This window comes from Saccharopolyspora sp. MMCC62, from assembly GCF_057736575.1.
In genome coordinates this window covers 1-421,934 of sequence record NZ_JBYKCM010000006.1, presented here as the reverse complement: position 1 = coordinate 421,934, position 421,934 = coordinate 1, and the positions used below count along the sequence as shown (strand labels likewise).

The 421,934-nt window shown below is 73.3% G+C and carries 365 protein-coding genes, 1 tRNA gene and 7 pseudogenes; 186 read left to right on the top strand and 187 right to left on the bottom strand.

Annotation, left to right across the window (positions count from 1 at the left end; translation table 11 throughout):
* Nucleotides 1–201: 201 nt before the first annotated feature.
* A complete protein-coding gene (locus tag AC29IT_RS17365) occupies nt 202–1,299 on the bottom strand; it encodes an MBL fold metallo-hydrolase (RefSeq protein WP_488219419.1) in 1,098 nt (365 codons plus the stop codon).
* The gene (locus AC29IT_RS17360) at nt 1,296–2,138 is read right to left on the bottom strand and encodes an SDR family oxidoreductase (RefSeq protein WP_358435754.1); all 843 of its coding nucleotides are present in this window, start codon (nt 2,136–2,138) and stop codon (nt 1,296–1,298) included. The genes AC29IT_RS17365 and AC29IT_RS17360 overlap by 4 nt, the downstream gene beginning before the upstream one ends.
* Before the next feature lie 85 nt (nt 2,139–2,223).
* Between AC29IT_RS17360 and AC29IT_RS17355 the strand changes: the two genes are divergently transcribed.
* From AC29IT_RS17355 to AC29IT_RS17305, 11 genes are all read left to right on the top strand, one after another.
* Complete coding sequence (locus AC29IT_RS17355) at nt 2,224–2,856, top strand: TetR/AcrR family transcriptional regulator (RefSeq protein ID WP_488219418.1); 633 nt, start codon at nt 2,224–2,226, stop codon at nt 2,854–2,856.
* A 277-nt stretch (nt 2,857–3,133) separates the two neighbouring features.
* A complete protein-coding gene (locus AC29IT_RS17350) occupies nt 3,134–4,429 on the top strand; it encodes an MFS transporter (protein WP_488219417.1) in 1,296 nt (431 codons plus the stop codon).
* Entirely contained in the window at nt 4,426–4,806 is a 381-nt protein-coding gene (locus AC29IT_RS17345; protein WP_488219416.1) for an L-rhamnose mutarotase, read from the top strand. Before AC29IT_RS17350 ends, AC29IT_RS17345 begins: the two co-directional genes overlap by 4 nt.
* The gene (rhaI, locus tag AC29IT_RS17340; protein ID WP_488219415.1) at nt 4,803–5,972 is read left to right on the top strand and encodes an L-rhamnose isomerase; all 1,170 of its coding nucleotides are present in this window, start codon (nt 4,803–4,805) and stop codon (nt 5,970–5,972) included. Before AC29IT_RS17345 ends, rhaI begins: the two co-directional genes overlap by 4 nt.
* Nucleotides 5,973–5,992: 20 nt before the next feature.
* The gene (locus tag AC29IT_RS17335) at nt 5,993–8,029 is read left to right on the top strand and encodes a bifunctional aldolase/short-chain dehydrogenase (RefSeq protein WP_488219414.1); all 2,037 of its coding nucleotides are present in this window, start codon (nt 5,993–5,995) and stop codon (nt 8,027–8,029) included.
* A complete protein-coding gene (locus AC29IT_RS17330) occupies nt 8,026–9,426 on the top strand; it encodes a rhamnulokinase (protein ID WP_488219413.1) in 1,401 nt (466 codons plus the stop codon). The genes AC29IT_RS17335 and AC29IT_RS17330 overlap by 4 nt, the downstream gene beginning before the upstream one ends.
* A 442-nt stretch (nt 9,427–9,868) precedes the next feature.
* Nucleotides 9,869–10,462 carry a LysE family translocator gene (locus tag AC29IT_RS17325; RefSeq protein ID WP_488219412.1) on the top strand — a complete coding sequence of 198 codons (594 nt, stop codon included), beginning with the start codon at nt 9,869–9,871 and terminating at the stop codon, nt 10,460–10,462.
* A 96-nt stretch (nt 10,463–10,558) separates the two neighbouring features.
* Complete coding sequence (locus tag AC29IT_RS17320) at nt 10,559–10,834, top strand: acyl carrier protein (protein ID WP_358435732.1); 276 nt, start codon at nt 10,559–10,561, stop codon at nt 10,832–10,834.
* A gap of 124 nt (nt 10,835–10,958) precedes the next feature.
* Entirely contained in the window at nt 10,959–12,359 is a 1,401-nt protein-coding gene (locus AC29IT_RS17315) for a TrpB-like pyridoxal phosphate-dependent enzyme (RefSeq protein WP_358435729.1), read from the top strand.
* A complete protein-coding gene (locus AC29IT_RS17310; RefSeq protein WP_488219411.1) occupies nt 12,337–14,385 on the top strand; it encodes an FAD/NAD(P)-binding protein in 2,049 nt (682 codons plus the stop codon). The genes AC29IT_RS17315 and AC29IT_RS17310 overlap by 23 nt, the downstream gene beginning before the upstream one ends.
* 19 nt (nt 14,386–14,404) lie before the next feature.
* Nucleotides 14,405–16,054 carry an AMP-binding protein gene (locus AC29IT_RS17305; protein WP_488219410.1) on the top strand — a complete coding sequence of 550 codons (1,650 nt, stop codon included), beginning with the start codon at nt 14,405–14,407 and terminating at the stop codon, nt 16,052–16,054.
* 3 nt (nt 16,055–16,057) lie between these two features.
* On the opposite strand, the gene AC29IT_RS17300 is transcribed toward AC29IT_RS17305, so the two are convergent.
* The 8 genes from AC29IT_RS17300 to AC29IT_RS17265 all read right to left on the bottom strand — a co-directional run bounded on the left by AC29IT_RS17300 (nt 16,058) and on the right by AC29IT_RS17265 (nt 24,510).
* Nucleotides 16,058–16,723 (bottom strand): GntR family transcriptional regulator, encoded by a 666-nt coding sequence (locus tag AC29IT_RS17300; RefSeq protein WP_358435720.1) that lies wholly within the window; start codon nt 16,721–16,723, stop codon nt 16,058–16,060.
* Nucleotides 16,724–16,765: 42 nt separating this feature from the next.
* A complete protein-coding gene (locus AC29IT_RS17295; protein ID WP_488219409.1) occupies nt 16,766–18,121 on the bottom strand; it encodes an MFS transporter in 1,356 nt (451 codons plus the stop codon).
* Between the two features lie 44 nt (nt 18,122–18,165).
* Nucleotides 18,166–19,173: a VOC family protein gene (locus AC29IT_RS17290; RefSeq protein WP_358435714.1), complete on the bottom strand. Its 1,008-nt coding sequence runs from the start codon at nt 19,171–19,173 to the stop codon at nt 18,166–18,168.
* A gap of 21 nt (nt 19,174–19,194) precedes the next feature.
* Nucleotides 19,195–20,580 (bottom strand): MFS transporter, encoded by a 1,386-nt coding sequence (locus AC29IT_RS17285; protein ID WP_358435712.1) that lies wholly within the window; start codon nt 20,578–20,580, stop codon nt 19,195–19,197.
* A gap of 46 nt (nt 20,581–20,626) precedes the next feature.
* On the bottom strand, nt 20,627–21,541 hold the full coding sequence (locus AC29IT_RS17280; RefSeq protein ID WP_488219408.1) for an amidohydrolase family protein: 915 nt from the start codon (nt 21,539–21,541) through the stop codon (nt 20,627–20,629).
* A gap of 68 nt (nt 21,542–21,609) precedes the next feature.
* Nucleotides 21,610–22,293 (bottom strand): 4-carboxy-4-hydroxy-2-oxoadipate aldolase/oxaloacetate decarboxylase, encoded by a 684-nt coding sequence (gene ligK, locus AC29IT_RS17275; protein WP_488219407.1) that lies wholly within the window; start codon nt 22,291–22,293, stop codon nt 21,610–21,612.
* A 16-nt stretch (nt 22,294–22,309) separates the two neighbouring features.
* A complete protein-coding gene (locus AC29IT_RS17270; RefSeq protein ID WP_488219406.1) occupies nt 22,310–23,335 on the bottom strand; it encodes an amidohydrolase family protein in 1,026 nt (341 codons plus the stop codon).
* The gene (locus tag AC29IT_RS17265) at nt 23,332–24,510 is read right to left on the bottom strand and encodes a 4-oxalomesaconate tautomerase (RefSeq protein ID WP_488219405.1); all 1,179 of its coding nucleotides are present in this window, start codon (nt 24,508–24,510) and stop codon (nt 23,332–23,334) included. Before AC29IT_RS17265 ends, AC29IT_RS17270 begins: the two co-directional genes overlap by 4 nt.
* A 253-nt stretch (nt 24,511–24,763) precedes the next feature.
* Here AC29IT_RS17265 and AC29IT_RS17260 point away from each other — a divergent pair, with 253 nt between their 5' ends.
* The gene (locus AC29IT_RS17260) at nt 24,764–26,287 is read left to right on the top strand and encodes a sugar porter family MFS transporter (protein ID WP_488219404.1); all 1,524 of its coding nucleotides are present in this window, start codon (nt 24,764–24,766) and stop codon (nt 26,285–26,287) included.
* Between the two features lie 15 nt (nt 26,288–26,302).
* Here the strand turns inward: AC29IT_RS17260 and AC29IT_RS17255 are convergent, their stop codons facing one another.
* Entirely contained in the window at nt 26,303–26,869 is a 567-nt protein-coding gene (locus AC29IT_RS17255; RefSeq protein ID WP_488219403.1) for a TetR/AcrR family transcriptional regulator, read from the bottom strand.
* Nucleotides 26,870–27,035: 166 nt separating this feature from the next.
* Here AC29IT_RS17255 and AC29IT_RS17250 point away from each other — a divergent pair, with 166 nt between their 5' ends.
* On the top strand, nt 27,036–27,983 hold the full coding sequence (locus AC29IT_RS17250) for a TIGR03564 family F420-dependent LLM class oxidoreductase (protein ID WP_488219402.1): 948 nt from the start codon (nt 27,036–27,038) through the stop codon (nt 27,981–27,983).
* A gap of 68 nt (nt 27,984–28,051) precedes the next feature.
* A complete protein-coding gene (locus AC29IT_RS17245; RefSeq protein ID WP_488219401.1) occupies nt 28,052–28,699 on the top strand; it encodes an MBL fold metallo-hydrolase in 648 nt (215 codons plus the stop codon).
* A gap of 10 nt (nt 28,700–28,709) precedes the next feature.
* Here the strand turns inward: AC29IT_RS17245 and AC29IT_RS17240 are convergent, their stop codons facing one another.
* Nucleotides 28,710–29,633: a sugar-binding transcriptional regulator gene (locus tag AC29IT_RS17240; protein WP_358435689.1), complete on the bottom strand. Its 924-nt coding sequence runs from the start codon at nt 29,631–29,633 to the stop codon at nt 28,710–28,712.
* Nucleotides 29,634–30,207: 574 nt separating this feature from the next.
* Between AC29IT_RS17240 and AC29IT_RS17235 the strand changes: the two genes are divergently transcribed.
* The 4 genes from AC29IT_RS17235 to AC29IT_RS17220 all read left to right on the top strand — a co-directional run bounded on the left by AC29IT_RS17235 (nt 30,208) and on the right by AC29IT_RS17220 (nt 35,452).
* The gene (locus AC29IT_RS17235; RefSeq protein ID WP_358435686.1) at nt 30,208–31,299 is read left to right on the top strand and encodes an alcohol dehydrogenase catalytic domain-containing protein; all 1,092 of its coding nucleotides are present in this window, start codon (nt 30,208–30,210) and stop codon (nt 31,297–31,299) included.
* Between the two features lie 14 nt (nt 31,300–31,313).
* Complete coding sequence (locus AC29IT_RS17230; protein WP_358435683.1) at nt 31,314–32,627, top strand: RbtT/DalT/CsbX family MFS transporter; 1,314 nt, start codon at nt 31,314–31,316, stop codon at nt 32,625–32,627.
* 377 nt (nt 32,628–33,004) lie between these two features.
* On the top strand, nt 33,005–34,237 hold the full coding sequence (locus AC29IT_RS17225) for an MFS transporter (RefSeq protein WP_358435680.1): 1,233 nt from the start codon (nt 33,005–33,007) through the stop codon (nt 34,235–34,237).
* A 339-nt stretch (nt 34,238–34,576) separates the two neighbouring features.
* The gene (locus AC29IT_RS17220) at nt 34,577–35,452 is read left to right on the top strand and encodes a crotonase/enoyl-CoA hydratase family protein (RefSeq protein ID WP_488219400.1); all 876 of its coding nucleotides are present in this window, start codon (nt 34,577–34,579) and stop codon (nt 35,450–35,452) included.
* Between the two features lie 6 nt (nt 35,453–35,458).
* Here the strand turns inward: AC29IT_RS17220 and AC29IT_RS17215 are convergent, their stop codons facing one another.
* Genes AC29IT_RS17215 through AC29IT_RS17195 form a run of 5 tightly spaced genes read right to left on the bottom strand, consistent with a single transcriptional unit; the run spans nt 35,459 to nt 40,019 of the window.
* The gene (locus tag AC29IT_RS17215; protein ID WP_358435674.1) at nt 35,459–35,962 is read right to left on the bottom strand and encodes a hypothetical protein; all 504 of its coding nucleotides are present in this window, start codon (nt 35,960–35,962) and stop codon (nt 35,459–35,461) included.
* Nucleotides 35,963–35,999: 37 nt separating this feature from the next.
* Nucleotides 36,000–36,458, bottom strand: a complete 459-nt coding sequence (locus tag AC29IT_RS17210) for an alcohol dehydrogenase catalytic domain-containing protein (protein ID WP_488219399.1) — start codon at nt 36,456–36,458, stop codon at nt 36,000–36,002.
* 47 nt (nt 36,459–36,505) lie between these two features.
* Nucleotides 36,506–38,164, bottom strand: coding sequence for an amidohydrolase (locus AC29IT_RS17205; protein ID WP_488219398.1), 1,659 nt, complete (start codon nt 38,162–38,164; stop codon nt 36,506–36,508).
* Nucleotides 38,161–39,480, bottom strand: coding sequence for an MFS transporter (locus AC29IT_RS17200; protein ID WP_488219397.1), 1,320 nt, complete (start codon nt 39,478–39,480; stop codon nt 38,161–38,163). Before AC29IT_RS17200 ends, AC29IT_RS17205 begins: the two co-directional genes overlap by 4 nt.
* Nucleotides 39,481–39,494: 14 nt before the next feature.
* Complete coding sequence (locus tag AC29IT_RS17195; RefSeq protein ID WP_488219396.1) at nt 39,495–40,019, bottom strand: DUF5943 domain-containing protein; 525 nt, start codon at nt 40,017–40,019, stop codon at nt 39,495–39,497.
* Nucleotides 40,020–40,085: 66 nt separating this feature from the next.
* On the opposite strand from AC29IT_RS17195, the gene AC29IT_RS17190 reads away from it, so the two are divergent.
* The gene (locus AC29IT_RS17190) at nt 40,086–40,841 is read left to right on the top strand and encodes a GntR family transcriptional regulator (RefSeq protein WP_358435662.1); all 756 of its coding nucleotides are present in this window, start codon (nt 40,086–40,088) and stop codon (nt 40,839–40,841) included.
* Nucleotides 40,842–40,951: 110 nt separating this feature from the next.
* The gene (locus AC29IT_RS17185; protein WP_488219395.1) at nt 40,952–43,294 is read left to right on the top strand and encodes a penicillin acylase family protein; all 2,343 of its coding nucleotides are present in this window, start codon (nt 40,952–40,954) and stop codon (nt 43,292–43,294) included.
* Between the two features lie 16 nt (nt 43,295–43,310).
* Here AC29IT_RS17185 and AC29IT_RS17180 read toward each other — a convergent pair whose 3' ends face one another.
* On the bottom strand, nt 43,311–43,880 hold the full coding sequence (locus AC29IT_RS17180) for an RNA polymerase sigma factor (protein WP_488219394.1): 570 nt from the start codon (nt 43,878–43,880) through the stop codon (nt 43,311–43,313).
* Between the two features lie 5 nt (nt 43,881–43,885).
* Nucleotides 43,886–45,130, bottom strand: a complete 1,245-nt coding sequence (locus AC29IT_RS17175) for a phthiocerol/phthiodiolone dimycocerosyl transferase family protein (protein WP_488219393.1) — start codon at nt 45,128–45,130, stop codon at nt 43,886–43,888.
* A gap of 653 nt (nt 45,131–45,783) precedes the next feature.
* Between AC29IT_RS17175 and AC29IT_RS17170 the strand changes: the two genes are divergently transcribed.
* A complete protein-coding gene (locus AC29IT_RS17170; protein WP_488219392.1) occupies nt 45,784–54,318 on the top strand; it encodes an amino acid adenylation domain-containing protein in 8,535 nt (2,844 codons plus the stop codon).
* Nucleotides 54,311–58,048 (top strand): type I polyketide synthase, encoded by a 3,738-nt coding sequence (locus AC29IT_RS17165; protein ID WP_488219391.1) that lies wholly within the window; start codon nt 54,311–54,313, stop codon nt 58,046–58,048. Before AC29IT_RS17170 ends, AC29IT_RS17165 begins: the two co-directional genes overlap by 8 nt.
* A 168-nt stretch (nt 58,049–58,216) precedes the next feature.
* Here the strand turns inward: AC29IT_RS17165 and AC29IT_RS17160 are convergent, their stop codons facing one another.
* Nucleotides 58,217–59,692 carry a class I adenylate-forming enzyme family protein gene (locus AC29IT_RS17160; RefSeq protein ID WP_488219390.1) on the bottom strand — a complete coding sequence of 492 codons (1,476 nt, stop codon included), beginning with the start codon at nt 59,690–59,692 and terminating at the stop codon, nt 58,217–58,219.
* Nucleotides 59,692–59,937, bottom strand: a complete 246-nt coding sequence (locus AC29IT_RS17155) for an acyl carrier protein (protein ID WP_488219389.1) — start codon at nt 59,935–59,937, stop codon at nt 59,692–59,694. Before AC29IT_RS17155 ends, AC29IT_RS17160 begins: the two co-directional genes overlap by 1 nt.
* A 225-nt stretch (nt 59,938–60,162) precedes the next feature.
* Between AC29IT_RS17155 and paaA (AC29IT_RS17150) the strand changes: the two genes are divergently transcribed.
* From paaA (AC29IT_RS17150) to kynU, 9 genes are all read left to right on the top strand, one after another.
* Nucleotides 60,163–61,164 (top strand): 1,2-phenylacetyl-CoA epoxidase subunit PaaA, encoded by a 1,002-nt coding sequence (paaA, locus tag AC29IT_RS17150; protein WP_488219425.1) that lies wholly within the window; start codon nt 60,163–60,165, stop codon nt 61,162–61,164.
* Entirely contained in the window at nt 61,161–61,454 is a 294-nt protein-coding gene (gene paaB / locus AC29IT_RS17145; protein WP_488219388.1) for a 1,2-phenylacetyl-CoA epoxidase subunit PaaB, read from the top strand. The genes paaA (AC29IT_RS17150) and paaB (AC29IT_RS17145) overlap by 4 nt, the downstream gene beginning before the upstream one ends.
* Nucleotides 61,447–62,259, top strand: coding sequence for a 1,2-phenylacetyl-CoA epoxidase subunit PaaC (gene paaC, locus AC29IT_RS17140; RefSeq protein ID WP_488219387.1), 813 nt, complete (start codon nt 61,447–61,449; stop codon nt 62,257–62,259). Before paaB (AC29IT_RS17145) ends, paaC (AC29IT_RS17140) begins: the two co-directional genes overlap by 8 nt.
* On the top strand, nt 62,256–62,750 hold the full coding sequence (gene paaD / locus AC29IT_RS17135; RefSeq protein WP_488219386.1) for a 1,2-phenylacetyl-CoA epoxidase subunit PaaD: 495 nt from the start codon (nt 62,256–62,258) through the stop codon (nt 62,748–62,750). Before paaC (AC29IT_RS17140) ends, paaD (AC29IT_RS17135) begins: the two co-directional genes overlap by 4 nt.
* 9 nt (nt 62,751–62,759) lie before the next feature.
* Nucleotides 62,760–63,821 (top strand): flavin reductase family protein, encoded by a 1,062-nt coding sequence (locus tag AC29IT_RS17130; RefSeq protein ID WP_488219385.1) that lies wholly within the window; start codon nt 62,760–62,762, stop codon nt 63,819–63,821.
* Between the two features lie 35 nt (nt 63,822–63,856).
* Nucleotides 63,857–64,624: an SDR family oxidoreductase gene (locus AC29IT_RS17125; protein WP_488219384.1), complete on the top strand. Its 768-nt coding sequence runs from the start codon at nt 63,857–63,859 to the stop codon at nt 64,622–64,624.
* Nucleotides 64,625–64,653: 29 nt separating this feature from the next.
* The gene (locus AC29IT_RS17120) at nt 64,654–65,481 is read left to right on the top strand and encodes a tryptophan 2,3-dioxygenase (protein ID WP_488219383.1); all 828 of its coding nucleotides are present in this window, start codon (nt 64,654–64,656) and stop codon (nt 65,479–65,481) included.
* On the top strand, nt 65,471–66,265 hold the full coding sequence (locus AC29IT_RS17115) for an alpha/beta hydrolase family protein (protein ID WP_488219382.1): 795 nt from the start codon (nt 65,471–65,473) through the stop codon (nt 66,263–66,265). The genes AC29IT_RS17120 and AC29IT_RS17115 overlap by 11 nt, the downstream gene beginning before the upstream one ends.
* Before the next feature lie 147 nt (nt 66,266–66,412).
* Nucleotides 66,413–67,663: a kynureninase gene (kynU, locus tag AC29IT_RS17110; protein ID WP_488219381.1), complete on the top strand. Its 1,251-nt coding sequence runs from the start codon at nt 66,413–66,415 to the stop codon at nt 67,661–67,663.
* A 117-nt stretch (nt 67,664–67,780) separates the two neighbouring features.
* On the opposite strand, the gene paaE is transcribed toward kynU, so the two are convergent.
* Genes paaE through paaZ form a run of 6 tightly spaced genes read right to left on the bottom strand, consistent with a single transcriptional unit; the run spans nt 67,781 to nt 73,548 of the window.
* Nucleotides 67,781–68,863, bottom strand: a complete 1,083-nt coding sequence (paaE, locus tag AC29IT_RS17105) for a 1,2-phenylacetyl-CoA epoxidase subunit PaaE (RefSeq protein ID WP_358435655.1) — start codon at nt 68,861–68,863, stop codon at nt 67,781–67,783.
* Nucleotide 68,864: 1 nt separating this feature from the next.
* A complete protein-coding gene (gene paaD, locus AC29IT_RS17100; protein WP_358435652.1) occupies nt 68,865–69,371 on the bottom strand; it encodes a 1,2-phenylacetyl-CoA epoxidase subunit PaaD in 507 nt (168 codons plus the stop codon).
* Nucleotides 69,365–70,246 carry a 1,2-phenylacetyl-CoA epoxidase subunit PaaC gene (gene paaC / locus AC29IT_RS17095; protein ID WP_358435649.1) on the bottom strand — a complete coding sequence of 294 codons (882 nt, stop codon included), beginning with the start codon at nt 70,244–70,246 and terminating at the stop codon, nt 69,365–69,367. The genes paaD (AC29IT_RS17100) and paaC (AC29IT_RS17095) overlap by 7 nt, the downstream gene beginning before the upstream one ends.
* Before the next feature lie 7 nt (nt 70,247–70,253).
* On the bottom strand, nt 70,254–70,562 hold the full coding sequence (gene paaB / locus AC29IT_RS17090; protein WP_358435646.1) for a 1,2-phenylacetyl-CoA epoxidase subunit PaaB: 309 nt from the start codon (nt 70,560–70,562) through the stop codon (nt 70,254–70,256).
* Nucleotides 70,559–71,509 carry a 1,2-phenylacetyl-CoA epoxidase subunit PaaA gene (paaA, locus tag AC29IT_RS17085; RefSeq protein WP_488219380.1) on the bottom strand — a complete coding sequence of 317 codons (951 nt, stop codon included), beginning with the start codon at nt 71,507–71,509 and terminating at the stop codon, nt 70,559–70,561. The genes paaB (AC29IT_RS17090) and paaA (AC29IT_RS17085) overlap by 4 nt, the downstream gene beginning before the upstream one ends.
* Nucleotides 71,506–73,548 (bottom strand): phenylacetic acid degradation bifunctional protein PaaZ, encoded by a 2,043-nt coding sequence (gene paaZ, locus AC29IT_RS17080; protein WP_488219379.1) that lies wholly within the window; start codon nt 73,546–73,548, stop codon nt 71,506–71,508. The genes paaA (AC29IT_RS17085) and paaZ overlap by 4 nt, the downstream gene beginning before the upstream one ends.
* A gap of 215 nt (nt 73,549–73,763) precedes the next feature.
* Here paaZ and AC29IT_RS17075 point away from each other — a divergent pair, with 215 nt between their 5' ends.
* On the top strand, nt 73,764–74,669 hold the full coding sequence (locus AC29IT_RS17075; RefSeq protein ID WP_358447186.1) for an IS5 family transposase: 906 nt from the start codon (nt 73,764–73,766) through the stop codon (nt 74,667–74,669).
* Nucleotides 74,670–74,676: 7 nt separating this feature from the next.
* Here the strand turns inward: AC29IT_RS17075 and AC29IT_RS17070 are convergent, their stop codons facing one another.
* Nucleotides 74,677–75,540 (bottom strand): 3-hydroxyacyl-CoA dehydrogenase family protein, encoded by an 864-nt coding sequence (locus AC29IT_RS17070; protein ID WP_358435637.1) that lies wholly within the window; start codon nt 75,538–75,540, stop codon nt 74,677–74,679.
* Nucleotides 75,541–75,790: 250 nt separating this feature from the next.
* On the opposite strand from AC29IT_RS17070, the gene paaK reads away from it, so the two are divergent.
* From paaK to AC29IT_RS17055, 3 genes are all read left to right on the top strand, one after another.
* Nucleotides 75,791–77,200: a phenylacetate--CoA ligase PaaK gene (paaK, locus tag AC29IT_RS17065; protein WP_358435634.1), complete on the top strand. Its 1,410-nt coding sequence runs from the start codon at nt 75,791–75,793 to the stop codon at nt 77,198–77,200.
* Between the two features lie 144 nt (nt 77,201–77,344).
* Entirely contained in the window at nt 77,345–78,586 is a 1,242-nt protein-coding gene (locus AC29IT_RS17060) for an ATP-grasp domain-containing protein (protein WP_358435631.1), read from the top strand.
* Between the two features lie 39 nt (nt 78,587–78,625).
* A complete protein-coding gene (locus tag AC29IT_RS17055) occupies nt 78,626–80,668 on the top strand; it encodes a hypothetical protein (protein ID WP_488219378.1) in 2,043 nt (680 codons plus the stop codon).
* Here AC29IT_RS17055 and AC29IT_RS17050 read toward each other — a convergent pair whose 3' ends face one another.
* Complete coding sequence (locus tag AC29IT_RS17050; protein WP_358435626.1) at nt 80,669–80,932, bottom strand: hypothetical protein; 264 nt, start codon at nt 80,930–80,932, stop codon at nt 80,669–80,671.
* Between the two features lie 407 nt (nt 80,933–81,339).
* Between AC29IT_RS17050 and AC29IT_RS17045 the strand changes: the two genes are divergently transcribed.
* Complete coding sequence (locus AC29IT_RS17045; protein ID WP_488219377.1) at nt 81,340–82,092, top strand: dienelactone hydrolase family protein; 753 nt, start codon at nt 81,340–81,342, stop codon at nt 82,090–82,092.
* Nucleotides 82,093–82,781: 689 nt separating this feature from the next.
* Here AC29IT_RS17045 and AC29IT_RS17040 read toward each other — a convergent pair.
* Nucleotides 82,782–82,867: transfer RNA gene (locus AC29IT_RS17040), tRNA-Leu, on the bottom strand.
* Nucleotides 82,868–82,998: 131 nt separating this feature from the next.
* Between AC29IT_RS17040 and AC29IT_RS17035 the strand changes: the two genes are divergently transcribed.
* A complete protein-coding gene (locus AC29IT_RS17035; RefSeq protein WP_488219424.1) occupies nt 82,999–84,339 on the top strand; it encodes a M20/M25/M40 family metallo-hydrolase in 1,341 nt (446 codons plus the stop codon).
* A 137-nt stretch (nt 84,340–84,476) separates the two neighbouring features.
* Here AC29IT_RS17035 and AC29IT_RS17030 read toward each other — a convergent pair whose 3' ends face one another.
* On the bottom strand, nt 84,477–85,433 hold the full coding sequence (locus AC29IT_RS17030; RefSeq protein WP_488219376.1) for an SDR family NAD(P)-dependent oxidoreductase: 957 nt from the start codon (nt 85,431–85,433) through the stop codon (nt 84,477–84,479).
* A gap of 23 nt (nt 85,434–85,456) precedes the next feature.
* Between AC29IT_RS17030 and AC29IT_RS17025 the strand changes: the two genes are divergently transcribed.
* The 5 genes from AC29IT_RS17025 (at nt 85,457) to AC29IT_RS17005 (ending at nt 88,802) form a co-directional block, all read left to right on the top strand.
* The gene (locus AC29IT_RS17025) at nt 85,457–85,594 is read left to right on the top strand and encodes a hypothetical protein (protein ID WP_488219375.1); all 138 of its coding nucleotides are present in this window, start codon (nt 85,457–85,459) and stop codon (nt 85,592–85,594) included.
* A gap of 32 nt (nt 85,595–85,626) precedes the next feature.
* Complete coding sequence (locus AC29IT_RS17020) at nt 85,627–86,223, top strand: TetR/AcrR family transcriptional regulator (RefSeq protein ID WP_488219374.1); 597 nt, start codon at nt 85,627–85,629, stop codon at nt 86,221–86,223.
* Between the two features lie 440 nt (nt 86,224–86,663).
* On the top strand, nt 86,664–86,936 hold the full coding sequence (locus AC29IT_RS17015) for a DUF4231 domain-containing protein (protein WP_488219373.1): 273 nt from the start codon (nt 86,664–86,666) through the stop codon (nt 86,934–86,936).
* 155 nt (nt 86,937–87,091) lie between these two features.
* Nucleotides 87,092–87,382: a hypothetical protein gene (locus AC29IT_RS17010; protein WP_488219372.1), complete on the top strand. Its 291-nt coding sequence runs from the start codon at nt 87,092–87,094 to the stop codon at nt 87,380–87,382.
* 124 nt (nt 87,383–87,506) lie between these two features.
* Nucleotides 87,507–88,802 carry a helix-turn-helix transcriptional regulator gene (locus AC29IT_RS17005; protein ID WP_488219371.1) on the top strand — a complete coding sequence of 432 codons (1,296 nt, stop codon included), beginning with the start codon at nt 87,507–87,509 and terminating at the stop codon, nt 88,800–88,802.
* 547 nt (nt 88,803–89,349) lie between these two features.
* Here the strand turns inward: AC29IT_RS17005 and AC29IT_RS17000 are convergent.
* Genes AC29IT_RS17000 through AC29IT_RS16960 form a run of 9 tightly spaced genes read right to left on the bottom strand, consistent with a single transcriptional unit; the run spans nt 89,350 to nt 98,081 of the window.
* Nucleotides 89,350–90,285, bottom strand: a complete 936-nt coding sequence (locus AC29IT_RS17000; RefSeq protein WP_488219423.1) for an NADP-dependent oxidoreductase — start codon at nt 90,283–90,285, stop codon at nt 89,350–89,352.
* 8 nt (nt 90,286–90,293) lie between these two features.
* Nucleotides 90,294–90,710 carry a nuclear transport factor 2 family protein gene (locus AC29IT_RS16995; protein WP_488219370.1) on the bottom strand — a complete coding sequence of 139 codons (417 nt, stop codon included), beginning with the start codon at nt 90,708–90,710 and terminating at the stop codon, nt 90,294–90,296.
* A gap of 46 nt (nt 90,711–90,756) precedes the next feature.
* A complete protein-coding gene (locus AC29IT_RS16990) occupies nt 90,757–91,788 on the bottom strand; it encodes a methyltransferase (RefSeq protein WP_488219369.1) in 1,032 nt (343 codons plus the stop codon).
* A 1-nt stretch (nt 91,789) separates the two neighbouring features.
* A complete protein-coding gene (locus tag AC29IT_RS16985; protein WP_488219368.1) occupies nt 91,790–92,899 on the bottom strand; it encodes an acyl-CoA dehydrogenase family protein in 1,110 nt (369 codons plus the stop codon).
* Nucleotides 92,900–92,919: 20 nt separating this feature from the next.
* A complete protein-coding gene (locus AC29IT_RS16980; RefSeq protein ID WP_488219367.1) occupies nt 92,920–94,803 on the bottom strand; it encodes a flavin-containing monooxygenase in 1,884 nt (627 codons plus the stop codon).
* 35 nt (nt 94,804–94,838) lie between these two features.
* On the bottom strand, nt 94,839–95,312 hold the full coding sequence (locus AC29IT_RS16975) for a flavin reductase family protein (RefSeq protein ID WP_488219366.1): 474 nt from the start codon (nt 95,310–95,312) through the stop codon (nt 94,839–94,841).
* Nucleotides 95,313–95,326: 14 nt separating this feature from the next.
* On the bottom strand, nt 95,327–95,575 hold the full coding sequence (locus AC29IT_RS16970) for an acyl carrier protein (protein ID WP_358443006.1): 249 nt from the start codon (nt 95,573–95,575) through the stop codon (nt 95,327–95,329).
* Between the two features lie 2 nt (nt 95,576–95,577).
* The gene (locus tag AC29IT_RS16965) at nt 95,578–96,813 is read right to left on the bottom strand and encodes a ketosynthase chain-length factor (protein WP_488219365.1); all 1,236 of its coding nucleotides are present in this window, start codon (nt 96,811–96,813) and stop codon (nt 95,578–95,580) included.
* 5 nt (nt 96,814–96,818) lie between these two features.
* On the bottom strand, nt 96,819–98,081 hold the full coding sequence (locus AC29IT_RS16960) for a beta-ketoacyl-[acyl-carrier-protein] synthase family protein (RefSeq protein ID WP_488219364.1): 1,263 nt from the start codon (nt 98,079–98,081) through the stop codon (nt 96,819–96,821).
* 265 nt (nt 98,082–98,346) lie between these two features.
* On the opposite strand from AC29IT_RS16960, the gene AC29IT_RS16955 reads away from it, so the two are divergent.
* Together AC29IT_RS16955 and AC29IT_RS16950 are read left to right on the top strand one after the other, a co-directional pair.
* Complete coding sequence (locus AC29IT_RS16955; RefSeq protein WP_488219363.1) at nt 98,347–99,489, top strand: acyl-CoA dehydrogenase family protein; 1,143 nt, start codon at nt 98,347–98,349, stop codon at nt 99,487–99,489.
* A 2-nt stretch (nt 99,490–99,491) separates the two neighbouring features.
* A complete protein-coding gene (locus AC29IT_RS16950; protein WP_488219362.1) occupies nt 99,492–99,902 on the top strand; it encodes a lipocalin-like domain-containing protein in 411 nt (136 codons plus the stop codon).
* Nucleotides 99,903–100,217: 315 nt separating this feature from the next.
* On the opposite strand, the gene AC29IT_RS16945 is transcribed toward AC29IT_RS16950, so the two are convergent.
* Nucleotides 100,218–100,796: a flavodoxin family protein gene (locus tag AC29IT_RS16945; RefSeq protein ID WP_488219361.1), complete on the bottom strand. Its 579-nt coding sequence runs from the start codon at nt 100,794–100,796 to the stop codon at nt 100,218–100,220.
* Between the two features lie 450 nt (nt 100,797–101,246).
* Here AC29IT_RS16945 and AC29IT_RS16940 point away from each other — a divergent pair, with 450 nt between their 5' ends.
* Nucleotides 101,247–102,041 (top strand): AfsR/SARP family transcriptional regulator, encoded by a 795-nt coding sequence (locus tag AC29IT_RS16940; RefSeq protein WP_488219360.1) that lies wholly within the window; start codon nt 101,247–101,249, stop codon nt 102,039–102,041.
* A gap of 32 nt (nt 102,042–102,073) precedes the next feature.
* On the opposite strand, the gene AC29IT_RS16935 is transcribed toward AC29IT_RS16940, so the two are convergent.
* A complete protein-coding gene (locus AC29IT_RS16935; protein ID WP_488219359.1) occupies nt 102,074–102,820 on the bottom strand; it encodes a cyclase family protein in 747 nt (248 codons plus the stop codon).
* Between the two features lie 444 nt (nt 102,821–103,264).
* Between AC29IT_RS16935 and AC29IT_RS16930 the strand changes: the two genes are divergently transcribed.
* Both AC29IT_RS16930 and AC29IT_RS16925 read left to right on the top strand, forming a co-directional pair.
* A complete protein-coding gene (locus AC29IT_RS16930) occupies nt 103,265–104,857 on the top strand; it encodes an FAD-binding oxidoreductase (RefSeq protein WP_488219358.1) in 1,593 nt (530 codons plus the stop codon).
* 140 nt (nt 104,858–104,997) lie between these two features.
* Nucleotides 104,998–105,918 (top strand): aromatase/cyclase, encoded by a 921-nt coding sequence (locus AC29IT_RS16925; RefSeq protein ID WP_488219357.1) that lies wholly within the window; start codon nt 104,998–105,000, stop codon nt 105,916–105,918.
* Between the two features lie 188 nt (nt 105,919–106,106).
* On the opposite strand, the gene AC29IT_RS16920 is transcribed toward AC29IT_RS16925, so the two are convergent.
* Nucleotides 106,107–106,541, bottom strand: a complete 435-nt coding sequence (locus AC29IT_RS16920) for a nuclear transport factor 2 family protein (RefSeq protein ID WP_488219356.1) — start codon at nt 106,539–106,541, stop codon at nt 106,107–106,109.
* A gap of 155 nt (nt 106,542–106,696) precedes the next feature.
* Between AC29IT_RS16920 and fabG the strand changes: the two genes are divergently transcribed.
* On the top strand, nt 106,697–107,479 hold the full coding sequence (fabG, locus tag AC29IT_RS16915) for a 3-oxoacyl-ACP reductase FabG (RefSeq protein ID WP_358443037.1): 783 nt from the start codon (nt 106,697–106,699) through the stop codon (nt 107,477–107,479).
* An 84-nt stretch (nt 107,480–107,563) separates the two neighbouring features.
* Nucleotides 107,564–108,331, top strand: a complete 768-nt coding sequence (locus tag AC29IT_RS16910) for an SDR family oxidoreductase (protein ID WP_358443039.1) — start codon at nt 107,564–107,566, stop codon at nt 108,329–108,331.
* Nucleotides 108,332–108,343: 12 nt separating this feature from the next.
* Here AC29IT_RS16910 and AC29IT_RS16905 read toward each other — a convergent pair whose 3' ends face one another.
* Nucleotides 108,344–108,793 carry a hypothetical protein gene (locus tag AC29IT_RS16905; RefSeq protein WP_488219355.1) on the bottom strand — a complete coding sequence of 150 codons (450 nt, stop codon included), beginning with the start codon at nt 108,791–108,793 and terminating at the stop codon, nt 108,344–108,346.
* On the opposite strand from AC29IT_RS16905, the gene AC29IT_RS16900 reads away from it, so the two are divergent.
* The 11 genes from AC29IT_RS16900 (at nt 108,687) to AC29IT_RS16850 (ending at nt 121,968) form a co-directional block, all read left to right on the top strand.
* Entirely contained in the window at nt 108,687–108,905 is a 219-nt protein-coding gene (locus AC29IT_RS16900; protein ID WP_488219422.1) for a GntR family transcriptional regulator, read from the top strand. The genes AC29IT_RS16905 and AC29IT_RS16900 overlap by 107 nt on opposite strands.
* 33 nt (nt 108,906–108,938) lie before the next feature.
* Complete coding sequence (locus AC29IT_RS16895) at nt 108,939–109,706, top strand: SDR family NAD(P)-dependent oxidoreductase (protein ID WP_488219354.1); 768 nt, start codon at nt 108,939–108,941, stop codon at nt 109,704–109,706.
* Nucleotides 109,706–110,113 (top strand): RidA family protein, encoded by a 408-nt coding sequence (locus AC29IT_RS16890; protein WP_488219353.1) that lies wholly within the window; start codon nt 109,706–109,708, stop codon nt 110,111–110,113. The genes AC29IT_RS16895 and AC29IT_RS16890 overlap by 1 nt, the downstream gene beginning before the upstream one ends.
* A 30-nt stretch (nt 110,114–110,143) precedes the next feature.
* Entirely contained in the window at nt 110,144–111,760 is a 1,617-nt protein-coding gene (locus AC29IT_RS16885; protein WP_488219352.1) for an AMP-binding protein, read from the top strand.
* 10 nt (nt 111,761–111,770) lie between these two features.
* Nucleotides 111,771–114,146 (top strand): bifunctional salicylyl-CoA 5-hydroxylase/oxidoreductase, encoded by a 2,376-nt coding sequence (locus AC29IT_RS16880; RefSeq protein ID WP_488219351.1) that lies wholly within the window; start codon nt 111,771–111,773, stop codon nt 114,144–114,146.
* A gap of 147 nt (nt 114,147–114,293) precedes the next feature.
* Nucleotides 114,294–115,250, top strand: a complete 957-nt coding sequence (locus AC29IT_RS16875; protein WP_488219350.1) for an enoyl-CoA hydratase/isomerase family protein — start codon at nt 114,294–114,296, stop codon at nt 115,248–115,250.
* Between the two features lie 11 nt (nt 115,251–115,261).
* On the top strand, nt 115,262–116,446 hold the full coding sequence (locus AC29IT_RS16870) for an acyl-CoA dehydrogenase family protein (protein ID WP_488219349.1): 1,185 nt from the start codon (nt 115,262–115,264) through the stop codon (nt 116,444–116,446).
* Nucleotides 116,443–117,318 (top strand): acyl-CoA dehydrogenase family protein, encoded by an 876-nt coding sequence (locus AC29IT_RS16865; protein ID WP_488219348.1) that lies wholly within the window; start codon nt 116,443–116,445, stop codon nt 117,316–117,318. Before AC29IT_RS16870 ends, AC29IT_RS16865 begins: the two co-directional genes overlap by 4 nt.
* Nucleotides 117,319–117,427: 109 nt before the next feature.
* Nucleotides 117,428–118,444 carry a ketol-acid reductoisomerase gene (ilvC, locus tag AC29IT_RS16860; protein ID WP_488219347.1) on the top strand — a complete coding sequence of 339 codons (1,017 nt, stop codon included), beginning with the start codon at nt 117,428–117,430 and terminating at the stop codon, nt 118,442–118,444.
* 45 nt (nt 118,445–118,489) lie between these two features.
* Nucleotides 118,490–120,757 carry an anthranilate synthase component I gene (locus AC29IT_RS16855; protein WP_488219346.1) on the top strand — a complete coding sequence of 756 codons (2,268 nt, stop codon included), beginning with the start codon at nt 118,490–118,492 and terminating at the stop codon, nt 120,755–120,757.
* Nucleotides 120,754–121,968, top strand: a complete 1,215-nt coding sequence (locus AC29IT_RS16850; RefSeq protein ID WP_488219345.1) for a 3-deoxy-7-phosphoheptulonate synthase — start codon at nt 120,754–120,756, stop codon at nt 121,966–121,968. Before AC29IT_RS16855 ends, AC29IT_RS16850 begins: the two co-directional genes overlap by 4 nt.
* A gap of 10 nt (nt 121,969–121,978) precedes the next feature.
* Here AC29IT_RS16850 and AC29IT_RS16845 read toward each other — a convergent pair whose 3' ends face one another.
* Nucleotides 121,979–123,115 (bottom strand): bile acid:sodium symporter family protein, encoded by a 1,137-nt coding sequence (locus tag AC29IT_RS16845; RefSeq protein ID WP_488219344.1) that lies wholly within the window; start codon nt 123,113–123,115, stop codon nt 121,979–121,981.
* 54 nt (nt 123,116–123,169) lie between these two features.
* Between AC29IT_RS16845 and AC29IT_RS16840 the strand changes: the two genes are divergently transcribed.
* Nucleotides 123,170–124,630, top strand: coding sequence for an MFS transporter (locus AC29IT_RS16840; protein WP_488219343.1), 1,461 nt, complete (start codon nt 123,170–123,172; stop codon nt 124,628–124,630).
* A gap of 11 nt (nt 124,631–124,641) precedes the next feature.
* Here AC29IT_RS16840 and AC29IT_RS16835 read toward each other — a convergent pair whose 3' ends face one another.
* Together AC29IT_RS16835 and AC29IT_RS16830 are read right to left on the bottom strand one after the other, a co-directional pair.
* On the bottom strand, nt 124,642–125,436 hold the full coding sequence (locus tag AC29IT_RS16835; protein ID WP_488219342.1) for a FadR/GntR family transcriptional regulator: 795 nt from the start codon (nt 125,434–125,436) through the stop codon (nt 124,642–124,644).
* Between the two features lie 159 nt (nt 125,437–125,595).
* Nucleotides 125,596–126,108, bottom strand: a complete 513-nt coding sequence (locus AC29IT_RS16830; protein WP_488219341.1) for an Lrp/AsnC family transcriptional regulator — start codon at nt 126,106–126,108, stop codon at nt 125,596–125,598.
* Between the two features lie 406 nt (nt 126,109–126,514).
* Here AC29IT_RS16830 and AC29IT_RS16825 point away from each other — a divergent pair, with 406 nt between their 5' ends.
* Nucleotides 126,515–127,045 (top strand): Lrp/AsnC family transcriptional regulator, encoded by a 531-nt coding sequence (locus AC29IT_RS16825; RefSeq protein ID WP_488219340.1) that lies wholly within the window; start codon nt 126,515–126,517, stop codon nt 127,043–127,045.
* Nucleotides 127,046–127,160: 115 nt separating this feature from the next.
* Nucleotides 127,161–129,029: a dihydroxy-acid dehydratase gene (gene ilvD / locus AC29IT_RS16820; protein WP_488219339.1), complete on the top strand. Its 1,869-nt coding sequence runs from the start codon at nt 127,161–127,163 to the stop codon at nt 129,027–129,029.
* A 261-nt stretch (nt 129,030–129,290) separates the two neighbouring features.
* On the opposite strand, the gene AC29IT_RS16815 is transcribed toward ilvD, so the two are convergent.
* Nucleotides 129,291–130,232 (bottom strand): helix-turn-helix transcriptional regulator, encoded by a 942-nt coding sequence (locus tag AC29IT_RS16815; protein WP_358444406.1) that lies wholly within the window; start codon nt 130,230–130,232, stop codon nt 129,291–129,293.
* A gap of 162 nt (nt 130,233–130,394) precedes the next feature.
* On the opposite strand from AC29IT_RS16815, the gene AC29IT_RS16810 reads away from it, so the two are divergent.
* From AC29IT_RS16810 to AC29IT_RS16790, 5 genes are all read left to right on the top strand, one after another.
* Entirely contained in the window at nt 130,395–131,636 is a 1,242-nt protein-coding gene (locus AC29IT_RS16810; RefSeq protein ID WP_488219338.1) for an MFS transporter, read from the top strand.
* A 46-nt stretch (nt 131,637–131,682) separates the two neighbouring features.
* Nucleotides 131,683–132,705: a zinc-dependent alcohol dehydrogenase family protein gene (locus AC29IT_RS16805; RefSeq protein ID WP_358444412.1), complete on the top strand. Its 1,023-nt coding sequence runs from the start codon at nt 131,683–131,685 to the stop codon at nt 132,703–132,705.
* A 33-nt stretch (nt 132,706–132,738) separates the two neighbouring features.
* Nucleotides 132,739–133,155, top strand: coding sequence for a (R)-mandelonitrile lyase (locus tag AC29IT_RS16800; RefSeq protein WP_358444414.1), 417 nt, complete (start codon nt 132,739–132,741; stop codon nt 133,153–133,155).
* 708 nt (nt 133,156–133,863) lie between these two features.
* Nucleotides 133,864–134,667, top strand: a complete 804-nt coding sequence (locus AC29IT_RS16795) for an SDR family oxidoreductase (RefSeq protein WP_488219337.1) — start codon at nt 133,864–133,866, stop codon at nt 134,665–134,667.
* Nucleotides 134,668–134,936: 269 nt separating this feature from the next.
* Nucleotides 134,937–135,824 (top strand): helix-turn-helix transcriptional regulator, encoded by an 888-nt coding sequence (locus AC29IT_RS16790; protein ID WP_488219336.1) that lies wholly within the window; start codon nt 134,937–134,939, stop codon nt 135,822–135,824.
* A 203-nt stretch (nt 135,825–136,027) separates the two neighbouring features.
* Here the strand turns inward: AC29IT_RS16790 and AC29IT_RS16785 are convergent, their stop codons facing one another.
* Nucleotides 136,028–136,936: a LysR family transcriptional regulator gene (locus AC29IT_RS16785; protein WP_488219335.1), complete on the bottom strand. Its 909-nt coding sequence runs from the start codon at nt 136,934–136,936 to the stop codon at nt 136,028–136,030.
* A gap of 190 nt (nt 136,937–137,126) precedes the next feature.
* On the opposite strand from AC29IT_RS16785, the gene AC29IT_RS16780 reads away from it, so the two are divergent.
* A complete protein-coding gene (locus tag AC29IT_RS16780; RefSeq protein ID WP_488219334.1) occupies nt 137,127–138,311 on the top strand; it encodes an FAD-dependent oxidoreductase in 1,185 nt (394 codons plus the stop codon).
* A gap of 150 nt (nt 138,312–138,461) precedes the next feature.
* On the opposite strand, the gene AC29IT_RS16775 is transcribed toward AC29IT_RS16780, so the two are convergent.
* The gene (locus tag AC29IT_RS16775; RefSeq protein WP_488219333.1) at nt 138,462–138,815 is read right to left on the bottom strand and encodes a winged helix-turn-helix transcriptional regulator; all 354 of its coding nucleotides are present in this window, start codon (nt 138,813–138,815) and stop codon (nt 138,462–138,464) included.
* A 118-nt stretch (nt 138,816–138,933) separates the two neighbouring features.
* Here AC29IT_RS16775 and AC29IT_RS16770 point away from each other — a divergent pair, with 118 nt between their 5' ends.
* Nucleotides 138,934–139,632, top strand: a complete 699-nt coding sequence (locus AC29IT_RS16770) for an alpha/beta fold hydrolase (RefSeq protein ID WP_488219332.1) — start codon at nt 138,934–138,936, stop codon at nt 139,630–139,632.
* Nucleotides 139,633–139,986: 354 nt separating this feature from the next.
* On the top strand, nt 139,987–140,277 hold the full coding sequence (locus tag AC29IT_RS16765; RefSeq protein ID WP_488219331.1) for a hypothetical protein: 291 nt from the start codon (nt 139,987–139,989) through the stop codon (nt 140,275–140,277).
* Nucleotides 140,278–140,387: 110 nt separating this feature from the next.
* Here AC29IT_RS16765 and AC29IT_RS16760 read toward each other — a convergent pair whose 3' ends face one another.
* On the bottom strand, nt 140,388–140,876 hold the full coding sequence (locus AC29IT_RS16760) for a YbaK/EbsC family protein (RefSeq protein WP_488219330.1): 489 nt from the start codon (nt 140,874–140,876) through the stop codon (nt 140,388–140,390).
* 125 nt (nt 140,877–141,001) lie between these two features.
* Here AC29IT_RS16760 and AC29IT_RS16755 point away from each other — a divergent pair, with 125 nt between their 5' ends.
* From AC29IT_RS16755 to AC29IT_RS16745, 3 genes are all read left to right on the top strand, one after another.
* On the top strand, nt 141,002–141,562 hold the full coding sequence (locus AC29IT_RS16755) for a helix-turn-helix domain-containing protein (protein ID WP_488219329.1): 561 nt from the start codon (nt 141,002–141,004) through the stop codon (nt 141,560–141,562).
* A 92-nt stretch (nt 141,563–141,654) separates the two neighbouring features.
* Complete coding sequence (locus AC29IT_RS16750) at nt 141,655–142,527, top strand: helix-turn-helix domain-containing protein (RefSeq protein ID WP_488219328.1); 873 nt, start codon at nt 141,655–141,657, stop codon at nt 142,525–142,527.
* Between the two features lie 401 nt (nt 142,528–142,928).
* Entirely contained in the window at nt 142,929–143,816 is an 888-nt protein-coding gene (locus AC29IT_RS16745; protein ID WP_488219327.1) for an NmrA family NAD(P)-binding protein, read from the top strand.
* A gap of 51 nt (nt 143,817–143,867) precedes the next feature.
* Here AC29IT_RS16745 and AC29IT_RS16740 read toward each other — a convergent pair whose 3' ends face one another.
* From AC29IT_RS16740 to AC29IT_RS16730, 3 genes are all read right to left on the bottom strand, one after another.
* The gene (locus AC29IT_RS16740; RefSeq protein ID WP_488219421.1) at nt 143,868–144,359 is read right to left on the bottom strand and encodes an RNA polymerase sigma factor; all 492 of its coding nucleotides are present in this window, start codon (nt 144,357–144,359) and stop codon (nt 143,868–143,870) included.
* 276 nt (nt 144,360–144,635) lie between these two features.
* Entirely contained in the window at nt 144,636–145,673 is a 1,038-nt protein-coding gene (locus AC29IT_RS16735; RefSeq protein ID WP_488219326.1) for an MBL fold metallo-hydrolase, read from the bottom strand.
* Between the two features lie 198 nt (nt 145,674–145,871).
* Nucleotides 145,872–146,459 (bottom strand): TetR/AcrR family transcriptional regulator, encoded by a 588-nt coding sequence (locus AC29IT_RS16730; RefSeq protein ID WP_488219325.1) that lies wholly within the window; start codon nt 146,457–146,459, stop codon nt 145,872–145,874.
* 88 nt (nt 146,460–146,547) lie between these two features.
* Between AC29IT_RS16730 and AC29IT_RS16725 the strand changes: the two genes are divergently transcribed.
* From AC29IT_RS16725 to AC29IT_RS16710, 4 genes are all read left to right on the top strand, one after another.
* Nucleotides 146,548–147,504 carry an NADP-dependent oxidoreductase gene (locus AC29IT_RS16725; protein ID WP_358444460.1) on the top strand — a complete coding sequence of 319 codons (957 nt, stop codon included), beginning with the start codon at nt 146,548–146,550 and terminating at the stop codon, nt 147,502–147,504.
* A 613-nt stretch (nt 147,505–148,117) separates the two neighbouring features.
* Nucleotides 148,118–148,906, top strand: coding sequence for a DUF1932 domain-containing protein (locus AC29IT_RS16720; RefSeq protein ID WP_488219324.1), 789 nt, complete (start codon nt 148,118–148,120; stop codon nt 148,904–148,906).
* Nucleotides 148,907–149,310: 404 nt separating this feature from the next.
* A complete protein-coding gene (locus AC29IT_RS16715) occupies nt 149,311–150,864 on the top strand; it encodes a GMC family oxidoreductase (protein WP_358444466.1) in 1,554 nt (517 codons plus the stop codon).
* Between the two features lie 126 nt (nt 150,865–150,990).
* The gene (locus AC29IT_RS16710) at nt 150,991–152,499 is read left to right on the top strand and encodes an aldehyde dehydrogenase family protein (RefSeq protein ID WP_358444469.1); all 1,509 of its coding nucleotides are present in this window, start codon (nt 150,991–150,993) and stop codon (nt 152,497–152,499) included.
* 32 nt (nt 152,500–152,531) lie between these two features.
* On the opposite strand, the gene AC29IT_RS16705 is transcribed toward AC29IT_RS16710, so the two are convergent.
* Nucleotides 152,532–153,752, bottom strand: a complete 1,221-nt coding sequence (locus AC29IT_RS16705; protein WP_488219323.1) for a PucR family transcriptional regulator — start codon at nt 153,750–153,752, stop codon at nt 152,532–152,534.
* 137 nt (nt 153,753–153,889) lie between these two features.
* Here AC29IT_RS16705 and AC29IT_RS16700 point away from each other — a divergent pair, with 137 nt between their 5' ends.
* Nucleotides 153,890–155,383 (top strand): long-chain-fatty-acid--CoA ligase, encoded by a 1,494-nt coding sequence (locus tag AC29IT_RS16700; protein WP_488219322.1) that lies wholly within the window; start codon nt 153,890–153,892, stop codon nt 155,381–155,383.
* Nucleotides 155,384–155,410: 27 nt separating this feature from the next.
* Here AC29IT_RS16700 and AC29IT_RS16695 read toward each other — a convergent pair whose 3' ends face one another.
* A complete protein-coding gene (locus AC29IT_RS16695; RefSeq protein WP_488219426.1) occupies nt 155,411–155,551 on the bottom strand; it encodes a hypothetical protein in 141 nt (46 codons plus the stop codon).
* On the opposite strand from AC29IT_RS16695, the gene AC29IT_RS16690 reads away from it, so the two are divergent.
* Together AC29IT_RS16690 and AC29IT_RS16685 are read left to right on the top strand one after the other, a co-directional pair.
* A complete protein-coding gene (locus tag AC29IT_RS16690; protein ID WP_488219321.1) occupies nt 155,502–155,753 on the top strand; it encodes a helix-turn-helix domain-containing protein in 252 nt (83 codons plus the stop codon). The genes AC29IT_RS16695 and AC29IT_RS16690 overlap by 50 nt on opposite strands.
* Nucleotides 155,754–155,953: 200 nt before the next feature.
* The gene (locus AC29IT_RS16685) at nt 155,954–156,367 is read left to right on the top strand and encodes an STAS domain-containing protein (RefSeq protein WP_488219320.1); all 414 of its coding nucleotides are present in this window, start codon (nt 155,954–155,956) and stop codon (nt 156,365–156,367) included.
* A 71-nt stretch (nt 156,368–156,438) separates the two neighbouring features.
* On the opposite strand, the gene AC29IT_RS16680 is transcribed toward AC29IT_RS16685, so the two are convergent.
* The 7 genes from AC29IT_RS16680 to AC29IT_RS16650 all read right to left on the bottom strand — a co-directional run bounded on the left by AC29IT_RS16680 (nt 156,439) and on the right by AC29IT_RS16650 (nt 163,450).
* The gene (locus AC29IT_RS16680) at nt 156,439–157,578 is read right to left on the bottom strand and encodes a M20 family metallopeptidase (RefSeq protein WP_488219319.1); all 1,140 of its coding nucleotides are present in this window, start codon (nt 157,576–157,578) and stop codon (nt 156,439–156,441) included.
* A complete protein-coding gene (locus AC29IT_RS16675; protein WP_488219318.1) occupies nt 157,575–158,600 on the bottom strand; it encodes a ketopantoate reductase family protein in 1,026 nt (341 codons plus the stop codon). Before AC29IT_RS16675 ends, AC29IT_RS16680 begins: the two co-directional genes overlap by 4 nt.
* A complete protein-coding gene (locus tag AC29IT_RS16670) occupies nt 158,597–159,364 on the bottom strand; it encodes an SDR family NAD(P)-dependent oxidoreductase (protein WP_488219317.1) in 768 nt (255 codons plus the stop codon). Before AC29IT_RS16670 ends, AC29IT_RS16675 begins: the two co-directional genes overlap by 4 nt.
* A complete protein-coding gene (locus AC29IT_RS16665) occupies nt 159,364–160,656 on the bottom strand; it encodes an MFS transporter (RefSeq protein WP_488219316.1) in 1,293 nt (430 codons plus the stop codon). The genes AC29IT_RS16670 and AC29IT_RS16665 overlap by 1 nt, the downstream gene beginning before the upstream one ends.
* Nucleotides 160,653–161,579, bottom strand: a complete 927-nt coding sequence (locus AC29IT_RS16660; protein WP_488219315.1) for a polysaccharide deacetylase family protein — start codon at nt 161,577–161,579, stop codon at nt 160,653–160,655. Before AC29IT_RS16660 ends, AC29IT_RS16665 begins: the two co-directional genes overlap by 4 nt.
* Before the next feature lie 10 nt (nt 161,580–161,589).
* Nucleotides 161,590–162,606, bottom strand: coding sequence for an Lrp/AsnC family transcriptional regulator (locus AC29IT_RS16655; protein WP_488219314.1), 1,017 nt, complete (start codon nt 162,604–162,606; stop codon nt 161,590–161,592).
* Between the two features lie 265 nt (nt 162,607–162,871).
* Complete coding sequence (locus AC29IT_RS16650; RefSeq protein ID WP_488219313.1) at nt 162,872–163,450, bottom strand: TetR/AcrR family transcriptional regulator; 579 nt, start codon at nt 163,448–163,450, stop codon at nt 162,872–162,874.
* On the opposite strand from AC29IT_RS16650, the pseudogene AC29IT_RS16645 reads away from it, so the two are divergent.
* The 4 genes and pseudogenes from AC29IT_RS16645 to AC29IT_RS16630 form a co-directional block, all read left to right on the top strand.
* Nucleotides 163,344–163,733 (top strand): annotated as a pseudogene (locus AC29IT_RS16645) (hypothetical protein); the annotation flags it as partial. The gene AC29IT_RS16650 and the pseudogene AC29IT_RS16645 sit on opposite strands and share 107 nt — an antisense overlap.
* A 181-nt stretch (nt 163,734–163,914) precedes the next feature.
* Nucleotides 163,915–164,319: pseudogene (locus AC29IT_RS16640) on the top strand (aldo/keto reductase); the annotation flags it as partial.
* Nucleotides 164,320–164,458: 139 nt separating this feature from the next.
* Nucleotides 164,459–165,460 (top strand): proline racemase family protein, encoded by a 1,002-nt coding sequence (locus tag AC29IT_RS16635; protein ID WP_488219312.1) that lies wholly within the window; start codon nt 164,459–164,461, stop codon nt 165,458–165,460.
* 552 nt (nt 165,461–166,012) lie between these two features.
* Nucleotides 166,013–167,191 carry a cytochrome P450 gene (locus AC29IT_RS16630; protein ID WP_488219311.1) on the top strand — a complete coding sequence of 393 codons (1,179 nt, stop codon included), beginning with the start codon at nt 166,013–166,015 and terminating at the stop codon, nt 167,189–167,191.
* Between the two features lie 41 nt (nt 167,192–167,232).
* Here the strand turns inward: AC29IT_RS16630 and AC29IT_RS16625 are convergent, their stop codons facing one another.
* Genes AC29IT_RS16625 through AC29IT_RS16605 form a run of 5 tightly spaced genes read right to left on the bottom strand, consistent with a single transcriptional unit; the run spans nt 167,233 to nt 182,136 of the window.
* Complete coding sequence (locus tag AC29IT_RS16625) at nt 167,233–168,477, bottom strand: cytochrome P450 (protein WP_358441732.1); 1,245 nt, start codon at nt 168,475–168,477, stop codon at nt 167,233–167,235.
* Nucleotides 168,474–169,529 (bottom strand): zinc-binding dehydrogenase, encoded by a 1,056-nt coding sequence (locus AC29IT_RS16620; RefSeq protein ID WP_488219310.1) that lies wholly within the window; start codon nt 169,527–169,529, stop codon nt 168,474–168,476. The genes AC29IT_RS16625 and AC29IT_RS16620 overlap by 4 nt, the downstream gene beginning before the upstream one ends.
* Before the next feature lies 1 nt (nt 169,530).
* Entirely contained in the window at nt 169,531–171,234 is a 1,704-nt protein-coding gene (locus tag AC29IT_RS16615; RefSeq protein WP_488219309.1) for a phytoene desaturase family protein, read from the bottom strand.
* The gene (locus AC29IT_RS16610) at nt 171,231–172,895 is read right to left on the bottom strand and encodes a phytoene desaturase family protein (protein WP_488219308.1); all 1,665 of its coding nucleotides are present in this window, start codon (nt 172,893–172,895) and stop codon (nt 171,231–171,233) included. The genes AC29IT_RS16615 and AC29IT_RS16610 overlap by 4 nt, the downstream gene beginning before the upstream one ends.
* A complete protein-coding gene (locus AC29IT_RS16605; RefSeq protein ID WP_488219307.1) occupies nt 172,885–182,136 on the bottom strand; it encodes an amino acid adenylation domain-containing protein in 9,252 nt (3,083 codons plus the stop codon). The genes AC29IT_RS16610 and AC29IT_RS16605 overlap by 11 nt, the downstream gene beginning before the upstream one ends.
* 662 nt (nt 182,137–182,798) lie before the next feature.
* Between AC29IT_RS16605 and AC29IT_RS16600 the strand changes: the two genes are divergently transcribed.
* Nucleotides 182,799–183,530 carry a lysophospholipid acyltransferase family protein gene (locus AC29IT_RS16600; RefSeq protein ID WP_358441743.1) on the top strand — a complete coding sequence of 244 codons (732 nt, stop codon included), beginning with the start codon at nt 182,799–182,801 and terminating at the stop codon, nt 183,528–183,530.
* A gap of 4 nt (nt 183,531–183,534) precedes the next feature.
* Here AC29IT_RS16600 and AC29IT_RS16595 read toward each other — a convergent pair whose 3' ends face one another.
* Nucleotides 183,535–184,203: a P-loop NTPase family protein gene (locus tag AC29IT_RS16595; protein ID WP_358441746.1), complete on the bottom strand. Its 669-nt coding sequence runs from the start codon at nt 184,201–184,203 to the stop codon at nt 183,535–183,537.
* A gap of 98 nt (nt 184,204–184,301) precedes the next feature.
* On the opposite strand from AC29IT_RS16595, the gene AC29IT_RS16590 reads away from it, so the two are divergent.
* Nucleotides 184,302–184,871: a DUF4232 domain-containing protein gene (locus tag AC29IT_RS16590; RefSeq protein ID WP_358441748.1), complete on the top strand. Its 570-nt coding sequence runs from the start codon at nt 184,302–184,304 to the stop codon at nt 184,869–184,871.
* Between the two features lie 400 nt (nt 184,872–185,271).
* Here the strand turns inward: AC29IT_RS16590 and AC29IT_RS16585 are convergent, their stop codons facing one another.
* Nucleotides 185,272–186,561: a glycoside hydrolase family 5 protein gene (locus tag AC29IT_RS16585; protein WP_358441751.1), complete on the bottom strand. Its 1,290-nt coding sequence runs from the start codon at nt 186,559–186,561 to the stop codon at nt 185,272–185,274.
* A 173-nt stretch (nt 186,562–186,734) separates the two neighbouring features.
* On the opposite strand from AC29IT_RS16585, the gene AC29IT_RS16580 reads away from it, so the two are divergent.
* A complete protein-coding gene (locus tag AC29IT_RS16580) occupies nt 186,735–187,457 on the top strand; it encodes a FadR/GntR family transcriptional regulator (protein WP_488219306.1) in 723 nt (240 codons plus the stop codon).
* 302 nt (nt 187,458–187,759) lie between these two features.
* Complete coding sequence (locus AC29IT_RS16575; RefSeq protein WP_358441757.1) at nt 187,760–188,917, top strand: CynX/NimT family MFS transporter; 1,158 nt, start codon at nt 187,760–187,762, stop codon at nt 188,915–188,917.
* A 112-nt stretch (nt 188,918–189,029) separates the two neighbouring features.
* Here the strand turns inward: AC29IT_RS16575 and AC29IT_RS16570 are convergent, their stop codons facing one another.
* Nucleotides 189,030–189,404, bottom strand: coding sequence for an MmcQ/YjbR family DNA-binding protein (locus AC29IT_RS16570; protein WP_358441760.1), 375 nt, complete (start codon nt 189,402–189,404; stop codon nt 189,030–189,032).
* A 207-nt stretch (nt 189,405–189,611) separates the two neighbouring features.
* Between AC29IT_RS16570 and AC29IT_RS16565 the strand changes: the two genes are divergently transcribed.
* Nucleotides 189,612–190,793: a family 43 glycosylhydrolase gene (locus tag AC29IT_RS16565; RefSeq protein ID WP_358441763.1), complete on the top strand. Its 1,182-nt coding sequence runs from the start codon at nt 189,612–189,614 to the stop codon at nt 190,791–190,793.
* A 10-nt stretch (nt 190,794–190,803) separates the two neighbouring features.
* On the opposite strand, the gene AC29IT_RS16560 is transcribed toward AC29IT_RS16565, so the two are convergent.
* From AC29IT_RS16560 to AC29IT_RS16545, 4 genes are all read right to left on the bottom strand, one after another.
* Nucleotides 190,804–191,538 carry an SDR family NAD(P)-dependent oxidoreductase gene (locus AC29IT_RS16560; RefSeq protein ID WP_488219305.1) on the bottom strand — a complete coding sequence of 245 codons (735 nt, stop codon included), beginning with the start codon at nt 191,536–191,538 and terminating at the stop codon, nt 190,804–190,806.
* Complete coding sequence (locus AC29IT_RS16555; protein ID WP_358441769.1) at nt 191,535–192,269, bottom strand: SDR family NAD(P)-dependent oxidoreductase; 735 nt, start codon at nt 192,267–192,269, stop codon at nt 191,535–191,537. Before AC29IT_RS16555 ends, AC29IT_RS16560 begins: the two co-directional genes overlap by 4 nt.
* Before the next feature lie 182 nt (nt 192,270–192,451).
* Nucleotides 192,452–193,555 carry a mandelate racemase/muconate lactonizing enzyme family protein gene (locus tag AC29IT_RS16550; protein WP_488219304.1) on the bottom strand — a complete coding sequence of 368 codons (1,104 nt, stop codon included), beginning with the start codon at nt 193,553–193,555 and terminating at the stop codon, nt 192,452–192,454.
* 27 nt (nt 193,556–193,582) lie between these two features.
* Nucleotides 193,583–194,134 (bottom strand): TetR/AcrR family transcriptional regulator, encoded by a 552-nt coding sequence (locus AC29IT_RS16545; RefSeq protein ID WP_488219303.1) that lies wholly within the window; start codon nt 194,132–194,134, stop codon nt 193,583–193,585.
* A gap of 948 nt (nt 194,135–195,082) precedes the next feature.
* On the opposite strand from AC29IT_RS16545, the gene AC29IT_RS16540 reads away from it, so the two are divergent.
* A complete protein-coding gene (locus AC29IT_RS16540) occupies nt 195,083–196,537 on the top strand; it encodes a DHA2 family efflux MFS transporter permease subunit (RefSeq protein WP_488219302.1) in 1,455 nt (484 codons plus the stop codon).
* A gap of 50 nt (nt 196,538–196,587) precedes the next feature.
* Nucleotides 196,588–197,361 carry an ABC transporter permease gene (locus tag AC29IT_RS16535; RefSeq protein ID WP_488219301.1) on the top strand — a complete coding sequence of 258 codons (774 nt, stop codon included), beginning with the start codon at nt 196,588–196,590 and terminating at the stop codon, nt 197,359–197,361.
* Here AC29IT_RS16535 and AC29IT_RS16530 read toward each other — a convergent pair.
* The 3 genes from AC29IT_RS16530 to AC29IT_RS16520 are packed head-to-tail and all read right to left on the bottom strand — an operon-like array spanning nt 197,348 to nt 202,233.
* Nucleotides 197,348–200,485 (bottom strand): arabinosyltransferase domain-containing protein, encoded by a 3,138-nt coding sequence (locus AC29IT_RS16530; RefSeq protein ID WP_488219300.1) that lies wholly within the window; start codon nt 200,483–200,485, stop codon nt 197,348–197,350. The genes AC29IT_RS16535 and AC29IT_RS16530 overlap by 14 nt on opposite strands.
* The gene (locus tag AC29IT_RS16525) at nt 200,482–200,973 is read right to left on the bottom strand and encodes a hypothetical protein (protein ID WP_358441784.1); all 492 of its coding nucleotides are present in this window, start codon (nt 200,971–200,973) and stop codon (nt 200,482–200,484) included. Before AC29IT_RS16525 ends, AC29IT_RS16530 begins: the two co-directional genes overlap by 4 nt.
* A gap of 12 nt (nt 200,974–200,985) precedes the next feature.
* Nucleotides 200,986–202,233 (bottom strand): molybdopterin-dependent oxidoreductase, encoded by a 1,248-nt coding sequence (locus AC29IT_RS16520; RefSeq protein WP_488219299.1) that lies wholly within the window; start codon nt 202,231–202,233, stop codon nt 200,986–200,988.
* A 205-nt stretch (nt 202,234–202,438) separates the two neighbouring features.
* Between AC29IT_RS16520 and AC29IT_RS16515 the strand changes: the two genes are divergently transcribed.
* From AC29IT_RS16515 to AC29IT_RS16500, 4 genes are read left to right on the top strand one after another with little or no spacing between them, the layout of a single operon-like run.
* The gene (locus AC29IT_RS16515) at nt 202,439–203,101 is read left to right on the top strand and encodes a glycosyltransferase family 2 protein (RefSeq protein WP_358441789.1); all 663 of its coding nucleotides are present in this window, start codon (nt 202,439–202,441) and stop codon (nt 203,099–203,101) included.
* Entirely contained in the window at nt 203,098–203,778 is a 681-nt protein-coding gene (locus tag AC29IT_RS16510; protein WP_488219298.1) for a TIGR04282 family arsenosugar biosynthesis glycosyltransferase, read from the top strand. Before AC29IT_RS16515 ends, AC29IT_RS16510 begins: the two co-directional genes overlap by 4 nt.
* Nucleotides 203,775–204,386, top strand: a complete 612-nt coding sequence (locus tag AC29IT_RS16505; protein WP_358441795.1) for a methyltransferase domain-containing protein — start codon at nt 203,775–203,777, stop codon at nt 204,384–204,386. The genes AC29IT_RS16510 and AC29IT_RS16505 overlap by 4 nt, the downstream gene beginning before the upstream one ends.
* Nucleotides 204,387–204,437: 51 nt before the next feature.
* Nucleotides 204,438–205,481: an NAD-dependent epimerase/dehydratase family protein gene (locus AC29IT_RS16500; protein WP_488219297.1), complete on the top strand. Its 1,044-nt coding sequence runs from the start codon at nt 204,438–204,440 to the stop codon at nt 205,479–205,481.
* A gap of 267 nt (nt 205,482–205,748) precedes the next feature.
* Here AC29IT_RS16500 and AC29IT_RS16495 read toward each other — a convergent pair whose 3' ends face one another.
* Nucleotides 205,749–207,212 (bottom strand): PucR family transcriptional regulator ligand-binding domain-containing protein, encoded by a 1,464-nt coding sequence (locus AC29IT_RS16495; RefSeq protein WP_488219296.1) that lies wholly within the window; start codon nt 207,210–207,212, stop codon nt 205,749–205,751.
* A 99-nt stretch (nt 207,213–207,311) separates the two neighbouring features.
* Between AC29IT_RS16495 and gabT the strand changes: the two genes are divergently transcribed.
* The 4 genes from gabT to AC29IT_RS16475 all read left to right on the top strand — a co-directional run bounded on the left by gabT (nt 207,312) and on the right by AC29IT_RS16475 (nt 212,349).
* Nucleotides 207,312–208,673 (top strand): 4-aminobutyrate--2-oxoglutarate transaminase, encoded by a 1,362-nt coding sequence (gabT, locus tag AC29IT_RS16490; RefSeq protein WP_488219295.1) that lies wholly within the window; start codon nt 207,312–207,314, stop codon nt 208,671–208,673.
* Nucleotides 208,674–208,704: 31 nt separating this feature from the next.
* On the top strand, nt 208,705–210,135 hold the full coding sequence (locus AC29IT_RS16485) for an NAD-dependent succinate-semialdehyde dehydrogenase (RefSeq protein ID WP_488219294.1): 1,431 nt from the start codon (nt 208,705–208,707) through the stop codon (nt 210,133–210,135).
* 111 nt (nt 210,136–210,246) lie between these two features.
* Nucleotides 210,247–211,032 (top strand): IclR family transcriptional regulator, encoded by a 786-nt coding sequence (locus AC29IT_RS16480; RefSeq protein ID WP_488219293.1) that lies wholly within the window; start codon nt 210,247–210,249, stop codon nt 211,030–211,032.
* Between the two features lie 117 nt (nt 211,033–211,149).
* Nucleotides 211,150–212,349 carry an MFS transporter gene (locus AC29IT_RS16475; protein ID WP_488219292.1) on the top strand — a complete coding sequence of 400 codons (1,200 nt, stop codon included), beginning with the start codon at nt 211,150–211,152 and terminating at the stop codon, nt 212,347–212,349.
* Between the two features lie 135 nt (nt 212,350–212,484).
* On the opposite strand, the gene AC29IT_RS16470 is transcribed toward AC29IT_RS16475, so the two are convergent.
* Together AC29IT_RS16470 and AC29IT_RS16465 are read right to left on the bottom strand one after the other, a co-directional pair.
* Complete coding sequence (locus AC29IT_RS16470) at nt 212,485–213,399, bottom strand: dihydrodipicolinate synthase family protein (protein WP_488219291.1); 915 nt, start codon at nt 213,397–213,399, stop codon at nt 212,485–212,487.
* Nucleotides 213,396–214,205 carry an aldolase gene (locus AC29IT_RS16465; protein WP_488219290.1) on the bottom strand — a complete coding sequence of 270 codons (810 nt, stop codon included), beginning with the start codon at nt 214,203–214,205 and terminating at the stop codon, nt 213,396–213,398. Before AC29IT_RS16465 ends, AC29IT_RS16470 begins: the two co-directional genes overlap by 4 nt.
* A 101-nt stretch (nt 214,206–214,306) precedes the next feature.
* On the opposite strand from AC29IT_RS16465, the gene AC29IT_RS16460 reads away from it, so the two are divergent.
* Nucleotides 214,307–214,855, top strand: coding sequence for a helix-turn-helix domain-containing protein (locus AC29IT_RS16460; protein WP_488219289.1), 549 nt, complete (start codon nt 214,307–214,309; stop codon nt 214,853–214,855).
* On the opposite strand, the gene AC29IT_RS16455 is transcribed toward AC29IT_RS16460, so the two are convergent.
* Entirely contained in the window at nt 214,852–215,007 is a 156-nt protein-coding gene (locus tag AC29IT_RS16455) for a hypothetical protein (protein WP_488219288.1), read from the bottom strand. The genes AC29IT_RS16460 and AC29IT_RS16455 overlap by 4 nt on opposite strands.
* A gap of 718 nt (nt 215,008–215,725) precedes the next feature.
* Nucleotides 215,726–217,234, bottom strand: coding sequence for an aminobutyraldehyde dehydrogenase (locus tag AC29IT_RS16450; protein ID WP_488219287.1), 1,509 nt, complete (start codon nt 217,232–217,234; stop codon nt 215,726–215,728).
* 98 nt (nt 217,235–217,332) lie between these two features.
* On the opposite strand from AC29IT_RS16450, the gene AC29IT_RS16445 reads away from it, so the two are divergent.
* Nucleotides 217,333–218,355, top strand: a complete 1,023-nt coding sequence (locus AC29IT_RS16445) for an EamA family transporter (protein ID WP_488219286.1) — start codon at nt 217,333–217,335, stop codon at nt 218,353–218,355.
* Here the strand turns inward: AC29IT_RS16445 and AC29IT_RS16440 are convergent.
* Entirely contained in the window at nt 218,240–218,920 is a 681-nt protein-coding gene (locus AC29IT_RS16440; RefSeq protein WP_358441827.1) for a GntR family transcriptional regulator, read from the bottom strand. The genes AC29IT_RS16445 and AC29IT_RS16440 overlap by 116 nt on opposite strands.
* Before the next feature lie 649 nt (nt 218,921–219,569).
* Between AC29IT_RS16440 and AC29IT_RS16435 the strand changes: the two genes are divergently transcribed.
* From AC29IT_RS16435 to AC29IT_RS16425, 3 genes are read left to right on the top strand one after another with little or no spacing between them, the layout of a single operon-like run.
* Complete coding sequence (locus tag AC29IT_RS16435) at nt 219,570–220,955, top strand: protoporphyrinogen/coproporphyrinogen oxidase (protein ID WP_488219285.1); 1,386 nt, start codon at nt 219,570–219,572, stop codon at nt 220,953–220,955.
* A 52-nt stretch (nt 220,956–221,007) separates the two neighbouring features.
* Nucleotides 221,008–221,901 (top strand): dihydrodipicolinate synthase family protein, encoded by an 894-nt coding sequence (locus tag AC29IT_RS16430; RefSeq protein ID WP_488219284.1) that lies wholly within the window; start codon nt 221,008–221,010, stop codon nt 221,899–221,901.
* Nucleotide 221,902: 1 nt separating this feature from the next.
* A complete protein-coding gene (locus AC29IT_RS16425) occupies nt 221,903–223,411 on the top strand; it encodes an alanine/glycine:cation symporter family protein (protein ID WP_488219283.1) in 1,509 nt (502 codons plus the stop codon).
* A gap of 158 nt (nt 223,412–223,569) precedes the next feature.
* Here the strand turns inward: AC29IT_RS16425 and AC29IT_RS16420 are convergent, their stop codons facing one another.
* Both AC29IT_RS16420 and AC29IT_RS16415 read right to left on the bottom strand, forming a co-directional pair.
* The gene (locus AC29IT_RS16420) at nt 223,570–224,334 is read right to left on the bottom strand and encodes a phosphotransferase (RefSeq protein WP_488219282.1); all 765 of its coding nucleotides are present in this window, start codon (nt 224,332–224,334) and stop codon (nt 223,570–223,572) included.
* A gap of 320 nt (nt 224,335–224,654) precedes the next feature.
* Entirely contained in the window at nt 224,655–225,506 is an 852-nt protein-coding gene (locus AC29IT_RS16415) for an alpha/beta fold hydrolase (protein ID WP_488219281.1), read from the bottom strand.
* Nucleotides 225,507–225,638: 132 nt separating this feature from the next.
* On the opposite strand from AC29IT_RS16415, the gene AC29IT_RS16410 reads away from it, so the two are divergent.
* Nucleotides 225,639–226,247: a TetR/AcrR family transcriptional regulator gene (locus AC29IT_RS16410; RefSeq protein ID WP_488219280.1), complete on the top strand. Its 609-nt coding sequence runs from the start codon at nt 225,639–225,641 to the stop codon at nt 226,245–226,247.
* Between the two features lie 301 nt (nt 226,248–226,548).
* Nucleotides 226,549–227,283, top strand: coding sequence for an SDR family NAD(P)-dependent oxidoreductase (locus tag AC29IT_RS16405; RefSeq protein WP_488219279.1), 735 nt, complete (start codon nt 226,549–226,551; stop codon nt 227,281–227,283).
* 71 nt (nt 227,284–227,354) lie between these two features.
* Here the strand turns inward: AC29IT_RS16405 and AC29IT_RS16400 are convergent.
* A pseudogene (locus tag AC29IT_RS16400) lies at nt 227,355–227,447 on the bottom strand (AraC family transcriptional regulator); the annotation flags it as partial.
* Between the two features lie 235 nt (nt 227,448–227,682).
* Nucleotides 227,683–227,892: pseudogene (locus tag AC29IT_RS16395) on the bottom strand (AraC family transcriptional regulator N-terminal domain-containing protein); the annotation flags it as partial.
* A gap of 8 nt (nt 227,893–227,900) precedes the next feature.
* Between AC29IT_RS16395 and AC29IT_RS16390 the strand changes: the two are divergent.
* Entirely contained in the window at nt 227,901–228,842 is a 942-nt protein-coding gene (locus AC29IT_RS16390; RefSeq protein ID WP_488219278.1) for an alpha/beta hydrolase, read from the top strand.
* Between the two features lie 22 nt (nt 228,843–228,864).
* Here the strand turns inward: AC29IT_RS16390 and AC29IT_RS16385 are convergent, their stop codons facing one another.
* The 4 genes from AC29IT_RS16385 to AC29IT_RS16370 all read right to left on the bottom strand — a co-directional run bounded on the left by AC29IT_RS16385 (nt 228,865) and on the right by AC29IT_RS16370 (nt 230,202).
* Complete coding sequence (locus tag AC29IT_RS16385; protein ID WP_488219277.1) at nt 228,865–229,074, bottom strand: hypothetical protein; 210 nt, start codon at nt 229,072–229,074, stop codon at nt 228,865–228,867.
* Nucleotides 229,075–229,144: 70 nt separating this feature from the next.
* A complete protein-coding gene (locus tag AC29IT_RS16380; protein ID WP_488219276.1) occupies nt 229,145–229,315 on the bottom strand; it encodes a hypothetical protein in 171 nt (56 codons plus the stop codon).
* Nucleotides 229,315–229,674, bottom strand: a complete 360-nt coding sequence (locus AC29IT_RS16375; RefSeq protein WP_488219275.1) for an STAS domain-containing protein — start codon at nt 229,672–229,674, stop codon at nt 229,315–229,317. Before AC29IT_RS16375 ends, AC29IT_RS16380 begins: the two co-directional genes overlap by 1 nt.
* A gap of 324 nt (nt 229,675–229,998) precedes the next feature.
* A complete protein-coding gene (locus AC29IT_RS16370; protein WP_358443355.1) occupies nt 229,999–230,202 on the bottom strand; it encodes a cold-shock protein in 204 nt (67 codons plus the stop codon).
* A gap of 404 nt (nt 230,203–230,606) precedes the next feature.
* On the opposite strand from AC29IT_RS16370, the gene AC29IT_RS16365 reads away from it, so the two are divergent.
* The 4 genes from AC29IT_RS16365 to AC29IT_RS16350 all read left to right on the top strand — a co-directional run bounded on the left by AC29IT_RS16365 (nt 230,607) and on the right by AC29IT_RS16350 (nt 235,208).
* A complete protein-coding gene (locus AC29IT_RS16365) occupies nt 230,607–231,512 on the top strand; it encodes a polyphosphate polymerase domain-containing protein (RefSeq protein WP_358443353.1) in 906 nt (301 codons plus the stop codon).
* On the top strand, nt 231,509–232,195 hold the full coding sequence (locus AC29IT_RS16360; RefSeq protein WP_488219274.1) for a DUF4956 domain-containing protein: 687 nt from the start codon (nt 231,509–231,511) through the stop codon (nt 232,193–232,195). Before AC29IT_RS16365 ends, AC29IT_RS16360 begins: the two co-directional genes overlap by 4 nt.
* 1 nt (nt 232,196) lies before the next feature.
* Complete coding sequence (locus tag AC29IT_RS16355; protein ID WP_488219273.1) at nt 232,197–233,933, top strand: CotH kinase family protein; 1,737 nt, start codon at nt 232,197–232,199, stop codon at nt 233,931–233,933.
* A gap of 240 nt (nt 233,934–234,173) precedes the next feature.
* Complete coding sequence (locus AC29IT_RS16350; protein ID WP_488219272.1) at nt 234,174–235,208, top strand: C40 family peptidase; 1,035 nt, start codon at nt 234,174–234,176, stop codon at nt 235,206–235,208.
* Nucleotides 235,209–235,304: 96 nt separating this feature from the next.
* Here the strand turns inward: AC29IT_RS16350 and AC29IT_RS16345 are convergent, their stop codons facing one another.
* Nucleotides 235,305–236,222, bottom strand: coding sequence for a LysR family transcriptional regulator (locus tag AC29IT_RS16345; protein ID WP_488219271.1), 918 nt, complete (start codon nt 236,220–236,222; stop codon nt 235,305–235,307).
* Between the two features lie 260 nt (nt 236,223–236,482).
* Here AC29IT_RS16345 and AC29IT_RS16340 point away from each other — a divergent pair, with 260 nt between their 5' ends.
* Together AC29IT_RS16340 and AC29IT_RS16335 are read left to right on the top strand one after the other, a co-directional pair.
* The gene (locus AC29IT_RS16340) at nt 236,483–237,691 is read left to right on the top strand and encodes a molybdopterin molybdotransferase MoeA (RefSeq protein WP_488219270.1); all 1,209 of its coding nucleotides are present in this window, start codon (nt 236,483–236,485) and stop codon (nt 237,689–237,691) included.
* Between the two features lie 508 nt (nt 237,692–238,199).
* Nucleotides 238,200–238,757 carry a snapalysin family zinc-dependent metalloprotease gene (locus AC29IT_RS16335; RefSeq protein ID WP_488219269.1) on the top strand — a complete coding sequence of 186 codons (558 nt, stop codon included), beginning with the start codon at nt 238,200–238,202 and terminating at the stop codon, nt 238,755–238,757.
* A 90-nt stretch (nt 238,758–238,847) separates the two neighbouring features.
* Here the strand turns inward: AC29IT_RS16335 and AC29IT_RS16330 are convergent, their stop codons facing one another.
* Entirely contained in the window at nt 238,848–239,819 is a 972-nt protein-coding gene (locus tag AC29IT_RS16330; protein ID WP_488219268.1) for an asparaginase, read from the bottom strand.
* A gap of 132 nt (nt 239,820–239,951) precedes the next feature.
* On the opposite strand from AC29IT_RS16330, the gene AC29IT_RS16325 reads away from it, so the two are divergent.
* Nucleotides 239,952–240,593, top strand: coding sequence for a helix-turn-helix transcriptional regulator (locus AC29IT_RS16325; protein ID WP_488219267.1), 642 nt, complete (start codon nt 239,952–239,954; stop codon nt 240,591–240,593).
* A 2-nt stretch (nt 240,594–240,595) separates the two neighbouring features.
* Nucleotides 240,596–241,726 carry a threonine synthase gene (locus tag AC29IT_RS16320; RefSeq protein WP_488219266.1) on the top strand — a complete coding sequence of 377 codons (1,131 nt, stop codon included), beginning with the start codon at nt 240,596–240,598 and terminating at the stop codon, nt 241,724–241,726.
* 193 nt (nt 241,727–241,919) lie between these two features.
* Here the strand turns inward: AC29IT_RS16320 and AC29IT_RS16315 are convergent, their stop codons facing one another.
* From AC29IT_RS16315 to AC29IT_RS16235, 17 genes are all read right to left on the bottom strand, one after another.
* Nucleotides 241,920–248,462, bottom strand: a complete 6,543-nt coding sequence (locus tag AC29IT_RS16315; protein WP_488219265.1) for an amino acid adenylation domain-containing protein — start codon at nt 248,460–248,462, stop codon at nt 241,920–241,922.
* A 17-nt stretch (nt 248,463–248,479) separates the two neighbouring features.
* Nucleotides 248,480–249,652, bottom strand: a complete 1,173-nt coding sequence (locus AC29IT_RS16310) for a cytochrome P450 (protein ID WP_488219264.1) — start codon at nt 249,650–249,652, stop codon at nt 248,480–248,482.
* Nucleotides 249,649–251,262: a (2,3-dihydroxybenzoyl)adenylate synthase gene (locus AC29IT_RS16305; protein ID WP_488219263.1), complete on the bottom strand. Its 1,614-nt coding sequence runs from the start codon at nt 251,260–251,262 to the stop codon at nt 249,649–249,651. The genes AC29IT_RS16310 and AC29IT_RS16305 overlap by 4 nt, the downstream gene beginning before the upstream one ends.
* A gap of 22 nt (nt 251,263–251,284) precedes the next feature.
* On the bottom strand, nt 251,285–252,532 hold the full coding sequence (locus tag AC29IT_RS16300) for a cytochrome P450 family protein (RefSeq protein WP_488219262.1): 1,248 nt from the start codon (nt 252,530–252,532) through the stop codon (nt 251,285–251,287).
* Complete coding sequence (gene asnB / locus AC29IT_RS16295; protein WP_488219261.1) at nt 252,529–254,370, bottom strand: asparagine synthase (glutamine-hydrolyzing); 1,842 nt, start codon at nt 254,368–254,370, stop codon at nt 252,529–252,531. Before asnB (AC29IT_RS16295) ends, AC29IT_RS16300 begins: the two co-directional genes overlap by 4 nt.
* A gap of 27 nt (nt 254,371–254,397) precedes the next feature.
* Nucleotides 254,398–257,109, bottom strand: a complete 2,712-nt coding sequence (locus tag AC29IT_RS16290) for a methyltransferase (protein ID WP_488219260.1) — start codon at nt 257,107–257,109, stop codon at nt 254,398–254,400.
* Nucleotides 257,106–258,137, bottom strand: coding sequence for a saccharopine dehydrogenase family protein (locus AC29IT_RS16285; RefSeq protein ID WP_488219259.1), 1,032 nt, complete (start codon nt 258,135–258,137; stop codon nt 257,106–257,108). Before AC29IT_RS16285 ends, AC29IT_RS16290 begins: the two co-directional genes overlap by 4 nt.
* Nucleotides 258,134–259,879 (bottom strand): ABC transporter ATP-binding protein, encoded by a 1,746-nt coding sequence (locus tag AC29IT_RS16280; protein WP_488219258.1) that lies wholly within the window; start codon nt 259,877–259,879, stop codon nt 258,134–258,136. Before AC29IT_RS16280 ends, AC29IT_RS16285 begins: the two co-directional genes overlap by 4 nt.
* Nucleotides 259,876–261,660, bottom strand: coding sequence for an ABC transporter ATP-binding protein (locus tag AC29IT_RS16275; protein ID WP_488219257.1), 1,785 nt, complete (start codon nt 261,658–261,660; stop codon nt 259,876–259,878). Before AC29IT_RS16275 ends, AC29IT_RS16280 begins: the two co-directional genes overlap by 4 nt.
* On the bottom strand, nt 261,657–267,128 hold the full coding sequence (locus AC29IT_RS16270) for a non-ribosomal peptide synthetase (protein ID WP_488219256.1): 5,472 nt from the start codon (nt 267,126–267,128) through the stop codon (nt 261,657–261,659). Before AC29IT_RS16270 ends, AC29IT_RS16275 begins: the two co-directional genes overlap by 4 nt.
* Nucleotides 267,118–269,052: an ABC transporter ATP-binding protein gene (locus AC29IT_RS16265; RefSeq protein ID WP_488219255.1), complete on the bottom strand. Its 1,935-nt coding sequence runs from the start codon at nt 269,050–269,052 to the stop codon at nt 267,118–267,120. The genes AC29IT_RS16270 and AC29IT_RS16265 overlap by 11 nt, the downstream gene beginning before the upstream one ends.
* Entirely contained in the window at nt 269,049–269,849 is an 801-nt protein-coding gene (locus AC29IT_RS16260) for an ABC transporter permease (protein ID WP_488219254.1), read from the bottom strand. The genes AC29IT_RS16265 and AC29IT_RS16260 overlap by 4 nt, the downstream gene beginning before the upstream one ends.
* Complete coding sequence (locus tag AC29IT_RS16255) at nt 269,849–270,835, bottom strand: ABC transporter permease (RefSeq protein ID WP_488219253.1); 987 nt, start codon at nt 270,833–270,835, stop codon at nt 269,849–269,851. Before AC29IT_RS16255 ends, AC29IT_RS16260 begins: the two co-directional genes overlap by 1 nt.
* Nucleotides 270,835–272,382, bottom strand: coding sequence for an ABC transporter substrate-binding protein (locus AC29IT_RS16250; protein ID WP_488219252.1), 1,548 nt, complete (start codon nt 272,380–272,382; stop codon nt 270,835–270,837). Before AC29IT_RS16250 ends, AC29IT_RS16255 begins: the two co-directional genes overlap by 1 nt.
* A 108-nt stretch (nt 272,383–272,490) precedes the next feature.
* A complete protein-coding gene (locus AC29IT_RS16245) occupies nt 272,491–273,189 on the bottom strand; it encodes a VOC family protein (RefSeq protein WP_488219251.1) in 699 nt (232 codons plus the stop codon).
* Nucleotides 273,186–274,283, bottom strand: coding sequence for a Gfo/Idh/MocA family oxidoreductase (locus tag AC29IT_RS16240; RefSeq protein ID WP_488219250.1), 1,098 nt, complete (start codon nt 274,281–274,283; stop codon nt 273,186–273,188). Before AC29IT_RS16240 ends, AC29IT_RS16245 begins: the two co-directional genes overlap by 4 nt.
* Entirely contained in the window at nt 274,280–275,599 is a 1,320-nt protein-coding gene (locus AC29IT_RS16235) for a salicylate synthase (RefSeq protein ID WP_488219249.1), read from the bottom strand. The genes AC29IT_RS16240 and AC29IT_RS16235 overlap by 4 nt, the downstream gene beginning before the upstream one ends.
* Nucleotides 275,600–276,197: 598 nt before the next feature.
* Here AC29IT_RS16235 and AC29IT_RS16230 point away from each other — a divergent pair.
* Complete coding sequence (locus tag AC29IT_RS16230; protein WP_488219248.1) at nt 276,198–277,622, top strand: L-lactate permease; 1,425 nt, start codon at nt 276,198–276,200, stop codon at nt 277,620–277,622.
* A gap of 253 nt (nt 277,623–277,875) precedes the next feature.
* Here AC29IT_RS16230 and AC29IT_RS16225 read toward each other — a convergent pair whose 3' ends face one another.
* Both AC29IT_RS16225 and AC29IT_RS16220 read right to left on the bottom strand, forming a co-directional pair.
* A complete protein-coding gene (locus AC29IT_RS16225; protein ID WP_358443318.1) occupies nt 277,876–278,682 on the bottom strand; it encodes a cytochrome c biogenesis CcdA family protein in 807 nt (268 codons plus the stop codon).
* A 5-nt stretch (nt 278,683–278,687) separates the two neighbouring features.
* On the bottom strand, nt 278,688–279,425 hold the full coding sequence (locus AC29IT_RS16220) for a DsbA family protein (protein ID WP_488219247.1): 738 nt from the start codon (nt 279,423–279,425) through the stop codon (nt 278,688–278,690).
* Nucleotides 279,426–279,512: 87 nt separating this feature from the next.
* On the opposite strand from AC29IT_RS16220, the gene AC29IT_RS16215 reads away from it, so the two are divergent.
* On the top strand, nt 279,513–280,157 hold the full coding sequence (locus AC29IT_RS16215; protein ID WP_488219246.1) for a GntR family transcriptional regulator: 645 nt from the start codon (nt 279,513–279,515) through the stop codon (nt 280,155–280,157).
* Between the two features lie 38 nt (nt 280,158–280,195).
* On the top strand, nt 280,196–281,332 hold the full coding sequence (locus AC29IT_RS16210; protein WP_488219245.1) for a MalY/PatB family protein: 1,137 nt from the start codon (nt 280,196–280,198) through the stop codon (nt 281,330–281,332).
* Nucleotides 281,333–281,382: 50 nt separating this feature from the next.
* On the opposite strand, the gene AC29IT_RS16205 is transcribed toward AC29IT_RS16210, so the two are convergent.
* A complete protein-coding gene (locus tag AC29IT_RS16205; protein WP_488219244.1) occupies nt 281,383–281,817 on the bottom strand; it encodes a GNAT family N-acetyltransferase in 435 nt (144 codons plus the stop codon).
* Nucleotides 281,818–281,949: 132 nt separating this feature from the next.
* Between AC29IT_RS16205 and AC29IT_RS16200 the strand changes: the two genes are divergently transcribed.
* On the top strand, nt 281,950–283,161 hold the full coding sequence (locus AC29IT_RS16200) for an MFS transporter (RefSeq protein WP_488219243.1): 1,212 nt from the start codon (nt 281,950–281,952) through the stop codon (nt 283,159–283,161).
* 21 nt (nt 283,162–283,182) lie between these two features.
* On the top strand, nt 283,183–283,362 hold the full coding sequence (locus tag AC29IT_RS16195; protein ID WP_488219242.1) for a hypothetical protein: 180 nt from the start codon (nt 283,183–283,185) through the stop codon (nt 283,360–283,362).
* 69 nt (nt 283,363–283,431) lie between these two features.
* On the opposite strand, the gene AC29IT_RS16190 is transcribed toward AC29IT_RS16195, so the two are convergent.
* The 14 genes and pseudogenes from AC29IT_RS16190 to AC29IT_RS16125 form a co-directional block, all read right to left on the bottom strand.
* On the bottom strand, nt 283,432–284,613 hold the full coding sequence (locus AC29IT_RS16190) for a zinc-dependent alcohol dehydrogenase (protein WP_488219241.1): 1,182 nt from the start codon (nt 284,611–284,613) through the stop codon (nt 283,432–283,434).
* Nucleotides 284,614–284,835: 222 nt separating this feature from the next.
* A complete protein-coding gene (locus tag AC29IT_RS16185) occupies nt 284,836–286,332 on the bottom strand; it encodes an MFS transporter (RefSeq protein ID WP_488219240.1) in 1,497 nt (498 codons plus the stop codon).
* A 616-nt stretch (nt 286,333–286,948) separates the two neighbouring features.
* The gene (locus tag AC29IT_RS16180) at nt 286,949–289,345 is read right to left on the bottom strand and encodes an aminobutyraldehyde dehydrogenase (RefSeq protein WP_488219239.1); all 2,397 of its coding nucleotides are present in this window, start codon (nt 289,343–289,345) and stop codon (nt 286,949–286,951) included.
* A gap of 77 nt (nt 289,346–289,422) precedes the next feature.
* The gene (locus AC29IT_RS16175; protein WP_488219238.1) at nt 289,423–290,526 is read right to left on the bottom strand and encodes a mandelate racemase/muconate lactonizing enzyme family protein; all 1,104 of its coding nucleotides are present in this window, start codon (nt 290,524–290,526) and stop codon (nt 289,423–289,425) included.
* A 135-nt stretch (nt 290,527–290,661) separates the two neighbouring features.
* Complete coding sequence (gene ribA / locus AC29IT_RS16170; protein WP_488219237.1) at nt 290,662–291,861, bottom strand: GTP cyclohydrolase II; 1,200 nt, start codon at nt 291,859–291,861, stop codon at nt 290,662–290,664.
* A gap of 268 nt (nt 291,862–292,129) precedes the next feature.
* Nucleotides 292,130–293,455 carry an MFS transporter gene (locus AC29IT_RS16165; protein ID WP_488219236.1) on the bottom strand — a complete coding sequence of 442 codons (1,326 nt, stop codon included), beginning with the start codon at nt 293,453–293,455 and terminating at the stop codon, nt 292,130–292,132.
* A gap of 266 nt (nt 293,456–293,721) precedes the next feature.
* Nucleotides 293,722–294,744 (bottom strand): adenosine deaminase, encoded by a 1,023-nt coding sequence (gene add / locus AC29IT_RS16160; protein ID WP_488219235.1) that lies wholly within the window; start codon nt 294,742–294,744, stop codon nt 293,722–293,724.
* A 48-nt stretch (nt 294,745–294,792) separates the two neighbouring features.
* Entirely contained in the window at nt 294,793–295,353 is a 561-nt protein-coding gene (locus tag AC29IT_RS16155; RefSeq protein ID WP_488219234.1) for a TetR/AcrR family transcriptional regulator, read from the bottom strand.
* Between the two features lie 67 nt (nt 295,354–295,420).
* Nucleotides 295,421–295,933, bottom strand: a complete 513-nt coding sequence (locus AC29IT_RS16150; protein ID WP_488219233.1) for a hypothetical protein — start codon at nt 295,931–295,933, stop codon at nt 295,421–295,423.
* A 113-nt stretch (nt 295,934–296,046) separates the two neighbouring features.
* Nucleotides 296,047–297,171: a mandelate racemase/muconate lactonizing enzyme family protein gene (locus tag AC29IT_RS16145; protein ID WP_488219232.1), complete on the bottom strand. Its 1,125-nt coding sequence runs from the start codon at nt 297,169–297,171 to the stop codon at nt 296,047–296,049.
* Nucleotides 297,172–297,201: 30 nt separating this feature from the next.
* The gene (locus tag AC29IT_RS16140) at nt 297,202–297,402 is read right to left on the bottom strand and encodes a zinc-binding dehydrogenase (RefSeq protein WP_488219231.1); all 201 of its coding nucleotides are present in this window, start codon (nt 297,400–297,402) and stop codon (nt 297,202–297,204) included.
* Between the two features lie 53 nt (nt 297,403–297,455).
* Nucleotides 297,456–297,629 (bottom strand): annotated as a pseudogene (locus AC29IT_RS16135) (zinc-binding dehydrogenase); the annotation flags it as partial.
* A 206-nt stretch (nt 297,630–297,835) separates the two neighbouring features.
* The gene (locus tag AC29IT_RS16130; protein WP_488219230.1) at nt 297,836–298,003 is read right to left on the bottom strand and encodes a hypothetical protein; all 168 of its coding nucleotides are present in this window, start codon (nt 298,001–298,003) and stop codon (nt 297,836–297,838) included.
* Nucleotides 298,004–298,117: 114 nt separating this feature from the next.
* Entirely contained in the window at nt 298,118–299,593 is a 1,476-nt protein-coding gene (locus tag AC29IT_RS16125; RefSeq protein ID WP_488219229.1) for an aldehyde dehydrogenase (NADP(+)), read from the bottom strand.
* A 751-nt stretch (nt 299,594–300,344) separates the two neighbouring features.
* Here AC29IT_RS16125 and AC29IT_RS16120 point away from each other — a divergent pair.
* Nucleotides 300,345–301,772 (top strand): MFS transporter, encoded by a 1,428-nt coding sequence (locus AC29IT_RS16120; protein WP_488219228.1) that lies wholly within the window; start codon nt 300,345–300,347, stop codon nt 301,770–301,772.
* Between the two features lie 3 nt (nt 301,773–301,775).
* Here AC29IT_RS16120 and AC29IT_RS16115 read toward each other — a convergent pair whose 3' ends face one another.
* The gene (locus AC29IT_RS16115; protein ID WP_488219227.1) at nt 301,776–302,282 is read right to left on the bottom strand and encodes a CGNR zinc finger domain-containing protein; all 507 of its coding nucleotides are present in this window, start codon (nt 302,280–302,282) and stop codon (nt 301,776–301,778) included.
* A 96-nt stretch (nt 302,283–302,378) separates the two neighbouring features.
* Between AC29IT_RS16115 and AC29IT_RS16110 the strand changes: the two genes are divergently transcribed.
* The 3 genes from AC29IT_RS16110 (at nt 302,379) to AC29IT_RS16100 (ending at nt 305,234) form a co-directional block, all read left to right on the top strand.
* Nucleotides 302,379–303,257 (top strand): alpha/beta fold hydrolase, encoded by an 879-nt coding sequence (locus tag AC29IT_RS16110; protein WP_488219226.1) that lies wholly within the window; start codon nt 302,379–302,381, stop codon nt 303,255–303,257.
* Between the two features lie 232 nt (nt 303,258–303,489).
* Nucleotides 303,490–304,050: a GNAT family N-acetyltransferase gene (locus tag AC29IT_RS16105; protein ID WP_488219225.1), complete on the top strand. Its 561-nt coding sequence runs from the start codon at nt 303,490–303,492 to the stop codon at nt 304,048–304,050.
* Nucleotides 304,051–304,226: 176 nt separating this feature from the next.
* Complete coding sequence (locus tag AC29IT_RS16100; protein WP_488219224.1) at nt 304,227–305,234, top strand: 1-aminocyclopropane-1-carboxylate deaminase; 1,008 nt, start codon at nt 304,227–304,229, stop codon at nt 305,232–305,234.
* Nucleotides 305,235–305,439: 205 nt separating this feature from the next.
* Here the strand turns inward: AC29IT_RS16100 and AC29IT_RS16095 are convergent, their stop codons facing one another.
* Nucleotides 305,440–306,333, bottom strand: coding sequence for a LysR family transcriptional regulator (locus AC29IT_RS16095; protein ID WP_358442855.1), 894 nt, complete (start codon nt 306,331–306,333; stop codon nt 305,440–305,442).
* 59 nt (nt 306,334–306,392) lie between these two features.
* On the opposite strand from AC29IT_RS16095, the gene AC29IT_RS16090 reads away from it, so the two are divergent.
* Nucleotides 306,393–307,577 carry a YbfB/YjiJ family MFS transporter gene (locus AC29IT_RS16090; protein ID WP_488219223.1) on the top strand — a complete coding sequence of 395 codons (1,185 nt, stop codon included), beginning with the start codon at nt 306,393–306,395 and terminating at the stop codon, nt 307,575–307,577.
* A gap of 42 nt (nt 307,578–307,619) precedes the next feature.
* Here the strand turns inward: AC29IT_RS16090 and map are convergent, their stop codons facing one another.
* Nucleotides 307,620–308,405, bottom strand: a complete 786-nt coding sequence (gene map, locus AC29IT_RS16085; RefSeq protein WP_488219222.1) for a type I methionyl aminopeptidase — start codon at nt 308,403–308,405, stop codon at nt 307,620–307,622.
* Nucleotides 308,406–308,490: 85 nt separating this feature from the next.
* Between map and AC29IT_RS16080 the strand changes: the two genes are divergently transcribed.
* From AC29IT_RS16080 to AC29IT_RS16045, 8 genes are all read left to right on the top strand, one after another.
* On the top strand, nt 308,491–308,760 hold the full coding sequence (locus AC29IT_RS16080; protein WP_358442848.1) for a helix-turn-helix transcriptional regulator: 270 nt from the start codon (nt 308,491–308,493) through the stop codon (nt 308,758–308,760).
* Between the two features lie 142 nt (nt 308,761–308,902).
* Nucleotides 308,903–310,699: a Na+/H+ antiporter NhaA gene (gene nhaA, locus AC29IT_RS16075; protein WP_488219420.1), complete on the top strand. Its 1,797-nt coding sequence runs from the start codon at nt 308,903–308,905 to the stop codon at nt 310,697–310,699.
* A 250-nt stretch (nt 310,700–310,949) separates the two neighbouring features.
* Nucleotides 310,950–311,858 (top strand): LysR family transcriptional regulator, encoded by a 909-nt coding sequence (locus AC29IT_RS16070; RefSeq protein WP_488219221.1) that lies wholly within the window; start codon nt 310,950–310,952, stop codon nt 311,856–311,858.
* Nucleotides 311,859–312,035: 177 nt separating this feature from the next.
* Complete coding sequence (locus AC29IT_RS16065; protein WP_488219220.1) at nt 312,036–313,394, top strand: MFS transporter; 1,359 nt, start codon at nt 312,036–312,038, stop codon at nt 313,392–313,394.
* A gap of 111 nt (nt 313,395–313,505) precedes the next feature.
* Entirely contained in the window at nt 313,506–314,786 is a 1,281-nt protein-coding gene (locus AC29IT_RS16060) for a flavin-containing monooxygenase (RefSeq protein ID WP_358442837.1), read from the top strand.
* Complete coding sequence (locus AC29IT_RS16055) at nt 314,786–315,232, top strand: RidA family protein (RefSeq protein WP_488219219.1); 447 nt, start codon at nt 314,786–314,788, stop codon at nt 315,230–315,232. The genes AC29IT_RS16060 and AC29IT_RS16055 overlap by 1 nt, the downstream gene beginning before the upstream one ends.
* Nucleotides 315,229–315,897 carry a DUF1028 domain-containing protein gene (locus tag AC29IT_RS16050; RefSeq protein ID WP_488219218.1) on the top strand — a complete coding sequence of 223 codons (669 nt, stop codon included), beginning with the start codon at nt 315,229–315,231 and terminating at the stop codon, nt 315,895–315,897. Before AC29IT_RS16055 ends, AC29IT_RS16050 begins: the two co-directional genes overlap by 4 nt.
* On the top strand, nt 315,897–317,024 hold the full coding sequence (locus AC29IT_RS16045) for a M20 family metallopeptidase (RefSeq protein ID WP_358442830.1): 1,128 nt from the start codon (nt 315,897–315,899) through the stop codon (nt 317,022–317,024). The genes AC29IT_RS16050 and AC29IT_RS16045 overlap by 1 nt, the downstream gene beginning before the upstream one ends.
* Before the next feature lie 70 nt (nt 317,025–317,094).
* Here AC29IT_RS16045 and AC29IT_RS16040 read toward each other — a convergent pair whose 3' ends face one another.
* Nucleotides 317,095–317,325, bottom strand: coding sequence for a hypothetical protein (locus AC29IT_RS16040; RefSeq protein WP_358442827.1), 231 nt, complete (start codon nt 317,323–317,325; stop codon nt 317,095–317,097).
* Nucleotides 317,326–317,685: 360 nt separating this feature from the next.
* On the opposite strand from AC29IT_RS16040, the gene AC29IT_RS16035 reads away from it, so the two are divergent.
* A complete protein-coding gene (locus AC29IT_RS16035) occupies nt 317,686–318,438 on the top strand; it encodes an HAD family acid phosphatase (RefSeq protein ID WP_488219217.1) in 753 nt (250 codons plus the stop codon).
* A 283-nt stretch (nt 318,439–318,721) separates the two neighbouring features.
* Here the strand turns inward: AC29IT_RS16035 and AC29IT_RS16030 are convergent, their stop codons facing one another.
* The gene (locus AC29IT_RS16030; protein ID WP_488219216.1) at nt 318,722–319,627 is read right to left on the bottom strand and encodes a DedA family protein; all 906 of its coding nucleotides are present in this window, start codon (nt 319,625–319,627) and stop codon (nt 318,722–318,724) included.
* A gap of 247 nt (nt 319,628–319,874) precedes the next feature.
* Between AC29IT_RS16030 and AC29IT_RS16025 the strand changes: the two genes are divergently transcribed.
* Nucleotides 319,875–320,774, top strand: a complete 900-nt coding sequence (locus AC29IT_RS16025) for an alpha/beta fold hydrolase (RefSeq protein ID WP_488219215.1) — start codon at nt 319,875–319,877, stop codon at nt 320,772–320,774.
* A 7-nt stretch (nt 320,775–320,781) separates the two neighbouring features.
* Here AC29IT_RS16025 and AC29IT_RS16020 read toward each other — a convergent pair whose 3' ends face one another.
* Together AC29IT_RS16020 and AC29IT_RS16015 are read right to left on the bottom strand one after the other, a co-directional pair.
* A complete protein-coding gene (locus AC29IT_RS16020; protein WP_488219214.1) occupies nt 320,782–322,074 on the bottom strand; it encodes an MFS transporter in 1,293 nt (430 codons plus the stop codon).
* The gene (locus AC29IT_RS16015; RefSeq protein ID WP_488219213.1) at nt 322,071–323,333 is read right to left on the bottom strand and encodes a lyase family protein; all 1,263 of its coding nucleotides are present in this window, start codon (nt 323,331–323,333) and stop codon (nt 322,071–322,073) included. The genes AC29IT_RS16020 and AC29IT_RS16015 overlap by 4 nt, the downstream gene beginning before the upstream one ends.
* A 186-nt stretch (nt 323,334–323,519) precedes the next feature.
* On the opposite strand from AC29IT_RS16015, the gene AC29IT_RS16010 reads away from it, so the two are divergent.
* On the top strand, nt 323,520–324,281 hold the full coding sequence (locus AC29IT_RS16010; RefSeq protein WP_488219212.1) for an IclR family transcriptional regulator: 762 nt from the start codon (nt 323,520–323,522) through the stop codon (nt 324,279–324,281).
* A 299-nt stretch (nt 324,282–324,580) separates the two neighbouring features.
* Here AC29IT_RS16010 and AC29IT_RS16005 read toward each other — a convergent pair whose 3' ends face one another.
* Together AC29IT_RS16005 and AC29IT_RS16000 are read right to left on the bottom strand one after the other, a co-directional pair.
* Nucleotides 324,581–325,165, bottom strand: coding sequence for a TetR/AcrR family transcriptional regulator (locus AC29IT_RS16005; RefSeq protein ID WP_488219211.1), 585 nt, complete (start codon nt 325,163–325,165; stop codon nt 324,581–324,583).
* Nucleotides 325,166–325,222: 57 nt separating this feature from the next.
* Complete coding sequence (locus tag AC29IT_RS16000) at nt 325,223–326,353, bottom strand: FAD-dependent oxidoreductase (protein ID WP_488219210.1); 1,131 nt, start codon at nt 326,351–326,353, stop codon at nt 325,223–325,225.
* Between the two features lie 80 nt (nt 326,354–326,433).
* Between AC29IT_RS16000 and AC29IT_RS15995 the strand changes: the two genes are divergently transcribed.
* On the top strand, nt 326,434–327,117 hold the full coding sequence (locus AC29IT_RS15995) for a TetR/AcrR family transcriptional regulator (protein WP_488219209.1): 684 nt from the start codon (nt 326,434–326,436) through the stop codon (nt 327,115–327,117).
* Between the two features lie 9 nt (nt 327,118–327,126).
* Here the strand turns inward: AC29IT_RS15995 and AC29IT_RS15990 are convergent, their stop codons facing one another.
* A complete protein-coding gene (locus tag AC29IT_RS15990) occupies nt 327,127–328,569 on the bottom strand; it encodes a CoA transferase (RefSeq protein ID WP_488219208.1) in 1,443 nt (480 codons plus the stop codon).
* 86 nt (nt 328,570–328,655) lie between these two features.
* On the opposite strand from AC29IT_RS15990, the gene AC29IT_RS15985 reads away from it, so the two are divergent.
* Entirely contained in the window at nt 328,656–329,390 is a 735-nt protein-coding gene (locus tag AC29IT_RS15985; RefSeq protein ID WP_358442799.1) for a helix-turn-helix domain-containing protein, read from the top strand.
* Nucleotides 329,391–329,629: 239 nt separating this feature from the next.
* The gene (locus AC29IT_RS15980; RefSeq protein WP_488219207.1) at nt 329,630–330,082 is read left to right on the top strand and encodes a hypothetical protein; all 453 of its coding nucleotides are present in this window, start codon (nt 329,630–329,632) and stop codon (nt 330,080–330,082) included.
* Here the strand turns inward: AC29IT_RS15980 and AC29IT_RS15975 are convergent.
* Both AC29IT_RS15975 and AC29IT_RS15970 read right to left on the bottom strand, forming a co-directional pair.
* Nucleotides 330,051–331,079 carry an amidohydrolase family protein gene (locus AC29IT_RS15975; RefSeq protein WP_488219206.1) on the bottom strand — a complete coding sequence of 343 codons (1,029 nt, stop codon included), beginning with the start codon at nt 331,077–331,079 and terminating at the stop codon, nt 330,051–330,053. The genes AC29IT_RS15980 and AC29IT_RS15975 overlap by 32 nt on opposite strands.
* The gene (locus AC29IT_RS15970; protein ID WP_358442793.1) at nt 331,076–331,786 is read right to left on the bottom strand and encodes an SDR family NAD(P)-dependent oxidoreductase; all 711 of its coding nucleotides are present in this window, start codon (nt 331,784–331,786) and stop codon (nt 331,076–331,078) included. Before AC29IT_RS15970 ends, AC29IT_RS15975 begins: the two co-directional genes overlap by 4 nt.
* Before the next feature lie 67 nt (nt 331,787–331,853).
* Between AC29IT_RS15970 and AC29IT_RS15965 the strand changes: the two genes are divergently transcribed.
* The gene (locus AC29IT_RS15965) at nt 331,854–332,900 is read left to right on the top strand and encodes an Lrp/AsnC family transcriptional regulator (RefSeq protein WP_488219205.1); all 1,047 of its coding nucleotides are present in this window, start codon (nt 331,854–331,856) and stop codon (nt 332,898–332,900) included.
* Between the two features lie 51 nt (nt 332,901–332,951).
* On the opposite strand, the gene AC29IT_RS15960 is transcribed toward AC29IT_RS15965, so the two are convergent.
* The 5 genes from AC29IT_RS15960 to AC29IT_RS15940 all read right to left on the bottom strand — a co-directional run bounded on the left by AC29IT_RS15960 (nt 332,952) and on the right by AC29IT_RS15940 (nt 338,256).
* On the bottom strand, nt 332,952–333,785 hold the full coding sequence (locus AC29IT_RS15960; RefSeq protein WP_488219204.1) for a class II fructose-bisphosphate aldolase: 834 nt from the start codon (nt 333,783–333,785) through the stop codon (nt 332,952–332,954).
* The gene (locus tag AC29IT_RS15955) at nt 333,779–335,233 is read right to left on the bottom strand and encodes a four-carbon acid sugar kinase family protein (protein WP_488219203.1); all 1,455 of its coding nucleotides are present in this window, start codon (nt 335,231–335,233) and stop codon (nt 333,779–333,781) included. Before AC29IT_RS15955 ends, AC29IT_RS15960 begins: the two co-directional genes overlap by 7 nt.
* Before the next feature lies 1 nt (nt 335,234).
* Nucleotides 335,235–336,332 (bottom strand): isocitrate/isopropylmalate dehydrogenase family protein, encoded by a 1,098-nt coding sequence (locus AC29IT_RS15950; protein ID WP_488219202.1) that lies wholly within the window; start codon nt 336,330–336,332, stop codon nt 335,235–335,237.
* A gap of 34 nt (nt 336,333–336,366) precedes the next feature.
* Complete coding sequence (locus tag AC29IT_RS15945) at nt 336,367–337,752, bottom strand: GntP family permease (protein ID WP_358442779.1); 1,386 nt, start codon at nt 337,750–337,752, stop codon at nt 336,367–336,369.
* An 81-nt stretch (nt 337,753–337,833) separates the two neighbouring features.
* A complete protein-coding gene (locus tag AC29IT_RS15940; protein WP_358442776.1) occupies nt 337,834–338,256 on the bottom strand; it encodes a VOC family protein in 423 nt (140 codons plus the stop codon).
* 153 nt (nt 338,257–338,409) lie between these two features.
* On the opposite strand from AC29IT_RS15940, the gene AC29IT_RS15935 reads away from it, so the two are divergent.
* The 5 genes from AC29IT_RS15935 (at nt 338,410) to AC29IT_RS15915 (ending at nt 342,310) form a co-directional block, all read left to right on the top strand.
* The gene (locus AC29IT_RS15935; RefSeq protein ID WP_488219201.1) at nt 338,410–339,111 is read left to right on the top strand and encodes a FadR/GntR family transcriptional regulator; all 702 of its coding nucleotides are present in this window, start codon (nt 338,410–338,412) and stop codon (nt 339,109–339,111) included.
* A gap of 29 nt (nt 339,112–339,140) precedes the next feature.
* Nucleotides 339,141–339,818 (top strand): GNAT family N-acetyltransferase, encoded by a 678-nt coding sequence (locus AC29IT_RS15930; protein ID WP_358442771.1) that lies wholly within the window; start codon nt 339,141–339,143, stop codon nt 339,816–339,818.
* 86 nt (nt 339,819–339,904) lie between these two features.
* A complete protein-coding gene (locus AC29IT_RS15925) occupies nt 339,905–340,198 on the top strand; it encodes a hypothetical protein (protein WP_358442768.1) in 294 nt (97 codons plus the stop codon).
* Nucleotides 340,188–341,444 carry a cupin domain-containing protein gene (locus AC29IT_RS15920; RefSeq protein ID WP_358442765.1) on the top strand — a complete coding sequence of 419 codons (1,257 nt, stop codon included), beginning with the start codon at nt 340,188–340,190 and terminating at the stop codon, nt 341,442–341,444. Before AC29IT_RS15925 ends, AC29IT_RS15920 begins: the two co-directional genes overlap by 11 nt.
* Nucleotides 341,441–342,310 (top strand): sucrase ferredoxin, encoded by an 870-nt coding sequence (locus AC29IT_RS15915; RefSeq protein ID WP_488219200.1) that lies wholly within the window; start codon nt 341,441–341,443, stop codon nt 342,308–342,310. Before AC29IT_RS15920 ends, AC29IT_RS15915 begins: the two co-directional genes overlap by 4 nt.
* 211 nt (nt 342,311–342,521) lie before the next feature.
* On the opposite strand, the gene AC29IT_RS15910 is transcribed toward AC29IT_RS15915, so the two are convergent.
* The gene (locus AC29IT_RS15910; RefSeq protein ID WP_488219199.1) at nt 342,522–343,577 is read right to left on the bottom strand and encodes a sensor histidine kinase; all 1,056 of its coding nucleotides are present in this window, start codon (nt 343,575–343,577) and stop codon (nt 342,522–342,524) included.
* 10 nt (nt 343,578–343,587) lie between these two features.
* On the bottom strand, nt 343,588–344,265 hold the full coding sequence (locus AC29IT_RS15905; RefSeq protein ID WP_488219198.1) for a response regulator transcription factor: 678 nt from the start codon (nt 344,263–344,265) through the stop codon (nt 343,588–343,590).
* 85 nt (nt 344,266–344,350) lie between these two features.
* Here AC29IT_RS15905 and AC29IT_RS15900 point away from each other — a divergent pair.
* Nucleotides 344,351–344,716, top strand: a pseudogene (locus tag AC29IT_RS15900) (M15 family metallopeptidase domain-containing protein); the annotation flags it as partial.
* Nucleotides 344,717–344,960: 244 nt separating this feature from the next.
* Here AC29IT_RS15900 and AC29IT_RS15895 read toward each other — a convergent pair.
* The gene (locus AC29IT_RS15895; protein WP_488219197.1) at nt 344,961–345,431 is read right to left on the bottom strand and encodes an MBL fold metallo-hydrolase; all 471 of its coding nucleotides are present in this window, start codon (nt 345,429–345,431) and stop codon (nt 344,961–344,963) included.
* 20 nt (nt 345,432–345,451) lie between these two features.
* Here AC29IT_RS15895 and AC29IT_RS15890 point away from each other — a divergent pair, with 20 nt between their 5' ends.
* Entirely contained in the window at nt 345,452–345,706 is a 255-nt protein-coding gene (locus tag AC29IT_RS15890) for a hypothetical protein (RefSeq protein WP_488219196.1), read from the top strand.
* Nucleotides 345,707–345,726: 20 nt separating this feature from the next.
* Here the strand turns inward: AC29IT_RS15890 and AC29IT_RS15885 are convergent.
* Nucleotides 345,727–345,795: pseudogene (locus AC29IT_RS15885) on the bottom strand (hypothetical protein); the annotation flags it as partial.
* Nucleotides 345,796–346,383: 588 nt separating this feature from the next.
* Between AC29IT_RS15885 and AC29IT_RS15880 the strand changes: the two are divergent.
* Nucleotides 346,384–347,670: an MFS transporter gene (locus tag AC29IT_RS15880; RefSeq protein ID WP_488219195.1), complete on the top strand. Its 1,287-nt coding sequence runs from the start codon at nt 346,384–346,386 to the stop codon at nt 347,668–347,670.
* Between the two features lie 3 nt (nt 347,671–347,673).
* Here the strand turns inward: AC29IT_RS15880 and AC29IT_RS15875 are convergent, their stop codons facing one another.
* Together AC29IT_RS15875 and AC29IT_RS15870 are read right to left on the bottom strand one after the other, a co-directional pair.
* Nucleotides 347,674–348,330, bottom strand: a complete 657-nt coding sequence (locus AC29IT_RS15875) for an NAD(P)-dependent oxidoreductase (protein WP_488219194.1) — start codon at nt 348,328–348,330, stop codon at nt 347,674–347,676.
* A 257-nt stretch (nt 348,331–348,587) separates the two neighbouring features.
* Nucleotides 348,588–349,754: a mandelate racemase/muconate lactonizing enzyme family protein gene (locus tag AC29IT_RS15870; RefSeq protein WP_488219193.1), complete on the bottom strand. Its 1,167-nt coding sequence runs from the start codon at nt 349,752–349,754 to the stop codon at nt 348,588–348,590.
* Nucleotides 349,755–350,063: 309 nt separating this feature from the next.
* On the opposite strand from AC29IT_RS15870, the gene AC29IT_RS15865 reads away from it, so the two are divergent.
* From AC29IT_RS15865 to AC29IT_RS15850, 4 genes are all read left to right on the top strand, one after another.
* A complete protein-coding gene (locus tag AC29IT_RS15865; protein ID WP_488219192.1) occupies nt 350,064–350,819 on the top strand; it encodes an RraA family protein in 756 nt (251 codons plus the stop codon).
* A complete protein-coding gene (locus tag AC29IT_RS15860; protein WP_358434330.1) occupies nt 350,816–351,316 on the top strand; it encodes a nuclear transport factor 2 family protein in 501 nt (166 codons plus the stop codon). The genes AC29IT_RS15865 and AC29IT_RS15860 overlap by 4 nt, the downstream gene beginning before the upstream one ends.
* Entirely contained in the window at nt 351,313–352,848 is a 1,536-nt protein-coding gene (locus tag AC29IT_RS15855; RefSeq protein WP_488219191.1) for an aldehyde dehydrogenase (NADP(+)), read from the top strand. The genes AC29IT_RS15860 and AC29IT_RS15855 overlap by 4 nt, the downstream gene beginning before the upstream one ends.
* Nucleotides 352,849–352,930: 82 nt before the next feature.
* Nucleotides 352,931–353,752, top strand: a complete 822-nt coding sequence (locus AC29IT_RS15850) for a fumarylacetoacetate hydrolase family protein (RefSeq protein WP_488219190.1) — start codon at nt 352,931–352,933, stop codon at nt 353,750–353,752.
* On the opposite strand, the gene AC29IT_RS15845 is transcribed toward AC29IT_RS15850, so the two are convergent.
* On the bottom strand, nt 353,731–354,540 hold the full coding sequence (locus AC29IT_RS15845) for an IclR family transcriptional regulator (protein ID WP_358434322.1): 810 nt from the start codon (nt 354,538–354,540) through the stop codon (nt 353,731–353,733). The two genes, AC29IT_RS15850 and AC29IT_RS15845, sit on opposite strands and share 22 nt — an antisense overlap.
* Before the next feature lie 429 nt (nt 354,541–354,969).
* Between AC29IT_RS15845 and AC29IT_RS15840 the strand changes: the two genes are divergently transcribed.
* The 3 genes from AC29IT_RS15840 to AC29IT_RS15830 all read left to right on the top strand — a co-directional run bounded on the left by AC29IT_RS15840 (nt 354,970) and on the right by AC29IT_RS15830 (nt 358,290).
* On the top strand, nt 354,970–356,292 hold the full coding sequence (locus AC29IT_RS15840; RefSeq protein WP_488219189.1) for an MFS transporter: 1,323 nt from the start codon (nt 354,970–354,972) through the stop codon (nt 356,290–356,292).
* A gap of 56 nt (nt 356,293–356,348) precedes the next feature.
* Nucleotides 356,349–357,527 (top strand): L-talarate/galactarate dehydratase, encoded by a 1,179-nt coding sequence (locus tag AC29IT_RS15835; RefSeq protein WP_488219188.1) that lies wholly within the window; start codon nt 356,349–356,351, stop codon nt 357,525–357,527.
* 241 nt (nt 357,528–357,768) lie between these two features.
* On the top strand, nt 357,769–358,290 hold the full coding sequence (locus tag AC29IT_RS15830; RefSeq protein WP_358434313.1) for a molybdopterin-binding protein: 522 nt from the start codon (nt 357,769–357,771) through the stop codon (nt 358,288–358,290).
* Between the two features lie 185 nt (nt 358,291–358,475).
* On the opposite strand, the gene AC29IT_RS15825 is transcribed toward AC29IT_RS15830, so the two are convergent.
* The 5 genes from AC29IT_RS15825 to AC29IT_RS15805 form a co-directional block, all read right to left on the bottom strand.
* Nucleotides 358,476–359,492: a 3,4-dihydroxy-2-butanone-4-phosphate synthase gene (locus AC29IT_RS15825; RefSeq protein ID WP_488219187.1), complete on the bottom strand. Its 1,017-nt coding sequence runs from the start codon at nt 359,490–359,492 to the stop codon at nt 358,476–358,478.
* A gap of 107 nt (nt 359,493–359,599) precedes the next feature.
* Nucleotides 359,600–361,027: a purine-cytosine permease family protein gene (locus tag AC29IT_RS15820; protein ID WP_358434308.1), complete on the bottom strand. Its 1,428-nt coding sequence runs from the start codon at nt 361,025–361,027 to the stop codon at nt 359,600–359,602.
* Between the two features lie 79 nt (nt 361,028–361,106).
* Nucleotides 361,107–361,616 carry a flavin reductase family protein gene (locus AC29IT_RS15815; protein WP_358434305.1) on the bottom strand — a complete coding sequence of 170 codons (510 nt, stop codon included), beginning with the start codon at nt 361,614–361,616 and terminating at the stop codon, nt 361,107–361,109.
* Nucleotides 361,613–362,053: an ester cyclase gene (locus AC29IT_RS15810; protein ID WP_358434302.1), complete on the bottom strand. Its 441-nt coding sequence runs from the start codon at nt 362,051–362,053 to the stop codon at nt 361,613–361,615. The genes AC29IT_RS15815 and AC29IT_RS15810 overlap by 4 nt, the downstream gene beginning before the upstream one ends.
* Nucleotides 362,054–362,082: 29 nt before the next feature.
* Nucleotides 362,083–362,661 (bottom strand): hypothetical protein, encoded by a 579-nt coding sequence (locus tag AC29IT_RS15805; RefSeq protein ID WP_488219186.1) that lies wholly within the window; start codon nt 362,659–362,661, stop codon nt 362,083–362,085.
* Nucleotides 362,662–362,859: 198 nt separating this feature from the next.
* Here AC29IT_RS15805 and AC29IT_RS15800 point away from each other — a divergent pair, with 198 nt between their 5' ends.
* The 6 genes from AC29IT_RS15800 (at nt 362,860) to AC29IT_RS15775 (ending at nt 368,220) form a co-directional block, all read left to right on the top strand.
* On the top strand, nt 362,860–363,549 hold the full coding sequence (locus AC29IT_RS15800) for a GntR family transcriptional regulator (protein WP_358434296.1): 690 nt from the start codon (nt 362,860–362,862) through the stop codon (nt 363,547–363,549).
* 167 nt (nt 363,550–363,716) lie between these two features.
* Nucleotides 363,717–364,847: an LLM class flavin-dependent oxidoreductase gene (locus AC29IT_RS15795; RefSeq protein ID WP_358434293.1), complete on the top strand. Its 1,131-nt coding sequence runs from the start codon at nt 363,717–363,719 to the stop codon at nt 364,845–364,847.
* A complete protein-coding gene (locus tag AC29IT_RS15790) occupies nt 364,844–365,446 on the top strand; it encodes an amino acid synthesis family protein (RefSeq protein ID WP_488219185.1) in 603 nt (200 codons plus the stop codon). Before AC29IT_RS15795 ends, AC29IT_RS15790 begins: the two co-directional genes overlap by 4 nt.
* Nucleotides 365,443–365,994, top strand: a complete 552-nt coding sequence (locus AC29IT_RS15785) for an amino acid synthesis family protein (RefSeq protein ID WP_358434289.1) — start codon at nt 365,443–365,445, stop codon at nt 365,992–365,994. The genes AC29IT_RS15790 and AC29IT_RS15785 overlap by 4 nt, the downstream gene beginning before the upstream one ends.
* Nucleotides 365,991–366,728: an alpha/beta fold hydrolase gene (locus AC29IT_RS15780; protein ID WP_488219184.1), complete on the top strand. Its 738-nt coding sequence runs from the start codon at nt 365,991–365,993 to the stop codon at nt 366,726–366,728. Before AC29IT_RS15785 ends, AC29IT_RS15780 begins: the two co-directional genes overlap by 4 nt.
* A gap of 1 nt (nt 366,729) precedes the next feature.
* Complete coding sequence (locus AC29IT_RS15775; protein ID WP_358434283.1) at nt 366,730–368,220, top strand: aldehyde dehydrogenase; 1,491 nt, start codon at nt 366,730–366,732, stop codon at nt 368,218–368,220.
* A 50-nt stretch (nt 368,221–368,270) separates the two neighbouring features.
* Here the strand turns inward: AC29IT_RS15775 and AC29IT_RS15770 are convergent, their stop codons facing one another.
* From AC29IT_RS15770 to AC29IT_RS15735, 8 genes are all read right to left on the bottom strand, one after another.
* Complete coding sequence (locus tag AC29IT_RS15770) at nt 368,271–369,614, bottom strand: class-II fumarase/aspartase family protein (RefSeq protein WP_488219183.1); 1,344 nt, start codon at nt 369,612–369,614, stop codon at nt 368,271–368,273.
* A complete protein-coding gene (locus tag AC29IT_RS15765; protein ID WP_488219182.1) occupies nt 369,611–370,975 on the bottom strand; it encodes a cation:dicarboxylate symporter family transporter in 1,365 nt (454 codons plus the stop codon). Before AC29IT_RS15765 ends, AC29IT_RS15770 begins: the two co-directional genes overlap by 4 nt.
* An 86-nt stretch (nt 370,976–371,061) precedes the next feature.
* Nucleotides 371,062–371,787, bottom strand: a complete 726-nt coding sequence (locus AC29IT_RS15760) for a GntR family transcriptional regulator (protein ID WP_488219181.1) — start codon at nt 371,785–371,787, stop codon at nt 371,062–371,064.
* A 105-nt stretch (nt 371,788–371,892) separates the two neighbouring features.
* The gene (locus AC29IT_RS15755; RefSeq protein ID WP_488219180.1) at nt 371,893–372,246 is read right to left on the bottom strand and encodes a thioesterase family protein; all 354 of its coding nucleotides are present in this window, start codon (nt 372,244–372,246) and stop codon (nt 371,893–371,895) included.
* A gap of 83 nt (nt 372,247–372,329) precedes the next feature.
* The gene (locus AC29IT_RS15750; RefSeq protein WP_488219179.1) at nt 372,330–372,533 is read right to left on the bottom strand and encodes a GMC oxidoreductase; all 204 of its coding nucleotides are present in this window, start codon (nt 372,531–372,533) and stop codon (nt 372,330–372,332) included.
* Nucleotides 372,527–372,724, bottom strand: coding sequence for a hypothetical protein (locus tag AC29IT_RS15745; RefSeq protein WP_488219178.1), 198 nt, complete (start codon nt 372,722–372,724; stop codon nt 372,527–372,529). The genes AC29IT_RS15750 and AC29IT_RS15745 overlap by 7 nt, the downstream gene beginning before the upstream one ends.
* A 323-nt stretch (nt 372,725–373,047) precedes the next feature.
* On the bottom strand, nt 373,048–374,448 hold the full coding sequence (locus AC29IT_RS15740) for a phenylacetate--CoA ligase family protein (protein ID WP_488219177.1): 1,401 nt from the start codon (nt 374,446–374,448) through the stop codon (nt 373,048–373,050).
* Nucleotides 374,445–376,163 (bottom strand): thiamine pyrophosphate-binding protein, encoded by a 1,719-nt coding sequence (locus AC29IT_RS15735; RefSeq protein ID WP_488219176.1) that lies wholly within the window; start codon nt 376,161–376,163, stop codon nt 374,445–374,447. Before AC29IT_RS15735 ends, AC29IT_RS15740 begins: the two co-directional genes overlap by 4 nt.
* Before the next feature lie 172 nt (nt 376,164–376,335).
* Between AC29IT_RS15735 and AC29IT_RS15730 the strand changes: the two genes are divergently transcribed.
* Nucleotides 376,336–377,028 (top strand): GntR family transcriptional regulator, encoded by a 693-nt coding sequence (locus AC29IT_RS15730; protein ID WP_358434254.1) that lies wholly within the window; start codon nt 376,336–376,338, stop codon nt 377,026–377,028.
* A 124-nt stretch (nt 377,029–377,152) separates the two neighbouring features.
* Here AC29IT_RS15730 and AC29IT_RS15725 read toward each other — a convergent pair whose 3' ends face one another.
* Complete coding sequence (locus AC29IT_RS15725) at nt 377,153–378,961, bottom strand: glycoside hydrolase family 15 protein (RefSeq protein WP_488219175.1); 1,809 nt, start codon at nt 378,959–378,961, stop codon at nt 377,153–377,155.
* The gene (locus tag AC29IT_RS15720) at nt 378,958–380,394 is read right to left on the bottom strand and encodes a glucose-6-phosphate dehydrogenase (RefSeq protein WP_488219174.1); all 1,437 of its coding nucleotides are present in this window, start codon (nt 380,392–380,394) and stop codon (nt 378,958–378,960) included. The genes AC29IT_RS15725 and AC29IT_RS15720 overlap by 4 nt, the downstream gene beginning before the upstream one ends.
* A gap of 220 nt (nt 380,395–380,614) precedes the next feature.
* Here AC29IT_RS15720 and AC29IT_RS15715 point away from each other — a divergent pair, with 220 nt between their 5' ends.
* Nucleotides 380,615–380,869, top strand: coding sequence for a hypothetical protein (locus AC29IT_RS15715; protein ID WP_358434243.1), 255 nt, complete (start codon nt 380,615–380,617; stop codon nt 380,867–380,869).
* Between the two features lie 12 nt (nt 380,870–380,881).
* Here AC29IT_RS15715 and AC29IT_RS15710 read toward each other — a convergent pair whose 3' ends face one another.
* A complete protein-coding gene (locus AC29IT_RS15710) occupies nt 380,882–381,460 on the bottom strand; it encodes a TetR/AcrR family transcriptional regulator (RefSeq protein WP_488219173.1) in 579 nt (192 codons plus the stop codon).
* Nucleotides 381,461–381,542: 82 nt separating this feature from the next.
* Here AC29IT_RS15710 and AC29IT_RS15705 point away from each other — a divergent pair, with 82 nt between their 5' ends.
* Nucleotides 381,543–382,424: an SDR family oxidoreductase gene (locus tag AC29IT_RS15705; protein WP_488219172.1), complete on the top strand. Its 882-nt coding sequence runs from the start codon at nt 381,543–381,545 to the stop codon at nt 382,422–382,424.
* 24 nt (nt 382,425–382,448) lie between these two features.
* On the opposite strand, the gene AC29IT_RS15700 is transcribed toward AC29IT_RS15705, so the two are convergent.
* Nucleotides 382,449–383,057 carry a TetR/AcrR family transcriptional regulator gene (locus tag AC29IT_RS15700; protein WP_488219171.1) on the bottom strand — a complete coding sequence of 203 codons (609 nt, stop codon included), beginning with the start codon at nt 383,055–383,057 and terminating at the stop codon, nt 382,449–382,451.
* Nucleotides 383,058–383,180: 123 nt separating this feature from the next.
* Here AC29IT_RS15700 and AC29IT_RS15695 point away from each other — a divergent pair, with 123 nt between their 5' ends.
* The gene (locus AC29IT_RS15695) at nt 383,181–383,969 is read left to right on the top strand and encodes an SDR family NAD(P)-dependent oxidoreductase (protein ID WP_358434232.1); all 789 of its coding nucleotides are present in this window, start codon (nt 383,181–383,183) and stop codon (nt 383,967–383,969) included.
* Nucleotides 383,970–384,156: 187 nt separating this feature from the next.
* Here the strand turns inward: AC29IT_RS15695 and AC29IT_RS15690 are convergent, their stop codons facing one another.
* Nucleotides 384,157–385,053, bottom strand: a complete 897-nt coding sequence (locus AC29IT_RS15690) for a DMT family transporter (RefSeq protein ID WP_488219170.1) — start codon at nt 385,051–385,053, stop codon at nt 384,157–384,159.
* Between the two features lie 55 nt (nt 385,054–385,108).
* Between AC29IT_RS15690 and AC29IT_RS15685 the strand changes: the two genes are divergently transcribed.
* On the top strand, nt 385,109–385,660 hold the full coding sequence (locus AC29IT_RS15685) for a helix-turn-helix domain-containing protein (RefSeq protein ID WP_358434226.1): 552 nt from the start codon (nt 385,109–385,111) through the stop codon (nt 385,658–385,660).
* Between the two features lie 51 nt (nt 385,661–385,711).
* Here the strand turns inward: AC29IT_RS15685 and AC29IT_RS15680 are convergent, their stop codons facing one another.
* The 5 genes from AC29IT_RS15680 to AC29IT_RS15660 all read right to left on the bottom strand — a co-directional run bounded on the left by AC29IT_RS15680 (nt 385,712) and on the right by AC29IT_RS15660 (nt 391,930).
* Complete coding sequence (locus AC29IT_RS15680; RefSeq protein WP_488219169.1) at nt 385,712–386,932, bottom strand: DUF418 domain-containing protein; 1,221 nt, start codon at nt 386,930–386,932, stop codon at nt 385,712–385,714.
* Between the two features lie 130 nt (nt 386,933–387,062).
* Nucleotides 387,063–388,892, bottom strand: coding sequence for an asparagine synthase (glutamine-hydrolyzing) (asnB, locus tag AC29IT_RS15675; RefSeq protein WP_488219168.1), 1,830 nt, complete (start codon nt 388,890–388,892; stop codon nt 387,063–387,065).
* A 237-nt stretch (nt 388,893–389,129) separates the two neighbouring features.
* On the bottom strand, nt 389,130–389,999 hold the full coding sequence (locus AC29IT_RS15670) for a GntR family transcriptional regulator (RefSeq protein ID WP_488219167.1): 870 nt from the start codon (nt 389,997–389,999) through the stop codon (nt 389,130–389,132).
* Nucleotides 390,000–390,137: 138 nt separating this feature from the next.
* Nucleotides 390,138–390,554 (bottom strand): cupin domain-containing protein, encoded by a 417-nt coding sequence (locus tag AC29IT_RS15665; RefSeq protein ID WP_488219166.1) that lies wholly within the window; start codon nt 390,552–390,554, stop codon nt 390,138–390,140.
* The gene (locus AC29IT_RS15660) at nt 390,554–391,930 is read right to left on the bottom strand and encodes an NAD-dependent succinate-semialdehyde dehydrogenase (protein WP_488219165.1); all 1,377 of its coding nucleotides are present in this window, start codon (nt 391,928–391,930) and stop codon (nt 390,554–390,556) included. The genes AC29IT_RS15665 and AC29IT_RS15660 overlap by 1 nt, the downstream gene beginning before the upstream one ends.
* Before the next feature lie 305 nt (nt 391,931–392,235).
* Between AC29IT_RS15660 and AC29IT_RS15655 the strand changes: the two genes are divergently transcribed.
* From AC29IT_RS15655 to AC29IT_RS15635, 5 genes are all read left to right on the top strand, one after another.
* Nucleotides 392,236–393,330, top strand: a complete 1,095-nt coding sequence (locus tag AC29IT_RS15655; RefSeq protein WP_358446298.1) for an isocitrate/isopropylmalate dehydrogenase family protein — start codon at nt 392,236–392,238, stop codon at nt 393,328–393,330.
* Complete coding sequence (locus tag AC29IT_RS15650) at nt 393,327–393,953, top strand: aspartate/glutamate racemase family protein (RefSeq protein WP_488219164.1); 627 nt, start codon at nt 393,327–393,329, stop codon at nt 393,951–393,953. Before AC29IT_RS15655 ends, AC29IT_RS15650 begins: the two co-directional genes overlap by 4 nt.
* A gap of 211 nt (nt 393,954–394,164) precedes the next feature.
* On the top strand, nt 394,165–395,457 hold the full coding sequence (locus AC29IT_RS15645) for a CitMHS family transporter (RefSeq protein WP_488219163.1): 1,293 nt from the start codon (nt 394,165–394,167) through the stop codon (nt 395,455–395,457).
* 144 nt (nt 395,458–395,601) lie between these two features.
* Entirely contained in the window at nt 395,602–396,426 is an 825-nt protein-coding gene (locus tag AC29IT_RS15640) for an SDR family oxidoreductase (protein ID WP_488219162.1), read from the top strand.
* A gap of 17 nt (nt 396,427–396,443) precedes the next feature.
* Complete coding sequence (locus AC29IT_RS15635; RefSeq protein WP_488219161.1) at nt 396,444–397,355, top strand: LysR family transcriptional regulator; 912 nt, start codon at nt 396,444–396,446, stop codon at nt 397,353–397,355.
* 48 nt (nt 397,356–397,403) lie between these two features.
* Here the strand turns inward: AC29IT_RS15635 and AC29IT_RS15630 are convergent, their stop codons facing one another.
* The 3 genes from AC29IT_RS15630 to AC29IT_RS15620 form a co-directional block, all read right to left on the bottom strand.
* Nucleotides 397,404–398,891, bottom strand: coding sequence for a SulP family inorganic anion transporter (locus AC29IT_RS15630; protein WP_488219160.1), 1,488 nt, complete (start codon nt 398,889–398,891; stop codon nt 397,404–397,406).
* 152 nt (nt 398,892–399,043) lie between these two features.
* Nucleotides 399,044–399,415, bottom strand: a complete 372-nt coding sequence (locus AC29IT_RS15625; RefSeq protein WP_358446280.1) for a MerR family transcriptional regulator — start codon at nt 399,413–399,415, stop codon at nt 399,044–399,046.
* Between the two features lie 61 nt (nt 399,416–399,476).
* Entirely contained in the window at nt 399,477–400,217 is a 741-nt protein-coding gene (locus AC29IT_RS15620; RefSeq protein WP_488219159.1) for an SDR family oxidoreductase, read from the bottom strand.
* A 227-nt stretch (nt 400,218–400,444) separates the two neighbouring features.
* Between AC29IT_RS15620 and AC29IT_RS15615 the strand changes: the two genes are divergently transcribed.
* Both AC29IT_RS15615 and AC29IT_RS15610 read left to right on the top strand, forming a co-directional pair.
* Nucleotides 400,445–400,876, top strand: a complete 432-nt coding sequence (locus tag AC29IT_RS15615; RefSeq protein ID WP_488219158.1) for a hypothetical protein — start codon at nt 400,445–400,447, stop codon at nt 400,874–400,876.
* Nucleotides 400,877–400,908: 32 nt separating this feature from the next.
* On the top strand, nt 400,909–401,493 hold the full coding sequence (locus AC29IT_RS15610) for a nuclear transport factor 2 family protein (RefSeq protein WP_488219157.1): 585 nt from the start codon (nt 400,909–400,911) through the stop codon (nt 401,491–401,493).
* Between the two features lie 230 nt (nt 401,494–401,723).
* On the opposite strand, the gene AC29IT_RS15605 is transcribed toward AC29IT_RS15610, so the two are convergent.
* On the bottom strand, nt 401,724–402,551 hold the full coding sequence (locus AC29IT_RS15605; protein WP_488219156.1) for a helix-turn-helix domain-containing protein: 828 nt from the start codon (nt 402,549–402,551) through the stop codon (nt 401,724–401,726).
* 101 nt (nt 402,552–402,652) lie between these two features.
* Here AC29IT_RS15605 and AC29IT_RS15600 point away from each other — a divergent pair, with 101 nt between their 5' ends.
* Nucleotides 402,653–403,483 carry an SDR family oxidoreductase gene (locus tag AC29IT_RS15600; RefSeq protein WP_488219155.1) on the top strand — a complete coding sequence of 277 codons (831 nt, stop codon included), beginning with the start codon at nt 402,653–402,655 and terminating at the stop codon, nt 403,481–403,483.
* A gap of 114 nt (nt 403,484–403,597) precedes the next feature.
* Nucleotides 403,598–404,257 (top strand): class I SAM-dependent methyltransferase, encoded by a 660-nt coding sequence (locus tag AC29IT_RS15595; RefSeq protein WP_488219154.1) that lies wholly within the window; start codon nt 403,598–403,600, stop codon nt 404,255–404,257.
* A gap of 7 nt (nt 404,258–404,264) precedes the next feature.
* On the opposite strand, the gene AC29IT_RS15590 is transcribed toward AC29IT_RS15595, so the two are convergent.
* The gene (locus AC29IT_RS15590) at nt 404,265–405,644 is read right to left on the bottom strand and encodes a methyltransferase (protein WP_488219153.1); all 1,380 of its coding nucleotides are present in this window, start codon (nt 405,642–405,644) and stop codon (nt 404,265–404,267) included.
* A 24-nt stretch (nt 405,645–405,668) separates the two neighbouring features.
* Between AC29IT_RS15590 and AC29IT_RS15585 the strand changes: the two genes are divergently transcribed.
* From AC29IT_RS15585 to AC29IT_RS15570, 4 genes are all read left to right on the top strand, one after another.
* On the top strand, nt 405,669–405,869 hold the full coding sequence (locus tag AC29IT_RS15585) for a hypothetical protein (protein WP_488219152.1): 201 nt from the start codon (nt 405,669–405,671) through the stop codon (nt 405,867–405,869).
* 239 nt (nt 405,870–406,108) lie between these two features.
* Nucleotides 406,109–406,678 carry a nitroreductase family protein gene (locus AC29IT_RS15580; RefSeq protein ID WP_488219151.1) on the top strand — a complete coding sequence of 190 codons (570 nt, stop codon included), beginning with the start codon at nt 406,109–406,111 and terminating at the stop codon, nt 406,676–406,678.
* The gene (locus AC29IT_RS15575; protein WP_488219150.1) at nt 406,665–406,976 is read left to right on the top strand and encodes a DUF6092 family protein; all 312 of its coding nucleotides are present in this window, start codon (nt 406,665–406,667) and stop codon (nt 406,974–406,976) included. The genes AC29IT_RS15580 and AC29IT_RS15575 overlap by 14 nt, the downstream gene beginning before the upstream one ends.
* On the top strand, nt 406,973–407,701 hold the full coding sequence (locus AC29IT_RS15570) for a tRNA-dependent cyclodipeptide synthase (RefSeq protein WP_358446012.1): 729 nt from the start codon (nt 406,973–406,975) through the stop codon (nt 407,699–407,701). The genes AC29IT_RS15575 and AC29IT_RS15570 overlap by 4 nt, the downstream gene beginning before the upstream one ends.
* Before the next feature lie 7 nt (nt 407,702–407,708).
* On the opposite strand, the gene AC29IT_RS15565 is transcribed toward AC29IT_RS15570, so the two are convergent.
* From AC29IT_RS15565 to AC29IT_RS15545, 5 genes are all read right to left on the bottom strand, one after another.
* Nucleotides 407,709–408,716, bottom strand: coding sequence for an iron-siderophore ABC transporter substrate-binding protein (locus AC29IT_RS15565; protein ID WP_488219149.1), 1,008 nt, complete (start codon nt 408,714–408,716; stop codon nt 407,709–407,711).
* Nucleotides 408,717–408,769: 53 nt separating this feature from the next.
* Nucleotides 408,770–409,093: an SCO4225 family membrane protein gene (locus AC29IT_RS15560; protein WP_358446006.1), complete on the bottom strand. Its 324-nt coding sequence runs from the start codon at nt 409,091–409,093 to the stop codon at nt 408,770–408,772.
* Between the two features lie 131 nt (nt 409,094–409,224).
* Entirely contained in the window at nt 409,225–410,043 is an 819-nt protein-coding gene (locus AC29IT_RS15555; protein ID WP_358446003.1) for a siderophore-interacting protein, read from the bottom strand.
* A 101-nt stretch (nt 410,044–410,144) separates the two neighbouring features.
* Nucleotides 410,145–412,073 (bottom strand): arabinofuranosyltransferase, encoded by a 1,929-nt coding sequence (locus tag AC29IT_RS15550; RefSeq protein ID WP_488219148.1) that lies wholly within the window; start codon nt 412,071–412,073, stop codon nt 410,145–410,147.
* Nucleotides 412,074–412,149: 76 nt separating this feature from the next.
* Nucleotides 412,150–412,785, bottom strand: a complete 636-nt coding sequence (locus AC29IT_RS15545) for a TetR/AcrR family transcriptional regulator (protein ID WP_488219147.1) — start codon at nt 412,783–412,785, stop codon at nt 412,150–412,152.
* Nucleotides 412,786–413,171: 386 nt separating this feature from the next.
* Here AC29IT_RS15545 and AC29IT_RS15540 point away from each other — a divergent pair, with 386 nt between their 5' ends.
* The 4 genes from AC29IT_RS15540 to AC29IT_RS15525 all read left to right on the top strand — a co-directional run bounded on the left by AC29IT_RS15540 (nt 413,172) and on the right by AC29IT_RS15525 (nt 418,330).
* Nucleotides 413,172–414,494 (top strand): carboxypeptidase regulatory-like domain-containing protein, encoded by a 1,323-nt coding sequence (locus AC29IT_RS15540; protein WP_488219146.1) that lies wholly within the window; start codon nt 413,172–413,174, stop codon nt 414,492–414,494.
* 285 nt (nt 414,495–414,779) lie between these two features.
* Nucleotides 414,780–415,649: a HalD/BesD family halogenase gene (locus AC29IT_RS15535; RefSeq protein WP_488219145.1), complete on the top strand. Its 870-nt coding sequence runs from the start codon at nt 414,780–414,782 to the stop codon at nt 415,647–415,649.
* A 25-nt stretch (nt 415,650–415,674) separates the two neighbouring features.
* Complete coding sequence (locus AC29IT_RS15530; RefSeq protein WP_488219144.1) at nt 415,675–416,481, top strand: class I SAM-dependent methyltransferase; 807 nt, start codon at nt 415,675–415,677, stop codon at nt 416,479–416,481.
* Between the two features lie 43 nt (nt 416,482–416,524).
* Complete coding sequence (locus tag AC29IT_RS15525) at nt 416,525–418,330, top strand: choline/carnitine O-acyltransferase (protein ID WP_488219143.1); 1,806 nt, start codon at nt 416,525–416,527, stop codon at nt 418,328–418,330.
* A gap of 265 nt (nt 418,331–418,595) precedes the next feature.
* On the opposite strand, the gene dapA is transcribed toward AC29IT_RS15525, so the two are convergent.
* Nucleotides 418,596–419,450, bottom strand: coding sequence for a 4-hydroxy-tetrahydrodipicolinate synthase (gene dapA / locus AC29IT_RS15520; protein WP_488219142.1), 855 nt, complete (start codon nt 419,448–419,450; stop codon nt 418,596–418,598).
* A 299-nt stretch (nt 419,451–419,749) separates the two neighbouring features.
* Nucleotides 419,750–420,178 (bottom strand): DUF5313 family protein, encoded by a 429-nt coding sequence (locus AC29IT_RS15515; RefSeq protein WP_488219141.1) that lies wholly within the window; start codon nt 420,176–420,178, stop codon nt 419,750–419,752.
* A 116-nt stretch (nt 420,179–420,294) separates the two neighbouring features.
* Here AC29IT_RS15515 and AC29IT_RS15510 point away from each other — a divergent pair, with 116 nt between their 5' ends.
* The gene (locus AC29IT_RS15510) at nt 420,295–420,777 is read left to right on the top strand and encodes a MarR family winged helix-turn-helix transcriptional regulator (protein ID WP_488219140.1); all 483 of its coding nucleotides are present in this window, start codon (nt 420,295–420,297) and stop codon (nt 420,775–420,777) included.
* A gap of 63 nt (nt 420,778–420,840) precedes the next feature.
* Nucleotides 420,841–421,824: an adenosine deaminase gene (locus AC29IT_RS15505; RefSeq protein WP_488219139.1), complete on the top strand. Its 984-nt coding sequence runs from the start codon at nt 420,841–420,843 to the stop codon at nt 421,822–421,824.
* The last annotated feature ends 110 nt before the right edge of the window (nt 421,825–421,934 follow it).

Sequence of the window (421,934 nt, the reverse complement as noted above, 5' to 3'; positions counted from 1 at the left end):
CGCCGTTCACCCGCTCCGGCCGCGCCCCCCCGGCCCCCGGCCGGGCGGGCCCCCCCGGGGGCCGCGGGGGGGGGGCCGGCCCCCCCCCCGGCGATCACGCCCGAGTCGAGCCCCCCCGGGGGGTGGGGGGGGGCCCCCCGCGGGGGCGGCCCGGGGGGGGCGGGGGGCCCCCCCCCCACTCCGGGCGGACTCGGGGGCGGCTCAGGCCCGCCGCCGGGAGATCTCGCCGTAGTCGAGCCCGCCGTGGGTGAAGGTGGGCACGACCGGCCACTGCCGCTTCCAGTCGGCGCACTCCGAGGACGGGATGATCTGCAGCCAGCGCGGGTCGCGGGGCGAGCGCGAGGCCATCGTCTTCTCCTTGACCATCGAGTCGTACTGGTCGAGCGAGTCCTCCAGCGTGTTGGCGTTGAGCACCACTTCCCGGTTGAAGAACCGGGCCTGCTGCTTCACCCCCGGGATCTTGGAGAGCTCGGGCTGCCAGCTGTCGGCGGCCATCCCGTTCTCGGAGGACACCCACACCCCGTCGGGCGTGTTGACCACCAGCGAGTGGTTGCCGTCGGTGTGCCCTGGCGTCCACAGCAGGCTGACACCGACGCCGAGCTCCACGTCGCCGTCGAGCACTTCGAGGCGTTCGGCGGGCACGCCGTCCATGCCGCCGTCGACGTACCACGCCCACTGCATGGGGTGCGGGGATTCGAGGGTGGCGAGCTCCTTGCGGTGCACCAGCAGCTTCCCGCCGGGGAACAGCGGCGCGCGGGGCTCCCGCTCACCGGGGATGACCCGATCGCTGCCCATGATCATGCGCACGTCCTGGACGTGCAGGTGGTCGAAGCTGACGTAGTCCACGTCGGAGTTGCGCAGCCCCAGCCGCGGCAGCACCTCGTCGGGATCGTTGTAGTACTTGGCGAAGACCTTGTCGGAGAGGAAGTCGCCCGCGATCCGCTGCAACTTCGCGTAGAACGGCGCTTCGACCGACCCGGCCGCCACCGTCGGCTCCCACACCAGGGTCTTGAGCTCCCCGTCGAAGCCCTCGAACTGGATCACGAACATCCGGTTGATGATGGAGATCATCGGGTTGAGGGACAGGTTGTAGCCCTGGAACGCGTACCGCGACGGGTACGGGGCGGCGGCGATGTCGATGCTGCGGATCGCCCGGATCGTGCCCTGGGAGAGGAACCGCTCCCGGTAGCGGCCGGCCGCCTCGCGCACCGCTTCGAGGCGGTCACCGCGGGGCCAGACGTCGTGCACGCCCTCGAACTCGGGGATCGGGCGGACGGTGGGCGTGGCGGTCGCCGTCATCGGGTCTCCTCGTCGGTTTCGGTGAGCGCGCGGTTCTGGTACGCGCTGCGGGTGGTGTCCCCGGCGACCGCGGCGACCTGGTCCGGCACCAGGACGCGCTGCAACCGGTAGCGGGCGGGGTCGGGCAGGACGCGGGCGAGCCAGGTCGCGAAGCCCAACCGGCGCGGGACGCTGAGCTCGAACCGGGGCCGCCGGACGACGCGGAGCACGGCTCGGCCGACCTCGGCGGGGGCGAGCCTGCGCACCGGGCCGGTGGCGGTGCCCGCGGCGAGCTCGGTGTCGACGACGCCGGGCAGCACGAGCGAGAGCCGCACGCCGCTGCCGTGCAGCTCGGCGCGCACCGCGTCCAGGTAGCCGTGGACGGCGTGCTTGGTCGCGGCGTAGGTCGCTTCGCCCGGTGGCGCGAACTTGGAGGCCCCGGAGGCGATGGTGACGATCTGCCCGCGCCCGCGCTCGCGCATCCGCGGGGCGGCGAGCCGGACGCCGCGGATGACGCCGTGCACGTTCACCTCCAGCTGGCGGCGCACGGCGTTCTCCGGTTCCGCGTCGAAGGGGCCGACCCACATCACGCCCGCGTTGTTGACGAGCACGTCGATCGGCCCCCACCGGTCGGCGACCGCGTCGAGGAAGGCCGCGAACGAGCCGGTGTCGGTGACGTCGACGGGGAACGCGGCGAGGCTGCCGGGCAGTTCGGCGGCGGTGCTCTCGGCGGCCGCCAGGTCGCGGTCCCCGATGGCGACGCGGGCACCCGCCGCGGCCAGCGTCCGCGCGATCTCGCGGCCGATGCCGCGGGCGCCGCCGGTGACCGCGATGACCATGCCGTCCGGCGCTCTCCGCACGTCCCCACCTCGCAAGTTGATCTGACACGACGTCGTGTCAGATGACTAAGGTAGCGGACGTCCTCCTCGCCGCGGAAGGGGCGCGATGACGAACCAGCCGAACCCGAGGGGCCGCCGCTACGCCGGTCTCGACCCGGCCGAGCGCGCGCGGCACCGGCGCGCCACCCTGCTCGACGCCGCCCAAGAGTTGTTCGGCGACCGCGGCTACCAGGCGACCTCGGTCAAGCAGCTGTGCGCGCACGCCGGGCTCACCGAGCGGTACTTCTACGAGTCCTTCCGCGATCGGGAGGCCGCGCTCGTCGCGGTGTACGACAAGCTCGTCGACGGGCTGCGCCGGACGACGCTGGCGGCGGTGGCCGACCACGAGGGCTCCGCCGACATGGCGCGGCGCGGGCTGGACGCCTTCGTCGGGTTCCTGGTGGCCGACCAGCGGCGCGCGCGGATCGTGCTGGTCGAAGTGGTCGGGGTGTCGGCGGAGCTGGAGGCGCGGCGGCACGCGGTGCTCACCGAGTTCGCCGAGCTGCTGGCCGAGATGTGGCTGGGCGACGTCGAACCGGGCGCGCAGCGGCGGCTGACGACGATCGCGCTCGTCGGCGCGGTCAACCACCTGCTGGTCGACTGGCTGCTCAGCGGGCGGACCCGACGGCCGGAGGAACTGGTGCGGGCGTGCGCCTCGCTGTTCGCGGGAGCCAGGGACCGGCTCCTCGCGGAGGGCTGATCGACTCCTGCCACCGGCCGAGTATTTAATCGTTACACACGCGTGGTTCGCCGAGCTGCACCCGGACGGCCGAGCCCGCTGATCGATCCGGCCGCGGCCGAACGTGTTCCGCATGACCGATCGCGACGCTACGGCCGATCGACCGGCGCCCGAACGGGCCTTGCCCCCGCACCGCATCGGCTCCTATCGTGCACGCCATCGATTGAAACGTTTTATGCATCCCGGGTGCCGCTCGGCACTCGAACCTGCGCATCAACGCCGATGGACAGGAGGGCCGATGGTCCGATTCGGGAGCAAGACCACGACCGGGTGGCGCGCGACCATCGCCGTGGCCATGTCGAACTACATCGAGGCCGGTTCGATCATCGCGATCGCCACCAGCCTCGGGCTCTGGCAGGACCGGTTCGGGCTGGACGACCTGGCCGTCGGACTGCTCGCCGCGCTCAGCGCGAACGCGTTCGGCGCCGCCGCCGGTGCCGCCATCGGCGGGCCGCTGTGCGACCGCTACGGGCGGAAGTTCATCTACACCTACGACCTGCTGCTCTACATGCTCGGCGTGCTCATCGCGGTGTTCGCCACCTCCTTCGGGATGCTGCTGACCGCGTTCGTGCTCACCGGCATCGCCGTCGGCGCCGGGGTCACCGCCTCCTGGACCTACATCGCCGAAGAGGCGCCGCCCGAGCGGCGCGCCGCGCACGTCGGCGCCGCGCAGCTCGCCTGGTCGATCGGGCCGACGCTCGGCTACCTGCTCGCCGTCGTCGTCGCCCCGCTCGGACTGCTCGGCAGCCGGTTGATCTTCCTGCACCTGTTCGCGGTCGCCGCCGTCACCTGGTGGGTGCGGCGCGGCCTCGCCGAATCGTCGCTGTGGCGCAGCCGCAACGCCGAACCCGAGCGGGTCACCTTCGCGGACAGCCTGCGCGGGCTGTTCACCAGGAGGACGAACCTGCTGGCGATGCTGTTCCTGTTCGGCGTGTACGCGCTGTGGAACGGCGTCGCCGGGCAGGCCGGGATCTTCCAGCCCCGGATGTACGAGGCCGTCGGGCTCACCTCCGCCACCGAGCAGTACCTGCTGCAGGTGCTGGTGTGGGGCTGCACCAGCGCCGCCACCTACTTCGGGTTCATGCTGCTCGCCGACCGGATCAGCCGCCGGTGGCTGTACTGCGCCGGCGCCGCGCTGGGCGTGCTCGCCTGGGCCGCGCTGATCTACGCGCCCGCGAGCACCCCCACCCTGCTGTTCTTCGCCGTCGGCTGGGGCGTGTCCTCCGGCATCGGGGCGCAGGCGTTCTACGGGCTGTGGGCGAGCGAGCTGTTCGCGACCCGCTACCGGGCCAGCGCGCAGGGCGTGCTGTTCCTCGCCGCCCGGGTGCTGGTCGGGCTGCTCAGCGTCGGATTTCCCGCGCTGCTCACCCAGATCGGGTTGCGCGGGCTCGGCACCCTCATCCTCGGGCTGCTGCTCGGCTCGCTGCTGATCGGCACCATCTGGGCACCGCGCACCCAGGGCAAGAGCCTGGAGCAGATCGAGCGGGAGCGGTACGGCTCCGGGACCACCGGCGGAGCGGTGGTGGCGCCGTGACCCGCGTCTGCTTCCAGCTGCAGGTCGACCCGGACCGGCTCGACGAGTACCGGCGGCGGCACGCCGCGGTGCGGCCGGAGATGCTGCGCGAACTCGAAGCCTCCGGGCGGCGGAACTACTCGCTGTTCCTGCGGCCCGACGGGCTGCTGATCGGCTACTACGAGACCGACTCGGTCGCCGACTCCGACGCGCACCTCGCCGCCTCCCCCGTCGCCGCCTCCCCCGTCGCCGCCCGCTGGGAGCGGTACATGGCCGACCTGTTCGTCGGCGACGGCGGCCGCGCCGACCAGAACACCACCGCGCTGCCCGAGGTCTTCCACCTGGCGGACCAGCTCGCCCGGCACGAACTCGCACGGCACGAAGGAGCACAGCCATGACCACCACGTTCCAGGAGATCACCCCCACCCTGGAGCGGCAGGCGATCGAACTGCCGAGCTGGGCGTTCGGCAACTCCGGCACCCGGTTCAAGGTGTTCGGCACCCCCGGCACGCCGCGCACCCCGCAGGAGAAGATCGCCGACGCCGCCACGGTGCACGAGTTCACCGGCCTCGCCCCCGCCGTCGCGCTGCACGTCCCGTGGGACGCGGTGGACGACTTCGCCGCGCTCGGCGCGCACGCCGAACGGCTCGGGGTGCGGCTGGGCACCGTCAACTCGAACACGTTCCAGGACGCCGACTACAAGTTCGGCAGCCTCACCCACGCCGACGCGGCGGTGCGGCGCAAGGCCGTCGACCACCACTTCCGCTGCATCGAGATCATGCACGAGACCGGGTCCACCGACCTGAAGATCTGGCTCGCCGACGGCACCAACTACCCCGGGCAGGGTTCGCTGCGGGACCGGCAGGACCGGCTCGCCGACTCGCTGGCCGAGATCTACGCGCGGCTCGGCGAGCACCAGCGGCTGGTGCTGGAGTACAAGTTCTTCGAACCGGCCTTCTACCACACCGACGTCCCCGACTGGGGAACCTCGTTCGTGCAGGTCAGCGCGCTCGGTGACCGGGCCTTCACCTGCCTGGACACCGGGCACCACGCGCCGGGCACCAACATCGAGTTCATCGTGATGCAGCTGCTGCGGCTCGGGAAGCTCGGCTCGTTCGACTTCAACTCGCGGTTCTACGCCGACGACGACCTCATCGTCGGCGCCGCCGACCCGTTCCAGCTGTTCCGCATCCTGCACGAGGTGATCGCCGGTGGCGGGCTGGACGAGGGCTCGCCGGTGCGGTTCATGCTCGACCAGTGCCACAACGTGGAGGAGAAGATCCCCGGCCAGATCCGCTCGGTGCTCAACGTGCAGGAGATGACCGCCCGCGCGCTGCTCGTGGACCGCGCGGCGCTGGCGAAGGCGCAGCAGGACCACGACGTGCTCGGCGCCAACGAGGTGCTGATGGACGCCTTCCACACCGACGTCCGCCCGGCGCTGGCCGAGTGGCGCGCGGCCCGCGGACTGCCCGCCGACCCGATGCGCGCCTACGCCGAATCCGGCCACCAGCGGCTGCTCGCCGAACAGCGCACCGGCGGCGCGCAGGCCGGGTGGGGCGCCTGATGCCCCGAGGAGAGGAGACCATGCCGAACCGCACCGTCGACGACCTGATCGCCCGCAGCAACCGGTTGGGCGCCGACCCGCGCAACACCAACTACGCGGGCGGCAACACCTCCGCCAAGGGCCGGGACGTCGACCCGGTCACCGGGCAGGAGGTGGACCTGATGTGGGTGAAGGGCTCCGGCGGCGACCTGGGCACCCTCACCGAGCAGGGGCTGGCGGTGCTGCGGCTCGACCGGTTGCGCGCGCTGTCCGCTGTCTACCCCGGACCGGACCGGGAGGACGAGATGGTCGCCGCGTTCGACCACGTGCTGCACGGCAAGGGCGGGGCCGCGCCGTCCATCGACACCGCGATGCACGGCCTCGTCGACGCCTGCCACGTCGACCACCTGCACCCGGACAGCGGCATCGCGATCGCCACCGCCGCCGACGGTCCGGCGCTGACCGAGGAGATCTTCGGCGACCGGGTGGTGTGGGTGCCGTGGCGGCGGCCCGGCTGGCAGCTCGGCGAGGACATCGCCGAGATCAGGCGCACCCACCCGCGCGCCATCGGCACCGTCCTCGGCGGGCACGGGATCACCGCGTGGGGCGCGACCGCGCAGGAGTGCGAGCTGAACTCGCGGTGGATCATCGACACCGCCGCCGAGCACATCGCCGAGCACGGCAGGCCGGACCCGTTCGGCGCCGCCCTCGACGGGTACGCACCGCTGCCCGCCGCGGAACGCCGGGCCAAGGCCGCCGCGCTCGCCCCCGTGCTGCGCGGGCTGGTGAGCACCGACCGGCGGCAGGTCGGGCGCTTCACCGACGGGCCCGAAGTGCTGGAATTCCTGTCCCGCGCGGAACATCCGCGGCTGGCGGCGCTCGGCACCAGCTGCCCGGACCACTTCCTGCGCACCAAGGTGGCGCCGCTGGTGCTGGACCTGCCCGCGACCGCGACCGTGGAGGAATCCGCGGCGCGGCTGCGGGAGCTGCACGAGCGGTACCGCGCGGACTACGCGGCCTACTACCGGCGGCACGCCACCCCGGACTCGCCGCCGATGCGCGGCGCCGACCCGGCGATCGTGCTCGTGCCCGGCGTCGGCATGTTCAGCTACGGCACCGACGCCCAGACCGCCCGGGTGGCGGGCGAGTTCTACGTGAACGCGATCAACGTGATGCGCGGGGCGGAGGCGTTGTCCACCTACTCGCCCATCGCGGAGGCGGAGAAGTTCCGCATCGAGTACTGGGAGCTGGAGGAGGCGAAGCTGCGGCGCAGGCCCGCGCCGAAACCGCTCGCCACGAAGGTCGCGCTGGTCACCGGTGCGGCCTCCGGCATCGGCAAGGCCACCGCCGCCCGCCTCGCCCGCGACGGCGCCACCGTGGTGCTCGCCGACCTCGACGCCGCGAAGGCCCGGGAGGCCGCGGCCGAACTCGGGTCCGCCGACGTGGCGATCGGCGTCGGCGCCGACGTCACCGACGAGGACGCGGTGCGCGCCGCCGTGGACGCCGCGGTGCTCGCGTTCGGCGGGCTCGACGTGGTCGTCAACAACGCGGGCCTGTCGCTGTCGAAACCGCTGCTGGAGACCACCGCCGCCGACTGGGACCTGCAGCACGACGTGATGGCGAAGGGCTCGTTCCTGGTCAGCAAGGCGGCCGCGCGGGTGTTGATCGAGCAGGGCCTCGGCGGCGACGTCGTCTACGTCGTGTCGAAGAACGGGGTGTTCGCCGGGCCGAACAACATCGCCTACTCCGCGACCAAGGCGGACCAGGCGCACCAGGTGCGGTTGCTGGCGGCCGAGCTCGGCGGGCACGGCGTCCGCGTCAACGGCGTCAACCCGGACGGGGTGGTGCGCGGCAGCGGGATCTTCGCCGGCGGCTGGGGCGCGCAGCGGGCGAAGGTGTACGGGGTCGCCGAGGAGGACCTGGGCGAGTTCTACGCCCAGCGCACCCTGCTCAAGCGGGAGGTGCTGCCCGAGCACGTGGCGAACGCGGTGTTCGCGCTGCTCGGCGGCGACCTCGCCCACACCACCGGCCTGCACGTGCCGGTGGACGCCGGGGTCGCGGCGGCGTTCCTGCGATGAGCGGGACCGTCGCCGCCGTCGACCTCGGCGCCACCAGCGGGCGGGTCGTACTCGGGCACGCCGGGCCGGGCGAGCTGCGGATGCGCGAGCTCGCCCGGTTCCCGAACGCGCCGGTGCGGGTGCGCGGGTCGCTGCACTGGAACGTGCTGGAGCTGTACCGCCAGGTGTCCGCCGGGCTGGACCGGGCGGTGCGCGAAGCGGACCCGGTGAGCGTCGGCATCGACTCGTGGGCGGTGGACTACGCGCTGCTGCGCGGCGGCCGGGTGCTCGGGATGCCGCACCACTACCGGGACGAGCGCGGCGCCGCCGCCGTGCCCGACGTGCACGCGGTGATCGGCCCCGCGGAGCTCTACGAGGTCAACGGGTTGCAGCACCTGCCGTTCAACACGGTGTTCCAGCTGGCCGCGGACCGGCGCAGCGGGCTGCTGCCGATCGCCGAGCGGATGCTGCTGCTGCCGGATCTGCTGGGGTACTGGCTGACCGGCGAGCAGGTCGCCGAGCGCACCAACGCCTCCACCACCGGGCTGCTGGACGTGCGCACCGGCGAGTGGTCGGACGCGCTGCTCGCGCGCCTCGGCCACGACCGCGGGCTGCTGCCGCCGCTGGTGTCGCCGGGTGCGCGGATCGGCGAGCTCGACGACGGGCTCCCGGTCACCGCGGTCGGTTCGCACGACACCGCCTCCGCGGTCGTGGCCGTCCCGGCCCGCGACGAGTCGTTCGCCTACATCTCGTGCGGGACCTGGTCGCTGGTCGGGGTGGAGCTGGAGCGCCCGCTGCTGTCCGAGGCGGGGCGGGCCGCGAACTTCACCAACGAGCTCGGCGTGGACGGGCGCATCCGGTACCTGCACAACGTGATGGGCCTGTGGCTGCTGAGCGAATGCGTCGCCGAATGGGAGCGCACCGGCCCGGCCGTCGATCTGCCGGTGCTGCTGGCGGCGGCCGCCGAAGTGCCGGCCGGTTCGGTCGCCGAGTTCGACGCGGACGATCCGCGATTCCTCGCGCCCGGCGACATGTCCGCGCGGATCGCCGCCTGGCTGGCCGAGCACGACCGGCCGGTGCCGGGCGGCCGCGCCGAGTTCACCCGCTGCATCCTGGAGAGCCTCGCCACGGCCTACGCGGACTCCGTGGCAAGGCTGGAGATCCTCACCGGACGTGCACTGTCCACAGTGCACATCGTGGGCGGCGGGGCGCGGAACGAGCTGCTGTGCCGGTTGACCGCCGAGCGCACCGGCCGCCCGGTCGTCGCCGGACCGGTCGAGGCCACCGCCCTCGGCAACGTCCTCGTGCAGGCCCGCGCCGCCGGACTGCTCACCGGCGGCCTCGACTCCCTCCGCGCGCTGGTCCGCTCCACCTGCGCACCCCGCACCTACCGCCCCGGCGAGCTCGCGGCGCGGTGATCCGCGAACCGTCCACTTCGGACAGCGACACGGCGGGTCAGCGGGGCGGCGAGGCGCGGGGCACGCCGCGCGCGTTCCCGCGTTCCCGCATTCCCGCGGACACCGGACACCGGACACCGGACACCGGACACCGGACACCGGGACCGTGCCACCCCTCCACGCACATCCCGCATGATGCGAACAATCGTTGCAAAACAAGCCGATTCCACCGCAGAAATGCATCCCCCGCTCCCCCGCCATTCGAAACACGCGAATGCGCACGAAAAGATGACTCCATCCGGTGGAAGCACTTCCGGGCCGCTGGACGAGCCGCCGAGCCGTCGGTAGCTTCATCCACATCGCGGCACCGCACGAGTTCCACCTCGAATGCGGGCCGCCCACGGGGGAACGATTGGGGATCCGCACCTTGCTGAGTTCGGCATTTCTCGCCACCATCATCGTGATGATCATGGCTCCCGGCCCGTCGTTCGTGGTGCTGGTGGACACCACGGTCCAACGCGGCAGGGTCGGTGGATTGTTCGCGGTGGCGGGGAGCACCACCGGCCTGACCTGCTGGGCCGCGACCTCGGTGCTCGGACTCGTGGCGCTGCTGCGCGCGTCCGACCAGGTCTTCTTCGGATTCACGCTGCTCGGCGCCGGCTACCTGTGCTGGCTGGGCATCAGCACCCTGCGCGGGGCCTGGCGCGACAGGGGGATGCCGATGGGCGCCGACCTGGTCCCGGACGGCCGGACCGCTCCGTCCCACTGGGGCTGCTACCGGACCGGGGCGATGACCAGCCTCGCCAACCCGAAGATGGCGGCCGTCTACCTGGCGCTGTTCCCGCAGTTCCTGCCGCCGGGCGGGGGAACCGCCACGCAGGTCACCACGCTCGCCGGCGTGCAGATCGCGTTGAGCACGCTCTGGTACCTGATCGTCGTCGCGGGCATCGGAGCGATCCGCGCCCGGCTGACCCGGCCGCGCTGGCGATCGGGCATGGCGGTGGCCAGCGGTTCGGTGCTCATCGTCCTCGGGCTGCACACCTTGACCCTCGCCTGACGGGCGATCACCCCCGAAGAACGCCGCGCGCTCGGCGCGCCCACCTGCCCGCGCGCCCTCGTTGCCGACTCAGCACGCGCACTGGAGGAAACACGCATGAACGCCGCCGAAAACGACGTCCGAATCAAACAGATCATGATCGAATCCTTGCGAATCGATCGCTCTCCGCACGAACTCACGAATGATCTCGTCCTCGACTCGGACGCGATCCGAATGGATTCCCTCAACCTGCTCGAACTCATCGTGCGAATCGAGCGAGAACTCGGCGGAGAAGTGTCCGACCGAGCGGTATTCGAAGCGAATCTGCGGACCGTCGGCGATCTCATCGACCTGGTCCGGATCGAGATCCTCGCGCCCGCCGCCACCTGCTGACAGGTCGCGGCACCGAAATTCCGACACACCACCCCGGGCAACTTCCCGCGCGTGGTCGGCCGATGCACGTGTGCAGGCCGTCGCACGCCGCGCAGCGCTGCCCGCACGCGGAACGGAGACCGCCATGCCCGAGGAACCCGCCGACCACGACGCGGTGCCCACCCACTGGTACAACGTGCTGTCCGACCTGGCGGACGTCGAGGACGCGGCGCGGTTGCGGCGCGCCCGGCCGGACTCGCACGTCCACCGCCCCACCGGCGGCATCGCGCCCCAGATCCCGCTCTCCATGTACCGGCAGAGCGTCGGCGACGACCGGTTCGTGCCGATCCCGGCCGAGGTGCGCGAGACCTACCGCCGCTGGCGTCCGACACCGCTGCGGCGGGCCCGGCGGCTCGAGCGGTTCCTCGGCACTCCCGCCCGCATCTACTACAAGTACGAGGGGGCCAGCCCGACCGGCAGCCACAAGCTCAACACCGCGCTCGCCCAGGCCCACTACTACAAGCAGGCCGGGATCACCCACCTGACGACCGGGACCGGCGCCGGCCAGTGGGGATCGGCGCTCGCGCTGGCCTGCCAGAGCTACGGGATCCAGTGCACCGTGTACATGGTCCGGTGCAGCTACGAGCAGAAGCCGTACCGGCGGGTGCTGATGGAACTCGCCGGTGCCGAGGTCATCGCGAGCCCGAGCACCACCACCGAGGCGGGCCGCGCCGCCGTGCGGCGCGATCCGGACACCGACGGCAGCCTGTCGATCGCCAACGCCGAGGCGTTCGAGCACGCCAGCACCACCGCGGGCCGCGGGTTCTCGGTGGGCAGCGGGGAGAACCACGTGCTGCTGCACCAGACGGTCATCGGGCAGGAGGCGCTGACCCAGTTGGGCGCGCTCGGCGAATTCCCGGACGTGGTGATCGGCTCGGTCGGCGCCGGGAGCAACTTCTCCGGCCTCGCCTTCCCGTTCCACGGGGAGCGGGTCCGGACCGGCCGCGACGTCCGGCTGCTGGCGGTCGAACCCGAGGCGTGCCCCAAGCTCACCAAGGGGCACTACGCCTGGGACTACAACGACTTCACGGGCATCACGCCCATGACCAAGATGTACACGCTCGGCCACCTGTTCGTCTCACCCGGCATCCACGCGGGCGGGTTGCGCTACCACGGTGCGGCGCCGCTGGTGAGCGCGATGCGCCACCAAGGCCTGATCGACGCCGTGGCCTACCCGCAGGGAGCGGTGTTCGAAGCGGGGACGGCTTTCGCCGAGCACGAGTGGATCGTGCCCGCCCCGGAATCCGCGCACGCCGTCCGCGCGGCGATCGACGAGGCGCTCGATGCCAAGGAGCAGCGCCGGGAGAGGGTGGTCCTGTTCAACCTCAGCGGGCACGGCCTGCTCGACCTCTCGGCCTACGACCAGCACCTCAGCGGCCGGATGCACGACATGGCGGCGACCGACGAGCAGATCGCCCGCTCGCTCACCGTGCTCCCGCGGATCGACGAGGAACGACCGGCCCATGCGCACCGCGCGCACGGCTGAGCGGGCGCGGGCGAACCCGGTCCGCCCGCGCACCCTGCTCGACGAGCCGGATGCCGTCCCGTCGGCCGCCGAGCCCGGCGCCGAACCGACACCGCTCCCGCCGCGACCGGCGGTCGCCATCGTCGGGCTCGGCCCCCGCGGGCTGTCGGTGTTCGAGCGCCTGATCGTGCACCTGCGCTCGCGCTCCGACCTCCCGATGCGGGTGCACCTCATCGAGGACGCGCACCTCGGCGGAGGGCGGATCTGGCAGCCCGATCAAGAGCGGTGGTTCCTGATGAACACCGTGGTCGGCGAGCTGACCCTGTTCTCCGGCGCGGCGGGACCCGGCCCGTGCCGGGCGGGCGCCGGCCGGTCGTTCCTGGAGTGGCTGCGGCACCAGGACGATCCCGAACTGGCCGCGCTCGGGCCGGACGACTACGCACCTCGCTACGCGTACGGCCGCTACCTGGGCCACGTCCACCGCTCGGTGCTGGCCAGCGCCCCGCCCTCGGTCGAGGTCGTCGAGCACCGCGGGCGCGTGGTGGCGCTGCACCGGGACGATCCGGGCTACCGCCTCGAAGTCCGGATCGACGGTGCGGTGCGGGAGCTCGACTTCGACGCGGTCGTCCTCGCCACCGGCCACGGCCGCTCCGAACCCACCGGAGCGGAACGGCGGCTGGCGGAGTTCGCCGCCCGGTCGCCGGGATTGCGCTACATCCGCGGGGACAACCCGGGAGAGCTGGGCCTGGACTCGATCCCGCCCGGGGCGCAGGTCGGGCTGATGGGTCTCGGCCTGTCGTTCTACGACGTCCTGCTGTCGCTGACCATCGGGCGCGGCGGCCGGTTCCACCGGGAGGACGGCGAACTCGGGTACCGGCCGAGCTCGCGCGAGCCGGTGGTGGTGGCGGGTTCCCGCAGCGGCATGCCGATCGCCGCGCGAGCGGTGAACCAGAAGTCCGGGCGCGGCCCGTTCCAGCCGAAGTTCCTGCACCACGAGGCGATCAACGAGCTGCGGATGCGGGCGTGCGGCAGGCACGGGCGCGCCGATCTGGACTTCGACCGGGACGTGCTGCCGCTGCTGGTGGCCGAGATCAACCACGTGTACTACGCGACGCACGCCCGCGGCCGCTTCGGCACCACCGCCGCGCTCCGGCTGTCCGCGGACCTGTGCGCCGCGGGTGCGGCCGTCCAGCGGTGGCCGGGGATCGCGGCCGCGCACGGGCTGGGCGACATCGCACCGCTCGACCCGGACCGGCTCGCCCGGCCGTTCGCCACGACGACCTACACCGGCCCGGAGGAGTTCCGCGCGGCGGTCCGGGCTGCGGTGCAGGCGGATCGGGCGGAAGCGGCGCTCGGCAACGTGGACAGCCCGCTGAAGGCGGCGACCGACGTGTTCCGGGACGCCCGCGAGCTCATCCGCGCCGTGGTCGAGTTCGGTGGGCTGCGTCCGGAGTCCTACCGCGATTCCTTCCTCGGGCGCTTCTTCCCGGCGCTGGCGCTGCTGTCCACCGGACCGCCGGGCATCCGGGCCGAGCAGTTCCTGGCCCTGCTGGACGCGGGCGTCCTCGCCGTGGTCGGCCCCGGTGCGACGTTCCTCCCCGACCCGGAGCAGGGCAGGTTCGTCGTCGGGTCGCCGCAGGTGCCCGGATCGCAGCGGGCGGTCTCGGTGCTCATCGACGCGAAGATCCCCAAGCCGGACCTGCGCCGGAACGCGGACCCGCTGTTCCGGCGACTGGTCGCCGACGGCATCGCCACCGGGTTCGCCACCGGCGCGGGAACGACCGCGCACGACACGGGAGGCATCGCGATCACCGCCGCGGAATACCGGGTCATCGCAGGCGACGGCGAACCGAACCGGGCGCTCTACGCCGTCGGGATTCCGACGGAGGGACCGCGGTGGTTCACCCAGATCGGCAACGGCCGCCCGGGTGCTCCGACCGCGTTCGAGCGCGACGCGGAGGTGGTCGCCGTCAGCCTGCTGCGCCGCCTCGGCGCCCTTCCCACCGGACGCCGAACACCGGCGCCCGCCGATCGCCCTGCCAACTGACGTCACGGGAGTGAACACTGTGGACGGAACGAACGCCTTCGGCGATTTCCGCGCGGCCAGGGACGTCCTGCTGAAGCACCGGCTCGACCACGATGCGGCCGTCCGCGAGTTCCGCTGGCCGCGGTTCAGCACGTTCAACTGGGCGCTCGACTGGTTCGACCGGATCGCGCGGGGGAACGACCGCGAGGCGTTGCGGATCGTGGCCCCCGGTGCGGACCAGGTCCGCAGCTACCAGGAGCTGGCGCGCAGATCGGACGAGGTCGCCTCGTGGTTGCGTGCTCGGGGCGTCGGCCCCGGCGAACCGGTGCTGGTGCTGCTGGACAACCGGGCGGAGCTGTGGGAGCTGCTGCTCGCGCTCATGAAGCTGCGGGCGGTGATCGTGCCGACGTTCACCACGATCGGGCGGGACGAGCTGGCGAGCCGGATGCACCGGGCCTCGGTCCGGCACGTGGTCGCGGAGTCGGGTATCGCGGCCGGCTGGGGATCGCTCCCCGAGCCGCAGGTGCGGGTGTCCGTCGGCGGGCCGGTGCCGGGCTGGTCCGATTTCGACGACTCGGACGGACCCGGCGCGTTCGAACCGGACGGGCCGACGGCGCCGGACGAACCGCTGTTCCACTACTTCACCTCCGGCACCACCGCGCGCCCCAAACTGGTCGTGCACAGCCACACCAGCTACGCGGTCGGACACCTGGCGAGCATGTACTGGAACGGGCTGCAGCCGGGCGACGTCCACCTCAACGTCGCGCCTCCCGGTTGGGCGAAGCACCCGTGGAGCTCGTTGTTCGCACCGTGGAACGCCGAAGCGAGCCTGGTGTCCCTACCCGGTGCCAGCAGCGCGCACCGGATCCTCGACGCGCTGGAGCGCACCGGGGCGACGAGCTTCTGCGCGTCGCCGAGCACGTGGCGCGCGCTGCTCCGGGCCGGTGCGGCCGATCGGACCGTCCGGCTGCGGGAGGCGGTGAGCGTCGGCGAACCGCTCACCCGCGAGATCGTCGACCAGGTCCGGGAAGCCTGGGGAGTCCGGGTGCGGAACGGGTACGGGCAATCCGAGGTCACCGCCATCGCCGGGGTCGCTCCGGGGCTCGATGGCGATCCCACCGAGCTGGGCAGGCCGTTGCCCGGCTACGACTTGGTGCTGTGCGAGCCGGGATCGGAACGCCCCGGGCGGGAAGGGGAGCTCTGCGTGGATCTGACCGCGAACCCGGTCGGGATGATGCGCGGTTACCTCGACGGGCCGACGCCCGGCGGTGCCGCCGCGATGTACCGGACCGGTGACCTCGCGCGCTGGGACGGGTCGGGCGGGCTGCTCTTCCTGGGCAGGCTCAAGGACGTGCGCCACGGCGCGGACGGTTCCCGCATCAGCCCGCCCGAACTGGAGGCCGTGCTGCTGGAGCATCCCGCGGTGAGCGAGACGGCGGTGCTGGTGCTGGACGAACCCGGCCGGGAACCGGTGCTGAAGGCGTTCGTCGTGCCTGCCGAGTGCTGGAACGCCACGTCGGTCACCGCCGAGGCGCTGTCCGCGCACACCCGCGGCAGGCCGACGCCCGGGATCGACGTGGTGGAGTTCGTCGACGACCTGCCCCGGACCGAATCGGGCAAGACCCATCGCGACGCGCTCCGCGCCTACTCGCGCCCCGCCCTGCTGGAGTTCCGCAGGAGCGCGGAGTGAGGCTCACAGCGCGGTGATCCGCGTCCCGTCCACCTCGGGCAGCGCCTCGATGACGCTGCCCAGGTGGGCGCGCATCGCCTGCTCGGCGGCCGCCGGATCACCGGCGCAGATGGCGTCGACGATCGCCAGGTGCTGCGGCAGCGAGACGCTCGGGCGGCCGGGGTGCAGGGCCAGCCGGAACTGGTGGCGCACGTTCTGCCCGCGCAGCCTGCTGAGCACCTCGTGCGCGGTCCGCTGACCGCTGACCCGCAGCACCAGGGAGTGCAGCCGCTTGTTCAGCTCGGAGTAGCTCCACACGTCGCCGCCGGCGACCGCGGTCCGCATCTGCTCGGCGATCTCGCGCAGTTCGGCCTTGTCCGCGTCGGTGGCCCGGTCGGCGGCGCGCGCCGCGCACAGGCCTTCGACGGCCATCCGCACCTCGGTGATCTCGATGGCCTCGTCGAGGGAGACCGCGCGCACCCGGGCGCCGCGGTTCTGCACGCGTTCCACGAGGCCTTCGGTGGCCAGCTGCACGAGCGCGTTGCGCACCGCACCGCGGCCCGCGTCGAACCGTTCGGAGAGCTCGGCCTCCACCAGCCGCTGGTCGGGCGCGAAGTCGCCGCGGGTGATCGCGTCGCGGATCGCGTCGACCACCGCCGACCGCCCGGACTCGCGCTTCGCTGTCGTCACTGCCCTACCCCGCACAATTGTGAACAATGTTGTCCACCGATTCTAACCACCGGCCTCGGACGCCTGCCCCGAGGAGCTCCGGGAGCGGACCCGGATGGTCGAGCTCGCCAGGGCCATCATCACGGCGCCGAACAGGCCGGTCACCGCGAACGCGGTGAATCCGAGGTCGGCGCGGCCCGCGGCGAGCAGCGCGCCGCCGAGCCACGGCCCGAACACCGCGCCGAACCGGCCCATCCCGGCGACCCAGCCCAGCGCGGTGTCCCGATCGCCCGCGTCGTGGTGCGCACCGACGGCCGCGTAGACCATGCTCTGCCCGCTGAACAGCAGCAGCCCGGCGACGAACACCACCGCGTAGAGCACCGCCACCGGCAGGTGCACGCCCAGCACGTACACGAACACCGCGGTCAGCGCGAACCAGACGACCACGATCCGCCGCGCCCCGACCAGGTCGGCGAGGCGGCCCGCCACCAGCATGCCGACGATGCCGCCGACGTTGAGCGCGGTGGAGAACAGCAGCGCGTCACCGGTCTCGTAGCCGAGATCGCCCATGATCTTCGGCAGCCACTGCCCCACCCCGTACACGAGCATCAGCCCGGCGAACGAGGTGAGCCAGAACAGCAGCGTCACCGGCCACCGCCCGCCGCTGAACAGCGCCCGCAGGCCCGCCCAGCGGTCCGGCCGCTCGGGCGCGGGCGCGGCGGGGGCGATCCCGTGCCGCGCCGAGACCGCGGCCGCCGCTTCCGGCCTGCCCCGCGCGGCCAGGATCGCCGGGGACTCCGGCAGCAGCCGGACCGCCACCGGCAGCAGCACCACCGCGGGCACCGCGCCGGCGACGAACACCCAGCGCCACCCGGCGGTGTCGACCAGCACCAGCGCGATGAGCGGCGCGAGCGCCCCTCCAGCCTGGTGCGCGGTCATGATCACCCCGGTGGCCAGCGCCCGGCGGCTCCCCGGCCAGAACTCCATGCCGTAGGCGATGGCGATCGGCAGCAGCGCGCCGAGCCCGAACCCGCACAGCAGCCGGCAGAACCCGAACACGGCGGCGCTGCCCGCCAGCCCGGAACCGAGGGTGGCCAGGGTGAACAGCGCCACCGAGGCGAACACCGCCGGGCGGCGGCCGACCCAGCGGGTGGCGGTACCGGACAGGATCGTGCCGATGAGCATGCCGAAGGTGGTGGCGCTGCCGATCTCGCCCGCGGTGGCGTCGGTGAGCCCGAGGTGCCCGGCACCGATCATCTCGGGCAGCACCGAGCCGTAGACGAAGGTGTCGATGCCGTCGAGCAGCACCAGCGCCCAGCACAGCGCGATGACGATCGCGCGGCGCCGGGCGGTCGGGTCGGTCGCGCCGGGCGGGTCGGACGGGCCGGTCGGGTCGGTCGGGGGTGTGGTCCGGTTCATGGCGGGCTCCTCGTTGAGCTGTGCGCTGCCGAACGAACGACCGGTCAGTCGACCGGCGGAGTGCCGTGGGTGTGGAAGGACTCGATGGTCTGCAGGCCCCAGGCCTGCCCCTTCGCTCGTTCCCGCTCGGTCCAGGTGATCAGCGGCCAGTCGGGGGCGAGCACCAGGCGGGTGAGCGGGTTGCACAGCTCGACGCGGTTGCCGCCGGGCTCGTAGACGTAGAGGAAGAAGGTCTGCTGGATGGCGTGCTTGTGCGGCCCGGTCTCGATGAACACGCCGGTGTCGACGGCGAGGTCGGCGGCGCGCAGCACGTCCTCGCGAGTGTCGGTGGCGAAGGCGATGTGGTGCAGCCGGCCCGAGGAGCCGGTGCGGTCCTTGGTGTGCACCAGGTCGTAGGACTTCTGGGTGAAGGTCTGCCAGCGGGCGGCGATCTCGCCGTCGTCCAGCCGGATCTGCTCGGTCGGGCGGGCACCGAGCACGTCGACGAGGAAGCCGCTGGCCTGCGCGACGTCGGCGGCGAGGTAGTTGACGTGGTCGAGCCTGCGGACTCCGACGCCACGACCGGGTTTGGCCTGCGGCTGGTTCTTCAGCGCCGGGGCGAGTTCCGCGGGCGCTTCGTACCAGGACGTCTCGTGGTAGAGCGCGATCTCGTGCCCGTCCGGGTCGACCGTGGTCCACAGCGGACCGATCCCGGGTTCGTCGCGCACCCAGCGCCCGCTGCCGCCCGCGGCCTGCACGGCGGTCTTGCGGCGGTCCAGCGCCTCGGCCGAGGAGCAGCGCAGCGCGGTGCGCCCGACGCCGGGCCGGTCGCGGCGGGTCACCACCAGGCTGTGGTGCTCGTAGTCGTCCCAGGTGCGCAGGTAGGTGTGGTCCCCGTCCTGCGCGGTGGCGGTGAGCCCGAGGAACTCGGTGCAGAAGGCGACCGTGTCCGCGGGGCACGGGGTGAACAGCTGCACGTGCCCGAGGTGGGCGATGTCGCCGAGCGGCGGCCGGGTGGGCGTGTCGGCGGCCATCCGCTCGAGGGTGGTGAGGTGCTCCGGTACGGGGTGCATGCGGCCTCTCCTCCGAAGGGTTCAGCGACCGGCGGCGGGTTCCGGTTCCGCCGACTCGGCTCGCAGCCGGATCTTGCGGGTGGCAGGGCCGAACAGCGCCAGCGCGAGCGCGCCCACCACCCAGGTTCCTGCGATGAAGTAGAAGACGGTCCGGTACCCGTACCCGCTGTAGAGCGCGGCGATGATCAGCGGCCCGAACGCGTTGGACAGCCGTCCGAGCCCGTAGGAGACCGAGGTGCCCAGCGAGCGGCCCGCCGTGTCGTAGAGCTCCGGCGAGTAGGCGTAGGCCAGCGAGGTGTAGCCGCGTTCGAACAGGTTCACCAGGAAGCCGAACACCACGACCAGCACCGGCAGGAACGTCAACCCGTACAGCAGCCCGGAACCGGCGATGATCAGGCCGAACACCACCAGCGCCCACTTCCGCTCGACCCGGTCGGTGACCTGCGCGGCGAGGAAGGACCCGAGCGGTGCGCCGACGGTGGTGAGCGCGACGAAGAAGATGGAGTCCTCCACGCTGACGCCCTCGGCGGCCAGCAGGGTCGGCGCCCACGAGGAGAAGCCGAAGAACCCGATGGTCTGGGTGATCCACAGCACCGACAGCAGCAGGGTCGGGAACAGGAACCGGCGCTGCTTGAGCAGGCGCAGCCCCGGTTTCGCGGCGGGCGCGACCGCGACCGGTTCGACGGCGGCGGGCAGGGCGCCGTGCTCGGCCGACGCCGCGTCCTCCAGGCCCCGCAGCACCGCGTCGGCCTCCTCGTGGCGGCCGCGGGTTTCCAGCCACTGCGGGGATTCGACGAGCCTGCGCAGGAAGAACAGGAACAGCACGCCCAGCGCGCCCCACAGGTACACCAGCCGCCAGGTCTGCTCCCCCATCGGCACGACCAGCGCGGCGATCAGGTTGGTGACCGGGGTGCCGCAGATGCCGATCATGATCACGTAGGCCTGGAACTTGCCGCGCTTCGCCCGCGGGAACAGCTCGTTGAGGTACACGACCGCGACGACGGTCATCGCGGCGAGCCCGGCGCTGGTCAGCACGCGGAACACGCCCATCGAGGCGATGTCCCAGGCGAACACCGTCGCCAGCGACCACACCGAGAACCACACCGTGGTCAGCGTCAGCGTCCGCTTCCGGCCCAGCCGGTCGGCCATCCCGCCGGCCACGACCGAGCCGAGGAACATGCCGACGAACGACAGCGAGGTCACGTAGGCGATGTGGCCGACGTCGGCGCCCCACTGCTCGCGGACCTTCGGCGCGGTGATGGCGAAGGTGTTGATGTCGGCGAACTCGAAGAAGTACGCGAACGCCAGCGCGGCGATCGTGGTCCGGTGGAATCGGGAGATCGGCAACCGGTCGAGCCGGTTCGCCGCGTTCGCGGACCGTTCGTCGCCGTTGACGGGGTGCTGCACTGCGGTCTCCTCGGGGCGGGACCGGGCTTCGTCGCCCGGCCGTGGATCAGGCCTGCTCGTCCGGCCAGTAGAGGCGCATCGGGTTGTCCACCAGCAGCGCCTGCCGCTGCTGCGGGGTGACCGCGATGTGCGGGACGTGGTCGAGCAGCAGCCCGTCGTCGGGCATGTGGTCGGTGAGGTTCGGGTGCGGCCAGTCGGTGCCCCACAGGACGCGGTCCGGGAAGGCCTCGACGGCGCGGCGTGCGAAGGGCACCACGTCGGCGTAGGCGTTGCGCTCGCCGTCGAGCGCGGGCGGGCCGGTGCGGGACAGGCGTTCCGGACAGGAGACCTTGACCCACGCGCGGTGGCGGTCCGCGAAGTCCAGGAACCGGCCGAACTCCGGGCCGTCCGGGTCCTGCTCGACGTCGGGCCGGCCCAGGTGGTCGATCACGATCGGCACCGGCAGGCCTGCCGCGAGCTCGTCGACGTCGGGCAGGTCGCGGGCTTCGAAGTAGAGCACCACGTGCCAGCCCAGCGGCGCGATCTTCTCGGCGATGGCGCGCAGCGTCCGGGTGGGCGCGGTGTCGACCAGCCGCTTGACGAAGTTGAACCGCACCCCGCGGACGCCGGCCTCGTGCAACCGGTCCAGCTCCGCCGGGGTGATGTCACCGTCCACTGAGGACACCCCGCGGGCCCGGCCGCCGGAGGCCCGCAGCGCGTCGACCAGCGCGCTGTTGTCGGTGCCGTGGCAGGTGGCCTGCACGATCACGTTGCGGGCCAGGCCGAGGTGGTCGCGCAGCGCGAACAGCTGCTCCTTGCCCGCGTCGACCGGGGTGTACTTGCGCTCGGCGGCGAACGGGAACCGCGCGGCGGGACCGAACACGTGGCAGTGCGCGTCGACCGAGCCCGCGGGCGGGGTGAACGCCGGGGCGCTCGGTTCCGGGTGCCAGGGCAGCCACCCCGGGGTGACTTCGGTGCTCATGGGTTCTCCTCCTGCCGCCGGGGCGGCGTGCGTCGGTGCACGGGACCGCCGGTTCGCGTTCCGGGAGCTCAGTCCCGGTAGGTCAGTCCCATGGCCGCCAGCTTCGGGCGCATGTCGTAGAGGTCCAAGCCGAGCTCTCCCTCCTGGAACCGCGCGCGCTTGCCCGCCTCACCGGCCTCCCGCTTCGCGGCGGCCGCCGCCACCTCCGGCGCCTTCGCCGCGGGCACCACGACCACGCCGTCGGTGTCCGCCACGATGACGTCGCCCGGTTCGACCAGCGCGTTGGCCACCACGACGGGCACGTTCACCGAGCCGAGGGTCGCCTTGACGGTGCCCTTCGCGTTGATGGCGCGGGAGAACACCGGGAAGTCCATGGCGCGCAGCTCGTCCACGTCGCGGCAGCCGCCGTCGATGACGAGCCCCCGCGCACCGCGGGCGCGCAGCGAGGTGGCGAGCAGTTCGCCGAAGAACCCGTCCTCGCACTCGGTGGTGCACCCGGCGACCAGCACGTCGCCCTCCTGCACCTGCTCGGCGGCGACGTGCAGCATCCAGTTGTCCCCGGGCTGCAGCAGCGCGGTGACCGCGGTGCCGCAGACCTTCGCCCCCTCGTAGACGGGGCGGATGTAGGGGCGCAGCAGGCCGACCCGGCCCAGCGCCTCGTGCACCGTGGCGACGCCGAACTCCGCGAGGGCTTCGACGGCGTCGCGATCGGCGCGCTGGACGGTCCGGTGGACGATTCCCAATTCGTGCACGGTGCTCCTTCGGGGTTCAGCGGCCTTGCGCGGTCAGGCGCGCGTCCAGCCGGGGGTAGGCGCGGCGGGCGTTGCGCTCCTCGATCGCGGCGAGGGAATCGGTGGGGAGCCCGGCCTTCTCGACGTAGCGGCGGGTGTCGTCGAAGTGGTGCCCGGTGCGGGGATCGACGCCGCGCACCGCGCCGACCATCTCCGAGGCGAACAGCACCGACTCGTGCGGGATCACGTCCAGCAGCAGGTCGATGCCCGGCTGGTGGTAGACGCAGGTGTCGAAGAAGACGTTGCCCAGCAACGATTCCTCCGGTTCCGGCTTGCCCAGCGCCTGCGCGAGCCCGCGGAACCGGCCCCAGTGGTAGGGCACCGCACCGCCACCGTGCGGGATCACCAGGCGCAGCTCGGGGAAGTCGGCGAACAGGTCGCCCTGCAGCAGCTGCATGAACGCGGTGGTGTCGGCGTTGAGGTAGTGCGCGCCGGTGGTGTGGAACGCCGCGTTGCAGCTGGTGGACACGTGCACCATGGCGGGCACGTCCAGCTCGACGAGCTTCTCCCACACCGGGTACCAGTGCCGGTCGGTCAGCGGCGGCGCGGTCCAGTGCCCGCCGGAGGGGTCGGGGTTGATGTTCACCGCGACCGCGCCCAGCTCGCGCACCACCCGCTCCAGCTCGGGCAGGGTCGTCGCCGGATCCACCCCGGGCGACTGCGGCAGCATCGCGCCGGGCGCGAACCGCTCCGGGTAGAGCTCCGAGACCCGGTGGCACAGGTCGTTGCAGATGCGCGCCCACGCCGCGGAGGTCGCGAAGTCCCCGACGTGGTGCGCCATGAACGAGGCGCGCGGCGAGAACACGGTGACGTCGATGCCGCGCTCGTCCATCTGCCGCAGCTGGTGGGCTTCGAGGGATTCGCGGATCTCGTCGTCGCCGATGACCGGGCCGGCCGGGTCGGGCCGCAGCGCCGGATCGGCCAGCCCGGCGACCTGCGCGTCGCGCCAGCGGCCCAGCGGCTCGGGGGCGGTGGTGTAGTGGCCGTGCACGTCGATGATCACGCGGAACGCTCCTCGGCAGCGGGATTCCAGAGGGCGGCGGGCACGAGGACCTCGCCGGACATCAGCAGGCGGGCGGTGCGCAGCAACCCGGATCGCAGCACCCGCCCCGGTTCGGCGGGGTCGAGCCCGAGGGCGACGCTGAACTCGCCGGACGGGTGCTCCACCGAGACGGTCGGTTCGGTGCCGCGGACCTCGGCGGCGACCTCGCGGGCGACGCTGCCCTCCAGCACGCACGCGGTGGCGGCGGTGACCGCGGCCAGCACGCCGATGGAGCGGTGCGCGACCCGCGGGATGAGGCTGCGGGTGGACAGGTCGCCGCCGTGCCGGGGCGGTGCGACCAGCGTCATCTTCGGGTAGTTCTTCGCCTCGACGTCGCCGAGCCCCATCGCGCGGCCGCAGACCAGCCGCAGCGCCTCGACCTTCGCCTTGAGCTCCGCGTCGCCGTCGATCTCGGCGGGGTCCTCGTAGCCGGTCGCGCCGAGCCGGTCCGCGCGGACGACCACCAGCGGCTGCCCGTTGTCGATCAACGTCACGTCCACCGCGCCGAGGCCGGGGACGTCGACGGTGTCGCGCGGGTTCCCGGTCGGCAGCAGCGATCCGGCGACCGAGCCCGCGGTGTCCAGGAACCCGATCTCGACGGGGGCGGCGGTGCCCGGGACGCCGTCGATGCGCGCCTCGCCCGCGTACTCGACGTGCCTGGTCCCGTCCGGTCCGGCGGGGGTGCGGACGGTGATCTCGGCGACCATGCCGGTGTTGCGGGTGAGCACGCGGGCGGTGGTGCGGTCGGCGTCCGGGACGACCATGCCGGTCTCGACGGCGAACGGGAGCACTGCGGCGAGCATGTTCCCGCAGTTCGCGGTCGTGTCGACGCTGCTCCCACCCGGCTGCACCTGGCCGAAGGTCCACTCCACGTCGACGCCGGGCCGGTCGCCCGGGCGCACGATCCCGATCTTGCTGGTGAGCGGGTGCGCTCCCCCGATGCCGTCGATCTGCCGGTCATCGGGCGAGCCGAGCGCGGCCAGCAGCACGGCGTCGCGGGTGGGGACGTCGGCGGGCAGCGCCCGCTCGTCGAAGAACGGGCCGCGCGAGGTGCCGCCCCGCAGGAACAGGCACGGGATCGCGGTCTGCGCACCGCGGCGGTGCGAGCGCGCGGCCGGGCCGGCGTCGGCGGGCATGGCATTCCTCCTCCGGGGCGCCGCGAGTGCGGCGCCCGCCGTGGTCATGCCGAGGAATCTAAACTATGAACACGATTGTTAACAATCCCTTCGACAAAATCGGGCGTCGATCCGGGCTCCCGCCACCGGGCGCCCGACGAGGCCGCCGGCCCGGCCCGCGCTCCGGCACCAGCGCGCTTCCAGCGCTGCGACCAGCGGCGGGGCGCCATAGCATCGCACCGCCACGGCCCTCCAGCGCCTGCGAGGAGTGCGGATGCCCGAACACCACGGCGACTCCGACGAACCGGAGCTCGCGGGCTTCGACCACGAGCCGGAACTGTCGGCGGCGGAGCGGGAACTGCGGGGCGTGCCCACCGAGACCCCGTCCGGCGACCCGATCCGGAACGTGTACTACGTGGCCTTCGTCGCCGCGCTGGGCGGGCTGCTGTACGGCTACGACACCGGGGTCATCTCCGGCACCCTGATGCAGATCACCCAGGACTTCGGGATCACCGAGTCCTACCGGCTGTTCGGCGCCACCCTCCCCAGCCACACCATCCAGGAGATGATCACCGCCTCGATCCTGGTGGGCGCGGTGATCGGCGCGCTCGGCGCGGGATCGTTCGCCAGCAGGTTCGGCCGCCGGTCGACGATCATCACCGTCGCGGTGATCTTCGGCGGCGGCGTGGTGCTGGCCGGGCTCTCCCCCGAACCGCTCACGCTGATCGGCAGCAGGCTGCTGCTGGGCCTGGCGGTCGGCGGCTGCACCCAGACCATTCCCACCTACATCGCCGAGCTGTCCCCGCCGGAGCGGCGCGGCGGGTTCGTGACCTTCTTCAACGTCGCCATCGGCATCGGCATCCTCGCCGCGGCGCTGGTCAACGTGGTGTTCCGCGAGGTCGCCTGGCACTGGAAGATCATGATCGCGGTCGTGCCCGCGGTCCTGCTGATCCTCGGCATGCTGCGAGCCCCGGAGAGCCCGCGCTGGCTGGTGCACCGCGACCACACCGGCGCGGCGCGGATGGTGCTGCGGTGGGTCCGGCCCGACGGCGCCACCGCCGACCGCGAGGTGCGGGAGATCGAGCACGTGCTGCAGCGGGAGAACGAGGCCCGCGGCGGCCCGTGGTCGGCGCTCGGCGAGAAGTGGCTGCGCCCGGCACTGGTCGCGGGCCTGGCGGTGGCGATCTTCACCCAGATCACCGGGCTGGAGATGATGATCTACTACACGCCGGTCATCCTCACCATGGTCGGCTTCTCGTCGGGGTTCTCGCTGTGGGCCAACGTCGGAGTCGGGATCGTGTACGTGGTGATGACGCTGGTCGGCAAGCTGGTCGTCGACCGGATCGGCCGCCGCAGCCTGATGCTGGCCATGCTGCCCGGGTCGGCGATCTCCATCGCGCTGTTCGGCCTGCTGTTCCTGGTGTCCGGACAGCGGCCGAACCCGTGGCTCGCGCTGGTGCTGCTGCTGGCGTTCATGTTCTTCCAGGCCGGCGGCATCCAAGTGGTGGGCTGGCTGATCGGCTCGGAGATCTACCCGCTGCGGATCCGGCCCGCCGCGACCGGACTGCACGCCGCGGCGCTGTGGGGCTCGAACCTGCTGGTCACCTCGACCGCGCTCACGCTCGTCAACGCGCTCACCCTGGGCGGGGCGATGCTGGTCTACGCCGCGCTGAACGTGCTCGCCTGGGTCGTCGTGCTGTTCCGCGTGCCCGAGACGAAGGGGCGGTCGCTGGAGACCATCGAGCGCAGCCTCAACCGCGGCACCTTCCTGCCCGAACCGGTGCGGCAGAGGTCCTGACGCAGCCGCGCGGTTTCACCAGGTGCTCGCCGCGGCGCGCAGCTCCCCGAAAACCGAGCGAAGGTGGTGGCCGAGCCCACGCCGCTGCGGGTCGGCCAGCCAGTCCGCCGACGCGAGCTGGTAGGCGGACACGGCAGCCGAGGCGGTCAGCTCGGCGGCGGGCCCGGCGGACCCCCTGCCCCGGAGCGCTCCGGCCAGCGCGGCGCAGAAGGCCGCCATCTTGGCCAGCTCGCGCTCCTGCAGCTCGGCCCGGGAGTCGATGATCCGCCTGCGCTGCTGCGCCGTCTCGCGCCGCTGGTCGAACCAGTCGGTGGTCTCCAGCAGGGCGTCGACGACGACGTCCAGCGCGGACCGGTCCGAGGGTGCCGCGCCGATCGCCTCGACGAGCCCGGCGAGGAACCCGTCCTGGGACGGGAAGAGCACTTCGCGCTTGTCGGCGAAGTGGTTGTAGAAGGTGCGTTCGGTCAGCCCGGCGCGTTCGGCGATCTCGGCGACGGTGGCGCGCTCGTAGCCGCGCTCGGCGAACAGCTCGATCGCGGCGGCTTGCAATCGTTCCTGCGCTCGTCCCGGCCACCTGCCCATGTCCGCAGCCTAGTCGATTGCAGGGACTGCAATCGACGCTGTAGGCTCATTTCAGTCTCTGCAATCACCTGGTCGGTCCCACCGGCCCCGGGCGGGCGGCGGCGCCCACCGAGCGCCCGTCCGCGCAGTCCGGCGGGCGATCCGACCGAGCTCAAGGAGCCGCGACATGACCACCGCAGCAGGCCGGACCGGGGTGTTCTTCGGCGGAACGTCCGCCGCCGAACCCGGCATGGCGAACCTCGTCGACCGCGCCGGAGAACTGGCGCACGAGGCGGCCGCGGCGGGCGTGCGCACGATGTGGTTCGGGCAGGGCCTCGACTACGACGCGATCCAGCTCGCGGCGCTCGTGGGCCAGGCCGAACCCCGCATCCACGTCGGCACCGCCGTCGTGCCGATGTACCCGCGCCACCCCCTGCTCGTCGCGGCGGCGGCGAAGACCGCGCAGGCCGCCACCGGCGGACGCTTCCGGCTCGGCCTCGGACTCGGCGCGCGCACCGCGCTGGAACCGGTGTTCGGCCTGCCGTACCCGCCGCAGATCCGGCACCTGCGCGAACACCTCGCCGCCCTCCGGCCGCTGCTCGACGGCGACGATTCCCCCTTCGACGGGGAGACCCTCGTGTCCCGGCCGATCACTCCGACGTCCGTGGCCGGAGCCGCACCGCGGATCCCGGTCCTGGTGGCCGCGATGGGACCGCGGGCGCTCGCCGCCGCCGGTGAGCTCGCCGACGGCACGATGCCGTTCCTCGCCGGACCGCGAACCCTCGCCGAACGGATCGTCCCCGCCATCACCGCGGCCGCCGCGGCGGCGGGACGACCGGCCCCGCGGATCGTGGCCGGCGTGCCCGCGGTGGTGACCGACGACGTGGCCGCCGCCCGCGCCCGCGCGGCGGAGGTGCTCGGCTTCTACGACGGCATTCCCTCCTACCGGCAGGTCATCGCGGCCGAGGGGAGGGCGAGCGCGGCCGACCTCCTGCTCGCCGGGGACGAGGACGCCGTCGCCGCCGGGCTGCGCCGCTACCTCGACGCCGGGGCCACCGAACTGATGCTCACCCACACCGACCTGCTGGACGCGGAGTCCCGCGCCCGGGCCTGGGCGCTCGCCGGACGGCTGTGAACCGCGGCGACGCCCGCGACCGACCACCCCGCCCTCCCGGGCCTCCCACGACGAAAGGAAGAACGACCATGCCGACCCTCGACTCCCCCATCGCCGGGCTGCGGGCCACCAGCACCGCGCGACTGCCGTTCCAGCACAACGTGCTGCTGCGCTCGTTCCTGCTGGAACGGCCCGCGGGCACCGTGGCCGTGTACAACTCGCCCGGGCTCACCGCGGACGCGGCGGCCATCGCCGAGCACGGCGGAGCCGACCGGCTGCTGATCAACCACGAGCACGAGGGCATGTACGGCGACCCCGGCCTCGACGTGCCGGTGTTCGTCCACGAGCGCGACCGCGCCGCGACCGCCCGGCAGATGCGCGTCACCGGCACCTTCGGCGAGCGGCGGATGCTCGCCGACGACATCGAGGCGATCCCCGTCCCGGGGCACACCGCAGGCACCACCTGCTACCTCTGGGACAGCGGGGACCACCGCTTCCTGTTCACCGGCGACTTCATCTGGATCGAGGACGGGGAGTGGAAGGCCGTGGTGCTGGACCGGGGACTGCGCCAGGACTACCTGGCCAGCCTCGCCCTGGTCCGCGAGCTGGACTTCGACGTGCTGGTGCCGTGGGGCGTCACCGAAGGCGACGGCTGCGTCGCCCGGACGGACCGGTCGGACGCGCGGCAGCGGATCGACGCGATCATCGCGCGGGTCGAGGCGGGCGGCACCCGCTAGCGCCCGGCGCTCATCCGAGCGTCAGCAGCTCCTCGGCGGCGGTGGCGTCGGTGACGAGGCCGTGGATCAGGCCGGAGCGGATCGCGGCCAACATCGCCTTGATCTTCGTGGCACCACCGCCGACGGCGATCACCTCCGGAACCTGGCGCAGCAGGTCCGCCGGGATCGCGATGCACCGGTCCTCCAGCCCGGCGACCACGCCGCCCTGCACGTTGAGCAGCGTTCCGCACACCTCGGCCTGCACGCCCTTGGCGAGCAGCGCCCGCCGCTCCTCCACCGGCAGCGAGTCGTGCATCTTCGAATCCGGCGGATCCCAGCTGCCGACGCCGACGACCGCGCGGGTCACCGTCCGGTGCAGCTCCAGCGCCCGGGCGATGCCGGGCTGGCTGCGCAGCCCGCGGGCCGTGGTGGTGTCGGCGACGACGAACGGCGCGTAGATCGGGCTGGCCGGGCCGCCGTTGACCGCGGACACCTGCCGCACCAGCTCGACGGTGTTCTCCGAGACCGACCCCGCGACCCCGGTCAGCTGGACCACCGGGCAGGTCGCCAGCCGGGTCAGCGACTCGGGGATCGAACCGAGCGTGCGGCCCCAGGCGACGCCGAGGCAGTCGTCCTCGGTCACCACGTCGCCGAGCAGGTCGGCGGCGACCTTGCCGAGCTGCCGCCTGCGCGTGGCCGGGTCGTCGGCGGTCACCACCGCCAGCGCTCGTTTGAGCCCGAAGTGGCGGCGCAGCCGGTCCGAGAGCCCGGCGTCCACGCCGGACGGGAGCTCGACGGTGATCCGCACGATCCCCTCCGCGTGCGCGGCTTCGAGCAGCCGTGCGACTTGGAACCGCGACAGCGCGAGATCCTCCGCGATCTGCGATTTCGTCCGCTTCTCGAAGTAGTGCTTCGTCGCGACGAGCGCGGCCAGCATCTGGCGCTCGGGACCCACCTGGTCTCCCCACTGGCGCAGTGGCCGCTCATTTGAGCGGCCGGTGTTGACTTTTGAGCGGGACGGGCTCGAAGGTAGCACCTCGTCGACATCGGGGTCCGACGCGCGAGGAGAGCAGTGCACGGCAACGCGACAGGACCGGCTCACCGGAGCCGGACCGGGCGGCAGGGACGAACCACCGCCTCCGGTCGACGCTGCCCGGCCCCTCGCAGCGAGCTCGACCCGGCCTACGAGCGCTCGGCTGATCGGCGCCTCGCCGGCCCGGCACGGCCGGGTCATCCCCGTACCCCGCTGCCCCGCACCGGCCCACCGGGCGGGGCGGCGACGACGAGCCTGCGGAACCGACCGGCTCGGGACGGCGCCGGAGGAGCGGACTCCGCGCCGAGTCCGCCCGTCCGGCCCGCCCCGGCCGCGCCGGTCTCCGCTCCCCCGTTGGCCCACGGCCCGCTGGGCGCGCGCGGTGGCGGAGTGCACCTCGCCCCCGCGTGCAGCAGCCTGCCCCTGGCAACGGAGCTGATCCGCCCCCTCCGGCGGGCGGATCGATGAACGAGAAGTGGAACCACTGGAGGCAAAGGTGCCGAACCCCATTCCCAGCCGGATGTCGGCTGTCGTCGTCCACGGCCCGGAGGACTACCGCCTGGAAGAGGTGGACGTCCCCGCACCGGCCGCGGGCGAATTGTTGATCGAAGTGGAAGCGGTCGGCGTCTGCGCGAGCGACCTGAAGTGCTACCACGGCGCCGCGAAGTTCTGGGGCGACGAGAACCGCCCCGCCTGGGCGCAGAAGGGGATCATCCCCGGCCACGAGTTCGTCGGCACCGTCGTGTCCGGTGATCAGGAGGCGCTGCAGCACCACAAGGTCGAGGTCGGCGACCGGATCGCCTGCGAGCAGATCGTGCCCTGCGAGGAGTGCCGGTACTGCCGCCGCGGCGAGTACTGGATGTGCGGGCCGCACGACATGTTCGGCTTCCGCAATTACCACGGCGCCATGGCCCAGTACACGCTGGTGCCGAAGAAGGCCCGCGCGCACAAGGTCTCGCACGACCTGAAGCCGGAGCACGCCGCCTACGCCGAACCGCTGTCCTGCGCGCTGCACGCGGTGGAGCGCGCCGACATCAAGTTCGGCGACGTGGTCGTCGTCGCGGGCTGCGGCCCCATCGGCCTCGGCCTCATCTCCGGTGCGCGGCAGAAGAACCCGATGACGCTGGTCGCGCTCGACCTCGACGACGACAAGCTCGAACTGGGCCGCCGCTGCGGCGCCGACGTCACGTTCAACCCGCTGAAGGACGACGTGGTCGCCAAGGTCGCCGAGCTGACCGAGGGCTACGGTGCCGACGTCTACTTGGAGGGCACCGGCGCCACCCCGGCGGTCGGGCAGGGGCTGAACCTGCTGCGCAAGCTCGGGACCTACGTGGAGTACTCGGTGTTCGGCTCGGACGTGACGGTCGACTGGTCGATCATCTCCGACGACAAGGAGCTCAACGTCCTCGGCGCGCACCTCGGGCCGAACTGCTGGCCCGCGGCGATCAAGCTGCTGGAGCAGGGCAAGATCCCGGTCGACGAGATCTGCACCCACCAGGTCGGATTGAGCGAATTCCAGCAGGCCCTCGACCTGGTCGCCGACACCTCGGGTGCGTCGGTCAAGGTCTCGATCCTGCCCAACGCGTGAAGGGCGGGACTGACATGACCACCACCGAGACCACCGGCGCGCGGCGCGAGACCTTCCTCGACCGGGTCGGCATCCCGCACTCGCTGCGCTGGGGATTCTTCGCCGTGCTCGTCTTCATGACCGGCAACGGCACCGAGACCAACTTCATCTCGCCGCACATCGAGACCGTGCTCGACAGCCCCGCCACCACGGTCAGCACGATCATCTCCATGTACGGCGTGTCCGTGCTGGTGGGCAGCTACCTGTCCGGCGTGCTGGCCGACCTGTGGGGGCCGCGCCGCGTGATGCAGCTCGGCGCCGCCGTGTGGGTGGTGTTCGAGGCGCTGTTCCTGGTCGCGCTCGGCACCGGCAGCATGCCGCTGGTGTTCCTGACCTACTTCCTGCGCGGGTTCGGCTATCCGCTGTTCGCGTTCGCTTTCCTGGTGTGGGTCAACGTGGTCACGCCGGTGGAGCGCAACGGCAAGGCCGTCGGCTGGTTCTACGTGATGTTCACCGGTGGCCTGCCGACGCTGGGGTCGCTCTACGCGCTGGGCATGATCCCCGTCTTCGGCGGCGGCACCGGCGGTGAGACCGGGGCGATGATCGCCTCCATCGCCCTCGTGGTGATCGGCTTCCTGATCGCGCAGTTCGCGGTGCACGAACCGCACGGTGACCGCCGCGTCGCCGCCGCGGAGCTGTCCACCGGCGAGGTGCTGACCGCGGGCCTGCGGCTCACCGCGCGGCGGCCGAAGATCCTGATGGGCTTCCTGGTGCGGCTGATCAACACCGCGCCGCAGTACGGCATGTTCATCATCCTGCCGACGGTCATCGCCGACGAGCTCGGCTGGGGCCAGTCGCGCTGGCTGGTCATGACCACGCTGGTCTACGCGTCGAACATCCTGCTCAACGCCGTGTTCGGCGCCATCGGCGACAAGTGGGGCTGGCGGCGCACCGTGCAGTGGTTCGGCGTCTTCGGCTCCGCGCTCGGCCTGCTCGCCTGGTGGTACGTGGCGCACCTGGTCCCCGCCGGTTCGGCGTGGGGCTTCTGGGCCGCGACCGCCGCGGGCTGCGTGTTCGGCGCGCTGCTCGCCGGGTTCGTGCCGATGGGCGCGATCATGCCCGCGCTCGCCCCCGAGCAGAAGGGCGCCGCGATGGCCATGTACACGACCGCGGCCGGCGGTGCGGCGTTCCTCGGTGCGGCCGTCCCGGCCGTCGTGCTCGCCATCGGGCTCGGCAACGCCGGCGTGGTGTGGGCGTTCGTCCTGCTCTACGTGGCCGCGTTCATCATGGTCGGCTACCTGAAGGTGCCGGAGGACGAGAACCGGCGGGCGGTGGCCGCGAGCCACTGACCGATCCCGCTCGACCGACGCAGGTCCGCCCGTGCTGCACGGGCGGACCTGCTCGTGTTCGGGGGTCGTGCTGGGCGACTCACGCTCGGCGGCCCGCGCTCAGCGGCCCACGCCCAGCGGCCCACGCCCAGCGGCCCACGCCCAGCGGCCCGCGCCCAGCGGCTCACGCTCGGCGGTTCGCTCTGGCGGATCGTGCTGGGCGGCCGCTCCGGCAGCTCGCACCGGCGGCTCGCGCTGGACGGCTCGTCTTCGGCGGCGGCAGCGCCTCGGCACCGTCCACATCGGCCGGACGGGTGTCCGGGATCACGCGCGGCGACGGGAGTTCGGGCGGGGATTCCGCTTGACCATGCCGCGACGGCCGGGGATGTGCTGGGCGCATGCCGCTCACCGCCGCCACCTACCTCGCTTCGCACCTGCTGAGCCTGCTCGGCAACGGGATCGCCGCGGTCGCGCTGCCGCTGATCGTGCTGCAGACGACCGGGAGCCCGCTGGGCACCGCGGTGCTCGCGGGCGCGACCGCCGTCCCGGCCGTGCTCGTCGGACTGCTCGGCGGGGTGGTGGTCGACCGGATCAACCGGCGCACCGCCTCCGCGGTCGCCGACCTCGTCTCCGCGGTCTCGGTCGCCGCGCTGCCGCTGGTCGACCTGGGGTGGGGCCTGAACCTGACCTGGTTCGTGGTGCTGGGCATCGTCGGCTCGTTCGGGGACGTGCCGGGCACGACGGCGCGGGAAGTGCTCGCGCCGGTGGTGGCCAGGCACGCCGGGATCGACATGGCCCGGCTGATCGGGCTGCGCCAGGCCGCGAGCTCCGCGGCCCTGGTGATCGGCCCGGCCGCGGCGGGCCTGCTGCTCGCCGCCTTCGACCCCACCTCGGTGCTGTGGATCACCGCGGGCACGTCCGCGCTGGCGGCGCTGCTGACGCGGACGTTGCCGCGCCACCTCGGCGAGGTCGAGGGCACCGCGGCGCCGCGCCGATCGGTGCTGCGCGAGCTGGGCGAAGGGTTCGCGGTGGTGGGGCGCAGCCGGTTCCTGCTCGGCACGTCCGGGCTCGTCGTCGGCCTGGCCGTGGCGCTCGGCGGGCTGCAGGGCATGGTGCTGCCGCTGTACTTCGACCTGATCGCCCGGCCCGACCTGCTCGGGCTCGTGCTCACCGCGCTCGCCGCCGGGATGCTGGGCGGTGCGGCGCTCTACAGCGGCGTCGGCGGCCGGTGGTCGACGCGGACGTGGCTGGCGGCCGGATTCGCCGGGACCACCGCGGGATTCCTGCTGATGGCGTCGCTGCTCTCCCCCGCCGTGGTGTTCGCCGGAGCCGCCGCGCTCGGCCTCGGCAACTCGGTGGTCGGCGCGGTCACCGGGGTGCTGCAGGTCGAGCGGACCAGCAGCGCGGTGCGCGGCCGGGTGCTGAGCTTCAAGACCACGCTGCTCACGATCGCCGCGCCCGCGGGCATCGGGTTGGCCGGGGTCGTCGCGGAGTTCGGGTCGCCGGTCCTCGCCGGGTTCAGCGTCGCCGCCGTGTGGGTCCTGGTGCTGCTCGCGGTGCTGGGCAGCCGCGCCTTGGCCGAGCAGGTACCCACCGCCCCGGTGGCCGAGCCTGTCGTTGCCCAGGGCTGACTTGCTGTCTCTCCACTTCTGTTGCGGTGGCGGAACCTCAGCGGTTCCCCCGCTGCCCGCTTTCTCGGTGTGGCCGCGATTTCTCCTGCACCAAGCCCGTGCACAGCGAAATCGCCGTCCTCGCGAGGGGACCGCTGAGAACCCGCTGGTGGTCCGTTTGGTGGTCGGCGGCGCAGCGGCTCCGCCGCTGACAGGACCCGCCGGGCAGGGCCGGAGACCCGCAGTGCGGCCGCGGGTGCACCGGCCGGCTGGAGCGTGTGGTGGGCTGGCGGTCGCCGCCCGCTGCCCAGCCGCGGGCGGCGAGGCGATCACACCGGCGTGACCAGGAGGAACCGAACCATGCAGACCATCCGCCACGACGTCACCGACGGCGTCCTCGTCGTCACGCTGGACCGCCCGGACCAGCTCAACGCGTTCACCGTCACGATGGCCGACGAGCTGGAGGACACCTTCGTCCGGGCGAACGCCGACGACTCGGTGCGCGCGGTCGTCGTCACCGGCGCCGGTCGCGCCTTCTGCGCGGGCATGGACCTCAGCGCCGAGGGCAACGTGTTCGGCCTCGACGAGTCGAAGGAGCCGACGCTCGCGGACCTGGCGGACCTGTCCGATCCGGAGCTGCACCGCGTCCGCGACACCGGCGGCCGCGTCACGCTCGCCGTGCACGACTGCGCCAAGCCCGTCATCGCCGCCATCAACGGTGCGGCCGTCGGCATCGGTGCGACCATGACGCTGGCGATGGACGCCCGGCTGATGTCGAGCCGCGCCCGCTTCGGCCTCGTGTTCGGGCGGCTCGGGATCGTGCCGGAGGCCGCGTCCTCCTGGTTCCTGCCGCGCATCGTCGGGCTTCCCCGGGCGCTGGACCTGGCCTACCGGGCGGACATCCTCGACGCGGCGGCCGCCGCGGAAGCGGGCCTCGCGAACAGCGTGCACGAACCGGAGGCGCTGCTCGACGAGGCGCTGCGGCTCGCCGACGCCTGGACCCGGGACCGCTCCCCCGTCGCGACCGCGCTGACCCGCCAGCTGATGCGCCGCGGCAGCGCCGCCCCGCACCCGCGCGACGCGCACCGGGTCGACTCGCTCGCGATGTTCTACACGAGCACCGGCGACGGCGCCGAAGGCGTCGCCGCGTTCCGGGAGAAGCGCACGCCCGACTTCCAGGGCAAGGCCTCCGACCTCCCCGCCTTCTACGCGGAATGGCTCGACGAGCAGCGGTGATCCGGGTCAGCCGTTCCGGACGAGACCGCGTTCGTCGTGGGTGACGGCGGGCCAGGGGCGGCGGGAGCGGTCCAGGGCGCGGCCGAGCACGTCGAGGACGTCGTCCAGTTCCGCGTCCACGTCCTCCTGGTCCACCGCCAGATCCGGTTCGGCGGTGCGCCGGAGGAACGCGGGCAGGTCCCGGAGGCGGTCCCGCAGCCAGGCGATCGGGTCGGCGGTGAGCTCGGCGTCGAAGACCCGGTCGCCGGGCTCGCCGTCCTCGACGCGCGGGTGCCAGTGGATGCGGTCGGCGCGGCCGGGGCCGGACTCCAGCAGGTCGAGGCGGCAGAACGCGGGCCGCACCGTCCACGGGTCGGAGGCGTAGATGCTGCCCTCGCGGTGCTCGTCGACCGCGCGGAACTCGATGCGCACCCCGCGTTCCCGCACGTCCGGTCCGGTCTCGGCGGGGTCGCGGAAGTCGACCTCCTCCGCGGTGATCGCCAGTGGTCCGAACTTCCAGGCCGTGAGCATCCCGGTTCCTCCTCTCGTGGTGCCGCGGCGGATCGTCCTACGGACGTGCGCCGTCGTGTCGCAGCACGACCTTGCCGCACGAGTCCGGTTCGGCCAACCGCGCGGCGGCGCGCTCGGCCTCGTCGAAGCCGAAGGCCGAGTCGACGACGGCGTGCAGCCTCGGCAGGCCCGCCGCACGCACCAGGTCGTCCGCGTCCGGCACCGGCAGCGCCGACCGGTGGTCGACGGCGACCAGTTCGGCGCACGCCCCACCGGTCTGCGCCATCACCGGCTGCCCGACGTCGACGCCGCGCACCTGGGCACCGACGGCGACGACGTGACCGGCCATCTCGAAACCCACCCGGTCCGCGGGCACCCGCCAGTCCGCGCTGTCCGGCACGTAGTCGCCGCGGCGCATCAGCAGGTCCGCCCGGTTCAGCCCGGCCGCCACCACCCGGACCAGCAGATCCGCCGGTCCGATCACCGGTTCCGGGCCGTCGGTGAGCTGCCACTGCACCGGTTCTCCCGCGCTGACCACCATTCGCACCACGCCGGTATCACGCGCTAGGCGCGGTGCAGGACGCCGGAGCGGGCGGTCCCCCAGATCGGGATGTCGCGCAGTTCCCGCGGATCCACCTCGTAGGGGTCCTCGTCGAGGACGGCGAAGTCGGCGTGCTTGCCGGGTTCGAGGCTCCCCGCGGTGCGTTCCATGCCCAGCACGTGCGCGGCGTCCACGGTGATCGCCCGCAGCGCCCGGTCGACGCCGATGCGCTCCCCGGGGGCGAGCACGGTCTCGCCGTCCGCGCCGAGCCGGTTCACCGCGACCCACGCGGCGGTCAGCGGGTGCATCGGCACGGCGACCAGCGCGAAGTCCGAGTGCAGGGCGAAGGTGACGCCTTCGCGTTCCAGCGAACCGAGGCGGCCGACGGCTTCGGAGCGGTCCGGCCCGTAGCCCTCGTGGCTGTGCACGTGGCTGCGGTAGTGCACGAAGTAGCAGTTGACGCTGGCCTGCGCCCCGAGCGCCTTCACCCGGCGCGCCTGGTCCGGCGTGCTGATGCAGTAGTGCTCCAGGGTGAACCGGTGGTCGAAGCGGGGCCGCCGCTCCTGCAGCTTCGCCAGCGCGTCGAGCGCGGCGTCGATGCTCTCGTCCCCGTTGGCGTGGCAGTGGATCGGGATGCCCGCCTCCCAGAACGGCAGCATCCGCTCGTGCAGCACGTCCCACGGCACGTCGTTGCGCACCCCGTTGCTCAGGTCGAGGTAGCCGGGGAAGCGGACCCGCAGCGACATGGCCGGGAACGAGCCGTCGGCGAGGAACTTGACGCCGCGGAAGAACAACGTCTCGCTGTTGCGCTCGTGCAGCCGCGCCAGGTGCTGCGCCGCGCCGGGGCCGTGCTCGTCGTGCAGCGTCATCTCGGAGGACACCAGGCCCATCCGCAGCGGGGTCGCCGGATCGTTGAACGCGGCGTCGTGGATGCGCCACTCGTGCTCGGGGTCGGTGAGGCCGAACAGCAGTTCCGCGGTGGTGGTGACGCCGGAGCGCACCGCGATCGCGGCCATGTCCCGCAGGCCCCGCTCGCCGGTGTCGGCGACGAGGTCGGCGGCCGAGCGCCCCACGGCGGCCTTGTGCGCGGCGAATTCGATGAACTGCCCGTTGAGCCTGCCGTCGGGGTAGCGCATCACGCCGTGGACGGTGCTGTCCTCGGTGACGCGGGTGGTGCGCAGTGCGGCGCTGTTGGCGTAGAGGTAGTGCGGGGCGAGGGAGATGATGAACACCGGCCGCCCCGGCACGACCTGGTCGAGTTCGTCGCGGTGCAGGTGCCCGCCCTGCACCGCCGGGTCGAAGCCCCAGGCGACGAGCGCCTCGCCCGCGGGGGTGCGGGCGTCGAGCGCGCGCAGCTCCGCCAGCACGCTGTCCCGGGTCGGATGTCCGGGGTTGGTGCCGCACGGGCCGGGCGACTCGATCGGTCCGAGGTACGGGACGCCGAGGTATCCGGAGGACATCGCGAAGTGGGTGTGCGGGTCGATGAACCCGGGCATGATCACCTTGTCCCGCAGGCTGTCGTCCACTTCGTAACCGTGCCGGTCCAGCCACGGCTTCATGGATTCGATGCTGCCGGTGGAGAGCACGCGCCCGTCCAGCACGGCGACCGCAGGCGCGGTGGGACGGCCGGGGTCCATGGTCAGCACGCGCTTGGCGGGGAAAACCGTGATCTTCGCGGTCATGAGGTGCACGCTCCTCTGCTGGACGCGGGGTCGGTCTCGGACAGCGGTCGGCGGGAGGTCTCCGGCAGGGTCCACGCGGCGACGAGCGCGATGAGCGACGCGCCCACCAGGTAGTAGGCCGGGGCGAGCGGGTCGCCGGTGACCTCGATCAGGAAGGTCGCGATGAACGGCGCGGTGCCGCCGAACACGGCGTAGGCGAGGTTGTAGGTCAGCGCCGAGGCGGTGTACCGCACCCGGGTGGGGAACAGTTCGACGAGCAGCACCGCGGTCACCACGTTGCAGGACACGACGCCCAGCGCCAGCAGCAGCTGCCCGCCGATCGCGGGCACCACCCCGGCACCGCCCGCGAGCAGGAACGCGGGCACCGCCCCGACCACGAGCAGCCCGGCGGCGGCGGCCATGGTGGTCTTGCGCCCGAACCGGTCGGAGAGGCGGCCGACGACGGGGCACAGCGCCGCGGCGAACAGCAGCGCGACCACGTTGGACAGCAGGGTGGTGTGCGCGTCGTGCCCGGTGAGGACCTTCAGGTAGGTCGTCATGTAGGTGGTGAACATGTAGAACGACAGCGCTGTGGTGCAGATGAACAGCCCGAGTTCGAGCATCGTCCGCCCGTGCGAGCGCAGCGCCTCCCGGACCGGTGCGGGGGCGACCTCGTCCTGCTCGGCGACGTGCTGGAAGTCCGGCGTCTCCGCCAGCTTCTGCCGGATGTAGAAGCCGCAGACGCCGAGCGGGGCGGCGATGAGGAACGGCAACCGCCAGCCCCACTCGGTCATCGCGGCCGCGCCGAGCGCCCCGCTGCAGGCGAAGGACACCACGGCGGCCAGGCCGAACGCCGCGAACGTGCTCACCGGCAGGAAGCTGGAGTACCAGGCGCGGCGTTCCCGGCGGCAGTGCTCCAGCACGAACGCGCAGGCCCCCGCGTACTCGCCGCCGCTGGAGAAGCCCTGCACGCATCGGATGAGCACGAGCAGGATCGGCGCGGCCACCCCGATCGCGGCGTAGGACGGCAGGACGCCGAGCGCGACGGTGGCACCGCCCATGAGCAGGATCGTGATCGCCAGCACCCGCTTGCGGCCGACGCGGTCGCCGAGCGCTCCGAAGTACGCGCCGCCGAGGGGCCGCAGCGCGAACGCGACCGCGAACGCGGCGAACGTCTTGAGCAACCCGGCCGTGGCGTCGCCGCTGGGGAAGAAGTTGGTCGCGATCTCGGTGGCCAGGAACCCGTAGAGCGCGAAGTCGAACCATTCGACGAAGTTCCCGATGGAGGCCGCGCGGATGACCTTGCGCAGTTCCGTCGCTTCGTGGTCTTTCGTCATGACACCTACCGGGGTCAGTCGCTGCGGAAGAGGCATTCGTCGGCGGCGATCCCGCACCGGATCTCGCGCACGGTCACGGGTTGCGGGCGGCCGGAGGCGTGCTGCAGCGCGCCTTCCAGCCACGCTTCGAACAGGTAGCAGGCTCGGTCCACGGAGCGGACCGAACCGGCGACGGGCAGCAGGGCGGAGTGCTCGACGCGCACGCACAGCTTGCCGCGCACGGGGTCGAGCAGGTCGATCGCGAAGCGGCCCCAGCCGCGGCGGGTGAGCTGGTCCAGGTAGTGCTCGACGGTCGCGGTCCCGGACAGCCCGAGCCGCGCCGATTCGTGCTCGCACCAGTGCCGCGCCGAGCGCCTGCCCGCGTCCCGGTACAGCTGACCGGCCTCGTCGCGGCCGACCCGGGCTTCCACCGCGTCGAGGTTGTTCACCAGCAGGTGCTGGGGCACCAGCACCATCGGCAGTCCCCCGACCTCCCACCGCCCGGACACCGGGTCGATCTCGACCGGAACCGGTGGTTCGAACTCGCCGTGGTTCTGCATGCAGAGATAATACAAAGACTCCTCCGCAGGTCAAGGGTCGTCGATCGATGTGCCAGGATGGTCGACATGGGACGGCGGCAGCGGACGCAGATGGAGCGCGCGTACTCGGAGGTCAAGGCTCGGTACATGACGCTGCGCCTCACCCCCGGCGAGTGGATCGACGACGTGGCGCTCAGCCAGGAGCTCGGCCTGAGCCGCACGCCGATGCGCGAAGCGCTCTTCCTCATCGCCTCCGAAGGGCTCATCCGCGCCCAGCCCGGCGGCGGGTTCACCGTGCGGCCGCTGGACCTCGCCGGCATCAGCGGCCTGTTCGAGGCGCACATCGTCACCGCGAAGGCGATCGCGCGGCTGGTCGCCAACCGCGCCACCCCGGCCGAGATCGCCGAGCTCCGCGCCGCGGGCGCGGCCGTCGACGACGCCATCGGGCGCCGGGACGCACCGGACATCGCCGCGGCCAACGCCGCGCTGCACCACCTCGAAGCGCGCATCGCCCGCAACGAGTACCTCTCGGCGCTGGCCGCGCGCATCCACGACGAGGGTCAGCGGCTGGGCTACCTGGCGTTCGGCGGCGCCGAGGACTGGAACGCCCGCCGCCTCGACGACCACTTCGAACGGGTCAGCCACGACCACTCCGCGCTCATCGACGCCTACGAGGCGCGGGACCCCGACGTCGCGGAAACCGTTGCAGTGGCCCACGTCCGGCTGTTCCGGGAACGAATCCTCACCTACATCGCCGCCAGCGGCGCCGACGACGTGGACCTCTCCGGCGATCTGCTGGCCTCGGTCCGGCTCGGCACCGCCGACGTGCGCGACGCCCGCTAGCCGAACCGGCGGTGCCCGACCGGCCGGACGGGCGCACTTCTCCACCCGCGCGGACATCCGTCGTGCTGCTCTACTCGTCGGGACATCGGCGACGAGGCTGGAGGCGACGCGTGGCAGCGCAGGGGCAGGAACAGGGGCACGACCGGACGGCGTACTCGATCCCGGGCCTGACCGGGCCGGTGGAGATCGTCATCGATCGCTGGGGCGTTCCGCACATCTACGCCGACGACACCTACGACGCGTTCCGCGCGCAGGGGTTCAACGCGGCGCGGGACCGGCTGTGGCAGATCGACTTCTGGCGGCGCCGCGGGCTGGGGCGGCTCGCCGAGGTCTTCGGACCGGAGCACGTGGAGCGGGACCGCGCGGCCCGGTTGTTCCTGTACCGCGGGGACATGCGGCGGGAATGGATCTCCTACGGCTCCGACACCAAGCGCGCCGTGACCGCGTTCGTCGAGGGCATCAACGCGTTCGTCGAGCTCACCCGGCACGACCCCGAGCTGCTGCCGGTCGAGTTCCGCGAACTGGGGTACGCACCCGCGCGGTGGGAACCCGAGGACGTCCCCCGGATCCGCAGCCACGGCCTCTTCCAGAACCTGCGCGAGGAGGTGGCGCGCGCCAGGACGCTGCGGGACCTGCCGCCGGAGGTGGAGGAGCTGCGGCGACGCCGCGAACCGGCCCGGGACCTGACGATCCCGGAGGGGCTCGACCTCGACCTCATCCCGGACGACGTGCTGGCGGTGTACGACCTGGCCACCACCCCACCCGTCTTCGGGCCGCCCGACCCGGCGAACCCGCTTCCGCCGGAAGGCAGCAACAACTGGGTCCTCGCCGGGTCCCGGACCCGCTCCGGGCGGCCGCTGCTGGCGAACGATCCGCACCGCGCCGCCGCATCGCTGCCCGGGCTGCGCTACCTCACCCACCTGTCCGCCCCCGGGTTCGACGTGATCGGCGGCGGCGAACCGGCGCTGCCGGGCGTGTCCATCGGGCACAACGGGCGGATCGCGTTCGGCCTCACCATCTTCGCGATCGACCAAGAGGACCTGTACGTCTACGAGACCGCGCCCGACGACCCGCACTCCTACCGGTACCAGGACCGCTGGGAACCGATGCGGCGGCTCATCGAGACGATCGCGGTGCACGGCGGCGAACCCGTCGAGGTGGAGCTGCTGTTCACCCGGCACGGACCGGTCATCCACCAGGACCCGGCTCGCCGCACCGCGTTCGCGGTGCGCGCCGCCTGGCTGGAGCCCGGGATGGCGCCGTACCTCGGCAGCATGGACTACATGCGGGCCCGCGACCACGACGAGTTCCTCGCCGCGATGAACCGCTGGGGCGCGCCGGCGGAGAACCAGGTCTACGCGGACACGAACGGCACCATCGCCTGGAAGGCGGGTGGCATGGCACCGGTCCGGCCGAACTGGGACGGCACGCTGCCGGTGCCCGGCGACGGCCGGTACGAGTGGGACGGCTTCTACGACGCCGACCAGCTGCCCGGCGTGGTGAACCCGGAGCAGGACTACCTGGTGACCGCGAACGAGTGCAACCTGCCCGCCGACTTCCCGCCAGACCGGCACCTGAGCTACGACTGGTCATCCCCGGCCCGGCGGCACCGCCTCGACGAGGTGCTGCCCCGCACCACCGACGCGACCCCGGCGGACATGGTGGTGCTGCAGAACGACTTCTCCAGCGTGCCCGCCCGGCGCATCCTCGCCGTGCTGCGGCGGCTGGACGTCCCGGCGGGCACCGACGGGCTGGCCCTGCTGCGGGACTGGGACGGCGAGCTGGCCGCGGATTCGGTGGCGGCCACCCTGTTCGAGGTCTGGTATCGGCGGCACCTGCGCCCCGCGCTGCTGACCCGGGCCGTGCGGCGGCACGTGGGCGCCGACGCCGCGGCGGAGGTGGCGCGCCGCATCTCCCCCTTCGAGGACGTGTCCACCGACTCCCGGATCGACCTGGAACTGCTGGAGGAACCGGGCGACCGGCTGGGTCCCGACCCGGACGGCTTCCTCGCCGACACCGCGGCGCACACCCTCCCCGCCGCGATCGCCGAGCTCGAAGCGCTGCTCGGCCCGGACCGGTCGGCGTGGCGGTGGGGACGACTGCACGTGGCCCGCGCCCGCCACCCGCTCGCGGCGCTGCTGCCCGGGGTGCCCGCGGACCGGCTCACCGCGGGACCGGAACCGCGCGGCGGCAGCGGCGACACCGTGGGGGCCACCGCGTACGGGCCGGACTTCGTGCAGAACTCCGGGGCGACGTTCCGGATCGTCGTCGACGTCGGGGACTGGGACTCCTCGCTGGCGATGAACGCGCCGGGCCAGTCCGGGCGGCTGGACGATCCGCACGCGACCGACCTGTTCGGGCCGTGGAGCCGCGGCGAAGCGTTCCCGCTGCTCTACAGCCGCGAGCAGGTCGAGGCGGCCGCCGAGCGGACCATCCGGCTCGACCCCGCGTAGCCCCGGAGCGCGCCGATCACCCGCGCGGCCCGGAGGGCCGGCGGCCGAGCGGCCCGGCACCGCGGTCCGAAGTGGACGGTTGCCAGGCCTCGCGGAAGCTGTGGCGGGCCCGGTGCAGCCGGGAGCGGACGGTGCCGACCGGCAGGGACAGCGCTTCGGCCATCTCCGCCTCGTTGAAACCGCACACGCGCAGCGCCAGGACTTCGCGGTGCGGTTTCGCGAGCCGTTCGAGGACGTCGTTGATGTCCACGCGGTCCAACGGGTTCGCCTCGTGCCGCACCTCCACGAGGGTCGAGGTGGTGCCGTCGCCGAAGCGCTTCACCGTGCGGACGGCTTCGCGGACGGTGACCGAGCGGACCCAGCCGTAGAAGGCCGCGGGCTCGCGCAACGTCGCGAGCCCGCGGAAGATCGCCAGCAGCGCCTCCTGCGCCGCGTCGGAGCTGTGGTGGCGGGCCACCGACGAGCACACCCGGGAGACGTAGGGCGTGATGTGGGTGAGCAGTTCGTTCATCGCCCGCCGCTCCCCCGCCTGGGCGCGGGGCAGCAGGGCGGTGACGGTGGACGGGTCCACCCGTGCGGTGCGCATCGCGATCACTCGCTCCTCCCGGACGCGGTCGGAGCGCCGCCGAACCCGGCCGGTGCGCGGGTGGCGAAGGACAGCAGCGCGGAGCGGACGTCGTCGCGGAACCCGCGCACGAACCGCGGCGTGAAGCAGGCGGTGTGGTGCGGCAGCTCGACCGACAGCCTGCCGTCGAACGCGACGACGCAGGCCATCAGCGGGCTGCGCCCGGCCTCCGGGAAGTAGTGCTCGCGAGCGGGCAGCAGCCGGACGTCGGTGACCTCGGCGTCGGCGGGCAACCGCGGCCCTGGCACGACGCCCATGTTGGTGGCGATCACCGTTGCCCGCTGCAGGGCCGGGTTCGCGGGGACGTGCGGGGTGATCCGCAGGTCCCGGAAGTGGTCGCCGCGGCCGATCGCCGCCCGCAGGTGCCCGCTCAACTCGCGCGCGACGGCGACCGGGTCCGGGTCGGCGTCGACGGGCAGCGCGTGCAGGTGGGTGGTCACCGCGGCGGCCAGCACCTCGGGCGAAACCGGCGGGGACAGCCGCGGACGCAGGTCGATCGGCGACAGGCAGCCGAGGACGCGCGAACCGCCGCCGCCGAGGCGGGCGCGGGCCGCGGTCAGCAGCGCCGCCCCGACCAGGCCGTGCACGGTGACGCCGAGACCGCGGGCGGCCGAGCGCAGCCGGGCGGTCTCCACCGCGTCCAGCCGCAGCCGCCGCACCTCGATCCGGCGCTCGGCCGGGTCCGCCGGATCGGCGTCGTAGGCCACCAGTTCGGCCGGGTGGTCCCGGGTCTCGGCGAGCCGGCGCCGCAGGTACCCGGCGGTCTCGGCCGGATCGGCGGGCGGCAGCAGCTCGCTGATCGGCACCGGGACGGGGCGCGGGACCACCGGCCGCCCGGACCCTTCGACGAGCGCGCGGTAGCGGTCCCAGATGGTGTTCTGCAGGGCGATGGCGCTGTGCCCGTCGGTGATCACGTGGTCCACCGACAGGGCGAACAGGTGCCGTCGCCCGCCCGGATCACCGGCGAGGACCGCGCGCACCAGCGGGCCGCCCACCGGAAGCGGGGTGTTCAGCTCGGCCGGGTGCGCCGCGTCCACATCGGAGCGCAGTGCCAGCCGCGGCAGCGCGTCCGCGCCGAGCGGTTCGAGTACGTGACCCGCCGGACCCGCGGCGATCCGGGTGCGCAGGACCGGGTGCTCGGCGACCACCGACTCGAACGCGGCGGCCAGCGCGGCCGAATCGAGCCGCCCCCGCACCGCGCAGAAGAGCACGGCTCTGCTCCGCTGACCGACGTACAACGTTTCCACGGGACACAGCGCGCGTCGCATCGTCCTGCCCTTCCGGATGCTCCCGCACCATTCCGGAGAACGGCCGGTGCTCCTTCGCACACGTGATTCTGCGGCGTGCCGAAATGGTGGCGGTCGAATCGAATCGATTTCGCCGGGCCGCAGCGCGAACAAGGTCAACACACGGAACGCTAGTGTTTTCCCCAAGATCGACTTTTCGGCCGTTCGCCCGCACCTCGCGGAACGCGCTCACCAGAACGTCCGACACTGCGCCGAAATGCGGAGAAGACCGCCGAACAGGCGTCCGCCCGCGCCGCGGGCGACCGACCGAACCCCGGGGAGTTGGCCGATTCGGCGGACCGGTTCGGAATGCGATCGGACTCGCTCCGCGCAAACGGATCAATCGGCACGAGCTAGTTCTTCCACTAGTTCGCCGACGCCTCCGCGACGGTTCGCCGTTGACCATTCCGCGAGATTTCGGGCAGGGTCGTTCCGCAGCGGACCGGCGCGGCGCGGTCTCGCGATTCCCGTTACCGGCGCGCCCGTTCTCCGACGCGACCCGACGTCCGCCGCGGGTGCCGAACCCGCGCCGCCGCCGCTTTCCACGTGCAAGCCGCTCGCCGCCGAGGGTTGGTGCCATGCCAGTTCACCAGAACGACCGTCGACCGCTGTCCGGGGCGCAGGAGGGGCTCTGGTTCGCCCACCGGCTCGTGCCCGGCAGCGCCGCCTACAACACCGGTGAGCACGTGGAGATCCACGGCCCCGTCGACGCCGAGCTGTTCGAGGCGGCGCTGCGGCGCACCGTGGCCGAGGCCGACACGTTCGCGCTGCGCTTCCCGGACACCGCCGACGGGCCGCGGTGCGAGCCGACCGCGGACGCGGACTGGCCGCTGCACCGCGTCGACGTCAGCGACCACGCCGACCCGGTGGCCGCGGCCGAGGAGTGGATCGCCCGCGACCTGGCGACCCCGGTGGACGTCGAATCCGGGCCGCTGTTCTCGCACGCGCTGCTGGAGTTGGCGCCCGAACACCACATCTGGTTCCTGCGCGCGCACCACCTGCTGCTGGACGGGTACGGCTACAAGCTCGTCGCGCGCCGCCTCGCCGATGTGTACTCGGCGCTGGCGGCCGGGCGAGAACCGGCGCCCGCCGGGTTCGAGCCGGTCGAGCGGTTGCGGGCCGAGGAGGCGGCGTACCTGGGTTCCGACCGGTTCGCGCGCGACCGGGCGCACTGGGCGGAACGGCTCGCCGGGCTGCCCGAGCCGGTGCGGCTCACCGACCGGGCCGCCCCGCCGGTCGCGCCGTTCCTGCGCCGCACCACCGAGTTCTCCGCCGCGGAGGCCGAGGAGCTGTCCGCTGCGGCGGCACGGCTGGGCGTGGCGCGCACCGACCTGCTGGTCACCGCGGTGGCCGCGCACCTGCACCGGATGACCGGCGGCGCGGACCTGGTGCTCGGGATGGCGACGATGAGTCGGTCGGGCAGTGCGGCGCTGCGCACCCCGGGCACCGCCTCGGACGTGCTGCCGCTGCGGGTGGCGGTCGCGCCGGAGCTGCCGCTGGGCAAGTTGGCGGGGGCGGTCGCCGACGAGCTGCGGGGGTTGCGCAGGCACCAGCAGTACCGCGGCGAGCTGCTGCGGCGGGACCTGGGACTGCTCGGCGGCGGCAGGCGGCTGCACGGGCCGGTGGTGAACATCGTGCCGTTCACCGCGGACCTGGAGTTCGCGGGCAGCCCGTCCACCTCGCACCACCTCTCCGGCGGCGCGGTGGAGGACCTGCAGATCTCGGTGCGCCCCGGGGAATCGGGCGGGTTGTGGCTGGCGTTCGACGCGAACCCCGCGGTGTACGACGCGGCCGAGCTGGAGTCGCACCTGCGGCGGTTCCTGCTGGTGCTGCGGCAGCTCACCGAGGCGGACCCCGAGTCGCCCGTCGCGGACCTGGACCTGCTGCTGCCCGGCGAACTCCCGGCGGACACCGCCGCGCCGGAGCACTCGGTGACCACCACGCTCGCGGCCTGCTTCGAAGCGCAGGTGGCGCGGACACCGCAGCGCACGGCCGTGTCCGACGCGTCCTCGTCGCTGACGTACGCGGAACTCGACGCGGCCGCCAACCGGCTCGCGCGGCTGCTCGTCGAGCGCGGCGCGGGCCCCGGCCGGTCCGTGGCCGTGGCATTGCCGCGCGGAACCCGGCTGGTCACCGCACTGCTCGCGGCGTTGAAGACCGGCGCCGCCTACCTGCCGCTGGACGTGCGGCATCCCGCGGAACGGCTGCGGGTGGTGCTGGCGGACGTCGACCCCGCCGTCGTCGTCACCGACGGCGCGCACACCGGGCTGCTGCCGGACGTTCCGGCCGTGGCGCTGGGCGAGGCGGACGTCGAACGCGACCTGGCGGGGCGCGCGGACGCTGTGCTCGACGACGCGGAGCGGACCGGGCCGACGGGTCCGGACGACATCGCCTACGTCATCCACACCTCGGGTTCCACCGGACGCCCCAAGGGCGTGCCGGTGCCGAACGCCAACGTGATCCGGTTGTTCGAGGCCGCCGCCGAGCACTTCGACTTCGGGCCCGCGGACGTGTGGACGCTGTTCCACTCGTGCGCCTTCGACTTCGCGGTGTGGGAACTGTGGGGTGCACTGCTGCACGGCGGGCGCCTGGTGGTGGTGCCGCACGAGGTCAGCCGGTCGCCGCGGGAGTTCCTGCGGCTGCTGCGCGCCGAGCGGGTGACGGTGCTCAACCAGACGCCGTCGGCGTTCGAGCAGCTGGCGCAGGCCGACGCCACCGAAGAGTCCACTTCGGACCTGTCGTTGCGGTACGTGATCTTCGGCGGGGAGGCGCTGCGGCCGGAGCGGCTGCGCGGCTGGGCCGACCGGCACGGGCTGGACTTCCCCGCGCTGGTCAACATGTACGGGATCACCGAGACCACCGTGCACGTCACCCACCACCGGCTCACCCGCGCCGACCTGGACGATCCGCGCCGGGCCGGGATCATCGGGCGGCCGCTGGCGGACCTGCGGGTGCACGTCCTGGACGCCGCGGGACGACCGGTGCCGCCGGGCGTGCTCGGCGAGGTGCACGTGTCCGGCCCCGGGGTGGCGCCCGGCTACCTGAACCGGCCGGAGCTGACCGAGCAGCGGTTCCCGCCCGACCCGTTCGGCCGGCCCGGTTCGCGGATGTATCGCACCGGCGATCTGGCCCGGCGCCGTGCCGACGGCCTGTTGCAGTACGGCGGGCGCGCCGACGAGCAGGTGAAGATCCGCGGGTTCCGCGTCGAACCCGGCGAGGTGGCGGCCGCGCTCGCCGAGCACCCGTCCGTCGCGCACGCGGCGGTGGTGGCCCGCACCGCGGTGGACGGCGCGGCGCAGCTCGTCGGCTACGCGGTGCCGGGCGAGGGCGCGCGGCCCGAGCCCGCCGAGCTGCGGGCGCATCTGGCGGCGCGGCTGCCCGAGCACCTGGTGCCCGCCGGGTGCGTGCTGCTCGCCGAGCTGCCGCTGACCGCCAACGGCAAGCTCGACACCGCGGCGTTGCCCGCGCCCGACTTCGCCGCCGCAGCAGGAGGAACACGTCCGTCCACTTCGGACGAAGAAGTGGTGTGCGCGCTGTACGAGGAGGTGTTGGGCCTGCCCGGCGGCACCGTCGGCGTGGACGACGACTTCTTCGCCCTCGGCGGGCATTCGCTGCTGGCGACCCGGCTGCTCGGGCGGCTGCTGGCCGAGACGGGCGCGGAGGTGCCGATCTCGGCGCTGTTCGACTCCCCCCGCCCGGCCGCGCTGGCCGAGCTCGCGCGGGCGGGCGGTGCGCGACCGCCCGCCTGGACCGCGGGGCAGCGCCCGGACCGGGTGCCGCTGTCGTTCGCCCAGGAACGCATGTGGTTCCTGGACCGGCTCGGCGAGGCGTCGGCGACGTACCACATCCCGCTGGTGGTTCCGCTGCGCCACGAACTGGACGAGGACGCGCTGCGGGCCGCGCTCGGCGACGTCGCGGACCGGCACGAGAGCCTGCGCACCGTCTTCGCCCCCGACGGCGACGGGGTGCACCAGCGGGTGCTGCCGCCCGGGGAACTGCGGCCCGGGCTGCGGATCGTGGACTGCCCGGCCGCGGAGGTCGACGCGCACGTGGCCGCCGCGCTGCGCCGCCGCTTCGACCTCACCGCGGACAGCGCGCTGCGGGCGGCCGTGTTCGGCACCGGGCACGAGCGCACGCTGCTGCTGGTGCTGCACCACAGCGCGGGGGACGGCTGGTCGCTGCGGCCGCTCGCCGACGACCTCGGCGCCGCCTACCGGTCCCGGGTCGCGGGCGGCGCACCGGACCTGGCGCCGTTGCCGGTGCAGTACGCGGACTACGCGTGCCGGCAGCGGCAGGCGCTGGCTCCCGGCGGCCCGGGCCGGGTGGAGCGGCTGGTGGAGTTCTGGCGCGCGGCGCTGGACGGCGCCCCCGCCGAGAGCGTCCCGCCCGCCGACCGGCCCCGTCCTGCCACCGCTACCGGTCCGGGTCAGGGCGCGGCGGTGACCGAGGCGGTGAACGCCGAGCTGCACCGGGAGCTGCGGCGGCTGGCCGATTCGGCGGGCTGCAGCCTGTTCGTGGTGCTGCACGCCGCGGTGAGCGCGCTGCTGACCCGCTGGGGCGCGGGCGAGGACGTGCTGCTCGGCACCCCGGTGGCGGGCCGCGGCGACCCCGCGCTGGACGAGCTGATCGGCCTCGTGGCGAACACCGTGGTGCTGCGCGCCGACACCTCCGGCGACCCGTCGTTCCGCGAGTTGCTCGGCCGGGCCCGCGAGTTCGACCTGGCCGCGCTGGACCACCGGGACCTGCCGTTCGACCGGCTGGTGGAGGAGTTGAACCCGCCGCGGCACCCCGCGCGGCACCCGCTGTTCCAGGTGATGCTGGCGCTGCAGAACAACGAGCGCGCCGTCCTCGACCTCGGCGGCGATCGGGTGCCGTTGCGGCCGACCGCCACCGGCACCGCCAAGTTCGACCTGTTCGTCGACGTGCTGGAGCAGGCGGCGGGCGGCCTCGAACTGCACGTCGAGTACGCGACCGCCCGCTACGACCCGGCCACGGCCGCGGAGTTCGCCGCGGAGTTGCGCGCCCTGCTGGCCGCGGTGTGCGCCGCCCCGGACGCGCTGCTCAGCGCCCTGCCCGGCCGCCCCCGACCGGCCTGCCCCGCCGAGGCTGCCGACGCGGAGCACGCGCGGCGCCGGGCCGCGGAGGTGCCCGGGATTCGGGACGCGGTCGCGCTGCCCGCGGCGGACGGTGAGCCGGTGGTGTACGTGGTACCGGACCGGGCCGGGGCCGCCGAGCAGGTGGAGCGGCAGCTGACCGGAGCGGCGGTGCGGGTCGTCGCGGTCAACGATCTGCCCCGCACCGCCACCGGCGCGCTGGACGCCGACGCGCTGCGCGCCCTGCCGGTGGTCGACGCCCGGGCCGCGCGGGACTGGCGGGAGCGGCTCGCGCGCGTGCCCGGCGTCCGCGACGCGCAGGTGCGGCTGGAGGAGGTCCCTGCGGAACTGGAGCGCCGCCACGCGGGGCTCGCCCGCTCCGCCGCACCGGACCGCTCCCCCGCGATCGGCGGGGACGTGCCCGCGCTGTCCGAAGGCAGCGTCCAGCCGGAGCCGTCGGTGCCCGGCTGGGCGGCGGCGCTGCGCCGCGCCGCCGCCGGCTCCGCGGCCGGGATCGTGCACGTGCGCCCGGACGGCAGCGAGACCACCCAGAGCTACGCGGAACTCGCCGAGGAGGCGTCCCGGGTGCTGGCGGGCCTGCGCCGCGCCGGGCTGCAACCGGGTGATCAGGTGATCCTGCAGTGCGACGACAGCGCCGACTTCGTCGCCGTGCTGTGGGGCTGCATCCTCGGTGGCTTCACCGCCGTGCCGCTGACCGTTCCCGGTTCGTACGCGGTCGGTTCGGCGGCGCGGGCGAAGCTCTCCGGCATCTGGCGGCTGCTGGGCAGGCCGCTGGTGGTGGCCTCACCGGACAACGCGGCCGGGGTGCGGGACCTGGCGGCGCGGGAGCGGTGGACGGGCCTGCGGCTGAGCACGGCCGCGGAGCTGCGCGCGCACACCGCCGACCACGACTGGTACCGGGCCGCCCCGGACGACCTGCTCCTGCTGCTGATGACCTCCGGCAGCACCGGCCTGCCCAAGGCGGTCCGGCAGACCCACCGCAGCGTCCTCGCCCGTTCCGCGGCGACCGAGGTGGTGAACTCGCTCGGTGCCGCGGACGTCTCGCTGAACTGGATTCCGCTGGACCACGTGACCGGGGTGGTGATGTTCCACCTGCGCGACGTCTACCTCGCCTGCACGCAGGTGCACGCCCCCACCTCCTGGGTGTTGGCGGATCCGGCGCGCTGGATGGACCTCGCCGACCGGCACCGCGCCACCGTCACCTGGGCGCCGAACTTCGCGTTCGGGCTGCTCGCCGAGCACGCCGCCGAGTTCGCGGACCGCGACTGGGACCTGTCCCCGATGCGCCTGGTGATGAACGCGGGCGAGGTGGTGGTGGCCGCCGCGGCCCGCCGGTTCCTGCGCGCGCTGCGCCCGTTCGGGCTGCCGCAGCACGTGATGCACCCCGGCTGGGGGATGTCCGAGACCTGCTCGGTGGTCACCGACCACGCGCTGCCCGGCGAGCCGCCGGGGTACGACGAGTCGTTCGTCAGCTGCGGCCCGCCCTACCCCGGTTTCGCCATGCGGATCACGGACGAGCGGGGCGAGCTGCTCACCGAGGGCGAGGTCGGCAGGCTCCAGGTGCGGGGCGCCTCGGTGACCGAGGGCTACCACGACGACGCGGCGGCGAACGCCGGCTCGTTCACCGCCGACGGCTGGTTCGACACCGGCGACCTGGCGTTCCTGCGCGCCGGCGAGCTGCACATCAGCGGCCGCGCCAAGGACGTCATCATCGTCAACGGCGTCAACCACCACAGCCACGAGATCGAGGCGTGCGTCGAAGAACTCCCCTCCGTGGTGCGGAGTTTCACCGCGGCGTGCGCCGTCCGCTCCGACCCGGCGGCGGGCACCGACGAGCTGGCGCTGTTCCTGCACCTGGCTCCGGGGCAGGACGCGGCGGTGGCGCTGCGCGAGATCGGCGGCAAGGTCACCCGCGAGATCGGCGTGAGCCCCGCCTTCCTGGTCCCGGTGCCGCAGGACGCGATCCCGAAGACGGAGATCGGCAAGATCCAGCGCACCAAGCTGCGCGCCGCGTTCGAGGCGGGCGAGTTCGACGCGGTGGTGCGCGAGACCCAGCTGCTGCTGGGCACCGGCGACACGCTGCCGGACTGGTTCCTGCGGCCGGTGTGGCGGCGGGCCGAGGTGCTGCACCACCGGGAACGTCCGGCGGGGCACCACACCCTGGTGCTCGCGGGACCGGGCGCGGAAACCGCCGCCGACCGGGTGGCCGAGCGGCTGCGCGGCGGAGGCGGGCTGTGCACGGTCGTCTCGGACGGGGCGGCGTACGAGCGCGTCGACGCCGCCCGCTACCGGATCCGGCCCACCGACGAGCGGGACCACGCGGCGCTGCTGGCGCGGCTGGCCGCGGACGGGCGGGAGGTCGACGACGTGGTGCTGCTCGCCGCGCCGGGCGCCGAGACCCCGCACGGCGAAGCCCGGTGCAGCGAGGATCCGTGCGGCGACGGCGCCGAGCGGCTGCTGGCGTTCGCCCGGGCCCTGGCCGAGCGCCCGCCGCTGACCCTGCTGCTCGTCACGGCCGGCGCGCAGGCCGTGGCGGACGACGAGCTGCCCGCGCTGGAGCACGCCGCGACGGGCGGACTGCTCAAGTCGCTGCGCGCGGAACTGCCGTGGTTGCGCGGCGTGCACCTGGACCTCGCGCCCGGTGCCGAGCTCGCCGAGCACGTGGTGGCCGAGCTCGCCGCGCCGCCGGCCGACGCCGAGGTCGCGATCCGCGGCGGGCACCGGTACGCCCGCGGGCTGGTACCGCTGCCCGAAGCGCCCGCGACCGCACCACCGGACGAGGGGTTCCAGCTGGTCAGCGGCGGGCTCGGCGGTGTCGGCGGCGAGCTCGCCGCGCACCTGCTCGCCACCCCGGGCACCCGGCTGCTGCTGCTCGGCCGCACCGCGCCGACGGCACCGTCCCGCGCGGAGGCGTTGCGGCGGCTGCAGCGGCTCGGCGAGGTGCGCTACGAGACGGCGGACGTCACCGACGTCGCGCAGGTCCGGGCCGCGGTGCGGCGGGCCGCCGAGGCGTGGCGGGTGCCGCTGACCTCGGTGCTGCACCTGGCGGGCGCCTTCGACCAGCGACCCGCGCGGGAACTGCCCACCGCGGACTGGCGTGCGGCGCTGGCGGCGAAGGTGCACGGCGCCTGGGTGCTGCACCGGGTCGCCGCCGAGCACCCGGTGCGCTCGTTCACCACCTTCTCCTCCGTCAACGGGCACTTCGGCGGTGCGATGAGCTCCGCGTACTCGGCGGCCAACGCGTTCCTGGACGCGCTGGCGGTGCACCGGCGCCGCAGCGGGCTGCCGGGGCAGAGCCTGGCGTGGAGCACGTGGCGCGACCGCGGCATGAGCAGCGGGTACGGGCACACCGAGCTGACCGAGGCGCGCGGTTACCGGGCGCTGGACCCGTCCGCGGCGCTGCGGTCGTTCGACCTGGCCCGCGCCACCGGCGAGCCGCACGTGCTGATCGGCGCGGACCGCACGGCGCCGTGGGTGCGCAGCCACGTGCTCGCGCCGGTGCGACAGCTGCGGCGGCTCGCGGGACGGGTGGCGCTGGCGGACGGCACCGACCTGGGCGCACTGCACGAGGCGGCGGAGCCGGACCGGGACGACCGGGTGCTGCGCTCGGCGGGCACCGCCGAGCCCGGTGCGGAAGCCGACACCGGGGCGCAAGCCGACACCGGGGAGCTCCGCCGGTTGGAGGGCGAGCTGGCGGCGCTGTGGTGCGGCGTCGTCGGGCGCGACCGGGTGGGACGCGACGAGAACTTCTTCGACCTGGGCGGGAACTCGCTGCTGCTGGTCACCGCCCAGTCCGCGATCAACGCGGCGCTGGGCTGCGAGCTGACCGTGGTGGAGCTGTTCGCGCACCCCACGGTGCGCGACCTCGCCCGCCACCTGGCCGAGCGGGGCACCACCGAGGCCACCCCCGAACCCGCCGCGGCCGGACGGGACCGCGCGGCGGAACGAGCACGGCGGCGCACCGCCCGCCGGGAGCGGAAGGACCGAGGACGTGGCTGACGCGCAGCACGAGGACGCCCCCGCCGTCGCGGTGATCGGCATGGCCGCCCGGATGCCGGGCGCGGCGGACGTGGACGCGTTCTGGTCCGCGCTGGCCGCCGGACGCGACGCGGTGCGCCCGATCACCGAGGAGGAGTTCCGCGCCGCGGGTGGCGATCCGGCCGACCTGGCCGATCCGGCACTGGTCCGCATGGTGTCCACTGTGGATGGCATGGATCTGTTCGACGCCGGGTTCTTCGGCTGCAGCCCGGCGGAGGCAGCCGTCGTCGACCCGCAGCAGCGGCTGCTGCTGGAGACCGCCTACCACGCGCTGGAGGACGCGGGCCGCAGCGGCGGGACCGCGGGCGGCGCGACCGGCGTGTACGCGGGCAGCGGGGACAGCCGCTACTACCCGGCGCACGTGTTCCCCCGGTTCGCCGGCGAGCCCGGGTCGATGGAGCAGATGCACGCGGCGACCGCGAACTCGCTGGGCACGCTCGCCACCCGGATCTCCTACGAGCTCGGGCTGACCGGGCCGAGCGTCTCCGTGCAGACGGCGTGCTCGACCGCGCTCGTCGCCGTGCACACCGCCTGCCAGGACCTGGTCGAGTTCCGCTGCGACACGGCGCTGGCCGGTGCGGTGTCGCTGAACCCGTCGGCGCTGCTGGGCACCCGGCACGTGCCCGGCGGACCGTTCTCGCCGGACGGGCGCTGCCGCGCGTTCGCCGCCGACGCGGCGGGCACCGCCTCCGGCGACGGGGTGGGCGCGGTGGTGCTCAAGCGGCTGGAGGACGCCCTCGCCGACGGCGACCGCATCCGCGCGGTGGTGCGCGGCAGCGCGGTGAACAACGACGGCCGCCGCAAGGTCGGGTTCACCGCGCCCAGCGCCGCCGGGCAGACCGAGGTGGTCCTCGCCGCGCTGGCCGAAGCCGGGGTCGACGCGGACACCATCGGGCTGGTCGAGGCGCACGGCACCGCCACCCGGCTCGGCGATCCGATCGAGGTAGCGGCGCTCACCGACGCGTTCCGACGGAGCACCGTCCGGCGCGGTTTCTGCGCGCTCGGCTCGGTCAAGACGAACATCGGGCACCTGGGTGCGGCGGCCGGGATCGCCGGGTTCATCAAGGCGGTGCTGGCGCTGGAGCACCGGCTGATCCCGCCGAACCTGCACTTCACCGAACCCAACCCGCTGATCGACTTCGCGTCCGGGCCGTTCCGGGTGCCGACCGAACCGGCGGACTGGCCGGCGCAGGAGCACCCGCGGCGGGCCGGGGTGAGCGCGTTCGGCATCGGCGGCACCAACGCGCACGTCGTGCTGGAGGAAGCACCCCCGGCGCCGCCGGAACCACCGCGAGCACCGGAGAGCGGTGCCCGGCAGGTGTTGGTGCTGTCGGCGCGGACGGCGGGCGCGGTGCGTGGCCAGGCGGCGGCGTTGGCCCGGCACCTCGAAGCGCGGCCCGAGCTGCGGCTGGACGACGTCGCGCACTCGCTGCGCGCGGACCGACCCGCCCTCCCGCACCGGGCCGCGATCAGCGCCACCTCCACCGCGGAGGCCGTCGCCGCGCTGCGCGCCACCGGACCGGCGCCCGGCCCCGTTCCGGAGGAGCCCCCGCGAGTGGCGTTCCTGTTCCCCGGCGGCGGGACGCAGCACGTCGGCATGGGCCGCGAGCTGCACCGCGACGACGAGGTCGACCGGGACGCGGTGGACCGCTGCGCCGCGATCCTGCGCCCGGCGATCGGATCGGACATCCGCACGGCGCTGTTCGAGCACGCCGAACCGGGCAGCCCGGAGGCGATGCTCGCGCTGGTGGTCACCGAGTACGCCCTGGCCACGACCTTGTCGGCGGCGGGTGTGCGGCCGGACGCGCTGATCGGGCACTCGCTCGGCGAGTACACCGCGGCCTGCCTCGCCGGCGTCCTCGACCTGGACGAGATGCTGCCGGTGGTCGCCGAACGGCTGCGGCTCATCGTCGCCTCCGGGGGCGCCACGGTCGGCGTGGCCTGTTCGGCGGCGCAGCTGCGGCCGCTGCTGGGCGACGGGCTGTCGCTGGCCGCGATCAACGGGCCCGACGCCTGCGCGGTCGCCGGGGACGTCGCGGCGGTGGACCGGCTGGAGGTGGAGCTGTCCCGCCGCGAGCTGCCGTTCCGGCGGCTGCGGGTGGCCGGTGCCGCGCACTCGCACCTGCTGGACCCGGTGCTGGACACCTTCGCCGGGCACCTGCGCACGCTCACCCTGCGCCCGCCGGAGATCCCGTACGTCACCAACGTCACCGGCGGCTGGGCCACCGGCGAGCAGGTGACCGGCGTGCGGCACTGGCTGGACCACTTCCGCGGGACGGTGCGCTTCGCCGACGGCATCGAGGCGCTGTGCGCCGACACGCCGCCGGTCCTCGTCGAGATCGGCCCGGGTGACGGGCTCGGCAGGCTGGCGCAGAGCCGGTTCCCGGACGCGGTGGCAGTGCCGACGATGCGGCACGCGAAGGCCGCGCGGCCGGACGGGCTCGTGTTCGCCGAGGCGCTGGGCAGGTTGTGGAGCGCCGGGGTCGACGGCGCGCTGCCGGAGGTCGGCGGCGAGCCGCGCCGGGCCCCGCTGCCCGGTTACGCGTTCGACCGCGCGCGGCACTGGATCGACGCGCCCGGCGCCGCACCCCGCCCCGGAAGTCCACAAGAGACGGACGGGACGGGCGGCCTCGCGCCGCGCCCGCACCTGACCACCCCGCACGTCGCGCCCCGCACCGACCGCGAAGCGGCCGTGGCCGGGGTGTGGGAGGCGGCGCTCGGCATCGGCGGCATCGGCGTGCACGACAACTTCTTCGACCTAGGCGGGGATTCGATGCGCGCGGTGCTGCTGGCCGGGCGGCTGCGCCGCGACGGGGTGCTGGACGTGCCCGCCTCGGCGCTGCTGGCCGCGCCGACCGTGGCCGGGACGCTGGCCGCAGCCGACCGGGGCACCACCGGCGCGGCGCTGGGACCGCTGCTACCGCTGCGGGCCGAGGGCTCGGCCGTGCCGTTGTGCTGCGTGCACCCGGGCGCCGGGGTGTCCTGGCGCTACAGCGGGCTGCTGCCCCACCTCGGGGCCGAGCAGCCGGTGTTCGGCATCCAGGCGTTCGGCCTCGACGGCACCCGGCCGCCCGCAGCCGACGCCGCCGCCATGGTGCGGTCCTACGCGGACCTGGTGCGGGAGGTGCGGCCGCACGGCCCGCACCGGCTGCTCGGCTGGTCCTACGGCGGGTTCGTGGCGCACGCGGTGGCGTGCGCGCTGCAGGAGGCGGGCGAGGAGGTCGAGCTGCTCGCCCTGCTCGACGCGCCGCTGCCGTCCGCGATGCCGCGCACCCCGGACGGCGTCGAACGGCAGGTGGTCGACCTGCTGACCCGCCTGGCCGGGCTCCCGGAACCGGTTCCGGACGTGGCCGCGGTCCTCGACCGGCTCGGGGAGTTCGCGGACGGGGACGCGCCGGTGACGCGGGCCGAGGCCGGCTCGATCGCCACCGTGCTGCGCAACAGCCTCCGCATCGCGCCGCAGTTCCAGCCCGGCGTGTTCCGCGGCGACGTGCTGTTCTTCAGCGCCACCGCGGACACCCCCGGCTCGGTCGAGGACTTCGCGGCGGCGGGCGGGAAGGCCGCGGGCTGGCGGCCGCACGTCGCCGGACGTCTCGCGGAGCACGCCGTGGACTGCGACCACTACGCGATGACCGAGCCCGAGCCGATCGCGCACATCGGGAAGGTCCTCGCCGACGTCCTCCGCCGGTGACACCGGCGACCACGGCACCGGCGACACGGGCGGCGGGAGCGCAGGGCGGCGGGAGCGCAGGGCGGCGGTAGCGGAAGCAGCGGTAGCGCGGGCAGCGGTGGCGCAGGACCCGCCGGTGACGCGGGCGAGCGCCCGGCGGGTGGGCCGCCGGGCGCTCGGGTTCGGGCCTCAGGCCTGGAGCTGCTTCTTCAGGATCTTGCCCGCCGGGTTCCGCGGCACCTGCTCGATGAACTCGATGCGGCGCGGCCGCTTGTACGGCGCCAGGTTCTCCGCCAGGTGCGCGAGCAGTTCGCCCGCGGTGGCGCCCTCGGCGACGACGTGCGCGACCGGCACCTCCCCGTAGTCCTCGTCCGGCACGCCCACCACCGCCGCGTCCCGCACCGCCGGGTGCGCCAGCAGGGCGCGCTCGACCTCCGAGGGGTAGACGTTCTGGCCCGCGCGGATGATGAGGTCCTTGCTCCGGTCGACCAGGTGGATCCGCCCGTCCTCGTCCAGGAAACCCAGGTCGCCGGTGACGATCCAGCCGTCGAGGGTCACTTCCCGGGTCGCCTCGGGGTCGTTCCAGTAGCCCTGCATGACGCCCGGCCCGCGGACCACGATCTCGCCGATCCGCCCCGTCGGCACCTCGCGGCCCTCGGTGTCGACGGCGCGCGCGGACATGCCGGTGATCACCCGTCCGCACGGGATGCGGGTGGTCACGTCGCCGGGTGCGGGGTGCTCGTCCGGGCCGAGGGTGACGAACGGGCCGCCGACCTCGGTCATGCCGTACACCTGCCGGAATCCGCAGCCGAGGCGCTGCACGGCCTCGGCGTACACGTCGACGGGCATCGGGGCCGCGCCGTAGAGGACTTCGCGCAGGGAGGACAGGTCCGCGCGGTGCGAGGCCTTCGCGTGCAGCATGAACCGCAGCATCTGCGGTACCAGCCACACGTGCGTCGCCCGGTGCTCCGCCACGGCGGCGAGCGCCTTCTGCGGCGTGAAACCGGGCAGCAGCACCAGGGTCGCGCCCGCTGCCAGGTAGGTCAGCGAGACGACCATGCTGCCGTGGTACAGCGGGCAGCAGTTGACCAGCACGATGTCCTCGGTCGGCCGCGCCTGCACCAGCCAGCCGAGCGCGATGGCGCGGAACGAGCCCGCGTCGACGGTGACGCCCTTGGCCCGACCGGTGGTCGCCGAGGTGTGCAGCACCGCCGCCGGATCGGTGTCGGCGATGTCGGGCAGCGCGATCGGCTCCGCACCGCGGCCGAGTTCGGCGAACCCGGCCGCGTCCACCGCGATCCGGATCCGCACCGAGTCCGGCAGCGCGGCGTGCCGCTCCAGCAGGTCGGTCTCGCCGAGCACGGCGACGGCGCCCACCCGCTCGACGATCGCGGCCACCTCCGGTGCGGCGAGGCTGTGGTTGAGCGGCACGAACAGCGCACCGAGCCGGGCGAGCGCGAAGTAGCTCTCCACCACCTCGATCCGGTCCTGGGAGAGCACCACCACGCGGTCGCCGCGCGCGATGCCGCGCGCGGCGAGCCCGCGGGCGAGCTCCGCCACGCGGTCGTGGAACCGGGACCAGGTCACGCTCCGGTGCTCGTCGACCAGGGCGGTGCGGTTCGGGAAGCACTGGCGGTTGCGCTCCACCAGCTGGGTCAGCCACATCACGCACCGCCGGCGGGGCGTGCGGCGTGCTCGTCGAGGAAGTGCTGGTAGTCGGCGATGGTGCGCAGCCGTTCGGCGTGCTCGGCGGTGATCTCCACGCCGGTGCGCTCCTCGATGAGCAGGACCAGGCGCACCAGGTCACCGGAGTCGATGCCGCTGGCGGCGAGGTCCACGTCGTCCCCGACGGCATCGGCGTACTCGGCGGTGCCGGTGAGTTCGACGAGCAACGTCCTGATGGTGCTCATGGCGCTTCTCCTTCGTCGTCGACGATCTCCCGTGGAAGAGGTGCTCCGGCCGCCGCGCACTCCCCCGAGATCACGTGGCGTGCATCACATGCCGAGTCGGCGGTCCGCGGGATGGTGCGCGCCGCGCCGCACCTCTTCTCCGGTGAACGGCCCGACCACGTAACGGCCTGACCACGTCGAGCCGCGAACCACGTCGAGGGAGTGATGCGGGTGCACCAGCAACAGGTGGCGGAGCAGGCATCCCGAGGACCGGCGGAGAAACCGGCGTCCGAAGCGGAACTCACCGCGCGCTTCGAGGCTCGGCTGGCCGCCGGCCAGGTGGTCGAACCGCGGGACCCGACCCCGGACGGCTACCGCCGGATGCTGCTGCGCCAGATCGCCCAGCACGCCCACTCCGAGATCATCGGGATGCAGCCGGAAGGTGCCTGGCTGACCCGCGCGCCCTCGCTGCACCGGAAATCGGTGCTCATCGCGAAGGTGCAGGACGAGGCGGGGCACGGCCTGTACCTGTACTCGGCGGCCGAAACCCTCGGCGCGGACCGCGACGAGCTGCTCGACGCCCTGCACCGCGGACAGCAGCGGTTCGCCGCGACCTTCAACCACCCGGCGCTGACCTGGGCGGACACCGGGGCGATCGCCTGGCTGACCGACGGCGCCGCGGTGCTCAACCAGGCCCCGCTGTGCCACACCTCCTACGGCCCGTACGCCCGCGCGATGCGTCGCGTCTGCCAAGAGGAGACCTTCCACGTGCGGCAGGGCTACGACCAGCTCCGCGCGCTGTGCGGCGGAACCCCGCGGCAGCGGGAGATGGCGCAGGACGCGGTGAACCGGTGGTGGCTTCCCGCGGTGGCGCTCATGTTCGGCCCGCCGGACACCGTCGCCGGCGGTGCCGATGCGCGCACCGCGGCGATGGGGGCGGCGGTGTCGCGCCGCGCCATGGCCTGGGGGATCAAGCGGCACACCAACGACGAGCTGCGGCAGCGCTTCGTCGACCAGGTCGTGCCGCAGGCGGCCGCGCTCGGCCTGGCGCTGCCCGACCCGGCGATCCGCTGGAACGCCGAGCGCGGCCACTACGACTTCGGGCCGATCACCTGGGAGGTGTACCGGAACGCCCTCGGGGACGACACCCATTCCGCCCGGCGGCGGATCGCGCACCGGATCGCCGCCCACGAGGATGGGGCGTGGGTGCGGGAGGCCGTCGCCGCGCACGCCGAGGCCGGATCATGAGCGGCCTGCGGCTGCCCTCCTGGGAGGTGTTCCTGCGGCCCCGCCGGGGATTGGCGCACCAGCACGTCGGATCGGTCCTCGCCGCCGACCCGGAGATCGCGCTCGCGCACGCCCGCGACCTGCACGCCCGGCGGGGCGAGCCGCTGTCGCTGTGGGTGGTGCGGTCGGACTCGGTGCACGCGGTCTCCCCCGAGGAGCACGACCCGTTCTTCGGCGCCGCCGAGCACAAGCCGTTCCGGCGACCCGAGCAGTACCCGTCACCGGCGGAGGAGGCCGCGGATCATGGATGAGCCGATCGCGGTGGCGGAGCAGACCGACCCGACCGTGCAGGCCGACCCGCCTGTGCAGGCCGACCTGGCCGAGCTGGTCCTGCGCCTCGGCGACGACGCGCTGGTGCTCGGCCAGCGGCTGTGCGAGTGGATCACGCGGGCGCCGACGATCGAGGAGGACCTGGCGCTGTCCAACATCGCCCTCGACCTCGTCGGCCACGCCCGCGCGCTGCTGACCCGCGGCGGACGGCTGGACGGCACCGGGCGCTCCGAGGACGACTTCGCGTTCACCCGAACCGAGCGGGAGTTCCGCAACGCGCTGCTCGTCGAGCTGCCGCGCGGCGATTTCGCGGTGACCGTGGCCCGGCAGCTGGTCTACGCGCACTGCGCGGCACCGCTGTACGCGACGCTGGCCGGGTCCGCGGACCCGGAGCTCGCCGCGTTCGCCGCCCGCGCCGCGACCGAGGTCGCCTTCCACCGCAGGCACGCCGACGGCTGGGTGGTGCGGCTCGGCCGCGGCACCGCGGAGAGCGCCCGCCGGATGCAGGCGGGCCTGGACCTGGTCTGGCCGTACGCGCCCGAACTGTTCGAGGAGGACGCGGTGCTGCGGCGGCTCGTGGCGGCCCGGCTGGTCCCGCCGCTGGACGAGGTGCGCGCCGAGTGGGACACCGGCACCGCCGACGTGGTGGCCCGCGCCGGGCTCACCGTGCCCACCCCCGGCTGGCAGGCGCGCGGGGGCCGGGCCGGGTTGCACTCGGAGGCGTTCGGCCCGCTCCTGGCCGAGCTGCAGTCGGTGCACCGGCAACACCCGGGAGGCCGCTGGTGACCGCCGCACGGCTCGACGCCGACCGGGTGCGCGCGGCGGTGGAGGCGCTGCCCGACCCGGAACTGCCGGTGATCACGCTCGGCGAACTGGGCGTGATCGGCGCGGTCCGCACTGCCGCCGACGGGGTCGCGGAGGTCGAGTTCACCCCCACCTTCCTGGGCTGCCCGGCACTGCCCGCCATCACCGCCGCCATCGCGGACGTGCTGCGCGCGTGCGGCCACCCGGACGGCCGGGTGCGGCAGGTGCTGGCGCCGCCGTGGTCCCCCGAGCGGATCACGCCGTCCGGGCGCGCCGCGCTCGCCGCGCACGGCATCGCCCCGCCCGCCGGGGCGGGTGCGCCGCAACCGATCCACCTGGGCGCCGGTGCACCCTGCCCGCACTGCGGATCGCCGGACACCCGGCTGCACAGCGCCTTCGGCCCGACCCGCTGCCAGTCGCTGCTGCGGTGCACCGGCTGCCAGGAGATCTTCCCGTGCATCACGGCGATGTGAGGTGACCGCATGAACGCAGCACCCGCCCCGGGCCTGTTCCGGCTGCCGGTGGCGCGGCTGGAGCGCCTGCCCGCCGGTGCCGTCGCGATCACGCTGCAGGTGCCCGCCGAGCTGGCGGCGACCTTCGCGCACCGGCCGGGCCAGCACGTGGTGGTGCGGCACGGCGCACTGCGCCGCAGCTATTCGGTATCGCCGCCACCGGGTGCCCCGGACGCGCTGCGGCTCGTCGTCGAACCGGTGCGCCCGGACGGGTTCGGCGCGTTCGCCCGCGACCGACTCGCCGTGGGCGACCTGCTCGAACTGTCCCCGCCGACCGGCCGGTTCGGGCTGGTGGAGGCCCCGGACGCGCACCACGTGCTGATCGCGGGCGGTTCGGGGATCACCCCGCTCGCCGCGATGGCGGCCGCGGCGCTGCGCGGCGCACCCGACTGCCGGGTCTCGCTGGTGCACGCGGTGCGCACCGCCGCGGACGCACTGCTGGCCGACGAGCTGGCCCTGCTCAAGGACGAGTTCACGGACCGCTTCGACGTGCTGCACGTGCTGTCCCGCGAACGCGCGGCGAGCGAGCTGCGCACCGGACGCCTCGATCCGGGCAAGCTGCACCGGGCGCTGTCCGCCGTGGACGCCCGGCCCGGTCCCGGCGCGCACTTCGCGCTCTGCGGTCCCCCCGGCCTGGTCGAGTCGGTCCGCGCGGCGCTCGTCGGGTGGGGCGCCGCCGCCGACTCCGTGCGCTGCGAAGCGTTCACCGGCGCGGCACCGCCCGCACCGGAACCGGCGGCCCGGCCCGAACCGGTGCGGCGGATCACCGCGGTGCTCGGCGGGCGCACCAGCGTCCTCACCATGCGCCCGCGGGACGCGGTGGTCCTCGACGCGCTGCTGCGCCACCGGCCCGAAGCACCGCACTCCTGCCGCGAAGGGATCTGCGGCAGCTGCCGGGCGAAGGTCGTCACCGGCGCGGTCACCACCGGGACGCAGCACGCGCTCGACGCGGGCGACCTCGCCGACGGCTACACGCTCGCCTGCCGCGCCCGCCCGAGCAGCGACGACCTCACCCTCGACTTCGACGCCTGACCCCGGGTCCGAGGTCGCCACGGAAGGAGCGGACCATGACCACCCCACGCCACCACGGCCGCACCGCGCTGGTCACCGGCGGCAGCCGCGGCATCGGCAAGAGCATCGGCGCGCGGCTCGCCCGGGAGGGCGCCCTGGTCGCCGTGCACTACGGCCACGACCACGAGGCCGCCGCGAAGGCGGTGCAGGAGATCACCGCCGACGGCGGGCGGGCCTTCCCGGTGCACGCCGAACTCGGCGTCCCCGGCGACGCGGACGAGCTGTGGCGCGCCTTCGACCGCGGGCTGGCCGAGCAGGGCGCCGAACCCGGGCTGGACGTGCTCGTCAACAACGCGGGCATCACGCTGCCCCGCAGGACCGCCGACGTCACCGAAGACGACTACGACCGGATCTTCGCGATCAACACCCGCGCACCGTTCTTCATCGTGCAGCGCGGGCTGGGGCGGCTGCGCGACGGCGGCCGGATCGTGAACATCTCCTCGGTCACCACCAGGATCGCGTTCCCGCCGATCATCGCCTACACGATGACGAAGGGGGCGCTGGACACCCTGACCCTGGCGCTGGCCGCGGAGCTCGGGCCGCGCGGGATCACGGTGAACGCGGTCGCACCCGGCTTCACCGACACCGACATCAACCCCACGCTCGCGGATCCGGAGGTGCGGCGCGGCTACGCAGCCAGGTCGGTGTTCGACCGGCTCGGCACGCCCGCCGACATCGCGGACGTGGTGTCCTTCGTCGCCGGTGACGAGGCCCGCTGGATCACCGGGCAGTGGCTCGACGCCAGCGGCGGCGTGCAGCTCTGAACCGACCGCCACCTCCCCCAGGAGTTGTGATGAACGAACGCACGACCACCGTCGCGGCCGAGCCCGCCCGGCTCTCCCCCGGCGCGAGCCCCTACGACGAGTACGTCCACGCCTCGGTGCTGAACTCGCTGCAGCAGCCGCTGACCGAGGCGCCCGACGAGATGGGCTTCCTCGTCACCACCCAGGTGATGGAGCTGTGGTTCACGCTGATCGTGCACGAGTGGCGGGCCGCCCGGGACGCGTTCGCCGCGGACGACCTGCCCGCGGCCACCGAGGCGCTGGTGCGCAGCCGCCGCGCCCTGCGGGCGCTGGTGTCCTCGTGGGCGCCGATCGCCGCGCTGACCCCCGTGCAGTTCAACGGTTTCCGCGCCGCGTTCGGCACCGCGTCCGGGTACCAGTCGGCGATGCACCGGCACCTGGAGTTCCTGCTCGGCCAGAAGTCCGCGGCCCTGCTGCGCGGGCACTCGGACACCGTCCACGAAGGACTCGCCGCGGCATTCGCGGAACCGTCGCTGTACGACGAGGTGCTGCACTTCCTGCACCGACGCGGCCACCCGATCCCCGCCCGGGTCCTCACCCGCGACGTCACCGCCACCCACGAGTCCGATCCGGCCGTCGTCGAGGTGTGGCGGCGCATCTACGCGGGCCCGCAGCACGATCCGCTGCTCGCGCTGGCCGAACTGCTCACCGACGTGGCCGAGCAGGTCGACCGGTGGCGGTTCGACCACGCGATGGTGGTGCGCCGCGCCATGGGGTCCAAGCCCGGCAGCGCCGGTTCGTCCGGGCTCGCCTACCTGGAGCGGCGCGCCCGGCTCGTCGCGTTCCCCGAGGTCTGGGAGGCCCGCGGTGCCGTCTAGGCCGATCTCCGCGCACGCCGCCGAAGAGGAACGGCGGGTGCTGGGCCTGCGCCCGGTGCTCGCGCCGAGCCGCGGCAGGTACGGCGAGCACCCGCAGCACTCCTACGACGCGTGGCCCGGCGACGGGCCGCTGGTGGTGCTGCTGCACGGCGGGTACTGGCGCTACGACCGGCTGCACCTGACGCCGTTCGCCGCGTTCCTGGCCCGGCAGGGCTTCTCCGTGCTGCTGCCCGGTTTCCGCCGTTCCGGTGGAGCCGGGGGCTACCCGGAGACCTTCGACGACGTGGCGCGGCTCGTGGACGTGCTGCCCGCCGGGCGGCCGTACGTGCTGGCCGGGCACTGCTCGGGCGGGCACCTGGCGCTGTGGGCCGCCGCCCGGGGCCTGCTGCCCGCGGACTCGCCGTGGCGCACCACGCGGCTGCCGGACGCGGTGCTGGCGCTCGCCCCGATCACCGACCTCGAGGCGACCCGGCGCGCGGACCTCAGCGACGGGGCCGCACGCCAACTCCTCGGCGGCACCGGGGAGTTCGAGGCGCGGCTGCCGCTGGTGGATCCGTTGACGCTGCTCCGGGGCGCCGGATCGACCGGGGTGCGCACCGTCCTGCTGCACGGTGCCGCCGACGAGGAGGTGCCGCCGCAGCAGTTCGCGGACTACGCGGCCGCGCACCACGACCTGGAGACCGCGGTGCTGCCCGGTACCGGCCACTACGCCCTCATCGAACCCGACACCGCCGCGGCCCACCACGTCGCCCGCACGCTCCGGGACCTCACCGCACGTCGGTGAACGTGCGCGCGGGTCGTGCCGTCCGCTTGTCAGCGGGAAGCCGCTGGGCCACGGTCCAGGTGGGCGACCGGCACCGCGGCCGAGGTTCCGCCACGCACCCCGCCCCGCGACGGGACGGGACGGCACACCGAACGAGACGAGACGCGCATGACGACCGCACCACCGGCGCTGGCCGACCTCGCCGCCGAACTGGACGCCGCCGATCCGCTGGCGGGCGTCCGGGACCGCTTCCTGCTGCCGGAGGGGCTCGTCTACCTCGACGGCAACTCGCTCGGCCCGCTCCCGGCCGCGGTGCCGCCGGTCGTCACCGACGTGCTGCACCGGCAGTGGGGCACCGGACTGATCCGGTCGTGGAACGACCACGGCTGGTGGGACGCGCCGCTGCGCGTCGGCGACGCCGTCGGCGGGCTCATCGGCGCGGCACCCGGGCAAACCCTGGTCGGTGATTCCACCAGCGTGCAGCTGTTCACGGCGCTCAGCGCCGCGGCCCGGCTGCGCCCCGGCCGCGAGCTGCTCGTCACCGATCCCGGCCACTTCCCCACCGACCGGTACCTCGCCGACTCCGCAGCGGAGCTGCACGGGCTGCAGGTGCGGCACGTCCGCCCAGCGGACCTCGACGGTTTCCTCGCCGTGGAGGGCGAACGGGTGGCCGTGGTCAGCTACTCGCCGGTGGACTACCGCACCGGCGAGTTGCACGACATGGCGGCCGCGACCCGCGCCGCGCACCGGGCGGGCGCGCTGGTGCTGTGGGACCTGTGCCACGCGGCCGGGGCCATGCCGGTCCGGCTCGACGAGCTCGGAGCCGATTTCGCCGTGGGCTGCGGCTACAAGTTCCTCTCCGGCGGTCCGGGCGCACCGGCGTTCCTCTACGCGGCCCGGCGGCACCACGACGCCTGGCGGACCCCGCTGCACGGGTGGACCGGGCACGCCGACCCGTTCGGGCTCCAGCAGGACTACGCCCCGGCACCGGGCATCGCCCGCGCCCGCATCGGCACCCCGCCGATCCTGGGGCTGCTGGGCCTGGAGGCCGCGCTGACCGCGTTCGACGGCGTCGACCTCGACCAGGTTCGGGCGAAGAGCCTGTCGCTGACCGGTTTCCTCCTGCGCTGCACCGGAGAACTGCTGGCTCCGCTGGGCTTCGAGCCGGTCACCCCGGCCGATCCGGCGCGCCGCGCCAGCCAGGTCTCACTGCGCCACCCGCACGCCTACGGGCTGGTGCGGGCGTTGGCGGAGCAGGACGTGCTCGCCGACATGCGCGCCCCGGACCTGCTGCGCTTCGGCGTCAACGCGCTCTACACCTCGCACCGCGATCTGCTGACCGCCGCGACCCTGCTGGCCCGCGTCGCCTCCACCGGCGCCTACGACCCGGCCCCGCCGGAGGCGGGCACGGTCACCTGACGGCTCGGCGACGCGGGGGCGGCGAGCCGCGCTGAGTCCCCCGCACCGTCCGCCCCCGCACCGTCCGCGGAGCCGCCGCAGCGGACCGGCCGGGACTCCCCGCCGGAACCGCGCCGATCACGCGTCGTAGTCGACGGTGACCTCGTCGGAGCAGGGCAGGGTCTGGCAGGTGAGCACGAACCCGGCGTCCACTTCGGACTGTTCGAGGGCGAAGTTGCGCCGCATGTCGACCTCGCCGCCGGTGACGAGCGCGCGGCAAGTACCGCACACACCGCCCTTGCAGGCGAACGGCAGGTCGGGCCGGGACCGCTGCGCACCGTCCAAGATGGACGTGTCGCGGGGCGTGGACATCGAGGTGGCCCGGCCGTCGAGCACGACGGTGACCTCGCTGGCCGCGCCGTCCACCGCCGCGTCGGGGTGCCGCACCGGTGCGGGCGGGGCGTCGTCGACGAAGAACAGCTCCAGGTGGATGCGGTCCTCGGCGACCCCGGCGCCCGTCAGGTGGTCGCGGGCGGCGGTCACCAGTTCGAACGGCCCGCACAGCCACCAGTGGTCCACCGCGCCGAGGTCCCCGAGCAGCGGGCCGAGCGCGGCGAGCTTCTCCGGGTCGAGCCTGCCGGTGAACAGCTCGGCCTCGCGCGGTTCCCGGGACAGCACGTGGACGAGTTCCAGCCGCGCCGGGTGGCGGTCCTTCAGGTCGGCGATGTCGTCGGCGAACATCACCGTGTCGGTGCGGCGGTTGCCGTACAGCAGGGTCACCGTGGCGCCGGGTTCGCGCAGCACCGTCGCGGCGATCGACAGCATCGGCGTGATGCCGGAGCCCGCGGCGATGAGCACGTGCCTGCCGGGCACGTCGGGTTCGGGGGTGAAGTTCCCCGTGGGCGTGCCGACCTCGACCTCGTCGCCGGGGCGCAGGTCGCGCACCAGCCAGGTGGAGAACAGCCCGTCCGGGACCTCCCGCACCCCGATCCGCGGTGCGGAGCCCTCCGGGGAGCAGATCGAGTAGGAGCGGCGTTCTTCGCGGCCGTCGACGGTGCGCCGCAGCGTCAACGACTGGCCGGCGCGGAACGCGTAGCTGCCGGCGAGCTCGTCCGGCACCTCGAAGGTCACCGCCACGGCGTCGTCGCACAGCCGGGAGACGTCGGCGACGCGCAGCGGGTGGAACTCACCGCGCAGCCGGGACGCAACGGGGGTGCTCACGTCAGATCTCCTTCACGTGCTCGAACGGCTCAGCGCAGGAGCGGCAGCGGCGCAGCGCCTTGCACGCGGTCGCGGCGAACCGGGACACCTCGACGGTGTCGGGCGAACCGCACTGCGGGCAGGTCACCCGCCGCACGGTGGGGCCGAGGGTCAGCGGGATCGGCCCGGCCGTCGGCGACGGTCCGGTGCCGGGCGGCGCGATGCCCGCTTCGGCGAGCTTGCGGCGCCCGTCCGCGCTGATCCAGTCGCTGCTCCAGGCGGGCGTGAGCGCGGTGCGGATCTCCACGTCGTCGTACCCGGCGGCGCGCAGCGCGTGGTCGAGGTCGTCGCGCATGGTGTCCATCGCCGGGCAGCCCGAGTAGGTGGGCGTGATCGTGACGACGACCCGGCCACCGGACTCGGAGACCTCGCGCAGCACGCCGAGGTCGGCGAGGGTGAGCATCGGCAGCTCCGGGTCCACCACCGTCGCGGCGACGGCGCGCGCGTCCTGTCGCAGGCCGGTCACCACGTCGCCCCCGGCATCGCGCGGGCCACGCTCTGCAGCTCGGCCAGCAGGAATCCCATCGACTCGGTGTGCACGCCGTCGCGGCCGGTCCGGTGCGAAACCCCGGCGATCGGTGCCGCGTCCGGCTCGGCCAGCGTCGCGGCGGCGAACACCTGCGCCAGCACCGCGTCGAACTCGGCGCGCAGGCCCGCGGGGTCGACGCCGATGCCGTCCGCGGCGAGCGCCGCCTCCACCGGGTGGGTGGTGAACAGCTCCGCCACGTACGGCCACACCGCCGCGAAGCCCGCCGTGACGCGCTCGTGGGAGTGCTCGGTGCCGTCGCCGAGCCGAACCACCCACTGCGCGGCGTAGTCGCGGTGGTAGGTGACCTCCTTGACGCCCTTGTCGGCGATCGCGGCCAGCACCGGGTCGCGGGAGCCGGTGAGCCGCTGCAGCAGCGCGAGCCGCCAGGTGGCGAACACCAGCAGCCGGGCGACCAGTTCGCCGAAGTCACCGCGTTCCAGCTCGGCGAGCCGGACGTTGCGGAACTCGTGCTCGGCGCGGGAGAACGCGTAGTCGTCCTCCCCGCGGTCCCGGCCTTCCGCCTTCCCGGCGCGGGCGAGCAGCAGCCGCGCCTGGCCCAGCAGGTCGAGGCCGATGTTCGCGATCGCCACCTCGTCCTCCAACTCGGGCGCCCGGGTGCACCACTCCTGCAGCCGGTGCGAGAAGACCAGCGCGTCGTCGCCGAGCATCAGGCAGTACGCGGCGAGCTCGGCGCCGTCGACGCCGGCCGGGACGGTGGTGTCCACTCCGGACAGCGGGTCCTCGAATCCGGTGCCGAACGCCCAGCGGGCGTCGCCCTCTTCGGTGAGGGCTTCGTAGGCGTTGTCGAAGGACATCGGGGCCTCACATGTGCGGAACGGACTCGGGGATGTCGTAGAACGTCGGGTGCCGGTACACCTTGTCGCCGCTGGGCGCGAAGAACGGGTCCTTCTCGTCGGGCGAGGAAGCGGCGATCGCCGCGGCGCGCACCACCCAGATGGACACGCCTTCGTTGCGGCGGGTGTAGAGGTCGCGGGCGTGGTGCAGCGCCATCTGGTCGTCGGCGGCGTGCAACGAGCCGACGTGCACGTGGTTCAGCCCGCGCTTGCCGCGGACGAACACCTCGTACAGCGGCCAGTCGTGCCGGGCTCCACCGGAGTTCGAGTCGCTCATGCGGTCCCCTCCTCGTGCTTCTTCGCCGCGTGCGCGGCCGCGGCTTCGCGGACCCAGGCGCCGTCCTCGTGGGCGCGGCGGCGGCGGGCGATGCGCTGGGCGTTGCACGGGCCGTTGCCCCGGAGCACGTTCTTGAACTCGGCCCAGTCGACGGCACCGAAGTCGTAGTGCCCGCGGTCGGCGTTCCACGCCAGGTCCGGGTCCGGGAAGGTGACGCCGAGGGCGTCGGCCTGCGGCACGGACATGTCGACGAAGCGCTGCCGCAGCTCGTCGTTGGTGTGCCGCTTGACCTTCCAGGCCATCGACTGCTCGGTGTTCGGCGAGTCCGCATCCGGCGGGCCGAACATCATCAGCGACGGCCACCACCAGCGGTCGACGGCCTCCTGCACCATCTCCCGCTGCTGCGCGGTGCCGCGCATCATCGTCATGAGCAGCTCGTAGCCCTGCCGCTGGTGGAAGGACTCCTCCTTGCAGATCCGCACCATCGCCCGCGCGTACGGGCCGTAGGAGCTGCGGCACAGCGGCACCTGGTTGCAGATGGCGGCGCCGTCGACGAGCCAGCCGATCACCCCGACGTCGGCGAAGGTCAGCGTCGGGTAGTTGAAGATCGACGAGTACTTCTGGCGGCCGGAGATGAGCTTCTCGGTCAGGTCCGCCCGGTCCACGCCGAGGGTCTCCGCCGCCGAGTACAGGTACAGCCCGTGCCCGGCCTCGTCCTGCACCTTCGCCAGCAGGATCGCCTTGCGCCGCAACGAGGGCGCGCGCGTGATCCAGTTGCCCTCCGGCTGCATGCCGATGATCTCGGAGTGGGCGTGCTGGGCGATCTGGCGGACCATCGTCTTGCGGTAGCCCTCGGGCGACCAGTCGCGCGGCTCGATCCGCTGGTCGCGCTCGATGGTGCGCTCGAAGTGGGCTTCGAGCTCGGTCTCGGGGAGCGTGGCGGTCATCGGTCCTCCTTCGCGACGAGGGTGAGCACGTCGTACTTCGCGACCGAGTCGCCGTCCTGGTTGGTGACGTCGGCGTCCCACCGGACCTCGCCGTAGTCCTGGTCCACGCGCGGGGTGATCTGCTTGGCCGTCAACGTCACGGTCAGCGCGTCGTCCACCTGCACCGGCGTCAGGAAGCGCAGGTTCTCCAGCCCGTAGTTCGCCAGGACCGGACCGGGTTCCGGGGAGACGAACAGGCCCGCGGCGAAGGACACGACCAGGTAGCCGTGCGCGACGATGCCGCCGAACAGCGGGTTCGCCGCGGCCGCTTCCGGGTCGGTGTGGGCGTAGAAGGTGTCGCCGGTGAACTCGGCGAAGTGGTCGATGTCGGCGCGGGTGACGGTGCGCGGCCCGGCGACGACGGTGTCGCCGATCTCCAGCTGTGCCAACGACTTCCGGAACGGGTGCACCTCGGCTTCTCGGCGAGGGGCGCCCTCGACCCAGCGGCCGGTGACGCCGCTGAGCGCGGCGGGCGAGCCCTGCACGGCGGTGCGTTGCATGTGGTGCAGCACGCCGCGGACGCCACCCATCTCCTCACCACCACCTGCGCGTCCGGGGCCGCCGTGCACGAGCTGCGGCATCGGCGAGCCGTGCCCGGTGGACTCCTGCGCGTCCGCGGCGTCGAGCACCAGCAGCCGCCCGTGGAACGGTGCGACGCCGAGCACGACCTCGCGCACGAAGTCCGGGTCGGCGGACACGACGGAGCCGACGAGGCTGCCGCCGCCGCGGGCCGCCAGCTCGACGACCTGCTCTGCGGAGGTGTAGGGCAGCAGGGTCGAGACCGGTCCGAACGCCTCGACCTCGTGCGGTTCGGGCCGTTCCGGGTCCGCGCGCAGCAACACCGGGGACAGGAACGCGCCGGTCTCGGCGTCCGCGCCGGTGACCTCGACGTGCTCGGGGTCGCCGTAGACGACCGATCCCGCGGCGAGCAGCGCCTTCAGCGAGCGGCGGACCTCCTCGCGCTGCTCCAGGCTCGCCAGCGCGCCCATCCGGACCCCGTCGGCGTCCGGGGCGCCGACGGTGACCTTCGCGAGCCGGGCGGACGCGGCCGCGGCGACGTCGTCGAGGAGCTCGGCCGGGACGAACGCGCGGCGGATCGCGGTGCACTTCTGCCCGGCCTTGACCGTCATCTCGGTGGTGAGCTGCTTGACGAACAGGTCGAACTCCGCGGTGCCCGGGACCGCGTCGGGCCCGAGGATCGAGCAGTTCAGCGAGTCGGCCTCGGCGTTGAACCGCACCGAGTTCCGCACCACGGCCGGGTGCGCGCGCAGCTTCTGCGCCGTGGCGGCCGAGCCGGTGAACGACACCAGGTCCTGCGCGGTCACGTGGTCCAGCAGGTCTCCGGCGCCGCCCGCGACGAACTGCAGCGAGCCTTCCGGCAGGATGCCGGATTCGACGATCAGCTCGACCAGCCGGGCCGTCAGGTAGGCGGTCTGGCTGGCGGGCTTGACCAGGCTGGGCACCCCGGCGAGGAACGCGGGGGCGAGCTTCTCCAGCGGTCCCCAGACGGGGAAGTTGAAGGCGTTGATCTGCACGGCGACGCCGCGCAGCGGAGTGGCGATGTGCTGCGCGAGGAATGTGCCGCCCTTGCTCAGCGGCTCGACGGCGCCGTCGACGTAGACGGTGTCGTTGGGCAGTTCGCGCTTGCCCTTCGACCCGTAGGCGAACAGCACGCCGATGCCGCCGTCGACGTCGAACTTCGAGTCGCCGAGCGTGGCGCCGGTCTTCGCGGACAGCGCGTAGAGCCCCTCGCGGTGCTCGCGCAGGTGCGAGGCGAGCGCCTTGAGCAGCGCGGCGCGCTGGTGGAAGGTCAGCCGCCGCAGCGCGGGACCGCCGACGTCGCGGCCGTACCGCAGCGCGGCGGCGAAGTCGATCCCGGCCGAGGAGATCCGCGCGACCTCGTCCCCGGTCGCGGCGTCGTGCAGCGGCGCGCCCCCGTCCGCCGCCGTGTGCCACTCCCCGGAGACGTAGCTGCGCAACAGCTCTGTCGCGTGACCCATCAACCCTCCCCAACCATTAACCGACCGAACGTTCGGGAACTAATGCTAACGCGCCCGCCGGACCGGGGGAAGCGCGAACGCCGAAGTTCGCGCGCCGCCGGTCCGGCGACCGGCTAGGAGCTGTTTAGGAACCTGGGGCCCGCTGGTGGAACGCAGTGAGGTCTCCGGTAGATGGATCAACGACCAAGAAGATCGACATCTATCCGGAGACCTCGGTGGGAAGCGTATCGGTTGGCGCGCGTCAGGATCTGACGGATCGGCAATGGGCGATGTTGCGGCGTGTGTTGCCGCCTCGGCCGGTGGTGGGGCGTCGTCCGAAGTGGACTCGGCGGCAGTTGCTCAATGGGGTCCGGTGGCGGGTGCGGGTCGGTGCTCCGTGGCGGGACGTACCGGAACGCTATGGGCATTGGCAGTCGATCTACCAGTTGTTTCGTCGCTGGCAGCGTGCGGGCGTGTGGCCCTGGATTCTCTCGGTGCTGCGGGCGTGGGCGGATCAGGCAGGGTTGATCGATTGGCAGGTGTCGGTGGATTCCACGATCAACCGGGCTCACCAGCACGCCGCCGGAGCTCGCCGTCGGCCTGATGAGCAGGTCGAACCTCCCGGTGATGAACCGGCCGATCACGCCCTGGGGCGGTCCCGTGGTGGGTTCACCACGAAGATCCACCTGGCCTGTGAACAAGACCGCAAGCCACTATCGATACTGATCACTGCTGGTCAACGCGCCGATAATCCTCAGATGGCCGCTGTGCTGGACGCGATTCGGGTGACACGTACCCGCGGACGCCCGCGTACTCGCCCGGAGAGGGTACTGGCGGACAAGGCCTACTCCTCCCGCGCGAACCGTTCCTACCTGCGTCAACGCAAGATCATGGCAACGATCCCGATCCCGAAAGACCAAGCCGCCCACCGCCGCGCCCGAGGCCCGGCCGGAGGCCGGCCCCCCGCTTTCGACTCCAAGACCTATCGCCGGCGCCACGCCGTGGAGTGCGGGATCAACCGGCTCAAACACCACCGCGCCGTGGCCAGCCGATACGACAAACTCGCCGTCCGCTACGAAGCCACCGTGCACATCGCCACCATCAACATCTGGCTCCGCGACCTCACCAAAACCAATTCCTAAACAGCTCCTAGTCCCAGTTGTGGAAACCGCGCCCCGTCTTGCGCCCCAGCTCACCCGCCGCGACCTTGTCGCGCAGCAGTCGCGGTGGCGCGAACCGCTCCCCCAACGCGCCGCGCAGGTGCTCGGCGATGGCGAGCCGGACGTCGAGGCCGACCAGGTCGGTCGAGCGCAGCGGTCCCATCGGGTGCCGGTAGCCCAGTTCCATCGCGGCGTCGATCGCCGCCGCGTCCGCGACGCCCTCCTCCAGCATCCGGACCGCCTCCAGCCCCAGCAGCACGCCCAGCCTGCTGGTGGCGAACCCGGGCGAGTCGCGCACGACCACGTCGGCCTTCCCCAGCCCCCGGACCCACTCGCGCACCTGCTGCACCACCTCGCCTGCGGTGTCCGGCGCGTGCACCACTTCGACCAGCTTCGACGCGGGCACGGGGTTGAAGAAGTGCATGCCGAGGAACCGGGACGGGACGCGCAGCGCGGCGCCGAGTTCGGTGATCGGCAGCGAACTGGTGTTGCTGGCCAGCACGGTGCGCTCGCCGAGGACGGCCTCGGCCGCGGCCAGCACGCCGACCTTCAGGTCCGCCAGCTCCGGCACCGCCTCCACGACCAGGTCCGCGTCCGCCGGGAGCCGATCGATGCCGTCGACGACGGACACGCGCACCAGGACCGCCTCCGGGTCCTCGGCGAGCTTGCCGCGCTCGGCGGCCTTGGCCAGCCCGTCGGCCAGCCGCGCGCGGGCGGCTTCGGCGGCCGCCGCACCGTTCTCGACGACCGAGACCCGGGCGCCGCCGGTAGCGAAGACCTGGGCGATGCCCGCTCCCATCCGGCCACCGCCGATCACCCCGACCTCGCGGGGAGCTCCCTGGACGTCCTGCACGACCACCTCCGTTCCCGGAACCGGGCGGACCGGTCCCGCTCCTGCGACCTCGCGGCGGGCGCCGCGAACCCGTTGCGCCGCGCGGACTTCCGCGCTCGTGCTCCCTTGACATCCGGCGCCCGCGCCGCTTTTACTGAGCTCACATTACTTACCGTCCATTCGGTCGGTTTTCAAGGCCGCGGCGCCGCGGACCCCCACCTCGGCGGGACGTGCGGCCCGCTTCGCGAGACCTCGGCAGCCAAGGGATTCCATGACCACCACGCCCGGCAGGACCACCGCACCCCGCCCCGCGACCGCCGATTCCGGCGCCGACCGCTCCGGTGCCGCCCCGCGCTCCGGTGCCGTGCCGCGTCTCGGTCCCGCACCGCGTCTCGCCGACCTCACCCCCGACGAGCGCCTGAGCGTCGACGAACTGCGCGCCCGGCAGCTGGACCGGCTGCGGTGGACGCTGCGGCACGCCTACGAGAACGTGCCGTTCTACCGCCGCAGGTTCGACGAAGCGGACGTGCACCCGGACGACTGCCGGGAACTCGCCGACCTGGCGAAGTTCCCGTGCACCACCAAGCAGGACCTGCGGGACGAGTACCCGTTCGGCATGTTCGCCGTGCCGCAGGACCGCGTGCGCCGCCTGCACGCCTCCTCCGGCACCACCGGGAAGCCGACCGTGGTCGGCTACACCGAGCAGGACCTCGACACCTGGGCGACGGTGCTGGCCCGCTCGATCTTCGCCGCGGGAGGGCGGCCGGGGCACAAGGTGCACAACTCCTACGGCTACGGCCTGTTCACCGGCGGGCTCGGCGCGCACTACGGCGCCGAGAAGCTCGGCTGCACGGTGATCCCCGCCTCCGGCGGCATGACGGCGCGCCAGGTGCAGCTCATCACCGACTTCCAGCCCGAGGTCATCATGGTGACCTCCTCGTACATGCTGACGCTGCTCGACGAGTTCGAGCGCCAGGGCATCGATCCCCGCACCAGCTCGCCGCGCATCGGCATCTTCGGCGCCGAACCGTGGACCGAGCAGATGCGCCGCGAGATCGAGGAGCGGATGGACCTCGACGCCGTCGACATCTACGGGCTCTCCGAGATCATGGGGCCCGGCGTGGCGCAGGAGTGCGTGGAGAGCAAGGACGGCCTGCACGTCTGGGAGGACCACTTCTACCCGGAGGTCGTCGACCCGATCGACGGCGACGTGCTGCCCGACGGCGACACCGGCGAGCTGCTGTTCACCTCGCTGACCAAGCAGGCCATGCCGGTCATCCGCTACCGCACCCGCGACCTCACCGCGCTGCGCCCGGGCACCGCGCGCCCGTCGTTCCGCCGGATGGACCGGATCGCCGGCCGCAGCGACGACATGATCATCCTGCGCGGGGTGAACGTGTTCCCGACCCAGATCGAGGAGATCGTGCTCGACGTCGACGGCCTGTCCCCGCACTTCCAGCTCCAGCTGACCCGCCACGACCGGATGGACCGGCTGACGGTGCGCGTCGAGGGCCTGGACGGCATCGACGCCGACCAGCGCGCCGCGGCCGCCCGGGAGATCGGGGCGCGGGTCAAGGACGGCGTCGGGATCTCCGTCGGCGTCGAGATCCTCGAACCGGATTCGCTGGAGCGCTCGGTGGGGAAGCTGCGCCGCGTGATCGACCGCCGCGAGCCGCGGTAGCACCGCGGACTGCACCGAACGCCGCACTTCGCTCCGCCGGACGGACCCGCACGGGGGCACGTTCGCCGGTTCGGCGCCGCGAGATTCACGACTACCGTTGTTCCACGTCGGGAAACTCGACGAGCCCAGATGGAGGGACGGTCCATGCCGAAGCCCGAATCTGCCACCAAGGACCCGGACAAGGGGTATGTCGCGCTCCTCGGCTGGAGCCTGAACGCGGTGGAAGCCCTCGACCGGTTCGACCGGAGGTACGTGGTCGTCGCCCCGGACTGGGCGGAGGAGTACTGCGCCGAGCACGACATCCCCTACCTGCGCTGGAACTTCGAGCGGCTCAACGACCGCTCGATGGAGATCGCGGAGCTGTTGCAGGACCGCGGCGTCGACGTGGCGATCCCGCTGTTCGAGGAGACCGTGGAGTGGGCCGGGGCGATCAACTCGGTGCTGCTGGACAACCCGCGGCTGCTGGGCCAGGCGATGTTGTTGCGGGACAAGGCGTTGATGAAGCGGCGCGCCCAGCTCGGCGGCATCCGGGTGGGGATCTTCGAGGAGGCGCACGACCGGGACGACGTGATCAGATTCCTCAAGCGGGTCAACCAGACGCTGCTCAAGCTCGACGGCGACCCGAACGATCCGATCCACATCAAGGCCTTCGACAAGGCCGGTTGCCTCGGGCACCGGGTCATCCGCACCCCGGACGAGATCGACGCGATCCCGGACGAGGAGTTCCCCGTCCTGATGGAATCGCACCTGGACGGCTGGGAGTTCGCCGTCGAGGCGTGGATCCACAACGGGAAGATCATGTTCCTGAACATCTCCGAGTACGTCACGCTCGGGTACTCCGTGTTCGTCCCGGCGACGCCCGCGCTGGAGCGGTTCCGGCCGCAGATCACCGAGCAGGTCGAGAAGCTGATCAAGGCCTTCGACATCGAGTTCGGCTTCGTGCACCCCGAGTACTTCGTCACCAGCGACGGCGAAATGTACTTCGGCGAGGTCGCCTACCGGCCACCGGGGTTCCGGGTCTTCGAGCTGCTGGAGCGGGCCTACGGGTTCAACGCCTACCAGGGGCTGGCGCTGGCGTTCGACCCGAAGACCACCGAGGAGGAGATCAGCGATTTCTTCCCGCGCGAGGTCGTGGACGCCACCGGCGTGGCCGGGTGCTTCGGGGTGTACCCGCGGCGCCGCGTCGTCAGCGAACTCCAACTGCCGGAGGAGACCGAGGACGACGACTACTATGAGTCCCACGATCTGACGGCCCCACCGGAGGAGACCGTGACCAAGCGGACCGCGTTCGGCAACCACTGGGGCCTGGTGTACTTCTTCGGGGACGACCCGCACCGGATGCGCGACCTGTTGAAGCAGCAGGAAGAACTCGACTTCTACGTCTGAGGTCTCCGCGCACGCGGGAGGCCTCGCAGGGAGAGACCCGTGGAACCGACCGCCGACGCCGCAGGTGCGCCGACGACGCTGGACCGGCGCGTCGGTTCGCTCGACGACGCCGTCCGCGCCCTGTCCGAGACCCGTGCCTTCGGCAAACCGGCGAAGCTGCGCCGGGTGCTGGAAGCGCTGCGGCGGGTCCTGCGGCAACCGGGCGGTGCGGCGGCGGTCCAGGCCCGCGCGCAGGCGCTCGACGAGGCCGGGTTGTTCGACGGCACCGACTGGTCCTCGCCCGAGATCCTCATCCCGGCGCTGGCCGGGCCGGGACTGCGCTGCGAGAACGCGGACACGCTGGTGCTGGAGGCGACCAGCGAGCTGCGGCTGCTCGCCGTCGCGCGCGGCGAGTACGCCCACCCGTCGTTCTCCGCCGACGACGCGCACCAGTTCCTCTCCCAGGTGCTGGCGATGAACCTGGACCTGCTGTTCACCCCGCCCAACGAGGCGGAGCGCACCCGGCAGGGGCGGAACGCGCAGCTGATCCGCGACCTGTTCCAGTACCTCGCCGACGGCATCGGCTACGACAGCGTGCTGGGCGAACTGGTCGACGAGATCTGGCGCATCCTGCGCCAGCGGCCCATCCAGGTCGAGCAGGTGCAGTCGCTGATCACCCGGATCTCCATCTACCGCAGCGATCCCGACGTCGACTTCGGCGCCACCTCCGCGCAGGGCCTGGACCGGCTGATCACCAGCCTGTTCGGCACCACCGAGGCGTGCCGGGACGATCCCGGGGTCGAGGTGTTCCGGGAACGGCTGGAGGCGATGGACACCAGCGCCCTGCAGTACGAGGCCAGCGGGTTCGCGCGGGCCATGCACGACACCGGGCTGGTCTCGCCGTACCACGCCGAACTGCTGCGGTTCCTGCTGCGCGGCAGCGACTACCTGGTCCCGGAGGCGCTGGGGCTCTCCGACATCGGCCGCACCTGCCTGCTGCGCTACCGCGACCTGGTGCACCGGCTGATCGAGGACGCCGTGCACCCGCAGACGGCGCAGTGCGTCTACGGGCTCGCGCTGCTGCTGGACCGCGGCGTGCTGCACGAGGCGCCGGTGGAGCCCGCGCTGTGGCGGCAGCTGTCCCTGGAGCTCTCCCCCGTCGCCCGGGACCGCCTGACCGCCGTCTTCGGCGACCAGCCGGGTCCGGTGGCGCGGCTGACCGCCGGGGTGATCTCGATGCTGGGCCAGCCGCTCGGCGTCGGGCAGGGCGACAACCCGACCTGCCAGTCCGCCCGCGCGCTGTCGATGTGGGCGTACAACGACCCCGACTACCTGCTGCAGCTGGTCGTGTGGGCGGCGCGGGACGACGAGATCACCATGCACTTCGAGGGCAGCCCGGTGTCGTCGCGGGACAGCGCGGGCGGAGTCGCCAAGACGCTGCCGGTCGACCTGGACCCGGTGTCACTGGTCGTGGTGCCGCACCTGGACCGGATCTACGCCGAGATGGGCCGCCGCTGCGCCGACCGCCCCGGCGACCCGCACCGCTGGGTCAACCCCGAGTTCCACGGCTGGTGGGCGGCCCGCGGGTTCTGGATCAACGTGGACGTGGCGACCGGGAACCTGGTGGACCTGGACGAGTTCCTGCGCCGCTTCCACGCCGGCTACCACCCGGGCTACAACGGCGGACGGCCGCTGATCCACCCGCAGCCCGCCGGGATCGCCGTCACCGACAGCGCGGCCCGCTACATCGGCTGGCACGCCATCACCATCCTGCGCGTCGCACCGGATCCGCAGGACGTCGTGCGGGTGTACTTCTTCAACCCCAACAACGACAGCGGGCAGGACTGGGGCGACGGGGTCGTCGTGTCCACCACCGGGCACGGCGAGCGGTTCGGGGAGGCATCGCTGCCGTTCGACCAGTTCGCCTCCCGCGTCTACATCTTCCACGTGGACCCGCTCGAACGCGGCGAACCGGAGCGCGTCCCCGCCGAGGACGTCCAGCGGATCATCGGCTACGTCGAGCGCAGCTGGGGCCGCGACCGGCTGCGGCCCGGCGCGCTGCAGGCCTCCGAAGGACCGCACCACGAGTCCACAGTGGACTGACTAGCCCGCGTCGGCCTCCGGATAGCCCTTCCGCTCGGTCCACAGCTCCGGGCGCTTGCGGCCCGCGAACTCGTGCACGTACCCGCACCGAGCGCAGATCAGACCCGTGGCCGACCGGTTCGCCCACGCGAGATCGAGGAACTCGGCACCACCGGTGTTCATCTTGATCTGCCGGGACCAGAACAACGCGTACTCGCACACCACGCAGCGGAAAGGGCGTCGCAGCACGGTGGCGAGCTTCGGACCGGAGTTGATCGCACCCATGCGCCGATGTTGCCAGCCCTCGACCCCGAACAGGGACGAAATGCCCCGAACGGATCCCCCCGACACCCCGACGAACCAATCCGGCCGTCGGGTGCGTTCCCCCTGATCTCGCAACGACGAGTCGGCCTGTCGACGGCATCCTGTCCCGGAACAGCGGCCGACCGCGGTACCGGTCGTCGTGATCGCCCGATCGATGAGCCGCTGGCGCCTGCGGCGGCCGGACACCCGAAAACCCGTTGGTGGAACCGCGGCGTCCACTGCTACGTTTCCGGCGCCGTGGCGAGAGGTCGAGGAGGTGGTACCCGTGCAGGCGACATCGACGTGGGTGCTCCCCTCCGGGTTCACGGCCGGGCGATAGCAGGTCGCCCGGGAGCGCCGTTTCCTACGCACTCCCGAGAGGCACGACCATGCACTTCACCTCCGAGCAGCTCCTCGACGACGGCGTCCGCGAACGCGAGTTCGCCCTCGGCGAGGTCCCCGGCATCCTGTGGACCTCCAGGCCGGCGCCGGCGCCGTTGATCCTGCTCAGCCCGCCTCCGGTCGGACTACGCACGGCGTACCCCCGCCTGGTGGCCCGGGCCCGGCACGCGGCGGCGGACGGCTTCGCCACCGCCACCATCGAACTCCCCGGACGCGGCGACCGGCCCCGTTCGCCCGCCGCCGAACAGGCCCTCGCCGACCTGCGCCGCGCGGTGGACGCCGCCGAGCCGATCTCCGACGAGATCATCGATGCCCTCATCCTCCCCCTCGTCGACCAAGCGGTCCCCGAATGTCAGGCCGCCCTGGACGCCCTCCTGGCACTGCCCGAGATCGGCGGCCCGGTCGGCTATTCGGGAGGAGTGATCTCCATCGGAACCCGGCTGGCGGTGGTCGAGCCGCGCATCTCCGCCGCCGTGCTGTTCGCCGGGAGCTTCATCCCCCGCGTCATGTTCGAGGAGGCCCACCGAGTCACCATCCCGCTGCACGTCCTCCTGCAGTGGGACGACGAGGGGAACGACCGCCGGGCGGCCCTGGACCTGTTCGACGCCTTCAGCTCCACCGAGAAGACGTTGCACGCCAACACGGGAGGGCACACCGGCGTCCCGTACTTCGCGGACGACGCCGCAGGCCGGTTCTTCGCCCGGCACCTGAACCGGGACCGCGCCGGCGGCGAACGGTAGCCGGTCCCGCCCCGGGCACCCGACCGCCCGAGGCAGCCCCTCCGCGGTGCGGGGCTCCTGCCCGACCGGATGCTGGTACGTGTTCGTGGTCATCTTCTCACCGAACGGCGTCGTGAGGTCGTTTTCGAGCGCATCGGCCGAGCGGGAGTGCGCCTGCGCCCGCCGGCCCGGCTGCGCGTTCCCGCTCGCGGTGTGCGGCGACCGAACGGAAGTGCCGCGGTGATCGGGGTTTCTGCCCGGTCTCGGTTCCGCGCAGAGCGACCGGTGATACGCCGGGGAGCGCCGCTCCGGACTTCCGGAGCTCACCCCGCATACCTGCCGCGCACTGCGTGCCACACCGGTCGAACCGACAGGGGCAAAGACCCTGCACGGGGCTGAGGGAGGTGACCAGCTTGACTGATGAAATCGGCTCGCATCCGCTGGCCGTGCTTGACGATCCGCTCGGCGTCGAGGTCGCGGACACAAGCCGAACGAGCATCCGCACGAGCCGAGCTGGACGGCGCGCCGGACGCTGACCGACGGGGAGATCTACGCGGTGATCGATGTGCTCGGGGACGTGGGGCCGCCTTGGCGGACGGCAAGCCGGAGACCCTGAGCAAGGTCTACAACAGCCTGCAACTCCGCTTAAAGCACGAACCACACGCGCGAGTCGTAGAAGCTACGATCTCGCCACGTGTGGTTAGTGCGCGTGTCCGAGGGGGGACTTGAACCCCCACGCCCATTAATAGGGCACTAGCACCTCAAGCTAGCGCGTCTGCCATTCCGCCACTCGGACGCCTCAGCGCCGCCTGTGTTCCTCGGCGGCTCCGTTCTGTTGTGACACTAGATTAGCTGATCGATTTCAGGGCTTGGGACCCACCCCCCTGTAGGGGTTCGGAGTGATAGAAAGGCCTGGTGAACGAGCATATGGAGACCGCTGCGGACGATCATGGGGCGGGCCTGCGGCTGGCCGAGGACGAGGTCGTCGAGCTGGCGAGCGAGCTGATCCGGATCGATACGACGAACACGGGCGATCCGGCGACGCTCGCGGGTGAGCGGGTGGCCGCCGAGTACGTCGCGGGGAAGCTGGCGGAGGTCGGGTACGAGACGACCTACGTGGAGTCGGGTGATCACCCGGGCCGCGGGAACGTGATCGCGCGGCTGCCGGGGTCGGGCTCGGATCGGGGTGGACTGCTGGTGCACGGGCACTTGGACGTGGTGCCCGCGGACGCCTCGGAGTGGTCGGTGCACCCGTTCTCGGGCGCGGTGCAGGACGGCTACGTGTGGGGCCGCGGCGCGGTGGACATGAAGGACATGCTGGCGATGAGCCTGGCCGTCGCGCGCCGGTTCAAGCGGGACGGGATCACGCCGAAGCGGGACATCGTGTTCGCGTTCCTCGCGGACGAGGAGGCCGGTGGGCTGCAGGGCGCGCAGTGGCTGGCGGATCACCGCCCGGAGCTGTTCGAGGGCTGCACCGAGGCGATCAGCGAGGTCGGCGGCTATTCGGTGACCTTCCAGGACGGGGTGCGCGCCTACCTGGTGCAGACCGCGGAGAAGGGCATCCGCTGGCTCAAGCTGCGGACGCGCGCGCGGGCCGGGCACGGGTCGATGGTGCACGACGACAACGCGGTCACCCAGCTCGCCGAGGCCGTCGCGAAGCTGGGGCGGCACCGGTTCCCGCTGGTGCTGAACGACTCGGTGCGCGAGTTCCTCGACGGCGTCACCGAGCTCACGGGCTGGGACTTCCCGGCCGACGACCTGGACGGGTCGGTGGCGAAGCTGGGCAACCTGTCGCGGATCGTGGGGGCGACGCTGCGCGACACAGCGAACCCGACGATGCTCACCGCCGGGTACAAGCACAACGTGATCCCGTCGGTCGCGGAGGCCGCCGTGGACTGCCGGATCCTGCCGGGGCGCGAAGAGGCGTTCGACCGGGAGCTCGCCGAACTGCTCGGCCCGGACGTCGAGCGGGAATGGGTGGGGCTGCCGCCGGTCGAGACCAAGTTCGAAGGCCGCTTGGTCGACAAGATGAGCAGCTCGCTGATCGCCGAGGACCCGGCGGCGAAGACGTTGCCGTACATGATGTCCGGCGGCACGGATGCGAAGTCCTTCAGCAGGCTCGGCATGAACTGCTACGGCTTCGCGCCGCTGCGGCTGCCCGCCGAACTCGATTTCAGCGCCCTGTTCCACGGTGTCGACGAACGCGTTCCGGTGGAGGCGCTGCGGTTCGGCGTCCGCGTCCTCGACCGGTTCCTGCAGGAAGCGTGAGGGCCTGCCGCCGCGGAGCACTCCGGTGGCCGCGGCGGCCTGGCCGGCGGTCGATGCGGGCGCGGGATCAGTGCTGCGCGCTCGTCGTGGCCCACCCGCGGTCCGGTGGGGCTGCACCGGCGTCCGCAGGGGCGACGTCACGCGCGGATCGGCGGCTCGGGATCGGGGGCGACGCCGGTGCCGGCGGCGGTGAACTCCCACAGCTCGCGGGCTAGCTCCGGATCGCGGGCGGCCGCCGAGCGGCGGGCGGGCCCGGCTGGGCCGCGCGTCTCGAACCGCCCGGTGGGGCCCACGTAGTCGCCGCCGCGCACCGGTCCGGTCGCCGCGCGGAGCTGGGGCGCGATCCCGGCGGCGACCGGTTGGGAGAGGAGCCGGTCCGGGAGCACGAGCAGGCGAGCCCGCCAGGTGCCGCCGCGGCTGAGGCTGTTGTTCAGCAGCTCGGACGCCGTCAGCCCGGGGTGGGCGGCGACGGACAGCACCGGGTCCCCGGTCAGCCGCAACAGCCGGTCGAGCTCCGCGGCGAACAGCAGGTTCGCGAGCTTCGACGCCCCGTAGGCGAGCGTGGGCGAGTAGCGCCGGCGATCCCAGTGCGGATCGGTGAGATCGAGTCCGCCGGTGCGGTGCCCGAGGCTCGACGTCGTCACCACCCGGGAGGGCAGCTCGGGGCTCCCCGCAGCCCGCAACGCCGGCATCAGCAACCAGGTGAGCGCGGCCGGGCCGAGGTGGTTGGTCCCGATCTGCAGCTCGAACCCGTCCCGAGTCCGGTCGTGCGGGCCCAGCGACACGGCGGCGTTGTTGATCAACACGTCCACCCGGTCGCCGGTCCGGTCCCGGACGTCAGCGGCGGCGGTGCGGACCGAAGCGAGATCGGCCAGGTCGAGCAGGACGGCTTCGGCCGAGCCGCGGCCCTGGAGTCCGTCCCGCACCTGGTCGACGGCCGCCGCGCCGCGTTCGGCGTCGCGGACGGTCATCAGGACGCGGGCACCGGCCCTGGCCAGGGCGCCGGACAGGGCGAGGCCGAGGCCGGACGTCGTGCCGGTGACGACGATGGTGCGCCCCGCGAGGTCGGGGAGCGGTTCGTGCGGCGGTGCCATGGGAGTCGATGCCTCCTGTAGGGATGAGCCTGCTGCGCGAGCGGGTCGGTGTGGTGCCGCGAAGTGCGGGCCGCGCCGACGCCGTCGTTGCCGGATCCGACGTTGCCGACGGGAAGGCTCGCTCGCGGCGCGCGGGCATCGTCGGCGGACAACTGATGTGACAGTGTCACATGAACAACCGTTCCCCATTCAGATGACGCTGTCAAGTAAGGTCGTCCTCGTGACACGGGCCCAGGCTGCTGCAGCGACTCGGCGCACTCTCATCCGCGCCGCGTCCGAACTCCTCGACGAGGGAGGGCCCGACGCGGTGACCCTCCGCGCGGTGGGCGCCAGCGCCGGCGTCTCGCGCGGTGCGCCCTACGGGCACTTCACCAACAAGGAACACCTGCTGACCGAGCTCGCCATCGGAGCCTGGAACTCCCTGGCCGACGAAGTGGAAGCGCTGCGGGGAGATCCGGGCTTCGAACCGGGCGCGCGACTCGAACGAGCCCTGCTGGCGCTCATCGACGTCGCCCGCCGGACACCGCACCGGTACGCGCTGATGTTCAGCACGTCGGCCGGCACCCCGGTGGCCGCCGAAGCGGCGAGCCGCCTGGAGAACGAGTTCCTCGCCCTGGTCGCCGACATCGTCGGCGAACCGGACGCGCGCCGCTACGGTGCGCTGCTGATGTCGAGCGCGCACGGCATCGCCGGCATGGAACTCAGCGGACATCTGGCGAAGGACGGCTGGCACGTCGGCGTGGAACAGCTGGTGAGCATGCTGATCGACGGGATCCGCCCCGGGGTCTGATCCGCCCACCACCCGTCCGCGACCGTCGATCACCGCATCAGCAGCATCCCGCTGCCACTCACACGACGACACCGGATCCTGGTGCTCCCCCGTCGACGTACGACCATGAAACGCGAAACACATTCCGCCCGCTGAGCGAGCAGCGCTGCCTCGACGCTTGCGTGGTCGCGCATTGACCCAACCCGCCGAGACGTCCTGCCGACCCGATACTCACACGCCCCGCTCCCCTCGCGATACACCCCACCAACGAGACACAACGTCGGACGAGCATTGACGCACCCAGCCGAACGATCACCGGAACGGCCCATCGCTGGTTTCGGTGCCGGACGGTGTGCCCGTGCCCGCAACCCGCCGAGCCCGGGCATCGAGCTGCGCAGGACGCTCGGGTTCCAGTTGCGACGGACACGGCACCTGCTGATCATTGAGAGCCCGCACGATTCATGCCATCCAAGCCCATTCGAATCGGATTCACCGGCATCGCCGCGATCTGCACCGCGCTGCTGTTCGTCAGTACTCTCGCCATCCGTGTTGCGATACTCCACGGCAAGCCCAACGAAATCCGGCATTCGAGACGGGCGCTCGCCGAATCGGTCAGAAAGCCCGCCTGGCGCTTCGCCGTGTGCGGCGCCCCATTTGCGCGGGAACTCCCCCGGAACAGGCCGAACTTCGGTTCCTCGAGCGGCTTTCAGCATTGGGCACCGACCTCGCGGTAGTGCGGATCCGCCCCAGCCGTGCGGCGGCGATCGCCGAGCGGGTGCGCGAGCTGCGCGCGGGTCGCTGGTCCCGGCCGAGTCAGTGCCCCGCTGCTCCAGCATGCGAGTGCTCGGTCAGGAGGCTGCCGGGACCGGCCTCGCACGCACGGGAAGTCGTGGCCGACGGACACGACGAAGGGCGCTCGCCGTCGCGTGGTTCCGTGCCGTGTTCGCGAGCCGGCTACTCGGCGCACCCGGCCGACCTCCGGGGACACGGGTTCGCGCTGCTCAACACCACCACGATGTCCATCGCAGGCATCGGCCCGCTGGTCGTCGGCGTGTTCGCGGATCTCTTCCCGGTCGTCCGCACGAACGCGCTGATCGGGATGAGCAGTGTGCGCACCACGCTTCTCGCGCACGACGCGGTCCACCTACGCGCGTCCGACTGGAGCCACGGTTGTTCTTGATGTGGGCAGGCATCCGCAGTCGTCCGCTTGGACAGAAGGCGTCGTTCAGCACTACCCGTTGGAGTAGCGAACGCTACCCGAACGGGGACTCGGCAGTCCGCTCCGATTCCATAAACTCGGAGACATGGCACACGAGGACTGGGGGCGGGTGCTGCACGCGCTGGAACTCGCCAAGAGCTTGGCCGGTGCACCACTCGAGGAGATCCTGCCGACGCTGTCGCACGGGATAGCCGAGCTCGTCGAGCACCAGGCGCTGATCATGCTCACCGGTGACTGCCCGAAATCCGCCACCTGGAACTGCGGGGACCGGGAGCTCGCGGAGACGGCGACCAGCGCGGAACTCGCCGCACTGGCGACCCGGGTGGACGTGGCGCGGCCGTGGTGCGGCACCGCAGTGGTCGCCGGCGAGGAGCGCCCCGTTCTCGCGGTCGCCTCCGCACCCGAAGGTTCGGCGGGGGCGCTGCTGACCGTGCTCACCACTGGCGGCCGACCCGATGCGGCGGTGCGCGAGCTCGTCCAGCGACTGTGGGACCTGGCCACCGCGCGGATCATCGAACTGCTGCCCGCGGCCGTACCGGTGGACGTCACCGGACCGTGGCTCGCCAACAGCGAGCGCGCCCGTGTGCTCACGAACCTCACCGAGGCGCACGCCGCCACGCTCACGACCGTGCTCGGCGCACTGCGCTCCCGCACCCTCGACGATGCCGGTGCCCGACGCTCCGCGACGGACATCGCCGTGTCCGCGCTGGTGGAGCTGCGCGCGAACAACGCCGACGAGCAGGCTCCTCCGGAGGAGTCCACCGCGGAGGCGTTCGACCGGATGACCGAGATGCTGGGACTGCTGTCCCGGTACGGCAACATCGCGCTGGAGTTCCGGCCGCCGGAACGCGGTGATCGGCTGCTGCCGCCGGAGATCGCGCGCGCAGCCCGCACCACCGCGCGCGGCACCGTGCTCACCATGCTGGAGCAGGGCGATGTGGGACGGATCCGAGTCAGCTGGGAGGTGGACGACACCGAGCTGCGCACCAGCATCCGGGACGACGGCCCCGGCACGCTGGCCGCGGAGACCCTCGCCGTGCACCGGCTGACCGATCGCGTGGCCGCGCTGCACGGGACGCTGCACGTGGATTCGGTGCCCCAGTGGGGGACGATCGTCACGACCCGGCTGCCTCTCGCCGCCCCGGACGCCCCGCGCAACGACGCGCTGGGCGAGCTCAAACCGCGCGAACTCGAAGTGCTGCGGCAGCTCGCGCTGGGCAGGCGCAACCGTGCGATCGCCGAACAGCTGCACGTCAGCGAGCACACCGTGAAGTTCCACGTCGCGAAGATCTTCCGCAAGCTCGGCGTCAGCACCCGCGGAGAAGCCGCCGCGCTCGCCCGCGCCTCCGGAGTCCCGATCCCCACCGCCGTGGCGACCTAGGAACCTGTCATCGCGGCCTGAGCGATGGCTCGCTCAGCGGAACCTCACGGCCTGCCTCGCTGCTTCTGCGTAGTAGTCGGGCAGCGGAACCTCAGCGGCTTCCTCGCTGCGGGATCGATCTCTCGAGTGGGTCCGCCACACGTGACATCGCTGCCCTCGCGAGGAAGCCGCTGAGAACCCGCTGCGGGCCCGGTGTCTCGGGCGGTCGTCGGCTCAGCGGCTGCGCCGCTGACAGGAAACCGACCCCGCCGGACAGGTTCGGAAACGGGCGATCTGGCGGCTTCCTCGCCGCGGCGTACCGGTGACCTCGCACGCCCACGGCGAAACCGACGTCGTTCCCGAGGAACCCGCGGCGGACCTGCCGGTGCGCGGGTCGCCCGAGCTGCTCGACGGCTCCGCCGCTGGCAGGACACCCGGTCGAAGATCATTCTGCACGAGCTCGTCAGCTCCGCTGCTGCGGTTCCCGGTCCGCGCGCGGGAGCGGTCCAGCACTCCACGCGCGGTCCGGGAACCGGACGGCTCGCGCATGCTCGAAACGCCGAAGCGCTCAGTCCATCACCAGCACGATCTTGCCCGCGCCGGAACCGGCGTCGATCAGCCCGTGCGCCCGTGCGACATCGTGCAGCGGCACCGTCTCCGCCACGTGCACTCGCAACCGGCCGGCGTCGACCTCGTCCGCCAGCGCGGCGAGGCCGGCGTGGTCGGGTTCCGCGGTGAGCACGGAGCAGCGCAGTCCCCACTCCGCGGCACGCGCGAACAACCGCTCATCCCCCATCCCGACGAGTGTGATCAGCAGGCCGCCGGGGCGGAGGACGTCGAGCGAGCGCAGCGCGGTGGCACCGCCGACGGTGTCGAGCACGACGTCCACCGGCGCCACCACCGAACCGAAGTCCACGGCCCGGTAGTCGATCACCTCGTCGGCACCGATTCCGCGGACGAACTCGTGCTTGCCGAGGCTCGCGGTCGTGACCACCTCGGCCCCGCGGGATTTCGCGAGCTGGACGGCCACATGGCCCACCCCGCCACCGCCTCCGTGCACCAGCACCCGGTCCCCCGCACCGACCCCGGCGGTGTCCACCAGCGCCTGCCAGGCCGTCAGGCCCGCGAGCGGCAGCGCAGCCGCCCGCACGTGGTCGAGTCCGGCGGGTTTGCGGGCGAGGTGCCGGGAGGGCACCGAGACGAACTCCGCGTAGCCGTTGGCCGGGTGCGGGATGCACGGCATCCCGAACACCTCGTCGCCCACCGAGAACCTGGTCACCCCGGGCGCCACTTGCACGACCTCGCCGGACACGTCCCAGCCGAGCGTGAACGGCGGTTCGCCCAGCCAGCGCAGGAAACCCGAACGCAGGAGCGCGTCGACCGGGTTCACCCCGGCCGCCCGCACCCGCACCACCACCTCGTTGACCACGGGGTGCGGCCGGTCGCCGCGCACGACCTCCAGCACCTCCGGACCGCCGAGGGACCGCTGGGTCACCATCCACATGGTGGCGCTCACGACACCTCCGCGATCAGCTCGGCGGCGGTGCCGTCGGAGGGCAGGCCCTGCGCCACGTCCCAGTGCTCGGCGAGCCGGCCGTTCTCGACCCGCCAGATGTCCACCACCAGCGCGCTCGGGGTGTCCGGGAACGCCCGCACGACGCCGCAGGTCCACACGAAGTCGCCTTCGGCGATCGAACGCAGCACGGTCAGCGTGAAGTCCGGCAGCGGAACGCCGACCTGTTCGCGGAAGGTCTCGATCGTGCGTTCCCGGCCCGTGCCGACACCGGTGTGGTGGTTCGCGAAGTCCTCGGTCAGCATCGGCCGAGCGCGGTCGAAGTCCTTCTCGTTGTAGAAGATGCGGATGTATTCGAGGACCAGCCGCCGGTTCGCGGACGCGACGGTGTCAGTCACCTGATCAGATGAACTCATCGATTCTCCTCGCCTTTCGGATCATTGGAAGCCCGTGCGGTGGCCGTCATTCCTTGATCCCGACGACGATCGAATCCGGCCCGATCAGGTGCTGCGACCAAGATCGACTGAAACCGGCCGCACGCAGCCATTCCTGGCATTCCGCCGTGGTGTACCCGAATCCCCCATCGGTTACCGCCATCATGTTCAGGCTCATCATCAACGCGAACACGTTCTCCGACCGGCCGTCGTCGATCATCGAATCGTACAGGATCACCGCACCACCGGGCCGGAGCGCGCGCCAGGACTTCTCCAGCAGCAATCGCTTCCCCGCGAGGTCCCAATTGTGCAGCACGTGCCCCATCGTGATCACGTCCGCGGACGGGAATTCGTCCTGGAAGAAGTCACCGCCGACGAATCTCAGCCGTTCGGAGAGACCGGCCTCCGCCACGTAGTCGTCGAACACCGGCCGCACCGCGGGCAGGTCGAAACCGATCCCGTCCAGGTGCGGGTTCGCCAGCAGGATCTGCACCGCCATGTCGCCCTGCGCCGTGCCCAGGTCTGCCACCGTGCGATAGCCGCTCCAGTCGAAGCGAGCGGCGAGCTGGCGGTTCGCGGCGTGGCTGACGCCGGTCATCGACGCCAGGAACTGCGCGAGGCGTTCCGGGTCCGCGTACAACGCCCCGAAGGTGTCCGCGCCGGGCTGCTCGGTCTTCGACTCGTCCTGCGCGCGACCGGTGCGCAGCGCATCCGCGAGACCACCCCAGATGCCGTACAACCTGGAGTTCGCCATCTCCAGCAGGCCGCCCATCTCCCGGTACGCGGGTTTGGCCCGGTCCAGGTAAGCGTCCGCATCCGGCGCGTTGCGGTAGCGGCCGTCCGAACGTTCCAGGAACCCCATCGCGACGAGCGCGTCGAAGAAGTCCCGCGCGCCCCGCTGGTCGACGCCCAACCGCGTCCGCAACTCCTCGCCGTCGGCCGGTCCGCGCGCGAGCTCGGTGAAGACCCCGAGCTCGACGGCGGCCAGCAGAGTTCTCGACTCCTGGAAACCCATGCCCACCCGCATGATGCGGTGCGGCGACGGTGCGGAAACGTTCATCTCACTCCCTCGTTCCTGCGGAATCCAGATCCGCTCGGTCACCTGCCAGCGAACGCACGTAGTTCTGCGCCGCCGGTTCGAACTGAAGCGCCCGGTGCGTGGCCACCGAGTTGACGTCGCGCCAGAGGCGCTGCAACGGAGCGCCGGCGAGCTGGCCGCCGGTGCCCGCCGCCAGGAACATCCGATTCACCGCGCCCGTCAGCACTTCGATCGCGAACGCGCTGTCCCGGGAATTGCGCGCGACCTCGGCCGCGGTGAGCGAGCCGGTGTCGGCGACCGCTGCGGCACGCCGCAACAACAGCTCGACGGAGTCGATCTCGGCGGCCGAGCGGGCGAGCGCGGCATCGCGACCCGTCTGCGATCCGGCAGCGCCGCGGCCCGAGTGCCGTTCGGTGAGTGCGCGCAGCGCCCCGCGCGCGGCTCCGAGGGCGGGCGCGACGAACGTCAACCCGTTCACCGCGCCCAGCGGCACCGGGCCGCTGAACAGCTCGGCGAGGTCGCGCATCCGCGACGCGGGAACCGCCACGTCCGCCAGCACCGCCGTGTGGCTGCCGGTGGCGCACATCCCGGCGCTCTGCCAGGTCCGCTCGACCCGGAGGTGAGCGGCCGGGACCGCCACCAGCTTCAGCTCCGGTTCACCGCCCGGGCCCTCCAGCGCGGCGCACAGCACCGCCCAGTCCGCGAACTCGACGGCGCTGAGGTACGGCCACCGCCCGGAGACCCGCACTCCGTCCCCGTCCGCGGCGGCCTTCCCGCACGGGATGGTGGAAGCCACCACCACGGCGTCGGGACCCGTCGCCCACACCTCGTGCCGCACCTCCTGGGGAAAGGGTTCGAGGAACCGCGTCGTGGCGGCGAACAGCGAAGCGCACCAGGCCGAGGCGGCGCACTCCGCGCCGATCAGCGCGACCGCGTCGAGCAGTTCGCCGAACCCGCCGCCACGGCCGCCGAACTCGGTCGGAACGCAATGCCGCATGAAGCCGGCCTCGGCCATCCCCGTGATCACATCCGCGTCGATCCCGCAGGCGATCTCCATCCCCGCGGCACGTTCGGCGACCAGTTCCGCGACCGCCCGCGAACGTTCCGGCAGTGTTCGGGCGACTTCTCGCATGACACCTCTCCTCCGGTGCTTCACAGGAATTCGTAATCGCTCGGATCGGCCCGGCGGGTGAGCCGCCAGTATTCGAGCGCGGAGAACGGCCAATTCGTCGCGGACCGGCCGTTCTCGTTGTACCAGCCACCGACCGCGGAGAATCCCCAGGCGCGCTCCCGGTTTCCCGCATCCACTCGATCGTTGAACCGATCATGCACCTCGCGCCGCACCCGCATCGACCGCTTCCCATCCGTGAGCAGCAACCGGATGGCGTCGATGATGTGCGCGGCCGCACATTCGGAGAAGTACACGATGCTGCCGCCCTGGCCGACGAGGTTCGTGTTCGGCCCGTACATGCAGAACAGGTTGGGGAATTCGGGCATCGCGATGCCGAGGTAGGCGCGGGCATCGCGGGCGGGCATTTCAGCACCGCCCCGCCCGAGGACCCGCATCGGGGCGAGGAAGCCGGATGCCTGGAACCCCGTCGCGTAGACGATCAGATCCAGGTCGTGCCGGCGCCCGCCCGCGACGATCCCGCGCGGCTCGACCCGTTCGACCGGATCGGTCACCAGCCGCACGTCGTCCCGCCGCAGCGCGGTCAGCCAGCGGCCGTCGTCGCGCAGCACCCGCTTCGCTCCGACCGGATAGCGCGGCACCACCGCGTCGAGCAGTTCCGGTTCCCCGGCCAGCTGGTCCCGCAAGTACTGCGACAAGGAGGCGCGCAGCCGTTCGTTGGGACCGGACACCGCGCGTTCGGTCGGCGGGTGGTCCGGGTCGACCACCCAGCCTTCCAGGATTCCCCGCAGCCCTGGGGCGAACAGCCAGAACCGGTACCACCGCGCGTAGTACGGCAGGTTCTCGAACAGCCACCGGGCACCGTCCCGGATCGGGCTGCGGTAGTTCGGCGTCGGTCGCAACCACGGCGGGTTCCGCTGGAACACCGCGACCTCCGCCGCGGTGCCCGCGATCTCCGGCACGATCTGGAACGCGCTCGCACCGGTACCGACCACGCCGACCCGCTTGCCGGCGACGTCGATGCCCTGTTCCCAGCGGGCGGAGTGCACGCTGGTGCCCGCGAAGCCGTCCCGCCCAGGAATGTCCGGCACGTGGGGTCGGTTGAGCTGCCCGACCGCGCTGATCACCGCGTGGTGCCGCGCCGTTCCGCCTTCGCGCAGTTGCACTCGCCACTCGTGTTCGGCTTCGTCCCAGCGCAACTCGGTGACCTCGGTGCCGAACCGGATCCGCCCGGCCACGCCGGTGCTCGCGGCGAACTCGCGCAGGTAGTCCTGCACCACCTCGCGGCGGCAGAAGTGCTCCGGCCAGTCCGAGCGGGGCGCGAACGAATAGTTGTAGAGGTGGCTCGCCACGTCGGTGCGGCAGCCCGGGTAGGTGTTGTGCGCCCACGTCCCGCCGAGCTCGGTCGCGCTCTCGTAGATCACGAACGGGATGTCCGCCTGAGCCAGCCGGTAGCCGGCCAGCAGGCCGCTGAACCCGGCGCCGATCACGGCGACGTGGAATTCCCGCTCCGGTGCGAGCCGCGGCGCGGTCCAGTCCGGAGACCGCGGATCGGCGCCCGGCGCGATGATCTCCTCGGCCAGCAGCGGCAGCAGTTCGTCGACGTCGCCACCCAGCGCCCAGCCCGCGATCTCCCGCAGCAGCGGGAAATCCGGTGGGTCGGGCCAACGCCAGCCGCCCTCCGACCGCAGCCGGGTGAGCTGGTCGAACGCCACCTCCCGAGCCGCCTCCTGCTGCGCCGCGGACAGGCCGCCCTGTTCGGAGAACAGCCAGCCCGGCGCGAGCGCCGCGGGCTCCAGCACGGACGGATCGCCGGTGAGGTGCGCGAGCGTCATCATCAACGCGGGGACGTCGGCCTCCGCCAGGTGCGCGGACAGCTCCTCGTCGGAAACGGGTGGGCCGGACAACGTGCCGTCACCTCCAGGTCCAGGATTCGGGCGGGTCATATCGTGCGCAGCGCGGAGAAACCACGGTCGTAGTAGACGACCGGCACACCGTCGTGCAGGAGTTCGTGACCGACCACGGCTCCGACGAGGATCAGGTGGTCCCCCGCGTCGTGGCTGCGCTCCAACCGGCATTCGACCGCCGCCAGTGCACCGTCGAGCACCACTCCCCCGTGTTCGGAACGCACGAAGCCGCCCGCGGCGAACTTCCGCGCCCCGCTGGTGGCGAACCTCCGCGCCACCTCGACGTGCTGGTCGCGCAACACGCTCACCGCGAAGTCGCGGGTGCGGGCGAACACCGGGAAGGACTTCGCGGATTTCGCCACGCACACCAGCACCAGCGGTGGTTCCAGCGAGACCGGGCAGAACGAGCTCACCGTCATCCCGTGGGGCTGCCCGGTCTCGTCGCGCGTGGTGAGGATCGCGACGCCGCTGGCATAGCGGGCGAGCACGTCCTTGAGTTCGTCGGACATCCACGCGTCCTCGGTCAGCTCGACGCGGGTGCGCGGTTGACCGCGTCCAGCAGGTCGTCGGGAGTTCGCAGTCCCGCGACGTCGTCGTCGCTGAGCCGCACCCCGTACTCGGCGGCGATGCGCGCCGCGGTCTCCATCAGGGCCAACGAGTCGTACCCGAGCTCGTCGAAGCCCCGGCCCCGCATGTCGCCGGAGAGTTCCCCGTCGTTCTCGCCCGCGCACTCGGCCAGCACTCGGCGCAGGTCGTCGATGGTCATCCGCATGATCAGCTCCTTGGTAGGTCGGACGGTCGGCCGGGTGCCGCGCGCACCACGACGGCGGCGTTGAAACCCCACTTGCCCCTGGCGAGCACGAGGGCGGTCCGGATCGGCCCGTGCCTCGGTTCGCCGCGGACCAGGTCGATGGCGTAGTCGGCGGGCGGCTGCACGGCGGTCGCGGTCGGCGGCACCACGCCTTCCGCGATGGACATCAAGGCGGTGGCCACGTCGACCGGGCCCGCACCGGAGTACAGCCGTCCGATCAACGCCTTCGGCGCGGTCACCGGAACTTCGAACGGTCCGAACAGTTCGGCGATGGCGGCGGCCTCCGCGCGGTCCAGCTCCGGTGTCCCGGCCGCGTCGGCGAAGACGACGTCGACCTGCTCGGGTTCCACGCCGGCGTCCGCGAGCGCCAGCTCCGCTGCCCGCCGCAACCCTGGCGGGCGCGGCACTCCGGGCGGCGGGTCGAAGGTGCACCCGTGCCCGGCGATCTCGCCGTAGATCCGCGGCGCGCCGCGGCGCAGCGCGGTCTCGGCGGATTCGAAGACGAGCACAGCCCCGCCCTCTCCCGGCACGCAACCGTTCGCCGTAGCGCTGAACGGCGCGTAGGCGTGCTCCGGGGATGTCGAGGGCGACAGCCGCCCGCCCGCGATCTGGGAAGCCCAGCCCCACGGATCGAACGCCGAATCGACCCCGCCGGTGAGCACCAGTGGCGTGCCGCGCAGGACCGCGCGCCGCGCGTGCCCGATCGCGTCGAGGCCACCGGCCTGTTCGGCGACCACCGCGCTGCCCGGACCGCGCAGTCCGTGCCGGATCGAGATCTGGCCGGTGTTCACCGCGTAGAACCAGGCGAACGACTCGTAGACGCTCACCGCGGCAGGACCGTCCGACCACAGCTTCTTGAACTCCCGGTGGGTGAACTCGAAGCCGCCCGCCGCGTTGGCGGTGATCACGCCCATCTCGTAGTCGGCGTAGTCGTCCCGTGCCAGCTCGGCGCCGCCCAACGCCCAGTCCGCGGCGACCAGCGCGTAGCGGGTGGAGACGTCGGTCTGCGGCAGCAGTCGCCCCGGCAGGTGTTCGGCCGGATCGAACTCGTCGATCTGCCCCGCCAGCCGTATCGGGTAACCGGACGTGTCGAACCTGGTGAGCTCGCCGATCCCGGTCCGCCCGTTCAACGTCGCGCGCCAATGCTCTTCCAACCCGATCCCGTTCGGCGCGAGCAGGCCGATGCCGGTGACGTACACCCCGTTCACCTCGCGGCCCCCGGCCTGCGCAGCAGCATCGCGCTCTGGAACCCGCCGAACCCGCTGCCCACGGTCAGCACCTCGCGCAGCCGCACTTCCCTGGGCAGCAGCGGAACGTAGTCGAGGTCGCAGTCCGGATCCGGGTCGTACAGGTTCGCCGTCGGCGGGATGATGTCGCGCTCGATCGCCAGCGCGCACGCCGCGATCTCGATGGACCCGATGGCGCCGAGCGAGTGGCCGACCATCGACTTGATGGAACTGATCGGCACCTTCCGCGCGTGCTCCCCGAGGCTGCGCTTGTAGGCGGCGGTTTCGTGCCGGTCGTTCTGCTTCGTGCCGGAACCGTGCGCGTTCACGTAGCCGATGTCCTCCGGAGCGATGCGGGCCTCGTCCATCGCGACCCGGATCGCCTCCGCCATCTCCCGCCCGTCGCTCTTGAGCCCGGTCATGTGGAATGCGTTGCACCGCGCGGCATAACCGGAGATCTCGGCGTACACATGGGCACCGCGGCGCTCGGCGTGGTCGAAGTCCTCCAGCACGAACATGGCCGCGCCTTCGGCGAGCACGAACCCGTTGCGGGAGCCGTCGAAGGGCCGGGAGGCGCCTTCCGGTTCGTCGTTGCGCGGGGTGGTCGCCTTGATCGCGTCGAAGCAGGCGACGACGATCGGGGTGATCGGAGCGTCGGCCGCTCCGGCGAGCACCACGTCGGCGTCGCCCTCGCGGATCACCCGGGCGCCGTGACCGACGGCGTCGATACCGGAGGTGCAGCCGTTGGACAGCATGGTCACCGGTCCCTCCGCTGCGACGGTCCACGCCACCTCGGCCGGCAGCACGCTCGGTACCAGGTAGTCGAACATGTGCGGGCTCACGCTCATCGGATCGACCAGCCAGTTCCGCCCGCCGTCGGAGAGCACCAGGTACTCCTGCTCCAGGCTGGTCGCCGCAGCGACCGCGCTGCCCACCGACACCCCGACGCGGCCGGGATCGACGTCGCCCGGCACGAAACCGCCGTCGGCGGCGGCTTCCCGCGCGCACACCACCGCCAGCTGCGTGGCCCGGTCCATCCGGCGCACCTCACGCGGCGACAATCCTTCCGCCACCGGGTCGAACCCGGTTTCGGCCGCCACTTGAGACCGGAAGGGCGCCGGGTCGAACAGGCTGATCCGCCGGGTCGCGGTCCGGCCCGCGGTCAGCAGTTCCCAGAACTTCGTCACTCCCGTTCCGCCGGGAGCGCGGATGCCGATGCCGGTGATCGCGACCCGTCTCACCGGACACCGCCCGGCATCCGCCGGAACTCTGCGTGGCTCATCCGGAGGGCTCCTCTCCGATGTGGGAACGGGCGCTGCGGCCCGGTGCGGCAGGCGCCGCTGGGACGTGTCGAGCGTCGGCTCGCCGGTTCGAGGCTCGCTCGAACTCCGCTCGCGGCGGAGCCGTTCCAGCGACGGTCGAGCGAACTTCGAACCGGTGCGGCGATCGTGGCCGCCCGGCCCGCCCGGCCGGGCGGCTGTTTCGACGAGTGGGGAGCGAAACCGGATGGAGCACACGCGCACCGCCTTCATCACCGCCGCACAGCAGGTCGGTGCGGCCGCCGCGGCGGCCGCGCCGCGTGCCGAGCGGGACCGGCGGCTGGATCCCGAGGTCGTGCGCGGGCTGGTCGCAGCCGGCTTCGCCCGGCACTTCGTCCCGGCGTCCTGCGGCGGCGATGAGGGCACGTTCCTGGAGCTGAACCGGGCGGTCGCAGCCGTCGGCTCGGGCTGCACCGCCACCGCCTGGTGCGCGTCGCTGACCTCGCACGTCGGCCGGATGGCCGCGCACCTCCCGGCAGCGGGCAGGCACGAACTCTGGGCGGACGGCCCGGACGCGTTCCTGGTCGCCGCGCTCACTCCGGGCGGCCGCGCCGAGCCGGTGGCCGGCGGCTACCGGTTGTCCGGACGGTGGCCGTTCATCAGCGCGATCGACTACGCGGACTGGGCGTTGCTGGCGGCGCTGGTCGACGAGGACGGCGGCGAGCACCCCCGGGTGTTCGCGGTACCGCGCGCCGCACTGCGGATCGAGGACACCTGGCACAACGTCGGGATGGCCGCGACCGGCAGCCACACCGTCGTCGTCGCGGAAGCGCTGATCCCCGCGGCGCGCACCGTCACCAGAGCGGATCTGTTCGCCGGGCGAGCGGATTCGAACGCGCCGTGCCACCGGATACCGATGCAGGCGACGACGATGATGTTCGCGACACCGGTGCTGGGCGCTGCCCAGGGCGCGCTGGCGGCGTGGCTCCAGCACGTCACGCCGAAGATCCGCGCAGCGGCCGAGAACCCGGTGGCACCGCTGCCGGGAATGCCGTCGTTCCACCGCGTCGGCTACGACGTGGAGCTGGCCGAGTGCACGGCCCGCACGGACGCGGCCGAACTGCTGCTGGAGCGCGCCGCTTCGACCGCGGACCTCGGGCCGGAGATCACCGAGTTGCAGACGATGCGCAGCTGGCGGGACTGCGCGGTGGCGACCGCGGACCTGGTTCGCGTGGTGGACGGGCTGTTCCAGCGGTGCGGCACGTCCGGACAGTCCACCGCCCACCCGGTGCAGCGGTTCTGGCGGGACGTGAACTCGGTGGCGAGCCACCAGGGATTGCGGACCGAGGCCGCCGCGACCGCGTACTCCTATCGGCTGCTGGGGATCTGACCGTGGCCGCGATCGATCCACGCGACCTGATCGGCACGTGGTCGCTGGAGTCGTTCCACGTCGTGGGTTCCGACGGCGCGCCGGCCGACGGGCCGCTCGGCCCGGAACCGCGCGGATTACTGATCTACGGCGCGGACCGGCACGTCTCGGTGAGCATGATGTCCACCGCTGAACCCGTTGCCGCGCAAGGTGATCCGCGCACCCGCTTCATGGGCTACGCGGGCAGGTGGTGGCTGGCAGGGCTCCAGGTGCACCACTGGATCGCGGTCGGCTCGCACCGCTACCTGATCGGCAGCACCCAGGTGCGGGAGCTGTCGTTCGCGGGGGAACTGCTGGTGTTGTCCGGTTCGGCCGCCGACGCCGGCGGCCCTGCCGGGCGCGGCGTGCTGCACTGGCGGCCGGCTGCAGGCTGACGCACGTGCGGCGGGCCGTCACCGGTGATCCCGGCGAGGGCCCGCCGCACGACGCCGCCGAGGAGTCCTCGCGGACGGCTCTTGTTCAGTGCCTCGTCAGCGGCCGGAGCCGCTGAGCAGCGACCAGCTCATCGCCGGCAGGTCCTCAGCCACTTCCTCGCGAGGCCGGCATCTTCCCTCATCCCGGAGCCGCTCGGAAAAGTGCCGGCACACCCGGACAGGGTCGCCGCGAGGTACCCGCCGAGTTACCGCTGCGCGCCCCGCCCGCAGGCCGTTCCGAACGGACGCCGCAACCGGATTCCGCATCCCGAGGCGTCACGCCGCCTGTTCGGCGCGCTTGAGCAACAGGGTGTGCTCGGCGACGCGCTGGCCCAAGTGTGCCCCGGTCAGCAGGTCGGCCTTGTTCATCAGCTCCGGGCCGTCGTTCGCAGGGCACCGGCCCATCGCACCGAGCCAGCCGCCGAGCCGGTTCAGGTCGCTGTCGTCCGAACCGGGCAGCAGGTCCAGGTTCACCCAGTGCATGCCGTGCTGCGCCGCGAGGACCGTGAAGTAGTGCAGAGTGTGCAGCTTGTCCCCGCTCATCCCGCTGGACACGGTGAATCCGGCGGCGACCTTGTCCTTCCACGCCTGCCCGTACCAACGGCCGCTGCTGTCGTGGGCGAAGGCGTGGAACGCGGGACTCGCCGAACCCATGTAGGTCGGTGAGCCGAACACGATCGCGTCCGCGCCGTCCAGCCGAGCCCAGTCCTGCTCGCTCAGCGCGTCCAGCGGCAGCAGCTCGACACCGGCCCCTGGCACGGAGGCGGCACCGTCCCGGACCGCCTCGGCCATCCTGGCCGTGTGCCCGTATCCGCTGTGGAAAGCGATGACGACGGAAACGGAAATGTCGGACATGAATATTCCTTCCGGATGCACTATCGAGTCACGACCGCCGGCGGATGCGCCGACAACCGATTTCAACCCCCATGACCAGTTTCACGACATCACCGCACACCCGGCACTAACCGTTCGAACAATTTCCACTACCCGAAGGAGGAGCGAATCGCCGCAGTTACCGAACCGACTTCACCCGGACACAGCAAAACGACCACATTGTGCCGTGATGTTAATCACAGTCACTTTGGTGGCAGGCGATCTTCATGTCCGGATACTCTCCGTTAAGTCGATACCTGGGGCACTAACCTCGACGGACCACTTCATCATGCACGACGTCCACGGTAACCGTTAGACCCGAATCGACGGCAGGGAGCCACGAGCAGCCCTGCCTCTCACCGCGCCGAAACTCCCGACGATGCGGGAATCCGACGCGCACAGCACCGGGGGAGCACGACCGCTGGGGGAAAAATGGAGTTCAACCTGCTCGGACGATTCGAGATGGTGGCTGATGACGGGCGTTCCTACCTTCTGACCCGATCCAAGATAAGCCAGTTGCTCGGGGTGCTGCTGGCGCACAACGGCGAGACGGTCAGCACCGACACGCTGATAGCCGAGATCTGGGGGGAAAAGGTCCCGCGAAGCGCGCTGACCACGTTGCAAACCTACGTCTACCACGCGCGCAAGATGTTCACGAGCATGGGAATCGATTCGAACCTGCTCATCACCAGGCCGTGCGGATACACCATCCAAGCCGCCCCGGACGCGATCGATCTCAACCGGTTCGAACTGCACGTGCAGCAGGCCAGGAAAGCGCTGGAGGACGCTCGTCCGGACCAGGCCTTGGAATTCGTCGAGCAGGCGTTCCGGCTCTGGCGCGGTCCGATGCTGGCCGGAATGATGACCGGTGCCGTGCTGGATGCGGCGATCACCTACCTCGACGAGTTGCGGTTCTCCGCGACCGAATTGCACATCGAGGCCGGGCAGCGGCTCGGGAGGCACCAGGAGCTCGTCCCGCAACTGCGCATGCTCGTCGCGCAGAACCCGTTGAACGAAAGCCTGCACGCGCAACTCATCAAAGCGCTGCACAAGTGCGGCCGGCGCGCGGAGGCGCTGCAGAGCTACCGCAGGCTGTGGCAGGTCCTCGACACCGAGCTCGGCGTCGAACCCGCGCCCGAACTCCAACGACTGCAGCACGAACTGCTCGACCTCGGCGCCGCGCGCCGAGGTGCGCGGCGCGGCGGCACCCCGGTGTCCCCGCAATGAGGCCCGGCGTGCCACGGATGCGCCGCGCACGCTCACCCGAGCAAGGCGACGACCCGCGTCCAGCCCGCGCCGGCGCCCGCGATCGCGACTGGGAAGCAGGCCACCGAAAAGCCGGTCGGGGCGGGCAGCTCGCCCAGGTCGGCGAGCTTCTCCAACTGCGCGTACTCGTGCTCGCGGCCGTACAGGTGCGCGGGCCAGAGCCAGCCGTTGTCCCCGGTGCGGCGGTAATCGGCGATCATCGAGCGCATCGGCCGGTCCACACCCCACGCGTCGATGCCGATCACCCGGACACCGCGCTCCACCAGGTAAGCGGTCGCGGCGCCGGTGAGACCGGGGTACTCGGTCAGGTACTCCGGTGTACCCCACAGGGCGTCCGCGCCGGTCCACAGCAACACGATGTCACCGGCTTGGAGCCGATGACCGCACGCCGACAGCGCTTCGCGGACCTGCTCGACGGTGATCCCGTCGCCTGGGGGGACGTGCCGCAGGTCGAGGCGCACGCCCGGCCCGAAGCACCACTCCAGCGGGACCTGGTCGATGCTCTTCGCCGGTGCACCGCCGCTGACCGGCCCGTAGTGCAGCGGGGCGTCCATGTGCGTTCCGGTGTGCGTGGTCAGGGTGACGGTCTCGTTGGAGATCGCGAGCCCGTCCGGGAAGTCGCTCGCGGCGAGTCCGAGCACCGCGGCCGCGTCCGCGTGCCCGAGAGGTTCGATCCGCACCGGGGTGGCTTCGCTAGGGCAGTTCCGCGTGCGGACGCTGAGATCGACGAGTCTGGTCATCCGGGCAACCTCCTGGCCGGGGCGGGGTGCGCGCTGCAACGGGGACCGGCCGAGCGCCGAGCGCGGCACCGGGGAGCGTGGTTCCGCCATGGCGGGTCCGCTCGTCCGTTGTTCTGCGCGGGCAGTGTCCGGTAGCACGTTCGCAGATCGCTCGAGAACCGCACGGGAGCCGCGGCGGCGCAGCGCGGTTCACCGTGGCGCGACCGGGTGCGGCACCCGAGCCCGGCGCGTTCGGCTCCGCCCGGCCCGAGGACCGTCCGGTGCCGCGGTCGGACCGCGCACCGGACTCCGGAACGGCGCGGGAACACGCGCCGCTCCGCGAGGAACCGAGACCATCCACTTCGGACACTTCGGCGGTGGCTCCGGATCCGGGGACTCGGTTGCTCATGACGTGCGGCGCACTTCGCCGCGCATGTCCAGTGGTCCGCGACGCGGACCTGAAAGATGGAGGGGTTCACCATGGTCTTCCTGGGGGAAGAAGCCGATCGCCGCTCGGCCGACGGCGGTCGTCCGCCGCACCGGGCGGGATTCGGCCCGACGACGGTCGGTCCGGACGACCCGCGGTACGCGGAACTCGTCGTCGGGTTCAACCGGCGCTGGCACGCACGGCCGGATTCGGTGCGACTGGTCGGCAGCACCGAGCAGGTCGAGGACGCGGTGCGCGAAGCGGTGCGCACCGGCAAGCGCCTTTCAGTGCGCAGCGGGGGGCACTCCTACGCCGACTTCGTCTACAACGCGGAGACAGAGCTGATCATCGACCTGTCGTTGATGCGGGAGATCGGCTACGACCCGCGACGGCGGGCGTTCGCCGTGCAGAGCGGGGCTCAGCTCGGTGAGATCTACGAGGTCTTGTTCCGCGGCTGGGGTGTGACGCTGCCCGGCGGGGTGTGCCCGACGGTGGGCATCGCCGGGCACGCCACCGGTGGCGGGCACGGGTTGCTGTCCCGGCAGCACGGGTACGTGTGCGACCAGATCGAAGCGGTGGAAGTCGTCGTGACCGACGGGTGCACGGTGCGCACGGTCGTCGCTTCGCGCTCGGACTCCGGCGCGCTCGGCGATCTGTGGTGGGCGTGCACCGGTGGTGGCGGCGGGAGCTTCGGCATCATCACCAAGTTCTGGTTCCGCAAGCCGGACGCCACCGGCTCCGATCCGGGAGAACAGCTGCCCCGGCCGCCGCGCGAAGTGCTGATCAGCACCGTGTTCGCCGGGTGGGATCAGCTCGACCGGACCGGGTTCGCGAACCTGCTGCGCAACCAGTGCCAGTGGTACGTCGACCACAGCGAACCGGGTGATCCCGGCGAGGCGTTGTGCGGTCTGCTGTTCGCGCAGCACGTCTCCAGCGGGGCCATCGGCATGCTCACGCAGGTCGACGCGACGGTCCCGAACGCGGACGAGCTGCTGGACGAGTACCTCTCGGCGGTCACCGCGGGAACCGGCATCGAGGGCCCGTTCCCGCGACGCCGGCTGCCTTGGATGGCCTCCACCGAAACCCTCGACACCAGCAACCCGACCGTCATGACGAACGCGACGCTGCGCGGCTCGACCAAGCACGCCTTCCTGCGCAAGCCGTTCACCGACGAGCAGCTCGACGTGATCTACGAGTCGCTGACGCGCCCGGACTACGCCAACGCGACGCCGGGCAGCTCGATGTTGCAGCTCGGGGCGATGGCGGGCGGCCGGATGAACGAGCCCGCGCCCGGTGACACCGCCCTGGTGCAACGCCGTTCCGCGTTGGTCGCGATCTTCGAGAGCTTCTGGGTCGACGAGGCGCAGGACGACCGGCATCTGGGCTGGGTGCGCGAGTTCTACCACCGGACGTTCGCCGCGACCGGCGGGTATCCGGTACCGGGCGAACGCTACGAGGGCTGCAACATCAACGCGCCCGATCCGGACGTGCTCGACCCGGCGTTCAACCGCACCGGGCTGCCTTGGCACTCGTTCTACTTCGGCGGGAATTACCCGCGGTTGCAGCGGATCAAGGCGCGCTGGGACCCGGCCGACGTGTTCCGGCACTCCATGTCGGTGCGCACCTGCTGAGGGTCCCGCCGCGGCGCTCCGCGGCCGGCGAGGCACACCGGTGGGGTCCGGGCCGCCCGATCCGGACCCCACCGTTCTTCTAGACCGCACCGCGAACCTGGGGCGCACATCGAATTCCCGTCTTCGCAGAGGAGTCGAGCGTGCGCCCCAAGAACGTTCACGACACCGAGCACACCCGCATCGTCGACGCGCCGCCGCGGGTGCTCTACGAACTGCTCGCGGATGTCACCGCGTGGCCCGCCCTCTTCGGCCCCAGCGTGCACGTGCGGCATCGGGAACGCTCCGAACGCTCGGAACGCTTCGAGATCTGGGCGATGGTGAACGAGAAGGTCGCGAGCTGGACCTCGCGGCGGGAACTCGACCCGGACGAGTTGCGGATCGCGTTCGCGCAGGAACGCAGCAGCGCGCCGGTGCGCACGATGAGCGGTGAGTGGTCGCTGCGAGAGCTGCCCGGAGGCCGGACCGAGGTGTCGTTGCGGCACACCTTCACCGCGGTCGACGACTCGCCGGAAGCGGTGCGGACGATCACCGCCGCGTTGCGCCGGAACAGCCCTCGGGAACTGTCCGACCTGGCGCGGGTCGCCGAACTCGGGCTACCGGTGGCCGACGTCGTGCTGTCGTTCACCGACGACGTGGAACTGCCCGTGCCGGTGGACCGGGCGTACGAGTTCATCGCGCGAGCCGACCGGTGGGCCGAACTGCTGCCGCACGTCCGCAGCGTGCGGTTGGGCGAGGACGAGCCCGGCATCCAGGACCTCCGGATGGAGACCGAGACCGGTGACGGTGCGCGGCACGAGACGCGCTCGGTGCGGGTGTGCGAACCGGCCGAGTGGATCGCGTACAAGCAGCTCCGCCCGCCGATGATGTTGACCGGCCACAGCGGGCTGTGGAGCTTCGAGCCGGTCGCGGCCGGCACGTTGCTGACCTCGCGGCACACGATCGTGCTGGGGCCGGCCGCCGTCGTGGACGGCTCGTCGGCCGCCGAGGCCGGCCGGCGGCTCAGGGTTGCGCTGCGGCGCAACAGCCGTACGACGATGGCGGCCATCGCGGAGCGGCCCTGAGGAGTTCGGCACGAGCCCGTGCTCTCCTGATCATCGCGTTGTCGGCGATGCCGCCGAGCAGCGACCGAGCGTGAGCAGGCCGACCACCGGCGGGTTCGCAGCGGCTTCCTCGCGAGGACGGCGACTTCTCGGCGGCACAGCGGGGAAGCCGCACAGGTCCTGCTACCTGGCCCGCTACGCGCACCCGCTCACTCGAAGCGCAGTCGGTCCTGGCGGACGTGACGCGACTTGTTGAGCAGTCCTCCATCGGTGCGCACCAGCAGGTCGGACACCGTGCAGCTCGGGCCGAGTCGCGGCGCGGTGGCGCCGGGCCGCGTGTCGACCACGTAGGCGTAGAACCGGGCGCCGAGTTCTCCCCTGCCGAGCTCGTCGAGCACGATCATGTCGAACCAGTGCCTGCGGATCATCGGGTCGTCGTCGAAGCGGCGGTGGAAGCGCTGCAACTCGTCGACGATCTGCGCCCGTCCGTGAGCCGTCTGTCCAGGGGTGTGGCTGAACTCCCCGGCGGGGATGAAAGTCGCGGCGAACGCGGCAAAATCGCGCTCATCCATGAACTGCATCTGGCGGGCGTAGAAGTGCTGCACTTCCGCGTAGGTCTCGGCGGTCGGCTGGTCGATCGGCATGGTTTCTCCTCCGGTACGCGGTATCGCGCCGACACTGCCGTCCGCTGATCGCGCCTGGCTCGAATCCGGGACGGGCCGCGCTGGATCGAGGACTGTTCGACCGGTCTTCGAGCGGACCCGGCGACCATCCCGGAAACCGCTCGAAGGGGGAGCCGATGTCACCGAGCCGTCCGATAGCGATCGTCACGGGCGCGACCAGCGGGATGGGCCTGGCCATCACCGAGCACCTGGCCGCCGATGGGTGCCGGGTGTTCCTCTGCGCCCGCGCCGCCGACGAGGTCGCGGCAACCGTCGAGAAGCTTCGCGACGCCGGCCTCGAAGTCGACGGCACCACGTGCGACGTATCGAATCCCGAGCAGGTGCACCGGTTCGTCACCGCGGCGACCGAGCGGTTCGGCGAGATCGACGTGCTCGTGAACAACGCCGGACGCAGCGGCGGCGGCACCACGGCCGAGATCTCCGACGAACTGTGGTTCGACGTGATCGCCACCAACCTGCACAGCGTGTTCTTGATGACGAAGGCGGTGCTCACCACCGGCGGGATGCGCGACAAGACGTGGGGACGGGTCATCAACATCGCCTCCACCGGCGGCAAGCAGGGGGTCGTGCACGCGGCGCCGTACTCCGCCTCGAAGCACGGCGTGGTCGGGTTCAGCAAGGCGCTCGGCTTGGAACTGGCGGCCACCGGGGTCACGGTGAATGCCGTGTGCCCCGGTTTCGTGGAGACGCCGATGGCCGCACGGGTGCGCGAGCACTACGCGGGGATCTGGGGCGTGTCGACCGATGAGGCGTTCGAGCGCATCACCACGAGGGTGCCGATGCGCCGGTACGTCGAACCGGACGAGGTCGCGGCCATGGTCCAGTACCTGGTCAGCGACCGCGCGGCGGCGGTCACCGCACAGGCGTTGAATGTGTGCGGCGGGCTCGGCAACTACTAGTGCTCCGGGAGGTCGTCCCGCAGCGAGGAAGCCGCCGAGGTCCGACCCTGACCCGCCTCGCAGGCCATTCTGAAAGGACTCCCCATGGAATCGGCGGTCGACAACGGCGAGATCGCGCTCATCACCGGCGCCAACAAGGGAATCGGGCGGCAGATCGCGCACCGCTTGGCGCGAGCGGGCATGACGGTGTTCCTCGGTGCCCGGGACGCCGAGCGAGGCGAACGGGCCGCCGCGGAGCTGCGCGAGGACGGCTCCGACGTGCGGTTCGTGCAGTTGGACGTGACCGACCAGGCGCAGGTGAACGCGGCGGCCGAGCACGTCGGCGAGGCGGCCGGGCGGCTCGACGTGCTGGTCAACAATGCCGGAGTCGTGTCGGAGTGGGGCGTACCGGTCACCGGGATCACGGCCGAGCAGATGCGCCGGACCTTCGAGGTGAACGTCTTCGGCGTGGTCGCGGTGACCCAGGCGTGCCTGCCGCTGCTGAGCCGCTCCGCGGCAGGGCGCGTGGTGAACCTGTCCAGCCCGCTCGGTTCGCTGGCGCTCCTCAGCGACTCGCAGAACCCGATCTCCACCCGGGGGCTACTGACCTACAGCTCGTCCAAGGCCGCGTTGAACGCGATCACCCTGGTGTACGCGAACGCGTTGCGGGACAGCGGCATCCGGGTGAACTCGGTCAACCCCGGGCTGGTCGCGACCGATCTGAACGCGCCATCGCCGTTCAGCCGGGGCGTGCTCACTCCGGAGCAGGGCGCCGAAGTCCCCGTCCGGCTGGCGCTGTCCCGCGACAGCGGCCCTACCGGGGAGTTCCGCGGCGACATGTCGGGATCGGCCGACGAGCACATCCCCTGGTGACACCACTGATCGTCACGATCTTTCGATCGTCGCCGTGGCAGCGCTGAGGTTCCGCCACCCGAGCACTACGCGGCAGAAGCAGCGAGGCAGGCAGTCAGAGGCTCCGGCGATGTGGCGCATGCCCTGCTGCAGGATCGTGGTGTGGTTGAACAGCAGCATGGTGGTCGCACCCGCGTCGAGGGCACGTAGAGTCCACAGTGGATCGTTGCTGCCGACGCGGACCAGTGCGGCGATGCCGGCTGCGCCCGCCGCCCGGAGGCGGTGTTCCAGTTCCGAGCTGCCGGCGAGGCCGTGTTCGGTGTCGACGAGGACGAAGTCGAACCCCAGGTGACCGGCCGGCGAACTGCCGGGATACCTGCTCTCCGGGGATCTGACTCCGGGACAGCGCATCCCGCCTGAGCGGGCGCTCGCCGAAGCGCTGAACGTGGGCCGCGCCGGCGCTGAAGAGGACTGGTTGCTCACCTACGTCCGAGACGAGCAAGCGGACCAGCAGCGCGGCCGCATCGTCGTCAACGCCGACGACCGCGAAGGTGGACCGACGGCGATGGATCACTTGCTCCCGACCGGAGACTAGACATGAACTATTGACCAGTTTTACCTTCAAATCATGACCAATCGGCTAGAGCCACGAACCTGCCTCGTCTCGGGGGCGGGGCGCGGGATCGGGGCTGCGGTGGCGCGGCGGCTCGGTGCCGCGGGGAACCGGGTCGCCTTGGCCGCCCGCACCGCCTCGGAGCTGGAGGCGGTCGCCGCCGAGCTGCCGGGGCCGACCCTCACCCTGCCGCTGGACCTGACCTCCCCGGATGCCGCGGAAACCGCGTGCACCGCGGTCGAATCCCGGTGGGGGCACGTCGAGGTCCTGGTGCTCGCGGCCGGAGCCGGGACGTCCGCCCCGTTGGCGTCGACCACTGATGAGCAGTGGGAGCAGATGCTCGCGCTGAACCTGACGGCCCCGTTCCGCCTGCTGCGCCGGGCTACCCCGCCCATGGCCGACGCGGGGTGGGGCCGGGTGGTGTCGATCGCCTCGGTGGCCGCCCGGCGCGGCGAGCGCTACGTCAGCGCCTACTCCGCCAGCAAGCACGGGGTGCTGGGGCTGGTGCGCAGCGCGGCGGCGGAGCTGGCCGGGACGGGCGTCACCGTCAACGCCGTGTGCCCCGGGTACGTGGACACGCCCATGACCGACGCCACGGTGGCCGCGATCAGCGCCCGCACCGGCCGCGACCTCGCGTCTGCCCGAGCGGTCCTGGCCGCCAAGCAACCGATCGGCCGGCTCATCACCGCCGAGGAGGTCGCCGACGTCGTGGCCGTCTGCGTCGCCAGCGGTGCGATCAACGGCCAGGGCATCGTCGTCGACGGCGGCGGGGTGCACTCGTGATGGACCGCGTGAATCCCCCCGAGCTGGCCCGGCCCTCCGGGTTCAGCCACGCCGTCGTCGCCGAGGGCCGGATGGTGCTGCTGGCCGGGCAGACCGGGACCGACGCCGAGGGGCGCATCGCCGACCCCGGTGTCCTCGACCAGTTCGACCGCGCGCTGGCCAACCTGGTGGCGGCGCTGCGCGCCGCGGGCGGCACCCCGGACGACCTCGCCCAACTGACGATCTACCTGGTCGACGTCGAGGCCTACCGGGCCGCAGGCCGCGAACTGGGAGCGGTCTGGCGGCGGCACGTCGGCGCGCACTACCCGGCGACCGCGGCGATCGGGGTGACCCGGTTGTGGGATCGCGCGGCCCTGGTCGAACTGCAAGGCATCGCCGTGCTCGACGCCGAGCCGCGGAACCCCTAGTCACCTGCGAGCGAGGAGGACCTGGCCGTGGTGCCGACGTCGTCCCTCAACCCGTCCGCGCACATCGACACCTTCTGCCGGGACCGGCTGCCCGCCGAGGAGGACTGGCCGGAGCTGCTGTTCGAGCTGCCGGAACTGCACTACCCCGCGCGGCTGAACGCGGGCTCGGAGCTGATCGACGCCACGATCGCGCGGTACGGGCCGGACCGCCCGGCCCTGCTCGCCCCGGAGCCGAACCACGTCTCGTGGACCTACGGCGAGCTGCGGGACCGCGCCACCGGCGTGGCCGCCGCGCTGACCCGGGAGCTCGGCGTCGTGCCGGGGAACCGCGTGGTCCTGCACGGGCCGAACACCCCGTGGCTCGCGGCCGCCTGGCTCGGCGTGCTCAAAGCGGGGGCGGTCGCCGTCACGACGGCGGCGATGCTCCGGCCCGGCGAACTCGCCACCATCGGCGGGCTGACCTGCCCGGCGGTGGCCCTGTGCGACCACCGCTTCGCGGCTGCGCTGGCGTCCGCGGGCATCACCGGGATGCCGATCGTGCCGTTCGGCGGTGACGGCCCCGACGACCTCGCGGTGCGCGCGGCCCGGCAGGGCCCGTTCGACGACGTGCCGACCTCGGCCGACGACGTCGCGCTGCTGGCCTGCACGTCCGGCACGACCGGCGAGCCGAAGGTCACGATGCACTTCCACCGCGACCTGCTCGCGATCGCGGACACCTTCGCCCGCCACGTCGTGGCGCTCCGCCCGGACGACCTGGTGACCGGGACGCCGCCGTACGCCTTCACGTTCGGGCTGGGCGGGCTGCTGGTCTTCCCGCTCCGGGCCGGTGCCGCGGCGCTGCTGCTCGAACGCGCCACGTCCGAGGAGCTCGCCGAGCACGTGGCCGCGCACCGCGCCACGGCGCTGTTCACCGCCCCCACCGCCTACCGCGCGCTCGCCGGCGACGGCCGGCCCGAGCGGCTGGCGAGCCTGCGCCGCTGCGTGTCGGCCGGTGAGCCGCTGCCCGCGTCGGTGTGGCACGGCTTCCACGCGGCCACCGGGATCCGCCTCATCGACGGGATCGGATCGACCGAGATGCTGCACGTGTTCATCTCGGCCGCCGACGCGGACAGCAGGCCCGGGACCACCGGCCGGGCGGTTCCCGGGTACCGGGTCGACGTCGTCGACGACCTCGGCCGCAGCGTGCCCGACGGCGTGCCGGGTCATCTCGTGGTGCGGGGGCCGACCGGCTGCCGCTACCTCGGCGGGCGCAGGCAGCGGGAGTACGTCGTGCACGGCTGGAACCGCACCGGCGACATCTACGTCCGCGATGCCGACGGCCGGTACCGGTTCCAGGCCCGTTCCGACGACATGATCATCACCGCCGGGTACAACGTGGCCGGGCCGGAGGTGGAGCAGGCGCTCCAGCAGCACCCCTCGGTCGCCGACTGCGCGGTCGTCGGCGCCCCGGACGCGGAACGCGGCCACGTCGTCACCGCCCACGTCGTGCTCCGGCCGGGGGACACGGCCACCGCAGCCGAGCTGCAGGCGTTCGTGAAGAACCTGATCGCCCCGTACAAGTACCCCCGCCGCATCCACTTCGTCGACGCGCTGCCGCGCAGCAGCACCGGGAAGCTGCAGCGGTCCGCGCTCCGCGAGGCGGTCTGAGGTGGCGGGCATGCGGATCGCGATCGCGGGCGGCGGCCCGGGCGGCCTCTACCTGGCCGCCCTGCTGGCGCAGCTCGGCCCGCACGACATCACGGTGTGGGAGCAGAACGCCGCGGACGACACGTTCGGCTTCGGCGTCGTGCTCTCCGACGAGACCCTCGGCGGGATCGAGCAGGCGGATCCGGCCGTGTTCGCCGCCATGTCGGAGCGGATGGCGCGCTGGGACGACATCGACGTGCACCACCGGGGGACCGTGTCCACGTCGGGCGGGCACGGGTTCGCCGCGATCGGCCGCCGGGAGCTGCTGGGGGTGCTCCAGCGCCGCTGCGCGGAGCTCGGGATCACCGTGCACTACCGCACCCGGTGCCCGGACGTCGCGGTGCTGCAGGCCGAGCACGACCTGGTGGTCGCGGCCGACGGGGTGAACTCGGCGGTCCGGGCGGCGCGCGCCGGGGACTTCGGCGCGCGCATCGCCACCGGGCGCAGCCGGTACATGTGGCTCGGCACCGACCGGGTCTTCCCCGCGTTCACCTTCGACGTCGCGGAGACCCCCTGCGGTGTCGTGCAGCTGCACGGCTACCCCTACTCGGACCGCGCCTCGACGATCGTGGCGGAGACCTCGGAACCGGTCTGGCAGCGCCTCTTCCACGACCGCTGCGCCCGCGATCCGGAGCCCGGCGAGAGCGACCTGGCGTCGATCGAGCTCGTCGGGGAGCTGTTCGCGGACCTGCTCGGCGGCGCAGCGCTGCTGGCGAACGCCTCGCGCTGGTCGCGGTTCCGGACCCTGCGCACCGACCGCTGGCGCGCGGGCAACCTGGTGTTGCTCGGCGACGCCGCGCACACCGCGCACTTCTCCATCGGGTCGGGCACGAAGCTGGCGATGGAGGACGCGCTCGCGCTGGCGGCGTGCCTGCACGAGCAACCGGACGTCGGGACCGCGCTCGCCGCGTACGAGGCGGAGCGGCGGCCCGTGGTCGCCTCCACCCAGCGCGCGGCGGCGGCGAGCCAGGCCTGGTTCGAGGACATCGACCGCTACGTCGGCCAGGACCGGGAGCAGTTCGCGTTCAACCTGCTCACCCGCAGCCGCCGCGTCACCCACGACAACCTGCGCACGCGGGACGCGGCCTTCATCGAGAGCGCCGAGCGCTGGTTCTGCGGCGCCGGAGCCGATCCCGTCCCGCCGATGTTCACTCCGGTCCGGATCGGTGGTCTCGCGCTGCCGAACCGGGTCGTCGTCTCGGCGATGGACGTCTACTCGGCCCGCGACGGGGTGCCGTCGGACTTCCACCTCGTGCACCTGGGTGGCAAGGCGCTCGGCGGTGCGGGACTGGTGATGACCGAGATGGTGTGCGTCTCGCCGACCGGGCGGATCACGCCGGGGTGCACCGGCCTGTGGAACGCCGAGCAGGAGGCCGCGTGGCGCCGGGTGGTCGACTTCGTCCACTCCTCGACCCGAGCCCGGATCGGTGTCCAATTGGGACACTCGGGGCGCAAGGGCTCCACCCGGTTGATGTGGGAGGGGATCGACGAGCCGCTCGACACCGGCGGGTGGCCGGTGGTGGGGCCGTCGGCGATCCCGTACTCCGCGGCGAACGCGGTGCCGCACGAGCTGACGACGGATGAGCTGCGCGGCATCCGGGACGAGTTCGCCGCCTCCGCCCGCGCCGCCGCCCGCTGCGGGTTCGACCTGCTGGAGCTGCACGTCGCGCACGGCTACCTGCTGTCGTCGTTCGTCTCCCCGCTGTCGAACCGGCGCACCGACCGCTACGGCGGCGACCTGGCCGGGCGGTTGCGCTACCCGCTGGAGGTCTTCGACGCCGTCCGCGAGGCGTGGCCGGCGGAGCGGCCGATGTCGGTGCGGATCTCGGCGACGGACTGGTATCCGGGCGGCGTCGACGCGGACGCCTCGGTCGAGATCGCCCGCGCGTTCGCCGAGCGCGGTGCCGACGCCATCGACGTGTCGACCGGCCAGGTGGTGCGCGAGGAGACCCCCGAGTTCGGCCGGAGCTACCAGACCCCGTTCGCCGACCGGATCCGCAACTCCGTCGGCCGGCCGCACGGCGGGCCCGCGGTGATCGCGGTGGGGGCGATCTCCAGCTGGGACGACGTCAACTCGATCCTGCTGGCCGGGCGCGCCGACCTGTGCGCCCTGGGCAGACCGCACCTGCACGACCCGCACTGGACGCTGCACGCCGCAGCGGAGCAGGACTACGCGGGTCCCGCCGCGGTGTGGCCGGACCCGTTCGCGGCGGGTTCGCGGCCGCCGCGGACGGGGCGCACCGACGGGCCGCCTCCGCGGCTGGACCTCGTCCGGCACGGCCCGGTCCGCACCCGCCACGCCAGGTGGAACCCCACCGGATCCCCGCACGGGCCCGGCGCGGGATGACGGACGCCCCGGGAGAGCGGCCGGATCACGCGACCGGACCAGTCAAACGGCTTGCCGACGCGCTTATCGTGAATACAATTGAACACTGATATCGACATTTTTTGGTCACACGCTCACAACTGTCCGGTCTGGCCGAGGGGTTGCTAGATGGCGCGCGTACCGCAGCAGGATCGACCCGCCGAGGCGAGCACGATCACCTACACCCGGCGCGAGGGGCAGGCGATCATCGCGATCGACCGCCCGAAAGCCCTCAACAGCCTCAACTTCCTCGCCTTCCAGGAGATCCAGGACGCGCTGCGGGTGGCCGAGCGGGACGACTCGGTGGCGGTCATCGTGATCACCGGCGCCGGGAGCAAGGCGTTCTGCGCGGGTGCCGACCTGCACGAGCACTGGGAGCTGTGCCGCCGCCCGCGCGACTACGTCCCGTGGGTGCGCGAGTTCATCGCCATGCAGACGTCCATCGTCCGCTGCAGCAAGCCGACGATCGCCCGGCTCAACGGACTGGTGGTCGGGGCCGGGAACGAGCTCGCCCTCGCCTGCGACCTCGCGATCGCCTGCGACGAGGTCGTGATCCGGGAGGTGGGCCCCCTCGTCGGCAGCGTCTCCGGCATCGGCGTCACGCAGTGGCTGCCGCTGATGATCGGCGACCGGCGCGCCCGCGAGGTCGTCCTGCTCTCCGAAGACCTCCCGGCCGAGACGGCGCGGGACTGGGGATTGATCAACAAGGTCGTGCCCGCCGCGGAGCTGGACGCCGCCGTCGACGCCGCGGCGCGGCGGCTCACCGACACCTTCCCGGAGTCGCTCCGGTTCACCCGCGCCCTGGTCAACCAGGCCAAGGAGGCGGCGTGGGCCGCGAGCGCGGCGCTCGCGGGCGAATGGCTGGCGATCCACAGCGGCTCCGTCGAGACCCGCCGGGGCATGGGGTCGTTCCTCGACAAGCGCCCCGCAGACCGCACGGGGCTGCGGGAGCGCGCGGCCCGGGACGAGTCGCCGGAGTTCCCGCACGGCCCGCCGGTGGGATCGTGCCCCGGCTGCGGAACCGCGGACCTGCCCGCGACGTTCCGGTGGTGCGGGGCGTGCGGCGCGGAACTGGCCGCGAGGTGAGGGCGGCGACGATGGGCCACACCGCCGACGAGGGACTCACCTCGGTGCTGATCGACGACGCCGTCCGCGCGGAGTTCCGGGGACGGCTGCGCGCATGGCTGCCGGAGAACCTGCCCCGCACCCCGGAACCGGACGGCGTCGAGGACCGGTTCTGGTGGCGCCACGCCTGGCACCGGACGCTGCACCGCGGTGGGTGGATCGGGGTCGACCTGCCCGCCGAACTCGGCGGGCGCGGGCTCGACGCGCTGCACCGGGCCGTCCTGATCGACGAGCTGACCGCGGCCGACGCCCCGCCGATCGCGAACTGGGTCGGGGTCGAGCTCGTGGCACCCACGCTGGTGGCCTGCGGCAGCGCGGAGCAGCGGGCCGAGCACGTTCCCGCGATCCTGGACGGCGGATCCGTGTGGTGCCAGGCCTTCTCGGAGCCGGAAGCCGGTTCGGACCTGGCCGCGGTGACCACCCGGGCCACGCCGGACGGCGACGGTTTCGTGCTGCGCGGGCGCAAGCGCTGGAGCAGCTGGTCGCGGTTCGCCGACCAGGTGCTGGTGCTGGCCCGCACCGGCAGCACCGAGGCCCGGCACAAGGCCCTCTCGTGCTTCATCGTGCCGCTCGCGCGCCCCGGGGTGAGCGTGCGGCCCGTCCCGATGCTCTACGGCGACGCCGAGGAATCCGACATCGTGCTCGACGACGTCCGCGTCGGAGCGGACGCCCTGGTCGGGGAGCTCGACCGCGGCTGGTCCGTGCTGATGACGAGCCTGTCCCTGGCCAGGGGGCTCTCCACCCTGACGCGGGTCGGCGCGCTGCGCCGAGCGCTGGCCCGCCTGATCTCCGAACGCATCGAGGCCTGCGGATCGGCCGCGGACCTGCCACCGACCGAGGTGATGGCCTTGACCGACTTCCACGCCAGGGCCGAGGCCCTGCGCGGCCTCGCCTACCGGAAGGTGGCCGACCTGGCGGCCGACGGGGTGCCGGGCCCGGTCGCCTCGACCGAGAAGCTGCTCTGGGGCGAGCTGTCCCGGCAGGTCGCCGAGCACGCGGTGCTGCTGGGCGGGCTCGACGCGCTGGCGCCCTCCGGCGGGATGGCCACCGGGTGGTTGCTGGAGCTCTACCGGGGCATCGGCAACGCCATCGAGGGCGGCACCAGCGAGATCCAGCGGACCACGATCGCCCGCCACGTCCTGGGACTTCCCGCATGAGGGCGGAACGCACCACGACATCGTCCGAAGTGGACAATCCAGGGGCATCCGATGTGGACCGCGATGTGCTGACCGAACTCGCGCTCGGCTGCCTCTCCGCGGAATGCGAGGGGACGGCGGGATGGCCCGCCGGGGCGGCCGTCACGGGCTGGATCCGGGCGCGGCTCGCCCCGGACTCCCCGCCCGGCACCGTCGTCGCCGGGTCCGGCGGGCGGTTCGACGTCGTCGCGGTCTCCCCGCCGGACGTGCTGCTCGAACGCCGGGAACCCGGCGCCGAATGGGTGCTGCGCCCGACCGGATCCGCCGAGGGCACCGAGCTCACCGATCCCGCGGTGCGCCGGTGGCGGGGCACCGCGGAACCGGACGCACCCGCCGTGCCGGTCCGCCTGCCCGCGGACGTGGCCGAGCGGCTCGCGGTCGTCGAGGACATCGCCGTGGCCGCCGCCCTGGTGGGGGTCGCGGACCGCGCGCTCGGCCTCGCCGCCGCGTACGCCCGGGAGCGCACCCAGTTCGGGCGCCCGATCGCGTCCTTCCAGTCGGTCGCCCACCAGCTGGCCGACATGTACTGCGCCGTCGAGCTGGCCCGATCCGGGGTGCTGCTCGCGGCGGCCACCGGCACCGCGACCGACGCGCGGCTGTCGCGCGGGCTCGCGGCCACGACCGCGCCCGACGTCGCGATCTCCGCGGTGCACCTGCACGGCGCGATCGGGCTGACCGGCGAGGCCGCGGTGCACGGCCCGCTGCGCCGGGCGCTCGTCCTGCGCGCGCTGTCCCCGCACCCCGACCACCTCCTCGACGCGCTGCGCGGCGACCTGCAGGACCTCGCCGACCGCAGCCGCCCGACGACCTCGATCCCGGAGGTCCCGGCGTGATGGCCGAATTCGCGGGCCACCGGCCCGCCCTCCCCCGTCCGGACGCGACCCGCGCGCGCCGGGAACACCTGCCCCGCACGACGTCGAACCCCCCGAGGACGGTGGCGCGATGACCCGGCCGACGAACGACGCGGCGACCGTGCACTACGCGGACGAGGAGCGCGTTCCCCTGCTGCCCGACCGCCGCGTCGCGGTGCTGGGCTACGGCTCGCAGGGCCGCGCGCACGCGCACAACCTCCGCGACTCCGGGATCGCGGTGCAGGTCGGGCTGCGGCCGGATTCGGCGTCGGTGGCCACCGCCCGCGACGAGGGCTTCACCGTGACCGACACCGCATCGGCGGCCCGGTGGGCGGACGTGATCGTCGTGCTGGTGCCGGACACCCTGGCACCCGCGGTGTTCACCGAATCGGTGCGGCCGAACCTGGACCCCGGCGACGCGCTCGTGTTCGCCCACGGGTTCGCCGTGCACCACGGCCTGATCACCGCACCGGGCGAGGTCGACGTGGTGATGGTGGCCCCGAAGGCGCCCGGCCGGGACGTGCGGGAGAGCTTCGAGCGCGGCCGCGGCTGCCCGGCGCTGGTCGCCGTGGCGCAGGACGCCACCGGCTCGGGGTTCTCCCTCGCCCTGGACTACGCCGACGCGCTGGGCGCGACCCGGGCCGGAGCGCTGGAGACGACCTTCGCCGAGGAGACCGAGACCGACCTGTTCGGCGAGCAGGCGGTGCTGGTCGGCGGCGTCACCGAGCTGATCAAGACCGCCTTCGAGGTGCTGGTCGACGCCGGGTACCAACCGGAATCGGCGTACTTCGAATGCCTGCACGAGCTCAAGCTGACCGTCGACCTGATCCAGCGGCACGGCCTGGCCGCCATGACCGACCACATCTCCGACACCGCGGAGTACGGCGGGTACAGCCGGGGGCCGCGGGTGATCGACGCGCACGTCCGCTCCTCGATGGAGGCCGTGCTCGCCGACATCAGGTCCGGCGGGTTCGCCGCGGAGTGGGTGGCCGAGGACCAGGGCGGTCGCCCGCACTTCCGGACGGCGCGGTCCACCGCCGGGGCGCACGCGATCGAGGCGGTGGGAGCACCGCTGCGCCGGATGACCGGCGGCTCGGCCACCTCCTGAGCCGCTCGACGACACGTTCCTCACCTTCTGATCTGTGGAGTGGTCATGCGCGTGGACTTCGCTTGGATCGACCGGGCGCTGGAGGAGGGCGCGCACAGCGCCACCCGGTACCGGACGGCGGGTGGTCTCGACGTCGAGCGGCGCGCTCGCCCGTTGCCCGGGCCGAACGCCGCGTCGAGGTCGCTGAGCCGCGTCGCCGCCGCGTTGGATTCCGCGCCGGGTGCCCTGTTCCACGGGTCGGTGACCCAACCGGGGCGCTACTCGCCGTGGACCCGCGCCACGCAGCGGGTGGCGCTGGCCTTCGAGGCCCGGGGGCGTGCGTTCCGCGTGCTCGCCCTCGACCCGGGTGCGGGCCCGCTGCTGGAGCTGGCCACCACCGCGCTGGTGGCGGACCCGCAGGTGCGTGGACTCGCGGTGCTGCCCGACGGATCCGGACTGCACGGCGCCGTCGCCCCCGCCGGTACCGGCTTCGCCGAGGAGGAGCGCACCCGGCAACCGTCGACGGTCGGCGTGCTGCGCACGCTCACCCGGGCCCTCGCCCATCCCGATGAGCCGGTGCTGGGCTGGTACGGGGCTTTCGGCTACGACCTGATGCTCGGGTTCGACCCCATCACCCGGAGCCACCGCCGTCCGGCGGGCTACCGGGACATCGTCGCGTTCCTGCCCGCCTCGGTGATCGTGGCCGATCCCGAGCGCGAGCTGGCGGTCGAGGTCGACTACGCCTTCTCCGGTCCGACCGGGACCTCCGCGCCGGTCGCGACCGTCGACCTCGCCGGTACTCGCCGGGCCCCCGACCCGCCCGCGCTGGCCGATCCCGGGCACTACCGGGCGGGGGTGCGCGCGGCGCTGTCGAAGTTCCACGCGGGCGACGCCTTCGAGACGGTGCTGAGCCAGACCCTGACCGCCGACCGCGGCGGCGAGTCCGCGAGCGTGGTCTTCGAGCGGCTCACCGCCGCGAACCCCAGCCCGTACGGCTTCCTCATCAACCTGGGTCGCGGCGAGTCGCTCGTCGGTGCCTCACCGGAGATGTACGTGCGGGTCGCCGACGGCGTCGTGGAGACCTGCCCCATCTCCGGCACCATCGCGCGGGGCGCGTCCGCGATCGAGGAATCCCGGAACGTGGCCGCGCTGCTGGGCTCCGAGAAGGAGGCCGCCGAGCTGACGATGTGCACCGACGTCGACCGCAACGACAAGAGCCGCGTCGCGGTCCCCGGCTCGGTGCGGATCGTCGGCCGGCGCCAGATCGAGCTCTACTCCCGGCTGATCCACACCGTGGACCACGTCAAGGGCGATCTCGAACGCGGTTACGACGCGTGGGACGCCTTCCTCAGCCACATGTGGGCCGCCACGGTGAGCGGTGCGCCGAAGCGGGCCGCCGCCGAGTTCATCGAGCGCTGGGAGACCTCGGCTCGGCGCTGGTACGGCGGCGCGGTCGGCTACGCCACTGCGGACGGAGCGATGGACACGGCGCTGACCCTCCGGACGGCGCGCTTGACGGACACGACGACCGAGGTGCGCGCGGGAGCGACGCTGCTCATCGGCAGCGACCCCGACGCCGAGGAGGCCGAGACGCGCCTCAAGGCCTCCGCCGTGCTGGACGCGCTGCGCGGCCGGGCGGCCCCTCCCCCGCGCACCGAGCGGCCGGTCGGTCCGCACGGCGGGACCAGGGTCACCGCACGAGGTCCGCGCATCGCGCTCGTCGACCACGAGGACTCCTTCGTGCACACGCTCGCGGGCTACCTGCGGCAGAACGGCTGCGAGGTCGTCACGCGGAGGTGGTCCTCGCTGACCGGGTTCGACGAGGGCACGGATCTCGTGGTGCTCTCCCCCGGGCCGGACCGACCGGCGGCGTTCCGCATGAGCGGCACGATCGACGCCGCGCTCGCGGCAGGAGCCGGCGTGTTCGGCGTCTGCCTCGGGATGCAGGGCGTCGTCGAGCACTTCGGCGGGCACCTGCGCGTGCTCCCCGATCCGGTCCACGGCCGCGCGTCGGAGATTCGCGCGGTCGGCGGCGGCGGCGCGCTGCTGCGCGGACTGCCCGCGCGGTTCACCGCCGGGCGCTACCACTCGCTCTACGTCGCCTCGCACGAGGTACCGCCACCGCTGCGGGTCACCGCCGCGACCGACGACGGCGTCGCCATGGCCGTCGAGCACCCCGCGCTCCCGGTCGCCGGGGTCCAGTTCCACCCCGAATCCCTGCTGTCGCTCGACGGCGAGGTGGGGCACCGCGTCATCGCGAACCTCATCGACGGCTGCCGAACCGGTTCGGCAGCAGGCAGGCGCACCGCCGCGGCCCAGGTCGGGCCGGCATGATCCACAGTCGTACGGCCGAGGCCCAGCACACCCCGTGGACGCCCGACTCCTGGCGTTCGCGCGTCGCGCAGCAGCAGCCCGCGTGGGATCCCGTCGAGCTGGAACGGGCCGTGGCGGAACTGCGCAGCCTGCCCGCCCTGGTGCAGCCCGGCGAGATCTCGAACCTGCGCCGAGAGCTGGCCGACGCGGCGCGCGGCGATGCGTTCGTCGTCCAGGCGGGCGACTGCGCCGAGTCCTTCGAGGACGCGACCACCGAGCACATCACGAGTCGAGGCCGGCTCATCGCCCGGCTCGCACGCGGCTTCGCGGAGATCTCCGGTCGGCCCGCCGTCGCGATCGGACGCATCGCCGGGCAGTACGCGAAGCCGCGCAGCGCACCGACCGAACTCGTGGACGGCCGGGCGCTCCCGGTGTTCCGCGGGCACATGGTCAACGGTGCCGCACCCACGGCCTCAGCGCGGCGCGCGGACGCCGCGCGGCTCCTGCAGGGCTACTACCGGTCGGCGACCACGCTCAACCTGCTCCGCACCCTGCACGCGCACCCGGCCGGGCAGCTGTGGGTCAGCCGCGAGTGCCTGCTGCTCCCCTACGACCGGGCGACCTTGCGCAACGATCCCGCCAGCGAGCAGTGGTTCCTGTCCAGCACCCACTTCCCGTGGATCGGCGAGCGGACCCGCGACCTCGGTGGAGCTCACGTCGAGCTGCTGAGCGGGGTGGCGAATCCGCTGGGGGTCAAGGTGGGACCCGCGGTCACGCCGACGGAGCTCGTGGCCCTCTGCGCCCGGCTCGATCCGGAGCGGGCACCGGGCCGCCTGACCCTGATCACCCGGTTCGGCGCGAACGCCGTCCGCCGCGTCCTGCCCGAGCTCGTCGCGGCCGTGTCCGCGGCCGGGCATCCGGTGGTCTGGATGTGCGATCCCATGCACGGCAACACGATCCGGCTCCCCTCGGGGATCAAGACCCGCCGGGTCACCGATCTGCTGGCCGAGCTCGACGGCTGGTTCGACGTGCTCGCCGAGGCGGGGGCGCACCCGGGTGGGCTGCACCTGGAATGCACGCCCGACGACGTCCGGGAGTGCGTGGACGAGGACACGTCCGAAGTGGGCGGTGCTCAGCCGCTGTGCGATCCCCGCCTCGACGCCGACCAGGCCTCGGCCCTGGTGCGCGCCGCGGCTCAGGGCCTCCGGCGCGGTGCCCGGCCGGTGCCCTGAGCCGGCGGCGTCACCGCTCGTCGCTCGCGATCCGGCTCTGCTCGTCCCCGGCGACCGCAACGGGCCGCCGGGCCCAGAAGGTGGCGACCAGTGAACCGGAGATGTTGTGCCACACCGAGAAGATCGCCCCGGGCAACGCCGCGACCGGCGAGAAGTACGTCGACGCCAGGCTCGCCGCCAGGCCCGAGTTCTGCATCCCGACCTCCAACGCGATCGCCCGCCGCGCCGCCTCATCGATCCCGACCACCCTGGCCGCCACATAACCCAGCGCCACACCCAGCAGGTTGTGCAGCACCACCGCCAGCACCACGATCGGACCGACGCTCAACAGCTTGTCCGCACTGCCCGACACCACCGCGACCACCACACCCGTGATCCCGACCACCGAGATCAACGGCAGCACCGGCAACGCCTTCGCCACCACCGGCCCCGCGACCCGGCGCAGGACGAAACCGAGGATCACCGGCACCAGCACGATCTGCAGGATCTCCACGATCAACGCCCCCGGATCCACCGGCAGATAACTCCCCGCCAACCACAGCACCAGGAACGGCGTCACCACCGGCGCGACCAGAGTGGACACGCTGCTCATCGCCACCGACAGCGCCGTGTCCCCCTTCGCCAAGAAGACCATCACGTTCGACGAAGTACCACTGGGAGCGCAGCCCACCAGAATCACCCCGACCGCGAGCTCGGGGCTCAGCGGGAGAAGCAGGGTCAGCAGCCACGCGAGCAGCGGCATGATCACGAAGTGCGCCACCACCCCGATCGCGAACGCCACCGGACGACGTGCCACATAAGCGAAATCCCGCGGCTCCAACGTCATGCCCATCCCCAGCATGATCACCGCCAGCAACCACGGCACCACCGAGGTCCACCCCGCGAACAAGCTCGGGAAGACCAGCGCGACCGCACCGGCCACCAGCACGATCAACGGGAACCAACGACCGACCAGCTGACTGAATGCTGCTATGCGCGAGAGCATCGTTCCTCCACGCCAGGCGGCCCCGGCAACGCTGCCGGTACGACGGTCGATACCGCGTGGCCGAGCGAAGTTACCGCACGCGGGCCGACGCCTTCCAGACCTTCGTGGCACGATCGCGGAACAATCTCGCTCTTTCCCTTGGGCCGGAAGGGTTTCGCCCACGGTCGGCCCGGTTCTCCGCGCCGTTGCTCGGATTTCAGATCGACGAAGGTGGTGATGTCCGTGGACACCGGGGCTGAATCCTCCGGCGACGGCCGCGGGAGTCCGGAAGCGACGGACGAACGCGGCGCACCGCGCCGCTGGCTGATCATGGCGGTGCTGAGCGCGGTGGCGTTCATGGCCCAGCTGGACTTCTTCATCGTCAACGTAGCCGTGGACGGCATCGGGCGGTCCTTCGGCGGGGCGTCGACGGCGGCGATGTCCTGGGTGCTGTCGGCCTACGCCATCGTCTTCGCCGCGCTGCTGGTGCCCGCGGGTCGGCTGGCGGACCTGCACGGCCGGAAGCGGATGCTGCTGGCCGGGGTCGCGGTGTTCACCACCGGTTCCGCGCTGGCTTCGTTCGCGCCCACGTTGCCGGTGCTGGTGGCCGCCAGGGCCGTGCAGGCGGTCGGTGCGGCGATGAGCGTGCCGCCGTCGCTGGGCCTGCTCTACCCCAGCTTCCCGCCGCGCCAGCACGCTCTGGTCGTCGGGTTGTGGGCCGGTGTGGCCGGTGTGGCCGCCATGGCCGGGCCGCCGCTCGGGGGGCTGCTCGCCAGCCTGGACTGGCGGTGGATCTTCCTCATCAACCTCCCGATCGGCGCCCTCACGCTCGTCGGCGGCGTCCGGCTGCTGCCGGAGGTCCGGGAACCGGCCGGTCGCCCCCTGCCGGACGTGGTGTCCACCGCGACCCTGTTCGCCGCGGTGAGCTCGCTGGTCCTGGCCACCACCCAGGGTCCGCAGTGGGGCTGGGGCAGCCCGTGGACGATCGGGCTGTTCGCCGCGGCGGCGGTGCTCGCCGCGGTCACGGTGCGGCGCGGCTTCACCGCGGCGGCACCGGTCGTCGAACCCGCGCTGTTCCGCGACCGGGAGTTCACCGCCGCCGTGTTCGCGCTGTTCAGCCTGTTCGCGGGATTCGCCGTCTACCTGTTCGGCGGAGCGCTGTTCCTCCAGCAGGTGTGGCACTTCAGCGTGCTGGAGGCCGGGATCGGCATCGCCGCGGCTCCGATCGTCTCGGTCGGCTTCGCGATGAACGCGGGCCCCCTCCGTCGCAGGTTCGGCCGCGTGCTGCCCGCCGCCGTCGGCACCCTCACGATGTCCGCGGCGGCGGGGTACTGGCTGCTGACCGTCACCGACGTCCCCGCCTACTGGTCGGCGATGTTCCCCGGCCTGGTGCTGATGGGCGTCTCGGGCGGCCTCTCCCAGGCGCCCCTGTTCGCCGCCGCCGGTGCGCTCGCGCCCGACCGCGCCACGACCGGCAGCGCGGTGCTGAACATGAGCCGCCAGATCGGCAGTGCGGTCGGAGTGGCCCTGCTGGTGGCGATCGTGGCTTCCGAGCCGTCGGCCCGGACCTTCGGCCACGCGTGGATCCTGCAGCTGGCGCTGGGAGTCCTGGCCTCGGTCAGCGTCCTGCTGCCGCACCGGCGCGGCGCCGCCGACGGCGCGCACCGGCCCACCACCTCGCGGGCACCGGAGAGGTGACCGCGCGTCCACTACACCGCCGTCGGGGGTGCGTTCGAGGTGGCCGCCGCCACGAACGCCTCCAGCGCGCTCAGCGTGCGCTCGTCGTCGCCGTCCACCAGCGGCAGGTAGTAGTCGACGATGTCCCGCCGGGCGCACGACGAGGCCAGGTCCGGGTCCCCGAGCCGGATCGCGTCGACGATGGCGCCGTGCCTGCGGACGAAGTCGTGCTTGACGACGGCACCGCCCTTCACAGTGGCGTCGCCGATCAGCCCGGCCATCGCCGCTCGCACGGCGCTGGTCGACAGCTCCAGCAGCCGGTTGCCCGAGGCGCGGGCGACCGAGACGTGGAACTCGACGTCCGCGGCGATGTACTCCTCGTTCGTGCCGCTCTCGACGGTCGTCTCGACGGCCCGCTGGGCCCGGACGATGCCGTCGATCTGGGCCTCGTCGCGGCGCTGCGCGGCGAGGTGGCAGGCGGTCGTCTCGACCAGCATCCGAAACCCGATCAGGTCGCCGAGCGAGAGCTGGGAGTACCGCACCAGGTCGAGCAGCGAACGCTCCAGGTTGGCGCCGTCGGGCATCCGGACGATGGCGCCGCCGGTGGGATCGTTCGGGCGCAGGACCACGACTCCCGCGCTCTCCAGCGTGCGCATCGCCTCGCGGACGGTCGGCCGGCTCACGCCCATCTGGGCGCACAGCTCGCGTTCCGACGGCAGGCGGTCGCCGGGCTGGAGCTGCCCCTGGAGGATCTTCTCCTCGATCTGCGCCTTGACCGCCTCGTGCGCGCGCGTCCGGGCGACCGGTGCGAACTTCGGGGTGGGCACCTTCGCACTCCACTCGTCGAGTCGGTTGCGTGACAGCAGCTTCTCCGCGTTCGCCGACCCGCGAAGCGGCGCCGACGTGCGCAGCATAGACAGGTCGACCTGCGCGGATGCCCCGGCCCCGCAGGTGCACCGCCCGGGCGGGCCGCCCGGTCCGCGCCGTCACCGGATCGTCTGGGTCAACCGCGGCAGCGCCGACGGTCCGCCGGTCGTGCCGGTCGTCGCCCCCTGCCGACCGTGCGCCACCGGAACCAGCGCGATGTCGGCCGGGTGCCCGAGCAGCGCGTCACCGCACGCGGCGAAGCAGGACTCGGCCGCCTCGATCATGTAGTCCCAACCGGAGGACAAGGCGTGCACGCGCTGCACCCCCGCGAGACCGCTCAGCTCGCCCGCGGTGGGACGTCCGTCCCCGGTGAACCGCACGAAGGCGAGCACGCAGCCCTCGGCGGCGGCGCGGGCGCTGATCCGCGCGTGGTAGCCGCGCACCACCCCCGAGCGCTCCAGCCGCCGCAGCCGCACGCGCACCTGGGCCCGGGACAGGCCGACCCGGCTCGCCAGGTCGTCCGCATCGGCGCAGGCGTTCGACCGGAGCAGGCTGATGAGCATCCTGTCGGCGACGTCGACCTCGGGTCGGGGTGACGTCTCGGTTTCCGGACAGCCGGTCCACTGGTCCATCTCTGCCTCCGTCTCGGCACCGAAGAGCTGGTGGCTCCGGTGGTTCTCGCCCGACGGCGGAGCTCGGCGGTCGGCCGGAGTCCGTCGTCGGTGCGCGGAAGACCTGGTCGGCCGGTCCGCCGCAGCAGGGAGCGGGCGCAGTGCGACAGCCGGGCGGACGCGCTCGTCCCTCCGGCCGCACCTCACGGGTTCTCGCTCCAGCACTTACCGGCGGTGGCCCCGGTCACTGGATCTGGGTGACATCAGCATGCTGGTCAGTCCAGTAATCCATGTCAATCGTGCAAGTCGTGCGATCTAGGGGCGCACGGCAGTGCGAACAGCACCGCGACCACGCGGAACAGACGTACGATGTGCGCGCCGAAACATCGTCAAGTGTCATCCGACACCGGCAGCGGAGGAGCGTTCGATGACGGAGAAGGTGCGCGCGGCCCCGGTCGACCACCAGGCGGCGGCAGGACCGGTCGTCCTCGACGAGCTGGACCGATCGGTCCTGGAGTTGTTGCGCGCGGACGCGCGGATGTCCGTGCGGGCGATCGCCCGGGAGCTGAACCGTTCGCCGGGAGCCGTGGGCGAGCGGATCGCACGGCTGGAGGCGGCGGAGGTCATCACCGGCTACCACGCGCAGGTGGACCTGGCCCGGCTCGGGTACATGCACACGCTGGTGGTGGTGCGCACCAACGACGACCAGCACAGCGACAGCTGCGCGGAGGCGCTGTCCCACCTGGACGAGGTGCACACGGTCTGGGTGGTGACGGGATCGTGGGACCTGGTCGTCGAGTGCTACGTCCGGGACGCGTTCCACCTGCGGGAGCTCCTGCAGGGCACGTTGCGCGGCGTCGAGGGCGTGGTCCACACCGAGGCCATGATCGTGCTGGACAGCGTCGGCGCCGCGGGCCGGCAGGAGGACGAGGACGAGCTCGACCGGCCGGTCGGCTGATCCCGCAGCTCCGTTCACCGGCATGACGATCATACGTTCAGCATGATCCCACATCGATAATCAAATGGTGTTTCCAGCAGGTCAATTATGACCAATTGACTGCTACGCTGGCGGGATGGGAGCACTTCGATCAGCGACGATCACCGGTGTCCGATCCATGTCCGGAGCGCGGTCCCTGCTGATGGCGGCCGGGGTGGCGCGGCGTGACCTCGGCAAGCCGATCGTGGCCGTCGCCAACAGCTACACGCAGTTCGTGCCGGGGCACGTGCACCTGAACCAGGTGGCCGAGGTCGTCGCCGAGGCGGTGGTCGAGCACGGCGGCGTGCCGCGCGAGTTCAGCACGATCGCCGTCGACGACGGCATCGCCAACGGCCACCTCGGAATGCTGTACTCCCTGCCCAGCCGCGAGCTGATCGCCGACTCCGTCGAGTACATGACGAACGCGCACTGCGCCGACGCGCTGGTGTGCATCTCCAACTGCGACAAGATCACGCCGGGGATGCTGATGGCGGCCCTGCGGCTGAACATCCCGACCGTGTTCGTCTCCGGCGGCCCGATGGAAGCCGGCCGCGCACCGGCCTCGATCCCCGAACGACTGCGCACCCAGGACCTCGATCTGATCAGCGCGTTCTCCGCCTCAGCCGACCAGCGGCTGTCCGACGAGGAACTGGCGGCGGTCGAGGACAGCGCCTGCCCCACCTGCGGGTCCTGCTCGGGCATGTTCACCGCGAACTCGATGAACTGCCTGGTCGAGGCGATGGGCCTGGGCCTGCCCGGCAACGGCACGCTGCTGGCCACGCACACCGACCGGCGCGCCCTCTGCGCCGACGCGGGCCGCACCGCGATGGAGCTGGTCCGGCGCTGCTACGACCACGACGACGAGACCGCGCTGCCGCGCTCGATCGCCTCCCGGGCCGGCTTCCGCAACGCGATGGCCCTCGACCTCGCGATGGGCGGGTCCACCAACACGATCCTGCACATCCTGGCCGCCGCCCGCGAAGCCCGCGTCGACTTCGCGCTGGCGGACATCGACGAGCTGTCCCGCTCGGTGCCCAACCTGTGCAAGGTCGCGCCGAGCAGCCACTACCACGTGCAGGACGTGCACCGGGCGGGCGGAATCCAGGCCATCCTCGCCGAACTGGACGGGGCCGGGCTGATCGACCGGTCGCTGCCGACCATCAGCGGCGCCACGGTGGGCGAGCAGCTCGACGCGTGGAACGTCCGGTCGGCCGCGGCCGCGCCGGACAAGGCCCGGTTCTTCCGCGCCGCTCCGGGCGGAGTGCGCACGATCTCCCCGTTCAGCTCGACGCAGCGGTACCCGGACCTCGACACCGACCGGGAGAACGGCTGCATCCGCTCGCCCGAGCACGCCTACTCGCCCGACGGCGGGCTGGCGGTGCTGTCCGGGAACCTGGCGCTCGACGGCTGCGTGGTCAAGACCGCCGGGGTCGCCGACTCGATGCTGCGGTTCACCGGCCCGGCGAAGGTGTTCGAGAGCCAGGAGGAGTGCACCGAGGGCATCCTCGGCGACCGGGTCGAACCCGGCGACGTCCTCGTGGTCCGGTACGAGGGCCCGCGCGGCGGCCCCGGGATGCAGGAGATGCTGCAACCCACGTCATTCCTCAAAGGACGCGGCCTGGACACCTCCTGCGCCTTGATCACCGACGGCCGGTTCTCCGGGGGCTCCGCCGGGCTCTCGATCGGGCACGTCTCCCCGGAAGCGGCCGCGGGCGGGGTGATCGGCCTCGTGCGCGACGGCGACCCGATCACCATCGACATCCCGGGGCGGGCGATCTCCGTCGACGTGCCCGATGCCGAGCTCGCCCGGCGGCGCGGTGCGGTGCGCGAGCGGCCGGGCGGTTTCCGGCCGGCCGCGCGGGTCCGGCCCATCAGCGAGGCGCTGCGGGTGTACGCGGCGCTCGCCACCTCCGCGTCGACGGGCGCGGTGCGAGACCTGGACGAGGCGTTCGCCGAACTCCCCTGACGGTCCCTGCGGGTGCAGCGGTGGAACCGGGCGGTCCCGGCGAACGCGGCGCACCCGCAACGCGGTCGCCGGACCGGACTCGTCCCCGCGGCCGGAGGACCGCCAGCCCCGTCCGCGGTGCGCCGCCGACTCCGGCGATCGGCGGAGCCGTGCCGAACCGAGCACCTCACCGGGGCGCGGTTCCGGTGAACCGCCCGCGAGGCCACGACGACGACCTCCCCCGCCCCGACGCCGCGGACCCGACGGCCGCGCGGAGGACCGTCAGCGTTCACCGCGCGAGGGCGGGGAGCCGACCTGCCCGGAAGCGGGCTCGTCGCCCGCGGCCGCCGTGCCGGTGAGCCGCGTGGCGGCCCAGGTGGCGAGCAGGGTCATGGCGTCGGCCGACGGCGTGCCGGGCTCCGGGCTGTAGGCGGTGAGGACCAGACCGGGGTCGGCGGGCAGCGGCATCGTCTCGTAGGTGACCGTCACGTCACCCACGACGGGGTGGTGGAAGTCCTTGCTGCCGGTGTGGTGCAGGCGCACGTTGTGCTTCGCCCACCGGGTGCGGAACTCGTCGCTGCGCGTGGACAGCTCACCGACGAGGTCCGAGATGCCGCGGTCGTAGGGGTCCCGGCCCGCGTCGGTGCGCAGCAGGTTCACCGCGCTGTCGGCCATGAGCTCCCAGTCGGGGTAGAACTGCCGGGCCGCCGGGTCCAGGAAGCAGAAGCGGACGAAGTTCACCGGCCTGCTCGGATCGGGGTGCAGCGGATCCGGGTAGAGCGGCGAGTAGAACGCGTAGGCGAGCCGGTTGGCGCACACCAGGTCCTGGCGGGCGTTGCGCACGAACGCGGGCACCGCCATGGCGTCGAGCACGCGCTGCACCATCGGCCGAACGGTCCTCGCGCGGCGGGGACGCGACCGCTGCGGCCCGGTGATCACGCTGCGGTGCAGGTCGAACAGGTGGGAGCGTTCGGCCTCGTCGAGCTGCAGGGCGCGGGCGACGGCATCGAGCACGCCCTCCGAGACGGTGTTGACCTTGCCCCGCTCGATCTGCGTGTAGTAGTCGACCGAGAGTCCCGCCAGGGTCGCGACCTCCTGCCGCCGCAGCCCGGGGACGCGGCGCTTGGTCGCGTCGTACACGGGCAGGCCGACCTGGTCCGGGGTGATCCGCGCGCGCCGCGACGCGAGGAACGCGCCGATCTCCACCTGGTTCTCCTTGCTCACGGCATCGACGCTACGACCCCCGGTGCGGTGGTGCCAGGTGCTGCGAGGGGGGTGCTGGCGGCACCCCCCTGGACTTCGCCTCCCACCTCGGCTCCGCCCGGCGTTGCATGGGTGTCGAGCGCCGGGGAGGGCCCGGCGACGAGCCACCGGGAGGACGGGGCGTTGAACGATCCGCACGGCGGCACCACCGGCCGCACGCGGTTGCCCGGGCTGGTCCACGTGATCGCCGCGGGCATCTTCTTGATGGGCACCACCGAGTTCATACTCGCGGGCCTGCTGCCGGAGGCCGCGGCCGACCTCGGGGTGGACATCGCCCGGGCCGGGTCGCTGATCACGGCGTTCGCGGCCGGGATGATCATCGGCCCGCCGGTGATGGCGCTGGCGACGCTGCGGCTGCCGCAGCGGGCGACGCTGGTGCTGGCGCTGCTGGTGTTCGCCGCGGGTCACGTCGTGGCGGCGCTGAGCGGTTCGTTCGCCGTGGTGACCACCGCTCGGGTGATCACCGCGCTCGCGACCGGGACGTTCTGGGCCGTCGGCGCGGTGGTGGCCACCGGGGCCGCCGGTCCCGGCGCGAGCGCGCGCGCGTTGGCGGTCATGTCGGGCGGCCTGAGCCTGGCCGTCGTAGCCGGTGTGCCGCTCGGGACCGCCGCCGGTCGGCTCACCGGATGGCGAGGACCGTTCTGGTTGCTGGCGGCGCTGGCCCTGCTGGCCGCCGCGGCGGTGCTGCGGTCCACGCCCGCCGCCGCGCGCGAACGCGCCGGCGACGCGGACCGTCCCGCACCGGTGCGCGCGGAGCTGTCCGCGGTGCGCCCGTGGCGCACGTGGGTGGTGCTGGGCGCGATCGTGCTCGCCCAGGCCGGATTCCTCGGTGCCTACAGCTACATCAGCCCGCTGCTGACCGGCCGCGCGGGTGTCCCCGCCGCTTGGGTGCCGGTGGTGCTGGCCGGGTTCGGGGTCGGTGCGCTGGCGGGCACGGCGCTCGGCGGCAGGCTCGGTGACCGGCGTCCGCTGGCCACCGTGGCCGGGGCGGTGGCGCTGACCGCGGCCGAGCTGGCGGTCCTGGCTCTCGCTCCGGCGCACCCGGTGGTCGTGGTCGTGCTGGTGGTGCTGCTCGGCGCGTCCGGGCTCGGGGCGAACCCGGTCCTGATCGCGCAGGTGCTGCGGCACGCCGGGCAGGGATCGGCGCTCGCCTCCTCGATGGCGACGGCCGCGTTCAACCTCGGTACCGCTGCCGGTTCCGCCGTGGCCGGGGCGACGCTGTCGAGCGCGTGGTGGCTGGCGGGCCCGGCCGCGCTCGGCGCGGTGGTGACCGGGTCGGCGCTGCTGCCGATCGGACTGCTCGCCACAGCCCGGGCGCCACGCAGGCGCAGCGGCGAAGTCCGCACCCCGGCGCCGGTCGGCTGAACCCACGGCGACGGCGTTCCCAGGAAGCACGAGGAGGAGAAGGACCATGCGTGGTGTCGTACTGCACGCCCCCGGCGATGTGCGGGTGGAGGACCGGGAGGACCCGGTGCTCATGCACCCGACCGACGCGATCATCCGCCCCTCGGCGGTGTGCGTGTGCGGTTCGGACCTGTGGCCGTACCGAGGGATCGAGGAGGTCAGCGGCCCGACGCCGATGGGCCACGAGTACGTCGGCGTCGTCGACGAGGTCGGCAGCGCGGTCAACACGATCCGGCCGGGCCAGTTCGTGGTCGGTTCGTTCTTCGCCTCCGACGGCACCTGCGAGATCTGCCGGTCCGGCTACCAGCCCTCCTGCGCGCAGCGCGTCGCGATGGGGGCGATCGGAACCCAGGCCGAACGGGTGCGGATCCCGCTCGCCGACGGCACCCTCGTGGCCACCCCCGAACACCCGCCCGCGGACCTGGTCCCGGGGCTGCTGGCCGCCTCCGACGTGCTCGGCACCGGCTGGTTCGGGGCCGTCGCGGCCGAGGCCGGGCCCGGCAAGACCGTCGCCGTCGTCGGGGACGGTGCCGTGGGGCTGCTCGCGGTCCTGGCCGCCCGGCGGCTCGGCGCCGAACGCGTCATCGCGATGAGCCGCCACCCCTCCCGCCAGGAACTCGCCCGCGAATTCGGCGCCACCGACGTCGTCGAAGAACGCGGCGACGACGGCGTCGCGCGGATCGCGGAGCTCACCGGTGGGCTCGGCGCGCACAGCGTCGTCGAAGCCGTCGGCACCCAGGAATCGATGATGCAGGCCATCCGCTCCACCCGGCCCGGCGGGCACGTGGGCTACGTCGGCGTCGCCCACGACGTCGCGCTGCCCGGCCACGAACTGTTCTTCTCCCACGTCCACCTGCACGGCGGACCGGCCCCGGTGCGGCGGTACCTGCCCCGTCTGGTCGACCTCGTCTGGCGGCGCGAGATCGACCCCGGCAAGGTGTTCGACCTGACGCTGCCGCTGGAGCAGGCCGCAGCGGGCTACCAGGCCATGGATCGACGCAGCGCCGTCAAAACCCTCCTCACCCCCTGAGCACCAGCACCGACGAACGGAAGCGAGCGCGCAGTGCAGATCACCCGCAGCAGCAGCCTCGACACCCAGAAAGGCCCCGCCGACTGGTTCACCGGCGACGTCTACATCGACCCGGTCGCCGCGCCCGCAGGCAGCTCCACCTTCGCCGCCGCGGCCGTGCACTTCACCCCCGGAGCCCACACCGCCTGGCACACCCACCCCCACGGCCAGACCGTCTTCGTCACCGAAGGAGTGGGGCGGTGCCAACGCGAGGGAGGACCGGTGGAAACCATTCGCGCCGGCGACCGGGTCTTCTTCGAACCCGGCGAGAACCACTGGCACGGCGCCGCCCCCAACCGGTTCATGGTCCACATCGCCATCCAGCAGAACGACGACGCGGGGAACCCCGTCACGTGGGGCAGGCACGTCACCTCCGCCGAGTACGAGGTCGCACCCGAAGAACCGGCCTGACCACCTGCGACCGGCCCGCGGGCCCGGGGAGTCACCGCTGACCCCGGCCTGCGGCGCCACCGGCCGGGTACCACCGAGCGGCGCGGGCGGTGCGGCCGTCGCCGACGCCCATCGGCAGGCTCGGTGGCCCGGAGCAGATCGCGCACCCCGCCCGCTGCTCGTGCAGCCCGGGCGGGGTTTCGCGGTCGGTGCCGCCCTTCGGGGCGGCTCGATCTTCAGCGCGCCGATGACGGCGGCGGTCGGCAATCCCGTTTCGTAGCCGCATTTTCGGGCCCGGCTCCCGAATTCTCCCCACCCGGCCCGCAACCGACGGTTCAGAGCACCAGCGGTCTCGGGCCCGAACCGCGCACGGGCTCATCGCCGTATTCCCGCGACCGGCAAGCGCAGATCCTCGATCCGCATCTCCGTCCCGCGGAGCTCGATCGGCGGACCATCGCGGCAGCGCGAGTCGGTGCACCGGGCGAAGGGGGTTCTCGTGGTACCTGCGCCGGCAGGCTCTCCCCGGCGCCCGGAATCCTTGCCAACCTGGTCGAGCCGGGCCGGGGACGGCCCAGCGGGAGGAGCCCACGACGGCCACCCGCGAGCCCGTCCCGGTCGCCGCGAGCACGAGCCCGGCGGCACTCCGCGGACGCGCGGCGGCTCGATCCGGTTGCAGCGGACGCGCGTCCGCGTCCACGCAGGACTCCACGACGGGAAGAACGAAAACCCATGGCGGAAGACCAGTTCACCGCGCACGCGGACCTCTTCGACCTGAGCGGGAAGCACGCGCTCGTCACCGGTGGCACCAGGGGCATCGGGATGATGGTGGCGCGCGGCCTCCTGCAGGCGGGCGCCCGCGTCGTCATCAGCTCGCGCAAGGCGGACGCGTGCGCTGAGGCGCAGCACCGGCTGTCCGAGTTCGGCGACGTTCGCGCGATCCCCGCCGACCTGTCCAGGCACGACGAATGCCGGCGCCTCGCCGATCTCGTCGAAGCCGACTCGGGACGCCTGGACGTCCTCGTCAACAACGCGGGAGCGATGTGGCGCGAGCCGCTGGAGACGTTCCCGGACGAGGCGTGGGACGCCGTGCTCGACCTCAACCTCAAAGCGCCGTTCTGGCTGGTGCAGGCGCTGCTCCCCGCACTCCGCCGGGCGGGCACCGGTGGTGATCCCGCGCGGATCATCAACATCGGCAGCATCGCCGCCATCCACGTCGCCGGGTCGCCCAACTACTCGTACGCCGGCAGCAAAGCGGCACTCCACCAGCTCACCCGGGTGCTCGCCAGAGAACTGGGCCCGCAGCACGTCACGGTGAACGCGGTAGCGCCGGGGCCGTTCCCGTCGCAGATGATGGCGTCCACGCTGGAGGCCATCGGCGACGAGATCGCCGCGAAGGCCCCGCTGCGCAGGCTCGGCCACGACGACGACATGGCCGGTACCGCCGTGTTCCTCGCCAGCCGGGCCGGGTCCTACCTCACGGGCGCCGTCATCCCGGTCGACGGCGGCATCGCCACGACCGCATCGGGCACCTAGCCGTCGGCGCGGGACAGCGGGAGGCGGGACCTCGGGCGCACGTCCGCGGTCCCGCGGTCCCGCGGGAGCACCCGTACCCGATCCGCGTCCGTGCGGGGCTTGGGCCACGGGCACTCGCCGCCGCCCTGCGGTCCACCTCGGGCGGCGAGATCGCCTGCTTCCCTGCTTCGGGGCCGGACAGCCCACCGGCCGTCGCCAGCCGCGACGCCGTGCGTGCGGGGTACTGGCAGCACCTCCCTCCGCCCGCGGGCAGGGCCTAGGGTGAAGCGGTGACCACGCTCGACCTGCGCACCGAGATCAAGGAGTTCCTGAGCTCGCGCCGTGCGCGGATCACGCCCGAACGGGCCGGGCTGCCCGCCTACGGCGGCCACCGCCGGGTCGCGGGTCTGCGCCGCGAAGAGGTGGCGCTGCTGGCCGGGGTGTCGGTCGACTACTACGTGCGCCTGGAACGCGGCAGCCTCGCCGGAACCTCCGACGGGGTGCTCGACGGGTTGGCCGCCGCCTTGCAACTCGACGAGGCCGAGCGGGATCACCTGTTCCACCTCGCGCGGCGGTCCAGGGTTCGCGGCGGCCCGAGCCGCCGGCGACCCGCCGCGACGGTGCGTCCGGCGCTGCACCAGGTGCTCGCCGCCATCACCGGTGCGCCCGCCTGGATCTGCAACGGCCGCTACGACGTGCTGGCCGCGAACCGGCAGGCCCGCGCGCTGTACGCGCCGGTGTTCGCCGACACCCGACGACCGGCGAACACGGCGCGGTTCGTGTACCTCGACCCCGTGGCGGCGGAGTTCTTCGTCGACTACGACCGGGTCGCGCGCGATGTGGCCGCGAAGCTCCGCATGGAATCCGGCCGCAACCCGCACGACGAGGAACTGGTCGGCCTGGTCGGTGAGCTCTCGACGCGCAGCGAGCTCTTCCGGCAGCGGTGGGCGTCGCAGGACGTCCGGCTGCACCGGTCCGGGCGCAAGCGCCTGCACCACCCGGTGGTGGGCCGGCTCGACCTGGACGTCGAGTCCGCGGAGCTGTCCGCCGAACCCGGCCTGCTCCTGAACGTCTACACCGCGCCCGAAGGCACGCCGACCGCGGACGGCCTGGCCCTGCTGGCGTCGTGGGCGGCAGGCCGGGAGGGGCTGGCGACCGGGATCAGCGCGCTCGGCTGAGGTGCCGGCCGGTCGGTGCTGCCCGATCGGCGAGCGCTCCGGGCTCTGGCCCGGATCGTCCTGCTGCGCACCGAAGATCGGGTGGGTACGACCAGGGACGAACCCCGGCCGGTAGCGCCGGCGCACCTGCACCGACCGCACGTCGCCGCAGCGCGCGGAGGACCGAACACCCGGCCGGGCACGCCGCGAAGAACGCCCCGGACTCACCGGTCGACGGCCCGCCCGGCTTCGGCGGCCACGTGCCGCAGCCAGCTGTGCGCGGGGTCGCGTTCGTGCATCGGATGCCACCACAAGGACTCGACCAGGTAGCCGAGCTCGAAGGGCAGGTCGACGACGCTGACGTCCGCGGTCGATTGCAGGCGGGCGATCCGCTCCGGCACCAGGCCGAGCCGATCGGTGCCCGCGACGAGGTGCGGGACGGACAGGAAGTTCTCGGTGATGACCGCGACGTCGAGCCGCGACCCACCGGCGAGCAGGCTGGGCATGGGAGACAACGCGGAGAACGGCGGCTGGTAGGCCACCACCCAGGTCCGCTCGGCGAAGTCCGCCGCCACGGCGTCCGCGGCAGTGCCGGACGAGGCCACGCACACCCACCGGTCCCGGTAGAGGTGCGTGGAGGGGAAGTTCACCAGCACGCCCTGCGGCAGCACGATCCCGTCGACCGTGCGCAGGTGCTCGGAGGCCCGCTGGACGAGGTGGGTGGTGCTGTGCTGGAACTTCAGCCGCACGTGCGGCGCGCGCTCGCGGACGAGGTCGGCCAGGGCGCGGCCGAAGATCGGCAGGTGGCAGTCCGCGACCACCAGGGTGAACTCGTGGTCGGATCGTTCCGGGTCGAATTCGGGCCGGGTCTGGAAGACCCGGTCGGTCCACATCAATGCCTGCGTCGTGTGCTCGGCGAGCCGTTCCCCCAGCGCGGTCAACTCGTAGGCGTTGCCCGTCCTGGCGAGCAACTCGTCGCCGAAGTGGCGCCGCAGCCGGGCCAGCGCGGTGCTCAACGTCGGCTGGCTCAGCCCGAGCCGTTGCGCCGCCCTGGTGACGCTGCGCTCCTGCAGCAGCGCGTCCAGGGAGACGAGCAGGTTCAGATCCAGCCCCATCGCACCTCGCCCGGTCATCGGCGTTCCCGATGACCAACATAGGCGATCTCGGCTTCCCCGATGGTCCCGGCTGCCGCAGGATGACGGACATCAGCGCGGATGTCGTTGTCCGGCAAGGAGATTCGGCCACCGGCTCGCACCCGTTCCGCGCCGAACGCCGAGGAGGAAGTCCGTGTCGCCGTGTCACGTCCTGATCGCCGGAGGCGGAATGGGAGGGCTCTGCCTGGCGCAGGGACTGCGTCGGCGCGGGATCAGCTGCGCGGTGTACGAGAGCGCGCCCGGCATCGTGCGGTCCGGCTACCGGCTGCACATGAACGCAGCGGGTGGCGGCGCGCTGCGGCAGTGCCTGCCGGACCACCTCTACGAGCTCTACGTGCAGACCTCGCGCGCGAAGCCCCGCCGCGAACGCCTCGTCCTGCTGGACCACCGGGCACGCGAGCTGGGGACCCGCCCGCACATCGGCCCGGCCAACGACCCGGAACGCCCGCACACGGCGGTCGACCGGCGCGCCCTGCGCCAGATCATGAGCGTCGGGCTGGACGACGTCCTCCACTTCGGACGCACCGTCACCGGCTTCGAGGACGACGGGGAACGCGTGCGGCTGCTGTTCACCGACGGTTCCTCGGCCACCGGCGACGTCCTCGTCGCGGCGGACGGCATCCGCTCGGCGGTCCGCAGGCAGCTGCTCCCGCACGTGGCGACCGTCGACACCGGCGCGCGCGGTGTGGCATCGCGAGCGCCGCTCACGGACGAACTGGTCGCCGCGCTGCCCGAGGCGCTGTTCGACGGCTTCGCCATCGCGACGGGACCGGACGGGACCACGTTCGCCTACGGCGCCTACCAACCGCGCCGACCGGTCGCCGAAGCGGCGGCCGAGCTGGCACCCGGCGCCGACATCGACCCGGTCGAGCCGTACCTGATGGTCAACTTCGGCCTGCCGCGAAACGGCCCGCTCGCAACGGAGGTCCCGGACCTGTGGCGCGCCACCCCGGAACGGCTCCACGCCGCGATGCGCACCGCGGTGACCGGCTGGCACCCGGCGCTCGCCGAGCTCGTCGAGCACGTCGACCCGGAAACCCTGCTCCGGCAATCCCTGCGCCACCTGGAACCGGCCGAACCCTGGGCGACCGGCAGGGTGACGCTGCTCGGCGACGCCATCCACGCCATGCCCCCGACCTTCGGCGCCGGGGCCAACAGCGCCCTGCGCGACGCCGCGGCGCTGGCGAACGCACTGCAGCGAGCCGCCCAGGACGACTCCGACCTGCTCGCGGAGATCGCCGCCTACGAGGCGGACCTGCGCGCCGAGGTCTTCCCCGTCCTCCGCGCCTCCGCCGACCCGCGTTCCACCAGCAGCGACTTCCTGCCCGACGACCTGCCGGTCGCCCACCGGTGAGCCACCGGCGGCCGTCGACCGCACCGCGTCCCGCCGTCCGGCACACCCCTCCCCGACGCCCCTGCCCCGCCCCCGCGACCTGCCGCGGGCGTGACCGACCGGCGCGCACCCCGGTCGGCGACCCTCCGGCCAGGTGCGGTGGGTGCCGCTTCAGGGGCCGGGGACTTCGCGGGTGTCGTACGCGGTGCGGGCGGCGTCGATGTGCGGGAGGTTCGCGATGCTCCACTCGAGCAGCGGTGCGGTGGCCTCGCGCAAGGTCCGGCCCATCGTGGTCAGCTCGTAGCTGACGTGCGGCGGCATGACGTTGCGGACGGTGCGCGTCAGGATTCCGTCGCGTTCGAGGTCGCGCAGCGTCACGGTGAGCATGCGCTGGCTGATGCCGTCGACGGCCCGCTTGAGCTCGGTGAAGCGCAGCGGCCCGTCCTCGAGCATCCGCACGATCAGCAGCGCCCACTTGTCGCCGACGATGCCGAGGACTTCGCGGGTCCGGCACGGGTCCTGCACGGTTACCTCCTGAGAACCGGGGCACTGAAAAGTGCCGCATTGCCCGGTGCGCGTCGTGGGGATGACGATGTTCTCGGTTACTGAACAATACCGAGGCACGAGGAGGAACCGCAGCACCATGACCACATTTCTGCTGGTGCACGGCGCCTGGCACAGCGGGCGGAGCTGGGACCGGGTGGTCCCGCTGCTGGAGTCGGCCGGGCACCGGGTGCTCGCGCCGTCGCTGACCGGTTACGGCGACAAGGTGCACCTGCTGGGCCCCGAGGTCGGGCTCGGCACCCACGTCGACGACGTCGCCGACCTGATCGAAGGCGAGGACCTCGACGACATCGTGCTCGTCGGGCACAGCTACGCCGGGATGGTCGTCTCGGGTGTCGCCCACCGCGTCCCGAAGCGGATCGCGCACCTGGTGTTCCTCGACGCGATGGTCCCCGAGGACGGCGAGACCGCGGTCGACGTCCAACCGGTCACCGAGCAGCTCATCGACGTCGCCGTGGACGGCTGGCGGGTTCCGCCGATGCCGGAGCAGCCGCCGCCGCTCGGCCTGTTCGGAGTCACCGATCCCGACGACGTCGCCTGGTTGCGCTCGATGCTGTCGGACCAGCCGGTGCGGTGCTTGCAGGAGCCGGTCCGGATGGACGACCCCTCCGCCCGCGCGATCCCGCGCACGCACATCCACTGCGTCGGCGGGCGACCGGCGGGCATCACCCGGCGTCCCGTCCCGGCCGGCGAGCGGGTGCGGGAACTGCCGACCGGCCACGACTGCATGATCACCACGCCCGCCGAGCTCGCCGCGCTGCTGCTGGAGGTGGCGTAGTCGGCGCCGCGGGGTGCCCCTCGTTTCGGAGAACGGGCCCGCGTCGGCCGCGGGCACTCCCGGCAGGCCGACCGTCCACAGCGGACACTGCGGGCGCAGCGGACTCCTGCATCGCACGCTACCGATGCCGGACCCACCGCTGCGCGCACCCGCACCGCGCAGTTCCCCGGCGGCGAGTTCGCGGGCGAGCACGCAGGACACCTGCTCGTCACCCGATGCCCCGCAGTGGCCGGAACCGGCGACGGCGGAAAACCCGATTCCACCCAGCACTTCGACGTGAATCGGACTCCACGTTCGGTTTTTCCGCCGACCGCTCCCACCCTTTTCGGAGCAATGAGATCCCGCATTATCGCCGTGTCCAGTGGGGTCACGACGCGGCCGTTGCGGTTGCTCGCCCGCCGCCAGGCGGAGCGGGTGGACCGGCTGCTGACCGAGTCCGAGGGCTGGTGGCGCTCGGTGCACCCGTCGTCGCGGTGGTTCGCGCAGCGGTACCACGCCCTCGCCCGCGACTCGTTGCACTCGATCCGCCGACGCGACTACCAGATCCTGTTCCCCGTCCCCCGGACGCAGGCGTGGTGGATTCGCACGAGAGCACTGGGCGGGACCGGGCTCGCTTACGCCCGCACCCGCATCCGCAGATCTTGATCGAAGTGGCGCACCGGCCCCGCCGTCCCGGTCCGGCGGCCGCGCAACCGCCGGATCCCGACCCGGTTCGGGTGCGGCCGCCGGTCCGCGCGGGCGTCCGGCGGCGGGGGTCAGTTCGTCGCGACTTGCACCGTGCGGCCGCCGGTGAGCGCGCTGAGCTGGTCCGGGGTCAGCGGTACGACCGTGTTCGGGGTTCCTGCGGCGGCCCAGACGGTCTCGTGCTCGGCCAGCGCCTCGTCGAGCACCGTGCGCACCGGTGCCGGATGTCCCACCGGAGCGACCCCGCCGATGGCCTGGCCGGTGACGGCGCGGACCTGCTTCGCGGTGGCCATCTCGACGGTCGTCGCGCCGAGCTGATCGGCGAGGACGCCCGGGTCCACGCGGTGGCGCCCGCTGGTCATCACCAGCAACGGCTCCTCGTCGGCCTGGAACAGCAGGCTGCTGGCGATCGCGCCGACCTCGCAGCCGAGCGCCGCGGCCGCTTCGGCGGCGGTGCGGGTGGAGTCGGGCAGCTCGCGCACGCGTGCGGTCAGGCCCGCGTCGATCAGGTGCTGCTGCACGATGCGGCTGCGCTCCGGCAGGTGCTCGACGTCGGTCATGGTGGTGCCCTTCCTCGCTCGGCGGCGCGGTGCGCGCGCGGTGTCGACGCCGCCCCCGCCGACCGGCTGCTCACTTCCACCGAGTGTCTATCACAGCAGTCACCATGCCTGACATAATGGTCAGCATGAGTGAGGTGGGAAAGCCGCTCGCGGAGAACCTGCGCAGGTTGCGCCGTCGGCGCGGCCTGTCCGTCGTGGAGCTGGCGCGCCGGGCGGACATGTCGAGGGCGACGCTGACCCAGCTCGAGGCCGGTGGCGGGAACCCCACCCTGGACACGCTCTACGCGCTGGCCACGGCCCTCGACACGGGTCTGGCCGGGCTGATCACCGAACCGGAGGCGATCACGCCGCCGCGGGTCGTCCCCCGCGGCGAGGGGACGCGCGTGGTGGGCGAGTCCGTCGAAGCCTGGCTGCTGCACACCACCGCCGACCGGGGGTCCTCGACGGAGATCTACGACTTCCAGCTGCACAGCGCGGCCGCGCAGCACTCGCCCGGCCACCCGCGCGGGACGCACGAACACCTGCACCTGCACTCCGGCCGCATCCGCCTCGGTCCCGTCGCCGCCACCGCCGAGATCGGCCCCGGCGACTTCGCGACCTTCGACGCCGGCCGGGACCACCTGTACCAACGCATCGGGAACCAACGAGTGCGCGGCCTGCTGGTCATCACCCGCACCCAGCCGTGAGCCGACCGACCCGGCGGGGACGGGCGCGGCGGGCGCCGGAGTGGGTGTCGGGCTCCTACCCGTGCTCCCGGTGAGCTGCCTACGGTGGGCTCATGGAGTCAGCGGTGGCGAAGGCGCTGGTCAGCCCGGTGGGCGAGTTCCTCCGGGCTCGGCGCAGGCAGGTGCGTCCGGAGCAGCACGGCCTCGTGCCGGGCGGCGGCCGGCAGGTGGCGGGGTTGCGGCGGGACGAGGTCGCGCTGCTCGCGGGGATCAGCACCGACTACTACACGCGGTTGGAGCAGGGCCGGGAACGGCATCCGTCGGCCAGGGTGGTGGACGCGCTGTCGGAGGCCCTGCTGCTGGACCGCGCCTCCGCGCGGTACCTGCGGGAGATCACGGCGAGCGGAGCCGTCGGAACCGGTGCCCGACCGGACGCGGACGGGATCGGCGCGGCCCGGCTCGGGGCGGTCCGGTCGTTGCTCGACTCGGTGGCCGTTCCCGCGATCGTGGTGAACAGACGGCTCGACGTCATCGCCGCCAACCCGCTGGGCGAGGTGCTGCACGAGGGGTTGGAGCACCGGGGGAACTACGCGCGCATGGTGTTCCTGTCTCCAGGGGCACAGGAGTTCTTCACCGACTGGCCCGAGCTGGCGGTCTGCGTGGTCGCGGCGCTGCGCGCCAGTGCCGGGCCCGCCGCGGACTCGGTCCGGTTGGAACACCTGGTGGGCGAGCTCGCCGTGCGCAGCGAGGTGTTCGGCACCGCGTGGGCACGGCACGACGTGCACGAGAAGTCCTTCGACCGCAAGCGGTTCCGGCACCCGCTGGTCGGCCCGGTCGAGTTCGACCAGCACGTGCTGGAACTCCCCGGCAGCGACGGGCACCGGATCTGGGCGTACCACCCCGCCGACCGCGCCACCGAGGAAGCGCTGCTGAGCTTCGCGTCGTTCGCCACCTTGTCGGACCCCGCACCGGCCGACCGGGGGTAGGCCGCAGGGTGCTCTCCCGGAGCACCCCTGTTCGACGCCGGGACACCGCCGCGCCACCGCGCCGCGGGGGAAGGCGCGCCCGGGGCGGCGTGGTCTTCCGGGCGCCGACCGGTCGCGGTCTGCTGACCGGGCCCGCCGACCGGGACCGTCGCGGCGCTCGGCTCGCCGCCGCGCACGATCCGCGACTCGGCCGGAACTTCCCGCGCCGCGGCCGGATTCCGCCGCGGATCGCGGCGCCACGACACCGCTCGCTCCCACCCGACACGCCTGCCGGGGCGGTGCTCCCCCGCACCTGTCCGGAGGAGAACCGCACGGCGGTCGCGCGGCGGATCTCGCCGACCGCACCGCCCGCACCACGTCCGCGGGCGGAAACCACCACCGATAGGGGAAGAACCGTGCACGTGATCACCGGAGCCGGCGGTCGCACCGGCCGCGCGGCCGCATCGCACCTGCTCGCCCACGGCCACGCCGTGCGCGTCGTCGGCCGCGACCCGAGCAGGCTCGCCGACCTGACCGGCCGCGGCGCCGAGCCCCGGCGGGCCGACCAGTCCGATCCGGCCGCGATGGCCGCCGCACTGCACGGCGCGGAGGCCGCCTACCTCGTCCTGCAGCCCAACTACCTGCCGGATCACCCGGACTTCGCCGCGTTCCAGGACCGGGCGGCGGCCGCGCTCGCCGAGGCCGTCGCGGAATCCGGGGTGCCCCGCGTCGTCGCGCTCAGCAGCTGGGGAGCGCAGCACGCGAGCGGGACCGGGCCGGTCGCGGGCCTGCACCGGTTCGAGGAACGCCTCTCGGCCGTTCCCGGTGTGCACCTCACGTTCCTGCGCGCCGGCTACTACCTGGAGAACTTCCTCGACCACGTCGACTCCGTGCGGACCCACCGCACGATCACCGCACCGTTCGACCCCGACGTCCCGCTGCCGATGATCACCACGAGCGACGTCGGCTTGGCCGCGGCCGAGGAGCTGCTGCGGCCCCGCCCGGGCACCCCGATCGTCCGGGAACTGCACGGCGCGCGGGACGTGACCATGCACGAAGTCGCCCGGGCGATCGCCACCGCGATCGGACATCCCGTGACCTACGAGCGCTGCACGACGCAGGCCTTCGACGAGCGGCTGCGCTCGGCGGGGGTGTCGGACAGCGTGCGCGCGATGATGACCGAGGTCCCGCACGCCGTGAACACCGGTCACCTGCGCGCGGTCCAGCGCCGGACGGCGGACACGACCACCCCGACGTCGCTGGAGGACTTCATCGAAGCCGAGTTCCTGCCCGCGCTCGGCGCGCGCTGACCGGCCGCGGCGGGTCCGCGCACCGGTCGGCCCGGTGGCGGCCCGCCGGGTTCACCCGAGCAGTGCCCGGCGCAGCCGGCCGCGGGCTCGGAGCAGGCGGGACTTCATCGCGGCGCGGGTGAGTCCGAGCTCGGCGGCGGTGTCGTCGCCGGACCGGTCCAGGACGTCGCGCAGCAGCAGGATCTCCCGGTCCTGCACCGGCAATCCGGCCAGCGCGGCGGCCAGGTCGCCGTGCCGCCCGAGCACGACGTCCTCCACCGCGCGGTCCCCGACCGGTCGACGTTCGGCCGGGGCCGCCCGAAGGGTGCGGCGGGCGAGCCGCAGGCATTCGCGGCCGACCACCCGCGCCAGCCAAGCACCCAGCGCCGTGGCGGTGCGCAGTGCGCCGAGGCGCCGGTACAGGATGAGCAGTGCTTCCTGCGCGGCGTCCTCGGCGTCTTCCCGCGTGGCGCAACGACTTCGAGCCATCCGCTGGACCACCGGGTCGGCACGAGCGATCACCTCCGCCAACGCCCCCGGATCCCCCCGCCGCGCGGCGTCCACGACCTCACCGGACAACGCCGAGAGCGCCGGAGGCCCCGACACCCACCGATCACCCACCACTTCGCCACCTCCGAAATTCGACTCCGCACCGCCTCTCAGCGGCGAAGCCGCCGACCACCTGAGCATCCGGCACCGCCGCGGGTTCTCAGCTTTCTCCGCGCGATGACAGCGCTTTCTCCTGTGGCCGAGCCACCGGTGAAAACGATCCCGCAGCGAGGAGAACGCTGAGCTTGCGCCACCCGCGTCGCTACGCAGAACGAGCCGAGCCCCGAGGAATCAAGCAGCCCGGAGCACGCAGGTGCTGCTGCTGGGGATCCACGCGTCGGGGAGAGCGGCGGCGAGCGCGTGGTTCGCGCGCCAGCCGGTGCAGTGCGCGGGCAGCAGCACGTCGGGGCGCAGCCGCACCAGTTCCGCCACGGTCGGGGCGATGACCGGTTCGAACGCGGGTCCGCTCAGGTGCAGGCCGCCGATCAGGGCGTGCACGTCGTCGACCGCGGTGAGCCGCCGGGCGTGCCGCAGGATGTTGACCGCGCCCGCATGGCCGCATCCGGTCAGCACCACGAGCCCTCGGCCGCGGAGGTGCACCACCAGCGCTTGGTCGTCGACGACCTGCGGATCGTGGGTCCACGCCTCCCCCGTCCACCGCTGGTGCGCGGCGGGCATGCCGCGTTCGTACTCGGTGGTGCGGTCGACCTCGCCGGTCACCAGGATCATGCCCTCCACCAGCAGCGACGGGTCGCGCCGCTCGACGATGGCGACGCCTTCGCGCTCCAGCGCGCGCCGGCTCAGCCGCGGGAGGTCGACCAGCCCGTCCAGGCGCCGCGGTGTCCACGCTTCGGGGTGCAGCAGCACCGGCAGGTCGCCGCGGCGGCGTTCGAGGACGCCGAGCAGGCCGCCGGTGTGGTCGTGGTGGCCGTGGCTGAGCACCACCGCCTGCACGCCGCCGAGATCCGCTTCGAGCCGGTCGGCGTTGCACACCACGCCGTCCGGCGAGATCCCCGCGTCGAACAGCACGGTCGACTCGTGCCCGCCCCGGCGCACCGCGACCAGCGCGGAGAAGCCGTGCTCCGCCCTGAGCCCGACCGGGCTCTCCACCTCTTCGAAGGACGGGACCGGAACGGGGCCGGTGGTCACCGCGGCCCGCCGGACCACCGGGCTCTCCGGCAGCAGCGCGTCGAAGCTGTTGTCCATCAGCACGGTGATCCGCACTTCGTCGACCGGTTCGAGCCGGATCGGGTCGACCGCGGTTCCCGCGCACTCGCGGGGCCTGATCCGGTGGACCTCCGCCGCACCGGCGGACGTGGCATCGCACATGGTGGTTCCCTCCGCGTTCTCGTCGCTCCACTTCCGGAGCCGCCTACGAGAGGCGCGGGGCACCGCCGCAGGATTCACCCGCGGAACGTGTCCCTGATCACGTGATGGGCGATTCGGCCGCGCCAACCCGCCGCCGTCCACAGTGGATCGCCGATCACCGGGCGGCGCCGAGACCCCTCCTCGGGCCGGGGCGGCGCCTCACCCGGCCGCCGGTTCGGCGTGGACCCGGATCCCGTCCATCAGGAGGTCCAGCAGACGGGCCGCCCTCTCCTCGTTCCCGGGCGAGCGGGAGACGGTGAAGATCCCGATGAGCGCGGCGGCGATGTCCTCGGCCGGGACGTCGCTCCGGAGTTCCCCGCTCGCACGACCGGCTTCGAGGATGTCGTCGATGGCCGCGAGCAGTTCGGCCCGGGTGCGGGCATGGGCGATCTCGCCCGACTCGACCATCGTGTGCAGGGTGCCGAGCATCCCGTTCTTGGTCGCGATCCACTCCCCGAACAGGTCCATCCAACTCCGCAGCGCCGCGGGTGGGTCGAGCCGGGCGCGGAGTTCGCGGGCGCCGGTGGTGAGCCGCGCGACCTGGTCGGCGTAGACCGCTTCGACGAGCGATTCGCGGGTGGGGAAGTGCCGGTAGAGCGTCGCGATGCCGACTCCGGCCTCGGCGGCGATCGCCCGCATCGACGGCTCGTTCGCCGCCGAGGCGAACAAGCGGGTCGCCACGTCCAGCAGCTGCTGCCGGTTGCGGGCCGCATCCGCCCGCGGTGCGCGGTTCTCTGCATCAACCAAAACGGAACACGCTCCACTTGTGTTAGGGTCGCCGCTAACCGAAGCGTAGTCCGTTTGTGCGGCGACGCGAACCACCAGGGAGACGAGCGTGGCAGAACCGAGCACCACTCCGGCGGACACGAGCCGCGCGGTCCAGCTCGAATCGTTCGGCGGGCCGGAGAACCTGCGCGTCCGCCGGACACCGGCGCCGCAGGCCGGACCGGGCCGGATCCGCGTGCGGGTGACCGCCGCCGGCCTGAACCCGATGGACTGGTTCATGACCTCCGACGCCGACACCGCCGCGCGATTCGGCCTGAGCCTGCCGTGCGGTTTCGGCACCGACTTCGCCGGAACCGTGGATCAGGTCGGCGCCGGCGTGCGCGGTTTCGCGGTCGGAGACCGGGTGTTCGGCGGCGCCCTGTCCCGCTCGATCGCCGACCACGTCGTCGTGGACGAAGCGGGGACCATCGCGGTGGGCGGCGAAGCCCACCGCACCCCCGACGGCGTCGACGACCGCACCGCCGCCACCCTCGCCATCGCGGGCCGCACCGCGGCCGCGGCGCTGGCCGTCGTCGAGCCCGGGCCGGGCGACGCGGTGCTCATCGGCGGAGCCGGTGGCGGGGTGGGCGTGTTCGCCGTCCAGCTCGCCCGCCGAGCGGGCGCACGGGTGATCGGAACGGGGTCGGCGACCTCGGCCGATGCGCTGCGCGCCCTGGGCGCCGAGCCGGTCGCCTACGGCGACGGCCTGGCCGACCGGGTCCGCGCGCTCGCCCCCGACGGCATCACCGCGGCCGTCGACCTGCACGGGACGGACACGGCGCACGTCGCGCGCGAACTCGGCGTGCCCGACGCGCGCATCACCACCATCGCCGCCCAGCTCGACGGGATCACGCCCGCGAACGGTGCCGCCGCACCCCGCGGCGCCCTCGACGAGATCGCCGAACTCGTCGCGGCGGAGGAGCTGCGGGTGCCGATCGCGGCGCACTTCCCGGTCGAGCAGGTCCGCGCCGCGGTCGAACTCCAGGCAGGACGCCACGTGCACGGCAAGGTCGTCGTCGACCTCTGACCCTGCGGCCCCGCCGCTCGGCGGCGGGACCGGCCTCGCCGACCGGCGGGGAGCACGAGGGCCGAACCCGGCCGCGCCGTCGTGGTTCTCCACGACGAGCGCAGGACGCGCACCGACCGCCCCGTCCACGCACAGCCCCGGAACCGCCCGCCGTCGAGGCCCCACCGCGCAGTTCGGGGACCGAGTTCGGCAAGCCGCGCCCGGCGTGCCGACTCGCGCGGGTCGCCGAGCTCGGCCGCGACCAGCACGGCGGCGGTGCGGGTTTCCCGGGACGGCCGCGGGCTCGGCCTCGGCGAGCACCGCCGGCGCATCGCTGCGAGCCCACGGCATCCCGGCCACGACCACGGCACGATCGGCACCGCGGGCGAGTTCGGCCGCCCGGTCCGGTTCCGGGTTCCGGGTCCGCAGGAGCGCGGCGGCGAGGGCGATCGCCGTCCGACTCGCGATCGCCGGGTCGGCGACCTCCCCACCACGACCGCGCCGCGGCACGCCACGGCGAACGGTTCACCGGCTTCCGCCGCCCCTCCTCGATTCGCACCGAGATTGTCACCAATCTTGTGCGCAGTCTACGGTGGCGGCTGGGAAGTTCCGCATCTCCACCGGAGGGGCAGCCATGACCGGGAACGATCGTCGTCCGACCATCGCGGTGCTGGGACTCGGCGAGGCGGGCGGCGCGTTCGCCCGCGATCTGCTCGTCGCGGGGGCCGCGGTGCGCGGCTACGACCCGGCGGTGGCCGCTCCGGACGGGGTCGTCGAGACCACCTCGGAAGCCGAAGCCGCCACCGGCGCGGACCTGGTGCTGAGCGCGAACAGCAGTGCGGCGGCGCGGGAAGCGCTGCGCGCGGGCGCCGGCGCCGTCGCACCGCACGCGGCGTGGGCCGACCTGAACACCGCTTCGCCCGCCACCAAGCGCGAGCTCGACTCTCTCGCCGAGCACCACGGCGTCGCCTTCGCCGACGTGGCGATCATGGCTCCCGTTCTCGGCACGGGGCTGCGCACCCCGATGCTCGCCTGCGGCCGCGCCGCGCGGCAGGTCGCGGACGTGCTCAACCCGCTCGGCGCCCAGGTGGCGGTCGCGGAGGGAGGCGCCGGGCTGGCCGCGACGCAGAAGCTCCTGCGCAGCGTCTTCTTCAAGGGCATGTCGGCCGCCGTCGTCGAAGCGCTGGAAGCCGCGCGCGCCGCGGGGCACGAGCAGTGGCTCCGCGAGAACATCGTGGCCGAACTCACGGCAGCAGGAGAATCCACAATGGACAGGATGGTGCGCGGGACGCACCGGCACGCGGTCCGCCGCACCGCCGAGATGGCGGCCGCGGCGGAGATGCTCACCGAGCTCGGCGTGGAACCCGCGGTCGCCACCGCCAGCCGGGACCTGCTGGCCCGCATCGCCCACCAGCGCGGCTAGGCAGCAGGCGGCGGGAAGCGGGCGGCAGGTAGCAGACGGCAGGTAGCGAGCCCCGCGGGCGACGGCGCGCCGACCGGACGACGGACCGACCGGAGTCGGTCTCGCCGCACCCCGCCGACGACGCGCGCAACCCGCCCGAGGGACGCCGCCGAGCCGACACCGCGACCACGAGCACCGGCACGGGCACGGGCACGGGCACGGGCACGGGCACCGACCACGCCACGGCGCACTCGCCCAACCCGCTCGATCTCCCGCAAAACGGTCGATCCGGCCCGTTCCACCCGGCTTGTGGCCTGGCTACAGGCCGATCGGCGCAACTCTGGAGGCTGACCCAAAGTCCTGGCGCTGTGCCCGTAGTCACACTCGTCCCCGAGCAGATCGACTCAACGGGGAGCGAGGAAGCCATGTACGACTACATCGTTGTCGGAGCCGGTTCGGCGGGGTGCGCGCTGGCCGCCCGGTTGACCGAGGACCCCGATGTGACGGTGGCGCTGGTCGAAGCGGGAGCGGCGGACACGGCCGACGAGATCCACATCCCGGCGGCGTTCAGCTCGCTGTTCAAGAGCCGGTGGGACTGGGACCTGGACACCGAGCCGGAACCGGAGCTCAACGGGCGCCGCGCCTACCTGCCGCGCGGCAAGATGCTCGGCGGTTCCAGCTCGATGAACGCGATGATCTACATCCGCGGCAACCGCGCCGACTACGACCAGTGGGCGGCCGACGGGGCCACCGGCTGGAGCTACGACGAGGTCCTCCCCTACTTCAAGAAGGCCGAGGGCAACGCCCGCGGCGGCGACGAGTACCACGGCGCAGACGGCCCGCTCACCGTGTCCGAGAGCCGGTCGATGAACCCGCTGTGCGACGCCTGGGTCGACGCGGCCGTCGAGGCGGGCTACGCGCACAACGAGGACTTCAACGGCCCCGATCAGCTCGGCGTCGGCCGCTTCCAGGTCACCCAGCGCGGCGGCATGCGGTGCAGCACCGCCGTCGCCTACCTGCACCCGGCCGCGGAGCGCCCCAACCTGACCGTGATCACCGGAGCGCTGAGCCGCAAGGTGCTCTTCGAGGGTTCCCGGGCCGTCGGCGTGGAGATCAGCCGCGACGGCCGGGTGGAGGAGCTGCGCGCGGCGCGCGAGGTGATCCTCAGCGCGGGCGCCTACGGTTCGGCGCAGCTGCTGCTGCTCTCCGGAGTCGGCCCGGCCGCGCAGCTGGCGGCCTTCGGCATCCCGCTGCTCGCCGACCTCCCCGTCGGGGAGCGCTTGCAGGACCACTACATGGTGATGCTGAACTACCTCACCGACCGCGAGACGCTGATGACCGCGGCGAGCCCGGAGAACGCGGCGCTGTTGCAGTCCGAAGGCCGCGGGCCGCTCACCTCGAACATCGGCGAGGCGGGCGGGTTCTTCGAGACCCGCGAGGGGCTGGCCGGGCCGGACGTGCAGTTCCACTCGACGCCGTGCTTCTTCGCGGAGGAGGGCCTCGGCGCCCAGACCGCGCAGGGCCTCGCCGCCGGGCCGTGCGTGCTGAAGCCGACCAGCACCGGCAGCCTCACCCTCCGCTCGCCGGACCCCGAGGTCGCGCCGCGCATCCAGCACAACTACCTGTCCACCGAGGAAGACCGGGCCGCCATCGTCGCCGGGCTGCGCACCGCGCTGCGCATCGCCGAGCAGGCGCCGATGAAGGAGGTCATCACCGGCGACCACGTGGTCCCGGAGGGCTCGTCCGACGAGGAGCTGCTCGACTTCGCCCGCCGCGTGGGCCAGACCCTCTACCACCCCACCTCGACCTGCGGAATCGGCCACGTCGTCGACCACGAGCTGAAGGTCCTCGGCGTCGACGGGCTGCGCGTCGCCGACGCCTCGGTGATGCCGACGGTCGTCCGCGGCAACACCAACGCCCCCACGATCATGATCGCCGAAAAGGCCGCGGACCTGGTCAAGCAGTCCGCAGGCGACTGATCCGCAGGCCGCCGGTCGCCAGTCCACAGGACGCAGGTCCACAGGACGCAAGCCGCCAATCCACAGGCCGCTGAACCACAGGCAGGCCGCCGAACCACCAGCACCACGATCCACCAGGAGACCAGCATGACCGAAGCACCGACCTACCGGATGTTCATCGACGGGGCCTGGGTCGATGCGCCGGAGACGTACGAGATCACCTCGCCCGCCACCGACGAGATCACCGCCCGCGTCGCCTTCGGCGGGGTGGAGCACGCGGACGCCGCCGTCGCCGCGGCCAAGGCCGCCCACGAAGAGGGCACCTGGCGCCGGATGACCCCGGAACAGCGGGCCGACGTCCTCGACCGCATCGCCGACAGCATGGAGGCCAAGGCCGACCTGCTCAGCGAGCTGGCGACCGGCGAGAACGGCGTCACCATCCGCACCGCCGGCGCGTTCCACATCGGACTCGGCATCGCGAACCTGCGGGTTTTCGCCGCGATGGCACGAGGATTCGAACCCGAGCAGGCCAACCCGATGTCCCCGGAGACCGAGGACTCCCGCTCGGTGATCCGCCGCGAGCCCATCGGGGTGTGCGCGGGGATCGTGCCGTTCAACTTCCCGCTGGTGCTCGCCGGCTGGAAGCTGGGCCCGGCGCTGGCCGCGGGCAACACCTTCGTGCTCAAGTGCGACGAGAACACCCCGCTGACCCTGCTGGAGCTGGCGAAGTCCGCCGAGGAGGCCGGGCTGCCGCGGGGCGTGCTCAACGTGATCACCGGGCCCGGGGAGACCGTCGGCGACCGGCTGGCGGGGCACCCGGACGTGCGCAAGATCGGCTTCACCGGGTCCACCGAGGTCGGCAAGCTCGTGCAGCGCAAGGCCGCGGAGAACCTCAAGAAGGTCACCCTGGAGCTGGGCGGCAAGGGCCCGAACATCCTGCTCGACGACGCCGACCTGGATCTCGCCATCGATGGGTCGCTGTTCGCGTTCCTGATGTACTCCGGGCAGGTCTGCGAGTCCGGCACCCGGCTGCTGGTGCCCGAGTCCCGCAAGGCGGAGATCGTCGAACGGCTGGTCCGCCGGGTGCAGGACGTGCGGATCGGCGATCCGCTCGACCCGGGCACCGACATGGGCCCGGTCGCCTCGCACGACCAGAAGAAGCGGGTGGAGCGGTACGTGGGCATCGCCGCCGAGGAGGGCGCCACCATCGCCTACCGCGGCGAGCTGCCCGACGCGGCGCCGTTCGACCGCGGCGCGTGGGTGGCGCCGATCATCTACACCGACGTCACCAACGACATGCGCATCGCCCGCGAAGAGGTCTTCGGGCCGGTGTTGGTCGTGATCGGCTACTCCGACGACGCGGACGCGGTGCGCATCGCCAACGACAGCGAGTACGGCCTGTCCGCGGGTGTGTGGGGTTCGCCGGAGCGCGCCGCGCGAGTCGCCGACCAGCTGGAAGCCGGCACGGTGTGGATCAACGACTGGCACGCCGGGTTCCCGATGAACCCGTTCGGCGGCTACAAGCAGAGCGGCATCGGCCGCGAGCTCGGCCCCGACGCCCTCGCCGAGTACACCCAGGTCAAGGCGATCCAGGAGGCCAAGGACAGCGACTGGTCCAAGCGCGGCTACGCGCTGGTCCTGCCGCCGCCCGCCTGATCACCCCCGGCGGCGCGGCTGCCCGCCCCGGTCTACTCGGCCGGGCCCAGCAGCCGCGCCGCCACCAGCAGGTCCTGGAAGTCCGCGAAGCTGCGCAGCTCGCAACCGGTGCGTTCGGAGATCCGCTCCAAGCGGTAGTACACCGTGTTCACGTGCACGTGCAGCCGTTCCGCGGCGGCCTTCGCGTTGAGGTCGCACGCCGCGTACAGCCGGATCGTCTCGATCAGCGCGCCCGACTGGGCCCGGTCCTCCTCGATGAACGAGCGCATCGACGGCGTGATCAGCCGCCGCGCGGTGGCGTCGTCGAGCAGCAGCAGGTAGTCCAGCGGGGACAGCTCCGCGAGCCGCCGCACGCCCGGTTCACCGGCCAGGCTCTTCCGGGCCAGCACCGCTTCGTGGCGCGCGGCAGGAACCTCGGCGAGCCCGTCGTGGACGGTGCTGACGCCGACGCCGAGGTGGATGCCGCGGCCCTGCAGGCTGCGGTGCGCGCGCTCCAGGCCCTTGGTGAGGTCGGCACCGTCCCCGTGCACCGGCGTGATCCCCACGACGTGGTCCTGCCGCAGCACCGCGAGCCCCTGCCGGCCGGTGCCGATCGAGGTCCGCACCGTCGTGACCACCTCGCGCAGGCTCTGGTCGGGGCGCAGCGCGGTGCTGGGCTTCGCGACGACCACCACGACCGACGAGGCCGCCGCCAGCCCGCACGCCGCGGCCAGGTCCGCCTTCGGGCCGGGCGTGAGTTCGCGCGCGGCGAGCAGGTCCTCCACCAGGTCCCGGCGGAGCAGGTCGTCGTCGGCCAGCTCCATCTGCTGGGCGACCATGTAGGTCTCGGCCGCCACCGAACTGCCCACCTCGATCACGTTCATCACGTGGATCGCCAGGTCCAGCGCCGCCAACCGGGTGTCGGGATCCTCCTTCGCCGCGGCCACGATGGCCTCCCACAGCGTCTCCTGCCCGATCCGGAAGCCCTGCATGAAGTCCGCGAGCGCGACCCCCTGCCGCACCCGGTGCCGGGCCTGCTCCACGGAGCTGCGGAAGTCGTCGCGACCGGCGCGGCGCCCGGAGCGCATCGTGCGCAGCACGGCGTCGAACACCGACCGGGTGTGGGCGCGCAGGTCCGGCCGCAGGCTCTCGTCCCGGCTGGCCGAGTAGGCGGGCACCTCGTCCCAGGTGCGCGCCACCGAACGATCGATCGTGGCCTCCAGGTCCACCGTCACACGATCAACGATGCGGCCGATCAGCGGTGCAGCTTCCATCTTTCGCACGCTACCGCCTCGTTGTCGTCGGACCACAAACACGTCCGGCCGCGACTGGACGCCGTCCCGGTGATTCGGCAGGTCGGCGGCGAGATAGTGATGCCTACCTCGGACCCCACCACAGGAGGCAGGCCACCATGAACCTCGCCCAACGCCTGCTCGACACGGCGCGCGCGCACGGAGACCGCGACGCGGTGCGCCTCGACGGCACCGTGCTGACCTACGAGCGGCTCCTGGCCGAGGCCGCCGGGGTGGCGCGCTGGTTGACCGAGAACGGGCTCCGGCCCGGCGACCGGGTGGGCCTGATCCTGCCGAACGTGCCCTCCTACCCGGTGCACCTGTTCGGCACCCTGCTCGCCGGCGGCGTCGTCGTGCCGATGAACCCGCTGCTCAAGTCCGGGGAGATCGAGTACTACCTGGCGGACTCGGGCGCCCGGTTCCTGTTCGCCGCGCCGGACGCCGCCGACGAGGCGCGAGCCGGGGCCGCCGGGACCGGCGCCGAGGTGTTCGTCGTCGACCTGCGCGGGACCGACCTCGAAGGCGTGCCGGAGATCGTCGAGCGGGCCGCCGACGACACCGCGGTCCTGCTCTACACCTCCGGCACCACCGGCAAGCCGAAGGGCGCCGAACTGACCCACGCGAACATCGACGGCAACGCCGCGGTGACCCGCGAGACGCTCATCGAGATCGGGCCGGACGACGTAGTGATGGGCTGCCTGCCGCTGTTCCACGTCTTCGGGCTCACCTGCGGTCTCGTCGCGGCGGTGCAGGCCGGTGCGTGCCTGACGCTGATCCCGCGCTTCGACGGCGCCAAGGCGCTCCAGGTGATCGAGCGGGACCGGGTCACCGTCTTCGAGGGGGTGCCCACGATGTACTCGGCGATGCTGCACGCCGCGGGCGGCGCCGACCTCACCACCGTCCGCGCCTGCATCTGCGGCGGGGCACCGCTGCCCGTCGAGGTGCTGCGCGCCTTCGAGGAGACCTTCGGCTGCGTCATCCTGGAGGGCTACGGCCTGTCCGAGAGCTCCCCGGTGGCGTGCTTCAACCACCCGCACCTCGAGCGCAAGCCCGGTTCGATCGGTGTGCCGGTGCGGGACGTGGAGCTGCGCGTCATCGACGACGGCGGGCGCGGCGTCCCGGACGGCGAGGTCGGCGAGATCGTGATCAAGGGCCCGAACGTGATGAAGGGCTACTGGGGCCGCCCGGAGGCCACCGCGGAGACGATCATCGGCGGCTGGCTGCGCACCGGGGACCTCGCGGTCCGCGACGAGGACGGCTACTTCACCATCGTCGACCGCAAGAAGGACATGATCATCCGCGGTGGTTACAACGTGTACCCGCGGGAGATCGAGGAGGTCATCTACGAGCACCCGGCCGTGGCCGAGGCCGCGGTCGTCGGGGTGCCGCACCCGGAGCTCGGCGAAGAGGTGGTCGCCGCGATCGCGCTCCGGCCGGGCGCGATGGCCACCGCGGACGAGATCCGCGAGTTCGTGAAGGCCCGCGTCGCCGCGTACAAGTACCCGCGCCAGGTCTGGGTCACCGCGGAGCTGCCGAAGGGTCCGACCGGCAAGCTGCTGCGCCGCGAGGTCCGCTGGGCGCAGTCCGCGGCGGCCCCCGCAGGCTCGGCGTGACGCGGACTCCCCGCCCAGCCGCGCGGATCAGCCGTGCACCGCGGGAACGGCCGCGGCGATCCGCCGCTGGATCGTGAGGAGCTCGGTCTCCCGGCACTCCTCGTCGAAGACCATCCCGGTGCCGTGGGCCGCCAGCCCGGACCGCCGTCCCGGACGAACGCGACCCACGCGGCGTAGGCGGTGTCCGCCAAGTGCTGCGGGGGGTTCGTCCCGTGCGTCCGCGGCGGCGACATCGCTGCACCTGCACGTCGACACCGTCGAGCAGCGACTGGACCGGATCACCGGGCTGCTCGGCGATTCCTGGCGGAAACCCGAGCGGACGCTGGAAATCCACCTCGAGCTCCGGCTCCGCAAGGTCCTCCCGACCTGACCGATCGCGCGGGTACGCCGCGGGGTGGATCGGCGCGGTGGTTAGGATGCCGTTGGTTGAGCAGTCAGCCACCCAGGATCAGGAACGGTGCCGGTTCGGCGTCGCTGATCCGTTTGCGATGCAGAACTCCGCCGAGGGATCCGCATCGCGGGGCGGAGGCTGCGCGCTGACCGGGGCGAGACCACAGTGGAGCGCGCAGCATGAGCACCCCGGACCCCACCGAGAACGCGACCGAGGCCGACCGGCGACCGGAACCGGTGTCGCCGCGGTTCCGCGTGCGGGTCTCGCACCCCGACGACGAGTCGATCGTGGTCGAACCCGCGGGGGAGATCGACGACGAGACCGTCGAACACCTCGGAGAGGTCCTGTGGCCGCGCCTGTCGGCCCAGGTCCGGATCATCGTCGCGAACCTCGGCGACGTCGGCTTCCTGAGCGTGGCGGGGCTCGACCTGCTGCGGCGGGCCCACCTGCACGCGCGGACCCGCGGCGTCGAACTCCGCCTGGTGAGCACCCGGCGCGAGGTGACGCACGCGCTGGAGGTGGCCGGGCTCGACACCGCGATGCGGTGCTACCCCACCGTCGCGCAAGCGCTCGCGCGGTCCGACGCGGGCTGAGCGGGCGCCCCGACCACCCGCGAACGTCCACCCGACGGGCTCCGGCCCGGGTGGACGTTCGCGAGGCCGGATCAGCGTCCGGCGAGCTCCGAGAGCAGCGCGGCGGCGAGGGCGGAGCGTTCGAGCAGGCCGCTGATCGTGGCGTGCTCGGTGCGGGCGTGCGCGCCGCCGCCGATGGCGCCGAGGCCGTCGAGGACCGGGATTCCGGCGGCCAGCACGAAGTTCCCGTCGCTGGCGCCGCCGACCGAGACCTCCCGCAGGTCCACGCCCAGCGGTTCCGCGCAGGCGCGGGCCAGCGCGAAGAGCTCGCCGACTTCGGCGGTGCGGGTGAACACGGGGCGGTTCCAATCGCCGGTCACCGCCAGCCGCACCTTCGGGTTCACCGGCCGGAGGTCCGCGAGCAGCGCGCCGATGCGGCGGCGTTCCGCTTCGCTGCTCACCCGCACGTCGATCCGGGCGGTGGCGCGGCCCGCGGTCACGTTGGCGCCGGTGCCGCCGTCGATCAGGCCGACGTTCACCGAGGTGCCGACGTCGAGGTCGGTCCAGCCGTGCAGGAGCAGCACCTGGTGGGCCAGTTCCTGGATCGCGCTGGCGCCCGCGGTCGGGTCGAGCCCGGCGTGCGCCTCCTCGCCGGTGGCGGTGACGGTGAACAGGCCGACGCCCTTGCGCGCGGTCTTGAGCGCGCCGTCCGCGCTGGCCTCGAAGACCAGAGCGGGCCGGGCCCGCTCGGCTTCGGCGACGATGACCTCGGAGGACGCGAGGCTGCCGGTCTCCTCGTCGCCGTTGAGCACCAGCGTGAACGCGGGCCGCGGCAGCCCGAGCTCGTCGAGGGCCCGCACCGCCCACACGGCCTGCACCAGCCCCGCCTTCATGTCGAACACGCCGGGCCCGGTCATCCGATCGCCGTCGACCTGGAACGGCCAGTCGGCGAGGGTGCCGGTGGGCCACACCGTGTCGTAGTGCGCGAGCAGCAGCACCGGTGCGCCGGTGCCCGCGTAGTGCCGGACCAGGACGTCGCCGGTGGTCTCCCTCGGCAGCCATTCGTCCGAAGTGGACGGACCCAGCCTGCGGTCGAGCCAGTCGCGCACCCAGTGCAGGCAGGTGTCCAGCGCGGCCAGGTCGTCGCTGGAGCTCTCGTGCCCGACGTACTCGGCGAGGTCGGCGACCATCTCGTCGCGGTGCGCGGCCAGCCAGGCCGCCACCGCGGTCACGCCCGGCTCCGCACGAGGCCGCCGAGTTCGGCGATCCGGTGCTCGGACATGGAATCCGGGTCCGCTTCGAGCTCGCGGAGCATCCCCAGCAGCGCCCGCAGCAACGGCGCTCCCACGCCGGCGCGCTCGGCCTCCGCCAGCACGGTGGCGTAGTGCGTGGTGACCTCGACGGCGCGGTGCCGCACCGCGAGGTCGCGCCAGATGCCGCTGCGGTTCTTCGACTGGGTGCGCAGCCACGCGGTGAGCCGTTCGACCGCGGCGGCCCGTTCCGCCGGATCGGCGCCGCGGGCGAACGCGTCCGGTTCGAACGCGTCGAACGGTTCGAGCCGCACGTCGAGGGCTTCCGCCACGTCGAACACCTCCTCGGTCAGCGCGCCCATCGTCGCCGGGTGCCGGTCGATCAGGTCGGCCATCGCATCGTCGGCGAGCGCGGTCGCGGCGAGCATCGCGCCGAAACCGGCCTTGGCCCACAGGAAACCTTCGACGTTGTCGCTGACCTGCGCGGGGCCCCAGGCGCTCAGGTCGCGGGCGAGCTCCCGCACCCGTTCGGACACCGGCAGCCCGCCTGGCTCGCCCAGCACGAGCGCGCCCGCCCCGCCGTCCGCGATCACGCCGGGCGCAGTGCTGTCGGCGAAGATGTTGACGAACGCGGCGATGGTGCGCGGCCAGCCGATCCGCTCGGCGAGCACCGGTTCGTTGAACCCGTTCTGCACCGAGACCACGTACCCGTCGGCGGCGAGCCGCGGGGCGATCCAGTCGGCCGCCGCCGCGGTGGCCTGGGCCTTGACGGCCAGCAGGACGCGGTCGAGGGGGCCGGTGAACTCCTCGGGGGTGGTGGCGCGCACGGGGACCGCGTCGCCGCCGCCGGGGCGGTCGAGCCGGAGCCCGTGGTCCTGGATGGCGGCCACGTGCTCGGCATCGGCGTCGATCACGGTCACCGGGTGTCCGGCGCGCACCAGGTGGTAGGCGAGAGTTCCGCCGATCGCACCGCCGCCGAGCACCGCGTAGGCGGTGTGGGTCATCGCCCGCGTCCTTCCTGTTCGAGGTCCCGCGGCGACCACAGCCGCGGGAGGTGCGCCGCGCCGGCGTTGGAGCCGCCGTCGACGCGCACGATCTCGCCGGTGATCCACGAGGATTCGGGGCCGGCCAGCCAGCGCACCGCGCGCGCGACGTCCGCGGGCTCGCCGGGCCGTCCGAGCGGGTTCACCGACACGGCCGCCGCGTAGTCCTCGGCGACCGGATTGCACTCGCTGCCGACCGCGACGAAACCGGGGCTGACGGCGTTGACCCGGATGCCGTGCGGGCCGAGTTCGAGCGCCGCGGCGCGGGTCGCCATCTCCAGCGCCGCCTTCGAGCTGGCGTAGGCGCCGCCGCCCGGCCGGGACCGCAGGGCCGCGCCGGAGGAGATGTTCACGACCGCCCCGCCGCGTCCCGCCGTGATCGCCAGGTTCGCGAACGCCGTGGTGGCCAGCACCGGGGCGCGCACGTTCAGCGCGAACACCCGGTCCCACCGCTCGGCATCCACGTCGAGCATGTCCAGCGAGGGGTAGATCCCGGCCGCGTTGACCAGCACGTCCACCGGCGCCCGGCGCCACGCGTGCTCCAGGACCTGCTGCGGCGCCCCGGGTTCGGCGAGGTCGGCGGTCACCGGGGAGCCCGGCGCGGTGGCCAGCCGATCCCGGTCGATGTCGACGGCGGTGACCGCGCAGTCCGCGCGGGCGGCGAAGTCGGCCGCGATCGCGCGCCCGATGCCGCTGGCGGCACCCGTCACGAGCACGTGGGTCATCAGGCGAACTCCTGGTCCTTGGTCTCCGGCATGGTCAGGTAGATGACGAGCGAGATCAGCGCCGCCCCGGACACGTACAGCCACAGCAGGTCGGAGTGGCCGATGTCGTCGAGCCAGGTCGTGATGTACGGCGCGGTGCCGCCGAACAGGGCCACCGACAGCGCGTACGGCAGCGCGATCCCGGTCGCCCGGACCTCCGGCGGGAACTGCTCGGCCATGATCACCGCGCAGTTCGCCGAATAGCCCAGCACCAGCAGCATCCCGGTGAGCTGCACGGCGAACACACTCCAGAAGTTGTTCTGCAGCAGCTGCAGCAGCGGCCACGACAGCACCACGAACCCGCCGGCGAACGCGGCCAGCGTGGGCTTGCGCCCGACCTTGTCGGAGAGCAGGCCGACGAACGGCAGCAGCACCACGAACACGACCAGGCTCAACGTCTGCGACAGCAGCGCCTGCGAGAGCGGGATCCCGGTGACCAGGTTCGCGTAGGTCGGCAGGTAGTTGACCCAGATGTAGTAGGTCAGCGTCCCGGCGATGGTGATGCCCGCGACGCGCAGCGCGGCGACCGGGTGGTCGACGAACATGGTGCGCAGCGGGTTCGTCTTCGTCCGCCCGCTGGAGGCGGCCGTGGTGAACGAATCGGTGTCCTCCACCGAGGTCCGCAGCCACAGCCCCACCAGGCCGAGCAGCCCGCCGAGGACGAACGCGACGCGCCAGCCCCAGCCGTGCAGCGCCTCGTCGCTGAGCGCCGAGGTGGCGACGGTGCCGATCAGGGAGGCGATCAGCACACCTCCGGCGACCGAAACCTGCTGCCAGGACCCGGCGAACGCGCGCCGCCCGGTGCCCGCGGATTCCACCAGGAACGCCGCGGAGGAACCGAACTCGCCGCCCGCCGCGAAGCCCTGCAGCAGCCGGGCGAGCAGCAGCACCACCGGTGCCAGCAGGCCGACGGTCGCGTACGTCGGGGTGAGCGCGATGAGGAACGACGCCCCCGCCATCAGCCCGATGGTGAGCGCCAAGCCCTTCTTCCGGCCCTGCCGGTCGGCGTAGGCGCCGAGCACGGCGGCGCCGACGGGCCGCATCACGAAGCCGATCGCGAACACCGCGAGCGTGGACAGCAGGGCCACGGTCTCGTCGCCCGCGGGGAAGAACTCCACCGCGATGATCTTCGCGAAGACCGAGTACAGCGCCCAGTCGACCCATTCGACGGTGTTGCCGATGGTGCCCGCGACGATCGCCTTGCGCCGGGCCGTGGGGGTCTTCGAGGTGGTGACCGCTGTGGAACCGATCATGGTGTCACTCCGGTGGAATCGAGCCGCCGGGCTTCGGCGCGGGCGGTGGCCGCGAGTTCGGCGTGGGTGGCGAACCAGACGTCGCGGTGCGCCTTGACGTGGTCGAGCAGTTCCCGCAGCACGACCATCCGCGAGCGGTGGCCGATGACGTGCGGGTGCATGGTGAGCTGGAAGACGCCGCCGCTGCGGTAGGCCGCGTCGAACTCGTCGATCCAGATCTCCAGGACGTCGCGCGGGCGCGTGTGCGGGCGCACCGATCCGTAGCGGTCCATGGTGAAGTACGGGGCGTCGTCCCGGATCCAGTCGACCGGGATCTCCACGAGCCCGGTGGGCTCGCCGTTCGCCACGATCTCGTAGGGCTCGTCGTCGGCCATCAGCGACGAGTCGTACTCGAACCCGAGCTCGCGGATGACGTCCAACGTGGACTCGCTGAAGTCCCAGGACGGGGTGCGGACTCCGACGGGCCGGACGCCGGTGAGCTCGGCGAGGGCGTCGAGCGCCCGGACGTTCAGCGCCTTCTCGTCCTCCTTGCCCAGCAAGGTGTTCCGCTCGTGGATCCAGCCGTGCACCCCGATCTCGTGCCCGCCCGCCACGTAGTCCTTCGCTTCGCCGGGGTGCAGCAGCGCGGACACGCCGGGCATGAAGAACGTCGCCGGGGCGCCGAAGTCGGCCAGCAGTTCCAGGACGCGGCCGGCGCCGACCCGCGACCCGTACTCGCCCTGGGCGAGCCGGCCGGGGCTGGTCTCCGCGTCGCGCAGCGGAATCGTCTCGTGGTCCGAGTCGAAGGACAGCGCCACCGCGGCGCGCGCACCGCCGGGCCACTCCGGCGGGACGAGGCGCCGTCCGGCGCGCACCGCCTCGACGTGGCCGCGCCACGTCTGCTCCGGCCACTGCCAGGCTGCGGCAGGTTCGGTCGAGGACACGGTTCCTCCCTCACGTTCGGTCTGGTTCGAAGCCGCCCACCGGGGTCCAGGCGCGTTTGAGCGTGGCCAGGTGCAGCGTGATGTCCGAGGCGTGCAGGCCGGGCAGGGTGCCGATGACCTCGGTGGTGTAGCCGAACAGGTCCGCCTTGGCGGGCAGCACCATCTGCCCCACCAGGTTGAACCGGCCGGTCGCCGCGGCGAGGAACTTCGTCCCCGGATGCTCGGCGAGCCGCCGCCCGGCCTCGTCGAGCCGCCCGGGGTGGATCGAGAGCCACAGCATGAACTCCACGCCGTAGCCGAGGACTTCGGGTTCGACCAGCGTGCGGAACTGGACGCTGTACGAGCTCAGCAACCGGTCGAGGGCCCGGGACGCGCTGGACTCGCTGCAGCCGAGGCGCCGCGCGATCACGCTCACCGGCAGCCGCCCGTCGGCGGCCAGCTGCTCGGCGACCGCGCGTTCCAGCTCGCTCAGCTCCCGTGCCGGTTTCCCCCACTCCGCCCGCTCGTAGGCCGGGACCCGCGACCGCCGGAGGTCGTCGACCGCCTCGTCCGGCAGCAGGCCGGTGTCCCAGGCGGGCGCGGTGGTGAACGTGCGGATCACCGCGACGCTCTCGGTGCCCGCGATGAGCCCGGCCCCGGGCAGGTCGGTGAACAGCAACCGGAGCAGTTCGTCGTTGTCGTGGGCGACAAAGTCGACGATCAGGTCGGCGGTGCCGGTGACCACCGCCAGGAACCGGGCGTCCGGGTGGGTGGCCAGCTGTTCCGCCAGTTCCCACCCCTTGCCCGGTTTCGCCTGGATCCGCACCAGCATGGAGGAACCCGCCGCGGTGCGGTCCAGGTCGACGACGCCGACGACCCGCACCAGCCCGCGTTCGTGCAGCGCGGCGAACCGGCGCTGCACGGTGGTCTCGCTCGCCCCGGCCCAGCGCGCGATGGCGCTCCACGATGCGCGGCCGCTGAGCTGGAGCGCCGCGATGATGCGGCGATCCACCTCGTCGACCGGTTCGACGTGCTGCCCGGGATTCATGCGGCGGAACGCTAGACAGCGAGCCGCACCCGGTCAACGCGGGAATCCTGCACCGACATCGATGGCGGCGGACCATGCTCCCGATATCCGCGGCCGATCCAGCGGAAACCCGCAGACCGGTCGGCCCGGACGGCGCGCCGCGTCCGCGCCGGATCCCACCACAAGATCGACAACTTCGTGCGGGATCGCTCGTTCCCCGACCGGACGACGACCGCCCGCGCGCCTGAATCCGCTGCGCGCGCCTCGATTCCCCGGCGGCGGCCGATCACTCCGACCGGGTGCCGGGTGGGCCCGTGCGGAGGCCGTCGAGGAGCAGGTCCAGCTGGCGGCCGGCCTGGGCCCGGTCGTCGGCGGCGAGGAAGATGCCGACCAGGGTGGCGACGACGTCCGCGGCGGGCACGTCGTCGCGCAGCGCGCCCGTCCGCGTGCCCGCGGTGAGCAGGGTGGCCACGGCGGCGACGAGCGCGTCCTTCGCCGCACCGGACGGGACGGCGCCGGTCGAGACCGCCGGGGCCCGGGCCGCGGCGATGCCCCGCTTGGCGGCGACGAACTCGGCGTAGTGGTCCATCCAGGACCGCAGCGCGACGACCGGGTCCCGGGAGGCCGCCAGTTCGTCGGCGCGGGCGCACAGCCGCGCGCGCTGGTCGGCGTACACGGCTTCGACCAGCGCTTCGCGGGTCGGGAAGTTCCGGTAGACCGTGCCCACGCCCAGTCCGGCTTCGCGGGCGAGCGCCTCGATGGAGGGCAGCCTGCCGTCGTCGAACGCGGCCCGTGCCGCGTCGAGCAGCCGGTCCCGGTTGCGCCGCGCGTCGGCCCGGGCCGGTGATCGCTCTCCTCTCGCCACTAGCGGAACCCCTTCCGGTCGGTTTACGTTGCGGAAGGCCTTCCGCTCAGGGGGAAGCTACCCGCACCCGAGGAGATCGCCGATGCCCGCCACGCCCCGCCCGCACCCCGGCGGGCTCGCCGAGCTCAACGGGCGGCCCGTCGCCCGCATCGGGTACGGCGCGATGCGGCTCGAGCACGGTGCCGACGAGGCGGCCCGCGCCGTGCTGCGCCGGGCGGTGGCACTCGGGGTCGACCACGTCGACACCGCCGAGTTCCACGCCGCTGGCCTGGTGAACGAGCGCATCCGCACCGCGCTGCACCCCTACCCCGAGCACCTGGTGCTGGTCAGCAAGATCGGCGCCACCAGCGACCCGGCCGGGCGGTACGGGCCCCGCGCAGCACCCGGCGGTACTGCGCGCCGAAGTGGCGGCCGACCCGCGGTCGCTGCGCCTCGACCGCCTGGAGGTCGTCAACTCCTCCCCGATGGGCCGCGCGCCGGGGATCCCATCGGAACAGGTGGTCGGCTTCGACGATCAGCCGGCCGAGCTGATGGCCCTGCGCGACGGCGGGAAGATCGGCGGTGTCGGGCTCGGCCACGTCGACGCCGACGACCTGCGCCAGGCGCTGCCCGCGGGCGTGGCGTGCGTGCAGAACGGCTACAGCCCCGTCGACCGCGCCGCGGAACCGGTCCTGCGGCTCTGCCACGAGCACGACGTCGCGCGGGTGCCGTGCTTCCCGCTCGGCTCGGGGTTCGCCGGCCTCCCCGAGGTCGCCGACCGGCCCGCGGTCGCCGACCGGCCCGCGGTCCGCGAGGTCGCGGCCCGGCTGGGCGCGACTCCCGCGCAGGTCGGGCCGGCGTGGGTGCTCACCCGCAGCCTGCGCGCGATGCTCATCCCCGGTACCCGCGACCTCGCCCACCTGGCGGAGAACCTCGCGGCCGGCGACCTGGTCTCGGGACCCCGAGTCGCTGCTCGCGCCGGAGCGGTAGCGGGAACCGATCGGAACCACGAGGAAGGTGCTCTGCAGGATGCGCAGCAACCGGACCATCCAGACCGTCGAAGCCCACGCCGAAGGATGGCCCGCGCGGGTCGTCACCGGCGGCATCGGCACCATCCCCGGCGCCACCATGCTGGAACGCCGCACCCGCTTCGCCGAACGTTCCGACCACGTCCGCCGCCTGCTGATGAACGAACCCCGCGGGCACGCCGCCATGAGCGGCGCGATCCTGCAACCGCCCACCCGGCCGGACGCGGACCACGGGGTGCTGCACATCGAAACCTCGGGGTATCCGGCGATGTGCGGTGCGGGCACGATCGGCGTGGCCACCGTCCTCGTCGAGACGGGCATGGTCGAGGTGACCGAACCGATCACCACGATCCGCCTGGACACCCCCGCGGGCCTCGTGGTCGCGGAGGTGGCCGTCGTCGACGGGGTCGCCGAGCGCGTGACCCTGACCAACGTGCCCTCGTTCGCCGTCGGCCTGGACCGCTCGATCACCGTCCCCGGCTTCGGCGAGGTCCGCTACGACCTCGGCTACGGCGGCAACTTCTACGCCTTCGTCGAGGCCGCGGCGCTCGGCATCGACTTCGACCGCGCGAACGCGACCCGGTTCGTCGAAGCCGGCTCGGCGATCATGGCCTCGATCGACGAGCAGGACCCGCCCGCGCACCCCGAGAACCCGGAGATCTCCGGACTCCACCACGTCTCGCTGCAAGCACCCGGCTCCACCGCGGTCCGCTCCCGGCACGCCCTCGTGATCCACCCCGGCATGATCGACCGCTCCCCCGGCGGCACCGCCACCAGCGCGCGGATGGCCGTGCTGCACGCGCGCGGCGAACTGGCACCGCACACCGACTTCGTCAACGAATCCTTGCTGGGCACCGAATTCACCGGCCGCCTCATCGGCGAAGGGACCCTGGGCGACCGCACCACCGTCATCCCCGCCATCAGCGGACGCGCCTGGCTGACCGCCACCGCCCACTACCTCCTCGACCCGCGCGACCCGTTCCCGGCCGGATTCGAGTTCTGAGCCGGAGGCGGGAACCGGCGCCGCGGTGGTGCTCATGAGCACTCCGCGATTCACCGCACCGGGTGGTGGATCGGCGCAGGCGGGATCCGGTGCCGGAACCGGTGGTCCGCACCGGACCGGCACCGCAGGCAGCAGGCGCGTCCCGCTGCCGAGTCCGCGCACCACACTCGGCAGCGACTCCGGGCACCCGCTCGCCCGATCTCCCGCCGGGCGAGGTCTTCCCCGCCCTCCCGCCAGGTGGCGGGTGAGGGGCCCGCCGCGACGCACCAGGCCGGGCGGGGCGGGGTGAATCGGACGTCATGCTCCGGGCGGGCGTCCCCGCTCGGGCCGGGCCGGGCCCACGACGGTCGCCACCACCTCGCGGACCAGCCGGCCGCGCTGCCCGAGCGCGATCACCGCCGGGACCCGTTCCGGAAACCCGAGCAGCCGGTAAATCGTTGCGCTGAAAGGGTTTCGACGGTTCCACGGACGGGTGGAGTTCCCTGACTTCGCACCGGTGTCCCGGAAGCATGGACATCGTCTCCCTCCCCCGACCTCGACGAGGAGTCCGCCATGACGAGCGCGCCGGTGCGCCATCCCACGACCCGCAGCCACCCGTTCGACCCGCACGACGGGCTGCGAGAGCTGCGCGCCGGGCGGCCGCTGGCCCGGTTGCACCACTCCGACGGGAGGCTCGGCTGGCTGGTGACCAGTCACGACCTCGCCCGCGAGGTGCTCGTCGACCACCGGTTCAGCTCCAGCCTCGACGTGATGCGCGGCCCGGCGGACGCCGAGGACACCTTCGACGAGGTGCCGCCCGGCTTGTTCAGCGTGCTGCCCGCCGACGAGCACGCCTGGTACCGGCGCAAACTGGCGGCCGCGTTCGCCCCGCGCCGGGTGCTGCGGCTGGAACCGCTGGTCGCGGACGTCGTCGAGCGGCGCCTCGACGCGCTGGAGCGCGCGGGCGGACCCGTCGACCTGGTGGAGGTCTTCGCGAGCCCGGTCGCCTTCGAGGTGATCGGCACGCTGCTCGGGGTACGGCTCGACCGCGGCTCGGTGCGCGCGGCCACCGAAGCGATGCTGGCGCTGGAGAACGACGCCGAGAGCACCGGCCGGGCGTGGGGCACGCTGTGGACCGAGCTGCTGGAGCAGGTGCGCGCCAAGCGCGCCGCACCCGGCGACGACCTGGTGAGCGCGCTGCTCACCGACGAAGCGCTGTCCGACGAGGAGATCGCGACGATGAGCTCGATGCTCATCACCGGCGGCGACGACACGACGGCGAACATGCTCGGCCTCGGCACCTACGCCCTGCTCGCCCACCCCGACCAGCTCGCGGCGCTGCGCGCGGACCCGGCGGTGATCGACACCGCGGTGGAGGAACTGCTGCGGTACCTGACGATCAACCAGTTCGGCACCACCCGCACCGCGATGCAGGACGTCGAGCTGCGCGGCCACACCATCCGGGAGGGCGAACCGGTCACCGTGTCGCTGTCCGCGGCCAACCGCGACCCGGAGCGGTTCCCGGACCCCGACCGGCTCGACCTCGGCCGGTCCGCGGTCGGGCACCTCGCGTTCGGGCACGGCATCCACCACTGCCTGGGCGCGCAACTGGCCAGGGTGGAGCTGCGGCTCGGCTTTTCCGGGCTGCTGCGGCGTTTTCCCGGCCTGCGGCTGGCGGTGCCCGCCGCCGAAGTCCCGCTGCGCGCGGCCTCGGTCAACTACGGCGTGCACCGCCTGCCGGTGACCTGGTGATCAGGGGCGAGCCTGCCGCCCGCCCCTGATCCGGCGGGCGGTCAGGCCCCGTCCCAGGTGACCGGCAAGCGCAGCGGGCCGCGGGTGAACAGGCCGCGCTTCCACTCCACGTCCTGTTCGGACGTGGCGAACCGCAAGCCCGGCAGGCGCCGCAGCAGGGTGCGCAATGCGATCTGCAGCTCCAGCCTCGCCAGCTGCGATCCGACGCAGAAGTGCGCGCCGTGGCCGAAACCGAGGTGCGACGCCTCCTTCCGCGTCACGTCCAGCACGTCGGGGTCGTGGAACACCGACTCGTCCCGGTTCGCCGAGACCAGGCTCACCAGCACCGGTTCACCCGCGCGCACGAGCACCCCGCCCACCTCGACGTCCTCGGTGGCGTAGCGCGGGAACGCCGCCATCGAGAACAGCGGGACGTACCGCAGCAGCTCCTCCACGGTCGGCGCCACGAGCTCCGGGTCGGCGATCAGCCGGGACACCAGCTCCGGCCGGGTCAGCAGGGCGTACATGAAGCTGGCGATCTGCGAGGCCGTCGTCTCGTGCCCGCCGACGAGGATCGCCACCGCCAACGACAGCAGCTCGTCGTCGTTGAGCCGCCCGTCCACGTCGCGGGCGGTGACGAGGACGCTCATCAGGTCGTCCTTCGGCTCCGCACGCCGCTGCACGATGAGCTCCGCGACGTACTCCCGCAGCCGCGTCGCATAGGTCCGGATCTGCTCCGGGGTGAGGCTGCCGACGGACATGAAGGCGTCCGACCAGGTCTGGAAGTCGTGCCGGTCCGCGTAGGGCACGCCCAGCAGCTCGCAGATCACGCCCGCGGGCAGCGGGCGCGCGAAGTCCTCCGCGAGGTCGGCTGTGCCACCCTGCTCCAGCATCCGGTCGACGAGCCCGTCGGCGAGGAGCTGCACGCTCGGGCGCAGCTTCTCGATGGCGCGCACCGTGAACGCGTGGCTGAGGATCTTGCGGATGCGGGTGTGCTCCGGCGGGTCCAGGTACTGCACGCTGCGGATGTGGCGGCCGATCGCGCCCTTCGGACGGGTGCTGGGTTCGTCCCGGTCGAACGCCTCGGCCCGGCTGAACCGGGGATCGCCGAGCACGAACTTCACGTCCGCGTAACGGGTCGCCAGCCAGGCCGGTTCGCCGTAGGCCAGCTGCACCCGGGACACCGGGTCGTCGCGCCGCAGCTCCGCGTACGACGGGTGCACGCCCAGCCGCTCCGGCTGGTCGAACGGGTAGCTCCGCGGGGCCTCGGCCGAGCCGGGTCGCGGGGTGTCCTCCACGCTGCTCACAGTTCCACCAGCACCTTTCCCCGATTGGCCGCGCTGCCGCGGTAGAGGCTGTCGTAGGCGTCCGGGATCGCGTCGATCCCGTGGTACACGGTCTGGTCGTGGCGGAGCCGCCCGGCGCGGACCAGCGGTCCGAGGTCGGCCCGCAGCGCGGCCCAGTTCTCCTCGGTGTGCCACTCCAGCGAGTAGACGCCGCGGATCGTGGCGCGCGGGTACATCACCAGCGGCAGCAGCCGCGGCCCGTGCTCCTCGCCGCCGACCTGGTGCGCCCACTGCCAGCAGATCGCGACCCGGCTGCCGACGGTGAGCAGGGTGAACGCGGCGTCGGTGATCGAGCCGCCGAGGTTGTCGAAGTACCGATCGATGCCGTTCGGCGCCGCGGCGGCCAACTCGGTGCGGATCTGCTCGGCAGGGGTGCCGTGCCGGTAGACGACCACCTCGTCGAAGCCGAGCCCCCGCAGGTACGGCACCTTCTCCGGCGAGGTGGTCGTGCCCACCACCCGGGCGCCGGCGAGCTTGGCGAGCTGGCCGACGAGCGAGCCGACCCCGCCCGAAGCGCCGCTGACGAGCACCGTGTCGTCCGGCCGCACGTCGAGGAACTTCGTCACCGTTCCCCACGCGGCCATGCCGGGCCCGCCGAACACGCCCAGCGCGCTGGACAGCGGCAGCGCCTCGTCGTGGTGCGCCGGGTCGAGCTCGCGGTAGGGCGGGACCTCCAGCGGGAACCGGCTCCGGAAGAGCGTGCCGCCCGCACCGGTGCTGACGACGTGGCTGCGCCAGCCTCCCCAGCCCTGCACCAGGGTGCCCGGCCCGAACCGGGCGCGCGGCCCGGCCTCCAGCACTTCCAGCACCGAGTCACCGCCCGCGGGCTCGCCGAGCGGCAGGTTCAAGGTGATCCCGTGCAGGTAGGGGTCGAGGGACACGTACCGGACGCGCAGCAGCATCTCCTCGGGGCCGAGCCGGACGTCGACGTCCTCGACGACCTTCTCGTACATCCGGTCCACCGCGGGCACGCCTTCCGCGTGCTCGCTGATGACCCATTTCTCGATCTTCACCTCAGGCTCCTCGTTTCGGGGCCGGCTCGGCCGCCACGGCCTGCCGGGGTGCGTCCGGCCCGACCGGGATGAGCCGGTGGGTGGGCGGCGGTGCGGATTCGTCGACGTGCGCGGTGAACTCCTTGCCGTCGTCGCGGCAGACGAAGTGCATGACCTGCCTGCCCGCGCCGACGGCCCGGATGAGGCCGCCGGTCGTGGCCCACACCCCGGACAGGTAGAAGTTCGCCAGCCCGGGCAGGCGCGGCCCGTGCTTCTTGATCTCCACTTCCATGTCCTCGCCGCCGTCCACGAACGGCTGCCAGCCGAGGACGGTGCCGTCGTAGTTGCCGGTGTAGCGGACCTGGGTGAGCGGGGTGGAGATGTCCCTGGTGACCACGGCGTCCCGCAGCCCGGGGTGGCAGGTGTCGAGGTAGTCGACCAGCGCGTCCTTCACCTGCCGCTTCGCCGCGTAGTACGCGGTGCCGCGACGCACCGAGAGGGTATGCACCTCGGCGCCGTGCCGGACCCGGCTGCGCTGCTCCGGACCGGTGCTGAGCTCCCGCCACGGCTCGATGTCGCAGAAGTAGGTGGCGTACACGACGGCTCCGCCCGGCGGCGCGAGCTCCGGGTAGTGCGTGCTGCGGAACTGCACGTTGATGCTCGGGTGGCGCAGCCCGATCAGCTTCGACGCCACGTCCTCGTCGAGCAGGTGCGTGGTGCACGGGTCGCCGTCGGGGAACGGCCGGTCCAGCCCGAGGAACAGCGCGAAGTAGCCGGGGAAGATCATGCCGGGTTCGTCGATGGTCTTCCCGTAGAGCCGCCGGTGCGTGTCGGTGAGGTAGCGGCCGCCGAGCAGCTTCATCGCGGTGGTGTGCCCGTCGCAGGCCGACACGACGATGTCGGCGCGGTGCTCGCTGCCGTCGCTGAGCCGCACCCCGACGGCGCGGTCGTCCTCCACCAGCACCTCGGTCACCTTGGCGTTGTAGGTGATCTGCCCGCCGAGCCGCTGGTAGCGCCGTTCGATGGAGTCCGACAGCCCCTGCGACCCGCCCTCCGGCACGCCCGCCGCGCGGTTCGCGTGCGAGGCGAGCTGGAAGTAGAACGGCAGCACCGGGAACGCCGGGTGCTTCTCGTAGAGGACGAAGTTGAACGCCTCGCGCAGCAGCGGATCCCGGAACTTCGCCGAGTAGTCCGTCATCAGCGTGCTGATCGAGGTGCGGATGACGTTGACGTACGGCAGGAACGAGGCGAGCATCCGCCAGCGCTCGAACCGGCCCATCAGCCCGACCGGCTTGAGGAACGGGTAGACGGTGATCGCCTTCCGGAACTTGCGCAGCCCGTTGCAGAAGTGCCGGATCAGCCGCGCGTCCGCGGGCGACAGCTCGGTGAGGTGCGCCTGCAGCCGGTCCGGATCGGAGTAGAAGTACACCGATCGCCCGTCCCGCCCGCGCACCACGTTGAACACGTCGAAGTGCCGCATCTCCTTGCCCTGCAGGGCACCGAGCTCCAGCCAGATCTGGTGCATCTCGTTGCCCGGCCCGTTGCCGAGCAGCCAGCTCACGCAGATGTCGAAGGTGAAGTCGCCCTTGTCCCACGCGGTGCAGCAGCCGCCGGGGATCTCGTGCATCTCGAAGATCCGGGAGCGGTAGCCGTTCATCTGCGCGTAGCAACCGGTGGACAGCCCGCCCAGGCCACCACCGATGATGATCATCGTCTCGCGGTTCACCGCTGTCCCCTCCCGTCGTGCCGAGCCGGCTTCCGGTCCAGCAGCGGCAGTTCGCCGAGCATCCCGGGGTCCCACGGCTCCTGCTGCTGATCGCTCTCCCACGCGCGGAACGGCACTCCGAGCTCCTGGCAGAGGAACTGCGCGGCGTGCCTGCCCGAGGAGGCCGCCCGGATCAGACCACCGCCGCCGACCCACTGCCCTGCCATCGAGAACCCGCGCAGGCCGGGCAACCGCATCCGGTCCCGGTCGACCAGCTGCGCCAGCAGGTCGTCGGCCGCCCCGAAGGACTTCCAGGCGAGGATGCTGCCCGCGAAGTTGCCGGTGTAGCGGTGCTGGGTGACGGGCGTGGCCACGTCGACCGACTCGACGCGCTCGTCGAGGCCCGGGTACTGGCGCTCCAGGAAGGAGCGGACGAAGGTGGCGACCCGCTCCTTGCGCGCCCGGTACTCCCGTCGGTTCGACCGGCGCAGCTCCCGCCAGGAGCCGAAGTCGGTGAAGAACGTGCAGTGCAGCAAGGACTTACCCGGCGGGGCGCAGCCCGCCCAGTACTTCGACCGCAACTGCACCACGATGCTGCGCTGCGCCACCCCGGGCAGCGCCGCGCAGTCCTGTTCGGACAGCAGGTAGGTGGTGCTGTGCGGGGTGTCGGGCGGGAGCTCCCCGTCCACGCCGACGAACGCCGACAGAACTCCCGGGTACACCTCCTCGGGCCGGTGCAGCAGATCCTCGTAGAGCCGGTCGACCACGGGACCGGTGTAGCGGCCCGCCAGCATCCGGTAGATCGTCGTCGCCCCGTCGCAGGCCGACACGACGTGGTCGGCGTGGTGCCGGGTCCCGTCGCGCAGCTGCACCCCCACCGCACGGCCGTCCTCGACCAGGATCCGCTCCACCCTGGCCCGGTAGCGGATGTCCCCGCCGAGGTCGAGGTAGCGCCGCTCGACCGAGCGCGCCAGCCCGAGCGACCCGCCCTCGGGGAACCCCGCGTTGCCGTGGTGGGCCGCGGCCATGTTGAGCAGGTACGGCAGCAGCGGGAAACGACCGTGGTCCTGGAAGAAGATGAACGGGAACGCCTGCCGCAGCAGCGGATCCCGCAGCCCGCCGGTGAAGCTCGGCATGTCGGCGGTCGCGGTGCGCCGGTACAGCGATGCGGCGGGCAGCATCCGGGCCAGGGCCGCCAGCTTCTGCCGCCGCGTCTGCAACGGCCCCGGGACCAGGAAGGGGAAGTCCGCCGCGGCCAGGAACCGGCGCAGGTCCCGGCAGAAGGAGCGGATCGGCCGGGAGTCCGCCGGCGAGACCTCCAGCAGGTGCCGCTCCAACCGGTCCGGATCGTTGTAGAAGGTCACCTCCCTGCCGTCGGTGCCGACGACCCGGTTGAACATCTCGAAGTTGGTGATGCTCTTGCCGTCCAGCGCGCCGAGCTCCCGCCACACCCGGTGGGCCTCGTTGCCGGCCGCGGTGCCGGGCAGCCACTCGATGCAGTAGTCGAAGATGTAGCCGTCCCGGCCCCACGCGGTGCAGCAGCCGCCGGGCAGCACGTGCTTCTCGAAGACCTGCGTGCGCAGGCCGCTCATCCGCGCGTAGCAGGCGGTGGCCAGCCCGGCGATGCCGCCGCCGATGACGATGACGCTGGGGGCCCGGTCGGCGGAGTGCTCAGGCGACATCGGCGGCACCCCCGGCCAGCACCTCGCGCACCAGATCCGCGTTCGCGCCCACGTGCTCCCGGTCGAGCATGTCCGCGTGCGCACCGGAGCCGCGCAGCACCTCGGCTCCGCGCCGCGAGCGGTCCTGCCAGCCGCCCTCCTCCCCGGTGAGGTGGATCGGGAGGTTGTACGGGTCGCTGAGCACCGTGATCGGCGCGTCGAGCACCGCGGTGTTCGGAGTGCGGCCGCAGAACTCCAGGTACTCCCGGGCCTGGTCGCGCGTCTCCGCCGCGACCACGTCGGTCCCGGTGTGCCTGCGCAGGTGTTCGGCGAGTTCCCGTTCGAACTCCGCGAGCTGCTCGTCGCCGACGTCGAACGGCTCCGCGATGCGGTAGGAGTCGACGATGATCACCCGGGTGACCCGCCTGCCCCGCCGCTCCAGCTCGACCGCGACCTCGAACGCCAGGTTCCCGCCCAGCGAGTAGCCGAGCAGCCGGCAGGCGCCCTCCGGCTGGAACGCCTCGACCAGGTCCGCGTAGCGGGCGATCTTGTCCGCACCGGTGAGGTAGTTGAACCCGATCAGCTCGTGCTCGTCGAGCCGCCCGGCGAGCTGGCGGTACACCAGCCCGTGCCCGCCGACCGGCGGGAAGCAGCACAGCGCTTCGCCGCGGCCCTCGTTGAACCGCACGTAGGGCTGCGATCCCGGCAGCCGCCCGGTGATCACGTGCTCGACGGTCTTGGCCATGCCGTGCAGCGTGGTGGTCTTGAACAACTCGCCCACCGCGACGGTGATGTCGAACTCGGCCTGCACGTGGTGGATCAGCTCGATCAGCTTGATGGAACTGCCGCCCAGCTCGAAGAAGTCGTCGTGCAGCCCGACCCGGTCGAGGCCGAGCAGGGCCCGCCAGTGCGCGGCCATCCGCTCCTCGAACAGCGTCGTGGTGGGCTCGTGGTCGCGGGTCCGCACCGCCGCGGGCGCGGGCAGCTCGTCCAGGTCCACCTTCCCGCTCACCGTCAGCGGCAGCTCCGGGAGCTCCACCAGGTGCGCCGGGATCATGAAGGTGGGCAGGTGCTCGGCCAGGTGGCGGCGCAGGCCGCGCCGGTCCAGCTCCGCGCCGTCCACCGGCACGCAGTAGGCGCACAGCGCCGTCTCCCCGCCGGAGTCGGGGCGCGCCACCACCACGACCCGCTTGAGCTGCGGCCAGGCGGCCAGGTGCGCTTCGACCTCGCCGAGTTCGATCCGGTGCCCGCGCACCTTGATCTGCGAGTCGGCCCGTCCGAGCAGGTGCAGCACGCCGTCCGCGTCCCAGCGGGCCAGGTCGCCGGTCCGGTAGCAGCGCACCGGTTCGCCGTGCGGGGAGATCGTGCGGAACCGCTCGGCGGTCTGCGCGGGATCGCCCCGGTAGCCGGTGGCGACCGCGTCCCCGCCGATCCACAGCTCCCCGGTCACGCCCGCCGGCACCGGGCGTTCGTGCTCGTCCAGCAGGTAGCAGGCGGTGTTCGGCAGCGGGGTGCCGATCGGGACCGGCTGCCCCGGTTCCAGGCCTTCGGCGGAACCCTCGAAGCAGGTGCTGTCCACAGTGGCCTCGGTGACCCCGTAGGAGCTGATCACCCGGGTGCCCGGCCCGCACAGCTCGCGCAGCCGCCGGTACTCCTCGACCTTCCACACGTCGGAGCCGACGACCAGCACCCGCAGGAAGTCCAGCCGCGCGCCCCGGGTTTCGCAGTGCTCCAGCAGACCCCGCACCACCGCGGGCACGAACTCGGCGCAGTCCACCCGTTCCCGCACCATCGTCCGGTGCAGCAGCGCGGTGTTGAACAGCAGTTCCCGGTCGACGAGCACCAGGGTGCCGCCGGAGCACAGCGCTCGCACCAGGTCCCCGGTGAACACGTCGAAGGCGGGGCTGGCGAGTTGCAGGTGCACCCGCACGTCGCCGTCGAGCCCGTACTCGCGCTGCCAGGACGCCTGCGCGGACGCGAGGTTGCGATGCCCGACCTGCACGGCCTTCGGCACCCCGGTCGAACCGGAGGTGTAGCAGACGTAGGCCGGTGTCTCCGGTCCGACGCGCACCTCGGCCGGGGCGGGAGCGCCGACGGCCTCCGCGGCGAGCTCCGCCGGGGTCAGCACCTCCGCCGTCGTCCCGAGCACCGCTCGCACCGGCTCGTCGCCCAGCACCAGCGCCGCTTCGGAGTGCCGCACGACGAGCGCGAGCCGGTCCGCCGGGTGCCCCGGGTCCAGCGGTAGGTAGGCGGCACCGGCCCGCAGCACGCCCAGCACCGAGGCGATCAGCTCCGGGCTCTTCCCCTGGCACAGTGCCACGACGGAACCCTCCCCGATGCCGCGCGCCCGCAGGCCGCGCGCCAGCCGCTCGGACAGCTCGTCCAGCTCTCCGTAGCTCAGCAGGCGACCGGTTTCGGGGTGCGAGACGGCGACCGCACCGGGGTGCGCGCGGGCCCTCGCCACGATCAGCTCGTGCACCGGGGCGTCGAGCTCGGGCGAGCGGCCCGCGCCGCTCCACTCGCCGAGGATGCGGTCCTGCTCGGCAGCACCGAGCATCGGCAGCTCCCCGATGCGCCCCGCGCCCGGTGCCGCGGTGAGCGCGTCGAGCAGCGCGGTGTAGTGCCCGGCCATCCGCCGCACCGTCGCGGGCAGGAACAGGTCGGTGTTGTACTTGAACACGCAGTGGAAGCGCTGGTCGGCCTCGTCCTCGTACACCGACAGCGTCAGGTCGAACTGGCCCTCCTCCTCGGGGAGTTCGACGTAGTCGAGCCGGTAGCCGTACTGCTCGGCCGAGACCTTGTGGTGCAGCAGGATGAACATCACCTGGAACACCGCCGACCGGCTCGGGTCGTGCTGCAACCCGAGCTGCTCGACCAGCAGCACGAACGGGTACTCCTGGTTGTCCAGCCCGCCCAGCACGGTGGCGCGGACTCGGTCGAGCAGCTCGGCCACCGTCGGATCGCCGCCGAGGTGCGCGTGCAGCGGCAGCGGGTTGACGAAGTAGCCGTACACCGAACCGAATTCGGGCGCGGTGCGGCCGGTGACCGGACTGCCGACGATGAGGTCGTCCTGCCCCGAATACCGGTGCAGCAGCAGGTAGTAGGCGCTGAGCAGCACCACGAACGGCGTGACGTTGTGCGCCCGCGCCAGTTCGTGCACCCGGGCGCTCTGCGCGGCGTCCAGGGTGAAGAACTCCGAGGCGCCGTTGTGCGTCTGCACCAGCGGGCGCGGTTTGTCGGTCGGCAGGTTCAGCACCTCGACCCGTTCCGGCAGGTGCGCGCGCCAGTGGTCCAGCATCCGCCGCGCGTCCGGACCGGCGAGGAACTCGTTCTGCCGGTTGAGGAAGTCCAGGTAGGTCGCGCCCACCGGGGCCAGCCGGGCGGGTTCGCCGCGCCGCAGCCCTTCGTACAGGGCGAGCAGTTCCTCGATGAAGGTGAACGTGGAGATCGCGTCCGAGATGATGTGGTGCACGGCCTTCACCAGCACCCAGCGGTCGGGTGCGCGCTGGAACAGGCGGAACCGGATCAGCGGGTCGCGTTCGAGGTCGTAGGGCTCGCGGTAGGCCTCGACGATCCTGCGGTGCACCTCGTCCCAGTCCAGGCCGCGGACGTCGACGACCGCGAAGTCCGGCACCGCTTCCGGCGCGATCACCTGCACGGGTTCACCGCGGTGCAGCAGGAAGTTGGCGCGCAGGCTCGGGTGCCGGTCCACCAGGGTGGCGAACGCCCGCTCCAGCAGGTCCGGCTCCAGTTCGGTGCGAACCTCGACGGCGCCGCCGATGTTGTAGGCGAACCCGTCGGGGTGCAGCTGCTTGAGGAACCAGAGTGCCTTCTGGTTCTGGGTGAGCGGGAAGCGGTGCTCGTCGCGGATCACCTCCACCGCCACCGCTTCCCGGTCCTCGCCCGCGGTCGCGGCGAGCTCCTCGTGGACCTGCTCGACGAGCTCGCGCACCGGGGTGTTGCCGAGCAGCGCGACGACCGGCAGCGCGACGCCGAGCTCCGCCTGGATCTGCGCGCGCAGCTCCATCGCGAGCATCGAGTCGAGGCCGAGCGCGGTGAGCCCGTCCTGCTCGGCCACCGACTCCGGCGGCACCTGCAGCACGCCGGCCACCAGCGCGGTGAAGCGTTCGGTCAGCAGCTCGCGGCGCCGCCCGGGTTCGGCGGTGCGGAACACGTCGAGGAAACCCGCCGTCTCGGCCGGTCCGGCGGTGTCGGCGGCGGCCGCGAGCTCGGCGACCAGCGGCGGCGCCACCGGGTACCAGGCGAGGAAGGTGGGCCAGTCGACGACGGTGGCGACGACCAGCTGCGCCTGCCGCTCGCCCAGGACGCGTTCCAGCACGGCCATCCCGCCCTCGGGGGTCAGCGAGCTCATGCCGCGCGCGTTCCGGTAGTGCTCGACGAGCCCCTGCTCCTCGATCATGCCGGTGGCCCAGGGACCCCAGTCGATGCTGAGCGCGGGCAGCCCGAGCGCGCGCCGGTGGTGCGCCAGCGCGTCGAGGAACGCGTTGCCCGCCGCGTAGTTCGTCTGGCCCGCGGTGGTGAGCAGCGAGGCGATCGAGGCGAACAGCACGAAGTGCTCCAGCGGCTCATCCCGCAGGTGCCGGTGCAGCAGCTGCGCGCCGATGACCTTCGGGTCGTGCACCGCGCGGTAGGCCTCCCGGTCCAGGTCGGCCACGAGCGCGTCGCGCAGGTTCCCGGCGAGGTGGAAGGCGCCGCGGATCGGCTGCGGTTCGCGACGGCGGTGTTCGGCGAGCCACTCGCCCAGCGCGGTCTCGTCGGTGATGTCGAGGCGCACGACGTCGGGCTGCGCGCCGAGCGCTTCCAATTCGCGGACGAAGCGGATGCGGCCACCCGCCGCGGAGTCCGGGGCGACCGTCCGCCAGTCGGCGCGTTCCGGCACTCCGGAGCGGCTGATCAGCACCAGCCGCCGTGCGCCGCGCTTGACCAGGGTGCGGCACAGCAGCCGACCGAGGGCGCCGAACGCGCCGGTGACCAGGTAGGTGCCGTCCGGCCGCAGTGCGATCGGCAGCGGTGTCGAGAGGTCTTGCGCGGGGCGCAGCCGTGCGGTGCGGAACTCGGTGCCGCGCACCGCGATCTCGTCCTCGGCGGGGGCGGCGACGGCGCGCAGCACGTCGGCGGCGTCGGTCTCGACGTCGGGGCGGCCCGGATCGAGGTCGACCAGCTTTCCGCGGTTGCGCACCGCTTCCTGCTGGCGCAGCACCCGGCCGATGCCCCACGCCGGGGCGCCCAGCGGGGCGGGCACGTCGCCGGGCACGACGGCCTGCGCGCCCCGGGTCACCACGTGCAGCTGCGCCGCGCAACGCCGTTGCTGCAGCACGTCGGCGAGCGCGATGAGCGAGTAGCCGCCGAGGTCGGCCTGCGCGTCGAACTCCGCGCGGCCCAGCGGCTCCATCCCGGGCAGGTCCAGGTTCCACAGGTGCAGCACGTGGTCGGGGGCGTCGCCGCCGAGCTCGTCGAACAGCCGCCGCAGGTCGTCGCGGTCGCCGGGCCGCACCTCGGATTCCGCCCGGCCGGTCCGGTAGCGCGTTCCGGGCCGCACCAGGTGGTAGCTGCCGCCGCCCGCGGTGACCCGGGCGCCGAGCGCCGCGCCGACGCCGCTGCGGTCGGCGAACACCAGCCAGCGGCCGCCCGCGTCGTCCGCCGCGTCCAGGGGAAGCGGCTGCCACACCGGTTCGGCCAGCCAGTTGTCGATGGTCCGGCGGGCCAGCGAACCGGTCCGTTCCACGTCGCCCGCCCGGAAACCGTCGATGTGACCCAGCGGGGCGCCCTCGTCGGTGAACAGCGCGAGGCGGCCGATGAGGTCGCCGCCCTCGCGCGCGGTGATCCGCGCGTGCACCCAGATCGGCCGGTCCCCGACCGGGTCGAGCCGCAGCTCCGCCAGCGACAGCGGCAACCGGATGCCGCCGCTCCCACCGCCGTCGCGCAGCACCTCGGGCACCAGCAGGGTCTGGAAGCAGGCGTCCAGCAGCACGGGGTGCGCGTGGTGCGCGGCGGCGTCGGCCGCCTGCTCGGTGGGCACGATCCGGGCCAGCGCTTCGTCCTCGCCGAGCCACACCTGCTCGATCGCCCGGAACGCGGGCCCGTACTGGTAGCCGGCCGCGTCCAGCGCCGCGTAGCAGGACTCCCGGTCCAGGTGGCGCCGGTCGGGTCCGCGCAGCGCGGCCCAGTCCGGCACCTCGCCGACTCCGCCGCCGAAGCCGCCGCCGGTTCCCGCGGAGCCGCTCGCGTGCACCGTGCGCCGGTCCTCGCCGCCGGACGTCGCGATGGTGAACCGGGCGTCCTCCCCGGACAGCGCGAGCTGCACCTTGCCGACCTCCCCGTCGGCGAGGAACAGCGCGCGGCGGAACTCCAGGTCGCGCAGCAGCACGCGGTCGTCGCCGGTGAGGGCGCGGACGGCCTGCGCGGCCATCTCCGCGTACCCGGCGGCGGGGAACACGACGGTCCCCTGGATGCGGTGGTCGTCGAGGTACGGCAGCCGTTCGAGGTCGAGCGCGAGTTCCCAGCCGGGCTCGGCGGTGGCCAGCCTGCGACCGAGCAGCGGGTGGTCGACCCGCCCGAGCCGGATCTGCGCGACCGGCTCGGGTTCGGTCCAGTAGCGGTCCCGCGCCCACGGGTACGGGGGCAGCGCGACGACCCGGCCGGCCGGGTGCAGCCGGGACCAATCGACGTCGATGCCGCGGGTGTGCAGCGCGGCGAGCGAGGTGAGCGCGCATTCGACCTCGTCCTCGCGGCGCCGGATCGACGGCAGCGCGACGCCGTCGACCTCGTGGTGCGCCAGGCATTCCCGGATCGGGTGGGACAGCACGGGGTGCGGGCCGATCTCCAGGAAGGTGCGGTGGCCCGCGGCGATCAGCCGGTCGACGGCGGCGCGGAAGCGGACCGGTTCGCGGACGTTGCGCCACCAGTACTCGGCGTCCAGTTCGGAACCGCGCGCCCGGTGCTCCGCCGCGGTCAGCTCCAGCGGGATCCGCGCCTCCTGCGGCCGGATGTCGGCCAGCGCGGCCAGCAGCTCGTCCTCGATCGGGTCCATCCGCGGGCTGTGGTACGGCACCTCGACGTCGAGCATCCGGGCGAAGACGTGCTCGGCCTCCAGTTCGGCGGCGAGCGCGCGCAGCGCGTCGGCGTCGCCGGCCAGCGTGCTGGCGGCCGGGCCGTTCACGGCGGCCACCGAGATGCGGTCGCCGCGATCGCGGATCCGGTCGAGCGCGGCGGCCTCGTCCAGCGCGACGGCGAGCATCGTGCCGGTGCCGGTGAGCCGCTGCTGCAACCGGCTGCGGTGGAGCGCGATGGTGGTGGCGTCGCGCAGCGAGTACACGCCCGCTTCGTGGAAGGCGGCGATCTCACCGGTGCTGTGCCCGACGATCGCGTCCGGGTGCACTCCCCGGTGCCGCCACAGCGCGGCCAGCCCGACCTGCACGGCGAAGTTCGCGGGCTGCGCCAGCCAGGTGTCGTCCATCCGCGATTCCGCCGCGGGCGCGCGGAGTTCGTCGATGAGCGACCACCCGGCGAGCTCCCGGATCTCCGCGTGGCAGCGCTCCACGGCCTCCCGGTACACCGGTTCGGCGTCGAACAGCTCCCGTCCCATCGCCCACCACTGCGGGCCCATGCCGCTGAACGCCCACACCAGTCCGCCGGTGTCCCGGCGGCGGTCGGCGACGACCCGGGGTTCGGCGTCGCCGCGCAGGTGCGCGTCCAGCCGCGCGCGCAGCGCGTCGGCCGAGGTGTACACGACGCAGAGCCGGGCCTCGTGGTGCTGGCGGCGGCGGGCGAGGGTGTAGCCGAGGTCGCGCAGCCCGGGCTCGTCGACCTCGTCCAGCCCGGCGCGGATGGCCTGGACCCGCCGCCACAGCGATTCCTCGTCGCGCGCGCTGATCGGCAGCACGTTCGGGCCGGCGGGGACGTCGTCGACCGGTTGCGGCGCGGGGGCCTCTTCGACGAGGACGTGCGCGTTGGTGCCGCCGAAGCCGAAGGAGTTGACCCCGGCGCGGGCCGGCCCGTCGTGCGCGGGCCAGTCGGTCAGCCGCTGCGGAATCCGGTACGGCTGCGCGGCCGGGTCGATACCCGGGTTGAGCGTGTTCAGGTTGATGTGCGGCGGGATCCGGCGCTCGCGCACCGACAGCGCGACCTTGATCAGCCCGGCGACTCCGGCGGCGGCCTCGGTGTGCCCGATGTTCGTCTTCACCGAACCGACGTAGCGTTCGTCGCCGTCCCGGTGGCCGTGCGCGAGGGCTCGCCCGAGCGCGTTCGCCTCGATGGGGTCGCCGACGGGGGTGGAGGTGCCGTGCGCCTCCACGTACTGCAGGTCGCCGGGCAGCAGGCCTGCCTCGGCGCAGACCCGTTCGACGAGTTCCGCCTGCCGGTCCCCGTCCGGCACGGTGATGCCGCCGGTGCGGCCGTCCTGGTTCACGCCCGAACCGGTGACGAGCGCGTAGATCGGGTCGCCGTCCCGTTCGGCGTCGGCGAGCCGCTTGAGCACCACGGCCGCGACGCCCTCGGAGCGCACGTAGCCGTCGGCGGCGGCGTCGAAGGTGCGGGACAGCCCTTCGGGGGACAGGAAGCCGCCGCGGGTCTCGCTGATCGTGTACTGCGGGGCCAGCTGGAGGGAGGTGCCGCCGACCACCGCGAGCTCGCTCTCCCCGCTGCGCAGGCTGTTGCAGGCGAGGTGCACGGACACCAGTGAGGAGCTGCACGCGGTGTCGATCGAGACGCTGGGCCCGCGGAAGTCGAAGCAGTGCGAGATGCGGTTCGACACCATCGTCATCATCGTGCCGGTCGCGGTGTGCGCGGCGAGGGTGGTGAAGTCCAGGTCCCCGAATTGGAGGATCTTGTAGTCGAGGGTGAAGGCGCCGATGAAGACGCCGACGTCGGTGCCCGCGAGGTCGGCCGGGCGCTGGCCGCCGTCCTCCAGCGCCTCCCAGGTCACCTCCAGCAGCTTCCGCTGCTGCGGGTCCATGTGCGCGGCTTCACGCGGGCTGATGCCGAAGAACGCCGGGTCGAACTCGTCGAATCCGTCGATGTAGCCGCCGCGACCGCCGACCAGGCGGCCGGCCTTCGCCGGATCGCCGCTGCGCAGCGTGCCGATGTCGTAGCGGTCGTGCGGCGTGGGGGTGAGGCAGTCCCTGCCTTCGGCCAGGTTGCGCCAGAACGCGCTCGGGGTGCCCGCACCGCCGGGTAAGCGGCAGCCGATCCCGATGATCGCGATCTTGCCCTGGTGCGGCGGGGTGGTGGATTCGGTGCCCATCTGATCCTCGGTGTCCTCGCGACCATCGACGTCAATTCGGAAAAGTGGCACCCGCCGGGGAGATCTGCACCGGCGCCGCCGAACCGAGGCTAGAAAGCGAAAAAGGCACTATCCACCCGTTGGCCACGCCGTTACCCGACCGGGTAGTTTTTTTCTCCGACGGGGGTTCCCGATCGAATGATCTTCTTCGGCATCCGGGCGAATTCCACCTGACCTGAAGACATCTCGGGTCGATCCGAACGCGCCCCCTCGTCCGATTTCCGTTGTGATGCAGGGAGATCCGACTCCCCACCGAGGGCCCATCCCGCTCGAACCCGCCCCGATCCGATGTGCACGCGCGCCGACTCCACTCCCGACCCCCGATTCACATCCCGCTATTCCAATTGGAAACCATCAACTCAAGACGATCTCACGCAAAGAGAGACAAGAACGACCATCGGATTGCCCCCTACCGACGAAAGATCGCGCACTCCACCCGCGCGAAGAAATCCGACTCGGTGCTCTCCGGCGAAAGACGTTGCACGACCAGACCTGCGATGGATCGCCGAGGTGTGCTCCGCGCCCGGGCGACGCGCGGGATGCGCGACCGCGCCCCCGCCCCCGGATGTGACGGCGGCCGCACGCGGGCGCGCCCCGAACCTACGCGTGCGTAGCCTGACGCGATGGCCGAGATCGTGTACCCGCCGGTGGTGCTGGCGGCGAAGACCATGTTCCGCGTGCTGGACAACCGCCTGCGCGTGACGGGAACCGAGCACATCCCGCGCACCGGTGGTGCGGTGATCGCCTGCAACCACGTCAGCTACCTGGACTTCATCTTCTGCGGTCTGGGCGCGCAGCCTTCCTCGCGGCTGGTGCGGTTCATGGCCAAGAAGGAGATCTTCGACCACCGGATCGCCGGTCCGCTGATGCGCGGCATGCACCACATCCCGGTGGACCGGTCCGCGGGCCGGGCCTCCTACGACGAGGCGGTCGCGCGGCTGCGCGCCGGCGAGGTCGTGGGCGTGTTCCCGGAGGCGACCATCAGCCGCTCGTTCACGGTGAAGCCGATCAAGTCCGGCGCGGTGCGGATGGCCGCCGACGCGGGCGTGCCGGTCGTGCCGATGGCGCTGTGGGGCACCCAGCGGCTGTGGACGAAGAGCAGGCCGCGCACGCTCACCAAGCGGCACGTCCCGATCCACATCCACGCGGGCGAACCGTTCCACCCGGGCTCGGACGACGACCCCGACGTGCTGAGCGAGGCGCTGCGCGCCCGCATGTCCACGATCCTCGACGACCTCCAGGCGGGCTATCCGGCCCGGCCCGAGGGCGAGGACGACCGCTGGTGGCTCCCGGCGCACCTCGGCGGCACCGCCCCCACCCCGGAGGAAGCGGCCGCGCTCGACGACGACCGGTGACGCGTCAGCGCAGGTCGACGTCGCCGAGCCGGTCGAGGACGTCGGCGCGCAGGTCGTCCAGCGGGCGTTCGCCGGACAGCCGCAGGACGGGCTGGTGCAGCCCGGCCAGCCAGGCCTCGTCCGCGCTGCGACGGCCGGGCACGTCCGTGTCGTCGTACTCGCCCGCCCAGGACAGGAAGTCGTGGTGCGCGGCCTCCAGGCCGCCGCCCGCGTCGACGGCGGCGCCGTAGCGGACGACGTCGCGCCGCCGCAGCCGTTCGAGGCGGACGTCGGTGCGGGCGGTGAGGAACACGACGGCGTCCGCTTCGGCGATCACCTCGTCGCCCCACCCCCGCAGCGTGCCCGACAGGACCCACGAGGGCCGGGGCACGAACATCGATCGCATCAGCGCGACGCGGGCCGCCACCGGACGCTTGTCGGTGTACGGCGGCGAAGTGGGCAGCCACAGGTAGTCGTCGACGTCCGCGTGCGGCACCGCCCAGGCGACGGCCAGCGCACGCCCCAGGGTCGTGCTGCCGACACCGGTCGCCCCCGTCACCAGCACTCGTCGTCCCGGCATCCGCTCGCCCTCCGCTCCCCGACCGGGGCTCTCCGGTCGGCGCACCACGGTAGCCGGGCCGAGATCGGCGGCGCGGCCCGCGCCCGCGACGACGGCGCACGGCTCGTCGATCACCCGGGCTCGTCGATCACCCGGGGCAACCCGGTGCACCCCCGGACGTCCTACCAGCAGCGGGCGGGAGCACCGGGCTCCCGCGAGGAGAGGAGCACGACATGCTGCGGACCACCCTGGGGGCGCTGGCGCTGGCGGGCACGGCGCTGACGATGACGGCGTGCGGAGCCGGAGCTCAAGCGGGCCAGTCGGCGCTGGGCGCCCAGTCCGCCGCCGGGAGCGATGCCGTGCGCACCGCGTCGATCGACACCCCGCGTTGCGGCACCGGTGATCTGGACGCCAGGTTCGGCGGGGTCCTCGACGACGGCTCCGGGCAGCTGCGCATCCAGCTGGAGTACACGAACACCTCCGACCACGAGTGCGTCCTGCGCGGTGCGCCGGGCGTCGACCTCGTCGGGCCGGACGACCCGGTGCACGGGCCCACCTATTCGGTGCCGCGGGTGGACGACGGGGATCCCGGGTACCTGCTGACGGCAGGCGAGCGGGGCATCGCGGAGCTGACGGTGCTCCCGGACCACAGCCCCGAGGCGTGGCGGCCGACCGAGCTGGTCACCATTCCGCCGGGCCAGGAGGACCCGCTGCGGATCCCGTGGTCGCACGACTTCGGCGTGGTGCGCCAGGACGGCGCCACCCACCCGGGCACCTACGTGCACGAGTTCAAGCCGTTCTGATCGGGCGAGCGGGCCGGTGCCGCCAGTAGCGACCCGGCCCGTTCCCCTCCCGCGAGGGGACTCGCGCAGTCCATTGCGGACGAAGGAACGGCCGAGCGATCCACTGCGGACTGATGACCCGGCCGGCCCAGCGCGGGGCGGCGCAAAGCCCACCCGGACCACCGGCACCTACCCGACGGGTTCCCGGACCTGCGCCCCGGATCCTGGTCTCGTCAGCGGCGCAGCCGCTGAGCAGCGGCCACCCGAGCACCCGGCACCGCAGCGGGTTCTCAGCTGGTTCCTCGCGAGGACAGCGATTTCTCCTGTGGCGGAGCCACCGGTGAAATCGATCCCGCCGCGAGGGACCGGCTGAGGTTCCGCCACCGGCGCCCCCGAGCAACAGGAGCGGAAACACGAGACCTCAGCCGTCGGTCAGGTGGTGCCAGGCTTCTGCTCTCCAGTCCCCGTCGTCGACGGAGATCCGGTTCCCGTCCTGGTCCCACTGCACCAGTCCCCACCCGTCGGATTCGCCGCCCTCCTGCCAGCCGACCAGCGGCCAGTAGGCGAAGTTCGCGTGCTCGTCCACCATGAAGTCGGTGAAGTTCGCGAACCACTCGCGCGCCTTGGCGTCCTGCTCGCCGCGGCCGATGCCGAACTCGCTGATCCACAGCGGTGCGGTGTAGGGCTTGCCGTCCTCGGTGACGAAGAACGCCTGCCTGCGCAGCACGTCGTAGAGCTCCTCGCGCGACATGTCCTGGTAGCGCGGGTCGTGCGTCTCGCCGGTGCCGGTGGCGCCGCTGTGGTTCGGGCCGGTGTAGCCGTAGAAGTGCGCCGAGTAGACGAGCTTGCCGGGCTTCGCCAGCTCGTGCGACAGCTCGCGCACCGGTTCCAGCGTGGGCCGCTCGTGCGGCAGGCCGTCGACGGGCAGCCCGGTCCAGTTGATGCCTTCGATGATGATGAGCAGGTTCGGATTGGCCTCGTCGAGGATGCGGTCCCCGGCGCGCTGCGAGGCGGCGAACCAGTCGTGCTCGTCGCCGAGGCCCCAGTTCGGGTCGTCGAAGACGTCGCGGCGCACCTCGTTGTAGAGGTCGGCGCCGACCACCCGCTCGTTGTCCGCGTAGCGCGCGGCCATGAACGCCCAGTCGTCCTCCCACTCCTGGTCGCTCTGGCTGCTGTTCCAGCGCTCGTTGCCGTCGACGCCGCAGCACCAGCGGGAGGTGTTGGTGTGGTTGTTGAGGATCACGGCGAGCCCGCCGTCGGTGAGCGCCTGCACGGCCGCGTCGTAGATCTCCAGCCGCGTCTTGCCGCGCAGCTCCGGGTTCGCGGCGACCGCGTCGTCGGGCACGGTGGCCGCGTCGTCGATCATGTCGTTGGAGAACGGCAGCCGGATGCTGTTGATGCCGAGTTCGTGGAAGCTGCCGACGATGTCGTCCATCGACGCCCGGTCCAGGCCGAGCGGGATGCCGTGCGAGTCCTCGCCGTCGTGGTGGTTGGCGGGATCGCCGATGTCCCCGCTGCCGTTCCAGGTTCCGCTGGCGCCGTGCCAGTTCCCGGACTTCAGCTGGAAGTCGTTGCCATCCGCGTCGACGATGCGGCTGCCCTCGGTGTGCAGCGGCCCCGTCCAGGAGGCGTCGTCCCGTTCGGACGCGGCTGAGGTGGCGGGTGCCAGCAGCGACGCTGCCAGCACGGCGATGAGCACTCTGGTGATCACGCGAGCATCTCCACTGGTCGACTCCCCGAAAGTCGGTCGATCCGAAGATCGACGGCGGCCGACTCATCCTCGCAGCGATCACCGCGCCCGGATGATCTGGGAAATCCACGGTTTTCCCGTTCGCGGTGGCGCCGCGGACGAGCCGGCCGGGGCAGATGTCATACAGTTGCGGCATGTCCTTCCGCCCCGCCTCGCGCCACGTTCCGATGTCGGTGCAGATCGGTGACCAGGTGCGGAAGCGGATCACCTCGGGCGAGTGGCCGGTCGGCACGCGGCTGCCGGGCGAGCACGACCTGGTGGCGGCGTTCGGCGCCAGCCGCGCCACGGTGCGCGAGGCGCTGCGCGGCCTGGTGCACGCCGGGCTGCTCGAAGCGCGCCCCGGGGACGGCACCTACGTGCGGTCCGCCAGCGAGCTCGACGCGGCGCTGCGGCGGCAGATCTCGCCGCGCACCGTCGATTCCGTGTTCGAGGTCCGCGAGGCCCTGGAGATCTACGCCGCGCGGATGGCCGCGGCCCGCGCCACCGACGACGAGATCGGGGAGCTGGCGGGACTGCTCGCCGCCCGGGACGAGGCGACCGACCTGAAGACCCGGCTGGAGCGCGACATCCGGTTCCACGACGCCCTGGTGGCCGCATCGGGCAACCCGCTGCTGCTGGACGTGTACCGCGGGTTGGACCGGGCTTCGACGTACTCCCCCGGTGAGCTGTCCGAGCGCGCGCGCCGCCGGTTCCTCGTCGGCGAGTGGGAGGACGAGGACGAGCACCACGCGCTGATGACCGCGCTGCAGCAGCGGAATCCGGACGCCGCGGCCGAGGCGGCGACCCGTCTGCTGCAGCACGCGCGGGAGGCCTTCGTGCGCGCGGAGAACGACGCGGACACCGCGCATCCCGGGTGACGCACGTCAACTTGGCACCCCGGTACAGATGTCATACATTTGCCGGTGACCGTCGCTCGGCCATCCGAGCGGGGAACACCGCTGGACGCCGGGCGCTCCCGCCCGTGCCCACCGGCCGGACGTGCAGGCCCGCGCGACCGCGCGAGGACCACCGATCCGGTCCCACCCGCGACGATCACGCGCACCGCTCGCGCCCGCACCGAGATCCACGCTCCACGAAAGCTGCCGACGTGAACCCCACCAGCACGGCCGAACACGCATCGAACACCACCGGATCGCACCGTCCACTGAGGACCGGACTGGTGCTGGTGGGCATCCTGCTGACCGGGGCGAACCTGCGCGCCGGCCTCACCGTCGTCGGCCCGCTCGTCGGGGACGTCCGCGCCGACCTGGGCCTGTCGTCCGCGGTGGCGTCCGCGCTGGTGAGCCTGCCGCTGCTGTGCTTCGCGCTGTTCTCCCCCATCGCCCCGCCGCTGGCGGCCCGGCTCGGCCTCGAACGCACCCTCGGTGGCGCGCTGGCGGTCCTGGCCGTCGGCATCGTCGTCCGCTCCGCACCGTGGCTCCCCGCGCTGTGGATCGGCACGCTCGCCCTCGGCTTCGCCATCGCGCTCATCAACGTGCTGCTGCCCGCGCTGATCAAGCGCGACTTCCCGCAGGACGGCGGGCGGGTCACCGGGGCCTACTCGGCGACGCAGTCCGCGTTCGCGGCGCTCGCGTCCGGCGTCGCCGTGCCGCTCGCCGGGGTCTCGGACTCCGGTTGGCGCGTCTCGTTCGGGATCTGGGCGGGCCTCGCGCTGATCGGCTTCGCCGTGTTCAGCCCGCAGCTGCGCCGCGCCACCCGGCCCCGGCACGACGTCGCCGCGGCCGTCGACCCGCACCCCGAGCAGTACCGCTCGCCGTGGAAGTCCGGACTCGCCTGGATGATCACCGTGTCGATGGGCACCCAGAGCGCGCTGTACTACTGCATCATCACCTGGTGGCCGGAGATCGAGGCCGCGCACGGCACCGCACCCGCGACCGCGGGCCTGCACCTGAGCGTCCTGCAGTTCTTCGGCATCGCGGGGAACCTCGCCACCGCGGCCATCATCCACCGGTGGGCCCGCGACCAGCGCGGCCTGATCGCCGGACTCGTGCTGATCAACGTCGTCGGCCTCGGCGGCATGGTGCTCGTCCCGGCGCTGGCGCTGGTCTGGAGCATCCTGCTCGGCCTCAGCGGCGGCGGCATGATCGTGTTCTCCCTGTCGGTGTTCGGCCTCCGCACCCGCCACCACGGGCAGGCCGCGGCGCTGTCCGGCATGGCGCAGTCCTTCGGCTACCTGCTGGCGGCGTTCGGCCCCACCGCGCTCGGCACCGTGCACGACCTCAGCGGCAGCTGGACCGCACCGCTGCTGGTCCTCCTCGGCCTCCAGGCCGTGCAGCTGATCACCGCCTGGGCCGCAGCGAGCCCCCGCCACCTCTGATCACCGGGACGACCGGCCGACCGGTCCGGTCGAGCGGGCCGTCCACCCGGTGAGAACGCGGATCGGCGATGCGCGCGATCCGGCGCAGGACGTGGCAGGGCGCGGCGACCGCTCACCCCTGGCGGAGCTTCAGCCAGTCGAGTTCTTGCTGTTCCCGCTTGGGCAGGCCCGCGACGACGAGGTCGTAGGAGTCCTCGATCATGTCGCGGACGTGGTGGTCCGGGACGGTGGCGTTGACGACGACCGTGTTCCAGTGGCGCTTGTTCAGGTGGTAGCCGGGCAGCACGGCGTCCGGATGGCTGGTGCGCAGGTACACCGCCAGGTCCGGTTCGCACTTGAGGCTCACCCGCAGCGGGTCGGCGTCGAGGCGGCTGATCGCGAAGAGCTTCCCGGCGACCTTGAACACGCTGTTGCTCTCGTCGAACGGGAACTCCTCCCGCGCACCGGGCATCGCCAGGCACGCGGACTTCAGCTCGTGGGGCGTCACGACCTCCACCGTAGGCGCGAGCACCGACAGCGCGACCCGTCCGCCCGGCCGCGGCTCACCGGAGCACGGTTCCCGCGGCCCGCCGGGTGCCCCGGCCTCGACCCGCCACCGCACCGGTAGGAGCAGCGCGGGGCGCACCCGCCGGAACCACTTGCGCCGCGGCGGTAACGTCGATCTCGGGGAGTGCCACCGAGCGCGGGAGGATCGATGTCCGAGCAGGTCCGGGAACATCCGCCGAACTGGCCGGAGCCGCAGCACTACGGGACCGCGGACGTGCGGGAGGACCTGTGGCCGCGGGACGACAACTCCCGGGTGCTGGACCTGGAGCTGCGCCCCCGGGACGAGGAGCTCGGGCGGGTGTGGATCCGGGACACCTACGTCAACCACTTCGTCGTCGACGGGCGTTCGATCTACGTCGCCACCGGCACCACGCGGGCTCCGGAGCTCACCGGTGCGGGACCGTGGAACGACGGGATCTTCGCGTGGACCGCGGAATCGCTGGACGGGCCGTGGGAACTCGTCGACACCACGGGAATCCGGCCGGACGCGGAGCGCGGCAAGCTGTGGTCGCCGGAGTTCGCCGCCGAGAACGCGCCGGGCCGCACCGTCGTCGCCCCGTGGCAGGAGTACCACGGCGGGGAGGACCGGCGCGGCGACGTGTGGGCTCCGGAACTGCACTTCTTCCGCGGGACCTGGTACGTCGTCGCGTGCATGGGCGACCACTCGCGCAAGGTCGGCTCGTTCCTGCTCAAGAGCGAAGGCGGCCTCGCCGGTCCGTACCGGGTGGCCGAGGGGAACCTGGTGAAGCCGTTCGGCGACCTGGTGGGCGACGCACCGGACGGCGTCGATCCTTCGGTGTACCACCACATCGACGGCGGCCTGCACACCGAAGGCGACCGGGCGTGGCTGGTGCTGCACAACCACCTGTACTCGGAGTTCCGGGACGACATGGAGGACCTCGTGCACACCACGGACCTCCCGCGGTTCCGGCAGCGGCCCTACGATCCGGAGCCGTACCTCGAAGGCGCCTACGTGCACCGGCACGAAGGCAAGTACTACCTGGTGCACGCCGCCTGGAACCGGGACGCGGGCGACGGGCGCCACGCCTACGACTCCGGCGGCGACCGGTACCAGTACGACGCGATCATCGCGGTCGCGGACTCCTTCGCGGGCCCGTACTCGAAGCGCTGGACCGCCGGTGTCGGCGCCGGGCACAACAACCTGTTCACCGATGCCGACGGGCGGCTGTGGGCGACGTTCTTCCGCAACCCGGCCGCGGGCTACTGGGCCGACGAGTCCCGGGTCGGCGACGCCGCGGTGGCCGGTGTGGTGCGGATGGAGTGGACCGGGCCGGACGGCGAACGGATCTACGCGCGCCGCCGGGGGTGACCGGGCCGGGTCACGGCAGGCTCAGCTTCGCCATCCGCCCACCGTCCACCGCGTACACGTTGCCGGTGATGAAACCGGCTTCGTCCGCGGCGAGGAACGCGACGAGCGCGGCGACCTCGGTCGGATCGCCGGTGCGGCCGACCGGGTGGATGCGCCCGATGTTCCGGCGGAACGCTGCGGGATCCGCGGTGGCCGCGATGAATTCCAGGTTGAGGTCGGTGTCGATCCAGCCCGGCGCGACCGCGTTGCACCGGATGCCCTCCGGGCCGTGGTCGACGGCGACGGCGCGGGTCAGCCCGTGCAGCCCGGCCTTCGTCGCGCAGTAAGCGGCGTGCCCGGGGTTCGCGCCGAGGCCCTCGATGGAGCCGACGTTGACGATGTTCCCGCGCGTCGCCCGCAAGTGCGGCAGCGCTGCGCGGATCAGCAGGAACGGGGCCGTCAGGTTCACGGTGAGGGTGCGCTGCCAGTCGTCGAGCGACATCGCCTCCACCGCCGCTTCCTGCATCATCCCCGCGTTGTTCACCAGGACGTCCAGCCGCCCGGCGCGGTCCACGACGTCGCCGACGATCCGGGCCGGGGCGTCGGGGTCGGCGAGGTCCGAGGGGATCGCGTGGAACTCGTCGTCCGCGCCGCGTTGCGCGGTGAACACGGTGGCGCCCTCGTCGCGCAGGCGCCGGGCGATCGCCCGGCCGATGCCCGCGCGCCCGCCCGTGACCAGTGCGACCTTGCCGTCGAAGCGCTTCATGCGACCGCCTTCCCGCCGTTGATCTCCACCAGTGCGCCGCACATGTAGCGGGCCTCCTCCGAAGCCAGGAACAGGGCCACGTCCACGATGTCGGCCGGTTCCGCGATGCGCCCGAGCGGCACCGTCCGCCCCAGCTCGGCCACCGCCGTGTCCGGGTCGAAACCGCGCTTCGCGAAGCCGCTGCGCAGCATCGGGGTGTTGACCTCGTTCGGGCAGACCGCGTTCACCCGGATTCCCTGCTCCGCGTGGTCCATGCCCATGCACTGGGTGAGCGAGGCGATCGCCGCCTTCGTCATGCAGTACAGCGCGTGGTTCCGCCCCGGCGCCTTCCCGCCCCAGCAGGACGAGACGTTGACGATCGCGCCGCCGCCACCGGCCGCCAGCAGGGGGATCGCGGACCGGCAGATGCGGAACGGGGCCTCCACGTTCACCCCGACCGACAGCGCCCAGTCGGCGTCGGAGGTCTCCGTGACCGGGCCGCGGCTGATCACGCCCGCGTTGTTCACCAGCACGTCCAGCCCGCCCAGCGCTTCCCGTGCGGCGGGCGCGAGTCCGTCCGCGTAGGCCGGGTCCAGCAGATCACCGGGCAGGTGCGCCTCCGCCTCGATCCCGCGCACGTCCCGGTCCGCCACCGCGACCCGCGCGCCTTCCGCGCGCAACCGCTCCACCAGCACGGCGCCGATGCCACCGGCCGCACCGGTCACGAGCGCCTTCCGTCCGGAGAACCTCATGTCCCACTCCTAGTGATTCGCCGCCTCAGCGGCGGACCTCGTCCTCGTTCCGATCAGCGGCGGAACCGCTGAGCACACCACCACGACACCGGCGCCACCGCCGGCCGCTTCCGCGCGAGGGCCGCGATTTCTCCGGTGGAGCCCGTGGAATCGACCCACCCCGGGCTACCGGAGCGGGCGGTTCAGAAGCTCGCGACCGGGTCGCCGAACAGGTCCCGGTCCGGCGTGACGCCGAGCCCGGGTCCTTCCGGCAGCGCGATGTGCCCGCCCTCGATGCGGATGCCGCCCGCGGGGTCGTAGTGCCCCTCGATGTAGGGGGCCGCGATCCACGCGCCCTCGTTCAGGTCCGGCCGGACGGTGGCGCCCAGCTGCACGCAGGCGGCGGCGATCACGTCACCGCCCCACGCGTCGTCGCTGGTGTGCGGCAGGTGCCGCGCCGCGCACAGGTCGCGGAACGCGCGCATCGGCGCGAGCCCGCCGATGCGGGTCACCTTCATGCCGAAACCGTCCACCAGCCCGGTCCCGGCCGCGGAGATCACCGCGTTCAGGCTGACGCCGGACTCGTCCAGGTAGATCGGGTGCTGCACCTGCGGCCGGATGCGCGCGACCTCGTCGACCGTGTCGCAGGGTTGTTCCAGCACGAGGGGGATGTCGGCGCACTCGCGGCTGAGCCGCAGCACGTCGCGCGTGTTCCAGCCGCGGTTGCCGTCCGCGGCCAGGCGCACGCCCGAACCGCGGACGACCTCCCAGACCTTGCGCACCGCCTCGATGTCGACGTCGACGGGACGGCCACCGAGCTTCACCTGCAACCGCGGATAGCCTTCGGCGACCCGTTCCGCCGCGATCCGCGCGACCTCGTCCGGTTCGCCCACGCCCGCCGAGTAGTAGGTGGGCACCCGCTGCACCGCTCCGCCGCCGAGGAGTTCGGCGACGCGCACGCCGAGCCGCTTCCCGATCAGGTCGTGCGCGGCGATGTCGATCGCCGCCTTCGCGTAGTGGTGCCCGTTGAGCAGCCCGTCCATCGTGCGGTGCAGCGCCACCGGCCACGGTTCCGCGCCGATCAGCCCGGGCGCCAGCTGGATCAGCGCGGCGCGGGCGCCACCGGCGTGCGCTTCGGCGTAGGTCGGCCCGACCGGGCAGGTCTCGCCCCACCCCTCGGTGCCGTCTTCGGCGACGAGACGCACCAGCGTGGTCTCCAGCGACCACACGGTGCCGCTGGCCATGACCCGCGGCGGGTTCCGCACCGGCAGGTCGTGGGTGTAGACGTGCACTTCGCGAATCTTCACGCGGGACTCCGATCCGGTTCGGCGGTGCTAGCGGACGTCCTCGGTCGCCAGCGCGGCCCGGGCGGCGCGCAGCGCGGCGGCGCAGGCGCGTTCCCGACCCTGCAACCGGGCGGACTGCGTCATGCCCTCGTGCAGCAGGAACAGGGTTTCGGCCAGGTGGGCGGTGTCGTGGTCCGGTGCGATGTGCTCCAGGCGGATCCGGAACTCGTCGGCGAGCTTCTCCTTGTGCTCCCGGACGGCCGCGGCGATCGGCGCGCTGTCCGGGTGTTCGGCGAGCGCGTTCATGAACAGGCATCCGGTGTTCGCGACCTCGGCGAGCCAGTCGCCGAGCCGGACCAGCAGGTGCAGCACGTGGTCGACGCCGGTGTCCGGTCCGCCGTCGAGCCAGTCGAAGTACACCCGGTCCCGGTGCTCCAGCGCGCCGACGATCATCGCCTCGCGGCTGGGGAAGTACTTGTAGAGGGTCCGGAGCGAGACGTCGGCCTCCGCGCGCAGGGCTTCCACCCCCTGCTCGGCGAAGCCGTTCTCGGCGAAGCTGCGCTCCAGCTCGCCCGCGATCCGCTGCCTGGTACCGGTCATGGGCCGATGGTAGAAGGATCGCTCTACCGATGTAAAGCGATCGTTCTACCCGATGTCGGAGCCGCGATTCCCCGGCGCCGAAACCGGGTGGTCCCCCGTTCGAGGTGGACGCGTTCCGCTGCACGCAGCGCACCCGCCCGCGACGCTCCGACGAGGCCGGGCCGCCGGAGGAGGTGCCGCGCACCCGCCGGATCCGAGTGCGCCTTCTCGCCCCGCGCGGTGGTGTGCGAACGCCTCGCGCCGACCGGGCCGACCGACCCGTTCGACGCCGAGTTCCGCATCGGCGAACGGATCGCGGTCCGCGGCGGCGACGGCTCCGGCACATCGCACCTCCTGCGGGCGCCTGCCCGCGGCGTTCGGACGGGAAGCGGTCGCCCCGGTCGAGCACCCCGGTGGCGCGCGGCTCGGCGCGAGCGCGGCGCCGGGATGCTCGCCCAGACCCGCGAGCACCCCGAGTTCCGCGGCCGGACGCTGCGGGAAGCACCGCGAACGGGAGATCCCGCGCGGCGGCGGAACTCCGGCGATCGCACCCGGCCGAACGGAGCTCGGCGATCTGGGTGAGATCGGGGAGATCCTGGTGCTGACGGGGGAATCGCGCGCACCGACCGGTGCACCCCGCCGCTGCCCCGAACAGTCGACCCCGCTCGGCGGAATCTCTGCACAGGCCGCGGCGAAGTGCGTATCGTTCCGGTTCCGGGGGCGCTGCCGGTGGCGCTCCGCGGCGCGAGGGAGGCGGAGTGCGATGCCCGGTCCGCGAGTTCCCGCCGACCCGGACGTGCGCCCGCCGCCCCGCTCGACCGCCGATGTGCTCGCCCGCGTCCGCGACGGACTCCCCTGACACCACCGAGTTCGCGCGCCCCTCGAACCCGACGGCCCGCAGCGGCCGGTGCCGGTCCAGACGTCCAGCGACAGGAGGCTCGGTTGGTCCCCCGGAGGAATCCCGCGGCGGTGGAGCGGTTGCCGGACGGGGCGCTGCTCGGGCTGGCGCTGCTGGTCGGTTCGGCGTTCGTGATGGTGCTGAACGAGACCGTGATGTCCGTGGCGCTGCGGTCGCTGGTCGTGGACCTGCGCGTCGACATCGCGACGGCGCAGTGGCTCTCCAGCGGTTTCCTGCTCACGATGGCCGTGGTGGTGCCCACCACCGGATACCTGCTGCAGCGCTGCACCGTCCGCCAGGCGTTCGGCGCGGCGATGGGCCTGTTCAGCGCCGGGACCGCGCTGTGCGGCGGGGCCCCCGGGTTCGCGCTGCTGCTCGCGGGCCGCATCGTGCAGGCGTCCGGGACGGCGATCATGGTGCCACTGCTGATGACGAGCATCCTCGCGATCGTGCCCGCCGGACGCCGCGGGCAGGTGATGGGCACGACGTCGATCGTGCTCGCGGTGGCGCCCGCCGTCGGTCCCGCCGCGGCCGGGGTGGTGCTGTCGGCGCTGGGGTGGCGGTGGATGTTCTGGCTGGTGCTGCCGATCGGACTGCTGGCGCTGGTGGCGGGGTTGCGGCGGCTGGACATCGCGAACAGCACGTCGCGGGCCCGGCTGGACGTGCCGTCGGTGCTGCTGGCGGCGGTCGCGTTCGCCACGCTCGTGTACGGGCTGACGGTCTCCGCCGAGACCGATCCGTCCACATCGGACTCCGATGTCGCGGGGAGCGGCCCTGCCTGGCCGTGGATCGTGCTCGGCGCGGTGCTGGTCGCGGTGTTCGTGGTGCGCCAGGTCCGGTTGCAGCGCACGGGAAAGGCGCTGCTGGACCTGCGGCCGTGCGCGGTGCGGGACTACTCGGTGCCGCTGGTGCTCAGCGTCGCCGGGTACATGGCGCTGTTCAGCGCCGTGATCCTGCTGCCGTTCTACGTGCAGGTGGTGCTCGGCCGCGATTCGCTCGTCGCCGGGCTCGTCGTGCTGCCAGGCGGGGTGGTGATGGGGTTGCTCGGGCCGCCGGTGGGCCGCGCCTACGACCGGTTCGGGGTGCGAGCGCTGGTGGTGCCGGCCTCGGTGCTGCTGTGCCTGAGCCTGTGGGCGTTCGCGACGCTCGGCGGGAGCAGCCCGATCTGGCTGGTGGTGCTGCTGCACGTGCTGATGTCGATCGGGCTGGCGTTGAACTTCACGCCGCTGGTGACCGACGCGCTCGGTGCGCTCCCCCGGTCGCTGCACTCGCACGGCAGCGCGATCCTGACGACCTGTCAGCAGCTGGCCGCGGCGGCGGGCACGGCGCTGTTCGTGACGGTGATGACGTTGTGGTCGGCCCGGCCCGGCGCACCGGACGAGGCCGGGATCCGGGCGGCCTTCGTCGTCGCCGCCGCCATATCGACGCTCGTCCTGGCGGGCACCGCGCTGCTCCGCTCCCGGCGGCCCGCGGACGCGCCCGACCGCACCTCCGACGAGAGCGGCGCACCCGATCGCACCGGCTAGACCCGGCTGGTGACGCGGGGTCGCTCCGCCAGGTGGATACGCTCGCGGGCATGCTGCCGACCTCCGGATCGGGTTCGATCCCGGTCACCCCGGCGCTGGGTGCCGCGGTCGTCCTGCTGCTCGGGACCGCGGCGGCGGTGGTCGCGGTCGGCGGGTACGGCCGCTGGTGGCCGGTGCTGGCGGCGGGCGCCCGGGGCGCGGTGCAACTGCTGCTGGTGTCGTCGATCATCGCGCAGGTCGTCGGCTCGCCGGTCCTGGTGGCCCCGTTCATCACCGCGATGTTCGCGATCGCCGTCCGCACCGCCGGTCGCCGCGTCACCACCGGCCCCGGCTGGTGGGTGCCGATCGCGGCCGGGGTGGGTCCGGTGGTGGCGGTGCTGCTGATCGACGAAGCGCTTCCGCCCACCGGGCTGGTCCTCGTCCCGCTGGTCGGCCGGCTCATCGGCGGCGCGCTCACCGCGACCTCGCTGGCCGGGCGGCGACTGCTCGACGAGCTGCACCAGCGCCGGGACGAGGTGGAGGCGGCGCTGTCGCTGGGCCTGACCGACCGCGAGGCGCGGCTGGAGATCGCGCGGCCGGTCGCCGGTGGGGCGCTGGTCCCGGCGCTCGACCAGACCCGCACCCCCGGGACCGTGACGCTGCCCGGCGCGTTCGTCGGGATGCTGCTGGGCGGTGCCACTCCGGTCGAAGCCGGGGCCGTGCAGCTGTTCGTGCTGATCGGCCTGCTCGCGGTGGAGTCGATCGCCGTCCTGCTCACCCTGCACCTGGTGGCGCTCGGCCTGCTCCGCGGTGCCGCACGCGCTCCGGGGCTCACTCGGCGCTGAGCGGCCCGGGAACGCGGAACCCCTCCCCCTGCCAACCCCAGCGGAGCTCCCAGGTGGTGCGGGTGTCGTAGGCGTCGCGGGCGATCGGGTACGACACCGTGGCGACCTGCCCCCAGTCCCGGTAGCGCGGATCGTGCGGACCGAGCGGTTCGGTGGGGATCGGGGTGCGGCGGCCGACCTCGTCCACCCCGGCGAAAACGCCCCCGATGTCCCGGTTGTACGCGGCGGTGCCGTCGAACCCGAGCGACTCCGGCGGGTTCAGCAGCGCGGTCGGCGCCTGCGCCAGCCCGCCGCCGACGCGCGGCACGTCCCGCAGGCACGGTGCCACCCAGGTCATCGACCAGTCCACGTACACGTCCGGCCGCCCGGCGAGCAGGGCGCGCAGCGGGACCACGTCCAGCACCCGCGGCCCGGTCACCGCGAGCCAGCCGTCCCGGTCGGTGGTGCCGTCCGCGGCGACGACGCGGACCCGGTCGGCGCCGGGCGGCACTTGGTCGGCGACGAGCGTCCGCCACTCGGGGTGCACCTGCGGGCGCTGCTCGATCTGCCGGTCGGCCGGGTAGATCGGGCGCGCGTCCCGTTCGTCACCGGAATCGTCGAGGACGCGGGTGCCGAGCGGCCGGGGCGGGCCGTCGGCGGTGGACCGGGCGAACTCCAGGGCGAGCCGGTTGCCGTCCCCGGTGCGCCCGGCCGCGGACACGGCGATCCGCTGGTCCGGACCGAGCTCCGGGGCGGCGAACCATCCGCTGCGCAGCGAACCGGTGCTGATCGCCCCGCCGGTCCGGCTGCCCCACCGCTGCGGTCCGGTGCCCGCGGGCGGAGGGCTGCCGCCGCCGTCGGTGAAGCCGGTGAGCTCGTCGTCGCCCTCCGCGCGCGCCAGCACGCCGCCCGGCGCATCCGCGTTGATCACGACGTCGTCGACGATGCCGCAGCCACCGCCGGAGAGCTCGCCCAGGAGCTGCCCGCCGACCGAATAGCCGCCCGCCCGCGCGATCGGCGCCGCCGCGAACGACACCAGCAGCACCAGCACGCCCGCTCCGGCCGCCGCGGTCGCCACGACCGCGGGCATCCGGGCCAGCATCCGGCGCGCCGCGTCCCGACCACCGAACCGGGGCAGCAGCGCGCACCCCAGCAGCACGGCGACCAGCAGCACCCACGGCAGCGGTCCGTTCAACGGCCGCAGCGGCAGCTCGTCGCGCGGCACCCCGAAGTGCGAGTACAGGAAGTAGGTGTTGGTGCCGGCGAACGCCAGGCAGGCGGCCGCGATCGCGCCGACGGTGCCGACACCGCCCAGCAGCAGCACCTCGCGGCGCGCCGACCACTCCCGCGCGCACGCGCCGAGCAGCACGACCCCCGCGGTGAGCGCGATCGCGCCGAACCCGGCGAGGGCGCCGAAGTAGTGCGTCCACTTCGACGGCGTCAGCCACAGCAGCGCCAACCCGATGCCGAGGCAGCCCAGCGGCAGCGGCACCAGCCGCATCCCCGGCAGCCGGCGGGCTCCGCGCACCACCAGCAGCGTCGCGCACCCCGCCACCGCGATCGTGAGCAGCACCGGCAGCCGCCGCGCCAGCCCGCCTTGGTAATCGCCGAAGCCGAGCAGGTACTGGTAGCGGCGGATCTCCTGGAACCAGCCGACGTCCGGGCCGTAGAACCGGTGCAGCGCGGTGGCCTGCTGCGCGCCGAACCAGGACTGGTCGGCGAACATCGCCACCAGCGCCACCGAGGCGAGGCAGCCGCCCAGCACGCACCACCCCCACGGCGGTTCACCCCGGGCCCGCAGCCCGCGCAGGATGCGCGGCGCCAGCAGCAGCACCGGAGCCACCGCGGTCACCCCCACCGGGTTGACGGCGACGGTGAGCCCGCCGGCGAGCGCGCCGAGCCCGAGCAGCAGCACGCTCGCCCCGCCCGGCCCGGCGGTGGCGCGCAGCACGCAGGTGAGCACCGCGGTGGTGCCGAGCGCGATGAACGGTTCCGGGCGCACCCCGAGGTCGAACGGCAGCCACCACACCAGCAGCGCCACCGCCAGCAGCGCCCGGGTGCCGAGGTGGCGCGCGTGCTCGGGCAGCACCACCGGCAGCACGCCGCGGCTGAGCAGCAGCCAGGTGAGCAGTCCGGCGAGCACGCTCGGCACCCGCAGCAGCAGCGGCGGGGCGTGCAGGGCCACCAGCGGGCTGATCAGGTTCAGCACCAGGGTGAACGGTGCTTCGGAGGAGTTCTCCCACCGGTAGTAGTTGGTGAAGTCGCCGGTGCGCAGCGCGTTGCGCACGATGCCCTCGGTGAACGAGTCATCGGGGCTGAGCGGGCCGAGCACGAGCCAGACCGCGAACACCACGAGCAGGCCGAGGTCGATCAGCAGGAGCGAGCGGCGGGCCGGACGTCCGGGACCACCACCCGTCCTATTTCCGACCACAGTGGACTCATCCACTGCGGAACCGTCATCCGATCCGCCGCCGGGCGAACCGGATCCGCCGCGCCGTCGATCCCCCACCACGAGCAGCACCAGCGACGTGAGCATCGCCGCGACCGCCACCCCGATCAGCGCGATCTTCGCCGCGCTCGGCGTGCTCTGGAACCAGTCCGCGGTCCGCGCGGTCACCCGCATCCCGTCCGCCGCCGCCGGGTCCAGATCGGTGGCGAAGGCGAACACCTCGCGGACCTGCGCATCCGGCAGGTCGATGGTCCGCGGCCCGAGGCGCAGCGTGCTGCCGTGCGCGCCGGCATCGAGGGACAGCCCGCAGTCGCCCGCGGCGACCGGGCCGCGGTGCACCTGCTCGCCACCGACGAGCACCAGCACCGATCCGTCCACCGCGGACACCGCGAAGCCCTCGGTCGGCTTGCCGGGCAGCGCGCTGCTCACCAGCGTGGTGGCGGTCCCGCGGGCGAGCCCGGCCCGCACCGCCGAGCACGGCACCTCGACCCGCACGTGCTCCGGCCGGTACGGCACGAAGAACGCGGTGGTGGACTCGACGGGCCGCCCGGCCTGCGGCCAGGTCACCGTGGTGCGCTCGGTGGCGACCGGCGCGAACGGGAGCGCGAGCGCGGCGAGCACGCCGAGCCCCCCGACGAGCAGGGCGATCTTGGTGAGCGCGGGAACCCGGCGCTCCTCTCCCCCGGTGGTGTTCACGACGTCCTTCCTGCGAGGTCCGGTGCCTTCCCCGGTTCGGAGCCGCCGCGCCCGCGGACGGCCCGCGACAGCACCCGCACGATCCACCAGCCGATGCTGAGGCCGAACAGGACGGCCGTCACCAGCAGCCAGTTGCCCAGGTACGGCTCCTGGTCCTGACCGGTCGCCGCCGCGTGATCGGCGGCGCCGAGCCCGAGGATCCCGGGGAAGAACACCAGGAACAGGAGTCCGCTGCCCAGCGCGGGCAGCCGAACGTGGTTCACCGCGGCCGGGTGCGCGCGCCGGAACACCCCGGTCAGCGCCCGGTCGCCGAGGGCGTACAGCGGCAGCAGCACCGCGTCGTGAGCGACGGCGGCGGCGACGAACCACAGCAGCACGGCCGGCAGCTCCGGCTCGTCGCGCAGCAGCCGGAACGCGTACCAGGTGAGCGCGAAACTCCCCAGCAGCACCAGGAACCGGAACGGATCGGTGCCGAGCAGTCGGGTCACGCGGCGCACGGTTCACCTCCTCCGGAACGAGATCGAAGCGACCCACTTGGTGTTGTGCACCCCGGGCAGCGCGGGCACGATCACCCGCGCCGGGAAGCCGTGGTCCGCGCTCAGGTCCACCCCGTTGACGCGCAGCGCGAGCAGCGCGTCCGGATCGAGCACCTGCCCCGGGTGCAGGGTCGCGGCGGCGAACGCACCCCCGGTCTCCAGGGACCGCACGTGCGCCGAGGCGGGGTCGGGCACCCCGGCGAGGCGGGCGAGCTCGGCCAGCGGCACCCCCGTCCAGCGCTGGGTGGTCGACCAGCCCTCGACGCAGGCGATGGGCAGCTCGGCGGTGCGCTGCGGCAGCGCGAGCAGGCGGGCTCGGTCCAGCTCCACCGGTTCGGCACCGCCGAGCAGCCGCAGCCGCCACTCCGGGCCGGTGCTCGCGGCGGAGATGCCCGCGGCCGCGGCGGTCCGGTTCACCTGGAACCCGTTCGGTCCCGGGGCGTCCCGGTAGCGCGGGGACAGCAGCGCGGTCCGCCGCGCCCCGTCGAAGGTCTGCCCGGCGGTGAGCAGCCCGATCAGCGCGGCGCCCCCGGCAACGGTGGCCAGGAAACCGCGCCTGCTCAGGGTGGCCGCCGCGGGCCGCACCGCTGCCAGGTCGTCCTCCCCGCCGCGGCGGCGCAGCGCCCGCACCGCGGCGGGCAGCTTCAGCGCGACGTGCACGGCGAAGGAACCGATGAACACCCACGCGCCCCAGTAGTGCGCGGTGTAGAAGCTGAACGGGAACGCGTAGTAGTACTGCACGTTCAGCACGCCGGTCACCAGCTCGAACAGCACGCTGCCCACCAGCAGCAGCAACGACAGCCGTTCCAGCGCCTTCGCCGGCGAGGTCACCGGCGGCCAGGCGAACAGCTTCGGGATCACCGACCACAGCTTCGCCAGCACCACCGGCACGAGCACCAGCCCGAGCAGCACGTGCACGCCCTGGTTCAACCGGAACAGCCACGACGGCCGGGTCGGCCAATCGAACAGCGGCAGCCGCAACCACCCGGTCTCCGCGGGCATCGCCTGCCCGAACCGGGGACCGTAGGCCGCGTAGGACAGCAACCCGGTGAGGACGACGATCGGCAGCGCGACGAGCAGCACCATCCCGAGCACCGAGGTCAGCCAGGTGCTGCGCAGCGGGCTGCGCCACACCCGGGAGCGCCCGAAACCGGGCGGCCGGACCCGCTCCCACCTGCTCGACCCGTCGTCGAGCCGTCGTCCGAAGTGCACTGCACGACCCCTCACCACGTCTGCCGCGGCGCCACGAGGAGGGAGGTCACACCGGTTCCGCCGAAAAAAGTGGAACCGGGACCAATCCGTTCGCCGGGTGGCACCGAATACCTACGGGAAGCGATGCGCAGTGGGAAGTCCGTGCTGGGACTTCGCCAACGTAACACGTCCCCCGGACCGGGGGACCGCAGTCGAGGACGGTGGAATGACGGTCAGCGTCGATGTGATCCTGCCGTGCCGGGACGAGGAGGCCGCGCTCCCCGGAGTGCTCGCCGGCCTGCCCGCCGCGCACGGCTACCGAGCGCTCGTGGTGGACAACGGCTCCACCGACGCCACCGCGGCGGTCGCCGCCGAGCACGGCGCGACCGTGATCTCCGAAGCGCGGCCCGGGTACGGGGCCGCCGTGCACGCGGGGCTGGAGCACTCCGGAGCCGAGGTCGTCGTCTTCGTGGATGCCGACGGTTCGATGCGCCTGGACGCGCTCCCCCGGCTGGTGGACCTGCTGGTGGGCGGGGACGCGGACCTGGTGGTGGGCCGCCGGGTCGCGGCCGAGCGCGGCGCGTTCCCGTGGCACGCGCGGCTCGGCAACGCGGCGCTCGCCGGGATGCTGCGCAGGCAGGGCCTGCCGGTGCGCGATCTGGCGCCGCTGCGGGTGGCCTGGCGGGATCGGCTGCTGGAGCTGGGCGTCACCGACCGCGGCTTCGGCTATCCGCTGGAGCTGCTGGTCCGCGCCGCCCGCTCCGGCTGGCGGGTGGAGGAGGTTCCGGTCGACTACTACCCGCGCGCCGCCGGGACCCGCTCGAAGGTGACCGGTTCGGTGCGCGGCACCGCGCGGGCGGTGCGCGACATGGCGCGGGTGCTGCGATGAGCCGCGGTGTGCTGCTCGTCGTCGCGAAGGCGCCGGTGCCGCGGCGGGCGAAGACCCGGCTCACCCCACCTGCCTCGGCGGAGCAGGCGGCGGCGATCGCGGCGGCCGGGCTGCTGGACACCCTCGACGCGGCCGCCGGGACGGGCCTGCCGACGGTGGTCGCCTGGACCGGGGAGACCGCCGCGGCCGCCCGGCTCGACGAGGTCCGGGCCGCGCTGGAACGGGTGCAGGTCGTCGAGCAGCGCGGCGACGGGTTCGCCGAGCGGCTCGTCGCCGCGCACGCCGACACCGGGGCGCTGCACCCGGGCGAGCCGATCCTGCAGATCGGGATGGACACCCCGCAGCTCACGCCGCGGCTGCTCACCCGGTCCCTCGACCGGCTGCGCGGCGATGCGCCGCCGGACGCGGTGCTCGGCGCGGCCGAGGACGGCGGCTGGTGGGCGCTGGGGGTGCGCCGGGCCGAGCACGCGGCGGCGCTGCGGGACGTGCCGATGTCCACCGCCGAGACCGGGGCGCGCACGCTGGCGGCGCTGCGGGGCCGCGGGCTGCGCGTCGAACCGCTGCCCGCGATGTCCGATGTGGACACCATGTCCGATGCCACCTCGGTCGCCGCCACCATTCCCGCGTCCCGGTTCGCCGCGGCCGTCGCCGCCGTGCCGGTGGAGCGCGGGCGGTGACCGCCGTGTTCGACGCGGTGTACGGCGCCGACACCTGCTGGCTGGAGATGGACCCGGGACCACCCGAACTGCTGCACCCGCGCCGGTGGTCGGACGAACCGGAAGCGGCCGACGAGCTGGTGCTGCGCCGATGTCGCGGCGCGACGCTGGACGTCGGCTGCGGACCCGGCCGGATGACCGGCGGGCTGGTGCGGCACGGGCGCACCGCGCTGGGCGTCGACGTCTCCGCCGACGCGGTGTGCCGGACCATGCTGCGCGGTGCGCACGCCTTCCACGGCGACGTGTTCGGCCCGCTGCCCGGCGAAGGCCGCTGGGAGCACGTGCTGCTGCTCGACGGGAACCTCGGCATCGGCGGCGATCCGCGCGCCCTGCTGCGCCGCGCCACCGAACTGATCACCGCCACCGGCAGCGTGCTCGTCGACGCGCACCCGCCCGGGGTGGGGCTGTGCGCGGGACGCGCCCGGTTGCCCGGCGGCAGCTGGTTCCCGTGGGCCCGGGTCGGTGCGGACGCGTTACCCGAACTCGCGGCTGCCGCGCGGCTGCGGGTGCGGTGGCGCGCCCGCCACGGACGGCGCAGGCTCGCCGAACTCGTGCGGGCCGAGCGCTAGTGGACTTCCGGGTGCGCCCGGAGAACAGGAACGTGGAGAGGAGAACCGAACATGCGGGTACTGGTCACGGGTGGCGCCGGCTTCATCGGATCGCACGTCGCCGACCGGCTGCGCGCCGACGGGCACGAGGTGCTGCTGGTCGACGCGCTGCTCCCGCAGGCGCACCGGACGCGCGCCATCCCCGACTACCTCAACGGGCACGGGCTGACCGTCGCGGACCTGCGCGACCCGGACATCGCCGACCACGTGGTGCGCGGAGTGGACGCGGTGTGCCACCACGCGGCGATGGTGGGGCTGGAAACGGGACTGGCCGACATGCCGGAGTACGTGGCGCACAACGAGCTCGCCACCGCCCACCTGCTCGCGGCGATGGCCGAGCACGGGGTGCGCAGGCTGGTGCTGGCGAGCTCGATGGTCGTCTACGGCGAGGGCCGCTACCGCTGCGGCCGGCACGACGTGGTGCAGCCCGGCCCGCGGCGGGAGGCCGACCTGGACGCCGGGATGTTCGAGCCGCGATGTCCGCGGTGCGACGAGGCGCTGGTGCGCGGCACCGTGCCGGAGGACGCGCCGCTGGATCCGCGCAGCACCTACGCGGCCACCAAGCTCGCGCAGGAGCACCTCGCCGCGCTGTGGGCGCGGGACACCGGTTCGTCTGCGATCGCGTTGCGCTACCACAACGTCTACGGGCCGCGGATGCCGCGGAACACCCCGTACGCCGGGGTCGCCTCGCTGTTCCGCTCCAGCCTCGCCCGCGGCGAAGCGCCGGTGGTGTTCGAGGACGGCGCGCAGACCCGCGACTTCGTGCACGTCGGCGACGTGGCCGCGGCGAACGCGCTGGCCGCCGGGCAGGACCGGACCGGGTTCCGCGCCTACAACGTGTGCTCCGGTGATCCGCACACCATCGGGGAGATGGCGACCGCGCTCGCCGCCGCCGACGGCGGGCCGGAACCGCGGGTCAGCGGGCGCTACCGGCTCGGCGACGTGCGGCACATCGTCGCCGACCCGGTCCGGGCCGCGGAGGAGCTCGGGTTCACCGCGGAGATCCCGTTCGGCGTGGGCATGAAGGAGTTCGCCACCACCCCGCTGCGCGCCTGACCGGCCCGCCCCGTCGAGCGAACAGGCCGCCCCGCACCGCCCAGCTGTGAACCTGCCCGGCGGGTCGTGTCCGTGCCTTGTCAGCGGCGAAGCCGCTGAGCAGCGACCACGCACGCAGCCGGACCACCCGCGGGTTCTCAGCGGTTCCCCCGCGAGGACAGCGATTTCTCCTGTGGCGGAGCCACCGGTGAAATCGATCCCGCAGCGGGGGAACCGCTGAGGTTCCGCCACCCCAGTGCTCCGCAAACCGACTGGCAAGACGGAAGATCACGGTTCGCGGGCGATGAGGACCGCTATCCACAGGTCGGCGCGCCCGGCGGCGGTGTCCACGTCGCGGCCGGTGAGCTCCTCGACGCGGGCGATCCGCTTGCGCAGCGTGTTGCGGTGGATCCCGAGCTCATCGGCCGCGGGCTGCCAGTGGCCCAGGTGCGCCAGGTAGGTGTGCAGGGTCCGCAGCAGCTCCGGTTCCCCGGCGAGGTCGCCCAGGATCGACGCGGCCAGCGCGCGGGCCGCGTGCTCGGGCAGCCCGGCCCGGACGCTGCCGCGGAACCGCTCGTCCCAGTCGACGACCGCCGCGTCGCGGTCCGCGGCCGCCAGGGCGGTGCGCGCGGCGGCGTCGCTGGTGCCCGTGTCGGCGACCGGGACGGCCGGGCCGATGCCGATCCGGGCGCGCAGGTCGGCGAGCAGCTCCGCGACCTCGCGGGCCGCGCCGTCCGCCACCAGCAGCGCGATGTGCCCGCCGGACGGGGCCGTGGTCAGCACCTCCGGGTGCTCGCGGGCCAGCCGGGCGCGCACCCCGGCGGGAACCCGGTCGGCGCGCAGCACCCGCACGGTCCGCGGCGGCACCGGAGCACCGTCGAGCAGCGCCGCGACCCCGGCGCCCGCGTCGACCGCCCCGGCCAGCACCAGCGCCGCCGCCTGGTCCCGCAGCCGGAGTTCGGCGTCCGCGGCGGCTCGGGACCGTTCGGCGTCGAGGGTCAGCAGCGCGACCGTGGACACCAGCACCGCGCGCAGCACCGCGTCCAGCGGTCCCGGGGCCAGCAGCACCAGGAACGGTCCGTCGACGCCCGCGCCGAGCGGCTGCACCACGGTCGTGCCCTCCGCGCCGGTCTCGGTGACGGCACCGGCGCCGCCGCCGGAGCGCAGCGTCTCCAGCGCGCGCCGCGCCGCGTCCGGCAGCCGGAACCGGGCCGGGACCAGCGGAGTCCCGGCGGCGTCGACGAGTCCGGCGCTGCCCCGCGCGGCCCGGCCGAGCACGCCGAGCACCCGCGCCGGGCCGTCCCGGCGGGAGATCACCCTGGTCAGCTCCTGCTGCACGCGCAGCGCGGACACGGTGGACTCGCGCTCCTGATCGGCCAGCAGCCCGGCGACGGCCTTGCTCACCGCGATGAACGGCGTCGCCTCCGGGACGACGACGAGGCCGAGCCCCGCCGCGCGCGCCGCGGCGACCAGCGCCCGCGGCACCTCGGCGTGCGAGAGGCCGGTGCCGAAGCCGAGCGCCGCCACCCCGGCGCGGTCGATCCGCCGCACGTAGGCCGTCCAGTCCTGGCGCACCAGCCCGGTGGTCAGCAGCAGCTCGCCGCCCTCCAGGTACCGGTCCGGGTCGGCGAGCTCGCTGGTCGTCACCCACCGGAGCGGGCGCGCGGTGGCCGGTTCGACGATCACGCGCAGCGCCAGCTCCGGGATCGCGACCACGTCGTCCAGGCTCAGCACGGTGGCAGTGTTGCACACCCGCAGGCACCTGGATGTCGGCTCTGCACACTCAACAGGGCGCGCCGTCCGGCCTAGCGTCGGAGAGGTCCCGTCCCCTCCGCCGCGAAGGAGCCTCGCATGACCGCATCCGCCCCGTCCCCCGAGCTGATCGGCGGTCCCGGCCTCCCCCAGCGGCGCGAGCTCCGCACCGAGGTCCCCGGCCCGCTGTCCCGCGAGCTCGCCGCGCGCCGCAGCGCCGCCGTCTCCGCCGGGGTCGCGTCGACGCTGCCGGTGTACGCGGCCGCGGCGGGTGGCGGCGTGCTGGTCGACGTGGACGGCAACTCGTTCGTCGACCTGGGTTCCGGCATCGCGGTCACCACCGTCGGCAACTCGGCGCCGAAGGTGGTCGCGGCCGCGTCGGACCAGCTGGCCCGGTTCACCCACACCTGCGCGATGATCACCCCGTACGAGAGCTACGTGCGGCTGGCCGAGGAACTCGCCGCGATCACCCCGGGCGACCACGAGAAGCGCACCGCGCTGTTCAACACCGGCTCCGAGGCCGTCGAGAACGCGGTGAAGATCGCCCGCTGCGCCACCGGCCGCACCGGAATCGCGGTCGTGGACCACGCCTACCACGGGCGCACCAACCTGACGATGGCGCTGACCGCGAAGAACAAGCCGTACAAGGACGGCTTCGGCCCGTTCGCGGCCGACGTGCACCGCGCCCCCACCTCGTACCCGTTCCGGGACGAGGCCGAGCTGTCCGGGCCCGACGCCGCGAAGCGCACCACCGACTACCTGGAGCGCACCGCGGGGGCCGAGCGGCTCGCGGCGCTGGTGATCGAGCCGATCCAGGGCGAGGGCGGGTTCATCGTGCCCGCACCCGGTTTCCTGGCCGAGCTGGCCCGCTGGTGCCGCGCGAACGGGATCGTGTTCGTCGCCGACGAGGTGCAGACCGGGGTCGCGCGGACCGGTTCCTGGTTCGCCACCGACCACGAGGACGTCGTGCCGGACCTGATCACCACCGCGAAGGGCCTCGGCGGCGGGCTGCCGATCGCCGCGGTCACCGGCCGGGCGGAGCTGATGGACGCGGTGCCCGCGGGCGGGCTCGGCGGCACCTACGGCGGCAACCCGGTGGCCTGCGCCGCCGCCTCGGCCGCGCTGGAGACGATCCGCGAGGACGGGCTCATCGCCCGGGCCGCCGCGATCGGCGAGCAGGCGACCGAGCGGTTGCGCGCGCTCGCCGCCGCCGACCCGCGCGTCGGGGACGTCCGCGGCCGCGGCGCGATGGTCGCCGTCGAGTTCGTGCGCCCGGGCGGCACCGAACCGGACGCGGCGCTGGCGAAGGCCGTCGCCGACCACTGCCACCGCGCAGGCGTGCTCGTGCTGACCTGCGGTTCGTTCGGCAACGTGATCCGGCTGCTGCCGCCGCTGACCATCCCGGACGAGCTGCTGCACGACGGGTTGGACGTCCTCGCCGACGCCCTCGCGCAGGCCTGATCCCCCACCCCTTCTCCCCGAGGAGTTCCGCATGCCCCTCTTCCAGCCGTCCCCGCTGCTCATCGGCGGCGAGCCCGCCGCGACCGCGGACGAGTTCGCGGTGCACGACCCGGCGACCGGGGTGGAGATCGCCCGGGTGCCCGACGCGGACGAGTCGCACGCCGCGGCCGCCGCGGACACCGCCGCCGGGGCGCTGCCCGCCTGGTCGGCGACACCGCCGCGACGGCGTTCCGAGGTGCTCGCGAAGACCCGCGAGCTGATGATCGCCCGCACCGACGAGCTCGCCGAGCTGATCAGCCGCGAGTCCGGCAAGGCCGCCGCGGACGCCCGCGCGGAGGTGTCCTACGCGGCGGAGTTCTTCCGGTGGTTCGCCGAGGAGGCCGTCCGTCCCGAAGGCCGCTTCGAAACCTCCCCGGACGGCCGCTCCACCACGGTCGTCACCGCGCAGCCCGTCGGCGTCGCGCTGCTGATCACCCCGTGGAACTTCCCGGCGGCCATGGTCACCCGCAAGGTGGCGCCCGCACTGGCGGCGGGCTGCACCGCGGTGCTCAAACCTGCCGCGGAGACCCCGCTGACCGCGCTGGCGATCCGCGACCTGCTGGTCGAGGCGGGCGCCCCGCAGGACGTGCTGACGGTGCTGACGAGCACCCGGGCCGATGCCATCACCCGGGTGCTGCTGGCGCACGACGCGGTCCGCAAGCTGTCCTTCACCGGTTCGACCGGGGTGGGGCGGCATCTGCTGGGCCTCGCCGCCGGGCGCGTGGTGAACAGCTCGATGGAGCTGGGCGGCAACGCCCCGTTCGTGGTGTGCGCGGACGCCGACGTCGACGCCGCGGTGGAGGGCGCGCTGATCGCGAAGCTGCGCAACGCGGGCCAGGCGTGCACGGCCGCCAACCGGTTCCTGGTGCACGAGGACGTCGCCGACGAGTTCGCCGAGGCCTTCGCCGCGGCCGTCGCGCGGCTGCGGGTCGGCCCGGCCGCCGAGCCGGGCACCGACATCGGCCCGCTGATCGACGACCGCGCGGTGCGCCGCGTCGCCGGGCTCGTCGCCGACGCGGTGGAGCGCGGGGCGCGGGTCGTGCGCGAGCCGGTCGCCGTGCCGGACACCGGTTCGTTCTCCGCACCGGTGGTGCTGGCGGGGGTGCCGGACGACGCCGCCGTGCTGCACGAGGAGATCTTCGGCCCGGTCGCGCCGATCCGGACCTGGTCCGACGACGACGAGCTGGTGGCGGTGGCGAACGCGACCGAGTACGGACTCGCCGGCTACGTCTACGCCGGGAACACCGCGCGGGCGTTGGAGATCGGCCGCCGCTTGCAGTGCGGCATGGTCGGGGTCAACCGCGGCGTCGTCTCGGACCCGTCGACGCCGTTCGGCGGGATGAAGCAGAGCGGCCTGGGCCGCGAGGGCGCGCAGGAGGGCATCCGGGCCTTCCAGGAGACCCAGTTCCTCAGCGTCGGCTGAGCCGACCGCACTCCGGTCCGCCGCGCGTGCTCCCGGCGCGCGGCGGACCGGTCGTTGCTCCTGAAGCAACGCAGGTTGCTTCGATCGCTCCGGATGGTGAGGATCGGGGGCATGAGCGGTGAGAACGCGTCGGCGGTGCACCGGGCGGTGGCGATCCTGCAGGCGCTGGGCGAACCGGCGGCAGACGAGGCGGGCGGGCTCGGCGTCGTCGAGATCGCCCGCCGCGTCGGCAAGGAGAAGTCCCAGGTGTCCCGGGCGCTGCGCGCGCTCGAAGAGACGGGGATGGTCGACCGCGACCCGGAGACGCTCGGCTATCGGCTCGGGTGGCGGGTGTTCACGATGGCCGACCAGGCCGGGCACCAGCGGCTGCTCGCCGAAGCGCCGCCGGTGCTGCGACGGCTCCGGACCACCACGAACGAACGCGTCTACCTGACGGTGCTGTCCGGCGATGCCGCGCTCACCGTGCTGTCCGAGACACCGGCCCGGACCGTGCAGACCACCGATTGGGTCGGGCAGCGCAGTTCGCTGCACTGCACCGCCACCGGCCGGGCGCTGCTGCTGGACCACCGGGACGACGAGCTGGAGGCCGCGTTCGCCGACGTCGCCTTCGGCGCGGACGGGCCGCGGGCGCCGCGCGACGTCACCGAAGCCATCGCCCGGCTGCGCGAGGCGCGCGAGCGCGGATACGCGGTCTCCCGCGACGAGTTCGAGGAGGGCCTCGTCGCGGCAGCCGCCCCGGTGCGCGACTTCCGCGGGCGGATCATCGCCGCGGTGAACGTGTCCGCGCCTACCTTCCGCCTCGCCCGGAACCTCGACCGCGCCGGACGGCTGGTGCGCGGCGCGGCCGACCGGATCTCGCAGGCCGTCACCGGGGCACCACCGGGCGACCGGGCCTGATCGGCGGCCGGATCCCGGCCCCACCTGCCCCTGACACACCAACCCGCGGAGCGCACCCCGCTCCGCCGATGCGGCGCGCCCGGATGCGGCGCGCCGCCCGAACGGGAGCGAATTCGCGTGCCACTGCGCCGAAAACCCGTCCTGCCCGACACGATCGCGCGGCACCGCGGCGCGCTCGCCCTGTCCGCGGAGCACGGGGTCACCGACTTCTACCAGGGCGTGGTGCCCGCGCTGGTGCCGCTGCTGGTCGCGGAGCGCGGCTACGACTACGCCCACGCCGGTGGCGTCGTGCTCGCCGCGACGCTGGTGTCCTCGTTGGCGCAGCCGCTGTTCGGGGTCCTGGCGGATCGCGGACCGGCGCCGGGCCGGGTCCGGGCGGTGGGGTTGCTGCTCGCCGCAGCCGGGATCGGCGCGGTCGGTTCGACCACCTCGTACGCGGCGACCTGCGCCGCGCTGGTGCTCTCCGGGATCGGCGTCGCCGCCTACCACCCGGAGGCGGCGAAGGCCGTGCACCGCACCGGAACCGGCGATCGGGGCATGGGGTGGTTCACCTTCGGCGGTCTGGCCGGTTACGCGGCGGGCCCGGTCGCGGCCGGGGCGGTGCTGCTGCCGTTCGGGCTGGTGGCCACGCCGCTGCTGGCGGTGCCCGCGGTCATCGCGGTCATCGCCGGCCGGTTCCGCGGCCGTTCCCCCGAACCGGGCGACGACGACTCGGACGCGCCGGTGGCGGGGACCAACCGGTGGCGGGAGTTCGGCTGGCTGACGGTGATCATCGTGCTGCGGTCGGTGCTGTTCTCCGGGGTGAGCACGTTCCTGGTGCTGTCGGTCGCGGATCGCCTCGGTGCGGCGCCGAGCACCGCCTCGCTGGCCCTGGTCCTGTTCTCCGCCGCCGGGGCGGTGTCCACCTTGGCCGGCGGCGGACTGGTCGAGCGGTTCGGGCGGCTCACCGTGCTGCGGGTGAGCCACCTGACCGGTCTGCTGCTGCTCGGCTGCCTGATCACCGCGCCCGCGGTGCCGATCGCGCTGGTGGCCGCGGCCGCGCTCGGGGCGGCGGTGAACCTGCCGCTGCCGGTGCACACCACCCTCGGGCAGCACTACCTGCCGCGGAACCTCGGGATCGCCGGGGCCGTCACCCTCGGCATCTCGGTCAGCAGCGGCGGGGCGGCGGTGCCCGCTCTGGGCGCGTTCGCCAACGTCCACGGCACCACCGCGGCGCTGGCCGTGCTGCTGCCGCTGCCCGCCCTCGCGACCGCGTTGACCGCGTTCCTCCGCGACCCCGCCGAGCAGGCCGAGCAGGCCGAGCAGGCCGAGCTTTGACGGGACGCGGTGCGACGGAACCGTCCTATGAGGACTTCATGCGCTCGGCCGACTCGCACCGCAGGGGCCACGAGGTACACCGCCGAGCACCGGTACCGGGCCGGGGTGCGCGGGGGCCGCACCCCGCCCCGGTGCTCAGCTCGCGGCGGAGACGTCGGCCGCGGTGATGCCCAGGTCGGACAGCAGGGTGCGGAGCTGTTCGGCGCCCGCCGCGTCGAGCGGTTGCAGCGGTAGCCGCGGCACCCCGGCGTCCACACCGAGCTCGGCGAGCCCGGCCTTGACCGCGGTGGGCAGCCCGCGGGCGAGGATGAACTCCAGCAGCGGCAACAACGTCCCGGAGAGCTCCCGCGCCCGCCCGAGGTCCCCGTCGGCGACCGCGTCGTGCAGGTCCAGGACGTGCCGCGGGCACAGCGCGGGCGCCGCCGTGCACCAACCGGTCGCCCCGGCGGCCAGCGCGAGGAACGCGAGCGGGTTGGACCCGTTGAAGAACGGGACCTCGCCGCCGCCGAGCCGCGCGATGCGCTGCATGCGGGTGATGTCGCCGCTGGACTCCTTGATGGCCACGACGTTCGGGATCGTCTCGACCAGGTCGACGAGGAATTCCGGGGACAGGTCGATCCCGCTGGTCGCCGGGTTGTTGTAGACCATGATCGGCAGGTCGGTGCTCGCGCCGACCGCGGCGATGTGGGCGCGGACTTCGTCGGGGGCGAGCTTCCAGTAGGACATCGGCAGCACCATCACCATGTCGGCGCCGAGCCGCGCCGCGATGCGGGCCCGCTCGGTGGTGGCGGCCGTGGTGAGCGCGGAGACGCCCACGACGGTCGGCACCCGCCCGGCGGTGGCGTCGATGCTGGTGGCGGCCACGTCGGCCCATTCGGAGTCGCTGAGGTAGGCGCTCTCCCCGGTGCTGCCCAGCGGTGCGATGGCGTGCGCCCCGTCGCGGACGAGCCGGTCGACGAGGACGGCCAGCTGCTGGTGGTCGACCTCGTAGGTCGCGGGCCGGAACGGGGTGACCGGGTAGGCGACGATGCCGTGCACGGTGCTGCTCACGCGGAGGTCTCCTTCGAGTCGATGGCGTCGGGGTGGTTCCGCAGCGCGCGGCGCGCGTAGTAGGCGAAGTTGGCCTGGCTGCGCTTCGGGGTGAGGGTCCAGTCGTGGGCCTCGCGGGCCAGCGATTCGGGCAGTTCGCGGATCTCGCCCGCGGCCATCGCCAGCAGCTGCAGTCGGGCGGCGCGCTCGATGAGCACGGCCAGCGAGCAGGCTTCTTCGACGCTGGAGGCGGCGACGACCTGCCCGTGGTGCGCGAGCAGGATCGCCCGCTTGTCCCCCAGCGCGCCGGAGATGATCTCGCCCTCTTCGTCGCCGACCGGGACTCCCGGCCAGTCGCCGAGGAACGCGCAGTCGTCGTACAGCGGCGCGAGGTCCATCTGGGACACCTGCAACGGCACTTCGAGCATGGACAGCGCGGCGATGTGCAGCGGGTGGGTGTGCACGATGCAGCGCACGTCGGGGCGGGCCCGGTAGATCCAGGCGTGGAAGCGGTTCGCCGGGTTCGGCATGCCTTCGCCGTCGAGGACGGTGAGCTGCTCGTCGACGTGCACCAGGTTGTCGGCGGTGACCTCGTCGAAGCCGAGTCCGAGGCGCTGGGTCCAGAAGGTGCCGTCGTCCTCGCGGGCGGTGATCTGCCCCGCGAGGCCGGAGTCGTGCCCGGCGTCGTAGAGCACGCGGCAGGTGACCGCGACCTTCTCCTTGAGGCTGAGCGTCGAGGTGCTGATGTGGCGCTGCATGTCGCGCAGCGAATTGCGCATGTGGGCCTGCTTGTCCGCCGAAGCGGACGGGTCGGTGCTGTCGAGCATCGCGGGCTCCTCTCCTGAGCTCGCCGACACCATATGACACGAAGTTTCCTACAGGCAACTTGTGTCGTGTGCGAAACTGGTGGCACGCGAAGGAGGTCCCGGTGGGAGTGGCAGTGGTCCGCATGCTGCGGCGCGAGCGCGGCTGGACGCTCGAAGCCCTGGCCGAACAGGCCGGGATGACGAAGTCGTACCTCTCGAAGGTCGAACGCGGGCACAGCACGCCCTCGATCGCGGTGGCGATGCAGCTCGCCGCGGCGCTCGACGTCGACGTGGCCGCGCTGTTCGGCTCCCCCGACGACCAGGCCGTGCTGGAGATCAGCCGCGCCGAGGCGCGCGGCGGCGCCGCGCGGCACACCCCGCCGGACAGCTCGCCCTACGCCGGGCTGGCGACGCGGATGGCGGGCAAGCAGATGATGCCGTTCGTGCTGCACCCGACGACGACCTCGGCGCAGTGCACCTTCCGCGAGCACGACGGCGACGAGTTCGTGCTGGTGCTGCGCGGACGCGTCGAACTCCGCTTCCCGAACCGGACCGAGGTGCTCGGCACCGGCGACTCGGCGTACTTCCGCGGCGGCCAGCCGCACTACTTCCGCGCGGTCGACGACGAACCGGCCGAACTCCTCGCCGTCATCGCGGGCGGTCCCGGTTAGGCGTCCCGGAAACCCCGCAGCGCCGCGCGCACCGCGTCGGTGAGCTCGGCCCGGGCTCGATGCGCCTGGCCGGTGTCGCTGTGGAGCACGTCCAGGTGCAACCCGGTGCCGGTGCGGAGCAGCCAGAGCAGGATGCCGCCGATCTCGCTCACCCCGTGGTAGACGAGGACGTCGCCCGTCCCGTGCCGCTCGGCGTCGGGAACCCGCCGGATCCGCGTCCGGTCCTCAGTGGACCATCCGAAGCGGGCCGCGAATCGTGCTCTCCCAAGTGGTTTCGGCGGATCGGCGTGATCGGTGCGCGCGTGTGCCCGACCGCCTCGCGCGCGGGCACCCCGTCCGGCACGGCGCGGCAGGCCAGGGCGGTCCCGGTTCGGCCCGCACCACCGCGGCAGGGGAACCCGACCCGCTCCGGCCCGGCGCGTTCGTGGCTTCGCGCAGCGCCCGGCCGAAGTGCGCCGGGTCCGGCGGCATGCGGAAGTCACGTCGGCGCACCCACCGGCTCTCCCGCCCGGCCGGCGGGGGTTCCTCCCCCAGCAGGTACCAGGTCTACTCGGGCGCCGGATCGCGCAGCCCGCGCCCCCGGACGGCGGCCGCAGCAGGCCGGGGTGTCCGCCGCACCTCGACGTCCTCCCGGTCGGTCGTCCCGGCCCCGGCCGGTTCCCGCGCGAGCGTCCCCGCGGGAACCGGCACCGGGCCGCGTCGATCAGGTGCGGCCGCGTCCGGGCCGCCGCCGATCGGCCGCGGGGCGGCGCGGGGCGGGCAGTCGCGGCGGCACGCACCACCGCGCGCGCTCCGCACCGCCCGGCTCCGCGGTGGTCGCGGTCGGCGGGAACACCGAGCCGCCGCGAGACCGCTCCCCCGGTCGCTCGCTCATCGCGCGTGGTTGAGCTGGATGTGCTTGGTCCGGGAGAAGTCCTGGAGCGCGTAGATCGACAGGTCGCGCCCGTAGCCGGAACCCTTGAACCCGCCCCACGGCACCTCGCTGGCGAGCACGAGGTGGCTGTTCACCCACACCGTGCCGAAGTCCAGGCGGCGCGGGACGTCGAGGGACCGCGCGGCGTTCGTCGTCCACACCGAGGCGGCCAGCCCGTACACGACGTCGTTCGCCCTGGACACGGCTTCCTCCTCGTCCTCGAAGGTCTCGACCGTGATGACCGGGCCGAAGATCTCCTCGCGGGCGGCCTCGGTCCCCGGCGCGACGTCGACGAGGACGGTGGGCGCCAGGAAGAAACCGGGCCCGTCCAGCGCGCGGCCGCCCACGACGGCGCGGGCGCCCTCGGCCTCGGCACGTTCGACGAAGCCCTGCACGCGGTCGAGCTGGGCCTGCGAGATCAGCGGCCCGACCTCGATGTCGTCCCCGGCGCCGGGTTCGCCGACGGGGATCTCCCGGACCTGGGCGGCGAGCAGCTCGACGAACCGGTCGGCGACGCTCCGGTGCACGAGCACACGGGTGCCCGCGCCGCACTCCTGCCCGGAGTTCCAGTACCCGGCGGTACGCAGCGCTTCGGCGGCGGCGTCGAGGTCCGCGTCCTCGAAGATCACCACGGGCGCCTTGCCGCCGAGCTCCAGGTGCACCCGCTTGACCGAGTCCGCCGCGGCCGTCGCGACGGCCCGGCCGCTGCCGACGCTGCCGGTGACGGCGACGAGGTCGACCTGCGGGTGCTCGGCCAGCGCGGCGCCGACGACGGAACCCAGACCCAGCACGACGTTGAACGCTCCGGCGGGCAGCAGGTCGCGCACGACGTCGGCGAGCAGCAGCAGGGTCAGCGGCGTCTGCTCGGCGGGCTTGATGATCACGGTGTCGCCGACGCCGAGGATCGGCGCGATCTTCCAGGCGGCCATCAGCAGCGGGTAGTTCCACGGCACGATCGCGCCGACCACGCCGACCGGTTCGCGCAGCAGGATCGAGGTGTGGTCGCGCACGTACTCGGCGGCCCCGGCCTCGGTGAAGGCACGTGCGGCGCCCGCGGCGAAGCGGAAGACGTCGACGGCGCCCTGCACGTCATCGGCGGCGACGGCGCCGGGCTTGCCGGTGTCGAGGGATTCCAGCCGGGCGAAGTCGTCGGCGCGCTGCTCGATGCGGTTCGCGATCTCCAGCAGGAGGTCGGCGCGCTCGCGCGGAGTGGTCCGCCCCCATTCGGCGAACGCGGCGCGCGCGGCGGTGGCCGCCCGGTCCACGTCGGCGCGGGTGCCGCTGGGCACGTCGGCGACGGTCTCGCCGGTGGACGGGTCGATCAGGGCGATCGTCTCCGCCGCGGTGGTCTCGAAGGCGCCGTCGATGAAGTGCCCGAGCGGCGGGAGGGAATCGCGGGCGGGGAGGCCGTCGCCCGCGCGGCGCACCACCGCGGCGTCGTTGTCGTGGGTGCTGGTCCGGGACATGGGAAGTCCTTTCGTCTCGGCGTGATCCGTCGCTAACCTAAGATGTGATCACAGATCACATACTCCCTTCCAGGGTCGGCTTCGCGCAAGGAGGCAGCGTGGAACGCAACGGATCCGCCGAACGCGTCCGGGGGACCGCGGCGTCGCTCGGCGCATCGGTGCTCTTCGGCGGGATCTTCCTCGCCTCCGGGCTCGTCGACGCCTCGGCGGAGGCGGTGTTCGGCTGGCGCGTCATCCTGACCGCGGCGTTCTACCTCGGCCTGCTCGCGACGCGCCGCGGCCGGGCGCACGCGGCGGCGTTCCTCGACGTCCTCCGCTCGCGGTGGTGGCGGCCGCTCGCGTTCGCCGGGCTCGCCGCACTCATCGCGATGCAGCTGTGGCTGTTCGCGTGGGCGCCGGTGCACCAGCACGCGCTGGACGCCTCGCTCGGGTTCCTGCTGCTGCCGATCGTGCTCGTCATCGTCGGCAGGCTCGTCTTCGCGGCGGCGGTCAGCCGGGCGCAGTGGATCGCGGTCGGGATCGCCGCGGCCGCGGTCGCGATCCGGATCGGCACCACGATGGCGCTGTCCTGGGTGACGTTCGCGGTCGCGGTCGGGTACGCGGTGTACTTCACCTCCCGCAAGCGCGCCGGGCTCGACGGGCCCGCCGCGTTCGGCGGCGAGGTGCTGCTCGGCACGCCGCTCGCGATCACCCTCGTCCTCGTCGCCCCCGGGGCGAGCACCCCGGGCGGGCAGGCCGCAGTGCTCGCGGCCGGACTGGCCGGGGCGATCGCGATGAGCGCCTACCTGGCCGCGTCCGGACTGCTGCCGATGCCGCTGTTCGGACTGCTGAGCTACGTGGAACCGGTGCTGCTGTTCGCCGCCGCGCTCCTGCTCGGCGAACGGCTGGACCCGGCGTCGATCGGCGTCTACGGGCTGCTGGCCGTGGCGCTCGCACTGCTCGCCGCCGACGGCTTCCGCCGCAGGCGGCCGAACCGCACCGGTCTCCCGCGGGACACCGTGGCCGTCAGCCGGAGCGCTGCGCGGCCAGCAACGCCTCGATCCGACCGGTCGCGTCCCGCAGCGACTCGTCCGAGGCCGTGGCGGCGGCCTCGGCGTCCTGCGACTCGGCAGCGGCGATGAGCCGTTCCTGGTACAGCCACAGGGAATCGTCGGCCGCGGTCTCGACCGTGCCCTGCGCGCCGACGATCTTGTAGGGGCGGCACTGCCGCCACAGGTTGCGGATCAGCTGCACCAGCACCGGGTTGCCGGACGCCACGTACAACGTCTCCAGCACGGCCTCGTCGTGATCGAGGCTCTCCACGACGCGCCGCTCGCGGAGGCTGACGAGCATCCGCTCGTACTCGGCGCGCATGGTGGCCAGCCCGGCCGCGTCGATGCGCTCGGCACCGGCGCGCGCCGCGGCCACCTCCAGCACCCGGCGCGTCTCGTACACGTGGATGAGCTCCTCCAAGGACAGCCCGCGGACCACGGCGCCCTTGTGCGGTTCGCGCTCGACGAGCCCGGCCTCCTCCAGCCGCCGGATGGCCTCCCGCACGGGCATCACGCTGGTGCCGACCTCCGCGGCGACGTCCCGGATGCGCAGCCGCGCGCCGGCGGCGAACTCGCCGTTCAAGATCCCGTCGTGCAGGAAGTCGTAGACCTGGTCGGTCAGCAGGGTCGGCTCGATGCGTCGGGAGGTGGCCACGGAGCCCAGGTTAGTGGCGCCGATCGCCGAAGCGTGCACCGACTTCTGGCGCGTCGTGGCCGGGTGGCGGAACCTCGGTGGACCTTCGCCGCGGGATAGTCCCCACCGTCGGCTCCGGCGACGATGCCGCCCTGCGGAGGAACCGCCGAGAACCCTGGCCGGATGGTCGGGCTGCGCGCGCGGTCGTCGGCTCAGCGGCCTCGCCGCGGGCCGGGGTGCGAGCCGAGCCGCCGCGCGGGTGCAGGCCCCCGCCGCGCGGCCGCAGGGCCTCCCCGCCGCGGCGGTGCAGGGCCTCCCCGCCGCGCCCAGTCAAGTTCATACCCCCCGAAAGGGTTGATTTGATTTGTGATCACAGATTACATTCTCGGACCAGTGGCGCCCATCACCGTTCCGGGCCTGATCGCAGCGGCAGTGCGCCCCACCCGACCGTCCGGCACCGCCCGGACGAGTCCGTCCCAACGGAGGGAGGCGTCGTGGACAGGTCATGGCCACGTCCGGTGCCACACCCGCGCCTCCCCCGCTCCCCGCTCAGGACGCGCGCAGCCGCGACCTCCGCGCCACCCGGACCACCGGCGCGCCCCCGCCGCCGGGGCGCGCCACCACCGCCGCTCGGCGGCACCCACCTCGCGGACCACGAATGGAGTGACAGATGAAGGACGCGATCGTCATCGGAGCCGGCCTCGCCGGCCTGTCGGCGGCCTGGCGGCTCCGGCACTGGGACGCGGTGGTCCTCGAAGCCGACGAGCGCGTCGGCGGCCGCATCCGCTCGGAACGCCGCGGCCGCTACTGGCTCAACTGGGGCGGGCACGTCTTCGCCGGCGCCGACTCCTCGACCGACGCCCTGCTCAACGAGGTCGGCGTCGCCGCGATGGCCGTCCCCGGCTCGCTGCAAGCGCTGGCCATGAACGGGAAGTTCCTCCGGAAGGGCCACATCGCGACCTACCCGTTCCGCATCCCGATGCCCACCGCCGCGCGGATCGGCACCATGCGCGCCGGGCTCAAGGTCGTCGCCGAGGTGGCCAAGTACACCGGGGTGGTGCGCAAGCGCCCCGGCGAATCCGGGGCCGCGCGCCAACAGCGGATCTACGACTTCGCCAACGACCGCTCGTTCCAGGACTTCGTCGGGCACCTGCCCGAGGACGCGGCGGCGCTGTTCCGGACGACGGTCACCCGCTCCGCCGGGGACATGGACCAGATCTCGGCCGGGGCGGGCATCGGCTACTTCAGCCTGGTGCTCGGCTTCGGACAGGGCCTCAGCCGCGGCATCGCCGGCGGACCGTCCACCCTCACCGAAACGATCGCGGCCGCGCTCGGCGACCGCGTGCGGCTCGGCGCCGCCGTGCAGGAGGTCGTGCGCAAGCCCGGTTCGGTCGTGGTGCGCTACCGCCAGGACGGAGTGGACCGCGAGGTCGAGGCGCGCACCGTCGTGCTCGCCACCACCGCCGACGTCTCGCACCGCATCGGCGTGGATCTGCCCGACGAGCTGCGCGACGCGCTGGGCCGCATCGAGTACGGGCCGCACGTCAGCTCCGCGTTCCTCACCGACGAGACCTCGGCCCGCCCGTGGGATGACATCTACGCCATCGCCGCGCCGAAGCGGTCGTTCGCGATCGCGCTGAACCAGGCGAACCTGGTGCGCGGCACCGAATCCGCGCGCCAGCCCGGCGGGAGCTTCATGACCTTCTCCCCCGCCTCGCTCGGCCGGGCGCTGCTGGACAAGACCGACGACGAGGTGGTGCGCACTCACCTGGCCGACCTGGACCAGATCCTCGGGCACGGCTTCGCCGACTCCGTCGTGGAGGCCGAAGCGGCGCGGTGGGCGGTCGCCTCGCCGTACTCGTTCCCCGGCCGCGCGAAGCTGCAGTCCACCCTCATCCGCGGCGCCGATCGCGTCCACCTGGCCGGTGACTACCTCGGCACGCTCTACACCGAGAGCGCCATCACCTCCGGTTTCTCGGCCGCGCAGGAAGCCGCGAGCTTCCTCGCCACCGAACGCCAGACCCACCGGGCCGCTCCCGCGCCCGCCGCCGTCTGACCCCGCCACACCCTCGCAGCAGAGAAGTCGCAGCAGAGAAGGAGAACCACCCGTGACGAACAACCTCAACGGCGTGCTCACCGCGCTGGTCACCCCGTTCGACGGGGACGAATCGATCGACCTACCGGTGCTGAAGAAGGTCGTCGACCGCTCCATCGAGTCCGGTGTGGACGGTGTCGTGGCCGCGGGCTCCACCGCCGAGGTCGGCGCGCTGAGCCCGGACGAGCGGCTCCGCCTCGTCGACACCGTCGTCGAGCACACCGCGGGGCGCGTCCCGGTAGTCGCGCAGACCGGCGCCACCAGCACCGCCGAAGCCATCCGGCTCTCCCGGGCCGCCGAGCGCAGCGGCGCGGACGTGCTGATGCTCGTCACCCCGTTCTACGAGCCGATCAGCCTCGACGAGACCGTGGCCTACCTCAAGGACGTCGCCGCCTCGGTCGAACTGCCGATCATGCTCTACAACATCCCGGCCGCGACCGGCGTCAACCTCGACCCGGAGACCGTGCGCGGGCTCGCCGAGAGCACCGGCAACATCCGCTACATCAAGGACTCCAGCGCGAACTGGGAGCAGGCGCTGCAGCTGATCCACCACCACGGCGACGTGATCGGTACCTTCATCGGCTGGGACGTCTACATCTACAGCGCCCTCGTGGAAGGCGCCGCAGGCGTGATGGCCGGGGCGGCGAACGTGGTCCCGGAGGAGATCGTGGCGGTCCGCCGCAGCATCGCCGACGGCGACCTGTCCGGTGCGCTCGCGCAGTGGAAGGCGCTGTACCCGGTCATCGACTCGCTCATCTCGGCGCCGTTCATCCCCGCGGTGAAGGCGGGCACCGGGCTGCGCGGTCTCGACGTCGGCTCCCCGCGGCGCCCCACCGCGCCGCTGGACGCGGCGAGCACGGCCCGCGTCGAGGAAGCGCTGGCCGCGATCCGGGGGGAGGCGCGGTGATATGGGCCTGTCCTCCCTCGCGGACGAACTCGCGGCGGTAGCCGACGCTATCTGGACGCCGATGGCCTACCTCGCCATCGGGTTGGGCGTGCTGTTCACGATCGGCACGAAAGCGGTGCAGTTCCGGCGCATCCCGGACATGCTGCGCCAGTTGCGGGACACGCCGGGCGAATCCGGCGGGCTGTCCTCGTTCCAGGCGCTGGTGCTCGCGCTCGGCAGCCGCGTCGGCGTCGGCAGCATCGCCGGGGTCGCGACCGCGATCGGCGGTGGCGGGCCGGGCGCGCTGCTGTGGATGGCGATCACCGGGCTGGTCGGCTGCACCGTCGGCTACGCCGAGGCCGCCTTGGCGCAGGTGTTCAAGCGCCAGGTGCAGGACGAGGATCGGCAGCGGGCCGGTGAGGACATCGGGGGCATGCCGTACTACATCAAGCACGGCCTGCGCATCCCGTTCCTCGGCGGGCTCGTCGCCGTCCTCGGCCTCGTCGGGTACGGGTTCGTCTTCCCCGGGTTCCAGGTGAGCACCATCGCCTCCAGCGCGAAGCTCGCGTTCGGGTTGCCGTCGTGGATCCCGGCGCTGATCATCACCGGGCTGATCGCGGTGATCATCTTCGGCGGGACCACCCGCATCGTGAAGGTGACGCAGCTGCTCGTGCCGGTCCTGGCGGTCGGCTACCTGGTGCTGGCCCTCGCGGTCATCGGCACGAACGTCGAGAACGTGCCCGCGGCGGTGTCGCTCATCGTGCGGTCGGCGTTCGGTCTGGAGCCGATGCTGGCCGGGCTCACCGGCGCGGCGGTGGCGTGGGGCGTGCGGCGGGCGGTGTTCGCCTCGGCGAACGGGCTCGGCGAGGCGACCTTCGCGGCCGCAGCGGCGCGCACCTCGCACCCCGGCAAGCAGGGGCTGGTGCAGAGCTTCAGCATCTACATCGACGTGCTGCTGATCTGCATGGCGACCGGGCTGATGATGGTGGTGTCCGGGAAGTACAACGTCTCGGACCACTCCGGCGGGTTCTTCATCGAGAACGTGCCCGGCCTGGACGCGGGCCCGAACTGGGTGCAGGCCGCCATCGACACGCTGGTGCCCGGTTGGGGCGCGGGATTCGTCGCCGTCGCGGTGCTGCTGTTCGGGTTCACCTGCCTGCTGCTGTACTTCTACGTCGCGAACTCCAACCTGCTGTTCCTGCTGGACGGCCGGAAGGGTCCGGTGTGGACGATGGTGCTGCGGCTGGGCACGGTCGCGGTGGTCTTCACCGGTTCGGTGCTCGACGCCGACCTGGTGTGGGCGGCGGGCGACATCGGGCTCGGGCTGATCGCCTGGGTGAACCTGCTGTGCCTGGTGCTGCTGTACCCGGTGGTGCACAAGATCTGCCGCGACTACGACCGGCAGCGCAAGCTCGGCATCGACCCGGTCTTCGACCCGGTGGCGCTGGGCATCGAGGGAGCGGACTTCTGGCATCCGGACCCGTCCCCCGCACCGGCGGGCCGCGTCGCGGAACGGCCTACCGCCGACTGACCGGTCGGGGCTGGGCGAGGGCCGGGGTGCCGGGGTGCGGAACCACGCCGGCACCCCGGCCCTGCTCATGTCCGCCCCACGGCACGGTCGCCACTCGTACGCCGCGAACGGGATGCGCCGCGGCCCGGGCCGGTTCCGGCGAAGCGCGGATTCCGGGCTCAGTCCAGGATCGCGGTGGCGGTCAGGTGGTCGATGTCGTGGCGGTAGATCTCGGTGTCGCCGCGGTCCAGCACGGCCTGCTGCGCCGGATCCCCCGCCCGGGCCGAGCCGACGATGAACTCGACGAGGTCCTGCAACCTGGTGATGGCGATGCGCAGCACGTCGGCCGGGGTGATCTCGGGCAGGCCGTAGGCGTCGCAGAACAGCGCGAGCCGCCGCCGCTGCTCGGCGACGCCCGGGTGGCCGACGTCCGGGTTCCGCGGTCCGGTGAGCGGGACGAACCGGTACGCCGTGTAGCCGAGGTCCCACACCCGCGGTCCGGGCGACGCCGTGTCGAAATCGATCACGCCGGTGATCCGGCCGTCCTCGAACAGCAGGTTGTACGGGCAGAAGTCGTTGTGGCACAGCACTTCCCGCGGCTCGTGCGGAGGCCACTGCCACACCGCGCCGGCCGGGGGCTCGAAGTCCACCGTGGCGTCGTGGTACTCGCGCAGCAGGCCCGCCACCTCGCGCAGGGTGTGGTCGGAGAGCACCGAGGCGGCCAGCGGGTAGGTCGCGACCGCACCGGACAGGAAACCGAGCACCTCCCGGCCCCGCTCATCGCGTCCCAGCGGTTCCGGCGCGCGGGTGAACCCGCGCCGCCGCAGGTGGGCGAGCAGCGCGTGCACGGCGGGGGTCCACGGACCGGCGGTGCGCCGCACCGTGTTCCCGACCCGCGTCACCGCCGTCATGTTCCCCCCGGCGAGGACCTCTTCTTCCGCCATCCGCTCCCCTTCCCGACGGCCCCGAGTACAGCAGTTCGCCGATCGGGTGATCGTGCTCGGGGGTCTCCCGGCACCACGTCCGCAGCGGCACGTCTTCCGGAAACACCGCCCCGAAGGGCGCGTCGTCCGGCACCGCCCCGAAGGGCGCGTCGTCGAGGACCGTCGTCCGAGGTGCGGCGCCGCTCCGGGCGCGACGCGTTCCGAACGGGTGGGCGCCGCGCCCGGATCCGAGTGCGCGCGGCGGGCACATGGCGTCGCCGCTCCTCGACCGGGCGGTGCGGCACCACCGCGACGCCCCGGCTCGTTCGCCGCTTCGCGGATCAGCCCGCGAGGCGCCGGATTTCGTCGACGACGACGTCGGGTTCCGCGAGCGGAACGCAGTGGCCGGAGCGCTGCGCGACCACGTGCCTGCCCTGCGGGGACTGCGCCGTCCGGTGCGCGTGGCTCGCGTTCGCGTCGGCCCGCGCCGCCGCGTTCATGCCGCCCCCGGCGCGGCCGCCGGAGATCACCGTGCCCGGGAGGTCGCCGAGCTCCGGTGGCGCCTCCCGGAAGGCGAGGAGCTCGTCGAGGAACGTCCGCGACCGCTCGGCCTGGGTGCGCACCAGCCGCGGGGTGCACCCGTCCCGCAGCACGGCGCGGCGGGCGTCCGGTGGCAGCGGCCGGCACAGCGGCCCGAGCAGGCGCGCGCGGGCCGGCAGCAGGTGGGTCCGGATCACCCACTTCTCGGCGCGCCGGAATCCGGGGGTGAACAGCGCTTCGGACGCCTCGTCGGCCGGGTCGACCAGGACGATCCCGGCGCTGCGGTCCGGCCGGTCGGCCGCGGCCCGGCGGACGAGCGGCCCGCCGGCGCTGTGCCCGACCAGCACGAACGGCCCCGGCCCGAGGTCGTCGAGCACCGATCTGCGGCCGTCGGCCATCCGCCGCAGCGTCCGGGACACCGGGTCGGGCGCGCTGGCTCCCAGGCCGCTGCGGTCGTAGACCACGGCCCGCGCGAACTCGGCGACCGCAGGTTGCCCCAGCGCCCACGAGCGCCCGCCCGCCGCCGCGCCCGCTTCGGGCACCACCGTCGGCGCGCCGGGCGGCCCGGGCAGTTCCCTGCCGTGCAAGGTGCGCCCGTCCGGCATCGCGAACGGCCGCACCGCGCCCTGCACGTGCTCTCCACGATCTCCCATGGCGAGGCGAGGCTCACCACACCTCGGCGAACTCGGGAACGCACCGCCCTGATCGCCACCTCGCGTTCCGACGGCGGTGGAACGGGACCGCACGTGCCGGATCGTCCGGGCGCGCGGCGGTAGCCTGGGCCGGTGGAGACCGAACAGCGCCGTCCGGCGGGCAGGCCGCGGGGGTTCGACGCCGACGAGGCCCTCGAACGCGCCCTGCTGGTGTTCTGGGAGCAGGGCTACGAGGGCGCCAGCCTCGCCAACCTGACCGGCGCGATGGGCATCTCCACCACCAGCATGTACGCCGCGTTCGGCAACAAGGAGGAGCTGTTCCGCAAGGCCCTGCAGCGCTACCTCGAAGGCCCGAGCGCCTACGCGAGCCGCGCGCTGGAGGAGCCGACGGCGTTCGAGGTCGCCACCGCGCTGCTGGCCGGGGCCGTCCGGACCACCACGCTCCCCGAGCACCCGCACGGGTGCCTCACCGTGCAGGCCGCCCTGGCCACCGGCGAGTCCGGGCGCGGAGCGCGGGACCTCCTGCGGAACTGGCGGCGGGACAGCCACACCTGCCTCCGGGAGCGCTTCGAGCGGGCCATCGACGAGGGCGATCTGCCCGCCGGGACGGATGCGGGCCTGCTCGCCCGGCTGGTGAGCACCGTGTCGGCCGGCATCGCCGTGCAGGCGGCGAGCGGGGTCGGGCGCGAGGAGCTCCAGGAGCTGGCGGACGCGGCGCTGCGCAACTGGCCGTTGTGCTGAGCGGTTCCCGAGCAGAGCCGGGATCGTCCGCACCGGTGGCTCCGGCGGGCGACACCGCCGTCCGCACCAGGAGAACGCCGAGAACCCGCGGGTGATCGGGCGGTCCACGCGCTGACGGGAAGACGACACGAGCTCGCGTGCCGGTCCACGACCGGGCCGTGACGTCGTTTCGCCGACGGCGCGGGAAATTCCCCATCGGGGCGACGTGTTCAGCACATCGCCGATTCTGCATCGACCGTTTCAGAACGTGCTAGCGTCTCGTTCTGCATCGATCGCTACAGAACTGGAAGCGGGTTCGACCATGGGACTGCTCGAAGGCAAGACCGCCGTCGTCACCGGCGGCAGCACCGGCATCGGCCTGGCCGCCGCCCAGCGCCTCGCCGCGGAGGGCGCGCACGTCTTCATCACCGGACGTCGCGAGGAAGAGCTGGCGAAGGCCGTCGCCACCGTCGGCGACGCGACCGGCGTGCGCGGCGACGTCAGCGTCGCCGCCGACGTGGACCACCTCTACGAACAGGTGCGCGCCCGCGGCGCGGGCCTGGACGTGCTGTTCGCCAACGCGGGCATCAACCACCTCGCGCGGCTGCTGGAGCTCACCGAGGAGGACCACGACCGGATCTTCGACATCAACGTCAAGGGCACCTTCCTCACCGTGCAGAAGGCCGTTCCGCTGCTCAACGACGGCGCCTCGGTGATCCTCACCGGCTCGACCGCGGGCAGGCGCGCCGTGCCGGGCATGGGCGCGTACGGGGCGTCGAAGGCCGCGGTGCGCTCGTACGCGCGGACCTGGGCCAACGAGCTGAGCGGCCGGGGCATCCGGGTCAACGCGGTATCCCCGGGGCCGGTCGACACCGCGATGTTCGAGCAGGTCTTCGGCACCCACGAGGAACGCTCCTCGGTCGCGGCGCACCTGCCCGCCGGGCGGGCCGGCCTCCCCGAGGAACCCGCCGCCGCGGTGGCGTTCCTCGCCTCGCCGCAGAGCAGCTTCGTCCACGGCGCCGACATCCTCGTCGACGGCGGTGAACTCGTCGCCTGAGCCGCACGGCCCCGGGAACCGCCGGGCCGCCCCCGCGCACCGGAGCGCGCCGTGTCCCGGATCGGCGCCACCCCGAACATCCGCTTGTAGTCGCGGCTGAACCGGGATGCGCTCGCGTACCCGACGGCGACCGCGATGCGCGCCAACGTGTCCGCGTCGGCCACGACGAGACGTCGTGGCCTCGTGCAACCGCACCTGCTCGTGGAACTGGACCGGGGTCGCCCCGGTCGCGGCCTTGACGTGGCGGTGGAAGGTCGTCGCGCTCATCCCCGCCCGTTCCGCGAGCCGCGCCACGCCCACCGGGGCGTCGACGTGCTCGCGCAGCCAGGTGGTGCAGTGCCCGATGCGGCCGAGCACGCTGTCCGCCCTGGCCAGCCGCAGCAGCGCTCCCCCGCCGGGCCCGCTCGACATCCGGTGGAGCAGTTCCCGGCGCACCCCGCCCGCGAGGAACTTCGCGTCCGCCGGATCGTCGGCGAGCCGCAGCAACCGCAGCAGCGGATCGGGCACCTCGGGCCCCACCGGGTGCACCGACACCGCGCCGTCGTCCTCGTCCCGAGAGGACCGGCCGGGAGCGGGATACTCCCCGCAGTTCTCCTGGTCCTCCCCCACCGGAGCCGATGACGATCGCACAACAGTCCACTTCGGACGAACTCGACGCCGTGCTCGACCGGCTGGCGCACGGGCTCGCGCACCCGATCCGCTCTCCCCTGCTGCACGACCCGGGCGAAGCGGGACTCGCCTACGAGGAGCTGTCCTTCCCATCGCAGGACGGGACGCCGCTCGAAGCGTGGTACGTGCCGCGCGAGGGCTCGGACCGGCTGATCGTCTGCATGCACCCGCGTTCGTTCAGCCGCGCCGGTTTCCCCGCGCACCTCGAACCGTGGCGGTCGGCGTTCGGCACCGGGCTCGGCAACGACTTCGACGTGAACTTCGTGCCCAACTACCGGATCCTGCACGACAACGGGTACCACGTGCTGGCGTTCGACTTCCGCAACTTCGGGCTCAGCGCCGCGGCGAACGGCGGGTTCCCGTCGAACTTCCGGTTCGAGGCCAGGGACGTCCTCGGGGCGCCGGCCCACGTCCGCTCGCACCCCGAGCTCGCCGGGATGAAGCTCGGCCTGTTCGCCGCGTGCCTGGGCGCGGACAGCACCTTCCGGGCGATCTCCGCGGAGCCGCGGGCGTTCGACGGGGTGCGCTGCCTGGTGGCGCCACTGCTGCTGTCACCGCGCGCCATCCTGGAGCGGCAGCTGGAGCGCGCCGGGCTCGCCGAGCACGCCGACGAGGTCGACCGGCGCCAGCAGCTGCACACCAGCATCCGGCTCGCCGACGGTTCGCCCGCGCGGTTCGCGCCGGACGTGCTGCTGCCGACGCTGACCTACGGGATGCACGACGACGCGCTGGTGGACCGGTCCGACCTGCAGCGGATCTTCGACCGGATCGGGGCAGCGGACAAATCGCTGTTCTGGATCCACGGCACCACCCGGCGCTGGGACGGCTACGCGCACTTCCAGCGGCACCCGGAAAGCGTCCTCGAATGGCTCGACGCCCGCATGGAATAGCGGGGCGCCCGAAGCCGATCCGTCAGCCGCCGAACGGGGTGTCCAGGTCGTCCGCGTTCTCCCGGCTCGTCCGCGGGCGGGGCGGCTCCGGGTCGGCGGGAGCCCGCTCGGGCGCGAGGAAGACGACGGGAGCCACCGGAGCCGGGCAGGGCTCGGTCCGGTGCGGTTGCTGCGCCGCCGCGCGGGGGTCGGTGTGGAAGGCGACCTCGGCGGGCCGTGCCGGAGTGCTCATGTGCAGGCCTTTCGTACTAGGTGTGTGCGCCCGCGGCGGTGTGCGGCGGGCGGTGGACTTGCGGGTGCGGTCAGCCGGTGACGAGCACGCGGCCGCCGCCGACGGCGGCGAGCTGGCGCCGCGCGCTGGCGACCGCTTCGGATTCGGTGCCGATGATCCGCGCGGTGTGCTGGCCCTCGGCGTCGGTGATCTGCCAGGCGTCCTCGGACAACGTCGGTGCGACGTAGCGGATTCGGCGCATCAGGTCACCACCTCCGCGGGGCGGCGTCCGGACTTCCGCTGCCGCGGCACCGCACCGCCGGGTGGGAGGAGCTCGATCCCGGCGGCGTGCAGCGCGGCCCGCACGCGCGGCGCCGCACCGGTGACGCGAAGCCGGAGTCCTCTGTGGACCGCGTAGGCGTCGGCGGCGGCGAGCAGGTCCGCGCCCGCCGAATCGATGTCGCCTGCCGCCGCGAGGTCCACGACGGTCTCCGGTGGCGCGGTCAGCAGGTGGGACCAGAGCCGCTCGGCCAGCGCCGTCACCTCGGCTCCGGCGAGGTCGCCGCGCACGGTGAACGGGGTGGGTTTGTTCGTGATCAAGTGGGGGGTGATCGCCCGCATGGGATCTCCAGTAGTGGGACGGGTGCGGCACGGCGCGGACGCTGGGCGTCGCTGCTGCGGGCCGCGGGGAAGGACGTGGGTCGGGAACGCACCGCGCTGGGCGGGATTCGACTCGACCGGTGGTGGGAGAACCGGTGCGCGACGAGCGGCGGGAGGATGATCGCGCCCTGCGAGGGGCGGCGTCCTCACCGCGGTGCGGTCGTCGCGACTCCCGGCCCGTCCGGCACGCCTCGGCCGCGGGGCGGCGGGCAGGTGCCGGACGGGGAGGTACCGCGGTCCCGGCTCGGCGCGGAGCGCACGAGCCGGGGACGGGTCAACGCGAGATCAGAGCGCGCGGACGAGCTCGGCCTGCGGGCCCTTGGGGCCCTGGGTGACGTCGTACGAGACGGCCTGGTTCTCCTCGAGGCTGCGGAAGCCCGCGCCGTCGATGGCCGAGTAGTGCACGAACACGTCCGGGCCGCCCGCGTCGGGGGCGATGAAGCCGAAGCCCTTTTCAGCGTTGAACCACTTCACGGTGCCCTGAGCCATGTGCATCTCCATTCAGAAGGGGAAGTTCCACGGGTCGCACAGGGATGGCGACCCGGGGCCGGGTGATCTCAGACGGCGGCTTCACTCCAGCTGAACCAAAGACAGCAGCTCGCCCGCATCAACAATCCTGCGAGCGTGCGCGAACACGAACCCAGAAACAACGACCACCTTGAACGTTACACGTCGCGGACGACCTTGGCCACCGCGACACCCCGCTAGCGGCCGAGCGGCAGCCGCGCGCGTCCCCGCGTCCCGCGATACCCGGCCGCGACGCGGGACGACGCAGTCCGATGTGGACGGACATGTCGCACCGGCCGGGCGGCTCCCGGGCACCGCGCGCACTCCCAGCGTTCTCACAGGAAGTTTCCCGGGAGTTCACGGACTGTTCGGATACGTTCCCGATCATGATCTTCCCGAGACGGGGGCGAGCGCGCACCTCGGCGCGCCGACCCCGCGCCGAACCCGGCGGAACGCGGCCGGACCCGGTGTCCGACACCCGCGAGGTCGGCAGCCGGTTCCGCGCACCGAGCAAGCTGCACGCGTTCAACCGCTACGAGCTCAAGTACCTGGTGCCCGCCACCCAGGTCGCCGAGGTCCGCGCCGAGCTCGCCGCCCGCATGGACGTGGACCACCACTCCGGACCGGGCGGGTACGACGTGTGGAGCCTGTACTACGACACCCAGCGGTTGCGCTTCTACCACGAGAAGATCGAGGGCCTGAAGTTCCGCCGCAAGCTGCGCATCCGCCGCTACGGGGCCCCGTCCGCGGACGCCCCCGTCTCGGTGGAGATCAAGCAGCGGGTGAACCGGGTGACGCAGAAGCGCCGCGTCATGCTGCCCTACGAGGCGGCGCGCCGGCTCTGCGACCAGCGGGAACGGGTCGAGCACCCGGGCGCCGACCAGGTCTTCGTGGACGAGGTCCTCGACCTGATCACCCGGCTCGACCTGCGTCCGGTCGCGATGACCGGGTACCGGCGCGAAGCCTACGCCGGTGTCGACGCCGACCTGGGCCTGCGCGTGACGATGGACCACCGGATCCGCGGGCGCGACCGCGACTTCGACCTCAACGCCGAGACCGAGAACCGCTACATCCTCAGCCCGCACTTCGCGGTGCTGGAGGTGAAGGCCAACGAACGCGCGCCGTACTGGATCACCGACCTGGCCGCCCGCCACGGCCTGCAGATCCAGCGGATCTCCAAGTACTGCCAATCGATCGAGGCGCACGGACTGGCGCCGCGCTCGATCTTCCACCTGCCCGAAGCGGACGTCGACGCCGAACGCCCGCAGACAGAACGCGAGCTCCTCCCATGAACCTCGACTTCGGATTCACCGACCTGTCCGGCACGTTCAGCGTGCTCGACGTGGCCATCGCGCTGCTGCTGTCGTTCGCGTGCAGCCTCGTGGTCGCCTGGACCTACCGGGCCACCCACCGCAACATCTCCTACAGCCAGAGCTACGTGCACACCCTGATCGTGCTCGGCATGATCATCTCGTTGATCATGCTGGTGGTGGGGTCCAACATCGCCCGGGCGTTCGCGCTGGTCGGCGCGCTGTCGGTGGTGCGGTTCCGGAACGCCATCAAGGAGACCCGCGACGTCGGGTTCATCTTCCTGGTGATGGGCATCGGGATGGCCTGCGGCACCCGCTTCTACACGCTCGCCATCATCGCCACGGTGCTGGTCTGCGCGGTGGTCCTGCTGATGCACCGGCTCAACTGGTTCGCGCTGGACGTGCAGCGCCAGGTGGTCAAGGTGCAGGTCCCGGCCGACGGGGACGACCACGGCCCGGCGATCGACGACGTGCTCATCCGGTTCACCGACGAGTACGAGCTGATCAGCACCGAGACCATCCGCGGCGGGGCGCTGTTGGAGCTGGCCTACACCGCGCGGCTGAAGAAGAACGTCAAGCCCGGCGCGGTCATCGAGGCACTGCGCGAGGTCACCGCCGGGCAGAAGGCGACCGTCCTGACCGGGTACGACCAGACGGACATGTGAGATGACCGGCATCCAGGACGGGCGTGATCCCGACGAGCCGCCGAAGGCCCGGCGCAGGCTGAAGCACCGCATCCCGGTGCGGCTGCGCCACTACTGGAAGATCCCCGCCAGCCTGCTCGCCGTCGTCGCCGCGCTGCTGCTCGTCTTCGGGGACGAGCGGGTCCGGCCGCTGTTCGTGGCGGAACCCGTCGTGCAGGAGAGCATCACCCAGGACATCGCCGGGACCGGCGACCTGTTCGACGGCGGGGACCACCGCATCGAGGTCCGGTTCGACCAGGCCGAGTACGCCGACATGATGCGCACCTTCCGCGAGGAGGGCGAGAAGCAGTTCATCCGCGCCGACATCACCATCGACGGAACCGCGGTGGAGGACGTGGGGCTGCGGCTCAAGGGCAACTCGACCCTGATGAGCCTGCGCGGGCAGGACGGGAGGGGCCCCGGCGGCATGCCCGGCGGCGGCCCGGACGGGGCGGACCCGCGAGGTGGCGGGCAAGATCCCGCCGACGGGGCCGATGCGCCCGCGGACGACACGGGGACGGCCGCCGACGGTGCTGCAACTCCCGGCGACGGCGCGGACACTCCGGCCGACGGCGCGGAAACTCCCGCCGACCGGGACGACGCACCCGCCGACGATGCCGGGGGGCGGCAGCAGAACCGCCGCGGTGGCCCGTCCATGGCATCGCTGTCCGAAGACGAGCCCGGGAAGCTCCCGTGGCTCATCAGCTTCGAGGAGTTCGCCGAAGGACGCGCCTACCAGGGCCACAGCGAGATCACGCTGCGTCCGGAGGCGGGTGGCACCGCGACCGCCGTCAACGAGGCCCTCGCCCTGGAGCTGACCGCGGCCGCCGGGGAGACGACGCAGCCGTACACGCTCACCTCGGTCAGCGTCAACGGCGGCGCGGCCGTGCCGCGGCTGCTGCTCGACCCGCCCGACGCGGCGTGGGCCGAGCAGCACGGCGACGGCGTGCTCTACAAGGCGCGGGCGGGCGGCTCGTTCGAGTACCTGGGCGACGATCCCACCGACTACGAGGAGGCGTTCAAGCAGATCAACAGCGAGGGCAACTACGACCTGCAGCCGGTGCTGGACCTGCTCTCGTTCGTCGACGAGGCGGACGATGAGGAGTTCGCGGCGGAACTCGACGAGCACGTGGACACCGCGTCCTTCGCCCGCTACCTCGCGCTCCAGAACCTGCTCGCCAACGGTGACGCCATGGACGGGCCCGGGAACAACTACTACCTGTGGTACGACACCGAGCAGGAGCGGTTCACCGTGTTGTCCTGGGACCTCAACCTGTCGTTCAGCGGCATGGGGATGGGGCCCGGCGGAGGCGGGCCGGGCGCGCGGCCCGGCGGTCCCGATCAGCAGGGCGGTCCCGATCAGCAGGGCGGTCCCGATCAGCAGGACGGTCCCGGCGAGCAGGGCGGCATGCCCGGCGGGCCGGACGGCGAACGACCCGGCGGCAGTGGTGGCGGCAAGGCTCGCGGCAGCGGCGCGCTCAAGGAGCGCTTCCTCGCCGACGAGCGGTTCCGCGCCGACTACGAGGCGGCGTACGCGGACCTGCACCGGGAGCTGATCGCCGACGGCACCGCCGCCGAGCTGCTGGAGCGCATCACCGCGAGGGCGGAAGGCGTCGGAGACGCGGCGGCCCGCACCGCGCACGACACCATCGCCCAGCAGATCGCCGCCACCGGCCCGACGCCGAGCGAGGACGTCGGCATCGGCGGCCCGGGGAGGTAACCGGCGCCCGGACCGGAGCGGCGCACGTCGCCCGGTCCGGGCCCTCACCTGCGGCGTGCACGGATCGGAACCATCGGTGCACGCCGCGTGGCGCACCCGCTTGCCGATCACCCCGGCCCCCGGTGCGTAGCCTGTCCCGCGGTTTCGCGGTGATCGGCTCCGCGGACCGGTTCGGACGGCTCGTGCAGCTGCGCCTCGAACGGTCGGGGCCCACGAGGCGGTGGCAGCAGGAGGAGTGTCGTGGGTTCATCCCGGTTGAAGCGTTCCAGGAACGCCGCGCTGGCGGCCACCGTCGTCGCCACCGCCGTCGGCCTGTCGTCCGTCCCGGCGACCGCGGAACCGGCGGGCACCGCGACGGATGCGCAGAAGCAGCTCAAGGAACTGGGCCGCCAGGCCGAAGAGCTCACCGAGGTCTACAAGAAGGCGCAGGACGACCACACCAAGCGCCAGGACGAGCTGGCCCGCGCCAACGCCGACGCCGAACAGGCCGCGCGCACCACCGCCGACGCGCAGGCCGAAGAGGAGCGGTTCCGCGGCCAGGTCGACCAGTTCGTGCACGCCTCCTACCAGGGCGCCCGGATGAGCAAGCTGTCCGCGCTGCTCGTCAGCGAATCACCCGACGAGTTCCTCGACCGCTCCTCCGCGCTGGACGTGCTCGCGCACGACAACGACGACGCCGTCACCAAGCTCGCCGACGCGACCGCCCAAGCGCAGCGCGGCGAACAGCAAGCCCGGTCCGCGCACGAGCGCGCGACCCGGGCCGAAGCCGACGCGGCACGGCTCGAAGGCGAGATCGCGGGCAAGAAGGAGGAGATGGACGCCCAGATCGCCAAGGTCAAGGAGCAGTACGAGAGCCTCAGCGAGCAGGAGCAGGACTCGCTGTCCGGCGGCGGCAGCAAGATGGGCTCGCTGATCGGCTCCGGCGCCGCGATCAAGGCGGTCAACGCGGCGCTCAGCAAGCAGGGCTCCCCGTACGTGTTCGGCGCGAAGGGCCCGAGCCAGTTCGACTGCTCCGGCCTCGTGCAGTGGTCGTTCAAGCAGGCGGGGGTGTCGTTGCCGAGCTCCACCCAGTCGCAGATCTCCGAGGGCAAGAAGGTCTCGCAGAGCGAGATGAAGCCCGGGGACGTGATCTTCTTCTACAGCTCCGGCAGCCACGACGGCATCTACCTCGGCAACGGCAAGATGGTCCACGCCCCGACCGAGGGACAGACCGTGACCGTCGAAGAGGTCAAGTACATGGGAGAGATCAACTCGGTCCGCCGCTTCGCGGGATGATCTCCGTTCCCCTGTTGCGGAGGGGCTGGTGCCGGTCGATCAGGTGGTCGCTGCTCAGCGGCTGCGCCGCTGACAGGAACATGAGTGGGCTCGCGGTCAGGTCGTGCCCAGGTGACCGAAGGCCTTGTCGGCCGCTGCTCGTTCGGCGGTCCGGCGGACGGCTCGGGTCAGCACCGAGCCCGGTTCGACCGCGCTGGCGACCAGGGCGATCGACGCCGTCGGGGCCGGATCGGACAGCCGCAGCACCCGCGATCCGGCGGGCGGGTGCAGGGTGTGCAGCCAGGACTCGGGAACGATCGTCGCCCAGCGGCCGGTGCCGACGTGCGCGATCAGCGTGACCAGCGAGTCCGATTCCAGCCGCGGCGCCACCACCAGCTCGCGCGCGGAGATCGCCTCGTCGATGAGCTGGCGGCCGCGCATCCCCTCGTCCAGCAGGCACATCGGCAGTTGCAGCGCCTCCGGCCAGCTGATCGAGTCGGACTGCCCGCTGATCAGTTCGCCGCTGGCCAGCAGCACGTGCCGTTCCTCGTAGAGCGGGGTGACCGCGAGATCGGCCAGGTCCTGCTCCTTCGGGTGGATGATCCCGGCGTCCAGCTCGAACCGGCGGATGCGTTCGAGGATGTCCGCCGAACGCAGGTCCGTCTCCAGCCGCACCCTCGCCAGCGGATGCTCGGTGCAGAACGGGTCGGTGATCAGCGCGACCGTGCTCGCCGCGGCCGGGATCACGCCCAGCCGCAACGTGCCGGTCAAGCCGGTCTGGAGCGCCGCGGCCTCGTGCTTCAGCGCGTCGTGCTCGGCCAGGACGCGGCGCGCCCACAGCACCAGCCGCTCCCCCTCCGGCGTGAGTCCCTCGTACTGGTGGCCGCGCCGCACCAGCGGCACCTTCAGCTCGTGCTCCAGCTTGCGGATCGCCTCGGACAGCGCGGGTTGGGACACGTAGCAGGCGTTGGCGGCGCGGGCGAAGTGCCCCTCCCTGGCGAGCACCACGAAGTACTCGAGCTGTCGGAACAACATGTCCCCATTCGACCACGGCGGGTGGCCGAACGGTGCCGCCGCTCCGCGGTGGGCCGGCCGGGTTCGCGGGCGCGGTCCCGGCACCGCACCGCCAGGTGAAAACGATCACGATGTGCACCCGGGGTCGGCACCACCAGCGTCGATAACGACCACCTATCGACCGTTCGGCAACTCCGCTTGGACCCGCGGCGCGTTCCGGCGAACCCTGGTGCCCGAACCGCGGCGCCGCCCGCGCCACCGACCAGGAGCAGCCGAGGACGATGCCGGAGCACGACGACGCGACCGACGTCCCCTGGACCCGAGCCCGCGCCCTCGCCCGCGGCGCCGGGCGGCCGCTGCCGCGGCTGAGCCGGGAACTCCCCGACGCGCTCGGCCACACCCTCGCCGAACCGCTGACCGCGCTCACCGACCTGCCGCCGTTCGACAGCTCCGCGATGGACGGGTGGGCCGTGTCCGGACCCGGCCCGTGGCGGCTGCGCGCCGGGCAGGCGCTCGCCGGGACCGAACCCGAACCGCTGGCCGACGGGGTCGCGGTCGGCATCGCCACCGGCGCGCAGCTGCCGCCCGGGCGGGCCGCGGTGCTGCGCCGCGAGCACGGGCGGGTGGAGAGCGCCACCGGCCTGCTCGTCGACCGGACCGCGACGCTGCCCGAGCCGGGGCGCGACGTCCGCAAGCGCGGGCAGGAATGCCAGGTCGGCGAACCGCTGCTGCCCGCGGGCAGCACCGTCACCCCCGCGGTGCTGGGGCTGGCGGCGGCCGCCGGGTACGACCGGCTCGTCGTGCACCGCGCGCCGACGGTGGAGCTGCTGGTCCTCGGCGATGAACTCCTCGATTCCGGGGCACCCCGCGGCGGCCGGGTGCGGGACGCGCTGAGCCCGATGCTCGCGCCGTGGCTGCGCTGCGGCGCCGAGGTGATCGGGCGGCGCCGCATCCCCGACAGCGCCGAACCGCTGCACGAGGCCCTCCGCGACTCCACCGCCGACGTCGTGATCACCACCGGCAGCACCGCCGCCGGGCCCGTCGACTTCCTGCACGCGACGCTCGCCGAGCTCGGTGCCCGGCTGCTGGTGGACTCCGTGGCCGTGCGGCCGGGACATCCCATGCTGCTGGCCGAACTCCCCGACGGCGCCGACGGCCGGGCCCGGCGGCTGGTCGGCCTGCCCGGCAACCCGCTGGCCGCCGTCGCGGGCGCCGTCACGCTGGCGGCACCGCTGCTGGGGGCGCTCGCCGGTCGGTCCGATCCCGAGCTGCAGCAGGCCACCGCGGCCGACGACCTGCGCGGGCACCCGCGCAACACCAGCCTGGTGCCGGTGCAGCTGCGCGGGCGCACCGCGGCGCCGCTGCCGTTCGGCGGCCCGGCGATGCTGCGCGGCCTGGCCCTCGCCGACGGCCTCGCCGCCGTCCCGCCGGGCGGACTCCGCACCGGCGATGCGGTGCAGATCGTCGAACTCCCCCAGCCCTGGGCCTGATCGCGTCCACATCGGACCGCGTCGCCCGCTGCGGGTCCCCCACCGGCTGCCGAGCCGCCCGCCGAACCACGATCACGGGTCGGCACCGCCACTCGCCGATCAGGACGCGACGTGGGACGGACTCCCGGCGCCTCCGCGCCCCGAACGGCGGCTGACCGGCAGCGGAATCGCGTGTGCGGACCGCCGCCGGAGGCACGGGGCTGCTCGTCGCGGTCGCGGTGACCGGTGCGGTGCACCGGAAACGCAGGCATGTTCCCGCGCCCGCCCTGGTGCGCGCGGGCGCGCCGGACCGGCGCCCTCCCCCACCCGGGCAGATCAGGACGCCGGTCCGCCGCGCGGCCGACCCCGCTGCGCACCGCACGGGCCCGGCGCGATCGGGTCGTGCTCCTGCCGCGGGATGCGCGATCGGCCGGCCGGATCTGGCGGTTAGCCGCCACTGTCCGAATCGGCGGGCGGTGCGCGCTTAGCCTCCGTCCTGCGTGCAACTCGCCGAGCAGGAGGAGCAGACATGCCCAGGTACTCGATGACCGCCGCACTCTCCGGTGCCGCGACCGCGTTGCTGCTGGTCGCGGGCGCGCCGCTGGCCGGAGCGGACACCGGCGCGGCCGCCGAGCCGCACGTCGTCACCTACGACGCCAGCGGGGCCGCGGAATTCCAGCAGGCCATCGACGAGGCCACCGCGACGTGGAACGACCAGGTCAGCAACGTCAAGTTCGAGAAGGCCACCGACGGGCAGGCCGACCTCACGGTCCTCGCGGACGACGACTGGCCGCGCGCCCAGGTGGACGGGCTCGGCTCGGGCACCGTGTGGATGGGCCGCCAGGCCGTCGACGAGGGCCACTTCGTGCCGCGCATCGCGACCCACGAGCTCGGACACATCCTCGGGCTGCCCGACGACCGCACCGGTGTCTGCGAGGACCTGATGTCCGGGCACAGCGCCGGAACCGAGTGCAAGAGCACGCTGCCCAACGCCGAGGAGAAGGCCGAGGTCGAGTCGAACTTCGAGCAGGGCGCGTCGATCGAACCCCGCCTCTACAGCGAGGCCCCGGCCCTCGCCGGGCGCTGATCTCACCACCCGACCGCCTGCGGCGCGAACCGTCCCCGTCGGGGAGGTTCGCGCCGCGGTGCGTCCAGGCGAACCATCCACAATGGATGATCACCCCGCGAGCGGGGTGAGTTCTCCGGCCAGGTCGGTGTGCAGCCAAGCGGGGAGATCCGCGGCGGGGATGCGCTGGCTGAGCAGGAAGCAGAGCTTGGCGTAGACAGCCTCGAAGGTCATGTCGGCCGCACCGATCGCCCCGGCGTCCAGCAGCGCGCGTCCGGCGGCGTACCGGTCCAGGTCGATCCGGGACCGCTGCGACTGGCTGAGCACGACGACGGGCGTGCCACCGGAGCTCAGCTCCTCGATCACCTGGGTGAAGCCCGGCTCGCCGCTCGGGCCCACCCCCAGCCCGTAGCCGCGGAGGAGCACCGCGTCCGGCGCGGGGCTGGTCAGGTGCCGGAACCGCTCGGCGGTCATGCCGGGCACCACGGTGACCACGGCGATGTCCTGCCGCCGGTAGGGGGCGAGCGCGCCGAGCGCCGGTGCGGGCCGTTCGGCGACGGGCGCCGGGTGCGGGCTGGTGAACCCGTGCCGGTCCAGCGCGGAGCTCTTCGTCGCGCGAGGACCGGCGATGAGCTCCCCGTCGAAGAACACCGCGAGCGTCCGGCCGACCGCCCCGCTCGTCACCGCCTCCACCGCGCCGCGGACGTTGTCCGCCGCATCCGACCCGGGCAGGGCGAACGGCACCTGGGCTCCGGTGAACACGACGGGTTTCCCGAACCCGGCCAGCGCGTAGGAGACGGCGGCCGCGGAGTGCGCGAGGGTGTCGGTGCCGTGCAGCACGACGAACGCGTCGTGCTCGTCGCGGTGCGCGCGGAGGTGGTCGACGATGCGCTGCCAGTCGTCCGGCGTGGCGTCGGACGAGTCGATCAGCTGCTCGAACGCGTGGAACCCGACGGTGACGTCCGGCCGGTCCCGCAGCAGCGCGGCGACCTCCGATTCGACGTCGGCACCGGGCTCGAGGCCGCGCGGCGAGTCGATCATGCCGATCGTCCCGCCGGTGTACAGGAACAGCATCCGGTGCATCTGACGTCCTTCGCGGGGTTTCTCGGCCGATCGGTCGTCCGGACGCTACCCCAGCTGGACTCGTGGTCCAATTCTGGACAATGTGATCCAAGTCGTGCGACCGTTCCCGCAGCGGCGACACCGGAGGGAACCGTGACCGACGACGCGGCGCACGACGCCGACGAGCACCTCATCCGCGAGGCGGAGGTGATCGCCACCGCGCTCGGCCGGATGTTCCCCGGGCTGTGCGAAGTGGTGCTGCACGACCTGCGCGACCCGTCGCACGCCATCCGGGTCGTCGAGAACGACCTGTCCGGCCGCGAAGTCGGGGACTCGGCCACCGAGCTCGGGCTGCGGCGCATCGGCGACCCGGACCACCCGCGCGTGATCCAGAACTACCCGAACCGGTTCCCGGACGGGCGCCCCGCGAAGAGCACCTCGATCGGCATCAAGAACGCCGCGGGTCGCTACATCGCCGCGCTGTGCCTGAACCTGGACGTCTCAGTGCTCTCCCCGGTGACGCTGGCGCTGTCCAACCTGATCGCCACGGACGCCGACGAGCACCGGGCACCGCTGGAGAACCTGCGCGACCGCGGCACCCGCGACCTGCGCGAGATCGTCGAACGCACCGCGGCGGACCGGGCCGCCACGCCACGGACCCTGCCGAAGGAGGCGAAGAAGGAGCTGGTGCGCCGGTTGCGCGCGGACGGCCACTTCGCCTCGCACGACGCCGCGCAGACCATCGCCGACCTGCTCGGGGTGTCCCGGGCGACCGTCTACAACTACGCGAGGTGACCGTGACCGACGAACCCGGCCTCATCGACCGCGCCGGGCGCCGCTACCCGCTCGGGGAACCGCGCTGGCGCGGCGACGACGGGTCGCCGCTGCTGGTGGAGCCGCTGCCGGGCATCGGGCGGGAGCGGATCGACACCGGCGTCGCCTCGCAGTGGCGCTACGCGGCCGCGCTCGCCCAACCGGACGTGCCGCCGGTGAGCCTCGGCGAAGGGCGGACTCCGCTGCTGCCGCGGCGGTTCGCGGGCCTGGACGTCGCGGTGAAGGTCGAGGCGCACAACCCGACGGCGAGCTTCAAGGACCGCGGCGTCTCGGTCCTGATCAGCACGGTGCGGGCGCAGGGCGTGCGCGCGGTGCTGGAGGACTCCAGCGGCAACGGCGGTTCCTCGATCGCCGCCTACTGCGCGGCCGCGGGCATCGACGCGCGCATCCTCGCACCGGAGTCGACCTCGCCGGCCAAGGTGCTGCAGAGCCGCGTCCACGGCGCGACCGTCGAGCTCGTCCCGGGCAGCAGGCAGCGCACCGCGGACGAGGCGGTGCGCCGCTCCGCGGAGCGGTTCTACGCGAGCCACAACTGGCATCCCGCCTTCCTGGACGGCGTCAAGCTGATCGCCTACGAGATCTGGGAGGACCTCGGGTTCCGCGCGCCCACCGCGGTCGTCGTCCCGGCAGGCGCGGGCAGCCTGGTGCTGGGTTGCGCCGCGGGGTTCGCCGAGCTGCGGCGCGCGGGGCAGATCGACCGGGTGCCGCGGCTGCTGGTCTCCCAGCCGGAGCACTGCAGCCCGCTGGTGCGCGCCTTCGCCGCCGGAGCGGAGGCCGTCGAGGACGCCGACTGGCCCGCCACGATCGCCGAGGGCACCGCGATCGCCCGGCCGGTCCGCGACCGGGAGGTGCTGCGCGCGCTCCGGGACAGCGGCGGGTCGGCCACCGCCGTTCCGGAGCGGGAACTGCGCTCGGCGACCCTCGAACTCGCCGGGACCGGGCTCTACGCCGAACCGACCAGCGCCCAGGTGGTGCCCGCCGTCGCGCGGTTCGCCCGGGACGGGCTGCTGGGGCCGGCGGACACCGTCGTCGCGGTGCTCACGGGTTCCGGACTCAAGGCGAGCGCCGCGATGTCCCGGCTGCTGGCGGACTAGCTCGGCGGGGCCGGCTCGGCGGGCCGGCTCGGGGATTAGCCCGACGGGCCGGCTCGGCAGGCCGCGACGGCGTTCGCGGGCGGCGAGCACAGCTCGAACATGTCAGTCCACTTAGGACTAAGAGCGGCGGGTTCACCGCTTTCGCAACCGGAACGGGGCCGCGCGCGCGTGCGCGGGCCCCGCTCCGGCGCGGTCAGATCGCTCCTTCCACGACCTCCTCGGCACCCAACTCCGCGACGTGCTCGGCGAGCGAGCGGACCGTGGGGGTGATGAACAGCTGCGCCAGCTCCAGTTCCACGTCCAGGTCGCGGCGGGCCAGCTCGATGAACCGGATCGCCTGCACGCTGTCCCCGCCGAGGCCGAAGAAGTTGGCGTCCCTGCTGGTGACCGGGGTGCGCAGCAGCTCGCTCCAGGCCGCGGCGACGGCTTCCTCCACCGGGCCCTCCGGTGCTCCGGCGAGGTCGTCGTCGACGGCCGCGAGCTCGGCGATCCGGGTGCGGTCCAGCTTGCCGTTCGCCGTCATCGGCACCGCGTCCAGCAGCAGCACCTGGTCCGGCAGCATGTGCACCGGCAGCCGCTCGGCGCACCAGGCCCGGATCTCCGCCGGGTCCGGCACCGCCTCGCCGGGCAGCACCGCGACGACGACGCGCCGGGACGCGCCGCCGCCCGCGGTGGCCGCGACGGCGCGGGACACGGCCGGGTGCTCGGCCACCACGGATTCGACCTCGCCGAGTTCCACCCGGTAGCCGCGGACCTTCACCTGGTCGTCGCGGCGCCCCAGGAACTCCAGCAGCCCTCCGGGCCGGTAGCGGCCGAGGTCCCCGGTGCGGTACCAGCGCCACTCCCCGTCGTCGAGGAACTTCGCCGCGGTGAGCTCCGGGGCGCCGCGGTAGCCGCGCGCGACGCCGGTGCCGCCGATCCACAGCTCGCCGGGCACCCACTCCGGCCGGTCCCGCCCGAGCTCGTCGACGACGCGGAACCGCTGGTTGCGCAACGGGAATCCGTACGGGATCGACCGCCACGCCGGATCCACTTCGGACACTTCGAAGGCGTTGGACCAGATGGCGGCCTCGGTGGCGCCGCCGAGCGCGATCGGCTCGGCCGCCGGTACCGCGGCGCGCAGCCGGCCGGGCAGGTCGAGTCCCACCCAGTCCCCGGACAGCAGCGCGAGCCGCAGCGCGGCGGGCACCGGAGCACCGCCGTCGACGGCGTCGAGCAGCACGTCCAGCAGCATCGGCACCGAGTTCCACACCGTCACCCCGTACCGGGCCGCCGATTCGGCCCAGCGCCGCGGCGCGCGGCGCTCGTCCTCGGCGACGGCCACCACCGCTCCCCCGGCGCCGAGCAGCCCGAACAGGTCGAACACCGACAGGTCGAACTCGAGCGCCGACACGGCCAGCACCCGATCCCGCGCCCCGATCCCGAAGCGCTCGACCACGTCCTCCACGGTGTTCGCCGCCGCCCGGTGGCTGATCTCCACGCCTTTCGGTTCCCCGGTCGAGCCGGAGGTGAAGATGACGTAGGCGAGCGCGTCCGGGGACACCTCGACCGGTACCGCGGCCGGGCGGGACGCGGCTTCGGCGACGGTGGCGGTGGGCACCGGCAGGTCCGCGCCGTCCTCGACGAGCGCGAGCGCCACGCCCGCGGAGCCGAGGATGCGGTCGCGGCGCACCGCGGGCTGGTCCACGCCGATCGGCACGTAGTGCGCGCCCGCGGCGAGCACGCCCAGCGCCGCAGCGATCTGGTCGGCGCCCTTGGGCAGCGCGATCGCCACCGCCGCGCCGGGTTCGATCCCGCGCTCCCGCAGCAGCGCGGCGATCCGCAGCGCGCGCCCGGCCAGTGCACCGCGGGACAGCTCGCCGTCGTCGCCGAGCACGGCCACCGCGCCCGGGTCTTCGGCGGCGCGGCGGAAGAACGGGGCGTGCAGCAGGGAGTCCCGTTCGGGCGCCGCGGTGTCGTTGACCAGGTCCCGCGCCGCGCGCTGCGTCGCGGGCAGCAGGTCGGGGACCGGCTTCCGCCATGACTGCCGCACCAAGTGCGCCAGCAGCCGCAGGTAGGCGGCGAACATCTCGTCCAGGACGCCCGCCGGGAACAGCTCCGCCACCGCGTCCCAGTTCAGGTCCACGCAGGTGCCGTCGGGCGTGCTGCGCTCGACGACCTGGTGGTCCAGCCAGACCTGCGGGGTCTGGGTGATGCCCCAGACCTGCTCGCCGAACGGCGCCCCGGGTTCGGTGCCCGCGGACACGCCCAGCGCGCTGGTGAACACCACGGGCATCGTGACCTCGGCCGCGCCGGTGCGCTTCGCCAGCTCGCGCAGCACCTGGACGGCCGAGACGCTGCGGTGGTCCAGCGCCTGCCACAGCTCGCCCTGCACCCGGCGGGTGCGGTCCAGCCAGCTGTCGGCGGCCTCCGGCCGGCAGGCGACCAGCAGCAGCGAGGTGAAGTCGCCGAAGACCCGCTGCACGTCGGGGTGCACTTCGCGGCGGTCGAACAGGGTGAGGTTCAGCGTCAGGTCGGGCCGGGCGCTCCACTGCCCGAGCACTTCGGCGAACGCGGTGAGCAGCACCGCCGACGGGGTGACGCCGTGCTCGGCGGACCGCGCGGCGAGCACCGCCCAGTCCGCGGCGTCGATCGTCGCCGCGCGCCGGGTGAACCGGGGCCGCACGACCTGCGCGGGGTCCACCGCCAGCGGGAGCTCCGGCGCGGGCGGCAGCTCCGGGGCGGCGCGCGCCCAGTGCTCGCGGGCCGCGGCGAGCTCCGCCGGGTCCGGGTCGGCGCCGAGCACGTAGTCCCGGAACGACAGGCCGACCGGGGGCAGTTCCGCGTCGAGGTCCGCGTACAGCGCGGCCAGCTCGGCGTAGAAGTGCAGGATGCTCAGCGCGTCCAGCACCAGGTTGTCCATCCCGATCGCCAGCCGGGTGCGGTCCCCGGCGCGGCAGGCGGCGATGCCGAACAGCGGCCAGTGCGCGGAGTCGAAGACGTGGTGCGACCAGGTGTCCCGGAGCGCGGCGAACGCCGCCTCCGGGTCGTCCCCCGCGTCGGTGACGGCGATGCGGAACCGGCCGACCGACGGGAGCACGCGCTGCTCGCCGCGCTCGTCGAACACGGCGCGCAGCATCTCGTGCCGGGCGATGAGCCGGTTCGCGGCCTCCTCCAGCCGGGGGACGTCCAGGTCGGGGACGTCGTACTCGCGGTAGAAGTGGCAGCCGACACCGCCGAGGGTGAAGCCGTCCGCGCGGCCCAGCCAGTACGCGAGCTGCACGTCGGTGGGCGGGAACGGTGCGAAGCGGGCCGCGGGATCGGTGCGCACGGCAGGTGCGGATTCGGCGCGTTCTCCCGCCGGCACACCGCTGTCGCCCGCCGTGATCGCGGATTCTCCGCCCACCGCGGCGGATTCCGCTCGGCCCGCCGCGTTCCTCCCCACCGCGGCGGCGAAATCGGCGAGCACCGGGCTCGCGAACAGCGCCCCGAGCCCGGCGGCGCCGAACCCGTCGGCGCGCAGCCGCGCCACGAGCCGGGTCGCCAGCAGCGAGTCCCCGCCGAGGGCGAAGAAATCCTGCTCGCGGCCGATCTCCGCGACGTCGAGCACGTCCCGCCAGGCCGCGGCCACGGCCTCCTCCACCGCCCCCCGCGGCGGGTCGATCGACTCCGGAGCCGCGGTGTCCCGCTCGGCGACGGCGGTGGCGATCGCGGTCCGGTCCAGCTTGCCGTTGGCGGTGAGCGGGAACGCGGGCAGCACCACCAGCAGGTCGGGCCGCATGTGCGCGGGCAGCCGTTCGGCCAACGCCTCCCGCACCCGCTCCGGGTCGGCGGTGCCGGTGACCGCGGCGCCGAGCCTGCCGCCGGTGAGCACCGCGACCGCGCCGGTCACGCCGTCCGCGGCGGTCAGCGCCGCCTCGACCTCGCCGAGTTCGACGCGGTGCCCGCGGATCTTGACCTGGTGGTCGGCGCGGCCGAGGAACTCGATGCCGCCGTCCGGCGCGTACCTGGCCCGGTCCCCGGTGCGGTACCAGCGGATTCCGGCGTGCTCGACGAACCGGTCGGCGGTGCGTTCCGGGTCGTTCCGGTAACCGCGCGCGACGCCTGCCCCGCCGATCCACAGCTCGCCCAGCACCCGGTCCGGGCAGTCGCGGCCGAGCGCGTCGACGATGCGGCAGCGGACGCCGCGCAGCGGACGGCCGTAGCGGACGCAGCTCCAGCCGTCCGGGACCGCGCCGCCGGCGACCTCCTGGACCGTGGAGTGGATCGCGGTCTCGGTGGTCCCGCCCAGCCCGGCGAACCGGCAGCCGGGGGCGCGGTCGGCCAGCCGCCCCGGCAGGTCGGTGCCGACCCGGTCGCCGCCGAGCAGCACCGCGCGCAGCGGCAGCGGCCGCTCGTCGCAGGCGGTCAGCAGCATGTCCAGCAGCGTCGGCACGCAGTTGAGCACCGTGACGCCGTGGCGATGCACCGACTCCAGCCAGCTCGCCGCGTCGCGCTGCGCGTCCTGCTCCACGCACACCACGGTGCCCCCGGTGTTCAGCGGCGCGAAGACGTCGAACACGGACAGGTCGAACTCGAAGCGGGACACCGCGAGGGTGCGGTCGCGTTCGTCGAGGCCGAACCGCTGCACCAGGTCGTCGATGGTGTTCATCGCGGCGGCGTGCGCGACCTCCACGCCCTTCGGCTCACCGGTGGAGCCGGAGGTGTAGAGCACGTACGCCAGGTCGTGCGGTGCGGTCGCGACGGGCGCGGGCAGCGGTGCCGCGCCGTGCACCGGGAAGTCCGCGTCGACCACGAGCCGGGCCCCGGCCGCGGCGAGCACCCGTTCCCGGCGCGCGGGCGGGTCGTCCACCGGCAGCGGCAGGTAGGCGGCGCCGGTGGCGAGGACACCGAGCGCGGCGACGACCTGCTCCGGACCCTTCGGCAGCGAGATCGCGACCAGTTCACCCGGCCCGGCCCCGCGGGCGCGCAACGCGCCCGCGAGGGTCAGCGCCCGCCCGGCCAGGTCGCCGTAGCTCAGCTCCCCGCCGCGGCCCCAGCGCAGCGCGACCGCGCCCGGGTCCTCGTGGGCACGCCGGAAGAACCCGGTGTGCAGGTGGCGCGGTTCCGGTGCGTCCCCGCCCGGTGCGCGGACGACGAGCTGCGCGTCCGGAGCGAGCCCCGGCGGCGGGGCGGTCCACGCCGCGTCGTCCGCGAGCAGCCGGTCCAGCAGGGCGGAGTAGGCGGTGAACATGGCGTCCAGCACGCCGGGGGCGAACGCGTGCTCACGGGCGTCCCAGTTGACCAGCAGGCCGCCGTCCAGTTCGGTGACCTGCGCGTCCAGCCACACCTGCGGGCCCTGCGAGATGATCCAGGACGCCTCGCCGAACGCGCGGCGCACCGCGTCGGGGAACAGCGGGCCCAGGCCGAGCGCGCTGGTGTAGACGACGGGCGCGAGCTGCTGCTCGCCGCGGGCGCGGGACAGGTCGCGCAGCACGTCGACGCCGGAGTGCCCGGCGTGCGCGGCGTCGGCGTGGAACCGCTCCTGCACCCGCGCGGCCCGCTCGGCGAAGGTGCCGGGCACGGCGCCGTCCCACTCCAGCAGCACCGAGGAGGTGAAGTCGCCGACCAGCCCGGTCACGTCGGCGTGCAGCGGTTCGCGGTCGAACAGCGGCAGGTTCAGCAGGAAGCGAGGTTGCGCGCTCCACGCGGTGAGGGTTTCGGCGAACACGGCGGCCAGGGCCATCGCGGGCGTCAACCCGTGGCCGCGGGCCGCGGTCTCCCAGCGGGCCACTTCGTCGGGGGTGAGCAGCCGGTGGCGGCGGACCACGACGGTGGCGTCGTCGGCGGAGTCGCCCGCGGCGGGCAGTTCGGGCTGGCCGGGCAGTTCCGGCAGCCTGGCCCGCCAGTGCTCCCGGTCGGCGGCGGCGTCGGCGGCGCTGCGGCGGGCGGCCCGGTCGGCGAGGTAGCGCGGGTAGCCGTACGCCAGCGGTTCGGGTTCGCCCTCGCCGAGGTAGTGCCGGGCGAGGTCGGCGAGCAGCACCCGCAGGCTCAGCGCGTCGGCGGCGATCATGTCGAGGTTGACGTGCACCCGGGTGCGCCCGCCGGGCAGCAGCGACAGCCGCACGTCGAACACCTCGCCCGCGGTGATGTCGAGCCTGCGGTGCGAGAGTTCGGCGCGGATCAGCCCCAGTTCCGCTTCGGCGTCCGAAGTGGACAGCGAGCGGAGGTCGTGGGTGGTGAGCCCGGGCCACGGGCTGGTCGGCAGGATCTGCTGGGTGCCGTCGTCGAGGATCCGCACCCGCAGCATGCCGTGCCTGCGCAGCACGGCGCGCACCGCGTCCTCCAGCCGGCGCGGGTCGACGCCCCTGCCGTCGAACTCGTCGTAGAAGTGCGCGGCGACGCCGCCGAGGCGCTGGCCCGGCTGCCTGCCGATCCAGTAGGCGTGCTGCATCAGCGCCAGCGGGAACGGTTCCGATCCGTCCACATCGGCCGAAGCAGGAACCTCCCCGGCGCCGGGAGAATCCACTTCGGACGGCGAGGTGCCGCCGTCCAGCAGCGCGTGCCAGGCCGCCAAGGTCGGTTCGGCCGCCAGATCGCCGAAGGACGCGGCGAACCCGCGGCGGCGCAGGCCCGCGGCCAGCTGCATCATCGCGATCGAGTCCAGGCCGAGCGCGATCAGGTTCTCGTCGGCGGAGATCCCGTCGGCGGGCAGGTCCAGCAGGTCCGCCACCTCGGCGCGGAACGCCGCGAAATCGGTCGGGTCGTGTGCGGGCACGGTCGTGGCCCCTTTCCTCACCAGGTCACCGGCAACGTCTGCGGGCCGCGGAAGAACAGCCCGGTCTTCCAGCGCACCTCGCCCGCCGGGCGGAGCCGGGGCAGCCGCTCCGCCAGCGCCAGCACGCTCTCCTGCAGTTCGATCCGCGCCAGGGCGGCGCCGACGCAGTGGTGCACGCCGTGCCCGAACGCCAGGTGCCCGCGGGAATCGCGGTCCGGGTCGAGCACGTCGGGTTCCGGGTAGCGCCCGGGATCGCGGTCGGCGGCACCGATCGCCACCAGCACCGGTTCCCCGGCGCGCACCACCTGGCCGCCGACCGCCACGTCCTCGCGGGCGTAGCGCGGCATCGCCGCGGCGGCGGCCATCGGCACGTACCGCAGCAGTTCCTCCACCCATGCGGCGGCACGTCGTTGCCGGTCCGGCCCGGTGGCCAGGTCGGCGAGCGCGCCGGGCCGCTGCAGCAGCAGGTGCGCGAAGTTCGCCAGCTGCGAGGCGGTGGTCTCGTAGCCGCCGACGAGCAGCGCGATGCACAGCTGCTCCAGCTCCAGGTCGGAGAGCCGGTCCTGCTCGTCGCGCGCTTCGACGAGCGCCGACATCAGGTCGTCGGCGGGCCGTGCGCGGCGGGCCGCGATCAGCTCGGCCGTGTAGGCCCGCAGCGCCCCGGTGCGTTCGACGATCTGCTCCGGCGGCAGCCCGTTGGTGGACAGCACCGCGTCGCTCCACACCTGGAAGCGGTCCCGGTCCCGCGCCGGGACGCCGAGCAGCTCGCAGATGACGGCGATCGGCACCGGCAGCGCCAGCTCGTCGACGAGGTCGGCAGGTGCCGCCATCGCATCGATGCGCTGGTGCAGCAACTCCCGGATCCACGGGCGCAGCCGTTCGGCGCGGCGCGCGGTGAACGCCTTCGCGACGAGGGTCCGCACCCGGGTGTGCTCCGGCGGGTCCATGGTCACGATGCCGACCGGGTTGTGCGGGGTCGTCCGCGGTGAGTCCCGCTCCTGCGCCATGGCGCGGCTGAACCGCGGGTCGGCGAACACGAACCGGGCTTCGTCGTGGCGGGTCACCAGCCAGGCGGGTTCGCCGAACGGCAGCTGCACCCGGACCGGCCCCGGCGTGCGCTGGGCGTGCCGGTAGGCGGGGGCGAGCCCGAGGCCCTCGGCCGCGTTGAACGGGTAGGTCTCGACGCTCACGACCGCACCTGCCCGTCCGCCAGCGCCCGCCGGTCGACCTTGCCGAGCCCGGTGCGCGGGAAGGACTCCAGCACGCGCACCCGGTCCGGCAGCTTGAACGCGGCCACGCCGAGCCGCTGCAGGTGCTCGACCAGGTCGCGCCGGGTGGGTGGTGTGCCGGCGGCGAGCACGTACGCGCAGCTGCGCTCCCCCATCACCACGTCGGGGAAGCCGACGAGCGCCACGTCGTGCACGGCCGGGTGGGACAGCAGGTGGTTCTCCACCTCTTCGACGGGGATCTTGTCGCCGCCGCGGTTGATCACCTCCTTGCTGCGTCCCGCCACGACGAGGTGCCCGGTGGGCCGCCGCCGCACCAGGTCGCCGGTGCGGAAGAAGCCGTCGGCGGTGAACGAGCGGCGGTTGTGCGCCTCGGCGCGGAAGTAGCCGCGCAGCGTGTACGGGCCGCGCACCAGCAGCTCGCCGACCTCGCCGTCGGCGACCGGGTTCCCGTCCTGGTCGCACACCAGCACCTCGTCATCGGCGGCCAGCGGCCTGCCCTGGGTGCCGACGACCAGCTCGTCCGGGTCGTCGAGGCGGGTGAAGTTGAGCAGGCCCTCGGCCATGCCGTACACCTGCTGCAGCGCGCAGCCCAGCACCGGCCGCACCCGGCGCGCGGGGTCGTCCTTGAGCCGCGACCCACCGGCCTGCAGCAGCCGCAGGCTGGACAGGTCCGGCCGGAACAGCTCGGCCGCGTCCAGCCACACCAGCACCAGCGGCGGCACCAGCGCCACCACCGTCACCCGCTCCCGCTCGATCAGCGGGAAGGCGGTCTCCGGATCACCGCCGGGGCTGAGCACCACGGTCGCGCCCACCGCGAACGCGCCGATGATCCCGGGGCAGGCGAGGGCGAAGTTGTGCGCGGCGGGCAGCGCCGCCAGGTACACCGACTCCGCGCCCAGCCCGGACACCTCGGCGCTGGCGACGGCGTTGTAGGCGTAGTCGTCGTGGGTGCGCGGGATCAGCTTCGGCAGCCCGGTGGTGCCGCCGGACAGCAGCAGCACGGCGACGTCCTCCGGCGCGGCGTCGTCGGCGAGGTCGCCGGGTCCGGCGGCGGTGAGCGCGTCGAACGGGGTGAACCGGCCCGGGTCGCCGCCGACGACGAACACGTGCCGCACCGACGGGGCGCCCGCGGTGACGGCCTCGGCGAGCGGGCGGTGGTCGAACCCGCCGTGCTCGGCGGGGATCGCGTAGGCGACGGCGCCCGCGAGCTCGGCCAGGTGCACCAGTTCGGTCTCCCGGTGCGGGGGCAGCGCGAGCACCGGTACCGCACCGGCGCGGGCGCAGCCGAACAGCAGCGCGGCGAACTCGGCGATGTTCGGCAGGTGCACCAGGACGCGGTCGCCCGGTGCGACGCCGTGCGCGCGGAGCCCGGCGGCGACCCGGTCGGCGGTGCCGTCGAGCTCCCGGTAGCTCCAGCGCCGGTCGCCGTCCACGAGCGCGGTGTGCTCCGGCGCGCGTCGCGCCGAGGCGCGCAGCAGGCCGCCGAGGGTGCGCCCGGTCCAGTAGCCGGCGTCGCGGTAGCGGGCGGCGAACTCGGCGGGCCAGCCGGTGGTTCCTTCGAGCGGGGCCATGATCTGTCTTCCTCCAGCGGGGTCAGCGCAGCAGCAGCGGCAGGGTTTCCAGGCCGTGCATGGCGGTGCTGAACCGCCAGCGCAGCTCCTCCTCGGGCACGGCGAGCGCGATGTCGGCGAACCGCGCCAGCAACCGGCCGAAGGCGATCTCGCCTTCCAGCCGGGCCAACGGGGCGCCGAGGCAGTAGTGGATGCCGTGGCCGAACGCCAGGTGCCCGCCCGGTTTGCGGGTGACGTCGAGGCGGTCCGGGTCGGCGAAGCGGGGTTCGCGGTTCGCCGACAGCCAGGAGGCCATCACGAAGTGCCCGGCGGGGATCCGCACGCCGCCGAGCTCCACCGGTTCGGTGGCGTAGCGCGGCGAGGACAGGTTGTTCGGCGTCTCGTAGCGCAGGAACTCCTCCACCGCCCCGCCGAGCAGGTCCGGCCGGGAGCGCAGCAGCGCCAGCTGGTCCGGGTGGCGCAGCAGCGCCAGCATCCCGCTGCTGATCAAGTTCACCGTGGTCTCGAAACCGCCGGTCAGCAGCACCACCGCGGTGGAGATCAGCTCGTCCCGGGACAGCCGGTCGCCGTCCTCGCTGACGTGCACCAGGCGGGACAGCAGGTCCTCGCCGGGGTCGGCGCGCTTGGCCTCGACGAGGTCGCCGAGGTAACCGGCCATCAGCTTGGACGCGGCCCCGACCTCCGCCGGTGTGGCCGCGGCGACCATGGTGCGGGACCACTCGGTGAACCGCTCCCGGTCGGCGAACGGGATGCCGAGCAGCTCGCAGATCACCCGGATCGGCAGCGGGTAGGCGTAGTCGGCGAGCAGCTCCGCCTCGCCAGCGGTGGCCATCGCGTCCAGCAGCTCGTCGGTGATCTCCTCGATGCGCGGTCGCAGCGGGGCCACCGAGCGGGTGGTGAACACCGCGGAGACGAGCTTGCGCAGCCGGGTGTGGTCCGGCGGGTCCAGGTTGAGCAGGTTCTGCGCGAGTTCCGGGGCGAACAGGCTCTCCGCGTCCTCCCCCGCGCCCGCCGCGGCCAGCCGCATCCGTTCGAGCCGGTCGTAGACGTGGTGGCTGCTCAGCCGCGGATCGGTCATGGCGGCGCGGGCCTCGGCGTGGCCGGTGATCAGCCACACCGGGAAGCCGCCGGGCAGCACGACGAACCGCACGGGCGTCGTCGCGCGCAGCCGGGCGGTCACTTCGTGGGAGCGCTGCACGAAGTCCTCGTCCAGCACGAGCGGTTCCAGGACATCGGTCATGGCGGTCCTCCCGCGTTCGGTGGTGGTCATGCGAGTTCCAGTTCGGGCCGGTACAGGTCGGCCCAGTGGTAGAAGTCGAGGGCGCGTTCGAGCCCGGTTCGGACTTCCCCGGTGACGGTGGCCGGGTCCCGGTCGGCGGTGCCGCGCAGCCAGTCGCGGTCGAAGACCTCGAACACCGCGTGGTCCCGGTCGGCGAGCACCTCGCGGGTCTGCCGCTGCAGCTCCACCGCGTACCGGGTGTCCTGAGTGGACGGGTAGGGGCTCTTCACCCGCTGCACCACGGATTCCGGCAGCAGGTCGGCGACCGCGCCGCGCAGCAGGCCCTTCTCCCGGCCGTCGTGGGTCTTCAGCGCCCACGGCGCGTTGTAGACGTACTCGACGAGGCGGTGGTCGGCGAACGGGACGCGGACCTCCAGGCCCACGGCCATCGACATCCGGTCCTTGCGGTCCAGCATCGCCCGCACCAGCCGGGTGATGTGCAGGTGACTGCTGGTGCGCATCCGGCGTTCGGCGGCGTCCTCGTGGCCGAGGTGCTCGACGCGGGCGACGGCGTCCGCGTACTGGTCGGCGACGTAGCCGCCGATGTCCAGCGCCTGCCGCAGTTCCGGGCGCAGCGGGCCGGTGCGGTCGGCGGTGTAGGTGTTCTGGAACGCCAGCCACGGGAAGGTGTCGGCGTCGCGCGCGGCCGGGTGGTGGAACCAGACGTAGCCGCCGAACAGCTCGTCGGCGAACTCGCCGGAGAGCGCGACGGTGGACTCCTCGCGGATCGCCTGGAACAGCAGGTACATCGAGCTGTCGATGTCGCCGAGCCCGATCGGCATGTCCCGCGCGGCCACCACCGCCCGCCGCAGCTCGGGGGTGCCGAGCAGCGTCGAGTCGAGCACCACGTCCCGGTGCCGGGAACCGACGTGCGCGCTGACGTCCCGGATGAACGGGGAGTCCGGGGTCTCGCGGAACTCGTCGGGCCGGAAGTTCTCCTCGTAGCCCGCGAAGTCCACCGAGTAGGAGCGCACCGCCCGTCCCTGCCCGGCCAGGTGCCGGGCGGCGAGCGCGGTGATCGCGCTGGAGTCGAGGCCGCCGGACAGCAGCACGCACTGCGGCACGTCCGAGACCAGCTGGCGGGGCACCACGTCGCCGAGCAGCTCGCGCACCCGCGCGACCGTGGTCTCCGCGTCGTCGGTGTGCGGCGCGGTCTCCAGCCGCCAGTAGGTGCGCTGCCGCATCCCGTCGCGGTCGACGGTGAGCACCGTGCCCGGTTCGACCTCGTGCAGGTCCTTCCACAGCGACCAGCCGGGTGCCTTGGTGAACCCGACGAGCTCGCGCAGGCAGCCGGTGTCGACGCGGCGCGGGAACGCCGGATTCGCCAGCACCGCCTTGGGTTCGGAGCCGAACAGCACGCCGTCGCGGGTGCGGTGGTAGTACAGCGGTTTCACGCCCATCCGGTCCCGCACCAGCACCAGGCGCTGGTGCCTGCCGTCCCAGATGGCGAAGGCGTACATGCCGTTGAGGCGGTCGGCGACGGCCTCGCCCCACTCCAGGTAGCCGCGCAGCACCACTTCGGTGTCGCTCGCGGTGGCGAACCGGTGGCCGCGGCCTTCGAGCTCGTCGCGCAGCTCGGTGAAGTCGTAGGTCTCGCCGGAGTACACCAGCACCACCGGCCCGCCCGGGGTCTCCACCCGCATCGGCTGGCGCCCGCCGGGCAGGTCGATGACGGCGAGCCTGCGGTGTCCGAGGGCGACGGGTCGGTCCACCCACACGTCGCCGTCGTCGGGTCCGCGGTCGGTGAGGGTCCGGGTCATGGTCTCCACGACCTCGCGGTGCGCCCGCAGGTCGTCGTCGAACGCGACCCAGCCGGTGATGCCGCACATGGGTTTCTTCCTTTCGCAGCGGTGTTTTCAGGCGCGGGCGAGGAACACGCGGTGACCCAGCGGTTCCAGCACGTGCCCGGGTGGCGGGAGGTCCGGTTCCCGGTGCAGCCCGGCGCCGTCGAGGACGGCGTGCCACTGCGGCAGCGACAGGAACGTGCTCCCGGACCCGGCGCGGTCGTCGTGCGCGTCGGCCATGAGCAGGCCTTGCGAGGCCATCACCCAGGGCTCCTCGGCGGTCGGTTCGGTGAGCACCAGCAGCCCGCCGGGGACGAGCAGCTCGCGCAGCCGGCGCACCGAGGCGTCGGTGTCGGTGGCCGCGTTCAACGCCCCGGCGCCGAGGACGAGGTCGAAGGGTTCTTCGGTGAAGTCCTGCGCCTCCGGGTCGGTGTCGAGGTCGAACAGCCCGTAGCGCACCGCGGTGCCGAACCGCTGCCGCGCCTGGTCGAGGAAGAACCGGGACACGTCGGTGAACAGGTAGTCCACCCGCGCACCGCCGAGCGCGCCCAGCACCACCTCGGTGGTGGCGCCGGTGCCCGCGCCGACCTCCAGCACCCGCAGCGGGCGGGCGGCGCGGCGGGCGGCTCCGGCGACGAGCGCGGCGACGGCGCGCTGCTGGTAGCGGGCGGTGATGCTCTCCCGGTACAGCGAGCGGGCCAGGTCGGTGCGGCCTTCCGGGAACAGCAGCAGCACCGCCTGCTCGCGGCCGGTGAGCAGCGCGGGCAGTGCTTCGGCGCTGCCGCGCGCGTAGTCGACGGTCTCGGCGGCGCCGAACGCGGCCAGCCAGCGCTCCCGCGCCCGCCGCCAGCAGTCGTCGATCCGCACGAGCTCCGCGTGTCCGGGCACGGGCGCGTACTCGCCGTTCCGTTGCCGCAGGAGGCCTTCCCGCGCCAGTGCGGCCAGCCAGCGGCGCACCAGCCCGCGGTGCCGCGGGGCGACCGCGGCGGCGTCGAGGATCCGTTCCGCCGCCGTGAACTCCCCTCCTGCGGCGGGCCATCCGGCGCGGACCAGGGCGGCGAGCATGGAGCGCAGCGCCGCCGCGTCGACGAGCCGGAGCGCGTCGAGCGCGGCGTCCTGGTCGAGCCCGGCGATCTCGGCGTCGGCGGCGGCCGCCACCTCCGCCGCGAGGTCCCCGTCCGGTCGCGGAGCCGCGACTCCGCGCAGCTGCACGTCCAGCTCCGCCCAGGCGGCCGCGTCGGCCGCGGTGGGTTCGGCGCCGGTGAGCACCACGCGGCGCAGCGCGGACAGGTCCGTCATCAGCGCCGCGGGCAGCTCCGGCAGGGCGCGCGCCTGCCCGGCGGGCAGCACGGCGGTGGTCACCTCGGCGCGTTCCAGCCAGGCCAGCAGCCGGGCGGGGGTTCCCATCGGGTCGCCGAGCACGGCGGTGCCGCCCGCGGCCCACACCGCGGCCGCGCCGTCGCCGGTGAGCATCCCGGTGCGCCCCGGTTCCGGACCGAGCGCGGCGGCGAGACCGGTGCCCGCGTCGAGCGTGGCGAGGAAGCCGCGCAGCCGCTCGTCCCGTTCGGGTTCGCCGTCCAGGGCCGCCCGCACCTGGTCGGCGGTCCGGGTCGCGGTGCCGGTCTCCAGCACCACGCGGTCGCCGAGCCCGGTGAGCAGGTCGGTGGCGGCGGTGTCGGCGGGGCGCACCGCGTGGAACAGCAGCTGCCCGGCGGCGGCCCACGGCGAGGCGGGTTCCGGGTGCACGGCCCGCAGCTCGAACCCGGCGGCGCGCAGCTCGGCGCGCCACCCCGCGTCGTCCAGGAACACCTCGCCGGTCGCGGCCCGCCGGTCGGTGTGCCGGGCCGCACCATCCGAAGTGGACAGCAGGAATTCCATCGAGGTGAGCATCGCGCGGTTGTCCCGCACCGACTCGGTGCAGACCAGCTCCCCGCCCGGCGCCAGCAGCGCCCGGATGCGGGCCAGGGTCTCGCCGAGGTGGCGGGCGTTGTGCAGCACGTTGCCCGCCAGCACCAGGTCGGCGGCACCGGCCGCGAAGCCCTGCGCGGCGAAGTCCGCGTCCACGTCGAGCAGTTCCGCCGCCAGCCCGAGCCGCTGCGCGACGGGCGCGAACAGCCGGGAGACGTCGGTGAACCGGTGCTCGACCGGCACCCCGGCGGCCCGCACCGCGCGCTGCACGGCCTCGGTGGTGCCGCCGCCTCCGGCACCGAGCTCGACCACGCGCAGCGGGGTGTCCCGGCCCGCGGCGGCTGCGACCACCAGTTCGGCGCAGGCCTCGTTGAGGTGGTCGGTGAAGGCGTTGCGCTGGTACGCGGTGAGCGCGCCGAGCACGTCGTCGCCGTCGAACAGCAGGTCCTGCGCGCGCACCTCGTCGCGCAGCAGTTCCGGGAGCCGGTCCAGCGCGGCGCGGTGGAATCGCGCCATGCCGTCCGGAAAGCCGAGTTCCCGGTAGTCCGCGGCGAGCCCGTCGACGTCCACTTCGGACGGTTCGGCGAGCCGGTACCGGCCCTGCTCCGACCCGAGCAGCCCGGCCTCGCCGAGCGCGACGAGCCAACGCCGCAGCAGCCACTCGTGGCGGGGTGCGACGAGCAGCGCACGGCGGAGCCGGGCTTCGGTCACGGGCCGGGCGTCGGTCACGGGCCGGGATTCGGTCGCTTGCCGGACTTCGGCCACGAGCCCGGAGTCGGTCGCGGGCTCGGCTCCCACCGCGTCCCGCAGCACCCGCAGCATCGCGGCCAGGCTGGTCCGCTCGACGCGCCGCAGCGCGTCCAGGGGCACGTTCACAGCACACCTTCCTCGTCGTCGTCCGCGGGCCACGTCACCTGCGCGGACAACCGGCCGAGCACCGCGCGGGCGTCGAGCACGTCCGCGGCGTAGTGCCGCCCGGGCGGCACGGCTCCGGCGAGCACCGCGGCGACGGCGGCCGCCGCCACTTCCCCGCTGAGCTCGGCGTTGCCCGCCCCGTGCAGCACGGCGGTGCGGGAATCGAGCGCACCCCCGCGTTCCCCGTCGGCGCGGACGGTCATCGTCACGAAGCGGGCGCGCCCGGCCAGGTCGAGCAGGCTGGCCCTGCGCAGCGCGGCGACCGCCTCGGCCGCATCCATCCCGCGCACCCGGTCGAACACGGCGGGCACCTGCTCGCCGCACAGCACGGTGCGCCAGTCGCCGCGCTCCAGGTCCAGCGCGGCGGCGAGCCGCTCGTCCTCGGTGCTGAGCTGGGTGAGCACGGTGACCCGGCCCGGGAAGTGCGGCAGCTCGACGTCGGTGCGCCGCGCCTCGCCGGTGCGGCGCACCCCGCGGCGCCAGCCCGCCGACGGCCGGGTCAGCCCCTCGGCGACGCCGTGCAGGTAGTCCGCCGCGGCGACCTCGGTGAACCGGTCGAGCAGTCCGAAGTGGACTTCGAGCGTGCGGACCCGGTCGAACTCGGCGGCCACCGCGCGCGGGAACAGCCCGGTCAAGCCCGGCCGCAACCCGGCCGAGAGCACGGCGACGCGCGGCGCGGCGGGGTCGAGGCGAGCGTGCAGCGCCTCGTCCCCGGCCACGTCCACGTAGTCCGCCCCGGCGCGGTGCGCCGCGACCGCCAGCACATCGCCGATCTCCCGCGACGGCCCCGCGCAGTTGAGCAGCACGTCCAGCCCGGTACAGAAGTCATCCACAGTGGACTCCGATCGGAAGTCCACCACGCGCTCGTCCGGCCCGGCGGGCGCGCTCCGCCCGCCGATCCGCACCGCGCACCCGCGGCCGCGCAGGGCCCGCACCGCGTGCGAACCGACGTCCCCGCGACCGCCGACGATGCCGACGAGCGGGCTCACCGGTCCTGCTCCGCGGACACCAGGCGCCAGCCGCGGCTGCGGGTGCGCCGGTTCCAGAACTCCGCGTACCGGCCGTCCGCGGCCAGCAGCTCCTGGTGCGTGCCGCGTTCGGCGATGCGGCCGTCGTCGAGCACCAGGATCTGGTCCGCGGCCACCACGGTCGGCAGCTTGTGCGCGATCACCACCAGCGTGGAGGTGCGCATCAGGCTGCGCAGCGCGTCCTGCACGTAGCGCTCGTTCTCCGGGTCCAGGGCGGCGGTCGCCTCGTCCAGCAGCACGATCGGCGCGCCCTTGAGCACGGCCCGCGCCACCGACACCCGCTGGCGCTCGCCACCGGAGAGCGAGGCGCCGCCTTCGCCGACCGGGGTGGCCCAGCCCTGCGGCAACCGGTCGACGATCTCGTGCACGCCGGCCAGCCGCGCGGCCTCGCGCAGCTCCGCTTCGGTGGCGGCGGGCCTGCCGATGCGGATGTTCGCTTCGAGGGTGTCGTCGAACAGGTACACGTCCTGCATCACCAGCGACACCTGCTCGGCCAGTCCGGCGGTGCCGAGCTCCCGCACGTCCGCGCCACCGACCCGGACCGTCCCGGCGTCCACGTCGAAGAACCGCATGATCAACCGGGTGATGGTGGTCTTGCCGGAACCCGAGGCACCGACCACCGCGGTCATGGTGCGGGCGGGAACCCGCAGCGACACGTCCCGCAGCACCGGGTTCGCCGGGTCGTAGCCGAAGCGGACGGCGTCGAACTCGATCTCCCCGCGCCGGGTGACCTCGGCGGCCGCCGCCGGTTCGGCCAGCGGCCGCTCGTCGAAGATCTCCGCGAGCCGCCGCAGGTCGTTGCCCGCCATCCGCACCATGCCGCTGAGCCCGGCGACCTCGGTGAGCGGGCCGACGAACCGCGCGGCCAGCGCCAGCAGCGCCACCAGCGTGACCGGCTCGATCGCCGACTCCAGCACCAGCGCCACCCCGACCGCGACGAGCGCGGCGAAGGACAGCTGCACGGCGAGGCCGGCGGCCAGCAGCCGCGGCATCGTCTCGGTGAGCATCCGGCCCGCGGCGCGCCCGCGGCCGTCGATGGCCTCCTCCAGCGGCGCGTAGCCCTCGGCACCGCGGCCGAACGCGCGCAGCGTCTGCTGGTTGCGGGCGAACTCCACCACCCGGTTCCCGGCGAGCGCGTCGGCGGCGTCGCGCTGCTGCTCGGACCGCCCGATCCAATGCGCCGACCAGCGGTGCACCAGGTACAGCAGCGGCGCGGCCAGCACCATCACCAGGCCGAGGCGCCAGTCGAGCACCAGCATCGCCACCGCCACCGTCGCGGGCGTGACGACACCGCTCACCACCGGGGTGAGCAGGTGCGCGAACACGTTGGTGACCATGAACGTGCCACCGGTGGCGCTGCGGGAGAGCCTGCCGACCTTCTCCGAGCTGAACCAGCCCAGCGGCAGCGAGGCCACATGATCGCCGAGGCGGCGGTGCAGCGTGCCGAGGGTGACCAGCGCCAGCCGGAAACCCTGCATGGCCTGCTGGTAGCGGGCGACGCAGGTCGCCAGCACGGCGACCGCCAGCACGCCCAGCCAGCGCCACGCGGCACCGGTGTCCCCGCCGAGCACGGCGCCCAGCACCGGCACCAGGAAGGCCATCGCCAGGCCTTCCAGCACCGCGTACGCGACCAGCCAGGCCAGGTAGGAGCGCAGCGCACCGCGGTGCTGCGGCCCCAGGATCGTCGCCAGGTGCCTGATCATCGTGCGGCTCCTTCCCCGCCGGTCGCCCCGGCGGTGCTGTCGGTGGTCGGCTCGTGCTCGGCCCACATGCGCGCGTAGCGGCCGTCCGCGGCGAGCAGTTCCGCGTGCGTCCCCTGCTCGGCGACGCGGCCGCGTTCGACGACGACGATCCGGTCGACGTCGGTGATGGTGGACAGCCGGTGCGCGATGACCAGGACGGTGCGGCCGCGCGCGACGGCGGACAGCGCCTCCTGGATCTCGGCCTCGGATTCGGGGTCCGCGTAGGCGGTGGCCTCGTCCAGCACCAGCACCGGGGTGTCGGCGAGCAGCGCGCGGGCGATGGAGACGCGCTGCGCCTCTCCGCCGGAGAGCACCGCGTCCTCGCCGATCACCGACTCGTAGCCGCGGGGCAGCCGGGTGATGCGCTCGTGGATGCGGGCGGCCTCGGCCGCGGCGACCAGTTCCCGCTCGGTCGCGTCCGGCCTGCCGAGCCGCAGGTTGTCGGCGACGGTGCCGTGCAGGAGTTGCACGTCCTGCAGCACGAACCCGACGTGCCGGTACAGCTCGGCGGGCGCGATCTCGCGGACGTCGACGCCGCCGAGCCGGATCGCGCCGCCGGTGACGTCGTAGAACCGCGGCAGCAGCTTCGCCAGCGTCGACTTGCCCGCGCCCGACGGCCCGACGAGCGCGGTGACCGTGCCGGGCCGGCAGGTGAGGTCCACGCCGCGCAGCACCGGTTCGTCCGCCGCGTAGCCGAACTCCACCGCGTCGAACTCGACGAGGTTCCCCTGCGGGCTGCGCGGTTCCGCGGCGACCGGCAACGCCGGGACCGCCAGCAGACCGGCGAGGCGTTCGGCGGCGGCGACGGCCTTGCGCTGCGCGGTGAAGCCCTGGTTGAGGGTGAGCAGCGTCGAGGGCAGCACCACGGCCACCAGCACTTCGGCGAGTACGTCGATCGGCGTCACCCAGCCGCGCTGCACGAACCAGGTGCCGCCCGCCACGCCGACCAGCGCGATCACCGGCACCGACAGCGCCATCGAGGTCAGCGCCTCCAGCCGCAGCACCGGGCGGACCCACCCGGCGTAGCGCTCGCCGAACTCGTCGACCGCGCGCCGGTAGCCGGCGTGCGCCCTGCCGGTCTGGCCGAACGACTTGACGACGGCGATGCCGTGCACGAACTCCGCGATGGCGGCGCTGACCCGGGCGAACCCGGAGTCCATCTCGCGCATCTTGTCCGCGAACCCGCGCATCATGAACCCGTAGGCCACGAAGTAGATCGGCAGCGTCGCCAGCGCCAGCAGCGCCAGCCGCCAGTCCACCCACAGCAGGTAGGCCAGCCCGCCCAGCGGCAGCACCACCGCCCCGGCCAGCTCCACGTCGTGGTGCGCGATCAGGTGGTGCAGGTCGTCGACGTCGTCCTGCGCGGCCTTGCGCACCCGGCCGGAGTTCGTCTCCGAGTACCAGCCGAGCCCGACCTCGCCGAGCTTGCGGACCAGCCTGCGGCGCAGCTGGGCCTGCAACCGGCCGTCGGCCAGGTGCGTGATCCACAGCGCGGCGCCGGTGCAGCTCCAGCCGAGCACCGTGCCGACCGCGATGATCACCGCGGTCCAGGCGACCCGGGTGGCGTCCAGCGGTCCGGGCGCCAGCAGCGTGCGGCCGAGTTCGGCGATCCCGACGAACGGGGCGAGCGTGGTCAGCGCGCCGATCCCGCCGAGCAGCACGCCGAGCCGCGTCATCGGCGCGATCGGGCGCCGCAGCTCGGCGAGCGCCGAGGTCCCCTTCTCTTCGACGGCTGTGGTCATGCCTGCTCTCCCTGCTCCTCGTGGTCCGCGCGCAGCGGTTCGGCCAACCGGTCCGCGACGACGTGCACGTGCGGCGGTTCGATGACGCTGAAGTGGTCGCCGGGCACGTCGGTGACCGCGAACCCGCCGAGGCAGGTGCGTTCCCAGAACGGCGCGGCGAGGTGCCCGACCCCGGCGGTGAGCCCGAAGGTCTGCTGCTGGTCGGCCCGCAGGAACCGCATGTCCCCGGCGTAGGGCTCCGGGTCGAAGCGGGCGGCGATCATGCTGTGCCTGCACACCCGGAACAGCGTCGGCACCATCTCCGGTTCGACCGGCACCCCGGCGTTCTCCGCGGCGGCGCGCGCGTACTCGGCGAGCCGGTCCCGCTGGTCGAGCCGGGAACGGCGGCCGGCCGCGTCGGCGACCGAGGCGAGTCCGGGGTCGTCGCGCAGCGCGGCGATCGCCCCGGCCGGGACCTTCCCGGAGCACTGCTCCATGAGGGTCTGCACGGCGCGGTGCACGTCCGCGGCGTCCACCTCGGGCCCGAACACGGACGCGACCGGGTCCAGCCCCAGGTTCGGCACGAAGATCGACTCGAAGGCGAGTTCCTCGTCGGTCTCGATGAACATCGGGATGCTGTCGACCAGCGTCAGGTCCACGACCTCCAGGCCGCGCTCGGCCAGCCGCCGCGCCACCTCGGTGGCCAGCAGCCCGCCCAGGCAGTAGCCGACGAGCTGGAACCGGGTGTGTCCCTCGTCGGCGAGCCGCCGGGCGTAGTCGTCGGCGACGCGGGAGATGAGGTCCTCGGCGGGGATCGCGCAGTAGTCGTCCCAGTCGGCGACCGCGAGCCCCACCACGGGCCCGAGCCGCTGCTCCGCGAGCGCGGCACCGAGGTGCTGGAAGTAGTCCATCGTGCCGAGCGCCGCGTGGAACAGCACCCGCACCGGCCCGTCGCCGTCCTGCGGCCCGAACGGCACCAGCAGCGAGTTGCCGCGGGTTCCCCGCACCGGCGCCACCGCCGGCTCCCGCCCCACCCGCAGCGCCGCGAGCAGCGCGGTCACGGTGGGCTCGTTGAGCATCTGGCGCAGCAGCGTGTCGTAGGCGAACTCCGCGGCCTCCGGGACCTCCTCGCGCAACCGGCCCGCGACGCGCGCCAGGATCAGCGAGTCCGCGCCGCGCTGGTAGAAGTTCTCGTCCGGCCCGATCCGCTGCACGCCCAGCGCGGAGGCCCACAGGGCGCACAGCCGCGCCCCGAGTTCATCCCCACCGTCCACTTCGGACACCGCTGTGGCGCCGACGGGTTCGGCGGGCCGCCACCCGGCCAGCGCCGCCCGGTCGATCTTCCCGTTGCGGGTGACCGGCAGTGCGTCCACCAGCTGCAGGTGCGCGGGCACCATGTGCGCGGGCAGTCGCTCGCGCAGGAACCGCTCCAGCGCCACCGGGTGCGGAGCCGCGCGATCGCCCTTCACCCGCGCGGCGAACAGGTGCATCCCCTGCGCGGCCATCGGGTGGTCGTCCGCGGGCAGGCACAGCACTTCCTCGGCACCGGCCTCGGCGAGCAGTGCGCGCCAGCGGTCCCGGTCCAGCAGGGTGCTCGCGCCGCGCTCCCGGTCGCCGTCCGCGGGATCCATCATGAATCCCTGGGTGAGCAGGATCTGCGGGTGCTCGCCGGTGGGTTCGGTGCACACCAGCCAGCCGCCGGGGGCGAGCAGTTCCACGGCGGTGCGGACCGCGGCGGCCACGTCCCGGGCGCTGTTGAGCATCCCGGCGCACAGCACCACGTCCGCGGAGTTCGGCGCCGCGCCCTGCGCCCGCAGGTCGCCGTCCACGTCGAGCAGCCCGAACCGCAGACCGGGGACGCCGGCGAACTCCTCCTGCGCGGCGGGCAGGAAGAACGGGGTGACGTCGGTGAACAGGTAGTCCACCTCGAACCCGTCGAGCAGCGGCAGCACCGCCGCGGTGGTGGCGCCGGTGCCCGCGCCGAGTTCGAGCACCCGCAATGGTTCCGGGCCGTCGTGCCCGGCGGCGATGCGGTGCAGCACGGCGGCCGCACCGTGGTTGGCGTAGCGCATCGCCGGGTCGTCCCGGTACACCGCGCGCGCCGGTTCGTCGCGGCCCTGCGGGAACAGCAGCTCGAACGGGTTCTGCTCGTCGTCCAGCAGCGCGTGCAGCGTGCCGACGTGGTCGCGCTGGTAGCGCACGAAGCCCGGGGTGCACAGGCCGCGCTCGCAGTGCCGTTCCACCTGCCGCCAGGCGCGTTCCACGTCCTCGCCGGAGACGTCGTCGACGATCCGCAGCAGCCCGTCCCGCTCGGCGAGCTCACCGCCGTCGAGGAGGCAGCGCAGCCAGCGGCGCACCAGCCAGCGATGCCGCTCGTGCGGCCGGGCGGCGTCGACCACCGCGTCCTCGTCGCGCGGCGCGGCGAAGGCGCCGCGGGCGCGCAGTGCGTGCAGCATGGACAGCCGGGCGGCGCGGTGCAGGTCGTGCAGGTAGTGCTCCACCTCCGCCGCGGTGATGCCCGCGACCTGCCGGTCGGCGAACTTGGCCGCGGCCGCGCGCAGCCGTTCGCGGCCGCGCTCGTCCCGGTCGGGCTCGGCGATGCGGGCCGGTTCGGCGAAGCCGAGCAGCGCGCGCTCCGCGCCCGCACCCGCGACGACGGCGGCGGCCGCGCCGATCTCGGGGTGGGCCAGCAGCGCGGCCTCCACCTCGCCGAGTTCGACGCGGTGGCCGCGCAGCTTCACCTGGTCGTCGCGCCTGCCGAGGAACTCGACCTCCCCGCCGGGCAGGTAGCGGCCGAGGTCACCGGTGCGGTAGAGCCGCTGCCCGTCCGCAGGGTGTTCGACGAAGCGGTCCGCGGTGAGCTCCGCGTCCCCGAGGTAGCCGAGCGCGAGTCCGGCACCGGTGATGCACAACTCCCCCTGCGTCCACACAGGACAGTCCCGCCAGTCCGCGTCGAGCACCCGGAAACCCTGGTTCCGCAACGGTGTTCCGTACGGGATGCTCGTCCAGGACGGCTCCACCCGGTCGATCGGGTGGTGGATGGACCAGATCGCCGCCTCGGTCGCGCCACCCAGCGAGACCAGCTCGGTGCCCGGGGCGAACCGGGCCAGCTGCTCCGGCAGCGTCACCGGGATCCAGTCGCCGGACAGCAGGCCCAGCCGCAGGCTCGGCAGCACCGCGGGCTCGGAATCGAGGTAGTTCACCAGCATCTGCAACTGCGCGGGCACCGAGTTCCACAGCGTCACGCCGTGCTCGGCCACCAGTTCCGCCCAGTGCGAGGGGTCGGCGCCGCGCTCCGGATCGGGCAGCACCAGTTCCCCGCCCGCGGCGAGCACCCCGAACACGTCGTACACGGACAGGTCGAAGCCGAGCCGCGCCAGCCCCAGCACCCGGTCCCGGGCGGTGACGCCGAACCGCTCGGTGATGTCGTCGACGGTGTTCCGCGCGGCGCGGTGGCTGAGCACCACGCCCTTCGGCGCCCCGGTGGAACCGGACGTGTAGATCACGTAGGCCGGGTCGTCGGGTGCGGTGCCGGGCCGCGGCGGTGCGGTGGCGGCGGGTTCGATCCGATCCAGCTCGATGGACACCAAGCCATCCGGCAGGTCGTCGGTGCGGGACTGCACGAGCACCCGCCGCACCCCGGCGTCGGCGAGCACCCGGTCCCGGCGCACCCGCGGCTGGTTCGCGTCGATCGGCAGGTAGCAGCCGCCGGCCAGCAGCACGCCCAGCACGCCCACCACCTGCTCGGGACCGCGGTCCACCAGCACCGCGACACGCTCTCCCGGGCCGATCCCGTCCAGCCGCCGCGCCACCGCGGTCGCGAGCCCGGCGAGCTCGCCGTACCGCAGTACCCCGCCCGGGTGGCGCACCGCGATCGCGTCCGGCTCGCGGGCCGCCCGGTCCAGGACCCCGTCCTGCAGCAGGCCGTCCGGCAGCGGACCCGCGGTGTCGTTGGCCCGGATGCGCTCGGCCCGCTGCCACTCGGGCAACCCGACCGGTTCCGGCCGGTCCCAGGTGGCCGGGTCGGTCGCCAGCGCGCGCAGCAGCTCTTCGAACGCGGCGAACATGTCCGGGACGAGCCCGGCGGGGAAGATGCCGCGACGGACGTCCCAGTCCACCACCAGTTCCCCGGACCCGTCGTTGACCTGGCAGTCCAGGAACACCTGCGGGGTCTGCGTGATGCCCTCGCCGAGCACCCGGCCCGCCCCGGACCCGCCGCTGGGCCCGAGACCGAGCGCGCTGGTGAACACCACCGGCATCAGCGCCGCCTCCTGGCCCCGGGTGCGGGCCAGGTCGCGGATCACCTCCACGCCGGAGTGCAACCGGTGGTCCAGGTCGGTGAACAGCCGCGCCCCGAGCCGTTCGGCGCGCTCCCCCAGCGAGGTCCCGGACATCCCGTCCACGTCCAGCAGGCTCACCGAGGTGAAGTCGCCGACGAGCCGGTCCACCTGCGGGTGCAGCGGCAGCCGGTTCAGCAGCGTCAGGTTGAGGGTGAAGCGGCGCCGCGCGCTCCACCGGTCCAGCACCGAGGCGTAGGCCGCGAGCACCGCGTTCGCCGCGGTCAGCCCGCGAGCGCCCGCCCGCGCGCGCAACTCGCTCCAGTCCTGTTCGGACAGCCGGAACCGGTGCCGGTCGAAGCGGACCTCACCGGTGTCACCCCCGGTGCGCACCGGCAGTTCGGGTGCGGGCGGCAGTTCGTCCACCAAGGACTTCCAGTACTCGCGATCGCGCCGGTACCGGGCGGTGTCGCGCAGCCCGCGCTCGGCGAGCAGGTAGTCCCGGAAGGTGATCTCCAGTTCCGGCAGCTCGGCCGCGCGGCCCGCCAGCACCAGGTCCAGCTCATCCAGCAGCACCCCGGCGCTGCCCCAGTCCGCGATGAGCGAATCCAGCGAGAAGTGCAGCAGGTCGCCCTCGTCGGTGCGGGTCAGCCGCAGCTCGAACAGCGGCCACACCTCGGTGTCGTAGCGCCGGTGTCCCAGGTCCTCCCGCACCGCGGCCAGGTGCGCGGCCACCGCGTCCCCGGTGGCGCCGCGCAGGTCGGTGCAGGCCACCTCGCAGCGCGGCACCTCCGGCAGCACCTGCTGGTAGCCGTCCGCGGACACCGTGGCGCGCAGCATGTCGTGCCGCGCGATCAGCAGGTTCCACGCCGCGACGACCGCGGCGGGCTCCAGGCTCGGGTAGCCGACCTCCAGGTAGCCGTGGCAGGCGACGCCGCCGTAGCCGAAGGAATCGCGCCTGCCCAGCAGGTAGGCGGTCTGCACGTCGGTGAGCGGGAACGGCTCCCCCCGCGAGCCCGGGTCGGCGCGCACCTGACCCGCGTCCTGCTCGCGGTCCAGCAGCGCGAGGACCGCGTCCTTGTGCGCGCGCAGGGCCGCGCGGTGCTGCTCGGTGAGCGCTCCCTTCGGGGCGCGGAACCGGATCTGACCGTCCTCGCTCCACAACCGGACACCCCTGTCCTGGAGCTCGGAGATGATCTCGTCAGCGTTCATGGGTGTGGCACTCCTCGCCGGGCACGGGGCCGGTCGGGTCGGGGGTGGTCTGATCAGGGGTCGTCGGTTCAGGAGCGTTCTGATCAGGGGCGTTCTGATCAGGAACGTCCCGGTCGGAAGCGTTCGGCTCAGGAACGTCCTGGCCGGAAGCGTTCGGCTCCGGGGCGTGCTGGTCGGAGGTGTTCCGGCCGGGGTCGATCGGATCGGGCTCGTGCTGGGCGGCGACGGAACCGGCCGAGTCGGTGCCGCTCGGTCGAGGGCCACTCGGTCGGTCACTCGGCCGAGGGCTGCTCGACCCGGAAGAGCTCGCCCCGGTTCCAGGCCGCCGGGCCAGCAACCGCAGCGCGGCGGCCGTCGGATCCGGGCCCAGCAGCTCGGCGGCGGCACCGGACGCGGCGATGCGCCCGCCGGCGAGCACCAGCACCCGATCGGCGCGCCGCGCCGCGATCTCCGGGTCGTGGGTGATGAGCACGACGCCGAGCCGCAGCCGCTCCCGCAACTCGTCCAGCAGGTCGAGCACCTCGTCGCGCGTGCCGGCGTCGAGCGCCGAGGTCACCTCGTCGCAGACCAGCACCTGCGGACGTCCCGCCAGCGCGCGGGCCAGCGCGACCCGCTGCCGCTGCCCGCCGGAGAGCTCGCCGGGGAGCCGGTCGGCCAGGTCCCGGTCGGCCAGGTCGACGGGCAGCCGGACCGCGTCGAGCAGCCGCCGGACCTCCGCGGTCCGCTCCGCCGCGTCCCGCATGGAGCGCAGCAGCCGCAGCGGCCGGTCCAGCGCGGTGCGCACGTCCTGACGCGGGTGCAGCGCGTCGGCCGGGTGCTGCGCGACCAGCGCGAGCCCGGCCCGGCCGAGCCGGTCGCGCCGCCGCACGTCCGGGTGCAGCGGTGCGCCGCGCAACAGCAGTTCTCCGCCGCCCGCCGGGTGCAGGCCGGCGAGCCTGCGGGCGAGGGTGCTCTTGCCCGCGCCCGAGATGCCGAGCACCGCGACGCACTCGGACTCGTGCACGTCCAGGTCGAGTTCGGTGAAGACCTCGCGCGCACCGTGACGTGCGGACAGCCCGCGCACCTGGAGCAGGTCGGCGCCCTCGGCGGGCAGATCAGCGCCCACGGATGTCAGGTCGGCCGCGGGGGCCGGGTGGCACGACGGCTCGCCCCGGTCCCGACCGGACCCGTCCGGTGCTCGGGCGCCCGGGTTCCGCGCCGCGGCCGGCCGGTGCCGCACCCCGTCGAACCGGTCCGCCGCGAGCCCGGGACCCGCGGGGCCGGTCTCGACGACCTCGCCGTCCGCGACCGCCACGATCCGGTCCACCTGGGACCGCAGCGCCGCCACGTCGTGGCTGATCCACAGCAGCGCCACCCCGTCCGCGCGGCAGCGGGCGAGCTCGGCGGCCACCTCGCGGCGGGCCGACACGTCCAGCGCCGTGGTCGGTTCGTCCAGCACCAGCAGCCGGGGCCGCCGCGCCAGCGCGGCCGCCAGCACGACGCGCTGCTGCTGCCCGCCGGAGAGCTGGTGCGGGTACCGCGCGGCGAGTTCGGCGTCCAGGCCGACCCGGTCGAGCAGTGCGGCGACGTGCTCGGTGCGGTGCCGCCGCGGCACCCGGCCGGTGATGGTCAGCAGCGTGCCGCGCACCGTCGCGTACGGGTTCAGCGCGGCCCCCGGGTCCTGCCCGACGTAGCCGACGAGCCCGCCGCGCAGCCCCGGCTCCGGTGCGGGCAACACGTCCCGCCCGGCGACGAGGCCGCGGCCGCCGTCGTGGCGCAGCCCGGGCCGCAGCGCACCCAGCAGCGCCAGCGCCATCGTGGTCTTGCCGGAACCGGAGGCCCCGACCAGCCCGACGGCCTCACCGTCCATGATGGACAGATCGACGCCGCGGAGCACCGGGGCTCCGTCCGCGGAGACGCGCAACCCGCGCAGTTCGGCGATCACGCGATCACGCTCCTGGCCCGCCGGGCGACGCCGTCGGCGGTGAAGTGGGTGCCGACGGCCAGCAGCGCGATGCCCAGCACCGGTGCCAGCAGCGCCCACGGTTGCAACGACACGCCGGGCAGCGCCTCCACGATCAGCAGGCCCCAGTCCGAATCCGCCCCGCTCACCCCGAGGAATCCGGCCGCGGCGGCCAGGTACACGGCGGAGACGAAGCGCAGCACCGCATCCGCCAGCAGCGGACCGGTGACCAGCGGCAGCACCTCGCGGCCCAGCAGCCAGCCCCAGCCCTCGCCGCGGGCGATCGCGGCCTCCAGGTGACCGCGCCCGAGCACCTGGTCGGCGGCGGCGCGCGCCACCCGCGCGGTCAGCGGGGCGCCGGTGAGCACCACCGCCAGCACGAGCCCGGCGCGGCCGGGCAGCGCGGTGAGCACCAGCAGCAGCACCAGGATCGGCGGCACCGCGGCCAGCACGTCCAGCGGTCGCAGCACGAGCGCCGCCGCCCAGCGACGCGACCCGGCGGCCAGCGAGGCGAACAGCCCGGCCGACGCCCCCACCGCCGATCCGCACAGCGCGGCCACCGCACTGGTCAGCAGCAGCGGCCTGCCGCCGTGCAGCATCCGGGACAGCACGTCGCGACCCAGGTGATCGGTGCCGAGTAGCCCGATCGAGCCGGGTGCGGCGAACGGCGGCCCGATCGGCCTGCTCGGCGAGTGCGGGGCGAGTTCCGGGCCGAGCAGCACCAGCAACAGCACCGCCGCGAACAGCACCCAGCCCAGCCGGATCGAGAGCGCGCGCATCACCGCACCGCCCTCGTCCGCAGCCGCGGTGTCAGCAGCACCACGGCGAAGTCGGCCAGCACCAGCGCCAGCAACATCGCCGCGCCCAGCAGCAGCACCAGCGCCTGCACCACCGGCAGGTCCCCGGTCTGCACCGAGGAGACCAGCAGCTGCCCGATTCCCGGGTAGCCGACGATGTTCTCCACCAGCACCGCACCGCCGACGGAACCGACGGCGGTGACCAGCCACACCTGCACCGCCACCGGCAGCACCGCCGGCACCACGGCGCGGCGCAGCACCACCGGGCCGCGAACTCCGCTCAACCGCAGGAATTCCACCTGCGGGGAGTCCACTGCGGACACCGCGGCACCGCGAATCACCCGCGTCGCGTAGGCCAGCCCGGCCAGCAGCAGACCGAGCACCGGCAGCACCAGCATCTCGGGCCGCAGCAGCGGATTCGTCCCGGCGGGCACGAGCGACACGGCGGGCAGCCAACGCAGCGTCACCGCGAACACCACGACGAGCCCGCCGGTCACCGCGAACTCCGGCACCGACACGAGCAGCAGCGCTCCGGTGGAGATCACCCGGTCCGCCGCGCGCCCGCGCCGCCACGCGGCGAGCACGCCCAGCACCAGCGAGCACGGCACCAGCAGCACCCAGGCCAACCCGGCCAGCAGCACCGAGTTCCCCACCCGGTCCGCGAGCAGCGCGCCGACGGGGCGCCCGGTCGCGGACCTCCCGAGGTCGCCGTGCGGCAACCCGGCGAGCCACTCGCCGTAGCGCACCAGCACCGGCCGGTCCAGCCCGAGGTGCGCGCGCAGCCGCGCGATCCGCTCGGGGGTCGAGGTCGCGCCCAGCCGGGCCGTGACCGGATCGCCCGGCAGCAGGTCGACGCCGACGAACACGGCGAACGACAGCAGCACCAGCAGCAGCACGCTGATCGCGAGGCGACGCGGCAGCGCGCGCCACCCGGCGCCGAGCTCGGTTCTCGTTCCCGCAGCGTCCATCAGGCCAGCCCGGCCTTCCCGAAGTACGGGTACTTCGCCTGGTCCCGGATCTCCAGTCCCGCGACCTCGCGGCGGGCCATGCCGAGCACGTCGGCCAACCCCCACACCACGGTGTTGCCGCGGTCGAACATCACGGCCTGCACGTCCTGCCAGGCGCGGACCCGGTCCGGTTCCGCGGTGCTCGCCATCGCGCGTTCCAGCGCCGCCGCGAGTTCCGGGTCGGGCAACGACAGCGACGGGATCCCGCCGAGGCGCCCGTACGCCACGGCCAGCGGGTAGGTGCCGAGCGCGAAGGTCACCGAGTCGGCGGCGGCGATCGCGGAGCTCTCGAAGAACTCGGCGAGCCCGACCAGCTGGGCCTGCGCGTCGAGCCCGATCTCCTGCAGCTGCTGGACGAACAGCTCGGTGGCGGCGTTGTAGCCGTTCTCGTACTCGGCGGAGCGGGCCACCACCCGCGCACCCTCCGCACCCGCCTCCCGCACGAGCGCGCGGGCCCGCCGCACGTCCCGCGGCAGCGGGGGCCGGTCGTCGAAGTACGCGCTGCCCGCGCCGAACAGGTCGTTGCCGGGCACGCCGAAGCCGAGCAGCGCCGTGTCCACCAGCGCCTGCCGGTCGATGCCGAGGCGGACGGCTTCGCGCACCCGCGGGTCGTCGAACGGCGCCTTGGTCGCATTGAGCACGAACGCGTAGCCGGTGCGCTGCCGCGGCCCCGCGGTGCGGATCTCCAGCTCGGGGCTCGGCGCGCCGGTGCGGGCCTGCACGAACGGGACGTCGCCCGCGTAGTCGGCCTGCCCGGCGGCCACCGCGTTCACCTTCGCCTGCTGGTCGGGCAGGCTCAGCAGCACGAGTTCGTCCAGCGGCGCGGGGCCGTCCCAGTGGTCGTCGAAGCGGACGAGCCGGGTCTGCCTGCCGGGTTCGAACTCGGCGACGCGGAACGGACCGGTACCGATGGCCTGGTCGAACGACGCCCCGGCGCGCACGATCTTCGCGGGGAACGCGGCGAGCAGCAGCGCCGGATCGCCGATCGGCGTCGAGGTCGGCACCCGCACCGAGAGCCGGTCCAGCGCCCGGGCGCCCGCCACGTCGAAGTAGCTGCCGAGCTCGCTCGGGTACGGCCGGTCCGGCGAGGTCATGTAGCGGAGGCTGTGCACCACGTCCGCGGCGCTGAACGGGGCACCGTCGTGCCAGCGCACCCCGTCGCGCAGCCGGAGGGTGAACGAGCGCGCGTCGGCGGCGACCTCCACGCCGAGCGCGAGCGCGGGTTCGGCGGTGCCGTCGTGCAGCGCGAACAGCGTGTCGTAGACGGCGCCGCTGCGGACCAGGTCGACCGGAGCGCCCCCGGCGAACGGGTCGAGGCTCTCCGCGGCACCCGCTCCGCCGAACGCGGCGCGCAGCGCTCCCCCGCGGCGCGGCACCCGGCCGGTGTCCTCCGCGACGGGTCCGCCGCCGACGGCACCGCTCGCGCAGCCGCCGAGCACCGCACCGGTCCCGGCCGCGCCCAGCGCGATCCCGGCGAGCCGGAACAACTCGCGGCGAGAGCGGATCATGGCGTGCCTCCTGCTTTCCCGGTCCGGCGCACCACCGGATCGACATCGATGATCGTTTTCATCTGGTTCGGATGCGAGTCCCACCGGAGGGCGGGAGGGGGTGTGCGGCTAGTCGCCGCCGGGGGCCGCGCGCAGCACGGCGCCGCGGGTGAGCGCCGGGTCCACGTCGTGGTCCAGCCCGGCGATCTCGACGGCCAGCACCTCGGTGACCGGCGCTTCCCGCACTCGGAACCCGGGGGCGTCGCCGAGGATCGCGCGGAACGCGGGCAGGTCCTGCGCGCGCACGCCCACCTCGACGGTGCGCAGCGCGGTGGCCCCGTTCGGGTGCGCCACGGCGGGCGGGTGCTGCGGCGGGTCGTAGGGCGTGACCAAGAACGGCAGCCGGTCGTGGCGCGGGTAGGCGAAGGAGAACTCGGTGCGCGCCCCGTCCGGGCGCCGCCGCTTCCAGCGCACCGCCCGGCCGCTGGGCACCCCGGCCCGGGCGAGCGCGGCGAGCCGGGCGGCGAAGCCCTCGGCCGGGGTCAGCACGGCGACGTCGCAGAAGCCTTCGCCCTGGCGGGCCCAGCGCACCATGCGCTTCCCGGCGCCGCGGCCGAAGAACAGCTCCAGCGGCAGCCGGAACCACCGCGCGCCGCGCGGCGTGGTGAGCAGTTCGAGGATCGGCCCGTCCGGGAACCACACGTGCGCGTGCAGCGCCCGTTCCTCCGCGGTGGCGAAGTCGACCTGGAACCCGGCGGCGCGGAAGTCGGCGACCGCGGCCGGGAGGTCGGCGACGCGCAGCAGCACGTGACTACATCGGGCGCTCATCGGACCAGCTCCCGCCGGTCGACGACGGGTGGCTCCGGGGGCCGGACGACCTCGGGCATCCCGAGCTTCGCGGTCAGGTCGGCCCAGGCCTGCGAGACCGACAGCGCCCACTGCCCGGCAGTGGCGCGGCGGGCGGGCCGGTCGATGTCCGCGCGCAGCCGCAGCAGCGAGGTCCGCACCGCACCGGGCCACAGCTGCGCGAACACGTCGTGGAAGGTGCCGGGCGCCTCCTGCAGCACAGAGGTGCTGGGCACCGCGAGCCGTTCGGTGCCGGGACCGGCGAGCACGAGCCTGCCGGTCTCGTCGCGCGGCGAGTGCAGCCGCGGGTTCCACAGCACCGGCCCGTGCGTGTCGGCCAGCTCCAGCACGCCGGCGTCGGTGCCGACCGAGATCCGGTGCAGCAGGTGCGAGTGGTTGTCCGGGTCGTCCGGGTGCACCTGGTTCTGCACCCGCAGCGTCACCGGCAGGCCGCCGACGACGGCGTGCAGCGCGCGGAACGGCTGGGCTTCCACCGCGAGCGCCGCGAGCCGTTCCGGCACCGGGTCGCAGTCGCCGAACGCCCACGGCCGAAGGGTTCCGGCTATCCGCCCGAGCACGTCGAGCAGCGGGTAGAGCACCTGGCTGTTGCAGGCGGCGTCGACGAACCGCAGCGGGTGCTCGGCGCGCAGCCGCCGGACCGCGTCCAGGAAGACCCGCACCGGCGCGATGTCGTGGTAGAGCGTGTTCACCGCGTACGCGGCTCCGCCGTCGCGGGCGGCGCGCAGGTTCTCGGCGAGTTCGGCGGCGTGCACCGGGTGCTCCTGCAGCACGTGGGTGCCGCGGCGCAGGAACGCCCGCGCCAGGTCCGAGCCCGCCCCGCCGGTGGCGCCGGAGCGCACCACGACGCACACCACGTCCACGTCGGCGGGCACCTGATCGGGGTCCACGTAGGACGGAACGTCGAGCTCCGCGGCGAGCGCGCGGGAGAAAGCACCGCCCTGGGAAAGGATTCCGGCGAGTTCGAACGATTCCGGGTCCGAGCGCACCGCGTCCAGGTAGATCCGCCCGAACGCGGTGCCCGCGACGACGACGCGCAGCGGACGCGCCCCGGTCACGGGGTCACCGCCGGTTCCGCGGCGGGCACCAGGTGGCGGCAGACGCTGCGCAGCTTCTCGCGGGTCTCCTCCAGTTCCCGGTCCGGGTCGGAGTCGGCGACCACGCCCGCACCGGCGCGCAGCCAGGTGCGGCCGTCCTTGCGGTAGACGCTGCGCAGCACCAGCGCCGCGTCCAGCTCGGCCCCGTCCACGGCGACGACCGCGCCGCTGTAGAGGCCGCGCTCCTCGCGCTCCAGCCGCCGGATCAGCGCACCGGCGGGTCCCTTGGGGATGCCGGAGGCGGTGACGGCGGGGAACAGCGCGGCCAGCGCATCCCACCCGTCGGCGTCGGCGCGCAGCACGCCGCTGAGCTCGGAGGCCAGGTGCTGCACGCTGCCGCGTTCCTCGACGTGCATGAACTCGGCGACGCGCACCGATCCGGCTTCGCACACCCCGCCGAGCTCCTCGGCGGCGAGCCGCACCGAGATCGCGTGCTCGTAGACCTCCTTGGCGTCCCGGTAGAGCTCGGCGCGCAGCGCACCGTCCACTTCGGAATCTCCGGCCAGCGCGCGGGTTCCGGCCAGCGGCTGGGTGGTGACGACGCCGTCGGCACCGACCTTCGCCACGATCTCCGGGCTGTAACCGGCGGCTTCCCAGCCGCCGAGGCGGAGCAGGAAGGAGCGCGCCGGGGTGTTCGCGCGGCGCCCGGCGAGGTAGGTGGCGGCGAGGTCGATCTCGCCGGGGACCGGGACCGGGCGGGACAGGATCACCTTGTCCAGCCGTCCCGCGCGGATCTCGGCGACGGCCTCGCGGACTCCGTCGCGGTACTCCGCGGCGCCGTGTTCGAGCAGGTCGGCGGCGGCCGGTTCGTGCGCGGCGACGGCCGGGGCGCGCAGCCGTCGTTCGAGCCGGTCGAGCTCGGCGGTGTCGGCGGCGCGCAGCAGCGCGGTCCCGTCGTCGACGAGGACTTCCCGCTCGGGCACCAGGAACCAGGCGAGCACGTCCTCGGCGGCGACCGCGTCGCGGTGTGCCTGGGACAGCTCGAAGCTCACCCAGCCGCAGGCCCGCGGCCCGCCGAGCGAGCGCAGCGCGGCTCCGGCCGCGGCGAGCGGGTGCGTGCGCACCGGGAACTCGGTGCGCCGCGCGCCGTGCACGAGGGTCGCACCGGTCGCCCGGACCTGGACTTCGGCTCGCCGTCCTTCGGCCCACCGGATCGCACCGCCGTGCTCGTAGAGCACGTGCTGCTCGGCGGACTCCGCGCAGAGCCCGGCCGCTGCGGCGAGCGCGTCGCCGTCGAACCGGATGCGGCGCTCCACCGCACCGCCAACGGAGGTCATCTGATCGTCTCCCACTTTCCCGCGCTTGATCGCGATCGCGCACGGCCCCAGGTGCGGGCAGCACCGATCGGCGCCACCCGGCTTCGTGAATCCACGGCGGACGGATCACGGTCCGTCACGCCACCCCAGTAAACTTTGGTTAGGCTAACCTGAGTTGATCGCCGCCGCAACGAGGACCGGCTCCCTCGCCGGACCGTGCGCGACCACCATCTAAGACCTTGTTGAAAATGATTGTCAATGCAGCCAAGGCTGAGTCTTGCAGCACACGGGCCCGTAGCCCGATCGGACCAGCGCTCGTTCGGGCGGCCGCAGCAACGCGCGGGTGACGCACCTCTCGGACGCGGGCCGCCCCCACGGCCGACGCCCGCGCGATCACCTGGAGTCGTCGATCCACCGAAGCTCGCCAGGTCCGCGACTCACTAGCCCACAGTGGACAATGCGGGCGAAATCGGTGCCAGTGCGGGGAAAACGGTGGCACCGGATGCCACCTCCGCACCGGACATCGGTAGTTTCCGCGGCGAGGGCCGGTTCGCGGCTCTCGCGCGACGACCGGTAGCCCGCCCGGTCCGCCCCGACGCCGACCCGCCCCGGACGTGCCATGACAACGGTCCCGCTGCTCACCGCCGCCGCGCCCATCCTCGTCGTGCTGCTGTTGCCGGCGGTGCGCGTCCCATCGCTGTGGGCCGCGGCCGCGGGCCTCGTCACCGCCGCCCTCGCCGCGCTGCTGGAGTTCCCGCCGGACGCGGCAGGGATCGCCGCCGCGCGGGGCATGGCGCCCACCGTCGTCGAAGTCGCCGTGATCCTGCTCGGCGGCGTCGGGCTCGCCGAGGCCATGCGCCGCGGCGGTGCGCAGGACCGGATCGCCGACTGGCTGGACGGCGCCGAACGGGGCGCGGACCGCACGGCGACCCTGCTGCTGCTGGTGTTCGGGCTGACGCCGTTCATGGAGTCCGTCACCGGGTTCGGCCTCGGCGTGGTGATCACCGCACCGCTGCTGGTCCGGCTCGGGCTGTCGCCGGTCAAGGCGGTGGTGTCCGCGCTGCTCGGGATGGTGCTGGTGCCGTGGGGTTCGCTCGGGCCCGGCACCCTGATCGCCGCGCGGCTGGGCGGGGTGGACTCCGGGGAGCTCGGGTTGTGGTCGGCGCTGCTGACGCTGCCCGTCCTGGTGGTGAGCGCGGGCGCCGTGCTCGCCCTCGACGTCGGACGCCCGGCACCGCGGCAGCTGGTGCTGACCTCGACGGTCGTGCTCGTGGAGTGGGTGGCGCTGATCGCGGCGAACCTGGTGCTGTTCCCACCGGCCGGAGTGCTGGCCGCGGCCGCGGTGATCGCGGGGCTGCTCGCGCGGACCCGGCTCGCGAACGGGCCGCTCCCGGCGGTGGACCGGGCACTCGGGCTGGCGCTGCTGCCGTACTGCGTGCTGGTCGGCGGGATCTTCGCCGCCACCGCGGTCCTGGCGCTGCTGGGCGCGGGCGGTCCGGCCGCGGTGGTGGTGGCGAATCCGGCGGTGTGGCTGGTGATCGCCGCTACCGTGGCCGTCGGCTCGCTCGACGTCCCGGCGGCGGACCGGTGGCGGGTGCTCCGCACCGCCGTGCGCCGGTGGGTGCCGATCGCCGGCAACGCCGTGCTGTTCATGGTGCTCGGCATCGTCATGGCCACCACCGGGATGGCCGAGCACCTCGCCGCGGCGGCCGCGCACGCCGGGTACGGGTTCGTCGCGGCGATCCCCGCGATCGGGGCGTTCGGCGGTTACCTCACCGGGTCCAACACCGGCGCGGCGGCGATGTTCTCGGCCGCGACCGCGACCGCATCGGCCGGGCTCGGTGCGACGCCGCTGATCGCGGTGGCGGGCCAGAACGTGGCCGGTTCGTTCGCGATCATCGCGTCACCGCCGCGGATCGCGCTCGCCACCGCCGTCGCGCTGCCGCCGGGAGAACGGCTGCCCGGCACCGCCCACGGCGTCCTCGCCGGGGCCGCCGCGACATCCGCGGTCCTGCTCGGCCTCCTCGTCCTCGCCCTCGCCTGACTCCCCCCGCAGATCCACTCCGATGCAGGATGGAACGGCCGACTGCCCAGGAAGCCACATGTCGGTTTCCTGTCAGCGGCGAAGCCGCTGAGCCGACGACCACCTGAGACACCGGCACCGCCGCGGGTTCTCAGCGGGATTCTCGCGAGGACAGCGCCTTCTCCTGTGGCGGAGCCACCGGTGCGAACGATCCCGCAGCGAGAATCCCGCTGAGGTTCCGCCACCCGCCCACCGAGCAACAGAAGTGGAACCGTCAGCCAGTCCGGTTCCTGTGGTGCAGCAGGAGCCAGGCTGTTCCTGCTGCGACCAGCACGACGAGCACCACCGCCCAGTCCGGCACGGTCCCGGACAACTCCAGGACCCGGCCTTCGAGCCGAGCCTGGTCGGAGGCGCCTAACACGCCGCCGACGCTCGTCGTTCCGCGCGTGACCAGCATCAGCACCCCGACGGCCGCGGTCAGCAGCCCGCCGATCACCCCGGTCCAGGTGTTCTCCCAGCGCCCGATCCGCACCGGCCGCGGACGCACCAGGCCGCGCACGAACGGCAACCGGTCCCACAGCAGGCTCAGCACCAGCAGCGGCAGCGCCATCCCGGCCGCGAACACCAGCAGCACGATCCCGCCGCGCAGCGCGTTCCCGGACACCGCCGCGAAGGTCAGCACCGCCCCGAGCAGCGGACCGGCGCACACCCCGGCCAGCCCGTAGATCGTGCCGAGCGCGTACACCGACGCCGTCGAGGTGCCGGCCGAGCGCTGCGTCCTGCTCAGCATCGGCAGCGGCACGTCCAGCAGCATCAGCACCCCGAGCACGATCACCACGACCGCCGCCGTGCCGACGAAGGCCTCCCGGTGCTCGTTCACGAACGCGCCGAGCGTCCCGGCCAGGACGCCCAGCGGCACCAGCGTCGTGATCAGCCCGAGGTAGAACACCCCGGTGCGAGCGACCAGCGCGCCGGGCGCGGTGAAGGCGTAGGAGAAGAAGGCGGGCAGCAACATCACCGAGCACGGGCTCAGCAGGGTCAGCACCCCGCCGACGAACGCGCCGAGCAGTCCCAGTTCCACGCGCCCTACTTCCCGCCGGCGAGCGCGGAGTCCACGAACTCGCGGAAGTTCTCGATCGGCTGCGCGCCGGACAGCGCCGAGTTCCCGATGGCGAAGAACGGCACGCTGTTCACGCCGAGGCGCTGCGCGTCGCCGGTGCTCTGCTGCACCGCGTCCAGCAGCCGCGGGTCGTCGAGGTCGGCGGTGAACTTCGCGAGGTCGGGCACGCCGATCTCCTTCGCGAACCCGATCAGCCGATCCCGTGGGAGGTCGGGGTGGCCGGATTCGGGCGCGACGCGGTACACGGCGCCGAGGTACTCGGGGAACATGGCCTGGTTCCCGGCGGCGCGGGCGGCGACGGCGGCGGTGGCCGACTTCTCGCCGAAGAAGGAGACGTCGCGGATCTCGATGCGCAGCTTCCCCGAGTCCACGTACTCGCGGACCAGCGCGGGCAGCGTGTCCCGGTTGAACACGGCGCAGTACGGGCAGCGCAGGTCGGTCCACTCGACCAGCACCACGGGCGCGTCGGCGGCACCGAGCGCCATCGGGTCGTCCGGGTCCCGCGTCTCGACGCCCGCGGCCGCCTGCTGCGGCGGGGATGCCGCGCCGCCATCGGCGTTCGGCGCGGGCTGCGCGGTGGAGAGCTGGGCGACCACCACCACGAGCAGGAACGCGGACAGGGCCGCGAGGACGACGTTGGCGATCTTGGACCGGCGGTACTTCGCCGCTAGATCATCCGGGCTGTCGGCGGATCGATTCGTCACTCGCACTAGGATACATGTTGCATCCCAACGGCCCGCGGGCCTGCTTGGGAGGATGGGGGCTCGGGGGCGACGACGAGAGGCGGCACGATGGCCAGGACCACGCTCGACGAGGGCTCCGCGAACGAGCGCTCCTACCGGCACGTCCGGCAGGGCATCCTCACCGGGCGCTTCCCCGGCGGCACGATGCTCAGCGAGGCGACGCTCGCCGCCGAACTGGAAGTGAGCCGCACGCCGGTGCGGGCCGCGCTGGTCCGACTCCAGGAGGAGGGCTGGCTGACGATCTACCCGAAGCGCGGCGCCCTCGTGCAGACCCTCAGCGACCGCGCCGTCGCCGAACTCGCCGAGGCCAAGGCGATGCTCGAATCGGGCGCGGTCCGCGCCGCCCGGCCGCGCGCGCTGGCGGCGCTCGCCACCGAGATGCGCCCGGAACTGGTGCGGCAGCAGGAAGTCCTCGACGCCGGGGACCTGACGGCGTTCGTGGAGCTGAGCATCGCGTTCCACCGCTCGTTCGTCGCGGCCGCGGGCAACGAGGTGGTCTTGGAGCTCTACGACCGGCTCGCCGACCGGCAGCGCTTCCTGCTGTTCAGCTACGGGCGGCGGCTGCTGGACCGCGCCGCCGGGATCGTCGCCGAGCACGGGCTGCTGCTGGACGCCGCCGCGGCCGGGGACGGCGACGTGTTCGCCACGACCCTGCGCGAACACCTCACCAACAGCTACGGCGACGCGTCGTGAGTTCTTCCCGCCGCGCGACCGAGAACCGAGGAGGGCGCATGACCGAAGCCGATCCGATGTGGACGCTCCGCCGCCGCAGCAGCGAGAAGTGGCGCACGCACGACCCGGACGTGCTGCCGATGTTCGTCGCCGAGATGGACTTCCCGCTCGCGCCGCCGATCAAGTCGGCGCTGCTGGCCGCGGTGGAGGCGGGCGACACCGGCTACGTCGACCCGCAGGACACCCGCGCCGCGGCGGCGTTCGCGTCCTACGCGGCCGACACCTGGGGCTGGTCGCCCGCGCCGGAGCGGATGCGCTGCACCACCGACGTCAGCGTCGTCATCGTCGAATCGTTGCGGCGCCTCATCTCCCCCGGCGACGGCGTGATCATCAACCCGCCGATCTACCCGCCGTTCTTCGACCTGGTGCCGGAGGCGGGCGGCACGGTGGTGGAGGTGCCGCTGCGCGACGACGGCGAGCGCCACGAGCTCGACCTCGCGGGCATCGACCGGGCGCTGGCCGCGGGGGCGCGGGCCGTGCTGCTGTGCAACCCGCACAACCCGGTCGGGCTGGTGCACTCGCGCGCGGCGCTCGTCGAGCTCTCCCGCATCGTCGACCGCCACGGCGCGGTGGTGGTGAGCGACGAGATCCACGCGCCGCTGACCCACCACGGCCACGAGTTCACGCCCTACCTGACCGTCTCGGCGGAAGCCCGCGAGCACGGCATCGCCGCCGAGTCCGGCAGCAAGGCGTTCAACCTCGCCGGGCTCAAGGCGGCGCTGTTCGTCGCCGAGTCCGAGCGGATGACCGGACTGCTCCGCGACCTGCCGGAGGAGGTGACCTTCCGGGCCGGCCTGCTCGGGCTGATGGCGACGCGCGAGGGCTTCACCCGCGCGCGGGGCTGGCTGGACGACACGATCACCGCCGTCGAGCGCAACTTCACGCTGCTGGACGAGCAGCTCGCGGTGAAGCTGCCCGGAGCCCGGCTGCGCAGGCCCGCGGCGAGCTACCTGGCGTGGCTGGACCTGCGGGAGCTCGGCTGGGGCGACGATCCGGCGGCGCACGCCCTGGAGCACGCCCGGGTCGCGCTCTCCAGCGGACCGGCGTTCGGCTCGCCGGGAGCCGGCTTCGCCCGCATGAACCTGGCCTGCGCCCCGGAGACCGTCGTCGAGGCCGTGGACCGGCTCGCCCGCTGAACCCGCCGGGGACGGGCAGATTGTCCACTTAGGATCATCGGCTCGGCCGGTCAGAGCTCGCGCTGGAACCAGTGCTCGTCGCGGAAGTCGCCGGGCGCGACCTGCAACGCCGCCGGGAAGCGGCCGACCTCGACCCAGCCCCGGCGGCGGTAGAACTCGGGCAGGTGGGTGCCGCCGCGGGTGGCGAGCACGAGCTGGCGGAACCCGAGCCCGCTCGCGTGCTCGACCGCGCGGGCCAGCAGGCGGCGTCCGGTCCCGCCGCGCTGCCGTTCGGGGTGCACCATCAGCTTCCGCACCTCGGCGCGGTGCCGGAACACCCGTCCTTCCTTCCCGCGGATCAGCACCATCCCGACCAGCAGTCCCCCGTCGCGTTCGACGAGCAGTTCCTGGCGTCCGGATTCGACGTCGCGCAGTTCCTCGGCCGCCGCGTCCGCGATGAGCTCGGCGGGTGGGAGTTCCGATGCCCCCGGGGATGAACATCTCACGGTGGAGTCCCGGGTCCGCCTCGCGTGGTGCAATGCAGGGACGGTCTCCGCCCGGAGGTCGTCGCCGATCCCGAGGACCAGCGAAGTTCCATGTCGTCACGCGCCGAACGTTCCGTCCTGAGCGATCCCGCCATGCCGCACCTGCTGCTGGTGGTGTTCTGCTGCTTCGCCGGGTTCGCCCTGCTGGTGCCGGTGTCGCCGGTGTGGGCGCTGCGCGGCGGGGCGGACGAGTTCGGATCCGGGCTGGTCACCGCGGTGCTGATGGCGGCGACGGTGCTCTCCCAGCTCTGCGTCCGGGCGGTGCTGCGGCGGATCGGCTGGACGTGGACGCTCGCCCTCGGTGCGCTCCTGCTCGGGCTGCCAGCCCCGTTGCAGGCGTTGAGCGATCAGCTGCCCGCGGTGCTGGGCACCACCGCGCTGCGCGGGCTCGGGTTCGGCATCCTCACCGTCTGCGGGTCCACGGCCGTGTCCGTGCTGGCCCCGCGCGGGAAGCAGGGCGCGGCGATCGGCTTGTACGGGCTCGCGATCGCCGTTCCGCAGGTGCTGCTCACGCCCGCCGCTCCCTGTCTGGTCAGCGCGATCGGGCTGCCCGCCGTCCTCGCCTGCGGTGCGCTGCCCGTGCTGGCGCTGCCGTGGACGCGCGGGCTGGGGCGTGCGGTCGCGGCGCGCGTCGACGAGCCCGCCCGGTCCGGCGAACCCGACGAGCCCGCGGGCGCGGTGCTGCGGCGCATCGCGCTCCCGCTGGTCCTGCTCCTGGTGGTCACCTCCAGCGGCGGCGCCGTGCTCACCTTCGCGCCCCAGTTCACCCCGACGCCCGCGCTGGCCACCGCCGCGCTGCTCGCCACCACCGCCACCGCTGCGGTCGCGCGCTGGGTCTGCGGGGTGCTGGTGGACCGGTACCCGCCGCGGCCGATCAACGTCGCGCTGCTGCTGAGCGGGAGCGCCGGGCTGCTGCTGACCGCCTCGGCCGTCGGGCCCGCACCCGGCACCGCCGCGCTGCTCGCGGGAATGCTGCTGCTCGGCGTCGCCTACGGCGGGCTGCAGAGCGTCACCCTGGTGCAGGCGTTCGACCGGGCCGGAACCGCGAACCGGCACGTCACGTCCGTGGCGTGGAACATCGGCTTCGATTCCGGCACCGGACTGGGTTCCCTGCTGATCGGCGTCGCCGCGGGGGCTGCCACCTTCGCCACCGGGTTCGCCGGCTTCTCCGCCGCCCTCGCCCTCGCCGCCGTCGCGGCGCTGGTCCTCGGGGGCCGGGCCGTGCGGCCGTCACCGGAGACCGTGGACGCGTCCCGTCGAGCGCCCGGCTCGGACGAGGCGCGGGATTCCGACCTCCAGCGGTGACGCGGACGAACGGGAGCAGGCATGTTCAGGGTGTTGTACGCGCGGGAGAACGGCGGGGTGGAGCGCGTGTTCGCGGATTCGCTGCCGGACCGGCGGACCGCCGACCACGTCGCGGTGCAGCTGTTCGCCGAAGGCCTCGTCGCCGCCTCCTGGGTGGAGGACCAGCGCGACGCCGTCGGCCAGGCCCTCCCGCACTGGTGAGGCGTCACCGCCGCGTCGAGTCGCGCCCGATGAGGTCGACGCGGCGCGCAACCCGATCCGGACCCGCGGCTACGGTTCCAGCACGATCTTGATGGCGTCGTCCTGCTTCTTCTGGAACAGCTCGTAGGCGTGCGGGGCCTCCTCCAGCGGCAGGTCGTGGGTCGCCAGGTCGTGCACGCCGAGCGGATCGGACTCGTCGCCGACCAGCGGCAGCAGGTCGTCGATCCACCGCTTCACGTGCGCCTGCCCCATCTTCACCGCAACGCCCTTGTCAAACAGCGTCAGCATCGGCACCGGATCGGCCATGCCACCGTAGACACCGCTGAGCGAGATCGTGCCCGCGCGGCACACCGCGTCCATGCACTGGTGCAGGACGCCGAGGCGGTCCACCCCGGCCTTCTCCATCATCGGCCCGCCGATCCCGCTCGGCAGCGCACTGGCGATCTTCTGCGCGAGCTCCCCGACCGGTGAGCCGTGCGCCTCCATCCCGACGGCGTCGATCACCGAGTCGGTGCCGCGCCCGTCGGTCAGCTCCCGGATGCGGTCCGCCGGGGAGTCCACTTCGGACGCGTCGATGGTCTCGATCTCGCGGCGTCGCGCCATGTCCAGCCGTTCCGGGACCAGGTCGACGCCGATCGGGCGGAACCCGCGGTGCGCGGCGATGCGGCAGCACAGCTGGCCGATCGGGCCGAGCCCGAACACCGCGACGCTGCCCTCCGGCGGGACGTCGGCGTACTCGACGGCCTGCCACGCGGTCGGCAGCACGTCCGAGAGGTACAGGAACTGCACGTCCGGCGGCCCCTCGGGCACCTTGATCGGGCCGAACTGCGCCTGCGGCACCCGCATCAGCTCGGCCTGCCCGCCGGGAACGCTGCCGTAGAGCTCGCTGTAGCCGAACAGCGGCGCACCGGTGCCCTGGTCGCGGACCTGGGTGGTCTCGCACTGCGCGTACCAGCCGCGCGAGCACATCCAGCAGTGCCCGCAGGAGATGTTGAACGGCACCACCACCCGGTCTCCGGGCCGGATGTGGTCCACCGCCGAGCCGACCTCCTCCACGACGCCCATCGGCTCGTGGCCGAGGACGTCGCCGGGGGTCATGAACGGGGTGAGCACTTCGTAGAGGTGCAGGTCCGAGCCGCAGATCGCGGTGCTGGTGATGCGCACGACCGCGTCGGTCGGCTCCTCCAACCGCGGGTCGGGAACGTCCCGCACCTCGACCTGCCGGGGTCCTTGCCAGGTCAACGCCTTCACACGACCACCTCCGCGCACCGGGGACGACGCCCCCCGCCTACCCGGCGGCGGCCGCGGTCAATCAGCGCCCGGACCGTCGCGGTCCCCGACCGATCGGGCGACCGGACCGACAACACGCCCGGGCGGTCAGGGCTCCCTGGCCGTCGGCACGCCCGGCTCGTCAGCACGCCCCGGCCGCGCCGGCCCGCCGCCGCGGATCGGCGACGGCGGAACGGGCACGGCTCAGGTGCGCTCTTCGACCGGTGGGAGGGGGGCCAGGAGCATCGTGGAGGTGTCCAGGCGGTCGTTCTCGTCCTGGCCGTCGACCAGGTCGCGGGCCTCCGCGCCGCTGGCCACGACCGGGACCGAACCCAGCAGCGGGCGCGCGGCGGACTCCCGCATGAACAGCACCGCGACGAGCGCGATGGCGGAGAAGAACATGACGTAGAACGCGGGCGCGTAGGTGTTGCCGGTGATCTCCACCAGCAGCTGGGAGACCAGCGGTACCGTGCCGCCGAACAGCGAGGTCGCCGTGTTCTGCGTGAACCCGACGGCGCAGTACCGGGACGCGGTCGGGTACAGCTCGGCCATCACGGCCGCGTTCATGCACAGGAACAGCGTGGACGGGATCATCACGAGCCCCAGCGCGACGTACAGCGCCCACGGCGCCCCGACCCGCATCAGCGCGAACGCGGGCAGCAGCAGCACGAGGTTCCCGACGGCCGCCATCACGTACACCGGCCGCCGCCCCAGCTTGTCCGACATCCGCCCGAACACCGGCAGCAGCACGGCTTGCAGCAGCAGGATGGCGACGGTGGCGATCGCGGTGTGCGTGGTGGCGATGCCGACCTCGACTTCGAGGTAGGTGGGCATGTAGCTGGTCAGCGTGTACGAGGACGCACCGTCCGCGCCGATCAGCGCGAGGCCGACCACGACCTGCGGCCAGTAGAACTTGAACACCCCGGGCAGCTTGTGCCGCGTGAACAGCGGGTCGGCCGCCTGCTCCGCCGTCGTCGCCCGGGCGGCCTCGAAGCTGGGCGATTCCTCGATGCGGCTGCGCAGCAGCAGCGCGACGGCGCCGAGCACGAATGCCAGCAGGAACGGGATGCGCCAGCCGCCGTTGACCATCGCGTCCGGGCCCCAGAAGTGGGTGGTGATGCCGGAGGTCACGGCGACCACGCCGGCGCCCGCGGCGAAACCGAGCTGCGAACCGCTGTTGAGCAGCGAGGTCCAGAACCCGCGCGTCCGGTCCGGCGAGAACTCGGCGACGTAGGTCAGCGCACCGGAGTACTCGCCACCGGTGGAGAACCCCTGCGCGATGCGCAGCAGGTAGAGCAGCACCACGGCCCAGGCACCGATCTGCCCGGGGCCCGGCAGCAGGCCGATCAGCGTGGTGGCGACGGCCATGAGCGCGATGGTGAAGAACATGACCTTGCGGCGGCCGATCCGGTCCCCGAGCGGCCCGAGGATCATCCCGCCGAGCGGGCGGACGAGGAACGACACCGCGAACCCGAGCAGCGTCACCAGCAGCCCGAGCCGTTCGTCCATCCCGGCGGTGAACACCTGGGTCAGCGTGACGGCGAGGTAGCCGTAGACCCCGATGTCGTACCACTCGATGAAGTTGCCCACGCCGGCGCCGAGCTGCGCGCGGATGAGCGCGGGCCGGTCGACGACGATGCAGTCCTCTTCTCTGATCCTGCGGGTGCCCGCGGACGGGCGGCTCCTGCTCGGTTCGGACATCGTTGTCCCTCTCCGGCGGTCGGCGTGGTTCGGGGTGGCACGGCTCGGAATGCGGCCGACCGTCAGGTGGACGGCCGCGGCGGCGAGCCGTCCTCGAAGGACAACACCTTCCACCTGTGTTCATATTTCGAACGCAGCGACCAAAAACTTGGCAGAGTCACGCGGACGAGTCAAGGCTTTCACCGAACGGCGGTGCACATCGGAGGGAGAACCCCGGTAAGCCCGCCGCGGGACCGGACAGCACGTCCCACAGGTGAACTCCGAATCCCGAAACCCGTTGCCACATCAGGACAATCCCGGCACCACCGCCTCTGGAGCAGCCCCGTTCGCCCACGTGGCGGTACCCCGGGGCACGCCGAAACCCCGTAACCACCGGCGATTCGCCCACCACCCCGAACGACACCCAGCACAAGGCATTCGCCTTCGCCCTATCAGCGGCAAAGCCGCTGAGCAGCGACCACCAGAGCAACCGGCACCGCCGCGGGTTCTCAGCGCTTTCCTCGCGAGGACAGCGATTTCTCCTGTGGAGGAGCCACCGGTGAAATCGATCCCGCAGCGAGGAAAGCGCTGAGGTTCCGCCACCCCACCCCCGGATCAAAGAATCCAGGCGGGCATTTCACCGGGAGTGGTTGTGCATGACGTGCTTGGTCCTGGCGTAGTCCTCCAACGCGTACAGCGACAGGTCCCGCCCGTACCCCGATCCCTTGAACCCGCCCCACGGCACCTCGTTGGCGAGCGCCAGGTGCGAGTTCACCCAGACCGTGCCCGCGTCGAGCCGCGCGGGCACGTCGTGCGAGCGGCGCGCGTTCTCGGTCCACACGGAGGCGGCGAGGCCGTAGGGCACGTCGTTGGCGCGCCGGATCGCCTCTCCTTCCTCGCGGAACGTCTCGACGGTGACGACGGGCCCGAAGACCTCTTCGCGAGCGATCTCGGCGCCTTCGGGCACGTCGACGAGCACGGTGGGGGCGATGTAGTAGCCGGGCCCGTCGAGCGCTCTGCCGCCGAGCGCGGCGCGCGCACCGTCCCGCTGCGCGCGTTCCAGGTACCCGCGAACCCGGTCGAAGTGCGCCCGGGACACCAGCGGACCGATCTCCGCACCGTCCACTGTGGGCTCTCCGGTGACGAGCGTGCCCGCTTCGCGGACGAGGTGGTCGACGAGTTCCGCCGCGACCGACTCGTGCACGAGCACTCGGCAGGCCGCGCCGCACTCCTGCCCGGAGTTCCAGAACGAGGCGGTGCGCAGCGTCTCGGCGACGGCGGCCAGGTCGGCGTCCGCGAACACCAGGACCGGTGCCTTGCCGCCGAGTTCCAGGTGCACCCGCTTGAGGCTCTCGGCGGCGGCGCGCGCCACGGCCCGCCCGCTGGGCACCGATCCGGTCAGCGCCACCAGGTCCACGTCGGGGTGCGCGGCGAGCCGCGCGCCGACCACGTCGCCGCGGCCGGTGACGATGTTGAGCACGCCGGGTGGCAGCAGGTCCGCCACGAGTTCGGCGAACTTCACCGTCGTCACCGGGGTGATCTCGGAGGGTTTGAGCACGCAGGTGTTGCCCGCGGCGAGGATCGGCGTGAGCTTCCACGCGGCCATCATCAGCGGGTAGTTCCACGGCGTCACGACGCCGACGACGCCGACGGGTTCGCGCAGCACCAGCGACAGGTGGTCGTCGAGGTATTCGCCCGCCGACATCGAGGTGGTGGCCCGCACCGCCCCGGCCATGAACCGGAAGGTGTCGACGGTGCCCGCGATGTCGTCGTGGGCGACCGCGAGGGGTTTGCCCGTGTTGGCGGATTCCAGCCGTGCCAGCAGATCCCCGTTGGCCTCGACCCGGTCGGCGATGGCGTGCAGCACGTCGGAGCGGTCCTTCGGAACCCGCCGCGCCCAGGAGCCGCGCGCCGCGACGGCTTCGGCCACGGCCCGGTCCACGTCCTCGGTGGTGCCGTCCGGGGTGCGGCAGAGGACCTGTTCGGTGCAGGGATCGATGACGTCGAGCAGCCGCGTCGAGGTGGAGTCCGCGTAGCCGCCCGCGATGAAGTGGCGCGCCGGGGGCAGTTCGGCCGCCGCGGCGAGCGGGCGCGCGTCGGTGGACCGGCGGACCGCCGCGGGCTCCGGTGCGCCGTGTCCGGCCGAGGCTTCGCCGCGCGCCGCAGCGGCTTGCGCGGTGACGCGCCGCGCGGTGTCCGGCGGCAGGTCCAGCAGCGGGCTGCGCGGGCTGCCGACCCGCAGGCCCGCCGCGTTCAGCACGGCCTTCACGGCGGGGATGAACGGCACCGTCATCAGCGAGTCCATCAGCGGGTGCAGCCGCGCCCATTCGGCGCGGGCGCGGTCGAGCTCCCCCGCCCGCAGCGCGCGGTGCACGGAGACGAGTTCCGCGGGCACGAGGTTCGCGCTGCCCGCCACCACACCGGCGGCGCCCTCGGTGAGCGCGGCGAGGATCAGCGTGTCCCAGCCGCCGAAGGTGGTGATCACCTCCCCGTGGTGGTGGACGAACTGCCGCAGCCGGGACATGTCGGCGTTGGTGTCCTTGATGTAGCGGATGTTGTCGACCTCGCGGGCCAGCCGCCCGACGACGTCCGGGGACAGGTCGACGCCGGTGATCGCGGGCAGGTTGTAGAGCATCACGGGGATGTCGACGGAGGCGGCGACGGTGCGCAGGTACTGCTCGGTCTCCGCTTCGGTGAGCGGTTCGTAGTACGGGGTCACCAGCATCACGACCGAGGCCCCGCACCGCTGGGCGTGCTGCGAGAGCCGGATGGCCTGCTCGGTGCTGACGGCGCCGGTCTGGGCGACGACGGGCACGCGCCCGGCGGCGCGGGCGACGACGGTCTCCACGACCAGGCGCCGCTCGTCCTCGTCGAGCGCGGCGAACTCGCCGGTGGAGCCGCAGGCGACGAGGCCGTCGACGCCGCCGTCGATGCTGCGGTCGACCACGCGGCCGAGGGCGGCCACGTCGACTTCGCCGCCGGAGGTGAACGGGGTCGGCAGGGCGGTGAGAACTCCACTCAGTTGCGGCGACATTCCGGAACCCTTCCTGTTGCGTGCGTTCGATGCCCGGCTCGCCTCCCCGGGCGGCCGGTTGCGCGTGGAGCGGTCCTTCAGCAGGAGGCGACCGGGTCGCCGAAGCGGCCGTCCGCGGGTTCGACGCCGAGCCCGGGCCCGCGCGGCACCGCGATGTGGCCTGCGTCGATGCGGACGCCGTGCTCGTCGTCGTAGTGCCCGTCGATGCCGTCGGCGGCGATCCACACGCCGTCCAGCAGTTCCGGGCGGGTGGTCGCGCCGACGTGGGCGCAGGCGGCGGCGATGATGTCGCCGCCCCACGAGTCGTCGCAGGTGTGCGGGAGGTTCCGCGCCGCGCAGACGTCGCGCACCGCGCGCATCGGGTGCAGCCCGCCGACCCGGGTGATCTTCACGCCGAAGCCGTCGACCAGGCCGGTTCCCGCGGCGCCGACCACCACGTCCAGCCCGGTGCTGCTCTCGTCCGCGTACAGCGGGTGGGCGAGCAGCGGGCGGATCGCGCGGAGTTCGTCGAGGGTGTCGCAGGGCTGTTCCAGCACGAACGGGACGTCCGCGCACTCCCGGCTCAGCAGCAGCGCGTCCCGGGTGCCGAGGCTGCGGTTGCCGTCGACGGCGAGCCGCACGCCGGTTCCGCGCAGCACCTCGCCGACCTTGCGGACGGCGGCCACGTCCTCGTCGACCGGCCTGCCGCCGATCTTGACCTGCAACCGCGGGTAGCCTTCGGCGCGCTTCTCCGCGGCGAGGCGGGCGGTGTCGTCCGGCGGCCCGACGCCGAGCGCGGCGTAGGACGGCACCCGATCGACGAGCGCACCGCCGAGCAGGTCGGACACGCTGACGCCGAGGTGCTTGCCGAGGAGGTCGTGCGCGGCGATGTCGACGGCCGCCTTCGCGTAGCGGTGCCCGTGCAGTAGCCCGTCCATCCGCCGGTGCAGCGGGACCGGCCGCACGTCGGCGCCGAGCAGTCCCGGCCCCATCTCGCGGAGCGCCGCGACCGCACCGGCCGCGTGGGCCTCGGCGTACAGCGGCCCGATGGGGCAGGTCTCGCCCCAGCCGACCAGCCCGTTGTCGGCGACCAGCCGGACCAGCGTGCTGGTCAGGAACCGGACTTCGGAGTGGCCCATCTTGTAGGCACCGCCGCGGACCGGGAGGCCGTGCTGGTGGACGTGGACTTCCGCGATCTTCACCGTGTTCCTCCGAACGTGCGCGCGGGTTCGCCCGCGGACTTCGTGCCGAATTCCCCCGTCTGCCGGGGAGCCGGGGAGAGCACCGGCGGCCGCCCGAGGTTCCGCTCCCGCGGCGCGGGACTTCCGGGAGCGGGTTCAGGCGTGCAGCAGGTGTCCCATGCGGGCGCGCTTGGTGGCGAGGTAGCCGGCGTTGTGCGGGTTCTCCGGTGCTTCGAGGGGAATCCGCTCGGCGACGGTGATGCCGTGGTCGGCGAGGGCCCGGACCTTGTCGGGGTTGTTCGTCATCAGCCGCACCGAGCCCGCGCCGAGGTCGTGCAGGATGCGCGCGGCGTCGGCGTGGTCGCGGCCGTCGACGGGCAGCCCGAGCGCCACGTTCGCTTCGACGGTGTCCAGCCCGCGCTGCTGCTGGAGCTCGTAGGCCCGCAGCTTGCGCCCGAGCCCGATGCCGCGTCCTTCGTGCCCGCGCAGGTAGATCAGCGCGCCGCGGCCCTCTTCGGCGATGGCGCTCATCGCCATCCGGAACTGGCTGCCGCAGTCGCAGCGCAGCGATCCGGCGAGGTCGCCGGTGAGGCATTCGCTGTGCAGCCGCACCAGCGGCGCTCCCGCGTCGAACGGGTCGCCCATCGTCAGCGCGAGGTGTTCGACGTCGCCCGCACCGCGGTAGGTGGTGGCCTGGAAGGTGCCGAGCTCGGTGGGGATCTCGGCACGCCCGGTCCGCGCGGTCGCCGGACCGGAGGTGCGCGCGTGCTCGACGAGTTGGGCGATCGTCACCATCGGGATGCCGTGCCGCGCCGCGAAGTCGTCGAGCGCGGGGCGGCGCATCATGTCGCGCCGGTCGGGGGTGACGATCTCGCAGAGCAGCGCGGCGCCGCTCGCCCCGGCCAGGCGGCACAGCTCCACGCCGGCTTCGGTGTGCCCGGCGCGTTCCCGCACGCCGCCCGCCTTGGCCCGCAGCGGCAGCACGTGCCCGGGGCGGGCGAGGTCCTGCGGCGCGGTCCGCGGATCGGCGAGGGCGCGGATGGTGGCGGCGCGGTCCCCCGCGCTGATGCCGGTGCCGGTCCCGTGCTTGAGGTCGACGCTGACGAGGAACGCGGTGCCGTGGCTCTCGGTGTTGGCGGTGACCATCAGGTCGAGTCCGAGGTCGCGGGACCGGTCCTCGTCGACGGCGACGCACAGGAATCCGGACGTGTGCTCCAAGAAGAAGGCGACGTCGTCGGTGGTCGCGTGCTCGGCGGCCATGATCAGATCGCCCTCGTCCTCGCGGTCCTCGTCGTCGACGACGAGGACCATGCCGCCGCGGGCGAGTGCGGTGCGGGCTTCGGCGAGCTCGGACATCGGTTCTCCTCGGCACGGGGTGGTTCATCGGTCCGCCTGCGATCGCCGTCCTTCCGCCATGCTCAACACCGGGACGAATGCGTTCACATAGTGACCGTTGCGTTCAAACCAGAGTGGCAGCGACCTCCGCCGCCGTCAAGCGCCCCGCCCGAACCCGATTCGGCCGACTCAACCGAATTACCGCGGAATTCGCCCACATCGACCCTTGACGAGCAGTCCGAGTCACCGCACAATGAGCCCGGTTCGTTCATATTCTGAACAGGTCAGATCAGCTGGCGCCGAACTCGCGATCGCGCGTCTCCGGCGTGCGGTGGATCAGCACCAGGCTCACCGCGTACGCGGCCGCCAGCAGCAGCGCGATGCTCCACGGCGACCCGGTGACCGACAGCAGCAGGGCCGCGACCAGCGGCGTCGGGCTCCCGCCGACCATGTTGGTCAGCGTGTACACCGCGGCGTGCCCCGAGAAGCGCAGCGAGGTCGGGAACGGCTCGGCGAACAGCACCGCCAGCACGCCGAACTCGACGTAGTCGGACACCAGCGTCACCGCGTTCGCCAGCAGCATCAGCGGCCACGACTTGGTGTCGAGCAACGGGAAGTACACCAGCGTGCCGACCAGGCTCAACGCCGCGAACGAGTACAGCACCGGCTTGCGGCCGAACCGGTCGGCCAGCCAGCCGCCGAGCGGGACCGCCGCCACCCCGAGCAGGTTCGTCACCAGCACCAGCGCGAACCCGGTGCCGCTGGGCAGCCCCAGCGCGCCGTGCAGGTACTCCAGCGAGTACGTCGTCACCAGGTAGCTGCACGCGATGTTCGGCACCCACAGGAAGGTCAGCCGCACGATCACCCGCGGATGGCTGCGGAACACGGTGCGCACCGGGCTGGCGCTCGTCCCGCCGCGCGCCGCCGCGTTCTCGAACACCGGGGACTCGTCCATGCCGCGCCGCACGAAGTAGCCGCCGACGGCCAGCGCGCAGCCGAGGAAGAACGGGAGGCGCCAACCCCAGGCCAGGAACGCCTCCTCGCCGAGCAGCGCGGTCATCGCCAGCAGCACCACCGACACCAGGACCTGCCCGAGCGGCGAGCCGAGGTTCACCAGCGAGCCGAACAGCGCCCGCCGCCGCGCCGGGGCGTGCTCGAGCGCCATCACCTGCGCCGCGGTGCCCTCGCCGCCGAGGCTGAACCCCTGCACGCAGCGCAGCGCGACCAGCAGGAACGGCGCCACCGGGCCCCAGCTCGCGTAGCCGGGCAGCGCGCCGATGCCCAGCGAGGCGAGCCCCATCAGCACGAGCGACAGCACCATGGTGCGCCTGCGGCCGATCCGGTCGCCGAGGCTCGCGAACACGGCGGCGCCGAGCGGGCGGATCGCCATCCCGACGCCGAAGGAGGCGAACGAGACGAGCACTCCCGTCGCCGGGCTCAGCGCGGGGAAGAACACCGCGGGGAACACCAGCGCCGAGGCCGCGCTGTAGAGGCCGAAGTCGAACCACTCAAGGGTGGTGCCGATGCTCGTGCCGAACAGGACGACGCCGAGCCGCCGCTTCCGCGCGGGCCCCGCCGCCGACCCGCGCACGGGGAGCTCTGCTGGTTCGATCACGGTTCTCCTCCCGACCACCCCGGAGCGACCGTGCTCCGATCAGCAGGACATGATCCCGCTGAACGACATGGGGCTCTTGGAGAGGGAACTGTGCCACTCTTCAGGACGTTTCCGCAAACATCGGTTCACAATAAGGATATTTCGGGACGAATCTGCACTGGACGGCGTCCGCGAAGGCCGATCGGACGTCGAAGATCGCTTCAAACCCAACGGCTCAAGTCCCATTCACTAGGACTGTTGAACCGGTGCGAACCCGGCGCCGCCGCTCAGCTCCCCGCGGCGGGGAACGCCGCCGCGCACCGGTCGACCTCGGCCACGTGCGCGGCGATCCGCGCCGGATCGTCGAAGGACGCGCGGAAGCCGTTCCGGGCGAGCTCGGCCAGCGCAGCGCGGCCCAGCCCGAGGTGGGCGCGCACCGCCTCGTAGTTGTCGTTGAGGTAGCCGCCGAAGTACGGCGGGTCGTCCGAGTTGACGGTGACCAGCAGCCCCGCCTCGACCAGGGCGCGCAGCGGGTGCGCCGCCATCGAGGGCACCACCTGCAACGCGACGTTCGACAACGGGCAGACGGTCAGCGGCACCGCCGCATCGCGCAGCCGCGCCACCAGCTCCGGGTCGTCGATGGCGGCGACGCCGTGGTCGATGCGGTCCGGCCTGCACACGTCGAGGGCTTCGCGGACGTACTCCGCGGGCCCGTCCTCGCCCGCGTGGATCGTGGTGCGGTAGCCGCGGGCGCGAGCCGTCGCGTAGTAGTCGGCGAACTCGGCCGGCGGGTTGCCGCGCTCGGCCGCGCCGAGGCCGATGCCCAGCACCCGTTCGCCCCAGGGCCGGATCAGGTCCAGGACTTCCAGCGCGGCACCCTGCGTGCGGTGCCGCTGGCTGGTGACGAGCAGCGCGCCGTCGATGCCGTGCTCGGCCCGGGCGTCGTCGATCGCGGCCAGCACCGGGTCCAGCTGGTCGGCGATCGGCACGCCAGCGTCCAGGAAGGTCTGCACGCCGAGGAACATCTCGGCGCGGCGCACCCCGTCGGCGGCGGCGCGGGTCAGGTAGGCGTGCGCGAGGTCGTAGAAGTCCTGGCCGGTGCGCAGCACCGACGCCGCCCGGAACAGCAGGGCGAGGAAGTGCTCCAGGCCGGTGAACTCGTAGGCGGCGCGCACCTGCTCGACGTCCGGCCAGGGCAGGTCGACGCCGTTGCGAGCGGCGATCGCGAACAGCAGCTCCGGCTCCAGCGTCCCTTCCAGGTGGACGTGCAGCTCGGCCTTCGGCAGCGCCGGGATGAACGGGTCCGTCATGGCACGACTCCTCAAAAGTGAACTGAACGATTCACTTCTAGTCGTACCTTATCCGAGCAGCCCGCCGACGGCGAGGACGTGCGCCGCGTCCACCCGGGACCGCGGCTCCCCGCAGATCAGCTGCAGCTGCAGCCCGCGCCACAGCGCGACCACCGCGACCGCGGTCGCCTCCGGATCCGCGACCTCCGGCGCGTCCCGCAACGCCTCGGCGACCACCGCGGTCCACCGGTCGCGGACCTCCGCCAGGAACCGGGCGTACTTCTCGGGCAGGTCGACGGCCATGCCGAAGCGTGCGAAGAACAACCGGAGGTGCGGCAGGCGATCGGGATCGGCCAGGTGCGCCCAGGCGGCCGCGAGCCGGTCCGCGGTCCCACCCGGCCCGCACAACAGCTCCGCGAGCCGGTCGAGCAGCACCGTGCCGCCGAGGATCTCGTCGATCGCCGCGCCGAGCAGCTCGTCCAGCGAACCGAAGTGGTAGAGCAGCATGCGGTTGTTCGAACCGATCCCCCGGGCCAGCTCGCTCAACGACAGCCCGATCACCCCGCGCGCCAGCACGAACTCGCGCGTCAGGCCCAGAAGCCGCGCCCGCTCACCAGAACCACTCGCCACCGCGCGATCGTAACCACGCCGGGGTCCGGCGGCGGCCGATGATCGGCCCGCGCACCGGCGGGTCCGCTCACGGCCCGAGCCGCCAGGTCGCGCAGCCGCTCGTCGCCCGCAGCACGCGGACCGGGCCCTCGACCTCGGTCTCCCACAGCTGCACCAGGTGTTCCTCGACCGGCTCGAACGCGACGCCGTCGTAGCCCACGTCCCGGCCGGTGGCGTGCACGCGGGCACGGCACCGCGGATCTCCGATCGGGAGCGGCGTGCGCAGCTCGGACGGGGGATCCGCCAGCAGCAGGCCCACCCGCAGCTCGCCCGGCGACACGCGCAGCGGAACCTCCACCACGTCCTCCCAGCCGGGTTCGAGTGGCGGGGCGCCGTCCCAGAGCTCCACCGCCAGGGCGATCGATCCGGTGTGGATTCCCGTGCACAGCGCCAGCAACCCGGGCTCCGCAGCCGCGAGCCCGGCGCCCTCGCGCCAGGACGGACGCCGCACGTCCTCGAGGTCGGTGCGCGCGTCGAACAGGAAGTACTGGTGGTGGGACACCTCTGCCACGCCCGAGATCCGCAGCGTCCGCTCCGGCACGGCATCCCTCCCCCTGCTCCGAACCCGAGGGTCCCACGACGCACCGACAGCTCCGCCGGACCGGCACATCCACCGGCCCGGGCGCCGCACCGGCGGACCCGCGGCTTCCGGGCTCAGCCGCCCCAGGTCTCGATCGGCGCGCCGAGGACGTCGTGGTCGACCTCGACGCCGAGGCCCGGTGCGGTGCTGGGCAGCACTCCCTCGCCGGTGATCCGGGCGCCCGAGTCCGCGGTGCGCCGGGTGACCATGTCCGCGCAGTTGAGCACGCAGCGCAGCAGCTTCGGCGGCACGGTGGCGCCCAGGTGCAGGATCGCGGCGAACGCGATGGCCGAGCCGACGGTGTCCTGCACGCTCGTGGTGAGCCCGGCCGCGCGGCAGAGGTCCCGGTGGCGCCGCCCCGGAGTCAGGCCGCCCGCCTTGGAGATCTTCAGGCCGATCCCGTCCGCGACGTCCGCCGCGACGAGGTGCGCGAGGTCCCCGTCGGCCTGGGCGAGTTCGTCGACCACGATCGGGACCGGACACCGGCCGCGCAGCGACGCCGTCTCCCGCCACGTCGCGCAGGGCGCTTCCAAGGTGAAGTCCAGGCCTTCCGGGAGCAGCCGGAGCATCCGCAGCGCCGTCTCCGGCAGCAGCCCGCAGTTCGCGTCCACCGTGAAGTACTCGCCCGGCCGCCGGTCGGCCAGGCAGGCGGCGATGCGTTCGGCGTCCAGCGCGGGCCCGCCTTCGCCGTCCAGCGCGCCGATCTTGATCGAGTGGCCGCGGTAGCCGCGCGCCCGGTGGTCGGCGACCCGCCGCCGCATCTCCTCCGGTTCCCCCGCGTGGATCGAGGAGATCATCGGCATCGGGACGTCCCACGAGCCGCCGAGCAGTGCGCACACCGGCAGGCCGACCGACTTCCCGAACGCGTCCCAGCACGCCACGTCCAGCGGCGTCTTCGCGTGCGGGTGCCCGACGAGCACGTCGTCCATGACGTCGCCGATCCGGTCCACCGCCCGCGGGTCACGTCCCAGCAGTGCGGGCGCCAGCTCGGCGACGCCCGCGCGAACACCGGCGGCGTGCGCGGCGACGTAGGTGGAGCCGAACGGGGTGCTCTCACCCCAGCCCTCGGTGCCGTCGTCGCAGGTGATCCGCACGATCGAGGCGTCGAAGGACTCGTAGGTCCGCCCGCCGGAGAGGGCGTAGACACCGCCCGAGTACGGCAGGTCCACCTGGTAGAGGTCGATTTTGGTGATCCGCATCTTCCACCTTTCTCTTGAGCAGACGTCGGGTCAGGCCGGCGGCACGAGCACCAGCTTCCCGACGTGGTCCTTCGCGGCGAAGTCCCGCTGCGCGCGGGCGATCTCCGCCAGCGGGTAGGTGCCGGCGACCACCGGCCGCACCTCGCCGCGCTCGACGTAGCCGACGAGGTTCGCGAAGACCTCGTCCTCCTGGAACGTGCAGCCGAGCACCGAGAGGTCCTTGCGGTACACCGTGCGCAGGTCGACCTCGGTGTGCGGCCGCCGATCGCCCCGGAGATCGCGCAGCGCCCGCCGGGGCGCAGCACCTCCGGCAGCGACGGGAAAGCGGGTCCGCCCACCAGGTCGAGCACCACGTCGACCGAGGACGCGCCGAGCGCCTCGACGAGGTCCGCACCGCAGTCGACGACCTCGTCGGCGCCCTGGGCGCGGACGGCGTCGGCCTTCGCCGCCCCGCACACCGCGATCACCTCGGCCCCGCGCCGCTTCGCGACCTGCACGGCGGCGAGCCCCACTCCGCCGGACGCACCGTCGACGACGTGCCCGCGGACGTCCGCGCACTGGATGCGCGGGAAGCGGAGCGCGGCACCCGACCAGGAGGCGTCCGCGCCGTCGAGCCCGGCGAAGCCCGCCGCCGCACCGGCACCGGTCGCAGCGTCCACGGACTTCACCAGCCGATCCGGGTGTTGACGTCCGTGTTGTTCACGCCCGCAGCCGCCACCCGGATCAGCACCTCGCCCGAGCCGGGCCGGGGCACCGGGACGTCGGTGCGGTGGTCGAGCACGTCCACCCCGCCGTGGCCGGTCAGGTGCACTGCGGTCGTCGTCGGCAGCACGATCCACTCCTGCTCAGGTGGCCCGAACGGGAGCGGGCACGTCCCGCTCCCGCCGCGAACCGGTGTGCTCCCGTTCCGCGCGGCCCCTGCCCGCGCTCGCACCGGTCGTTCCGATCAGCCCGCGCGCGGGACTCCGAGCGGGTTCGCGGCCCGCAACAGCGGTGGCAGCAGGGAATCGGGGGCGTTCTGGAAGGCGACCGGGCGCAGGAACCGGTCGATCGCCGCGGTGCCCACCGAGGTGTGCGCGGGCGCGGTCGTCGCCGGGTACGGGCCGCCGTGCTGCTGCGCGGCCGTCACCGCCACCCCGGTCGGCCACTGGTCGAACACGACGCGCCCGGCGCGTGCGGCGACGAGCTCGACGATCGGCAGCAGCCGGTCCCGTTCGGCGGGTCCGGGGTCGCCGGAGGTCTGGACGGTGGCGGTGAGGCTCCCGTCGATCGCGGCGAGCACCTGCCGCAGCTCCTCGTCCGAGGCGTACTCGGCGATCACGGCGGTCGGCCCGAACGTCTCCTCCAGCAGTACCGCGTCCCGGTCGAGCAGGTTCGACGCGGCACCGGCGTGCAGCAGCGAGGGCGCGAACGCGGGGACCCCGGACTCGGTGCGCTGCTCGTCGCCGCGCAGCAGCACCTCGACTCCGTCGAGCGCGGTCACCTCGTCGAGCCGCTGCCGGTAGCCGTCGGCGATCTTGCCGGTGAGGACCCGCGCCGCCGGAACCTCCGCGGCCAGCTCCGCGATGCGGGCGGGCAGCGCCGAACCCGCCGGCACCAGCAGGATTCCCGGCTTGGTGCAGAACTGGCCCGCGCCGAGCGTGAACGAGCCGGTGAAGCCGGTGGCGATGTCCGCGCCGCGCTCCCGCTCGGCTTCCTCGGTGACGACGACGGGGTTGATGCTGCCGAGCTCGCCGAAGAACGGGATGGGTTTCGGCCTGGCCGCGGCGACGTCGAACAGCGCGCGGCCGCCCGCGACCGAACCGGTGAACGCGGCCGCCTCGATCCGCGGGTCCTCCAGCGCGCGCCTGCCGTCCGCGACTCCGGTGATCATCGCGAAGGTGCCGTCCGGTGCTCCCGCCGCGTCGAGGGCGGCGCGCACGATCTCCGCGGTGCGCAGCGAGGTCTCCGGGTGGCCGGGGTGCGCCTTGAGCACCACCGGGCAGCCCGCTGCGAGCGCGGACGCGGTGTCCCCGCCGGCGACCGAGAACGCGAACGGGAAGTTGCTCGCCGCGAACACCAGCACCGGCCCGATCGGCAGCAGCACCCGCCGCAGGTCCGGGCGGGCCCCGAGCACGAAGTCCGGGTCCGGTTCGTCGACCTGGACCCGCAGGTAGGAGCCGTCGCGCAGCAGGTCGGCGAACATCCGCAGCTGCACCGTGGTGCGGGTGACCTCGCCGGTGAGCCGACCTTCCGCCAAGCCGGTCTCCGCGATCGCGATGGGCACCAGCGCCGGGCTCGCGGCGTCGAGCGCGTCGGCGACGGCGGTGAGCGCGTCCGCGCGCTCGGCGGGGGTGCGTCGCGCCCATTCGGGGGCCGCGGCGGCGGCGGCCGCGAGCGTGCGGTCGAGGTCCTGCTCGACCGCGCTGTCCGTGGTGCTCACTGGAGGGTGGTCCTCTCGTTCGGGGCGCGTCGGTGGCCGCCGCGGATGCGCGCGGCCGTCCGGGACGCGAGATCGGGCTCGGCGGACGGCGGCAGCTCGCCGGAAGTCACCACTGCGTGCACACATTGGATGATTAGTTCACATTGTGGTCGTCGTGCAGGCCAGTTTGGTGGCCGCCTGCTCGACGTGTCAACACTCCGCCGGAGCACCGCTTTCCTTGGCATGACCGCACAACGACGGCGCACCTGCGAGTCGTGGACGCCCGCGAGGAACCCCGTACCGCCGCCTAAGTGAACATCTGGACCGCTATCCGGACGTCGTTCCGGCTCCAGGTGGAGCCGTCTCGGACGTGGACCCGCGAACCAGGCGGCACCAGTGCCGACCCCGCTCCCGCTCCACCGAGACCGCGCGCGGCCGCACCATCCCCGAATTTCCCGATCCCCAGCGCGGCAGAGCCGGTGTCGACTACCTTTCGCGCGAACGACCACCCCCTCGAAAGAACCGCTTCATTCACGCGCGGAAACACGCGAAACGGTCCCGCGGACAACGAATCGACCCTTTCCTCATCGAATCCCGGAGGAGCCCGTCTCCGAAATCCGGCAACTCCGCGCGCACCGCCCGTACCACACCCCGAAACACCGCCAGGAACCAGTACTACCTGGTCAAACATTCCAGCCGGAGCACTCCTTGCCATCGCAAGGACAAGTTTTCGCGAGCCGCACTCACCGAATGAGAATCGCGCTGAGATTCCATGAATTACGCCGGACGATCTCAGCGGCTCGGCGAAGTAGATCCACTCCGCCGGGCGATCCCGCGCACTGATTCACCTGGGTTAGCCTCCGAACTCCGCAGCGCGCGTTGGCGAATGAAAGCAGCGGAATCCCCGGTCCCGGAGGAGGTCGACGGTGCCCATCGACGAATTCGAAATTCCCCCGGCGGTCTTCGGACCGCACGACACGTTCGGCGCCGGACGATGAGCGGCCCCGGACAGGAGCCCCCCGCCGGGCGGCCGAGCACCGGCGCGGTCATAGCGGGCTTCACGCTCATAGTGGCTCTCGGAGTGGCGGTCGCCTCGCTGGGAGCATCCTTGCCGTTCCTGCGGGAGCACTACGGCATCGGAGTCGCCGCCAGCGGCTTCGCGGTCGTCGCGTTCAACGTCGGCGCCCTGCTGTCCACGCTGGTGTGCGGCCTGGCCGACCGGCGGCTGCCCCCGAAGCCCACCGTGTTCGTCCTGCTGGCGCTGTTCGCGACCGGCCTCGGCAGTGCGGGGGCGGCACCGACCTGGACGCTGTTCGTCACCGCGATCACCGTCGCCGGGCTCGGCTACGGAGGCCTCGCGCTGTACCTCAACACCGCGTTCGCGAGCGCGTTCGGACGGCACAACGTGCTGATGATCAACCTGTTGCAGGCGGCGTTCGGCATCGGCGCGATCATCGGCCCGATCGCCACGGCGGCCACCGCGCCGGTCGACGTCCGGTGGACGCTGACCGCGATGGCGGTGGTGACGGTGCTGTGCTGGACGGCGGCCGGGTGCTGCGCGGCGGAGCGGCGCGTACCGGCGGCGGAGGGCGCCGGGTGGAGCTCGCTCCGGATGGTCCTGGTGGTCTCGGCACCGTTCATCATCGCCGGGATCTTCTACAACGGGTTGGAGACCTCGGTCGGCGCGTGGGCGAGCACCCACCTGACCTGGTCCGGGATGGACCCGGGCGATGCGGCGCGGTCCACCGCGCTGTTCTGGGCGGGGCTGACCGCGGGCCGGGTGATCATCCCGCTGGCGGCGAAGAACCTCGGTCCCGCCACGCTGATCCGCATCTCGCTGGCCATCGCGGTCGCGGTGTTCTCGCTCTCGGCGTGGGGCGCGGCGCCGGTGCTGTGCTACGCGGTGGCGGGGTTCGCGCTCGGGCCGGTGCTGCCCACGACGCTGGCCTGGCTGAGCACCGCCACCCATCGCGCCCAGCTGGCGAACTCGATCCTGCTGACCGGGTGCATGGCCGCGAACGTCACGCACCCGTGGCTGGTGGGGATCACGGCGGATCCGGCGAAACCGTGGACGATTCCGGCCGTGCTGACCGGATTCGCGGCCCTCGGGCTGGTCGCCGCGCTCTCCACGACGGTGTTCCGGCCGAAGACCGCGGCCGACGAGAAGGTCGACCAGCACGCGACGACCACCCGGTCGTGACTGTCAGTCCGATGTGGACTGCCGGGTCCGCTCGTAGTGCCGCCGGGCCTTCATCCGGTTGCCGCAGGTGGCCATCGAGCACCAGCGGGCCTTGTTGGCCTTGCTGCGGTCGAGCAGGAACAACCGGCACTCGTCGTTGCCGCAGGGCCGCAGCCGGCCCGGCAGGTGCTCGGCGACCCACGCCCACCCCAGCACGGCGCGGGCCGGGAGCAGCGCCTCGGCGGCGGCGGTGAGTTCCCAGCTCACGCCGTCGTCGCCGAGCGCCGGCCGCCGGTGCACCCCGTCCAGCGCACCGGCGAGCACCGCGACGGGCCGCCTCCCGAGCACCACGGCGGTGAGCCCGTCGCGGACCTGCCGCAAGGCGCGGAGTTCCGCGGTGGTGCCAGTGCCGCCGTGCGCGACGGCCCAGGCTCGGGCGGTCTCGTCGGTGGCGAGTTCGTCCCGCTCGGCGCCGTCGAGCACCGGCCTGCTGTTGAGCAGCGCCAGCAGCAGTTCCACGTCGTCGACCATCACACCAACCTAACCGCATCGTCGCCTGTTGACAGGTTAGCAGGACACGGCCTAGCGTTCGCGTCTAACCAGTTGAACCCAGTTGATGAGGTTACGATGCCCGCAGTGCACCACCGGACCGCGACCGTCGACGGCCACCAGGTCTTCTACCGCGAAGCCGGCTCGCCCGAGCACCCGACCGTGCTGCTGCTGCACGGCTACCCGACCAGCTCGCACATGTTCCGCGGGCTCATCCCCGCGCTCGCCGACCGCTACCACGTGCTCGCGCCCGACCACCTCGGCTTCGGCCGGTCCGACGCGCCGCCCGCCGACGAGTTCGACTACGGCTTCGACCCGCTCACCACGATCACCGAGCAGCTGCTGGACCAGCTGGGGGTGCGGGAGTGCGCGATCCTCGTGCAGGACTACGGCGCACCCGTCGGCTGGCGGCTCGCCCTCCGCCACCCCGAGCGGATCACCGCGATCATCAGCCAGAACGGCAACGCTTACGAAGCCGGCTTCGTCCCCGAGTTCTGGGCGCCGATCTGGGACTACGCCGCCGATCCCGGTCCCGCGAACGAGCAGGCCGTCCGCGGTGCCCTCACCGTCGACGCGATCCGCTGGCAGTACCTGCACGGCGTGCCGGACCCGACCCTGGTCAGCCCGGACACCTGGACCCACGACCACGCCCTGGTCTCGCGCCCCGGGAACGATGCCGTGCAGCTGCGCCTGTTCCGCGACTACCCGAGCAACGTGGCGCTCTACCCGCGGGTGCACGAGTACTTCCGGGCGAGCCGGGTGCCGCTGCTGGCGGTGTGGGGCGCGAACGACGAGATCTTCGGCCCGGACGGCGCCCGTGCCTTCACCGACGACCTGCCCGACGCCGAGGTACACCTGCTCGACGCGGGCCACTTCGCCCTCGAAAGCCACCTCGACACCGCCACCGACCTCATCCGCGATTTCCTCGCCCGGAACCTGCCGCAGCACAGCCGGTGACGAGCTCGACCACGAACGATGCCGTGCCGCAGGACGGAGCGACCGGCCACGCCCGAGATGTCCCGCGCCGGTCAGCGATCGTCCCGCGTGAGCGGGCGATACCTCCCGTTCTCGACCTCGTGCGCCCGGAACTTCGGTACGGGTTCGGCCGCCGAGTGGAGTCGCCCTCGGCGGCGATCGCCGTGTCGGGAAATGCGGTGCGCTCGCGGCGGAATCGCGGGAAGGTGCGGGGGTGGCCGTACTGGAGTTCCCGAACCCCGTGCTCACCGACGGCACCGTGACGTTGCGGCCGTGGCGCGCAGCCGATGTGCCGCAACGGTTCGCCGCCTTCTCCGATCCGCTGTGCCTGCGCTACTCCTGGCCCCACCCGGAGCCGTTCACCGCGCAGCACCTGCGGGACCGGGCGGCCGCGGACGAGCAGGCGCGGTTAAGCGGGGACAGGCCGGCGTTCGCCGTGGTCGATCCGCACGATCTCGGCACGGTCCTCGGGGGCGCTGCGCTCTACAACGTGGACCTGGAGCAGCTGCGCGCCCGAATCGGGTACTGGCTCGGCGCGGACTCGCGCGGACGCGGTGCGGCCACGGGGACCGTTCGCCTGCTGGCGACGTGGAGCTTCCACGACCTCGGCCTCGCCCGCTTGGAGCTGACCTGCGAGCCGACCAACTCGGCGTCCCGGCGGGTGGCCGAACGGTGCGGGTTCGCGTTCGAAGGGGTGCTGCGCTCGCACCAGCGGTTCCGGCACGGGCGGCGCGACACCGCCGTGTTCGGGCTGCTGCCGGGCGAGTTGCGGTGAGTGGCGCGGCGGCGGTGTGATCCGCGGCGCGTCCGGAGGCGATCGGTGCTGGTCGGAGCGCCGCGGGTGGGCGCTGCGGTCCCGGTTCGCGGGACGGGGGTGGCGCTGGGACGGAGCACCCCGCACGATCTGGCGGGCGATCACCGCCCACGGGCGATCGAGATCTAGGAGACGTCATGCCGCTGGCCGATTTCCCCCGCTACCCGCTGCTGTTCGGGCCCAGCCCGATCCACCCGCTCGACCGGCTCACCGCGCACCTCGGCGGGGCCCGGATCTGGGCGAAGCGGGAGGACTGCAACTCCGGGCTCGCCTACGGCGGCAACAAGACCCGCAAGCTGGAGTACATCGTCCCGGACGCGCTCGCCGCGGGCGCCGACACTCTCGTGTCCATCGGCGGCTACCAGTCCAACCACACCCGCCAGGTCGCCGCGGTCGCCGCGAAGCTCGGGCTCAAGGCTCGGCTCGTGCAGGAGAAGTGGGTGGACTGGCCGGACGCGGTCAACGACAAGGTCGGCAACATCCTGCTGTCCCGGATCATGGGCGCCGACGTGCGGCTGGACCCCGCCGGATTCGACATCGGCATCCGCGAGTCCTGGGAAGAGGCGATGGACGAGGTGCGGGCCGCGGGCGGCACCCCCTACGGCATCCCGGCCGGAGCGTCGGAGCACCGGCTCGGCGGGCTCGGCTTCGCGGGCTGGGCCGACGAGGTCGCGCAGCAGGAGGAGCAGCTCGGGGTCTTCTTCGACACCATCGTCGTCTGCACCGTCACCGGTTCCACCCACGCGGGCATGATCGCCGGGTTCGCCGGGCAGGACCGGCCGCGCCGCGTCATCGGCATCGACGCCTCCGCCACCCTGGCCAAGACCCGCGCGCAGGTCGAGCGGATCGCCCGGAACACCGCTGAGCTGGTCGGTCTCGGCCGCGAGCTGCGCGAGGACGAGATCACCGTGCTCGAGGGCTGGGCGGGTGATCGCTACGGCATCCCGGTGCAGTCGACGCTCGACGCGATCCGGCTCAGCGGCAGCCTCGAAGGCATGATCATCGACCCGGTGTACGAGGGGAAGTCCATGGCCGGGCTGATCGACCTGGTGCGGGACGGGGAGATCGGGCGCGACTCCCAGGTCCTCTACGCCCACCTCGGCGGCCAGCCCGCCCTCAACGCCTACGCGGGCGCCTTCGCCTGAGCACCGCGGGTGAACGGCCCACCCGACCGCCGGGAACGGGCCGTTCCCCTGCGGCGCGCGGCGGTGGCGGACGCCGCCCGGTCGGCGGCGGCCGGACTCCGCTTGATCGGTGATCCGGCGGTGGCGGACGCCGCCCCGGTCGCCGATCGCGGCACGCGGAACGGTCGGCACGGCAGGAGATCCCGGTCAATCCACAGTGGACGAATCAGGGACCGGCGACCGCGGTGGCCGCGTCGAGGAACCGGCGCACCAGCTCGCTCGGGCGTCCCGGGTGCACCAGGTGCACCGCGCTCGGCGGCGCTCCGGTGAGCGGGACGAACCGCACCGCCGGGTGGTGGGTGCGGCGGCGCGCGACGTCCGGCACCACGCCGATGCCGCGGTCCGCGGCGACCGATTCGAGCCACTCGTCGAAGTTCTCGGTCTCCACGACGCGTTCCGGCCCGCGCCCGGACGGGAAGGACCACGGTCCGGTGGTGCCACTGCGGACGTTCACGACCAGCGGCCAGGACGGCACCTCCGACCAGTCCAGCCCGCCGCTGGGCAGGGCGCCGCGCTCCGCGCAGGCGGCCACCCGCTCCTCGTCGAAGAGGTGCACGGCCCGCGAACCCGGCGGGGCGTCCCGCGGCTCGCCGCGCACGACGGCGACGTCCACCGCTCCCCCGCCGAGCTCCCGCAGCGGATCGTCGCAGCGCACCAGCCGGACCGAGGCGCCGGTGGACCGCTCGAAGCGGGTCATCGCGCGCTGCGCCCACGGATCGGGCAGCAGCCAGCTGAAGCCGAGCCGGACCGTGCGGCCCGCGCGCACCGCCGCCACCCCGCGCCCCAGCGCGGCCAGCACCTCCTCGGCGTGGCCGAGGAACTCGCGGCCCGCGGCGGTCGGCCCGATCTGCCCGGCGGAGCGGTCGATCAGCTCCACCCCGAGCACCTTCTCCAGCTGCGCGACGGTGCGGCTCAACGCGGGCTGGGTGATCAGCAGGTCGTCGGCGGCCCGGGAGAACGAGCCGCGCCGCGCCACCGCGACGAACGCCCGCAGGTGCCGCAGCTCCACGTCCACCCGCACCGCACCCCGCTCCCACCTCGCGCCATGCCCGGCAGGCATGCAACCAGCCGGATCGGCATTTCACAAGGAGATCGGGGCCGCTTAGCGTCGAGCGCACCATGAACCCCGACACCTCCGAGAACCTCGACACCTCCGAACGCACCGGCTCCCCGCGGCCCGTCGTCCTGGCCGCGGCAGCGGCGCTGGCCGCGGCGATGGGAGTCGGCCGGTTCGCCTTCACCCCGATCCTGCCGCTGATGCAGGCGCAGGCGGGCATGTCCGCCGGGCTCGGCGCCTCGCTGGCCACCGCCAACTACGTCGGTTACCTCGCCGGTGCGCTGGTCGGGATCGCCGCGCCCGGGCTGGTGCGCTCGACCGCGGTGCTGCGCGGGTCGCTGCTCGCGCTGGTGGCGAGCCTGGCGCTGATGCCGGTGCTGACCGGCGCCGCGGCCTGGTCGGTGCTGCGGCTGGTGGCGGGCGCGGCCAGCGCGCTGATCTTCATGGTCGCGGTCAGCGCGGCGCTGTCCCGGCTGGACGGGCACGCGCAGCACTGGACGGGCTGGGTGTTCGGCGGCGTCGGCGGCGGGATCGCCGCGTCCGGCCTGCTGGTGCTGGCGCTGCGCACGGCGGGCGGCTGGCGGGAGGCGTGGTGGGCGTGCGCGGTGCTCGCGGCGGTGCTCACCGCGCTCGCGTGGCGGCTGGTCCCCGAAGCCCGACCGGAGGCGGCGGCCACCGCGCCCGCCCCCGCCCGCGCGCACCGGTGGTTCGGGCCGCTGCTGGCCGGATACGCGCTGGAAGGCGTCGGGTACATCATCGCCGGGACGTTCCTGGTCGCGGCGATCGAGCACACCGCGCCGGGCGCGCTCGGCAGCGGCGCCTGGGTGCTGGTCGGGCTGGCCGCGCTGCCCTCGTGCGCGGTGTGGGCCCGGCTGTCGCTGCGGTGGAGCCGACCTGCGCTGCTGCTCGCCGCGCTGCTGGTGCAGGCCGTCGGGATCGCGTTGCCCGCGCTGCTCGGCGGGGCCGTTCCGGCGCTGGTGTCGGCGGTGCTGTTCGGCGCCACGTTCATGGGGATCAGCAACCTCTCGCTCGCCATCGGGCGGGACCTGCTGGTGCCGCGCGCGGTGGCGATGCTGACCGCCGGGTACAGCGCGGGCCAGATCCTCGGGCCGCTGCTGGCCGCCCCGCTGCTGGACGGCGGGTACGACCGGGTGCTGCTGCTGGCCGGGGCGATCGTGCTCGCGGCGGCGGTCGCGGCCGCGGCGGTCCGCATCCGCTACCCGCACCCCGCGGTCGCGACCCGGTGAACGGCCCGCGGCGCGGGCCGGCGGGCCGTTCGGCCGGAACGCTCAGGCCGCGGCGAGTTCCGCTTCGCGGCGGGTGAGCACCTTCGGGCCGTCCTCGGTGATGGCGACGGTGTGCTCGGAGTGCGCGGTGCGCGAACCGTCGGCGGAGCGGATCGTCCAGCCGTCCTCGTCGTAGCTGATCTGGTCGGTGGTGCGGGCGAACCACGGTTCCAGCGCGAGCGTCAGCCCGGCCTGCAGCTTCAGCCCGCGCCCGGCCCGGCCGCGGTTGGAGACGTGCAGTTCCTCGTGCATGGTGCGGCCGATGCCGTGCCCACCGAACTCGGTGTTCACCGGGTAGCCGTAGTCGCAGGCGACCGCGTAGATCGCCGCCGAGATGTCGCCGATGCGGTTGCCCGGGCGCGCCGCCTCGATCGCCGCTTCCAGGGCCTCTTCGGTGGCCCGGATGATCCGCTGGTCCTCCGGGGCGGGCGTGCCGACGATGACGGTGCGCGCGGAGTCCGCGGCCCAGCCGTCGATCTTGACGGCGAGGTCGGCGGTGAGCACGTCGCCGTCGCGCAGCACGTAGTCGTGCGGTTTCCCGTGCAGCACCGCGTCGTTGACCGCCAGGCAGATCACGTTGCGGAACGGCCCCTTGCCGAAGGACGGGGCGTAGTCCCAGTAGCAGGATTCCGCGCCGCGCTTCTCGATCATGGCGCGCGCGTGGTGCTCCAGGTCCATCAGGTTGACGCCCACGTCGGCGATCCGGCCGATCTCGGAGAGCACTTCGGCCACGAAGCGGCCGGTCACGTGCATGCGTTCGATCTCCGCGGGCGTCTTGATCTCGATCACGGGTACCTCATCACGGGTGGTCGGTATAGTTATACCGGAACGCTAGCACTGGACGGTATAGTAATACCAACCCTATCCTGGGTGCATGGTCCGCCAACCGCTCACACCCCAGCAGATTGAAGCAGGCAGGCGCCTCGGGTCCCTGCTGCGCCAGGCGCGAGCCGACCGGGATCCGGTGGAGGTCGCGCACGCGGCGGGCATCTCCCCGGAGACCCTGCGCAAGATCGAGACCGGGCGGCTGCCCTCCCCCGGCTTCGGGACGATCATCTGCCTCGGCGAGGCCCTCGCCCTGCCGGTGGAGGAACTGGCCGCCACCTGGCGCGGCACCGACCAGCCCCTGGAAGCCGCCGGCTAGCCCGGCGCTCTCCCGCCCCCTCCGGAAGAGCCGGGGCCGGTGCGGACATCGGGCCACCACCCGCGCCACCGCCTTATGCTGCCCGCGACGGCGCCGGGCGCACCGGTGCGGAGGGGAACCACCGGGACGGTGCACGTTGACGATGCCGCGCTTCTACCGGCAGCGGCGTGCGCTGCTGCGGGCCCTGGACAGCGAGCCGCTGGCCGCTGCCGCGCTCGCCGCCGCCACCCTCGTCGCCCTGGTGTGGGCGAACCTCGGCAGCGGCTACGACGACTTCTGGTCCACCGAGGCCGAGGTGCGGATCGGCGGGCTGGGCCTGTCGATGTCCGCATCGGACTGGGTGGACGACGCCGTGATGGCGGTGTTCTTCTTCTCCGTCGGGCTGGACGTGCGGCGCGAGTTCACCCTCGGCGAGCTGCGCGACCGCAGGCGGGCGGTGCTGCCGGTGTGCGCGGCGCTCGGCGGGCTGGTCGTGCCGGTGGTGCTGTTCCTCTGGCTCAACGCCGGGTCGGCGGCCGCGCACGCGTGGGGCGTGGTGATCTCCACCGACACCGCGTTCGCGCTGGGCATGCTCGCGCTGGTCGGCCCGCGGAAGGCGCCGCGGCTGCGGGTCTTCCTGCTCACGCTCGCCGTCGTGGACGACATCGGCGCGCTGGGCGTGATCGCGCTGTTCTACACCGACGACCTCTCCCCCGGCTGGCTCGCGGTGGCCGCCGCCGGGCTGGTGCTGATCTGGCTGCTGCAGCGCTCCCGGATCTGGCGGGTGATGCCGTACCTGGTCGTCGGAGCCGGGGTGTGGCTGGCGGTGCACCTGTCCGGGGTGCACCCGACGCTCGCCGGGGTGCTGATCGCGCTGCTGATGCCCGTCTACCCGACGCGGCTGGAGGACGTGGACACCGCCTCCAAGGTGGTGCACCAGTTCCGGCAGGCCCCGGCGGCCCGGGTGGCCCGGCTCGCGCGGTGGAGCATCGACCGATCGGTGCCGATGAACCAGCGGCTCACCGACCTGCTGCAGAGCTACGTCAACTTCCTCGTCGTGCCGCTGTTCGCGCTGTCCAACGCGGGCGTCCCGCTGTCCGGGGAGGCGCTGTCGGCGGCTCTGAGCTCGCGGCTGACCTGGGGCGTGGTCGCCGGGCTGGTGCTCGGGAAGTTCCTCGGCATCGCGGGCACCTCCACGCTGGTGCGGCGGCTGGTGCCGGGCACCCGCGCGCCGGGCCTGGACGTGCCGCGGCTGGCCGGGGTCGGCGCGCTGTCCGGGATGGGCTTCACGATCTCGCTGCTGGTGGTGGACCTGGCGCTGTCCGACCCGGCGCTGCGGGACCAGGCGCGGGTCGGCGTGCTGCTCGCGTCCGCGCTCGCGCTGGGGCTGTCCTGGGCGGTGTTCGCCGCGGGCAACCGGCTGCGGCCACTGCCCGCGCCCGCCGGGCGCACCCTGCAGCGGGAGGTCGATCCCGAACGCGACCACATCCGAGGCCCGGTCGGCGCGCGGACCACGGTCGTCGTCTACGCCGCGCTGGACCACCGCTACCGGACCCGCACCTTCGAGGTGGAGAACGAGGTGCGGCACCTGCTCGGCGACGAATTCCGGCTGGTGTTCCGGCACCACGTCACCGCGCAGCCCGACTTCGTGCGGGCGCTGGCGATCGAGGCCGCGGGCGCGCAGGACCGGTTCTGGGAGATGCACGACGCGATCTCCGAGCAGCGCGACGAACCGGACGCCCGGTTGCTGCGCGGATTCGCGCGCGACCTCGGCCTGGACGTGGAGCGGTTCGTCCGCGACGTGCGCACCTACGCCCACCTGGGCCGCATCGAGGACGACAACCTCGACGCCGACGCCGCCTCGCTGCCGGACCAGGCCGTGTTCTACGTCGACGGGCGCAGGCTCGAAGGACCGGCGAACTCGTGGAACATCACCCGCACCGCCCGGCTCGCCCGGTGACCCGACCGAGGAGGTCGCGAGCCGACCCGCCCGGCGAATCATGCCGTCTTCCTGTCAGCGGCGAAGCCGCTGAGCGCCGACCACCAGAGCAACGAGACCACCCGCGGGTTCTCAGCTGGTTCCTCGCGAGGACAGCGTTTTCGCCTGTGGCGGAGCCACAGGCGAAAACGATCCCGCAGCGAGGAAGCAGCTGAGGTTCCGCCACCCCAGCACCACGCAGCAAGAGTTCGAAGGCAAAGGAAGGCCCGGTATGACCACGCCCGTCGGGTTCACGCTCGTGCAGCTGCGCTACTTCGTCACCGCGGCCGAGCACGGCTCGATGACCGCCGCCGCCGACGAGCTGCGCATCGCGCAGTCGGCGGTCTCCTCCGCGGTCGCCAACCTGGAGCACGAGCTGCGGCTGCAGCTGTTCATCCGGCACCGGGCGCGCGGCCTCACCCTCACCTCCGCCGGGGAACGGCTGCTGCAGCAGGCCCGCGACCTGCTGACCCGCGCCCGCGACGTCGAGGCGGAAGCCCGCGGCAGCGGCGGGGCCCTCACCGGGCCGGTGGCGATCGGCTGCTTCGTGACGCTCGCGCCGTACTACCTGCCCGCCCTGTTCGCGGCCTGCGGCGAGCACTACCCGGACGTCGAGCTGACCGTGGTGGAGGACGAGGCCGAGCACCTGCACCAGGCGCTGCGCACCGGGCGCATCGACTTCGCGCTCACCTACGGGCTGGGCACGCCCACCGATGCCGACCTGCGGCGGGAGACGATCGACCTGGCGCCGGCGCACGTGATCGTCCCGGCCGGGCACCGGCTCGCCGACCGGGAGGCGGTGGACCTCGCGGAGCTGGCGGCCGATCCGATGGTGCTGCTGGACCTGCCCTACAGCCGCGACTACTTCCGCGAAGTGGTGGCGTCCTCGGGGACCGCGCCGGACGTGCGGTACCGGAGCCGGAGCTACGAGACGGTGCGCTCCCTCGTCGCGCAGGGCCTCGGGTACTCGATCCTCAACCAGCGGCCGCGGACCGCGCAGACCTACGGCGGCGGCGAGGTCGTCGCACTCGACCTGCTCGGCGAGCGCCCGCCGCTGGAAGTGACGATCACCTCGGTCGACGGCGTGCGGCAGACCGCGCGCGCTCGCGCCGTCATGGACCTGTTGCGGGACGCGCGCTAGCGACCGCGGCCGGAAACGCGCCCGCAACGGCGCCGGAATCCCCCCGAGATCATCAGTTCTTCAGCTCACGCGCAGCGAAAACATCTATTGGACGAATCCTCGCCCCCGGCGTCAGTCTGGTCCGCACCGCGCCGCCCGACCAGCGCGGCTCCCCCACCCCGACGCCTGGAGGCGCGCATGGCGACCTCGCACCACAGCCCCGCCGCTCCGGACGCCCCGAGCCCCGCCGGACTGCGCCGCAGCGTCGCCGCAGGCGCCGTCGGCGTGTTCGTGCACTGGTTCGACTGGGCCGCCTACGCCTACCTCGCCGACACCGTCGCGACCGTGTTCTTCCCCGCGGAGAACAGCACCACCGGGCTGCTGGCCGTGTTCGGCGTGTTCGCGGTGTCCTTCGGGATCCGCCCGCTCGGCGCCGCCGTGTTCGGGCCGCTGGGCGACCGGATCGGGCGGAAGCGGACGCTGTCGCTGGTGATCTTCCTGATGTCCGGGGCGACGCTGGCGATCGGCCTGCTGCCCGGGTACGCGTCGATCGGGATCGCCGCGCCGGTGCTGCTGGTGGCGCTGCGCCTGGTGCAGGGCTTCGCCGCCGGTGGCGAGTTCGGCAGCGCGGCCAGCTTCCTCGCCGAGACCGCGCCGCGCCGCCGCCGCGGGTTCGGGGTCGGCTGGCTGGAAGTCGGTTCGCTGCTGGGATTCCTCGCCGGTTCGTTCGCGTTCCTGCTGCTGTCGGTCGGCTTGGACGCGGCGCAGCTCACCGAGTGGGGCTGGCGCATCCCGTTCCTCGTCTCCGCACCGCTGGGCATCATCGGCTTCATCATCCGGAACAAGATCGAGGACACCCCGGAGTACCGGGCGCTGGAGGCCGCCGACACCGTGCCGCGCAGCCCCGCCCGCGAACTGCTGCGCACCCACCGCCGCGAACTGCTGCAGGCGGCCGGGCTGATGACGGCGATGCACGTGCCGTTCTACGTGGTGCTGACCTACCTGGTCACCTACGAGACCGATCACCTCGGGCACTCGGCGGGCAGCGCCGGGCTGCTGTCCACCGCGATCTCGCTGCTGGGGCTGGTGCTGGTGCCGCTGTTCGGCGGGCTCTCGGACCGGGTGGGGCGCAAACCGGTGTTCATCGGGGCGACCGGCGGGCTGCTCGTGGTGGCCACGCCCGCGTTCCTGCTGATGCGGACCGGGATCGTCGGGACGTGGATCGCGGGGCTGCTGCTGGGCGCGTGCCTCGCGGCGATCCTCGGCACCTACGCGGTGTGGTCCGCGGAGATCTTCCCGACGCGCACCCGGCAGAGCGGCCTGTCCATCGGCTACAACGTCACCGCCGCGCTGTTCGCCGGGACGGTGCCGTACGTGCTGACGGTGCTCATCTCCGCGACCGGCAGCACGCTGGTGCCGGGCCCGTACATGATGATCTTCGCGGTGGGCGGGCTGGTCGCCGCCCTGACGTTGCGGGAGACCGCCGGGACCGCGCTGCTGCGCGCCGAGGACCTCTCCCCCGCCGCCGATCCGGACGCCGAACCCGCCCGCATCTGACGAACCGATCCGGCGCAGCTGCAACATCTGTTGGACAGAACTCACGGCGTCTTCGAGGATTTCCCCGTGGCAGCGGGAAGAACTCGCGACTGCCGGTCGAAGGAGGTCGCAATGTCGAGGGAACGGACCGAGGTGGTGGTCGTCGGCGCCGGCCAAGCGGGCGTGGCGATGAGCGAGCACCTCGGCGAGCACGGCGTGCCGCACGTCGTGCTGGAACGGCACCGCATCGCCGAGCGGTGGCGCACCGAGCGGTGGGACTCGCTGGTCGCCAACGGGCCCGCGTGGCACGACCGGTTCCCCGGCATGGAGTTCGCCGGGATCGGCCCGGACGAGTTCGCCACCAAGGACCAGGTGGCCGACTACTTCGCCGACTACGCCGCGAAGATCGGCGCACCGGTGCGGTGCGGGGTCGAGGTGACCTCGGTGCGCAAGAACGCCGGTGGGCCCGGATTCCGGGTCGAGACCTCGGACGGTTCGATCGACGCCCGGTTCGTGGTGTCCGCGACCGGCCCGTTCCAGCGGCCGGTGATCCCGCCCGTGATCCCCGCCGACGCCGGGCCGGTGCAGCTGCACTCCAGCGGCTACCGGAACCCGGAGCAGCTGCCGGCGGGCGCCGTGCTCGTGGTGGGGTCCGGTTCCTCGGGCGTCCAGATCGCCGACGAGCTGCGCCGGTCCGGGCGCCGCGTGCTGCTGTCCGCCGGTCCGCACGACCGGCCGCCGCGCCGCTACCGGGGCCGGGACTTCTGCTGGTGGCTGGGCGTGCTCGGGCTGTGGGACGCGGACACGCCGCCGCAGGGCGCGGCGCACGTGACCATCGCGGTCAGCGGCGCGCGGGGCGGGCACACCGTGGACTTCCGGGCGCTGGCCCGCACCGGCATCGAACTCGTCGGCCGGACCGAGTCCTACGTGGACGGTGCCGTGCGCTTCGCGCCGGACCTGGCCGCGAACATCGAGCACGGCGACGCCCAGCACCTCGCGCTGCTGCGCGCCGCCGACGAGCACGTCGAGCGCAACGGGCTCGACCTGCCCCCGGAACCCGAGGCGCACGTGCTCGGGCCGCTGCCCGCCGCCGCCACGGACCCGCGCCGCGAGCTGGACCTCTCCGAGGTCGGCTCCGTCGTGTGGGCCACCGGGTTCGCCGCCGATCACGACTGGCTGCAGGTCGACGCGTTCGACGAGCACGGGCGGCCCGACCAGCGGCGCGGCGTGTCCGCGGAACCCGGCATCTACTTCCTCGGCCTGCCGTGGCTGTCGCGGCGCGGGTCGAGCTTCATCTGGGGCGTGTGGCACGACGCCCGCTACGTCGCCGACCACATCGCCACCCAGCGCGGCTACCTCGCGCAGCACGCCGCCGCGCTCACCGCCGACCACGACAGCCGAAGGAGCCGATGATGACCACGAATCCGCCGATCGTCGCGGGCGGCCACACCCGGATCAGGCCGTTCAACACCCGGGACACCTACCCGGAGCAGGACCTGGACAACGACCTGTGCCAGGCCGTCGTCGCCGGGGACACCGTGTACGTGCGCGGGCAGATCGGTCAGGACCTGGACACCAGCGAGTCCGTCGGCATCGGCGACGCCGCAGCCCAGGCGGAGCGGGCGATGGCCAACATCGCGCTGCTGCTCGACGAAGCCGGGGCCCGGGTGGAGCACCTGGTGAAGCTGACGATCTACCTGGTCGACCCGCGCTACCGGGAGGCGGTGTACCGCACCGTCGGGCGCTGGACCCGCGGCGTGCACCCCATCTCCACCGGTGTCGTGGTCTCCGCGCTGGCCCGGCCGGAATGGCTCGTCGAGATCGACGCGATCGCCGTGCTCCCGGGAGGTGCGCGATGACGTTCTCCGTGCTCGGCACCGACGGCCGCGGCGCGGTCGGGATCGCCGTGACCTCCTCCAGCCCCGCCGTCGCGGCCCGCTGCATCCACCTGCGCGCCGGAGTGGGCGGCGCTTCTTCGCAGAACGTGACCGATCCGCGGCTGGGCCCGGCACTGCTGGACGCGCTGGAGTCCGGGGCCGGGGCGCAGGCCGCGCTGGACTCGGTGGTGCGCGGGCGCGAGCTGGTCGAACACCGGCAGCTCACCGTGCTGGAACCGGGTGGTGGCGGTGCCGCGCACTCCGGGGCCGCGTCGCTGGGCGTGCACCGGCACCGCGTCGAACCGGGCGTGGTGGCGGCCGGGAACATGCTGGCGGCGCCCGAGGTCGTGGACGCCGTGGCCGAGTCGTTCACCGGTGCCACCGGCGAGCTGGAGCAGCGGCTGCTGACCGCGCTCGAAGCGGGCCTGGCCGCCGGCGGCGAGGCCGGTCCGGTGCGCTCGGCGGGGCTGTCGGTGGTCCGCGAGGTGTCGTGGCGCGAGACCGACCTGCGCATCGACTGGAGCGACACGCCGATCGCGGATCTCCGCGCCCTGCTGGAGATCTGGCTGCCGCAGCGCGACGACTACGTGACCCGCGCGCTCGACCCGACGGCCGCGCCGTCCTACGGCGTGCCGGGGGACGAGTGATGACCGGCGCGAAGCAGGCGGCCGCGGGCCGGGTCGCCGCGGACGCCGACCGGCTGATCCGGCTCTCCGAGCAGCTGCACGCCCACCCGGAGACGGCGTGGCAGGAGCACCGGTCGGCGCGCTGGGTCGCCGAATCCCTGTCCGAAGCCGGATTCGACGTCACACCGGGCTACCTCGGGCTGGAGACCGCGTTCCTGGCGACGTTCGGCAGCGGCCCGTTCCGGCTCGGCCTGTGCGCCGAGTACGACGCGCTGCCCGGGCTCGGCCACGCCTGCGGGCACAACCTGATCGCCGCGATCACCGTCGGGGCGGCGCGGGCGCTGGCCCCGCTGGCGGATTCGGCCGGGCTGACCATCGAGGTGTACGGCACGCCCGCCGAAGAAGGCGGCGGCGGCAAGATCGAGATGCTGGAACGCGGCGCGTTCGCCGGGCTGGACCTGGCGATGATGGCGCACCCCGCGCCGGTGGACGTCGTGGCGGCGGAACCGTTCGCGGTCTCCCACTCGCACGTGTCCTACCAGGGGAAGTCCGCGCACGCGGCGGCCTACCCGGAGCAGGGCGTCAACGCCGCCGACGCGTTCACCGTCGCCCAGGTCGCGATCGGCCTGCTGCGCCAGCAGCTGCCGCACACGGTGCGGGTGCACGGCGTCCTGACCAACGGCGGCGAGGCACCGAACGCGATCCCGGCGCGCACCGAGGGCCGCTGGTACGTGCGGGCGGAGAGCCTCGCCGAACTCGCCGACACCGAGGAGAAGGTGCGGCGCTGCTTCGAAGCGGGCGCGCACGCCACCGGCGCCGCGCTGGAGATCGTGCCGGAGAGCAAGCCCTACGCGGAGTTCCGCACCTGCCGCCCCGCCCTGGACGCGTACGCGCGCAACGCCGAGCGCCTCGGCCGTGGCAGCGACCCGGATCCGGTGGCGCGGCGGATGAACCGCGCATCCACCGACATGGGCAACGTGTCGCAGGTGGTCCCGGCGATCCACCCGTACGTCGGGATCGGTTCGCTGCCCGCGCTGAACCACCAGCCCGAGTTCGCCGCGCACTGCGTCGGCGGCGACGCGGAGCGGGCGCTGCTGGACGCGGCCACCGCGCTGGCCTGGACGGCGCTGGACGTGGCCGGGAGTTGAACCGGGCGTCCCGTTCGGCCGCGCGGCCGAACGGGACGGTCACCGGGCCCGCGTCACGCGGACCGCCGGATCAGAGCTGGTAGGCCCACAGCTCGTACACGTTCGCACCGGCGTTGTGCCGGCACTGGTGCGGGAGTGCGGTGCCGCCGCCCCCGCCGTGCGCGTCCGCCCAGGCCTTCTCGCAGGCGGCGGCCGTGTTGTACCACTTGCCGGTGTAGACGTAGCCCTCCGCGGCAGCGGGGGCGGCGGTGGCCAGCAGCAGTCCGAGGCCGAGCGCGGCACCGGTCGCGAGCTTCTTCACTCGTGTTCCTTCCGTTGGTGGGCATGACGGCGCGGCGGCCGGGATCCGGCTGCCTGCGCGGAATGCGGATGGGGTGCGGCGGTGTCGTCGCCCCCCAGTCGCGCGACCTGATCGGCCGCGCGGAGCCCCGGTTCGTCCACCGGGGCGACCTCCGCACCACCAGTCGACCGCACGCGGGGAGCGGATCTCCGCGAGACCGCCGCCGAAAGCGAGCAGTCGAGGGAAACCCCTCCCGTGCGGTGGGAAATCCGCAGCTCGTCGGGGGCGACCCGCCGTCGGGAACGCGTCATGTCCCGTGTCCGGCGGCGCCGTGCTGCTAGGTTCCGCGCATCTCGACCGCGATCTCCAGGGAGCGACACGATGGTCCACCGCCTGACCGGACTCGCCAAGCTCGGTGCCGCCGCCGCGATCGGCGCCACCCTCGCCAGCGGCGTCACCGCCCTCGCCGCGGACTCGTCCGGCGTCGAACCGGCCAACCTCGGGCGGGCGAAGCTCGCCGTGCAGGACTACTACGGCGACCGGGTGGACGTCGACGGGAAGCACCACGCCACCGAAGGCAGCGCCTGGGACCGGCAGCTCGACGCGGCCGTCGCCGACGCCGAGGCCCACCTGCGGCAGCGGCTCGCCGAGGGCGTGCCGAACCCGGCGATCGTGCTCGACATCGACGACACCTCGGAACTGACCTACGGGTGGGAGGCCGACAACGACTTCGGCTTCGACGAGGAGAAGCAGCGCGAGGCCATCGACGACGCCGAGTTCGAACCGATCCGGCAGACCCGGGAACTCGCCGACTGGGCCGCGGCGCGCGGCGTGCGGGTCTACTTCCTCACCGGGCGCGGCGACGACCTGGAGAAGGCCTCGCTGCGCAACCTCGCCGACGAGGGGTTCCCGGAACCCGCCGGGTCGTTCTTCAAACCGACCACCGAGGCGCCCGACCACCTGCCGTGCGGGCTGGACTGCAGCACCGTGGAGTACAAGTCCGCCACCCGCGCGCACATCGAATCGCTCGGCAACACGATCGTGCTGAACCTCGGCGACCAGGACAGCGACCTGCAGGGCGGCCACGCCGAAAAGCCCGTCAAACTCCCGAACCCGATGTACTACCTGCCCTGATCAGCAGCTCGGATTCCTGTTGCCCGGGGGTGAGTCGGCGCCCTCGAACTCGCCCGGCGGGCTTCGTCGATCGCTCGTCGGCGGCGGAGCCGCGGAGCTGCCGACCACCAGGGCATCCGGATCGCCCGCGGATTCTCAGCGGTTCCCTCGCGAGGACGGGCCGTGCACGTGCCCGGTGCACGAGAAACCGATCCCGCAGCGAGGGAACCGCCGAGGTTCCGCTATCCCAGTGCTACCCGGCAGAAGCAGCGAGACGGGCAGCCAGCAGCGGAGGGCCCGCAATTCAAGCGGCCTGGCGCTTCTTCTCCTTCTGCTCCTTGCTCGCCTTGCGCCCGGCCTGGACCGAGACCCAGACGACCAGGGCCAGCGTGAGGTAGAGCGCGTAGTCGTCGATCATCAGCACGAAGTCCACGGCGTGCTGCCCGATCCCGTAGCCGAGCCCGGCGACGAGGCCCGCCATCAGCCCGGCACCGATCGCGTCGAAGATCAGGAACCGGACGAGGCCCATCCCGCTGACGCCGGCGACCGCGAACACCGCGGGCGCGGGGATGCCGGGCAGCGCCGCGGCGATGATGACCAGCGGCATCGCCCAGCTCGGCCAGGACCGGACGCGGGCGACGAACCGCTTGCCGAACTCGCCCGGCGCCCACATCTGGATGATCTTCTCGCCCCAGCGGCGCCCGGCGAGCCAGAACAACCAGTCGAACTTGACCATGCCGAACACGCCCGCCGCGACGACCAGCCACAGGTCCAGCTCACCGATGCGGGCGAACGCGGCGCCCGCGCCGATCGCGGAGAGGCTGCCGGTGACCGCGCTCAACCCCAGCGGGTGCGAGGCCAGCAGGAACGGGCGGAACGGCATCGAGGCCATCATCAGCAGCACGACGCCGAAGGTGGCGAACACGAGGAACTTGTCGCCGCGGGACATCGGGTGCTCCCACGGCATCGCGTCGCGCCACTGCTGCTGGGCTTCGGCGAGCTCTTCCGGCGTGTAGTCCCTGCTGCGCCAGCGGAACCGTTTCTTCGCGGCGGGCGCGTCGACCTGGTCCTCCGCGGTCGTGCCGGTCTCGGCGGTCGTGGCGGTGGTGCCGGTCGTGGCGGTGGTGCCGGTCGTGGCGGTGGTGCCGGTCGCGGCGGTCGGGTCCCCGTTCGGCCCGGGCTGCGCGCCCTCGTGGTCGATGCCCGTCATGTCTCTCCCTCTGGATGGCTTGCCCCCTCGACGAGAAGAGGAGGTCGTCTGCCGTGCGGCCCCGGGTGGCTCCCGGGTCCGTCGCGAATCGGCGAACCGACCAGCGCGCCTCGTCGGAGAGCAGTGTCCAACCATGCCGCAGCGGCAGGGAAAGCCTCCTGGCCCGAGGTGTGTCCGCGATCACCCCGAGCCGGGGGTGCGCGGTGCCGCCTGGCAGCATCGGCGGCGGACTACGGGAGGTTCGGACGTGGACGAGGCACCGGCCCCGCTGGGGGCGCGCTATCCGGTCCCGGCCGGGGAGATGCTGCTGCACCGCTCCGGCAGCGGCGGCCCGCCCGCGGTGTTCCTGGCCGGTGGCGGGATGTCCGGGCTGCACGGCCTGCGCCTGCACCAGCAGGTCGCCGAGTTCACCACGAGCGTGCTGGTGGACCGCCTCGGCCTCGGCTGGAGCGATCCGGTGGAGCTGCCGCGCAGCGGCACCCGCGTCACCGACGACCTGCGCGCGCTGCTGCGGGCGGCGGACGTGCCGGGGCCGCGCGTGCTGGTCGGGCACTCGCTGGGCGGGCTGTACGCGCGGCTGTACGCGAAGCGGTTCCCGGACGAGGTGGCCGGATTGGTGCTGCTCGACCCGACGCACGAGGAGATCGTGCAGCGCCTGCCCACCGAGGCCGCGCAACGGCTCCTGGCATGGACCACCGACGTCGAGCTGCCCGCCGACCGGCTGACCGCGATGCGGGACGCATACCGGGCCGCGGTCGGCCGGGCGCTCGCCGACTGGCCCGCCGAGGTCCGGGAACCGCTGCTGGCCCGGGGGTTCGGCCCGGCCGCGCACCTCCGGTCGTTGCGCGAATCGATGAACCTGCCCGAGCTGTTCCGGGAGGTCCGGGAAGCCGGTCCCGATCCGGATCTGCCGCTGGTGCTGGTCTCGGCGATGGGGTCCGACGCGTTCGCCGACGAGCTGTCCCCGCCGGAGGCCCGCGCCTCCGCCGCCGAAGCGGCCCGCGCCAAGCACGAGCTCTACGCCGACTTCACCGCCGCGCTCCCCCGCGCCGAGCTCCGCCGCCTGGACGACGTCGGCCACTCCGGTCTCGTCTGGTCCCGGCCGGACGCCGCGGCGCACGCGGTCCGCGACGTCCTGGCGCGCTGATCCGGTGTCAGTCGAGGACCTCGGTGCCGGTTTCCGGGGCCCACAGCCAGCAGATCGCGGCACCGAGGAACAGGACCACGACGCAGCCGCCGAGCGCGACGTCCATGCCGTAGGCGTCGGCGACCAGCGGCAGCAGGAACGTGCTCGCCGCGGAGCCGATGCGGCTGGCGGCGACGGCGAGCCCCACCCCGGACGCGCGCAGATCGGTCGGGAACAGCTCCGGCGGGTACACGAACTCCAGGTTCACCGCGGCGGCCAGCACGAACGCGAACGCGGTGAACAGCACCACCGAGGTGGCCGGCCCACCGGAGAACAGCGTCAACCCGGCCAGCAGCACGCCGCCGAGCACGAACGACCCGATCAGGAACAGCCGCCGCGAGATCCGGTCGATGAGGGCGAGCCCGACGACGGCTCCGGCGAGCAGGAACCCGTTGTACAGCGCGCCCGCGCCGAGTTCCCCGGTGACGCCGAACGCGGCCATCACCTGCGGCGAGAAGGTGCCGAGGGCGAAGAACGGCACGACCTGGCACACGTAGAACACGGCGCCGACGGTGGTGCGCCGCCGGTGGGCCGGGCCGAACAGGGCGCGCAGGCCGCGGCGGCCGGTGCTCGGCGGGGCGGTCGGCGGCAGCACGTCCGGGCCGAGGTGGCGGCGCACGGCGGCCGCGGCCGCGGCTTCCCGCCCGTGCCGGACCAGCCACAGCGGTGATTCGGGGATCCCGAACCGGAACCCGGCGACGAGCAGCGCGGGCACGGCGCTGACCACCAGCATGGAGCGCCAGGCGTCCGGGCCGAGCCCGGTGAGCAGGAATCCGGCCAGGTAGGCGAACACGTACCCGGCGGCCCAGGCGACGGCGAGCAGGCTCATCAGCCTGCCGCGGTACCGCACCGGCGCGTGCTCGGTCACCAGCGACTTGCTGACCACGTAGTCGGCGCCCAGCACGACCCCCAGCAGCAACCGCAGCACCAGCAGCTGGCCGGGCGTCTGCACGAAGAACTGCACCAGCGACAGCACCGCGAACACCGGCATGTTCCAGGCGAAGATCCCGCGCCGCCCGATGCGGTCGGCGATCGGGCCGACGAGGACGGCGCCGGCGAACAGGCCGACCAGCGTCGCCGCGCCCAGCAGTCCCTTCCACAGGGCGGTGAGTCCGAGCGACTCCCCGGCGGCGGCGATGACGATCCCGATGATGCCGAGGATGAACCCGTCGCTGAACTGCCCGCCGGTGCCGGACACGGCCACCCGGAGGTGGAAGCGGGTCAGCGGCGCGTCTTCGTAGGCGCAGGTGGTGGTGCTCATGCGTCACCTCCGCCGTCGCGGAGCCGACCGGTGGCGGTCTCGTAGCCTTCGGCGGCGGACAGCTCGACCCAGCGGTCCAGCGCGCCGGTCAGGTTCCGCTCCCGGTGCGGGCCGTCCCAGGCCAGACCGTCGACGCAGCGGCGGGCGAAGGTGGTGGCGGCGGCGGTGAGGTCGTCGAAGGTGCCGGTGAGCGCGTCGAGCACCACCGGCTCCATCACGTTGAGCTCCAGTTCCCCCGCGGCGACGGCGCATTCGACCGCGTGCCCGTGGCCGCGCACCCGGTAGCTGAGCTGCATCACGTATTCGGGGACCACCGGGTTGACCTTGGCGGGCATGATCGACGATCCGGCCTGCACGGCCGGGATGGTGAGGTCGCCGAACCCGCCGCGCGGGCCGGAGGACAGCAGCCGGATGTCGGCGGCGATCTTCGCGGTGGTGAGGGCCGCGCGGGTCCCGGCCGCGGCGATCTCGGCGTACGGGTCGAAGTGCGCGAGCGCGTCGAAGCGGTCCGCGGCGGCGGTGATCGGGCGTCCGGTGAGCTCGGCGAGTTCCGCGGCGCACCGCTGGCCGAACCCGTCGGGGGCGCCGATGCCGGTGCCGACCGCGGTGGCCCCGATCGGCACGGCGTGCAGGCCCGCGGCGGAGTTCTCCAGCCCGGTCGCGACGCGGTCGACGGCGGCCGCGTGGGCGCGGTGGGTGTCCCCGGCGGTGAGGCGCACCGCGTCCTGCAAGCAGGTGCGGCCGAGGTGCGGGGTCTCGTCGAACTCGGCGGCCTTGCGCCGGAACGCGGCGGCGAGTTCGCGCAGCGCAGCGACGGGTTCCGCGACCAGTTCCAGGATGGTCAGCGCCATCGCCGTCGGATAGGTGTCGTTGGTGGACTGCGAGGCGTTGACGTGGTCGTTCGGGTGCACCGGCAGCCCGGCGATCGCGCTCGCCCTGGCCGCGATCACCTCGTTGGCGTTCATGTTCGCGGTGGTCCCGCCGCCGCCGTGCACCAGCGGGGTCGGGAACTGGTCGGCGTGCTCCCCCGCGATGATCTCCTGGCAGGCGGTGCCGATGGCCGCGCACCGGGCCTCGTCGAGCACGCCCGCGGCGAGGTTGGCGCGGGCGGCGGCGAGCTTGACCCGCGCGTAGTGGCGCACGAACGGCGCCAGGTCGCCGAAGGTGCGGCCGAGCGGCGGGAAGTTGCGCACTCCCAGCTCGGTCTGGGGCCCGTAGAGCCGGTCCCCGGTGGTGGTGGTTCCCGCGTCGGCGGTCATCGGCCGTCTCACTCTCCTCGTCGAGGGCGAACTGGTCGCTCGCAGCGCGGTCACGCTAAGCCCGGCCACCCGAACGGTCCATCGATGTTGCTGTCCCGACAACGACTGCGAGCAGCTGTACTGGTACTTCGCCGAGAACCGCGGTCACGGTGTTGTCGCTGCCACAACAGGTGGCAGACTCCGGGGATGGACACCGGAGCGGAACGCGTCGCCGCCCTGCTGCTCGCCTTCGGCGCGGGCGGGGCCGGGAACGACCACGGCGTGAGCGATCTCGCACGCGCCGTCGGACGGGAACGCAGCCAGGTCTCCCGGATGCTGAAATCGCTGGAGCGCGGCGGGCTCGTCGAGCAGGATCCGCAGACGAGGCGCTACCGGTTGGGCTGGACGCTGCTGGTGCTCGCCTCCAGCGCCGGGGACGCCGCGCTGCTGCGCGCCGCCCGGCCCGCGCTGCGCGGCATCGTCGCGCGCACCGGCGAGGTGGCGCTGCTGTCCGTGCAGCGCGGCAACCGGTCGTTCACCGTGCTGCGCGAGGAGTCGAACCAGTCGCTGCGCGCCGGTGGCTGGGTGGGGCGGAGCTCCCCGATGCACTGCACCGCTTCCGGGCGGGCGCTGCTGTTCGACTCCGACGACGACCTCGTCGACGCGCTCACCGAGCAGGACCTGCGGACGCCGATCTCCGGCACCGCCGCGCCCCGCGATCTCCCGGAACTCCTGGAGCGGCTGCGGGCCGAACGCGAGAGCGGGTACGCGGTGGCCGGCGAGGAGGTCGAGATCGGCCTCACCTCGGTGGGCGTTCCGGTGCGGGACCACTCGGGAGCGCTGGTCGCGGCCGTCAACATCTCCGGCCCCACCTCGCGGCTCGTCGGCCGGATCCAGGACTCGGTGCACCGCCTCCGCACCGCGGCCACGACGATCGAAACCGCCCTGTCCCGCCCCTACCGCCCTTGACCCCGGCAGCGAGCAGGCGGCACGACCTAGGTCCTCCCGCCACCGACGAGCGAAAGAACCCGACGGCGAACAGGAACTTGGCCCCGCGTGCGGCGGCCCGTGTCCTTTTCCTGTCAGCGGCGCAGCCGCTGAGCAGCGACCACCAAAGCAACTCGCACCGCCGCGGGTTCTCAGCGGTTTCCTCGCGAGGACAGCGTTTTCTCCTGTGGCGGAGCCACCGGTGAAAACGATCCCGCAGCGAGGAAACCGCTGAGGTTCCGCCACCCACTCCCCCGCCAAAACGAGCAGGACAAGCCCTCTCAGCAGTCCAAGACTGCTCGGATCATTCCTGCTAGTTGCTCTGCTGCTTCGGTGGTGTCGTAGTCGGGGGCGTGCAGGCGTTCGGTGAGGATGGCGTCGATGGCACCGCCGAGCGCGATGGCGGCGGTGCGGGCGTCGACAGCGGTGCCGCGGGCGCGGGCGGCCGCGGCGACGATGCCCGCGAGCGGGGTCCAGCGTTCGCGCGGGGTGCGTTCGGCGCCGCCGATGCCGTCCGCTTCGACGACCAGCCGCGCGTGCCGCGGGTGGTCCCGCAGGTGGCCGAGGGTGGCGCGGACGTAGGCGGCCGGTCCGTCGGCCGCGCCCGCAGCGTCCACGGCAGCGGCGACCTCGCGGTCGAGGGCGGCGAGCACGGTCTCGTGCGCGGCTCGCACCAGGGCGTCCTTGGCGGTGAAGTGGTACAGCACGGCGGCTTTGGTGATGCCGGCGGCCGCTGCGATGCCGGCCAGGGAGGTGCCCTGGTGGCCGTTCGCCGCGATGAGGTCGATCGTCACGTCGATCAGCTGCTCGCGCCGGACCCGCTCGGTCGGCGTCGGTTCGCGGTCCGGGTCCCGCTTGGTCACCACGCCGCGAAGGTTACCGGCCGGTCCCGCTCACCCGACCGTCCGGTTAGGACGGTGCGGTCATTCCTGCCCTGCTGCGGCGAAGAAGGCGACCATGGCGTGCGGCGCGTCGGGGCCGAACATGAGCCGGTAGGCCTCGGCTCCGTCGGCGGCCGCTTCGGCGCCGCGGGCGAACATGGCCCGCTCGTGCTCGGCGAGCGCGGTCTCGACGTCGCCGGGGTGCGCGGCGAGGGCCGCGCCGAGTTCGGCCCCGTCGAGCATCGCCAGGTTCGCGCCCTCCCCGTTCGGGGCGGCGAGGTGCGCGGCGTCGCCGAGCAGCGTCACACCGGGCACCCGCTCCCACCGGTGCCCGATCGGCAGTTCGTGCAGCGGCCGCAGCACGGGCGCGGTGTCGGATTCGGTGATGAGCGCGGTGAGTTCCGGCGCCCAGCCGGGGAATTCGGCGGCGATGCGCGCCGCGGCCGCGTCGGCGTCGGTGAAGTCGATGGCGGCGAACCAGTCGCGCGGGTGCTCCAGCGCCACGTAGGTGTGCAAGGTGTCGCCCTTCTCCCGGTGGGCTTGGACGCCCTTGCCGGGCGCGAGCGCCAGCATCGCTCCGCCGCCGACGGCCTTGGCGGCCGCCGGGTGCCGGGTGTCGGCGTCGTAGAGGTAGGTCTCGACGAAGGACCGGCCGGTGTAGCGGGGTTCGGCGCCGGACAGCAGCGGCCGCACCTTCGACCAGGCGCCGTCCGCGCCGACCAGCAGGTCGGTGGTCAGGCCGCCGCCGTCGGCGAACTCGACCTCGTGGCGGCCGTCGCCGAGGGCGCGGGTGGCGGTGACCTTGCTCCCCCAGCGGACGGTGCCCACCGGGAGCGAGTCGAGCAGCAGCCGCCGCAGTTCGCCGCGCTGCACTTCGGGCCGCCCCCCGGTGCCGTCGTCGGGTTCGTCGAGCAGCACCGCGCCGTCCTGGGCGAGCAGCCGCATGGCCTGGCGCCCGGGCAGCACGAGCTCCCGGAACCGGTCGAGCAGTCCGGCGGCGGCGAGCGCGGGCTGGCCGTTGTGCTCGTGGATGTCGAGCATGCCGCCCTGCGGCCGCGAGTCCGGGGACGGTTCGGCTTCGCAGACGACGGCGGGGATGTCGTGGACGTGCAGCACGCGGGCGAGCACGAGGCCGCCGAGTCCTGCTCCGATGATCGTGACGGGGTGGCGCATGGCGGTTCCTCCGGACTCTCGAACGCTCTGGAATGCCATTCCAATATGGAGCGGCATTCCAGATGTGTCAAGATGGCGGCATGGCCACACGGGAACAGCGGTCGCAGCGGCGCACCGACGGGCTCACCAGGGAACGCATCGTCGAGACCGCCGTCACGCTGCTGGACTCCGCCGGTGAGCGCGGGCTGACGTTCAAGGCCCTGACCGAGCGCCTCGCCACCGGACCCGGCGCGATCTACTGGCACGTGCCGAACAAGGACGCGCTGCTCGCCGCCGCCACCGAGGCGGTCGTCACCACCGCTCTCGCCACCGGCACCACCGCGGCCACGCCACGGGAGCAGGTGCGGGAGGTCTCGCTCGGGCTGTTCGACGCGATCGACGAGCACCCGTGGCTCGCCGCGCAGCTGACCGCGGAGCTCTCCCGGAATCCGCGCGGAGCCGTCACCCCGCGGATCTACGACAGCTTCGGCAGGCGGGTCCGCGCGCTCGGCGTCCCCGAATCCGGCTGGTTCACCGCCACCTCGGCACTGGTGCACTACGTGCTCGGCGCGGCCGGGCAGAACGCGGCGAACGCGGTGGCCGCCGACCACGAGGTGGACCGGGACGAGTTCCTCGATTCGGTGTCGAGCTCGTGGGAGGCGCTGGACCCGGACCACTTCCCGTTCGCGCGGGCGGTCGCCGACCAGCTGCGCGGCCACGACGACCGGCGGCAGTTCCTCGACGGCCTGGACTTCGTGCTCACCGGCATCACCGCCGGTCGGTGACCCGGACGATCAGGCCGTGAAGGCGGGCGCCGCGGTGCCGAGCAGCGTCGCGGGACCGGCTTGCGGCGTCGGGTGCGCGGAGAAGCCGAGCGGGCTCGCGGGCTCCACCGAGGTGCCCAGCGGCCCGGTGCGGGTGCTCAGCCCGATCGCGGGCTCCGGCAGCGGCAGCGCGGCGACGTCCGCGGCGTCGAACCGGCCCAGCTCCCGCACCCAGGTGCACACCCGGGCGAGGTTCACCCGCACCCGCCACGAACCGCCCTCGACGGCCCGGCGGCGCACCGCGGCCACGGTGCCCGCCGCCGCCAGGTAGGCGGCGAGGTAGTCGTTGAGCAGGTGCGTCGGCGGCAGCGCGGGCGCACCGCTCGGGCCCCGCCCGGCGGCGAGGTCCCGGACCGCGCCCTCGTCCAGCGCGAAACCGGTGGCGGCGCACGCCAGCTGGTCGAACCCGCCGCGCGCGGCCCACGGCCCGTCCGGGCCCCAGCAGTGCACCTCGGTGGCGACGATCCCCGGATGCCGTTCGGCGAGCTCCGCCGCACCGAAACCGCGGCGCTCCAGTCCCCGGTAGGCCGAGACGAACACGTCCGATTCGCCGGCCAGCGCGTCGAACGCGGCGGCCTGGCCGGGATCGCGCAGGTCCAGGTACGCGTTGCGCTTCCCGCCGCCGGTGAGCGCCAGCATCCCGATCGAGTCGCCCCGGTCCGGCCGGGAGGTGTGCAGCACCTCCGCGCCGAACGTGGCCAGCAACCGCGCGGCGACCGGCCCGGCGATCACGTGGGTGTCGTCCAGCACCCGCAGCCCGGCCAGCGGGGACCAGTCCGCGGTGTCCCGGCGCGGCGGCAGCGGGCGCGGCTCGGCGTCGGCGATGCGGGTCACCTCCACCACGGGCCGACCCGCCAGGTGCGCGCCGACCGGGTGGGCGCGCCACTCCTGCTCGGTGCGGACGGCGGCCGCGACCCCGCCCGCGCGGACGACGGCTCCCTCCAGTTCGAGCGCGCTCCACCGCCGGGTCGCGGCGGTGATCGCGGCCGCGGTCGGCGGGCAGTCCAGCACCGCGCACACCGCCTCGCGCAGGTGCGGGTAGGTGGAGAGCAGGAACGTCCAGCCGTTCCGCGCCGGGTAGAAGTCGTTCAGCCCGAGCAGTCCCGGGTCGTCGCTGAGCAGGTGCGGCCGCACCCCGTTGACGGTCGCCAGGAACGGCGCGCGCAGCTGGTCGAACGCGCCGGCCGCGGTCGTGGTGACCTGCTGCGGCGGCGCGCCGCGGTCCTCGTCGGCGGCGGCCACCTCTCGCCCGAACGCCACGATCGCGGCCGCGGCGGAATCGGCGAGCCGGTGCACCGAGGGGCCGATCGGGTCGGAGCCGGTGATCGAGGTGATGGAGGCGGTGCGCGGCTCGCCACCCGCCAAGGTCCGCGCCAGGTCGTCCGCGATCGCGGTGGGCTGCATCCAGGTCATGGTCCGAGGATGCGGTCCGCGGGCCGACGCGGCGGCGGACTGCGGATATCCGGAGCGGGTGCGGATATCCGGATACCCTTAGCCGCGTGCCGGACGCCCATGCGCACCGCGGCGTGGAGCGCGTGGACCGGGTCCTGGACCTGGTCGCGCGCTCGACCGAGCCGCCGACGCTCACCGAGATCTCCCGGTCCCTCGGCCTGCCCCGCAGCACCGCGGCCGACGTGCTGCGCGAGCTGCGCGCCCGCGGGTACCTGCGTCTGGTCGGCCGCGGCCACGTGCTGGGCAGGCGGTTGCAGGTGCTGGGGCTGCTCGCCGGGTCGGGGCCACCGTCGCCCGTCGAGCACGACCGGCTGGAGGAGCTGAGCCGCCTCGCTCGCGCCCCGGTGGCGTCGGCGGTGCTGGTGGGCGGCGAGGTGCTCTACCTGGACCACGCCGGTCCGCGCGCGCCCGCGCGGCTGCAGGCCGTCGCCGACGAGCACCGGCCGCGCCCCGCGCTGCGCACCGCGGCCGGACGGCTGCTGCTGGCGTTCGCCGGGGACGCCGAGCGCGCGTCGGTGCTGCGCGCGGTGGCCGCGGACGACCCGGAGGCGGTGGCCGCGTTCGAGCGGGAACGCCCGGCGATCGAGCGCGCCCGGCTGGCCCGCAGCGACGGCCTGGCCGATCCGTCGATCCGCGCGATCGCGGTGCCGGTGGTCGAGGACCGGCAGGTGACCGCGGCGCTCGTGCTGTTCGGTCCCCGCCCGCGCACGCCCGGCGCGCCCGCCCCGTCCGCGCAGCTCGCCCTGGAACGCGCCGCCGCCCGGGTCGCCGCCGCGCTCTGACCGACCGTTTGCCGATGCCCCGCCACGGGCAGTCGGGAGGTGGCGGTCGCGCCTGCGGCTCCGCACTCGTCAGCACCGGAACAGTTGACCCGCGCGGGGCACCGGCACCGCCGCGGGTTCGGGATGGTCGTCCTCGCGCGGACGGCGGTTCCACTGCGGGGGGCCCGCCGCAGAGGTCGATACCGCGGCGGGAACGCCCCGCCAGCACGAATCCACGGCCACGGCAGGAGGTTCCGGTGGTGCACCAGCTGGTTCGCGGCGCGTTGGCCGGAGCGGCCGGGACGACCGCGTTGAACACGACGACCTACCTGGACATGGCGGTGCGCGCCCGGCCGAGCAGCAGCAGCCCGGAGCGGACGGTGCAGGAGGCCGAGCACCACCTGGGCGCGTTGCCCGGCGGTGAGTCGGCGGTGCGCAATCGCCGCTCCGGGATCGGCGCGCTGCTCGGCATCGGCGCCGGACTGGGGGTGGGCGCCGCCTACGGCTGGGCTCGGGCGATCTGGCCGCGCGCGCCGCTGCCGCTGATGGCGGTCGCCGTGGGCCTCGCGGCGAACGCGGGCAGCACCGCGCCGATGGCGGTGCTCGGCGTGACCGACCCGCGCGAGTGGACCGCGCAGAGCTGGGCGATGGACCTGGTCCCGCACCTCGCCTACGGCGCCGTCACGGCCCTCGCCTTCGAGGCGTTCCGCTGACGAGCTCGCCGAGGCCGAGGAGCGCCGCCGCGTTGCCCGCGCAGAACCGGTGCCGGTCCTCCTCGTCGGTGAACTCGTCGAAGAAGCGCCCGATCTGCGCGGCGGTGGGCCGCTGGAACGGGTAGTCGGTGGAGAACAACAATCCGTCCACTGTGGTCACTTCGAGGACGTGCCGCAGCAGCGCGGGTTCGAGCATCCCGGAGCAGGTGAGGTGGAAGTGCTCCCGGACGTACTCGGAGACCGGTCGCGGCAGTCCGGCCGCGGCGGACAGCGAATCGGCGCGGCTGAGCCAGAACGGCAGCAGCTCGCCCCAGTGCCCGAGCACGATCCGCAGCCCGGGGAACCGGTCGAAGGTGCCGCGCAGCACCAGCCGCAGCGCCGCGGTCCCCGCGTCCACGTGCCAACCCCACCCGTAGGTGGCCAGGCCGAGCCCGACGGCGTCCCCGAGCCCGGCGCACGCGACTGCGCGCACGTCGCGCGGGGGCGGCCCGGGGTGCAGGAACAGCGGCAGCCCCAGTTCTTCGGCGGTGGCGAACAGCTCGTCGTGCCGCGGGTCGTCGAGCGGCACGTCCCCGGCACGGCCGTGCACCACCGCGCCGACGAGACCCGATCCCGCGGCGCGACGCAGTTCCGCGGCGGCGGCCGCGGGGGCGACCACGGGCAGCGTCGCGAAGGCGCGGAACCGGGTGGGATGCCTGCGCACCGCGTCGGCGGCGACGTCGTTCGCGTCGCGGCACAGCGGAACGGCCGCCGCCGCGGGCAGCGCGCCGGTGCCGGGCGGGTTCGCCGGGGACAGCACCTGCACGTCGATGCCCCGCGCGTCCATGTCCGCGATCCGCGCCTCGCCGAGGTCTTCCAGGCGCGCCGCGAGGTCGCCGTGCTCGCTCAGCGCCAGCGCGTCGTCGCGCAGGCCCGCGGGCCGCGCCCGCAGCGCGGCGGTCGCGGCGGGCAGGTCCCAGTGCTCCTCGACCGCGATCACGGTTCCCCCGCCGGTCACCACGGCACGGTCTTCCCGAAGCGGTCCAGGTAGGCGATACCCGGTTCGCCCAATCTGGACAGGAGCACGTCCACCAGCAGCGGCGCGCTCTCCTCGACGGTGTAGGGCGCGTCGGGCCCGCCGAGCGCGGTGCTGATCCAGCCGGGCGCGAGCAGCAGGAACGCCCGCCGCGATGCCGGGTCCCTGGCGGCGAGACCGCGCACGAACATGTTCAGGGCGGCCTTGCTGCCCCGGTACAGCTCGCGGGATCCGGTGGTGGCGTTCGCGATGCTGCCCTGCCCGGAGGACATCGCACCGACGAGCCCGTCCGGGGCGACGAGGTCGGCGAGCGCGTCGAGCACCCGGGCGGGGCCGAGCGCGTTCGTCACCATCACGTCGACGAAGTCGGCGGTGCGGACCCGGCCGATCGGGGTGCGCCCGTCGTCGGTGGTGCCCGCGTTGACGAACAGCACGTCGAGCCGGGTCCCGGCGAGCCGGTCGTGCAGGTCGGGCAGCCGCTCGGGTTCGGTGACGTCGAGCCGTTCCACCCGCACCCGCCCGTCGGAGCGCTCGGCGAGTTCGTGCAGCGGGGTGCGGGCGGTGGTGTCCCGGACGGTGCCGATGACGTGCCACCCCCGGTCGAGCAGTTCGGCGGCCAGCGCGCATCCGAGGCCGCGGGAGGCGCCTGCGATGAGCGCGGTCGGTCCTCCGTCTCGTGGTGAATCCATGCCGCCGAGCCTGCGCCCGGCTCGGCCCGCAGGCACGCGCCACGGCCGGATTCGTAGGATTCCGCTCATGACGGCACCCGTGGTGAGCGAATCCGCCGACATGAGCCCCGAAGACGTGCGTCTGCTGCGCGCGCTGCAGATCGGCCCGCGCGCCTCGTTCGCGTCGATCGCGGCGGCGCTCGGCGCCTCGGAGGGGGCGGTGCGCCGCCGCTACCACCGGCTGCGCAGCGAGGGCGTGCTGCGCGTGGCGGGCATCGTCGATCCGGGTGCGCTGGGGCAGACCCGGTGGCTGGTGCGGTTGCGCTGCCGCCCGGGCAGCGCGGCGGCGATCGCCGAGGCGCTCGCGAAGCGGGACGACGTGAGCTGGGTGGCGCTGGGCGCCGCCGGTGCCGAGGTGACCTGCGCGGTGCGGTCCCGGACCCGGGAACAGCGCGAGGACCTGCTGGGCCGCCGGCTCCCGCGCACGGCGGCGGTGCTCGACATCCGCCCGGCGGCGATGCTGCGGCAGTTCGTCGGCGGCCGCGGGCACTACTGGGCGGCGCTGCGCGGGGTGCTGACCGGGCGGGAGGAGGCGGCGCTCGGCTCCACGGGGAACCCGTTCGCGGAAACCCGCGCCGGTGCGGCGGATCCGGTCGAGTTGTCCACTTCGGACGAACGGCTGCTGGCCGCGCTGGCGGCGGACGGCCGGGCCGGTTTCGTGGAGCTGGCGGCGGCCGCGGACCTCACCCCGGGACGCGCGGCCCGCCGTCTGCACGCGCTGGTGGAGCGGCGGGTCGTGCACGTCGACGTGGAGATCGCGGCGGCCGCGCTCGGCCTGCACGCGCGGGCGAACCTGTGGCTGCGGGTGCACCCGTCGGCGGTCAGGGACGTGGGGCGGGCGCTGGCGCGGGAACCGGAGGTCGGGTTCGCCGCGGCCGTGTCCGGGCCGCACAACCTGCACGCGGTGGCGCACTGCCGGACCTTCGACGACCTCTTCGAGTTCACCACCGACCGCATCGGCGCGCTGCCGGGCGTGCAGGACCTGGAGGTCTCGCCGTTCCTCCGGCACGTCAAGCAGGCGGGCACGCTCGTCGACGGCGACCGGCTCGCCGTCCCGGGAGCCCCGCGCGGCTGAACGGGTGTCGGCCGTCGACGGCCGATCACCCGCCCGCGCGGCGAGTTCCGGTCACCGCGGCCCGAAGGAGCGGATCGCGGCCACCGCCCGTTCCTCCACCGCGTCCCGACCGGCCCGCCAGACGGCGACCGCGTCCGATCCGGGCAGTGCCGCGGGCAACGCCGCGGCGACGGCTTCCAGGTGGGCGCGGCGCAGCTCCGCGTTCACGTTGATCTTCGCTACGCCGGCGTCGATGGCGCCCCGGATCTGCTCGGCGGGCAGCCCGCTCGCGCCGTGCAGCACCAGCGGCACCGGCACCGCGGACCGGATGGCGCGCAGCCGGTCCAGGTCCAGCCGCGCGTCCAGGGAGAACCCGTGCACGTTGCCGACGGCGACCGCCAGCGCGTCCACCCCGGTGCGGCCGACGAAGTCCGCGGCCTGCTCCGGCGAGGTCATCGCCGCGGACCGCGCGCCGGTGGAGACGTCCTCGTCCCCGGCGAGCGCGCCCAGCTCCCCTTCCAGCCAGGCGCCGTGGTCGTGGGCGATGCGGACGGCTTCGGCGGTCGCCGCCACGTTGTCCTCGTACGGGTCGTGCGAACCGTCGTACATCAGCGAGGAATAGCCGAGTTCGGCGCACCAGCGCAGTTCGGCCAGGTCCCGCCCGTGGTCGAGGTGGACGCCGACCTCCGCGCCGGTGTCCGCGGCGGCCGCCAGCGCGACGGTCGCCAGCAACCGGCCCGCGTGCCGGAAGTGGCTCGCTCCCGCCAGCAGCAGCACCGGCGACCCGGTCCGCTCCCCCGCCCGCACCACGGCCTGCACCTGCTCCAGGTTGTAGGTGGCGAACGCGCCGAGCGCCCACCCGCCGTCGGCGGCGGCGCGCAGCGCACCGGTCCCGCGGCTCAGCACGCGGCTTCCCGGAGCCTGCGGACCGCGTCGCGCAGCCCGTGCTCGTCGCCGACGTTCCCGGCGAACACGCCGTAGGGCACGCCGGTCGCCGGGCCGGACACCGGTTCCCAGATCGAGGCGGTGCCGGGCAGCAGCGTGCCGCGGGACCACGCCCGACGGATGCCGAGACCACCGGTGGTCACGTCCGAGGAGGTGATGCCGCCCTTCGCCAGCACGAACGCGGGCCGGACCTCGGCAAGAACCGACCGCACCACCGCGACCAGGGCGGCGCTGACGGTGCGGGCGATCTCCAGGCTGTGCTCGGCATCGCGCCCGCCGACCAGCTCGCGGCTGGTGCGCAGCACGACGTCCTCGGCGGCCCCGGCGCGCAGCAGCGCGACGACGCGGGCCGTCAGCTGCGCGATGTGCTCGGCGCAGGCCACCGGGTCGAGCACCCGGGCGACGTCGAGCTCGGCCTCGGTGGTGCGGCCGTCGGCGTGCAGCGCGGCGAGCTGGCGAGTGGTGAGGCCGACGTGCGAACCGACGACCACCAGCCCGCGGCTCGACCGCTCCCGCGGATCGTCCGGGCCCGGCTCGGTGGCGCGCAGGTCCGCCGGGTCCGCGGGCGGGTGCGCGCGCTGGCCGGTGCGCGCCCGCACGAACGACGGCCCGGTGCGGTAGACGAACCGCTTGCCGTCCGCTTCGGCGCGCAGCAGCCCGGCGACGAGCACCCGCAGGTCCTCGTCGGCGGCGGCGTCGGCGACGACCGGCAGGCCCCCGGTGCTGCCGCCGAGGATCCGGGCGACGGCCTCCGGGCCGCCGGTGCGCAGCTCGGCCAGCGGCACGGTCACCACCGAGTCCCGCGGGACCCGGCCGCCGGTCTTCTCCTCGACCCAGTCCCGCAGGTCGGAGCTGCGGTAGCCGAAGGTGCGGTCGCGGGCGAACTCCGTCTCGCCGACCGGCACCATCCCGTCCGCGGTGCGCATCCAGTGCACCGCGTCCACCGTGATCCGCCCGGGTTCGATCAGGGCGGGCACCAGCAGCACACCGTCCACGTCCGCCCCGGCGGCCGCGCTCTCGGCGGCGAGGACGTCGGTCTCCAGCGGGAAGTGCCCGCGCAGCGTCGAATCCCCGCGACTGGCGAAGGCGCAGTCGACGCCGAGCTCCCGGGCGACGTCGAGGGCGGCGCGCGCGATCTCCCGGTTGGTCCGGGCCGCGTCCGGCGGGGCGAGGCTGCGCGTGTTGGTGAGCACGAAGAAGCCCGGGGTGTCCTGCGCGAACGCCCACTCCAGGTCCTCGCGGGTCCAGCCGGTGAGCACCGGCAGGTCCCGGATGCTCTGCGTGCCGGTCGGGTCGTCGTCGAGCACCACCACCCGGCGGCCGGCCGCGACGGCCGCGGTCAGCTCGGCGGCCGGGACGTCCCGCGGTTCGGGAGCGTCGGCGAGCAACCGATCCTGCGAGATCGCCATTTCAGGACTCCAACCCCGTCAGCTCCCGCACGATCGCGTCCCCGACCTGCGCGGTGGAGGCCGTGCCGCCGAGGTCGGGGGTGCGCCCGGCCGGGTTCTGCAGCGCCGCGTCCACGGCGCGTTCGATCAGCGCACCGGCCCGCACGGCGCCCTGGTCCTCGCGGCGGCGCCCCAGCCAGTCGAGCATCAGCCCGGCCGAGAGCACCGCGGCGACCGGGTTCGCGATGCCCTGCCCGGCGATGTCCGGCGCGGAACCGTGCGAGGACTGGAACAGGCCGTGCTCGTCGCCCACATCGCCGCTGCCGGAGAGCCCGAGACCGCCGACGGTGGCGGCGGCGAGGTCGGAGATGATGTCGCCGAACATGTTCTCGGCGACCAGCACGTCCAGCGACTGCGGGCGCTGCACCTGGTAGGCCGTCATCGCGTCCACGTAGGCGTAATCGCGCTGCACGTCCGGGTACCCGTCGGCGACCGAGTCGAAGACCTCGCGGAAGAACGCGTAGCTGGACAGCACGTTCGCCTTGTCCACGCAGGTCACCTTCGCCGGGCGCGCCGGGTTCGCGGCGTGCCGGGAGCGGGCGAGCTCGAAGGCCTGGCGCACCACCTTCTCGGTGCCCCGCCGGGTGATCACGATGGTGTCGGTGGCGACCTCGCCGCGCACGTTCGTCCCGCCTTCGCGGGAGGCGTAGAGGCCTTCGACGTTCTCCCGCACCACCACGTAGTCGATGCCGTCACCGCGGGTCAGCGGCTGCGGCAGCGCCGGGATCGAGTGCACCGGGCGGATGCCGGCGTACAGGTCGAGGCCGAAGCGCAGCCGGAAGATGACGTCGCCGTTGACCTCGCGGCCGTCCGGGTGGCGCGCCTCGGGCAGGCCGATGGCGCCCAGGTAGATGGCGTCCGCGGCGGCGCAGGCCGCGTACTGCTCGTCGGGCATGGCGACCCCGGTGCGCTGCCAGCGCGCGGCGCTCGCGTCGAGCTCCTCGAAGTCCAGCCCCAGCCCGCCGAGTTCGGCGGCGGCCTCGGCGACCTTGAGCGCCTCGGCGGTGGTCTCGGGTCCGATCCCGTCGCCGCCGAGCACGGCGATCCGGTAGGTGGTCATGCGATTCCCCTTCGGTAGCAGCGAATTCGGTGTCTCACAGCAGGACCCACAGCAGGCTCACCCCGGCCATCGAGGTCACCGACAGCACGGTGTGGCTCAGCGTCCACACCCGCAGGTTCTGGCCGACGGTCAGGCCGAAGTACTCCTTGCTGAGCCAGAAACCGGCGCTGTTGACGTGCAGCAGGAACGAGGATCCCGCACCCGCGGCCAGCACCAGCAGCGCGAGGTGCACCGGGTCGAGCGCGCCGACGCTCGGCGCCACCAGCGTCGCCGCCGTCACGCCCGCCACCGTGGCGGAACCCAGCGCGGCGACGAGGATCGCGGCGATCCCGAAGGTCAGCAGCAGCGTCGGCACCCCGGCCCCGGCGGCCAGGTCCAGCACCGCGTCCGCGGTGCCGGAATCGACGATGACGCGGCTGAACCCGCCCGCCGCGCCGACGATGAACGTGATCCCGGCGATCGGCGCCAGCGACGAGCCGACCCACCGCTCGCGCACCTCGCGCGGGGTGCCGGACAGCCCACCCAGCACGACGATCGCGACCAGCACCGAGATCAGCAGGGCGACCGCGGGTTCCCCGGCGAGCTCGACCACGGCGTGCAGCGCCCCGGTGCCGTCGGTCCAGAACAGGTCGGTGGCGGCCTTGCCGAGCATGAGCACCACCGGCAGCAGGATCACCGCGAAGCTGCGGGCGCGTCCCGGCGGGCGCGGCACGTCGGCGCCGTCGGCGGCGAACAACCGCTCCAGTCCGGCGGGCGGGCGCGCCTGCACCCAGCGCCGCATCAACCGCCCGAGCCACGGCCCGGTGAGCAGCACCGCGGGTGCGGCGACGACCAGCCCGAGCACCAGCACCAGTCCGATGCTCGACCCGAGCGCCCCGGCCGCGCCGACCGGGCCGGGGTGCGGCGGCAGCAGGCACTGCGCCGCGTCCAGCCCGGCCAGCAGCGGGAACGCGAGCAGCGTGAGCTCGATGCCGGTGCGCCGGGCGAGCAGCAGCACCACCGGGATCAGCGTCACGAACCCGACTTCGAAGAACATCGGGAGTCCGATGAGGACGGACGCGGCGAGCACCACCCACGGCAGCCGCCGCACGCCCACCCCGCCGGTCAGGGTCTGCACGATGCGCGCGGCGGCGCCGGATTCGGACAGCACCGCGCCGAACATGGCGCCGAGCGCGATCAGCACGCCCGTCTCGCCGAGGGTCTTGCCGATGCCGGTGGTGAGCCCTTCGACGGTGCCGGTGACGCCGAGCCCGGCGGCCAGGCCCACCAGCACCCCACCGCTGAGCAGCGCCAGCACCGGGTGCAGTTTGAGCGCGCTGACGGCGACCGCGACGAAGACGATGCCGCCGAGCAGCACGACCATGAGGCGGATGTCGTGCCCGGTGAGCGGTGCCGCCGCCGCGGCCTGCGCGCCGATCACGGCGCACCTGCGCGGGAGCGCGCGTTGTCCGGTTCCATGCTGCTGTCCATTCCTTTGCGACGTTGCGAAAGGTCGTGCGGGTCAGGCCGGCCGTTGGACGAGTTCGACGAGTTCCCCGCCCGCGGATTCGGCGAGGAAGGCGCACGGCAGCCCGTATCCCCCGGTGAACTCGTCCTCCGCCGGCTGCCCCGCCGAGCGCAGCGCCGCGCCGAGGTCGGCGACGGCGAAGCAGACGTGGTGCAGTCCTTCGCCGCGTTCCCGCAGGTGGGTCAGCGGCGGTCCGGGGCGGTGCGGTTCGAGCAGCTGCAGCCCGGCGGCGGTGCCTCCGGGCGCGCAGCCCTGCGGGTAGAGCCAGACGAGCCGGACCCCGACCGCGGCCACGAACTCGTCGTGGACGACGCGCAGGCCGAGGTGCTCGACGTACCAGCGGGCGGTGCGGTCGGCGTCGCCGGTGATCAGGGCGACGTGATCGATCGGACCCGCGGGGGTGGGCGGCTCAGCCACGGGTGGCCTCGTGCGCGGTGGCGAACACCGGAACCTCCTTGGTCGACCAATTGGTATGACCGCTTTGTAGCAAGCCGGTGTGCCCGATGTCCATACCCCCGTCGATCTCTAGGATCGGCGAGCACGCGACATCCGCGGGAAGGAGCACGACCAGTGGCCGAGGACACCGCACCCGGCGAGATCCGCCGCTCGGACGAGGTGGTGGCGGGGCTGCTGCGGCGCATCCTGGACGGCCGGCTGCGGCCCGGCGACCGGCTGCCCGCCGAACGCGACCTCGCCGCCGAGTACGGCGTCTCCCGCACCGCGCTGCGCGAGGCCATGAGCAACCTGACCGGCCGCGGCCTGATCGCCTCCCGCGGCGGCAGCGGGCTGCGCGTCACCGCGGTCGCGCCGGAACGCGCGCAGGAAACGCTGTTCCTGTACCTGCGGGACAACGACCTCGACTACCGCTCCATCCACGAGGTCCGCGAGGTCATCGAGGTGCACGCCGCGGGCGCCGCCGCCGAACGCGGCGACGCGGAGACCGCCCGCCTGCTCAGCGCCGCCAACGACGAGCTGCGCGCCAGCGGCGAGGACGTGGCGCGCGCCGTCGCCGCCGACTTCGAGTTCCACCGGCTGGTCAGCGTCATGGCGGGCAACGAGATCTTCAGCCTGCTGCTGGCCTCGCTGCGCGGCGGGCTGATCCGGGTGCGCGAGCACAACCTCGTCCTGCGCGCCGCCCACCGGGAGGCCTGCGACTCGCACCAGGCCATCGTCGACGCCATCACCGCCCACGACGCCGACGCGGCGCGCGCCGCCATGGCGAGCCACCTGAGCGCCGTGTTCGGCTACTGGCACACCGCGGAACAGCGCTGAGCCGGAGGACGACGAGGGAGGTGCGAGCGGTGGATGACGTGCTGGACGAGCCGGTGCTGGCCTCGCTGGGCGGGCGGCACGCGCACCTGGCTCGGTGGTGCGGGGCGGCCGCGACGTACCTGCCGGAGGTGACGACGTTCGCGGCGCTCACCGAACCCGGGCCCGCCGCGTGGGACGACCTGGCGCGGCTGCTCGGTTCCGGGGCGCTCGCCGACATGTTCAGCTCCGAAGCGGAGCCGCCGCCCGGCTGGGAACCGGTGTTCGCGCTCGAAGCCCGGCAGCTGGTCGGCCCGGCCACGCCACCGCGCGCCGAACCCGGCCCCGAGATCGTCGAGCTGGGCGCCGCGGACGTGCCCGCGATGCTCGACCTGGTCGCGCGCACCGAGCCGGGGCCGTTCTGGCCGCGCACCCGCGAGCTCGGCACCTACCTGGGCGTCCGCGAGGGCGGGGTGCTGGTCGCGATGGCGGGCGAACGGCTCCGGCCGCCGGGCTGGACGGAGCTCAGCGCCGTGTGCACCGCTCCCGAAGCACGCGGGCGCGGGCACGCGGCCCGGCTGGTCGGCGCGCTGACCGGGCGCATCGGGGCGCGCGGCGAACGGCCCTTCCTGCACGTCACCGACAGCAACACCGCGGCGCTCGCGCTCTACGAGCGGCTCGGCTTCCGGACCCGCAGGCCGGTGACCTTCCGCGGCCACCGCGTCCCCTGATCCGCGACGGCACCGCATACTTCGCGCCCGCGCCGGGTAAGCGGGAGGGGCACTGGCGGTGACCGCGCACGACCGAGGAGGCTCAGGTGGCTCTCGACGACGATGACATCAGGAGTTCGAGCAGCGGCGGACCGGAAGGACCGGCCGATTCGGGCGCCGGGCGCGGCACGCCCGGCCAGCACGACGGCGGCGCGGACGGCGGAGCCGACGGGGGCGCCGAAGGACCCGCCGACTCCGGTGCCGGGCGGGGCACCCCGGGCCAGCACGACGGCGGCGCCGACGGTTCGGCCGAAGGACCCGCCGATTCGGGGGCGGGCCGCGGCACGCCCGGGCAGCACGACGGGGGCGCCGACGGCGGAGCCGACAGCGGTGCCCGCTGAGGTCAGCAGCCCCGTGGAGGACGCCGCCGCACCCGCGGCGGCGCTCTCCCGCGTCGTCGGGCCGGACGTGGCCGCGTTCGCCCGGCGGCACTGGGGCCGCGAACCGCTGCTGCGGCGCGGCGCCGACCCGGACTCGTTCCGCGACGTGCTCGACCTAGACGGGGTCGACGAACTGCTGTCGCGGCGCGGGCTGCGCACCCCGTTCCTGCGCCTCGCCCAGCAGGGCGAGGTCGTCGACTCCGGCTCGTTCACCGGGCCCGGCGGCGTGGGCGCGGAGATCGGCGACCAGGTGCGCGACGACCGGGTCGCCGCGCTGTTCGCCGAGGGCGCCACGGTGGTGCTGCAAGCGTTGCACCGCACCTGGTCCGGGGTCGTCGACCTCACCACCGCGCTCGCCGCGGAACTCGGGCACCCGGTGCAGGCCAACGCGTACGTGACGCCGCCGTCCTCCCGCGGGTTCGCCGCGCACTACGACGTGCACGACGTGTTCGTGCTGCAGCTCGCCGGTCGCAAGCACTGGACGGTGCACGCGCCGGTGCACCCGGACCCGCTGCGCGACCAGCCGTGGAACGGGCACGCCAGCGCCGTCGCCGCCCGCGCCCGCGACGACGCACCGGACATCGACGCGGTGCTGGAACCGGGCGACGCGATGTACCTGCCGCGCGGCTGGCTGCACGCGGCGACCGCGCTGGGGGACGTGTCCGCGCACCTGACGATCGGGGTGCACGTGCTCACCCGGTTCGCGCTGGTGGAGGCGCTGACCGCGCTGTGCGCGCGGGACCCGGAGCTGCGCGCTTCGCTGCCGCTGGGCATCGACGCCGCCGATCCCGGCGAGCTCGCCCCGCACCTCGACGCGGTGCGCGACGCGCTCACCCGCGCGCTGCGGGACGTGTCCGCCGACGACGTCGCGCGCCGCGTCCGCGGCAAGGTCTGGAACGGCGGGCGCCCCGAGCCGGTGCGGCCGGTCGCCACCGCCGAGTTCGCCGCCGGGCTGGCCGCCGGGGACGTGGTGCGGCGGCGCGGCGGGCTGCGGCACGAGATCGTCGACGGCGCCGACGAGGTGGTGCTGGAACTGCCGGACCGGCGGCTCGCGCTGCCCTCGGTCACCGCCGACGCGCTGCGCGCGCTGCTCGGCGGCGGCGCGTTCCGGGTCGGCGAACTCCCCGGACTGGACGAATCCGACCAGGTGGTGCTGGTCCGCAGGCTGCTGCGGGAGGGCGTGCTCGTCCCCGCGGCCCTGACGTGACCGGGCATCCCTGGCCCCGCTGTTCCTTCGTCGCGGAAGCGGCGGGCGATCCGCTGGAGGGTTCGGCGCCGCCCGCGCAGCAGTGGTTCCTCGTCGAGCACCCCGGACCGTGGGGGCGGCACGCGCCCGCCGGGTCCGGGATCGACCCGGCCGTCGTGGACGCGCTCACCACCTGGGCCGGTGCGGTCGGCGCGCGGGTGCTGCTGGTGCGCAGGCCGGGCCGGAGACCGCGGCGCGGGCACCGCTGGTTCCGGGTGGATTCCCGGCCGGGCCGGGAATCCGTCCGGGGCGGCGAGTTCACCGCCGACGCCGAGCTGCCCGCCGCCGTGCACGCGCCCGGCGAACCCGTGGCGGGACCGCTCACGCTGGTGTGCGCGCACGGCAGGCACGACACCTGCTGCGCGGTGCGCGGCCGGCCGGTGGCCGCGGCGCTCGCGGCGTCCGCGCCGGGGAGCACCTGGGAGTGCACCCACCTCGGCGGCTGCCGGTTCGCGCCCGCGGTGGTGCTGCTCCCGCACGGTTTCGCGCTCGGCGGCCTGCCCGGCCCGGACGCGGTCGGGGTGGTGCGCGACTACGCGGCCGGGGAGCTGGACCCGCGCTGGGTGCGCGGCCGCACCTCGCTGCCGCCCGCCGTGCAGGCCGCGCAGCACCACGCGCGGGCCGCCACCGGGGCCACCGGCGTGGACGCGCTGCGCCCGGTCGGCGTCGAACCCGACGGCGACGGCGGCTGGCGGGTGTCGCTCGCCGACCCGGCCATCGCGGTCCGGCTCCGCGAACGCTGGGTCCCCACCGGCCGCCCCCTCACCTGCGCGGCGACCGCCCCGGGACGGATGCGCCTCTTCGACCTCCTGGAACTCCACGAGTGATGCCGGTCCCGCCGGGGGGCGTCGTGCGAAGGGTGGGGTGGCGGAACCTCAGCGCTGTCCTCGCTGCGGGATCGTTTTCACCGGTGGCTCCGACACAGGAGAAAACGCCGTCCTCGCGAGGACAGCGCTGAGAACCCGCTGCGGTGCCGGGTGCGCGCGTGGTCGCTGCTCAGCGGCTTCGCCGCTGAAGAGTGGCGGGCTCGGGCCGCGATCACCCGGGAAGTTCAGCGATGACGCGGAGACCTCCGTCCGGGCGGGGTTCCAGGTCGAGGGTGCCGCCGTGCGCGTGCACGACGCTGCGCACGATCGCCAAGCCGAGCCCGACGCCCGCGTGCTCGTCGTCGCGCACCCGTTCCGCACCGCGCTGGAACGGCTCGGTCACCGTCGCCACCACCTCCGGCGCGAGCACCGGCCCGGTGTTCTCGACGAGCAGCACCGCGGATTCCGGCCGTGCTTCGGTGCGCACCCGCACCACCCCGCCCGCGGGCAGGTTGTGCACGATCGCGTTCTGCACCAGGTTCGTCACCATCCGCAGCAGCAGCGCCGCCGAACCGGACGCCCACGCCGCGTCTCCGCCCGCGTCGAGTTCGACGCCGCGCCGTTCGGCCAGCGGTAGCAGGGTTTCGACCGCCTCGTCCACCAGCAGCGACAGGTCGACGGGTTCGCGGGTGAACGACCCCCGGTCGGCGCGGCCGAGCAGCAGCAGCGCCTCGGTCAGCTCCACCGCGCGCCCGTTGACCTGCTGCAGCCGGGTGACGAGGGCGTCCACATCGGGTTCCGGGTCGTGGCGCGCCACTTCGAGCAGCGTCCGCGAGATCGCCAGCGGGGTGCGCAGCTCGTGCGAGGCGTTCGCGGCGAACCGCCGCTGCTCCGCGGTGTGCGCTTCGAGCTGCGCCAGCATGGTGTCGAAGACGTCGGCGAGGTCCCGGAACTCGTCCCGCGGGCCCGGCAGTTCGATGCGGTGCGCCAGCGACCCGTCCGCGGCGAGCCGGGCGGCCGCGCCGATCCGGTGCAGCGGCGCGAGCATCCGCCCGGCGAGGAACCAGCCGCCGACCAGCCCGAGCACCAGCACGGCGGCCAGCACCAGCGCCGCCTTCGGCGCGAACGCGCGCACCAGGTCCTGCCGCCCGGGCACGAAACCCCCGGGCGTGTTCACCTGCTCCGGCACGTAGCGCAGCAGGAACGCCCACACCACGGCGAGCAGCAGGGCGTTCGCGACCACGAGGAACCCGGCGTAGCTCAGGGCCAACTTGAGCCGGGCGCTCATCCCGGGGCGCCTAGCCACGGTCGTCCGCCACGGCCTCGATCCGGTAGCCCACCCCGGGGACGGTCGCGATCAGCCACGGTTCGCCGAGCCGTTTGCGCAGCGCGGAAACGGTGATGCGGACCGCGTTGGTGAACGGATCGGCGTTCTCGTCCCACGCCTGCTCCAGCAGTTCCTCCGCGCTGACCACGCCGCCCTCCGCCGCGACGAGGACCTCCAGCACCGCGAACTGCTTGCGGGTGAGCGCGACGTGCCTGCCGTCGCGGAACACCTCGCGCCGGAACGGGTCCAGCCGCAGCCCAGCGATCTCCCGCACCGGTGGCCGGGCCCGCACCCGCCTGCGGTCCAGCGCGCGCAGCCGCAGCACCAGCTCGCGCAGCGCGAACGGTTTCGTCAGGTAGTCGTCGGCGCCGAGCTCGAAGCCGGATTCCTTGTCGTGCAACCGATCCGCGGCCGTGAGCATCAGGATCGGCACCCCGCTGCCGGAGTCGACGATCCACCGCGCCACGTCGTCCCCGGACGGGCCGGGGACGTCCCGGTCGAGCACCGCCAGGTCGTAGGAGTTGACCTGCAGCAGCTCCAGCGCGGTGTCGCCGTCCCCTGCGACGTCGGCGGCGATCGCTTCCAAGCGCAGGCCGTCCCGGATCGCCTCGGCCAGGTAGCGCTCGTCCTCGACGATCAGCACTCGCATGCGGTGATCCTATTCGGCCGGCATATCGCGGGCGTATGCGAAAACGGATACGCGGCGGCAACAGCGCGAGGTCTTCGCTGGAGCCATGACCACGACACCGCAGTTCCGGAACCGGATCACCGCCGTCTCCGCCGTCGCGCTGCTCGGCGTCCTCGGCACCGCGGCGGCCGTCGCCGCCTCCCCCGCGCTGCGCGGCGACTACACCGCCACGGACGGTGCGATCGCCGACGACCGGGAGGTGTCGGTGTTCGACGACACCGAGCCCGCGATCGCGAAGCTCGACGAGGACCTGCGGGACGCGCTGCGCGACGCCGCGGCCGAAGCCGCCGCCGACGGGCTGCCGTTCCACGTCACCAGCGGCTGGCGGTCTCCCGCCTACCAGGACCGGCTGCTGAGCGAGGCCATCACCGCCCACGGTTCCCGGCAGGAGGCGGCCCGCTGGGTCGCCACCGCCGAGTCCTCCGCGCACGTGTCGGGCGACGCGGTGGACATCGGGCCGTACGACGCGGCCGACTGGCTGATCCGGCACGGCGACGAGCACGGGCTCTGCCAGATCTACGCGAACGAGCCGTGGCACTTCGAACTCCGCCCGCTGGCCACCGAGGAAGGCTGCCCGCAGCCCTACGCCGACCCCACCGAGGACCCGCGCACCCGGCCGTGGCGGCCCGCCGCACCGGGGCGGGCCGTCCACCCGGCTAGTAGCGGACCGCGCCGTAGTCGTCGCGTTCCGGCTCCTCGAAGTGCACCGCGCGCCGCGCGAGCGCCCGCAGCCGCGCGCGCATCTCCGCCGCGGGCAGCCGGTGGTACGGGCCGTGCCCGGGCAGCACCCACTCGAAGGTCAGCTCCTCGGCGCCCTTCGCCACCGACCTCGCCCACGTCCGCACCGAGTCGTAGACGACCGTGTCGGCGAGGTCGAGCCGCCGGTAGGACTCCGACCGGAACAGCGCGTCCCCGGCGAAGCAGCACCGCTCGTCCGCGATGAACAGCGTCGTCCCCGGGCTGTGGCCGGGGAACGGGTGCGCGATCACGCCCGGCCCGATCTCCACCGGGTCCGAGCCGCGGATCACCCGGTCGGCGTCCGGCCGCGACGCCAGGTCGCCTTCGTGGATCCACAGCCGGGCGTCGAGCGCGTCCGCCCACTGCCGCCCGTGCGCGACGTGGTCCACGTGGGTTCAGCAGCACGTCGGTGATCGTCCCGACGGCCTGCTGGAAGCGGTTCGCCAGCACCGGCCGGAACTTCGGGGTGTCGATCATCATCGCGGTGCCGTCCGGGCGACGGCACAGGTACGACATCGCGCCGAACGTCCGCAGCGAGGTGTGCCCGCACAGCAGCACGGTCCCGTCCTCGTCCAGCGGCTGCGGGTACGGGTCGCCGTCCACCGCCCACTCGTCACCGGGCGGGTGCACCGACCGGGTCGGGCAGGCGTGCGCGGCTCGGTAGAGGTTGCGGACCTCCTCGTCGGTCTCGGGCTGGCGCAGGATCACCGACTTCCCGCCGTAGGGGCCGTGATCGCGGTCGAAGCCGATCATCCCGGGGGCGTGCTGGCGGGCCAGGTTGCAGTTGATGCAGCGGTCGTCGACCGACCAGTCGTCGGCCGGGAACCTCTGGTGGAATGCGCTTTCGGGCACGGGTCGCCTCTCGTTTCGCAGTGGGGGCGCGGGACCGGTGCGGCGGGGCCGCACCGCTCGGGACCGAGCACCAGGGGGCGGTCCGTGCCGAGGCGGTCCGGGGCGGAACCGGCGGAAGCCGACCCGGCCGGAACGGAGCCGACCGGAGCAGAGGTGGCGGACGCACCGCGGGAAACGGCGACGGGGCAACGGGATTCCGCTCTCACCGGGTGCCGCATCCAGGACGCGCTGCGCCTGCTCCGTCTGCGGTCACTGCGTACAGGGACTGCACGGGACGCGACGGAAGGCGTGGCGACGGACGGCATCTCCGGCCGCGAACCTATCTCGGTGCGAGCCCCCCGGCGGCGCATGAAGTCGATCACAGCGCGCGCCCGGAACCGCGTCGCCGCGCGATGTCAAGGGGCCGCCACCTGCTGGGAATGCGCTGGGCTCCGCGGCGGTTGAGCTCTCTTGGCCGGGAGCCCCGGATCATCCAGCGGAAGCGAGGCAGTGGTGTCAGGTGAGTCGTCGAACCAGCCGTCGGGCGGTGCCGGGCCCGGCACCGAGGCGCGGTTGCCCCGCGAGATCTGGATCCTGGTCGGCGGCAGCTTCATCGTCGCGATCGGCATGGGCATCGTGTCCCCCGCGCTGCCCGCCTTCGCGACCTCGTTCGACGTGGGCGTGACGGCGGCGTCGTTCATCGTGAGCGCGTTCGCGTTCATGCGGCTGGCCTTCGCGCCGGTCAGCGGGCGGCTGGTGGCCTGGTTCGGCGAGCGGCCGATCTACGTGTGGGGCATCAGCATCGTCGGCGTCAGCAGCGCGGCCTGCGCGTTCGCCGATTCCTACTGGCAGCTGCTGGTGTTCCGCGCGCTCGGTGGCATCGGCTCCACCATGTTCACGGTGTCGGTGGTGGCGCTGCTGGTGCGGCTCGCGCCGCCGCTGCAGCGGGGGCGCGCGTCCGGGTTGTGGGCGACGAGCTTCCTGCTGGGCAACATCTCCGGGCCGATCATCGGCAGCGTCATGGTGGGGTTCTCGCTGCGGATGCCGTTCCTGACCTACGGGGCGGCGCTGTTCCTCGCCGCGTTCGTCGGCTGGCTGCTGCTGCGGAAGTCGACGCTGGCGGCGCCGGTGAAGGACGACACCCCGGCGATGACGGTCCGCGAGGCGCTGCGCTCGCGCACCTACCGGGCGGCGATGCTGTCGAACTTCAGCATGGGCTGGGCGGTGTACGGGGTGCGGATCGCGCTGATCCCGCTGTTCGTGGTGGAGGCGCTGCGGTCCACGCAGGCGATGGGCGGGGTGGCGCTGTCGGTGTTCGCCGTCGGCAACGCCGCCGTGATCATGGTGTCCGGGCGGTTGTCCGACCGGCACGGGCGGAAACCGCTGGTGCTGATCGGCCTCGCCGTGTCCGGTCTCGGGACCGCGGCGCTGGGTTCCACCGGTTCGGTGCCGGTGTTCCTGGCGGTGTCGCTGGTCGCCGGGGTCGGTGCGGGGTTGTTGAACCCGGCGCAGAACGCGGCCGTCGCCGACCTCGTCGGGGCGAAGGGCAAGGGCGGCCCGGTGCTGGCCGCGTTCCAGATGACCGCGGACGTCGGGGCGATCCTCGGGCCGCTGGTCACCGGGGTGCTCGCCGACCTCATCTCCTACCAGGCCGCGTTCGCGGTGACCGGGCTGACCGCGGTGCTGGCGCTCGCCGCCTGGTTCGCCGCCCCCGAGACCAGCGGCCGCCGCGACGCGGCGGAACCCGGCCGGACCGCCGGTGCGGAGGACACCGGCGTGGAACGCGCCGAGAAGTAGCGGTCAGCGCCAGGCGCCGCGCCTGGTGAGGACGAGCCGCCGCGGGCCGTCCCGCTCCGGCACGAGGTCGACCAGGGCGGCCGCGACGGTGGCGAAGGTCAGCACCGGCATGCCGGGGACCGCGGTCACCTCGTCGAGCGGGGCGAGTTCGCGGTCCTCGTCGGCCGGGCCGGTCCGCAACGTCACCGGGTAGACGGCGGTCCAGTCCGCCGCGCACCGCGGCAGGTCCCGCTCGGCGGCGAGCTTGTCGTCGAACAGCCGCTTCGCGATGGTGCGGGCGAACAGGCGCGGCACGAAGGACTGCTTCCGGGCGGTGTCGCCGATGCCGAGCGAGGACAGCAGCACGAACCGCGGCACCGCGGCGGCCTCGATCGCGTCGAGGATCCGCGGCAGGCTGCGCCGCTGGAAATCGGTGCCGTGCCGCAGGTATCCGGCTCCGACGCGGGCGCCGAGGGAGGAGACGACGGCGTCGTGCCCGGCGAAGGCCGCCGTCATCGCCGGCACGTCGTCGACCGCTCCCCCGGCGACTGTGAGCCCGGGTCGCGGGGTGATCGCGTCGGGGTTGCGGGCGTACGCGGTCACCTGGTGCCCGCGGTCGAGGGCGTGCTCGACGGCGGCGCCGCCGGTCCGCCCGGTCGCGCCGAGGACGACGATCTGCATGGCTCGCTCCGAACTGGTGGTGGGCACCGCTCTCTCCGAGCCATCATGCCCCAGCGCGCACCCCGACCAGGCCGCTTCCGCGAAGCGGGCCGGTCCGGTCTCGTCCTGCTCCTGCCTGCGCTGAAGCCGCCGAACCCGCCGATCACCCGGCACCGCTGCGGCTCTCCCCCGTGCGGACAGCGCTTTCACCTGCGGCGGAGCGATCGGTGCCCACGGTCCCAGCGAGCAGACCGCTGAGGTTCCGCACCGCGAACAGGTCAAGAAGCGCGGGCCAGCACCGCGACCTCGTCGAGCCGGTGGGCCCGCAGCCAGTCCTCGTCGACGGTGACGCCGAGTCCCGGTCCGTCCGGGATGGCGACCGTGCCGCCTTCGGCGCGGATCGGGGTGGCCAGCACGCCTTCGCGCAGCGGGTTCGGGCCGCGGTCGAACTCGAACAGCAGCGGTGCGCCGCCGTGCTCGCCGAACGGGGCGGTGGGCACCGCCGACAGCAGTTGCAGGGTCGCGGCCTGCGCCACGCCGGATCCCCAGCAGTGCGGGGACAGCTGCAGGTTCCAGGTGGTGGCGAGCTGGCGGATCACCTGCGCTTCGGTGAAGCCGCCGCACTTCGCGAGGTCCGGCTGCACGACGTCGAACCGCTGCTCCGCGATCGGGTCGCGGAAGCCGTAGCGGGTGTAGAGGGCTTCACCGCCGGACACGGGAACGCCGAGGTCGAGCGCCCGCCAGCCGACGGCGTCCTCCGGTGGCAGCGGTTCCTCCACCCAGTGCGGGTCGAGGTCGCGGATGCGGTCGAAGGAGCGGCGCAGCGTCGCGGTCGTGTTGTTGGCGTTGTAGTCGACGAGCAGCAGGCCGTCGTCGCCGAGGAGTTCGCGGGTGGCGGCGGTGCGCGCCCGGTCCTCCGCGGGCGAGATCCCGATCTTGATCTTCGCGGCGGTGAAGCCCTCCGCGACGTGCTCGGCGATGCGCTCCCGGAACTCGCCGAGGTCGCGGGACGGGGTGACGTAGCCGCCGGAGGCGTAGGCGTCGACCCGGTCCCGCAACCTGCCGCCGAGCAGTTCGCCGACCGGCACGCCGAACCGGCGCGCCTGCGCGTCCCACAGCGCCACGTCGAGCCCGCTGCTCGCGGCGACGTGCAGTCCGCCGCAGGTGAAGTGGTAGCCGGTGCACAGCCGCCGCAGCACCAGCTCTTCGCGGACGTCGGCGGGCAGGCCGGTGAGCTCCCGCGCCTGCTCGGCGAGGAACGGCGCGGTCAGCCGCGGCGGCCCGAAGGACTCGCCCCAGCCGGTGGCGCCGTCCGAGGTGGTGATCTTGACGAGGGTGCCGACCCGCGCGCCGACCGCGTTCCGGGACGCGCCGTAGCCGCCGCCGGGGAGCTCGGCTTCGAGGGGGAACGTCTCGACCTCGGCGACGACGGGACGGGAGGGCATGGCGGGTCTCCTTCGGTCGGGGCGGGCGGTATCGGCGGCGCGGAGCCATCTCTCGCGACATCGTTTCCCGTTCATTGGGATTCAACGAGCGGCCTGATCCCACCTGCAGCGGAACCCTAAACCGGCATCGGACCACCCGCAAGCGTGGCGAAATCCCGAATTCGCAGGCGTCGGACGATGAACGTGGCGTCGCCCACGAACGTCGCGCTCAACGCGATGATGTTCCATTAATCAGGACGCGATGTTAGCGTGCTGGACATGCCCGACGGGCCCGCCCGCCTCGGCGACCGACCCAGGAAGAGGTTCCTCGTGACCGAGCAGCAGACCAGCCTGGCGCCCGGCGTGCTCGACCTGCTGAAGCGGGCCAGCACCGCCACCCTCGCCACCCAGCTCTACAAGCACGGCATCCGCCAGCCGTTCCTGGTCGGCCTCACCGCGGTCGGCACCGGCTTCGAACCGTTCGCCGGCGAGGCGTTCACCATGCGGTTCATCCCGTCCCGCGAGGACGTCGACCCGATCGGCGACCCGTACCGCACCGGCAACGTCCTGCAGTGGGAGGCCGTCGAGACCGTCGGGCCCGGCCAGGTGATCGTGGTGGACAGCCGCGGCGACACGGCCGCCGCCTCCGCGGGCGACATGCTCATCACCAGGGCGATGCGGCGCGGCGCCGCCGGGTTCCTCACCGACGGGGCGTTCCGCGACGGCACCGCGATCGCCGAGCTCGGCTTCCCGGTGTACTCCCGCGCGATCACCGCGACCACCCGGCCCGCCGCGTTCCACGTGGCCGACCTGAACACGCCCATCGGCTGCGCCGGGGTCGCCGTCTACCCGGGCGACGTGATCGTCGGCGACCTGGACGGCGTGGTGGTGGTCCCCCGCTCGCTGGCCGAGCAGATCGCGGAACCCGCCGCCGAGCAGGAGGAGCTGGAGCAGTGGCTGCACGCGAAGGTGCGCGCCGGAGCTCCGCTGTGGGGCACCTACCCGCCGGACGAGCGGACGCGGGCCGAGTACCGGGCCTGGAAAGCAGCGCAGGACACCACGAGCACGAACGGAGCGCACCGATGACCCGATTCGCCGACCTCGATCCGACGACCCAGCGCAGCCGCATGGAGGAACGCATCCGCGTCTACTTCGACGGCTGCAACGAGGCCGACGTGGACAAGATGGCCGCCCAGTTCACCCCGGACGCGGTGCACTACTTCCCGCCCGGGATCAAGGGGCCGTGGATCGGCGCCCGCACCATCGGCGAGAACTGGCGCAGGCTCACCCTCACCGCGGGTTCCGCCTGGTACATCGAGCGGGTCATCGCCGAGCCGCAGAGCCTGCAAGCGGTCATCGAGTGGACGCACTGGCGCACCCGGTACGGCACCTACCTGCGCGGCGACGAGTGGTACCGGTTCGATCCGGAGACCGGCCTGATCACCGAGATCCGCGCCTTCTACGCGTCGGCCGCGGACGGCAGGGACGAGGTCGCGCTGGAGGGCTACGACTACGAGGGCCTCGGCTACCGGTTCACCCCGGCGGTCCCGCGCCCGCACCCCGAAGCCGAGTACGACGCGTGAGCGACCCAGCGAACCGAGGACATTCCACAGTGGACGAGATCACCAGCGTCGACCCCGCGACCGGGGAGGTCGTCGAGACCGTCACCACCGCGACCACCACCGAGCAGGTCGCCGTGCTGGCCGAGGCCGCCGCCGCGGCCGCCGCGCCGTTCGAGGAGCTCGGCCGCGCGTTCCGCGCGCGGTTGCTGCGCGCCGTCGCCGACGAGCTCGAAGCGCACCGCGCCGAGATCGTGGCCCTCGGCCGCCGCGAGACCGCGCTGCCCGAGGCCCGGTTGAACGGCGAGCTCACCCGCACCTGCTTCCAGGCCCGGCTGTTCGCCGACGTCCTCGACGACGGCGGCTACCTGGAGGCCACCATCGACCACGCCGGGGACACCCCGATGGGCCCGGGGCCGGACCTGCGCCGGATGCTGGTGCCGATCGGGCCGGTCGCGGTGTTCGGCGCGAGCAATTTCCCGCTCGCGTTCTCCGCACCCGGCGGCGACACCGTGTCCGCGCTGGCCGCTGGCTGCCCGGTGGTGATCAAGGCGCACAGCTCGCACCCGGCGCTGGCGCAGCTGACGTTCCACGCGATGACGACCGCCGCCGAGCGGGTCGGCGCACCGGAAGGCCTGCTGGGCGTCGTGTTCGGCACCGCCGCGGGCGCCGAGCTCATCGCGCACCCGGCGATCAAGGGCGTCGGGTTCACCGGTTCCGCCGGTGGCGGCGCCGCCCTGCTGGACATCATCAACCGCAGGCCGGAGCCGATCCCGTTCTACGGGGAGATGGCCGGGCTCAACCCGATCGTCGTCACCGAGGGCGCGGCGAAGGCGCGCGGCGCGTCGATCGCCGAAGGGCTCGTCGGGTCGGTGCTCGGTTCCGGCGGGCAGCTGTGCACCAAGCCCGGACTGGTGTTCGTGCCGCGCGGCGCGTCCGGGGACGCGCTGGTCGCCGAGGCGGCGCGGCTGATCTCGGCGGCGCCCGCCGCGACGCTGCTGAACCGGCGGATCAGCGAGTCCTACCGGGAGACGAGCGCGGCTCTGGCGTCCCGCGCCGAGGTCATCGCCGAAGGCGCCGCCCCCGGCGCCGGGTTCGCGGTGGCCCCCCGGCTGCTGGAGGTGGACGCGGCGAAGTTGTCCGCGGACGAGCTCGACGAGTGCTTCGGCCCGGCCGCGGTGCTCGCCCGCTACGACGCCGCGGAGCTGGACACCGCGATCACCGCGCTGCCCGCCTCGCTGACCGGTGCGGTGCACGCCGAACCGGACGAGGTGGAGCGGACCGCGGCGCTGTCCGCGCTGCTCAAGGAGAAGTCCGGCCGGCTGCTCTACAACGGTTTCCCCACCGGCGTGCTGGTGTCCTGGGCGCAGCACCACGGCGGCCCGTGGCCGTCGACGAACACGCTGCACACCTCGGTGGGCGCCACCGCGATCCGCCGCTGGCTGCGCCCGGTGACCTGGCAGGACGCCCCGGAGGCGGTGCTGCCCGCGGAGCTGCGCGAGCGGCACGCGTCGATCCCGCGCCGGGTGGACGGACGGCTCGTCCTGCCCGCGTGACTCCCCACCCGGACGGCGGGCCGCGCGCTCCGGCGGCGGCCCGCCGTCCGGTTCTCCCCCGACACGACCGAGGAGGAATCCCGTGCGGCTGCGCACCGCGCTGCTCGACGGCGCCGAAACCCTGCTCTGCCGGACCGAACCGGACGGGCCGTGGCGCCGCGCCCGGCCGACGATGGCCGAGGTGATCGCCGGTACCCCACCGGAGCTCGGCGAGCCGGTGGCCGAGCACCCCGCGGTGCTGCCGCTGCGGCCACCGACGATCTTCGGCATCGGGTTGAACTACCGGGACACCGTCGCCGAGATGGGCTGGAAGACGCCGGAAACCCCGTACGTGTTCCCGAAGTTGTCCTCCAGCGCCATCGGCGACGGCGAACCGGTCGTCGTGGACACCGCCGTGACCACGCGCGCGGACTGGGAGACCGAGCTCGCCGTGCTCATCGGCCGGCGCACCCGGAACGTCCCGGCCGACCGCGCGCTGGAGTCCGTGTTCGGCTACACCGTCGCCAACGACATCTCGGCCCGCGACCTGCAGGCCGCCGACGGCCAGTGGGTGCGCGGCAAGGGCATGGACACCTTCTGCCCGCTGGGCCCGGACGTCGTCACCGCCGACGAGATCCCGGACCCGCAGGCGCTGCGGGTCCGGACCTGGCTCAACGGCGAACCGGTGCAGGACGGCAGCACCGCCGACATGATCTTCGACGTGGCGGCGCTGATCTCCCACCTGAGCTCGTTCTGCACGCTGCACCCAGGCGACGTGGTGCTCACCGGCACCCCGTCCGGCTGCGGGGATTTCCGCACCCCGCCGCGGGCGTTGCGCCCCGGCGACCGGCTGGTGTCCGAAGTGGAGGGAGTCGGCCTGCTCACCAATCCGGTCGTGGCGCCTCAGCTCGCGGGGGCGACGTAACCAAGGTCGGCGGACAGCTCGGCGCAGCTCCCGGCCACCAGCGGGCCGTACTCGGCCAGCAGCGGTTCGATCCGCTCGGCGGCACCCGCGACGCTGATGCCCGCCACCGGCAGCCCGGTGTGGTCGTAGACCGCCGCCCCGCAGCAGCAGCTGGACGGGTCGAATTCGCGGCGGTCCTCGGCCCAGCCCCGCTCCTGGGTGCGGGTCACCTCGGTGTGCAACGCCGAGACGGTGGCGGAGGTGATCGGCGAATCGGGCGAGCGGACCAGTTCGACGAGCACCTCCTCCAGCTTCGCGGCGGGCAGCGCGGCCAGGTGCGCGCGGCCGAGCGATGTGTTGTGCATCGGCCGGGCCGCGCCGAGTTCGCCGGTCATCGCCGCCGGGCGCGGGCCGCGTTCCCGGTGGATGAACACCATCGCCAGCCCGTTGGGCACCGCGAGGCTCACCGTCTCCTGGGTGGTCTCGACGAGCTTGCGCAGCGTCGGTCCTGCCGCGTCGAGCAGGCTGGTGGAATCGACGGCGGCGTTGGCCAGCCGCACCGCGGCCGGGCCGAGCCGCCAGTGCCCGGTGGCCGGGACCTGGCTGAGCCAGCCGAGGGTCCGCAGCCGGTCCACCAGGCGGTACGCGGTGCTGCGGGTGAGGCCGAGGGCTTCGGCGAGCTCGGCCGTGCTGCTGTTCCGGGCCTGCGCGAGGTGGTCCAGGATCGCCAGCCCGCGGTCCAGCGCACCGGGGCCGGGTTCCCGGGAACGTCCGCCGGAGCCGGACGTGCCGCCCGCGGTCTCACTCATGTCGCCTCCAGTCACGCGTGTTTCCCAATGAATGAGACTACCGCACCGGTGTGTGGTGGTCCGCGACCCACGCGGCCCGACTCAGCCGGATCGGGTCCCGACCGAGCCGTTCGAGCCGTTCGCGCTGCTCGCGGGTCGATACCGGTGCAACGCCCGAGCGGAATCCCATTCATCAGGACCAGTGCCGATGACCTCGCCCGATCTTCCCACCAGCAGCGAGCCGGAAATCCGCCGCAGCACGGGCTCTTGTGCTCCTCCGCTCGACGACCCTACGCTCACCGTAGCCCAATGAACGGGATTTGCTCTCACTGAACAAGACTTCGATCGTGCCGCTCCCCCGCCTGCACCGGGACCGCCACGCCCCCCGGACCGCACCCGCGGCCCGCCAGGCTCGCCCGACTCCTGTCAACGACGACGGAAGAAGCGCCCATGCCACCGACTCCAGCGCCGCTCGACAGCGCGGTCGCGAAGATCTTCCGGCGGATCGTGCCGATCTTCGCCGTGATGATGCTGTGCAACCAGCTCAACCGCTCCAACATCGGCTACGCGCAAGAACATTTGGCAGCCGACCTCGGGATCGGCGCCGCCGCCTACGGGTTCGGCGCCGGGCTGTTCTTCCTGGCCTACACCGCGTTCGAGCTGCCCAGCAACGCGCTGATGGACCGCTTCGGCGCCCGGCTGTGGCTGTCCCGGATCTGCGTGAGCTGGGGACTCGTGTCCGCGGCGATGCTGTTCGCGCAGGGCCCGCTCAGCTTCTACGCGCTGCGGTTCCTGCTCGGCGTCGCCGAAGCCGGTTTCGTGCCCGCGGTGCTGTACTACCTCACCCAGTGGCTGCCGAACTCGCACCGCGGCCGGGCGAACGCCCGCTACGCCGTCGGCGCGCTGCTCGCGTTCTCCCTCGCCGGGCCGATGTCCGGGCCGCTGCTGTCGCTGTCCGGGGTGCTCGGGCTGCGCGGCTGGCAGTGGATGTTCCTCGTCGAAGGACTGCTGTCGGTGGCGATCGGGGTGTTCGCCTGGTTCCGGCTGGACTCGCGCATCGCCGACGCCCGCTGGCTGACCGAGGACGAGAAGACCGCGCTGACCACGACGATCGAGTCGGAGGCCGCGGCGGTCGCCGCCCGGCACGACGACGGCCGCCGCGGCTGGTGGTCCGTGCTGCGCGATCCGGCCGTGCTGCTGTGCACCTTCATCTACTTCGCCGTGCAGATGTCCATCTACGCCAACACGTTCTGGCTGCCGTCCATCGTGCGCGGCATCGACGGCACCGACGACGTCACCGTCGGACTGCTGTCCTCGCTGCCGTGGGTGTGCGCCATCGTCGCCATGTTCGCCCTGGCCCGGGTCGGCGACCGCACCGGCCGCCGCCGGGTGCTGCTGATCGGATGCCTGCTCGCGGCCACCGCGGGTTCGTTCGCGGCGGCGCTGGCCCCGCCGGTGCTCGCGCTGGTGATGTTGTGCGTCGCGGCGATGGGTTTCAAGAGCATCAGCCCGCTGTTCTGGCCGATCGTGCAGCGGACCCTGCACCCGGTGACGGTGGGGCTGGGCATCGCGCTGATCAACGCGCTCGCCAACCTCGGCGGTTTCCTCGCCCCGTTCGGCTTCGGCATCGTCCAGCAGCTCACCGGCAGCACCCGGTGGGGCCTGATCGGGCTCGCCCTGCTGTCGCTGCTCGCCGCGGGCGGCTGCCTGCTGCTGCGCGAGGGCGAGCGATCTGCCGAGCCCGCACCCGACACGACCCCGGCGGCGCACTGACCGCCACCCGGGCGGGCGCACCTCGGCCCGCCGCCCGTCCCGTCGAAAGGAAGCACATGACCAGCACCGCGCCCAAGCCCTTCGCCACCGCGCCCGGCGAAGCCACCACCGACCGGATCGAGCAGGTCCGGCTGCGGCTGATCTCGCTGCCGCTGCACGCGCCGATCAGCGACGCGAAAGTCCTCACCGGACGGCAGAAACCGCTCACTGAGATCGCGTTCCTGTTCGCCGAGATCCGCACCGAGGGCGGGCACGAGGGCATCGGGTTCAGCTATTCCAAGCGCGCGGGCGGCCCCGGCCTGTTCGCGCACGCCCGCGAGATCGCCCCGGAACTCGTCGGCGAAGATCCCAGCGATACCGGCCGGCTGTGGAACAAGCTCGTCTGGGCCGGGGCGTCGGTGGGCCGCAGCGGGCTCGCCACCCAGGCCATCGCCGCGCTGGACGTGGCCCTGTGGGACCTGAAGGCGCGCCGCGCCGGGCTGCCGCTGGCGAAGCTGCTCGGCGCGCACCGGGATTCGGTGCCCTGCTACAACACCTCCGGTGGCTACCTGCCGATGCCGATCGACCAGGTGCTGGAGAACGCGACGGCATCGGCGGCGCGCGGCATCGGCGGCATCAAGATCAAGGTGGGGCAGCCGGACACCCGGGTGGACATCGCCCGGGTCTCGGCCGTGCGCGAGCGGCTCGGCGCCGACTTCCCGCTGATGGTCGACGCGAACCAGCAGTGGGACCGCACCACCGCGGCGCGCGTCGGCCGGGTGCTGGAGGAGTTCGACCTGGTGTGGATCGAGGAACCGCTGGACGCCTACGACGCGACCGGGCACGCCGCGCTCGCCGCGTCGCTGGACACCCCGATCGCCACCGGGGAGATGCTGACCAGCGTCGCCGAGCACTGGAACCTCATCGAGAAGGGCGCATCCGACTTCGTGCAGCCGGACGCGCCGCGGGTCGGGGGCATCACGCCGTTCCTGCGCATCGCCGCGCTCGCCGACCACAACGGGCTGCAGATGGCGCCGCACTTCGCGATGGAGATCCACCTGCACCTGGCCGCGGCCTACCCGGGTGGCACGTGGGTGGAGCACTTCGAGTGGCTGGAGCCGTTGTTCCACGAACGGCTCGAACTCCGCGACGGCCGGATGATCGTGCCGGACCGGCCGGGCCTCGGCCTGTCCCTCACCGATCAGGCCGCGGCCTGGACCGTCGAGGAGTGCACCACCGGGGACCGCCCGGCCTGACCCCTGCCGCACACAGGTGAATGGCCCATTCGCCCTGTCTCCTTGGGCGAATGGGCCATTCACCTCGCGGTGTCGTGCTGAGACGGGGTGCCGGGTGCCGGTGTTCCGCAGATTCCGGTGTTTCGGATCGAACGGTCCGCGGATGCGGGTGCGCGTCGCGCGCCTCTCTCGGTTCTGCGGAGTTCGGGCTCGCCCGTTCGGGCGATGTGGCCGCGACCGGGCTCGTCCTAACGTGAAGCGCATGGAACCGCCTGCGGACGCTCGGCCGCGCATCCCGGAGCAGCGGGCCGCACCGGCCCCGGGACAGCTGCTGATCACCGGTGACGTGGGCGACGACCTGGTGCTCGACACCGCCGAGCTGGACGCGCGGGCGACCGTGCAGCGGCAGGTCCACTACCGCACCCGGCGCTGCGACCAGGTGCACCTGGTGCGCGGGGTCCCGCTGCACGAGGTCCTCGTGGAGGCGGCGCCGCGGCTGGACGGGCGGCACAAGATGGGGCTGCTCAACGTGGTCGTGCTCGCGACCTCGGAGGACGGCTTCCAGGTGGTGCTGTCGCTGGCGGAGGTCGACCCGGAGTTCGGGGCGTGTTCGGCGCTGCTGGCCACCCGCTACAACGGGCGGACCCTGGCCCGGCCGACCCTGGTGATGCCGAGCGACGGCCGCGCCAGCCGCTACGTCCGCCAGGTCTGCCGGGTGCGCCTGCAGAACATGGCCCCCGCCGACGACCTGGTGCCCGCGCACGCCGCGGACCGGCGTTCTTGACGCGCGCGCAACGGCTCCCGCCCGCCTCCCCGACGAGCGGACCGGCCACCTGAGCAACCGGCACCGCCGCGGGCCCTCGGCCGCTGCCTCGCAGGGGAGGCTCTTGCGGCAGAGCCACCGGTGACATCGATCCCGCAGCGCGGAAACAGCCGATCCCGTCCCTGGAGCGGCAGCACCGGCAGCGGTCAGTCGCGCAGGTCGGCGAGGATCGCCTCCGCGGTCAGGTCCAGTTCCCGCGCCTCCCGCGCGCTCGGCTGCGCACCGCAGGTCCCCGCGCGCCCGCCCGCGCGCAGCAGCACGACCACTCCGTCGTCCCGCCCGGCCACCGCGGCCAGCGCCGCGTCCAGCTCGGCGCGGCAACCGCAGTGCAGCGCGGCGGCGATCTCGGCGAGCGCGCACTCCCGGTGGACGTGCACCGGCGACCCGTCCCCGGGCGTGCCGCGCACCAGCGCCAGGTGTTCCCGCCCGTCCCGGGCGCGGTAGGCGACGGCGCGGAAGGTCCCGGCGGGCAACGGCAGGCGCGCGTCCGCACCCCGTTCGACCAGGCCGTCCCGCCGCATCCGGTGCTCCGCGAGCTCGTCGACGGACACCACCGCGAGCCGGTGCCGCTGCGCGAACCGGCGAGCCTCAGCGGCACCTGCCAGCCGGGTCGGGTCGTCCAGGCCGACGAGTTCGCCGAACGCGCCCGCGCGCTGCAGCCCGGCGAGCGCGGCCAGGTCGGCGGCGGCCTCCGCGGGACCGCGGTGGGCGAGCACGCCCGCGGCCGCCACCCGCAGCGGCAGCACGTGTCCGGGTCGCGCGAGATCGGCCGCGGTGGTGCGCGGATCGGCCAGCGCGGCGATGGTGCGCGCCCGGTCGGCCGCCGAGATCCCGGTGCCGACGTCGCGGATCGCGTCCACCGCGATCGAGTGCACCGCGCCGCCCGCCCGGTCGCCGTTCCGCGTCATCGGCGGGAGTCGCAGCGCGTCGGCGCGGCCGGCGTCGATCGCCGCCCGGAGCAGGCCCGCGGTGTGCCGGACGGCGAACGCGACGAGCCGCGGCGTGGCGTGCTCGGCGGCGAACACCAGGTGCGCGGCGTCCTCCGGCCCGGAGTCGTCGAGCACCACGACGGCCCGTCCGGCGGCGAGCCCGTCGAGCGCGGTGGCCACCGGGTCGGTGAGCCCGGCCGGTGGCGCCGCACCGGCGTCGGCGGTGATGGTCATGCTTCCTCCTCGCTGCGGCCCGCTCCGTCCACATAGGACCACGTGCCGGAAGTCCGGTCCTGCGGCGGGAACGCCCGCCGCAGGACCGGTTCGTGCCCCGCGGGGCGTTACGACTTCGACGAGACCGGCACGCCGTCCCCGGTACGCGGTGCCGAACCCCGCGACCACAGGTACGGCAACCGGCGGGTGGCCAGGTAGACGACCGCGGCCACCGCGGCGGCGACGTAGTTGCCGAGCGAACCCCATTCCGGGTGGGCCGCGGCGAGCGGCCCGGTGTACAGGGCCGAGTGCCAGAACGGCACCGACAGCAGCACGCCGGCCGCCCAGGCCACGAAGCCCCAGCCCACGACGCGGCTCCGGTCGTAGAGCTCACCGATGCGGCTGCGGTCCGAGCGCCCGCCCACGTAGTAGTCCAGCAGCAGCACCGCGGCGAACGGGGCGATGAAGTACGCGGTCAGGCTCAGGAAGACCTCGAACTTCGCCTCGATCCCCGTCTCGCCCCACAGGCTGATCAGGAAGCCGAGCACGCAGATCAGCGCCACGCCCTGCGGCCGGGTCAGCGGCACCCGCAGCGTCTGCAGCGAGATCGCCCCGCCGTAGACGTTGAGGAAGTTCTGCGACAGCGCCGAGAGGATCACCGCGGCCAGCGCGGGCACCGCGAACGGCCCGGTGAGCTGGTGCAGCGCCGCGATCGAATCGCTGGTGGTGGCGCTGTTGCCCAGCAGCGCGCCGACGACGCCCAGCCAGAACACGGTGATGAAGGTACCGAGGCCGGTGAACAGCGCGGTCAGCTTGCCGCTGCGCTTGGTGTCCGGCAGGTAGCGGGAGTAGTCGGAGGCGAACGGCGACCACGCCACCAGGAACGCGAAGAAGGCACCGGCGAAGGTGATCCACCCGCCCCAGCCGCCGATGTAGCCGTCGGCGGTGGTGTCGGCGTGGAACGTGCCCGCGCCGCGCGCCAGCGCGACCACGGTGATGAGCAGGAACAGGGCGAGCAGCACGAACGCCAGGATCCGCTCCAGGTAGTGGATCATGTTGTAGCCGTAGATCGCCACCACCAGCTGCACCAGCGTCAGCAGCAGCGAACCGACCCAGAACGGCACCGGCAGCAGTTCGGCGATGGCCTTGCCGCCGAGGATCACCGTCACCGACGCCCAGCCGACCCCGGCGAAGACGTTGATGTAGGCGACCGGGATGAAGTTGCCGAGGAACCCGAGCGGGCCGCGAGCCTGGATCTGCTGCGGCACGCCGAGCCGCACGCCCATCCGGGACATGGTGGCCATCAGCAGCGATCCGGCGAGGGCACCGGCGGCGACCGCGGTGACGGCGGAGGTGAAGCTGAGGCCGAGGGCGATGGCGTTGAACCCGAGCATCATGATCGGGAAGTTGAGGTTGGCCGCGAACCAGACGAAGAACTGGGAACTCGGCTTGCCGTGGCGTTCGGAGTCGGGGATGTGGTCGACGCCGAAGGGCTCGACCGTCGTCACCGATTCGCCGTACGCGGGCTGCGGAGTCGGCGCTGACTCGTGGGTCATGGTCTCTCCAGTGCTGAGAGCCGGAACGGCTCGGCGTGCGGGGCGGACCGGAGTCGGCCTCGCAGGCGGGGGATCAGGATCAGGGGCTGAGCGGAGTCATGTCGGCGGGCGCGAAGAACTTCCCGGCCCGGTACACGAGCGGGTCGACGTCGCGGTGCTCGGCCTGCACGATGCGGCCGACGAACACGGTGTGGGTGGCGGCGCGGAGCCGTTCGCCGATCTCCACTTCGACGGCGGCCGCCGAGCCGGTCAGCAGCGGCGAACCGTGCGGGCCGGGCGACCAGTCGACCTCGGCGAACTTGTCGGTGCTCTTGGAGGCGAACACCCCGGCGACCGGCAGCTGGTCGGCGGCGAGGATGTTGATGCCGAGGTGGTTCGCGCGCACCAGCGCCGGATAGGTGCTGGAGGTGGTCTGCACGCAGACCATCACCATCGGCGGTTCCAGCGAGACGCTGCAGAACGCGTTCACGGCGAGCCCGCGCGGCACCTCCCCGTCCATCGCGGTCACCACGGTGACGCCGGTGACGAAGCGGCGGTGCACCTCGCGCACCGCTGCGGGGTCGACGGCCTGCTCGGTCCGCGTGCTCATCGGTTTCCCTCCCCGATCGAGATGATGCCCAGCGCCCGCAGCAGCTGGCGCGGGTCCCAGGTGACCCATTCCGCGGTCACCCGGTCGCCGTCGAAGGTGGCGAAGGTGACGCCGACGACCTCGACGGCGCGGCCGGTGGGCGGCACGTCCAGGAAGGTCTCGGTGTGGGTGCCGCGGCTGCGCCAGCGGATCACCACCCGGTCGTCCTCCTCCACCAGCTCCTCGACCTCGGTGGTGAGGTCGGGGAACGCGTCCCTGGTGGTCAGGATCGATTCCTTGAACCCGGCGCGGTCCTGCACCGCGCCATCGGACGCCGAGGTCCGGGCGTAGTCCGGGGCCAGCAGCTCGTCGAGCGCGTCGACGTCCCCGCGGTCCCAGCACGCGGTCCACGCTGCGCGGATCCGCTGCTTGCGCGGCGAGTCCTGTCCTGCGGCCATGTGTCACTCCTTCGATGCCCTGTCCAGGGTCAGCACAGGCCCTGGTTCCTGTTCGGCGCGCGCCCGCCGGGGGTGCCCAGGCGGCTGCGCACGTCGTTGCGCACGCGCTCCACGACTCGGGTGAACGTTCCCTCGCCGAACCTTCCGTCGGTGTACAAGCGCATCCAGCCCGCGCCGTCGAGGTACCCGGCTTCCAGCGCCGCGCACCTGCCGTCCAGCTCGGCGCGGGTCCGGTCGCCCGCGGTGTCGAGCAGCACGAGGTGGTAGCCCGGCCCGGTCCGCCCGGTCCAGGCCGCGATCCCGGCGTCGCGGTCCTTGAACCGTTCGGCGCGAGCCTTGATGTCGACCGCCTCGGCCAGCGCGCCCGCTTCCGCGGGCAGCCAGCCGGGGTCGGTGCCGGTGGCGGCGGGGTGGGCGAGGACCTGGAGGCAGACCTCCGGTTCGTCCCGGCGGCCGCACCAGGTCAGGGCGATCCGGTGCACGTGGGCCTGGCCGGGGACGAGGCGCCGCCGCACCGGCCGGTGACCGGTGAGCAGTTCCAGTTCCGCGGCCAGCACGTCCACCGCCTTGGCCAGGTCACCGGTTCCGGGTTCCGCCGCATCGACCACCGCTTCGTCCCCCGTCCGGATCGATCACCCGTCCGTTCGACCCTGCTTGTATGTCAGCGGGACGCTACGAGTGGACTGGGTCACTGTCAAGAATCCACTGGGGATCAACTGCCGAGATCGCCGATCACCAGGCAGTACGGCGAGAAAATCACGGTTTCCCATTGACCTCCGCGGCAGGAGCTGGCTAGCGTGCCTGCCATGCAAGAGACCGGAACACGGGCCACTGGTATGCAAGCCCGGGGCGCTCGGGCCCGAGTGCTGGACGGCTTGCGCGAGGCGATCATCCGCGGCGAGCACCAGCCCGGTGCGCTGCTGTCGGAAGGCACGCTCGCCGAGACCTACGGCACGAGCCGGACTCCCATCAGGGAAGCCCTCCAGCAGCTCCAGACCGAAGGCCTGGTCGAGGTCGTCCCCCGCGTCGGCAGCTTCGTGCGCGAACCGTCCCGGCGCGAGCTCGGCGAGCTGTTCCAGCTGAAGGCGGTGCTGGAAGGGCTCGGCGTGCAGCTGCTGGCGCAGCGGGGCCGCGTCGCGGAGACCGACCTGCTGCGCGACAACCTCGCCGAGTCCGAACGCGCCGTCGCCGACGGCGACGTGGAGCGCTACGCCCAGCTGGTGCACGACTTCCACGGCCTGGTCATCCAGGGCGCGGACAACAGCAGGCTCGCCGAGCACTACCAGATGCTGATGAACCAGCTCGCCTACCACCGGGTCGTGATGAACACGTTGCGCCACCCGGGACGGCTGGGCGCCTCGCTGCACGAACACCACGAGGTGTTCAAGCGGATCGTGGACAAGGACGCGTTCGGCGCCGAGCAGGCCATGCGCGACCACGTCCGCTGCAGCGAGCGGGAAGCCATGACCCACCGGGAGCAGCCCGCCCCGGAGTGATCCGGCCGGTCCCGGCCCGGCACAGGAACCGGCCACCGCGGGGAGATCTCCCCCGCGGTGGTCCCCCGAGCACGCCCGCCCGGCGGCGCGAACCCCGCGCCCGTCCGGTCTCCGCGGCACCCGCGCACCGTCCGGTGCGGATCCATCTCCTCGACGTGGAGGCAGACATGCGTTTCTCCATCTTCCACAACCTCGGCGCACCCGGGCGGTTCGGCGAGTACGACCAGGTCATGAACGAGACCCGGGAGTTCGCGCAGTACGCGGACCAGGCCGGGTTCTGGTCCATCTGGTACACCGAGCACCACTTCGGCCACGAGGGCTACGAGCTGATCGCGAACCCGGTGCTGATGGGCGCGGACATCGCCGCCCGCACCGAGAACATCCGCATCGGGCAGGCCGCGAACATCGCCACGTTCTGGCACCCGCTGCGGCTGGCCGAGGACATCGCGCAGCTCGACCAGCTCTCCGGCGGCCGCGTCGAGGTCGGCCTGGGCCGCGGGCTCTACGGGCGGGAGGCGCTGAACCTCAACACGCTCGCCGACCCGCGCGACCAGGAGCAGAACCGGGCGCTGTTCGACGAGACCGTGGAGATCCTGCAGAAGGCGTGGTCGAACGAGTTCTTCTCGCACGACGGGCGCTTCTACACCTTCCCGGCCCCCGGCGTGCGCTGGGAGCACCCGCTCTCGCCCGCCACGCCGGAGTTCACCGAGGACGGCGTGATCACCAAGCTCGCCGTCACCCCGCGCCCCTACCAGCGCCCGCACCCGCCGCTGTGGCAGGTGATCGACAGCCCGCGGTCCATCCAGACCGCCGCCCAGCAGGGCGTGCAGGGGCTGTTCTGGCTGCCGCCGATCTCGGCGCTCAAGGACCGCTTCCAGCTGTACAAGGACTCCGCGCAGGCGGCGGGCCGGGACCTGGCGCTGGGCGAGGGCATCGGCCTGGTCCGCGACGTGTTCGTCGCCGACACCATGGAGCAGGCCCGCGCCCGGTTCGAGGAGGCGCTGCTGACCTCCTACAAGTGGATCACCCACTGGCGCGGGCTGGGCAACCTGATGGAGGCCGGCGAGGAGCTCACCGACGCCCACGAGCTGTCCTTCGAGTTCCTGGAGCAGCGCAACCTGCTCGTCGGCACCCCCGAGCACGTGGCGGGCAAGATCGAGGAGTTGCAGGAAGAGCTGAACCTGGAGCACCTGCTGCTGTGGACCACGCACCCCGGCCTGCGCCACGAGCACGCGATGCGCAGCCTCGAACTGTTCACCGAGAAGGTCATGCCGCGCTTCCAGGGCTCCGGCTCGTGAGCGGGCCGCGCAAGGTCGTCACGACGACGGAGACGGTGCTGCGCGAACTGGGCTCCCCGGTGGAGTCCACCGCGCACCGGGCCGCCGCGGCCGCGGTGATCCCGAACCCGTGGGCGGGCCGCGGCCACGTCGCCGACCTGTCCGCGGAGGTGGAGCGGATCGCGCCCGGCCTGGCGCGCACCCTGCACGACGAGCTCGTCGCGGCGCTGGCCACGGCGAACGGTGGCGAGGCCGAGATCACCGCGTTCGGCAAGGCCGCCATCGTCGGGCTGGACGGCGAGATCGAGCACGGCTCGGCGCTGATCCACACCCCGTACTTCGGCAACGTGCTGCGGGAACTGGCGGGCGGGACCTCGGTCATCGTGTTCTCCGACGAGCGCGGGCCCGCCGGGACCACGCTGACCGTGCCGATCTGGCACAAGACCGACGCCGCCACCCGCTCGCACTACCAGACCATCCCGGTGCGCATCCCGGACGCGCCCGCCGCCGACGAGATCGTCGTCATCGCGGCCGCGTCGACCGGACCGCGCCCCAACGCCCGCATCGGCGACCGCAAGACGGATCCCGCGGTGCGGCTGGCAGACCTGGAGGACCGATGAACATCCGCAAGATCGTGAGCTACACCGAGGACGTGCTCACCGAGGGCGGCCGCCCCGTCGACCCGCGGGCGCGCACCGCGGTGGTGCTGGCGGTGCTGCAGAACCCGTGGGCCGGCCGGGGATTCGTGGAAGACCTCGCACCGGGCATCGAGGAGTTCGCGTCCCCGCTGGGCGCCCTGCTCGCCCCGCGCGTGGTGGAGGCGCTGGGCGCGCCGATCGAGGCCTACGGCAAGGCCGCCGTCGTCGGGCTGGACGGCGAGGTCGAGCACGGTTCGGCGCTGATCCACACCTTGAAGTTCGGCGACCACTTCCGGCAGGCCGCGAACGCCACCACCCTGCTGCCCGCGGTGGAGAAGCGCGCCGCGGCGGGCACCGTCTTCGACATCCCGCTCAAGCACATCACCGACGCGACGATCCGCTCGCACCACCAGAGCATCGAGGTGCGGCTGGCCGACGCACCGCGCGCCGACGAGATCGTGGTCGGGCTGGCCGCGGCGGCGCAGGGCCGTCCGCAGGCGCGGCTCGCCCCGCTGTCGAGCGAACGATGACCGAGCAGCTGGTCCTGCTGCACGGCGTGGGCCTGGACCACCGGATGTGGGAGCGCTCCGCGCCGGAGCTGGCCCGGGACAACCCGGTGCTGGCCCCGGACCTGCCCGGGCACGGCGCGGGCGGGGCCGTCGAGCCGGACGCGGAGCTCGACGACCTCGCCGCGGCGGTGGCGCGGCGGCTGGACGGCCCCGCGCACCTGGTCGGGTTCTCGCTCGGCGCGCTGGTGGCGCAGTGCCTCGCGGTGCGCCGCCCCGAGCTGGTGCGGTCGCTGGTGCTGGTGAGCTCGGTGGCCGCCCGCAGCCCGGAGCAGTCGGCCGCGGTCGGCGACCGGCTGCGCGGCGTGGCGCAGGACTTCGCCGGGACCGCCGAGGCCGCCGTGCAGCGGTGGATGAGCCGGGACTGGCAGGCGCGCGAACCGGAACTGGCCGACCGGCTGCGCACCACCCTGCTGGCCAACGACCTGGACGCCTACCTGGCCTGCTACCGGATCTTCGCGACGGCGGACCGGGAGCTCGCGCCGCTGCTGCCCGGGATCACCGCGCCGACGCTGGTGATCACCGGGGCCGAGGACCCCGGTTCGACGCCCGCGATGACCGAGCACCTGGCCGCGACCATCCCGGACGCGCACGCCGTCGTCGTCCCCGGCGCCCGGCACCTGCTGCCGCTGGAACGACCGGACCGGCTGGTCGCCGAGATCCGCACGCACCTCACCCGCACGACCGTGGAGCGTTGAGATGAGCACCGAACTCCCCCGCTACGAGCACTACATCGCAGGCGAGTGGGTCGCCCCGGCCGAAGGCGGCTACTTCGCCAGCACCAACCCGACCACCGCGCAGCCCTGGTACGAGGCGGCGCGCGGCACCGAGGCGGACGTGGACCGCGCGGTGCGCGCCGCGCGGGCGGCGTTCGAGGCGCCGTCCTGGCGCGACCTGTCCCAGACCGCGCGCGGGCGGCTGCTGCGCAGGCTCGGCGACCTCATCACCGAGAACGCCGAGGACCTGGCCCGCACCGAGACCCTGGACAACGGCAAGCTGCTGCGCGAGATGCGGTCCCAGCTGGCCGGGATCCCGGAGTACTTCTACTACTACGCCGGCTACGCCGACAAGATCCACGGCGAGGTCATCCCCGCGAACAGCACCAAGCTGCTCAACTACACCCAGCGCGAGCCGGTGGGCGTGGTCGGGGCGATCACCCCGTGGAACTCGCCGCTGATGCTGACCACCGCGAAGATCGCGCCCGCGCTGGCCGCGGGCAACACCGTGGTGATCAAGCCGTCCGAGCACACCTCGGCGTCGGTGCTCGAGCTGGTGCCGCTGTTCGAGCAGGCCGGTTTCCCGCCGGGCGTGGTCAACGTGGTCACCGGGTTCGGCGCGGACGCCGGGAACGCGCTGGTGGAGCACCCGCAGGTCGCGAAGCTCAGCTTCACCGGCAGCACCGCGACCGGTTCGCGGATCTCCGCCGCCTGCGGTTCCCGGTTCGTGCCGGTGACGCTGGAGCTGGGCGGCAAGTCGCCGAACATCGTCTTCGACGACGCCGACACCGACAGCGCCGCGATGGGCATCGTCGCCGGGATCTTCGCCGCGGCCGGGCAGACCTGCATCGCGGGCAGCCGGGTGTTCTTGCAACGCGGCGTCTACGACGAGGTGCTGGAGAAGGTCTCGGCCCGCGCCGCCACGATCAAGATCGGCGACCCGCTGGAGCCGGAGACCGAGCTCGGCCCGGTCGCGTTCGGCGACCAGCGGGACAAGATCGAGGAGTACGTGCGGATCGGCCGCGAGGAGGGCGGCCGGGTGCTGACCGGCGGCGAGCGGCCGGACGTGGGCCTGGACGGCTACTTCTACTCCCCCACCGTGTTCGTGGACACCGACAACGGGATGCGGGTCTGCCAGGAGGAGATCTTCGGCCCGGTGCTCACGGTGATGCCGTTCGACACCGAGGAGGAGGTGGTGGCGCTGGCCAACGACACCTCCTACGGGCTGGCGGCCGGGGTGTGGACGCGGGACCTGGCGCGGGCGCACCGGCTCGCCTCGGTGCTGGAGGCCGGGACGGTGTGGGTGAACACCTACCGGGCGATGTCGCCGATGTCGCCGCGCTCCGGGTTCAAGCAGAGCGGGGTCGGCGTCGAGCACGGCACCGAGGTGCTGCGCGAGTACACCCGGCTCAAGAGCGTGTGGATCAACACCGACGAGAGCCCGGCGCGGGACCCGTTCGTGCTCGGTTCCTGACCGTTCCGCCGGGTTCCACCGCGGACGGCGCGGTGGAACCCGGCGGCGCGTCAGCCGCCGACCACGTTCCGCGTCATGGCGCGGGCGCTGCCGAGGTAGTTGGCGGGGTCGCAGAGCTCGTCGATGCGCCGCTCCCCGAGCCGCTCCACCAGTTCCGGGTGCCCGCGCAGCTCGGTGGCGAGGTCCTGCCCGCCTTCGATGGCGCGGCGGCAGGCGTCGTAGACCACCTCGTGCGCCCGCTGGCGGCCCAGTTCGGGCGCGACCGCCATCATCACGGCCTCGGCGACGATGAGCCCGCCGGTCAGGTCGGTGTTGGCGCGCATCCGGTCCACGTCGACCTCGAGGCCGCCGAGCATGAATTCGGCCTGGTGCAAGGAGGAAGCCGCCAGCTGGAACGCCTCCGGCACGGTCGCCCACTCCAGGTGCCACGGCCCGGTGGCCCGCTCGAAGTCCTGCATCATCGCGTCGAGCATGGTGGCGGCCCGGTCGCGCAGCAGCTTGGCCGCCGCCACCATCAGCTCGCTGGAGATGGGGTTGCGCTTCTGCGGCATGGTGGAACTCGCGCCGCGGCCGGGCACGAACGGTTCGGCGACCTCGCCGAACTCGGACGAGCACAGCATCGTCACGTCCCACCCGATCTTGCCGAGCGAACCGCCGATCGCCGCCAGCAGCGACACGAGCTCGTTGAGCCCGTCCCGGGCCACGTGCCAGGTGATCTCCGGGTCGCGCAACCCCAGTTCGGCCGCGAGCGCCGCGCGGACCGCGAGCCCTTCCGGCCCGGACCCGAGGGACGCCAGGGTTCCGGCCGCGCCGCCGAACTGGACCATCAGGTCGCGTTCGCGGGCGGCGGCCAGCCGCTCGGCGTGGCGGTCCAGGGCGGAAACCCAGACGGCGCACCGGAATCCGAACGTCACCGGCAGCGCGTGCTGCAGGTGGGTGCGCCCGGCCGCCACCGAGTCGACGTGCTCCGCGGCCAGCCGCCGCAGCACCGCGCGCACCCGGTCGAGGGCGGCGGCGACGAGGTCCAGCCCGTCGCGGCACTGCAACATCGTGGCGGTGTCCATGATGTCCTGGGTGGTCGCGCCCCAGTGCAGGTAGCCGCCCGCCTCGCCGCACTGCTCGGCGAGCTGGGTGACCAGCGGCAGCACCGGGTAGCCGACGTTCTCCGTCTCGGTGCGCAGCCGTTCCAGGTCGAGCGCGGCCGAATCGGCGGCGGCGGTGATGGTGCGCGCCGCCTCGACCGGGATCACGCCGACGGCGGCCTGCGCGCGGGCGAGGGCGCTCTCGGTCTCGGTCATCCGCGCGAGGAAGCTCGCGTCGCTGAAGACCTCGCGCATCGGGCCGGTGGAGAACATCTCCCGGTACAGGACCGAGTCGAACACGGTGCTGCTCATGCGTTGCTCCCGGAGGTCGTCGGGTCGGTGCCGCGTGCGGCGGCGATCGGTTCGGGTTCGGGTTCGGGTTCCCGGTCGAGCAGCGCCGGATCGGCCAGGACGGCGCGCAACCGGTCCCGGTCCAGGTCGCCGTTCCACCGCGAGATCACCAGCGTGGCCACGACGTTGCCGAAGGTGTTGCAGGTGGAGACCGCCATCGACATCACCCGGTACACGCCGAACAGGATCGCCACGCCGTCGACGGGCAGGTAGCCGGTGGCGGTGATCGTGGAGGCGAACACCACGAACGTCCCGCCGGAGACGGTCGCCGCCCCCTTCGAGGTCAGCAGCATGATCAGCAGCAGGCCGAGCTGCTGCTCCAGCCCCATCGGGATGCCGTAGGCGTTGGCGAGGAACAGCGTGCACAGCGCCATGTACAGCGAGGTGCCGTCCAGGTTGAACGCGTACCCGGTCGGCAGCACCAGCCCGACGGTCTGCTGCGACATGCCCATCCGCGGGAGCTTCTTGAGCAGGCCGGGCAGCCCGGCCTCGGAGGAGGCGGTGCCGAGCACCAGCGTCAGCTCGGTGCGCACCGCGCGCAGCAGCCGCAGCACGTTCACCCCGATGGCGAGGCAGATCCCGCCGAGCACGACGAGGACGAACAGCGCGACCACGATCCAGTACTCGGCCACCAGCTCGGCCAGGGCCAGCAGCATCGCGGACCCGTTGGTGCCGACCGAGTACGCGATGGCGCCGAAGGTGCCGAGGGGCGCCAGCCGCATGATCACGCCGATCATCGCGAAGAAACCCTCGGACGCGGTCTCCAGCCCGGCGCCGAGCCGGGTCCGCACGGCGGGCGCCATCGAGAGCAGCCCGATGCCGAACAGCACCGCGATGACCACGACCTGCAGCAGGTGCCCGGAGGTGAACGCACCGGCGAAGTTGTCCGGCACCACGGTGTCCAGGAAGTCCTCGTGCGCACCGGTGTCCGGGGCCGCCGGGTGCTGCGCGCCGCGCAGCGCGCCCGCTCCGGTGCCCACGCCGGTCAGGTTCCCCACCAGCAGCCCCAGCAGCAGGGCGACGGTCGAGACCACTTCGAAGTAGAGCAGGGCGAGCAGTCCGGTGCGCCCGGCCTTCTTCAGGTCTCCGGCCGAGGCGAAGCCCAGCACGATGGTGAAGAACACCAGCGGGGCGACCGCGACCTTGATCAGGTCGAGGAAGACGTCCCCGACGACCTTCAGGTGGGCGGAGAGCCCGGGGAACGCGGCACCGACGGCGATGCCCAGCACGATCGAGATCAGCACCTGGTTGCCGACGCCGGTGTACCAGCGGGAGCGGCGGGCCGGTGCGCCTCCGTCGCGGAGCTGCTCCGCTGACTTCATGCCTGCACCTCTTTGTGTCTAGACAGTTTCTGTCTAGACAGAATTGAGGCTGCGGTGCCGTCCTGTCAATGCCCCCGGCCGCGGGACTACTGCCCGGAGCGGACCAGCGTCGTGCGGTAGCTGAAGCTGCCGCCCGGGTGCACCCCGACCGTCACCTCGAACAGCTCGCCCGCCGCGTCGAAGTAGCGCCGGACGAATTCCAGGGCGGGACAACCGGATTCCAGCCCGAGCACCTCCGCCGGCTCCGCGGGCATCGGCACCGCCCGCACCTGCTGGTCCACCCGGTGCGTCGCCCGGCCGGTGCGCTCGGCCAGCAGATCGCTGATCAACCGGGTGCTGCGGCCCAGCTCGCCGGACACCACCGCCGCGTCCTCCGGCGCCAGGTACACCTGCGACCAGGACACCACCGCGCCGTCCTCGGCCCGGCGCAGCGTCGTCAGCCGGACGCGCGCCGCGCCCACCGGGAACCCGGTCACCGCCGCCAGCTCGGCGTCCACGGTGACCTCCGCGGTCGCGGAGACCTCCCGCACCGCGTCCCTGCCGTACTGGGTCAGCTCTTCCAGGCTGTTCAACGAAGTGTCGAAGCGCTCCACCGGGGCCAGCCGCCGCACCCGGGTGCCGTCGCCCTTGCGCCGCGACACCAGGCCCCAGGACTCCACCTCCCGCAGCGCGTTGCGCAAGGTCTCGCGGGAGACGCCGAACCGGGCCGCCAGCTCGGGTTCGGGCGGCATCCGCTCCCCCAGCGGCCAGCTGCGCGCCCCGATGTCCGCGGCCAGCTCGCGGGCGATCCGCAGGTAGCGCGGCTCCTTCATCGACGACGTCTCGGCACCCTCCACTCCCGCAGCCTCCCACACCGCCCGCTCCCGCCCGGGTGAACGGCCCGCCCGCCGGTCGAGCGGACCGCTCACCCGCGGCCGTCAGGTGAAGGCGGTGCGGGGAGCCGCGACGCGGTCGATCTCGCCGTCGGCGATCGTGTCGCCGCGGGCGTTCTCGGCGCGCACCGCGAAGGTCCGGCGCCGCGACCCCTCGGCGGGCAGGACGTCGGCGTGCACCGTGACGACCTCGCCGACCGACGTGGGCGCGAGGTGCCGGATGCGCACCGCCGCGCCCACCGAGACCTGCCCCTCGGCGAGGTGCGGCCGCGCCGCCACCACCGTCACCCCCTCCAGCCAGGCGAGCAGCCGCGGCGTGCCGAGCACCGGCACGTCCCCGCTGCCCAACGCGACGGCCGTGTCCTCGTGGCCGACCTCGTGCTGCTGCGAACAGGTCACCCGTCCTCCTCCCGATCGTGGAATCCCTCGTCCTGGCGGGAGAACCGCCCTCCGGCGGGAAGCACCGGAGGGCGGCGACCCCGCTACGGCTCCGGCGCGTCCGCGTTGCTCGGCGTCGTGCGCTGCGTGGTGATGTCGTGGAAGCGGCGCTTGATGCACTCGCCGCACCGCACCGACAGCGCACCGATCGTGGAGGTCGGGTTGACCGCGCCTCCCGTCGTCAACCCGCTGCCGTCCACCACGAACAGGTTCGGCAGGTCCCAGGTCTGGTTCCACTTGTTCAGCACCGAATCCAGTTGACGTGCGCGGCGGGCAGTCCGTCCGAGTCGGTGGCGCTCGGGTCGAGGGTGACGCGGTTGGTCGCCACCGGCAGGTCCTCGCCGAACATGAACACCATGAGGTGGTTGGCGAAGTGCTCCTCGAAGAACTTCCGGTGCCCGCGTCCCCACGGCGCCACGTGCCCGGTGTGCGTGCCCATCGCCCTGGCGAAGGCGCAGGAACTGGTCTCGGCGATCCCGCTGTGGCTGGATGCGCGCGTGCTCGACGCGGCGGGCGGTGAGGTCCAGCGTCAGGGTCATGGGATGCACCTCTCTGCGGATCACGTGGTGACTCGGCTGTGTCGGACTGGCGGGCGCGCTGCTGCTCTCCCCGGCGCGCCCCGCGAGAGCGCCCTCCCCGCCGGATTTCACCGCCACCAGGCGGAATCCGGTGTTCTCCGGGCGGGGAGGGGCGCGGGCGGTTTTCTCGGGAATCGGAATCGGGAACCGGGGCCGGGAGATCGGCCCGGGGTGGTGCGGCGGTTCAGCGCCGGGCGTGCGCGCGTTCGTCGACGACGCGGCGGGACTTGTGCTCGGCGCGGGGGAAGGTGCCCGCGTCGACGGTTTCGAAGGTGACGCGGACGCCGAGCAGGGATTGCAGGCCCTGGCCGGTGGTGCGGACGAACTCGGGCCGCTGCTCCGGCGGGTAGCTGCACTCGGCGCGGACGGTCATCTCGTCCATGGTTCCGGCGCGGGACACCACGATCCGGTGCTCGCCCGCGTAGCCGGGGACCCCGCGCAGGTAGTCGTCCACTTCGGTCGGGTAGACGTTCTCCCCGCGGATGTGGATCATGTCGTCGATCCGGCCGTACACCCCGTCCGGCAGCTTCGGGTAGGTGCGGCCGCACGGGTTGTCCTCCATCACCCAGCGGGTGAGGTCGTTGGAGGCCAACCGGATCATCGGCTGCGAGGTGCGCTCCAGGTGCGTGTACACCGGGGTGCCCTCGGATCCGTAGGGAACGGCGCGGAAGGTGGCCGGGTCGCACACCTCGTGCCACACGATGTCCTGCCACAGCAGCATTCCGTCCGGGGTGCCGGAGGTCGCCGACGCCGACATGAACGGCGTCATCTCCGCCATCGTGCCGCAGTCCACCACCCGCGCCCCGAACGCCTCCGCGATGGCGCCGCGCACGGCGGGCACCGAGGCGCCCGGTTCGCCGGAGAAGAACATGACCTCGATCCCGAACTCGCGCGGGTCGATCTTCTCCTGCCGCGCGACCTCCGCGAGCCGCAGCGCGTAGGACGGCGTCGCGTAGAACGCCCGCGGCCGCACCCGCGCCAGCCAGGTCACCGCGCGGGCCGTCATGCCCTGCACGCCCGCGCCGAACGGCAGCACCCGGCAGCGCAACCGCTCCGCGCCCGCCATCGCGCCCCACGAGCCGAGGTAGAGGCTGAACAGCGCGGCCACGAACACGGTGTCGCCGGGGCGGATGCCCATCGCCCACATGATCCGGGCGTGGTTGTCGGCGATCACCTCCCAGTCCCGGCGCCCGAGCGCGAACGCGGTGGGCGCCCCGGTGGTGCCGGAGGTGCCGTGGATGTGGTGGATCTCCGCGTCGTCCACGCACACGTAGTCGCCGAACGGCGGGTGGTCGCGCTGCGCGGCCCGCATCTCCTCCTTGGTGACGACCGGGACCTGCTCGAACGCCTCGAACGAGGTGATGTCGGCCGGGTTGCAGTCCACCGCGTCCCACTTGCGGCGGTAGAACGGGGAACGCTCGTAGGCGTAGGCCATCACCTCGCGCATCCGGGCGAGCACCGCGGCGTCCCGCTCCTGCGGGTCCATGGTCTCCCGGTGCGGGAACCAGTACGGCTGGTCGGGGTCGGGCAGGTAGTCCTGGTCGTACCGGGCGGGGAACCGCCACTCCTCCATCGCCGAGCTCACGTGGTCCTCCTGCGTTCGATCTCCGCGTCGTTCCAGGGGGTCAGGGCCTGGTAGTCGGGGACCCAGCCGAGCCCCTTGCCCGCGTCCGGCGAGGGCGCGTCCTGCGTGGTGACCACGTCCACGACGGCCGGGGCGTGCTCCCACGCCCGCCGCAGCGCCGCTTCCAGTTCGGCGGGGTCGGTGACGCGTTCGCCGTGCGCGCCGAACGCCCGCGCCATCGCCGCGTAGTCGGAGTCGGCGAGTTCGGTGCCCGCGACGAGCCCGTAGTTCTCGGCCTGGTCGTAGCGCTCGATGTTCCAGGCCCGGTTGTTCGACACGACCACGACGATCTTCGCGTCGTGCCGCACCGCGGTGTCGATCTCGGTGGCGGTGATGCCGAAGGCGCCGTCGCCGGTCACGGCGAGCGCGGTCTTGCCCGGTTCGGCCAGGGCGGCGGCGATCGCGAACGGGGTGCCGACGCCGAGGCAGCCGAAGGCGCCCGCGTCCAGGTACCGGCGGAACCGGGTCAGCCCGAGCCGCGCGAACGACAGCAGGTCCCCGCCATCGGCGACCACGACGGCGTCGTCGAGGTCGAGCGCGCCGAGCGCCCCGAAGATCCGGTTCGGGTGCATCAGCCCGTCCGATCCGGGTTCCGCACGGCTGAGCGCGGCCCGGTACTTCGCGGCGCGGTCGAGGTGCTTCGCGCGCAGCCCGTCCCGCCAGTCGGTGTCCGGTGCGTGGTCCCGCAGCGCGTCGGCGAGCGCGCCCAGCGCATCGCCCGGGTCGGCGAGCAGTTCCACCTCCCCGCGCCGGTTGTCGATGAGCTCGCTCGCGGTGTCGGCGATGCGGATCACCCGCGCTTCGGGGAACACCGCGGGCGAACCGAACCCGACCTGGAAGTCGAGCTGCCTGCCGACGGTGATGAGCAGGTCGGTCTCCCGCATCACCGCCGAGCGGGCCGAGCCGACGCCGGCCGGGTGGTCCTCCGGGACCAGCCCGCGGCTCTCCTGGGTGTCCAGGTAGGCCGCGCCGGACGCGTCGAGGAACCGGACCAGGTCGGTGCCGTCGGTGGTGCGGGCGCCGCGGCCGCTGATGACGGCGGGCCGGCGGGCACCGCGGACCAGTTCGGCGGCGGCGGCGATCTCGTCCGGGTGCGGTTGCGGCCGGCGGCGCGGCTTCGGCCGCAGGTGCTCCTCGGTGACCAGCGCGGGCGGAATCTCCTCGCGCAGCACGTCGGTGGGGATCTCCACGTAGACCGGGCCGGGTTCGCCGCGGTCGCCGAGCGCCCGCGCCCACGCCTCGTCGAACTCGCGCACCAGCTGGTCGGCGGAGCGCAGCGTGCGCGAGAGCCGGGTGACGGGTTCGAGGATGGCGGTGTGCGGGATGTCCTGCAGCGGCCCCATGTTCGACTGCGGTTGCGGCGGGCAGCCGCCGATGACCAGCAGCGGTATCCGCGAGATCGACGCGTTCGCGACGGCGGTGACGGTGTTGGTGACGCCCGGCCCGGCGGTCACGAGCGCGACCCCGAGCCGTCCGGTGAGTTCGGTGTGGGCGTGGGCCATGTGCACCGCGGAGCCTTCGTCGCGGACGTCCACGATCCGCACGCCGAGCCGGGCCAGCTGGTCCCACACCGGCTGGATGTGCCCGCCCTGCAGGCCGAACACGCGGTCGGTGCCGCGGGCGACCAGGAAGCGGGCCACCGCTGCCGCGGCGGGTACGGGATCTCGTCCTGACATGCCTCGTGTCCTCCCCGTTGAGTAACGCAGACCACATCTGAACGCAGCATGCGGTACTCTGAATTCAGAAGTCAATACACCGGATTCAGGTCGGACCTCCCGGAGGGACGTGGTGCCGGGCGCGCCGATACCGTGGACGCGTACCTGCCCGCAAGACCCGAAGGAGCAGCACATGGCGGCGCCCTCGCCCGACGACGGCAAGGTGACCCCGCTGCCACCCGTGCCGTCGCGGACCGAGCAGGTCTACGAGGCGATCGTCCGGGACATCTGCACCGGTCAGCTGCAGCCCGGCGTGCCGCTGCGGCAGGAGCAGCTCGCCGAGCGCTTCCAGGTCTCCCGGCAGCCCGTGCAGCAGGCGTTGCTGCTGCTGCGCAACGAAGGGCTGCTGCGCGAGTTCGGCCGCCGCGGGCTGGAAGTGGCGCCGCTGCGCCGGAAGTTCGTCAGCCAGCTCTTCGAGCTGCGCGCCATCCTCGACGGCCAGGCCGCCCGGCTCGCCGCCCAGCGCGGCACCGCCGAGAGCCTGGAGCGGCTGCGCGGCGTGGTCGGCACCGGCGAGCGCGCGTTCGAGGACCGCGCCTTCTCACACATGATCACCGCGGACGTCGACTTCCACCGCGGCGTGGTGGACGCGGCGGGCAACCCGCTGCTGACCGAATCGACCGGCGTGCTGTGGCGCAACGTCCAGCGCGTGATGGGCGAAGTGCTGCTGCAGGGCGGCGCGCCCGCCTGGGTCTGGGAGGACCACGCCGCGATCTTCGCCGCGATCACCGCGGGCGACGCCGACGAGGCCGAGGCGCTGGCCCGCCGCCACGCCGAGCACGGCGAGCAGCTCATCCTCGACGGCCTCCCCCCGGAAGTCGACTAGCCGATCTCCCGCGCACCGGCGGGATTCCGGCCACCGGCGCCGCGTCGGCACGCCCCGGACGACGGCGCGCCTCGCGCATTCCCCCGCACAGCGCGAGAACCGTCCCTCCGGCGGGGCGATCGGCTCAGCCGGGCAGGGCTCGGTCGGTGTTGATGGCGGAGCTGATCAGGGACAGGTGGGTGAAGGCCTGCGGGAAGTTGCCGAGCTGCTCACCGGTGAGCCCGATCTGCTCGGCGTAGAGGCCGAGGTGGTTGGCGTAGGTGAACATCTTCTCCAGCGACAGCCGCGCCTTGTCGGCCTGCCCGCTGCGGGCCAGCGCCTCCACGTACCAGAACGAGCAGATGGAGAACGTGCCCTCGGCGCCGTCGAGCCCGTCCGGCGCCTGGTCCGGGTCGTAGCGGAACACGAGGCTGTCGACGACGAGCGAGCGCTCCAGCTCGTCGATCGTGGACAGGAACCGCGGGTCGGACGGGGAGCAGAACTTCACCATCGGCATCAGCAGCACGGCCGCGTCCGGCACGAACTCCCCTTCGCGCTGGGAGAAGCAGGCGTGCTCCTCGTCCCAGCAGTCGTCCATGATGCGGTGGTAGATGCGGTCGCGCTCCGCCGTCCACCGGGGGAGGTCGGCGGGCAGCCCGCGCTGGCGCGCCATCCGCACCATGCGTTCGATGCCGACCCAGCACATCAGGCGGGAGAAGGTGTGCCGCTGCCGTCCGGCCCGGGTCTCCCAGATCCCTTCATCGGGGCGGTCCCAGTTGGCCAGCAGCCAGTCCAGCACCCGGGTCAGGTTGGTCCAGCTGCGGTGCGAGATCCCGCTGCCGTGCTTGTTGTACAGGTAGACGGAGTCGATCAGCTCGCCGTAGATGTCCAGCTGGAGCTGTCCGCCCGCGTCGTTGCCGATGCGGACCGGCGCGGAACCGCGGTAGCCCTCCAGGTGCGGCAGTTCCTCCTCCCCCGCCGCCGGGTCGCCGTCGATCGTGTACATCACCCGCAGCGGCCCCAGTTCGCCGTCGCCCGGGTCGTCGAACCGGTCGGTGAGCCAGCCGATGAAGTCCTCGGCCTCGCTGGTGAATCCCAGCCGCAGCAACGCGTACAGCGAGAAGGCGGCGTCCCGGATCCACACGAGCCGGTAGTCCCAGTTCCGCTCACCGCCGATCCGCTCGGGCAGCGCGCAGGTCGGGGCGGCGATGATCGCACCGCTCGGTTCGTGCGTGAGCAGCTTCAGGGTCAGCGCCGAGCGGTGCACCACCTCGCGCCAGCGACCGGTGTAGTTCGAGTGCGCCAGCCACCTGCGCCAGTACGCGACGGTGGCGTCGAACAGCCCGTCCGCGGCCGTCATCGGTTCGCAGTCCGCCTCGCCGACCTCCAGCACCAGCAGCGCGAATTCCCCAGCTGCCAACGAGAACTCGGCTTCGGCGTCGCCGTCGCGCACGGCCAGGTCCACGGTGCCGCCGAGGGTCAGCGCGAGCCCGGGCCCGTCGAACCGCACCCCGCAGCCGGTCTCGGTGGTCTCGTGCGCGGCGCGCCCGTAGTCGAAGCGCGGTGCGACGCGGGTGCTCATCCGGACGGTGCCGCGGATCGCGGTGATGCGGCGCACCAGCCGCTGCCGGTGGTCCGGGTCGCGTTCGCGCAGGATCGGCATGAAGTCCTGCACCTCGACCATGCCGTCCTCGGTGAGGAAGCGGGTGACGAGGATGTTGGTGTCCGGGAAGTAGAACTGCTGCCGGTTCACCACCTCGCACGCCGGGTGCAGTTCCCAGCTGCCGCCTTGGCCGGCGTCGAGCAGCGCGCCGAACACGCTCGGCGAATCGAACCGGGGCGCGCAGAACCAGTCGACGCGGCCGCCGGTGCTCACCAGCGCGGCGGTGCGCAGGTCGCCGATGAGGCCGTGCTCGCTGATCGGCGGGTAGCGGGCGTCCTCGGCCGCGCTCATCCCGGCACCCGCCATCCCGCGTCCCCGGGCAGTTCCAGGGCGGCGCGCGGGCCCCAGGAGCCCTGCTCGTACGGGTGCGGGGCCGGCGGGTCGGCGAGGACCGGGTCGCACACCTCCCACAGCCGCTCGACCTCCTCGGAGCTGACGAACAACGTCTGATCACCGCGCAGGACGTCGAACAGCAGGCGTTCGTAGGCGTCCGGCGCCGATCCCCCGTCCCGGCCGTCCCCGTCCGAGCCGTCCCCGTCCCGATCACCGGGCTCCTCGGCCGGTTCGAGCCGCGCGGTGGTGGTGCGCAGTTCGATCCCCGGCCCGGGAACCTTCGCGGCCAGGTCGACGCTCAGCTCCGGTTCGTCGACCAGTTCCAGCGACAGCGCGGTGCGCGCCTCCCGCGCCCCCGGCACCTCGACCGGCGGGGAGCGGAAGGTGAGGGTGACCGCGCACCGGGCGGCCGCGAGGGCCTTGCCGGTGCGCAGGTGGAACGGCACGCCGCGCCAGCGGTCGTCGTCGACGAACGCCTCCAGCGCCACGAAGGTCTCGGTCCGCGAATCCGCGGCGACGCCGTCCTCGTCCCGGTAGCCGTCGTACTGCCCGAACACGACGCGAGCCGGGTCGAACGGCCGCAGCGCGCGGAACACCCGCAGCCGCTCCGCGCGCAGCGAGTCTGCGTCCCACCGCCGCGGTGGTTCGAGGGCGACGGTGCCGAGCAGCTGGCACAGGTGGGTGGCGACCATGTCCCGGAACGTGCCGGTGGATTCCAGGAACGACGCCCGGCCTTCCAAGCCGAGGTCTTCGGGCACGTCGATCTGCACCGAGGACACGGTCCGCCGGTCCCACGCGGCGTCCAGCGGCGCGTTGCCGATCCGCAGCGCGAGCGCGGCCTGCACCCCTTCCTTGCCGAGGAAGTGGTCGATGCGGAACACCCGCTGCTCCGGGAAGACGCGCAGCACCGCCTCGTTGAGGGCGCGCGCGGATTCCAGGTCCCGGCCGAACGGCTTCTCCAGGATGATGCGGGCCCCGTCGGAGAGGCCGGTGTCCGCCAGCATCCCGACCATGTCGTGCATCGATTCCGGCGGCACCGACAGGTAGAGCAGCACCCGGGCCCCGCCGCCGAGATCCGCGTCCGCATCGCGCACGGCCGCCGCGAGGTCGGCGCCGTCGTCGGAGTCGGCGGTCTGGAAGGAGACGTGCTCGGCGAACTCGGCCCACTCCCGGCCGGTCACATCCGCGGCGTGCTCGCGCACCGAGCCGCCGAGGTCCGCGCGGAACCGCTCGTCCGGGCCGGGGCTGTGCCTGCCGGAGCCGATGATCCGGTAGCGGGACGGCAGCCTCCCCGCACGGGCGAGGCGCACCAGCGCGGGGAACAGCTTCCGGGCGGCCAAGTCGCCGGTTGCGCCGAAGAGCACGAACACCAGCGGCGGGTTCTCGCTCACCGGTGGTCCTCGTGGTTCCTCGGTGCGGCGCGGTGGGTTCGCATGGCGCTCCTCCAGCGGAGTGGATCAGGACCCTTCCGGCGTACCCCGGCGCCGCGCGTGGTCAAACCCGATCACCGGAACGATCTTCGGGTCGTTCCGGCAACGGTTCGGCCGCGGGCCTCCCCACCGGCCCGCGGTTGCTCTAGGGTCCGGTGCCACTCGACGAAGGTGGGCCGCCATGTCCGAACGTTCCGAGCGCAAGTCCTGGCGCAAGCGCCTCCGCAACACCGGATGCCTGATCACCCTGCTGATCGTGCTGGTGCTGCTGGGATTGATCGTGCTGCTGGCGGTGATCGCCAAGGATCCGAGCGGCGCGGCGGGCGGGGTGAACCACTGGTGGGGAGCGCTCGGCGACGGGGCCCGCTCGGTGCTGAACGCGCCGATCGACTTCTTCCGCTCCCTGCTGCGCTTCGGCGACGAGGTCGGCGGCTGACGGCCGCGGAGCTCACCCCAGCGCGGCCGCGGCCGCGCGCAACTCGTCCAGCGCGGCCTGCGCGTGCTGCGCCAGTTCCGTCGGGTCGTCGCGGTCGGCCGCGGACCAGCGGGCGAAGCCGCTCTTGAACGCGAGCAGCCCCAGCTCGGCCGCGAGGTGCGCGGCCGGGTCGGGGACGCCGCGGTCGAGGAGCGCGGTGGTCATGGCGGCGGCGAGGCCGACGCTCTTGAGCGCGTCCCGTTCCTGCAGCTCCGCGCTGGCCGCCACCGCGGCCTGGATACGAGGTGCCAGTTCGCGGTTCACCGGGCCCATCGCGTTCGAGGCGCGTTCGAGGCCCGCGGACACCGCCTCGACCGGGCTCGCGCCGTCGGGTGCGGCCGCGATCCCTTCGGCGAGCAGACCGCTCAGCGCCTCCTGGCCCGCGACGAGCACCTCCCGCTTGTCGGCGAAGTGCCGGAAGAAGGTGCTGCGGGTGACGCCGGCGCGTTCGGCGATCTCGGCGACCTTGGTGGCGTCGTAGCCCTGTTCGGTGAACAGGTCGACGGCGGCGATGACCAGTCGTTCCCGCGCTCCCGGTTCCCATCGAGCCATGCGCACACCCTAGCGATGCGACACCCGTCCCATCACTCGCGTACAGTGATGCGACATCAGTCCCATCACTTCGGGAGCACCCATGCACGTGTTCATCACCGGCGGCACCGGCGTCATCGGCTCCACCGTCATCACCGAACTGCGCGAGCACGGCCACACCGTGCTCGCCCTGGCCCGCTCGGACCGCTCCGCGGCGGCCGTGGCGGAACTCGGCGCCGAGGCGCTGCGCGGCGAACTCGCCGATCTCGACGTGCTGCGCACCGGCGCCGAGCGGGCCGACGGCGTGATCAGCCTGGCCTTCGGCCGCGACTACGGCAGCCCCGAGGCGCTGGCCGCGTCCATCGCCGAGGAGGCCGCGGCCATGGCGACCCTGGGCGAAGCGCTGGTCGGCAGCGGCCGCCCGATCGTCGCGGCGTCCGGCACCCCGGCGGCCACCGGTCGCGCCGCCACCGAGGACGATCCGCTGCGCCTGGAGGGACCCGTCGCGGCCCGGAGCCGCTCGGTCCACGCGCTGCTCGCGCTCGCCGAACGCGAGGTGCGGGCCACGGCCGTCCGGCTGCCGCGCACCGTGCACCACCGCGGCGAGGGCGGCTTCGCCGGTCTCCTCGTCGAGAACGCGCGCCGCACCGGCGTGGCCGGGTTCCCCGGCAGCGGCGACCAGCGCTGGCCCGCCGTGCACGCCCGCGACGCGGCGGCGCTGTTCCGGCTGGCCCTCGAATCGGCACCGGGCGGAACGGCGTGGCACGCGGTGGCCGACGAGGGCGACGCGGTGCGCGACATCGCCGCGGTCATCGGCCGCAGGCTGGGCCTGCCGGTGGCGCAGGTGCCCGCGGAGACCTTCGGCCCGTTCGGTCCGATCTTCGCGGCGGACCAGCCCGCCTCCAGCACGCGCACCCGCGAAGCGCTCGGCTGGCAGCCGACGCACCCGAGCCTCCTCGCCGACCTGGAGAACGTGCGGCCCTGACGGGCCGGACGGGGAGGTCGCCGGTCAGCGCCGCGCGGGAGTCCCGCCGAGCGCGCCGAGCAGGGTGCGGACCAGCAGGTCGACGCGGGCGGCGACGCCCTCCGCGGCTTCGGCGGCGAGTTCCGGCGCGGCCGCGGGCAGCTGGTGCACCTCGTGCAGCAGCACCAGGTAGAGGCGGCGGCACCAGGCCGGGTCCGCCGCGGCGATCTCACCGGACTCGTGGAGCCGGGTGAACAGCGCGTCGAGCCCGTCGACCACCTCGGGTTCGAGCAGCGGTTCCCGGCCCTCCGGGTCCGCGGCCAGTTCCATCGCGAAGCGGTGCCCGACCTTGAGCTCGAAGATCAGCTCGGTCAGCCGGTGCAGCGCGACCAGCGGCGGCGCGGTCTGCACCCGCGCTTCCGCGAGGCCCTTCAGGTAGCGCTCGTTGAGCTGTGCGACCAGCGCGTCCAGCAGCGCCTGCCGGGAGGAGAACCGGCGGTGCACGGTGGCGCGCGCGAGCCCGGCCGCGTCGGCGATCCGCTCCAGCGACGCGCTCGGGTCCGCCGCGAGCACGGTCGTCGCGGCATCCATGATCCGCGCCGTGCTGCGCTCGGCGTCCGCCCGCACCCGCCGTGGCCGGTTGGTCTCGCTCATCTCGCCTCCGTGGTCCGCCGCTCACCTTACCCAGCACTAAGTGAGTCATGTATGTTGCAGTTACTCATTCAGGTGAGCGAAATAAGTTTCAGTTGACTCGCTCTCGGCAGAGGAGAACCGAAGATGGATCTGCAGCTGACCGGCGCCCGCGTGCTCGTGACCGGCGCCAGCAAGGGCATCGGCCTGGCGATCACCCGCGCCTTCCGCGCCGAGGGAGCCGAGGTCGTCGCCTCGGCGCGGCGGAACACGCCCGAGCTGGAGGCCACCGGCGCGACCTTCGTGCCCGCCGACCTCGCCACCCCGGACGGCCCGCGGCGGCTGGTCGAGACCGCCCTCGCCGCCGATCCGCGGCTCGACGTGCTGGTGAACAACGCGGGCGGCGGGAACGCCCCCGACGAGGCGCTCCGCGACCCGTTCGGCGGCGACGACGAGGTCTGGGCCGCCACCGCCGAGCTGAACCTGCACGCCGCCGTCCGCGCCACCCGCGCCGCGCTGCCCGCGCTCGTCGAGGCCCGCGGCGCGGTGGTCAACATCAGCTCGGTCAGCGCGCGGCTGGCGCACACCTCGCCGCTGCCGTACTCGGTGGCCAAGGCCGGGCTGAACGCCTTCTCCCGCGGCCTCGCCGAGAAGGTCGCCGGGTCCGGTGTCCGGATCAACGTGGTCACCCCGTCCGGAACCCGCACCGACCTGCTGACCGGGCAGGACGGCTATGGCGCCCGGCTGGCCGCGACCTTGGGCGTCGAGCACGAGGAACTGCTGCGGCAGCTGCCGAAGCAGACGGGGCTGCTCACCGAGCAGCTGATCGACCCGGCCGAGATCGCCCGCGCGGTCGTGCTGCTGGCCTCCCCGACCATGCCGAGCGCGATCGGCGAGAACTGGACCGTCGACGGCGGCACCCTCAAGGCCGCGTGACACCCCCGGAACTCGCCGATCCGCGCAGCAGGGCGGCGAGTTCCGGCACGTCCACCTCCGCGGGCCGCGGCAACCAGGCCGGTCGGCCGGCGTGCTCGGCAGGATCATCGAGGATCACCCGGGACAGCGCCGAGATCGCAGCCGTCGACCTGGCGGACCGACCGGCTCCCCCGGCGGGACCAGCGGATCAGCGGGCGGTGGACTCGGACAGTTCGGCGGCCGGGGTGTCCACTTCGGACTTCGCACGGGGTTTGAGCTCGCTGATCAGGGTGCCGATGATGATCAGCGCCGCCCCGGCAAGCGCGAGCCCCGGCAGCCGATCCCCCGCCAGGCGGCCGAAAACGCCGCCCCACACCGGTTCGCCCGCGTAGATGATGGTGGCGCGCGTCGGCGAGACCTCGCGCTGCGCCCAGTTCATCGCGATCTGGATCAGGCAGCTCGCCGCGCCGAGGCCGAGGGCCGCGACCAGCCACACCCAGGAGAACGCGGGCAGCGCCTCACCGGCGACGGGCATCATCGCCAGTGACAGCGCGCCGCTGACCAGCAGCTGCACCACGGTGACCTTGCCGAGGTCGACCTTCCCGGCGAACAACCCGATCAGCACGATCTCCGCGGCGATGGCCAGCGCGCCGACGAGCGTGGCGAGCTCCCCGCTGCTCATCGAGATCCCGGCCGCGCCCGGCCCGGCCAGCAGCACCAGCCCGGCGAAGGCGAGCGCGGCGCCGATCAGCGCCATCATCGGCGGCGCCTTGCGGAACACCGCCCACTGCAACAGCGGCACCATCGGCACGTACAGCGCGGTGATGAACGCGGAGGAACTGCTGCTGATCGTCTGCAACCCCCAGGTCTGCAACCCGTAACCGAGGAAGATCGCGACGCCGATCGCGGCGCCCGCCCCCAGGTCGCGCAGCCCGATCCCGCGCAGCGCCCGGCGGAACACCACGAGGCTGATCGCGCCCGCGGCCAGGAACCGCACGCCGACGAAGAACAGCGGGCCGCAGTGGCGCATGGCGGTGTGGATGACCAGGAACGTCCCGCCCCAGATCACGGTGATGCCCACCAGCGCCAGCTCGTGCCGGTTCACCGCCCGACCTCGAATGTGCAACATATTGCACCACGCTATGTGTACAATCCTGCACGTGCAAGAGCCGAGCTCGGACGTCCTGGTGCACGTCGCGGACAACCTCCGCCGCCTGCGCCACGCCACCGGCCGCAGCCAGTCCGAACTCGCCGCCGACGCCGGGCTGAGCAGGCGCACGATCATCAACCTGGAGGCGGGCGAGGCCAACATCAGCCTCTCCGGGCTCGACAAGCTCGCCCACGCCCTCGGGACGAACCTCGTCGAACTGGTGAGCCCGCCGTCCGCCCCGCCCGATCGGATCGACGCGACCGCCTGGCGCGGCGCCCACCCCGACAGCCGCGCCGTGCTCCTCGGCAGTGCGCCCGCCCGCGACGAGGCGCAGCTGTGGACCTGGAGCCTCGCCGCCGGGGACCGCTACGACGCCGAGCCCGACCCCGCCGGATGGCACGAGATGGTCTTCGTGACGGCGGGACGGCTGCGGATCGAGCGGGAGGACCAGGTGGCGGTGATCGAGGTGGGTGACTACGCGATCTACTCCAGCGCGCAGCGCTACTCCTACGTCAACGACGCCGCTGAGACGACCACCTTCGTCCGCAACGTCATCTCCTGAACCCCGCGGCCGTTCTCGCCGGATCGGACCGCTGGTCCACTTGGGACTCGATCAGGCGCGGCGGCGCGGCGCCCGGTAGGTGAGCCCGCGCAGCAGGACCTCCGCCGGGCCGCGGACTCCCGCCCGCTCCGCCGCGAACGCGAGCACCGCGGTCAGCACCCAGGTGCCGAGACCCACGAGCGCCGCCGACCAGCTCGACAGGTGCGCGCCGACCCCGAAACCCCACTCCGCGAGCAGCGGCACGAACACCACCGACTGCGCCAGGTACCCGCTGAGCGAACGCCGCCCCAGCGCGAGCAGCATCCGCACCGGCACCGCCGGGTCGGTGCCGCGCAGCGACATCCGGTGCGCGACGAGACCGAACAGGGCCGCGTAGCCGACTCCCGCGAAGATCCCGGCGAAGAAGTGCACCGCCCCGGCGAGCGCGAGGTTCGGCAGCTCCAGCACGCCGACGTGGTGCAGCGCCAGCGGAACACCCGCCGCCCAGCCCACCGCGATCCCGGCGAACGCGGTGCCGCGCAGCAACCGCAGGTGCCGCGCGGGTTCCTCCAGCACCCGGTGCCGAGAAGCCAGCAATCCCAGCAGGAACGCCGCCGGCAGCGCCAGGGTGACGATCCCCGCAGGCAGCGCGGGCAGCCAGTTCCCCAGCCGCAGCACCACCGAAGCGAGGTAGTCGGTCTCCGCGATCGCGAGCCGCTGCGCGTCCGGCCCGGCCGCGCTCGGCACCGGCCCGGCCAGCGCCGCGCCCGCGCAGACCAGCACGGCGAGTGCGAGCAGCACGCCGATCGTGACCTGCAGCGCGCGGTCCCCGCGGTTGAGGAACAGCGGCACGAACACCAGCCCCAGCAACCCGTAGGTGGCGAGGATGTCGCCCTGCCAGAGCAGTGCCGCGTGCACCAGCCCGAAGGCGAACATCCACAGGTGCCGGGTGCGCAGCAGCCTGCGCGCCGCGCGCGGAGTCGCGCCCGCCGCGATCCGGCGCGCGTGCAGCTGCCCGATCCCGTACGCGAACAGGAACGCGAACATCGTGTGCGTGCGCGCGTCCACCACGACGATCGTGGCCGCCTGCACGATCCGATCGGCGAGCCCGCCACCGGCCGGGTGCAGCAGCGCGGCACCGGTGCCTGCGGTGTACAGGAACCACGGCACGTGCGCCAAGGCGATCAGCAGCAGCATCATGCCCCGGGCCAGGTCCGGGGCGATCGCCCGCTCGGCGAGCGGGGTGGGTCGCGCCGGTGGCGCGGGCGGGTGCGGTTCGGTCGCGGTGGACACGGGTGAGCTCCTCTCGGGGACGGACGTCGCCCATCCCACTCCGTGCCCCTGCGGCACGCTCAAGCCCGGATTCCGCCCCACCGCCCGGAGGCCGGGGTGCCCGCGGTCCGGCGGGCGCCCCGGTCGGTGCTCACGACAGCTTGAGCACCGGGTTCCGCTGGTCCAGCCAGGTGGCGAAGTCCAGGGCCCGTTCGACCGCGCTCCGCTGCTCGTGGGTGATGGTCGCCCCGTCGGCGGTGGTGGCGGCCTTGAGCAGGTCCGCGTCGTAGAACTCCAGCACCCGGTGGTCGGTCGCGATCAGCTCCGCGGCCTGCGCCTGGATGGCGCTGAGGTAGTTCGGGTCGAAGCTGCCCGGATAACCGCTCTTCTTCCGGTTGGCCACCGATTCCGGCAGCGTGTCGCGGGTGGCGCCGCGCAGGATGCTCTTCTCCCTGCCGTCGAAGGTCTTCAGCGACCACGGGGTGTTGAACACGTACTGCACCAGCCGGTGGTCGCAGAACGGCACCCGGACTTCGAGGCCGACCGCCATGCTCATCCGGTCCTTGCGGTCCAGCAGGGTCTGCACCATGCGGGTCAGGTGCATGTAGCAGACCTGCCGCATCCGCTTCTCCAGGCCGGTTTCGCCGTCCTTGATCGGCGCCGCGTTGACGGCGTCCCGGTAGTTGTCGCCGATGTAGGAACCGAGGTCGAGCTGCGCGCTCAGGCCGCGGTCGAGCAGCCCGGACGGGCTCAGCGGCGAGTCGACGAGCCACGGGAAGGTGTCCGCGTCCCGCTTGCCTTCGTCGTGGAACCACGGGTAGCCGCCGAAGATCTCGTCCGCCGACTCCCCGGACAAGGCCACTGTGGACTGTTCCCGGATCGCCTTGAACAGCAGGTACAGCGAGTTGTCCCGGTCGCCGAGGCCGATCGGGAGGTCCCGGGCGCCGACAGCGGCGGCGCGGACCGCCGGGTCGGACAGGGCGGCGCCGTTCAACATGATGTCGTCGTGGTCGCTGCGCACGTGCTCGGCCACGGCGTGCACGAACGGGGTGTCCTGGGTGGGGGCCACGTCGATCGCGCGGAAGTTCTCGGCCTGGTTGGGGAAGTCGACGGCGAAGCTGCGCACCGTCTCGCCCTGCTCGGCGAGCTGCAGCGCCGCGATGGCCGTCATCGCCGAGGAGTCCAGCCCGCCGGAGAGCAGGGTGCAGCGCGGCACGTCGGCGACGAGCTGGCGGGCGATGATGTCGTCGAGCAGCTCCCGCACGTGCGCGACGGTGGCGTCGCGGTCGTCGGTGTGGTCGCTCACCTCGAGCTGCCAGTAGCAGCGCTCGCGCAGCCCGTTGCGGTCGACGATGGCGAGGTGGCCGGGCTTGAGCTCCCGCATCCCCTCCCACACGGCGAAGCCGGGCGTCTTGGCGAACGAGAAGATCTCGCGCAGCCCGTCGAGGCCGACGACCGGTTCGGCGTCCGGGTTCGCCAGGATCGCCTTGGGCTCGGAGCCGAACAGCACGCCGTCGGCGGTCTCGTAGTAGTAGAACGGCTTGATGCCCATCCGGTCGCGGATCATCACGAGCTTCTCGGTGCGCTCGTCCCAGATCGCGAAGGCGTACATGCCGTTGAGGTGTTCGGCGAGCTGCTCGCCCCACTCCAGGTAGCCGTGCAGCACGACCTCGGTGTCGGAGTCGGTGTCGAAGCGGTGCCCGCGCCCGCGCAGTTCGTCGCGGAGCTCGGTGAAGTTGTAGGCCTCGCCGGAGTAGACCATGGCGACCGCGCCGTCGGGCGTGGCGACCTCCATGGGCTGCGCGCCGCCGGGCAGGTCGATGACGGCGAGCCGCCGGTGCCCGAGCGCGGCGTGCGGTGCGGCCCAGGTGCCCGCGGCGTCCGGACCGCGGCAGGCCATCGTTTCGGTCATGTCCCGCAGCACTCGGTCCTGGGTACCGAGATCACGCCCGTAGGAGACCCAGCCCGTGATGCCGCACATACGACCACCTCACCCATTTAGATAGCTGCCCAAACTAACGAAATGCACGCTAGTAGCCGCGGCCGATGATCACTGCGCGGCAAACGCGTGACGATGAGTGATGTGAATCATAGGTTTCGCACTGTTGCGGACACGTTGCGAATACCTCGCGAACAGGACGAATCCGATGCCCGTGCCGATAATCCTGCAACGAAGGCCGGACTTCTGCGACGAGGCCCGAACACGGGCGGCGACCGGCTACTCCCCCGCCGCGGCCTTCTCCGCGCCGACCGAGTCCAGGTGCCCGCGCAGCCGGTCGGCGGCCTCCGCGCGGTGCCCCGCCAGCAGCAGGTCCGCGATCTCCACGTGCTCGCGGCACCGCACCAGCGCGCGCTCCCGCGGCAACGTCCGCCGGTACTCCACCAGCCTGCGCAGCCGGTTCACCCGGCGCAGCGAGTCGAGGAAGAACGCGTTGCCCGAGCACCGCACCAGCACCTCGTGGAACGCGCTGTTGCGGTCGAACAGCTCCGCGGCACCGACCCGCCGGATCGCACCGTCCACGAGGTGCTGCTGCTGCGCGCGCACCTCTCGCACCGCGCCCTCGTCCAGCTGGAAATCCGGTTCGAGCAGCGCGGCCGGTTCGATCGCCGACCGGAACCGGTGGCCGTCCCGGTACGCGCCCGGCGAGGTGAGCATCGGCCGGAACCGCCAACCGTAGCCGGGCATCCGCTCGATCCAGCCCTCGGCACCGATCCGCTGCAGGATCCGGGACAGCTGCGCGGGCGTGAGCCCGTACTCGCGGGCGAGCCCGCTCTCGGTCACCCGCTCCGGCAGCCGCCCGTCCAACCGGTCCCCCGCGATCCGCAGGTAGGTCGCCTCGACACCGTCCCCGTCCTCGGCCGCCTGCGCGGCGTCCGGGACGCGCAGCACCGCGTAGCCGCCGCGCTCCCCCGCCGCCACCACGCCGTCGGCGGCGAGCAGCCGCAGCGCGCCGCGCACCGGCGAGCGCGACACCGCGAGGCGCTCCGCGAGCGCCCGCTCCACCAGGCGCGCGCCCGGCACGAGCCGCTCCTCGCGGATGTGCTCGGCGATGCGCGCCGCGATCTGCTCGACGAGGGGCGTCGCCATGTGCTCCCGGTCCTTCCGCGAGGTGGGCGGTGTGCCGAGCGAGCCTACTTCGGCGCCGGCGCCGGTTCCCGCCCTGCCGACGACGGGCCGCCCGGATCCCGCGGTGCGAACCCGGTGGAGCGGCTCCGGAGGAGGCCGTCAGGCCCCGTGCTCCGCGTCGACGCGGCGGGTCTCGCCGGTGGCCACCAGGGTTCGGGTGGCGTCGATCGACGCGTAGGTCCACAGGATGCGCATCGGCTCGGTGGTCGAGGCGTTGCGGAACCGGTGCGGCACCCCGGCATCGACGTAGGTCGTGTCGAAGGCGGTGAGCTCGTGCTCGACGCCGTCGATCTCGGCGATCGCATCGCCTTCGAGGATCACCACGCTCTCCGGGCAGTCGTGCGTGTGCAGCGGGATGCCCGCGCCGCCCTCGAACAGGGTCTGTCCGTTGAGGAACGTGGTGGCACCGCGCTCCCGGGTGACCAGCGGGACGGTGCGGGCACCACCACCGCGGGCGAAGGCGGGCAGCTCGGCGGGCCGCAGCACCGCGGCGGGGAAGGTCTCGCGCTCGGTCATCAGGGGCGCTCCTCGCGGATCCAGAGGGTCTTGACGTTGACGAACTCGCGGATGCCCTCGGCACCCAGTTCCCGGCCGTAGCCGGACTTCTTCACCCCGCCGAACGGCAGTCGCGGGTCGGAGGCGACGACGCCGTTGACGAACACGGCGCCCGCGTCGATCTCGGCGGCGATCCGCCGCGCCAGCGCGACATCGCGGGTCCACACCGCGGCGCCGAGGCCGAATTCGGTGCGGTTGGCCAGCTCCACGGCCTGCTCGGCACCGGAGACGCGGGTGATCGCGGCGACCGGGCCGAAGGTCTCCTCGTCGAACGCGGCCATGCCCGGTTCGACGTGGTCCAGCACGGTCGGCGGGTAGTGGAACCCGGGCCCCGGCACCGGTTCGCCGCCGGTGCGCAGCCGCGCGCCCGCGGCGATCGTGCGCAGCACCTGGTCGTGCAGGGCGTCGCGCAGGTTCGCGCGGGCCATCGGGCCGATCCGGGTGGCCGGGTCGGTGGGGTCGCCGACGGGCAGCGCTTCGGCGGCCGCGGTGAAGGCGGCGGCGAATTCCTCGGCGATCGGCTCGGCGACCAGGAAGCGCTTGGCGTTCACGCAGGACTGCCCGACGTTGGTGAACCGGGCCCGCACCGCGGCGGCGGCCGCGGCGGGCACGTCGGCGTCGGCGAGCACCAAGAACGGGTCGGAGCCGCCGAGTTCGAGCACCTGCTTCTTCAGCGCGTTCCCGGCCTGCCCGGCGACGATCGCGCCGACCTCGGTGGAGCCGGTGAGGGTGACCGCGGCGATCCGGTCGTCGGCGATGAGCTCGGCGACCACCGGCACCTCCACCAGCAGCGACCGGCACAGCCCCGCCGGTGCGCCCGCGTCCCGCAGCACCGCGTCGATGGCGCGGGCGCACTGCGGAACGTTGCCTGCGTGCTTGAGGATCGTGCCGTTCCCGGCGGCCAGCGCGGGCGCGGCGAACCGGAAGAACTGCCAGAACGGGTAGTTCCACGGCATCACCGCGAGGACCACGCCGAGCGGTTCGCACACCACCACCGCCGCGCCGTCCTCCGTCCGAACAGGACGGTCGGCGAGGAGCCCGGCGGCGTGCTCGGCGTAGTGCTCGCAGGTGAGCGCGCACTTGTCGATCTCGGCCTCGGCTTCGGTGATCGGCTTGCCCATCTCGGCGGTGATCAGCCGGGCATAGCGCTCCCGCCCGGCGCGCAGCACGCGGGCGATCTCGCGCAGCAGCGCGGTGCGCTCGGCGAGGGGTGTCCGGCGCCAGGCGCGCTGCGCGGTCGCGGCGGCCGCCAAGGCGGCCTCGACCTCGGCGGGACCGTCCACTTCGTACCGGGCCAGTTCGGTCCCGGTGGTCGGGTCGATGGACAGGATGCTCACGGGCGTGCTCCGTTCCGGCGGTGCCTGGGGCGGGGATCTGGGGGGCTCGGGGCGGTTCCGGGGTGCGGCCCGGTCGCGGTCGAGCGCGTCGAGGCGGGCCGCGGTGGCCCGGCGGAGCAGGACGCTAGCGGACGCACTGGTTTTTCTCAACGAACAAGTACCAGCGTTCGTCGATTTCGTTATAACGCCTGCTCGCCACGTTCTGCGCAGCTCAGATCGACCACATCGCAGGTTCGCGAACTCTTGACCGAACGAGGTTATAACCTCCAGGATGTCGCCGGAACGCACCACCCGAGGAGAGATCCATGACCGCACCCCGATCCGCCCGCACCTACCGACTCGGCCTGCTCGAAGGCGACGGGATCGGACCGGAGATCGTGCCCGCCGCCACCCGCGCCGTGGACGCCGCGCTCGCCGCCGCCGGCGCACCCGCCGTCGACTGGGTGCCGCTGCCGCTGGGCCGGGACGCCATCGACGAGCACGGCACGCCCGCACCGGAGTCCACGCTGGCCGCCCTCGACGAGCTGGACGCCTGGCTGCTCGGACCGCACGACAGCGCCGCCTACCCGGAACCGCACCGCTCGCAGCTCAACCCCAGCGGCACCATCCGCATCCGGTTCGGGCTGTACGCGAACATCCGCCCCGCCAAGTCCTTCGAGGGCGCGAAGGCGATGGTCCCCGGCACCGACCTGGTGATCGTGCGGGAGAACACCGAAGGCTTCTACGCCGATCGCAACACCCACGCGGGCACCGGCGAGTTCATGCCCACCCCCGACGTCGCGATCGCGCACGGCATCATCACCCGCCCCGCCGTGGAGCGGATCGCGCACACCGCGTTCCGGCTCGCGCGGAGCCGCCGCGGCAAGCTGACCATCGTGCACAAGGCGAACGTGCTGCGGCTGACCACCGGCCTGTTCCGCGACGTGTGCCGGGAGATCGCCGAGCAGTACCCCGACGTCACCGTGGACGACTTCCACATCGACGCGATGACGGTGCACCTGCTGCGCCGCGCCCCCGAGTTCGACGTGATCGTCACCGAGAACATGTTCGGCGACATCCTCTCCGACCTCACCGGTGAGCTGGCCGGTTCGCTGGGCATCGCGCCGTCGATCAACGTCTCGGACCGGCAGGGCATGGCCCAGGCATCGCACGGCTCCGCCCCCGACATCGCCGGGAAGGACCTCGCGAACCCGACCGCCATGATGCTGTCCAGCTCGATGTTGTTGCGGTGGCTGGGAGATCGGCACGAGGACGCGGGCCTGCGCGCCGCCGCGGCCGCCCTGGACGCGGGAGTCGCCCGCACCGTCGAGGCCGGGACCTGCACGCCCGACATGGGCGGGTCCACCGGGACGACCGCGTTCGCCGACGCCGTCGCCGCGGCCATCGCGGACGCGAGATGACCCGCCCGCTCGTGGCGTTCGTGCACGCCGCGCCCGCCGCGGTGGAACCGGCGAACGCGGCGCTGCGCGAGGCGTTCCCGGAGGCGGACGCCTGGAACCTGCTGGACGACCGGCTGGTCGCCGAGGCCGACGCGGCGGGCGGGCTCACCCCGGCGCTGCGCAGGCGGATGCTGGGGCTGATCCGGCACGCCGTGGACGGCGGCGCGGATGCGGTGCAGCTGAGCTGCTCGATGTACGGGCCCGTCGCCGGGCTGGCCCGGCAGCTGTGGTCCGCTCCGGTGCGGGGCGCCGACGACGCCGCGTTCGCCGAGCTCGCCCGCCGCGGCCGGGCCACCGCAGTGCTGGTGTCCTCATTGGACAGCGCGCTCGCGGAATCGGCCGGGCGGCTGGACATCGCGGCTCCCGAGGCACGAGTCCTGCCCGCGCTCGCGCAGCCGGCCGACGCCGGTTCCCTCGCCGCGGCGGTGCGCCCGCACCTGCCCGCCGCCGACCTGGTGCTGCTCGCGCAGTACTCGCTGAGCCCGCACGCCGCCGGGCTCGCCGCGGACCTCGGCACCGAGGTGCTGAGCCCGCCGCTGCTCGCCGCCCGTGCGCTGCGCACGCGGCTGCTCGGCGCCGCCTGAGCGGACCTCGGGCCCGCACCCCCAGCAACGACCCCGCACCCCGGTGGGGGGGGGGGGGGGGGGGGGCGGGGCGGGGGGGGGGCGCCGGGGGGGGGGGGGGGGCCGCGCGCCGCCCCCCGCCCCCCCCCCCCCCCCCCCCCCCCCCCGCCGGGGGGGGGGGGGCCCCCCCCGCCCCCCCCCCCCCACCGCCGGGAGCAGCAAAGGAGCAACGATGCTCGCCGTCCTGGGCTTCGCCACCCTCGGCGTCTTCATGGCGCTGGTGATGCGCCGCTACCTGACCGCCTTCGTCGCCATCATGGCCACCCCCGTCGTGTTCGCCGTGGCCGCCGGGTTCGGCGGGCGACTCGACGAGATGATGCTGAACGGCCTGGAGATCGTCGCCCCGACCGCGATCCTGCTGCTGTTCGCGGTGCTGTACTTCGGCGTGATGATGGACGCGAAGCTGTTCGACCCGATCTCGCGGGCCATCATCCGCATCTCCCGGGGCGATCCGGCGCGGATCTGCGTCGGCACCGCCGTGCTCGCGCTGCTGGTGGCGCTCGACGGGGACGGCACCACCAGCTACATGATCCTGTGCTCGGCGTTCCTGCCGATCTACCTGCGGCTGGGCATCAACCCGCTGGTGCTGGCCGCGATCGCCACGATGGCGCTGGGCACCATCTCCGGCACCACGCCGTGGGGCGGGGCGGCGACCCGCGGGATCAGCGTGCTGCACCTGGACTCCACCGACTACTTCGTGCACATGATCGCGCCGATGGCGCTGACCTCGCTGGCCATCATCACGATCTCCTGGCTGCTGGGGCGCGCTCAGCGCAAGCGCATCGACCGCGCCGTCATCGAGGAGTTCGCCGCCGAGATCGCCGAACAGCGGGTGGACCGCGACGGGCGCACCTGGCGGACCTGGTTCAACGCCGGGCTCACGGTGCTGCTGCTGGTGCTGCTGGTGTTCGGCGTCGCCGAGCTGGTGAACCTGTTCATGCTCGCGTTCGTCGTCGCCCTCGTCGTCAACCACCCGCGGCTCGCGGACCAGGCCGAGGTCGTCAAGAAGCACGCGAGCAGCGCGGTCCCGGTCGTGATGCTGGTGCTGGGCGCCGGGATCTTCACCGGCATCATGACCGACACCGGCATGACGAAGGCGATGGCGGACGCGCTGCTGTCGGTGGTGCCGGCGTCGATGGGCAACCTGCTGCCGCTGTTCACCGCGGTGATCAGCCTGCCGCTGAGCTTCTTCATGTCCAACGACGCGTACTTCTTCGGGGTGCTGCCGGTGCTGGCCGAGTCCGCGGGGCACTACGGGATTCCGCCGGTGGAGATCGCCCGGGCCGGGGCGATCGGGCAGATGATGCACTCGATCGGCCCGACCTCGGCACCGCTGTGGGTGCTGCTCGGCCTGGTCAAGCGGGACCTCGGCGAGTTCCAGCGCTTCGCGCTGCCCTGGGTGCTGCTGGCCTCGGCCGCCTACATCGCCTTCGCCGTCCTCACCGGCGCGATCAGCGTGGTGTGACATGCGGTTCCCGCATGGCCGAGGTGCGGAAACCTCGCTTGTGGGCATGGGTCGGCGGGCGGAGGCTGGGTGGTGTCCGCGGAGGGCGGCGTGGTGGCCCGGGAACCACCTCGCCCTCCCACCCAGTGGAGGAAGCAGATCAGCATGACCACGTGGTTCATCACCGGCGGTTCCCGCGGCCTCGGCCGCGAACTCGTCGAGCAGGCGCTGCGGCGCGGCGATCGGGTCGCCGCCACCCTGCGCAGGCCCGAACGGCTCGACGACCTCGCCAGGGAGCACGGCGACCGGTTGCGGCGGTGGAGCCTGGACGTCACCGACACCGCCCGCATCGAGCAGGTCCTCACCGAGGCCGTCGCCGCGTTCGGCCGCATCGACGTCCTGGTGTCCAACGCGGGCTACGGCGTGTTCGGCGCGGCCGAGGACCTCGCCGACGAACAGGTCGAGCAGATGATCGGCACCAACCTCACCGCGTCCATCCAGCTCGCCCGCCGTGCGGTGCCGCACCTGCGGGCGCAGGGCGGCGGGGTGTTCGTGCAGCTGTCCAGCATGGGCGGCCAGATCACCTTCCCCGGCTTCGCGATCTACCACGCGACGAAGTGGGGCGTGGAGGGCTATTTCGAGGCGCTGGCGAAGGAGGTCGAACCGTTCGGGATCAAGACGGTGCTGGTGGAGCCCGGCCAGGTGCGCACCGGTTTCTTCGACGCCGCCGAGCGGGTCCCGGCCGGTGAGCCGTACCGCGGCGGGCCCGCGGACCGGGCGCCGACGCCGGTCGAGGAGATGGTCGGCAGCCCCTCCGGCATCGCGCACGCGATCATCGAGGCGGCCACGTCGCCGGCGCCGCCGCTGCGGCTGCTGCTGAACTCCGACGCCTACGAGCTGGTCACCACCGCGGTGCGCGAACGGCTCGCCGGGTGGGAGGCCCAGCGCGAATCGGCGGGCGCGGCCGACGCCGAGTTCACCGGCGCCTAGCACCGATACTGGACGGCATGTCGGAGTTGACGCTCACCGGACTGCGGGTGCTCGTCGAGGTCGCCCGCCGCGGCTCGTTCACCGCGACCGCGGAGGCCCTCGGGTACACGCAATCCGCGATCTCCCGCCAGATCGGTGCCGCCGAGGACGCCGCGGGCGGCCCGCTGTTCGAGCGGCAGGCCCGCGGTGTCCGCCCCACCCCGGCGGGCGAGGTGCTGCTGCGGCACGCGAGGAAGGTCGTCGCCCACCTGGAGGCGGCCGACCTGGAGATCGCGGGGCTGCGGGACCGGCTCGCGGGCCGGCTCGCGGTGGGCGCCTACCCGACGGCGGCCGCGGTGCTGGTGCCGCGGGCCATCGCCCGGCTGCGGGCCGAGCATCCCGGCCTGGACGTGGACCTGCGGGAAGCGGGCAGTCCGGCGCTGCTGCGCCGCATCCGGGCGCGGCGGATCGAGGTGGCGGCGATCGCGGTCGGCGACGGGCTGCCCGACTACGACCTGGACGGGCTGCGCACCGAACCGCTGGAGCCCGGACCGGGGCTCGGGGTGGCGGTGAGCGCGGGGCACCCGTTCGCGGCGCGCGACCAGGTGGACGTCGCCGAGCTCGCCGACCAGGTGTGGATCGCGGGCACCGGGGAGGAGGGCGCGCCGCAGTTCGGGGCATGGCCCACCCTCGACCGGGCGACCATCGGGCACACCGCCGCGAGCTGGCAGACGCGGCTCGGCATGGTCGCCGCCGGGCTCGGCATCTCGGTGCTGCCCGGCCTGGCCGCCGCCACCGCCCCGCGCGACGTGCGCTGGATTCCGGTCCACGACTCCGGATTCACCCGGCGCAGGCGGACGCTGCTGGTCACGGCACCGGAGCCCGCCCCCGCCGCGCAGGCCCTCGTCCGGGCGCTGCACGACGAACTCCCCACCCTGATCACCAGGTGAACGGCCCATTCACCCCGGTTCCCTGGGCGAATGGGCCATCGACCTCGGTCATCCCGCGGGGGTCAGCCTGCCGGTGAGCCTGCCGTGCATGGTGGCGCTGGGCTCGTTCAGGCCGGTGATCTCCACCTGCTTGCCGCGGGACTCGTACTTGGTGGTGATCGCGTCGAGCGCGGCCACCGTCGACGCGTCCCAGATGTGCGCGGCGGACAGGTCGATCGTGACGTGCTCCGGGTCCGCGGCGTAGTCGAACCGGGACACCAGTTCGTTGCTGGAGGCGAAGAACAGCTCCCCGCGCACCGCGTACACCACGTGCCGCCCGTCCGGATCGGTGACGGCGCTGACCTCCACCAGGCGCGCCACCCGGCGCGCGAAGATCACCATCGCGGTGATCGAACCGACGACGACGCCGACGGCGAGGTTGCTCGTGGCCACCACCACGGCGACCGTCACCACCATCACGACGCTCTCCCCCGCGGGCAGCCGCTTCAGGGTGCGCGGCGCGATGCTGTGCCAGTCGAAGGTGCCGAACGCGACGAGCACCATGACCGCCACCAGCACCGCCATCGGCATCCGCGACACGACCGGCCCGAACACCAGGCACAGCACCAGCAGGAACACCCCGGCCAGGAACGTGGACAGCCGGGTGCGGGAACCCGCCGTCTTCACGTTGATCATCGTCTGGCCGATCATCGCGCAGCCGCCCATGCCGCCGAACAGGCCGGTGACGATGTTCGCGACGCCCTGCCCGATGGACTCGCGGGTCTTGTTCGAGCGGGTGTCGGTGATGTCGTCGACGAGCTTCGCCGTCATCAGCGACTCCATCAGCCCGACGAGCGCGAAGGCCAGCGCGTACGGCGCGATGAGCTGCAGGGTCTCCAGGGTGAACGGCACCGCGGGCAGCCCGGGCTCCGGCAGCGAGGACGGCAGCGCGCCCTTGTCCCCGACCGTCGGCACCGCGATCCCGGCGGCGATCGTGGTCGCGGTGAGCGCGACGATCGCGACCAGCGGCGCCGGGATCACCTTGGTGAGCCTGGGGAACAGCACCATGATGGCGAGCCCGGCGGCGAACAGCGGGTACACCGCCCACGGCACGCCGATCAGCTCCGGCACCTGCGCGGTGAAGATGAGGATGGCGAGGGCGTTGACGAACCCGACCATCACGCTGCGCGGCACGAACCGCATCAGCTTCGCCACCCCGAGCGAGCCGAGCAGCACCTGGAAGATCCCGCCGAGGAGGACGGTGGCGACCAGGAAACCGAGCCCGTGCTCGCGGCTGATCGGTGCCACGACCAGCGCGATCGCCCCGGTGGCCGCGGAGATCATCGCCGGGCGGCCGCCGACGATCGAGATCACCACCGCCATCGTGAACGACGCGAACAGGCCGACGCTCGGGTCGACCCCGGCGATGATGGAGAACGAGATCGCCTCGGGGATCAGCGCCAGTGCGACGACCAGTCCACCGAGGACCTCGGTGCGGGCGACCTTCGGCGACAGCCACGACGGGCGCGCCCAGGCGGGGGCGGCGGAGTTCGACACGGGGTTCCAGACGTGCTCGGGCGCCGCGAGCGGCGCGGAGGGGTCCTGCCGCCGGACGCGGCGGCGGTGCGGCGGGCGACCCGCAACTCTCCCCTTACGTTAGACGAGACCGTCGCGCGGACTCCAACCCCGCGAACCCGATGAGGGCGGGATCACGCCCGGTGCGCGCGGAGCACCTCGGCGAACTCCTCGGCGATGCGCAGCTTCGCGCGCAGCTTCTCGCAGGCCTGCTCGGCGTTCGCGGTGAACTCGGCCAGCCGGGCGTCCGGGTCGGCGAGCTCCGGATCACCGTCCTGCGGGTCGAGGATCGCCAGCAGCTCGCGCATCTCGTCGAGCTGGAACCCGAGCGGCTTCATCCGCATGATCAACCGCAGCCGGTCCACGTCCGGGTCGGTGTAGAGGCGGAAACCGCCGGGGCTGCGGCCGCTCGGCACGACGAGGCCGACCTCTTCGTAGTAGCGGATCGTCCGCAGCGACAGCCCAGTGCGCTCGGCCACCTCGCCGATCTGCATCCGCTCGCCCAAGCCGGGTCCTCTCCTCGGTCGACCCCCGACCCTACCCGGGCGGCCGGGCGGTCCCCGCGCGTCACCTCGCGGCGCGGATCGCGGCGAGGTGCTCGGCGAAGGTGCGGCTACCGCACGCGTGCTCGCCGCGCGGCAGCAGCGCGCCGCCCCGCATCGCCGCGCCGACCCGGCCGGGCGGGGACACCGGCACCACGAGCCCGCGACGGCCGTGCGCCGCGGACAGCCGGCGCGCCACGTCCACCATGTCCAGCCGCTCCGGACCGCCGAGCTCCGGTGCGCGACCCACCGGCTCCCGCTCGACGAGGCGGACCAGCTCCGCGGCGGTGTCGGCGGCCGCCACCGGCTGCGAGAGCATCCGCGGGACCAGCGCGATCGGCTTCGCCAGCAGCGGTTCCGGGAACTCGAAGAACTGGGTGGCGCGCAGGATCGTCCACGGCACCGGGCCGCCCGACACCATCTCCTCCTGGGCCCGCTTGCCGAAGTAGTAGCCGAAGTCGACGCGGTCGCAGCCCACGATGGACAGCGCCACCAGGTGCGCCACGCCCGCCCGGTGCGCGGCGGCCACCAGGTTCCGGCTCGCGGCGGCGAAGAACTCCACCGACGTCTTCCGGCTGACCGTCACCACGTTGCCGACGTCGATCACCGCCCGGCACCCGGCCACCCCCGCCGCCAGGCCTGCGCCGGTGCGCAGGTCCACCCCGCGCGACCGAGACAGCACCACCGGTTCGTGCCCCGCCGCGCGCAGCTCCGCGACGACCATCCCGCCCACCAGGCCGGTTCCGCCTGCGACCGCGACCTTCATCCGAATCCTCCCGTCCTCCGGCCGGTTCCGGCCGGTCGTGGTGGGGACGAGGTGGCGGCGCCCGGTGTGACAGGAGGTGTCCCGGGTCACCCCGTGTCACGATCCGGGCGCCGATCCCGTCCCGTGCTCATGGGACACCACTTCGGCCGGGCGCACCGGCCTTCCCGCCGCGGGGCCGCGATTCGGCCGACCGCGGCACCACCCGCACCACGGATCGGAGCGCGCTCATGACCGGACTCCGCCCCGCCGGACCGAAGGCCACCGCCGACCGGGTGTGCCTGGTGCTGCTCGCGCTCGTCGCCCTCGGCACCGGCGGCTGGGCGTACCTGGCACCCGCCCGGTGGTACGGGTCGTTCCCCGGGTTCGGGCTGAGCTGGCTGCCGCCGCTCGGCCCGTACAACGAGCACCTGGCGAAGGACACCGGCGCGATGTTCCTGGCGCTCGGCGTGCTCGCCGTCCTCGCGCTGCTGCGCGGCGGCGCGCTGCCGCGCGTCGCGGGCGCGGCGTGGCTCGTGTTCAACGTGCTGCACGGCGGCTACCACCTGACGATGCTGCACGTGTACGGGCCGCTGGACCAGGCGCTGAACGTGGTCGCGCTGGGGCTGCTCGCGGCCGCCTCGGTGGTGCTCGTGGTGCCGGGCCGGTCCGGCGGCGACTAGCCTCCTCGTCCGGAACCGAACGGGAGGCCGGCATGTCCGACGAGACCACGACGATCGTCCAGCTGCTGCTGCGCGAACGGCAGGGGCGGGACCGCGAGTGGTGGCCGCAGATGGCCCCCGCGTTCTGGCCGGACTCGCGGGTGAACCTCACCTGGTACACCGGCGACGGACCCGGTTTCGTCGCCGGATCGGAGGAGATGAGCAGGCGCGGCGACCGCAGCGTGCACCGCCTCGCACCGCCGGTCGTGCACCTCGCGGGCGCGCGGGCGTGGGCCGAGGTGCCCGCCGCGATCGAGGTGCGCACCACCGTCGACGCGGTGCCGGTGGACCTGACCTCCTACGCCCGGCTCGGCTACCGGGTGGAGCGCCGCGACGGGGAGTGGCGGATCTTCTCGCTGGACGCGATCTACGAGCGGGACACCGTCGCACCGGTGCTGCCCGGCTCGGTGCCGTCGATCCCGGCCGAGGAGCTGGCCGCGTTCCGCCCCACCTACGCGCTGCTGGCCTGGCACCTGGACCGGCGCGGCTACCGGATCGGCACCGGGCTGCTCGGTGACGATCGGCCGGCCGAACGGGACGCCTACTACGCCCAGGTCTTCAACTGGCTGCACTCCTGATCACCTCTCCGCTCCTGTTGCTGATCTGAGCAGGTGGCGGAACCTCAGCGGGATTCTCGCTGCGGGATCTTTTTCCCAAGTGGCTCCGCCACGAGGGAAAAAGCTGTCCTCGCGAGAATCCCGCTGAGAACCCGCGGCGGTGCCGGTGTCTCGGGTGGTCGCTGCTCAGCGGCTTCGCCGCTGACAGGACGATGACCAGGTCCGCCGGGCAGCAGCAGGAATGGGGCTGTTCAGCGGTTCGGGGTGGTTTGCTCGTCGATGAGGTCTCGGAGCCGGGCGAGAGCGGTGGCGGAGGGGGTGCCGGGTTCCGCGTGCAGCAGCAGCGCTTCGAGGCCGCCGTCGCCGGGGACCGCGAACTTCTCGGCCAGCAGCTCCACCTCGCCCAGCGTCGCGTGCCGCACGCGGAACCGGCTGCCGTGCGCCCGCCGCACGTCGTGCCGCGCCCACAGGGTGCGGAACCGCTCGCTCTTCATCGACAGCTCGCCGATCAGGGCGTGCAGCCGCTCGTCCTCGACGTCGGCGCCGCTCTGCGCGCGCAGGTGGGCGACCGCGTCGGCGGCGTGCTCCTCCCAATCGGGCACGCGGTGCTGCGCCTCCGGTTCGGTGAACAGGCCGCGCAGCCGGTTCGTGCCCGGTTCCGCGCTCGGCAGCAGTTCCCGGGAGAGCGCGTTCACCGCCAGCACGTCGCCGTACTTGGTGCACACCAGCGCGGGCACGTTGAGCGTGCGCAGCAGCAGGTCCAGCCCGCGCGGCACCTGCGGTTCCCGTCGCGCGCGCCTGCGGGGCCGGGGGCTCGCGAGCGCGGTCAGGTGCTCGACGCCCTCCGCGTCCAGCTGCAGCACCCCGGCGATCGCCTCGACGACCTGCGGGGACGGACTGCGGTCCCGGCCCTGCTCCAGGCGCAGGTAGTACTCGACGCTGATCCCGGCGAGGGTGGCGACCTCCTCGCGGCGCAGGCCGGACACCCGGCGCAGACCGCTGCCCGGCGCCAAGCCCACTTCGGCGGGGGTGACCAGTTCCCGCCTGGCCCGCAGGAAATCACCCAGCGCGTTGCCCATGCGATCCAGTATGCCGCCGTCGCGGCGAGGTGGGTGTCCCCCGCACTACCAGGAACGACGCGGACTGCCGGGAGCTCCCGCCTGCGGTGAGGCTGGCCGCCATGACAACGCGCACTTGGTTCATCACCGGCGTCAACAGCGGATTCGGGCGGGAGCTGGCGGAGCAGCTGCTGGCCCGCGGCGACCGGGTGGCGGGCACCATCCGCCGCGCGGGTTCCGCCGACGACCTCCGCGACGCCCACGGCGACCGGTTCCGGCTCGCCCACCTCGACGTCACCGACCTGCCCCGCATCCGGGAGGTCGTGGATGCCGCGTTCGCCGACCTCGGCCGCATCGACGTCGTGGTCATCAACGCCGGGTACGGCCTGTTCGGCGCGGCCGAGGAGGCCGGCGACGAGCAGGTGCTGCACCAGATCACCACCAACCTGCTCGGCGCCATCCACACTGCCCGGGCCGCGCTGCCGCACCTGCGGGCGCAGGGCGGCGGGCGGCTGATCCCGATCTCCTCGGTCGCGGGCCTCGCCGCGCACGCGGGCGCGTCGCTGTACCACGCGAGCAAGTGGGGCGTGGAGGGCTTCTTCGAGGCGCTGTCCCAGGAGGTCGCCCCGTTCGGCGTGGAGGTGACGCTGGTGGAGCCGGGCGGCGCGCGCACCGCGTTCGCGGGCTCCAGCCTGCGCACCGGTGAGCCGCTCGCCGCCTACGACGGCACCCCCGCCGCGTTCGTGCGCGGCTTCCGGGAAGGCGCGCCGATCCCGATCGTCGGCGACCCGGTGAAGATCGCGGCCCGCGTCATCGACAGCGCGGAGCAGCGGCCCGCCCCGCTGCGGCTGGTGCTCGGCAGCGACTCGTACCGCGCGGTGACCGCATCGCTGCGGGCCCGCCTCGCCCAGGTCGAACCGCAGGAGGCGAGCGCCGCCGAGACCGACGGCTGACCGCGGCGGGGTTCGGCCCGCCGAGCGCCGGACGGCACCCGACGGGCCGAACCGAGTCCCACGAACCGGTGATCGCGGCCTTGCGCCGGCCGCCGCCGCAGTACAACTCGAAGCATGGATCGAACCTCGCCCGGACCGGACATGCGCACCCTGCAGCACCCGATGTTCAGCCGCTTCTGGACGACCGTGAGCTCGATCGCGGACCGGCGCGGCGTCGCCGAGTTCCGCCGCGAGCTCGTGCGCGGCACCGCGGGCCGGGTGGTCGAGGTCGGCGCCGGAAACGGGCTGAACTTCGCGCACTACCCGGTTTCGGTCACCGAGGTGATCGCGGTGGAGCCGAACGATTCGCTGCGCGTGCACGCCGATCGGCACGCGCGCTCGGCCCCGGTTCCGGTCCGGGTGGTGGCCGGGCAGGCCGAGGCGCTGCCCGCGGCGGACGGTTCCGTCGACGGCGTGGTGCTGAGCCAGGTGCTGTGCTCGGTGCCGAGCCCGCAGCGCGCGCTGCGCGAGATCCGGCGGGTGCTGCGGCCCGGCGGGACGGTGCACTTCCTGGAGCACGTGCGGTCCGCGCGACCGCTGGTGGGCGCGTTCCAGCAGCGCATCGCGCCGGTGTGGCGCCGGTTGTGCGGCGGCTGCGAACTGCACCGCGACGCCGCGGTCGAGCTGGAGCGGGCCGGGTTCGCGCTCGCCGCGACGCGCCGGTTCGGCTTCAGCCCCGGCCCGTTGTTCTGGATGACCTACGTGCTGGGCAGCGCGACGCCGGACGAGGGGTGAGCGGAGCTCACTTGGTGCCGATCACCATGAACTCGTCGCCCGCCAAGCGCTCCACCTTCGAGGAGCGGAAGCCCGCTTCGGCGAGCCGGCTCCGGCCCTCGGCGCCCGTGTAGCCGAACCCCTCCGGGCTCATCACGAGCATGTGCAGGCTCATCAGCAGTCCTTCGACGTGGCGCAGCCGATCGTCGTCGACCAGCACCTCGTAGATCACCACTTCGCCGTGGTCGGGCAGTGCCTGGTAAGCCTTGCGCAGCAACAGCTTCTTCTCCTCCAGGCCCCAGTTGTGCAGCACGTGTCCGAACACGAGCACATCGGCCTCCGGCAGCGGGTCGGTGAAGAAGTTCCCGGCAACGAAGCGCATGCTTCCGGCCGGTCGCCGCGCGGCCGTCGTCTCGAACGCGTCCGCGACGGCGGGCAGGTCGAACCCGGTGGCGCGCAGGTGCGGGTGGTGGTCGAGCAGGTGGGCCAGAAGTTCACCACCGCAGCAACCGATGTCGGCGACCGTCCGGTATCGCGACCAGCGCAGCCGTCGCGGCAGCGCGAGCTTCGCCATCATCGCGCCCCCGGCCATGGCCGACCAGAACCGCCGCACCCGCTCGGGTTCCGCATAGATCCGCCCGTAGGGGTGCACGTCGTCGGCCGGTACAGTCCACTGTGGATCTCCCTGAGCCAGCGCTTCGGGCAGCAGCGCCCACGACCGGAACCACTGGCTCCCGGCTTCCTCCAGCAACCCGCCGACGTACCGGGCGGGGTCGTGCCCGTCGAGGTGCGCGGCCGCGTGCGGAGCGTTGCGGTACCGGCCGTTCCGGCGCCGCAGCAGACCGAGGGCGACCAGGCAGTCGAAGAAGTCCTGGGCACCGCGCTCGTGGACGCCGGTGCGCGCGGCGAGTTCGACCGCGCCGAGCTCGCACCCCGCGAGCGCGGTGAACACCCCGAGCCGCACCGCCGCCAGCAGCACCGCCGACCGCCAGAAACCCAGTCCCAGCACGATGATCTCGTCGAGTTCCGCGGCATCGCCGCATCGGACGCGCCGGATTCCCGCCGGGTCGTGCACGTCCTCGAACCGGACCACCACGCCGTCGCGGAGCTCCCAGACGTGCGTGAACGGAACGGTGCCGTCCGCCGCACCGCCGTCGTGCCGGTAGTCGCCGAGAACCACGACCCGCGGACCGGACGGCAGGTGTTCGCGGGGTTCCGGCAACAGCCCGCCCCGCGCTGAGCGCAGTTCGGCCAGGACCGCCTCCCGGCCGCGGAGGGTGTTCCGGCGGCCGTCCCGGGCGGGTCCGGACCACTCGACGTCCGCCGCCAGCAGTGCCGCGGCCCCGTCGAGTTCCTCGCGGCGGAGGGCGCGGTAGAAGGACCGCACCACGTCCTCGTTCGTCGACATTCGTTCCCCTCGTAGCGAAGTCGGATGCGCATCGCCGCGCACCGCACGGCAGTCGCGGCGATCGGCGAGGAATGCGACGCGATTCCATCCCGGATCCTGAACATCTCCGGCCGCTACTCCGAAAACAGGCGATCCCGCATTCCCCCGCATCATGCAACCGCACCGCACAAGATGAACATCCCGCGGCACCAGCGGAACACCGCTGCTCACCGATCGAGTGATTGAAGATCCGCCCCCTCCTCACCGACACCGCGATGTGCCAACATCGAAGATCGACGGGACGTGCGGCGAATTCGGCGCACCGACACCGGAATCGCGAAACGGGCTGACAGCACCGGTCCGGCGAATGCCGATCGCACCATCGCGACCTCTCCCCGCCCACCACCCGGTGGTTCGACGACCACGTGCCCGAACGGACGTCGTGGGGAGCAGCCCAGGACGCCGGGCGGACAGGGGGCAAGGTGATGACCACCGAACACCACGTCTCGACCACGCCGGACGCGCACGCATCCGGTTCCCGGCAGGCGCACGACTTCTTCGCCGTGCTGGCCGGGCGCACCGCGACCCGCCGCTTCACCGGCGAGCAGATCGACGACGCGACGCTCGACCGGTTGGTGACTGCCATGCTCGCCGCGCCCTCCGCCTCGAACAAGCAGGCGTGGGCGTTCGTGGCGGTCCGCGATCCCGCGCGGGTGCGGCGGATCCGCGCGTTCGCGCCCGGCGTGATCGGGGTCCCGCCGCTGCTGCTGGTGGCCTGCTTCGACGGATCGCGAGCTCCGGACGACCAGCGGATGCCGGAGGTCGGGGTGCTGTGCGTGGCGATGGCCGTGCAGAACCTGCTGCTGGCCGCGCACGCGCTCGGCCTCGGCGGATGCCCCGTCAGCAGCTTCCTCGCCGAACCCGTCCGCAGGCTCGCCGGTCTTCCCGAACACATCACTCCCGTGCTGGTGGTGCCGATCGGACATCCGGACCGGGAACCGCAGCGGTCCGTGCGCCGCGACGATTCGGAGGTGGTGCGGTATGAGCGCTGGTGACGTCGACCCGCGCGAGGAACTCCTGCTGCTGGCGGCATTCCTGCTCAGCAGCGGCCGCCGCCAGACCGAGGAGACCCGCGACTACGCGGTGTACCGGCTGGTGGAGGGCGCCCGGCGCGCCCTGCTGATCGCCGGGTCCGGCGATGCCGATCCGCGGTTGGAACCCGTGCTGGCCCGGCTCGACGAGGTCGTGCACGCGCCACCGGGATCGGCCGACCTCGGCCCGCTGCTCGACGACCTCTGCGCCCGGATCGCGGAGGTGCTGCAGCCCTCCGCCGAGCCACCGACCCTCCCGTGACCCCGCCGCGACGCGGGGAGGAGACCAGGCGCCCGAACACGGCCACGAGCACCGCGCACGGCTTCGACACCACGCCGTGCAGCGAACGCTGCGCGGAGCTGTGGCGACGCGGCGACCACGCACTGCTCGGGGTGAGCACCGGGAACGGCTACTTCACCCAGGAACGCCTGCTGTCCCTGGTGAACTGGGCCGGTCACCACTTCGCCGAGGTCGACCTGATGTACGTCGACACCCACATCGACTCGACGCTCATCGCGGGCGGGGCCACGCCCGCCGAGGCCGCGCGGCACGTGAAGTCGCGGTTGCGCGACATCCGCCGCAAGATGCGCCGGGTCGTCGAACAGCACGCGGCGCCCTGCCTGCGCGTGCGCGCGTTGTCGGAGTTCCAGGCCGAACCGGCCTACCACCGGGCGAAGCACCGGACGGACGAAGCGCTCGCGACGGACCCGGTCTTCGCCGACGCGTGCGCGGACCTGGTGCGCCGCTTCCTCGCCGGCGGCGGCGCCGACGTCCCCGCGGAGCGGATCCGGGCGGGGATGGACTACCTGCTGGCGGAGTTGCCGTTCTTCCTCGACGCGCCCGCCCTCTTCGGCGTCAGGTCGTCGATGATCTGCTACCACCTCAGCACCCCGGTGGTGGAGTACCTGTCCCGCCCGGACAACGGCGTGCTCCCCGCGGACCGCGAGCACGGATTCCTCGTGGTGGAGCCGAATTCCTCCTCCTGAGGCCCGGTCAGCGGGACAGGGCGTCGGTCAGCTGCGGGACGAGGCGGTCCAGCACGTACGGCAGGCTCAGCACCGAGGAGAACGAGAACGCGTTCCCGTAGTCGCCCGCCTCGTCGATGACGATGTCGCGCCGTTCCCGGGACACCGCGAGACCGCGGTAGACCGGGTCGTCGCGCAGCGCGGCCCCGCCGTCGCCGACGAACCAGATCAGCACGTCGTGGTCGAGCAGGTCGGCCCGCTCCCGGCTGATGTTGACGCCGAACCGGTCGCCCACCACCTCGTCCAGGCCGACGGGCAGCTCAAAGCCCAGCTGGGCCAACACCCGGGACCGCGGGTCCTGCCTGCCGTAGACGAAGTAGCCGTCGTAGGTGGTGGCCAGCAGGCCGGTGGCCGCACCGAACTCGGGGTGCTCGCGGCGCACGTCCGCGAGGCGTCCTTCGAGCTCGCCGACCAGCCGCTCCGCTTCGGGGGCTTCGCCGAGCGCGGCACCGGCGGTGCGGGTCTGCTCCTGCCACGGAACGCCGTAGTCGGCGTGCTGCGCGGGCTGCGCGACGGTCGGCGCGAGCTCGGAGAGCGTCGCGTACTCGGATTCGGACACGTCCGAGTACAGGGCGAGGATGAGGTCCGGTTTCAGCGCGGCGATCCGCTCGTACTGGATGCCGTCCTGGTCGTCGAGCACGACCGGCGCGGCCGCGCCGCCGAGCCGGTCGGCGGCCCACGGGCCGATCGCGCCCGGGTAGTCGGAGACGAGCCACTCGGTGGTGGCCACCGGCACCACTCCCAGCGCCAGCACCGCGTCGTGGTCGGTGAGCCCGACGGTCACGACCCGCTGCGGGCGGTGGTCGAGGGTGGTGCTGCCGTACTTGTGCGGCAGCGTGACGGGGAAGGCGCCGTCCGCGCTCGGCGGTGGCGCGTCGGACCGAGGCCCGCTCGCGCCGCAGGCGCCGGTCAGCAGCAGGGCGGCCAGCGCGAGGGCGGTGAAGCCACCTCGCCAGGCACGAGCGGAGCGATGCACAAAGGGCAGCCTTGCCTAAGCGCCCTGCCAGGTCAAGGTCTCGGCCCGGCCGCTCAGGCCGCGCTGGTCCGGGTCCGGCGGACGAGGCCGGTGATCCCGCGGTACGCGGCACCGAGCACCACCGCCTGGAACACGGCCGCGACACCGACGCCGACCCACAGCAGCGGGCTCGACAGGCCGATGAACAGCACCGAGGTCGGCGCGGTCACCAGGAAACCCCACACCCCGGCGAGGCTCGCGTCCGGGTGCGGCACCAGGAACGTCATGACCAGCACCCAGGCCCACACGGCGGCGACCAGGCCCAGGTAGCCCAGCGACACCGGGTTGACCAGCAGGTGGCGGGCCACCTGGATCGGGGATCGCTTCTGATCGGCCATGCTGTTCCTCCTGAACGAACGACTGCGAGCCCCCATGATCGTCGCCGCGGGGGCGGGCCGCATGAGTAGTCCTACCCGGTTCGCTGCACCGCGCCCGGTGGATGTCCCGCCCGGACGCCCACCACGGGAGGTCAGGCCGTGGCGGCCTGCTCCGCGGCTCGTTCGGCGGCCTTCTCCTGACGCCACTGCTCGTCGTTCTTGCCCTCGCGCCAGTACCCGGAGATCGACAGCCGGTCCTTGGTGACACCGCGCTCGTTGAGCAGGTGGCGGCGCAGGTCGCGCACGAACCCGGCTTCGCCGTGCACGAACGCGTGCACGTCGCCGGGCGGGAACTCCAGCTCCCGCACCGCGGTCGCCACGTCGTCGCCAGCCGCGCGGTGCAGCCAGCGGACCTGCGCGTCGGCCTTGGTGGCCAGCGACTGCTGCTCCTGCGCGTCGTCGACCAGCACGAACGCCCGCGCCTGCGCCCCGGCGGGCAGTGCCTCCAGCGCGGCGGCGATCGCGGGCAGCGCGCTCTCGTCGCCGACCAGCAGGTGCCAGTCCGCCGCCTCGTCCGGCGCGTAGGCGCCGCCGGGACCGGCCAGCAGCAGTTCGTCGCCGACGGCCGCGTTCGCCGCCCACGGCCCGGCGAGCCCGGTGTCGCCGTGGTGCACGAAGTCGATGGTGAGCTCACCGGCTTCGGCGTCGTAGTACCGGACCGTGTAGGTGCGGGTGCTGGGCCACTGCTCGCGGGGCAGCTCCGCGGTGATGACGCCCATGTCCAGCGGTTCCGGGTAGGTCACGCCGGCCACCGGGAAGATCACCTTGACGTAGGCGTCGGTGAACTCGTTGTGCCGGTAAGCCCGGATGCCGTCCCCGCCCGCCACGATGCGGATCATGTGCGGGGTGAGTTGTTCCTTGCGCAGCACTCGCAGCCGCTTGATCGGCCTGGGCTTGCCCGCTTGAGCCATCCGGCCCTCCTCATCGCGAATCCATCTCTCTGAGGCAAGGCTAACCTGACGCGCCACCTCAGGTGAACGGCCCACCGGCCCCGGCCGCCGGGACGAACGGGTCATTCACCCGGGTCGGTCACGGCGATCACCGTGAACGGCCCCACGTCGCGGCGGGTGAAGCTCGGCGAGTCGAACAGCGCCGGGTCGAAGCGCACGTCGTAGATCTGCACGTTGGGCTGGTGCGGGAACGCGTCGTGCGACAGCGTCAGGTGCAGCCCGTCGTCCTCGCGGCGCAGCAGGAACGCGTTCGGCGGCGGGTACGGGCTGCGGCGCAGCAGCGCGGCGAGCTCGTCCGGCCCGGACGCCGCGGCCCAGCGCCGGATCAGCGCGGCCCGCTCTTCGTAGTCGGCGAGCGGGTTGGCGTAGTGCGGGGTCTCCTGCTGGAAGCCCCAGTACGGCGCGAACGACATGATCGGGTGGTACGTGGTGAGCAGCGTGATCCGCTCCGGCGGGCGTCCGGTGAGCTCGGCGAGCGCGGTGGCCAGGTCGTCGTTCCAGGCGCCGGGCTGCGCCGGGTCCTGCTCGCGCTGCGCGTTGCCTCCCGTCGGGTAGTAGTCCGAGTAGGCCGGACCCGCGGCCTCGGCGACATCGGTGGCCAGTGCGGTCTCCACGGTGCTGACCGATCCGGCGAGTCCCAGCAGCACGGCGAGCGCCGCGGCCTGCGCGCGCCACCGCCGGTGCAGCCGGGCCCTGCCGTACCGCCACAGCTCGAGCAGCCCGAGCACGCCGGCGACGGCCAGCAGCACGTCCAGCGCGGCGGCGGTGCGGAACGCGAGCAGCGTGGTGCCCGCCGCGATGGCGAGCGTCGAGAGCCCGAACCACGCGTAGGTGACGCCGGTGAGCACGAGCAGCGCCGCGGCGGTCTCCGTGCGCCGGAACGCGAGCACCAGCCAGCAGAACCCGGCGAGGCACAGCGCGCCGAACAGGGTGGGTTCCAGGAACGGGAACGGCGGCACCGATTCCGCGGGCAGGTACCGGTTCGCCGCGCCCGCACCACCGGCTCCGCCGAGCTTCGCGAGCAGGAACGGCGTCCACACCGCCAGCGCCACCAGCCCGCCGATCGCGCCGACGGCGGCGAGCCGCAGCACCAGCGGTCCCGCGACCTGCCCGATCCGGCCACCGGCGCGGATGCGGGCGGTGGCGACGGCGGCGGCCATCGCGACGAGCACCGCGGTGGCGAACGCGAGGTACAGCGCGTAGGTGATGGCGGTGAACCCGAGGTACAGCCCGATGCCGAGGTGCGCGGCCCGGTGCGGGTGCGCGCGGCAGCGCAGCACGTGCCAGGCGGCGACGGCGACGGGCGCGAGCCAGGCCACCGACAACCACGCGTAGGGCTCGTCGAAGCCGTGCAGGAAGCCGCTGAGCGTGGTGGCGACCGCGCACAGCACGGCGATCCGCCTGCGCACCACGGTGCTCCACAGGGTGAACGCGACCGCGGCGGTGACGGCGATGGTCAGCAGCGCGAACGGTTTGTACGCGGCCCAGGCGGGCTGCCCGGTGAGGTCGGCGAAGCGGCCGCCGACCCAGAACCAGCCCGCCGGGTAGTAGGGCGCGATGCCGGGGTAGTTCATGTCCGCGGGCACCGGCGAGTCGGCGAGCCGGGTCAGGTACTGCATCCGGAACATCTGGTCGACGGACACGCCGCCGTAGTACAGCCGGGTCGGCTCCAGCGGCCAGGCGAGCACGCTGGTGGCCAGCGCGGGCAGCGCCACCCACACCGCGGGCAACCGCAGCCGCGCCGGGATGCGGTCGGCGAAGCGGGCGCCGCCGAGCAGCGCGGCGAGCAGCAGCGCGGCGGAGGCGGTGGCCGCGACCTCGGGCAGTTCGGTGGGTTCGCTGAGGCCGAGCCGGGCGACGGGCAGCTGCACGGCGAGGCTCACCAGCACTGCGAGCAGGACCGCTACGGAGAGTTCAAGGACGAAGCGCTTCGGCGATGTCCGGAGCGAGCAATCCGCGTTCTCCCCGGTTCCGGCGGCGACTGAACCCATGATCAGGTGACTATACGTATCCGCCTGTCACCCGCAAGAGTGACGTGAGGAGTCGAGGGGTTTCCCACGTGCCGGCTCAGTCCGGCGCGAACCCCCGCGCCAGCCGCGCGAACCCCGCGTCCAGGTGGTCGTGCAGGTCGGAGTCCGGATCGGCCCGCTGCCAGCACTGGATCGCCACCCGCAGCGCGGTCACCCCGGTCGCCGCCAGCAGCCGCACGTAGGCCTCGTCCTGCTCGTCGCCGACGCGGCGGGACAACCCGTCGGCCAGCGCCAGCTCCAGGTCCCGCGAGGCCAGCGCCACCCGGCTCACCAGCTCCGGGTGATCGCGCAGCACCAGCGCCTGGTCCCGCCAGGTGGGCGCCGCCATCGCGGTGTCGATGACCTCGCCGAGCACCGCGCGCACCACGCGCAGCAGCGGCTCGGCACCCGGCCGGTCCACGACGCGCTGCGGGGTGCTCGCGATGGTCTGCGGGTCCCACGGGACCAGCACCTCCTCCTTCGCGGCGAAGTAGTTGAAGAAGGTGCGCGGGGAGACCTCGGCGGCGGCGCAGATGTCCTCGACGGTGACCGAGATCGCGCCGTGCTCGCGGAACAGCCGGACCGCGGCCTGCTGCAACGCCTGCCTGGTGGCGCGCTTCTTCCGCTCCCGCAGGCCTTCCGGCGCTGGTGACGGTGCCTCGCCGGTCGCGTCGGGCGTCGTAGTTCTGGGCATCCTGGGCTACTCCTCGTGGATCCGTCGCGGCGGCCGCACGTCGGACCGACCATCGTAGTGCGGTGGCCGGTGCGGCCGGGTACTCCGCCCCTTCCGGACAAAGCGCCACGACTCGGAGGAACTTTGCACTATCTGCATTCTTGCACCGGATGCAGCCACTGATACGCTGCCGGAGTCCGGATCTCCGCGACCTCGCCCGCCGCGCGCGGCGACCCGCACCGCCAGGCCCCTCCGCGGCCCGGCCGGGTCGATCCGCTCCGCGCAGCAGGCCGAGGACCGGGCGTTCCCGGCGGCGGCTCACCGACCCCGATCCGCCACCGGCCCCAGGCGCACGAGCTCACCCGCCCCCGCCTGCCCACGACCGTCACCGAGACAAGGAGCAAGTCGTGCCCGAGCAGCAGCCGACATCGCTGGTGCGCACCCTGGCCTCGTCGCTGTGGTTCCCGCTGTTCTTCATCCTCGGCTTCGTGCTGTGCTACCTGCTGCCGTTCCACGCGCCGGCCCCGCACCACGTGCCGGTGGTCGCCGTCGGCGAGCAGCTCGCGCACCAGCTCGACGCGAAGTTCGCGGCGGCGCTGCCCGGCGGGGTGGACGTCACCGCGGTCCCGGACGTCGACGCCGCGAAGGCGGCCATCACCGGCCGCGACGCCGTCGCCGCCTACGACCCGGCCAGCGGGCAGCTGTTCTACGCGAAGGCCAACGGCGCCGCGCTCGTCCAGTTCCTGCAGCAGATGTTCGCGCCGGTCGCCGCCGCCACCGGGCACGCGCTGACCCCCGTCGACCTGGTGCCCACCGCCGCGGGCGACGTGATGGGCACCGGGCTGTTCTACCTGCTGCTGGCGATGAACATCCCGCCGTACGTGACGGTGATGGTGCTGCTGCGCGCCGAGCTGTCCACCCGGCAGAAGCTGATGTGCCTGGTCGGCGTCGGAGCGTTCGCGGCGATCGTCTGCTACACGGCCGGACGCCTGCTCAACGTGATCCCGCCGCACCCGGTCGTGCTGCTGCTCGGGTTCATGCTCACCCAGGCCGTCGGCTGGACCACGTTCGGGCTGGTGCCGCTGGTCAAGCAGTTCATCCCCGGCGTGGCGATGTCGCTGTTCGTGCTGCTGAGCATGCCCTCCAGCGGCGGGGCCATCCCGAAGGAACTGGTGCCGCCGTTCTTCCAGTTCTTCCACCTGCTGCTGCCGCTGGGGCAGGCGGCCGATTCGATCCGCGGCGTCCTGTACTTCGACGGCGCCCGCTCCTGGCCGGGGATCACCGGGCTCGCCGTGTGGTGCGTGATCGGCGTGTCCCTCACCGCGGCCACCCAGTGGTGGTCGAAGCGGAAGCGGGAGAACGACCCGGAGGCCGTGGCCGAAGCCGGTTCCTACGAGCACCAGGACGACCGGGACGCGATCGTGGACCCGACGTTCGAGCCGCCGCGGCCGGCGCACCACCGCACGCTGGCCGGCACGGTCCGGCTGGCCGGTGAGCTGCCCGCGCGCGGCGCGGTGGTGACGGTGACCGACTCGGCGGGCAACCAGCTGGCGCGGGTCGACGCCGACACCGACGGCGGGTACGAGGTGCACGACCTGCCGGACCGCTTCGTCACCGTCGTCGCCGCCGCACCGGGCGCGGCGCCCGCCGCGAGCCGGGTGTCGGTGCCGACCGGGCGCAGCGAGCACGACTTCGCGCTCACCCCCACCGCCTCCGGGGCGCGGCGCTGACGCGCGGGGCGGCCGATCCGCGCGGCCGCCCTTTACTCCTCCGCAGGCCTCGCGCACAAGAAGATCCCGATCACACGATCCGGCGGCGGCGCCCTCCTTCCGCCGGAGCAAATCCGCTGATTTGATCTTCTCGGGAAAAAGGCTCCGGATTCCCCGCGGCACGGTGCACCCGCCGGTAACCGCCCCGTGCCAGATTCGTTGAACCGGAGTACACCGCAGCGGCGCGGCTCGCGTGCACCGGACCCGTTCGGCGGGTCGGTGAACTCGACGTGCGGAGAGGACCCCATGAGCGCATCCGAATCCCCGCTGGTCGAGCGAGTGGTCGACACCGACCGCTACCCCCTCGCCGATCCCGGCGGCCGCGGCTGGACCGAGGCCGTCGCCCGGGCCCGTCGGGACCTCGCCGAACACGGGTGCACCGTGCTCACCGAGTTCATCCGCCCGGAACTGCGCGACGAGCTGCGCGAGGAGTGCGCGGCCATCGCGCCCCGCGCGCACTACGACGTCGAGACCGTCAACGCCTACAACATCGACGTCCGCACCGAACTGCCGCCGGAGCACCCGGGCCGCACGACCATGCGGCGCGGCAACGCGTTCGTCGCCCGCGACCAGATCCCGTCCGGCGCGATCATCCACCGGCTCTACGCCGACGAGCGGTTCCAGCGGTTCCTCGCCGACTGCGTCGGGCTGCCCGCGGTCCACCCGCTCGCGGACCCGCTGGCCGGGCTCACCCTCAACGTCGTCAACCCCGGCATGTCGCACCCGTGGCACTTCGACACCAACGAGTTCGCGGTGAGCATGCTGACGCAGGAGCCCGAATCCGGTGGTGCTTTCGAGTACTGCCAGGACATCCGCTCCGCCGAGCAGGAGAACTTCGACGACGTGCGGTCGGTGCTCGACGGCGCCGGGGAGCACCTGGTGCGGCGGCTCGCGCTGCGGCCCGGCGACCTGCAGCTGTTCAAGGGCCGGTTCTCGCTGCACCGGGTCACCGAGGTCGGCGGCGCCCGCGCCCGGCACACCGCGATCTTCGCCTACAGCGAGCGGTCCGGCGTCATCGGCAGCGTCTCCCGCACGAAGCAGATCTTCGGCCGCGTGCTGCCCGAGCACCTCGCCGCCGAGGGCAACGCCGTGCGCGGCGACGCGCTGCTCGACTGACCCCCAGCCGCAGAGGAGCACGTCGGTGCAGTTCGACGCCACCGGGAAGATCACGCTCGACCACATCTACACCCGGCCCGATCCGCGGGACTTCGCGCGCACGCTGCGCCCGCTGGACTACCGGATCCCCCAGCTCGCCAAGCCGTACTTCGCCAAGTTCCTCGACGAGTACCGGACCACCCGCCGGGTGCCGGTGCCGACCGTCGTGGACGTCGGCAGCTCGTACGGGGTGAACGCCGCGCTGCTCCGGGCGGACGCGACGCTCGACGAGTTCTACGCCCGCTACACCGGCGACGCCGACCAGCTCGACCACGAGCGGCTGCTGGCCCGCGACCGGGACTGGCTGCGCGCCCGCGGCGACCGGTGCGAAGCGCGGTTCATCGGGCTGGACACCGCCGGTCCCGCGCTGGACTACGCGCTCGCCGCCGGCTACCTCGACGCGGCGGTGCACGCCGACTTCGAGGCGCGGGAACCCGATGCACGGCAACGGGACGTGCTGCGCGGCGCCGACCTGGTGATCTCCACCGGCTGCCTCGGCTACGTCGGCGAGCGCACCCTCCACCGCGTCGTCGACGCCGCCGGGCCGCGCAGGCCGTGGATGGCGCACTTCGTGCTGCGGATGTTCCCGTTCGACGCGATCGCCGCCGGGCTCGCCGAGCTCGGCTACCGCACCACCCGCGTCGACGGCGTCTTCGAACAGCGCCGCTTCGCCAACCCGCAGGAACAGCAGCAGATGCTGGCGACGCTCACCGCCGCCGGCGTCGACCCGACCGGACTCGAAGCCGACGGGCGGCTCTACGCCGAGCTCCACCTGTCCCGCCCGCACGACTGACGACACCAGCAAGCCGGACACCGGAAAGCCCGATCGCACTAGGATGACCGTGAACGACAACCACGACTGGTCCACCCGCACCTTCGGCAACGAGGACCGGCTGCCGCGCGTGCCGCTGCCCACCCTGGAGAGCAGCTGCGCCCGGTTCCTCGAGTGGTGCGCCCCGCTGCTCGACGCCGACCAGACCGCGCGCACCGAGCAGGCCGTCGCCGAGTACCTGCGGCCCGACAGCCCGGCCCACGAGCTGCACGCCGAACTCCAGCGCTTCGACGCGGCCGAGGGCACGCACAGCTGGCTCGACCGGTTCTGGCCGTCGCGCTACCTCGGCAGGCGGGACCGGATCGCACTCAACGCCAACTTCTTCTTCCTGTTCCAGGACGCCGAGCTGACGCAGGTGCAGCGCGCCGCCGGGCTCATCGCCGGGGCCGTCGCGCACAAGCGGGCGGTGGACGCCGAAGAGCTGCCGCCGGTGGTGCAGCGCGGCGCCGCGTCCTCCATGGAGCAGCACAAGTACCTGTTCTCCACCACCCGCATCCCCGGCGCGCAGCAGGACACCGTCCGCTCCCCCTACTCGGCCGAGCACCCCGGCCCGTCGGACGCCCGGCACGTCGTGGTCTTCTTCCGCGGCAACGTGTTCCGGCTCGACGTGCTCGCCGCCGACGGCACCCCGCACGACCTGGCCGACCTCGCGACCGGGCTGGAGTCCATCCGGGACGCCGGATCGCAGCGGGCACCGGTGGACTCCGCCGTCGGGCACCTGACGACCAAGGCCCGCGCCGACTGGGCGGCGACCCGGCAGCGGCTGCTCGAACTCGGCAACGCCGACGCGCTGGAGACCATCGAGTCGGCGCTGTTCTGCCTGTGCCTGGAGGACTACGCGCCCACCGACGTGCAGGAGGCCTGCGACCAGCTGCTGCACGGCGACAGCGGGAACCGCTGGTTCGACAAGGCCGTGTCCCTGGTGGTGTTCGAGGACGGCCGGGCCGGGATCAACGTCGAGCACTGCGAGCTCGACGGCACCACCATCCTCGCGTTCGTCGACGGGCTGCTCGGCTCGACACCGGAGCAGCACGCGGCCGCCGCCGGGGCCCGCGCGCTCGGCGTCCCCGACTTCGGCCGCGTCGACTTCGTCCTCGACGACGAGCTGCGCGCCGGGGTGCGCGAGGCGGCGAGCGCGTTCGCCACCTTCGCCGCCGAGACCTCCAACAAGATCCTCGCCTTCGAGGACTTCGGGGCGGAGCGCGCGAAGCGGCTCGGCATGTCCCCGGACGCGTTCGTCCAGATGGCCTACCAGCTCGCCCACCACCGCACCAAGGGGATCGGCGCCACCTACGAATCCATCGCCACCCGGCAGTGGCGGCACGGGCGCACCGAGGCGATGCGCGTCGTCACCCCGCAGGTCGTCGACTTCGTGCGCACCGTCGACGATCCGGACGCCGATGCGGCGGCGAAGACCGCGGCGTTCCGGGCCGCGGCCGCGGCGCACGTGGCGCGCGCCAAGCAGTGCCAGGCCGGGGACGCGCCCGAGCAGCACCTGTGGGAGCTGCAGCTGATCCAGCGCCGCGGTGCCGAGTCGGACGCGGCACCGCTCGCGCTCTACGACTCCCCCGGCTGGACCGTCATGCGCGACGACTACCTGAGCACCAGCTCGGCGCCGTCCACGAACATCCAGCACTTCGGGTTCGGCTCCACCAGCGGCAAGTGCATCGGCGTGGCCTACGTGCTGCTGCCCGACCGGCTGAACATCTACCTGAGCACGCCGCTGGCGGTGTCCGGGGAGATGTACAAGTTCGCCGACAACCTGCGGATCGCGCTACAGGAACTGGAGGACCTCCTGATCACCGAATGAACTGCGGCCACTCCTGGTGGTTTTCGGGGTGGGTGGCGGAACCTCAGCTGCTTCCTCGCTGCGGGATCGATGTCACCGGTGGCTCCGCCACAGGAGAAATCGCTGTCCTCGCGAGGAACCAGCTGAGAACCCGCGGGTGGTCCGGTCGTTCCGGTGGTCGTCGGCTCAGCGGCTTCGCCGCTGACGGGCGAAAGCGGAAGACAGGACCGGACGTCGGAGCGCCCCGGACGAGCGGGTCGGCCGGGGCGCTTCGGGGTGGGGTGGGTCAGGCTTCGAGGAAGCCGCCCGCGATGAGGGCGTTGCGGATCACCGCGGTCTCGGCCTCGTCGGCCTCCACCAGCGGCAGCCGCGGGCCGCCGACGCGGTGGCCGAGCAGGTTCAGCGCCGCCTTCACCGGGATCGGGTTCGTGGTCACCGACAGCGCCGCGAACAGGTCCTTCAGCGCGGCGTCCAGTTCGGCGCGGTTCTCGGGCTCGTCGATCATCCGCCGCATCTGGGGCCCGGCCACGTGGCTGGCCACCACGATGCCGCCGACGCCGCCCATGTCGAGGGCGCGCGCGAAGGTCTCGTTGTTGCCCGAGTACACGCCGAGCCCGTCGATCAGCGCCAGGTTGTCGTCGTTGGCCTGCTTCACGTAGTCGACGCCCTCGATCTGGGCGAGCTCGGCGAGCAGGTCGTTCGGCACGTCGATCGCGGTGCGGGACGGCACGTTGTAGAGCACGACCGGCTTGTCGGTGGCCTGCGCGATCTCGGTGTAGTGCCGCACCAGCCCGCGCCGGTTCGGCCGGTTGTAGTACGGCGTCACCGACAGCACGCCGTCCACGCCGAGCTCGGTCACCCGCTCGGTCATCGCGCAGGCCTGCGCGGTGTCGTTGGAACCGGTGGAGCCGAGCACGGTGACGCCTTCGGGCCGCTCCGCGCACGCGATCTCGACGAGCCGCAGGTGCTCCTCGTTGGTGAGCGTCGCCGCCTCGCCGGTGGTGCCGCAGACCACCACGCCGTCCGAACCGCTGTCGATCACGTGTTGCAGCAGCGCGACGAACGCGTCCTCGTCCACTTTCAGCTCGTCGTCGAACGGGGTGACGATCGCGGTGAGCAGGGTTCCGAGTGTCGTCGTCATGGCGCTGCCTTCCTCAAGTCCGTGTCGTTCGGCCGATCCCGGCGCCGGACCGTCGGAACCGCCCGGCCCGCCCGCGGCGCTGCGCGGGGGCGCCGGTTCCGGCGTTCAGGTCTCGGCCCACCGTCCCAGGGAGGCGCGTTCCGGGCACTTCGCCGCGGGGACGGGTGTCACCAGCATGAATCATCCGGGGCGGCGGGCTCGACGAGGGTGTGGGCGATCGCGGTTCCTCCGGGACGGCGCCCGGGCGCCCGGACGATCTCCCGTCGCAGGCCGGGTTTCCGGGCGATCTCCCGCGCCGGTCAGCCGCCGGGCTGCTCGCCGGCGTCGTCGCGCTCGGGGTTCCGGTAGAGCTCGGCGTAGCGGGCGCGCTGCTGCTCGGTCATCCGCTCGGCCGCCTCCTTCCGGACCTGGCGCGCGGTGCCCAGCGGGTAGCCCTGCTTGAACGCCCGGTGCTCGCAGGTGAACTCGGCGTAGGCCATGCCGTACCAGACCGCGAGGATCGCGCCGCCCAGGATCGCCATCGCCTTGATCCACATCGGGCCGGGGACCAGCAGGAACAGCAGTCCCGGGGAGATCTGCACCAGGCTGCGCACCGCGTGCCGCAGCTGCCAGGTGCGGGCGGTGACGTCGTGCAGCACCCACTCGTCGTGCCGCGAGGGCAGCTTCCCGCCGAACGCGTACCAGACCCAGCGCGCCGGATCGGGCCGCACCCGCTTCGCCTCGAGCACCGCGAACCGCCTCCCGTCCAGCCGTCCGGACCCCGGACGGACCGCTCGATGATTAATGCACTAATCATATGCCCACTAAATGTTAACGTGGCACCAGGCCGATCGGAAGGAACGCGATGAGCACCGTCGAACCGGACCGCCCCGCGGTGGACGACCCGCTGGCGCTGGACCGGCAGGTCTGCTTCGCCCTGTCGGTCGCCTCCCGCAGCGTCATCGCGCTGTACCGGCCGCTGCTGGAACCGCTGAACCTGACCCATCCGCAGTACCTGGTGCTGCTGGCGCTGTGGGAAGCCGAGCCGCGCACCGTCAAGGACCTCAGCCACACCGTGCAGGCCGAACCGGCGACGCTGTCCCCGCTGCTGAAGCGGCTCGAAGCGATCGGCTACCTCACCCGCAGCCGCACCGCGGGCGACGAGCGCTCGGTCGCCGTCGCGCTCACCCCCGCCGGGCGCGCGCTGCGCGCCGAGGCCGAGCAGATCCCGCAGCAGATCGTCGACCGCCTCGGCCTGCCGCTGAGCACCCTGGAATCGCTCAACACCGCCCTGCGCGAGGTGATGGCCGCCGCCCAGCACGCCAAGGCGGGCCCGCCCGCGCGGTGAGCACCGTCTCCCCCGGCCACCGGAGCGGCGTCCGGGCCGCGGCCGCCTCGCTAGTCTCGCGGGATGAACGCCGCGCCCACCCCGCCCACAGCCGAACTCCACGTGCACATCGAAGGCACCCTCGAACCCGAGATGGTCTTCGAACTGGCCCGGCGCAACGGCATCGCGCTGCCCCACGAGTCGGTCGCCGACCTGCGGGCGAAGTACCGGTTCAGCGATCTGCAGTCGTTCCTGGACATCTACTACGCGAACATGGCCGTGCTGCGCACCGAGGCGGACTTCCACGACCTGGCCGCCGCCTACCTGGACCGCTGCGCCGCGCAGGGGGTCCGGCACGCGGAGATCTTCTTCGACCCGCAGGCGCACCTCAAGCGCGGCGTGCCGATGGAGACCGTGATCGGCGGGCTGCACTCGGCGCTGGTGAGCAGCGACGTCTCGGCCTCGCTGATCCTGTGCTTCCTGCGGGACGAGTCCGCCGAGTCGGCGGCCGAGGCGCTGCGGCTGGCCGAACCGTTCCTGGACCGCATCGTCGGCGTCGGCCTCGACTCGGCCGAGGTGGGGCACCCGCCGTCGAAGTTCACCGAGGTGTTCGCCCGCGCCCGCGAGCTGGGCCTGCACGCGGTCGCGCACGCGGGCGAGGAAGGCCCGCCGGAGTACGTGCGGGAGGCGCTGGACCTGCTCGGCGTGCAGCGCATCGACCACGGCATCCGCGCGCTGGAGGACCCGGAGCTGGTGGAGCGGTTGCGCCGGGAGCGCATCCCGCTGACGGTGTGCCCGCTGTCCAACGTGCGGCTCGGCGCGTTCGCGGAGCTCAGCGGGCACACGCTGCCCGAACTGCTGGAGCGCGGGCTGCTGGTGACGGTGAACTCGGACGACCCGGCGTACTTCGGCGGGTACGTGGACGAGAACTTCGACGCGGTGCGCCGCGAACTGGGGTTGAGCACCGAGCAGCTGCGGGAGCTGGCGGCGAACTCGTTCCGCGCGGCGTTCCTGGACGAGGCGCGCCGGGCGGAGTTCCTCGCCGAAGTGGCGGCCTGGCGGCCGTGACCCCGGGCGGGGGGGGGGGGGGGGGGGGGGGGGGGCGGGCCCGCGGGGCCGCCCCCCCGGCGGGGGGCGGCGGCGGGGCCGGCCGCCCGGGGGGGGCGGGCGGCGGCCGC

Bases quoted from the DNA above. Each gene is read 5' to 3' on its own strand.
- AC29IT_RS17365 (WP_488219419.1), bottom strand. From the start codon at position 1,299: ATGACGGCGACCGCCACGCCCACCGTCCGCCCGATCCCCGAGTTCGAG.
- AC29IT_RS17355 (WP_488219418.1), top strand. From the start codon at position 2,224: ATGACGAACCAGCCGAACCCGAGGGGCCGCCGCTACGCCGGTCTCGAC.
- AC29IT_RS17350 (WP_488219417.1), top strand. From the start codon at position 3,134: ATGGTCCGATTCGGGAGCAAGACCACGACCGGGTGGCGCGCGACCATC.
- rhaI (WP_488219415.1), top strand. From the start codon at position 4,803: ATGACCACCACGTTCCAGGAGATCACCCCCACCCTGGAGCGGCAGGCG.
- AC29IT_RS17335 (WP_488219414.1), top strand. From the start codon at position 5,993: ATGCCGAACCGCACCGTCGACGACCTGATCGCCCGCAGCAACCGGTTG.
- AC29IT_RS17330 (WP_488219413.1), top strand. From the start codon at position 8,026: ATGAGCGGGACCGTCGCCGCCGTCGACCTCGGCGCCACCAGCGGGCGG.
- AC29IT_RS17325 (WP_488219412.1), top strand. From the start codon at position 9,869: ATGATCATGGCTCCCGGCCCGTCGTTCGTGGTGCTGGTGGACACCACG.
- AC29IT_RS17320 (WP_358435732.1), top strand. From the start codon at position 10,559: ATGAACGCCGCCGAAAACGACGTCCGAATCAAACAGATCATGATCGAA.
- AC29IT_RS17315 (WP_358435729.1), top strand. From the start codon at position 10,959: ATGCCCGAGGAACCCGCCGACCACGACGCGGTGCCCACCCACTGGTAC.
- AC29IT_RS17310 (WP_488219411.1), top strand. From the start codon at position 12,337: ATGCGCACCGCGCGCACGGCTGAGCGGGCGCGGGCGAACCCGGTCCGC.
- AC29IT_RS17295 (WP_488219409.1), bottom strand. From the start codon at position 18,121: ATGAACCGGACCACACCCCCGACCGACCCGACCGGCCCGTCCGACCCG.
- AC29IT_RS17290 (WP_358435714.1), bottom strand. From the start codon at position 19,173: ATGCACCCCGTACCGGAGCACCTCACCACCCTCGAGCGGATGGCCGCC.
- AC29IT_RS17280 (WP_488219408.1), bottom strand. From the start codon at position 21,541: ATGAGCACCGAAGTCACCCCGGGGTGGCTGCCCTGGCACCCGGAACCG.
- AC29IT_RS17265 (WP_488219405.1), bottom strand. From the start codon at position 24,510: ATGCCCGCCGACGCCGGCCCGGCCGCGCGCTCGCACCGCCGCGGTGCG.
- AC29IT_RS17260 (WP_488219404.1), top strand. From the start codon at position 24,764: ATGCCCGAACACCACGGCGACTCCGACGAACCGGAGCTCGCGGGCTTC.
- AC29IT_RS17255 (WP_488219403.1), bottom strand. From the start codon at position 26,869: ATGGGCAGGTGGCCGGGACGAGCGCAGGAACGATTGCAAGCCGCCGCG.
- AC29IT_RS17250 (WP_488219402.1), top strand. From the start codon at position 27,036: ATGACCACCGCAGCAGGCCGGACCGGGGTGTTCTTCGGCGGAACGTCC.
- AC29IT_RS17245 (WP_488219401.1), top strand. From the start codon at position 28,052: ATGCCGACCCTCGACTCCCCCATCGCCGGGCTGCGGGCCACCAGCACC.
- AC29IT_RS17230 (WP_358435683.1), top strand. From the start codon at position 31,314: ATGACCACCACCGAGACCACCGGCGCGCGGCGCGAGACCTTCCTCGAC.
- AC29IT_RS17225 (WP_358435680.1), top strand. From the start codon at position 33,005: ATGCCGCTCACCGCCGCCACCTACCTCGCTTCGCACCTGCTGAGCCTG.
- AC29IT_RS17220 (WP_488219400.1), top strand. From the start codon at position 34,577: ATGCAGACCATCCGCCACGACGTCACCGACGGCGTCCTCGTCGTCACG.
- AC29IT_RS17215 (WP_358435674.1), bottom strand. From the start codon at position 35,962: ATGCTCACGGCCTGGAAGTTCGGACCACTGGCGATCACCGCGGAGGAG.
- AC29IT_RS17205 (WP_488219398.1), bottom strand. From the start codon at position 38,164: ATGACCGCGAAGATCACGGTTTTCCCCGCCAAGCGCGTGCTGACCATG.
- AC29IT_RS17200 (WP_488219397.1), bottom strand. From the start codon at position 39,480: ATGACGAAAGACCACGAAGCGACGGAACTGCGCAAGGTCATCCGCGCG.
- AC29IT_RS17195 (WP_488219396.1), bottom strand. From the start codon at position 40,019: ATGCAGAACCACGGCGAGTTCGAACCACCGGTTCCGGTCGAGATCGAC.
- AC29IT_RS17190 (WP_358435662.1), top strand. From the start codon at position 40,086: ATGGGACGGCGGCAGCGGACGCAGATGGAGCGCGCGTACTCGGAGGTC.
- AC29IT_RS17180 (WP_488219394.1), bottom strand. From the start codon at position 43,880: ATGCGCACCGCACGGGTGGACCCGTCCACCGTCACCGCCCTGCTGCCC.
- AC29IT_RS17170 (WP_488219392.1), top strand. From the start codon at position 45,784: ATGCCAGTTCACCAGAACGACCGTCGACCGCTGTCCGGGGCGCAGGAG.
- AC29IT_RS17160 (WP_488219390.1), bottom strand. From the start codon at position 59,692: ATGTGGCTGACCCAGCTGGTGGAGCGCAACCGCCAGTGCTTCCCGAAC.
- AC29IT_RS17155 (WP_488219389.1), bottom strand. From the start codon at position 59,937: ATGAGCACCATCAGGACGTTGCTCGTCGAACTCACCGGCACCGCCGAG.
- paaB (WP_488219388.1), top strand. From the start codon at position 61,161: ATGAGCGGCCTGCGGCTGCCCTCCTGGGAGGTGTTCCTGCGGCCCCGC.
- paaC (WP_488219387.1), top strand. From the start codon at position 61,447: ATGGATGAGCCGATCGCGGTGGCGGAGCAGACCGACCCGACCGTGCAG.
- AC29IT_RS17130 (WP_488219385.1), top strand. From the start codon at position 62,760: ATGAACGCAGCACCCGCCCCGGGCCTGTTCCGGCTGCCGGTGGCGCGG.
- AC29IT_RS17125 (WP_488219384.1), top strand. From the start codon at position 63,857: ATGACCACCCCACGCCACCACGGCCGCACCGCGCTGGTCACCGGCGGC.
- AC29IT_RS17120 (WP_488219383.1), top strand. From the start codon at position 64,654: ATGAACGAACGCACGACCACCGTCGCGGCCGAGCCCGCCCGGCTCTCC.
- kynU (WP_488219381.1), top strand. From the start codon at position 66,413: ATGACGACCGCACCACCGGCGCTGGCCGACCTCGCCGCCGAACTGGAC.
- paaC (WP_358435649.1), bottom strand. From the start codon at position 70,246: ATGTCCTTCGACAACGCCTACGAAGCCCTCACCGAAGAGGGCGACGCC.
- paaB (WP_358435646.1), bottom strand. From the start codon at position 70,562: ATGAGCGACTCGAACTCCGGTGGAGCCCGGCACGACTGGCCGCTGTAC.
- paaA (WP_488219380.1), bottom strand. From the start codon at position 71,509: ATGACCGCCACGCTCCCCGAGACCGAGCTCGAAGCCCACTTCGAGCGC.
- paaZ (WP_488219379.1), bottom strand. From the start codon at position 73,548: ATGGGTCACGCGACAGAGCTGTTGCGCAGCTACGTCTCCGGGGAGTGG.
- paaK (WP_358435634.1), top strand. From the start codon at position 75,791: ATGACCACCACGCCCGGCAGGACCACCGCACCCCGCCCCGCGACCGCC.
- AC29IT_RS17060 (WP_358435631.1), top strand. From the start codon at position 77,345: ATGCCGAAGCCCGAATCTGCCACCAAGGACCCGGACAAGGGGTATGTC.
- AC29IT_RS17050 (WP_358435626.1), bottom strand. From the start codon at position 80,932: ATGGGTGCGATCAACTCCGGTCCGAAGCTCGCCACCGTGCTGCGACGC.
- AC29IT_RS17045 (WP_488219377.1), top strand. From the start codon at position 81,340: ATGCACTTCACCTCCGAGCAGCTCCTCGACGACGGCGTCCGCGAACGC.
- AC29IT_RS17035 (WP_488219424.1), top strand. From the start codon at position 82,999: ATGGAGACCGCTGCGGACGATCATGGGGCGGGCCTGCGGCTGGCCGAG.
- AC29IT_RS17030 (WP_488219376.1), bottom strand. From the start codon at position 85,433: ATGGCACCGCCGCACGAACCGCTCCCCGACCTCGCGGGGCGCACCATC.
- AC29IT_RS17025 (WP_488219375.1), top strand. From the start codon at position 85,457: ATGAGCCTGCTGCGCGAGCGGGTCGGTGTGGTGCCGCGAAGTGCGGGC.
- AC29IT_RS17020 (WP_488219374.1), top strand. From the start codon at position 85,627: ATGACGCTGTCAAGTAAGGTCGTCCTCGTGACACGGGCCCAGGCTGCT.
- AC29IT_RS17015 (WP_488219373.1), top strand. From the start codon at position 86,664: ATGCCATCCAAGCCCATTCGAATCGGATTCACCGGCATCGCCGCGATC.
- AC29IT_RS17005 (WP_488219371.1), top strand. From the start codon at position 87,507: ATGGCACACGAGGACTGGGGGCGGGTGCTGCACGCGCTGGAACTCGCC.
- AC29IT_RS17000 (WP_488219423.1), bottom strand. From the start codon at position 90,285: ATGTGGATGGTGACCCAGCGGTCCCTCGGCGGTCCGGAGGTGCTGGAG.
- AC29IT_RS16995 (WP_488219370.1), bottom strand. From the start codon at position 90,710: ATGAGTTCATCTGATCAGGTGACTGACACCGTCGCGTCCGCGAACCGG.
- AC29IT_RS16990 (WP_488219369.1), bottom strand. From the start codon at position 91,788: ATGAACGTTTCCGCACCGTCGCCGCACCGCATCATGCGGGTGGGCATG.
- AC29IT_RS16985 (WP_488219368.1), bottom strand. From the start codon at position 92,899: ATGCGAGAAGTCGCCCGAACACTGCCGGAACGTTCGCGGGCGGTCGCG.
- AC29IT_RS16975 (WP_488219366.1), bottom strand. From the start codon at position 95,312: ATGTCCGACGAACTCAAGGACGTGCTCGCCCGCTATGCCAGCGGCGTC.
- AC29IT_RS16970 (WP_358443006.1), bottom strand. From the start codon at position 95,575: ATGCGGATGACCATCGACGACCTGCGCCGAGTGCTGGCCGAGTGCGCG.
- AC29IT_RS16955 (WP_488219363.1), top strand. From the start codon at position 98,347: ATGGAGCACACGCGCACCGCCTTCATCACCGCCGCACAGCAGGTCGGT.
- AC29IT_RS16945 (WP_488219361.1), bottom strand. From the start codon at position 100,796: ATGTCCGACATTTCCGTTTCCGTCGTCATCGCTTTCCACAGCGGATAC.
- AC29IT_RS16940 (WP_488219360.1), top strand. From the start codon at position 101,247: ATGGAGTTCAACCTGCTCGGACGATTCGAGATGGTGGCTGATGACGGG.
- AC29IT_RS16935 (WP_488219359.1), bottom strand. From the start codon at position 102,820: ATGACCAGACTCGTCGATCTCAGCGTCCGCACGCGGAACTGCCCTAGC.
- AC29IT_RS16930 (WP_488219358.1), top strand. From the start codon at position 103,265: ATGGAGGGGTTCACCATGGTCTTCCTGGGGGAAGAAGCCGATCGCCGC.
- AC29IT_RS16920 (WP_488219356.1), bottom strand. From the start codon at position 106,541: ATGCCGATCGACCAGCCGACCGCCGAGACCTACGCGGAAGTGCAGCAC.
- fabG (WP_358443037.1), top strand. From the start codon at position 106,697: ATGTCACCGAGCCGTCCGATAGCGATCGTCACGGGCGCGACCAGCGGG.
- AC29IT_RS16910 (WP_358443039.1), top strand. From the start codon at position 107,564: ATGGAATCGGCGGTCGACAACGGCGAGATCGCGCTCATCACCGGCGCC.
- AC29IT_RS16895 (WP_488219354.1), top strand. From the start codon at position 108,939: ATGACCAATCGGCTAGAGCCACGAACCTGCCTCGTCTCGGGGGCGGGG.
- AC29IT_RS16890 (WP_488219353.1), top strand. From the start codon at position 109,706: ATGGACCGCGTGAATCCCCCCGAGCTGGCCCGGCCCTCCGGGTTCAGC.
- AC29IT_RS16880 (WP_488219351.1), top strand. From the start codon at position 111,771: ATGCGGATCGCGATCGCGGGCGGCGGCCCGGGCGGCCTCTACCTGGCC.
- AC29IT_RS16875 (WP_488219350.1), top strand. From the start codon at position 114,294: ATGGCGCGCGTACCGCAGCAGGATCGACCCGCCGAGGCGAGCACGATC.
- AC29IT_RS16870 (WP_488219349.1), top strand. From the start codon at position 115,262: ATGGGCCACACCGCCGACGAGGGACTCACCTCGGTGCTGATCGACGAC.
- AC29IT_RS16865 (WP_488219348.1), top strand. From the start codon at position 116,443: ATGAGGGCGGAACGCACCACGACATCGTCCGAAGTGGACAATCCAGGG.
- ilvC (WP_488219347.1), top strand. From the start codon at position 117,428: ATGACCCGGCCGACGAACGACGCGGCGACCGTGCACTACGCGGACGAG.
- AC29IT_RS16855 (WP_488219346.1), top strand. From the start codon at position 118,490: ATGCGCGTGGACTTCGCTTGGATCGACCGGGCGCTGGAGGAGGGCGCG.
- AC29IT_RS16850 (WP_488219345.1), top strand. From the start codon at position 120,754: ATGATCCACAGTCGTACGGCCGAGGCCCAGCACACCCCGTGGACGCCC.
- AC29IT_RS16840 (WP_488219343.1), top strand. From the start codon at position 123,170: ATGTCCGTGGACACCGGGGCTGAATCCTCCGGCGACGGCCGCGGGAGT.
- AC29IT_RS16830 (WP_488219341.1), bottom strand. From the start codon at position 126,108: ATGGACCAGTGGACCGGCTGTCCGGAAACCGAGACGTCACCCCGACCC.
- AC29IT_RS16825 (WP_488219340.1), top strand. From the start codon at position 126,515: ATGACGGAGAAGGTGCGCGCGGCCCCGGTCGACCACCAGGCGGCGGCA.
- ilvD (WP_488219339.1), top strand. From the start codon at position 127,161: ATGGGAGCACTTCGATCAGCGACGATCACCGGTGTCCGATCCATGTCC.
- AC29IT_RS16805 (WP_358444412.1), top strand. From the start codon at position 131,683: ATGCGTGGTGTCGTACTGCACGCCCCCGGCGATGTGCGGGTGGAGGAC.
- AC29IT_RS16795 (WP_488219337.1), top strand. From the start codon at position 133,864: ATGGCGGAAGACCAGTTCACCGCGCACGCGGACCTCTTCGACCTGAGC.
- AC29IT_RS16785 (WP_488219335.1), bottom strand. From the start codon at position 136,936: ATGACCGGGCGAGGTGCGATGGGGCTGGATCTGAACCTGCTCGTCTCC.
- AC29IT_RS16780 (WP_488219334.1), top strand. From the start codon at position 137,127: ATGGGAGGGCTCTGCCTGGCGCAGGGACTGCGTCGGCGCGGGATCAGC.
- AC29IT_RS16770 (WP_488219332.1), top strand. From the start codon at position 138,934: ATGACCACATTTCTGCTGGTGCACGGCGCCTGGCACAGCGGGCGGAGC.
- AC29IT_RS16760 (WP_488219330.1), bottom strand. From the start codon at position 140,876: ATGACCGACGTCGAGCACCTGCCGGAGCGCAGCCGCATCGTGCAGCAG.
- AC29IT_RS16755 (WP_488219329.1), top strand. From the start codon at position 141,002: ATGAGTGAGGTGGGAAAGCCGCTCGCGGAGAACCTGCGCAGGTTGCGC.
- AC29IT_RS16750 (WP_488219328.1), top strand. From the start codon at position 141,655: ATGGAGTCAGCGGTGGCGAAGGCGCTGGTCAGCCCGGTGGGCGAGTTC.
- AC29IT_RS16735 (WP_488219326.1), bottom strand. From the start codon at position 145,673: ATGTGCGATGCCACGTCCGCCGGTGCGGCGGAGGTCCACCGGATCAGG.
- AC29IT_RS16720 (WP_488219324.1), top strand. From the start codon at position 148,118: ATGACCGGGAACGATCGTCGTCCGACCATCGCGGTGCTGGGACTCGGC.
- AC29IT_RS16715 (WP_358444466.1), top strand. From the start codon at position 149,311: ATGTACGACTACATCGTTGTCGGAGCCGGTTCGGCGGGGTGCGCGCTG.
- AC29IT_RS16710 (WP_358444469.1), top strand. From the start codon at position 150,991: ATGACCGAAGCACCGACCTACCGGATGTTCATCGACGGGGCCTGGGTC.
- AC29IT_RS16705 (WP_488219323.1), bottom strand. From the start codon at position 153,752: ATGGAAGCTGCACCGCTGATCGGCCGCATCGTTGATCGTGTGACGGTG.
- AC29IT_RS16700 (WP_488219322.1), top strand. From the start codon at position 153,890: ATGAACCTCGCCCAACGCCTGCTCGACACGGCGCGCGCGCACGGAGAC.
- AC29IT_RS16685 (WP_488219320.1), top strand. From the start codon at position 155,954: ATGAGCACCCCGGACCCCACCGAGAACGCGACCGAGGCCGACCGGCGA.
- AC29IT_RS16675 (WP_488219318.1), bottom strand. From the start codon at position 158,600: ATGACCCACACCGCCTACGCGGTGCTCGGCGGCGGTGCGATCGGCGGA.
- AC29IT_RS16670 (WP_488219317.1), bottom strand. From the start codon at position 159,364: ATGACCCACGTGCTCGTGACGGGTGCCGCCAGCGGCATCGGGCGCGCG.
- AC29IT_RS16665 (WP_488219316.1), bottom strand. From the start codon at position 160,656: ATGATCGGTTCCACAGCGGTCACCACCTCGAAGACCCCCACGGCCCGG.
- AC29IT_RS16655 (WP_488219314.1), bottom strand. From the start codon at position 162,606: ATGAATCCCGGGCAGCACGTCGAACCGGTCGACGAGGTGGATCGCCGC.
- AC29IT_RS16635 (WP_488219312.1), top strand. From the start codon at position 164,459: ATGCGCAGCAACCGGACCATCCAGACCGTCGAAGCCCACGCCGAAGGA.
- AC29IT_RS16630 (WP_488219311.1), top strand. From the start codon at position 166,013: ATGACGAGCGCGCCGGTGCGCCATCCCACGACCCGCAGCCACCCGTTC.
- AC29IT_RS16610 (WP_488219308.1), bottom strand. From the start codon at position 172,895: ATGTCGCCTGAGCACTCCGCCGACCGGGCCCCCAGCGTCATCGTCATC.
- AC29IT_RS16605 (WP_488219307.1), bottom strand. From the start codon at position 182,136: ATGGGCACCGAATCCACCACCCCGCCGCACCAGGGCAAGATCGCGATC.
- AC29IT_RS16600 (WP_358441743.1), top strand. From the start codon at position 182,799: ATGGCCGAGATCGTGTACCCGCCGGTGGTGCTGGCGGCGAAGACCATG.
- AC29IT_RS16590 (WP_358441748.1), top strand. From the start codon at position 184,302: ATGCTGCGGACCACCCTGGGGGCGCTGGCGCTGGCGGGCACGGCGCTG.
- AC29IT_RS16580 (WP_488219306.1), top strand. From the start codon at position 186,735: ATGTCCTTCCGCCCCGCCTCGCGCCACGTTCCGATGTCGGTGCAGATC.
- AC29IT_RS16565 (WP_358441763.1), top strand. From the start codon at position 189,612: ATGTCCGAGCAGGTCCGGGAACATCCGCCGAACTGGCCGGAGCCGCAG.
- AC29IT_RS16560 (WP_488219305.1), bottom strand. From the start codon at position 191,538: ATGAAGCGCTTCGACGGCAAGGTCGCACTGGTCACGGGCGGGCGCGCG.
- AC29IT_RS16555 (WP_358441769.1), bottom strand. From the start codon at position 192,269: ATGAGGTTCTCCGGACGGAAGGCGCTCGTGACCGGTGCGGCCGGTGGC.
- AC29IT_RS16545 (WP_488219303.1), bottom strand. From the start codon at position 194,134: ATGACCGGTACCAGGCAGCGGATCGCGGGCGAGCTGGAGCGCAGCTTC.
- AC29IT_RS16535 (WP_488219301.1), top strand. From the start codon at position 196,588: ATGCTGCCGACCTCCGGATCGGGTTCGATCCCGGTCACCCCGGCGCTG.
- AC29IT_RS16515 (WP_358441789.1), top strand. From the start codon at position 202,439: ATGACGGTCAGCGTCGATGTGATCCTGCCGTGCCGGGACGAGGAGGCC.
- AC29IT_RS16510 (WP_488219298.1), top strand. From the start codon at position 203,098: ATGAGCCGCGGTGTGCTGCTCGTCGTCGCGAAGGCGCCGGTGCCGCGG.
- AC29IT_RS16500 (WP_488219297.1), top strand. From the start codon at position 204,438: ATGCGGGTACTGGTCACGGGTGGCGCCGGCTTCATCGGATCGCACGTC.
- gabT (WP_488219295.1), top strand. From the start codon at position 207,312: ATGACCGCATCCGCCCCGTCCCCCGAGCTGATCGGCGGTCCCGGCCTC.
- AC29IT_RS16485 (WP_488219294.1), top strand. From the start codon at position 208,705: ATGCCCCTCTTCCAGCCGTCCCCGCTGCTCATCGGCGGCGAGCCCGCC.
- AC29IT_RS16480 (WP_488219293.1), top strand. From the start codon at position 210,247: ATGAGCGGTGAGAACGCGTCGGCGGTGCACCGGGCGGTGGCGATCCTG.
- AC29IT_RS16465 (WP_488219290.1), bottom strand. From the start codon at position 214,205: ATGCTCGACAGCACCGACCCGTCCGCTTCGGCGGACAAGCAGGCCCAC.
- AC29IT_RS16450 (WP_488219287.1), bottom strand. From the start codon at position 217,234: ATGTCCCGGACCAGCACCCACGACAACGACGCCGCGGTGGTGCGCCGC.
- AC29IT_RS16435 (WP_488219285.1), top strand. From the start codon at position 219,570: ATGAAGGACGCGATCGTCATCGGAGCCGGCCTCGCCGGCCTGTCGGCG.
- AC29IT_RS16425 (WP_488219283.1), top strand. From the start codon at position 221,903: ATGGGCCTGTCCTCCCTCGCGGACGAACTCGCGGCGGTAGCCGACGCT.
- AC29IT_RS16420 (WP_488219282.1), bottom strand. From the start codon at position 224,334: ATGGCGGAAGAAGAGGTCCTCGCCGGGGGGAACATGACGGCGGTGACG.
- AC29IT_RS16415 (WP_488219281.1), bottom strand. From the start codon at position 225,506: ATGGGAGATCGTGGAGAGCACGTGCAGGGCGCGGTGCGGCCGTTCGCG.
- AC29IT_RS16405 (WP_488219279.1), top strand. From the start codon at position 226,549: ATGGGACTGCTCGAAGGCAAGACCGCCGTCGTCACCGGCGGCAGCACC.
- AC29IT_RS16390 (WP_488219278.1), top strand. From the start codon at position 227,901: ATGACGATCGCACAACAGTCCACTTCGGACGAACTCGACGCCGTGCTC.
- AC29IT_RS16385 (WP_488219277.1), bottom strand. From the start codon at position 229,074: ATGAGCACTCCGGCACGGCCCGCCGAGGTCGCCTTCCACACCGACCCC.
- AC29IT_RS16380 (WP_488219276.1), bottom strand. From the start codon at position 229,315: ATGCGCCGAATCCGCTACGTCGCACCGACGTTGTCCGAGGACGCCTGG.
- AC29IT_RS16375 (WP_488219275.1), bottom strand. From the start codon at position 229,674: ATGCGGGCGATCACCCCCCACTTGATCACGAACAAACCCACCCCGTTC.
- AC29IT_RS16370 (WP_358443355.1), bottom strand. From the start codon at position 230,202: ATGGCTCAGGGCACCGTGAAGTGGTTCAACGCTGAAAAGGGCTTCGGC.
- AC29IT_RS16365 (WP_358443353.1), top strand. From the start codon at position 230,607: ATGATCTTCCCGAGACGGGGGCGAGCGCGCACCTCGGCGCGCCGACCC.
- AC29IT_RS16360 (WP_488219274.1), top strand. From the start codon at position 231,509: ATGAACCTCGACTTCGGATTCACCGACCTGTCCGGCACGTTCAGCGTG.
- AC29IT_RS16355 (WP_488219273.1), top strand. From the start codon at position 232,197: ATGACCGGCATCCAGGACGGGCGTGATCCCGACGAGCCGCCGAAGGCC.
- AC29IT_RS16345 (WP_488219271.1), bottom strand. From the start codon at position 236,222: ATGTTGTTCCGACAGCTCGAGTACTTCGTGGTGCTCGCCAGGGAGGGG.
- AC29IT_RS16340 (WP_488219270.1), top strand. From the start codon at position 236,483: ATGCCGGAGCACGACGACGCGACCGACGTCCCCTGGACCCGAGCCCGC.
- AC29IT_RS16335 (WP_488219269.1), top strand. From the start codon at position 238,200: ATGCCCAGGTACTCGATGACCGCCGCACTCTCCGGTGCCGCGACCGCG.
- AC29IT_RS16330 (WP_488219268.1), bottom strand. From the start codon at position 239,819: ATGCACCGGATGCTGTTCCTGTACACCGGCGGGACGATCGGCATGATC.
- AC29IT_RS16305 (WP_488219263.1), bottom strand. From the start codon at position 251,262: ATGGCCCCGCTCGAAGGAACCACCGGCTGGCCCGCCGAGTTCGCCGCC.
- AC29IT_RS16300 (WP_488219262.1), bottom strand. From the start codon at position 252,532: ATGACCACCACCGAACGCGGGAGGACCGCCATGACCGATGTCCTGGAA.
- asnB (WP_488219261.1), bottom strand. From the start codon at position 254,370: ATGTGCGGCATCACCGGCTGGGTCGCGTTCGACGACGACCTGCGGGCG.
- AC29IT_RS16280 (WP_488219258.1), bottom strand. From the start codon at position 259,879: ATGATCAGGCACCTGGCGACGATCCTGGGGCCGCAGCACCGCGGTGCG.
- AC29IT_RS16275 (WP_488219257.1), bottom strand. From the start codon at position 261,660: ATGACCACAGCCGTCGAAGAGAAGGGGACCTCGGCGCTCGCCGAGCTG.
- AC29IT_RS16270 (WP_488219256.1), bottom strand. From the start codon at position 267,128: ATGAACGCTGACGAGATCATCTCCGAGCTCCAGGACAGGGGTGTCCGG.
- AC29IT_RS16260 (WP_488219254.1), bottom strand. From the start codon at position 269,849: ATGCGCGCGCTCTCGATCCGGCTGGGCTGGGTGCTGTTCGCGGCGGTG.
- AC29IT_RS16255 (WP_488219253.1), bottom strand. From the start codon at position 270,835: ATGGACGCTGCGGGAACGAGAACCGAGCTCGGCGCCGGGTGGCGCGCG.
- AC29IT_RS16250 (WP_488219252.1), bottom strand. From the start codon at position 272,382: ATGATCCGCTCTCGCCGCGAGTTGTTCCGGCTCGCCGGGATCGCGCTG.
- AC29IT_RS16245 (WP_488219251.1), bottom strand. From the start codon at position 273,189: ATGAGCGCCCGATGTAGTCACGTGCTGCTGCGCGTCGCCGACCTCCCG.
- AC29IT_RS16235 (WP_488219249.1), bottom strand. From the start codon at position 275,599: ATGACCTCCGTTGGCGGTGCGGTGGAGCGCCGCATCCGGTTCGACGGC.
- AC29IT_RS16230 (WP_488219248.1), top strand. From the start codon at position 276,198: ATGACAACGGTCCCGCTGCTCACCGCCGCCGCGCCCATCCTCGTCGTG.
- AC29IT_RS16215 (WP_488219246.1), top strand. From the start codon at position 279,513: ATGGCCAGGACCACGCTCGACGAGGGCTCCGCGAACGAGCGCTCCTAC.
- AC29IT_RS16210 (WP_488219245.1), top strand. From the start codon at position 280,196: ATGACCGAAGCCGATCCGATGTGGACGCTCCGCCGCCGCAGCAGCGAG.
- AC29IT_RS16200 (WP_488219243.1), top strand. From the start codon at position 281,950: ATGCCGCACCTGCTGCTGGTGGTGTTCTGCTGCTTCGCCGGGTTCGCC.
- AC29IT_RS16195 (WP_488219242.1), top strand. From the start codon at position 283,183: ATGTTCAGGGTGTTGTACGCGCGGGAGAACGGCGGGGTGGAGCGCGTG.
- AC29IT_RS16185 (WP_488219240.1), bottom strand. From the start codon at position 286,332: ATGTCCGAACCGAGCAGGAGCCGCCCGTCCGCGGGCACCCGCAGGATC.
- AC29IT_RS16180 (WP_488219239.1), bottom strand. From the start codon at position 289,345: ATGTCGCCGCAACTGAGTGGAGTTCTCACCGCCCTGCCGACCCCGTTC.
- ribA (WP_488219237.1), bottom strand. From the start codon at position 291,861: ATGTCCGAGCTCGCCGAAGCCCGCACCGCACTCGCCCGCGGCGGCATG.
- add (WP_488219235.1), bottom strand. From the start codon at position 294,744: ATGACGGACCCGTTCATCCCGGCGCTGCCGAAGGCCGAGCTGCACGTC.
- AC29IT_RS16145 (WP_488219232.1), bottom strand. From the start codon at position 297,171: ATGCGGATCACCAAAATCGACCTCTACCAGGTGGACCTGCCGTACTCG.
- AC29IT_RS16120 (WP_488219228.1), top strand. From the start codon at position 300,345: ATGAATTACGCCGGACGATCTCAGCGGCTCGGCGAAGTAGATCCACTC.
- AC29IT_RS16115 (WP_488219227.1), bottom strand. From the start codon at position 302,282: ATGGTCGACGACGTGGAACTGCTGCTGGCGCTGCTCAACAGCAGGCCG.
- AC29IT_RS16110 (WP_488219226.1), top strand. From the start codon at position 302,379: ATGCCCGCAGTGCACCACCGGACCGCGACCGTCGACGGCCACCAGGTC.
- AC29IT_RS16100 (WP_488219224.1), top strand. From the start codon at position 304,227: ATGCCGCTGGCCGATTTCCCCCGCTACCCGCTGCTGTTCGGGCCCAGC.
- AC29IT_RS16095 (WP_358442855.1), bottom strand. From the start codon at position 306,333: ATGCCTGCCGGGCATGGCGCGAGGTGGGAGCGGGGTGCGGTGCGGGTG.
- AC29IT_RS16090 (WP_488219223.1), top strand. From the start codon at position 306,393: ATGAACCCCGACACCTCCGAGAACCTCGACACCTCCGAACGCACCGGC.
- AC29IT_RS16080 (WP_358442848.1), top strand. From the start codon at position 308,491: ATGGTCCGCCAACCGCTCACACCCCAGCAGATTGAAGCAGGCAGGCGC.
- nhaA (WP_488219420.1), top strand. From the start codon at position 308,903: ATGCCGCGCTTCTACCGGCAGCGGCGTGCGCTGCTGCGGGCCCTGGAC.
- AC29IT_RS16070 (WP_488219221.1), top strand. From the start codon at position 310,950: ATGACCACGCCCGTCGGGTTCACGCTCGTGCAGCTGCGCTACTTCGTC.
- AC29IT_RS16065 (WP_488219220.1), top strand. From the start codon at position 312,036: ATGGCGACCTCGCACCACAGCCCCGCCGCTCCGGACGCCCCGAGCCCC.
- AC29IT_RS16060 (WP_358442837.1), top strand. From the start codon at position 313,506: ATGTCGAGGGAACGGACCGAGGTGGTGGTCGTCGGCGCCGGCCAAGCG.
- AC29IT_RS16055 (WP_488219219.1), top strand. From the start codon at position 314,786: ATGACCACGAATCCGCCGATCGTCGCGGGCGGCCACACCCGGATCAGG.
- AC29IT_RS16050 (WP_488219218.1), top strand. From the start codon at position 315,229: ATGACGTTCTCCGTGCTCGGCACCGACGGCCGCGGCGCGGTCGGGATC.
- AC29IT_RS16045 (WP_358442830.1), top strand. From the start codon at position 315,897: ATGACCGGCGCGAAGCAGGCGGCCGCGGGCCGGGTCGCCGCGGACGCC.
- AC29IT_RS16035 (WP_488219217.1), top strand. From the start codon at position 317,686: ATGGTCCACCGCCTGACCGGACTCGCCAAGCTCGGTGCCGCCGCCGCG.
- AC29IT_RS16030 (WP_488219216.1), bottom strand. From the start codon at position 319,627: ATGACGGGCATCGACCACGAGGGCGCGCAGCCCGGGCCGAACGGGGAC.
- AC29IT_RS16020 (WP_488219214.1), bottom strand. From the start codon at position 322,074: ATGAGCACCACCACCTGCGCCTACGAAGACGCGCCGCTGACCCGCTTC.
- AC29IT_RS16015 (WP_488219213.1), bottom strand. From the start codon at position 323,333: ATGACCGCCGACGCGGGAACCACCACCACCGGGGACCGGCTCTACGGG.
- AC29IT_RS16010 (WP_488219212.1), top strand. From the start codon at position 323,520: ATGGACACCGGAGCGGAACGCGTCGCCGCCCTGCTGCTCGCCTTCGGC.
- AC29IT_RS16000 (WP_488219210.1), bottom strand. From the start codon at position 326,353: ATGCGCCACCCCGTCACGATCATCGGAGCAGGACTCGGCGGCCTCGTG.
- AC29IT_RS15995 (WP_488219209.1), top strand. From the start codon at position 326,434: ATGGCCACACGGGAACAGCGGTCGCAGCGGCGCACCGACGGGCTCACC.
- AC29IT_RS15990 (WP_488219208.1), bottom strand. From the start codon at position 328,569: ATGACCTGGATGCAGCCCACCGCGATCGCGGACGACCTGGCGCGGACC.
- AC29IT_RS15970 (WP_358442793.1), bottom strand. From the start codon at position 331,786: ATGGATTCACCACGAGACGGAGGACCGACCGCGCTCATCGCAGGCGCC.
- AC29IT_RS15965 (WP_488219205.1), top strand. From the start codon at position 331,854: ATGACGGCACCCGTGGTGAGCGAATCCGCCGACATGAGCCCCGAAGAC.
- AC29IT_RS15955 (WP_488219203.1), bottom strand. From the start codon at position 335,233: ATGGCGATCTCGCAGGATCGGTTGCTCGCCGACGCTCCCGAACCGCGG.
- AC29IT_RS15950 (WP_488219202.1), bottom strand. From the start codon at position 336,332: ATGACCACCTACCGGATCGCCGTGCTCGGCGGCGACGGGATCGGACCC.
- AC29IT_RS15910 (WP_488219199.1), bottom strand. From the start codon at position 343,577: ATGAGCGCCCGGCTCAAGTTGGCCCTGAGCTACGCCGGGTTCCTCGTG.
- AC29IT_RS15905 (WP_488219198.1), bottom strand. From the start codon at position 344,265: ATGCGAGTGCTGATCGTCGAGGACGAGCGCTACCTGGCCGAGGCGATC.
- AC29IT_RS15875 (WP_488219194.1), bottom strand. From the start codon at position 348,330: ATGCAGATCGTCGTCCTCGGCGCGACCGGGCGGACCGGCGGCGCCGCC.
- AC29IT_RS15870 (WP_488219193.1), bottom strand. From the start codon at position 349,754: ATGCCCTCCCGTCCCGTCGTCGCCGAGGTCGAGACGTTCCCCCTCGAA.
- AC29IT_RS15860 (WP_358434330.1), top strand. From the start codon at position 350,816: ATGACCCGATTCGCCGACCTCGATCCGACGACCCAGCGCAGCCGCATG.
- AC29IT_RS15845 (WP_358434322.1), bottom strand. From the start codon at position 354,540: ATGAGTGAGACCGCGGGCGGCACGTCCGGCTCCGGCGGACGTTCCCGG.
- AC29IT_RS15840 (WP_488219189.1), top strand. From the start codon at position 354,970: ATGCCACCGACTCCAGCGCCGCTCGACAGCGCGGTCGCGAAGATCTTC.
- AC29IT_RS15835 (WP_488219188.1), top strand. From the start codon at position 356,349: ATGACCAGCACCGCGCCCAAGCCCTTCGCCACCGCGCCCGGCGAAGCC.
- AC29IT_RS15830 (WP_358434313.1), top strand. From the start codon at position 357,769: ATGGAACCGCCTGCGGACGCTCGGCCGCGCATCCCGGAGCAGCGGGCC.
- AC29IT_RS15825 (WP_488219187.1), bottom strand. From the start codon at position 359,492: ATGACCATCACCGCCGACGCCGGTGCGGCGCCACCGGCCGGGCTCACC.
- AC29IT_RS15820 (WP_358434308.1), bottom strand. From the start codon at position 361,027: ATGACCCACGAGTCAGCGCCGACTCCGCAGCCCGCGTACGGCGAATCG.
- AC29IT_RS15815 (WP_358434305.1), bottom strand. From the start codon at position 361,616: ATGAGCACGCGGACCGAGCAGGCCGTCGACCCCGCAGCGGTGCGCGAG.
- AC29IT_RS15810 (WP_358434302.1), bottom strand. From the start codon at position 362,053: ATGGCCGCAGGACAGGACTCGCCGCGCAAGCAGCGGATCCGCGCAGCG.
- AC29IT_RS15800 (WP_358434296.1), top strand. From the start codon at position 362,860: ATGCAAGAGACCGGAACACGGGCCACTGGTATGCAAGCCCGGGGCGCT.
- AC29IT_RS15795 (WP_358434293.1), top strand. From the start codon at position 363,717: ATGCGTTTCTCCATCTTCCACAACCTCGGCGCACCCGGGCGGTTCGGC.
- AC29IT_RS15785 (WP_358434289.1), top strand. From the start codon at position 365,443: ATGAACATCCGCAAGATCGTGAGCTACACCGAGGACGTGCTCACCGAG.
- AC29IT_RS15780 (WP_488219184.1), top strand. From the start codon at position 365,991: ATGACCGAGCAGCTGGTCCTGCTGCACGGCGTGGGCCTGGACCACCGG.
- AC29IT_RS15775 (WP_358434283.1), top strand. From the start codon at position 366,730: ATGAGCACCGAACTCCCCCGCTACGAGCACTACATCGCAGGCGAGTGG.
- AC29IT_RS15770 (WP_488219183.1), bottom strand. From the start codon at position 369,614: ATGAGCAGCACCGTGTTCGACTCGGTCCTGTACCGGGAGATGTTCTCC.
- AC29IT_RS15765 (WP_488219182.1), bottom strand. From the start codon at position 370,975: ATGAAGTCAGCGGAGCAGCTCCGCGACGGAGGCGCACCGGCCCGCCGC.
- AC29IT_RS15760 (WP_488219181.1), bottom strand. From the start codon at position 371,787: ATGAAGGAGCCGCGCTACCTGCGGATCGCCCGCGAGCTGGCCGCGGAC.
- AC29IT_RS15745 (WP_488219178.1), bottom strand. From the start codon at position 372,724: ATGGGCACGCACACCGGGCACGTGGCGCCGTGGGGACGCGGGCACCGG.
- AC29IT_RS15735 (WP_488219176.1), bottom strand. From the start codon at position 376,163: ATGTCAGGACGAGATCCCGTACCCGCCGCGGCAGCGGTGGCCCGCTTC.
- AC29IT_RS15730 (WP_358434254.1), top strand. From the start codon at position 376,336: ATGGCGGCGCCCTCGCCCGACGACGGCAAGGTGACCCCGCTGCCACCC.
- AC29IT_RS15725 (WP_488219175.1), bottom strand. From the start codon at position 378,961: ATGAGCGCGGCCGAGGACGCCCGCTACCCGCCGATCAGCGAGCACGGC.
- AC29IT_RS15715 (WP_358434243.1), top strand. From the start codon at position 380,615: ATGTCCGAACGTTCCGAGCGCAAGTCCTGGCGCAAGCGCCTCCGCAAC.
- AC29IT_RS15710 (WP_488219173.1), bottom strand. From the start codon at position 381,460: ATGGCTCGATGGGAACCGGGAGCGCGGGAACGACTGGTCATCGCCGCC.
- AC29IT_RS15705 (WP_488219172.1), top strand. From the start codon at position 381,543: ATGCACGTGTTCATCACCGGCGGCACCGGCGTCATCGGCTCCACCGTC.
- AC29IT_RS15700 (WP_488219171.1), bottom strand. From the start codon at position 383,057: ATGAGCGAGACCAACCGGCCACGGCGGGTGCGGGCGGACGCCGAGCGC.
- AC29IT_RS15695 (WP_358434232.1), top strand. From the start codon at position 383,181: ATGGATCTGCAGCTGACCGGCGCCCGCGTGCTCGTGACCGGCGCCAGC.
- asnB (WP_488219168.1), bottom strand. From the start codon at position 388,892: ATGTGCGGCATCACGGGCTGGGTCTCCTACGGGCGTGATCTCGGTACC.
- AC29IT_RS15670 (WP_488219167.1), bottom strand. From the start codon at position 389,999: ATGGCGACGCCCCTCGTCGAGCAGATCGCGGCGCGCATCGCCGAGCAC.
- AC29IT_RS15665 (WP_488219166.1), bottom strand. From the start codon at position 390,554: ATGACCGAGCGCGAGACCTTCCCCGCCGCGGTGCTGCGGCCCGCCGAG.
- AC29IT_RS15655 (WP_358446298.1), top strand. From the start codon at position 392,236: ATGACCGCACCCCGATCCGCCCGCACCTACCGACTCGGCCTGCTCGAA.
- AC29IT_RS15650 (WP_488219164.1), top strand. From the start codon at position 393,327: ATGACCCGCCCGCTCGTGGCGTTCGTGCACGCCGCGCCCGCCGCGGTG.
- AC29IT_RS15645 (WP_488219163.1), top strand. From the start codon at position 394,165: ATGCTCGCCGTCCTGGGCTTCGCCACCCTCGGCGTCTTCATGGCGCTG.
- AC29IT_RS15640 (WP_488219162.1), top strand. From the start codon at position 395,602: ATGACCACGTGGTTCATCACCGGCGGTTCCCGCGGCCTCGGCCGCGAA.
- AC29IT_RS15635 (WP_488219161.1), top strand. From the start codon at position 396,444: ATGTCGGAGTTGACGCTCACCGGACTGCGGGTGCTCGTCGAGGTCGCC.
- AC29IT_RS15620 (WP_488219159.1), bottom strand. From the start codon at position 400,217: ATGAAGGTCGCGGTCGCAGGCGGAACCGGCCTGGTGGGCGGGATGGTC.
- AC29IT_RS15615 (WP_488219158.1), top strand. From the start codon at position 400,445: ATGACCGGACTCCGCCCCGCCGGACCGAAGGCCACCGCCGACCGGGTG.
- AC29IT_RS15610 (WP_488219157.1), top strand. From the start codon at position 400,909: ATGTCCGACGAGACCACGACGATCGTCCAGCTGCTGCTGCGCGAACGG.
- AC29IT_RS15605 (WP_488219156.1), bottom strand. From the start codon at position 402,551: ATGGGCAACGCGCTGGGTGATTTCCTGCGGGCCAGGCGGGAACTGGTC.
- AC29IT_RS15600 (WP_488219155.1), top strand. From the start codon at position 402,653: ATGACAACGCGCACTTGGTTCATCACCGGCGTCAACAGCGGATTCGGG.
- AC29IT_RS15595 (WP_488219154.1), top strand. From the start codon at position 403,598: ATGGATCGAACCTCGCCCGGACCGGACATGCGCACCCTGCAGCACCCG.
- AC29IT_RS15590 (WP_488219153.1), bottom strand. From the start codon at position 405,644: ATGTCGACGAACGAGGACGTGGTGCGGTCCTTCTACCGCGCCCTCCGC.
- AC29IT_RS15585 (WP_488219152.1), top strand. From the start codon at position 405,669: ATGCGCATCGCCGCGCACCGCACGGCAGTCGCGGCGATCGGCGAGGAA.
- AC29IT_RS15580 (WP_488219151.1), top strand. From the start codon at position 406,109: ATGACCACCGAACACCACGTCTCGACCACGCCGGACGCGCACGCATCC.
- AC29IT_RS15575 (WP_488219150.1), top strand. From the start codon at position 406,665: ATGAGCGCTGGTGACGTCGACCCGCGCGAGGAACTCCTGCTGCTGGCG.
- AC29IT_RS15560 (WP_358446006.1), bottom strand. From the start codon at position 409,093: ATGGCCGATCAGAAGCGATCCCCGATCCAGGTGGCCCGCCACCTGCTG.
- AC29IT_RS15555 (WP_358446003.1), bottom strand. From the start codon at position 410,043: ATGGCTCAAGCGGGCAAGCCCAGGCCGATCAAGCGGCTGCGAGTGCTG.
- AC29IT_RS15550 (WP_488219148.1), bottom strand. From the start codon at position 412,073: ATGGGTTCAGTCGCCGCCGGAACCGGGGAGAACGCGGATTGCTCGCTC.
- AC29IT_RS15545 (WP_488219147.1), bottom strand. From the start codon at position 412,785: ATGCCCAGAACTACGACGCCCGACGCGACCGGCGAGGCACCGTCACCA.
- AC29IT_RS15535 (WP_488219145.1), top strand. From the start codon at position 414,780: ATGAGCGCATCCGAATCCCCGCTGGTCGAGCGAGTGGTCGACACCGAC.
- AC29IT_RS15525 (WP_488219143.1), top strand. From the start codon at position 416,525: ATGACCGTGAACGACAACCACGACTGGTCCACCCGCACCTTCGGCAAC.
- dapA (WP_488219142.1), bottom strand. From the start codon at position 419,450: ATGACGACGACACTCGGAACCCTGCTCACCGCGATCGTCACCCCGTTC.
- AC29IT_RS15510 (WP_488219140.1), top strand. From the start codon at position 420,295: ATGAGCACCGTCGAACCGGACCGCCCCGCGGTGGACGACCCGCTGGCG.
- AC29IT_RS15505 (WP_488219139.1), top strand. From the start codon at position 420,841: ATGAACGCCGCGCCCACCCCGCCCACAGCCGAACTCCACGTGCACATC.